This window comes from Vibrio natriegens NBRC 15636 = ATCC 14048 = DSM 759, assembly GCF_035621455.1.
GTDB classification, from domain to species: domain Bacteria; phylum Pseudomonadota; class Gammaproteobacteria; order Enterobacterales; family Vibrionaceae; genus Vibrio; species Vibrio natriegens.
In genome coordinates this window covers 2,075,928-2,537,300 of record NZ_CP141822.1, presented here as the reverse complement: position 1 = coordinate 2,537,300, position 461,373 = coordinate 2,075,928, and the positions used below count along the sequence as shown (strand labels likewise).

General features: G+C 45.1%; 411 protein-coding genes, 4 tRNA genes, 1 pseudogene and 1 riboswitch (2 of these 417 running past the window's edge). Of the genes and pseudogenes, 263 read left to right on the top strand and 153 right to left on the bottom strand.

Annotation, left to right across the window (positions count from 1 at the left end):
* A protein-coding gene (locus tag VER99_RS11440) for an ABC transporter ATP-binding protein (protein WP_020333924.1) crosses the window boundary here: on the top strand, positions 1–92 show its end. 940 nt of this gene lie to the left of the window's left edge; only the last 92 of its 1,032 coding nucleotides appear in the window; its start codon lies beyond the left edge, outside the window; the stop codon is at positions 90–92.
* 105 nt (positions 93–197) lie between these two features.
* Here the strand turns inward: VER99_RS11440 and VER99_RS11435 are convergent, their stop codons facing one another.
* From VER99_RS11435 to VER99_RS11385, 11 genes are all read right to left on the bottom strand, one after another.
* Complete coding sequence (locus VER99_RS11435; protein WP_020333923.1) at positions 198–1,610, bottom strand: phosphoglucomutase/phosphomannomutase family protein; 1,413 nt, start codon at positions 1,608–1,610, stop codon at positions 198–200.
* 121 nt (positions 1,611–1,731) lie between these two features.
* Complete coding sequence (locus VER99_RS11430) at positions 1,732–4,140, bottom strand: GH36-type glycosyl hydrolase domain-containing protein (protein WP_024372752.1); 2,409 nt, start codon at positions 4,138–4,140, stop codon at positions 1,732–1,734.
* Between the two features lie 83 nt (positions 4,141–4,223).
* Complete coding sequence (locus VER99_RS11425; protein ID WP_020333921.1) at positions 4,224–6,143, bottom strand: beta-N-acetylhexosaminidase; 1,920 nt, start codon at positions 6,141–6,143, stop codon at positions 4,224–4,226.
* 2 nt (positions 6,144–6,145) lie between these two features.
* Positions 6,146–7,042, bottom strand: coding sequence for a glucosamine kinase nucleotide-binding domain-containing protein (locus VER99_RS11420; protein WP_020333920.1), 897 nt, complete (start codon positions 7,040–7,042; stop codon positions 6,146–6,148).
* 4 nt (positions 7,043–7,046) lie between these two features.
* Positions 7,047–8,768 (bottom strand): glycoside hydrolase family 9 protein, encoded by a 1,722-nt coding sequence (locus VER99_RS11415; protein ID WP_020333919.1) that lies wholly within the window; start codon positions 8,766–8,768, stop codon positions 7,047–7,049.
* Positions 8,769–8,830: 62 nt separating this feature from the next.
* Entirely contained in the window at positions 8,831–9,826 is a 996-nt protein-coding gene (locus tag VER99_RS11410) for an ABC transporter ATP-binding protein (RefSeq protein WP_014232913.1), read from the bottom strand.
* Between the two features lie 48 nt (positions 9,827–9,874).
* Positions 9,875–10,858 (bottom strand): ABC transporter ATP-binding protein, encoded by a 984-nt coding sequence (locus VER99_RS11405; protein WP_014232912.1) that lies wholly within the window; start codon positions 10,856–10,858, stop codon positions 9,875–9,877.
* 2 nt (positions 10,859–10,860) lie between these two features.
* Positions 10,861–11,886, bottom strand: coding sequence for an ABC transporter permease (locus VER99_RS11400; RefSeq protein ID WP_014232911.1), 1,026 nt, complete (start codon positions 11,884–11,886; stop codon positions 10,861–10,863).
* A 2-nt stretch (positions 11,887–11,888) separates the two neighbouring features.
* Complete coding sequence (locus tag VER99_RS11395; protein WP_014232910.1) at positions 11,889–12,875, bottom strand: ABC transporter permease; 987 nt, start codon at positions 12,873–12,875, stop codon at positions 11,889–11,891.
* Positions 12,876–13,046: 171 nt separating this feature from the next.
* A complete protein-coding gene (locus VER99_RS11390) occupies positions 13,047–14,729 on the bottom strand; it encodes an ABC transporter substrate-binding protein (protein ID WP_014232909.1) in 1,683 nt (560 codons plus the stop codon).
* An 875-nt stretch (positions 14,730–15,604) separates the two neighbouring features.
* Positions 15,605–18,991: a hybrid sensor histidine kinase/response regulator gene (locus tag VER99_RS11385; RefSeq protein WP_020333918.1), complete on the bottom strand. Its 3,387-nt coding sequence runs from the start codon at positions 18,989–18,991 to the stop codon at positions 15,605–15,607.
* Between VER99_RS11385 and VER99_RS11380 the strand changes: the two genes are divergently transcribed.
* Positions 18,990–19,244 carry a hypothetical protein gene (locus VER99_RS11380; RefSeq protein WP_024372754.1) on the top strand — a complete coding sequence of 85 codons (255 nt, stop codon included), beginning with the start codon at positions 18,990–18,992 and terminating at the stop codon, positions 19,242–19,244. The two genes, VER99_RS11385 and VER99_RS11380, sit on opposite strands and share 2 nt — an antisense overlap.
* On the opposite strand, the gene rsmC is transcribed toward VER99_RS11380, so the two are convergent.
* From rsmC to hemL, 3 genes are all read right to left on the bottom strand, one after another.
* Positions 19,218–20,243, bottom strand: coding sequence for a 16S rRNA (guanine(1207)-N(2))-methyltransferase RsmC (gene rsmC, locus VER99_RS11375; RefSeq protein ID WP_020333917.1), 1,026 nt, complete (start codon positions 20,241–20,243; stop codon positions 19,218–19,220). The genes VER99_RS11380 and rsmC overlap by 27 nt on opposite strands.
* 76 nt (positions 20,244–20,319) lie before the next feature.
* Positions 20,320–21,405, bottom strand: a complete 1,086-nt coding sequence (locus VER99_RS11370) for an AI-2E family transporter (RefSeq protein ID WP_014232906.1) — start codon at positions 21,403–21,405, stop codon at positions 20,320–20,322.
* Between the two features lie 339 nt (positions 21,406–21,744).
* Positions 21,745–23,040, bottom strand: coding sequence for a glutamate-1-semialdehyde 2,1-aminomutase (hemL, locus tag VER99_RS11365; RefSeq protein ID WP_014232904.1), 1,296 nt, complete (start codon positions 23,038–23,040; stop codon positions 21,745–21,747).
* A 242-nt stretch (positions 23,041–23,282) separates the two neighbouring features.
* Here hemL and erpA point away from each other — a divergent pair, with 242 nt between their 5' ends.
* The 3 genes from erpA to VER99_RS11350 all read left to right on the top strand — a co-directional run bounded on the left by erpA (position 23,283) and on the right by VER99_RS11350 (position 28,041).
* On the top strand, positions 23,283–23,624 hold the full coding sequence (erpA, locus tag VER99_RS11360) for an iron-sulfur cluster insertion protein ErpA (RefSeq protein WP_014232903.1): 342 nt from the start codon (positions 23,283–23,285) through the stop codon (positions 23,622–23,624).
* A 206-nt stretch (positions 23,625–23,830) separates the two neighbouring features.
* Positions 23,831–24,913, top strand: a complete 1,083-nt coding sequence (locus tag VER99_RS11355) for an efflux RND transporter periplasmic adaptor subunit (protein ID WP_020333914.1) — start codon at positions 23,831–23,833, stop codon at positions 24,911–24,913.
* Positions 24,914–24,924: 11 nt separating this feature from the next.
* Positions 24,925–28,041 (top strand): efflux RND transporter permease subunit, encoded by a 3,117-nt coding sequence (locus tag VER99_RS11350; protein ID WP_020333913.1) that lies wholly within the window; start codon positions 24,925–24,927, stop codon positions 28,039–28,041.
* 26 nt (positions 28,042–28,067) lie between these two features.
* Here VER99_RS11350 and VER99_RS11345 read toward each other — a convergent pair whose 3' ends face one another.
* The gene (locus VER99_RS11345; RefSeq protein ID WP_014232900.1) at positions 28,068–29,357 is read right to left on the bottom strand and encodes a peptidoglycan DD-metalloendopeptidase family protein; all 1,290 of its coding nucleotides are present in this window, start codon (positions 29,355–29,357) and stop codon (positions 28,068–28,070) included.
* Between the two features lie 129 nt (positions 29,358–29,486).
* Here VER99_RS11345 and tyrS point away from each other — a divergent pair, with 129 nt between their 5' ends.
* Together tyrS and VER99_RS11335 are read left to right on the top strand one after the other, a co-directional pair.
* Positions 29,487–30,674, top strand: coding sequence for a tyrosine--tRNA ligase (gene tyrS / locus VER99_RS11340; protein WP_014232899.1), 1,188 nt, complete (start codon positions 29,487–29,489; stop codon positions 30,672–30,674).
* Positions 30,675–31,096: 422 nt separating this feature from the next.
* Entirely contained in the window at positions 31,097–31,942 is an 846-nt protein-coding gene (locus VER99_RS11335) for a magnesium transporter (protein ID WP_014232897.1), read from the top strand.
* On the opposite strand, the gene dacB is transcribed toward VER99_RS11335, so the two are convergent.
* Entirely contained in the window at positions 31,921–33,342 is a 1,422-nt protein-coding gene (gene dacB / locus VER99_RS11330; RefSeq protein WP_014232896.1) for a serine-type D-Ala-D-Ala carboxypeptidase, read from the bottom strand. The genes VER99_RS11335 and dacB overlap by 22 nt on opposite strands.
* A 194-nt stretch (positions 33,343–33,536) precedes the next feature.
* A complete protein-coding gene (locus VER99_RS11325) occupies positions 33,537–34,556 on the bottom strand; it encodes a porin (protein WP_020333911.1) in 1,020 nt (339 codons plus the stop codon).
* A gap of 535 nt (positions 34,557–35,091) precedes the next feature.
* On the opposite strand from VER99_RS11325, the gene greA reads away from it, so the two are divergent.
* The gene (gene greA, locus VER99_RS11320) at positions 35,092–35,565 is read left to right on the top strand and encodes a transcription elongation factor GreA (protein WP_014232894.1); all 474 of its coding nucleotides are present in this window, start codon (positions 35,092–35,094) and stop codon (positions 35,563–35,565) included.
* A 76-nt stretch (positions 35,566–35,641) separates the two neighbouring features.
* Here greA and yhbY read toward each other — a convergent pair whose 3' ends face one another.
* Complete coding sequence (yhbY, locus tag VER99_RS11315) at positions 35,642–35,938, bottom strand: ribosome assembly RNA-binding protein YhbY (RefSeq protein WP_005380066.1); 297 nt, start codon at positions 35,936–35,938, stop codon at positions 35,642–35,644.
* 138 nt (positions 35,939–36,076) lie between these two features.
* On the opposite strand from yhbY, the gene rlmE reads away from it, so the two are divergent.
* The 16 genes from rlmE to VER99_RS11235 all read left to right on the top strand — a co-directional run bounded on the left by rlmE (position 36,077) and on the right by VER99_RS11235 (position 53,799).
* Positions 36,077–36,706 carry a 23S rRNA (uridine(2552)-2'-O)-methyltransferase RlmE gene (rlmE, locus tag VER99_RS11310; RefSeq protein WP_014232893.1) on the top strand — a complete coding sequence of 210 codons (630 nt, stop codon included), beginning with the start codon at positions 36,077–36,079 and terminating at the stop codon, positions 36,704–36,706.
* A 108-nt stretch (positions 36,707–36,814) separates the two neighbouring features.
* Positions 36,815–38,794, top strand: a complete 1,980-nt coding sequence (gene ftsH / locus VER99_RS11305; protein WP_020333909.1) for an ATP-dependent zinc metalloprotease FtsH — start codon at positions 36,815–36,817, stop codon at positions 38,792–38,794.
* A gap of 52 nt (positions 38,795–38,846) precedes the next feature.
* The gene (gene folP, locus VER99_RS11300) at positions 38,847–39,680 is read left to right on the top strand and encodes a dihydropteroate synthase (RefSeq protein WP_020333908.1); all 834 of its coding nucleotides are present in this window, start codon (positions 38,847–38,849) and stop codon (positions 39,678–39,680) included.
* Between the two features lie 20 nt (positions 39,681–39,700).
* Positions 39,701–41,041 carry a phosphoglucosamine mutase gene (gene glmM, locus VER99_RS11295; protein ID WP_020333907.1) on the top strand — a complete coding sequence of 447 codons (1,341 nt, stop codon included), beginning with the start codon at positions 39,701–39,703 and terminating at the stop codon, positions 41,039–41,041.
* A 226-nt stretch (positions 41,042–41,267) separates the two neighbouring features.
* Positions 41,268–41,606: a preprotein translocase subunit SecG gene (gene secG / locus VER99_RS11290; RefSeq protein WP_014232888.1), complete on the top strand. Its 339-nt coding sequence runs from the start codon at positions 41,268–41,270 to the stop codon at positions 41,604–41,606.
* Positions 41,607–41,622: 16 nt separating this feature from the next.
* A tRNA-Leu gene (locus VER99_RS11285) sits at positions 41,623–41,706 on the top strand.
* 56 nt (positions 41,707–41,762) lie between these two features.
* A tRNA-Met gene (locus VER99_RS11280) sits at positions 41,763–41,839 on the top strand.
* 226 nt (positions 41,840–42,065) lie between these two features.
* The gene (rimP, locus tag VER99_RS11275) at positions 42,066–42,521 is read left to right on the top strand and encodes a ribosome maturation factor RimP (RefSeq protein ID WP_014232887.1); all 456 of its coding nucleotides are present in this window, start codon (positions 42,066–42,068) and stop codon (positions 42,519–42,521) included.
* 36 nt (positions 42,522–42,557) lie between these two features.
* The gene (gene nusA / locus VER99_RS11270; protein ID WP_020333905.1) at positions 42,558–44,045 is read left to right on the top strand and encodes a transcription termination factor NusA; all 1,488 of its coding nucleotides are present in this window, start codon (positions 42,558–42,560) and stop codon (positions 44,043–44,045) included.
* 20 nt (positions 44,046–44,065) lie between these two features.
* Positions 44,066–46,780 (top strand): translation initiation factor IF-2, encoded by a 2,715-nt coding sequence (gene infB, locus VER99_RS11265; protein ID WP_014232885.1) that lies wholly within the window; start codon positions 44,066–44,068, stop codon positions 46,778–46,780.
* Positions 46,781–46,894: 114 nt separating this feature from the next.
* Positions 46,895–47,290: a 30S ribosome-binding factor RbfA gene (gene rbfA, locus VER99_RS11260; protein ID WP_014232884.1), complete on the top strand. Its 396-nt coding sequence runs from the start codon at positions 46,895–46,897 to the stop codon at positions 47,288–47,290.
* Entirely contained in the window at positions 47,290–48,234 is a 945-nt protein-coding gene (gene truB, locus VER99_RS11255) for a tRNA pseudouridine(55) synthase TruB (RefSeq protein ID WP_014232883.1), read from the top strand. The genes rbfA and truB overlap by 1 nt, the downstream gene beginning before the upstream one ends.
* A gap of 148 nt (positions 48,235–48,382) precedes the next feature.
* Positions 48,383–48,652, top strand: coding sequence for a 30S ribosomal protein S15 (rpsO, locus tag VER99_RS11250; protein WP_014232882.1), 270 nt, complete (start codon positions 48,383–48,385; stop codon positions 48,650–48,652).
* Between the two features lie 333 nt (positions 48,653–48,985).
* Positions 48,986–51,121 carry a polyribonucleotide nucleotidyltransferase gene (gene pnp / locus VER99_RS11245; RefSeq protein WP_020333903.1) on the top strand — a complete coding sequence of 712 codons (2,136 nt, stop codon included), beginning with the start codon at positions 48,986–48,988 and terminating at the stop codon, positions 51,119–51,121.
* 198 nt (positions 51,122–51,319) lie between these two features.
* Positions 51,320–52,237, top strand: coding sequence for a lipoprotein NlpI (gene nlpI / locus VER99_RS11240; protein ID WP_020333902.1), 918 nt, complete (start codon positions 51,320–51,322; stop codon positions 52,235–52,237).
* Between the two features lie 215 nt (positions 52,238–52,452).
* Positions 52,453–53,799 carry an MATE family efflux transporter gene (locus VER99_RS11235; protein WP_020333901.1) on the top strand — a complete coding sequence of 449 codons (1,347 nt, stop codon included), beginning with the start codon at positions 52,453–52,455 and terminating at the stop codon, positions 53,797–53,799.
* A 54-nt stretch (positions 53,800–53,853) separates the two neighbouring features.
* On the opposite strand, the gene VER99_RS11230 is transcribed toward VER99_RS11235, so the two are convergent.
* From VER99_RS11230 to VER99_RS11220, 3 genes are all read right to left on the bottom strand, one after another.
* A complete protein-coding gene (locus VER99_RS11230; RefSeq protein WP_020333900.1) occupies positions 53,854–54,732 on the bottom strand; it encodes a U32 family peptidase in 879 nt (292 codons plus the stop codon).
* 20 nt (positions 54,733–54,752) lie between these two features.
* Positions 54,753–55,766: a ubiquinone anaerobic biosynthesis protein UbiU gene (gene ubiU / locus VER99_RS11225; RefSeq protein ID WP_014232877.1), complete on the bottom strand. Its 1,014-nt coding sequence runs from the start codon at positions 55,764–55,766 to the stop codon at positions 54,753–54,755.
* A gap of 118 nt (positions 55,767–55,884) precedes the next feature.
* On the bottom strand, positions 55,885–57,924 hold the full coding sequence (locus tag VER99_RS11220; RefSeq protein WP_020333899.1) for a sensor domain-containing protein: 2,040 nt from the start codon (positions 57,922–57,924) through the stop codon (positions 55,885–55,887).
* Between the two features lie 352 nt (positions 57,925–58,276).
* Between VER99_RS11220 and ubiT the strand changes: the two genes are divergently transcribed.
* From ubiT to deoD, 12 genes are all read left to right on the top strand, one after another.
* Entirely contained in the window at positions 58,277–58,804 is a 528-nt protein-coding gene (ubiT, locus tag VER99_RS11215; protein WP_014232875.1) for a ubiquinone anaerobic biosynthesis accessory factor UbiT, read from the top strand.
* Entirely contained in the window at positions 58,788–59,291 is a 504-nt protein-coding gene (locus VER99_RS11210; protein WP_020333897.1) for a GNAT family N-acetyltransferase, read from the top strand. Before ubiT ends, VER99_RS11210 begins: the two co-directional genes overlap by 17 nt.
* Positions 59,292–59,512: 221 nt before the next feature.
* Positions 59,513–59,911: a DNA polymerase III subunit psi gene (locus VER99_RS11205; protein ID WP_020333896.1), complete on the top strand. Its 399-nt coding sequence runs from the start codon at positions 59,513–59,515 to the stop codon at positions 59,909–59,911.
* Positions 59,912–59,983: 72 nt separating this feature from the next.
* Positions 59,984–60,439 (top strand): ribosomal protein S18-alanine N-acetyltransferase, encoded by a 456-nt coding sequence (gene rimI / locus VER99_RS11200; RefSeq protein WP_020333895.1) that lies wholly within the window; start codon positions 59,984–59,986, stop codon positions 60,437–60,439.
* A gap of 166 nt (positions 60,440–60,605) precedes the next feature.
* Entirely contained in the window at positions 60,606–62,195 is a 1,590-nt protein-coding gene (gene prfC / locus VER99_RS11195; RefSeq protein ID WP_020333894.1) for a peptide chain release factor 3, read from the top strand.
* A gap of 153 nt (positions 62,196–62,348) precedes the next feature.
* On the top strand, positions 62,349–62,531 hold the full coding sequence (locus tag VER99_RS11190) for a DUF5363 family protein (protein ID WP_014232870.1): 183 nt from the start codon (positions 62,349–62,351) through the stop codon (positions 62,529–62,531).
* Positions 62,518–63,291: a TatD family hydrolase gene (locus VER99_RS11185; RefSeq protein ID WP_020333893.1), complete on the top strand. Its 774-nt coding sequence runs from the start codon at positions 62,518–62,520 to the stop codon at positions 63,289–63,291. Before VER99_RS11190 ends, VER99_RS11185 begins: the two co-directional genes overlap by 14 nt.
* 204 nt (positions 63,292–63,495) lie before the next feature.
* Positions 63,496–64,779, top strand: a complete 1,284-nt coding sequence (locus VER99_RS11180) for a NupC/NupG family nucleoside CNT transporter (protein WP_014232868.1) — start codon at positions 63,496–63,498, stop codon at positions 64,777–64,779.
* Positions 64,780–65,329: 550 nt separating this feature from the next.
* Complete coding sequence (gene deoC, locus VER99_RS11175) at positions 65,330–66,106, top strand: deoxyribose-phosphate aldolase (RefSeq protein ID WP_014232867.1); 777 nt, start codon at positions 65,330–65,332, stop codon at positions 66,104–66,106.
* Positions 66,107–66,358: 252 nt separating this feature from the next.
* Complete coding sequence (gene deoA, locus VER99_RS11170) at positions 66,359–67,687, top strand: thymidine phosphorylase (protein ID WP_020334469.1); 1,329 nt, start codon at positions 66,359–66,361, stop codon at positions 67,685–67,687.
* An 83-nt stretch (positions 67,688–67,770) separates the two neighbouring features.
* The gene (locus tag VER99_RS11165; protein WP_020334468.1) at positions 67,771–68,991 is read left to right on the top strand and encodes a phosphopentomutase; all 1,221 of its coding nucleotides are present in this window, start codon (positions 67,771–67,773) and stop codon (positions 68,989–68,991) included.
* 138 nt (positions 68,992–69,129) lie between these two features.
* Positions 69,130–69,849 carry a purine-nucleoside phosphorylase gene (gene deoD / locus VER99_RS11160; protein WP_014232864.1) on the top strand — a complete coding sequence of 240 codons (720 nt, stop codon included), beginning with the start codon at positions 69,130–69,132 and terminating at the stop codon, positions 69,847–69,849.
* A gap of 83 nt (positions 69,850–69,932) precedes the next feature.
* On the opposite strand, the gene VER99_RS11155 is transcribed toward deoD, so the two are convergent.
* Positions 69,933–70,538, bottom strand: coding sequence for a YtjB family periplasmic protein (locus VER99_RS11155; RefSeq protein WP_014232863.1), 606 nt, complete (start codon positions 70,536–70,538; stop codon positions 69,933–69,935).
* A 91-nt stretch (positions 70,539–70,629) separates the two neighbouring features.
* Between VER99_RS11155 and serB the strand changes: the two genes are divergently transcribed.
* Positions 70,630–71,610, top strand: coding sequence for a phosphoserine phosphatase (serB, locus tag VER99_RS11150; protein WP_014232862.1), 981 nt, complete (start codon positions 70,630–70,632; stop codon positions 71,608–71,610).
* A gap of 64 nt (positions 71,611–71,674) precedes the next feature.
* Here serB and VER99_RS11145 read toward each other — a convergent pair whose 3' ends face one another.
* A complete protein-coding gene (locus tag VER99_RS11145; protein WP_020334466.1) occupies positions 71,675–74,023 on the bottom strand; it encodes a PilZ domain-containing protein in 2,349 nt (782 codons plus the stop codon).
* Positions 74,024–74,144: 121 nt separating this feature from the next.
* Between VER99_RS11145 and radA the strand changes: the two genes are divergently transcribed.
* Together radA and fusA are read left to right on the top strand one after the other, a co-directional pair.
* Entirely contained in the window at positions 74,145–75,524 is a 1,380-nt protein-coding gene (radA, locus tag VER99_RS11140) for a DNA repair protein RadA (RefSeq protein ID WP_014232860.1), read from the top strand.
* A 205-nt stretch (positions 75,525–75,729) separates the two neighbouring features.
* The gene (gene fusA / locus VER99_RS11135; protein WP_014232859.1) at positions 75,730–77,820 is read left to right on the top strand and encodes an elongation factor G; all 2,091 of its coding nucleotides are present in this window, start codon (positions 75,730–75,732) and stop codon (positions 77,818–77,820) included.
* A 92-nt stretch (positions 77,821–77,912) separates the two neighbouring features.
* On the opposite strand, the gene VER99_RS11130 is transcribed toward fusA, so the two are convergent.
* Positions 77,913–78,839, bottom strand: coding sequence for a LysR substrate-binding domain-containing protein (locus VER99_RS11130; RefSeq protein WP_020334465.1), 927 nt, complete (start codon positions 78,837–78,839; stop codon positions 77,913–77,915).
* Between the two features lie 97 nt (positions 78,840–78,936).
* On the opposite strand from VER99_RS11130, the gene VER99_RS11125 reads away from it, so the two are divergent.
* Complete coding sequence (locus VER99_RS11125) at positions 78,937–79,146, top strand: DUF1127 domain-containing protein (protein ID WP_020334464.1); 210 nt, start codon at positions 78,937–78,939, stop codon at positions 79,144–79,146.
* A 55-nt stretch (positions 79,147–79,201) separates the two neighbouring features.
* Here the strand turns inward: VER99_RS11125 and VER99_RS11120 are convergent, their stop codons facing one another.
* Positions 79,202–80,896, bottom strand: coding sequence for an AMP-binding protein (locus VER99_RS11120; RefSeq protein ID WP_024373071.1), 1,695 nt, complete (start codon positions 80,894–80,896; stop codon positions 79,202–79,204).
* Between the two features lie 148 nt (positions 80,897–81,044).
* A complete protein-coding gene (locus tag VER99_RS11115) occupies positions 81,045–81,773 on the bottom strand; it encodes a helix-turn-helix domain-containing protein (protein ID WP_020334462.1) in 729 nt (242 codons plus the stop codon).
* Positions 81,774–82,175: 402 nt separating this feature from the next.
* Here VER99_RS11115 and VER99_RS11110 point away from each other — a divergent pair, with 402 nt between their 5' ends.
* From VER99_RS11110 to VER99_RS11045, 14 genes are all read left to right on the top strand, one after another.
* Positions 82,176–82,349 (top strand): Flp family type IVb pilin, encoded by a 174-nt coding sequence (locus VER99_RS11110; RefSeq protein WP_020334461.1) that lies wholly within the window; start codon positions 82,176–82,178, stop codon positions 82,347–82,349.
* 80 nt (positions 82,350–82,429) lie between these two features.
* Positions 82,430–82,918, top strand: coding sequence for an A24 family peptidase (locus tag VER99_RS11105; protein ID WP_020334460.1), 489 nt, complete (start codon positions 82,430–82,432; stop codon positions 82,916–82,918).
* Between the two features lie 110 nt (positions 82,919–83,028).
* Complete coding sequence (locus VER99_RS11100; protein WP_020334459.1) at positions 83,029–84,336, top strand: ATPase AAA; 1,308 nt, start codon at positions 83,029–83,031, stop codon at positions 84,334–84,336.
* A gap of 15 nt (positions 84,337–84,351) precedes the next feature.
* Positions 84,352–85,089 carry a Flp pilus assembly protein CpaB gene (cpaB, locus tag VER99_RS11095; protein ID WP_020334458.1) on the top strand — a complete coding sequence of 246 codons (738 nt, stop codon included), beginning with the start codon at positions 84,352–84,354 and terminating at the stop codon, positions 85,087–85,089.
* 7 nt (positions 85,090–85,096) lie between these two features.
* Positions 85,097–86,569 (top strand): type II and III secretion system protein family protein, encoded by a 1,473-nt coding sequence (locus tag VER99_RS11090; protein ID WP_020334457.1) that lies wholly within the window; start codon positions 85,097–85,099, stop codon positions 86,567–86,569.
* Between the two features lie 12 nt (positions 86,570–86,581).
* Complete coding sequence (locus VER99_RS11085) at positions 86,582–86,803, top strand: hypothetical protein (RefSeq protein ID WP_020334456.1); 222 nt, start codon at positions 86,582–86,584, stop codon at positions 86,801–86,803.
* Positions 86,804–86,829: 26 nt separating this feature from the next.
* Positions 86,830–88,170 (top strand): pilus assembly protein TadG-related protein, encoded by a 1,341-nt coding sequence (locus tag VER99_RS11080; RefSeq protein WP_024373070.1) that lies wholly within the window; start codon positions 86,830–86,832, stop codon positions 88,168–88,170.
* Position 88,171: 1 nt separating this feature from the next.
* Entirely contained in the window at positions 88,172–88,642 is a 471-nt protein-coding gene (locus VER99_RS11075; protein ID WP_020334454.1) for a TadE/TadG family type IV pilus assembly protein, read from the top strand.
* Positions 88,639–89,154: a TadE/TadG family type IV pilus assembly protein gene (locus VER99_RS11070; RefSeq protein ID WP_020334453.1), complete on the top strand. Its 516-nt coding sequence runs from the start codon at positions 88,639–88,641 to the stop codon at positions 89,152–89,154. Before VER99_RS11075 ends, VER99_RS11070 begins: the two co-directional genes overlap by 4 nt.
* A 10-nt stretch (positions 89,155–89,164) precedes the next feature.
* On the top strand, positions 89,165–90,388 hold the full coding sequence (locus VER99_RS11065) for an AAA family ATPase (RefSeq protein ID WP_020334452.1): 1,224 nt from the start codon (positions 89,165–89,167) through the stop codon (positions 90,386–90,388).
* 12 nt (positions 90,389–90,400) lie between these two features.
* Positions 90,401–91,840: a CpaF family protein gene (locus VER99_RS11060; RefSeq protein WP_020334451.1), complete on the top strand. Its 1,440-nt coding sequence runs from the start codon at positions 90,401–90,403 to the stop codon at positions 91,838–91,840.
* An 8-nt stretch (positions 91,841–91,848) separates the two neighbouring features.
* The gene (locus tag VER99_RS11055) at positions 91,849–92,817 is read left to right on the top strand and encodes a type II secretion system F family protein (protein ID WP_020334450.1); all 969 of its coding nucleotides are present in this window, start codon (positions 91,849–91,851) and stop codon (positions 92,815–92,817) included.
* A gap of 2 nt (positions 92,818–92,819) precedes the next feature.
* Positions 92,820–93,767 carry a type II secretion system F family protein gene (locus VER99_RS11050; protein WP_020334448.1) on the top strand — a complete coding sequence of 316 codons (948 nt, stop codon included), beginning with the start codon at positions 92,820–92,822 and terminating at the stop codon, positions 93,765–93,767.
* 43 nt (positions 93,768–93,810) lie between these two features.
* Entirely contained in the window at positions 93,811–94,827 is a 1,017-nt protein-coding gene (locus VER99_RS11045; protein WP_020334447.1) for a tetratricopeptide repeat protein, read from the top strand.
* 136 nt (positions 94,828–94,963) lie between these two features.
* Here the strand turns inward: VER99_RS11045 and VER99_RS11040 are convergent, their stop codons facing one another.
* On the bottom strand, positions 94,964–95,905 hold the full coding sequence (locus tag VER99_RS11040; protein ID WP_020334335.1) for a glycosyltransferase family 2 protein: 942 nt from the start codon (positions 95,903–95,905) through the stop codon (positions 94,964–94,966).
* 4 nt (positions 95,906–95,909) lie between these two features.
* Complete coding sequence (locus tag VER99_RS23005) at positions 95,910–96,260, bottom strand: GtrA family protein (RefSeq protein ID WP_020334334.1); 351 nt, start codon at positions 96,258–96,260, stop codon at positions 95,910–95,912.
* 465 nt (positions 96,261–96,725) lie between these two features.
* Between VER99_RS23005 and VER99_RS11035 the strand changes: the two genes are divergently transcribed.
* Positions 96,726–97,922, top strand: a complete 1,197-nt coding sequence (locus tag VER99_RS11035) for a glycosyltransferase family 87 protein (RefSeq protein ID WP_020334333.1) — start codon at positions 96,726–96,728, stop codon at positions 97,920–97,922.
* A gap of 3 nt (positions 97,923–97,925) precedes the next feature.
* On the opposite strand, the gene VER99_RS11030 is transcribed toward VER99_RS11035, so the two are convergent.
* The 4 genes from VER99_RS11030 to chrA all read right to left on the bottom strand — a co-directional run bounded on the left by VER99_RS11030 (position 97,926) and on the right by chrA (position 103,264).
* Positions 97,926–98,654, bottom strand: a complete 729-nt coding sequence (locus VER99_RS11030; protein ID WP_020334332.1) for a class I SAM-dependent methyltransferase — start codon at positions 98,652–98,654, stop codon at positions 97,926–97,928.
* Between the two features lie 200 nt (positions 98,655–98,854).
* Positions 98,855–100,030 (bottom strand): glycosyltransferase family 2 protein, encoded by a 1,176-nt coding sequence (locus VER99_RS11025; RefSeq protein WP_020334331.1) that lies wholly within the window; start codon positions 100,028–100,030, stop codon positions 98,855–98,857.
* 10 nt (positions 100,031–100,040) lie between these two features.
* Positions 100,041–101,765: a hypothetical protein gene (locus VER99_RS11020; RefSeq protein WP_020334330.1), complete on the bottom strand. Its 1,725-nt coding sequence runs from the start codon at positions 101,763–101,765 to the stop codon at positions 100,041–100,043.
* A 356-nt stretch (positions 101,766–102,121) separates the two neighbouring features.
* A complete protein-coding gene (gene chrA / locus VER99_RS11015) occupies positions 102,122–103,264 on the bottom strand; it encodes a chromate efflux transporter (RefSeq protein ID WP_020334329.1) in 1,143 nt (380 codons plus the stop codon).
* Between the two features lie 114 nt (positions 103,265–103,378).
* On the opposite strand from chrA, the gene VER99_RS11010 reads away from it, so the two are divergent.
* Positions 103,379–104,296, top strand: coding sequence for a LysR family transcriptional regulator (locus VER99_RS11010; RefSeq protein WP_020334328.1), 918 nt, complete (start codon positions 103,379–103,381; stop codon positions 104,294–104,296).
* 6 nt (positions 104,297–104,302) lie between these two features.
* On the opposite strand, the gene ebgR is transcribed toward VER99_RS11010, so the two are convergent.
* Together ebgR and VER99_RS11000 are read right to left on the bottom strand one after the other, a co-directional pair.
* On the bottom strand, positions 104,303–105,295 hold the full coding sequence (ebgR, locus tag VER99_RS11005; protein WP_024373069.1) for a transcriptional regulator EbgR: 993 nt from the start codon (positions 105,293–105,295) through the stop codon (positions 104,303–104,305).
* A gap of 644 nt (positions 105,296–105,939) precedes the next feature.
* Entirely contained in the window at positions 105,940–106,938 is a 999-nt protein-coding gene (locus VER99_RS11000) for a substrate-binding domain-containing protein (protein WP_020334325.1), read from the bottom strand.
* A gap of 460 nt (positions 106,939–107,398) precedes the next feature.
* Between VER99_RS11000 and VER99_RS10995 the strand changes: the two genes are divergently transcribed.
* Positions 107,399–107,995: an outer membrane beta-barrel protein gene (locus VER99_RS10995; RefSeq protein ID WP_020334323.1), complete on the top strand. Its 597-nt coding sequence runs from the start codon at positions 107,399–107,401 to the stop codon at positions 107,993–107,995.
* Between the two features lie 32 nt (positions 107,996–108,027).
* Here VER99_RS10995 and VER99_RS10990 read toward each other — a convergent pair whose 3' ends face one another.
* On the bottom strand, positions 108,028–108,579 hold the full coding sequence (locus tag VER99_RS10990; RefSeq protein ID WP_020334322.1) for a gamma-glutamylcyclotransferase family protein: 552 nt from the start codon (positions 108,577–108,579) through the stop codon (positions 108,028–108,030).
* 213 nt (positions 108,580–108,792) lie between these two features.
* Between VER99_RS10990 and VER99_RS10985 the strand changes: the two genes are divergently transcribed.
* Complete coding sequence (locus tag VER99_RS10985; RefSeq protein WP_024373068.1) at positions 108,793–109,977, top strand: NnrS family protein; 1,185 nt, start codon at positions 108,793–108,795, stop codon at positions 109,975–109,977.
* 56 nt (positions 109,978–110,033) lie between these two features.
* On the opposite strand, the gene VER99_RS10980 is transcribed toward VER99_RS10985, so the two are convergent.
* The 5 genes from VER99_RS10980 to VER99_RS10960 all read right to left on the bottom strand — a co-directional run bounded on the left by VER99_RS10980 (position 110,034) and on the right by VER99_RS10960 (position 116,261).
* The gene (locus tag VER99_RS10980) at positions 110,034–110,981 is read right to left on the bottom strand and encodes a CorA family divalent cation transporter (RefSeq protein ID WP_014232829.1); all 948 of its coding nucleotides are present in this window, start codon (positions 110,979–110,981) and stop codon (positions 110,034–110,036) included.
* Between the two features lie 142 nt (positions 110,982–111,123).
* Positions 111,124–112,683, bottom strand: coding sequence for a glycerol-3-phosphate dehydrogenase (glpD, locus tag VER99_RS10975; protein ID WP_020334320.1), 1,560 nt, complete (start codon positions 112,681–112,683; stop codon positions 111,124–111,126).
* A gap of 175 nt (positions 112,684–112,858) precedes the next feature.
* The gene (locus VER99_RS10970; RefSeq protein ID WP_014232827.1) at positions 112,859–113,653 is read right to left on the bottom strand and encodes a DeoR/GlpR family transcriptional regulator; all 795 of its coding nucleotides are present in this window, start codon (positions 113,651–113,653) and stop codon (positions 112,859–112,861) included.
* Between the two features lie 179 nt (positions 113,654–113,832).
* On the bottom strand, positions 113,833–115,350 hold the full coding sequence (gene glpK, locus VER99_RS10965) for a glycerol kinase GlpK (protein WP_014232826.1): 1,518 nt from the start codon (positions 115,348–115,350) through the stop codon (positions 113,833–113,835).
* A 59-nt stretch (positions 115,351–115,409) separates the two neighbouring features.
* Positions 115,410–116,261, bottom strand: a complete 852-nt coding sequence (locus VER99_RS10960) for an MIP/aquaporin family protein (protein ID WP_020334318.1) — start codon at positions 116,259–116,261, stop codon at positions 115,410–115,412.
* A gap of 749 nt (positions 116,262–117,010) precedes the next feature.
* Here VER99_RS10960 and glpT point away from each other — a divergent pair.
* The gene (glpT, locus tag VER99_RS10955; RefSeq protein WP_020334317.1) at positions 117,011–118,375 is read left to right on the top strand and encodes a glycerol-3-phosphate transporter; all 1,365 of its coding nucleotides are present in this window, start codon (positions 117,011–117,013) and stop codon (positions 118,373–118,375) included.
* Between the two features lie 56 nt (positions 118,376–118,431).
* Positions 118,432–119,487 (top strand): glycerophosphodiester phosphodiesterase, encoded by a 1,056-nt coding sequence (gene glpQ, locus VER99_RS10950; RefSeq protein ID WP_020334316.1) that lies wholly within the window; start codon positions 118,432–118,434, stop codon positions 119,485–119,487.
* A 79-nt stretch (positions 119,488–119,566) separates the two neighbouring features.
* On the opposite strand, the gene dapD is transcribed toward glpQ, so the two are convergent.
* From dapD to VER99_RS10930, 4 genes are all read right to left on the bottom strand, one after another.
* The gene (dapD, locus tag VER99_RS10945) at positions 119,567–120,598 is read right to left on the bottom strand and encodes a 2,3,4,5-tetrahydropyridine-2,6-dicarboxylate N-succinyltransferase (protein WP_014232822.1); all 1,032 of its coding nucleotides are present in this window, start codon (positions 120,596–120,598) and stop codon (positions 119,567–119,569) included.
* Between the two features lie 462 nt (positions 120,599–121,060).
* Entirely contained in the window at positions 121,061–122,815 is a 1,755-nt protein-coding gene (locus tag VER99_RS10940) for a hypothetical protein (protein ID WP_024373065.1), read from the bottom strand.
* Positions 122,816–123,143: 328 nt separating this feature from the next.
* The gene (locus VER99_RS10935; RefSeq protein WP_014232820.1) at positions 123,144–123,440 is read right to left on the bottom strand and encodes a YebG family protein; all 297 of its coding nucleotides are present in this window, start codon (positions 123,438–123,440) and stop codon (positions 123,144–123,146) included.
* A gap of 128 nt (positions 123,441–123,568) precedes the next feature.
* The gene (locus VER99_RS10930) at positions 123,569–124,474 is read right to left on the bottom strand and encodes a LysR substrate-binding domain-containing protein (RefSeq protein ID WP_014232819.1); all 906 of its coding nucleotides are present in this window, start codon (positions 124,472–124,474) and stop codon (positions 123,569–123,571) included.
* 109 nt (positions 124,475–124,583) lie between these two features.
* Here VER99_RS10930 and VER99_RS10925 point away from each other — a divergent pair, with 109 nt between their 5' ends.
* Positions 124,584–125,558, top strand: coding sequence for a TDT family transporter (locus VER99_RS10925; protein WP_020334314.1), 975 nt, complete (start codon positions 124,584–124,586; stop codon positions 125,556–125,558).
* A 75-nt stretch (positions 125,559–125,633) separates the two neighbouring features.
* On the opposite strand, the gene VER99_RS10920 is transcribed toward VER99_RS10925, so the two are convergent.
* A complete protein-coding gene (locus VER99_RS10920) occupies positions 125,634–127,457 on the bottom strand; it encodes a DUF3413 domain-containing protein (protein ID WP_020334313.1) in 1,824 nt (607 codons plus the stop codon).
* A gap of 250 nt (positions 127,458–127,707) precedes the next feature.
* On the opposite strand from VER99_RS10920, the gene recC reads away from it, so the two are divergent.
* From recC to recD, 3 genes are all read left to right on the top strand, one after another.
* The gene (recC, locus tag VER99_RS10915; RefSeq protein WP_020334312.1) at positions 127,708–131,199 is read left to right on the top strand and encodes an exodeoxyribonuclease V subunit gamma; all 3,492 of its coding nucleotides are present in this window, start codon (positions 127,708–127,710) and stop codon (positions 131,197–131,199) included.
* A gap of 315 nt (positions 131,200–131,514) precedes the next feature.
* On the top strand, positions 131,515–135,189 hold the full coding sequence (gene recB / locus VER99_RS10910) for an exodeoxyribonuclease V subunit beta (RefSeq protein ID WP_050571930.1): 3,675 nt from the start codon (positions 131,515–131,517) through the stop codon (positions 135,187–135,189).
* Entirely contained in the window at positions 135,189–137,348 is a 2,160-nt protein-coding gene (recD, locus tag VER99_RS10905) for an exodeoxyribonuclease V subunit alpha (protein WP_020334310.1), read from the top strand. Before recB ends, recD begins: the two co-directional genes overlap by 1 nt.
* Positions 137,349–137,387: 39 nt before the next feature.
* On the opposite strand, the gene argA is transcribed toward recD, so the two are convergent.
* Complete coding sequence (gene argA / locus VER99_RS10900) at positions 137,388–138,725, bottom strand: amino-acid N-acetyltransferase (RefSeq protein ID WP_014232813.1); 1,338 nt, start codon at positions 138,723–138,725, stop codon at positions 137,388–137,390.
* Between the two features lie 264 nt (positions 138,726–138,989).
* Here argA and VER99_RS10895 point away from each other — a divergent pair, with 264 nt between their 5' ends.
* The 5 genes from VER99_RS10895 to VER99_RS10875 all read left to right on the top strand — a co-directional run bounded on the left by VER99_RS10895 (position 138,990) and on the right by VER99_RS10875 (position 143,267).
* Positions 138,990–139,346, top strand: coding sequence for a DUF2850 domain-containing protein (locus VER99_RS10895; RefSeq protein WP_020334309.1), 357 nt, complete (start codon positions 138,990–138,992; stop codon positions 139,344–139,346).
* A 237-nt stretch (positions 139,347–139,583) separates the two neighbouring features.
* Complete coding sequence (gene mltA, locus VER99_RS10890) at positions 139,584–140,687, top strand: murein transglycosylase A (RefSeq protein ID WP_020334308.1); 1,104 nt, start codon at positions 139,584–139,586, stop codon at positions 140,685–140,687.
* A 102-nt stretch (positions 140,688–140,789) separates the two neighbouring features.
* Positions 140,790–141,599, top strand: coding sequence for a tRNA cyclic N6-threonylcarbamoyladenosine(37) synthase TcdA (tcdA, locus tag VER99_RS10885; protein WP_014232810.1), 810 nt, complete (start codon positions 140,790–140,792; stop codon positions 141,597–141,599).
* A gap of 21 nt (positions 141,600–141,620) precedes the next feature.
* Positions 141,621–142,049 (top strand): cysteine desulfurase sulfur acceptor subunit CsdE, encoded by a 429-nt coding sequence (csdE, locus tag VER99_RS10880; RefSeq protein ID WP_020334306.1) that lies wholly within the window; start codon positions 141,621–141,623, stop codon positions 142,047–142,049.
* A 300-nt stretch (positions 142,050–142,349) separates the two neighbouring features.
* The gene (locus VER99_RS10875; protein ID WP_020334305.1) at positions 142,350–143,267 is read left to right on the top strand and encodes a sensor domain-containing diguanylate cyclase; all 918 of its coding nucleotides are present in this window, start codon (positions 142,350–142,352) and stop codon (positions 143,265–143,267) included.
* 34 nt (positions 143,268–143,301) lie between these two features.
* Here the strand turns inward: VER99_RS10875 and csdA are convergent, their stop codons facing one another.
* The 4 genes from csdA to VER99_RS10855 form a co-directional block, all read right to left on the bottom strand.
* Positions 143,302–144,513 carry a cysteine desulfurase CsdA gene (csdA, locus tag VER99_RS10870; protein ID WP_020334304.1) on the bottom strand — a complete coding sequence of 404 codons (1,212 nt, stop codon included), beginning with the start codon at positions 144,511–144,513 and terminating at the stop codon, positions 143,302–143,304.
* Positions 144,513–145,112 (bottom strand): DJ-1 family glyoxalase III, encoded by a 600-nt coding sequence (locus VER99_RS10865; protein ID WP_014232806.1) that lies wholly within the window; start codon positions 145,110–145,112, stop codon positions 144,513–144,515. Before VER99_RS10865 ends, csdA begins: the two co-directional genes overlap by 1 nt.
* Entirely contained in the window at positions 145,109–145,999 is an 891-nt protein-coding gene (gene panE, locus VER99_RS10860; RefSeq protein ID WP_020334303.1) for a 2-dehydropantoate 2-reductase, read from the bottom strand. Before panE ends, VER99_RS10865 begins: the two co-directional genes overlap by 4 nt.
* A 109-nt stretch (positions 146,000–146,108) precedes the next feature.
* Positions 146,109–146,927, bottom strand: coding sequence for a nucleoside-specific channel-forming Tsx family protein (locus VER99_RS10855; RefSeq protein WP_020334302.1), 819 nt, complete (start codon positions 146,925–146,927; stop codon positions 146,109–146,111).
* Positions 146,928–147,250: 323 nt separating this feature from the next.
* On the opposite strand from VER99_RS10855, the gene VER99_RS10850 reads away from it, so the two are divergent.
* Genes VER99_RS10850 through VER99_RS10835 form a run of 4 tightly spaced genes read left to right on the top strand, consistent with a single transcriptional unit; the run spans position 147,251 to position 150,486 of the window.
* Complete coding sequence (locus VER99_RS10850) at positions 147,251–147,847, top strand: LON peptidase substrate-binding domain-containing protein (protein ID WP_020334301.1); 597 nt, start codon at positions 147,251–147,253, stop codon at positions 147,845–147,847.
* A complete protein-coding gene (locus VER99_RS10845) occupies positions 147,844–149,202 on the top strand; it encodes a DUF4397 domain-containing protein (RefSeq protein WP_020334300.1) in 1,359 nt (452 codons plus the stop codon). Before VER99_RS10850 ends, VER99_RS10845 begins: the two co-directional genes overlap by 4 nt.
* A gap of 43 nt (positions 149,203–149,245) precedes the next feature.
* On the top strand, positions 149,246–149,830 hold the full coding sequence (locus VER99_RS10840) for an RNA polymerase sigma factor (RefSeq protein WP_014232801.1): 585 nt from the start codon (positions 149,246–149,248) through the stop codon (positions 149,828–149,830).
* A complete protein-coding gene (locus tag VER99_RS10835; RefSeq protein ID WP_020334298.1) occupies positions 149,827–150,486 on the top strand; it encodes a ChrR family anti-sigma-E factor in 660 nt (219 codons plus the stop codon). Before VER99_RS10840 ends, VER99_RS10835 begins: the two co-directional genes overlap by 4 nt.
* A gap of 73 nt (positions 150,487–150,559) precedes the next feature.
* On the opposite strand, the gene VER99_RS10830 is transcribed toward VER99_RS10835, so the two are convergent.
* The 4 genes from VER99_RS10830 to VER99_RS10815 form a co-directional block, all read right to left on the bottom strand.
* Entirely contained in the window at positions 150,560–151,912 is a 1,353-nt protein-coding gene (locus VER99_RS10830; RefSeq protein WP_014232799.1) for an AmpG family muropeptide MFS transporter, read from the bottom strand.
* 68 nt (positions 151,913–151,980) lie between these two features.
* Positions 151,981–152,526: a peptidylprolyl isomerase gene (locus VER99_RS10825; RefSeq protein ID WP_014232798.1), complete on the bottom strand. Its 546-nt coding sequence runs from the start codon at positions 152,524–152,526 to the stop codon at positions 151,981–151,983.
* Entirely contained in the window at positions 152,526–153,095 is a 570-nt protein-coding gene (locus tag VER99_RS10820) for a YajG family lipoprotein (protein WP_014232797.1), read from the bottom strand. The genes VER99_RS10825 and VER99_RS10820 overlap by 1 nt, the downstream gene beginning before the upstream one ends.
* Positions 153,096–153,137: 42 nt before the next feature.
* Positions 153,138–154,292, bottom strand: coding sequence for a methyltransferase (locus VER99_RS10815; RefSeq protein WP_020336457.1), 1,155 nt, complete (start codon positions 154,290–154,292; stop codon positions 153,138–153,140).
* Positions 154,293–154,559: 267 nt separating this feature from the next.
* Between VER99_RS10815 and bolA the strand changes: the two genes are divergently transcribed.
* From bolA to dinB, 11 genes are all read left to right on the top strand, one after another.
* Positions 154,560–154,868 carry a transcriptional regulator BolA gene (gene bolA, locus VER99_RS10810; RefSeq protein WP_014232795.1) on the top strand — a complete coding sequence of 103 codons (309 nt, stop codon included), beginning with the start codon at positions 154,560–154,562 and terminating at the stop codon, positions 154,866–154,868.
* 471 nt (positions 154,869–155,339) lie between these two features.
* Complete coding sequence (locus tag VER99_RS10805; protein ID WP_014232794.1) at positions 155,340–156,680, top strand: Na(+)-translocating NADH-quinone reductase subunit A; 1,341 nt, start codon at positions 155,340–155,342, stop codon at positions 156,678–156,680.
* A 5-nt stretch (positions 156,681–156,685) separates the two neighbouring features.
* Positions 156,686–157,930, top strand: coding sequence for an NADH:ubiquinone reductase (Na(+)-transporting) subunit B (locus VER99_RS10800; RefSeq protein WP_014232793.1), 1,245 nt, complete (start codon positions 156,686–156,688; stop codon positions 157,928–157,930).
* Positions 157,920–158,690, top strand: coding sequence for a Na(+)-translocating NADH-quinone reductase subunit C (locus tag VER99_RS10795; protein ID WP_020335166.1), 771 nt, complete (start codon positions 157,920–157,922; stop codon positions 158,688–158,690). Before VER99_RS10800 ends, VER99_RS10795 begins: the two co-directional genes overlap by 11 nt.
* Positions 158,690–159,322, top strand: coding sequence for an NADH:ubiquinone reductase (Na(+)-transporting) subunit D (locus VER99_RS10790; protein ID WP_014232791.1), 633 nt, complete (start codon positions 158,690–158,692; stop codon positions 159,320–159,322). Before VER99_RS10795 ends, VER99_RS10790 begins: the two co-directional genes overlap by 1 nt.
* 7 nt (positions 159,323–159,329) lie before the next feature.
* Entirely contained in the window at positions 159,330–159,926 is a 597-nt protein-coding gene (gene nqrE, locus VER99_RS10785) for an NADH:ubiquinone reductase (Na(+)-transporting) subunit E (RefSeq protein ID WP_014232790.1), read from the top strand.
* 33 nt (positions 159,927–159,959) lie between these two features.
* Positions 159,960–161,183 (top strand): NADH:ubiquinone reductase (Na(+)-transporting) subunit F, encoded by a 1,224-nt coding sequence (gene nqrF / locus VER99_RS10780; protein ID WP_014232789.1) that lies wholly within the window; start codon positions 159,960–159,962, stop codon positions 161,181–161,183.
* A 143-nt stretch (positions 161,184–161,326) separates the two neighbouring features.
* Entirely contained in the window at positions 161,327–162,331 is a 1,005-nt protein-coding gene (locus VER99_RS10775; protein WP_014232788.1) for an FAD:protein FMN transferase, read from the top strand.
* A 22-nt stretch (positions 162,332–162,353) separates the two neighbouring features.
* Positions 162,354–162,587 (top strand): (Na+)-NQR maturation NqrM, encoded by a 234-nt coding sequence (nqrM, locus tag VER99_RS10770; protein ID WP_014232787.1) that lies wholly within the window; start codon positions 162,354–162,356, stop codon positions 162,585–162,587.
* A gap of 116 nt (positions 162,588–162,703) precedes the next feature.
* Positions 162,704–162,937 (top strand): DUF2789 domain-containing protein, encoded by a 234-nt coding sequence (locus tag VER99_RS10765; protein ID WP_014232786.1) that lies wholly within the window; start codon positions 162,704–162,706, stop codon positions 162,935–162,937.
* A 132-nt stretch (positions 162,938–163,069) separates the two neighbouring features.
* On the top strand, positions 163,070–164,134 hold the full coding sequence (gene dinB, locus VER99_RS10760) for a DNA polymerase IV (RefSeq protein WP_020335165.1): 1,065 nt from the start codon (positions 163,070–163,072) through the stop codon (positions 164,132–164,134).
* A gap of 26 nt (positions 164,135–164,160) precedes the next feature.
* Here dinB and VER99_RS10755 read toward each other — a convergent pair whose 3' ends face one another.
* Positions 164,161–166,086: a RecQ family ATP-dependent DNA helicase gene (locus VER99_RS10755; protein WP_020335164.1), complete on the bottom strand. Its 1,926-nt coding sequence runs from the start codon at positions 166,084–166,086 to the stop codon at positions 164,161–164,163.
* Between the two features lie 76 nt (positions 166,087–166,162).
* Here VER99_RS10755 and VER99_RS10750 point away from each other — a divergent pair, with 76 nt between their 5' ends.
* The 3 genes from VER99_RS10750 to VER99_RS10740 all read left to right on the top strand — a co-directional run bounded on the left by VER99_RS10750 (position 166,163) and on the right by VER99_RS10740 (position 169,085).
* Positions 166,163–166,642 (top strand): GreA/GreB family elongation factor, encoded by a 480-nt coding sequence (locus tag VER99_RS10750; RefSeq protein ID WP_020335163.1) that lies wholly within the window; start codon positions 166,163–166,165, stop codon positions 166,640–166,642.
* Positions 166,643–166,703: 61 nt separating this feature from the next.
* Positions 166,704–167,447 (top strand): YggN family protein, encoded by a 744-nt coding sequence (locus VER99_RS10745; RefSeq protein WP_020335162.1) that lies wholly within the window; start codon positions 166,704–166,706, stop codon positions 167,445–167,447.
* 273 nt (positions 167,448–167,720) lie between these two features.
* Positions 167,721–169,085, top strand: coding sequence for a sodium-dependent transporter (locus VER99_RS10740; RefSeq protein WP_020335161.1), 1,365 nt, complete (start codon positions 167,721–167,723; stop codon positions 169,083–169,085).
* Positions 169,086–169,166: 81 nt separating this feature from the next.
* Here the strand turns inward: VER99_RS10740 and VER99_RS10735 are convergent, their stop codons facing one another.
* The 4 genes from VER99_RS10735 to tsaA all read right to left on the bottom strand — a co-directional run bounded on the left by VER99_RS10735 (position 169,167) and on the right by tsaA (position 172,298).
* The gene (locus VER99_RS10735; RefSeq protein WP_005456636.1) at positions 169,167–169,358 is read right to left on the bottom strand and encodes a DUF4250 domain-containing protein; all 192 of its coding nucleotides are present in this window, start codon (positions 169,356–169,358) and stop codon (positions 169,167–169,169) included.
* The gene (locus tag VER99_RS10730) at positions 169,358–169,564 is read right to left on the bottom strand and encodes a YaeP family protein (RefSeq protein ID WP_014232780.1); all 207 of its coding nucleotides are present in this window, start codon (positions 169,562–169,564) and stop codon (positions 169,358–169,360) included. The genes VER99_RS10735 and VER99_RS10730 overlap by 1 nt, the downstream gene beginning before the upstream one ends.
* A 196-nt stretch (positions 169,565–169,760) precedes the next feature.
* On the bottom strand, positions 169,761–171,476 hold the full coding sequence (locus VER99_RS10725) for a proline--tRNA ligase (protein WP_020335160.1): 1,716 nt from the start codon (positions 171,474–171,476) through the stop codon (positions 169,761–169,763).
* 111 nt (positions 171,477–171,587) lie between these two features.
* Entirely contained in the window at positions 171,588–172,298 is a 711-nt protein-coding gene (tsaA, locus tag VER99_RS10720; protein WP_020335159.1) for a tRNA (N6-threonylcarbamoyladenosine(37)-N6)-methyltransferase TrmO, read from the bottom strand.
* A gap of 136 nt (positions 172,299–172,434) precedes the next feature.
* Between tsaA and VER99_RS10715 the strand changes: the two genes are divergently transcribed.
* The 3 genes from VER99_RS10715 to VER99_RS10705 all read left to right on the top strand — a co-directional run bounded on the left by VER99_RS10715 (position 172,435) and on the right by VER99_RS10705 (position 174,641).
* Positions 172,435–172,689, top strand: a complete 255-nt coding sequence (locus VER99_RS10715; protein WP_020335158.1) for a type B 50S ribosomal protein L31 — start codon at positions 172,435–172,437, stop codon at positions 172,687–172,689.
* A gap of 10 nt (positions 172,690–172,699) precedes the next feature.
* Positions 172,700–172,825 (top strand): type B 50S ribosomal protein L36, encoded by a 126-nt coding sequence (gene ykgO, locus VER99_RS10710; RefSeq protein ID WP_005380299.1) that lies wholly within the window; start codon positions 172,700–172,702, stop codon positions 172,823–172,825.
* A 229-nt stretch (positions 172,826–173,054) separates the two neighbouring features.
* Positions 173,055–174,641: an AbgT family transporter gene (locus VER99_RS10705; protein WP_014232776.1), complete on the top strand. Its 1,587-nt coding sequence runs from the start codon at positions 173,055–173,057 to the stop codon at positions 174,639–174,641.
* 70 nt (positions 174,642–174,711) lie between these two features.
* Here VER99_RS10705 and VER99_RS10700 read toward each other — a convergent pair whose 3' ends face one another.
* Together VER99_RS10700 and VER99_RS10695 are read right to left on the bottom strand one after the other, a co-directional pair.
* Positions 174,712–175,155 (bottom strand): YaiI/YqxD family protein, encoded by a 444-nt coding sequence (locus tag VER99_RS10700; RefSeq protein WP_014232775.1) that lies wholly within the window; start codon positions 175,153–175,155, stop codon positions 174,712–174,714.
* Positions 175,152–175,445, bottom strand: coding sequence for a hypothetical protein (locus tag VER99_RS10695; RefSeq protein ID WP_020335155.1), 294 nt, complete (start codon positions 175,443–175,445; stop codon positions 175,152–175,154). Before VER99_RS10695 ends, VER99_RS10700 begins: the two co-directional genes overlap by 4 nt.
* A gap of 1,045 nt (positions 175,446–176,490) precedes the next feature.
* Here VER99_RS10695 and VER99_RS10690 point away from each other — a divergent pair.
* Positions 176,491–176,976, top strand: coding sequence for a GNAT family N-acetyltransferase (locus VER99_RS10690; protein WP_020335154.1), 486 nt, complete (start codon positions 176,491–176,493; stop codon positions 176,974–176,976).
* On the opposite strand, the gene VER99_RS10685 is transcribed toward VER99_RS10690, so the two are convergent.
* Together VER99_RS10685 and VER99_RS10680 are read right to left on the bottom strand one after the other, a co-directional pair.
* Complete coding sequence (locus tag VER99_RS10685) at positions 176,936–177,235, bottom strand: DUF3301 domain-containing protein (RefSeq protein ID WP_014232771.1); 300 nt, start codon at positions 177,233–177,235, stop codon at positions 176,936–176,938. The genes VER99_RS10690 and VER99_RS10685 overlap by 41 nt on opposite strands.
* 13 nt (positions 177,236–177,248) lie before the next feature.
* The gene (locus VER99_RS10680; protein WP_020335153.1) at positions 177,249–178,286 is read right to left on the bottom strand and encodes a DUF3549 family protein; all 1,038 of its coding nucleotides are present in this window, start codon (positions 178,284–178,286) and stop codon (positions 177,249–177,251) included.
* Between the two features lie 79 nt (positions 178,287–178,365).
* Between VER99_RS10680 and VER99_RS10675 the strand changes: the two genes are divergently transcribed.
* Positions 178,366–178,680, top strand: a complete 315-nt coding sequence (locus tag VER99_RS10675; protein ID WP_020335152.1) for a YqcC family protein — start codon at positions 178,366–178,368, stop codon at positions 178,678–178,680.
* Between the two features lie 5 nt (positions 178,681–178,685).
* Entirely contained in the window at positions 178,686–179,462 is a 777-nt protein-coding gene (gene truC, locus VER99_RS10670; RefSeq protein WP_020335151.1) for a tRNA pseudouridine(65) synthase TruC, read from the top strand.
* 83 nt (positions 179,463–179,545) lie between these two features.
* Here truC and VER99_RS10665 read toward each other — a convergent pair whose 3' ends face one another.
* The 3 genes from VER99_RS10665 to map form a co-directional block, all read right to left on the bottom strand.
* Positions 179,546–179,929, bottom strand: coding sequence for a DUF3461 family protein (locus tag VER99_RS10665; protein ID WP_014232767.1), 384 nt, complete (start codon positions 179,927–179,929; stop codon positions 179,546–179,548).
* Between the two features lie 141 nt (positions 179,930–180,070).
* A complete protein-coding gene (gene glnD / locus VER99_RS10660; RefSeq protein ID WP_020335150.1) occupies positions 180,071–182,695 on the bottom strand; it encodes a bifunctional uridylyltransferase/uridylyl-removing protein GlnD in 2,625 nt (874 codons plus the stop codon).
* A gap of 99 nt (positions 182,696–182,794) precedes the next feature.
* Positions 182,795–183,673, bottom strand: a complete 879-nt coding sequence (gene map / locus VER99_RS10655; RefSeq protein WP_014232765.1) for a type I methionyl aminopeptidase — start codon at positions 183,671–183,673, stop codon at positions 182,795–182,797.
* A 395-nt stretch (positions 183,674–184,068) separates the two neighbouring features.
* Between map and rpsB the strand changes: the two genes are divergently transcribed.
* From rpsB to VER99_RS10550, 21 genes and pseudogenes are all read left to right on the top strand, one after another.
* Entirely contained in the window at positions 184,069–184,797 is a 729-nt protein-coding gene (gene rpsB, locus VER99_RS10650; protein ID WP_014232764.1) for a 30S ribosomal protein S2, read from the top strand.
* Between the two features lie 131 nt (positions 184,798–184,928).
* The gene (gene tsf, locus VER99_RS10645; RefSeq protein WP_014232763.1) at positions 184,929–185,774 is read left to right on the top strand and encodes a translation elongation factor Ts; all 846 of its coding nucleotides are present in this window, start codon (positions 184,929–184,931) and stop codon (positions 185,772–185,774) included.
* 147 nt (positions 185,775–185,921) lie between these two features.
* A complete protein-coding gene (gene pyrH, locus VER99_RS10640) occupies positions 185,922–186,653 on the top strand; it encodes a UMP kinase (RefSeq protein WP_005494271.1) in 732 nt (243 codons plus the stop codon).
* Positions 186,654–186,748: 95 nt separating this feature from the next.
* A complete protein-coding gene (frr, locus tag VER99_RS10635) occupies positions 186,749–187,306 on the top strand; it encodes a ribosome recycling factor (protein WP_014232762.1) in 558 nt (185 codons plus the stop codon).
* A 96-nt stretch (positions 187,307–187,402) separates the two neighbouring features.
* On the top strand, positions 187,403–188,158 hold the full coding sequence (locus tag VER99_RS10630; RefSeq protein WP_014232761.1) for an isoprenyl transferase: 756 nt from the start codon (positions 187,403–187,405) through the stop codon (positions 188,156–188,158).
* A gap of 12 nt (positions 188,159–188,170) precedes the next feature.
* Complete coding sequence (locus VER99_RS10625) at positions 188,171–189,013, top strand: phosphatidate cytidylyltransferase (RefSeq protein WP_024373059.1); 843 nt, start codon at positions 188,171–188,173, stop codon at positions 189,011–189,013.
* A 50-nt stretch (positions 189,014–189,063) separates the two neighbouring features.
* The gene (gene ispC, locus VER99_RS10620; protein WP_020335145.1) at positions 189,064–190,269 is read left to right on the top strand and encodes a 1-deoxy-D-xylulose-5-phosphate reductoisomerase; all 1,206 of its coding nucleotides are present in this window, start codon (positions 189,064–189,066) and stop codon (positions 190,267–190,269) included.
* Positions 190,269–191,627: a sigma E protease regulator RseP gene (rseP, locus tag VER99_RS10615; RefSeq protein ID WP_020335144.1), complete on the top strand. Its 1,359-nt coding sequence runs from the start codon at positions 190,269–190,271 to the stop codon at positions 191,625–191,627. Before ispC ends, rseP begins: the two co-directional genes overlap by 1 nt.
* 43 nt (positions 191,628–191,670) lie before the next feature.
* Positions 191,671–194,085 carry an outer membrane protein assembly factor BamA gene (bamA, locus tag VER99_RS10610; RefSeq protein ID WP_020335143.1) on the top strand — a complete coding sequence of 805 codons (2,415 nt, stop codon included), beginning with the start codon at positions 191,671–191,673 and terminating at the stop codon, positions 194,083–194,085.
* Between the two features lie 13 nt (positions 194,086–194,098).
* A complete protein-coding gene (locus VER99_RS10605) occupies positions 194,099–194,608 on the top strand; it encodes an OmpH family outer membrane protein (protein WP_014232756.1) in 510 nt (169 codons plus the stop codon).
* Positions 194,609–194,614: 6 nt separating this feature from the next.
* Entirely contained in the window at positions 194,615–195,646 is a 1,032-nt protein-coding gene (gene lpxD, locus VER99_RS10600; RefSeq protein ID WP_020335141.1) for a UDP-3-O-(3-hydroxymyristoyl)glucosamine N-acyltransferase, read from the top strand.
* Between the two features lie 253 nt (positions 195,647–195,899).
* Positions 195,900–196,352 carry a 3-hydroxyacyl-ACP dehydratase FabZ gene (gene fabZ / locus VER99_RS10595; RefSeq protein ID WP_014232754.1) on the top strand — a complete coding sequence of 151 codons (453 nt, stop codon included), beginning with the start codon at positions 195,900–195,902 and terminating at the stop codon, positions 196,350–196,352.
* A gap of 1 nt (position 196,353) precedes the next feature.
* A complete protein-coding gene (lpxA, locus tag VER99_RS10590; protein ID WP_020335139.1) occupies positions 196,354–197,142 on the top strand; it encodes an acyl-ACP--UDP-N-acetylglucosamine O-acyltransferase in 789 nt (262 codons plus the stop codon).
* A gap of 112 nt (positions 197,143–197,254) precedes the next feature.
* Positions 197,255–198,394 (top strand): lipid-A-disaccharide synthase, encoded by a 1,140-nt coding sequence (gene lpxB / locus VER99_RS10585; protein WP_020335138.1) that lies wholly within the window; start codon positions 197,255–197,257, stop codon positions 198,392–198,394.
* Between the two features lie 8 nt (positions 198,395–198,402).
* A pseudogene (rnhB, locus tag VER99_RS10580) lies at positions 198,403–199,022 on the top strand (ribonuclease HII).
* A gap of 79 nt (positions 199,023–199,101) precedes the next feature.
* Positions 199,102–202,581 carry a DNA polymerase III subunit alpha gene (gene dnaE / locus VER99_RS10575; protein WP_014232750.1) on the top strand — a complete coding sequence of 1,160 codons (3,480 nt, stop codon included), beginning with the start codon at positions 199,102–199,104 and terminating at the stop codon, positions 202,579–202,581.
* Positions 202,582–202,628: 47 nt separating this feature from the next.
* Positions 202,629–203,588 (top strand): acetyl-CoA carboxylase carboxyl transferase subunit alpha, encoded by a 960-nt coding sequence (accA, locus tag VER99_RS10570; RefSeq protein ID WP_020335136.1) that lies wholly within the window; start codon positions 202,629–202,631, stop codon positions 203,586–203,588.
* 76 nt (positions 203,589–203,664) lie between these two features.
* Complete coding sequence (tilS, locus tag VER99_RS10565) at positions 203,665–204,981, top strand: tRNA lysidine(34) synthetase TilS (RefSeq protein ID WP_020335135.1); 1,317 nt, start codon at positions 203,665–203,667, stop codon at positions 204,979–204,981.
* Between the two features lie 59 nt (positions 204,982–205,040).
* Positions 205,041–205,352 (top strand): c-type cytochrome, encoded by a 312-nt coding sequence (locus VER99_RS10560; protein WP_020335134.1) that lies wholly within the window; start codon positions 205,041–205,043, stop codon positions 205,350–205,352.
* Between the two features lie 175 nt (positions 205,353–205,527).
* Positions 205,528–205,866: a nitrogen regulatory protein P-II gene (gene glnB / locus VER99_RS10555; RefSeq protein ID WP_014232746.1), complete on the top strand. Its 339-nt coding sequence runs from the start codon at positions 205,528–205,530 to the stop codon at positions 205,864–205,866.
* A gap of 106 nt (positions 205,867–205,972) precedes the next feature.
* Positions 205,973–206,818, top strand: coding sequence for an endonuclease/exonuclease/phosphatase family protein (locus tag VER99_RS10550; protein ID WP_020335133.1), 846 nt, complete (start codon positions 205,973–205,975; stop codon positions 206,816–206,818).
* Here the strand turns inward: VER99_RS10550 and VER99_RS10545 are convergent.
* The 3 genes from VER99_RS10545 to gloB all read right to left on the bottom strand — a co-directional run bounded on the left by VER99_RS10545 (position 206,815) and on the right by gloB (position 210,089).
* Positions 206,815–207,501, bottom strand: coding sequence for a YIP1 family protein (locus tag VER99_RS10545; RefSeq protein WP_020335132.1), 687 nt, complete (start codon positions 207,499–207,501; stop codon positions 206,815–206,817). The genes VER99_RS10550 and VER99_RS10545 overlap by 4 nt on opposite strands.
* Positions 207,498–209,078, bottom strand: a complete 1,581-nt coding sequence (locus VER99_RS10540) for a lytic transglycosylase (protein WP_020335131.1) — start codon at positions 209,076–209,078, stop codon at positions 207,498–207,500. Before VER99_RS10540 ends, VER99_RS10545 begins: the two co-directional genes overlap by 4 nt.
* A 252-nt stretch (positions 209,079–209,330) precedes the next feature.
* On the bottom strand, positions 209,331–210,089 hold the full coding sequence (gene gloB, locus VER99_RS10535; RefSeq protein WP_020335130.1) for a hydroxyacylglutathione hydrolase: 759 nt from the start codon (positions 210,087–210,089) through the stop codon (positions 209,331–209,333).
* A 37-nt stretch (positions 210,090–210,126) separates the two neighbouring features.
* Between gloB and VER99_RS10530 the strand changes: the two genes are divergently transcribed.
* Positions 210,127–210,882: a class I SAM-dependent methyltransferase gene (locus tag VER99_RS10530; protein WP_014232741.1), complete on the top strand. Its 756-nt coding sequence runs from the start codon at positions 210,127–210,129 to the stop codon at positions 210,880–210,882.
* Here VER99_RS10530 and rnhA read toward each other — a convergent pair.
* The gene (rnhA, locus tag VER99_RS10525; RefSeq protein ID WP_020335128.1) at positions 210,879–211,343 is read right to left on the bottom strand and encodes a ribonuclease HI; all 465 of its coding nucleotides are present in this window, start codon (positions 211,341–211,343) and stop codon (positions 210,879–210,881) included. The two genes, VER99_RS10530 and rnhA, sit on opposite strands and share 4 nt — an antisense overlap.
* A gap of 59 nt (positions 211,344–211,402) precedes the next feature.
* On the opposite strand from rnhA, the gene dnaQ reads away from it, so the two are divergent.
* Both dnaQ and VER99_RS10515 read left to right on the top strand, forming a co-directional pair.
* Positions 211,403–212,125 (top strand): DNA polymerase III subunit epsilon, encoded by a 723-nt coding sequence (gene dnaQ / locus VER99_RS10520; protein ID WP_014232739.1) that lies wholly within the window; start codon positions 211,403–211,405, stop codon positions 212,123–212,125.
* Positions 212,126–212,133: 8 nt separating this feature from the next.
* Positions 212,134–213,384, top strand: a complete 1,251-nt coding sequence (locus tag VER99_RS10515; RefSeq protein ID WP_020335127.1) for a TIGR03503 family protein — start codon at positions 212,134–212,136, stop codon at positions 213,382–213,384.
* A gap of 91 nt (positions 213,385–213,475) precedes the next feature.
* Here VER99_RS10515 and VER99_RS10510 read toward each other — a convergent pair whose 3' ends face one another.
* Complete coding sequence (locus VER99_RS10510; RefSeq protein WP_020335126.1) at positions 213,476–215,239, bottom strand: SulP family inorganic anion transporter; 1,764 nt, start codon at positions 215,237–215,239, stop codon at positions 213,476–213,478.
* A gap of 184 nt (positions 215,240–215,423) precedes the next feature.
* Entirely contained in the window at positions 215,424–217,868 is a 2,445-nt protein-coding gene (gene fadE / locus VER99_RS10505; protein ID WP_020335125.1) for an acyl-CoA dehydrogenase FadE, read from the bottom strand.
* A gap of 356 nt (positions 217,869–218,224) precedes the next feature.
* On the opposite strand from fadE, the gene lpcA reads away from it, so the two are divergent.
* Both lpcA and VER99_RS10495 read left to right on the top strand, forming a co-directional pair.
* Positions 218,225–218,800, top strand: coding sequence for a D-sedoheptulose 7-phosphate isomerase (gene lpcA, locus VER99_RS10500; protein ID WP_014232735.1), 576 nt, complete (start codon positions 218,225–218,227; stop codon positions 218,798–218,800).
* A 56-nt stretch (positions 218,801–218,856) separates the two neighbouring features.
* On the top strand, positions 218,857–219,702 hold the full coding sequence (locus VER99_RS10495; protein WP_020335124.1) for a class II glutamine amidotransferase: 846 nt from the start codon (positions 218,857–218,859) through the stop codon (positions 219,700–219,702).
* Between the two features lie 78 nt (positions 219,703–219,780).
* On the opposite strand, the gene purN is transcribed toward VER99_RS10495, so the two are convergent.
* On the bottom strand, positions 219,781–220,428 hold the full coding sequence (gene purN / locus VER99_RS10490) for a phosphoribosylglycinamide formyltransferase (RefSeq protein ID WP_014232733.1): 648 nt from the start codon (positions 220,426–220,428) through the stop codon (positions 219,781–219,783).
* Between the two features lie 175 nt (positions 220,429–220,603).
* A complete protein-coding gene (gene purM / locus VER99_RS10485; protein ID WP_014232732.1) occupies positions 220,604–221,644 on the bottom strand; it encodes a phosphoribosylformylglycinamidine cyclo-ligase in 1,041 nt (346 codons plus the stop codon).
* Between the two features lie 180 nt (positions 221,645–221,824).
* On the opposite strand from purM, the gene upp reads away from it, so the two are divergent.
* Positions 221,825–222,451: a uracil phosphoribosyltransferase gene (gene upp, locus VER99_RS10480; protein WP_014232731.1), complete on the top strand. Its 627-nt coding sequence runs from the start codon at positions 221,825–221,827 to the stop codon at positions 222,449–222,451.
* A 95-nt stretch (positions 222,452–222,546) separates the two neighbouring features.
* On the opposite strand, the gene VER99_RS10475 is transcribed toward upp, so the two are convergent.
* On the bottom strand, positions 222,547–223,800 hold the full coding sequence (locus VER99_RS10475; RefSeq protein ID WP_014232730.1) for a uracil-xanthine permease family protein: 1,254 nt from the start codon (positions 223,798–223,800) through the stop codon (positions 222,547–222,549).
* 454 nt (positions 223,801–224,254) lie between these two features.
* Here VER99_RS10475 and VER99_RS10470 point away from each other — a divergent pair, with 454 nt between their 5' ends.
* Positions 224,255–225,454, top strand: a complete 1,200-nt coding sequence (locus tag VER99_RS10470; protein ID WP_020335123.1) for a DUF2066 domain-containing protein — start codon at positions 224,255–224,257, stop codon at positions 225,452–225,454.
* A 69-nt stretch (positions 225,455–225,523) separates the two neighbouring features.
* Here the strand turns inward: VER99_RS10470 and VER99_RS10465 are convergent, their stop codons facing one another.
* Genes VER99_RS10465 through bepA form a run of 4 tightly spaced genes read right to left on the bottom strand, consistent with a single transcriptional unit; the run spans position 225,524 to position 228,375 of the window.
* The gene (locus VER99_RS10465) at positions 225,524–225,964 is read right to left on the bottom strand and encodes a DUF2069 domain-containing protein (protein WP_014232728.1); all 441 of its coding nucleotides are present in this window, start codon (positions 225,962–225,964) and stop codon (positions 225,524–225,526) included.
* Between the two features lie 22 nt (positions 225,965–225,986).
* Positions 225,987–226,556, bottom strand: coding sequence for an NAD(P)H:quinone oxidoreductase (wrbA, locus tag VER99_RS10460; RefSeq protein WP_014232727.1), 570 nt, complete (start codon positions 226,554–226,556; stop codon positions 225,987–225,989).
* Positions 226,557–226,907, bottom strand: coding sequence for an arsenate reductase (glutaredoxin) (gene arsC, locus VER99_RS10455; RefSeq protein ID WP_014232726.1), 351 nt, complete (start codon positions 226,905–226,907; stop codon positions 226,557–226,559).
* A gap of 16 nt (positions 226,908–226,923) precedes the next feature.
* A complete protein-coding gene (bepA, locus tag VER99_RS10450; protein ID WP_014232725.1) occupies positions 226,924–228,375 on the bottom strand; it encodes a beta-barrel assembly-enhancing protease in 1,452 nt (483 codons plus the stop codon).
* A gap of 315 nt (positions 228,376–228,690) precedes the next feature.
* On the opposite strand from bepA, the gene VER99_RS10445 reads away from it, so the two are divergent.
* On the top strand, positions 228,691–228,927 hold the full coding sequence (locus VER99_RS10445) for a sulfurtransferase TusA family protein (RefSeq protein WP_014232724.1): 237 nt from the start codon (positions 228,691–228,693) through the stop codon (positions 228,925–228,927).
* Positions 228,928–230,001, top strand: a complete 1,074-nt coding sequence (locus tag VER99_RS10440) for an AI-2E family transporter (RefSeq protein ID WP_014232723.1) — start codon at positions 228,928–228,930, stop codon at positions 229,999–230,001.
* A 114-nt stretch (positions 230,002–230,115) separates the two neighbouring features.
* Here the strand turns inward: VER99_RS10440 and bcp are convergent, their stop codons facing one another.
* Complete coding sequence (gene bcp, locus VER99_RS10435) at positions 230,116–230,586, bottom strand: thioredoxin-dependent thiol peroxidase (RefSeq protein ID WP_020333623.1); 471 nt, start codon at positions 230,584–230,586, stop codon at positions 230,116–230,118.
* A 16-nt stretch (positions 230,587–230,602) separates the two neighbouring features.
* Positions 230,603–231,145 carry a glycine cleavage system transcriptional repressor gene (locus tag VER99_RS10430; RefSeq protein WP_020333622.1) on the bottom strand — a complete coding sequence of 181 codons (543 nt, stop codon included), beginning with the start codon at positions 231,143–231,145 and terminating at the stop codon, positions 230,603–230,605.
* Between the two features lie 384 nt (positions 231,146–231,529).
* On the opposite strand from VER99_RS10430, the gene dapA reads away from it, so the two are divergent.
* A complete protein-coding gene (dapA, locus tag VER99_RS10425; protein WP_020333621.1) occupies positions 231,530–232,414 on the top strand; it encodes a 4-hydroxy-tetrahydrodipicolinate synthase in 885 nt (294 codons plus the stop codon).
* A 60-nt stretch (positions 232,415–232,474) separates the two neighbouring features.
* The gene (gene bamC / locus VER99_RS10420) at positions 232,475–233,494 is read left to right on the top strand and encodes an outer membrane protein assembly factor BamC (protein WP_020333620.1); all 1,020 of its coding nucleotides are present in this window, start codon (positions 232,475–232,477) and stop codon (positions 233,492–233,494) included.
* 73 nt (positions 233,495–233,567) lie between these two features.
* Here bamC and VER99_RS10415 read toward each other — a convergent pair whose 3' ends face one another.
* The 4 genes from VER99_RS10415 to VER99_RS10400 are packed head-to-tail and all read right to left on the bottom strand — an operon-like array spanning position 233,568 to position 236,007.
* Complete coding sequence (locus tag VER99_RS10415; RefSeq protein ID WP_014232689.1) at positions 233,568–233,771, bottom strand: DUF2897 family protein; 204 nt, start codon at positions 233,769–233,771, stop codon at positions 233,568–233,570.
* On the bottom strand, positions 233,768–234,469 hold the full coding sequence (locus tag VER99_RS10410; protein ID WP_020333619.1) for a M15 family metallopeptidase: 702 nt from the start codon (positions 234,467–234,469) through the stop codon (positions 233,768–233,770). The genes VER99_RS10415 and VER99_RS10410 overlap by 4 nt, the downstream gene beginning before the upstream one ends.
* A gap of 32 nt (positions 234,470–234,501) precedes the next feature.
* Positions 234,502–235,638 carry a succinyl-diaminopimelate desuccinylase gene (gene dapE / locus VER99_RS10405; protein WP_020333618.1) on the bottom strand — a complete coding sequence of 379 codons (1,137 nt, stop codon included), beginning with the start codon at positions 235,636–235,638 and terminating at the stop codon, positions 234,502–234,504.
* 18 nt (positions 235,639–235,656) lie between these two features.
* Positions 235,657–236,007 (bottom strand): ArsC family reductase, encoded by a 351-nt coding sequence (locus tag VER99_RS10400; RefSeq protein ID WP_020333617.1) that lies wholly within the window; start codon positions 236,005–236,007, stop codon positions 235,657–235,659.
* A 329-nt stretch (positions 236,008–236,336) separates the two neighbouring features.
* On the opposite strand from VER99_RS10400, the gene VER99_RS10395 reads away from it, so the two are divergent.
* Positions 236,337–236,624 carry a winged helix-turn-helix domain-containing protein gene (locus VER99_RS10395; protein WP_014232685.1) on the top strand — a complete coding sequence of 96 codons (288 nt, stop codon included), beginning with the start codon at positions 236,337–236,339 and terminating at the stop codon, positions 236,622–236,624.
* Between the two features lie 67 nt (positions 236,625–236,691).
* On the opposite strand, the gene VER99_RS10390 is transcribed toward VER99_RS10395, so the two are convergent.
* Positions 236,692–237,021: a DUF4156 domain-containing protein gene (locus VER99_RS10390; protein WP_020333616.1), complete on the bottom strand. Its 330-nt coding sequence runs from the start codon at positions 237,019–237,021 to the stop codon at positions 236,692–236,694.
* Between the two features lies 1 nt (position 237,022).
* Positions 237,023–237,379: a DUF2956 domain-containing protein gene (locus VER99_RS10385; protein ID WP_014232683.1), complete on the bottom strand. Its 357-nt coding sequence runs from the start codon at positions 237,377–237,379 to the stop codon at positions 237,023–237,025.
* Positions 237,380–237,599: 220 nt separating this feature from the next.
* On the opposite strand from VER99_RS10385, the gene VER99_RS10380 reads away from it, so the two are divergent.
* The 49 genes from VER99_RS10380 to VER99_RS10140 all read left to right on the top strand — a co-directional run bounded on the left by VER99_RS10380 (position 237,600) and on the right by VER99_RS10140 (position 285,752).
* The gene (locus tag VER99_RS10380) at positions 237,600–238,085 is read left to right on the top strand and encodes a DUF2919 domain-containing protein (RefSeq protein ID WP_020333615.1); all 486 of its coding nucleotides are present in this window, start codon (positions 237,600–237,602) and stop codon (positions 238,083–238,085) included.
* Between the two features lie 46 nt (positions 238,086–238,131).
* A complete protein-coding gene (locus VER99_RS10375) occupies positions 238,132–239,034 on the top strand; it encodes a Dyp-type peroxidase (RefSeq protein ID WP_014232681.1) in 903 nt (300 codons plus the stop codon).
* 166 nt (positions 239,035–239,200) lie between these two features.
* The gene (locus tag VER99_RS10370; protein WP_020333614.1) at positions 239,201–240,334 is read left to right on the top strand and encodes a flagellin; all 1,134 of its coding nucleotides are present in this window, start codon (positions 239,201–239,203) and stop codon (positions 240,332–240,334) included.
* A gap of 262 nt (positions 240,335–240,596) precedes the next feature.
* The gene (locus tag VER99_RS10365) at positions 240,597–241,730 is read left to right on the top strand and encodes a flagellin (RefSeq protein ID WP_014232679.1); all 1,134 of its coding nucleotides are present in this window, start codon (positions 240,597–240,599) and stop codon (positions 241,728–241,730) included.
* Positions 241,731–242,028: 298 nt separating this feature from the next.
* Positions 242,029–243,159 (top strand): flagellin, encoded by a 1,131-nt coding sequence (locus VER99_RS10360; RefSeq protein WP_020333613.1) that lies wholly within the window; start codon positions 242,029–242,031, stop codon positions 243,157–243,159.
* A gap of 63 nt (positions 243,160–243,222) precedes the next feature.
* Positions 243,223–243,657 carry a flagellar protein FlaG gene (gene flaG, locus VER99_RS10355; protein WP_014232677.1) on the top strand — a complete coding sequence of 145 codons (435 nt, stop codon included), beginning with the start codon at positions 243,223–243,225 and terminating at the stop codon, positions 243,655–243,657.
* 184 nt (positions 243,658–243,841) lie between these two features.
* A complete protein-coding gene (gene fliD, locus VER99_RS10350; protein ID WP_020333612.1) occupies positions 243,842–245,848 on the top strand; it encodes a flagellar filament capping protein FliD in 2,007 nt (668 codons plus the stop codon).
* A 3-nt stretch (positions 245,849–245,851) separates the two neighbouring features.
* Positions 245,852–246,157 (top strand): flagellar protein FliT, encoded by a 306-nt coding sequence (locus VER99_RS10345; RefSeq protein ID WP_020333611.1) that lies wholly within the window; start codon positions 245,852–245,854, stop codon positions 246,155–246,157.
* Positions 246,158–246,170: 13 nt separating this feature from the next.
* Positions 246,171–246,581: a flagellar export chaperone FliS gene (fliS, locus tag VER99_RS10340; RefSeq protein ID WP_020333610.1), complete on the top strand. Its 411-nt coding sequence runs from the start codon at positions 246,171–246,173 to the stop codon at positions 246,579–246,581.
* A gap of 287 nt (positions 246,582–246,868) precedes the next feature.
* The gene (locus tag VER99_RS10335; protein ID WP_020333608.1) at positions 246,869–248,335 is read left to right on the top strand and encodes a sigma-54 dependent transcriptional regulator; all 1,467 of its coding nucleotides are present in this window, start codon (positions 246,869–246,871) and stop codon (positions 248,333–248,335) included.
* A 179-nt stretch (positions 248,336–248,514) separates the two neighbouring features.
* Complete coding sequence (locus VER99_RS10330) at positions 248,515–249,546, top strand: sensor histidine kinase (protein ID WP_014232671.1); 1,032 nt, start codon at positions 248,515–248,517, stop codon at positions 249,544–249,546.
* Positions 249,547–249,573: 27 nt separating this feature from the next.
* A complete protein-coding gene (locus VER99_RS10325; protein WP_014232670.1) occupies positions 249,574–250,983 on the top strand; it encodes a sigma-54-dependent transcriptional regulator in 1,410 nt (469 codons plus the stop codon).
* A 145-nt stretch (positions 250,984–251,128) separates the two neighbouring features.
* On the top strand, positions 251,129–251,440 hold the full coding sequence (fliE, locus tag VER99_RS10320) for a flagellar hook-basal body complex protein FliE (RefSeq protein ID WP_014232669.1): 312 nt from the start codon (positions 251,129–251,131) through the stop codon (positions 251,438–251,440).
* Positions 251,441–251,454: 14 nt separating this feature from the next.
* Positions 251,455–253,197 carry a flagellar basal-body MS-ring/collar protein FliF gene (fliF, locus tag VER99_RS10315; protein ID WP_014232668.1) on the top strand — a complete coding sequence of 581 codons (1,743 nt, stop codon included), beginning with the start codon at positions 251,455–251,457 and terminating at the stop codon, positions 253,195–253,197.
* On the top strand, positions 253,190–254,245 hold the full coding sequence (gene fliG, locus VER99_RS10310; RefSeq protein WP_014232667.1) for a flagellar motor switch protein FliG: 1,056 nt from the start codon (positions 253,190–253,192) through the stop codon (positions 254,243–254,245). Before fliF ends, fliG begins: the two co-directional genes overlap by 8 nt.
* Before the next feature lie 69 nt (positions 254,246–254,314).
* Positions 254,315–255,115, top strand: coding sequence for a flagellar assembly protein FliH (gene fliH, locus VER99_RS10305; protein ID WP_020333606.1), 801 nt, complete (start codon positions 254,315–254,317; stop codon positions 255,113–255,115).
* 3 nt (positions 255,116–255,118) lie between these two features.
* Complete coding sequence (gene fliI / locus VER99_RS10300; RefSeq protein ID WP_020333605.1) at positions 255,119–256,438, top strand: flagellar protein export ATPase FliI; 1,320 nt, start codon at positions 255,119–255,121, stop codon at positions 256,436–256,438.
* Between the two features lie 5 nt (positions 256,439–256,443).
* Positions 256,444–256,887, top strand: coding sequence for a flagellar export protein FliJ (gene fliJ, locus VER99_RS10295; protein ID WP_020333603.1), 444 nt, complete (start codon positions 256,444–256,446; stop codon positions 256,885–256,887).
* A 171-nt stretch (positions 256,888–257,058) separates the two neighbouring features.
* Positions 257,059–258,984 carry a flagellar hook-length control protein FliK gene (locus tag VER99_RS10290; protein WP_020333601.1) on the top strand — a complete coding sequence of 642 codons (1,926 nt, stop codon included), beginning with the start codon at positions 257,059–257,061 and terminating at the stop codon, positions 258,982–258,984.
* A gap of 79 nt (positions 258,985–259,063) precedes the next feature.
* The gene (fliL, locus tag VER99_RS10285; RefSeq protein ID WP_020333599.1) at positions 259,064–259,567 is read left to right on the top strand and encodes a flagellar basal body-associated protein FliL; all 504 of its coding nucleotides are present in this window, start codon (positions 259,064–259,066) and stop codon (positions 259,565–259,567) included.
* A 7-nt stretch (positions 259,568–259,574) separates the two neighbouring features.
* The gene (gene fliM, locus VER99_RS10280; RefSeq protein WP_014232661.1) at positions 259,575–260,621 is read left to right on the top strand and encodes a flagellar motor switch protein FliM; all 1,047 of its coding nucleotides are present in this window, start codon (positions 259,575–259,577) and stop codon (positions 260,619–260,621) included.
* A gap of 58 nt (positions 260,622–260,679) precedes the next feature.
* Positions 260,680–261,090, top strand: a complete 411-nt coding sequence (gene fliN / locus VER99_RS10275) for a flagellar motor switch protein FliN (RefSeq protein ID WP_005448377.1) — start codon at positions 260,680–260,682, stop codon at positions 261,088–261,090.
* Positions 261,090–261,515: a flagellar biosynthetic protein FliO gene (gene fliO, locus VER99_RS10270; RefSeq protein WP_020333598.1), complete on the top strand. Its 426-nt coding sequence runs from the start codon at positions 261,090–261,092 to the stop codon at positions 261,513–261,515. Before fliN ends, fliO begins: the two co-directional genes overlap by 1 nt.
* Positions 261,502–262,371 (top strand): flagellar type III secretion system pore protein FliP, encoded by an 870-nt coding sequence (gene fliP / locus VER99_RS10265; RefSeq protein WP_020333597.1) that lies wholly within the window; start codon positions 261,502–261,504, stop codon positions 262,369–262,371. The genes fliO and fliP overlap by 14 nt, the downstream gene beginning before the upstream one ends.
* Positions 262,372–262,395: 24 nt before the next feature.
* Positions 262,396–262,665: a flagellar biosynthesis protein FliQ gene (fliQ, locus tag VER99_RS10260; RefSeq protein ID WP_014232658.1), complete on the top strand. Its 270-nt coding sequence runs from the start codon at positions 262,396–262,398 to the stop codon at positions 262,663–262,665.
* Positions 262,666–262,673: 8 nt separating this feature from the next.
* Positions 262,674–263,456 (top strand): flagellar biosynthetic protein FliR, encoded by a 783-nt coding sequence (gene fliR, locus VER99_RS10255; RefSeq protein WP_014232657.1) that lies wholly within the window; start codon positions 262,674–262,676, stop codon positions 263,454–263,456.
* Between the two features lie 9 nt (positions 263,457–263,465).
* On the top strand, positions 263,466–264,596 hold the full coding sequence (gene flhB, locus VER99_RS10250) for a flagellar biosynthesis protein FlhB (RefSeq protein ID WP_020333596.1): 1,131 nt from the start codon (positions 263,466–263,468) through the stop codon (positions 264,594–264,596).
* Positions 264,597–264,801: 205 nt separating this feature from the next.
* A complete protein-coding gene (gene flhA, locus VER99_RS10245; protein ID WP_014232655.1) occupies positions 264,802–266,901 on the top strand; it encodes a flagellar biosynthesis protein FlhA in 2,100 nt (699 codons plus the stop codon).
* A gap of 29 nt (positions 266,902–266,930) precedes the next feature.
* Positions 266,931–268,451 carry a flagellar biosynthesis protein FlhF gene (gene flhF, locus VER99_RS10240; protein WP_014232654.1) on the top strand — a complete coding sequence of 507 codons (1,521 nt, stop codon included), beginning with the start codon at positions 266,931–266,933 and terminating at the stop codon, positions 268,449–268,451.
* 14 nt (positions 268,452–268,465) lie between these two features.
* Positions 268,466–269,353 carry a MinD/ParA family protein gene (locus tag VER99_RS10235; protein WP_020333595.1) on the top strand — a complete coding sequence of 296 codons (888 nt, stop codon included), beginning with the start codon at positions 268,466–268,468 and terminating at the stop codon, positions 269,351–269,353.
* Positions 269,346–270,080 carry an RNA polymerase sigma factor FliA gene (locus tag VER99_RS10230; RefSeq protein ID WP_020333594.1) on the top strand — a complete coding sequence of 245 codons (735 nt, stop codon included), beginning with the start codon at positions 269,346–269,348 and terminating at the stop codon, positions 270,078–270,080. Before VER99_RS10235 ends, VER99_RS10230 begins: the two co-directional genes overlap by 8 nt.
* A gap of 46 nt (positions 270,081–270,126) precedes the next feature.
* A complete protein-coding gene (gene cheY / locus VER99_RS10225; RefSeq protein WP_020333593.1) occupies positions 270,127–270,495 on the top strand; it encodes a chemotaxis response regulator CheY in 369 nt (122 codons plus the stop codon).
* Positions 270,496–270,610: 115 nt separating this feature from the next.
* Positions 270,611–271,351 (top strand): protein phosphatase CheZ, encoded by a 741-nt coding sequence (locus tag VER99_RS10220; protein ID WP_014232650.1) that lies wholly within the window; start codon positions 270,611–270,613, stop codon positions 271,349–271,351.
* A 9-nt stretch (positions 271,352–271,360) separates the two neighbouring features.
* On the top strand, positions 271,361–273,547 hold the full coding sequence (locus VER99_RS10215; protein WP_020333592.1) for a chemotaxis protein CheA: 2,187 nt from the start codon (positions 271,361–271,363) through the stop codon (positions 273,545–273,547).
* Positions 273,548–273,576: 29 nt separating this feature from the next.
* Positions 273,577–274,689: a protein-glutamate methylesterase/protein-glutamine glutaminase gene (locus tag VER99_RS10210; protein WP_024373050.1), complete on the top strand. Its 1,113-nt coding sequence runs from the start codon at positions 273,577–273,579 to the stop codon at positions 274,687–274,689.
* Between the two features lie 8 nt (positions 274,690–274,697).
* Positions 274,698–275,474, top strand: coding sequence for a ParA family protein (locus tag VER99_RS10205; RefSeq protein WP_020334594.1), 777 nt, complete (start codon positions 274,698–274,700; stop codon positions 275,472–275,474).
* Complete coding sequence (locus VER99_RS10200; RefSeq protein WP_020334592.1) at positions 275,467–276,453, top strand: chemotaxis protein CheW; 987 nt, start codon at positions 275,467–275,469, stop codon at positions 276,451–276,453. Before VER99_RS10205 ends, VER99_RS10200 begins: the two co-directional genes overlap by 8 nt.
* A gap of 35 nt (positions 276,454–276,488) precedes the next feature.
* Positions 276,489–276,983 (top strand): chemotaxis protein CheW, encoded by a 495-nt coding sequence (locus tag VER99_RS10195; protein ID WP_014232645.1) that lies wholly within the window; start codon positions 276,489–276,491, stop codon positions 276,981–276,983.
* Between the two features lie 14 nt (positions 276,984–276,997).
* A complete protein-coding gene (locus VER99_RS10190) occupies positions 276,998–277,489 on the top strand; it encodes a DUF2802 domain-containing protein (protein ID WP_024373049.1) in 492 nt (163 codons plus the stop codon).
* Positions 277,490–277,731: 242 nt separating this feature from the next.
* Positions 277,732–278,349 carry a cytochrome c biogenesis heme-transporting ATPase CcmA gene (ccmA, locus tag VER99_RS10185; protein ID WP_014232643.1) on the top strand — a complete coding sequence of 206 codons (618 nt, stop codon included), beginning with the start codon at positions 277,732–277,734 and terminating at the stop codon, positions 278,347–278,349.
* Between the two features lies 1 nt (position 278,350).
* Positions 278,351–279,019 carry a heme exporter protein CcmB gene (ccmB, locus tag VER99_RS10180; RefSeq protein ID WP_020334589.1) on the top strand — a complete coding sequence of 223 codons (669 nt, stop codon included), beginning with the start codon at positions 278,351–278,353 and terminating at the stop codon, positions 279,017–279,019.
* Positions 279,020–279,139: 120 nt separating this feature from the next.
* Positions 279,140–279,883 carry a heme ABC transporter permease gene (locus tag VER99_RS10175; protein ID WP_014232641.1) on the top strand — a complete coding sequence of 248 codons (744 nt, stop codon included), beginning with the start codon at positions 279,140–279,142 and terminating at the stop codon, positions 279,881–279,883.
* Positions 279,884–279,894: 11 nt separating this feature from the next.
* Entirely contained in the window at positions 279,895–280,101 is a 207-nt protein-coding gene (ccmD, locus tag VER99_RS10170; RefSeq protein ID WP_014232640.1) for a heme exporter protein CcmD, read from the top strand.
* Positions 280,098–280,583, top strand: coding sequence for a cytochrome c maturation protein CcmE (ccmE, locus tag VER99_RS10165; protein WP_014232639.1), 486 nt, complete (start codon positions 280,098–280,100; stop codon positions 280,581–280,583). Before ccmD ends, ccmE begins: the two co-directional genes overlap by 4 nt.
* Positions 280,580–282,565 (top strand): heme lyase CcmF/NrfE family subunit, encoded by a 1,986-nt coding sequence (locus tag VER99_RS10160; RefSeq protein ID WP_020334588.1) that lies wholly within the window; start codon positions 280,580–280,582, stop codon positions 282,563–282,565. Before ccmE ends, VER99_RS10160 begins: the two co-directional genes overlap by 4 nt.
* Complete coding sequence (locus VER99_RS10155; protein ID WP_020334587.1) at positions 282,558–283,112, top strand: DsbE family thiol:disulfide interchange protein; 555 nt, start codon at positions 282,558–282,560, stop codon at positions 283,110–283,112. The genes VER99_RS10160 and VER99_RS10155 overlap by 8 nt, the downstream gene beginning before the upstream one ends.
* Positions 283,109–283,594: a cytochrome c-type biogenesis protein gene (locus tag VER99_RS10150; protein WP_020334586.1), complete on the top strand. Its 486-nt coding sequence runs from the start codon at positions 283,109–283,111 to the stop codon at positions 283,592–283,594. The genes VER99_RS10155 and VER99_RS10150 overlap by 4 nt, the downstream gene beginning before the upstream one ends.
* Positions 283,594–284,808: a c-type cytochrome biogenesis protein CcmI gene (ccmI, locus tag VER99_RS10145; RefSeq protein WP_014232635.1), complete on the top strand. Its 1,215-nt coding sequence runs from the start codon at positions 283,594–283,596 to the stop codon at positions 284,806–284,808. The genes VER99_RS10150 and ccmI overlap by 1 nt, the downstream gene beginning before the upstream one ends.
* Before the next feature lie 173 nt (positions 284,809–284,981).
* Positions 284,982–285,752, top strand: coding sequence for an MlaA family lipoprotein (locus VER99_RS10140; RefSeq protein WP_020334585.1), 771 nt, complete (start codon positions 284,982–284,984; stop codon positions 285,750–285,752).
* Between the two features lie 75 nt (positions 285,753–285,827).
* Here VER99_RS10140 and VER99_RS10135 read toward each other — a convergent pair whose 3' ends face one another.
* The 4 genes from VER99_RS10135 to VER99_RS10120 all read right to left on the bottom strand — a co-directional run bounded on the left by VER99_RS10135 (position 285,828) and on the right by VER99_RS10120 (position 290,269).
* The gene (locus tag VER99_RS10135; protein ID WP_020334584.1) at positions 285,828–287,123 is read right to left on the bottom strand and encodes an outer membrane protein transport protein; all 1,296 of its coding nucleotides are present in this window, start codon (positions 287,121–287,123) and stop codon (positions 285,828–285,830) included.
* A gap of 308 nt (positions 287,124–287,431) precedes the next feature.
* Complete coding sequence (locus VER99_RS10130; protein ID WP_014232632.1) at positions 287,432–288,694, bottom strand: outer membrane protein transport protein; 1,263 nt, start codon at positions 288,692–288,694, stop codon at positions 287,432–287,434.
* Between the two features lie 305 nt (positions 288,695–288,999).
* On the bottom strand, positions 289,000–289,728 hold the full coding sequence (locus VER99_RS10125) for a DUF3379 domain-containing protein (RefSeq protein WP_014232631.1): 729 nt from the start codon (positions 289,726–289,728) through the stop codon (positions 289,000–289,002).
* Positions 289,721–290,269 (bottom strand): sigma-70 family RNA polymerase sigma factor, encoded by a 549-nt coding sequence (locus tag VER99_RS10120; protein WP_373423024.1) that lies wholly within the window; start codon positions 290,267–290,269, stop codon positions 289,721–289,723. Before VER99_RS10120 ends, VER99_RS10125 begins: the two co-directional genes overlap by 8 nt.
* A gap of 771 nt (positions 290,270–291,040) precedes the next feature.
* Here VER99_RS10120 and fadI point away from each other — a divergent pair.
* Both fadI and fadJ read left to right on the top strand, forming a co-directional pair.
* On the top strand, positions 291,041–292,348 hold the full coding sequence (gene fadI / locus VER99_RS10115) for an acetyl-CoA C-acyltransferase FadI (protein ID WP_020334580.1): 1,308 nt from the start codon (positions 291,041–291,043) through the stop codon (positions 292,346–292,348).
* On the top strand, positions 292,348–294,459 hold the full coding sequence (gene fadJ, locus VER99_RS10110; protein ID WP_020334579.1) for a fatty acid oxidation complex subunit alpha FadJ: 2,112 nt from the start codon (positions 292,348–292,350) through the stop codon (positions 294,457–294,459). The genes fadI and fadJ overlap by 1 nt, the downstream gene beginning before the upstream one ends.
* A 73-nt stretch (positions 294,460–294,532) precedes the next feature.
* On the opposite strand, the gene VER99_RS10105 is transcribed toward fadJ, so the two are convergent.
* Entirely contained in the window at positions 294,533–294,781 is a 249-nt protein-coding gene (locus VER99_RS10105; RefSeq protein WP_014232627.1) for a hypothetical protein, read from the bottom strand.
* Between the two features lie 124 nt (positions 294,782–294,905).
* Entirely contained in the window at positions 294,906–297,683 is a 2,778-nt protein-coding gene (locus VER99_RS10100) for an insulinase family protein (protein WP_020334578.1), read from the bottom strand.
* A gap of 375 nt (positions 297,684–298,058) precedes the next feature.
* On the opposite strand from VER99_RS10100, the gene sixA reads away from it, so the two are divergent.
* Positions 298,059–298,523: a phosphohistidine phosphatase SixA gene (gene sixA, locus VER99_RS10095; protein ID WP_014232625.1), complete on the top strand. Its 465-nt coding sequence runs from the start codon at positions 298,059–298,061 to the stop codon at positions 298,521–298,523.
* Between the two features lie 80 nt (positions 298,524–298,603).
* On the opposite strand, the gene smrB is transcribed toward sixA, so the two are convergent.
* Positions 298,604–299,134: an endonuclease SmrB gene (gene smrB / locus VER99_RS10090; protein WP_014232624.1), complete on the bottom strand. Its 531-nt coding sequence runs from the start codon at positions 299,132–299,134 to the stop codon at positions 298,604–298,606.
* A 62-nt stretch (positions 299,135–299,196) separates the two neighbouring features.
* Here smrB and prmB point away from each other — a divergent pair, with 62 nt between their 5' ends.
* A complete protein-coding gene (gene prmB / locus VER99_RS10085) occupies positions 299,197–300,129 on the top strand; it encodes a 50S ribosomal protein L3 N(5)-glutamine methyltransferase (RefSeq protein ID WP_014232623.1) in 933 nt (310 codons plus the stop codon).
* A 190-nt stretch (positions 300,130–300,319) separates the two neighbouring features.
* Positions 300,320–301,405, top strand: a complete 1,086-nt coding sequence (gene aroC, locus VER99_RS10080) for a chorismate synthase (protein ID WP_014232622.1) — start codon at positions 300,320–300,322, stop codon at positions 301,403–301,405.
* A gap of 59 nt (positions 301,406–301,464) precedes the next feature.
* On the opposite strand, the gene VER99_RS10075 is transcribed toward aroC, so the two are convergent.
* Positions 301,465–302,088 carry a trimeric intracellular cation channel family protein gene (locus tag VER99_RS10075; protein ID WP_014232621.1) on the bottom strand — a complete coding sequence of 208 codons (624 nt, stop codon included), beginning with the start codon at positions 302,086–302,088 and terminating at the stop codon, positions 301,465–301,467.
* Positions 302,089–302,351: 263 nt separating this feature from the next.
* Between VER99_RS10075 and VER99_RS10070 the strand changes: the two genes are divergently transcribed.
* The 3 genes from VER99_RS10070 (at position 302,352) to VER99_RS10060 (ending at position 303,833) form a co-directional block, all read left to right on the top strand.
* Complete coding sequence (locus tag VER99_RS10070) at positions 302,352–302,882, top strand: elongation factor P hydroxylase (RefSeq protein WP_020334577.1); 531 nt, start codon at positions 302,352–302,354, stop codon at positions 302,880–302,882.
* 15 nt (positions 302,883–302,897) lie between these two features.
* Complete coding sequence (locus VER99_RS10065) at positions 302,898–303,161, top strand: YfcL family protein (protein ID WP_014232619.1); 264 nt, start codon at positions 302,898–302,900, stop codon at positions 303,159–303,161.
* Positions 303,162–303,308: 147 nt separating this feature from the next.
* Positions 303,309–303,833, top strand: a complete 525-nt coding sequence (locus VER99_RS10060) for an NADPH-dependent FMN reductase (protein WP_020334576.1) — start codon at positions 303,309–303,311, stop codon at positions 303,831–303,833.
* A 188-nt stretch (positions 303,834–304,021) separates the two neighbouring features.
* Here VER99_RS10060 and mnmC read toward each other — a convergent pair whose 3' ends face one another.
* Positions 304,022–306,040 carry a bifunctional tRNA (5-methylaminomethyl-2-thiouridine)(34)-methyltransferase MnmD/FAD-dependent 5-carboxymethylaminomethyl-2-thiouridine(34) oxidoreductase MnmC gene (mnmC, locus tag VER99_RS10055; RefSeq protein ID WP_020334575.1) on the bottom strand — a complete coding sequence of 673 codons (2,019 nt, stop codon included), beginning with the start codon at positions 306,038–306,040 and terminating at the stop codon, positions 304,022–304,024.
* A 129-nt stretch (positions 306,041–306,169) separates the two neighbouring features.
* Between mnmC and fabB the strand changes: the two genes are divergently transcribed.
* Complete coding sequence (fabB, locus tag VER99_RS10050) at positions 306,170–307,381, top strand: beta-ketoacyl-ACP synthase I (protein WP_014232616.1); 1,212 nt, start codon at positions 306,170–306,172, stop codon at positions 307,379–307,381.
* A 392-nt stretch (positions 307,382–307,773) separates the two neighbouring features.
* Here fabB and VER99_RS10045 read toward each other — a convergent pair whose 3' ends face one another.
* Both VER99_RS10045 and VER99_RS10040 read right to left on the bottom strand, forming a co-directional pair.
* Entirely contained in the window at positions 307,774–309,597 is a 1,824-nt protein-coding gene (locus VER99_RS10045; RefSeq protein ID WP_020334574.1) for an alpha-L-fucosidase, read from the bottom strand.
* A gap of 130 nt (positions 309,598–309,727) precedes the next feature.
* Entirely contained in the window at positions 309,728–309,880 is a 153-nt protein-coding gene (locus VER99_RS10040; RefSeq protein ID WP_155521823.1) for a hypothetical protein, read from the bottom strand.
* 50 nt (positions 309,881–309,930) lie between these two features.
* On the opposite strand from VER99_RS10040, the gene VER99_RS10035 reads away from it, so the two are divergent.
* Both VER99_RS10035 and VER99_RS10030 read left to right on the top strand, forming a co-directional pair.
* Positions 309,931–310,683: a DeoR/GlpR family DNA-binding transcription regulator gene (locus VER99_RS10035; RefSeq protein WP_020334572.1), complete on the top strand. Its 753-nt coding sequence runs from the start codon at positions 309,931–309,933 to the stop codon at positions 310,681–310,683.
* 373 nt (positions 310,684–311,056) lie between these two features.
* Complete coding sequence (locus VER99_RS10030) at positions 311,057–312,370, top strand: alpha-L-fucosidase (protein WP_020334571.1); 1,314 nt, start codon at positions 311,057–311,059, stop codon at positions 312,368–312,370.
* Between the two features lie 668 nt (positions 312,371–313,038).
* Here VER99_RS10030 and VER99_RS10025 read toward each other — a convergent pair.
* Positions 313,039–314,961 carry an ABC transporter substrate-binding protein gene (locus VER99_RS10025; RefSeq protein WP_020334569.1) on the bottom strand — a complete coding sequence of 641 codons (1,923 nt, stop codon included), beginning with the start codon at positions 314,959–314,961 and terminating at the stop codon, positions 313,039–313,041.
* Positions 314,962–315,502: 541 nt separating this feature from the next.
* Between VER99_RS10025 and VER99_RS10020 the strand changes: the two genes are divergently transcribed.
* The 9 genes from VER99_RS10020 (at position 315,503) to purF (ending at position 327,881) form a co-directional block, all read left to right on the top strand.
* Positions 315,503–316,636 (top strand): 4-phosphoerythronate dehydrogenase, encoded by a 1,134-nt coding sequence (locus tag VER99_RS10020; RefSeq protein WP_020334568.1) that lies wholly within the window; start codon positions 315,503–315,505, stop codon positions 316,634–316,636.
* Complete coding sequence (locus VER99_RS10015) at positions 316,633–317,646, top strand: aspartate-semialdehyde dehydrogenase (RefSeq protein ID WP_020334567.1); 1,014 nt, start codon at positions 316,633–316,635, stop codon at positions 317,644–317,646. The genes VER99_RS10020 and VER99_RS10015 overlap by 4 nt, the downstream gene beginning before the upstream one ends.
* 200 nt (positions 317,647–317,846) lie before the next feature.
* Positions 317,847–321,812: a FimV/HubP family polar landmark protein gene (locus VER99_RS10010; protein WP_020334566.1), complete on the top strand. Its 3,966-nt coding sequence runs from the start codon at positions 317,847–317,849 to the stop codon at positions 321,810–321,812.
* A gap of 126 nt (positions 321,813–321,938) precedes the next feature.
* Positions 321,939–322,733, top strand: a complete 795-nt coding sequence (gene truA, locus VER99_RS10005; RefSeq protein ID WP_014232609.1) for a tRNA pseudouridine(38-40) synthase TruA — start codon at positions 321,939–321,941, stop codon at positions 322,731–322,733.
* Positions 322,734–322,928: 195 nt separating this feature from the next.
* Entirely contained in the window at positions 322,929–323,855 is a 927-nt protein-coding gene (gene accD, locus VER99_RS10000; RefSeq protein WP_014232608.1) for an acetyl-CoA carboxylase, carboxyltransferase subunit beta, read from the top strand.
* 45 nt (positions 323,856–323,900) lie between these two features.
* Positions 323,901–325,163, top strand: coding sequence for a bifunctional tetrahydrofolate synthase/dihydrofolate synthase (gene folC, locus VER99_RS09995; protein WP_020334565.1), 1,263 nt, complete (start codon positions 323,901–323,903; stop codon positions 325,161–325,163).
* Between the two features lie 14 nt (positions 325,164–325,177).
* Positions 325,178–325,777 (top strand): SPOR domain-containing protein, encoded by a 600-nt coding sequence (locus tag VER99_RS09990; protein ID WP_020334564.1) that lies wholly within the window; start codon positions 325,178–325,180, stop codon positions 325,775–325,777.
* Between the two features lie 61 nt (positions 325,778–325,838).
* A complete protein-coding gene (locus VER99_RS09985) occupies positions 325,839–326,330 on the top strand; it encodes a CvpA family protein (RefSeq protein WP_020334563.1) in 492 nt (163 codons plus the stop codon).
* Positions 326,331–326,366: 36 nt separating this feature from the next.
* Entirely contained in the window at positions 326,367–327,881 is a 1,515-nt protein-coding gene (gene purF / locus VER99_RS09980; protein ID WP_014232604.1) for an amidophosphoribosyltransferase, read from the top strand.
* A gap of 111 nt (positions 327,882–327,992) precedes the next feature.
* On the opposite strand, the gene VER99_RS09975 is transcribed toward purF, so the two are convergent.
* Positions 327,993–328,868 (bottom strand): LysR family transcriptional regulator, encoded by an 876-nt coding sequence (locus VER99_RS09975; RefSeq protein ID WP_020334562.1) that lies wholly within the window; start codon positions 328,866–328,868, stop codon positions 327,993–327,995.
* A gap of 297 nt (positions 328,869–329,165) precedes the next feature.
* On the opposite strand from VER99_RS09975, the gene VER99_RS09970 reads away from it, so the two are divergent.
* From VER99_RS09970 to recR, 7 genes are all read left to right on the top strand, one after another.
* Positions 329,166–330,263 carry a response regulator gene (locus tag VER99_RS09970; RefSeq protein WP_014232601.1) on the top strand — a complete coding sequence of 366 codons (1,098 nt, stop codon included), beginning with the start codon at positions 329,166–329,168 and terminating at the stop codon, positions 330,261–330,263.
* Between the two features lie 230 nt (positions 330,264–330,493).
* Positions 330,494–330,622 carry a hypothetical protein gene (locus VER99_RS09965; protein WP_014232600.1) on the top strand — a complete coding sequence of 43 codons (129 nt, stop codon included), beginning with the start codon at positions 330,494–330,496 and terminating at the stop codon, positions 330,620–330,622.
* A gap of 17 nt (positions 330,623–330,639) precedes the next feature.
* On the top strand, positions 330,640–331,044 hold the full coding sequence (locus tag VER99_RS09960; protein ID WP_024373045.1) for a YbaN family protein: 405 nt from the start codon (positions 330,640–330,642) through the stop codon (positions 331,042–331,044).
* Positions 331,045–331,206: 162 nt separating this feature from the next.
* A complete protein-coding gene (gene apt / locus VER99_RS09955) occupies positions 331,207–331,752 on the top strand; it encodes an adenine phosphoribosyltransferase (protein WP_020334560.1) in 546 nt (181 codons plus the stop codon).
* Between the two features lie 8 nt (positions 331,753–331,760).
* On the top strand, positions 331,761–333,911 hold the full coding sequence (dnaX, locus tag VER99_RS09950) for a DNA polymerase III subunit gamma/tau (protein WP_020334559.1): 2,151 nt from the start codon (positions 331,761–331,763) through the stop codon (positions 333,909–333,911).
* A 244-nt stretch (positions 333,912–334,155) separates the two neighbouring features.
* Entirely contained in the window at positions 334,156–334,485 is a 330-nt protein-coding gene (locus VER99_RS09945; protein ID WP_014232596.1) for a YbaB/EbfC family nucleoid-associated protein, read from the top strand.
* Positions 334,486–334,515: 30 nt separating this feature from the next.
* Positions 334,516–335,115 carry a recombination mediator RecR gene (recR, locus tag VER99_RS09940; protein ID WP_014232595.1) on the top strand — a complete coding sequence of 200 codons (600 nt, stop codon included), beginning with the start codon at positions 334,516–334,518 and terminating at the stop codon, positions 335,113–335,115.
* Positions 335,116–335,195: 80 nt separating this feature from the next.
* Here recR and aqpZ read toward each other — a convergent pair whose 3' ends face one another.
* From aqpZ to VER99_RS09925, 3 genes are all read right to left on the bottom strand, one after another.
* Positions 335,196–335,894 carry an aquaporin Z gene (aqpZ, locus tag VER99_RS09935; RefSeq protein WP_020334558.1) on the bottom strand — a complete coding sequence of 233 codons (699 nt, stop codon included), beginning with the start codon at positions 335,892–335,894 and terminating at the stop codon, positions 335,196–335,198.
* A 179-nt stretch (positions 335,895–336,073) separates the two neighbouring features.
* Complete coding sequence (locus tag VER99_RS09930) at positions 336,074–336,322, bottom strand: YkgJ family cysteine cluster protein (RefSeq protein WP_014232593.1); 249 nt, start codon at positions 336,320–336,322, stop codon at positions 336,074–336,076.
* Positions 336,323–336,446: 124 nt separating this feature from the next.
* Positions 336,447–336,695 carry a GlsB/YeaQ/YmgE family stress response membrane protein gene (locus tag VER99_RS09925; protein ID WP_014232592.1) on the bottom strand — a complete coding sequence of 83 codons (249 nt, stop codon included), beginning with the start codon at positions 336,693–336,695 and terminating at the stop codon, positions 336,447–336,449.
* A gap of 185 nt (positions 336,696–336,880) precedes the next feature.
* On the opposite strand from VER99_RS09925, the gene VER99_RS09920 reads away from it, so the two are divergent.
* Complete coding sequence (locus tag VER99_RS09920; RefSeq protein WP_014232591.1) at positions 336,881–337,318, top strand: YcgN family cysteine cluster protein; 438 nt, start codon at positions 336,881–336,883, stop codon at positions 337,316–337,318.
* Positions 337,319–337,528: 210 nt separating this feature from the next.
* Positions 337,529–339,208: a mechanosensitive ion channel family protein gene (locus VER99_RS09915; RefSeq protein ID WP_024373044.1), complete on the top strand. Its 1,680-nt coding sequence runs from the start codon at positions 337,529–337,531 to the stop codon at positions 339,206–339,208.
* 217 nt (positions 339,209–339,425) lie between these two features.
* Here the strand turns inward: VER99_RS09915 and VER99_RS09910 are convergent, their stop codons facing one another.
* From VER99_RS09910 to gap, 6 genes are all read right to left on the bottom strand, one after another.
* Positions 339,426–341,003 (bottom strand): alkaline phosphatase, encoded by a 1,578-nt coding sequence (locus tag VER99_RS09910; protein WP_020334555.1) that lies wholly within the window; start codon positions 341,001–341,003, stop codon positions 339,426–339,428.
* A gap of 158 nt (positions 341,004–341,161) precedes the next feature.
* On the bottom strand, positions 341,162–341,521 hold the full coding sequence (locus VER99_RS09905; RefSeq protein ID WP_020334554.1) for a hypothetical protein: 360 nt from the start codon (positions 341,519–341,521) through the stop codon (positions 341,162–341,164).
* A 242-nt stretch (positions 341,522–341,763) separates the two neighbouring features.
* Positions 341,764–342,711, bottom strand: a complete 948-nt coding sequence (locus tag VER99_RS09900) for a ChaN family lipoprotein (RefSeq protein WP_020334553.1) — start codon at positions 342,709–342,711, stop codon at positions 341,764–341,766.
* A gap of 94 nt (positions 342,712–342,805) precedes the next feature.
* The gene (gene rlmA, locus VER99_RS09895) at positions 342,806–343,630 is read right to left on the bottom strand and encodes a 23S rRNA (guanine(745)-N(1))-methyltransferase (RefSeq protein WP_020334552.1); all 825 of its coding nucleotides are present in this window, start codon (positions 343,628–343,630) and stop codon (positions 342,806–342,808) included.
* Between the two features lie 206 nt (positions 343,631–343,836).
* Entirely contained in the window at positions 343,837–344,721 is an 885-nt protein-coding gene (locus tag VER99_RS09890; protein ID WP_020334551.1) for a D-hexose-6-phosphate mutarotase, read from the bottom strand.
* A gap of 136 nt (positions 344,722–344,857) precedes the next feature.
* A complete protein-coding gene (gene gap, locus VER99_RS09885) occupies positions 344,858–345,853 on the bottom strand; it encodes a type I glyceraldehyde-3-phosphate dehydrogenase (RefSeq protein ID WP_014232584.1) in 996 nt (331 codons plus the stop codon).
* A 337-nt stretch (positions 345,854–346,190) separates the two neighbouring features.
* Between gap and msrB the strand changes: the two genes are divergently transcribed.
* Positions 346,191–346,601: a peptide-methionine (R)-S-oxide reductase MsrB gene (gene msrB / locus VER99_RS09880; protein WP_020334550.1), complete on the top strand. Its 411-nt coding sequence runs from the start codon at positions 346,191–346,193 to the stop codon at positions 346,599–346,601.
* Positions 346,602–346,709: 108 nt separating this feature from the next.
* Here msrB and VER99_RS09875 read toward each other — a convergent pair whose 3' ends face one another.
* Entirely contained in the window at positions 346,710–347,531 is an 822-nt protein-coding gene (locus tag VER99_RS09875; RefSeq protein WP_020334549.1) for a DUF2989 domain-containing protein, read from the bottom strand.
* 99 nt (positions 347,532–347,630) lie between these two features.
* Between VER99_RS09875 and VER99_RS09870 the strand changes: the two genes are divergently transcribed.
* Positions 347,631–347,915: a YeaC family protein gene (locus tag VER99_RS09870; RefSeq protein WP_014232581.1), complete on the top strand. Its 285-nt coding sequence runs from the start codon at positions 347,631–347,633 to the stop codon at positions 347,913–347,915.
* A 70-nt stretch (positions 347,916–347,985) separates the two neighbouring features.
* Here VER99_RS09870 and ansA read toward each other — a convergent pair whose 3' ends face one another.
* Positions 347,986–348,999, bottom strand: coding sequence for an asparaginase (ansA, locus tag VER99_RS09865; RefSeq protein WP_020334548.1), 1,014 nt, complete (start codon positions 348,997–348,999; stop codon positions 347,986–347,988).
* A 111-nt stretch (positions 349,000–349,110) separates the two neighbouring features.
* Positions 349,111–350,961: a signal peptide peptidase SppA gene (gene sppA, locus VER99_RS09860; protein WP_020334547.1), complete on the bottom strand. Its 1,851-nt coding sequence runs from the start codon at positions 350,959–350,961 to the stop codon at positions 349,111–349,113.
* 224 nt (positions 350,962–351,185) lie between these two features.
* Between sppA and VER99_RS09855 the strand changes: the two genes are divergently transcribed.
* The 3 genes from VER99_RS09855 (at position 351,186) to VER99_RS09845 (ending at position 355,998) form a co-directional block, all read left to right on the top strand.
* A complete protein-coding gene (locus VER99_RS09855) occupies positions 351,186–353,198 on the top strand; it encodes an NADPH-dependent 2,4-dienoyl-CoA reductase (protein WP_020334546.1) in 2,013 nt (670 codons plus the stop codon).
* Positions 353,199–353,384: 186 nt separating this feature from the next.
* Entirely contained in the window at positions 353,385–353,933 is a 549-nt protein-coding gene (locus VER99_RS09850) for an NAD(P)H nitroreductase (protein ID WP_020334545.1), read from the top strand.
* Between the two features lie 100 nt (positions 353,934–354,033).
* Positions 354,034–355,998: a DNA topoisomerase III gene (locus VER99_RS09845; protein WP_020334544.1), complete on the top strand. Its 1,965-nt coding sequence runs from the start codon at positions 354,034–354,036 to the stop codon at positions 355,996–355,998.
* Positions 355,999–356,106: 108 nt separating this feature from the next.
* Here the strand turns inward: VER99_RS09845 and VER99_RS09840 are convergent, their stop codons facing one another.
* Positions 356,107–356,796, bottom strand: coding sequence for an SDR family oxidoreductase (locus tag VER99_RS09840; RefSeq protein ID WP_020334542.1), 690 nt, complete (start codon positions 356,794–356,796; stop codon positions 356,107–356,109).
* A gap of 128 nt (positions 356,797–356,924) precedes the next feature.
* Between VER99_RS09840 and VER99_RS09835 the strand changes: the two genes are divergently transcribed.
* Complete coding sequence (locus tag VER99_RS09835) at positions 356,925–357,842, top strand: histone deacetylase family protein (protein ID WP_020334541.1); 918 nt, start codon at positions 356,925–356,927, stop codon at positions 357,840–357,842.
* A gap of 60 nt (positions 357,843–357,902) precedes the next feature.
* Here the strand turns inward: VER99_RS09835 and VER99_RS09830 are convergent, their stop codons facing one another.
* The 4 genes from VER99_RS09830 to VER99_RS09815 all read right to left on the bottom strand — a co-directional run bounded on the left by VER99_RS09830 (position 357,903) and on the right by VER99_RS09815 (position 361,945).
* Entirely contained in the window at positions 357,903–358,628 is a 726-nt protein-coding gene (locus VER99_RS09830) for an amino acid ABC transporter ATP-binding protein (protein WP_024373042.1), read from the bottom strand.
* Positions 358,629–358,647: 19 nt separating this feature from the next.
* On the bottom strand, positions 358,648–359,592 hold the full coding sequence (locus tag VER99_RS09825) for an amino acid ABC transporter permease (RefSeq protein WP_024373041.1): 945 nt from the start codon (positions 359,590–359,592) through the stop codon (positions 358,648–358,650).
* 88 nt (positions 359,593–359,680) lie between these two features.
* Positions 359,681–360,487, bottom strand: coding sequence for a transporter substrate-binding domain-containing protein (locus tag VER99_RS09820; protein WP_014232571.1), 807 nt, complete (start codon positions 360,485–360,487; stop codon positions 359,681–359,683).
* Positions 360,488–360,667: 180 nt separating this feature from the next.
* Positions 360,668–361,945, bottom strand: a complete 1,278-nt coding sequence (locus VER99_RS09815) for a trans-sulfuration enzyme family protein (protein ID WP_020334539.1) — start codon at positions 361,943–361,945, stop codon at positions 360,668–360,670.
* Positions 361,946–362,133: 188 nt separating this feature from the next.
* On the opposite strand from VER99_RS09815, the gene VER99_RS09810 reads away from it, so the two are divergent.
* Positions 362,134–362,607 (top strand): Lrp/AsnC family transcriptional regulator, encoded by a 474-nt coding sequence (locus VER99_RS09810; RefSeq protein WP_014232569.1) that lies wholly within the window; start codon positions 362,134–362,136, stop codon positions 362,605–362,607.
* 62 nt (positions 362,608–362,669) lie between these two features.
* Here the strand turns inward: VER99_RS09810 and fecE are convergent, their stop codons facing one another.
* Genes fecE through VER99_RS09795 form a run of 3 tightly spaced genes read right to left on the bottom strand, consistent with a single transcriptional unit; the run spans position 362,670 to position 365,400 of the window.
* Positions 362,670–363,434 carry a Fe(3+) dicitrate ABC transporter ATP-binding protein FecE gene (gene fecE, locus VER99_RS09805; protein WP_020334538.1) on the bottom strand — a complete coding sequence of 255 codons (765 nt, stop codon included), beginning with the start codon at positions 363,432–363,434 and terminating at the stop codon, positions 362,670–362,672.
* Positions 363,434–364,402 (bottom strand): FecCD family ABC transporter permease, encoded by a 969-nt coding sequence (locus tag VER99_RS09800; protein ID WP_014232567.1) that lies wholly within the window; start codon positions 364,400–364,402, stop codon positions 363,434–363,436. Before VER99_RS09800 ends, fecE begins: the two co-directional genes overlap by 1 nt.
* Positions 364,399–365,400: a FecCD family ABC transporter permease gene (locus tag VER99_RS09795; protein WP_049873808.1), complete on the bottom strand. Its 1,002-nt coding sequence runs from the start codon at positions 365,398–365,400 to the stop codon at positions 364,399–364,401. The genes VER99_RS09800 and VER99_RS09795 overlap by 4 nt, the downstream gene beginning before the upstream one ends.
* A 331-nt stretch (positions 365,401–365,731) precedes the next feature.
* Here VER99_RS09795 and VER99_RS09790 point away from each other — a divergent pair, with 331 nt between their 5' ends.
* Together VER99_RS09790 and VER99_RS09785 are read left to right on the top strand one after the other, a co-directional pair.
* Positions 365,732–367,858, top strand: coding sequence for a TonB-dependent siderophore receptor (locus VER99_RS09790; RefSeq protein ID WP_020334536.1), 2,127 nt, complete (start codon positions 365,732–365,734; stop codon positions 367,856–367,858).
* Positions 367,858–368,742 (top strand): Fe(3+) dicitrate ABC transporter substrate-binding protein, encoded by an 885-nt coding sequence (locus tag VER99_RS09785; protein WP_024373039.1) that lies wholly within the window; start codon positions 367,858–367,860, stop codon positions 368,740–368,742. The genes VER99_RS09790 and VER99_RS09785 overlap by 1 nt, the downstream gene beginning before the upstream one ends.
* Before the next feature lie 108 nt (positions 368,743–368,850).
* Here VER99_RS09785 and VER99_RS09780 read toward each other — a convergent pair.
* From VER99_RS09780 to VER99_RS09770, 3 genes are all read right to left on the bottom strand, one after another.
* A tRNA-Ser gene (locus tag VER99_RS09780) sits at positions 368,851–368,941 on the bottom strand.
* Positions 368,942–369,096: 155 nt separating this feature from the next.
* On the bottom strand, positions 369,097–370,905 hold the full coding sequence (locus tag VER99_RS09775; protein ID WP_014232563.1) for a DUF3413 domain-containing protein: 1,809 nt from the start codon (positions 370,903–370,905) through the stop codon (positions 369,097–369,099).
* A 22-nt stretch (positions 370,906–370,927) separates the two neighbouring features.
* Positions 370,928–371,155: a YejL family protein gene (locus VER99_RS09770; RefSeq protein WP_014232562.1), complete on the bottom strand. Its 228-nt coding sequence runs from the start codon at positions 371,153–371,155 to the stop codon at positions 370,928–370,930.
* An 85-nt stretch (positions 371,156–371,240) separates the two neighbouring features.
* Here VER99_RS09770 and yejK point away from each other — a divergent pair, with 85 nt between their 5' ends.
* The 3 genes from yejK to VER99_RS09755 all read left to right on the top strand — a co-directional run bounded on the left by yejK (position 371,241) and on the right by VER99_RS09755 (position 375,016).
* Positions 371,241–372,239: a nucleoid-associated protein YejK gene (gene yejK, locus VER99_RS09765; RefSeq protein WP_014232561.1), complete on the top strand. Its 999-nt coding sequence runs from the start codon at positions 371,241–371,243 to the stop codon at positions 372,237–372,239.
* A 212-nt stretch (positions 372,240–372,451) separates the two neighbouring features.
* Positions 372,452–373,744: an Hpt domain-containing protein gene (locus tag VER99_RS09760; protein WP_020334534.1), complete on the top strand. Its 1,293-nt coding sequence runs from the start codon at positions 372,452–372,454 to the stop codon at positions 373,742–373,744.
* A gap of 108 nt (positions 373,745–373,852) precedes the next feature.
* Positions 373,853–375,016: a hypothetical protein gene (locus VER99_RS09755; protein ID WP_020334533.1), complete on the top strand. Its 1,164-nt coding sequence runs from the start codon at positions 373,853–373,855 to the stop codon at positions 375,014–375,016.
* Positions 375,017–375,095: 79 nt separating this feature from the next.
* Here VER99_RS09755 and nhaC read toward each other — a convergent pair whose 3' ends face one another.
* Positions 375,096–376,529 (bottom strand): Na+/H+ antiporter NhaC, encoded by a 1,434-nt coding sequence (gene nhaC / locus VER99_RS09750; RefSeq protein WP_014232558.1) that lies wholly within the window; start codon positions 376,527–376,529, stop codon positions 375,096–375,098.
* A gap of 431 nt (positions 376,530–376,960) precedes the next feature.
* Between nhaC and asd the strand changes: the two genes are divergently transcribed.
* Complete coding sequence (asd, locus tag VER99_RS09745) at positions 376,961–378,076, top strand: aspartate-semialdehyde dehydrogenase (protein WP_014232557.1); 1,116 nt, start codon at positions 376,961–376,963, stop codon at positions 378,074–378,076.
* A gap of 33 nt (positions 378,077–378,109) precedes the next feature.
* Here the strand turns inward: asd and VER99_RS09740 are convergent, their stop codons facing one another.
* Positions 378,110–378,982 (bottom strand): ion transporter, encoded by an 873-nt coding sequence (locus tag VER99_RS09740; protein WP_020334532.1) that lies wholly within the window; start codon positions 378,980–378,982, stop codon positions 378,110–378,112.
* Between the two features lie 35 nt (positions 378,983–379,017).
* A complete protein-coding gene (locus VER99_RS09735; protein ID WP_014232555.1) occupies positions 379,018–379,656 on the bottom strand; it encodes a YchE family NAAT transporter in 639 nt (212 codons plus the stop codon).
* A gap of 702 nt (positions 379,657–380,358) precedes the next feature.
* Here VER99_RS09735 and adhE point away from each other — a divergent pair.
* Positions 380,359–383,061: a bifunctional acetaldehyde-CoA/alcohol dehydrogenase gene (gene adhE, locus VER99_RS09730; RefSeq protein WP_014232554.1), complete on the top strand. Its 2,703-nt coding sequence runs from the start codon at positions 380,359–380,361 to the stop codon at positions 383,059–383,061.
* Positions 383,062–383,214: 153 nt separating this feature from the next.
* Here adhE and VER99_RS09725 read toward each other — a convergent pair whose 3' ends face one another.
* The 3 genes from VER99_RS09725 to sodB all read right to left on the bottom strand — a co-directional run bounded on the left by VER99_RS09725 (position 383,215) and on the right by sodB (position 385,323).
* Complete coding sequence (locus VER99_RS09725; protein ID WP_020335682.1) at positions 383,215–383,898, bottom strand: SDR family oxidoreductase; 684 nt, start codon at positions 383,896–383,898, stop codon at positions 383,215–383,217.
* Positions 383,899–384,080: 182 nt separating this feature from the next.
* On the bottom strand, positions 384,081–384,584 hold the full coding sequence (locus VER99_RS09720; RefSeq protein WP_020335681.1) for a VC2046/SO_2500 family protein: 504 nt from the start codon (positions 384,582–384,584) through the stop codon (positions 384,081–384,083).
* A gap of 154 nt (positions 384,585–384,738) precedes the next feature.
* Positions 384,739–385,323, bottom strand: coding sequence for a superoxide dismutase [Fe] (gene sodB, locus VER99_RS09715; RefSeq protein WP_014232551.1), 585 nt, complete (start codon positions 385,321–385,323; stop codon positions 384,739–384,741).
* A 283-nt stretch (positions 385,324–385,606) separates the two neighbouring features.
* Here sodB and VER99_RS09710 point away from each other — a divergent pair, with 283 nt between their 5' ends.
* A complete protein-coding gene (locus VER99_RS09710; RefSeq protein WP_014232550.1) occupies positions 385,607–385,942 on the top strand; it encodes a Grx4 family monothiol glutaredoxin in 336 nt (111 codons plus the stop codon).
* Positions 385,943–386,018: 76 nt separating this feature from the next.
* A complete protein-coding gene (locus VER99_RS09705; RefSeq protein WP_020335679.1) occupies positions 386,019–386,648 on the top strand; it encodes a DsbA family protein in 630 nt (209 codons plus the stop codon).
* 85 nt (positions 386,649–386,733) lie between these two features.
* On the opposite strand, the gene VER99_RS09700 is transcribed toward VER99_RS09705, so the two are convergent.
* A complete protein-coding gene (locus tag VER99_RS09700; protein ID WP_014232548.1) occupies positions 386,734–388,059 on the bottom strand; it encodes a Na+/H+ antiporter family protein in 1,326 nt (441 codons plus the stop codon).
* A gap of 21 nt (positions 388,060–388,080) precedes the next feature.
* Positions 388,081–388,731, bottom strand: a complete 651-nt coding sequence (rnt, locus tag VER99_RS09695; RefSeq protein WP_020335678.1) for a ribonuclease T — start codon at positions 388,729–388,731, stop codon at positions 388,081–388,083.
* Between the two features lie 318 nt (positions 388,732–389,049).
* On the opposite strand from rnt, the gene motY reads away from it, so the two are divergent.
* A complete protein-coding gene (motY, locus tag VER99_RS09690) occupies positions 389,050–389,931 on the top strand; it encodes a flagellar protein MotY (RefSeq protein WP_020335677.1) in 882 nt (293 codons plus the stop codon).
* A 79-nt stretch (positions 389,932–390,010) separates the two neighbouring features.
* Here the strand turns inward: motY and VER99_RS09685 are convergent, their stop codons facing one another.
* From VER99_RS09685 to VER99_RS09640, 10 genes are all read right to left on the bottom strand, one after another.
* Positions 390,011–390,445 carry a DUF2753 domain-containing protein gene (locus tag VER99_RS09685; RefSeq protein WP_014232545.1) on the bottom strand — a complete coding sequence of 145 codons (435 nt, stop codon included), beginning with the start codon at positions 390,443–390,445 and terminating at the stop codon, positions 390,011–390,013.
* A gap of 141 nt (positions 390,446–390,586) precedes the next feature.
* Positions 390,587–391,003 carry a lactoylglutathione lyase gene (gene gloA, locus VER99_RS09680; protein WP_014232544.1) on the bottom strand — a complete coding sequence of 139 codons (417 nt, stop codon included), beginning with the start codon at positions 391,001–391,003 and terminating at the stop codon, positions 390,587–390,589.
* Positions 391,004–391,035: 32 nt separating this feature from the next.
* Positions 391,036–391,677: an endonuclease III gene (gene nth / locus VER99_RS09675; protein WP_020335676.1), complete on the bottom strand. Its 642-nt coding sequence runs from the start codon at positions 391,675–391,677 to the stop codon at positions 391,036–391,038.
* Positions 391,678–391,752: 75 nt separating this feature from the next.
* A complete protein-coding gene (locus VER99_RS09670; RefSeq protein ID WP_020335675.1) occupies positions 391,753–392,445 on the bottom strand; it encodes an electron transport complex subunit E in 693 nt (230 codons plus the stop codon).
* Positions 392,442–393,074, bottom strand: a complete 633-nt coding sequence (gene rsxG / locus VER99_RS09665; protein ID WP_020335674.1) for an electron transport complex subunit RsxG — start codon at positions 393,072–393,074, stop codon at positions 392,442–392,444. Before rsxG ends, VER99_RS09670 begins: the two co-directional genes overlap by 4 nt.
* Before the next feature lie 7 nt (positions 393,075–393,081).
* Positions 393,082–394,128: an electron transport complex subunit RsxD gene (gene rsxD / locus VER99_RS09660; protein WP_020335673.1), complete on the bottom strand. Its 1,047-nt coding sequence runs from the start codon at positions 394,126–394,128 to the stop codon at positions 393,082–393,084.
* Positions 394,128–396,848 (bottom strand): electron transport complex subunit RsxC, encoded by a 2,721-nt coding sequence (gene rsxC, locus VER99_RS09655; RefSeq protein WP_020335672.1) that lies wholly within the window; start codon positions 396,846–396,848, stop codon positions 394,128–394,130. Before rsxC ends, rsxD begins: the two co-directional genes overlap by 1 nt.
* A gap of 8 nt (positions 396,849–396,856) precedes the next feature.
* A complete protein-coding gene (gene rsxB / locus VER99_RS09650) occupies positions 396,857–397,453 on the bottom strand; it encodes an electron transport complex subunit RsxB (RefSeq protein ID WP_014232538.1) in 597 nt (198 codons plus the stop codon).
* A 3-nt stretch (positions 397,454–397,456) separates the two neighbouring features.
* Positions 397,457–398,035: an electron transport complex subunit RsxA gene (rsxA, locus tag VER99_RS09645; RefSeq protein ID WP_014232537.1), complete on the bottom strand. Its 579-nt coding sequence runs from the start codon at positions 398,033–398,035 to the stop codon at positions 397,457–397,459.
* Positions 398,036–398,374: 339 nt separating this feature from the next.
* Positions 398,375–398,450 (bottom strand) — tRNA-Asn (locus tag VER99_RS09640).
* Positions 398,451–399,020: 570 nt separating this feature from the next.
* Between VER99_RS09640 and uvrB the strand changes: the two genes are divergently transcribed.
* The 3 genes from uvrB (at position 399,021) to luxU (ending at position 403,084) form a co-directional block, all read left to right on the top strand.
* On the top strand, positions 399,021–401,051 hold the full coding sequence (gene uvrB, locus VER99_RS09635) for an excinuclease ABC subunit UvrB (protein WP_014232536.1): 2,031 nt from the start codon (positions 399,021–399,023) through the stop codon (positions 401,049–401,051).
* A gap of 285 nt (positions 401,052–401,336) precedes the next feature.
* On the top strand, positions 401,337–402,743 hold the full coding sequence (gene luxO, locus VER99_RS09630; protein ID WP_014232535.1) for a quorum-sensing sigma-54 dependent transcriptional regulator LuxO: 1,407 nt from the start codon (positions 401,337–401,339) through the stop codon (positions 402,741–402,743).
* On the top strand, positions 402,740–403,084 hold the full coding sequence (gene luxU, locus VER99_RS09625) for a quorum-sensing phosphorelay protein LuxU (protein ID WP_020335671.1): 345 nt from the start codon (positions 402,740–402,742) through the stop codon (positions 403,082–403,084). Before luxO ends, luxU begins: the two co-directional genes overlap by 4 nt.
* Before the next feature lie 77 nt (positions 403,085–403,161).
* Here luxU and VER99_RS09620 read toward each other — a convergent pair whose 3' ends face one another.
* On the bottom strand, positions 403,162–404,058 hold the full coding sequence (locus tag VER99_RS09620) for a YvcK family protein (RefSeq protein WP_020335670.1): 897 nt from the start codon (positions 404,056–404,058) through the stop codon (positions 403,162–403,164).
* Positions 404,059–404,238: 180 nt separating this feature from the next.
* Positions 404,239–404,376: riboswitch (molybdenum cofactor riboswitch) on the top strand.
* Here VER99_RS09620 and moaA point away from each other — a divergent pair.
* The 12 genes from moaA (at position 404,365) to VER99_RS09560 (ending at position 415,954) form a co-directional block, all read left to right on the top strand.
* Positions 404,365–405,354: a GTP 3',8-cyclase MoaA gene (gene moaA / locus VER99_RS09615; RefSeq protein WP_014232532.1), complete on the top strand. Its 990-nt coding sequence runs from the start codon at positions 404,365–404,367 to the stop codon at positions 405,352–405,354. (Overlaps the previous riboswitch by 12 nt.)
* A 100-nt stretch (positions 405,355–405,454) precedes the next feature.
* Positions 405,455–405,967: a molybdenum cofactor biosynthesis protein B gene (moaB, locus tag VER99_RS09610; protein WP_014232531.1), complete on the top strand. Its 513-nt coding sequence runs from the start codon at positions 405,455–405,457 to the stop codon at positions 405,965–405,967.
* 27 nt (positions 405,968–405,994) lie between these two features.
* Complete coding sequence (moaC, locus tag VER99_RS09605; protein WP_014232530.1) at positions 405,995–406,474, top strand: cyclic pyranopterin monophosphate synthase MoaC; 480 nt, start codon at positions 405,995–405,997, stop codon at positions 406,472–406,474.
* Complete coding sequence (gene moaD / locus VER99_RS09600; RefSeq protein ID WP_020335669.1) at positions 406,471–406,728, top strand: molybdopterin synthase sulfur carrier subunit; 258 nt, start codon at positions 406,471–406,473, stop codon at positions 406,726–406,728. Before moaC ends, moaD begins: the two co-directional genes overlap by 4 nt.
* A gap of 1 nt (position 406,729) precedes the next feature.
* Positions 406,730–407,185 (top strand): molybdopterin synthase catalytic subunit MoaE, encoded by a 456-nt coding sequence (moaE, locus tag VER99_RS09595; RefSeq protein WP_020335667.1) that lies wholly within the window; start codon positions 406,730–406,732, stop codon positions 407,183–407,185.
* Positions 407,186–407,747: 562 nt separating this feature from the next.
* A complete protein-coding gene (locus tag VER99_RS09590) occupies positions 407,748–409,439 on the top strand; it encodes an ABC transporter substrate-binding protein (protein ID WP_024372818.1) in 1,692 nt (563 codons plus the stop codon).
* A 129-nt stretch (positions 409,440–409,568) separates the two neighbouring features.
* Positions 409,569–410,489 carry an oligopeptide ABC transporter permease OppB gene (gene oppB / locus VER99_RS09585; protein ID WP_024372817.1) on the top strand — a complete coding sequence of 307 codons (921 nt, stop codon included), beginning with the start codon at positions 409,569–409,571 and terminating at the stop codon, positions 410,487–410,489.
* A 15-nt stretch (positions 410,490–410,504) separates the two neighbouring features.
* Positions 410,505–411,407 (top strand): oligopeptide ABC transporter permease OppC, encoded by a 903-nt coding sequence (gene oppC / locus VER99_RS09580; protein WP_020335663.1) that lies wholly within the window; start codon positions 410,505–410,507, stop codon positions 411,405–411,407.
* Positions 411,408–411,432: 25 nt separating this feature from the next.
* Positions 411,433–412,404 carry an ABC transporter ATP-binding protein gene (oppD, locus tag VER99_RS09575; RefSeq protein ID WP_014232524.1) on the top strand — a complete coding sequence of 324 codons (972 nt, stop codon included), beginning with the start codon at positions 411,433–411,435 and terminating at the stop codon, positions 412,402–412,404.
* The gene (gene oppF, locus VER99_RS09570; RefSeq protein ID WP_014232523.1) at positions 412,401–413,393 is read left to right on the top strand and encodes a murein tripeptide/oligopeptide ABC transporter ATP binding protein OppF; all 993 of its coding nucleotides are present in this window, start codon (positions 412,401–412,403) and stop codon (positions 413,391–413,393) included. The genes oppD and oppF overlap by 4 nt, the downstream gene beginning before the upstream one ends.
* 172 nt (positions 413,394–413,565) lie before the next feature.
* Positions 413,566–414,516 (top strand): glutathione S-transferase family protein, encoded by a 951-nt coding sequence (locus VER99_RS09565; RefSeq protein ID WP_014232522.1) that lies wholly within the window; start codon positions 413,566–413,568, stop codon positions 414,514–414,516.
* A gap of 163 nt (positions 414,517–414,679) precedes the next feature.
* Positions 414,680–415,954 (top strand): MgtC/SapB family protein, encoded by a 1,275-nt coding sequence (locus VER99_RS09560; RefSeq protein ID WP_020335662.1) that lies wholly within the window; start codon positions 414,680–414,682, stop codon positions 415,952–415,954.
* A 77-nt stretch (positions 415,955–416,031) separates the two neighbouring features.
* Here VER99_RS09560 and pta read toward each other — a convergent pair whose 3' ends face one another.
* Positions 416,032–418,176 (bottom strand): phosphate acetyltransferase, encoded by a 2,145-nt coding sequence (gene pta, locus VER99_RS09555; protein ID WP_014232520.1) that lies wholly within the window; start codon positions 418,174–418,176, stop codon positions 416,032–416,034.
* A 137-nt stretch (positions 418,177–418,313) separates the two neighbouring features.
* A complete protein-coding gene (locus tag VER99_RS09550) occupies positions 418,314–419,510 on the bottom strand; it encodes an acetate kinase (protein WP_014232519.1) in 1,197 nt (398 codons plus the stop codon).
* A 345-nt stretch (positions 419,511–419,855) separates the two neighbouring features.
* Between VER99_RS09550 and yfbV the strand changes: the two genes are divergently transcribed.
* From yfbV to VER99_RS09520, 6 genes are all read left to right on the top strand, one after another.
* Entirely contained in the window at positions 419,856–420,308 is a 453-nt protein-coding gene (yfbV, locus tag VER99_RS09545) for a terminus macrodomain insulation protein YfbV (protein ID WP_014232518.1), read from the top strand.
* Positions 420,309–420,685: 377 nt separating this feature from the next.
* The gene (locus VER99_RS09540) at positions 420,686–421,651 is read left to right on the top strand and encodes an ABC transporter substrate-binding protein (protein WP_014232517.1); all 966 of its coding nucleotides are present in this window, start codon (positions 420,686–420,688) and stop codon (positions 421,649–421,651) included.
* 232 nt (positions 421,652–421,883) lie between these two features.
* Positions 421,884–422,819, top strand: coding sequence for an ABC transporter permease (locus VER99_RS09535; RefSeq protein WP_020335661.1), 936 nt, complete (start codon positions 421,884–421,886; stop codon positions 422,817–422,819).
* Positions 422,816–423,610, top strand: a complete 795-nt coding sequence (locus tag VER99_RS09530) for an ABC transporter ATP-binding protein (RefSeq protein ID WP_020335660.1) — start codon at positions 422,816–422,818, stop codon at positions 423,608–423,610. The genes VER99_RS09535 and VER99_RS09530 overlap by 4 nt, the downstream gene beginning before the upstream one ends.
* 156 nt (positions 423,611–423,766) lie before the next feature.
* Positions 423,767–425,593, top strand: a complete 1,827-nt coding sequence (gene malZ, locus VER99_RS09525; protein ID WP_020335659.1) for a maltodextrin glucosidase — start codon at positions 423,767–423,769, stop codon at positions 425,591–425,593.
* Positions 425,594–425,670: 77 nt separating this feature from the next.
* Positions 425,671–427,134 (top strand): sensor domain-containing diguanylate cyclase, encoded by a 1,464-nt coding sequence (locus tag VER99_RS09520; RefSeq protein WP_020335658.1) that lies wholly within the window; start codon positions 425,671–425,673, stop codon positions 427,132–427,134.
* A gap of 49 nt (positions 427,135–427,183) precedes the next feature.
* Here VER99_RS09520 and dusC read toward each other — a convergent pair whose 3' ends face one another.
* Positions 427,184–428,152 carry a tRNA dihydrouridine(16) synthase DusC gene (dusC, locus tag VER99_RS09515; RefSeq protein WP_020335657.1) on the bottom strand — a complete coding sequence of 323 codons (969 nt, stop codon included), beginning with the start codon at positions 428,150–428,152 and terminating at the stop codon, positions 427,184–427,186.
* 169 nt (positions 428,153–428,321) lie between these two features.
* On the opposite strand from dusC, the gene VER99_RS09510 reads away from it, so the two are divergent.
* A complete protein-coding gene (locus tag VER99_RS09510; RefSeq protein WP_020335656.1) occupies positions 428,322–428,930 on the top strand; it encodes an SEC-C metal-binding domain-containing protein in 609 nt (202 codons plus the stop codon).
* A 78-nt stretch (positions 428,931–429,008) separates the two neighbouring features.
* Here VER99_RS09510 and dsbB read toward each other — a convergent pair whose 3' ends face one another.
* Positions 429,009–429,545, bottom strand: a complete 537-nt coding sequence (gene dsbB / locus VER99_RS09505; RefSeq protein WP_024372816.1) for a disulfide bond formation protein DsbB — start codon at positions 429,543–429,545, stop codon at positions 429,009–429,011.
* An 82-nt stretch (positions 429,546–429,627) separates the two neighbouring features.
* The gene (gene nhaB, locus VER99_RS09500; protein ID WP_014232509.1) at positions 429,628–431,214 is read right to left on the bottom strand and encodes a Na(+)/H(+) antiporter NhaB; all 1,587 of its coding nucleotides are present in this window, start codon (positions 431,212–431,214) and stop codon (positions 429,628–429,630) included.
* Positions 431,215–431,855: 641 nt separating this feature from the next.
* Here nhaB and fadR point away from each other — a divergent pair.
* On the top strand, positions 431,856–432,695 hold the full coding sequence (gene fadR, locus VER99_RS09495; RefSeq protein ID WP_014232508.1) for a fatty acid metabolism transcriptional regulator FadR: 840 nt from the start codon (positions 431,856–431,858) through the stop codon (positions 432,693–432,695).
* Positions 432,696–432,775: 80 nt separating this feature from the next.
* Here the strand turns inward: fadR and VER99_RS09490 are convergent, their stop codons facing one another.
* Together VER99_RS09490 and metG are read right to left on the bottom strand one after the other, a co-directional pair.
* The gene (locus VER99_RS09490; RefSeq protein ID WP_020335652.1) at positions 432,776–433,582 is read right to left on the bottom strand and encodes a hypothetical protein; all 807 of its coding nucleotides are present in this window, start codon (positions 433,580–433,582) and stop codon (positions 432,776–432,778) included.
* A gap of 214 nt (positions 433,583–433,796) precedes the next feature.
* Positions 433,797–435,872: a methionine--tRNA ligase gene (gene metG / locus VER99_RS09485; RefSeq protein ID WP_014232506.1), complete on the bottom strand. Its 2,076-nt coding sequence runs from the start codon at positions 435,870–435,872 to the stop codon at positions 433,797–433,799.
* Positions 435,873–436,033: 161 nt separating this feature from the next.
* Between metG and apbC the strand changes: the two genes are divergently transcribed.
* The 3 genes from apbC (at position 436,034) to VER99_RS09470 (ending at position 440,207) form a co-directional block, all read left to right on the top strand.
* Positions 436,034–437,110, top strand: coding sequence for an iron-sulfur cluster carrier protein ApbC (gene apbC / locus VER99_RS09480; RefSeq protein ID WP_020335651.1), 1,077 nt, complete (start codon positions 436,034–436,036; stop codon positions 437,108–437,110).
* A 191-nt stretch (positions 437,111–437,301) separates the two neighbouring features.
* Positions 437,302–437,943: a uridine kinase gene (gene udk, locus VER99_RS09475; protein ID WP_014232504.1), complete on the top strand. Its 642-nt coding sequence runs from the start codon at positions 437,302–437,304 to the stop codon at positions 437,941–437,943.
* 188 nt (positions 437,944–438,131) lie between these two features.
* Positions 438,132–440,207: an AsmA family protein gene (locus tag VER99_RS09470; protein ID WP_020335649.1), complete on the top strand. Its 2,076-nt coding sequence runs from the start codon at positions 438,132–438,134 to the stop codon at positions 440,205–440,207.
* A gap of 66 nt (positions 440,208–440,273) precedes the next feature.
* Here VER99_RS09470 and cobO read toward each other — a convergent pair whose 3' ends face one another.
* Positions 440,274–440,879, bottom strand: coding sequence for a cob(I)yrinic acid a,c-diamide adenosyltransferase (gene cobO / locus VER99_RS09465; RefSeq protein ID WP_014232502.1), 606 nt, complete (start codon positions 440,877–440,879; stop codon positions 440,274–440,276).
* Between the two features lie 122 nt (positions 440,880–441,001).
* Between cobO and VER99_RS09460 the strand changes: the two genes are divergently transcribed.
* Complete coding sequence (locus tag VER99_RS09460; RefSeq protein ID WP_024372815.1) at positions 441,002–441,451, top strand: low molecular weight protein-tyrosine-phosphatase; 450 nt, start codon at positions 441,002–441,004, stop codon at positions 441,449–441,451.
* Positions 441,452–441,686: 235 nt separating this feature from the next.
* On the opposite strand, the gene VER99_RS09455 is transcribed toward VER99_RS09460, so the two are convergent.
* Positions 441,687–443,246 carry a SulP family inorganic anion transporter gene (locus VER99_RS09455; RefSeq protein WP_014232500.1) on the bottom strand — a complete coding sequence of 520 codons (1,560 nt, stop codon included), beginning with the start codon at positions 443,244–443,246 and terminating at the stop codon, positions 441,687–441,689.
* Positions 443,247–443,569: 323 nt separating this feature from the next.
* Positions 443,570–446,653 (bottom strand): ribonuclease E, encoded by a 3,084-nt coding sequence (rne, locus tag VER99_RS09450; RefSeq protein WP_020335647.1) that lies wholly within the window; start codon positions 446,651–446,653, stop codon positions 443,570–443,572.
* Between the two features lie 640 nt (positions 446,654–447,293).
* Between rne and rluC the strand changes: the two genes are divergently transcribed.
* Positions 447,294–448,238, top strand: a complete 945-nt coding sequence (gene rluC, locus VER99_RS09445; protein ID WP_024372814.1) for a 23S rRNA pseudouridine(955/2504/2580) synthase RluC — start codon at positions 447,294–447,296, stop codon at positions 448,236–448,238.
* A 56-nt stretch (positions 448,239–448,294) separates the two neighbouring features.
* Here rluC and VER99_RS09440 read toward each other — a convergent pair whose 3' ends face one another.
* Positions 448,295–448,876 (bottom strand): Maf family protein, encoded by a 582-nt coding sequence (locus VER99_RS09440; protein WP_020335645.1) that lies wholly within the window; start codon positions 448,874–448,876, stop codon positions 448,295–448,297.
* Between the two features lie 149 nt (positions 448,877–449,025).
* On the opposite strand from VER99_RS09440, the gene yceD reads away from it, so the two are divergent.
* The 14 genes from yceD to VER99_RS09370 all read left to right on the top strand — a co-directional run.
* Complete coding sequence (gene yceD, locus VER99_RS09435; protein WP_014232496.1) at positions 449,026–449,550, top strand: 23S rRNA accumulation protein YceD; 525 nt, start codon at positions 449,026–449,028, stop codon at positions 449,548–449,550.
* A gap of 59 nt (positions 449,551–449,609) precedes the next feature.
* On the top strand, positions 449,610–449,780 hold the full coding sequence (gene rpmF, locus VER99_RS09430; protein WP_014232495.1) for a 50S ribosomal protein L32: 171 nt from the start codon (positions 449,610–449,612) through the stop codon (positions 449,778–449,780).
* Positions 449,781–449,790: 10 nt separating this feature from the next.
* Complete coding sequence (gene plsX / locus VER99_RS09425) at positions 449,791–450,816, top strand: phosphate acyltransferase PlsX (RefSeq protein ID WP_020335644.1); 1,026 nt, start codon at positions 449,791–449,793, stop codon at positions 450,814–450,816.
* A 5-nt stretch (positions 450,817–450,821) separates the two neighbouring features.
* A complete protein-coding gene (locus VER99_RS09420; protein ID WP_020335643.1) occupies positions 450,822–451,772 on the top strand; it encodes a beta-ketoacyl-ACP synthase III in 951 nt (316 codons plus the stop codon).
* Positions 451,773–451,848: 76 nt separating this feature from the next.
* Positions 451,849–452,772 carry an ACP S-malonyltransferase gene (gene fabD / locus VER99_RS09415; protein WP_020335642.1) on the top strand — a complete coding sequence of 308 codons (924 nt, stop codon included), beginning with the start codon at positions 451,849–451,851 and terminating at the stop codon, positions 452,770–452,772.
* A gap of 41 nt (positions 452,773–452,813) precedes the next feature.
* Positions 452,814–453,548 carry a 3-oxoacyl-ACP reductase FabG gene (gene fabG, locus VER99_RS09410; RefSeq protein WP_024372813.1) on the top strand — a complete coding sequence of 245 codons (735 nt, stop codon included), beginning with the start codon at positions 452,814–452,816 and terminating at the stop codon, positions 453,546–453,548.
* A 247-nt stretch (positions 453,549–453,795) separates the two neighbouring features.
* Entirely contained in the window at positions 453,796–454,029 is a 234-nt protein-coding gene (gene acpP / locus VER99_RS09405) for an acyl carrier protein (protein ID WP_004406112.1), read from the top strand.
* Positions 454,030–454,122: 93 nt separating this feature from the next.
* Complete coding sequence (gene fabF, locus VER99_RS09400; protein ID WP_014232490.1) at positions 454,123–455,373, top strand: beta-ketoacyl-ACP synthase II; 1,251 nt, start codon at positions 454,123–454,125, stop codon at positions 455,371–455,373.
* Positions 455,374–455,498: 125 nt separating this feature from the next.
* Positions 455,499–456,314: an aminodeoxychorismate lyase gene (gene pabC, locus VER99_RS09395; protein ID WP_024372812.1), complete on the top strand. Its 816-nt coding sequence runs from the start codon at positions 455,499–455,501 to the stop codon at positions 456,312–456,314.
* Positions 456,311–457,327, top strand: coding sequence for an endolytic transglycosylase MltG (mltG, locus tag VER99_RS09390; protein ID WP_020335636.1), 1,017 nt, complete (start codon positions 456,311–456,313; stop codon positions 457,325–457,327). The genes pabC and mltG overlap by 4 nt, the downstream gene beginning before the upstream one ends.
* On the top strand, positions 457,324–457,956 hold the full coding sequence (tmk, locus tag VER99_RS09385; protein ID WP_024372811.1) for a dTMP kinase: 633 nt from the start codon (positions 457,324–457,326) through the stop codon (positions 457,954–457,956). The genes mltG and tmk overlap by 4 nt, the downstream gene beginning before the upstream one ends.
* A gap of 25 nt (positions 457,957–457,981) precedes the next feature.
* Entirely contained in the window at positions 457,982–458,944 is a 963-nt protein-coding gene (locus VER99_RS09380) for a DNA polymerase III subunit delta' (RefSeq protein WP_020335634.1), read from the top strand.
* On the top strand, positions 458,935–459,702 hold the full coding sequence (locus VER99_RS09375) for a TatD family hydrolase (RefSeq protein ID WP_020335633.1): 768 nt from the start codon (positions 458,935–458,937) through the stop codon (positions 459,700–459,702). Before VER99_RS09380 ends, VER99_RS09375 begins: the two co-directional genes overlap by 10 nt.
* Before the next feature lie 446 nt (positions 459,703–460,148).
* Positions 460,149–461,373, top strand: partial view of a PTS transporter subunit EIIC gene (locus tag VER99_RS09370; protein ID WP_020335632.1) — the 5' portion only. It continues 392 nt past the right edge of the window; the window shows 1,225 of its 1,617 coding nt (coding positions 1–1,225); the start codon lies at positions 460,149–460,151; the stop codon falls past the right edge of the window.

The window sequence follows — 461,373 nt, the reverse complement described above, 5'->3', positions numbered from 1 at the left end:
ACAGATTGCTGGCTACTTCCGTGCAGGCTTTGAATGTGGGTGACAGCGTTGCAGTAAAAATCGATACTCAGGGTGTATTGGCGTTTGCTTAACGTTTTTATTCCAGAAATAAAAAGGCCCGGCGGTGATGCCGGGCAAGTGTTCCTCTACTTGCGACTTAAGTGACTGCCAGCAACTTGAAGCCAGACAAGTTCAGGTTAAAGAGACAAGAAGTCTTTAAACTGTTGAAGAACACGTTCCGCAGTATCTTTATCTTCCATCTCGGCAAATATACGCAATAGCGGCTCAGTACCAGAGAAGCGAGCAATAATCCATCCACCGTTCTTAAAGTAGACTTTTGCGCCATCTTCGTAGCTGACTTTTTCGATTTCAAATTTAAACTCAGGTAACTGTTTATCAACATAAATCTTGTTGAATAACGCTTCTTTTTGCCCAGGTTTGAACTTGCAATCACCTTCAGCCATATAGGCATAGCCATACTTACTGTAGATTTCATCTAATAGCTCGGATAGCTTTTTACCGGTAACGGAAATCATTTCTACTAACAAGCTGGAAGCAAACACCCCATCTTTGCCTTTTATATGGCCACGAATGGTTAAACCACCTGAACTTTCCCCGCCGATCAACGAGTCATCTGCTTCCATTTGAGAGCTGATGTGCTTAAAGCCTACTGGTACCTCAAAGCACTTTTCACCGTGATCTTGTGCGATTTTATCGAGCAGGTGAGTGGTTGCGATGTTACGTACTACAGAGCCTTTCCAGTCTTTGTATTCCAGTAAGTAGTAATACAATAAGATCAGAACTTCGTTGGGATGAATGAAATTCCCTTTTTCATCGATAATGCCCAAACGGTCAGCATCACCATCAGTGCCGATACCAATGTCGTAACCTTGTTCCTCGACTAAGTGCATCAAACGGTAAAGCGTAGCTGCACTTGGTGATGGCATTAAGCCACCAAAATCTGGGTTTTTACCATCGTTGATGACATCCACGTCACAACGACCATTGATCAACACAGTCTGTAGTGCATTCTTCGCCACACCAAACATTGGATCGACAAGCACACGGAGATTGGCTTTTTTGATCGCTTCTATGTCGATAAAGTTGATGATTGAATCCACGAATTCGTTCATCGGGTTAATGACTTCAATTAAGTGATCATCGATAGCCTGTTCAAAGTCGACGCTTTTCACATCGCTTGCTGTAAGCGTGGCGATTTGATCTTCAATCTTCTGGGTGATGATTTCATCCGCGTCGCGACCGCCTTCGATAAAGACTTTAATCCCGTTGTAGTCGGCGGGGTTATGCGAAGCCGTGATGCATGCTGAGTAAGCGCAGTTCATCTCCTTCGCTTTGAACATAACAATCGGCGTTGGGACAAACTTATCGATGAAGCTGACGACAATGCCATTTGCTGCCAGTACCTCAGCAAACCAGCGGCCTGCTTTGTCAGAAAGAAAGCGGCGATCATAGCCAATCACAAAGCCGCGTTCCGCGACAGATTCTGCATTGGTGATGTTTGCGACTGCTTGAGCAACCAAGCGTACATTCTCTTTAGTGAATTCTTCACCAATGAATGCGCGCCAGCCACCTGTACCAAATTTGATCATGATTCGATCCTCAATAAGAACGGTAACGTGCCGTACCTTATTTATTTGCTAGCGAACCGATGTACCCAGTAGAGCCAAGTACACCGGAAAAATTAAAAGGGGAACGTTTCCCCAAAGAGAATTAACCTAGGGTAACGATCACTTCGTTTACTGAGCCTTCAGGTTGCACTGGTACTGATGTTCCATTCACAGTTTCACCGTTCAGAGTGATCGACTTCACGCCTTTGCTTACCGTGTCAGGGTTTACCACTTTGATGTTGTAAGTCGCTCCCAGCCATTGGCGCGTCACTTCAAAACCTGGCCAGTTGGTTGGAATACATGGATCGATAGTTAATCCATCAAAACCAGTACGAACACCGAGAATGAAGTTTGTGACCGCAAAGTAAGCCCAGCCAGAGGTACCCGTAAGCCAAGGGTGGTTAGCACGACCGTGATCCTGATGATCGCGTCCCATGATGAACTGAACGTATGAGTAAGGTTCTGCAACACGTTTTTCGATGATGTCGTTTTGGTTGTATGGGTTGAGTGCATCGTAGAACTTCATTGCACGGTCACCGCGACCGAGTTTCGCTTCTGCTACCCACGCCCAAGGGTTTGGATGTGAGAAAATAGCGCCGTTTTCTTTTACGCCTTGGTATACGCGTGTCACGAATCCGATATCGTCGTTTGGTGTTGCGAATGATGGCGAGTTCAAGTGCAAGCCGTATTCAGAGAACAGGTTCTCGTCTACCGCGTCCATTGCCTTTTCGCCACGTTCTTGAGATACCGCTCCAGATAGAACCGCTAGTGTGTTTGACTCAAGGTGTACGCGGCCTTCTTTTTGCTGCGCAGTACCGATCTTGTCACCGTTTTTCGTTAGACCACGGATGTACCAACCGCCTTCTTCGTCCCAAAGGTGGGTTTCACATGCTTCGCGAACGTTGGCCGCCATCTCTGTATATTTCTCAACGTCGGCGTCTTTGTCTAGGAATTTTGCCAGGTCGATGAATTCTTGTAGTGCCCAGAAGTGTAGGAAAGACACCATTGATGATTCACCACCACCTAGGTTGAGACAGTCGTTCCAGTCTGCGCGCAGACCTTTACAGATCCCTGTCTGGCCCACGTATTCAGCAGAGAAGTCTAACGCTGCTTTCATGTGCTCATAAACCGATGCATCGCCGCCATCTGCGTAAGGGATCACTTCATCAAAGAAGCTGTGCTCGCCTGTTTCCATCACATATTTACAGATGGTTGGCACTAACCATAGATGGTCATCAGAACAGGTGTCCTCAATGCCGTGAATCTTGTCTTCGTCAGACGGAGTCGGAACCACTGTTGGTGACTTAGATGGTTTCACATCCGCTTTCTCTGGATCGAACCAATCAGGATCAAACAGGTGTAGACCGTAACCTGCTTTAACTTGGCCTCGCAGAAGATCAACAATGCGTTTGCGTGTCATTTGTGGGTTAGCATGAGGCACCGAAATCGCATCTTGTGCCGTATCACGGTAGCCAAGGCCCGTACGACCGCCAACTTCGATGAAAGAAGCAAAACGAGACCAAACCACACACGTCTCTGCTTGGTATAGCGTCCAAGCGTTGATCATGGTGTCCAGACCTTCGTTTGGTGATTTTACTTGGAATTTGCCACAACGCTCATCCCAGTGTGCTTTGATGCCAGAAAACGCGTTGTCTACTTCTGCTAGGTCTTGGTATTTAGTGCGCAGACGCTCACCATTGCCTTTACCGATACCTAGGATGTAAGCGAAGCGAACTTCCTCACCTGGTTGGATAGTAAATTGCTTATGCAGGGAACCACAGTGGTTGTAACAGGTTTGTGCGGTGTTAAAGCACTTGCCTTGTTCTACGGCAAGTGGGTTTGCTTCGTCACGGTATAGCCCTAGGAAGCTGTCACGCTGGCCGTCGTAAGAGTCAGGATCAAATGTAGAAGCTAAGTAGTAGAAGCCTTCAAAATCGTTCGTGTTGTAGAACAGGTCGTATTCGATAACGCCTTGTTTGTATTCCGTTCCTGCAGAATACAGAGACATTTGATGGTTTTGGTTGTCTGACTGAATGTGACTGAAAGAGAACTCAACAAATGAGAAAGCACTGATGGTGCGTGGTTTGTCAGAGGTGTTCTTGATGACCACGTCCCAAATTTCGGCATCTTCACCTTTTGGTACGAATAGCGTTTTCGTTGCAGTAATGCCGCTGTATTCACACTTAAATTTAGAGTATGACAAACCGTGGCGAACTTCGTAGCTCGCTTCATCAAGGCTTTTTGCTACAGGTTGCCAAGAAATAGACCAGTAATCACCCGTTTCGTCATCTCTCAGGTAAACATAGTGTCCCGGGCGATCAAAGGTCGCATTGGGACGGAATTTGGTTACACGGTTGTATTCTGGTGAGTTGTAGAATGAGTAGCCACCTGCATTGTGTGAAATAACCGTACAGAACTTTTCAGTACCCAGATAGTTAGTCCAAGGAGCAGGTACATCTGGACGGGTAATGACATATTCACGATTTTCGTTATCGAAATAGCCGTATTTCATTTGTGTCGTTCCTTTTTACAAAGCTGCTTGAGCAGCCAAAAATTAAAATTCTTTAAAGCGCACTGTCGTCGCGTATGTTTTCGTTACTTCCACGGTTGGCGGTAATTCACTCCCTGCAGATCGAGCAGTGGAAGGTGCCCCTTCAAACGTGATAGGTAATCAGTCCAGTTGCGGTGCTGCTTATCGGTCCAGCATGCTTCTGCTAATGCCGTCAGGCGGGGAAATATCATGTAGTCCATACGTGGCTGGTTATTGATGATTTCGCACCAAAGTGCAGCCTGAATGCCCCGAATACGTTTTCTAACCGGATCGTCGTCTGCCACTTGTGCTAACGGCTCGTAGCTGTACGCTGTCTCCAGTGGAATCGGGTTTGCCCAATCCACTCCAGGTTCTTCTGGCGCGTAGTCTTGAGTCATATCCAAGTAGGTGGTTTGGGCGGGTTGCAGCACCACATCGAAACCTTGGCGAGCACAATTGAGAGCCGCTTCTTCACTTAGCCATGAGTAGATAACGGTATCTTTACTGACCTTGTTGCCATGCTGAGCTTCTTCCCATCCCAGCATTCGTTTACCAAGCCCGCGAAGTTTGTCTTCCGCATGACGCAAGAAGTGACCTTGCAGTTCTTTGTAGTCGCTATAGCCTTGTTGCTCCATCAACGCCTGACAGGCTGGGCTTTGCGACCAGACACCATGTGGTACTTCATCGGCCCCAATGTGGATATACGGTGCAGGAAATAAAGTGGCAACTTCTTCCAGCACTTTGTCGATAAATTCGTAACTGCCCGGTAGCGCTGGGTTAATCACGTTATCGTTGTAGTGCTGAATACTGCGATATTCGGTGGTGTCCTCTGCCTCTACAAGCATGTGGGGCAGTGACTTAATGGCAGCGCGGCAGTGGCCTGGTACGTCAATTTCAGGGATGACGGTAATACTGCGCTGCGCCGCATAGGCAACCACTTCTTTTATTTCTTCTTGGGTATAAAACCCGCCATAACGCTGAGACAAATGCGTATATTGCGGTTCAATGGACTCATCTAACCCGCGCCATGCACCAATATTTGTCAGTTCTGGCAAGGATTTAATCTCAATTCGCCAGCCTTCATCGTCAGTAAGGTGCCAGTGGAAGGTATTAAACTTGTAGTGTGCCAGTTGATTGATAAGACGTTTCACTTGCTCTACGGAATGGAAGTGTCGTGCACAATCGAGCATCATTCCGCGATATTTGAAACGAGGTCTGTCTTTAATTGAGCAACAGACCACTTCCATAGAAGTATCTTCCCCATTTCTTCTGATAAGTTGGAGCAGGGTCGCACTTGCATAGGTGAACCCAGACTTTGAACCAGCCTCGATTTTTATCGATTCTTCGGTCACTTTGAGCCTATACGCACCTTTATCTAAAGTTGGATTACTTTTAAAGATAACCTGACTGTTATTAGACGCAGTAAGCTCAAACTGGTGAATACGTTTTAGTTCATCGAGCAACCAATCTTTTGCTGAATTGGCTAAATCGGAGTAAGTACTGATTCCAACACGGTTGTGAAGAGAAAAATAACTCTCGTGAACTTCAATATGGTTTGGCTTAGGTAATAAAGGCTGAGCGTGAATCAAACTCGGTGGAATGTCACTACGCTCGCGGTATGGCGAAGCCAGCACGATAGGTGTTACGTCAACCTCGGCTCGCTGAGTATTACCATTGACGACAAAATCAACCAGAGCTTCATTCAATCCGTCTGAATGATAGCGAAATGGATTTGAACCAATACTGAACTCACAATAGAAATTGTGATTAGCCGCCAGTACCATACTTTCTGGTTTGAGAGTACAGAAGCTCCCAATTTGGTTAAGTACACCGTTAGATACGCTGTCAGGTAAAATGAAGCGATCAAAAGCAAACGTCAGGTGCCAATCATGAAGATCTTGGTCACTTAAGTTATGAAAAGTCAGTCCAAAGCGACAATTTTGCTTTAGCTCAGATAGGACGACGAGGTCAACGCGATATTCCATATCTACTCCTGTTCTACCGATAGCGAGTAAAGGTTATGTTCAGGCTTGCCAGCAAACATAAGGGCTCCTTCAATCGCATCAAATTGAGGTTCTACAATCCACTTTTGAACGGGCGGAGATAGCCAGTGGAGAATGCGTTCAGCAATGCTTCCCATTAAACAAATACGGGTCGCTCCACGCTTGTTAAGTGCCATGAGAAACGTTTCTATATCAGCAGCGGTTTGTTTTAACATTTCAATGGCGAGCGTATCGCCTTGTTGTGCATGCTGGAAAATAGCTGGAGAAAACTGCCCGTAATCACGAGGTAATGCTTGTTTTGACCAAGCAACGACGTTGTCTACGTCATTTTTGAAGTGTGCCATGACGTGCTGGGAGAGCGGTGTTTTCTCTCGGATACCATCTTCAGCCAATAAAACCTGCTGAATTAGGCGCAGCCCCATGACAGCACCACTACCTTGGTCTGAAATCGGAAACTCTCGGCCTCCGACAACATGTTGTTGCAATCCTTTGAGGTAGATGCCGCAAGATCCCGTTCCTGCAATCATGATCGCGCCGTCTTGGCCGTTATGTGCGCCGATGCAAGCTCCGTAGGCATCTGTGTTTAATGTCATGCTGGCGAAAGGATGAGCGAGAGACATAAAAGCATTCCAAGAAGCTTTGTGTTCAGCCCCTGCGAGTGCTAACCCAACATGCATAGACGAAAAGTCTTGCTCAGATAACCCGCCTTGCTTAGCTGCCAACGAAATTGCCTCAATGATAGAAGTCATCGCTACTTCAGCACCAAGCATGATGTTGGCGCTGCCAGTTTTCGCCTCACCAAGAAAATTACCCTGGGCATCTTTAATGCGAGCGCGGCAAGAAGTACCGCCACCATCAATACCGACAAAATAGAACGCCATGGTATTACTCCTTAACGTCTACTGATAGGTGGTGAGCTTGGCTCATGATCGCGAGTAAGTACCACGCACCATGTGGGATCCATTGCTCTCCCCAACGCCAGTTTTGTAGGATGTCGTCCTTTTGTGCTGGTGGGTTAAAGGCGATGTCATTCTCGTCTTCAAAGCCACCAGTGATGCCATTACAGATGCCGCCTTTCGCGTTAAAGAACCCATATTGTGGAAGGTAGTCTGGGTTGTTTCGCCCATGGCCATCGAGCATGCACATGTCGTATGGATTTAAGCCAACGATCCAGTTAAGCGCATCTTGTCCAAGGCGTATCAGCTGTTGTTGTGTCTCATGTGATTCGATATAAGGCTGAGCGAGGTAAGACATTGATGCTAGTGAACCCAAGCGAGCATTCTCACCTTGCCACCAATAGCCAGATTCATTGTTGTGGGCAACAAAGAAGGCATCACGTTTCGATTCTTCAACGCCTTTGACATATTGACGAGGGTAACCAAATGGATTGGTGACACGACTGGTGAGATCTAATTCAAATTCGCATGCCTGGTTGACCGTCTGTTTTATGGACGCAGCCAACTCGGAGTCGTCTTCGATAGATAGGTATTCACAAAGAGCAATCACTGGTAATCCAGCTTCCGCTGCATGGAAGTAAGGGCGGCTACCATCTTGATTGGCTGACCAAAAATGCTTGAATTTATCATCACTCATTTGGCGGTCTGCCAGGCGTGAAGCCCACAGACGGCTTTCGTCCAAGTAACGGCTTTCTTTGGTTGTTTTAAACAGTTCAACACTGGCAAGCAGGGCACAGTACTCGTCTATGATGTTCTCTTCGCCATCATTGAGATATTGCTTGTTATGCTCTTTTAGGTGCCAGTAGCCATTCTCTGCGGTATTTATATATTCCTGTTGATTGAACTCACCATGAACGGCTAAACGCGATGCAGCAGCAAGCGCCGCTATCGCGACTCCGCCACCTTGTCGGAAGCCTGCTTGATAATCATCGAACTTGTGACCAAGTTGCGTTTCGAAAGCACAGATTTCACGTTGGGCGGTATCTTTGCTCCATTTATCAAATACCGTCATATAAAAGAAACCTTTCTCGTTTTGCATGCGAACAAGGAAGTCTGCACCATACAGCGCTTCTTCAATGAGGCGTGTGCGGGTGAAAGCAGCGATACTGTCGCTAGATTGGTGCAGAGAAAGTCCTTTTAGCATGTTCCAAACCACCATAGGGGTTTGTTGAGGATTAAGGTAGTTTGCGTACGAAAGGTGACTTAGATATTTGCTTACATCACCAGACGCATCGTACCAACCGCCATGAACATCGGTTGTCTGTTCGGAATTTAATAGCGCAGCCTGACGATCGGCATGATCGAAAATTCCGCCGCAACGCTGAGATTTAAAGTAGTAGATCACATCGGACAGAGTGCGATCCAGAAGAAGTTGTTCAGCAATTTCTAGCTGAGAAGAACTTACGTTACCAAAGCGAAGGTAATAGTGGCCTGGGATCTCAAAGGACGAAAAGTCGATAAGATAAAAATACCCCTGATGCCAATTCGCTACTTTCCCTTGCTCTTGTACCGAAAAGGTAGCAACGATTTGCTCGCTTTTGGCACAGACCAGTGTGGCAGTATCAGAAGACAAGTGTGATTGTTCTGTCTGTATTACCGCTTTTTTCGGCCCCAGACGCTCATAACCAATGTGGTTAGTCAGTAGCAGCATTTAATGTCTCCGCGAAACAAAACAATTGGAAATGGGCCAGTGTTCTCTGGCCCTAGTTATGCTTAGTTCTCAAATAGGTAACAACGGACAAAGTGGTTTTCAGATAGTTGGGTAACGCCTGGTAGTTGTTGGCGACACTTATCTGTTGCGTGTACACAGCGCCCCGCAAATGGGCAACCGACAGACTCCGGAGTCCAGAGAGGGATCTCTCCTTTGTTTCCTTTCAGTTTCTCGTGAATGGATTTAGATGGATCGGGTACTGCAGAAACCAACAATTGAGTGTATGGGTGTTGAGGATCATGAATGATTTCCTCTGTGTCTCCCCATTCCACCATGTGTCCGACGTACATTACTGCCAAATCTTCCGCGATGTAGCGCGCCGTTGCGATATCGTGCGTGATGTAGAGCAGAGACATTTGTTTCTCGAACTTCATCTCTTCCATCAGGTTTAGAACACCTGCTCGAATCGAGACGTCCAGCATTGACGTAGGTTCGTCTGCTAGTACGACTTCTGCACCAACTGCAATGTTACGCGCTAGGTTTACACGCTGACGCTGACCACCAGAAAGCTGGTGAGGGAACTTTTGCGCGGTCTCTTTAGGCGGAATAAGGCCAACTTGTTCCAGTAAGTCATACACGCGTTCTTCCAGCTCTTTCTTGTTGCCCGGTGACACTTTTTTATGGATAAGCAGTGGTCGTGCAATATGGTGGAAAATGTTGTGCGTCGGGTTTAGTGAGCCAAACGGGTCTTGCCAGACCATTTGCACTCCTTCTCGGTAAGACATTAGATCTTGTCTTGATTGAATATCTTGAATATCACGTCCTTTGTATTCAATGATGCCTTCCGAAGGGGCGTACATTTTCGCAATCATTTTTGCGGTTGTAGATTTACCTGAGCCAGATTCACCTACAACAGACAAGCCGCGACTTTTATACATTTTGAATGATACGTCGTTGATCGCGCGCATCTTGGACTGCTTGATAGAATTGCTATTTAGCGGGAAGTCTTTAACGACATTTTTACCCTCAATCAGCAACTCGCCGAGTTGTTTGCTCATAATTCTCTCCAGTGTAATTTTGTTCGTAGCTAACGTGATTTCGGGACGTTAAACCTTAGCCTGAGCAATGGTTTCGCCATACAAATGGCAGTTTGAGAAACGACTTGGCTCTATCTGACGCAATTGAGTCGGTATTTTCGTGCATGCTTCGTGAACACGGTCACAGCGAGCCTGAAAACGACAACCTTGCGGAATTTCAAGCAAGTTCAAAGGGTTTCCCGGGATACCCGTTAGTTTGGTCTTTGGACCTGTTAGTGGAGGGAAAGAGCTACCCAAACCTTTTGTGTATGGGTGGTAAGGACTTTCCAAAATTTGCTTTGAAGGCGCGACTTCAATCAGTTCACCTGAGTACATAATTCCGATGCGATCGGAAAACTCAACCATCAACGATAAGTCGTGAGTGATAAACAGAATTGAGAAGCCAAACTCTTCTTTAAGCGCATAAATTTTTTGCAATATTTCACGTTGAACCACAACATCGAGAGCGGTTGTTGGTTCATCCATGATGATCATTTTTGGATTCAGAGCCAAAGCGATCGCAATCACCAAGCGCTGACGCATGCCACCAGAAAACTGGTGAGGGTAGTCACTAAGTCGGCTAGGGTGAATATCGACAATTTCCAGTAAACCTTCTGCGCGTTTCTTGGCTTGCTCGCGAGTCATGTTTGTGTGGCGCATAATGACATCGCAGAACTGCTCTTCCATGGTTAGGACAGGGTTCAGGGCGTTCATCGCGCTTTGGAACACCATTGACATCTCACTCCAACGGAATGATTGCATACGGCTATCACTGTATTGAAGGATGTCTTCACCATTGAAGATAACTTCCCCTCCAGTGATGAACGCTGGCGGCTTATGGAGACGCATTAGCGAGAAAGCAACAGTTGATTTACCACAGCCAGATTCTCCCGCCAGACCAAAAACTTCGCCTGGTGCAATGTCAAAGCTGACGTTATTACAGGCGCGGACATCGCCCGCATCTGTAATGTAATCTACGCATAGGTTACGGATAGAAATTAGTGGTGCAGTCATGATTATTTATCTCCGCTCCATAGTGCATTTTGTGGTGCCAATTCAGGCTCACGTTCTTTCTTGTCTTTTGCTGCTAGCTTCTTCCAGCGTTTCATACCTTTATGAGAACGAAGTTGAGGGTTAGCAATCTCATCAACGGCAAAGTTCAGTAGAGCCAGGCCAGTCACCAGTACTGTCAGTGCAATACAAGGTGCTAATACTTCCCACCATGCGCCGATCAGCATTGCTGAAGAGGTTTGAACGTTGTAAAGCATGATGCCCCAGCTGATGGTGTTTGCATCGCCTAGTCCCAAGAATGAGATAACGGCTTCTGTGTTGATGGCCAGCATGACTGAACCGATAAAGCTTGCACCTACGATAGGAATTAGGTTTGGCAAAATCTCAACAAAGATGATTCGGAATGAAGACTCGCCAAGAACTTCTGCTGCTTTAACGAACTCTTTTTCACGCAGAGCCATAGTTTGTGAACGGACAACACGTGCGCCCCATGCCCAGGATGTACCTGCGATAATTAAGGCGATGGTGAGTGGACCTGCTTCACCGATAAATGCGGCAAGTACGAACAGCAATGGATACTGAGGAATAACCAACATGATGTTCATGGCAGCACTTAGAATGTCATCCACTTTACCGCCGAAGTAACCTGCTGAGATACCAATGACCGTCGCTAGGAAACACACGATTATACCGGCACCGAAACCCACACCTAGTGATACGCGAGCACCGTAAGCTACTTGTGACCAGATATCGCGGCCCATACGGCTGGTGCCTAATACATGATCAGCCTTTTTCGACATGATCAGTGTTCGACGGTCATCTGCCAGATTTTGGGCAACCCAGCCATCAGGATTACTTTGTGCCTGCTTTACTACAAACCCCGGATATTCATGAGGGTTGCCTGTGCGTTTGTCTGGCGCATGTTTGGTAATGAGAGGCGCAGCCACAGCGATAAAAATGAAGATGGTAACGATGGCAAGGCCAATACGTGCAAATGAGTTACCTAAAATAAGTTTAAAGAGTTCTTTCATGATTATTTGCCTCCGGTACGTAAGCGAGGATCTAGAATCATGTACAGCATGTCAGCCATCAGGTTGAAGCAAAGCATGAACATCGTCATGATAATTAACTGACCTTGAAGTACTTGGTAGTCACGTGCGTGGATCGCATTTAATAGGACGGTGCCTAAGCCTGGATAGTTGAAGATCATTTCGATGATTAGCTGACCACCAATCGCCATACCCAAAGACATTGAAAGTGCAGTGACACTTGGAAGTAACGCGTTACGCGCTGCGTAATTGAATACCACACGGTTTTCACTAAGACCCTTACCTTTAGCCATTGTGATGTAGTCTTCAGCTAACAGGTTAATCATGTTATTACGCATGTTGACGAGGAAGCCGCCAATTTGAACGATGGTTGCACAGAACAGAGGAAGTATTGCGTGGTAACCGACGTTCTTGATGAAATCCCAGCTTGTCCAATCCGGAATGGTACCCGGAGTGTACGCGTAACCAGATGGGAACCACTTCAAGCCAATTGAAAAGGTAAATAGTGCTATCATTGCGATAACCATTTGCGGAATAGCTTGAATAATAAGAGTACCTGGCGTGACGAACGCATCGTATTTGCTACCACGTTTCCATGCCGCAAAAATACCTAGTACTGATGCGATAGAAAACGAAAGTACAACTGCAGTACCGGCTAAGAAAAGTGACCAACCAAAGGCACTACCAAGCAAAGAGTTGACTGAAAGTGGGTAGAACTGAATTGAAGTCCCTAGTTCCCAGCTCAGAATGTTTTTGATGTATGACAGGTACTGGATATAAATAGGGCCATCCACAAATCCCATCAGCTCCTTCATAGCTGCGATTCGTTCTGGCGTAACCTGTACTGAAGCGTTGGCAAACATCATGGTAACAGGGTCACCAGGCATTGCTCTCGGAATGATAAAGTTTAACGTCGCTGCAACTAAGAGCGCGACAAGATAGAACGACAAACGTCTTAAAAAATAACCCATAACTTACACCTTACTCACCCAGATATTTTTTTCTGTTTCTGGTTACAGGTCGCTCCTAGCGAAATTTAGAGCGAGAAATCCCCTGACGACGAGCGCCATAAATTGGTTCCGTGATGAGGGGATTTTTTATAGGCGGCATACAGGTGTATGCCGCTAGAAATGAACTTCTACTTATTTAACTGGTTTTAGGTCCAGTACGTGCAGTAGACGCTCTGGGATACCAGCCCAAATGTTTGGACGGCCCTTAGGATTTTCTTCGTTCCACCAACCAGTGAAGCGCTTCGTGTTGTATTGGTACATGTAAGCGCCAGACAACACAGGGATAGTTACTTGATCTTCTGCGATGATTTTTTGGATGCCGTGTGCGATTTCTAGCTGTTCTTGCTTATCAGCCGTTTTGTAGAAGCTGTTAAGTAGTTTGTCTAGTTCTTCGTTTTTGTAGAAGTGCATCGCGAAACGAGGCATACCGTCGCCAGACTGTAGCTTTGAGTTGTAACCGCTATCCCAGTACAAGTGTGGATCGGCACCGTGGAAGTAGTTTGTGTATGCTACGTCATAAGTACCTTCAAGCATTGCTTGGTTGTATACCGAGAAGTCTGGTGTACGAGCACGTGCTTTGATACCAACTTCTGCTAGCTGCTCAACTGCCAGTTGTACTGTGTTGTTAAAGTCTGTCCAGCCATTTGGAGATTGAATCAGAAGCTCAAAAGACTTACCTGATGGTGTGTCTACAAAGCCATCTTTGTTTACATCTTTAAAGCCAGCTTTAGCTAGAAGTTCTTTAGCACCTTCAACATTATACGTGTTGTAGCCTTTGTATTTGTTGTGCGTAGCTTCGTCAGACCAAGCTTCGAATGCGTAGCCTAGACCTGAAGCGAAGTCATTCACCGTACCACCACCGTAGAAAGCGATATCAATGATAGTTTGACGGTCAAGTGCCATAGAGAACGCACGACGGAAGTCGACGTTGGTCAGTGCTTCGCTTTTCGCAGCATCTGGGTTTTTGAAGTTCACCACGAACGCTTGCGTACCTGATGGCGGGTACCAGTAGTGGTGGCTAGGGCTAGCTGCTGCGTATGTGCGGTCGATGTCTGGTACGAAAGAAGAAGTCCAGTCCATTTCACTGTTTACGATTTTCCCTAGGAATTGGTCGTTGTTCGCGATTTGTGGTACGCGTAAACAGTCAACATCTAAGTTATCCGCATCCCAGTAGTTCGGGTTTTGACACTGGATGTAAAGCTGAGGAGTGAAAGTATCAATGACAGTAAATGGACCTGAACCTACAGGGTTTTCATTTGTGAATGTTGATGGATCTTTCACTTTGCTCCATACGTGCTCAGGTACTACAGGTACTTTAACAATTTCGTAAGGAACGTTTGAGTTTGCTTCTGTTAGACGGAATTTAACTTGGTAGTCATTAACTTTTTCTACGCCAGTGATCCAAGAGTTGATGCCTGATTGGTCTAGCTCAGGTTTCTCTTTTACCAGATTGAAAGAGTAAACCACGTCATCAGCAGTAAACGCCTGACCATCAGACCACTTCACGCCCTTACGAATATCGAAAGTCACGCTCATCAGGTCGTCAGCCATTTGGAAGTTTTCTGCTAAACGAAATACAGGAGTGTTACCGTGCATTTCGTTGAAAACAACAAGAGGCTCGTAAATAAAGTCAGTTGTTGTGTGCAGGTTGGTTGCACCCAAGAAAGGGTTAAAGTTACGAACAAAGGTTGTCAACTCTTTAGGGTGGATAGTCAGTTCACTGCGTTCAGCCGCAGTTGCTACCGATGCAAAACCTGTAGTAGCTGTAGCAATAATTGCTGTTGCTAGTGCTGTTTTTTTAATATTGGCAAGCATAGCTGTTCCTTACTGTTTGCTTCATTTCACTATATGGAATTGAATGTCATCAATTGATAAACACTCGCCATGACCCACCTCTAGTGTTATTGCAACTTAAGCTTTCACCTTCATCACATGTAGAGTGGCCTGTAGGTCTTCGGCAGGAGTAAGAAAACACCTTATCCTGAAAATAATCAAACCTGCATCCCGTTAAAAACGTCAAAAAAGGTGGATATCACGTTATAAACGTCACTTTGTTTGCTTTTGAACCAAATCTGGCTAAAAAACAAACCTTGATATGCGTCGCAGTTTATATCCTTAATAGTAATGCGTGTTAGTGATTACTTACTTGTTGGGCTTTATTATAAAGTGCATTTGCCTATTGAAGTACGTTAGGAGATCTCGATCACGCACGCCTTTCATGTTAATTCATAAGGTGAAATTTAATCTGCCGTTCTGTTGTGATTGACTTCGCAATCTATGTCATTAGTTTATAAATCTATGCTTTAAATGATGGAATTTTCGCCTTTTATCATTTTGTGTATTGGTGAACATTATGCTTTTTTTACTGAGTAAATAAAGAGGATTGCAATGATCTTTACAGTGAAATAAGACCATATGAATATGGTCCAAAACACAGAGTTCATGTCTGGATAATAGCGTCTGAAATAGCTAAATTGAGCCCCTGTCTACTGAGTTTTACTCTGTTGGGTGAAGGGTATGATGGTTTTGCTGGTGGGATAGGTAGCAAGCCCTTTTAGTCCTGTTTATATTCACTTAGAAATAAGCGATTGAACGCCGGAACAGAAGTAGCCCAGATATAAAAAGCCCCCAACAATTGGTGTTTAATTGTTGGGGGCTGTTCAAATGAAGTGCGGTAGTGGATAACGCCGCTAGCTGGTAAGTAACCTTTGCAGCTTGTCACGCTGCGCTTCAATGTAAGCACGCTCCGGACTTTGTTCTTTACAGTGCTCAAGGATGAACTCGATAGAGCTTAAAACCGTTCTCCAGCGCGGAGTTTTAGGTAAGGTTTCAATGCGCATGTATTTATCTAGAGTACGGGTTTGTAGCGTACTTCTATCAAGGTAAACGCGCCAAAGACCACTTTGCTCGGCAAAGGTAAACTTACTTTCTCCAGTGACAGACTCCCAGTATTCCAAAGCATGTGTCATCGCTTCGACCAGTACTTCACGCATAACTTCTTGTTTGTCTTTTTTATTGCCTAGTGCTTTGTCTGCCAGTCGAGTGAACTCGCCTCCAAGCTCTTTAAGCTTCTGTAGCTGTTCTTTGTCGCCGTCAAAGGCATAGCGAGAAAGTACCTCCACTGCCGTTTCCAGATTGTGAATGCGCGCTGTATTTGCGCCGCCACCGACATTAAATATGTACATAACGTCTAGGCCGGAACCTTCTGGAAGCTTAAGGATGTCCGCTTCAATATTTTGGCGAATGTCCCCGATATAAATATCAATTTTCCCGCAATAATGTGGCTGCTTAACGGTCAGAAATTTTGGAGCAATCAGCTCATCGGCAGACGAACGTTTAATTTGCTCTAAGCTACGTTTAAACAGCTTACATGCGGCTTCGTTGGCAAAACGAACACGTTGATCTTCGCGCAAGCAAATAATCGCCTCAGGAGCGGACTCAAGCTGCTCTAGCAGACGCCCCTGAGTTTCAAGCAAGCTCGCTTCTACTTCAGCTCGTTGACGAAGTTCCGACTCAAGTACTTTATTCTCAATATGGCGCATCTCTGCTTTACTTGCGGTCAAATGAGCTCTAATTCTGGCTGCAAGCTCTTGTTTGTTAAAAGGCTTCGACAAATAATCGTTTGCTCCGGCTTCAAAGCCTCTAACTCGGTCTTCAGTTTGACTTAAGGCGGTTAGCATAATGATTGGCAGCTCAGCATGATCAAAGGTTTGACGCAATTCATTACATACTTGATAGCCACTCATTCCTGGCATCATGATATCGAGCAGCAGCAGTTCCGGCTTTTCTTGTTCGACAAGAGCAAGTGTTTCTGGACCATCTGAAACGGTTCTTACACGATAGCCTTCTAAGCGTAAAAAGCTTTCAAGTACTCGTAGGTTGACTGGTTCATCGTCTGCTACATAAAGTAGCGGACCTTCTGGGTTTTCTGGTAGCGATAGGTCGTCTGTGTTCTCAAGGTTAATTTCTGGAACCTGGAAGTGCCCACAGGCTGCCTGCGTCTGTGTTGCTAGGATCTCTTCTTCACTGGCGAGAGGCAGAGTGAAGCTGAATGTGGTCCCTACCATAGGTTGGCTGCTGACATATAAGGAGCCTCCCATTAGCTCAATCAACTGGCGGCTAATTGATAAACCTAACCCCGCACCTTGACGATATCGACTTTCGTCCTGTCCTGCTTGAATTAAAGGCTCAAAGATGTGCTCAAGGTGCTCAGCAGGAATACCTTGTCCGGTATCGACCACTTGAACGCGAACTAAATCGTCTACGACTCCTGCAGAAATAACGATCTTACCTTCAGAGGTGTACTTAATTGCGTTTCCTATCAGATTGTAAAGCACCTGTTCAAGTCGTTGTGGGTCCGCTGAGACTGCTTTGAGATCATTAGGTACTTGATTGATGATTCGAATGGTCTTGTTTCCAAGTAAATGACCCGACAACTCCAGCACCAATCGGGTTGAACTTGCCAGGTTAACAGCCGACTTCTGGATGTCCATGCTACCGTATCGCATTTTATGGTAATCCAGTAAGTCGTCGACCAGGTTAGCCAAACGTTGGCCACTTTTAATAATTATATCAAGCTGATACTTCTGGTTTGCCGGAATTGTACCGTTGGCTCCGGATATCAAGGTTTCTGCAATACCGACCATGCCGTGCAAAGGTGTACGCAGTTCATGAGAGGTCGTTGCCAGAAACTCATCTTTTAGCTTGTCTGCCAGTTGCAGCTCGTCATTTTGTTTTTGAATTAAGCGGATGTTGCTTTCCAGCTCTTCATTTTGCTTCTTGATCGTCTGAATTTTTTCACGAATGGAACGTTGCATGCGCTCAAAACTGATGGCTAAGCGACCAATTTCGTCTTTTCTAACAGTATCAAATGTGTTTTCGTCCAGATCGCCTGCTGATACTCGCTCTGCTGCCCAGGTTAATTTAAGCAGTGGCGAGGTGATGAAATTCGATAAATAGTGCGAGGCAATCACAACCAGTATGATCGCCGTAAGCATCGCAATGACGAAGAGTTTTTCCAGCTGGTGAATGCGAGAAAAGGCGTCTTTTTCTGGTAACTGCACGACCAACGCCCAATTCACACCACGGGTTTTAACTGGCGCATAGGCGGCGATAATGGCTTCATCGAGCCCGTTTGTATAAGTACCTACGCTTGTTTGACCTGAAAGTGCCTGAGTGATGACCTCCATACTGTTTTGGATATCATCTAGCTTGGTGTTAATGGTTCGAGGTTGTTGATCTCCTCCGACTAATAGCGTCTCAATCGATGACTCGCGGTTTTTGTCTGCGACTAGTTTAGTTATGCCATTATTTGGTAATCGGAACATGGCATAGCTATGGAGATATCCTTGTTGAACGATAGGAGCGCCAAGCCACGCGACTTGCTTGCCATTTTCAAGTTCAAAGTCAGAGATAAGGATTGGAGTATAGTCTTCGTTTACTTTACGGCGCTCGCTGACATCATTGGCCAAGCGCTGAAACGCTCTACCTAGGGCAGCATCTTTATAGCGGCCAGTGAGAAGATTAGTGCCGTAATTGTCGTCTTTTTTGATTGAGTAAGTAACGTTACCGTTGATATCGACTAAAAGTATGTCATTGAAGTCAGAGCGTTTTAGAAGTTCTGAATAAGCCCAATGATAGCGCTTGTGTAACAGGCGATAACGCTCGCTCCCGACAAAGTTAGATGACTCCGGCAAGATTGACGTTTTTGTCTGATCGCCACTGCCTTCAATATAACGTTGCTGTGCATTTTGACGTGACTCTTCAATGTCGTTTCCTAAGCGACTGAACGCATTGACTAAACCATAAAAGCGTCCACCGCTGGCATAAGCTAACTCCGAACGGACAAAGCCCATGACTTCGGTTTCGCGTGCTTCAAAATAGTCAATAATTTGCTGCTGTTTGGTATCTCGTACAGACAGCAGGTGCGACGTGCTCTGTTCTTGCAGATCTTGACTGTGTGACTGCAGGAAAAAAAGCGCGGTAATGGTTAGAGGCGTAAGGCTGAGGACAAGAAACGCAGTCATCAGCGTACTTTGTAGACGCTTAAACTTCTGTTTTTTGTAGAATTTGAACATGGATAAGATTGCAACTCATAAAGGGCAGCAAAAAGTTTACTTATTGCTACCAAGGTTCTCGTTAAAAACGGATAAGACGTTAAATTCGATAGAAATAACAAAATTAACGAGTTTTTTTTCTTTGACAAGAAAGTTGATTGCAAAGCGTGCAGAGTCACGCAGTTTTTTTATGTTTGATGAGTTTTTAGCGGGAAATCGCGCAGGTTGTCGCCTGCGCGGAGGAGAGTTAAGACTTTTTAGCGTAATAAATTGAGAATTTTTTCGTCTTATTTAGCGTCTCGCAATTATTGAAAGCGCTTTCAATAATTGGTGGATACTTCAAGAAACTGTTCGCTACGATAATCATTTCCCCTTGTCTTTGAAGGTATCGTGGTGCATCACCAAGTAAGCTTTCTGCGGCATTGTAATTTGTATCCAGGCCACTATGAAAAGGCGGATTACTGATGATAAATCGGTAGTCGTTTGCCGTATCTGAATAAATATCAGAAGCAAACACTTTACCTTCTAATTCATTAGCTTGCAGTGTTGCTTGGCTGGAGGTAATTGCATAGGCGTTGATATCGCACATTTCAATTTCTATTTCAGGGTTGGCTTTCGCCATAAATGCGCCAAGCACGCCGGCACCGCAACCAAAATCGAGAACTTTACCGGACAATGGCGGTAAGGTTTCCAATAACAGCTGGCTACCTAAGTCGAATTCACCATGGCTGAATACCCCAGGTAAGCTTTTCACTAGCAGTGATTGGTTGCCTAAGCTGACAGTGTAGGACTTAAACCAGTCGATCTGATTAAATGGCGCTGGTTCGTTTACGCATTGGCCCCAGTAAAAGGAGCAGCGACGGGCGGAATCGTATTTGTTGATCGGGCCGTAGTCTTTGAACATCTGTTCGATACTTTTTACACCAGAGCGGTTTTCTCCGACGACCACGATTTCAGTATCGACACCAAGTTTCGCCATGAGCATTGCCAGTAAGTATTCGGCTTCTGCTTTAGCTTTGGGCCAGTAAAGTAACACCATGTCTGCTTGGGTATCGACGTTATACTCTGAACCAAAGTGGCTTTTGATCTTGTCAGATGTACGAATTTGACGGTAATAGCTGTAGTTAGAAGTAAAAACTTCAACAGACTCACAGTAGGAGGCCAGCTCAAGAGGGAATAGGTCTTCAACTTCACCGGCGACTAAAACGTGCTTTCCATTGAAGTATTCCAGCTGGCGTTGCGCTATTTGACTTGGAGCGATATAAGCAGACATAAATTTTGTTCGTCAGAAATAATTAGGGCCAGATTTTCTCACAATCTGGCCCAAGCTTGAAGTCATTAACGAGTAACTAGCTGTTGTCTTGATCGTTAAGGAAGTCTTTAAATTCCTCTTCATAGATATTAAATAGCACCATAGTGATGGCAAAGATCAGTGGGCCATAAATCAGGCCGATGAGTCCAAACAATTGCAGACCACCCAATAGTGAGAAGAAAATCATTAAGGTGTTCATGCCAGAACTGCCTTGCATCAGCAGTGGGCGCAATAAATTATCAATTGAGCCAACAATAACCACACTCCACGCCGTTAGGAAAATTGCCCAAGTTGTATCACCCGTTAGGAAAAGGTAACCCGCCGCTGGTATCCAGATTAAAGCGGTGCCCACAACAGGAATGAACGAGGCAAAGCCCATCATAGTACCCCAGAATAGTCCCGGAAAACCGGCGAGCCACATGCCAATCCCACCAGCCATACCTTGTGCTATTGCGGTAAGAAATGATCCCATTACTGCGGACTTTGATACCTGCTCAATTTCGGTCAGAATTTTGTCTTCCTGACTACGTGAGAGGGGAAGTATATGTCGAATGGCGGAAATTATTTTGTCGTGATCGCGCAACAAAAAGAACAGGACAAACAGCATCAGGAAGAAGTCCATTAAGAAGTTTGTCGCATCACCAAGTATTTTTGCGCTGATGGTGACTAAGTTTGAACCAAATGATGTGGCGAACTGGGCAATTTTTTCCGCAATGGCTTTTGGCTCTACTTTATCGAATGGTAGGTACTCATTTACCAACGCTAAAGCCTTGACAACTAAAGGGTGCTGGAAAATATCCTGAATTCCGCCATTCGTTACCCACTTATAAGTATTTTGTGAAAATAATGAGCCTTGCTGAACGATAGCAGCAAAAACAAACAGAAGCGGAATCACAATAATAAAGGTCAGAACCACACAAGAGAGTAACGAAGCCATGTTCCTATGCTTTGGTATCTTTTGCTCAAACCATTCGTGTATAGGGAACATGAGTAATGAAATGATGAATGCCATTACGATCGAGTTGATGTAAGGTTCGACTAATAAGTAGCAAGCAAAAGCAGCGGCGAGCAGAGCGACCATTAGAACGCGATGACTCGACGTGATTTTCACATTGTTTGGCATAAGATAAGTCCAAATTACAGATGATATTTACGGTTTCTAGCTTATAACACGGGCTGTGAACCTTTATTACGGTATGTGCTCGCGGTCTTATAATACCGTGCAATTAGAGCCTAGTAGCATACCTTGTTATAATGACGACAAATCAGTCGGTTATCAATCAGGAGATGTAAAATGGGTTGTTGTAATAGTGACAAGTCGTGTCAAAACGAGAAAAAAACCAAGCGCACTCCGTGGTTAGGTATTGTGGTTGGTGTACTTGTTGTCTTAGTTATTTTGAATTGGCGCTAAAAAAGGACCATGAAGGTCCTTTTGAGATTTGTCGTTACTGCCTTTGCTGAATTATTGTGCTTCAGCAGCCAGCGTTGCAAAACAGCGGTCTGCTGCTTCTAGTGTGGCATCGATTTCTTTTGAACCGTGAGCGAGAGATGTAAAGCTTGCTTCAAATGCTGAAGGTGCAAGGTAAACGCCGTGATCAAGCATAAGGTGGAAGAATCGTTTAAAGCGTTCAACGTCGCACTTTGTCACGTCTTCGTAGCAAGTTACGCTATCTTGATCGGTGAAGAAGAAGCCGAACATGCCACCCACTTGGTTTACCACCAACGGAATACCATGTTTTTCAGCCAGAGATTTAAAGCCATCTGCTAGCTGCTTCGTTTTTGAAGCCAGACGTTTTTCATTGCCTTCTTCTTTTAGAAGACTCAAACAAGCAAAACCTGCTGCCATCGCTACTGGGTTACCAGATAGAGTACCTGCTTGATATACAGGACCTGTTGGTGCGACATATTGCATTACTTCTTTACGACCACCGAAAGCACCAACTGGCATACCGCCACCAATCACTTTACCTAATGTTGTTAGGTCTGGTTTGATGTTGTAGTGTGCCTGAGCGCCGCCAAGGGCGACACGGAAGCCTGTCATTACTTCATCAAAAATCAGTAGAGCACCTTCTTGATCACAGATTTCACGCAGGCCTTCATGGAAGCCTTCTACTGGCGGAATACAGTTCATGTTGCCAGCTACAGGCTCAACGATGATACAAGCAATTTCACCTTTGTTTGCAGCAAATAGCTCGCGAACTGAATCCAGATCGTTGAATGTTGCAGTTAGGGTATGTTTAGCAAAATCTGCTGGAACACCCGGAGAGCTTGGTTGGCCTAGAGTCAACGCGCCAGAGCCTGCTTTTACTAGCAAGCTATCAGCGTGACCGTGGTAACAACCTTCGAATTTCATGATTTTGTCGCGGCCAGTGAAACCACGAGCAAGGCGAATCGCACTCATGGTTGCTTCGGTACCAGAGCTAACCATGCGGAGTTGTTCCATTGATGGTACAAGTTCAGAAACCAGTTCTGCCATTGAAATTTCTAGCTCAGTTGGCGCACCAAAGCTAAGGCCGCGTTGTGCAGCGTCGATCACGGCTTCACGAATTACAGCGTGGTTGTGACCAAGGATCATTGGCCCCCAAGAACCGACGTAATCAATATACGCCTTACCATCGGCATCAAAAATCAGAGCACCGTCTGCTCGTTCGATAAATAGCGGAGAACCGCCTACGCCGTTGAATGCACGAACAGGTGAGTTTACACCGCCTGGAATGGTTTTCTGGGCTTTGTCATACAGTTCTGATGATTTGGTCATGGGGTTATCCTCTTTTGATTGCTCGGACCAAGTGGTGCGCATTGTACCTAGCTATAATCAACTTAGAAACGTTTTGCTTAATTTATGTGTTGTTTCGCAATGTAATTTTAACTATCCGATATAAAGAATCGACGGTGAATACTTGAACGAGTTGGTCAGGTATTAGATAATCGTACCCAATAAGCACAAATTTGACGTCTTGCTTCAGGCTCGACGCATTACACGAGTGAGAGAGGTTTTTCGTGAGCGAAGTAAACGTACCATTATCTTTTTCCGATGCTGCAGCATCTCGCGTTAAAGCGCTGATTGCAGAAGAAGAAAACCCAGCATTGAAACTGCGCGTATACATCACTGGTGGTGGCTGTAGCGGTTTCCAATACGGTTTCACTTTCGATGAGAACGTAAATGATGGTGATACAACCATCGTAAATAGTGGCGTAACACTGGTTGTTGACCCAATGAGCTTGCAATATCTTATTGGCGGCATCGTGGATTACACTGAGGGGTTAGAGGGAGCACGCTTCTTCGTAAATAACCCGAATGCAACGACCACTTGTGGTTGTGGTGCATCATTTAGCGTTTAATATCCCGTATAAGTTATTCATAAGGCTGCATTTTTGCAGCCTTTGTTTTATGTATTGATGAATTTCCTGAAATTGCGACGTAGTTAAGAATCCAAGCCGCTATTATTTTCTTTTTAGAAAGTTAATTCGTATCATAAATTATTCGACTAAGATTGATTTGTATATTGAATTAATTCTCGCAACATTACTTATTGCAAGAGATTATTATGGCTAGCTTCCCCTTTACGCGATTTTTCGCTGAACGACCTTATATCGTGTCGTTGCTCATTATTTTAGTAATGTCAGCTTGGTTAGGACTTGGTTCACTTCAAGCCGACGATGTGTCACCACAGCGTGCATCGCAAGATATTCCTCTGGCAAAAGTCTCCTATCAAACATTTACCGCACAAAATACCTATAAAACGATCGAGTTGTACGGCCGTACCGCACCAGACAGACAGGCTAATTTAGGGGCGGAAATTGCCGGTAAGATCATTGCGCTTAAGGTTGAAAAAGGTGAGTCGGTTAAGCAAGGACAAGTGATAGCGCAAATTGATAAAGGCGATCTCGATATCCAATTGGAGCGCGCGCATGCACTACTTAAAGTCCGTGAAAAGGAATTCAACGCGGCAAAATCGTTAAAAAATAAAGGACTACAAGGGGAGGTTGCATTCAGTAATGCAGAAGCTTCTTTAGTAGAGGCTCGAGCGCAAGTCACCAACGCTAAGATTGCGTTGAGAAATACCAATGTAATCGCACCGTTTAGCGGTATTCTCGATCATCTATTTATCGAAGTGGGTGATTTTGTCGGTGTTGGCGATCCAGTTGCGACGATTATTGATCTCACTCACTTGGTGATTGAGGCGGACGTCAGTGAGCGCCATATTCAGGACTTGTCATTAAATCAGCCTGCAAAAGTTAAGTTTATTTCTGGTGACACGGTTGAAGGCACTGTGAGTTATGTTTCACGGGTGTCCTCACCAGCGACTAACACTTTCCCAATTGAAATTCGACTACCCAATCCTCAACAGTTGATTCCCGCAGGGATAAGCACCGAGGTTGATTTAAACCTCAAACAACAATTAGCGATCAAGTTAACTCCAGCGATGCTGGCACTCGATGAGGCCGGTATTTTAGGTGTCAAAGTACTAGAAAATAAAAAAGTAAAATTTATCCCCATTCAATTGGTTAAAGCCGAACAAGATGGTGTTTGGCTGACAGGGCTGGGGGATAGAGTCGACATTATCACCACAGGTCAGGGTTTTGTACGTGACGGTGATGACGTGATTGCCGTTAAGCAAGAATTGTAAGTGGGGTTGATATGTTACGTTTGATCGACGCCTCTTTATCACGCGCACGAACGATGATGGTACTGCTGGTCTTTGTTCTGATTTCTGGCGTGCTTACCTATCTGACGATTCCGAAAGAATCGAGCCCTGATATCACCATTCCAATTATCTATGTTTCTGTTAGCCACCAAGGTATCTCACCTACCGATGCAGAACGCTTGCTCGTGCGTCCGATAGAGCAGGAGTTGCGTTCTATCGAAGGGGTTAAAGATATGACCGCAACCGCATCTGAAGGGCATGCGTCGGTAGTGCTGGAGTTTAGCGTTGGCGTAGACCTTGATCGAGCTATGGCAGAAGTGCGTGATGCGGTTGACTTGGCAAAGCCTAAATTGCCCGCCGATAGTGATGAGCCTACCGTCAATGAAGTTACTTTAGCGTCTGAAGAAGCAGCTTTGTCGGTGGTGCTCTACGGAACCGTGCCGGAAAGAACCATTGTACATCTTGCGCGCCAATTAAGAGACAAGCTGGAGAGCTACAGACAGATCCTGGAAGTGGATATCGCGGGTGACCGAGAAGACATCGTTGAGATCATCGTCGATCCGTTGTTGATGGAAAGTTATGGTCTGGATCAGGCGAGTATCTATAACTTGATCGCGTTAAACAACCGTGTGGTGGCGGCGGGGTTTGTTGATACTGGTTACGGCCGATTTTCGGTCAAAGTACCGTCGGTGTTTGAGACGCTAAAAGATGTGCTTGAGTTGCCAGTTAAAGTCGATGGTAAACAAGTCATTACCTTTGGTGATGTGGCGACGGTAAGGCGTGCGTTCCGTGATCCGGAAAGCTATGCACGTTTGGATGGTAAGTCCGCGATTGTGCTCGATGTTAAAAAGCGTGCGGGCGAAAACATCATCGAGACCGTAGATCTGATCAAAGCGGTGATGGCCGAAGCTCAAAATCAAGAGCAATGGCCGGATAACCTGCTGGTGAAATACACGAGAGACCAGTCAGATGATGTCAAGATGATGCTCAACGACCTACAGAACAACATCTTGTCGGCGATCATCTTAGTCGTAATTGTGATTATTGCGATTCTTGGTGTTCGCACAGCGCTACTGGTCGGTATTTCGATTCCTGGTTCATTCCTCACAGGCTTGCTGGTGCTCTCCGTGTTTGGCCTGACCGTGAACATTATCGTCTTGTTCTCGCTGATAATGGCGGTCGGTATGCTGGTCGATGGGGCGATAGTGGTCACCGAGTTTGCCGATCGTCGCATGCAGGAAGGAGCGCCGCGTAAAGAAGCTTATCGAGATGCTGCAAAGCGCATGGCTTGGCCGATCACGGCTTCGACAGCGACGACGTTGGCAGCCTTTGCTCCGCTATTATTCTGGCCGGATGTTACTGGCGAGTTTATGAAGTATCTTCCGCTGACATTGATCGCGACGTTGGCCGCTTCGTTGGCGATGGCACTGTTATTCGTACCAGTGCTCGGTAGCCTTATCGGTAAACCTCAAAATGTATCGCCTATCCAACACGAGAAAATGCTGGCTCTGCATGAAGGCGATTATGACAAAGCTACGGGTATTACTAAGCTGTATTACCAGACGCTGAATGTTGCGTTGCGTCACCCGTTAAAGATCTTGCTGAGTGCTATCTTACTCTCGGTCGGCGTTGGTTTTACTTACGTTAAAGCGGGACTAGGTGCAGAGTTTTTCCCTGAAGTCGACCCACCATTTTTTACGGTTAAAGTGCGCTCGTACGGTGATTTATCTATCGATGAGAAAGACCAAATCATGCGCGATGTTGAATCGGTGATGTTGGGGCATGATGAGTTTGAAAGTGTTTACACCAAAACAGGTGGCGATGATGAGATTGGTTTAATCCAGATCACGCCTGTGGATTGGCAGTATCGTCGTAAGGTGAAAGCCATTATCGATGAACTGAAACAAACCACAGACCAGTATGCTGGGGTGGAAATTGAGTACAAGTTTCCAGAGGCGGGTCCACCAACTGAGCACGACTTGGTTATTGAAATGTCTGGTTCAACGCTCAGTGGCTTAGACGAAGGCGCGAAAATCGTTCGTCATTGGGCGGATGCTTACCCTGCATTTACCAATATCAGTGATAACTCAAGCAAAGACGGTATTGACTGGCAGATCGATATTCGCCGTGATGATGCCGCTCGCTTCTTAGCAGACGCGACATTAGTTGGTAACACAGTGCAGTTTGTTACCAACGGCTTAAAGTTGGGAGATTATCTGCCGGATGACTCCTCAGAGGAAGTCGATATATTAGTGCGCTACCCAGAGGATAAGCGTGATATTGGCCGCTTTGATCAGTTGCGGGTCAAAACCGCTGCTGGACTGGTTCCGATCACCAATTTCGCCAGCATTATTCCTGAACATAAACAGGATACGATCCGTCGTGTCGATGGGCATAGAGTGATCAGCGTGTTTGCAGACATTAGAGAAGGTTACAACCTGGCGCTTGAACTGCCTAAAGTTGAAGAAGCGCTCAAAGAGTTAACCTTGCCTGAGGGAGTCGAGTTTAAAATCCGAGGTCAGAACGAAGAGCAGGAAAATTCCTCTGCTTTCTTACTCAACGCATTTATCGTGGCGCTGGTTGGTATGGCTCTGATCTTAATTACTCAGTTCAACAGTTTCTACCAAGCGTTTCTTATTCTGAGTGCGGTATTGTTTTCTACGGTTGGCGTTTTTGCGGGCTTGTTGATATTCCAGAAACCTTTCGGTGTGATTATGTCGGGTATCGGCGTGATTGCATTAGCGGGCATTGTAGTGAATAACAACATCGTCTTAATTGATACGTACAATCAGCTGCGCAAACGAGGGTTGGATAAGCGTGATGCGATCCTAAGAACAGGTGTGCAGCGTCTGCGCCCGGTATTACTGACAACGATCACGACGATTCTTGGCCTGCTGCCAATGGTACTGGAGATGAACATCGATTTGATTAATCAGAAAATCGAATTCGGTGCGCCAAGCACCCAGTGGTGGTCTCAGTTAGCAACCGCTGTTTCAGGTGGGCTTGCTTTTGCTACATTGCTGACGCTGGTGTTAACTCCCTGTCTGCTTATGCTAGGCAAAGAGCATTCTTCTGATGAGATGATTGGATCAGAAAAAGAGGTGATATAAATCGCCTCTTTCCCTGTTCGAGCCGCTTACTTCATGGTTAGAAGCTCGCTGTATCGGTCGAGCTTAGCCATGTTGATTTTCGCATTCGCTAAGAAGGTTTGTCTTGCTTGCCCAGTTAACGATTTTGATTGAGGTAAATTAACCGTGCGTGGGTTTTTGTGCACGCCGTTAACCAGGAACTCATAGTGTAGGTGAGGGCCGGTCACTCGGCCTGTACCACCTAACGTACCAATGGTTTGGCCCTGCTTAACACGCTGACCGGTTTTAACGGTACGTTTGGTTAGGTGCAAATACTTGGTAATGTAGGTATTACTGTGTTTGATGAACACGTAGTTACCATTAAATTTGTTGTATGACGATTTTTGCACCACACCATCACCTGCGGCCCAAATTGGCGTACCCACTGGAGCGGCATAGTCTGTGCCTCGGTGAGGACGAACTTTACCCGTGACAGGGTGCAGACGACGAGGGTTGAAGTTTGAGCTTACACGACGGAAGTCCAATGGTGCGCGTAAAAACGCTTTCTTCATTGCTCGACCATTTTCATCGTAATACTTACCTGATTTTTCATCCAGAATCGCAGTGAAGGTATCCCCCTGGTTTTTGAACACGGCCGCGATGATTTTACCGCGTCCAATCACTTCCCCTTCGACAACCTCTTCCTGATACAGGACTCTGAACGTGTCGTTCTTACGAATATCTAATGCAAAGTCGATATCCCAGCCGAAAATTCCCGCTAACTCCATAATTTGGTTCGCGTTTAAGCCTGAAGAAATGCCTGCATTCCAGAAGTTAGATTTGATGGTTGCTTCAGCAAAGTTGTATTGATAATCGACCTCTTTTTTGTCGATTTCAGAGACGTACTTGCCATCTTGTAGCTTGATTCGGAAGGTTTCGAATGCGCTCAAGGTACGTCGTAATTGAACTAAGTTATTGTTTTCATCAAAGCCGAATTGCAGCCTGTCGCCAGGTCGAAGACGGGTTAGCTGCTGTTCCACTTCTTTATCTGAGGAAACCAGCTCATGCAGAATACGCGCTGATAGACCGACACGGCTAAAGAGAATGGCCGCACTTTCACCATTTTTAACTTTGTAGGTCTCCCAGCGTAATACCGAGGAAGTAGACGATGTCCCGTTTAATGTCGTCAATTCCATAGAAATTGGCACAGGATAATATTGCCCCACTTTTAAGCGGCTTTGCTGAGGGTTAAGTTCTTGCGGATCGGGTAAAAAGAATAGTGCGAAGATGATTAGCGCACTAAAAAAACCGATCAATACTTTGTGCAAGAGTGGAAGTCGGACAAAAATCGAATGCATGACGTACTTGTTTGCTAAATTAAACATAAAAAATGACAACTACCTAGTCTAACGTGTTTCAAAATGCATCGCTATTCAAGTAATATGTCCAGCTATTATATTTTGCCAAATCTGTGGGAGTGAACAAGAATGGCGAGCATTGAAGCTGCACTAGCCGAGATTAAGCGCGGTGTTGAAGAGCTGATTCCAGAAGAAGAGCTGATCGCAAAACTAAAAGAAGGTCGTCCTCTACGTATTAAGTTGGGCGCGGATCCAACGGCACCTGACATCCACCTGGGCCATACGGTTATTTTCAATAAGCTTCGCTTGTTCCAAGAGTTAGGCCATGAAGTGACGTTCCTGATTGGCGACTTTACTGCAATGGTTGGTGACCCGACAGGTAAAAACTCAACTCGTCCACCACTTAGCCGTGAAGACGTACTGCGTAATGCAGAAACGTACAAAGAGCAGGTGTTTAAGATTCTAGACCCAGCAAAAACTAAGATCCAATTTAACTCAGAGTGGCTTTCTGAACTTGGTGCTGAAGGCATGATTCGCCTAGCGGCTAACCAGACAGTTGCTCGAATGCTAGAACGCGATGATTTCAAAAAGCGTTACACAGGCGGCCAGCCAATCGCTATTCACGAGTTCATGTACCCATTACTGCAAGGTTGGGACTCAGTGGCAATGGAAACCGATGTTGAGCTCGGCGGTACCGACCAGAAGTTCAACTTGCTAATGGGTCGTGAGCTACAAAAATCTCACGGTCAGAAGCCTCAGGTTGTACTAATGATGCCTCTTCTTGTTGGTCTGGACGGCGAGAAGAAGATGTCTAAATCTGCGAACAACTACATTGGTATCAGCGAAGCACCAAGCGAAATGTTCGGTAAGATTATGTCGATCTCTGATGATTTGATGTGGAGTTACTACGAACTTCTGTCTTTCCGTCCGCTGGAAGAGGTTGCTCAGTTTAAGGCTGATGTTGAAGCTGGTAAGAACCCTCGTGACATCAAAGTACTGCTTGCCAAAGAAATCATTGCACGTTTCCACAGTGAAGCCGACGCTGATGCGGCGGAGCAAGAGTTTGTTAACCGTTTTGCTAAAAACCAAATCCCTGATGAAATGCCAGAATTTGAGTTCGAAGCAGGTCGTCCGGTAAGCAACCTACTGAAAGAAGCGGGTTTATGCCCATCATCTTCAGATGCGATGCGCATGGTTAAACAGGGCGCGGCTAAGATTGACGGTGAGAAAGTGGCAGACAGCAAATTCACACCAGAAGCAGGCACTTACGTATTCCAAGTTGGTAAACGTAAATTCGCTCGTATTACAATTCAGTAATTATTAACTGAGCAAAATGAAAGCGCCGAATAGGGCGCTTTTTTTGTTTAAAACAAACGCAAAATATTAACAAAGCCAGACTGTAAAAAGTGAGTAACTTTGCTACCATACGCTAGCTGCTAACAATGGCAGCGTTATCGGAGATTTACATGAACAATACCGACCATCCTCCCAGTTGTTGGGTGAGTAAGATTAAGGGAGCGAAATAACCCGCTTCGGTATTGGCGATCTCCGCCTTACCTGAGTGGTGAGGCATCTTTTCAAGTTTCTTCTTATTATTTCCTTCATAAATTCTGAATAGACTGTGCGATTGTGAGCGTGATTGCGCGTATCCTGATTTACCTGTTTCAGTAAAGGATGTGCTGAGTCATTTTTGCATGCATAGTTGATGGTCGTTACCAATGCCAATCGGGAGATTCGCCATGACGGTAATGAACAACACTTTTATTGAAACAACACCAAACTTCTCTGCAGTCGAAATTGGTGCGGCTCGCAATGCGTTTTTGCAGTACGAGCGAGATAAGCAACTGCAGTTACTCTCTATCATGCCTATTGATGAGGCGGTGGGGATTTTACAACACTGTTCCGTTGCTTATGTGAACAGCCTTATTGCTCAGTTAGAGCAAGCGGGGCATGACAAGCGTGCTCGTCATTATGCGCACCAATTGGGTTTGCATATTTCTGAAGTGGATACGCCAGATGGTTATTTGTCTGCTGGCGTATTTGAGCATGTGAAGCAACGTATTGGCTGGATAATTGCGCTTGCTTTACTCGGTATCGTATCGGGATTGATCATCGCTCAATATGAAGATACGTTGAGCCAACTGGTTTTACTTGCAGTCTATATGCCTGTTATTGCTGCTGCTGGTGGCAATACTGGCACACAGGCTGCAACCTTGGTTATTCGGGCTCTCGCAACAGGAGAGCTGAAAAAACGCCAGTGGTTAGCGGTACTTTGGAAAGAAAGCCGAGTCGCGTTATGTCTCGCTCTAGCCATCGCTATTGTGATGGTCGGCCGCATTCTGCTGTTTAGTGGCGGACAACCTAATGGCGGATTTGATTTGGTAGACATAGCATTAGCGATCGCTGTGGCTCTGTTTATCCAAGTAACAATTTCGACCACGCTTGGTGGTCTACTGCCTATCATAGCGCGAGCATGCAATTTGGACCCTGCCGTGTTGGTGAGCCCCGTGCTTGCTTCAATCGTCGATATATCAGGGATGTGGATTTACTTCACGGTAGTGAACTACTTCTTAGGCATCGCCTGACTAAAGTTCACAACATCGCTATAAAATAACTTTTCAAAGCTAGTAATAGGGGCGACAGCAGGCTTGCTTCCGTCCCTTTTTTCTGGGAAGTAATCAGAGACAAACTGAACAAAGATAGTATTCGGCTTGCCGTTTTTATCTAGCCCATATCCCGCCATATTGTAAGTCCCATATAACGAACCACTTTTGGCGATCAGTTGTCCTTTAATAGGTGCATTACGCATGCTTTGTCGATACTGAAGCGTACCCGATTCCCCTGACTTTGGCATAATTGCAATAAGGTTGAGCTGTTTCTCATTCTTCCATATGTAGCGCAGTATCTCTGCCATTTTGGTTGCGGATATTCGATTGTTTCTCGAAAGCCCAGACCCATCTTCCAGGCGTGCTTGTCGAATGTCGACCCCTGTATTCGCGAAGATGATTTGTTTTATGGCTTCAGTTCCATTGACAAAACTGCCGGGTTGAACAAAAAACTTCGCGCCAAGTGTTTTAGTCAGCGTATCGGCGATCAGGTTGTCTGAGCGTTTTAGCATCTGATCCAGTAAAACAGACAATGGCTGAGACTGATGCAGTGCGAATAGTTTACGCTGTTTCTTAGGGGCGGAACCTACCTTTATTCTGCCTTTAAGTTCAATATTGAGTTGAGCAAGCAGCGTTGCGATCTTTTTGCTGGTATACATTTCAGGGTCTTGGACCGCGAATTTCAGAGGTAACGGCTTTTCTCTTGCGACGAGGCAGCCATTTAACTCATAACGATTGTCAGGGTTGGGCAGAAGGTCTAAATCACAGTGACGACTTTTCTGAACGGCCCTTGTTACCGTTTCTACAGAGCTTTTTACATGGATTGGTTGATGTTCGGGAACAAACACCCGAGTTCCACCATCTTTTTGTGTGTAAATGGATGCTTGTACACAATTTTTATTTAGTGTGATGGCGGACGCTGGAGCGCTATAACACACACCAAGAATATCCCATGGCCATCCGACGGCGCGGTTATAACCAGTAAACACGCTGTTATCGAGCCACAAGTCACCTTCAATGCGTTTTAAGCCATTCTTTTTCGCCAGGGTTAGAAGGTCTTTTAAATCTTTGGTTTGTAACGTTGGATCGCCAACAAAGGTGATCACTGCATCTGATTTAGAGGCTTCTAGTTTAGTACGAAATCTAAAGCTATCACCCAGTTCCAACTTGGCTGCTAAAGCGGTCACTATCTTGAGCGTGCTGGCTGGTGGAAATAGCTGCTCGGTAGGGTGAATACCAGAAAGCTCTGCATTATCAGTGAGTTTTTCAGCAACCAGACTAATCCGTGCGCCTTCAGGTAGCACCTCTTGATGTGGGTATGCTTGTGTGGCTAACGGACATAGCAGTGAAAGGAAAAATAGGGACCAACGTAAACGCATAGAGACACTTTCTGACGTGAGTTATGTAGTTGAGTATATCCAAGTTCCCCCAAGATGCTAGGTGAAGGAGAAATGGTTTTCTCATCAATTATTAATGAGACAATAATAAGGAAATGAAGGACACGGTTTGTTAACTGACGATAAAAAAATGCCCGCAAGATGCGGGCATTGAGGATTCAAGTCTAAGACTGGAATTAGAAGTCGTAACGTAGACCTAGGGCTAGCTCGTCTTCTGCATCGATCTTAGTTGCTGTTGTTTTAGTACCAGTAGAACCAAACTTGTCGCCAGAGTCGATTAGGTTAAAGTTGTATGAAACGTAACCACGGAAGTTAGGCTTGAAGTAGTAAGACGCGTCAATAGCGATGTTGTCTGCAGAAGTTTCGTCGTTTGTCTCTGCGTTGTTGTACGATGTTGTGAACACAGTTTGACCAACAGTGTAAGCACCTGCTAGTTCGTAACCTGTGTAGTCAACCGTACCTGCAAAATCGTCAGTCATCTTCTCACCGTCAGTGAATACACCGGCGAAGTATAGATCGCCCATAGTGTAAGATGCTGCAAGCATGTACTCGTTAGCTTCGTCTTGATCTGCGTAACCAGCACCTAGCTCAAGGCCAGTGTTTGCTACTGCGTAGATTGCAGATAGAGAGTAACCGTCTTGGTCGTTGTCTGAGAAGTCACCGTTAGCGTTTTCTACACGGTCCGCGAAACGGTAGCTTGCTTTAACGCTTAGGTTCTCGAATTGACCTTTGTAAGACATCATGTTGTCTGCACGGTCAGCCACTGCTAGTTTGTCAGCTGCTGAGTTACCGTGGTAAGCCATGATATCTGTGAAATCTGTGATAACGCCTAGCGCACCTTCGTTTTTACCGTAAGAGAACTCACCCCAAGCGCCGCCTAGACCAGCGTATGCAAGACGAGTGTCTAGAGAGTCTTCGCCGCTGATGTCTTTGCCATTTTCGTCAAAGTCAGCAGTAGTAAACTCACCTTCCCAGAAGCCAACGCCGTATAGGTTGTCACTTACTTGCTGTTTGCCAAGGAAGTTTAGACGGATGCGAGAGTTGTCTTGAGCGTCGCCGTCTTTCATAGATAGACGTGCTTCAGCGCGGCCACCCATTTCTAGAGAAGTGCCATCTTGGTTGTAAAGTTCCGCTGCGTTTACGCCAGTTGCCATTGCTGCTGCAGATACAGAAAGAGCAATTAGAGTCTTTTTCATCTTATTTGTCCTAGTTAGCTGTCCATAATTCATTGTTGTATGGGGGAGAGGTTCTCTCTCAGAAGCTATTGGTCTCAAAGAAGTACCTAGTAAACGAAGACATCGCGCTGGTAAGTCTTTGATTGAACAACTTGCTGGACACGTTTTACCGCTAAAGTTTCATGGTGAGTTAGTAAAATGATATAAATTTGGATAGTGAACACTGTTCGATTGGTTTGATTGTTGATTTATATTTATGATATTTAAGTGGTTTTTGTTTTTATCTGATTATTGAGAGTTGATTAGATTTTATGTTTTTTGAGGTTTTTTCTTTAATGAACTGTGTTGTTTTTCAATAAATTGCAATAATAATTAAACTAAAGAGTGACGAGCATCATTATGCGCGGGTTGCATAGCGACACTCGATATCGAATTAGGGTGATTTCGCCCCTGAGTTTGTTTAAACTAGATAAAACACATCTTCAAACGCACTACCCAGTCAACAGACAGGGTAGGGTTTTTTTGTCCAAAATAGACTTGGGCATGAGGTTATATAATGGAAAAGGTTCCAATGACACTACGTGGCGAACAGATGCTACGTGAAGAATTAGATCGTCTACTTAAGCTACGTCCTCAAATCTCAGCAGCGATTGCAGAAGCTCGTGAGCTAGGCGATTTAAAAGAGAATGCTGAATACCACGCCGCTCGTGAAGAGCAGGGTATTTGTGAAGCGCAGATTCGCGATATCGAATACAAGCTGTCTGTCGCGCAGGTTATTGATGTCACTAAGATGGAAAACACAGGTAAAGTGATTTTTGGCACAACTGTGACTTTGATTGATGTCGATACTGACGAAGAAAAAACCTACCAAATTGTTGGCGATGATGAAGCTGACATCAAGGCGGGTCGTATTTCTGTTAGCTCCCCAATTGCTCGTGGCCTGATTGGTAAAATGGAAGGTGACGAGGTGGTTATCGAAACCCCGGGTGGCGCAAAAGATTTTGAAATTGACCGAGTTGAGTATCTGTAATTACAAAGCATCACTCTGTCTATAAACATAAAAAGGTCGCCATTGGCGACCTTTTCTTCAGCAACGTAAGTAGTGATTACTTACGAGGGATTTCGATTTTACGCTCTTCAGATTGGCGGTACAGTACGAGTACTTTACCGATAGTCTGAACTTTTTCTGCGCCCGTCTCACGTACGATAGCGTCGATGATTAGCTGTTTTGTCTCACGATCTTCTGAAGCAACTTTTACTTTGATCAGTTCGTGATGGTTTAGAGCGATTTCAATTTCTGCTAGCACGGCTTCTGTAAGTCCATTTGCGCCCATTAGCACAACAGGTTTTAAACTGTGAGCCAGGCCTTTTAGGTGCTGCTTTTGTTTGGTGCTTAGGTTCATTACGCGGCCAATTTTCTTTAAAATAAGGGTTGAAAAAAGCTATTTTAACGCCATCTATTGCTGAAGACTATAATTTATTGAGTAATAGGTTGCGCCTATTAAAACAATAGCTCCTATTTGTGCCTTGTTAGGATTAAAATGAGTAAACAAAAACATTCGGCGAGTTCTGGTCGTTGGTTGAAAGAACACTTTGATGATAAATACGCGAACGAAGCTCGTAAAAAAGGTTACCGTTCACGTGCTTATTTCAAAATTGATGAAATACAAACCAAAGATAAGCTGTTAAAACCAGGTATGACTGTGGTCGATTTGGGTGCAGCTCCAGGTGGTTGGTCCCAGTATGCTGCTAAAATAGTAGGAGATAGTGGACAAATTATTGCGTGTGATTTGTTACCAATGGATCCGATTGCTGGTGTAAGCTTTTTACAAGGTGACTTTCGTGATGATGCGGTATTAGACGCTTTGTTAGAAAGAATCCAGCCATCGATGGTAGATGTAGTAATGTCTGATATGGCTCCTAACATTGCTGGCAACAACTCGGTCGATCAACCTAGAGCTATGTATTTAGTTGAATTGGCCTTAGATATGTGTCGACAAGTTCTAGCGCCTAATGGTAGCTTTGTTGTTAAAGTTTTCCAGGGTGAAGGCTTCGATCAGTACGTGAAAGAAGTCCGAGACATGTTTAAAGTCGTAAAAGTCAGAAAACCAGACTCATCGCGAGCTCGCTCTCGAGAGGTCTTTGTAGTAGCCACTGGTTACAAAGGTTAACCATTTTGCTCTACTAAGAGCGTGTTAACACTATGGCTACAGTTAATGAACTGTAGTACCCTACCTTTAATTACAATTAGTTATCGAGAGGCTTACACCTTGAGTGACATGGCAAAAAATTTAATTCTGTGGCTTGTTATCGCTGTCGTATTGATGTCGGTATTCCAGAGCTTTGGCCCTGGAGAAAGTAATGGCAGAACCGTGGATTACACCACGTTTGTACAGGAAGTTGGCCAAGGCCAGATTCAAGAAGCAACTTTTAAAGACGGTGAGATTAGCTTTGTTCGTCGTGGCGGTGGTGCCAAAATGGTCACTTACATGCCAGTGTATGACCAAAAGCTTCTTGATGATCTAATTAACCAAAACGTGAAAGTGCAAGGTACGCCTCCTGAAGAGCAAAGCTTGCTCGGCACTATCTTTATTTCTTGGTTCCCAATGATCTTACTGATTGGTGTATGGATTTTCTTCATGCGTCAAATGCAAGGTGGCGGCGGTAAAGGCGCCATGTCTTTCGGTAAGAGCAAAGCTCGAATGATGAGCGAAGAACAGATCAAAACCACGTTTGCAGATGTTGCAGGCTGTGATGAAGCGAAAGAAGATGTAAAAGAACTGGTTGATTACCTGCGTGATCCAAGCCGTTTCCAGAAGCTGGGTGGTAAGATCCCAACTGGTGTTTTGATGGTCGGTCCTCCAGGTACTGGTAAAACACTACTTGCTAAAGCGATTGCTGGTGAAGCAAAAGTACCATTCTTTACGATTTCGGGTTCTGACTTCGTTGAAATGTTTGTTGGTGTCGGTGCATCTCGTGTGCGTGACATGTTCGAACAAGCGAAAAAAGCCTCACCTTGTATCATCTTTATCGATGAGATCGATGCGGTTGGTCGTCAGCGTGGTGCTGGTGTAGGTGGTGGTCACGATGAGCGTGAACAAACATTGAACCAAATGCTGGTTGAAATGGATGGTTTCGAAGGTAACGAAGGTATTATCGTTATCGCTGCGACTAACCGTCCAGACGTTCTTGACCCTGCATTGCTACGTCCTGGTCGTTTTGACCGTCAGGTCGTTGTTGGTCTACCAGACGTGCGTGGTCGTGAGCAGATTCTTAAAGTCCACATGCGTAAAGTACCTCTAGCGGGTGACGTAGAGCCTTCTCTAATTGCACGTGGTACTCCAGGCTTCTCAGGTGCGGACTTAGCAAACCTGGTAAACGAAGCAGCGCTATTTGCGGCTCGTGGTAATAAACGCAACGTATCAATGGTTGAGTTTGAACTGGCTAAAGACAAAATCATGATGGGTGCTGAGCGCCGTTCAATGGTGATGTCAGAAGAGACGAAAGCGTCCACTGCCTACCACGAAGCGGGTCACGCCATTGTCGGTCGTTTAGTTCCTGAACATGATCCTGTGTACAAGGTATCGATTATTCCTCGTGGTCGTGCACTCGGTGTGACGATGTACCTGCCAGAGCAAGACCGCGTAAGCATGTCTCGTCAGCACTTAGAATCTATGATTTCTAGCCTGTACGGTGGTCGTCTTGCTGAAGAGTTGATATACGGTGCCGAGAAAGTCTCAACAGGTGCTTCTAACGATATCGAACGTGCAACAGATATTGCGCGTAAGATGGTAACGCAATGGGGTTTCTCTGAAAAACTTGGTCCTTTGTTATATGCAGAAGATGAAGGTGAAGTGTTCCTAGGTCGCAGTGTAACTCAGACGAAACATATGTCTGATGACACTGCTAAGCTAATCGATGACGAAGTTCGCCAAATTATCGATCGCAACTACGACCGAGCGAAAAAGATTTTGCAAGACAACATGGATATCATGCATGCGATGAAAGACGCGCTAATGAAGTATGAAACCATTGACGCGCACCAAATCGACGACCTAATGGAACGTAAGGCTGAGATTCGTGAACCTGCTGGCTGGGGGGATAACCCTTCAAACAAACCTCAGGTTGATGATAAACCGCAAGCTGCGCCTGCAGCAAAAGAGGAAGAGAAAAAGGCTGATGCAGATAATGATGCAGAGCAGTCTACTTCCCAAGAAGCGGCTTCAGCTGACGCACCAGAAAAGAAAGATTCTGAATAACTATTGTTGATATTGATAAACCCCGAGTTCGCTCGGGGTTTTTGTATTTATTATGATTATTAAAGTAAAAAACAAATCTCTGGACCTTTCTCGTCCACACGTAATGGCCATTCTCAACGTCACGCCAGATTCCTTCTCTGATGGAGGCAAGTTCAACTCTCTAGATTTAGCGCTTGAGCGCGTTGAGAAAATGATAAAAGCAGGCGTCAGCATTATTGATGTTGGTGGTGAATCGACCCGACCGGGAGCTCCGGAAGTCACCTTGGAAGATGAACTGGAGCGAGTTATTCCAGTCGTTAGAGCTATCAGAGCGCACTACCCAGACGTGTGGATATCAGTAGATACCAGTAAAGCTGAAGTGATTCGTCAGTCTGTTGAAGCTGGTGCGGATCTTATCAATGACATTCGTTCTTTGACTGAGCCTGGTGCATTGGAAGTGGCTGCAAAAGCGAATGTACCGGTGTGCATCATGCATATGAAAGGCCAGCCGAAAACCATGCAACAGAACCCGCAATATGATGATCTCATGCAGGAAGTGGAGCAGTTCCTGGTGGAGCGAATGGCAGTGTGCGAAGCCGCAGGTATCGCGCGAGAAAATATCATTCTCGATCCTGGTTTTGGCTTTGGCAAAACCATAGAACACAATTATCATATGCTGGCTCATCTTGAGAAGTTTCATAAATTTGGCTTGCCTATCTTGGCAGGCTTGTCTCGTAAGTCGATGATTTTTAAATTGTTGGATAAGCCTGCGGCAGAGTGCACAAACGCTAGTGTTGTTTGTGCCACGATTGCAGCGATGAAAGGCGCACAGATCATTCGAGTACACGACTTTGAAGAAACGCTTGAAGCGATGAAAGTTGTTGAGATGACGAAGAACAATATTTAAAAAATAACAAAGGAAAGTTTATGTCTGATAAAAGACGTTACTTTGGTACAGACGGTGTGCGTGGCAAAGTTGGACAATATCCAATTACTCCCGATTTCGTACTGAAACTTGGCTGGGCGGCAGGTCGCGTATTAGCGAAGCGAGGCACAAAAAAAGTAATTATCGGTAAAGATACTCGCATATCTGGCTACATGCTGGAATCTGCACTAGAAGCGGGTTTGGCTGCGGCTGGTCTTAAAGCGACCTTTACCGGACCAATGCCAACTCCAGCGGTTGCCTATTTAACACAAACATTCCGAGCAGAAGCTGGGATTGTAATCTCGGCATCTCATAACCCTTACTACGATAACGGCATCAAGTTTTTCTCTTCTGAAGGCACTAAATTGCCAGATGATATTGAACTTGCTATTGAAGCGGAATTGGACAAAGAGATTGAATGTGTCGAATCGGCTGAGTTGGGTAAAGCAACACGTCTAAACGATGCGGCGGGTCGCTACATTGAGTTTTGTAAAAGCACTTTTCCTTCAACACTAAGCTTAGCGAGCCTTAAAATTGTGGTTGACTGTGCACACGGCGCAACTTACCACATTGCTCCAAATGTCTTTAAAGAACTGGGTGCTGAAGTGATTGCGATGGGCGTTGAGCCTAATGGTACCAATATCAACGATCAAGTTGGTGCAACTGACGTACGCGCACTTCAAAAGCGTGTAGTAGAAGAACAAGCTCACCTTGGCCTTGCCTTTGATGGTGACGGCGACCGTATCATCATGGTTGATCACTTGGGCAATAAAGTCGATGGCGACCAGATTGCCTACATCATCGCAAGAGATGCGCTACGTCGCGGTGAACTAAAAGGTGGTGTCGTTGGTACGCTGATGACTAACTTGGGCATGGAAAATGGCCTGAAGCAGTTAGGTATTCCATTTGTTCGTGCTGCGGTAGGCGATCGCTACGTGATGGAACAGTTGCTAGCGAAAGGTTGGAAGATCGGTGCTGAAAACTCAGGCCACATTATCTTGTTAGACAAAGTTACAACCGGTGATGCTATTGTTGCTGCATTACAAGTACTTGCTTCGATTGTCGGCAATGACATGTCGTTACATGATCTTTCTCAAGGCATGACGTTGTACCCGCAAGTGCTGGAAAACGTTCGTTTCTCTGGCGATGCTAACCCACTAGAAGCAAAAGCAGTATTGGACTCTGTTGCTGAAGTGGAAGCTGAACTTGGCGATAAAGGTCGAGTATTGCTGCGTAAATCAGGTACTGAGCCTCTTATCCGTGTCATGGTAGAAGGCGAAGATGCAGAACTTGTCCAGAGCTCAGCGCTTAAAATTGCTGACGCGGTAAAAGCAAGTTTTTAATCATTGCTTTAACCGATAGCATATAAAGAAAAGGGCGTTTTTTGCCCTTTTTTTGAGCGTTCGGCTCAATGGCGTTGTTTTTTTACTAATTTCCCCTTGTCAGCGTTAATGGCTTTCGCTAGTATTGCACCGCCTCCCGTTAGGAGGTCGCTAGCCTTGTTCATTTAATAAGATTCATTATTTTTGGGCGGCGCTGGCTCAACAATTTGGAACATAGGTGGAAAAAATGTTTACAGTTCTACTTGTGATTTACCTGTTGGCGGCGCTTGGTGTGATTGGCCTTGTGTTGATTCAACAAGGTAAAGGCGCAGATATGGGAGCCTCGTTCGGTGCTGGTGCTTCAAACACAGTGTTTGGTGCTAGCGGCTCAGGTAATTTCTTAACCCGAACAACTGCTATTTTAGCAACCGTATTTTTTGTCATTAGCTTGCTACTTGGTCGTATGTCTACGCACAAGACTGAGTCACAATGGGTAGACCCAACGTTAGGTCAGCCAGTTGTTGAACAAGTTAAGGACGCAGCGAGTGAAGTGCCAGCACCAGCTGGTGATGAAATTCCTCAATAAGCTGCAAGGTTTTGATGCCGAGATGGTGAAATTGGTAGACACGCTAGCATGAGGTGCTAGTGCCTTTGGTGTGAGGGTTCGAGTCCCTCTCTCGGCACCATGTATTTACAAACTTGTAAATCACTTGTTTGCGAGTATAATGCTCAGCAAGTCGGACGCGGGGTGGAGCAGCTTGGTAGCTCGTCGGGCTCATAACCCGAAGGTCGTCGGTTCAAATCCGGCCCCCGCAACCAATCTCTTTCTTTGAATAAGAAATCGAGGGTTGGCAAGTTTGCGTAGTACTAACCACACTACGAGTTAAGGATAGCATTTTTATCTATTCTTAACGTATCAGGGTCCAGCAGCATAAAACCCCGACTATCGGGGTTTTTTGTTATCTGAGTTTTTTAAAAATCTCAGATTGCTGCTTGGTTTTTTGATTGGGCTCTGAGCCCTTTTTTTGTTTCTGGAGTGGTTTAAATGACTGGTTTAGAAAGACAACTTACTGAAATGCTTGAAGCTCCTGTTGAGGCGTCGGGCTATGAGTTGGTTGGATTAGAATTCATTCGAGCAGGCGCGCACTCAACGCTACGCATCTATATTGACCATGAAAATGGCATTAACGTGGACGACTGTGCAGAAGTTAGCCACCAAGTAAGTGCGGTACTAGACGTTGAAGATCCAATTTCTGTTGCTTACAGCCTAGAAGTGTCTTCTCCAGGTTTAGAAAGACCGCTTTTCAAAGCAGCACATTACGAGCAATTTATTGGTCACGAGGTCAGCATCGTTTTGAAAATGGCTGTAGCAAACCGTCGCAAGTGGAAAGGTATTATCCACAGCGTTGATGGCGAAACAGTGACAGTTACTGTTGAAGGCCAGCAAGAAGAGTTTGCTTTAAGTAATATTTCAAAAGCTAACCTGATCCCTAAATTTTAGTTCCCTAAAAAAGTTTAAGCTTAGAGGCTAAATACAATGAGTAAAGAAATTTTAGCGGTAGCAGAAGCGGTATCGAACGAAAAAGCGGTACCTCGTGAGCGTATCTTTGAAGCTCTTGAGATTGCTCTAGCAACTTCTACAAAGAAAAAATACGAAATCGAAATCGACGTACGTGTTGCTATTGACCGTAAAACGGGTGAATTCGTGACTTACCGTCGCTGGTTGGTGGTAGATAATGTTGAAAACCCAACCAAAGAGATCTCTCTAGAAGCTGCACAATATGACGATGAGTCAGTTGAGCTAGGCGATTACGTAGAAGACGAGATCCAATCAGTAACGTTTGACCGTATTACGACTCAAACTGCTAAGCAAGTTATCGTACAAAAAGTTCGTGAAGCTGAGCGTGCACAAATCGTTGAGCAGTTCATTGATAACGAAGGTGACCTAATCACTGGTGTTGTTAAGAAAGTAAACCGCGACACTATCGTACTTGATCTAGGTAACAACGCAGAAGCGGTAATCCTACGTGATGACCAACTTCCTCGTGAAAACTTCCGTCCAGGTGACCGTGTTCGTGGTCTTCTGTACAAGGTTGCTCCAGAAGCGCGTGGTTTCCAACTGTTCATCACTCGCTCTAAGCCTGAAATGCTAGCAGAGCTATTCCGTGTTGAAGTGCCTGAAATTGCTGAAGACATCATCGAGCTTAAAGGCGCGGCGCGTGATCCAGGTTCTCGTGCGAAGATCGCAGTGAAAACTAACGACAAGCGTATTGACCCTGTTGGTGCGTGTGTTGGTATGCGTGGTGCACGTGTACAAGCGGTTTCTGGCGAGCTTGGCGGTGAGCGTATCGATATCGTGCTTTGGGATGATAACCCAGCTCAGTTCGTAATCAATGCAATGGCTCCAGCTGATGTCGCATCTATCATCGTTGATGAAGATGCGCACGCAATGGATATCGCGGTTGAAGCAGATAACCTAGCACAAGCTATCGGTCGTAATGGCCAAAACGTTCGCCTTGCATCTCAGCTCACTGGTTGGGAACTGAACGTAATGACAGTAGCTGATCTTCAGAAGAAACACGCTGAAGAATCACAAGCGTCTATCGAAAACTTCATGAAGTACCTTGATATCGAAGAGGACTTCGCACAGCTACTTGTTGAAGAAGGTTTCTCAACATTAGAAGAAGTTGCTTACGTACCAGTAAACGAGCTACTTGAAGTCGATGGCCTGAATGAAGAGCTAATCGAAGAGCTACGTGGTCGTGCGAAAGATGCACTAACAACAATCGCATTAGCGCAAGAAGAGTCTTTTGAAGGTCTGGAGCCGGCAGAAGATCTACTAGGACTTGAAGGTCTTGAGCGTGAAATGGCATTTAAATTGGCAGCAAAAGGTGTAGCAACACTTGAAGATCTTGCTGACCAAGGCATTGACGATTTAGAAGGTATTGAAGGCCTGACCGAAGAGCGTGCAGGTGAGCTAATTATGGCCGCACGTAACATCTGTTGGTTCGGCGAAGAAGCATAATTCAGCAAGGAGGAAGCGGCATGACACAATTAACAGTTAAAGCACTGAGTGATGAGATTGGTACGCCAGTCGACCGCTTGATTGAACAACTTGCTGACGCTGGCATTAAAAAGGCGAGCTCTGACAATGTTACTGATGAAGAGAAGCAGCAGCTTCTCTCTCATCTGAAAAAAGAACACGGTGATAAGTCTGGTGATTCAGAGCCTACTCGCCTTACGCTACAGCGTAAAACTCGTAGTACACTTAGTGTGAACGCGGGTGGTGGTAAGAGTAAGAATGTTCAGGTTGAGGTGCGCAAGAAACGTACATACGTGAAGCGCAGCACAATTGAAGATGAAGCGAAACGTGACGCTGAAGAAGCGGCAAAACGTGAAGCAGAAGAAGCAGCAAAACGCGCAGCTGAAGAAGCCGCAAAGCGTGAAGCTGAAGAAGCTGCAAAACGTGAAGCTGAAGAAGCTGCAAAACGTGACGCTGAAGAAAAAGCGAAACGTGAAGCTGAAGAAAAAGCGAAACGAGACGTTGATACGAATGCACAACGTGAAGCTGAAGAAAAAGCGAAACGTGATGCTGAAGAGAAAATTAAGCAAGAAGCAGCGCGAAAAGAGGCCGACGAGCTTAAACGTCGTCAGGAAGAAGAAGCTAAGCGTAAGGCTGAAGAGGAAAGTCAGCGCAAGCTTGAAGAAGCTCGCGAATTGGCTGAAAAGAATAAAGAGCGTTGGTCTGCTGCAGAAGAGAAAAAGGGTGATATGGAAGATACAGATTACCATGTAACGACTTCACGATACGCACGTGAAGCGGAAGATGAAGCAGATCGCAAAGAAGAAGCTGGTCGTCGTAAGAAGAAGAAAAAACCTTCTCAAAAGGATGATCAAGCTCGCAATGGTGGTCGTACCCAGCGTGGCGGTAAAGGCGGTCGTAAAGGCAAGCTAGCTAAGCCAACATCAATGCAGCATGGCTTTGATAAGTCAGCAACAGTTGCTAAACAAGATGTTGTGATTGGTGAAACTATCGTCCTATCAGAACTTGCTAACAAGATGTCTGTGAAAGCAACAGAAGTTATCAAAGTGATGATGAAGATGGGCGCAATGGCGACTATCAACCAAGTTATCGATCAAGAAACAGCTCAGCTTGTGGCTGAAGAAATGGGTCACAAAGTTGTTCTTCGTAAAGAGAACGAGCTAGAAGAAGCGGTTCTATCTGACCGTGACACGAATGCAGAAGCTGTTCCTCGTGCTCCAGTTGTAACTATCATGGGTCACGTAGACCACGGTAAAACATCAACACTGGACTACATCCGTCGTACACACGTTGCTTCAGGCGAAGCGGGTGGTATTACTCAGCACATCGGTGCATACCACGTTGAAACTGAAAACGGCATGATCACGTTCCTTGATACTCCTGGACACGCGGCGTTTACTGCAATGCGTGCTCGTGGTGCTCAAGCGACAGATATCGTTGTACTTGTTGTTGCAGCAGATGATGGCGTAATGCCACAGACAGTAGAAGCTATCCAGCACGCGAAAGCGGCAGGCGTACCTTTGATTGTTGCAGTGAACAAGATCGATAAAGAAGATGCTAACCCAGACAACGTTAAGAATGAGCTAGCTCAATACGACGTAATCCCTGAAGAGTGGGGCGGTGAGAACATGTTCGTTCACATCTCTGCAAAACAGGGTACAAACATCGACGGTCTACTAGAAGCAATCCTTCTACAATCTGAAGTTCTAGAACTTACAGCAGTAAAAGAAGGCATGGCATCTGGCGTAGTTGTTGAATCACGTCTAGATAAAGGTCGTGGTCCAGTAGCAACAGTACTTGTTCAGTCTGGTACGCTAAACAAAGGCGATATCGTTCTTTGTGGTCAGGAATACGGTCGTGTTCGTGCTATGCGTGACGAACTAGGTCAAGAAATCACAGAAGCTGGCCCGTCTATCCCAGTTGAGATCCTAGGTCTTTCTGGTGTGCCTGCATCAGGTGACGAAGCAACAGTAGTACGTGACGAGCGTAAAGCGCGTGAAGTTGCAAACTACCGTGCTGGTAAGTTCCGTGAAGTGAAACTTGCTCGTCAGCAGAAATCTAAACTAGAGAACATGTTCTCTAACATGACTGCTGGTGAAGTTGCTGAATTGAACGTAGTTCTGAAAGCAGACGTACAAGGTTCTGTTGAAGCTATCGCAGACTCACTACTTAAACTGTCAACTGACGAAGTTAAAGTGAACATCGTTGGTTCAGGTGTTGGTGGTATTACTGAGACTGACGTAGTACTAGCAGAAGCTTCAAATGCAATCATTCTAGGCTTTAACGTACGTGCTGATGCATCTGCTCGTCGTGCGGTTGAAGCAGCAGCTGTTGACCTACGCTACTACTCAATCATTTACCAATTGATTGACGAAGTGAAACAGGCAATGGGCGGTATGCTTGCTCCAGAATTCAAGCAAGAGATCATTGGTCTTGCTGAAGTACGTGACGTATTTAAGTCACCGAAACTGGGCGCAATCGCTGGCTGTATGGTTACTGAAGGTCTGATTAAGCGTAACAACCCTATCCGTGTTCTACGTGATAACGTTGTTATCTACGAAGGTGAACTAGAGTCACTACGTCGCTTTAAAGATGACGTTCAAGAAGTTAAGAATGGCTACGAGTGTGGTATCGGCGTTAAGAACTACAACGATGTTCGCGTTGGCGACCAAATCGAAGTATTCGAAATCGTTGAAATCAAACGTACTCTAGACTAATTGACTAAGATTACTCATATTGTCTTTGATAGATAAGTAGTAATTGGTTGTTGAATACACCATGGGGGGCTGGCTTAGACCAACCCCCCATTCTTTCTATATAAGAGAAAAGATATGTCAAAAGAATTTAGCCGCACGCAGCGCGTTTCACAGCAGCTGCAAAAAGAACTTGCCATGATCCTGCAGCGTGAAGTTCGTGATTCACGTTTGGGTATGGTTACTATTTCAGATGTTGAAGTATCTCGTGACCTCGCTTATGCAAAAGTATTCGTTACTTTCCTATGTGTAGGTGAGCAAACACCAGAATCATGTCTAGCAGCGCTCCGTGAGCATGAAGTTCATATTCGCATGATGCTAGGTAAGCGTATTCGTCTGCGCCTTACGCCAGAAATTCGCTTCCACTACGACAATACTCTTGTTGAAGGTATGCGCATGTCTAACCTTGTGTCTGAAGTGGTTAGTGCAGATAAACAAAAGCAAAAAGATTCTGGTCGTGAGGACGAAGAATAATGGCTCGTCGTCGTAAAGGTCGTCCAATCAATGGCGTTATCCTGTTAGATAAACCGACAGGTATCTCATCTAATGATGCGTTGCAAAAAGTGAAGCGCATTTACTTTGCTGAAAAAGCGGGTCATACGGGTGCATTGGATCCTCTAGCGACGGGCATGTTGCCGATCTGTTTGGGAGAGGCAACAAAGTTTTCTCAGTTCCTATTGGATTCAGACAAACGCTACCGAGTGATCGCGAAACTGGGTGAACGTACCAACACATCAGATTCTGATGGTGAAGTCGTAGAAACTCGTCCGGTCGATGTGGATCTTGAGAAGCTAGAAGCGTGCATTGACAAATTCCGTGGTGAATCGGATCAAGTACCTTCAATGTTTTCAGCGTTGAAATACCAAGGTAAGCCGTTGTACGAGTATGCGCGTAAAGGTATCGAAGTTCCGCGCGAATCTCGTAAAATCACGGTCTACGAAATCATCCTTCATCGTTTTGAAGGTGATGAAGTCGAGATGGAAGTACACTGTTCAAAAGGTACATACATTCGAACCATCGTCGATGACCTTGGTGAAATGTTAGGCTGTGGCGCTCATGTCACTATGCTTCGCCGTACTGGTGTTGCTAAGTACCCATATGAGAAGATGGTTACGCTTGAGCAACTTAACGAGTTACTGGAGCAAGCACACCGCCAAGAGGTCGCGCCACGTGAGCTTTTGGATCCGCTGCTTATGCCAATGGACACGGCGGTAGAAGATCTACCAGAAGTGAACCTGATACCAGAGCTTGCGGACATGGTTCAACATGGTCAACCGGTTCAAGTAAGTGGTGCTCCTACCGAAGGTTCTCTTCGCCTTACCATGGGAGAAGAGCGCTTATTCATCGGTGTTGGCGAGATGAACAACGACGGAAAAATCGCACCAAAACGTTTGGTGGTTTTTCGTGACGAAGAGTAATTTCGCACTACTTGAAAAATACCGGCCTTAGCGCCGGTATTTTTTATTGCGTGAATGCAGAAACTTCCCTATAATTCGCGCTTCTCGTGTCGGCTGAATCAGAGATTGGCTGGCACAAATATTAACTTACTCTTATTAGGAGAGAATTATGTCTCTGAATGCAGAAACTAAAGCAGCAATCGTAGCAGAATACGCACAATCTGAAGGCGACACTGGTTCACCAGAAGTTCAAGTAGCTCTACTTACAGCTTCTATCAACCACCTACAAGGTCACTTCAAAGCGCACAAAGGCGATCACCACAGCCGTCGTGGTCTTCTACGTATGGTTTCTCGTCGTCGTAAGCTTCTAGATTACCTAAAAGGTAAAAACCTAGCTCGCTACCAAGACCTAATCAAGCGTCTAGGCCTACGTCGCTAATCAGCGACTGCTTAGCAGTTTGTCGAAAAAGGGGCTTTATGCCCCTTTTTTGTTGCCTAAATTTAGCCAAATCATCCTTAAGCCGTTATAATACTGGCGGCTTAATCTTTTGATGCGGTTCTAGATAAGTGAATGGTCACTGTTTAGAACAGTACATCAGATTTTTCACTAAACTCTTTGCATTACAGTCAACCTCGTCGACCAAAAGGTCGCGGCTATTAAAAAGAAATTTGTTTGAGTTTCTTTTCACTAGTCGCGATTCGTAATGCCTTGAGTGTTTATTAACACACCTAAGCGGCTGATTGTCAGCGCGTTTAGAAACAAGGAATAACAATGTTCGAAAAACCAGTTGTTAAAACGTTCCAGTACGGTAACCACACGGTTACTCTAGAAACTGGCGTTATCGCACGTCAAGCTACAGCAGCAGTTATGGTTACAATGGACGATACAGCAGTATTCGTTTCAGTTGTAGGTAAGAAAGAAGCAGTTGCTGGTCAAGACTTCTTCCCTCTAACAGTAAACTACCAAGAGCGTACTTACGCTGCTGGTAAAATCCCTGGTGGTTTCTTCAAGCGTGAAGGTCGTCCATCTGAAGGCGAAACGCTAACAGCTCGTCTAATCGACCGTCCAATCCGTCCGCTATTCCCGGATGCATTCAAAAACGAAGTACAAGTTATTGCTACGGTTGTTTCTGTAAACCCTGATGTTCAACCAGATATCCCAACAATGATTGGTACGTCTGCGGCACTAGCTATCTCTGGTATTCCATTTAATGGTCCTATCGGTGCAGCACGTGTTGGTCACATCGACGGTCAACTTGTTCTTAACCCAAGCCAAACTGAACTAGATGCATCTCGTTTGGATCTTGTTGTTGCGGGTACAGAGTCTGCAGTACTGATGGTTGAGTCAGAAGCTGACAACCTAACTGAAGAAGAAATGCTAGCAGCGGTTGTTTACGGTCACGATCAACAACAAGTTGTGATCAACGCAATCAACGAATTTAAAGCTGAAGTGGCAACTCCAGCTTGGGATTGGGTTGCTCCAGAAGAGAACACAGTACTTAAGAACAAGATTGCTGAACTAGCAGAAGCTAAGCTTGTTGAAGCTTACCAAATCACTGAGAAGATGGCTCGTTACGAACGTATCCACGCGATCGCAGCAGAAGTTAATGAAGTGCTACTAGCTGAAGATCCAGAAGCGGACACGAAAGAAATCCACACTATCTTCCATGACCTAGAGAAGACAGTTGTACGTCGTAGCATCATCGCGGGTAACCCACGTATCGATGGTCGTGAGAAAGACATGGTTCGTGCGCTAGACGTACGTACTGGTATTCTTCCACGTACTCACGGTTCTGCTCTATTCACTCGTGGTGAAACTCAGGCGATCGTTACAGCAACTCTTGGTACGCAGCGTGACGCGCAAATCATTGATGAGCTGACAGGTGAGCGTAAAGATCACTTCCTACTACACTACAACTTCCCTCCATACTGTGTAGGTGAAACTGGTTTTGTAGGTTCTCCAAAGCGTCGTGAAATCGGCCACGGTAAACTAGCTAAGCGTGGTATCGCAGCAGTAATGCCATCTGTTGACGAGTTCCCATACACAGTTCGTGTTGTATCAGAAATCACTGAATCTAACGGTTCATCTTCAATGGCTTCTGTATGTGGTACTTCTCTGGCTCTTATGGATGCTGGTGTGCCAATCAAGTCTTCTGTTGCGGGTATCGCAATGGGTCTTGTTAAAGAAGGCGACGATTTCGTTGTTCTTTCTGACATCCTTGGTGACGAAGACCACCTAGGTGACATGGACTTTAAAGTAGCAGGTACTAACACTGGTGTTACTGCACTTCAAATGGACATCAAGATCGAAGGTATCACTAAAGAAATCATGCAAATTGCGCTTAACCAAGCACAAGGTGCACGTAAGCACATCCTTTCTGTAATGGATGAAGCGATTTCTGGTGCTCGTGATGATATCTCTGAGTTTGCTCCGCGTATTCATACAATGAAGATCAGCGCTGAGAAGATCAAAGACGTTATCGGTAAAGGTGGTGCAGTTATCCGTGCTCTAACTGAAGAGACAGGTACAACTATCGAAATCGAAGACGACGGCACGATCAAAATTGCAGCGACTGAAGGAGCAGCAGCGAAAGAAGCGATCCGTCGCATTGAAGAGATCACTGCTGAAGTTGAAGTTGGCCGTATCTACACTGGTAAAGTGGCACGTCTGGCGGACTTTGGTGCATTCGTAACAGTACTTCCAGGTAAAGATGGTCTAGTGCATATTTCTCAAATCGCAGAAAAACGTGTTGAGAAAGTGTCAGACTACCTAACTGAAGGTCAGGAAGTTCAAGTTAAAGTTCTTGAAATCGACCGTCAGGGACGTGTACGTCTAAGCATGAAAGAAGCAGTAGAAAAGCCAGCTGAAGAAGCAGCGGCTGAAGCACCTGCTGCTAAAGACGAGTAATCTAATACTCGACTTTCGGTCTTTTATTAGCTTAAGGGCCTGAAAGCATGCTATAAAAGGGGAGCAATTTTGCTCCCCTTTTTTTGTTTTGTTTCGAGGCGTTTACCCTCAGGTGAGGCAATTTATTCTACTATTGCATATAAAGATAAGGCATAAGAGAAACAGACTCGGAGCAGTCCAAATTAGGAGTATCAATTAGTGAAATGGTTTCAAACCGCAAGTTTATGTGTTGCTATCGCGCTGACCGGTTGTGCAAATACTTCTCAGCAATCGGCCATGCAGTGGGTTTACCCACCAATGGCGGTACCTCTGCAACCTAGCGTGCAGCAAGAGGTGCAAATTGCGCGTTTATCTCAGCTTCTTCAACGCCCTGATCTGAGTGATGAAGTTCGTGCAAAAATGCACTATGAGCGCGGCAATTACTATGACAGTGTTGGCTTACGTGACCTTGCTCGTTTGGATTTCAACCAATCTTTACAATTGAACCCCGCTCAACCTGATATCTTCAATCTATTAGGGGTTTACTTTACTCAGGTTGGAGAGTTTGATGCCGCTTATGAAGCCTTTGATTCAACCTTAGAGCTGGCTCCTGATAACACGTATGCCGAAAGAAACCGTGCCATCGCATTGTATTATGGCGGCCGGATTGAACTCGCTCTGGAAGACATGAATAAGCACTACGAAGAGATGCCAAGCGATCCATTTCGTGCGTTGTGGCTTTACATCATTGAAGCTGAACAGGATCCGGAGCAAGCAAAAGCGAATCTGAAGAAGCACTATAAACGAGATCGAAGTGAAGAGTGGGGATGGGTCTTAGTGGCCATTATGCTGCGTGACGTTTCAGATGAGCAAGCGCTGAAATTGATCATGGATGGTACACGAGAAAACTACCGTCTTGCTGAGCGACTCACGGAGACTTACTTTTATTTAGGGAAGCGTCATCAGTTGCAAGGCGATTTGGCGAGTGCAATATCACTGTATAAATTGGCGATATCCTTCAACGTTTATGATTACGTGGAGCACCGGTACTCATTTCTCGAGTTAGCTCAGATTTATGAGCGTTTGCAGCAGGACAGGATGGCTAAGCTGAAAGCTGAGCAACAACCAGATAACTAGTCTAAAGCCGCTCACTGAGCGGTTTTTTGATGCTGGTGTGATTCGACGAATGTTCTTTTCCGGTAAGTAAAGGCGAGTGTCTTCTCTGGTTAGTCTTACGTGATTAGAACTCATCTCGTTTCCTGTTCGTGTTTTGTTATACATGTTTTTGTCCAGATAGAACAAAATAATTATTAATATTAATTAGTTAGCTTTGCTAACTGCTGGTGGTTGTTATGCAAGGCTCGATATATAGACAGTTTTGGAAGTACACGATTCCAACCGTTGCTGCCATGTTGGTGAATGGTTTGTATCAAGTGATCGACGGCATTTTTATTGGCCGCTATGTTGGTGCTGATGGGCTGGCTGGAATCAACGTAGCGTGGCCTGTGATTGGGACAATCTTAGGCGTCGGTATGATGGTTGGCGTCGGCACGGGGGCTCTTGTTTCCATCAAGCGTGGTGAACAAGACCAATACGGTGCCAAACGCATTTTATCTACCGGGTTATTATTACTCGCCGCATTAATGCCAGTCGTTGCTGCGGTTCTTTTCTACTTTGCGGACGATTTTATTCGTTGGCAAGGGGCGCAAGGTCAAGTATACGAGCTCGGTCTACAGTACTTACAAATATTGATTGTGTCGTGCATATTCACGCTTGGATCGATCGCTGCGCCATTTTTATTGAGAAACGATGATAGCCCTAACTTAGCCACGATACTGATGGTGACAGGTGCTGCGATAAACATCTCGCTAGATTATGTCTTTATTGCTTGGTTGGGGTGGGAGTTGACAGGTGCTGCCATTGCAACTGCGTTGGCACAGATGGTCGTGACGGTTCTTGGTATTGGTTACTTCTTCAGTTCTAAAGCCAAGCTGCGCTTACATTTTAGCGATCTGCAAGTACAGCTTGATATTGTGCCTAAGGTCGTGATGATCGGAAGCTCGAGCTTTTTTATGTACGCTTACGGCTCGATCATGGTGGCACTGCATAATTCGTTGTTTGCTCAATATGGTAGTGCGTTATTGATCGGTGCGTATGCGATTCTCGGTTATATCGTCACGGTTTATTTCTTAGTTGCAGAGGGCATTGCTAATGGCATGCAGCCTCTGGTGAGCTATAACCATGGGGCGCGTAATCCGCAAAATATTCGTAAGCTGCTAAAGATAGCCATGGGCACCGCGGTGCTGGGAGGCTTTGCTTTTGTTTCCTTGTTGAATGTTTTCCCTTATGAGGTCGTTTCGGTCTTTAATAGCTCGGATCAGCAGTTAATTGAAAGTGCAGTGATGGGTATCCGCTTTCACATGTTTGCCTTGTTCTTAGATGGTTTCTTAATGGTCTCGGCCGCGTATTATCAGTCGATGAATAAAGGCAGTAAGGCGATGTTCATTACAGTTGGTAATATTATGGTTCAGCTACCATTTCTGTTTATCATGCCTAAAATATTCGGCGTGGTGGGGATTTGGATTGCCTTCCCATTGTCTAACATTGCGTTAAGTTTGGTGGTAATGAGTATGTTGTGGCGTGATGTGAAGAAGTTGCTTAGTGAGAGCCCAGTTGAACCTAGCATGCAATCGTCTTGACAGAAACAAGCAAAATAAAGCGAGGCATTGACCTCGCTTTATTTATATCTAGAGTCAGATATTTTTGACGTCCAGACCGGCTAGTTGGTGCCAGTAACCATTGCATTGACGGTCTTCGAGTTTCTGAGGTTTTTCGCCCTGTTCATTGGCACGGAATTGATCTAATTCCGATAGAGTGCTGATACCAAGTGGGCTAAGTCGTACCACATCCACTAATCCCTGCATGCCAGGTAAGTCATTGATTAAGTTGTAGCAGTAACCAGACTGAGTTTGGATACCATTAAGGTTGAAAACTTCCTGGCCCTCTTGGCTGCTTACCTGAATGCCTGTCGGGTACTTAATGCAGCAGGTCTCGCAATCGTCTTTTGCACGGTTTTCAGCGCGCGCCGTAAAGCAACGAGCCGAGTAGGCCAGTGGCAGATAGCCATGGCTGAACACTTCCACTTCAAATTTATTGCGGATACCAAGACTCTCACATTGCGCTAATGTATCACGTAACCAATCACGCGACAGTTCCACAGGCATACACCAGCGCGTCATACCCTGTTTGAGGAATAGGTTCAGTGTATGGGCATTGTAGGTATTAATCGCCGGGCCAACAACAAACGGCACTCGGTGCTCTGAGGCTAGCTGAACCGCAGAAACATCATTGGCCTCAATCGCGAAATCACCATTATCGATGTATTTCTTCATGATGTTGACTTCACTTGGTGCTTCCAGCAACGCCATGGTTGATAGCACGACCTGTTTACCCGCAGCGGAGAGTTCTTTTGCGATATCAAACCAATGGGCTGGTTTCATTTCTCGTCGTTTAGAGCAGACCGTTTCACCTAGATAGATGATGTCCGCGGTACTCTCTTTTGCTTCCTGATAGAACGCTTCCACATCTTGTTTTGGCCAGAAATAGAGTAATGGACCAAGTGCGTATTTCATTGAATTTTCCATTTTTACCTCTACTGCCATTGGCGGTGATAAGCGCCTAATGTGGTTTGCGTGCCTTCTGATACGTTAGCTAACGTTGCATTCCAGGCTTCTTCCACTTGGTACGCGGCGGGGTTTGCCTGATAACGGTCAATCGCAGCTCGCCAAGTGCGAGTTACTTGTTCTACGTAAGCAGGGCTTCGCTGACGGCCTTCAATTTTTACTGACGCAACATTGGCTGCAAACAGTTCCGGAAGCATAGACAGTGTATTCAGGCTGGTTGGCTCTTCCAGTGCGTGGTAGCGCTTTTTCTCACCTTCGATTTCCGCTTCAAAGCGGCCTTTACATAAGGTCGGATAACCCGCGTTTTCCCCTTCGCTGTAACGGTCAATCAGAATGTTATTGAGTCGCGATTCCAAACCTTGCTCGGTCTCTTGCCAGCGTACGTATTTTGCTGGTGAGCAAGCGCCAACGGTATTCGGTGATTCACCCGTCATGTACGACGATAAATAACAGCGGCCTTCAGACATGATGCATAAACTACCAAAGGCAAACACTTCTAGCTCTACATCGCTTGTGATATTACGCGATAACTGTTTAACCTGATGAATAGACAGGACTCGTGGCAGTACGACACGTTTAACGTTGAAATTCTGTTTATAGAACTCAATGGCTGCCACATTGGTGGCTGAGGCTTGTACTGAGAGATGAAGCTCTAACTCTGGGTATTTTCGCGCCGCATACTCCAATACCGCGATGTCAGCGACGATAAGAGCATCAACGCCCAATGATGCGGCGTTGTCTACGGCATTTGTCCAGCGTTCAAAACCATTTGGATGGGCAAATGTGTTGAGCGCTACGTGGATTTTTTTGTTGCGGTCGTGAACGTATTGCACCGCTTTCTCTAGCTTCTTGCCATGAAAGTTTAATCCAGCAAAGTGACGTGCATTGGTATCGTCTTTAAAGCCGATGTACACGGCATCTGCGCCACAATCAATAGCAGTCTTTAATGCAGGCAGGTTGCCCGCAGGACACAAGAGTTCCATATGCTCATAATCATTGAGAAAAAGGTGTTCGCATTTTATGAAGGATTATGAATAGCAAAATTGACCTAAGTTAGGTTTAGCTCAATAAACTCAATATTTACTCTTTGGGAGTAACGAGTTAATTCTTGTGACGACGATTTTGTACAAAGAGCTCTTCAATTTCGTGTTTAGGTTGCGGGCGGTAAAAGTGGAAGCCCTGAATCGAGTGACATTGCAGGTTTGAAAGCAACGTCGCTTGCTGATGGGTTTCGACCCCTTCCGCGACCACGGATAAATCTAAGGATTTACCCAGGTTGATGATGTTTTCGATAACGGTTACTTGTTTAGGCAGTGTGTCAATATCACTAATAAAAGCGCGGTCTATTTTGAGCTCATCAATAGGGAAGCGGGCTAAGTAAGAGAGAGACGAGTACCCGGTTCCAAAGTCATCAATCGACAGGGCAAATCCCAGCTTTTTGATGGCGTTTAACATTTGCAATGTATGTTCACTGTCGCTCATTACGGCGCTTTCTGTTAGCTCAAACGTAATACAGCTTGGATCCAGCTCTGTCGTGCGCAGTAACTTTTCCATAAAGTCGATAAGTTGTGGGTTGCCAAACTGCTCGGGAGATAAGTTAATCGCGACACGCCCTGGCAATACACTTTGCTGCTTCCAGCGTTTTACTGTATTGAAAACATCACGCATCACCACTCGTCCAAGATGCTCGATCAACCCAGCTCGTTCGGCGACAGGAATGAATGCACCAGGGCTAATATAGCCTTCGACAGGGTGTTTCCAGCGCACCAGTGCTTCTGCACCGTTGATACTGAAATCGCGCGCGTTTACTTTTGGTTGATACCAGACTTCCAAACCATTTTGCTGAAGTGCTTTTTGTAGCTCAATTTCCAGCCACAAACGCATGCGCGCTTCTTTATTCATTTGATCGTTGAATTTGATCAGTCGGTTTCGCCCGCGATCTTTCGCCTCGTACATCGCAGTATCGGCGTTTTGCAGTAAAATTCGGGCATCTTGGCCATCTTCTGGATAGCGGACACTGCCAATTGAACAAGCAAGACGTTTACTAAAGTGATGTAGATCGAAAGGCTGGTTGATCAGAGAAATAATGCGATCCGACAGAATTTCAGCCATTCGTGCATTTTCAGGCTCCGGTAACAGAATACCGAATTCATCACTCCCCAGGTGCCCAAGAATTGCCTGACTTGGTAATAATCGCTTCAGGCGTGCTGAGACCTCTTGGATCACTTTGTCACCAATATGATGGCCCAGTGAATCGTTGATATTTTTAAAGTTATCGATATCCAGATAGAAGAGCAGTAGTGGTGTCTGCTTTTTGATCAGTTGTTCCAGGCGTTTAGTAAAACCAAAACGGTTGTACAACTTGGTCAGGGAGTCAATATTCGCATCTTCACCCAAAGACGCCGATAAATTCTTGGGTGCATTGTCGGCATCCTGAATCAAAATGATTTGTGAGGCACTACCCAGAATGGCCGTTGAATCAGCATGAAGCTGTACTTTACGCTCAAACCCACATCGCGCGCTGGTTAGGCAAATAAAAGGTTTGTCAGAAATCAGTGTACTTAAAGGGTGGCCGAAGACTTTTTTAGTATTTTCATCAATGAACAAACGGCTAAGCTTTTCGCCAAGCAGATCATGCGGTGAGTTTATCCCGAGCAACCTTGCCGATGCTGGATTCGCCGAAATAATCACATCTTCTTCGATAAGTAATAAACCATCGGGCAAAAGTTGGGTGAGTTTGGCAAACTTGCTCTCGGACTCTTCTAGGGAGCGGACAAGAATTTGTTTCTCTGAGGTATCGACAGCATGAAAAACCACATGCCGGATTTCATTACCCTCATATACAGGCGACAAACTAAAATGCAGGCTGGTTTCTAGATCCGTTTCATCCAGAGTAATCTCGGCTTCTATATGCGTACCATCAAAAGCACGTTGATAATAAGGCGCCAGCTTTTTATAGAACTGCTCTCCCAAAACGTGGACATCGTTGAGTCCAATGATCTCTGCATTACTCAATCCGGCGATATCACAATAGCGATCACTCACCATTCGATAATTGTGTTTTTTATCAAGGATGGCGAAAAAGAAAGGGCTATTTGAGGTTAGCGTGGCAAACCAATGTTGTAATTGCTGGGAAGGCATTAGGTTGTTACCGATCTCCGATGAGCCAGATTGCTCGCCCGTTTTAAACGTGCTAGTTGAAAAAAGTCGCTACGGTGACGTTCAACGAGTTAACCGACCACCATTCGTTAAGTCATTGACTTATTTGAATTGCGTTGTTAATTGCCACCAAAATACGGTCGTTCACTATAACTTTGAAAATAGAGTTGTTAAAGCGTTTATCTCATTGTTCTCATCAATAATACACGTAAGGTCAAAAAACGAAGCATTTTTGGTCATCTGAAAACAAGCTGTTTATTGATGCATAACAGGAATCAGTTTCACACAATTGCTTAATATGATCGCCCTGATGATAAAGTAACGGATAATGAACGTGTTAAACAAGATTCGCAGTCAACTAGTCAAGAACGCAGCCAATATCTTGCGCTCTCCAGTCCAGTTATTACCTCAAACGGTTCAGAAAAAAGCCCTACTTGAAGGTCTTAAAATGATATTCAAAGAGGCGCTGGAAGATGGCGATTTTGAATTTCTGGAAGATAAGTGGTTAAAAGTTGCGATTAAAGACTTGAATTTAGCATGGTACATCAGCTATCAAGATGAAAACTTGCTTGTTGCTGAAAAACCAGTTCAGGAAGATGTGAGTTTTAGTGGTAATCTAAACGACCTAGTATTAATTGCTGGTCGTAAAGAAGACCCTGACACGTTGTTCTTCCAACGTCGCCTTTCTATTGAAGGGGACACTGAGCTTGGCTTAGAAGTGAAAAACTTAATGGACAGTGTGGACTTAGAGCAGTTACCAAAAGCCATGCAAGTCGCTCTGAATCAATTGGCGGATTTTGTCCAAAAAGGGGTTCAAGAGCCTGCACAACAACCCGGAGTAGCGAATGCTTATTCGAACTGAAGCCCCTGCGGACATTCTAACCATTGACCGCTTATTGAAACACGCTTTTCCAACTGACGCAGAAGCTAATTTAGTGATGCGTTTACGTGAAAATGGCAAGCTGACCTTGTCATTGGTGGTGTGTACGGATGAGGGGGAAGTTATTGGTCATGCTTTATTTAGCCCAGTTACCTTAAATGGTGAAGATTTGTCATGGCAAGGACTCGCGCCATTAGCGGTACACGAAGACTATCGACGTCAGGGTATCGGAGCCGAGTTGATCAAAGAAGGCTTCGACTCTTTGCGTGATTTTGGTTATCCGGTATGTGTTGTACTTGGCTCGCCAGATTACTATGCTCGTCAGGGCTTTAAAGCTTGTGATGAGATGGGGTTTGAATGCGCATGGGAAGTGCCTCAAGGTGCGTTCCGTATTGCTGAAGTTGTTGAAGGCCAATGTGCAGGACGTTCTGGTCGCATTGATTATTCGCCTGAGTTCGACGACTTATAAGCATCTGAGCAGCTGGTGGTTATGAACCGGCTGCTTTTACAATCGCTGTAGTAAATCGCAAAGTGATGGCTTTGCTATACGTATTAACGTCGAATTCTAGTTAAATCTTTTCCTTTCTTTTTATTTCCCTTATTCCTTCATCGATACATCCAATGTCTTTGGTTGTTAGGTATCGTCACTATAATTTGATAGTATTGCCTGGTTCAAACAGGTGACGAAAAATGTCGATTAACGAGAAACAGTACTTACATGAAATGGGAATCAGCACTTGGGAGTTGATTCATCCAGATAGGTTAGCGGGCTATCAATCACCAATGATTGATCTGCCAAGTGCTTGCAAGCTTCTACTGGTTTCCCCAGTCTGTCCTGTGAATGAGTCAGCGATCCTATTCGAGAAAATACTTAAGAGTATGAAGTTAACCCTCGATCAAGCCATGCATCTGGAACCTGAACGCTTCTCTTTACTAGGAGAGCATCAGTTGGAGTGGGTATGGTTTGCCGGGTGTGATGTGAATGGGGATTCAAACATCAAGCAACTCACTTCACCATTACTTCAGGACATTGATGGGAACAACGAACAAAAAAGAGCACTTTGGCAGCAAATTTGTTCTTATTCGTAATGCTGATAAAAGCTCTGGTGTGCGATACGAATCTAAGGCGTATCACTAGCTAAGCATTAAATAGGTTAAATCATGACGATTGAAATTATTCCGATGTGTGACGCGCATTTGGAACAGGTTTGGCAAATCGAACAGCAAGCGCATTCTCACCCTTGGGCTGAGTCATTAGTTCGTGACTTATCAAGCCGAGGTGCTTGTCACCATGTGATGGTAGAAGGTGACTCGGTCCTTGGTTATTTTTATGCTCAGAACATTGTCGGAGAAGTAACACTGCTGAATATTGCGGTCGATCCTTCGCAACAAGGCAAAGGCCATGGTCAAAAATTGCTGGATGCATTTCTATATCACTGTGAGCAAGTAAAAGCAGAAAGTGCTTGGCTGGAAGTGAGAGAAAATAACCACGCAGCCATCCATATTTATGAACAAGCGGGGTTTAATGAATTGGACCGCCGTTATAACTATTACCCTGCCAAAACAGGGAATGGTAAAGAAGATGCGATCATCATGAGTTATATCTTCTTCCATTAGTTACCCACAGACTTCATTCGGGATGTTGCCCCTAGAGCAATCAGTTGCCCCTAAAGCGATCTGTTGCCCCTAAAGCAATAATAAGCGAGAATACCGCGCAAAATTGAATCTAAAATGTGTGTTTGTTTTTCAGGCAAGCATGCAGACATCAAAGAAGACCAGTTTCATGTCAAATACACCTTTTCTAGGCGAAGTCTCTAAACGTAGAACATTCGCTATTATTTCTCACCCGGATGCGGGTAAAACAACCATTACCGAAAAAGTACTTTTATTCGGAAACGCGATCCAAAAAGCAGGTACCGTTAAAGGTCGTGGTAATGCTCAGCATGCTAAATCTGACTGGATGGAAATGGAAAAGGAACGTGGTATCTCGGTCACCACTTCTGTGATGCAGTTTCCTTACAACGATTGTCTGGTTAACCTACTGGATACTCCGGGGCACGAAGACTTCTCTGAAGATACTTACCGTACATTAACCGCGGTTGACTCTTGTTTGATGGTTATCGATGCAGCGAAAGGTGTCGAGGATCGTACTCGTAAACTGATGGAAGTTACGCGTCTTCGTGATACACCAATTGTCACCTTCATGAACAAACTTGACCGTGACGTTCGCGATCCAATGGAAGTTTTGGACGAAGTTGAAAACGAACTGGGCATGATGTGTGCGCCAATTACCTGGCCGATTGGCTGTGGTAAAGAGTTTAAAGGTGTGTATCACATTCACCGTGACGAGACGATTCTTTACGAATCTGGCCATGGCCATGAGATTCAGGAAGTTCGCATCATCAAAGGTTTGGATAACCCAGAACTGGATGAAAAAGTTGGTGCAGATCTAGCTGAAAGCGTACGTGAAGAGATTGAACTCGTAATGGGTGCTTGTCCAGAGTTCGAACTGGAATCATTCCTGACTGGTGAGCTAACACCAGTTTACTTCGGTACGGCATTAGGTAACTTCGGTGTTGACCACATGTTGGATGGTTTGACAGAGTGGGCGCCTGCGCCGAAAACGCGTCAAGCGGTTGAGCGTGAAGTTGAAGCGACAGAAGAGAAGTTTTCTGGTTTCGTATTTAAGATTCAGGCAAACATGGATCCAAAACACCGTGACCGTATCGCCTTTATGCGTATCGTATCGGGTACTTACACTCAAGGCATGAAGATGAACCACGTTCGTCTAGGCAAACAAGTAAGTATCTCTGATGCGGTAACCTTCATGGCTGGTGACCGTTCACGTGCAGAACACGCTTACGCTGGTGATATTATCGGTCTGCATAACCACGGTACTATCCAGATTGGTGATACCTTCACGCAAGGTGAATCACTTAAGTTCTCTGGTATCCCGAACTTTGCACCGGAATTGTTCCGTCGTATTCGTCTGAAAGATCCACTAAAACAGAAGCAGCTGCTGAAAGGTTTGGTTCAGTTGTCTGAAGAAGGTGCGGTACAGGTGTTCCGTCCACTGCAAAACAACGATCTTATCGTTGGTGCGGTTGGTGTGCTTCAGTTTGATGTGGTTGTGGCTCGTCTGAAGTCTGAATACAACGTAGAGGCAATCTACGAAGGCGTAAACGTGGCAACGGCTCGTTGGGTTGAGTGTGGCGACGCGAAGAAACTTGACGAATTCCAACGTAAGAATCAGAGCAACTTAGCACTCGATGGTGGTGACAACTTAACGTACATCGCGCCGACAATGGTTAACCTAAACTTGGCGAAAGAGCGCTTCCCGGATGTTGACTTCCGTGCGACTCGCGAGCACTAATCGACGTTAACTGAAGCTCGCTTACACCGCGACTGGATTTTAAAACGCCCTTGGCTATAGACTTAGTCAAGGGCGTTTTTATATCAGCAGAAATGATTTGGATTGGACGATATCCATTAAAGTTAATAAGTGATTAGAGATAGAGGAGTAAACATGAATTGGTTGAAAAGAGGCATTAAGCGCTACGACGATTGGTGCAAAGAGATGGGGCTCACGCCGGATCAAAAACGCAGTTGTGTGCCTTATAGAAAAGATCCAGCTCATCAGAGTGAGGAGCCAAACGCAGCACCGAAATCTGCCGAGAGCAATAGAAAGTCACAAGATGAAGCTCTTTGATACGCACTGTCATTTTGATTTTGACGTGTTTCAGGATGATTTTGAGCACAACCTAGCTCTTGCTCAAGAACAAGGGGTGAGCCGAATCCTGATACCCTCAGTCGGACCTTCAAACTGGTTACGCATTCAAACCTTAGCCGAGAAATACTCACACTTATACTATGCGCTCGGGTTCCATCCGTATTTTCTGGAAGAGAACTTTGAGCAGCACCTTGCTGAACTGGAACTTTATCTCAAACAAAAAACGCCACAGTGCATTGCAATAGGAGAGTGCGGATTAGACTTTGCGATTGACGTCGATCCTCAGTTGCAAGAAAAGGTGCTTGAAACTCAATTTGAGCTCGCCAGACGTTTCGACCTTCCGGTCATTTTACATAGCCGAAAAGCACACAATCGACTTATTCAAATGGTCAAAGCGGCGAAGCTACCTAAAGGCGGTGTCGTACATGCTTTTGCTGGTAGCTATCAGCAAGCGATGGAGTGGGTCAGATTAGGTTTTTTCATCGGTGTAGGGGGAACGATCACCTACCCACGAGCCCAAAAAACCCGCGACGCAATTCAAAAATTAGCCCTAGAAAACCTACTTATCGAAACAGACGCTCCAGATATGCCTATACTTGGATATCAGGGGCAGCCCAACCACCCGGCGAAACTCATTCATGTATTAAATGTGCTCGTAGAGTTGCGTAGAGGAGAAAAGCAATCGATTGCGTCGCAACTGTGGAAAAATAGCAATTTTGCCTTCTCAATATGTGAATAGAATTCAAAGAAACTGTTTAGATTCGAAAACGTTTTCCTTTTTATTGTGAGTTCTATCACAAAGATTAGTGAATCAATAATGAATCTTATGGGAAAGTGTGAGGGCGGCATTACTTTAATTGATGATGCATGAGTATAATTGCCCCGCTTTTATAGCTCCATTTTGTTACACGCCAATAAATAACTTATAAGGAAGTCATAAACTATGAGCCTGTTTATGAGCCTGGTTGGTATGGTTGTGCTACTTGCTATCGCACTAGCATTCTCATCTAACCGCAAAGCTATCAACTTTAGAACTGTGGGTGGTGCATTCGCTATCCAATTCGCATTAGGTGCATTTGTTCTTTATGTACCTTGGGGCCGTGATCTACTAAACGGTTTCTCTAGTGGTGTATCTAACGTTATCAACTACGGTAACGATGGTTCATCATTCCTGTTCGGTGGTCTTGTTTCTAACAAGATGTTCGAAGTATTCGGTGGCGGTGGTTTCATCTTCGCATTCCGTGTTCTTCCTACACTGATCTTCTTCTCTGCTCTGATCTCAGTTCTGTACTACATTGGCGTTATGCAATGGGTTATCAAGATTCTTGGTGGTGCACTACAGAAAGCGCTTGGTACTTCTCGTGCAGAATCAATGTCAGCAGCAGCTAACATTTTCGTAGGTCAAACTGAAGCGCCACTTGTGGTTCGTCCATTCGTTCCAAAAATGACTCAATCAGAGCTATTCGCGGTAATGTGTGGTGGTCTAGCTTCTGTTGCTGGTGGTGTACTAGCGGGTTACGCATCAATGGGTGTACCTCTAGAATACCTAGTTGCAGCATCATTCATGGCAGCACCTGGTGGTCTACTATTCGCTAAAATTCTTCACCCTGAAACCGATCAGCCTCATGAAAGTATCGAAGAGGCAATGGACGGCGGTGACGACAAACCTGTTAACGTAATCGACGCGGCAGCGGGCGGTGCAGCTTCTGGTCTACAACTAGCACTAAACGTAGGTGCAATGCTAATCGCATTCGTAGGTCTGATTGCTCTTGTTAACGGTATGCTAGGCGGCATCGGTGGTTGGTTCGGTATGCCTGAGCTGACTCTTGAGCTAATCCTGGGTTACGCGTTCTCTCCACTAGCATTCCTAATCGGTGTTCCATGGGCTGAAGCAGTAACTGCTGGTTCATTCATCGGTCAGAAAATTGTAGTGAACGAATTCGTTGCATACTTGAACTTCACGCCTTACATCGGTGAAAACGCTCAAGTAATCGCAGCAACTGGTGAAGTAATGTCTGAGAAGACTACGGCTATCATCTCATTTGCACTGTGTGGCTTCGCGAACCTTTCTTCTATCGCGATCCTACTAGGTGGTCTGGGTGGTCTAGCGCCAAGCCGTCGTCCAGATATCGCTCGCATGGGTGTTAAAGCAGTACTAGCTGGTACGTTGTCTAACCTAATGGCAGCGACAATTGCAGGCTTCTGCTTAAGCCTAGCAGCTCTGTAATTTAGAACTGGTTTTTAATATATAGACGCCATATTAAATCATGCCCTGTAGCAAGAAATTGCTGCGGGGCTTTTTTCGTTTTCAGGGCTGAAAATTTTTAGTGCGTCAAATGTAAGGGGTCTTAACTGACGGACTAGAGAATAGAAACCTGGAAATTTTGAGATACAAACCGTTTGCGCTCTATTTGGTGCTACAGTTTTGCGATGAATATCTATAATGTAGACATCACAAGGTGGATACAACCTAATCGATGGGTAAATGAATTACCCTGAAATATTAGATCTCAACGGCATTTTGTTGGGGAGATATGATATTAAAGACACCGCAATCATAGATTGTTGTGCCATAGGCCAAATTGGTACTGTGCGGTGACAAGGATAGCAATTGGCATAAGAAATTTTCGCTGTATATGCCGAGTCTTCATGGAACCAAGTCCGTTCATAAATAGACTGCTGAGTCATTTTTTACACAATCTCAACTCGTTGATTATAGTTAGAGTTGCGATGTAAGGCTGAGTAGTGAATTTTTTGAATATTGATCGGAGATAGAAATGAGCGATTTAAAAGCAGCAGCACTACGTGCACTAAAACTTATGGATCTAACTACGCTGAATGATGACGACACTGATGCAAAAGTGATCTCACTATGTCATGACGCGAAAACAGCAGTAGGCAACACGGCTGCAATCTGTATTTACCCTCGCTTTATTCCTATTGCTAAGAAGACACTTCGTGAGCAAGGCACACCAGAAGTTCGCATTGCTACCGTGACTAACTTCCCACACGGAAACGACGACATCGAGATCGCAGTTGCTGAAACTAAAGCAGCGGTTGCTTACGGTGCAGACGAAGTTGACGTAGTGTTCCCATACCGTGCACTAATGGCGGGCGATGAGAAAGTGGGCTTTGAACTGGTTAAGCAATGTAAAGAAGCTTGTGGTGACATTCTTCTTAAAGTGATCATCGAAACGGGTGAACTAAAAGAAGAAGCGCTAATCAAAAAAGCTTCACAAATCTGTATCGAAGCGGGTGCAGACTTTATTAAAACTTCAACAGGTAAAGTGCCTGTGAACGCAACACCAGAATACGCTCGAATGATGCTAGAAGTAATTCGTGATATGGGTGTAGCAGAAACAGTAGGTTTCAAACCTGCTGGTGGTGTGCGTACTGCAGAAGACGCAGCGGCTTATCTGGCAATGGCAGATGAAATCTTAGGTGATAACTGGGTTGATGCTCGTCACTACCGTTTCGGTGCATCAAGCCTGCTAACTAACCTGTTAAATACATTAGAAGTAACAGACGAAACGGCTGATCCAACAGCGTACTAACATACCCGTCATATTTGACGCTGCAGCGTTGTTGACTGTGTAAGTTCACCGGAGCGCCGGCCGCCCTAATCACATAGAAAACCTATGCTCATAGGGCTGAACTTACTTGTCGCCTAGCTGCAACGCCAACTATTTAGGGTATGACGAATAAAAACTTAACGTCTGTTTTAAATTTAGGGTGGTGGAACATCGCCCTCTGTTTTACCTCTGTCCTACTTTGACCACAGCTTTCATCGAGCTTGGGAGGCACTAATGTATTTACCGCAAGAAATCATTCGTAAAAAACGTGACGGCGAAGTTCTTTCTGCTGACGAAATCAACTTCTTTATTCAAGGCGTAGCAAATAACACAGTATCTGAAGGTCAGATAGCGGCATTTGCTATGACTATTTTCTTCAATGAAATGACCATGGATGAGCGTATTGCCCTGACTTGTGCAATGCGCGATTCAGGCATGGTTATCGACTGGAGCCACATGAACTTTGGCGGCCCTATTGTCGATAAGCACTCTACAGGTGGCGTGGGTGATGTGACCTCCCTCATGCTTGGCCCAATGGTGGCAGCGTGTGGTGGCTTCGTACCAATGATCTCTGGCCGTGGCCTTGGTCATACTGGCGGTACACTCGATAAATTAGAGTCAATCCCAGGCTACAATATCACGCCAACTAACGACGTATTTGGTCAAGTGACGAAAGACGCTGGCGTTGCGATTATCGGCCAAACGGGCGATCTCGCTCCGGCAGATAAGCGCGTGTACGCAACACGTGATATTACCGCCACTGTTGATAACATCTCTCTGATCACGGCCTCGATTCTGTCTAAGAAATTGGCTGCGGGCTTGGAATCTCTAGTGATGGACGTAAAAGTTGGTTCGGGTGCATTCATGCCAACATATGAAGCATCAGAAGAACTAGCAAAATCTATCGTGGCGGTAGCAAATGGCGCTGGCACTAAAACAACAGCAATCCTGACAGACATGAACCAAGTATTGGCGTCTTCAGCCGGTAATGCGGTTGAAGTGCGTGAAGCGGTTCGTTTCCTGACTGGTGAATACCGAAACCCACGTCTGCTTGAAGTCACAATGGCGTCGTGTGCGGAAATGTTGGTGCTTGGTAAGCTGGCAGAAAATACAGATGACGCACGTGCGAAACTGATGGAAGTGCTCGACAACGGTAAAGCGGCAGAATGCTTCGGCAAGATGATTGCTGGTTTAGGCGGCCCTGCAGACTTCGTAGCAAACTACGAAAACTACCTAGAAAAAGCAGAAATCATCAAGCCAGTGTATGCGACGGAAACAGGCATTGTCTCTGCGATGGACACACGTGCTATCGGTATGGCTGTGGTTGCGATGGGCGGTGGTCGCCGTGTTGCAACGGATGAAATCGACTACGCGGTTGGTTTTGATGAGTTCATCCGTTTGGGTGAGGTCGCTGATAGTGATAAGCCTCTGGCTGTTATCCACGCTCGTACAGAAGAGCAGTGGGAAGAAGCGGCAAAAGCACTACGCAGTGCAATCAAAGTAGGTGGTGAATACACACCAACCCCAGAGGTTTACCGTCAGATTCGTGCAGAAGATATCTAGGTCACCAGACCCTAACTGATTAAGTAATTACATAAGGCCTACTCAACCATACTTATTCGCCGAGTGGGCCTAAGGAACGAGCAATGAAAAGAGCATTTATTTTAGTACTAGACTCATTCGGTATCGGTGAAACGGCTGATGCTAAAGAATTTGGTGATGTAGGTTCAGACACTCTAGGTCATATTGCGGACCAGTGTGAAAAAGGCTTAGCAGATAACGACAAACGTCAAGGTGCACTTCGTCTTCCAAACCTATCTAAACTTGGTTTGGCGATGGCACATAAAGAATCAACAGGTCGCTTTGCTCCTGGTCTAGACGCAGATGCAGAAATCATCGGTGCTTACGGTCACGCGGCTGAGCTGTCTTCTGGTAAAGACACTCCGTCTGGTCACTGGGAAATTGCTGGTGTGCCTGTTTTATTTGATTGGGGCTACTTTAGTGACAAAACTAACAGCTTTCCTGAAGAGTTGACGAATCGCATCCTTGAGCGTGCTGGCTTAGATGGCTACTTAGGTAACTGCCATGCTTCTGGTACTCAAGTATTGGATGATTTGGGTGAAGAGCACATGAAGACAGGTTTGCCTATCTTCTATACTTCAGCAGACTCGGTATTCCAGATTGCGTGTCACGAAGAGACATTTGGCCTGGATCGTCTATTAGATCTTTGCCAAATCGCTCGTGAAGAGCTCGCTGATTACAACATTGGCCGTGTTATTGCGCGTCCATTCATTGGCCCGGGCAAAGGTCAGTTTGAACGTACTGGTAACCGCCGTGACTTGTCAGTTGAGCCGCCATCAGCCACTGTTCTACAAAAATTGGTAGAAGAGAAGCAAGGCAATGTTGTTTCTATCGGTAAGATTGCCGATATCTACGCAAACTGCGGTATCACTAAGAAAGTGAAAGCAACAGGTATCCCAGCATTGTTCGAAGCTACGTTAGAGCAGATCAAAGAAGCAGGTGATAACACCATCGTATTCACTAACTTTGTTGATTTCGATTCAGCTTATGGCCACCGTCGTGATGTGGCGGGTTACGCTTCGGCTCTTGAGTACTTTGATGGTCGCATCAACGAAGTGCTAGAGCTGATGGATGAAGACGACGTACTTATCCTAACCGCGGACCACGGTTGTGACCCGACATGGCCAGGTACAGACCATACTCGTGAGCACATCCCAGTATTGGTTTACGGTCAAAAAGTGCCTGCTGGCTCTCTTGGTCGCCGCGAAACGTTCGCAGATATCGGCCAAACGTTGGCGAGCTACTTCGGTACTTCACCAATGGAATACGGTAAGAACTTCCTGTAATCGGGATACTAAAAACTGGGAGCGTAATGCTCCTGGTTTTAGGTTTGCAGTATACAAGTACTGCTTGTCGGAAATGAGAAGACTCTGGCTGACAGCGCCTTAAGCGCGGAGCGCTAGAGAAAGGTTAAGGAGAAAAAAATGGCAACTCCACATATCAATGCTGAAATGGGTGCATTCGCAGACGTAGTACTGATGCCGGGTGATCCGCTACGTGCAAAATACATTGCAGAAACTTTCCTTGAAGACGTTGTTCAAGTGTGTGACGTTCGCAACATGTTCGGTTATACAGGAACATACAAAGGTCGCAAAATCTCTGTAATGGGCCACGGTATGGGCATCCCATCATGTTCGATCTACGCGACTGAACTTATCAAAGACTTCGGTGTGAAAAAGATCATCCGTGTTGGCAGCTGTGGCGCTGTGAATGAAGACATCAAAGTACGTGATGTTGTGATCGGTATGGGCGCGTGTACGGATTCAAAAGTAAACCGCATTCGCTTTAAAGGCCATGACTTCGCTGCTATTGCTGATTACAAAATGGTTCGTGCCGCAGAAGACGCAGCAAAAGCACGTGGCATTGATGTGAAAGTGGGTAACCTTTTCTCTGCAGAGCTTTTCTACACGCCTGATCCAGAAATGTTCGATGTAATGGACAAGTACGGTATTGTGGGTGTTGAAATGGAAGCGGCTGGTATTTACGGCGTAGCAGCAGAATACGGTGCTAAAGCACTAACTATCTGTACGGTTTCTGACCACATCAAAACTGGCGAGCAAACCACTTCAGATGAGCGTCAAACCACGTTCAACGACATGATGCTGATTGCACTGGATTCGGTATTACTTGGTGATAAAGAGTAAGCCCCAGTAATCGCAACTAAGTACCTAAAAAACAGCCCGCACAATGCGGGCTGTTTTTATATTCAATTCTGATTACCGGTGAGTTATTTGGTTAGCAGGAGGTTTTCCGCCTTCTTTCTGCGAATTGGTTGCCTGCGTAAAATCATAATGAACAGCATGCCACACACAAAACTCATCAAGACCATCATGTACATGTAGCGATCACTTTTGCGATAGTGGTGGTCAGAAATCGCGGTAACACGGCCTGTTTCGAACGTCACTCGGACAAAACCGACAACAGAACCGTCAGCAATGACAGGCTCAACCAGTTGTTGTCGACCAATTGAAGCGGTTGCCAGTGGGGTGTCTAATCCTAGAACTTCTCGTACTGATAATGCTTCTTCACTAGAGGCCAGGCGCACGCCTTGTGCATCATAGATGGTTGCATCAAATACCAGACGATCTTGTGCGAGTTGATTCGTCAACTGCAGTAATCGCTCCTGATCATTGTTCACAATCATTTCACTGGCAGACAAAGATGCCTGCGAGATCAAAACCTTGGTGAGTGTCTCAAGTTGATGTGCTTGAATTTTTTCGTTGCCCTTACTGATCACTACACTGTTTTTTATCGTGATAAATAGCATCACACACAGTAGTATTAGCGCCAGAATTCGTAGGGCATTCCTTACTGAGAACAAGGATTCACTCATGCTCTTTACTCATCCATTTAAAATAAAACAAAGACTTGCCTTTTTAGTTTGTTGAGGTAACGTTTTAGCAAAGTCACCAAGGATTATATACATGGACGCGTCAAAAAGCTTGCCTATAAGAAAACATACGACACTTTTAAATCGACTGCCTGAAACTCGCTTTGCCTCTCAGTTGGACAGAGCCAAAGCAAATTGGATTATTTTTTCTACTTACCTTTCACCGCGTCATTTTGAAGACATTGACTTTTATACTGGTTTTTACAATCCGGTCCTAGAAACATGGAAGGTGGGCCAGTACGAAGTCGCATTGATGTCAGGTGAACTTACGTCTCAACACGAAACGATTTTAAAAAGCCTTAACTTAGATTACGCATCACTCAATGAAGTTCCTGATTTATCGACTACAGGACTCATTGTGTTTGATATGGATTCGACAGCCATTCAAATTGAATGCATTGATGAGATTGCGAAGTTGGCTGGTGTTGGTGAAGAAGTCGCTGAAGTTACAGAACGTGCGATGCAAGGAGAACTGGATTTTGAACAGAGCCTTCGTCAACGAGTTGGCAAACTCAAAGGTGCTGACGAATCTATTCTTGAACAAGTACGCTCGCAACTTCCATTCATGCAAGACTTTGAAGCACTGATTGCAACAATGAAAGCGTTGGGTTGGAAAACCGCGATTGCTTCTGGTGGCTTCGACTACTTCTCTGATTACATCAAAGATAAAGTGGGGTTAGATTTCGCTCGCTCGAACAAGCTGGAAATCATCAACGGAAAACTCACGGGTAAAGTGCTTGGTGACGTCGTCAACGCGCAAGTGAAATCCGATATCTTGGTTGAATTAGCGGATGAGTACGAAATCGAGCAGCATAATACGGTTGCGGTAGGTGACGGCGCGAATGATTTGGTGATGATGTCTGCTGCTGGTTTGGGTATAGCGTACCATGCGAAACCGAAAGTCGAGGCACAGGCTCAATCTGCGATTCGTTACTCCGGTTTGGGGGGTGTGCTTTGTATCCTGTCAGGGGCGCTGGTTAAACAACAGAAAATTAGCTGGAAGTCTAAGCCATAGCCTATTGGTAAAAGACAGCTGACTTGCATCAATATTGAAACACCGCCGAACAGGGCGGTGTTTTTTATTCGGTTAGCTCTAGCCTAACGAGTACTTCTTCCGTGATGTCTTCAAACTCACTGTAACCGATAAGTGCAGTGAGCTCCTTTTCTAGTTTGCTTGCCTGATGCACACTAAACTGAGTTAACTCACTCAAGTCTCTTTGCAGTAGAGAGGTCATGGGTTCAAAAATAGGCGCGGTAGAAAGACGCAGAACATAGAAATCGCCCATCATGCGCGCTTTTTTTATAAACTGAATGCGCTCTTTCAGGCTGCTAAAATCCTGATGCAGCTTGGACTCTATACCAGTAACCTTGTTACCGATTTTTGAAGCGCTGATGTAAATGTCTTCGTGTTTTTCCTGTACGCCTTCTATACGTTTGATTAGGTCTGCGATCAGAGTGCTCGTACGACCTTTAAAGATCGGATCCAGAATAAACTTATTGTCATGACCAATCTGAGCAAAAATCTCAACATGTTTGGGCAAGGGCAGGTTTACACCAATAACTGGTGTTTTAAATGACCCCGTTGACGTTTTACTAATGAAGATTGGAGAACTAAGGCTTCTGGAAAGAATAGTACTATGCAGCCTCTCCAGTAGCTCATGGCTTGGCAGCACATCTGCCTGCTGAACCAACTTGTTCTTATTATGCTCAATGACTTTATTAAGAAATGCGATCACTCGACGAGCTTTGCTGCTTTGACCAATGACCAATTGAACTCTATGACCATCGGGGCTGACTCGCACGACTCGATAAGGCACGTCGGATAGCGGCAAGTTACTATCGTACAATTGCAGTTCACGAAAGTTAATGGCGATCTCTTGACCTGCGCGCAAGGAGGCTGGAGTTTCTAGCTGAATTCCGAGTCCTCGCTTCGAAATATCAACACTGTATCCCGAACTATTTAATTGCCCCGACATTAACGCGAGTGGCGTTTTAAATCGATATCGAGGCTCTTTACGCCGAGATTGCGCATCAAAATACATCCCTTTGGGTTGGCCGGTTATTCGTCTCGGATGTCGAAACGCATTTAAGGTGTTTGAAGGCAACCGAGGCTTTTCGGTTAACAGATAGTCTTGTCCTGAAGCTTCGTCCGAGATTTCTTGCAAGATCCCCACGTGAGTAAGTAAATTCGAGGTTTCTGCCAGCTCAGAAGAGAATGAAGCGAGTTCCTCTTTTTCTTGCTCGGAAAGTTCAAAGATAGACACGCGAAACACTCGCCAGCTTTTTCGCTTTGCTCCTAAATGCCAGAATAGTTGGCGTTGCTCTCTGGTTGCTTCCGGTCTCAGCATCGAATAGAAATAAGTTTTGTTATCGTGCTCGTGAGTAAATGAATAGAGAACGTTAGTGGTGCCTTTTACTCCCGGTGTAATCAGCGATGTCATTCTTTCTTCATGGAACAGGGACCCAAAAACTTGTTGGTTGCGTTCATCGTGCCAGTATTGCCATAGCTTTTGATTATTCGGCGTTAGCATGGCAAGTTTGAGCTCGCTGCCTTGAAAGAACAGCGGCAAGTTGCTGGTGTGTTTAAGAGCCAAATGCTCATATCCGCGCGTACGAGCCCGAATGATTTTATCCTGATTATCATGACGTGTGCGTTTCGCATCGCTATTTAGCACTTCATCAATGACTCTGTCGATCACATTGGTTTCGGTTAGGAGAATGGTTCTCAGATATCGAATGGCATCATTTTCGTAGCAGTCTTCAACAGCCAGAATCCGATAAGTCAGAGGCTTTTCTATTCCGGCTAATTGAGATTTACTGGCAAAGTCGGTAAAAGTCACCTCAATGATTTCACCAAGGTTGTATTTAAAGGCGCTGGGCACTTTGAATTTTGCGCCAGAGCTGGATAGATCAATGCTCACACCGTGGAGCAGTTGGCCTTTTGAACGATGTATTTCTACTTGTGACTGGACTTTTAAACGCTTCTCCTGACGCTTTAAGTCAAAACCTAATTGGATAGGTACGGCACTAAACGGGCTTTGAGTCTCAGATAGGGAGGAGTGATGTTCTTCGACAGCTTGTTTGCCCATTACTCGAAAATTATTCCGGGTGCTAATAAGCGTTTCCCAGACGCCTTCGGTATAGCCACCATACTTTCTGGTGCTTTTGTGATAGGCATTGAATGCAACATCATCTAACCAGTGTGGAATGCCATCAAATATGTATTTTCTGCATTCCCCGTTAACACGGCCGCGTAAATCAATGCTTTTTTTGCACGGTGCCATTAATCGGTTTAATTCTATCTTGACCAAAATTTTGGCTGAAGGTGGCGCGTCCTCGGTCAGTTGGCCAAGGACAAAATCAAAGTCTACAGAACCATAGACTGGGATGAGCCGTTCCGCGAGCGAGAGAATTTCAGATTGCAGCATTATTTCTGTTAGAGTATGTCGTTATTTGAATTGTATCGGCTAAGCGCAGTAAACCTTGAGTATATTCAGTTCTCAAGTCAGTTGGCAGTGCTTGGTCACATTTGTTAAAAATTGAGGCATCATGGCGAAAGCAAAACGAGCGTATGTTTGTAATGATTGCGGCGCAGACTTTCCGCGTTGGCAGGGGCAATGTAATGCGTGTGGTGCATGGAATACGATTACAGAAGTACGAATTGCTGCTTCGCCGACCGTCGCCCGCAATGAACGCTTAAGTGGTTACGCAGGTTCTGCGACAGAATCTCAGGTACAAACGTTATCAGAAATTAACCTGCAAGAAGTGCCACGCTTTACCAGTGGCTTTAAAGAGCTTGATCGCGTACTTGGTGGCGGTGTCGTTCCCGGCGCTGCGATATTGATTGGTGGTAACCCCGGAGCAGGTAAGTCAACGTTGCTTTTGCAAACCATGTGCTCTTTGTCGGGACAAATGCCGACTTTATACGTAACGGGTGAAGAATCGCTGCAACAGGTTGCGATGCGTGCTTCTCGTCTTGGTTTGCCAAAAGATCACCTGAAGATGTTATCTGAAACCAATGTGGATAAGATCTGTCAAATTGCTGAGAAAGAGCAACCTCGTATTATGGTGATTGACTCGATTCAGGTGATGCACGTTTCTGATGTTCAGTCTTCGCCTGGTAGTGTCGCGCAGGTCCGTGAGTCCGCGACAGCGCTTACACGATACGCGAAGCAAAACAATGTTGCGGTATTTATCGTTGGTCACGTAACCAAAGATGGTACGCTCGCTGGTCCAAAAGTTCTCGAGCATATTATTGACTGTTCTGTGTTACTAGACGGCGGCACTGATAGCCGATTCCGAACGTTGCGCAGTCACAAAAACCGTTTTGGTGCAGTGAATGAACTTGGCGTATTTGCAATGACAGGGCAGGGCCTCAAAGAAGTGAGTAACCCATCGGCGATTTTCCTTTCTCGCGGTGAAGAAGAGACTTCAGGGTCTTCAGTTATGGTCGTTTGGGAAGGGACTCGCCCTCTATTAGTCGAGATACAAGCTCTGGTGGATTATTCGCAACTCGCTAACCCACGCCGAGTGGCTGTAGGCCTCGAACAAAACCGTCTATCTTTATTACTGGCTGTGCTGCATAAACACGGCGGGTTACAAATGGCAGACCAAGACGTGTTTGTTAATGTCGTCGGTGGTGTAAAAGTCACCGAGACCAGTGCGGATCTTGCGTTAGTCATGGCGTTGTTATCGAGCTTTCGTGATCGTGCTCTACCCAAAGATGTGGTTATCTTTGGTGAGGTTGGCTTAGCGGGGGAAATTCGTCCTGTACCGAGTGGGCAAGAGCGATTGAATGAAGCGTTTAAACACGGCTTTAAGAAAGCAATTGTACCAGCTGCGAATATGCCAAAAGGTGGCATCCCGGGCATGCAAATTCATGGGGTTAAGAAATTATCAGAGGCAATCGAAGCTTTTGATGAGTTATAAAGCGCTAAACTAGGCGTTTCAAATATGTAAAATCCATTTTCAAAGAGAGCGAATAAAGCACACAAATCGTTATATTTGGCTATCCTTTGAGGATGGAAAATTTACGTTAAAAATTTTTTTCTTCCATCTGCACGCAAGGGTATCAGTATTGACAGAATATGATATACTCTGCGCGCACTTTATACCTTATTAACAGAGTAAGACAATGACTGATTTATCAAAATACAGAAACATTGGTATTTTTGCTCACGTAGACGCGGGTAAAACTACCTCTACAGAGCGTATCCTAAAGCTAACTGGTAAGATCCATAAGATTGGTGACACTCACGACGGTTCAACTACTACTGACTTCATGGAGCAGGAAGCTGAGCGTGGTATCACTATCCAGTCTGCAGCAACAACTTGTTTCTGGAACGATCACCGTCTAAACATCATCGATACTCCTGGACACGTTGACTTCACAATCGAAGTTTACCGTTCTCTAAAAGTACTTGACGGTGGTATCGGTGTATTCTGTGGTTCTGGTGGTGTTGAGCCTCAGTCAGAAACTAACTGGCGTTACGCTGACGAATCACACGTATCACGTCTGATCTTCGTTAACAAACTAGACCGTATGGGCGCAGACTTCTACAAAGTTGTAGACCAAGTACAAAACGTTCTAGGTGCAACTCCTCTAGTAATGACTCTACCTATCGGTATCGAAGAAGATTTCGTAGGTGTTGTAGACGTACTAAGCCAAAAAGCTTACGTATGGGATGAGTCTGGCCAGCCAGAGAACTACGAAGTTCAAGATATTCCTGCAGACATGGTAGACAAAGCTGCTGAATACCGTGAAATGCTAATCGAAACTGCTCTAGAGCAAGACGAAGATCTAATGATGGCTTACCTAGAAGAAGGCGAAGAGCCATCTCTAGAAGACATCCAACGTTGTATCCGTAAAGGTACACGTGACCTAGCATTCTTCCCAACTTACTGTGGTTCAGCGTACAAGAACAAAGGTATCCAACTTATTCTTGACGCGGTAGTAGATTACCTACCAGCGCCAACAGAAGTAGATCCTCAGCCTCTAACTGATTCAGAGACTGGCGAACCAACTGGTGAAGTTGCAACTGTATCTGCAGATGAGCCACTAAAAGCGCTTGCGTTCAAGATCATGGACGACCGTTTCGGTGCCCTAACATTCATCCGTATCTACTCTGGTAAGATGAAGAAAGGTGACACAATCCTTAACTCTGCAACTGGTAAAACAGAGCGTATCGGCCGTATGGTTGAGATGCACGCGGACGAGCGTAACGAGATCGATTCAGCACAAGCTGGTGACATCATCGCTGTTGTTGGTATGAAGAACGTTCAAACAGGTCACACTCTATGTGATCCTAAGCACGAATGTACTCTAGAGCCAATGATCTTCCCAGATCCAGTAATCTCTATCGCTGTTAAGCCTAAAGATAAAGGCGGCTCTGAGAAAATGGGTATCGCGATCGGTAAAATGGTTGCAGAAGATCCATCTTTCCAAGTTGAGACAGATGAAGAATCAGGCGAAACTATCCTACGTGGTATGGGTGAACTTCACCTAGATATCAAAGTTGATATCCTAAAACGTACTTACGGCGTTGAGCTAGAAGTAGGTGCTCCTCAGGTTGCTTACCGTGAAACTATCACTCAAGCAATCGAAGACAGCTACACGCACAAGAAGCAGTCTGGTGGTTCTGGTCAGTTCGCGAAAATCGACTACCGTATCAAACCAGGTGAGCCAAACTCAGGCTTCGCGTTCAAATCAACAGTTGTTGGTGGTAACGTACCTAAAGAATTCTGGCCTGCAGTTGAGAAAGGCTTCGCTGGCATGATGCAAACTGGTGTTCTAGCTGGCTTCCCAACTCTAGACGTAGAAGTTGAACTATTCGACGGTGGTTTCCACGCAGTTGACTCTTCAGCTATCGCTTACGAAATCGCTGCTAAAGGCGCATTCCGTCAGTCTATGCCTAAAGCTGGCGCGCAACTTCTTGAACCAATCATGAAAGTTGACGTGTTCACTCCAGAAGATCACGTTGGTGACGTAATCGGTGACCTTAACCGTCGTCGTGGTATGATCAAAGACCAACAAGCTGGTACTACTGGCGTACGTATCAAGGGTGATGTACCTCTATCAGAAATGTTCGGTTACATCGGTACTCTACGTACAATGACTTCTGGTCGTGGTCAGTTCTCTATGGAGTTCTCACACTACGCACCATGTCCAAACAACGTTGCAGAGCAAGTAATCTCTGACGTTAAAGAGCGTAACGCTAAGAAGTAATTCTTAAGTTAACTCTATGACTTTAAAGCCCCGCCTAGTGCGGGGCTTTTTATTAATCTCAAAAACTAATTTTGTCATTCAATTGGAACGATTCAGTCTGATAGCGCGATAGTTTTAAAGTCTCGATTAACCGATTTTTCAAAACTGTCTATCTCTGCTTTTAACCACTTTGCAAACTGCTGTGCTTTAGGCCGTTGCAGGTATCCCTTTGGGGCACATAAGTAGTAAGCGAATTTAGGTTTGATGGCGATGTCGCCAATCCGTACCAATTTGCCCGTTCGAAAATATTGATAGGCCAAGCTGTGTTTCACAAGCGCCACCCCTTGTAATGATAAGGCAGCCTCAAGTACCAGGTGGGAACCGCTGTATTTTAGCGCTGGTTTGGCAGCATGTTGTCCTAGTCTTTCTAACCACATATTCCAGTCGAGATCAGGCCAAAGATCTTCGATAAGCTCCGCTTTGCTCAAATCTTCGATGTTATAAATGCTGTGCTCTTTTTGATAAACCGGATGACAGGCAGGATAGAAAGCTTCATCCATTAACCATTGCGATTCTAAATTAGGGTAGTTTCCTGAACCGTAACGAACGCATAAATCTATTTGACTGTCTTGAAAAGAAACCAGTTCATTCGTTGGCTCCAGCAAAAGTGATAGTTCAGGATGACGTTGTCTAAAGGCCGTTATTTTAGGAACTAGCCAATGGTGTGCAAACGAGGGAAGTGTTGAGATAGAAAGTTGGTTTGGGTTGGGATCTTGGTTAATTAGACGAACACCTTGTTGTATGTGGCTAAATCCTCGTTCTGCTTGAGCAAATAGCAACTCTCCCTGAGGTGTTAGCAGTATCTTCCTGTGTTGGCGAACAAACAGGTCAGTACCCAAAAATTCTTCTAACTGCCGGATTTGTTGGCTAATTGCAGCGGGAGTAACAAACAAATTTTTGGCTGCGGATTTAAAGCTGCCTTCTTTCGCTGCGATGAAGAAATAGTATAAGCCTTGTAGAGGTGGCATCCGATCTTTCACATTAGTTTTCCTTAACTCAATGGCAGGTTCTATCGTTTGAGATTATTAAGGTAGTCGTTGATTATTAACTGGTCAATAGAATAAAAGGGTGAAAGAGATGGAAAACATCACGAAAAACTGTGAACGAGCTTTGCTAACGACACAACAAAATTGGATTCAGTTAATTTTTTCTAAACTCTATTTATGGAAAAGAAATCATAGGACTCGTCGTCATCTAAGAGAGTTACCTGAACATCTTTGGAATGATATTGGTTTGGAAAAGCATGAGGTGTTAAAAGAAAGCCACAAACCATTTTGGAGGCCCTAGTTTGAAGCAAGGTTGAGTGGCACTCCCCAACGGCTATTGAGGAGTGCTGGCTTAATTATAAGTCTTCTTCCCAGAGTACTAATTGGCCTTTCGGCCAGTTATGGCCAAGTTCGTGGTACTTTTGTTCAAGTACGTGGCGCTTTATTTTCAGAGTTGGGGTAAGAACGCCATTTTCGATATTCCATGGCTCTTTTATCATCAACACGCCTTTTATTTGCTCGTGAGATGCCAGCTCTTTATTCATTCGCTCAATGACTTTACGAGTGGAACGCTCATAACGCTCTTTGTCGAAGTGAGGGAAATCATGAGGCACGACCAACAATATTGGGCCTGGTAAGCCAAGACCAATCAGACACATCATTTCTATACGACTGTATTCGAACAATTTCTTTTCTATCGGTACGGGAGAAACGAACTTCCCTTTCGCGGTTTTAAACGTGTCTTTTTTGCGGCCTTGAATCGTAAGATAACCATCAGCATCTATCGCTCCGATGTCACCAGTGTGCAGCCAGCCTTCTGAATCGAAGGATTCTTGAGTCGCGATATCATTTTTATAGTAGCCAGAGAATAATCCTTTACCTCGAACCATGATTTCACAGTCATCAGCAATTTTAAGTTCTATACCAGGCCCCGCATTGCCGACAGTACCAATTTTATCGGCTCTAAAAGGATAATTGATCGTGCTGTAAGCAAAGGACTCCGTCATCCCCCAAGCTTCGGTAATATTAAGCCCAACGCTGTGGTACCACTCTAACAAAGCTGGTGATACGGGAGCAGAGCCACACCCTAATACTCGGGCTTGGTCTAAACCTAACCCAACGGCAAGTTTCTTCTTAATCAGCGAATTCACAAAGGGGATCTTGAGAAGAATGTTCAAAGACTTTTGCGGTAACTTATCCTGAATTCGCTGCTGGAATAATGTCCATAACCTTGGCACTGAGATGAACAACGTTGGGCGGTGCATTTTTACATCTTCAATAAAGGTGTCGAGTGACTCTGGAAATGCTGTGGGTACGCCACCCATAATCGAAGAACCAAATATATACACTCGTTCAGTAATGTGCGCGAGTGGTAGGTAGGAGAACAAACGGTCGTTCGGTTGTATGCCAATATGATTGATAAGCTGTTGCACAGACCAACTGAATGCGCCGTAGGTCAACATTGCCCCTTTTGGTAAGCCTGAAGTACCGGATGTATAAACCAGTGACATGAGCTTATCGTCGTAATGTTGTGGACGTTCTACACTTGGCACTTCATTTGCTATAAGCTCTGCATATTGATGCTGGCACATCGGTGCAGTGTTATATGGCAGTGCGATACTGATCAGATCGCCCATTTCATTAATTACTTGCTGAGTTGCCTTTGAGTCGTCCAACTTACCGCCGATAAGCACCTTACTTTCACTGTGCGTGAGGCAGTACTCGATGGTGTCTGCTCCAGCCGTTGGGAAGATGGGTACACTAACGTAATCCCCGAGCATCATAGCAAGATCACAGATAAACCACTCTGCGCAATTTTTGGAGATTAACGCTACCTTATCACCTGGATTAACACCAAGGTTGCGTAATGCGCTCACCAGCTTTAGAGCTTGGTCTGCGACTTCAGCGTAAGTGAATTCAACGAATTCCCGATTAATGATTTGCTTTAAGTAAACCTCATTTGGACGCTCTTCTGCCCATTTTAGAATCATTTCATTTGGCGGAGGGAGAGCGCAACCAGCAGAGGAGTTGGCTACATTCGGCTGTTGCATCATAAGTGACTCCATGTCTTCTCGTTTTTATATTTGTTAACATAATGTTAACTTTAGCATGTGAGTTACTGTACGGGAATGTATTTTGATGAAATATGCGGCCAAGGCAGTGCTATATCTTTTGCAAAACCTACCTAAAAAATGAGTTCTAAAACTGTTGTCGGTAGCTTGCTGGTGAGAAGCCAGTCTTTTTCTTAAAAATCCGAGAGAAATAAGAAACATCGTGGTAGCCACATTGGTAAGCGATGTACGCAATTTTCATTGAATTGTCTTCGGTGAGCATCTTCTTCGCTAATGCAATACGCTTCGCGGTAACATAATCACGAAAGCACATCCCAACCTTACGGCGAAACACTTTCGAAAAGTAGGTGGTAGAGTAGTGGCAGAGAGCTGCTGCATCTTCTTCGCGCAACTCTCGATGTATATTATTTGAGATATAATCGACGACCTCAGAAAAGTTGGCTTTACCATTCTTAGAGCATGATTTGTTTGGTAACGAAAGAGAGCTTTCAACGCTATGATTGAAAAAGTATTTTAGCTTTATCTGAGATAACCAATGTGACAGATAGTTATCGTCTAATGCGTAGTATTCAGCGGTTATATGTTGAGGTGGTAGTTTGTTAGCTTCGATACCTTTCGTGTATACAACAATGAGTTTTTTATCTAGATTTTCACACAGCGTTACAACGCTTTGTAACAAGTCAAATGGACGATCTGTTACGTAATAAAAAAAGTAACTGAATTCTTTATCGCTGATCACTGATATGTCATTGCCGTGGTCGAGTAATTCGAAGTACTGTGTAAATACCCATCGAAATTGCTCTGGCAGGGATGGTAAGCCCCCCCCAATCCAACATGCTTTAACAAGCCTTTCCATATAAAGTCCATTTAATTCATACTTATACAAGAATTTAACGTGGATCAACCCATCTGAACCTCAATCCTTGAGTGTTTAGATTAACCCTTTCGTTTATTAATTTCTGATTCAAATCATATTTTAGTTTTATCAATTAACTGATTATGGTGGGGATTTTAACGATTAAGTGTGATTTCTATCTCATATTTCATAGCCACTAATCTCATAGTTAATACAGCATACTGATAAATACATTGATAGCAAAAAAGTACCAATGAATAGCAAAAATATCCTAACGTTCTAACACTTTTCTAACCTAAATTGATTCCGAAACCCCTGCTTTAGTAGGGACGTTTCATGAGGGGTTAAAATTAATATCAATCATTAAAGATCTCTAAAACGGATCTTTAGGGGGCATTTAAAATGGACAAATTTACACAAGTACTTAAAGACTTTTGGAATGATGAAGAAGGCTTGACACTTCTTGAATATATTCTTGGTGCGGCGCTGATTGTGGCAGCAATGTTGCAGTTGGGTTTCTGGAAAACGTTGGCGAACGCATTTACCAATGTTTCGACTGACATCGACAATTTATAAAGTTAAAGGCGATTTTGATTTTGATAGTGCTTTTGGGGTGTGGTTATTCCCACCCCGTCAGTTGGAACTAAAGGTAAGTCATGGTTATTAATCTTGTTATTTGGGGACTTATCTTTGCTATAGGTGTCTCTGACGCACAGAGGCACCGAATTCCTAATCAATTTGTGGGACTTTTGTTACTTGCGGTAATAAGCGATATTTTGTTAGATCCAAACGCAATGCTGTGGCTACATGTCAAAGGTATGCTTTTAACCTTTATTGTAGGGTTTGCGCTGTATTTAGGGCGACTGATGGCAGGTGGTGACGTGAAGCTTCTAACCGTATTGGGGCTATGGTTAGGAGCAGAAACGATGTGGTCAGTGACACCTTTTATTATTGTCGCTGGTGGAGTTATAGGGATCTTTTATTTAGCGCTGTACTTGGCATCCTCGAGCTATTCTATAACTGAGCATGCAAGAGCTTATGCGGTGCAAAAAGTCACTCCGGGTTGGAAAAGCAAGCAGCCTTTAGTCATTCCTTTTGCTCCGGCAATAGTGATCGGCTTGGCATACTATTTTTACGCTTATTAAATATACGTTTTTTAAACCACTAGATTTTAGTCAAAGTGATTTTTAGGTTTGGCAAGGAGTTGCCACGCATAACCACGCAAAACGTGCCAAACATTAGGAGGGCACAGCCCATGTCTACAATACCTAAAACCAATTTAGTGCCACAAATTTCACCGCCACCAACGCCAACTTCAGAAGATGATTTAGGCATACCGAGTGCGGTTATCGAACATCTTCTTATTAAGCATATTTCTGCCTATCCAAAATCCAATTTGGTCGAGCTATCCAGCCGAATGTGTGTGGTTTCATCCATTGTCGAACATTCGCTTGCACAGCTTCGTGCCCGCAGTTGGGTCGAAGTTTATCAGCCGCTAAATGCAACCAGCTCTTATTCTAACGTTCGTTATGGTTTAACAGAATTAGGTATGGCAGAAGCTGAGTTGGCGTTTCGTCGTGAGGCGTATATTGGTCCGGTGCCTGTTTCTTTGGAACAATATTGGGATGTTGTTGAGCGGCAAAATCTGCGTAATCAACCAATTGCTCGCGCGGATGTTGAACGAGCACTTGACGATGTTTATGGCGCAGAGCGCTTGATACCTGTTTTGGGGCCAGCAATCAACTCTGGCCGAGCATTATTGCTTTATGGGCATGCTGGTACCGGTAAAAGTTATGTTGCGGCACGAGTGTTAAATGCTTTAAATACTTCGGTGTTTATTCCTCATGCGGTCTATGCTGACGGCAATATTATTAAATTGTTTTCTGAGCATCATCATAAGCGGGTGGACAATTCAGAGAGCAAAACATTTGTCAAACTAGGTGACCATTATGATAAGCGCTGGGTGTTGTGTGAAAGACCGAATATCCAGGTCGGTGGTGAATTGACCATGGATATGTTGGAGGTCAACCACACTGAGCACAATCGCGTCTGGAACGCACCACTGCAAATGATGGCCAATAACGGCATTTTTGTGATTGATGATTTAGGACGTCAGTCTATGCCAGTGGCTGCTGTGCTAAACCGTTGGATTGTTCCGATGGAGTATTTCGTTGACCATTTGGGGTTACCGAACGGACAACAAATATCAGTGCCATTTCTGTTAACACTCGCTTTTTCCTCGAACCTTCCACCAAGTTCTATTGCGGATCCGGCATTTTTGCGACGACTTGGATACAAGATTGAATTTAATCCTCTAGAGTTAGAAGAGTACCTCCAGTTGTGGATGGATTTGTCAGAAGCTTATCAACTGGTTTTAGAGCAAGGCTTTTTTGACCGATTAAAACAGCTGCATGATGATTCTGGTACTGGGTATTTCCCATGTCTACCAAAAGATATTTTAGGGATTAGCAGGGATATTTTGAAGTTTGAGGAAATAGGGGAGCAGGTGTCGCCAGAGATTTTGACACGTGCTTGGGGGCTCTATTTTACCGTTGATGAATAAAAATGAGGGGATGTCATGAGCAGGACACAAATCGTCATGCTGTTGTTGCTATCAATCGCTTTTGGTCTAGGTGCGGTGATGATTGCAAAGCAGTGGTTAGATAGTCAGACACAACCCACAGTGAAGCTTGAAGAAGTAGAGCGACACCCGGTACTCGTGGCTGCTATGGAAATAGAACCAGGTGTAATTATCGAAGAGAAGCATCTGAAAACGAGACTAATGGAAGTTGACTGGATTGATGAGACTACACTGACAGAACCATCGCAGGCGGTCGGTAAAGTCGCTTCTAACTCAATTTATGAGGGCGAGCTAGTTAGCCCGAATCGAATCGCTGTCCTTGGTGAAGGGGTGACATTAGCGGCTATGATTCCTGAAGATAAACGTGCGCTTACCATTCGTGTAAACGATGTTATTGGCGTGGCGGGTTTTCTATTGCCAGGTAATAAAGTCGATGTTCTAAATACGAAAGGCAATGGAACCACTACTGTATTGAAGAATATTAAGGTGCTGGCGGTGGACCAAACAGCAAGAACAAAAGATAACAAGCCAGTTATCGTACGAGCGGTTACCTTAGAAGTTTCACCAAAAGAAGCAGAGAAACTGTTAACTGAAAACAGTAAAGGAAGTATTCAGTTGGCATTAAGAAACCCGCTAACCGTTGATAAAGTGCCGCCGAAAAGAACTTACACACCACGTCCAAGTGTGACAGTGATTAAAGGTTCTCAAACTTCTAATGTACGCGTGAGCAATTAGGTGAATTATGAAAATAACAATTTTACTTTTAAGCCACTTAATCATGGTATTAGCCAGCGTTAATGTTTATGCCGCTGCTCAATCGGGGCGTGTCGTCGCTGTACCTCATCACCAGTCTACTCAACTGATGATTTCAGGTAGTGCTAAAAAAGTGACCTTAGGTGACCCTAGTATACTGGATATCTTGGTACTGAGATCTAACGAATTGTATTTGATTGGCAAAAAGCTTGGTACCACCAATGTATCGGTCTGGGATCGTAGCGGTCGAATTATTGAATCGTTCAATGTCGAAGTGACGCATGATCTTAATACATTGAAATCAAAGCTTCATCAGTTTTTGCCTGATGAGAATATTGAGGTGCATAGTACTCAAGACAAAATAGTATTACGTGGCTTGGTAAGCAGCCAACAAAATATGGATGTGGCGATTAAAGTTGCGGAAACTTTTGCAGCAGGTAAACCAGCTGACGAAAGCGATGATGATGAAGAAGTAAATGAAAGCTCAATAATCAATTTGCTGTCTATTGGTGGTGCGCAGCAAGTGACGCTTGAAGTGACTGTCGCTGAAGTTCAGCGCTCACTCGTTCGTACTTTTGATTCTAATTTTCACTTTTTCCAACAAAGTGGCGATATTACCTGGGGAGCGACAACGATAGGAAGCGCGATTGATGATATTGGACCTATATTGAGTGGTAACGCGGGTGTTAATGAGTTTGGTTTCCTAGGCTCTTTTTTAGATAGCAATACTTTGTTTACGTTTGCTCTTGATATCGCGAAACAAAATGGTGTGGCGAAGGTATTAGCCGAACCTAGTTTAACAGCACTGAGTGGTACGAAAGCCGAATTTGTAGCGGGGGGGGAATTCCCAATCCCAGTACCTAACGAAGATGGTATCACCATTGATTACAAAGAATATGGCGTTACATTAGATTTTATCCCCTATATTCTCAGTGATAAAAAAATAAATTTAAAACTCAATGTCAGCGTGAGTGAATTAGCGACATCTGGTGTGGTTACCTACAGCGTCGGTGATACCAATGCAGCATATTATATCCCCCCACTCACTAAGCGTAGTGCGGGCAGTACCCTAGAGTTAGCTGATGGGCAGACCATAGGCATTGCAGGGTTACTGAGTGAAAATGCACGTAATACAGAGGAAGGCTTACCGGGCGTTTCCGATTTACCTGTATTAGGGCGTCTATTTAAGAGTGAGCAATTTACCTCTGGTGAGACCGAGCTGGTTATTTTAGTGACGCCTCGACTAGCTAAACCAGTAGACAGACGCAGATTTACATTACCAACAGACGGTTTCGTTAGCCCCAATGATGTGGAGTTCTATCTACTTGGTAAGGGAGCGAGTTTAGACTTTGATAAGTATAAGCTAGACGACAATTCCAATGCTAGTGTTCAAGACCAAACCGAGTATCAATTTACGACAGGCGATGGTGGGACAGAGGGCCAGTTTGGTCACAGCTTATAAGAGGGAAGCAATATGAAGAAAGCAATAGGACTAACTGTCTGTTTTGTAGCTCTTACCTTAGTCGGTTGTGCCACTGAACCTGAGCTGGGGGTTGCTTTAAATCAACTACAGCAAGAACAGACGCTAAACTCTAATGCATGGTATGAAAATATAGATTACCTGCCAGAGGGCAGTGGAGAACGTACGCAAACGAGTTTGGAAGTGTACAACAATAATGGTGAAAAGAAAGATTAAGTGATGCTATCACTTAGGAGGCAGCTATGAGGCGCACAACACCAATAGCAATGAAGCGTTCTCAACAAGGGATCACTTTAGTGTTAATCAGTTTAATTATGCTGATATTAATCGGTATGGGCGCCTTGGCGATGGACTTGAATCATCAGGTTCTGAATAAAGCGCGCTTGCAAAATGCGGTAGATTCAGCGGCTTTAGCATCAGCGGTTGTCGCTGATGAGACAAGCGATGTTGTTCTCGCTGAAGCTGCTGCTAACGAAGCGTTGCTGAGTTTTGTCACCGCTTCGGGAAATAACGAACTGGCCGATAATGAGGTAGTTAAGGGAAATGTTTCTATCACTTTCTCGAATACAAAACAAGTAGGTTCATTTGTTAATGCAGATGATTTTGAACTAGTCACCACCGACGGAGATGACGACATTTACGTACGGGTCGTCGTCTCTGATGTCTCGTTGACTCAGTACCTGAGTTCTGTATTTGGCATAGGTAAAAATGTTTCCGCTAGTGCGGTTGCAGGACGTAGTGCTCCAATTGTGGGGACTTGTAACGTGTCTCCAATAGCAATGTGTGGTGATATGAATATGACCGACGAAGAAGGGGACGCGACTGTTTGGGGTTATGTTCCAAATTCCAATTATAATGCAAAGACAGATAGACTGGGTAGCACCGTTCATATCGTTAAACCTGCGGATAACAAGTCGGGAGAGTTAGGACCAGGTAATTTCCAATTACTCGACTTAGGGTTGAACGGGGCTGATGGTATACGTGATGCTTTTGCTGGAGACACTAATATCTGTATTGCTAAAGGTGAAGTGGTCGATACGCAAACCGGTAAAGCAACGGGTCCTGTAGCACAAGGGGTGAACACTCGGTTTGATCAATTTAATGGCCCTACTGAAGAAGATGAAGTAGTAAAGTCTGACTTGTATACCAGAGAATCTGACGTGAATGCTGATAACTACGAGTCTATTTATGACGATAGTCCGGAGAACACTGAGCTCCAAGATGATAAAGCATTTTATTATGCAGATTATCATTCCGAGTTGACGAACTGTAGTGAGGGAGGTACTGGTGACAACTGTACGCAGTATTACCATTCTAACGGTTCTGAAGGCAGGCGTGTTTTACGGGTGCCGATTATAGATTGCTCTACGGCAACAGAAGGCAAAAGCCAGGTTGAAGTCATTGGTTTAGGGTGCTTTTTCCTAACTCAGAAAGTTAAGCAACAAGGTAATGACTCAGAAGTTTTTGGGCAGTTTTTAGAAGACTGCTATGTTGAGAACGCTTTTACTGATATAGAACCGGACAATAGTAAAGGGCTATATAAGATTCAGCTCTATAAAGATCCTGAAGGTGGAGCGTCTTAATATGAACATTCGCAATCAGAGTTCTTTACTCAGAAGAGGTAAGTACAGCCAAGCTGGATTAGCTGCACTTGAGTTTATTATTTGTCTGCCAGTGCTACTCATGCTAACAGTATTGCTGATAGATGTTAGTCGAGCATTTATTCAGTACACTGAAATCAATAAAGCGCTGCAAAATGGAGTTCGCTATGCCGTGGTAGCAACCTACGGTTCGCTAGATTTCGGTAGTATTGCAAATAAAGATAGTATTAGGAACATGGTAGTGTATGGCAAACCATCCCCGACGGCTGACGATTCTAAAATTCTGAAATACTTAGAAACGACAGATGTCGTTATCGATGATACAACCGTACCCAAAGAGGTAACTATTTCCGCCAGTTATAAATACGAGCCTATTTTTAGCCGTCTACCTTTTACTGACAGCTCACTCGAATTTGAAATCGGGGCATCAAGTATGATGAGGACAGCGCCATGAGTCGATGGATCTTTAGACAAAAAGGGGTAACTCAGGTTGAGTTTATGCTAATCGCTTTAGCTGTGTTACTGGTGATTTTTTCGATTATAGAATTTGCGCTCTACTTTTATTCTATACAGATGGCTAATGAAGTAACCCGAAGAGCGGCTCGTTTAGCAACAGTCTGTTATATTGCTGATCGCGATGATATTAAAACACTCCCCTCGGTTGAAGGTTTGTACCCACCTGGTTTTACTGCAGATAATTTGACGATAAGTTATCTAGATGAAAATGGTGATGATGTCAATGTCGATGCATTTTCTTCAGCGTCATCAGATTCAGACACACTAAATGCAATTTTTGCGAATATTCGTTTCGTGAAAGCAGAGGCCGACTATACATTTAAATTTTTCGTTTTATCTTTATTGCTTGATGCTGTTGGTGTCAGCCCTGAGTTTCAGACCATTCTGCCTGCGGAGAGCTTAGGCGTATTAAGGCCTGAGCCCGGGGGCGAAGTTCATGAAGATTGTTAAGGGAGTAGTTATGTTGAAACCAGTAGAATTAAATAAAGAAATTAAAACAAACAGCATCCATTCCCTAAAAACCAATATCACTGTTTGGGTGATTTATGAAACGTCTGAATTCAAAATTAATATGGAATCAGAACTGTCCAAGTGCGTGAATATTAATATTGAGTGGCTGGATTTAGGCAAGATTACGGTGACCTCGTTAGGCGAGCGACGGACACCGGATGTAATTTATATCGAAGCGGGAAGCAGTTGGGCACAAAAGTTATCGCACATTTATTCAAGCGAAGGAAACTTGCAACGCAATCAGACTGCATTGGTGGTGTTTGGTGATGAGCATGACACCACGTCGCTTAAATTAGCCTTAAAGTTAGGGGCCTCGGACTACCTGCATCGCGAAGTGGGCTTTTATGAATTGCTGCCACTTTTAGAGGATATCGCAAACGAAAAGGCTTCGAGCAGCGAGATAGGTGAATTGTCTTTATTTATTAATACTAAGGGTGGTTCCGGAGCGACAACCGTGGCACTAAATACTGCGATTGCGTTATCTGAGTATTCAAAAGGCAAAGTGCTATTGATTGATCTCGGTATGCAGTTTAGCGATGCGGCGGATTATCTGAATAGTAAGCCTAAATACAGTATTAATGATGTCATTGATGCGATGAATGATCTCGATGACTTATCATTAGATGGCTTAGTATATAAGCACTCTTCGGGTGTAAATTATTTATGTTTTAGTGCTGACAACATCAAAGATAATTATGACCGAGCGACAAAGGTGAGTGCCTTGATCCCTTTGTTACGCCAATACTATAAACATATTATTGTCGATATGTCTCATGGGGTTGAGCATGTTTTTCAACATATTGTTGCTCCTGCCTCCTATGTTTATTTGGTTATGCAGCAAAATGTAACGTCAATTAAACATGCAGCAAATTATTTGAAATCTTTGCAACTTGACCACGGTTTAACCGGTGGACAAGTACGATTAATTATTAATCGTTACGAAAAGAAAACATCGATAACGATTAAAGACATCGAACAAGCGTTTCCAAATCAAGACCTTCTTTTAGTACCGAACAACTTTTCTATTGCGATGGAGTGCTCCAACCTGGGCAAGCCTATAGTGCAATCTAAAAAGAATAGTGCGATTAAGTCGTCTCTGATTGATATTTCACATCAGTTGGAAGAACCAGCAGATAAACAGACCCAAAGTTGGTTAGGTAAACTATTTTCTTAGCAGGGAGTCGCTATGTTTTTTAAAAGGAAAAATGTCGGCAGCAATTTTTCACAAGCTGAACTGCTGAATACGAAATTAGAGACTCATACTAAACCGGTTTCTAAGCCGAATAGTAGTAGTGCTGTTCACTCTTCAGTGATAGAAGAAAAAGTCCGCAAAATGGAAGCGGAGAGAAAGCAGTTAGAGCATGACCAGACCATAAAACACTACTATCACAGCAAGTTACTGGATACCTTAGATTTGGGGCTATTGTCGCACCTTCAAGAAGACAGAGCGAAAGAAGAATTACGCGAAGCGGTCGTACATCTAATAGCAGAAGATCAGACGCATCCATTAAGTTCGGAAGCTCGAAATCGAATGATTCGTCAGATTGAAGACGAAATCTTTGGTTTAGGACCGCTTGAACCGTTACTGGCTGATTCCACCGTTTCCGATATTCTGGTTAACGGTCCGAAAAGTATTTTTGTCGAGCGGTTTGGTAAACTGGAAAAAACACCACACACATTTTTAGACGACCGACATCTCCGTAGCATTATTGACCGAATCGTCAGCCAAGTAGGGCGACGAATTGACGAATCTTCTCCTATGGTAGATGCGCGACTTAAAGACGGTTCACGTTTTAACGCAATCATCCCGCCGTTAGCCATTGATGGTGCTTCCGTATCGATTCGTCGTTTCGCTGTCGAACGACTTAATATGGATAACTTATTGCATCTTAACTCGCTTTCGGAGGAGATGGCTAAGTTTCTGAATGCGGCAGTGGTTGGTGAACTCAATATTCTTATATCTGGTGGTACCGGGTCTGGTAAAACCACCACACTAAACATTTTATCTGGCTTTATTCCTTCTGATCAACGCATCGTAACCATAGAAGACTCAGCTGAGTTGCAGCTTCAGCAGCCTCATGTGGTTAGGCTCGAAACTCGCCCAGCTAATATTGAGGGTAAAGGTGAAATCTCTCAGCGCGAGCTAGTAAAAAACTCCCTGCGTATGAGACCAGACCGAATCGTCGTTGGTGAGGTGCGGGGCAGTGAAGCGGTGGATATGCTATCTGCAATGAATACAGGTCATGACGGCTCTTTGGCAACCATACACGCGAATACCCCAAGAGACGCTTTAAGTCGTGTGGAAAATATGTTTTCAATGGCGGGCTGGAACGTATCGACGAAAAACCTCCGCTCTCAAATTGCGTCAGCCATCAACCTGGTCGTTCAGATGGACAGGCAAGAAGACGGTAAGCGTCGTATGGTTAGTATTCAAGAGATTAACGGTATGGAAGGGGAAGTAATCACCATGTCAGAAATTTTTAAATTTCAAAGGCAAGGTGTGGATGAAGAGGGCAATGTGATAGGCGATTACATTGCGACAGGGATTGTTCCTGATTGCCATGATCAACTTATTAAACGAGGCTTGGACGTTCCATTTGAAATATTCAATGAGAAGGTTCGCTAGGAGGCTTTATGGAAGGTCAATTATCGATATTTTTGCTTTTGTTATTCCTTTCTGTATTTTTTATCAGCCAAGCGCTGATCATGCCTTCTGCTGGGAAAAAGGTAAAGCACCGACATTTAATTCAACGTATTAAAGAAAGTCATAAGCACATTGACCAAGAGAGTATTTCTTTGCTAAAAGAAAACTCCCTTAAAAACCTATCAGGGATAGAACGTTTTTTAGTGCAGTTTTCTTTGTTTGAAGTGTTTAAAAAGAAACTTGAACTGGCGGGTATAGATACGACGTTTGGTAAGTTCTTATTCTTGTCTCTTATTTCAGGTGTTATAGCCGGCCTGGTGCTTATATTTTTTGACCAGCCTTGGTATATAGGTGTTGGAGTGGCTGTTTCTATATGGCTTGTTGAGTACTTTATGATTCAAAAGCGAATCGGAGACCGGCTAATGAAGTTTGAAGAGCAGTTGCCCGAAGCGCTAGATATTATTAAACGTGTTCTTCAGGCTGGTCAACCTATCAACCAGGCCTTTGGTGAAGTTGGAAGCGAAATGCCGGCACCGATTGGGCCGGAGTTTAAAAACACCTTCAGCTTACTCAATTATGGTTATGATATGCGTTTGGCAATAATGCAAATGAGCGAGCGCGTGCCAACTGTTTCAATGATGGCATTTTCAAGTGCGGTTCTGTTACAAAAAGAGACTGGTGGTAACTTAATCGAAAATATAGAGAAGCTTTCTCGTGTACTAAGAGACAGGTTTAAACTTGCCAGGAAAATTAAGACGGTTTCTGCAGAGTCGAGAATGTCTGCTTGGGTTCTCGTTCTAGCGCCATTTGCAATGTATATTATTATTACAATAATAGAACCAGAGTATATTTCTACCTTACACAATCATCCCACTGGAATTAAAATGATTATAGGCGGGATGATATCGCTATTTATTGGCTCAATGTGGATTCGTAAGATCGTTAACTTTGAGGTGTGATTATGGATATGATCAATAACTTTCTTGTGAATTTTAATATAAGCCAAGATATGTTTTTTATGTTGTTTATTCTAATAACAACTGTGCTTTTTGTTTTAACTGTTGGATATATCATTATTGGTGTTAAATCTCCAGTAAAAAGAAAATTATCAGAGATAGCTTCAGGTGGTCAGGCTCAAACTACATCATCGCGAAACGAAAAAGTGATGAATACGCTAGAATCTTTAGCACCTCTGACTGCAAGTGGTAATGAAAAAGATCGTCAATCCAACAGAATGCTGTTAATGAATGCTGGTTTTCATCAAAAAAATGCGCTGTCGCTTTTTTATTCGATTAAATCTTTGACAACAATCGTAGGCTTATTAATTTCACTTGGACTTTACTTATCATTAACGGAGTCGACTAATCTATATATTTATATCGCTGCATGTGCTTTTATAGGTTTGGTATTACCAGACTTCATATTAAAGAGAATGGTAAAGCAACGTCAAAACCGTATTAGATCAGGTGTCGCTGATATGTTGGATCTGTTGGTAGTGTGTACTGAGTCTGGTCTTGGCTTCAATGCCTCTTTACGCCGTGTTGCCGATGAGATGGTGATATCCCATCCTGAACTGGCTGACGAAATAGATACAGTTTGTATGAAAATTCAAGCGGGTAAATCCATGCCGGATAGTCTCAGAGAGTTTGTAATACGGACCGGGTTGGACGAATTTATGGGGTTAGTCAGTATGCTTAGTCACGCATCACGAGTTGGTGGAAGCCTGGTTGATTCATTAAGAGAATATACCGAAGATTATCGAGATAAAAGGCAGCAAGCCGCAGAAGAAATTGCCGCAAAAATTCCGGTAAAAATGATGTTTCCTATGGTACTGTTTATTTGGCCTTGCTTTTTTATCGTTGCGATAGGACCCTCATTGATTCAACTCGCAGAAGCATTTAAGCAGTAAATATAATAACTAATATAGATATAATAACGTATAAGGGAAGATTATGTGGAAAGTTTATTCGCTTACTTTGTGTATACTACTGATTTCTGGGTGTGCAAGCAACGAGACAAAGAAAACAGACTTTGATAAAAGTTTGTATTCTGGAAAACCTGTTGAGGCTTTGACCAATGATGAACCACCCGCTAACGAAGAAGAAGCAATATCTCGTGGTGATGCTGCATTAACCAGTAATAATACTGACCTTGCCTTGTATGAATATATACGGTCGCTTTCTTTCGATGACGGTGTTCACAAGGACAAAACGCTTTATACTATCGGACGAATACATGAATCACGAAATGATTTTGAGTTAGCAGATAGGTCATATAGAGCTTCTCTGGCCGAAAACCCAAATAATATTGGTTCACTAGAAGAGCTTGGAAAACTCAATACCAAGCAGGGACGTAAGGATGTTGGACTAAGCTATTATTTACGCGCTCTAAATGCGGATCAGTTGCGTCTTGGCGCCCAGGGGAACATAACGGTCAACAATATATCTCGAGAGAATATTTCATCTCTTAGATATGATGAAAAATCACCTGTCAATGCTTATATAGGCCTAGGTGTACTCTATGATATAAATAATAACCATGAGATAGCTCACGCCTTTTTACATAAAGCACTAGAAATTAAACCCTATAATGAAAGGGCACTTGTAAGCCTTGGTTATTCTTATTATATGGTGGGTGCATATGGAAAAGCAACTTATTTTACTAATGCCGCTTTAAACTTAAATAATAGTAACGAAAAAGCGATTAATAATTTGGGTCTAATAGCTATAGCTCAAGGAGAGCCGCGTAAAGCGCTAGGTATTTTTGGGCAGCACATGTCTACATCTGAGGCACTAAATAGTGTTGGCTACTTCCTCATTCTAAGAGGGGAACCAGGAGAGGCGATTCCTTATCTTCAGGAGGCTATTGACCAAAGTCCATCCTATTATGCAAAAGCGAATGAAAACTTAGAACGTGCATTAGCTATGGTCAGGGCTGATAGAGATACATCTAAAGCAGTATTACAATGAGCAACTTTTCTCGTTTCAGAAGGTTTAGATGTCTCATCTCGTCCTAAAATACGTTGAAAGTTTTCATCCTAAGCCAGCAGCGTTTGCTGCTGACTTTTTAAGTGTCGGGATATGAGTTGGTATTAAGTCGTAAGAATTACTGATTATTATCCACTTTAGAGTGAAGAATATCTCTGATTATATATCTTGGTCTTCGTTTTGTTTCCATATAGACACGACCAAGATATTCTCCTATAACACCGATCCCAATTAGTTGAATTCCGCCTAAGAAAAGGATTGATACCATTATAGATGGATAACCGGCGACGTCATTGCCAAAGATAAGTTTATCTAATATTAAATTTATTGCGTACAAAAAAGAACTTAGTGAGATGGCTAGTCCTAAGTAAGTCCATAGTTTTAAGGGGACTGTGCTAAATGAGGTTATTCCTTCAATCGCTAGGTTCCATAATTTTAAAACACGAAATTTAGTATTTCCTGCGGAGCGCTTTTCTCGCCTATATGTAACGATAGTAGTATTGTAACCTATCCAAGAAAGTACCCCTTTCATAAAAAGCTGAGTCTCAGATAAAGATATAATTGAATCAACGACGGTTCTACTCATCATTCTAAAGTCGCCAACATTAGGCTCAATTTTTATATCTGATATTAAATTGTGAACTTTATAAAATAAGTTAGCAGTATTTCTTTTAATATAGCTATCTGATGACCTGTCAATTCTCTTAGCTAAAACTACATCATAGCCATTATTTATTTTATCAAACATAACTTCAATCATATAGATAGGATCTTGTAAATCTACATCTATAGGAACAACAAATTTCCCTTTAGAAGCTTCTAGTCCTGCAAATAAGGCTGATTCTTTCCCAAAATTTCTTGAGAGATTTATTAAAGTAATATTAGGATCTTTTTTTATTATTTTGCTTATTTCAATTTCTGTATTGTCAGTACTACCATCATTGATAAAAATTATTTCTATATCCTTTTTTGATAAGAACTGGTTATTTTTCACTTCATTGAAAAAAAAATCAATTGTGCTCTCTTCATTAAAAACTGGGACGATTAGAGATATGTCCATGCAATCACCTAAAAATAAAAAAATTCGAAACTATAAAGCCTAAGAAAAGACTTAAAAATGAGGATATAACCAATGTAAGCAGAGGAGATAACTCAATATTTTCTGAATTAAGACCTATTAAATAATTAATCACTCCCATGATAATCACAAAATAAATATATTTATTTGTTTTTAATTCTATTTTAAAGTTATATTTAGAGTTTAATATATATGAAAAAGATGCTGCGCATACAAAGGCCACTAGGTTACAGTATGATTGTTCAAAATTTAATGAATAAAAAATATAAAAAACAACCCAATGTATTGTGGTATTAAGCACTCCTATTAATGCATAAATACTAAAGTTTATTATCATAAAGACTCCCAAAGTTGTAGTCTCGTTAGTTGCATTATCAGTAGTATTGTTATCGTAAACATAAAATTAGTTGCTTTAAGTCATTATATATAGCGTAACTAGTTAGTAAGGCTAATGCAATAATAAAAAAGGCAGAGATTCTAAGCCTACGAGTAAAGACGTAACATTCTGTGAGCAGTATGTAAAAAGTGGAAGAAAAATAATCACAATTGACTGCTGAAGGTAAGCAAGCACACTTTGTTTCAATGCCAACAACAGATGTATTCGATAAGGATGTTTGCTTTCACTAATGAAAACGTAGTAAACGCTGCGAAAGAGTTGCTTGGTTAAATCGTCAATTAAATAAAAAGCGAATCTTAGGACTCGTTTTTTATTAAAAAAGCATTTAACATCGCGTTTTTTGAAAACTAATCTACTATACTTAGTAAATCTAACCTTGTGCTTGTGAACTTGAGTGAGGAATGGATGTTTCTTCAAGCTAAGACGTCAAAATTTATCTTGATTGTTGGTATGTTAGTCGGCTTTTTAGGCAGTTTTAAATTTGTATATTCCGATAATCAAGATTTTTTTAAAGGAGAGTTATCTAGAGGTCAAGTTTTAGGAAGAGATTTTCTTAATTGGTGGACTGTTGCTAACTTAGCCGCAGAAAGTAAATACAATGATATTTATAATCCAGAGTTATTAGTTTCTCATACTTCTAATGATATCAAAAAATCAGGAGTTGTTTTTAATTTTGCATATCCTCCACAAACCTTATTTCCAGTGTCAGTATTATCAAATTTTAGTTATATAAAAGCATTGATACTATGGAGTTTTATCGGTGTATTTATTTTTAGTATTCCAGCTTTTATTTTCCAAAAAAGTAAATTGTTTAGTCTTTTAGTCGTTTTTTCTCCTACAACCTTTCTTAATTTAACTACAGGACAAAATGGGTTATTTACCGGAGCATTATTGATTTGTGGGTTGATGTTATTAGAAAGTAAACCTATTTTATCTGGTCTTTTATTTGGACTTTTAACTATTAAACCTCATTTAGGGCTATTAATACCTATCGCTCTTATTGCAGGTGGTTATAGAAAAGCTTTTATTTGGGCTGTAATTTCAACCGTTTCGTTGATTATTGTCAGTGTTATTTTTTTTGGCGTTGGAGTATGGGACGCTTGGTTTAATAACTCCCCTTGGGACTATTCTAAAAATTTTATAGAAAGTGGAGTTGGACTTGCTATATTTATGCAGCCATCTCCATTTGTAAGTATTAGAATGTTATTTGATAATATTAATTTGGCTTGGTTTTTTCAGGCACTTAGCTCTATTTTTACTGTTGGATGTGTAATATATGCTTTTAAAAAGTGCAAGTTGTTAGAATTAAAAGTATCAGTTCTTATTGTTGCAACATATTTAGTCACCCCTTATATCCACTCTTATGATATGACTGCATTCAGTATGGTAATTATATGGCAACTCAGTAGAGGGATTCAGAGAGGCTTCATATACGGTGAACAAACTTTACTAATGGTTGCATGGCTAATGCCTATTTCTATGATGCCACTGGGATACTTAGGATTTCCAGTATTTCCTTTAGTTACTTTAACTTTATTGATTTTTTTGATGTATAAAATTAAAGATTACGAGCGTTTTAATGATGATCTGATTTTTAAATAGTCCTCATTCATTTTTTGCAATTAGAATTATTGAAACCCCGAAGGGAAAAGAAATCGTAGGCAAGAATGTTTTTTCAAAGCTAAATATTTTTTTTAATAAATTATTTACAGGTTTGGATGGTAGATTGACATCACTTTCTGTATTCTTATTAAGAATGTTATTTATAATTCTTACGGCTGCTATTATAGGGAATAAAATAGTATTAAAGTATGACGTATATATAATACTTAACCCTGACGCAGAAACGATATCTTTTAGCTGTTTTCTTGTATAACGTCTTTTATGATGATTAGCTTCATCATGGGCACTCCATAGAAACATATAGGCGGGTACTGTAATAACAAGTTTACCTTTATGAGTTAATTTTTTTCTCAAAGATTTTAATGTTTCCAAATCATCATCAATATGCTCTAGAACATCAAAAATACATATTAAATCAAATCTATCATCGAAAGGTATATCATTTGGAAGTATCCCTTTCTTTACATCACAAATATTCCTACGATTCGCAATTTCTCTTGTATTATCATCTAACTCCATCGCAAATAAATCTCCATACGCTTTTAACATCTGGAGGTTTCCGCCGGATCCACAGCCTACTTCGAGAATATTTTTAGGGTTGTTGTACCGACAATGTTGATTTAATACTTTTTGTAAAATTGATCTTCTGGCAGTAAACCACCAATGGACATCTTCATAAATGTACATATCATTATAAGATTCACGTTCCATCGATACTCCTAACTTTAAAGGAAACTTACAGTACCATTTAAAGGTATAAATAATCACAAAAATTAATTGTGATATACAAAGTAATCACGATTTTATTTAATTTCAATGTCTAAATTAATTATATCAAACTGTATTGTAAATATAAATAATATTTATGTTTTATATTAAATAATTAGATTGAAATTTTATTTAAAATACAGTTAATTATGATCTAAATTCTTAATGCTAATGATAGATCCTAAAAATGATATGCAAAAAGTCTGTATTCCACTTGCCAATAAAGTCATTGATAAAATCATTACACGGCTTACTATATCTGACTTTAAATCACCAAAGCTAACTTCAGACCATTGTATTACACACCATATAAACCCAGTTAATCCTACTCCTGATAATGATAGTCCAATAAATGATCCACTTTCTAAAGTTATCTTATTTAGCCAAGATTTATATTTAGAATCTGGTAATAAATTTCGTTCAGAAGCATATCTTCTGACAAATAGACCTATAGAAAAACATTGTATGCTTATTAGCATGCATAAGCATCCAGCAAAAAATGTTTTATTTTCAAAAGTAACATTATTAATTGTTAATGGGCCGGTAAATAAATTGATTATAGTAGTTAATCCAATTATAAATAACAGAGTGGATGGATAAAGAAATAGCCACTTTGGTGAATACATGAGTAAAAAACAAAGATGTCTCCAGCCATCCCTCCAAGTTCTTAGATGGGGGGGCCTTGTTCTTCCATCTGGGGAAAGAGTGGTAGGGACCTCAGTTATTTTTAGGTGACTCAATGCAGAACGGACTACCATTTCACTCGCAAACTCCATTCCCGTAGTTCTTAAATTAAGCTGAATTATTTTTTCTCGATTAAAACCACGTAACCCACAATGGAAATCTTTACATGGGATATTAAAAAAAAGTCGGCCGAGGTAACTTAATATAGGATTACCAATGTATTTATGAAGCCAAGGCATAGCTTTAGGTGCAATCCCTCCTTTAAATCTATTTCCCATTACTACATCAAAACCTTGTCTTAGTTTAGATAAAAATTCTTCTAACTTTAAAAAATCATAACTATCATCGGCATCACCCATAATTATATACTTACCATTGGCTTTATTTATCCCGCCTAAAAGAGCTGAGCCATATCCTTTTTCTTTTACGTTAATTACGATCGCTCCATTTTCTTTAGCTATATCTTGGGAGCCATCAGTGCTACCATTGTCTGCTATTAATATCTCTCCATTGATATTATTATTTTTAATAAAATTCTGAGCTTTAACAATACAGGTATTTAACGTTTCTGCTTCATTTAAGCATGGCATTAATATTGTCAATTCACAATTATTTAAGTCCATTTTTTCAGCCATACATCCTCTTTTAATTTATAGAGTAAATAAAAATACCATTGTAACTTTTACTTATAGGCGTTAGCCATTCTGGTTGTTTATTATTCGAAAGTAGTTTTACTAGACTTTTATCATTAGCCCCTGATAATATGTATTTTGTTTGAGAGTCATTGTTATTAAATACAAATAAATCAACACCCTCTTCTCGTAGTAATTTATACGCAGTATGGTAGTTATCAGATAGTAATGTGTTTACGTATAAAAGGTTTCCACGAATATTTCTATGATAAGGTGCAGCGATGATATAGTTATCTGTTAATGTGACTATTTCTGCTCCATTATCCATTGGAGCTAATATTTTCTTACCTTCTATATCTAGTTTTTTTATATATTCATGCGTACTCATTGTTTTAACGTCTTTCTCTGTATCATCAACCCCCAGTAATATTTCTATTTGTAAGACTATAATAGTTGATAGTGCAGGTGCGATTAAAAAAGGAGGTAAGATTCGAAGAACTGGAATATTGATAATATTAAATAAATACAAACCAACGGTTAAATTTAGTGGTATTGCCAGCATTGAAGAATATATAATAGTTCTTACTTGCCAAAATATTGCTGGTATTAAACTAATAATAAATAATAGGTAGTAAAGTTTTTTTATGTTATTTTTTAGTAGAAAAATAGAAAGAGCAGCAGGAACTATGGTAACAAAATACAACCAAATTTGAGACAATTCAGAGGCATCTTTGATTACTGTTGTTAATGGTCTAGCTTCTAGAACGTGACTAAGCCAGTAAGTTACCAGCGGTTCAGGGTAATCTGAATATGGTGACTTTAAAACGTTGGGAAAAATTAACCAAGTGAGGCCAATACAAGCGAATGAAGACAGGAGTAAAACAGTTAGTCTTGGATTTAGGAGTGTTAATGAAATACTGATTGCTGCAGCTAAAAAGAAGCATAAAAGCGGTAAGCTTAGTATATCGTATTGTGGATTAAACCAAATAGATACCGGTTGGAATATCATTATTCCTATAACACCGGATACGACTGTTAGTAACGATATGTCTCTTATAAATTTTAGCTTTTTTAGGTCACTATATAAAGCGTAAATAGTTAATAAAGCTAATGTGATAATAAAGAAAGGTAGGACTTCTAACCCTATTAGCAAAGAAACAGTAATGCTTATCGCACAACCGTATACGTATAATTTTTCTTTGTAGTTTGGTGAGAAAGTTAATAATATAAAAATACTATAAAGAAGTACTTGTAAGTTGTGATGATCTATATAACCTGGATAAAATTTAATAGCAGAAATCGAAAAAAAAGTATATATAATAGTTAATATGTGTCGATCAATGCCAAGTATTTCTCTCGATATTTGGCATAATATTAGTATGAAGAAAACTAAATAGATTAGAGGTACTATTGCAATAGAGAACTGTAATGCATTGGTATGATCAACAAAAAGCCGGGATACATAGTACAAAGCAAGTATTGGAAGATCGGGTATTCGCGACCAATGGATAATTTGTCCATCTTGTGGATTAAAATCTCTTAGAGGTTGCACATACCAAGAAGGAGATTCTATGAACGTCATGACTTGATGAAGGCGCATAAAATTATCGTTATCGCCTAAATCCCATTCCGCAACTCCAGTATATCGTACAAAAAATATCGCGACAGCTAAAGTGATAGACAAAATTAAAGGTACGTAAGGTTTAGTATCAAACCTCTGGTTGGATTGCTGGTTCAAGTTTGACTACCTCAATGATTTGTAATAAAAAAATATTAGTATAATCACCAAAATTATCAATTTAGTTTATGCATATATGTGTCTATTTTATGAAAAAGTTAATTGTTGGTCACTAACCATAGACGTTTTAGTTCAAACAACATCTGTGTTTTGGTTTCTCATCGGGTACTACCTGCAACAAGAAAATGCTGGGGCCCGAACTATTAATGTATAAGGTTGCGCGCAATTGCATCGGTCGTATAGGCGGTAATATTCTATGAACCTTTATGTAATAGTGGTTGTGTATGTGTAAAGGGAGCTGACGCTTGCCGTTTACCAGCAGTGGTCATGAAATACAAAAAGTTAGCACAATTGGGTCAGTTATTAAGGCCATTTACAACTCCCACCCCAACAAAAAACATTATCATCCACAGTATCGAAACATTCAACTTCTTAAGCAGATAGAAGCCAGCAATCACCAGGGCAATATCTATCGGGTCTGCGACTGCACTGGTAAACACAGGTTGGTAAAGTGCTGCTAAGAGTAGACCTACAACGGCCGCATTTACGCCACTAACGGCTCCGGAAATCGCGGGTTTCGCTGCTAGTCGTTGCCAGTTTTTTAGTACGCCAAGCAATAGTAAGAAACCTGGCAGGAAGATAGTTAATGTAGCAACTAGAGCACTAAGAGCCGGTGTCTCTGTTAGTTGATAGCCAAGATATGTTGCAAAGGTAAACATCGGGCCCGGTACGGCTTGTGCGGCAGCGTAACCGGTTAAAAATGCGTCCTGGCTGATTTGATCGCCAAGGATATTTTCTAACAGGGGAAGTACCACATGACCGCCACCGAATACTAAACTTCCTGCCTGAAAGAAGTCATTAAGTAGGCTTACCATTGGGGTTGTATGGGCAATGAGAGGTAGCCCGAACAGTAGTACTGCAAAGATCACAAGCGGTGTTAAGTTGGGCTTAAACGGTTGTGCTGGAATGGCAGATTCTTTCTTCAAGTAGAGTACGCCGACCATTCCAGCGATAATCAAAACCAGCATCTGAGTTGTTATGCCTGGCACGAGCAAAAGTGCGATCGTTGTTGCGACACATAACCCGGCCGTTAACTTAGTTTGGCAAAAGTTCTTGTACATTCCCCATGTCGCATCGGCTACCACCACAACGGCCAGCAACTTTAATCCGTGTACGATGTTTTGAAACAGAGCCGTATCGGTGACTTGGCTGCTTACCATGGCTAATACCAGCATGATCAGCACTGAAGGTAGCGTAAAGCCAATAAAAGCCGCGCATGCTCCTCCTAGTCCGCCACGTTTATATCCCAATGCAAATCCCACTTGACTAGAGCCTGGGCCGGGTAAGAACTGACTCAATGCGACGATTTGTGCATATTCGCTGTCATCCAGCCATTTGAGCTTTTCAACGAAAGTTTGGCGGAAGTAGCCAATGTGAGCGGCAGGGCCACCAAAGCTGAACCAACCGAGCCAAAAGAAAGTTTTAAAAATAGTGAACATGTTGAGCCTATTTATCTAAATAGAATTTTCATGTTGTTAATTTAGCGAGTGGTTTAAAATGACTCAAATTGATAATCTGAATTTAATTTATGAATGAAATAGGATAGGTAGCTAATGAAAGACGACGTTCAATGGCGCAATATTGACTTGAATCTGTTGGTGACATTTTCTTACCTATATCGCTATCGAAGTGTCAGTTTAGCGGCAGAGAATAGCTATGTGAGCCAATCTGCAATGAGCCATAGTCTATCTCGTTTACGGTTACTTTTTGATGATCCTCTTTTCGAGCGTAAAGGACACAAAATGGAGCCAACAGAACATGCTCACAATATTGCTCCAATCGTACATAATCTTCTGGACTCCATAACAAAAGACCTACTGACTAAATCTGAGTTTCAGCCACAGAGTTACTCGGGTGTGTGTCGCATTGGTTTAACTGATTACGCTGAATTCATTTTTGCGCCAGCTATCTATGATGAAATTCATAGGCAGGCATCTGACGCGAAAATCAGCTTTATTAATGTTGATCGAAGTAATTACATGCAACGAACCGAGCGCGATAAGTTAGATCTTGTGATTGGTAGCATACCTGCTCCTGAAGAGGACTATTGTAGCCAGTACCTCTATACCGAGAAACATGTATGTTTATGTGATAAGAAGGTGTTGAACGGTAAGTCAGCGTTATCTGTCGTTGAGTTTGCCAATATCAAACAAGCATTAGTCAGTCCTGATGGCAGCTTAAAGACACAAGTAGACCAAAAGCTCGCGGAGCACGGTTTGAGCCGCCAGGTCACCGTGGCATCACGTAATTTTCTTACTATTCGTCACTTACTTAAACAGCGAGATCTCATAGCGATTGTGCCGGAAAAGATGGCGCTGGCTGAAGGTTTTTCAGATGATTTAGTGACGATTCAACCAACTATTTCAGTGGCGGATTTTGAGATTTCTATGATATGGCACACCAGTCGCGAAAATGATGAGAAAGGTATCTGGTTGAGAAAGTTGGTAGCAGAAACGATTACTTCTCAGTGATAACGTTTAACCTATTTTGGTCGTATTACGTAAAATGAGCTCGCTAGGAACATAAACTTTAAGAGGTAACTTACGATCATCACGGTGTTTTTCAACCAATAAGTTAACCCCTTGAGCCCCCATCATCTCAGAGTGAATACGTACCGTTGATAGTGGAGGGAAGGTAAAACTAGCGGTTGGAATGTCGTTCATACTGATCATAGCAATGTCGTTTGGAATGTGCAGTCCGCACTCATGGATAGCGCGTAAAACCCCGATTGCAATCGTGTCTGAGGTGACAAATATTGCAGTAGGAATATCTCCTTTAGCCAACATCTCTGTGCCTAAGTCATATCCGGACTGGCTTGAACCGTCGCCGTAATAGATATCCGATTCTGAAACTAAACCTCTTAGGCTGGCGTATTCGACAAATGCAGTCTTTCGGTTATCAGTCGAATCTGTTTGGCTTTGACCACCTATAAAGCCAATTCTCCGATAGTCCTGATTGGCATAAAAGTCGACGACTTGTTTGCTTATCCGCTCGAGATCGGCACTTACACAATCATATGGATTATCTTGTTCAGAAACATCGATGCAGCAAATGAAATTTTCTAAACGCTTAGGTAACTTATTGATAATCTTTTGCTCTATGTCGCCAACAAGAAGGATACCTGTGACTTTCTGCGTATCGGTTTCCAACTCATTGTTGTAGCAGTTGGTGAGGGTAATACCGAGCTTCTCGCATTGGCTTTCAATACCATGACGAATCGACAAGTAGTAAGGATCACTACTTTCGAGTTCTTGTCGGTAATTATAAAGGGCTAAGAAATGATGACGCTGGGTGCTCTTTCCGGTCGAGCCTTTTGAACTTTTGGTGCGATATTCGAGTTTGTCTGCAATCTCTAAGATACGACGTTTGGTTTCTTGTTTTACATTTAATGTCGGATCATTATTTAAAACACGCGATACCGTCGCAAGTGATACACCAGCCTCGTTTGCAACGTCTTTTAATTTTGCCATGTACCATTCCCGTAGACACAACGCGCGATCTCGATGAGAAAGCAGTAATACCGCTATTTTAAACAGTGGGTTATGCAGAAACAAATTTTCTGCACTGTTTTCTTTTTCCATTTCATTTGATCATCTACCTTAATGACTTTTCTCCTCAATTAGAGCCCCTTGTTTTTCATCAACGGTGTTTAATAGATCAACTTAATCAATTAAACAATTAGTGGAAACGTTTACATGATTGGAGGTTGATCACGGATTTCGATCGATATTGGTTGCTAGAATTTAGCCTGTTCTTTTTCAACTATACCCGTGTTGGGCTGATGGTCATGCAGAGCGCACCGCTTAAAAAAACGGTATTCGATGAACTGGCTTTGGAAACACAGTATTCGGTATTTGGGAAGACCAATTAAACCAGAAATGGGGGCTCAACAGTGGGGTGTTGAGCTCTGGGGGTTGCTATCAGCAGCAAACTGTTTATTAGTTTGAATTTATAGATAGCGTTTTGGGTGGGCGATTACCAGCTTAACTAAGTCGTTGATCATTATTGTCCTAGACGAGGTGAACAGCGACTTATCTAGGATGGTAGTTAGCCCACTTTTTCTTACTAAGGCAGCTGCGCTCTTAATCACGTGCGGTCAATTGTTGTTGCTAAATTATACTTTTGCCACAGAATCTCTGCGAACTAACGTAGGGCTAAAAATGATCGTCTCATCTTCAACTTTTTCGTTACGAGAAAGCGCTAATGCTAAACGAGTAGCGCGTTCTGCCATTATTTCAATAGGATAGCGGATGGTAGTTAAGCCTGGATGGACAAAGCGAGCTATGAGTCCGTCATCAAACCCCACCATAGAGACTTGTTGCGGCACATCAATACCGTTTTGCTCCAATGTCGCTAAAGCGCCAGCAGCCATGTAGTCGTTATAGGCCACAACCCCTGTGATTTCGAGAGACTTTGTCAGCAGGTTGGTCATTGCTACTTCGCCCCCATCACTGTTTGGCTCACCATATTCGACATAGCTTTTTGACAGCTCAATACCATGTTCTTTTAGTGCACTTTGATAACCTTGTAAGCGCTCATCGGTATCTTCGATGTCATGAGAAGAGGCGATACAGGCGATCTTACGATGTCCGTGACGAATCAAATATTCAGTGGCTAAGAAGGCACCTTTGCGGTTATCGAGAGAAATGCAGCGTTCGGCCAGCACGGGAATATGACGGTTGATCAATACCAATCCTTTGACTTCTTTGGCATAGGCGATGAGTTCCTCGTCAGAAAGCCCTTTGGCGTGAATGACAAGAGCGTCGCATCGGCTGTTCGCTAATAAATCCAGAGCGCGGCGTTCATCGTCCGCATTATGGTAACCATTGCCAATCAGGATGTGCTTACCATTTTCACGTGCAACGTTATCAACGGACTTTACTAACGTACCAAAAAAAGGATCGGATACATCACTTACCAGTACACCAATAGTATTGGTACTCTGGCTTACCAATGCTCGAGCCGCGGCATTAGGGCGGTAGCCTAATTTACTCATAGCTTGTGTTACTGCATCAATGGAGTTTTGGCTCGCTTTTGGCGATTTATTGATTACGCGAGAGACGGTAGCAACGGATACACCAGCTTCTTTTGCAACATCTTTGATGGTTGCCATATTTGACCTTTATGGGCGAGAACATTTGACTGAAAGTATTAAACACCCATAGTGTAATCAGTTCAATTCAATAGAGAGTTTGCAGTTGGAAATGAGATCTTTACCACCTGTTTTTATTAAGTTTACTGTTAGTGTAAACGTTATACCTTTTATTAAAGTTTTAAAGCGTGTTTTATCATGGAAAACAGCTCATACTCAGACTTTGTCTAGATGAGTAGTGAGACGTCGGAATACATATTGTTATCTTAGAAATGCATGATGAATCTGAACGCGTGTTACTGACTGTTGAAGGCACGACGCTTGTTTAGGAAGTGCGTTTAAATAGGTAATATTTTTATCAATCATATTTATGTATTGCGTCGCATTTTATTTATCTATCAATATGAATGCGCTGCACTGTAATTATAATCCCTGCGCTTTTTAAAACTGTTTAAATACATGAAAGGTATAGGAAATTATAATGAAAAAAGTAATGCCACTATTGGTTCTAGGTGCAGTGGTTGCGTCAGCGTCAGTTCAAGCAAATGATAACTGGTATGTTGGTGTTGATGTTCTTAATTCTGATCTTGAAGTTGAAGGGATCTCTTCTGATGATTCGGTGACGGGTTTGGGCATCGTTTTAGGTAGCGAAGTGCAATACTCAGAAAACTTCAAACTGGCTTTGGAAGCTGAGTACGTTAGCTACGGTAGCTTCGAGAAGAAAGAATCTTCCATGGGTGACTGGGTAAAGGTTTCTATTGATGGTTACGCTTTTAACTTGAATGCTAAACCTAAGTACCAATTCTCTGAGTCTGGTTTTTACATCGGTGCGCTAGCTGGCCTTGGTGTAATTGGTGTTGACTTCGAAGTAGCTTCAAACATTTTGGATGCAAATGGCAAAACTGACGGCAGTGATGTGGGTTTTAACTACGGCGCTGAAGTAGGCTATGAATTTGATTCAGGTTTTATTGTTTCTGGCGGTTACCGTGCTTCTTCAGTAACGATTGATGTTGAAGGCGGTGGCGAACTCGATTTCGATTTCGACAGCGTTTATGTTGGCGTAGATTACAAGTTTTAATCTAAAACTAACTGAATACGAAAAAGGAGCCTTTAGGCTCCTTTTTCGATCAACGCATCAATCAGTTCATAATGATGGTCATGAACACCTGCGAGGTTTCCGTATTTCGGTTGATGACGATCATTCTCTTTCGCGTGTTGCCAACCCACGGTATGCCTAACAAAGTGTTCGGCAAAAGAGTGGGAAACCTCCAGACAACCAGCCAAAACGGTATCAACGTAGCTTTGCATTATCGGGCTGTTAGAGCAGGGCGGCAGTGGCTCGTCCTTTACATAAACCCAAATAGCGTGATCGGGATTAAATGGTTGGTCTGTTTCAATTTGATCGGGGCGAAGTTGAATACGATGATAGCCACGTTCGCGACGATCGAATTCTGCTAAAGCTTCATCATTGACTTCAAGTAGCACGCCGTTGACCTGTCCTTGTCCTTCGTTAACGACCAGCGGGGACAAGGTGTAACTTTCATCGATTTTGCCCCAATAGCGAACTAATCCGTGTGCGATGACTGGAATCGCTGCGCCTGTTTGTCCTGTCAACTTTCGAGAAGCGGAATTAATCAAGCTGCCATAGCCGAATATGTACATCTGTTTACGTCCCTTACTTAATTGCGAACCGCCTTTCTTTATACCTAACCCTTCGTAGAAGCACAAACTTTACCCCCAAAGTATAGTCTTCTCCCTAACATGTATTTTTAATGTATGTTTATGGTAGTATCCATTTTGTCGCTGAAAATCTCTGGGCTGGCAATAATGATCCGATCATTCAACCTGCATCGAAACAAGCTTGAGGGCCAAAAAATGCTGAATATCACCGATAAAAAAGTGGAAGAAAAAATCCCTGCATGGCTGCGTTTAGGGTTTCGACCGTTTTTCCTATTTGGCGCTATCTATGCCATCGTCGCTATAGCGATGTGGGTGTGGATGTTCCAGACCGGACAGCCCAGTGCACTGCGCGTTCCTGCTCTTTGGTGGCATGTGCATGAAATGTTATTTGGTTTTTCAATGGCGATCGTCGCTGGCTTTGTGTTAACTGCGGTACAAAACTGGACGGGAATAAATGGCACCAAACATTACACACTGTTGGCTATTTTTGCCTTGTGGCTTGCGCCCAGAATTTTACTCTGGACGCCAATCCCTTTGTGGTTAACGAGTACTATCGAAGCGTTATTTTTATTGTTTGTCGCTTATGAAGTAGGGATCCGAGTATACCGCTCTAAAGGGTGGCGAAATCTGTTTTTTGTCCCGCTGTTCTTATTGGCGATCTTTGCTAACTTTGCCAGCTACGCGACGGTGAAGGGCATGCCACCATTTTCCTCTTCAGCGGTTTGGCACGCTATGCTGTGGTGGTTTACCTTGTTATTGTCGGTAATGGGTGCACGGGTCATTCCGTTCTTTACTGCCCGCCGTTTTAACTTCGAAAAAGCGCAACCGTTGGTATGGCTTGATTGGCTGGCAAACCTTCCTTTGGTGATGTTGTTTATCTTAAGCTTCTTCCCTGTAACTTTTTCTCAACTTGGTCAACCTTTAATGGTGTTTGCAGGCATTGCTCAGTTGGTTCGCTTCTTACGTTGGAAGCCATGGCTAACCTTAAGTGAGCCACTGGTTTGGTCGCTGCACGCGGCGTATTTGTGTTTACCATTGAGTTTACTTTTGCGCGGAGCTTGGGGGGATGCATTTGCAAGTCATAACCTGATTCACTTATTCGCGATAGGTGCCTTAGGCGGTTTGATATTAGCGATGATTTCGCGTGTCACCATGGGGCATACGGGGCGTATGATTTACAAAGGACCCAATATGAGTATCGCCTTCGCTGCCGTTATTGCCGCAGCTGTGGTTCGTAGTTTTGCTGTGATTTTCGACCCTGCCAGAATGATGTTGTGGATAGATATCAGCGGCGGATTGTGGATATTCGCATTTGGCATGTTTGTATGGCGATTTGGTTTTATGCTGGTTACTCCGCGTGCCGACGGTCATCCAGGATAAAGCTACAGCGTAAAAAAGAGGAGAGGGCATCTCCTCTTTATTGTTTCTTCGCGAAACTACTCGTCGTCGCTTTTGTTAGTTAACCCAAAGCGTTTTAACAGCAGCCACTCCAGAGCAAATATAATAATTAATGCTACGCAGAACCAAGTGAAGGCAGTTGCAGAGTCCACGCCAGGCATGCCGCCGATATTAATACCCAGTAGCCCAGTTAAAAAACTGGTCGGTAAGAAAATAGTGGCAACCAGTGTAAACAGATAACTGTTTTTATTGGTTTTTTCATCGCGATTGTGCTTAATCTCTTCCTGGAATAATGCCACTTCGCCCAGATAAAAGTCGATGGTTTCGTTAATGCGCGTAATGTTGTTGTGCGCGAATCGATACTGATGTGGTCTGGAAACCACCAGATCAGAGCTTGATTCAAGCAAATCACGGATCGCATATTGCTGCGGACGTATAAAGCGTTTGATAGAAATAAGCGCCTTTTGAGCGGAGATATGCTTATAGGTGGACTCATCGTTCACGTCGAAATGATTAAGAGTTTCTTCAATCGTATCCAGATAAAGATCAATCTTCCCGTTTAAGCCTTCGATGATTTGATTAAGCAGGCTTGCCAAACTCTTTGGTCCCTTCTGTTCAGCCAAGGCCTGGCGGATTTCCATAATCGCACGCGAAGGGATTTTCCGTGTTGAAATCAACGCACCTTGGAAATATAAAATCCGAATACTAAGCATATCTTCTGGAGACGCATTCTCATTCATATTGATGCCACGCAGAATCAACATGAAGTTTTCATCGTCCAGAGGGTGAAAAGAGGGGCGACTTTCATCGGCGAGTAAATGATCAACGGTCGCTTTAGGCACTTGATTGTGCTCCAGCCAGCCACGAATATCTGGATGAAGTCTTTCGCAGTGGTACCAATGTTTCGCTTTGATTTCTTGTGATGTCGTTGCTTCTTGAGTTGCTATTGGCGTTGAAAAATCCCAATGCTCAATCATAAACCCCATATTCTTTTCCTTATCATGAGATTACTTGCAGTCTATTGAATGAGTATGATTGCATTTTTAGCGAAAAGTCTACGAAAAATTTCCGAAAGCGCTAAAACAACAAAGCCTGCACGAAGCAGGCTTGGTCACGGGATTGGAGTCATTAGCCCACTTGTGAGAGGTTCACGACTTTCTGTTGTAACTTTTCTTTTAAGTATTCTGCAAGAGATAGCTTTTCTTCGTCGCTCATGTAGAGCCCGATCTTGGTACGACGCCATAAAATGTCTTCGTCAGTCAGGGCCATTTCATGGTTCATCAAGTAGTCAATTTCACGCTGATATACGCCACCGGCTTGTGTAGAGAAGGCTTGGCCTAAATCGGCTTCACTTGTCGCTCCCTTCATTAGCTCCCACGTTTGTGTTCCAAACTGAGTGACGTAACGTAGAATAAGCGCTTTTGGTGCCCAGGCGTACTTGGCGTGGATCTGTTTCGCCAGTTGTTCGCGACTACAGCTGAAGTTACCGCCCGGCAGAGCTTGGTTTGCTGTCCAGTTACCGCCCATTTGTGGCAGGAATGGCGCCAGCTTTTTCATCGCCGCTTCACCCAGTTTTCGGTAAGTCGTTAGTTTACCGCCGAAAACCGAAAGTAATGGAGCTTGATCGAATTCTGCATCTAGCTCTAGCGTGTAGTCTCGCGTGATCGCCTGTGGCGAGTCTGACTCATCATCGCACAGTGGGCGCACACCGCTGTATGTCCACACCACATCTTCGCGCGATAGCTGGTGGACGAAGTGCTGGTTAACAATGTCGATCAGATAATCGACTTCGTCATCAGAGATCGCAACTTCTCGTGGGTCGCCTTTGTATTCGACATCTGTGGTACCGACGATCGAGAACTTATCTAAGTACGGGATCATAAACACGATGCGGTTATCTTTGTTTTGCAGAATATAAGCCTGAGGTTCGTTGTGGATACGAGGAACAACAATGTGCGAACCTTTAATCAAACGAATATTACGTGGAGAAGCTTGCTCTAATCCTTCATCAAAGAACTGTTTTACCCACGGTCCCGCAGCGTTAACCAGTGCTTTCGCTTTACGTTCAAAACGTTGATCTGTCATTGTGTCGTGAATTGTGACATGCCAGATGCCGCTTTCGCGATGCGCTTTTTCTACTCGGCAGTAGTTACGAACTTCTGCATGGTTTTCACGTGCTGCGAGAACGTTAAGTAGAACTAAGCGAGCATCATCTACCCAGCAGTCGGAGTATTCAAAACCGGTTTTTATCTCCGGTTTTAACAAGCCAGACTTTGCCAGATTAACGGTCTTGCTGCCTGGGAGCGTAGTGCGTTTACCTAAGTTATCGTAAAGGAACAAACCACAGCGGATCATCCACGCTGGACGTAAAAATGGACGATGAGGTAAACGGAAACGCATAGGTAACGCAACATGAGGTGCTTTGCGAAGGATTACTTCACGTTCTGCGAGCGCTTCCGAAACTAAACGAAACTCGTAGTGTTCAAGGTAGCGTAATCCACCATGAATAAGTTTGGAGCTTGCTGAAGAGGTTGCAGATGCAAAGTCGTTAGCTTCATACAAACCAACACTTAATCCACGGCCTGCAGCATCAGCAGCGATACCAGCCCCGTTAATGCCGCCACCGATAATGATCAAGTCTAAAGGAGTGGATGAGTCAGTTGTGGAAGCATTTTTTTGTATACTCATAAATTTGACCTCTTTGGTGAGCGAACGAGCATTTTAGAACATGACTTAATCCTATCTTAGGTTTCGTTTGTGGTCATCTGTTATTTTCGTTTTTGAGCGTTTTGTGTGATTTGGGCACAAAAAAACCTCTGTCTAAGTAAGGCAGAGGTCATTTAAAGGTTCAAGTTTGAGCGAATTATTTATTTTCTTCGTCTGTCGCCCCGTTTGCGTCGACAACTTCAAGAGGGATGGAGGCTTCTTTTAAAATAGACAGAATTTCTTCAGGTGGCTGCTTATTGGTAAATATCATGTTTAACTGAGCGATATTGCCCAGTTTCACCATCGCATTGCGGCCAAACTTAGTGTGGTCTACGGCCAGAAATACGCTGCGACTGTTATCGATGATAACCTGTTTTACTCGTACTTCATGGTAATCGAAGTCCAGCAGTGAACCATCGAAATCAATACCACTGATTCCGAGAATACCGAAATCGAGGCGGAATTGTTTTACGAAGTCCAGAGTGGCTTCACCGACAATACCACCATCGCGGTTACGAACTTCGCCGCCAGCCAGTATCACTTTGATTTCTGGGTTAGGGTAAAGAATGGTCGCAACATTGATGTTGTTAGTGACCACTCGAAGTTGTTTGTGGTTTTTATTGAGTGCACGTGCAACGGCTTCCGGCGTCGTTCCGATATCGATAAAGAGCGTCGCGCCATCAGGTATGTGTTTGACCACCTCTTCTGCAATCACATCTTTTTCGTTGAAGTTAAGTGCTTTACGCGTGTTGTAAGAGGTATTTTCCGAGCTGAGAGGGATGGTGGCACCACCGTGATAGCGACGAATTCTATTATCGTCGGCGAGCTCATTGAGATCGCGTCGGATGGTTTGTGGGCTGACATTGAATCGTTCAACCAACTCATCCGTGCTGACATAGCCTTGTTTTTTCACCAACTCGACAATCTGCTGGTGTCTAGGTATTTGCTTCACTTAGGACTCCATTGTGCACGGGTAGCTAGCTCCCAATGCTTAACATTCGAAATATATTGAGTAATTTGGAGATATTGTGCTCGAATTTGCGCGTTGTGAGAAGTAAAGCGATCAAGGAATCGGGGATAAGACGCAAAAAGAGCGCTCGAATGGCGCTCTTTGTTGGTGTTGGTAGGGGATTAATCGTCTTCGTCGTGAAGTTCTGACCAAGTTTGAGCACATTTCACTGCACGCTTCCAGCCTTTGTAGCGACGATTACGCTTCTCTTCATCATCATGAGGCTCAAATGTACGATCAATTACCGCTTTACCTTGCAGTTCATCGAGGCTATCCCAATATCCTACCGCTAAGCCTGCCAGATAAGCTGCACCCAGAGCGGTTACTTCAGTGACTTCAGGGCGAAGTACTTGCGTATTTAGTACGTCAGACTGGAATTGCATCAAGAAGTTGTTTGCTACTGCGCCGCCGTCAACTCTTAGGTTAGCCAACTGGATTCCAGAGTCGGCTTGCATTGCATCCAATACGTCACGGGTTTGGTAAGCGATACCTTCCAAAGTCGCACGAATAATATGGTTTGAGTTAACGCCTCGAGTTAAGCCAACAATGGTTCCTCGTGCGTACGCATCCCAGTATGGTGCGCCAAGGCCAGTAAAGGCTGGCACGACGTACACACCATTGGATGTGTCTACTTTTGTTGCGAAGTATTCAGAGTCTTCTGCGCCATTAAGAATCTTAAGCTCGTCACGCAGCCACTGAATAGACGCACCACCCATGAACACCGCGCCTTCTAGTGCGTATGCCGGTTCACCTTTCGGGCCACATGCCAGTGTTGTCAGCAGGCCGTGTGTAGACGTCACTTTTTCCTGACCAGTATTCATCAACAAGAAGCAACCTGTACCGTAGGTGTTCTTTGCCTGACCTGCTTCAACACACATCTGGCCGTATAGCGCAGCTTGTTGGTCACCAGCAATACCCGCAATAGGAATACGCGTACCACCTTTACCACCAATGTTGGTTTTGCCATAGATTTCAGATGAACGTTTTACTTCAGGCATCATTGACGCAGGAATACCCAACTCATCCAACAGCTTTTGGTCCCAACATAGGTCATTGATATTAAATAGCATCGTACGTGAAGCGTTGGTGTAATCCGTTACGTGCACACGGCCTTGTGTCATTTTCCACACCAGCCAGGTATCAACCGTACCAAATAACAGTTTTCCTGCTTCGGCATCTTCGCGGGCACCTTCGACGTTATCAAGAATCCACTTCACTTTGGTGCCAGAGAAGTAAGGGTCAAGCACTAAGCCTGTGTTGTCACGTACGTAGTCTTCTAAGCCGCGGCGTTTTAAGTCTTCGCAAATTTCTGCGGTGCGTCGACATTGCCAGACGATAGCGTTGTAAACCGGTTTACCTGTTTCTTTGTTCCAGACGATCGTTGTTTCACGTTGGTTTGTGATGCCAATAGCCGCTAATTGATCGCTGCGGATGCCTGACTTAGCTAAAGCTTCAACTAAGGTTGAACTTTGTGTTGCCCAGATTTCCATTGGATCGTGCTCAACCCAACCTGCTTGCGGATAAATCTGAGTAAATTCGCGCTGAGCGACGCTGACGATATTCGCGTCGTGATCAAGAATTACTGCGCGAGAGCTTGTCGTACCTTGGTCTAGGGCAACAATGTATTTTTGCTCAGTCATGGTAAGAATCCTTTTATTTCGTTATTTATATTTTAGTAAATGTTCGGGTTATGTCGGTTTTAAGCGCGAGCTTGTTCTGTTTCTTCTGTGTCACACTGATTCGGGATCGTACAGCCGTGGCCTTGCTTTGGAAGATAAGCTGCAATCGCTTTTGGATATAGCCAACCACCAAAGCATGCACCTGCGATTGGGGCGAGAATTGGGACAATAAAGTAAGGGATATCTTTCGCGCCAGTCAGCGCATAATCCCAGCCAGCAAAGTAGGCGAACAGTTTTGGTCCAAAGTCACGAGCTGGGTTCATCGCAAAGCCGGTTAGTGGACCAAGTGAACCACCAATAACAGCAATAAGAATACCAATCAATAGTGGGTTCATTGCGCCGCGAGACGCACCGTTGCTTTCATCACCCAGCGCAAGAATCGCAAACATTAATACCGCAGTAATAACGAATTCGACAGCAAAAGCTCCCATGAAAGAAAGAGAAGCATTTGGGTAGGTAGAGAAAATTCCCGCTGTTGCTAAGGCCTCTTGGCTACTACGAACGAAATTGTGTGCGATTTCATAATCAGTAAAGAGGTTGGCGTACAAGCTGTAGACCAAAGCTGCGGAACAAAACGCGCCAAGTAATTGAGCGATGATGTATGGCAACACTTTTGCTTTATCGAAGCCATGGAACATGGCAAGAGCAATGGTCACCGCTGGGTTAATGTGAGCACCTGAAACGCCGGCTGTACAGTAAATAGCGATGGTCACACCTAAGCCCCATACTATGCTGATTTCCCACTGTCCAAAAGATGCGCCAGTTAACACTAGGGCTGCGACGCAGCCAACGCCGAAGAATATAAGTAATCCTGTACCGATAAATTCGGCCAAACATTCTCCGAACAGAGAAGGGTGTTTGTTGGTTGTCATGGTAAGAGTCCTTTAGTTAATTTTGCTTATCTAGCACGGTAGTATTGTGCATATAAATAATCTTTCGAAAACAAACGAGCGTTGAATTTGAGCGTTTGAGCATAAAAATGTTAATCAAACTCTTAATTTTTGTTAAATAGCGCATCTTTTAATCATAAAAGAAACTTACCGATCATCATTTTTTGAAGTTTAAGGTGTGATGCTTCATTCATGTTACCGATGCGTACAGGAATAGGAAACTGGTAAGAGGAGTTTTGTGAGGCTGCTGCGTGAAAGGTGATTTGTTGCACTGGTTTAGCATAATAAGTAACCCTAAATAGTTAGATCTTATAAGGAGTTATACGGGCTCTATTAAAGGGGGGGAGTAAGCGACATTCCCGTTTTAGATCGGGATACGTGCTCGCAGAAGCCCAGTTTTGTTTAAAGTCGCGTCTAATTTATGCTGCGCCATTGGGAACGTGCTTATCACGTTAGTCACTTTGTGTTCGTCGGATTAATTTCGCGATTTGGTGAGAGAATGCTCTTTTGCAAACATCCACAACATTAACGAAATATGCGTAAAGTTGAAGGAAGTTCTAACTAATGAATTCTAATTAACTGTATTTATTACAATTTAATTCTTATGCAACATTTGTCACAGAAATAGAGTTTTAACTTCATACAATGCGATGAGTTTCGAACGAATGTTTGTTTTGTTTCGTTTTTGTTTTTGGGTTTCTTACCATCGCATTATAAATAATGAGGTTCCTATGTTTGGAATATTCAAACCTAAGGCGCACATCGATCGTCTATCCCCGGACAGTATTGATAGCACCTACTCTCGTCTACGTTGGCAACTTTTCATTGGTATTTTTGTCGGCTATGCGGGCTATTATCTGGTCCGAAAAAACTTTAGTTTGGCGATGCCGTACCTAATTGAACAGGGCTTTAGCCGTGGTGATCTCGGGGTTGCGCTTGCGGCCGTATCTATCGCATATGGACTGTCTAAGTTCCTGATGGGCAGTGTTTCTGACCGTTCTAACCCGCGTTACTTCCTCAGTGGCGGCTTGTTAATGTCTGCGCTTGTCATGTTCTGCTTTGGCTTTATGCCTTGGGCGACGGGCAGTGTAACCGCGATGTTTATTCTGCTGTTTTTAAACGGCTGGTTCCAAGGTATGGGATGGCCAGCTTGTGGACGAACCATGGTTCACTGGTGGTCACGTAAAGAGCGTGGTGAGATTGTTTCGGTTTGGAACGTTGCCCATAACGTGGGTGGCGGTTTGATCGGTCCACTATTCATCCTTGGTCTTTGGGCTTTTAACGACGACTGGCGTACCGCATTTTACGTTCCTGCTTTTTTTGCCACGTTGGTCGCGGTCTTTATCTGGATGACGGTTCGAGATACTCCTCAATCTTGTGGTCTTCCTTCGATTGAAGAGTACAAAGATGATTACCCAGATGATTACGATAAATCTCACGAACAGGAAATGACGGCGAAGGAAATTTTCTTCAAGTATGTGTTCAACAACAAGCTGTTGTGGTCGATCGCGATTGCCAACGCGTTTGTCTACTTAATTCGCTACGGCGTGCTGGACTGGGCACCGGTATACCTAAAAGAAGCGAAGGATTTCTCGGTAGACAAATCGTCGTGGGCTTACTTCCTGTATGAGTGGGCGGGTATCCCTGGCACGCTATTGTGTGGTTGGATTTCTGACAAGATATTCAAAGGTCGTCGTGCTCCTGCGGGTATTCTGTTTATGGCTCTTGTGACTGTTGCGGTTTTGGTTTACTGGTTCAATCCAGCAGGCAATCCGACGGTAGACATGCTGGCGCTGATCGCGATTGGCTTCTTGATTTATGGCCCTGTCATGTTGATTGGTTTATACGCTCTTGAATTAGCGCCGAAGAAAGCAGCAGGTACAGCGGCGGGTCTGACAGGATTGTTCGGTTACTTAGGTGGTGCCGTGGCAGCAAACGCCATTCTTGGTTACACGGTTGACCACTTTGGTTGGGATGGAGGTTTTATCATCCTAATCGGCTCATGTATCACTTCTATTGTGTGTTTGACCTATGCATTTTTAGGCGAACGAGCACATCACGATCAGAAAGCGCGCGAAAAGGAAGCAGTAGCGTAATATTTATTTAAAGAGGCAGTGGAATACTGCCTCTTCGCTTTATCAAGGAAATATCAATGAAAACAACGTCAGTATGTCTAACATTCTTAGCTCTGAGCTTATCGGCTGGAGCGATTGCCAAACCACTAGTGATTGCTCACCGAGGCGCCTCCGGTTATCTACCAGAGCATACGTTAGAAGCCAAAGCGCTTGCTTATGCCATGAAACCAGATTACATCGAACAAGATGTCGTGATGACCAAAGATGATCAGTTGGTGGTATTGCATGACCATTACCTAGACCGAGTTACCGATGTTGCTGAGCGTTTTCCCGATCGCGCACGTAAAGATGGCCGTTACTACGCGATTGACTTTACTCTGGCAGAAATAAAATCGTTGCGAGTGACAGAAGGGTTCAATATCGATGACAACGGTAATAAGGTTGCAGGGTATCCAACTCGATTCCCAATGTGGAAATCTGATTTTACTGTCCCTACGTTTGCTGAAGAAATCGAGTTAATTCATGGGCTAAACAAAACTTTGGGTTACGACATCGGTATCTACCCGGAAATCAAAGCACCTTGGTTCCACCGCCATGAAGGGAAAGACATTTCAAAAGCGGTTCTGAAAGTATTGAAACAGTATGGCTATGATTCGCAAGACGACAACGTGTATCTGCAGTGTTTTGACGCCAACGAACTTCAACGTATCAACAGCGAGTTGATGCCAGAAATGGGGATGGATCTAAAGCTTGTTCAGTTGATGGCTTACACCGACTGGAATGAAACTATGGTCTACAAGGGCGATACTGCAACACCATATGACTACGATTGGATGTTCGAGGCGGGTGGTATGAAGAAAGTCGCCAGTTATGCAGAGGGGATTGGCCCTTGGAAACCGATGCTGGTGGATGATAAATCAACCCAAAATAACATCATTATCAAACCACTGATGAAAGCAGCAAAAGATGCCGGTTTACAGGTGCATCCTTATACTTTCCGTGCCGATCCGGGTCGTATTCCTGCTTACACTGATAGCTTCGAAGGCATGATGGATGTCTTCTACAATCAGGTGAAAGTCGATGGTTTGTTTACAGATTTCCCAGACAAAGCGGTAAGTTTCTTGAATAAGTAACGGATATCGCAAAGTAACAGAAACAAAAATCCCCCAACCGTTTCCAGCTGGGGGATTTTTTTATTCTAATTCAAAAAAATTAGTTGTTTGAGTGTAGTTCGCTGTTCAGTTCAACTGCGCTCTTGTTCGCAAGACACTCAACCTGACCTGTTTGAGAGTTACGACGGAATAGCAGGTCAGAGACGCCAGCAAGGTCGCGAGCTTTAACGATTTCTACTTCGTTACCTTCTTTATCCAGCATACGAACTTTAGTACCAGCAGTTACGTACAGGCCTGACTCAAGAGTACAACGGTCGCCTAGTGGGAAGCCAAGACCTGCATTCGCGCCTAGTAGTGAGTTTTCACCGATAGAAACAACCACAGTACCGCCACCTGATAGTGTACCCATGATAGAAGCACCACCACCGATATCTGAACCGTTACCAACCACAACACCAGCAGAAATACGGCCTTCAACCATGCTCACGCCTGTTGTACCTGCGTTGAAGTTGATGAAACCTTCGTGCATAACTGTTGTACCTTCGCCCACGTGTGCGCCAAGACGTACACGAGATGTATCAGCGATACGAATACCAGTTGGTACCACGTAGTCGACCATTTTAGGGAACTTGTCGACACAGTCTACGCTTAGCGTGCGGCCAGCCAGACGAGCTTCGATTTGACGATCTGCCAGTTCAGGCAGGTCGATTGGGCCTTCGTTTGTCCAAGCGATGTTGTGTAGCAGACCGAAGATGCCATCCAGAACGGTGCCGTGTGGCTTAACCAGACGGTTAGAGATAAGTTGTAGCTTTAGGAAACCTTCAGCAACAGATTGTGGCTGCTCGTCAGAAGCTAGGATCACCAAAACAAGTGGTTGTGCAGATTCTGCTGCTTTAGTTGCGAAAGATGCGTTTGCAGCATCGCCGTTTGCTTCGAAAGCTGCTGCAAGTTCTGCGCTTTGTGCTGCAGAGATCTCGATAGCTTGGTTGCCTTGCTCGTATCCCGCTACCGCCGCTAGCGCGTTTACTAGCTCGTCGCTTGGGTTAAGAACTGGGTTAGGAAAAAACGCTTCGATGATTTTACCGTCACGGTTTTTAGTTGCCGTACCAAAGGCTAGAGAAAAGAAAGCCATAGTTGATCTCCGTCTGTTGAGTCTGGTCTCGTCGTTCGCTGACAAGAAATTAATTATGCCAATCACAGTAAATAAGGGTTCAGAGATAGCGCTTGAAAAATGTTTGAGTACAAGGCAAAAGTTTTTTGATAAGTAGTTACTCTACAATCAAAATTTTTAACGCAGTTATCACGCATTTTAACAAGCTAGAACGACCAGTTATTTACTACGATTGGTATCAGTTGATAGTCATCATAAAGACACTGTTGGGGAGTTTAAAGAGGTGAAATACAGAAAGTCCGTAGATGGATACCTTTTGTCTTTTAAGAGATATGTCTGTCTGATGAGAAATGTGACCTAAACTCAACATCTCGCTTGAACAATAAGAAGTCCAAGGCTCTGAAATGAAACAAGCCAAGTCAAAAAGACTTGGCTTTGTGAACTAACAAGTTACTCGGATATTATCCATCCAGAAGATGGGAATTACTTAACCCTGACCAGTTCAGGTTGTGCATATTCCCAACTAGTCGTGTAGTCATTCAGTGATTTAATCATGTAGATTTCTCCGCCATCAGCGACAAAGGCAAACTGAATATGCTCTTCATCTGCCCCCCATGAACCTTCACGATTAGTTGCAGCAAAAGTCTCAATTACCGTGTTGCTCGCTTTGTCAATCACACGGAGCTGGCGACTTTGCTCACCTTCAGCAATTACATACTCACTGCCTGTATCAATAAACGCAGTGATGGATGGCTTGTACGTGTCACTCAATTCAGATAACGGAAGTTGACCAGCCCACTTCAGATCTAAGTGAGTGCCATCTTTTAGCGTATAGTAGTTGCCGTTGCCGTCGATATAGTATTCACCTGCTTTATCAAACCAGAATATCCCTCCATGTGAATGGTCTCCATGATACTCATCTTCGGTGTTCTGCAAGTTCCATTGCCCTGACTCAACGAATACGCCAGTAAAACTTTGTGGCGAAAGATTGGCCTCTAAGCCTAACAATACGTCCCCGTTACTACCCAGTTTAATATCGGGGGAATACCAATAGACTCCTTCAGAGATCTCACTACTTTTCGTGGAAATATCGATCACTTCTAGGTTTGAACCCGCAGCGAATAGATCATCACGACGCACAGCAATGCTTGGAGAATTATAACTCGTCGAGATCTGTTGGCGGGTTGGCGTCGCTAAATCTGCGGAATTAAAATCAAATACTTCAGCTTGATATTCCGTCGCGACAACAACGCGACCTTGCTTGGCAAGAGTATCAACAGTTAGAGAAACAGGCTGGTTAGAAAGGCTAAAGCTGTGTGTCTTTCCCGTTGCTAAATCATATACATGCAGCTGACTAGCTGGTGATTTTGAAGTCATTACTAACAGATTTAAGCCTGGAACGTAAGCCGCTTGTAACACTTCATACCCGAACTTCAAGCGTTCGTTTACCGCTAGCGCGTTACTTAAGGCTTGTGTTGGTGCTTCAATCACAAAGTCCATTGGCACCTGAAGTGGGCTACCTGCTACAGGGTAGTCACATTGCTCGTCGTAACATACATTGAGTTCTAAATCGCCACTATAATCGCCAACAGCGAGGTTATGTGGCAACTTTAAGTCAATTAAAGCAGCGTATTCATCATAAGATTTTGGTGTCAGAGATAGCTGGTTGACCCGCACTTCACCGTCTGAACGTGATAGCTTGAGCTGATCGCCATGGTTACCGCGAAGACGGATGGTGCGCTGCTTGAGATTATTATCTACGAGAGCGTTGGTTGCCGCGTGGTAGTGGATCGTTTCATCCTCTAACAGGATCGCCTGTTCGTTAAGTTCGACACTGTAGTTAATCGTTGCGTTAATTGGTGAGCCAGGAACATGCTCATTACAATACTCATCAAAGCAGGCCAGCATAGAAATCTGATGTTGGGTTGTGCCATTGCCTGCTTTGTAGCCAGGCTCTAAGTCAATCTTTAGTATCCCGCCGGTTTCAGAAGTAAACACAATCTCAGCGTTTTTCACCAGAGGACTTTCTGAAGCAACACCCACATGGATCTGTTGTGCGGTCACTCCTTTTGAATCAAATGCGATATGTGCGGTTAATGGCAACATCGTATGACCGACAATATCGACCGTCGGTTGTGGGCTGAACACGCGAATATTACCGCTGCTATCACTACCACCGCCACCACCTCCGCAGCCGACCAAAAATAACGTAATAACCAAAGAACTAAATTTGTACATAATTTCACCTCTCTGAAAAGTGCCGATATTTTGTATCGCTAATTAATTAGCAACAACAATTACTTATCGCCATTGGAGGTTGTGGGTGCGAATTTCGAGTCATATCAATTAATGGGCAGGATGTCACGATTTTGGAGGGCAGCTACTCAACTAAAAGGGATGATTTCAGCCTAGGAAAGAAGTTTTAGGTGGGTGTTTTTACTAAACTAAATGCGTATTGAATATTTTAATTTAGAGCAAGTGAGATCTTGTTTAAATATTTTATCTGTGATCAGAAGGCATAAAAAAACGCCACAATATGCAGCGTTTTTTGAAAAGCTTGGCAATCTTATGCGGCGTCTTCGTTTTTGTCTTCTTCGACAGCTTCAAGCTTCTTCGCTTTCTTTGGTGCAGGTCTACGTTTTGCACCTAAAGCATAAAGCACTTCTTCTTTGTTTTGCGCAAGGAACATGGCAAGATCTTCCTGCTTATCTTCCTCTTCAAGAAGTTCACTCTTACCTAGCAGAGAGAATAGCTCGTCCGCCATATCCAGCATTTTGTCATATGCGTCAGCTTCCGCTTTAGAGGTAAAAGTCATTTTCTCTTCTCCATTGCGTTCTACCACGTACTTGACTATTACAGCCATGGTTAGTCCCCTAATTTGGTGAATTGATACTGGCTTTTTATACAGTTTTTAACCAGCTAAGTCTAGAGCAGTAAAGCCTGGTGAGTTAAGAATGCGAAGCGAGTAGAGCTAACTGACCAGCTATTGAACTATTTATTATTTACGGGAGACTGCCAACTCTGGCAAAACTCGATAAAGGTTTTTAGCAGGGGACTTTGATATTTTTCTTTGTGCACTAATAGCCAGAATCGACGTTTCATATCCAGCGGCATTTCAAGAACCTTTACGCGGCCTTCGCGAATTGCCGGATCGGCTGATAAACGTGACAAACAGCCAAGCCCTAAACCTGCAGATACGGAGTTGATCAGTGCTTCAGTGGTATTGAGCTGAAATGCCTCGTGCCAGTGCTCTAGACGAGGTGCGATGACACGCAAAAAGAACTCACGTGACCCAGAACCTGCCTCGCGCAATATCCATTCGCTGTTTTCCAGCTCTGCCAGATTCATCATTCCCTCGTGCGCTGCGGGATACTCTGGCGAGCAGATCACGCACATCTCATCTTCACTAAATTGTGACGACTGAAGCTCGGGGTGCAGTGTTTTGCCTTCGATCAGGGCGATATCCAGCTCGTAGTCAGTTAATTTGTCACATATTTGCGCCGAGTTTGAGATAAACAGGCTTTGAGAACGGTGGTTGGTGTGCTGGCGAAATGCGCTTAAGAGAAAAGGAGCGACTTGATTGCCGATGGTATCACTCGCTCCAATTCGTAGTTGCCCGGTTAGGGCGTGATCACCTTCAAAAATGCTCTCAATATCTTTAGCACGGTTTAATAACTCATCCGCTAAGGGCAGCAACTTTTGCCCTTCTTGATTGAGAATCAATCGGTTATTGACCCGATCAAACAGATGATGACCGATCTGCTTTTCCAGTTCAGACAGCGCCATACTTACCGCCGCTTTAGAAAGGAAGAGGCTCTCAGAGGCGGCCGTCAGCGTTTTGTGCTGAGTGATGGTGGTAAATACCTTGAGCTGTTTAAGAGAAATATGACTTGCCATAGAATTATGTTTAGTAAACCTGAACGTATGTTCTAAATAATTAGATAGTTTGGAACGAAGTGCAAGCGTATTATTAGCCACATCGAGACTGGCTCTGATAGAGGTTGTGATGATTCAGAAAACAAAAGCAAAACTAATCGACGCACCGACTCCGATGGCGGGGTTAGCACTTGGTATTGCGAGTTTGGGTTGGAGTTGGGAAAACTTCGCTGAATTACATGGCTATGGACAGTGGGTGAGTGCAGGCATTGCCAGTGTATTGCTGACCATTTTGGCGATTAAATTCATTCTACATCATCAATTGTTAAGGCAGGACCTTGCGCACCCAGTCGTGGGGAGCGTTGTACCAACATTTGCAATGGGAACGATGGTGGTTTCTAACTCATTAGGTCAGTGGTTACCGCTTGCGGGCGACGCACTCTGGCTGGTCGCGGTTGTTCTTCACATCGTGTTTTTAGTGAGTTTTGTTTACCATCGAGCAAAAGAGTTTGAATTGCACCACATGGTTCCAAGCTGGTTTGTACCACCTGTAGGCATCATCGTTGCAGATGTGTCGTTCTCGGGTAATCCGGTTTTAGCACCAGTGGCTCAAGGCGCGTTGATGTTTGGCATGGTAGCGTATGCGATCATGTTACCGATGATGATTTACCGTTTCATGTTTACCCATGAAATTCCAGATGCAGCGAAACCAACGATGGCAATCATGGCTGCGCCAGCGAGCCTGTCTTTGGCGGGTTACCTAACCGTCACTGCGACGCCATCGCCAGTGATCATCGCTATGCTATTTGGTATCGCGGTATTGATGACAGCGATCATCTACCTAGCATTCTTTAAATTACTCAGACTGCCATTTAGTCCAGGCTATGCAGCGTTCACTTTCCCAATGGTGATAGGTGCGACAGCACTGTTTAAAATGGCGAACTGGATGGAGGCACAAGGTTTAGCATCGGATTATGTTCAACAAGTGCGAGGCTTAGCGGGTCTTGAACTGATTGTTGCGACATTTGTTGTCTCTTATGTGGCATTACAATACATCAACAACTTGTTGATTCAACCTCGCTTAATACAAGCGCATCACGCCTAACTAGTAAGATATGAAAAAGCCTCTTGGTGTTACCGCCTAGAGGCTTTTTACTTTTAAGGGGGATCGAATACGGACTCAGCCTTTTTTATAAAAACGCGACATCTCGTCGAGAAAATGACGAATAATATTAACCGGAATATGGTGTTCTTTTTCGACGTTTAACTGGTTGTCCAGTTGCTGAGAATGACCGCCTGGGTTTACCACCAGAATCAAATCTTTTCCGATCAAAGCATAGTTATAGTAACTGCCCGCGATGTACCAATCACGAGGGGCAGAGTTATCCAGTAAGTTGTGGCCCACGCTGTAGGCGCTTGTTTTACCCTGAACATCAAACAGCATATTCATCATGGTTGGAACGACGTCAAAATGCGTAGTACGGTAATCAATTTTCTCAGGTTGATGATTGGGTATGGATACGTAAAGAGGAACATGCACCTGAACGTCACTGTAGTTCCCCGTATGGCCCCAGTAGTTCATCTTGTGATCGTTAAACTCCTCGCCATGGTCAGAAGAAAGCACCACGATAGTGTTGTCTAAATCGACGATCTTCAGTACTTCACCAATCAAATTATCAATGTAATACAACGAGTTTTTGTAGCGGTTGTGATAAAGCGAAGCATCAAAATCGTTGTTTAAAAGAATGTGATCGACGCGTTCCCAGTACGGTTTGAATTTAGCGAACTCAGGTTCTGGGAACAATGTGCCGTGGGCAGAATCATAGAACAGAAAGCCAAAGTATGGCTGTTCACTGTCCTGCTTTTGGAACTCGATGAACTTATCCGTGATCTGTTGATCTCGTTCTACTGCCGTTTCACCTGTCTGTTTCAGGGTTAAGTCGGGTACTTTTTTGAATACCGTGCGAGAAAGCGGTGGGCTGGTCAATGGCGCAGAGCCAAAAATACCCATGCGGTAGCCTTCTTGTTGCAGTGTATCCATAAATAGTGGGGAGCGTTGGCTCGCGTAAAAGCTTTCCCAATAGGTGGCAGGTAAACTATAAAATAGGCTAAAGATGCCAGCTTGAGTCGAGTTACCACCGCTCATATGTTGAGTAAAATTCAAAGTTTGTTTAGCGAACTCACTGACATTTGGCATGACTTCAGGAGTTGCATCACTGTAGCGCCAAGCATCCACCAAAATAAACAAAACGTTTGGGAGTGTCGTTTTACTTTGTACTTGAACAGGCTCAAGCGGATAGTTTAGAGAGCTACTTTCAACGTTGGATAATTCCACCCGGTTCTTCGACGCGATACTTTCATCAACAAGGTTGTGTTTGTAGATAAATTTACGAGCAGTAAGCGGATAGTAAAGCGGCCAGTTGTTCGAATACTGACTGACTTCATCATCGTAAAGTGCGTTTTTGTACGCATGGATCATTTGTGTGCTAAGCAACATGGCAAACCACACACTGATCAACAAGAACTTTGCTCGGCTTTCTGCGAGCTTATTACTCAGCCAAACGGTGCATGCAAGTCCTAGTACTAGAACGGTGACTTCACTGCCGAAAATGAGCCAGCTCATCCAGGAAATATCAAACACATCGCTACCACCCTCAAAAAACATGCGGATTAATAGAGCATTGATGTGGAATTTATATTGTTGAAAAACAAGGATATCGACTTTGAATATGATCAGAAGGCAGATAGAGATAGCGATAACGATGCCTTTGAACAAACGAGTCGGTAGAAAAGAGAGCAATAAACTCAACAACATAAATGGAAGAACAACCAAACCTAGCCACCCAAATTGAGTGGAAGCTAAGTAATAACCTTGCAATAAGGTTAGCGGTTCATTCTGATTGCTAGACAACACAAACGGATAGCAAGTGATAGACAGATACACTGCAAAGCAAGCAAAAAAAGCAATCAGCCAAGCGCTGTTGGACGACGGTTTGCGAATCATACTTTTCATATTTATAAATTATAGGTGGTTCGATTATAAAACAGTGTTTTTTATTTTGGAATGGATGTGAACAATGTCACGTTATGTGTGGGTTTAATCGGAGCTTATTACGTCATTGAAAAGTAGTGTTTTATGCTCAAACTGCGCGATATCTAGCCTTTTGTTATTCCAAGTAAAGAGAACACTGCGGGTTTAAATAGCGCTGTGCTAAGCTAGCTAACAGTTTCAATCGGCACTCGGTGTTCCCAATTTGTTTACTGTTTATCACTCCAACCAAGTTGACGTTCTCAAATCACTTCTAGTTGAACTGATTCGCATCAGTCCGCTGGAAAACCCGTTCGAAAAAGAACAAATACTGGTTCAAAGCCCCGGTATGTCTCAGTGGTTAAAAATGGAACTGGCCAAAGAGTTTGGTGTGGCGGCGAACATCGATTTTCCGCTCCCTGCGACCTTCATTTGGGAAATGTTCACCCAAGTATTGCCTGATGTGCCAAAACGTAGTGCATTTAACAAAGAAGCCATGACGTGGAAGTTGATGCACCTGTTGCCAGGGCTTCTAAACCAAGAGACGTTTTCACCGTTGGCGCAATATCTCAAAGACGACAGTGATAACTCCAAGCTGTATCAGCTGGCAGAAAAAATTGCCGATATATTTGATGGCTACCTGGTATACCGTCCGGAATGGATCGCCAGCTGGGAAGCGGGTCAGAGTGTGCCAGAGCTGGAAGACGAGCATCCGTGGCAGCCAATTTTGTGGCAAGCATTGTACGATCACACGGTTTCTCTGGGGCAGTCTCCTTATCACCGAGCTAACCTTTATGAACACTTTATCGATACGTTAGAGAACTTTAACGGCAACTTCGACCATCTGCCCAAGCGTTTGTTTGTTTTTGGTATCTCCTCTTTACCACCACGTTACATGGATGCGCTAAAAGCGATTGGCGAACACATCGACGTGCATTTGATGTTCACCAATCCATGTCGTTATTACTGGGGTGAGGTTCGAGATCGTAAGTACCTAGCTCGCTTGGCAGCGAAACATCGTCAGCATGTAGTTTGGCAGGATGATCACTCTGAAGTGCAAGGTGAAACCGAGCAGTTGAAAGGGTCTGTAGAAGACAATGTGCTCGACGAACTGCACACTGATGTGGTCGGAAACAGTCTATTGGCTTCGATGGGGAAACTTGGCCGCGATAACATGTATCTGCTATCTCAGCTGGAGTCCCATGAGATTGAAGCGTTTGTTGATGTCGAGCGAGACAGTCTGCTCCATCAACTGCAAGGGGATATTTTAAACCTTGAAGAACACCAGGACGACCAGCAGATTGAGCATAGTGGCCACAAGCAAGTGGTTAGTCTGGGCGACAAATCGCTAAGTCTACACGCTTGTCACAGTCCAATGCGTGAAGTTGAAGTGCTTCATGATCAACTTCTGGCGATGTTCGATGCTGATCCGAGCTTAAAGCCACGCGATATTATCGTCATGGTTGCGGACATCAACGCCTATAGTCCCGCGATTCAAGCAGTATTTGGTAATGCACCGGGTGAGCGTTTTATTCCGTATTCGATTTCAGACCGAACGGCGGATCAGGAGAGCCCGATTCTTGCGGCATTTATGCAGTTGGTAAACCTACCGAACACGCGCTGCTTGGCATCGGAATTACTTGAACTGCTGGAAACTCCGGCGATCTTGAAGCGTTTTGAGCTCAGTGAAGACGATTTCTTACAAGCCAAACAGTGGGTTGAAGCCTCGGGTATTCGTTGGGGATTGGATGCCAATACTGGGCGCGAATTTGAACTGCCGGAAACGCGTCAAAACACCTGGCAGTTTGGCATTCAGCGAATGTTACTGGGTTATGCGATGCCAGAGTCGGCAGGTTTGTTTGAAACCGAGCAAGGCAGTTTATCTCCCTATAATGAAGTGCAAGGTATGGGCGCAGAGCTTGCGGGCAAGTTAGCGCACTTTATCCAGCAAGTCAGCACTTATCGCCGCAAAATCTCTCATGTTCAGACGATTGATGGCTGGCGAGAAACTTTAGTTACACTGCTGGATGACTTCTTCTCAGTCGAGTTGGAAGGCGAAATGGCGCTCAAATCCATTCGCGATACGCTTAGCCAGTTGAAAGAACAGCTCGCCGATGCCGCATTCGAAGAGGTATTGTCACCAGCAATCATACGCCAATATTTGCAAGATAAACTGTCCGGTACGCGAGTCAGCCAGCGTTTCCTTGCCGGGCAAGTGAACTTCTGTACCCTGATGCCAATGCGTTCCATTCCATTCAGAACCGTATGTCTGCTTGGAATGAATGATGGCGTGTATCCGCGTTCCATGCCGCCGGAAGGTTTTGACTTGATGACGGGCAGAACTAAGCCGGGTGACCGTTCTCGCCGAGATGATGACCGTTACCTGTTCTTAGAAGCGATGTTGTCTGCTCAGCAAACGCTGTACATCAGTTATGTCGGTCGTTCGATTCAAGACAACACCGAGCGCGTACCGTCAGTGCTGGTTTCTGAGTTGATGGAATACTGTCACCAAAATTACTGTTTAGGCGGTGATGAAGGTTTACCGGTTGATGAGTCTGGCGATAATTTATTGAAAGCGCTGGTCAATACGCACGCGATGGTGCCATTTAGCCCAAGTGCCTTTCAGGGTATACATTCCAGCTACGCCAAAGAGTGGGTTCCGGCGGCGTTAACCCAGAGTAGCCAATCTCAAGGCTATGTTCGTCATGACTTTAATCGCGCACTGGACGATTATCTGCTGGGAGCCACGTTCCCACTAGAGCTCGATTTAGTCGAGCTGCAACGTTTCTGGCGCTTACCGGTACAGTACTTCTTTAATCGCCGCTTAAAAGTGGTATTTGAACCACCATTGCCTGTCATGGAAGATGATGAGCCATTTGTACTCGGTGGTCTGGAAAGCTATCAAATGCGTGATGAGCTGTTAGAAACCTTGCTCGAAACCACGTTGACACAGCCAGAGAAGAAAACAGATGTGCTTAAGCACTTTATGAGTCAACAACGTGCACAAGGTAAGTTACCAGTCGGTGCGTTTGGTGATATCGAGTTTGAAACTAACCGAGTTCAGGCTGAAGAGCTGGTGGACAAACTGGCGTTTTTATCTGGCGCACCGCAAGACGATTTAGAAATCGACCTGACCTTTGACTCGTTGTTCGAAGGCAATGAAGGCGATGAGAAAAAAGTTCGCCTGACAGGTTGGCTTACTCAGTGTTACCAATCCGGGTTGATTCGCTACCGTAGCGGTAGGGTTCGTTCACAGGATTATCTGGCCGCTTGGATTGATCATCTTGCCATGTCAGCCTCGGGCCATGCCAAAAAAACCCATATTATTGGCTATGACCGCAAAGAAGGTGCGGTTCATTTAATCTACCCTGAAATTGCTGACGCGCAGTATGCCAAGCAATTACTTACGGAATTGGTTCGTCTGTTCTTTGAAGGCATGACTAAGCCTTTGCCTTATTTCCCGCAAACGGCGTTAGCATGTGTTGAAGCCGGATTTAGTCGTGGACACTGGGCTGACGACGAAGAAAAATCTTTGAAGAAAATGGCAGATACATTCAACGATGGCTACATGAGTTCAGGCGAAGGAAACAATGCGTATATTGCACGTATTTGGCCAGCTTGGAATGATGATTTGGCGAAAGAAGTACGCTTATTGACGGCGTTGGTGCTACAAGGTGCGCGTTTAGCGGTTCAAGATGCGGACGATATAAAAGCGTAGCAAGGACAGTTGGATAGAGTAAAGGGAGAGTAGGGTGGCCGCCAGAAAATCATTATTTTTTGTAGGGCGTTCGCTGTACGGCCACAAGGTCAGAGGGACCATGATACTTTTGCTTAATTCATTTGAGTGTTGCCGCCTTAAAGGCTTGGCTTATCTCGTGAGGCGCATACTAACGGTGCAACAGATGGATAACCGTGAGAAAGATCCCACAAAGCCCTAAATTATCCAACTTGGTAAACATATAAATAGAATTTTTAACGATAGATCACACTTCTATCAGTTGATAATCCGGAGAGATTCAGCGTTATGGATCAAATGTCAGGTGCAGAGCTACCTAACCATGATTTAGAAGCCACTGGGCAACCGCAGCCAACACCACTAGAAGCGATGACGTTTCCTTTACATGGTGCGAGGTTAATTGAGGCATCCGCGGGTACGGGCAAAACCTTCACTATTGCGGGTTTATACCTGCGCCTTTTGCTTGGTCACGGCAGTGCAGAGACCAAACATCGCGTCCCGCTTACCGTTGATCAAATTCTGGTTGTGACCTTTACCGAAGCGGCGACAGCGGAGTTGCGCGATCGTATCAGGGCGAGAATCCATGATGCGCGTATCGCTTTTGCTCGCGGACAGAGTTCCGATCCAGTCATTCAGCCTTTGCTTAGTGAGTTCGACGATCACAAGCAAGCGGCGGAAATTCTTCTCCAGGCAGAGCGTCAAATGGATGAGGCTGCGGTCTACACCATTCACGGTTTTTGCCAGCGCATGCTGACACAAAATGCTTTTGAATCCGGCAGCCGATTTAATAACGAGTTCGTGACGGACGAAAGCCACCTTAAAGCTCAGGTGGTGGCTGACTATTGGCGACGTAACTTCTACCCGTTGCCATTCACTTTAGCGGGGGAAATTCGTCAGTTGTGGGGTTCTCCATCTGCACTGTTGTCTGACATCAGCAATTACTTAACAGGCGCACCGTTAAGCCTTTCTGTACCTGCGATGAAAGGCAGTTTGGCCGATGTTCATACTGAGAATCTGAAAAAAATCGATGAGCTGAAAGCACAATGGCGAGGTAGCCAGGATGACTTTTTAGCGCTGATTTCGGATTCAGACATCAACAAACGTAGCTACACCAAAAAGTCTCTGCCGACCTGGTTAGAGGCAGTGAATGCTTGGGCAGCAACAGAAACCACAGGTTATGATTATCCTGACAAGCTGGAGAAGTTTGCGCAAAACGTCCTGTCGGAAAAAACACCTAAAGGTAGTGCGCCGCAGCACTACGTTTTTGAAGCGATTGAGGCTTTTCTTGCCAATCCTATTAGCTTAAAAGCGCCACTGTTGGCTCATGCGATTGAACACTGTCGCGTGATGTTAGCCAGCGCGAAAAATCAGAAGCAGTGGCTCTCTTTCGATGACTTACTGACTCAACTTTCTGCCTCTATCGATACCGATGAAAGCGAGCTACTGGCTGAGCGAATTCGCACTTTGTATCCGGTCGCGATGATTGATGAATTCCAAGATACCGACCCGCTGCAATACAGTATTTTTAGTCGTATCTATCTGAACAATCCAGAATGTGGTTTGTTTATGATCGGTGACCCGAAACAGGCGATTTATGGTTTCCGTGGCGCAGACATTTTCACTTATATTAAAGCTCGTAACCAAGTAAGTGCCCACTACACGCTAGGAACCAACTGGCGTTCAAGTGCGGATATGGTGCAGGCAGTGAACCAAGTGTTTGCCTTGCCAGACAGCCCATTTATCTATGATTCGGACATTCCTTTCTTACCCGTAAACTACAGTCCAAATGCCGAAAAACGCATTTGGACTATGGGTGGTCAAAAGCAACCAGCACTGACTTATTGGTTGCAAAACGCTGAAGAAAAACCGCTGCCAAAAGGCGAATATTTAACTCGAATGGCGGAGGCAACCGCGAGCCAAATCCAAACGATTTTGACTCAGGCTCAGCTGGGGCAAGCGTGTCTGGTGAACGGTGAAAAAAAGAAAGCCGTTCAAGCTGGCGATATCGCAGTACTGGTTCGTACTGGTAGCGAAGGCCGAATGATTAAACAGGCGTTGGCAGATCAAGGCATTGCCAGCGTATATCTGTCTAACCGAGACAGCGTGTTTACCAGCTCGGTTGCTCAAGATCTGCAGCGTCTTCTGCAAGCGGTACTGACACCGGAAAATGACCGAGCGCTGCGTGCGAGTCTCGCCTCTGAACTGTTTGCGCTGGATGCCGCCAGTTTGGACGCACTCAATAACGATGAAATCGTGTGGGAAAATGCAGTTAATGAGTTCAAAGAATATCGCAAACTTTGGGTTCAACGTGGGGTATTACCCATGCTGCGCGCGGTGATCAGCAAGCGCCATATTGCCGAACGATTGTTAGAAGAAGGCGCAAGCTCACAAGGAGAAAATGGTGAGCGAGTACTTACCGATTTAATGCACATCGGTGAACTCCTTCAGCAAGCCAGTAACGAATTAGATAGTGATCATGGGCTGCTGCGCTGGTTGGCTCAGTCTATCAGTGATGCGGAAAATGGTTTGGGAGGCAGTGATGACCAAATCCAACGTTTGGAATCCGAACGTAATTTGGTGCAGATCGTCACTATTCACAAATCAAAAGGTCTGGAATATGACCTGGTCTTTCTGCCGTTTGTGTTCAGTTACCGAGAAGCCAGCGAAGCCAAATATTACGATGCGGCCACTGACCGCACTGTACTGGATATTACGGGCAATGATGCATCAATGATGCAAGCGGACAAAGAGCGTTTAGCGGAAGACCTGCGTCTGATATATGTAGCGTTAACGCGCGCCGTGTATGCTTGCTTTATTGGCGCTTCGCCTTTGCGTAATGGACGCTCAACCAAAGAGCCAACTGGTGTTCACCGCAGCGCAATCGGCTACTTGGTGCAAAATGGTCAAGAGGGCGGAATCAACGATTTGTACCAAGGTTTAAAACAGCAGCAAGATAAGCTTGATTGCGTCGCTTTAGGTGAGCCGCCACAGCAGCTCGAAGAGATGTATGTAGCGCCACAAGAAGAAGTGTGTGACCTCACAGCTAAAGAACTACAAAATCCTATCGACAGAAACTGGCGTATCACCAGTTATTCGGGTTTGGTCAAGCAGGGTTCTCATCAGACTGAACACGACGCCACGATTGAGATTACTGGCTTTGATATTGACTCTTCTGACGAGCAAGACGAAGAGGATTTGGTTGAGCCTGAGCGTTCTATTTTCACCTTCCCAAGAGGCGCGCGTCCGGGGACGTTCCTTCACAGCTTATTCGAGGAAATTGAGTTTACTCAGCCAGCCACGACAGAAGAGAATACCCAAATCATTCTCGGTTTGATGGAAAGTGAGCAGTTGGATGAAGAGTGGTTGCCCATTTTACAACAGCTGATTGATACTGTGCTTGCGACGCCATTAGACGGAAAGTCATTGCTGCTTAATCAAAAAGCACCATCGCAGCGTTTGGTGGAGATGGAGTTTCTTCTGCCAATTGAAGTGTTATCCGCTCCGGCGCTGAACCGTGTGATTCAACGACATGACCCATTGTCTGCCAAAGCGGGAGATTTAGGTTTCCAAACGGTTCAAGGCATGCTCAAAGGCTTTATCGACTTGGTGTTTGAGCATCAAGGCAAGTACTACGTGCTGGACTGGAAATCGAACCACCTTGGCGACGATGTGACTCACTACCATGGTGAAGCACTAAAATCTGCCATGGCGGACCACCGTTACGATTTGCAGTATCAGATTTATGCGTTAGCACTGCATCGCTTTTTGCGCAGTCGACTGGCTAATTATCAATATGATCAGCACTTTGGTGGCGTGTATTACTTGTTCTTACGCGGCATGGATGGGCAAAGCGATCACGGTATTTTTTCCGCCAAACCAACGTTAGAATTTTTACAAGAGATGGATCGTTTGATTGATGGTCAAACACTGGAAACACGATCGACTCAGGCTGGGCAGATGGAGCTACTGTAATGACGACCTATAACAATCTTCCATCGAACCAAGAGAGCCTGCTGGGAACACTTGAACGGTTAGCACACAAAGGTGCGATTCGTCAGCTCGACTACCAATTTGCACGCTTTCTTTACGCTCAAACTGATGGTGCGCAGAGTGAATCACAATCAGACGGTCAGGCACTGGCGTTTATCGCTGGTGTCGTCAGTAGTGAGCTTGGTAAAGGACATATTTGTTTGCCTCTCTTCGATGCGCAAGGTCAGCCGACTGATTTGGCCAGTAAGTTGGGGCTGTTCGGTGAGGCAGCGTTAACGCTCAATACTCAACTGCAAGGTAATAATTGGCCCCAATTATTGGAAAATTCTAGTTTGGTTGGCGCACAGGGAGAAGCGTTGCCGCTAATGTTCGATGGTGAGCGTTTGTATTTACATCGTTACTGGCACTATGAAGTGACACTGGCGGAAAAGCTCAATCAACTGGGCGCGGCGGTTAGCTTGCAACCGCAAGAATTTACGCGATTATCTGAGCTGCTTAACCATCTGTTTGCGCGTCAATATCATTTTCTTTTTAACGCGATTGCCAAAGCCACTGAAGCTGGCAATAACAACCAAGTTTTGCGTCAGCAATTGGTGTGTGACCACCTTGATGTTGTCGCAAGCGACGCGTTGGATTGGCCAGCGATTGATGCACTTTTAAGCCACGCCAATAAAGTTCAGGACTTACAACCTCTGGATGACCTCGTGCCACTTTCTGCTTGTGTAAACTGGCAAAAAGTCGCGGCAGCAGTCGCGCTAACCCGTCGCTTTGCGGTGATTTCTGGTGGACCGGGCACCGGTAAAACGACCACGGTAACCAAATTGCTTGCCGCGCTGATAGAGCAGGCCGCACAAGAGAAGAATCTAACCATCAAGCTGGTGGCTCCGACGGGTAAAGCTGCTGCACGATTAACCGAGTCAATTGGCAAAGCAGTGCAAGAGTTACCCGTTTCTCCTGAGTTAAAAGCCAAAATCCCGACTGAATCGAGCACCTTGCACCGTTTGTTGGGCGCGATCCCTAATAGCGCAGAGTTCCGTCATAACAAGCAGAACCCGCTGCATCTGGATATCTTAGTGATTGATGAAGCGTCGATGGTCGATTTACCCATGATGTACAAAGTGGTCGATGCATTGCCTAAGCATGCGCGACTGATCCTGCTTGGTGATAAAGATCAGCTCGCTTCGGTAGAAGCGGGGGCAGTGTTGGGTGATATTTGCTCGTTCCATGCTTTGGGTTATGGCAAAGAGCAGGCTTCGGCTATCGCAAAGCTGACCGGTTTTGACTCCTTGGCCCACAGTAGTAATAGTGCATCCAGCATTGCTGATAGTTTGTGTATGCTGCAAAAGAGTTACCGATTTGATGCTCGCTCGGGGATTGGTCAATTAGCGAAAGCGGTGAACTTAGGTTCTGCGGCCAGTGTGGACAATGTCTGGGCGCGAGACTTTTTAGATATCGAACATTTTGCTCTGAGTAGCCAAAACTACAATCAGATGATGCAGACGTTGGTACAAGAGTACGGTCGTTATCTGAAGCGTATTGGGCAGCAAGAGCAGGATCCAAATACGGGAGAACCTGAAACGTTAACCCGAAAAGCAAAAGCGGTGTTAGACACATTTAACCAGTGCAGATTGCTTTGTGCGATCCGCGAAGGTGACTTTGGTGTGGCTGGGTTAAACCAGCGCATAGAGAAAGCACTTGCAGCGCGTAAGCTGATTAAGGTGCAGGATGAGATTTGGTATCACGGCAGACCTGTGATGGTTACGCGCAATGATCACGGTTTAGGTTTGTATAACGGTGATATTGGTATTTGTATGCGGGATGACAGCGAAGAAGAGCAGCGTTTGAAAGTCTTTTTCGAACTCCCTGATGGTAGTGTTAAGTCGGTACTGCCAAGCCGAGTGCCAGAGCACGAAACTGCCTACGCCATGACGATACATAAATCGCAGGGCAGTGAGTTTGATTACACCTTAATGATTCTGCCGCCAGATTTTAGCCCGATATTAACCCGCGAGCTGATTTACACAGGCATCACCCGAGCGAAGAAACGTTTGGCGCTTTACGCGGAACTGAATGTGCTTAAACGGGGAATAAAGGTGAAAACTAACCGAGCCAGTGGATTGGTGCAGCGACTAGCCAACTAGAAACTAAAAGACCGAGTATGCACTCGGTCTTTTTAATCTTTATAAATCTAAAGCTAAGATTTTTGATTTGCGCTGGAAGTTGTATAAACCTTGCTTTGCTCCAGGTAAATAATCCACGCCCACTTCGTAAAAGCCTTGCTCTCTGAACCAGTGCAGGCTGTGGGTCGTGAGCACAAAGATCTGATTAATGTTTTCTGACTTTGAGCGGTGCTTCATGTAATTCAGTAATAACAATCCACGGTTACCATCGCGGTAATCCGGATGAATCGCTACGCAAGCCATCTCCGCTTTGCGTTCTTCGGCGTATGGGTACAACGCGGCGCAACCAATGATTAGCCCATCTTTTTCGATGATGGTGAATTTTCCAATTTCTTGTTCCAATTGCTCGCGTGAGCGTCTTACCAATATACCTTGTTCTTCCAGAGGACGGATTAAGTCTAAAATACCGCCGATGTCGTCGATGTTGGCTTGACGGACTTGCTCAGCACTGGCCATGACCACTTGCGTACCAATACCATCGAAAGAGAACAGTTCCTGAATTAAGGCTCCGTCGACTTTATAACTGATCAAATGGCTGCGTGGTACGCCCGCACGACAAGCGGCAATCGAGCCTTTCAAGAAACGTAGTGTACCGGTGTAGTAGTCTGAATCTGGTGAGCTTTTTTCCGTTAAGGTTTTAATAACATGCTCTGCCTCGATAGGAAGAAGTTCAGCGACCGCATTGCCGTTGTCATCAATGACACCTTGTTCTGAACAGAAACCGATCAGTTTGTCCGCACCTAATTTAATCGCAAGCTGGGTGGCGACCTCTTCAGAAAGTAAGTTGAAACACTCACCCGTGACGGAGCTGGCAATTGGACCAAGCAGAACAATCGAACCTTGGTCCAGAGTGCGATTAATCGCGTCAGTATCGATGCGGCGAATCCGTCCGCTGTGACAGTAGTCGACACCATCATCCACACCCAGAGGTTGAGCAATAATATAGTTCCCGGATACAACGCTTAGCTCTGTCCCAGCCATAGGTGTATTGTTCAGGCTCATGGATAGGCGTGCAGTAATCGCCAGCTGTAGTTGACCTGCGGCTTGCATAACTACTGACAAAGCTTCTTCATCAGTAATTCGGATGTCTTTATGGTATGGCGTAGTAAGGTTTTGTTTTACCAATAATTGGTTGATTTGCGGACGAGCGCCATAAACCACCACCACTTTAATGCCAAGGCTATGCATTAATGCAATGTCATTGATAATGTTTCCAAAGTTGTTGTGGGCGACCGCTTCTCCACCGAGCATGATCACCATGGTTTTGCCACGGTGTGCATTTACATAGGGGGTTGATTGGCGGAACCCTTTAACGAGTGCGGTACTACGAATTTTCACTACAGCCATTCCTTGTGTTTATTTATGCTTAAATAATGTCTTTTTATTCATCTAATGGCAAGGTGAATTTTTTGGAATAAAGGACAAATATATGAAGAGTGGTCCTTTGGGGAATAATAGGATGAAGGATAAAATGCCTCAATCTTTCCGCTATCAGTGGTCATCACATCTTCAGCCCCAGAGAGGAATGCTACGATTACTACTCAGCCCCAATCTGACTCATCCAAAAAATCCCAACTTCGAAAAGGCGTAGAGCGCTTTCTGATGCTTATCGCAGTAGTTGGTACAATTATCGCTGGTATGTTGTACAGTGACTGGATTTCTCGTTATATCAACCCGCCTGTTGAAAAATCAATTATTTATGGCAAATGGGTAGAGCAAGAGGTCGCACCATACGCTCGTGAGGTTTTTGAGTTAAGCGAAAGAGGTGTCACCGTTAATGGTTCTACAGTTGCGACCGATTTTGACTTCGATGGAGATGCTTTGTCTTATAAGTTTGGTTCGAGTGTTCGCCGGTTTAGGTTTATTGGCCAGCAACACACGGAAATGAAGTTGGATGCTAACGTGCATTATCTGCCAATTTTTCGATTGGAGAGAAGTTTCGACAGCACCCTGCGCTGAACGTGATATTCATTCCCGTTCCATTTTGGACGGTTCAAATAACGTATATTCAAACACTTTCTGGACAATTGCGTATTCGTCCCCCTGCTATCATGTTGTTAATTCGAAACTAATTGGATGGAATTACAGCATATTTAACAGTTGACCTAGTTTTGAAACACTTTGACGCGGCTTTTCAATTGCGTTGCCTGTCTTTGTTTGCCATCCTTTTGCTATCTTTTATTACGGAATAATCACGTGCTAAAACAACTTCTTCCTATTGTTACTCTAGGCCTTCTGTTTGGTTGTGCTCAGAAAAACGATCTTGCCCATCAATACATCGATGGTGAGTTTCCTCAAATTCTCAATAAAGTGGACGTGGTTGAGTCGAACAAGCCTCGCGACTTTACCGAGTTCAACAAGCAAGTTGAGCAGGTTTTGATTAAATCCCCCTCTATGGCGAAGATGTACCAACCGCTGTATCACAGACTGAGTGAGTGGGCTCAGCAAAGTGGCGACACCAGTGTGCTTAGCGCTTACGGTATTCAAGCGGCGCAACTAGGTGGGGGCGATAAAAAAGGCAACGTGTTGTTTACGGGATATTTCTCTCCGGTGATGGAGTTGCGTCATCAGCCAAATAACATCTTTAGATACCCAGTCTATGGTAAGCCGAATTGTTCATCTGACTGCCCGACGCGTGCCGAGATTTACGATGGTGCATTAGACGGACAAGGTCTGGTGCTTGGCTATGCCCCAAATCGAATTGATCCTTTCATGATGGAAGTGCAGGGCAGTGGCTATGTGCATTTCGAAGACGATGACACGTTGGAGTACTTTGCCTATGCAGGAAAGAACAACAAAGCCTACGTCAGTATCGGGCGAATTTTGATTGAGCGCGGTGAAGTGCCGCGTGAAGAAATGTCGATGAAAGCGATTAAAGATTGGGTGATGGCTAATGATGAAGCGACCGTGCGTGAGCTACTTGAACAGAACCCATCTTACGTGTTCTTTGCCCCTAAGTCAGAAGCGCCAGTGACCGGAGCCGCGGGCATTCCACTGTTACCAATGGCCGCAGTAGCGGGTGACCGTTCAATCTTGCCAATGGGAACGCCAGTTCTGGCAGAAGTACCATTACTTAATGCGGATGGAACGTGGAGCGGCGCACATCAATTACGCATTCTGCTGGTACTCGACACAGGTGGTGCAGTGAAACGTAACCACTTGGATCTGTATCATGGTATCGGTGCAAGAGCGGGAATCGAAGCGGGTCATTACAAACACTTTGGTCGTGTTTGGAAACTTGGCTTAGAGAACACGCCAACTCAAGCGCCTTGGGCTTTATCACCAGAAAAGATACAATAGTGGATTGATAAGAGAGAGGAACGTCCTCTTGTCTAGACATTTTCTCAAAGAGTGCGTATAAATCGCACTCTTTGTTTTTCTATCGAACATCTGGATTTCAATATGCGCGAACTCGATACTCCGGCATCTGACAACTACAATCAACGTTTTGGCGGCACTCGTCGTCTTTATGGTAACAGCGAAGTCGAAATTCTTCGTGCTGCGCATGTGTGTGTGATTGGTATCGGTGGCGTTGGTTCCTGGGCGGTCGAAGCGCTGGCGAGAACTGGAATTGGCGAGCTGACGCTGATTGATATGGATGATGTGTGTGTAACGAACATTAACCGTCAAATCCATGCTATGTCTGGAACGGTTGGCCAAAGCAAAATTGAAGTGATGGCCGAGCGCGTTAAGTTGATTAACCCAGAATGTAAGGTGAATCTGATTGATGATTTCATCACTCCAGACAACCAGCATGAATACTTGAGCAAAGAGTTCGATTACGTGTTGGACGCGATCGACAGTGTGAAAGCAAAAGCGTCTCTATTGGCTTACTGCCGTAGTAACAAGATTAAAGTGATCACGACGGGTGGCGCTGGTGGTCAGGTCGACCCAACACAAATTATGGTGGCGGATCTGACCAAGACGATTCAGGATCCACTGGCCAAAAAAATTAAAGACACTTTACGTCGTCATCATAACTTTCCGAAGAATCCTGCGCGTAAATTTGGCATTGACTGCGTGTTCTCTACCGAGCAGCTAAAATACCCACAAGCGGACGGTTCGGTATGTGGTGTGAAGTCTACGGCAGAAGGACCTAAGCGAATGGACTGCGCAAGCGGATTTGGCGCGGCAACCGTTGTGACAGCAACGTTTGGCTTTGTTGCGGTTTCACGCATAGTAGAAAAGCTGATTCAAAAGTATAAGAAGTAATAACAAAGAGAAGTACACATCATGACTGATTTCCCAGTTTCACCATTTGGTTCTGAGATAACAAGTGACGATATTGTCGCGACGATGCAGCAGTTTAAAGGCTGGGAAGATCGCTACCGCCAAGTTATCCAGTGGGGAAAGAAATTACCTCAAATGCCCGAAGCGCTGAAATCAGAACAAGTCACGGTGTCAGGCTGTGAAAGCTTAGTTTGGTTGGTTAGTCAGGAGCAGGGTGGTGTTTGGCATTTCTGTGCGGATTCTGATGCGCGTATTGTCCGTGGCTTGATCGCCCTGGTAATGGCCGCGTTTGACGGAAAAACCGCTGAGCAGATCCAAGCGTTCGACATTGATGCGTATTTTGAGCAGCTCGGTTTGATTGCACACTTAAGTCCATCTCGTGGGAACGGCCTGAAAGCGATTGTTGAACAGATCAAACAAACCGCTAAATAACAGTTTCGTTGGTTCTGAAAGGCGCTGGGTAGCGAACGTTACTCGGCGCTTTTTTATTTGGGCGAAGGGGATGGAAGAAGGACTTAAAACCATTCCACTACGTCGGCGGTTTTGGCTTTAGTTATTGTTCGTTATTGTTCTCATTTCTCGGCGCACAGTCCGGTTTTACACCAATATTTGTAGTTACAATTTGTCTGCATTAGATGATAGATATATTCTTAAAGAGGTTTTTATTTTCCCGTTGTAGAAGGTTTATAGGCAATTGGGTTAGTTAGTACAAATACTAGGAACCTCTCTTTTATGCGATTCTCCTTGGAACATGCGCAAGACGTGTTATCCGGAATGCCAGACCCCACTTTTATACTGAGTGAAGATGGTCTCTATATTGATGTTTTTGGTGGTATAGATAGAAACGCCTATCACGATGGCAGTAGTTTGATTGGTGAAACGCTGCATAGTGTGCTTGAAAAAGAACAAGCAGACTGGTTTATTAAGCAGATTAATCGCTGTCTGACGGAAGACAGTATTATCACCATAGAATACAAGATGTCCGCCGACAACGTTCAGGGCATTGATCCCACCACAGGGCCAAACGGATTACTCTATTATGAGGGGAAAGTATGTCCTCTTGGTATAACGTACCAAGGTCGCAGAGTCGTTCTTATCCTGACCCGCAATATTTCTAACCGTCATCAAGTTGAAACTATTCTGCGTCACCAAAGCCAAATCGACGCTTTAACAAACATCTATAATCGCCGTGTTTTCTTCGAAAAAGTGTCCGAAGAAATCACTAAGTGCGAAGCTCAAAGTTATCAAGCCGCCTTACTGTTTTTTGATCTCGATTTCTTCAAATCTATTAATGATGAGCGAGGTCACGATGCCGGTGACTACGTCTTAGAAACGTTGGCTGAGTTAGTTTCTAGTCTTTTAACAAAAGATGAAACCTTCTCGAGAGTGGGAGGGGAAGAGTTTGCGATTATCCTGCCTGATGTTTCATTGTCTTCGGCAACAGAGATCGGCGAGGAAATTCGTTCAAATATTGAAAAAAATCAGTTTGAGTTTGAAGACGTTCAAATCCCTGTGACAGTCAGTGTTGGCGTGGTGAATATCATCGGTTATGAATCGACAAAGCGATTGTATGCAAGGGCAGACAAAGCACTCTATGCGGCAAAACGTAATGGTCGAAACTGTGTGATAACGACAGAGAGCGAATCGTAGCAACCAAATCGGTTACTACGATTTCGTGGTTTGGTTAGAGCATATCGACGGCTTTTTCTACTGCGGCGATCAGCCTGTCAACGTCTTCTAAGGTGTTATAAATTCCAAACGAGACACGTACTGTTCCTTTAACCTTCAGTGCATCCATTAAGGGATGGGCACAATGGTGTCCGGCGCGTACTGCAATACCTTGCTGGTCGAGTAGTGTCGCGATGTCTTGGTGATGAACACCATCCATGACAAATGTCAGTACCGATGCATTAGGCTGGTAACCAAGAATGTGAATATCGTCCAGCTGCCTAAGCGCTTGATAGGCTTTGTTTTGTAAAGTGTGCAGGTGCGCTTCCACTTCTTGATGATCAAAACCCTGATACCAATCAATGGCTTTTGCGAGTGCGATAGCCCCAGCCACATTCGGCGTGCCTGCTTCGAATTTTCCGGGTAACGCAGAAAAGGTGGTTTTTTCAAACGATACTTTCTCAACCATTTTTCCGCCACCATGCCATGGCGGCATCGCTTCCAGTAAGGCTAACTTGCCATAAAGCACGCCAATCCCTGCTGGGGCATAGAGCTTATGTCCTGAGAATACGTAAAAATCGATATCCAGCTCAGCAAGGTTTAGCGGCTCATGTACGATACCTTGTGCGCCATCCACCACGACAACGGCACCAAACTGATGTGCCAGGGTGGTAATTTCTTCGATAGGCTGACGTGAACCGGTGACGTTAGTGATTTGTGCACACGCCACAATCTTACAGCGTTCAGACAACAGCGACTTAAATGCTTCCAAATCAAACTGACAGTTGGAAGTCATTGGCACTTTTACGACTTTTGCTCCGGTCTGCTCAGCAACAATTTGCCATGGCACGATGTTGGCGTGATGCTCCATCTCGCTGATCAATATCTCATCGCCTGCTTGTAAGTTGCTACGAGCATAGGTCTGAGCGATCAAATTGAGCGCTTCTGTCGCTCCACGTGTCCAGATGATTTCTTTCGAGCAGGCCGCGCCGATAAAACGGGTGACGGTTTCACGAGCCGCTTCGAACTGGCTGGTGGCATTGGCGGTTAAGCTGTGACTGCCACGATGCACGTTAGCATTTTGAGCACTGTAATAATGACTGATAACGTCAATCACACATTGAGGCTTTTGTGTGGTAGCAGCACTATCAAGGTAGACCAAAGGCGTGTCATTAATTGACTGATTTAAAGCGGGAAACTGCTTACGAACCGCATTGACGTCAAACATTACTCTTCACCAATTTTGTGATAGTGCAAAGTCGGAATGGTCACCATAGGTTCGGCGATAGTCCACGCATGTTTTTTGCCAGAGAGTTTGATGATCACTTCCATCGCAAATTCTAACGCTGTTCCCGGCCCCTGGCTGGTGATCAGATTATGGTTAATATCGATAGTCACGCGTTTGCTACGCCAGTTCGCTTCAGGAATGTGTGACTGGAAACTTGGGTGACAGGTCATTAGGGCGTTAGGGAAAAGATCATGATGTTGTAGCACCAACGCTGGAGCTGCACAGATAGCCGCAACCAATTTTCCTTCATAAATATGTTGTTTGAGGATTTCTATCATGACTGTGCTGTCGCGAAACACTTCCGAACCACCGACACCACCCGGCAGTGCAATGACATCAAACTCGTCATCGGCGATATCGACCAGTTTGCAATCTGCGGTTAGCGTGACGCCACGAGAAGCTTTCATCGTTAAAGCTCCATCGAATGCTGCACTGGCTACCGTCACGTCATATCCAGCTCGAACCATCATATCGATAATGGTCACGGCTTCCATTTCTTCGGTACCTGGAGCGATAGGTACTAAGATTTTTACACTCATTGTTCTGTCCAGCTTTTTTCTATCTGTTTAATGCGTTGGTAAAGACTGAGGTTCTCAGGCGTCTCGATGTGGTGTTTCTCTGCAGTTTGCAATAAATAACCAGTAATAAAGTCGATTTCGGTGCGTCGCTGGTGGTAAACATCCTGTCTCATCGAAGAGTAATTCTCCGCGGTAGCATTGACGACTTGCATGATAACCCCGAACAAATTGTCGAACTCAGTATCGAGCCCTTCTTTATTCATTACCTCAACCAATTCGCGCGTAATGTTTCTCAGCGTATCCTGAAACTCCTGCTGTGCAAGCGCGCCATTTTTGCATTGATGGATAGCGGTTAATGGATTAATTGCACAGTTGATAGCGAGTTTAGTCCACAATGCTGCATTGATATTTGGGTTCCATCCCACTTCAGGTAGGGCGTGATGCATTACTTCCTGTAAAAACTGACACTGTTCGCCCAAATTATTGAAGCCGCCTAACTGTGTGTTGCCATGGCCTGTATGCAGCACTTTTTGTTCGCAAGGTTTATAGGCTCCGTGAGTCGTGGTCGCTAAAACGATAGGGTTGTTTTTAAGCGATTCAGAAACGCGTTGTGCGGTTCCCATGCCGTTATGCATCAGCATCACGATTGTGTCGGGGTGGATATGCCCAAGCAAAGGCGAAATGGCTTCTTCGACTTGCCACGCCTTGACGGTCACCACAATCAAGTCAGCACTTTTTACAGAAAGAAGGTGATTATTTAGGAAAGTGTCACCGACTGAGTCATCAAGTTGCAACGAAAGCTGAGTTTCTGAACTTCTGCTCCAAAGAGACACATGATGTCCTGCTTGCTTTAATTTTATTGCCCAGAGTGAGCCGATAGCTCCAGGGCCTAAGATGACAATATTCACCAAACGCTCTCATTGAAAAGGTTTGCTGCAAGGATAATGAGGGGAAAAAGGAAAGCAAATAAAAAATGGCGCCAATGGGCGCCATTTCTGAAGAAACTTATTGGTTCTATTAGAACTTGTAAGTTACCGCTACGTAGTGACCTGCACCAGATGATTCTGGTTTGTGGCCCCACGGTAGAGCTTCGCCGTCTTTGAAGCCGTATACGTCTTTGTATAGTTTTAGACCGTAACCAACCGCAAAACGGTCTGAGTGCCAGTAGATACCGTTGAACATTGCACCGCCATTAGACGCTGTAGTGTTGAACTTGTTACCTTCGTCGTCATCCATACCAAATTGGTAATCGATGTAACCTTGGTAAGAGATGAATGAACCGTTCTCGAAGAAGAAGAATGGTTTGAACCAGTTAGTAGAAACTTGGAAACCGTTCCAGTCTTTCTCATTACCAGCGTAAGTACCGTATAGGTTTAGGCCTACTTTGCCAAACCATGGAACCATAACGTCAGAACCTAGACCGATTTTTTGAGAGTTAACGTCAGAGTTACCGCCCCATTCAATTAGAGATGCAACGTATAGCTCTTGAACAGGACCGAAAGAAAGATCTTTACCAGTTAGTGCGTCCAGAGACATACGTGGAGCGAACTTCATGAAGATTTTCTCGCCGCCAGCTTTGTCGCTGCCTGGATCAGAAGCTAGGTTGAATACGTCAACGTAACCGTAAAGATCGAAAATACCAGAGCGACCACCGAATTCCATCTCTAGGTAATCGTGAGAAGATTCAGCATAACCTTTCTCGTTAAATGCACCCATCAGGTTGAACTGCATCCACTTGTAATCGTTTTTGTGGATATCGCCGTCAGAGTAATCAGCTGCCATAACTGGAGCCGAAGTAGCCGCTAGAAGGCCAAGAGCTAAAAGTGATTTACGCATAAGGGGACTCTCTATGTTTGTAATATTTCAGAATAAGCAATCTATGCTGCGTTTTCCTAGTGGCGGGAATAATAGCGATAATAATCCCAAAAGAAAGTGATAAAAGGTGCAAAATAAAACCTTTTTAGTGATCAATATCACAAAGGTACCTTTATTTACGGAACTTTTTATTTATTGCATTTTATTGCAATAAATATGTGATTTAGATCGTTTGCGTGGCGATTTTCGTGACTTTTTAAGCCAGTCGATTAACCAACAAAAACCGTTAGTGATCGGAGTGAACAGAGTTTCGTACTAGACGATGAACTAAAGAGGACTTATTGATGAACGAAGTTATGTTATTTCCACTTACTTCAGTTGTACTCCCTGAAGGAAAAATGAATCTGCGTATTTTTGAGCCTCGTTACATACGTATGGTGAAAGAGTGCAGTTCGAAAAATATGGGTTTTGGCGTCTGTCTGGTAGGTAACGACGGCGATCCGAAAGAAGTTGGAAACGTTTCTTCGATAGGTTCGTTAGTACGGATTGTTGATTTTGAAACATTAAGTGATGGGCTTCTTGGAATCACAGTGGTTGGTGAAAAACGCTTTAAGGTACTGCGCGTTAGAGCAGACTCCGATGGTTTAAGGCATGCCGAGGTTGAGTGGATGGACAACTGGGCTGTTCCGAAAGGGCTGTACAGCTTTGATTACTTAAGTCAACAGCTGGCTTACGTTTATGAGGAGTTCCCTCAACTTGGGTCACTTTATGAGCACCGCTTTTATGACGACCCATCTTGGGTCACACAGCGTTGGCTTGAGCTACTGCCGTTGGAATGTCACCTGTTCGATAGGTTGGCAGGAGCAGAGGATTGTCTTCCAGCTTTGCATTTTCTACACCAAGCACTTGAAGCCCCTAAAAACAAAGAGGCACGGTTATGAAACTAACAAGTAAAGCGTTTCTGGTTTTAATGGGATCTCTGGGATTGGCTGCGTGTGGTTCAGACAGCGATACAATAGAGTTCTCCAATGTTCAGGCAGTGCATGCATCAGCAGATGCACCACTGGCGAATGTATGGATTAACGACAAAGCTACGCTAACTGGCGTCGATTATGGTGTTGGATCAGGGTACATGATGGTTCGTGAGGGCAGTAACGCAGTTCAGGTCGATGTGCAGTTGCCAGGCAGTGAGGTGGCAACAGTAGTGCCAAGAACGTTGCTCGATCTCGATTCAGACCTCAAGTACACCGTGTTTGTGGTCGGTGATGCCGACGGTAACCCAAATCCTGTCGAGCCACTAATCGTGACACGCCACGCGGAGTCGATGGCGGATGAAAGCTCTCTGGATGTACAAGTTGTGCACGCTGCTTCAGGCGTTCCAGCTGTGGATGTGTACGTGACAGATCCAGGGGCTGATTTATCGACAGTCATGCCTTTAACTAATCTTGCTTATAAAGCGGCGACAGACACGCTTAATATCCAGGCTGGTGATTATCAAGTCAGATTGGCGGTTGGGGATGATGTCGTGTTTGATTCTGGAACGCTTTCATTGGCGGGAAATGCTAACTTAACTATCGCTGCCATTAAAACCGGCGACTCCAGCAGCTCTTCTCCCGTTAAGTTGTTGGTTTTAGATGGTTCGGGATCTTCTATAATTCAGGATATGGGCAGCCAAGCTGAAGTTCGGGTTGGGCATGTCGTGGATGGTGCACCAGCTGTAGACGTGAATGTAAATGATGCTCCATTCGCTCCACTTGCTGATTTAGCCTTCAAAGAAATTCGTGGCTATTTGGATCTTGATCCTCAGTCTTATGACATCGATGTTTTCGTTGATGGTACCACCACAGACCCCATTTTCAGTATTGACGATTTATCTGTGGAAGCAGGGATGGATTACAGTTTCTACGCTGTTGGCGTCGTGAGCCCTTCGGTCGCTGTTGAACCTTTGATTGTCGAGGACATGAGAAGAGCAGTGGCCACCAGTGCGACATTGAATATCACTCATGCAGCGGCAAATCCGGTTGCTGAGAACGTGGATATTTACCTCACTACCAGCGCTGGTATAGACGGTAGTGATCCAACCGTTTCTGATTTTACGTACAAAGAGAGTCTGAAAGGACTTTACGTTGAGGAAGGAACCTACTTTGTCACTGTCACTGCAGCAGGCGAGCCTAATACTGTTGCAATAGATTCTGCTCCTGTGGATTTGATGAACGGTGTGGTCTATCAAGTCGTAGCGATAGACGATGGCAATAGTGGTGGTTTCAATCTGTTAGTTAATGACATCACAGACTAGGACGGAGTGGGAGGGGGAGACTCCTCCCTGCGATAAGGCCGATATGATGAGTGATAGCCGACAAAAACTGGGACGGCATGAATGGAACGCGTATATGGACAAAGTCAAAGCACGAGATCAAGACGCCTTTGCTTTTGTATTCCAATTTTATGCTCCCAAATTAAAACAGTTCGCTTATAAGCACGTAGGGAACGAGCAAGTCGCAATGGAAATGGTACAAGAAACCATGGCCACGGTTTGGCACAAAGCTCACTTGTACGATGGAAAGAAGAGTGCGTTATCTACTTGGATATACACCATCATCCGCAACTTGTGCTTTGACTTATTACGAAAGCAAAAGGGCAAAGAGCTACACATTCATGCGGATGACATCTGGCCTTCAGAATATTATCCACCAGATCTCGTCGATCACTACTCTCCCGAGCAAGACATGCTGAAAGAGCAGGTGGTGAAATTTTTAGATACATTGCCGAAAAATCAAAGAGACGTGTTGCAAGCGGTATATCTTGAAGAGTTGCCGCATCAGCAAGTGGCAGAACTGTTTGATATCCCACTTGGCACCGTTAAATCTCGTCTAAGACTTGCGGTAGAGAAATTAAGACATTCAATGCATACGGAGCAACTATGAACAATCATCCAGATAACAAATTGCTAGAAGCTTATGCTTTGGGCAGCATTGATGCGGTTTCTGGTCTTGTGGTCGCGACGCACTTAGAAACATGCTCCAAGTGCCGAGACTACGTCAATCGGGTAGAAGCAGAGCAAGCGAATGTCGTCAGTAACGTTCCTTGTGTTTACGTGCCTGAATTTGATGACATGTTTAATGCCATTGTTACGGCCCCTCCCATGCGAGACAGTGTCATTATTAGAGACTCAGCAAAAGTGTCCGTGGCAGGCAAAAGCTTTGAGTTACCCAAAACTCTGAGCCGTTTCTCTGATTTGGTCGGCTCTTGGAGAAGTTATGGCGGCAAAGTATATAGTGCTCAAATTGATTTGGGCGAAGATGCCAGAGTAAACCTCATGTATATCAGTGAAGATGTGCAGATTCCTCAACATACGCACAAAGGAATAGAGTCAACCTTGGTCTTACATGGCGGATTTAGCGATGAGGATGGTGAGTACGAAGAGGGCGACCTGATGATTCGTGATGCGTCTGTTAAGCACAGCCCGTATACGAAAGCCGGGGAAGATTGTTTGTGTCTTACTGTCTTAACTGAGCCAATGATATTTACTCAGGGTGTGGCAAGAATCTTCAATATGTTTGGTAAGGGGCTTTACCCTTAAACTCCAGCAGTTTTTCACAATGCTGTTTTTAAAAGAACCACCGTTTTGCGGTGGTTCTTTGGTTTCTAGTGATTTAGTGTTTATGGCGTGCTTTTTCTAGCAGGTCATCAAAGTAGTGGCGTAGTGAATACAGCATGATCAAACTTGGTATCACCATAACCGCTGTAAGAATGAAGAAGGTACTCCAGTCATTAAGGTAATCTACTAGCTCACCACTGAATGAGGCCAGAGTGGTTCGTCCAAAGTTGCCTAAAGACGCAAGCAATGCGTATTGTGTTGCTGAAAACGCTTGTCCGGTCAATAACGTTAAGAAAGAGACAAACGCCACGGTTGAGAATGCTGTAGTAAAGTTATCGACAATGATGGTAGCTAAGTACAAGTGTTCATTAGGACCGACTGAAGCAATCCAAGCAAACATTAGATTACTTGCCGACATGGCAATGCCACCGATCATCAGGCCGCGAACCAAGCCAAACCTCACATTGAACATACTGCCTACTAAGGTAAAGAATATTGTCGCGCCCCAGCCGATTAGCTTGGAGTAGTAGCCAATTTGCTCATTACTAAAGCCGATATCTTTATAGAATGCAATCGACATCCGGCCTAAGAAGGCTTCGCCAATTTTGAACAAGAATACGAAGAGTAATAAGGTTATCGCAACGCGCACCCCATTTCGGTTGAAGAAATCCAGGAAAGGCTCAACGACGGTTACTGTAAACCACGCAACGATTCTAGAACCAACCACTTCTTTGTGACGTTGTTCTGCTTCAGACTGTAACTGCTCACGTTGAGTTTTAGGTTCTCCGACTAAGAGTGTAAACACCATTAAAACAACAACGATAAATGCCATTCCGTAATAAACGCCATTCCAGCCGATGCTATCAGCATTAATAAACGCTAAATAGCCAGGCAGGGAGTAGCCAGTCCACCATCCGATGACTGCCATTGCCGACGCTTGTGGCAGTTTAGAGGCTTCAGATTTTGGGAAGGTATCAATACGAAAAGCGTCGATGGCGATATCTTGTGTTGCCGATGCCGTCGCAATACACAGGGCTAAAACTGACGCAAAAGCCAGATTTTGTGCCGGGTTTACATCTGCAATAAGAATGGTGGCGACAAGTACGATGCTTTGACAAAAGAAAATCCAGCTGCGTCGCTGCCCAAGAAGACGGTGCAACAGTGGGAGTTTTAGCCGGTCTACCAGTGGAGCCCAGAGGAAGTTAATCGCATACACGGCAAAGACGCTACCAAAATAACCAATCGCAGAAAGCGTTAAGCCTGCATCTTTAAGCCAGCCAGACATGTTAGAGCCGATCAATACCCATGGGAAGCCGCTTGAGCATCCCAGCATAAAGACCCATAACAAACGTTTATCGAGGTAACTTTTTACCGTTTCCAACCAAGTGATGGAAGGTAATGAAGACATAGATTAATCCAATAAAATGACGCCGTTGAAAGAGAAAACCCTTCGAATATTCAAAGGGTTTATGATGGCTATTTGAGTAATGTTGCTTTCGTGATGACGATTTGAGTTTCTGGTACGTCACGCATTCGGCCAGATGAAGATGTTGGCTGTTTTGCCATATTTTGGATGACGTCAAAGCCTTCAGTTACCTGACCAAAGACTGCATAACCCGGTGGTCGAGCGCCGTAGTTAAGAAAATCGTTATCCACCAAATTAATGTAAAATTGGCGAGTTGCCGAGTCCGGCGCGTTGGTACGAGCCATCGCGATAGTCGCTTGGTCGTTATTTAAGCCGTTATTACCTTCATTTTTGATAGGCTCGTACGTATCAACCATTTGCATCTCTTGGTTGAAACCGCCACCTTGCGCCATAAAACCCGGTATTACACGGTGGAAAATGGTGCCTTCGTAGCTGCCATCCTCAACATATTTAAGGAAGTTCGCCACTGTTATTGGTGCTTTCTCTTCATTTAACTCAACGGTAAATGAGCCAAGTGTTGTTTCAAACGAGACCTTAGGTCCAGCCCAAACGCTACAACTGAGTAGCGCCAGAGAAAGAATTGCTTTGCGTATCATTAGAATCGCTCCTGCATGTACTGACGAAGTTCTGGGTCGTTGGCGATTTCTTTCAGAGTTAGATCAACCACATCGTTTAATGTCTGTTCGATATCTGAGTCTGAAGCGCTGAACGTACCGGAGCGATTTGCACTACCCGTATACGTTTTGACTAATCGGCCTTGTGGGTTTTCTGCTGTGATTTCTAATACAACCTTAGCACTCATCTCTTTTTCCATGACCGAATGCTTTACGTTCACGAGCGCTTCCTGAACTTTAAGTTCAATCACATTATTACTGTTAAGGTCTGAGTGGAATCCTTGGGATGAGAACTGCTTCTCCAACGCTTGCTCAAGAGCAATACGTAAATTCTGCTTCGCGTGGAGAGGAAGAATGTTAGAACGTCCATTATCCACCAACGCAACGTATTGAGCGGCACGTACATCTTTACTGATTAAGCTGTATGTTTTGCCTTGTACAATAGGATTGGTGCTAAGTGTGCTTTCAGGCATCAGGTTCAGTTGTACCTGTTGTGGGGCTGAACATGCAGCCAGCAAGGCAACTGAAGCCGCGATTACCAATTTTTTCATTTGATTATTCCTTGTAAACATTCTTCTCAGTAAGGAGCTTTTTTATTTTGCGTTTAATTTAGCAGGATTTTTTGTTGCCTGTAAAATCACGAACTTATTGTTAGACGCGACAAGATTCACATTGTTGGCACCAAACAGACGCTTGAGTTTAGCGTCGTAGCCAAGGTGTCGATTTCCTATGACAAGTAATCGACCACCTTTGTTCAATACCTGCTTTGAATCACAGAACATTTGCCATGCGATATGGTCGGTGATGGCTTGCTGCTGATGGAAGGGTGGGTTGCACATGATAAGAGAGCAGCTATCGTGATCAAAACCATCTAAGCAGTTGTTCGCGATGCATTGTATTTCGCGCTCTTCGCCTAAGTTATCCAGTAAATTCTGCTTAGCCGACTCCAGCGCCATAAAGCTTTCATCAACACAAGTCAGGCGAGCATTTGGGTTTAACTGCCCCGCTTTCACTGAGAGTACGCCGTTGCCACATCCAAGGTCGACAATATGAGTGATGGAAGCATCTTGAGGAATATGCTGCAACATAAATCGGGCACCCAAGTCTAAACTTTCGCCTGAGTATACATTTGGCAGATTTTTGAGCTGAATATTCTCGCCATCCACACTCCACGCCGTAATCGGGTCGACTTCGACAATCGGCTGAGCATTGGCTTGGGAGAAAACCAGTCGGTGCTTCTTCCAGGCAAGGGACGTTTTCGTTTCACCTAAATGCTTTTCAAAGAGTTTGAGCGTCGAAGTGTGGATCTCTTTGACCTTATTAACGCCAATAACCGGGCATGACTCAGGGAGCGCATTTCTAAGCTGGCTGAGTATCCAAGTCAGGTGACGATTGCTTTTTGGAAGTTGCAGCAAAACCAAGTCAGCATCTGCTGGAATGTCATCCATCGTGCTAAGAAATGTCACGTCTTTACATTGATTTGCTTCAAGGTTTACTTGAGTACCTTTATGAGAAATAAAAGAGTCACTCATAAACGTCACACGATGTTTTTCAGAGAACCAGCAAGCTAAAGCGCCAAAGCTATCATTGATAACCACAATATGTTGATTGTCGTTTAGCGCCAACTCTTCAACATGATTAATCAAATACTCATCACCAGCGTCCCAAGCCTGCAGTGTTTCGTTGGAGCGCTTAGGGAAGCGGTGAAGCGTTAGGCTTCTGCCGTGAAGGTTCAGTTCGGTTTTCATAAGTAAACGTAGGTTGATTCAATAAACTAGGGAATATTGTCGCAAATGATGGCAAGTGTAGATACAAAAAGCTGTTAAATTTTGAGTTTACTTGCTTTTACGTTATTCAAAGGCTCAGACATGACTCAACTCTGAGTTTTAAACTATTGCGTTGATTGAGGTTAGGATTTAATTTTTAGACTTATACTTCAACAGCGAGAGCTGGATACTGCAAGTTACCGTGAGTTGGGTATATACTTATGAAATTCGAATCGATGAGGAACGAATATGATCCAAGAAATCATAGAGAAAAAGCTGCATAGTGAGCTGCAACCTAGCTACTTAAAAGTGATCAATGAAAGCTATATGCATAATGTACCGCCAGGTTCAGAAAGCCACTTTAAAGTCATCGTTGTCAGCGACTCGTTTGCTGGACATAGACTGATTGGCAGACACCGACAGGTTCATCAAATTCTCGCAGATGAGTTGGATAATCACATTCACGCATTAGCGATTCATACTTACACCGATGAGGAATGGAAGAGCGAGCAAAATGGCGCGCCTGATAGCCCAATGTGTGTCGGTGGTGGTCGTTAACGCCATTAAAAATAGATTTTTGAAAGATGGTGGAAACCATCTTTTTTTTCGTTTTACCAAGCGTAACACCAAAGAATAGAGCTATCCCGGTTAAAGAAATTACGTTAACAGTGTTTCAACAAATGAATGAAAATCAAAGATTGTTTCAGCCGGTGAATGTTGCTTTACCATACGGTATGTGTGGAATATTGTATTTGTGCGATTGGTCAAAGTTATGAGTATTCTTTGACCTTTTAGACCTTATTCTACCTAAATATCCGCTCTATTCTTATGATTGGTCATGGCATCAAGTTCCTAAAAAATGCTAGAATATTGCACCTGAGAAATCTCGAGTATTTCTTGTAACGAGATTTTTAATAGGATGTTGCGATTTTAGTGTTTAAAACAACACTGAAACCGGACACTAATGTCGTGTCTAAAAGTTACGCAATCAAAAGAATCTTTTTCCCGATAAAAGTAGTGCAAGTGCGTATGATTACAATAAAGAAGGGCTTGGATCTTCCTATCGCAGGAACTCCATCCCAGGTGATTAATGATGGTAAGACCATCAAAAAAGTCGCCTTGCTTGGCGAAGAGTACGTTGGCATGCGTCCAACCATGCATGTCCGCGTTGGTGATGAAGTGAAAAAAGCGCAAGTTCTTTTTGAAGACAAGAAGAACCCTGGCGTGAAATTCACTGCACCGGCAGCCGGTAAAGTGATCGAAGTTAACCGTGGCGCTAAACGTGTCCTTCAATCAGTAGTGATTGAAGTGGCAGGTGAAGAGCAGGTGACATTCGATAAGTTCGAAGCCTCTCAACTTTCTGGTCTAGATCGTGAAGTGATCAAGACTCAATTGGTTGAATCTGGCCTATGGACCGCTTTACGTACTCGTCCGTTTAGCAAGGTTCCAGCAATCGAGTCTTCAACTAAGGCGATTTTTGTAACTGCAATGGATACTAATCCACTAGCAGCTAATCCTGAGTTGATAATTAACGAGCAACAAGAAGCATTCGTTGCTGGTCTAGACATTCTTTCAGCCCTGACAGAAGGCAAGGTTTACGTATGTAAATCTGGCACTAGCTTGCCACGCTCTTCACAGTCTAACATTGAAGAACACGTCTTCGATGGCCCTCACCCAGCAGGTCTTGCTGGCACCCACATGCATTTCCTATACCCAGTAAATGCTGAAAATGTGGCGTGGAGCATCAACTACCAAGACGTTATTGCGTTCGGTAAGTTGTTCCTAACTGGTGAACTTTACACTGACCGTGTTATCTCTCTGGCTGGTCCAGTAGTGAATAACCCTCGTCTAGTTCGTACGACGCTAGGTGCTAGCCTAGACGACGTGACAGACAACGAGTTAATGCCAGGTGAAGTTCGTGTGATTTCTGGTTCGGTACTAACAGGTACTCATGCAACTGGTCCTCACGCTTACCTAGGTCGTTACAACCTACAAGTGTCTGTTCTACGTGAAGGTTATGAAAAAGAGCTGTTCGGCTGGGCAATGCCTGGTAAGAACAAGTTCTCTGTAACTCGCTCATTCCTTGGTCACCTATTCAAAGGTCAGTTGTTCAACATGACAACCACGACTAATGGTAGTGACCGTTCAATGGTTCCAATTGGCAACTACGAACGCGTAATGCCACTAGATATGGAACCTACTCTGCTACTTCGTGATCTATGTGCAGGCGATACAGATAGTGCAGCAGCACTTGGCGCTCTGGAGCTAGACGAAGAAGACGTAGCATTGTGTACCTTTGTTTGTCCTGGTAAGTACGAGTACGGTCAGCTACTTCGTGAATGCCTAGATAAGATCGAGAAGGAAGGGTAATTTTCATGTCTCTTAAAAAATTTATTGAAGACATCGAGCATCACTTTGAGCCTGGTGGTAAACATGAGAAGTGGTTTGCCCTTTATGAAGCAGCAGCAACGCTGTTTTATACTCCGGGTCTTGTAACAAAGAGAAGCTCACACGTTCGTGATAGCGTTGACCTAAAACGTATCATGATCATGGTTTGGTTCGCGGTATTCCCAGCAATGTTCTGGGGTATGTACAACGCGGGTGGCCAAGCTATCGCAGCACTGACTCACATGCACGCTGGTGACCAACTAGCGACAGTAGTAGCAGGCAACTGGCATTACTGGCTAACCGAAATGTTTGGTGGAACCATCTCCGCTGATGCAGGGGTTGGCAGTAAGATGCTACTAGGTGCGACTTACTTCCTACCAATCTACGCAACAGTGTTTATTGTTGGTGGTTTCTGGGAAGTTCTGTTCTGTATGGTGCGTAAGCACGAAGTTAACGAAGGTTTCTTTGTAACTTCTATCCTGTTCGCACTTATCGTTCCGCCAACACTTCCTCTATGGCAAGCTGCACTAGGTATTACCTTCGGTGTTGTTGTTGCGAAAGAGATCTTCGGTGGTACAGGTCGTAACTTCCTAAACCCTGCACTAGCAGGCCGTGCATTCCTATTCTTCGCTTACCCTGCGCAAATCTCGGGTGACGTAGTGTGGACTGCTGCTGACGGTTTCTCTGGTGCGACTGCTCTTAGCCAATGGGCTCAAGGTGGTAACGGTGCTCTAGTAAACACAGTTTCTGGTGCTCCTATCACTTGGATGGATGCTTTCATCGGTAACATCCCTGGCTCAATTGGTGAAGTATCGACTCTTGCTCTGATGATCGGTGCAGCGATGATCGTGTACATGCGAATCGCTTCATGGCGCATTATTGCGGGTGTAATGATCGGTATGATCGCGACAGCAACGCTGTTCAACGTTATCGGTTCTGATACTAACCCTATGTTCAACATGCCATGGCACTGGCACCTAGTTCTAGGTGGTTTTGCATTCGGTATGTTCTTTATGGCGACAGACCCTGTATCTGCTTCATTTACCAACAAAGGTAAATGGTGGTACGGCGCTCTAATCGGTGTAATGTGTGTTCTTATCCGTGTAGTTAACCCAGCGTACCCAGAAGGTATGATGCTGGCGATTCTATTCGCGAACCTGTTTGCACCTCTGTTCGACCACTTAGTTATTGAGAAGAACATCAAGCGGAGACAAGCACGCTATGGCAAGTAATAACGACAGCATTAAAAAGACGCTGGGTGTTGTTGTCGGGTTGAGCCTTGTTTGTTCAATCATCGTATCAACAGCAGCAGTAGGTCTACGCGATAAGCAAAAAGCTAACGCTGTACTAGATAAGCAATCTAAGATCGTTGAAGTTGCGGGCATTGATGCTTCAGGTAAAAAAGTACCTGAGCTATTTGCACAATACATTGAACCACGTCTGGTTGACTTTAATACTGGTGACTTTGTAGAAGGTAACGCTGCAACTTACGATCAGCGTAAAGCTGCAAAAGATCCTGCTGAGTCTATCAAGCTATCTGCTGAAGATGACAAAGCGAAGATCATTCGTCGTGCTAATACAGGTGTTGTATACCTAGTGAAAGACGGCGACGCAGTATCTAAAGTTATCATTCCGGTTCACGGTAATGGTCTTTGGTCTATGATGTACGCATTTGTTGCTGTTGAAACAGATGGCAACACAGTATCTGGTATCACTTACTACGAGCAGGGTGAAACTCCTGGACTTGGTGGTGAAGTTGAGAACCCAAGCTGGCGCGCACAATTCGTAGGCAAGAAACTGTTTGACGAAAACCACAAACCAGCTATCAAGGTTGTTAAAGGTGGTGCGCCAGCAGGTTCTGAGCACGGTGTTGACGGCCTGTCAGGTGCGACACTAACTAGTAACGGTGTTCAACACACATTTGACTTCTGGTTAGGTGACATGGGCTTTGGTCCATTCCTAGCAAAAGTTCGTGACGGAGGTCTGAACTAATGTCTAGTGCACAAAATGTTAAAAAGAGCATTCTAGCGCCAGTATTGGACAACAACCCAATCGCGCTACAGGTTCTTGGTGTATGTTCTGCTCTGGCAGTAACAACTAAACTAGAAACTGCGTTTGTTATGACGCTGGCAGTAACGTTTGTAACTGCTTTGTCTAACTTCTCGGTATCTCTAATCCGTAACCACATTCCTAACAGCGTACGTATCATCGTTCAGATGGCTATCATCGCATCGCTAGTAATCGTGGTAGACCAGGTGCTTAAAGCTTACCTTTACGATATCTCTAAACAGCTATCAGTATTCGTAGGTCTTATCATCACGAACTGTATCGTAATGGGTCGTGCTGAAGCATTCGCAATGAAATCTGCGCCAATCCCATCTCTTATCGATGGTATCGGTAACGGTCTTGGTTACGGTTTCGTTCTTATCACTGTTGGTTTCTTCCGTGAGCTATTCGGCTCGGGCAAACTATTTGGTATGGAAATCCTACCTCTAGTGAGCAACGGTGGTTGGTATCAGCCAAACGGCCTGATGCTTCTAGCGCCATCAGCATTCTTCCTAATCGGCTTCCTAATCTGGGCAATCCGTATTCTGAAACCAGAACAAGTAGAAGCGAAGGAGTAAGGACGTCATGGAACATTACATTAGTCTGTTAGTTAAATCGATTTTCATCGAAAACATGGCTTTGTCTTTCTTCTTAGGTATGTGTACGTTTCTTGCGGTATCTAAGAAAGTTAAGACCTCTTTTGGTCTAGGTGTTGCGGTTGTAGTAGTACTTACTATCGCTGTTCCAGTAAACAACCTTGTTTACAACCTAGTATTGAGAGAAAACGCTTTAGTTGAAGGTGTCGATCTTAGCTTCCTAAACTTCATCACCTTTATCGGTGTAATCGCTGCACTTGTACAGATCCTAGAAATGGTTCTAGACCGTTTCTTCCCACCTCTGTACAACGCGCTAGGCATCTTCCTACCGTTGATCACAGTAAACTGTGCGATCTTCGGTGGTGTATCTTTCATGGTACAACGTGACTACAACTTTGCTGAATCTGTTGTTTACGGTTTCGGTTCTGGTGTGGGCTGGATGCTAGCAATCGTTGCTCTTGCAGGTATCCGTGAGAAGATGAAGTACTCTGACGTACCTCCTGGTCTACGTGGTCTCGGTATCACGTTCATCACTGTAGGTCTAATGGCGTTAGGCTTTATGTCTTTCTCTGGTGTTCAACTGTAAGTCGGGTAAACCGCAACAATTAAGGAATAGTCAATGGACATTATTCTTGGTGTAGTGATGTTTACTCTGATCGTACTTGCTCTAGTACTAGTGATTCTTTTCGCTAAGTCTAAGCTTGTACCAACAGGTGACATTACAATTTCTGTGAACGACGACCCTAATCTGGCGATCGTTACACAACCAGGCGGTAAACTACTAGGCGCTCTTGCTGGCGCTGGTGTTTTCGTTTCTTCTGCCTGTGGTGGCGGTGGCTCATGTGGTCAGTGTCGCGTAAAAATTAAATCTGGTGGTGGTGATATCCTTCCTACCGAGCTTGACCACATTACTAAAGGTGAAGCACGTGAAGGTGAGCGTCTAGCATGTCAAGTTGCAATGAAAACAGACATGGACATCGAACTTCCAGAAGAAATCTTCGGCGTTAAGAAGTGGGAATGTACAGTTATCTCTAACGATAACAAAGCGACATTCATCAAAGAGCTTAAGCTACAAATTCCAGATGGCGAATCAGTACCTTTCCGTGCTGGTGGTTACATCCAGATTGAAGCGCCTGCTCACCACGTGAAATACGCTGACTTCGACGTACCAGATGAGTACCGTGAAGATTGGGACAAATTTAACCTGTTCCGCTACGAGTCTAAAGTAAACGAAGAGACAATCCGCGCTTACTCAATGGCTAACTACCCAGAAGAAGAAGGCATTATTATGCTAAACGTGCGTATCGCTACGCCGCCGCCTAATAATCCTGACGTACCACCTGGTATCATGTCTTCATACATTTGGTCTCTTAAAGCAGGTGACAAGTGTACGATTTCTGGTCCATTTGGTGAGTTCTTCGCGAAAGACACTGATGCTGAAATGGTATTCATTGGTGGTGGTGCTGGTATGGCTCCGATGCGTTCGCACATCTTTGACCAACTTAAGCGTCTGAACTCTACGCGTAAGATGTCTTTCTGGTACGGTGCACGTTCTAAGCGTGAAATGTTCTACGTAGAAGATTTCGACGGCCTACAAGCAGAAAACGACAACTTCGTATGGCACTGTGCTCTATCAGATCCAATGCCAGAAGATAACTGGGATGGCTACACTGGTTTCATCCACAACGTACTGTACGAAAACTACCTGAAGGATCACGAAGCTCCTGAAGATTGTGAATACTACATGTGTGGTCCACCGATGATGAACGCGGCTGTTATCGGCATGCTGAAAGATCTTGGTGTAGAAGATGAAAACATCCTTCTAGATGACTTCGGTGGTTAATCCATCTAAGTAATTGAAATTTTTGGCTGACTCTTACGGGTCAGCCATTGTTTTTTCTGAATATTAATTGATATAGAAAATCGGTTTATATCGACACAACTTATTCTCTATATCCATTTCAATTTTCCATAGGAGTTAAACAAGTGAAAAAGTGGCTTGTTGCTTTTGCTTCTCTTTTAGTTCTTGCAGGTTGTGAACAGCCGGCAGAGCAAGTACATCTAACTGGCCCTACAATGGGGACGACTTACAACATTAAATACATTGCTGCGGAAGGTATTCCAGCTGCGGCTGAACTACAAAAAGAAGTCGACCGTTTACTCGAAGAAGTGAACGATCAAATGTCGACTTACCGTAAAGATTCAGAGCTAAGTCGTTTCAACCAGTACACCGAATCTGATGCATTTGAAGTATCACCTCAAACCGCGACCGTTGTAAAAGAAGCGATTCGATTGAACAAACTAACGATGGGTGCACTGGATGTGACCGTAGGGCCTCTGGTTAACTTATGGGGCTTTGGCCCGGAAGCTCGCCCTGAAGTCGTGCCAAGTGATGAAGAACTAGCGGCGCGTCGCGCAATGACAGGTATCGAACACCTAGAAGTTGCAGGTAACACACTGAAGAAAGACATTCCAAACCTATACGTAGACTTGTCTACCATCGCGAAAGGGTGGGGCGTTGACGTTGTGGCAGATTACATCCAATCTCAAGGCATCATGAACTACATGGTGGAAGTCGGTGGTGAGATGCGCGTGAAAGGTATTAACCGTGAAGGTGTATCTTGGCGTATAGCGATTGAGAAGCCGTCTGTTGAAGAGCGAGCTATCCAAGAGATCATCGAGCCGGGTGAGATGGCTATTGCGACTTCTGGCGATTACCGTAACTATTTTGAGCGTGATGGTATTCGTTACTCACACATCATTAATCCAGAAACAGGGAAACCGATCAACCACAAAGTGGTCTCAGTAACGGTACTGGACAAATCGTCGATGACTGCAGACGGTCTAGCGACTGGCCTGATGGTGATGGGCGAAGTAAAAGGGATGCAAGTAGCACAAGAAAACAATATTCCGGTGCTAATGATTGTTAAGACCGAAGATGGCTTTAAAGAGCTGGCATCTGATGCCTACAAGCCATACGTAAGCCAATAATTACATAAGTGAGCATGTCTTTATGAGTACATTTCTAATTACATTTGCCGTGTTTGTCGCTGTGATTGCGGCAATGTCGATCGGCTATATCATCCAGAAAAAAGTCGTAAAAGGTAGCTGCGGCGGCCTTGGTGCTGTAGGCATTGAAAAAGTATGTAACTGTCCGGAGCCTTGTGACGCTCGTAAAAAGCGCGAAGCTCGTGAAGCTGCCCGCGCAGAGAAGCTGGCGGCTTGGGAAAAAGACCGAATCGCATAACTCTGTAAAGAGTAATTATCAGACATTAATAACCCAGCTTTATGCTGGGTTATTTTTTATCGTCTGCCTGACAGGGTATATACTCTTGGTTAGTGATCCTGTTTGAGGAGGTAGATATGGAAATGCATCAACACGGAATGACCGAATTGTTTGAGCAGCTCGGTTTAGGTAGTTCACCAAGGGAAATTAAAGACTTTGTGAATAACCATCGACATAAACGTGATTCTGCGCCGATATATGAAGCGAGCTTTTGGACACGCTCACAGTCAGCTTTCTTGAAGCAGGCTATTGAGCAAGATGCGGATTGGGCAGAGTTGGTCGATCAACTGGACGTTATGTTGCGGGACTAACAGATGCAATAACCGCTCAGTCAATGGTTTATCTAACGTGATGGGCTTGGTGGTTAGTAAACCAGTTAAACTTTCATTTTCATCGGCCATGAATTTATCTATACTGGTTTTTTAAACAGTGTAATATGGGTTATGTCAGAGCGAATCAAAAAAATCATTCATGTCGATATGGATTGTTTTTATGCCGCCGTGGAGATGAGAGATAACCCAAACTACCGAGACATCGCACTCGCTGTTGGTGGTCATGAGAAGCAGCGTGGGGTTATCAGTACCTGTAATTATGAAGCGCGTAAGTATGGCGTGCGCAGTGCGATGCCGACTGCTCGGGCGTTACAGTTGTGTCCCAATCTGGTTGTTGTGTCGGGACGCATGCATGTTTACAAGCAGGTTTCTCAGCAAATTAGAGCGATTTTTGAACGTTATACCCCTATTATTGAACCCTTATCTTTAGATGAAGCCTATTTGGACGTGACTGATGCCACAGCATGTCACGGTTCCGCGACACTTATCGCTGAAGCCATTCGAAAAGATATCTGGAATGAGCTTGGTTTGACGGCTTCTGCAGGGGTCGCACCAATCAAGTTTCTCGCCAAAGTCGCGTCAGATATGAACAAGCCCAACGGTCAGTTTGTGATTCCTCCAGACAAAGTTCAGCAAGTCGTGGACAAATTACCATTGGAGAAAATTCCGGGTGTGGGCAAAGTCAGCTTGGAAAAACTGCATCAAGCGGGTTTCTACCTTTGTGAAGACATTAAAAACAGTGATTACCGAGAGTTGCTGCGTCAGTTTGGCCGCCAAGGTGCGTCATTATGGAAACGGAGTCAGGGAATTGATGACAGAGAAGTGGTCGTTGAACGAGAGAGAAAGTCTGTCGGTGTAGAGCGTACGTTTAGCCAGAATATCTCCACTTACGACGAATGTTGGCAGGTAATAGAAAGTAAACTTTATCCCGAGCTTGAGAAACGATTAGAGCGCGCTAGCCCTGACAAGTCGATCATCAAGCAAGGTATAAAAGTGAAGTTCGCCGATTTTCAGCTCACGACTATTGAGCACATCCATCCACAGCTTGAGTTAAATGACTTCAAAACACTGCTTAAAGATATTCTCAAGCGCCAGCAGGGACGAGAAATCCGCCTTTTAGGCTTGAGTGTGATGCTCAAGCCGGAAACACAAGCTCGCCAGCTCAGCTTCTTCTAAGCGCTTTTTTTTAACAACGGTTTCCTTTAAGCACGGGCTTCATTCACGAGCTCGATGACTTTATCGAAGGATACATTGGCCATCGCGCCATATCCGGATTTTTTTGTCGCTTTAAGTTGGCTGATAAGCGGTGTGCTAATCCCACATAGGAACCGGGCAACTGCCCCATTGCTGATGGTGGTCGGAGACAATTGTACAAACTCCTTCACCCAGGATACGACCTGTTCATTTTCTGGTGGTTCATTTGACTGAGCCGGAAACACCGCGACTTGACCACGGCAAACAGAGCAATGACCGCACTCTGTTGGCGCGTTGTGATCAGCAAAGTAGTGTGCCAGTTGATAGCTTAAGCACTCTGACGATTGAAATAAGCCCAACATCGTATGAATACGCTCGATATCTTTGCGCTCTTTAGATTGGAACAGGTCGTAAAGATGTTGTTCCAGCGTCTCTGAGCTTTGTTGAGTCGGAAGAACCGCGTACACATCGGTTAACTGTTTGCTCTCCAGTTCAATCCATCCGTTTTGATGAAAGTAATCCAGTGCCGCGACCACACGGCTTCGCTCTGATTGATAGTGCATCCAGAGTGCGTCTAAATCTACCTGACACCATACTTTGGCTTTTGTTGAGCAAGTGAAAATGGCTTCTACAAACTGGCGTCGTTCCCCTTGAAACTGATTAAGAATAAATTGCTGATCTTGGAGAAACTTGAAGCGATATTCAGCAAAGTAGCTGTATTTGGCCTCGATAACTTTTTCTAACTCCAGATACACCAAGAGTGTTTTTAGCGGTAACTGGCGTATATTGCTGTCGCGAGACAGGCGCAGTGGCACGACTTCCCACTGAGGAGTATGTTCGCGCGCTTGCTCTAATACATAGCTGATGGAGGTACGTTCTGGGGTGTCACCATAGACAAAGTTCTCCAGTACCGTCAGACCAGATGTATTACCAAGTAAAATACATTCAGAGCGTTGACCATCACGTCCGGCTCGACCAATTTCCTGTGCGTAGTTCTCAATTGATTTCGGCAGGTCGAAGTGAATCACACGGCGAATATCCGATTTGTCCACGCCCATACCAAAGGCAATCGTTGCGACAATACAGTCGATTTGGCTATCCATAAACTGCTGCTGAATTTTTTCCCGGACGTCACTCTTCATTCCAGCATGATAAGCATGGGCGTTAATGCCGATGTGAATTAGCGATTTTGCCACCTGCTCAGCTGTTTGTTGTTGAGTCACATAGACAATGGTTGGCAAGGTAGGCTGGGCTGCCACGATAGTATTTAGCTGAGTCTGCTTTTCTGATTCCTGGCATGGCACCACTGAAATATCTAAGTTGGGACGATAGAAGCCCGTAACGGTAATATGTTCACTGGCGATATTGAATTTCTGCTGCATATCGTCAATAACGGCGGGTGTTGCTGTAGCGGTAAGAAGCAAGGATTGGGAAATGTTCAGCTCACGCTGATATTGCGGCAATTTCAGGTAATCAGGGCGAAAGTTATGCCCCCATTCGGAAATACAGTGTGCTTCGTCTACCACCATTAATGATATTGGGATCTGACGGATAAACTCACGAAAGCGTTCATTCTTGAGACGCTCTACTGAAATCATCAGAATTTTTATCTGGCCGTTTTTCACGCCGGCCATGACTTTCTGAGACTCTTCCCGACTTTGGCTACTATCAATGGATGCTGCCGCAATGCCTCTACTTTGTAAAAAGCTAAGTTGGTCTTTCATTAGGGCAAGTAGGGGAGAGATCACCAAAGTAAGGTTTGGCAGCTGAGTTGCGGGTAGCTGATAGCAGAGTGATTTACCGGAACCTGTCGGAAAGATTGCCGCTGCTGAGTTACCATTCATCACGGCTTCAATGACAGGTTGTTGGCCTGAGCGTAATGAGTCAAAACCAAACACAGATTGAAGTGTTTGCTGCAACGGAATACTTTGCATAATAGGTAAACCTTCCTTTGATGATAAACTAGGGCACAATACCATAATCTTTGTGCTAAAAGTGCGTCTTAAAAGTATGAACAAAGCAGAGTTAGTCCAAATAATCATTCAAAAGCTGGAAGAAAAACTTCAGGTTGCACACGCTTCTACTCAGAGAGCTATTGATGCCGCGACGGATGAAGAAACGGTACCAGAACACAAGTACGACACTTTGGCGTTAGAGGCTTCCTATCTTGCTCATGGTCAGGCAATGCGAGTTCAGGATAGTGAAGAAGAATTGCGCCAGTACCGTTCGCTAGTGGTTAAAGACTTTACAGATGCACCGATTGGTGTCGGAGCTGTCGTCTTACTGGAAGACGATGACTTGACTGAAAAGTGCTTTTTCATCGGCCCTTGCTCTGGTGGGTTAACCGTTGAGTGGCAAGGTAAACAAGTTTTTGTCTTAACGGCGAAGTCCCCGCTAGGTCGAGCACTCATGGGGAAAGAAGAGGGTGATGATGTCAATGTTAAAATTGCCGATAAAACAACTGGTTATGATGTGGTGACGGTTTTCTGACATCAGATATATAACCCAGTGTTATGTTTAACAGTAGTAAAGTTGGATAAAAGAGAAAGACATGAAGAAACTGCTTACATTTTCATTGCTGGTAGTGAGTGCTTCTGGCTACACAGCACAGTGTCGTGTGGACATCAATAATGAAGTTCGCCTGGATGGACAGAGTTTGGAAATTCATCAGACTACTGGTGATAGTGCAGTTGTCGATGAAGATAACAACCTGTTTATTAAAGGGGAGCAAGTCGAACTTGATTCTGACCAGAAAGCCGCGCTTGAAGGTTATCGAGAGAAAATGAACGCTTACATCCCTCAGGCTAAACAATTGGCGAGTGATGGTTTAGAGCTGGCGAATGCCATCATCGATGATGTCGCGGCGAGTCTGGATGCACCTGACGCTTTTGACAATGTAAAAGCATCGGTCAAAACATTTTTTGAAGACGTAGAATCGCGCTACTACAAAGACGGTGACTTTATTTTGCCTGCTGAAAGTTTTGAATCGATGACTCAAAGCTGGACGGACGATTTTGCTAAAGCTCAGGAAATTTTCAACAAAGAGTTTTTGGCAAGTGCGTTTGAAGCGTTGTCGAAAAAGATGCAAGAAGAAGACGGGCTTAATCTGACGGCGCTGTCTGAAAGTATGACGGAGTTGAGTGCAAAAGTTGAACAACGTATTAATGAGCACTCGCAAGGTATAGAGCAGAAAGCGGAAGAGTTGTGTGACTCACTCGATGATATGGCCGCTCAGGAGGATAACGTCCTGAAGAAAATCCCAGAACTGAAAGATTACCGAGTCTTTACGATTTAGCCTCTGAACATAACCAAAGAGAGCGCCATTGTGCGCTCTCTTGCTATATGGGCATTTAAACCATCACGACGTTTTATTGAGCGTTCTGCTAGGTAATCTCTGATCATCAAATGCCTCACTACGACAAACTTTGGGATGTACGTAATATTTTACAAACTGAATTTCTGCTGATCGTTCTTGTTGTCGAGTATTTAACCTGCTTGCTCTTGCTGATTAGTTGATATTTCTATAATGTACTAGCTAACTAGTTCATTGATGTATTGTGTGAGTGGTATGACACAACAAAATTCTTCTCAGCCTCGTGAGCATTTTGGCTCTCGTCTCGGATTCATTTTAGCTGCAGCAGGTGCGGCCGTGGGTCTGGGCAATATTTGGGGCTTTCCAACGCAGGCTGCCAGCAATGGTGGTGGTGCATTCTTGTTAGTTTACTTGGTGATGATTCTAATCGTCGCTTTCCCGATGCTTGTGGTTGAAATGGCGATTGGTCGTCATGGTCAGGCAAACCCAGTCGATAGCATGCGTGCGTTGACCCATAATCCTGTGGCTAAGAAATTTGGTGGTCTAGTCGGTTGGATCGGTCTGAGTGTACCAAGCGCGGTATTAGCGTTTTACTCCATTGTTGGCGGTTGGTTGATCTGCTTTTTACTTGGTGCGATCACTGACATCATGGGCTTGGCAGAAGTGACCGCTTGGTTTAAAGGATTCAGTGTAGAGCGCAACCTGTTCGGTACGATTACTTTTTATGTTCTCACCGTTTTGATCGTACAGGGTGGCGTTAAAGAAGGTATCGAAAAATGGTCAACGCGTTTGATGCCTGCACTGTTTGTGCTGTTTGGCTTGCTGTTTGTGTACATCATGACACAAAACGGTGCAATGGAAGGCCTTAAGCATTACCTGGTACCGGACTTTGAAAAAGTTTGGGACAGAAAGCTTATCTTGGCTGCAATGGGGCAGGGTTTCTTCTCACTGACCATTGGTGGCTGTTCGATGCTGATTTACGGTTCTTACTTAAGCAAAAAAGAGAACCTGCCTAAAATGGCGATGAACGTGACTCTAGTAGATACCGCCGTAGCATTTATTGCTGGTCTGGTCGTTATGCCTGCGATGTTCGTAGCGATGCAGAAAGGTGTTCAGATTTACGCGGATGATGGCTCGTTGCTTAGCTCGGATACCTTGGTATTTACGGTATTACCATTGATGTTTGATAGCCTGGGCCTCCTTGGCCAGTTGTTCTCAATCGTGTTCTTCTTATTGCTGACAATTGCTGCGCTGACATCATCTATTTCTATGCTTGAGTGTCCGGTAGCGCTGGTCAGTGAACGCTTTAATACCAAACGCAGCGGAACCAGCTGGGTTCTTGGTGGCTTGATTGCTCTATTCAGTGTCGTAATTGTTTATAACTTCGGTGCAATGTTCGGCTTGGTGGCTACTGTGGCGACTCAGTATTTACAACCAACGGCGGCGTTACTGTTCTGTCTTTTTGGTGGCTGGGTATGGAGCCGTAACTCGAAGATTAAAGAGCTTGAGCAAGGCTTCCCAGAGTTTACTCTAGGCTGGTTTGGTAAAGTATGGCCAGCTTATGTGAAGTTTGTTTGTCCGGTGCTTGTGGCTACCGTTATCTGGGCTTCATTCGGATAATCGACTGATTCAGAGATAAAAGAAAAGGGCTTGATGATTGTTCATCAAGCCCTTTTTGTATTCTTTCGGTTAGCTAACGTATTAACGGAACTGACCAGCTTCCGGAAGGAAATCAAAACCTGCAGTTGCCAGCTTTGCTTCCAGCGCTGCACGGTCAATATCAAAGAAAGCCACTAGCTTATCCAAATCGCCGCCAAAGTCATCACGTAGCTTCATGTTGACGATGCTCATCAGCATCACAGGATCCATAGACTCAAAATTCGCTAGATTCATTACTTATCCTCAAAATCAGAAATCAGTAAGTTTGCCGCGGCAAATGCTGCAGCTTCACGAGTTTCTTGCGGTAATGACTCGTTTGCAGCAACGTCATTCAACGCTTTTACTGCACAAGAAATTGCTTGTGGCACATAAGCTTGATCGCCACTGCCGATTTGAGCGTAAAGCTCACGAACTAGTTCACAACAGCCGTATACTTGCATTTCATAATCCTTAAAAGTGATAACTGGTCTCAAATATACACATAGCCGATTTGAAACTCAAAGTAGAGACTTGTCTTGCCTCAATTAGTTGTTCGCATTGAGCATGGATTAATCAAAGGTGGTTCATGGTGGGCTATAGGTATAAAAAAGGGCTGACCGAAGCCAACCCTTTCTAACAACAAGATTTGTTTAGAACTTATTGTAGTTGAGCTTTAATGTGCTCAACAATATCAGCCATTGCTACGGCTGTTTTCTCACCACTACGACGATTCTTGTACTCGAAGTTGCCTTCTTTCATTGAACGATCGCCAATGATGATCGTGTGCGGTACGCCTAGTAGCTCCATATCAGAGAACATTACGCCCGGACGCTCTTTACGGTCATCAAACAGTACTTCTACACCCATAGCGGTCAGTTCTGCGTACAGCTTCTCAGCAGCTTCTTTCACTTCTTCTGACTTGTGCATGTTCATTGGTACGATTGCTACCTGGAACGGCGCAAGCGCGTCTGGCCAGATGATACCGTACTTATCGTGGTTCTGTTCAATAGCAGCAGCAACTACGCGAGTAACACCAATGCCGTAACAGCCCATCTCCAGAATAACGTTCTTACCATCTGGACCAAGCACGCCACAGTTCATCTTCTCAGAGTAGTTCTTGCCTAGCTGGAAGATGTGGCCAACTTCGATACCACGTTTAAGCTGTAGAGTACCTTTACCACATGGGCTTGGGTCGCCTTCAACCACGTTACGTAGATCTTCAACTTGGCCAAGCTCAACGTCACGACCCCAGTTAATACCGAAGTAGTGTTTATCGTCGATGTTAGCACCGCCAGCGAAGTCACTCATTACCGCGACGCTGCGATCAACGATGAATGGCAGTTTAAGGCCAACCGGACCAAGTGAACCTGGACCTGCGCCAACAAGAGCACGAATCTCTTCTTCTGTTGCCATTTCTAATGGAGCAGCAACTTGTGGAAGGTTTTCTGCTTTTACCTCGTTAAGTTCGTGGTCACCACGTACGAGTAGGGCAATGATCGGTGCATCAACTTCATCAGACGCTTTAACGAATAGTGTCTTGATGGTTTTTTCGATCGCAAGACCGTGTTGTTCTACCAGCTGTGCGATGGTTTTCGCATTTGGTGTGTCTACCAGTGTCATTTCTTGAGTTGGCGCTGGCGCTGAGTCCGCAGGTGCCAAAGCTTCTGCTTTTTCAAGGTTCGCTGCGTAGTCTGACTCAGTAGAGAAGGCGATTAGGTCTTCACCACTTTCAGCCAGTACGTGGAACTCTTGAGAGCCGCTACCACCAATTGCCCCGCTATCTGCAAGTACAGGACGGTAATCCAGACCCATACGGTCAAAGGCTTTACAGTAAGCATCGTGCATTGCGTCGTATGACTTTTGCAGACCTTCTTTGTCGATGTCGAAGCTGTAGGCATCCATCATAGAAAATTCACGAGAACGCATTACGCCAAAGCGTGGACGTCGTTCGTCACGGAATTTAGTTTGGATTTGGTACAGGTTCAAAGGAAGCTGCTTGTATGAGCTTACTTCGTTACGTACCAAGCTGGTGATCACTTCTTCAGCGGTCGGGCTAAGAACAAACGGACGTTCATGGCGGTCAGTAAAGCGAAGCAGTTCAGGACCCATTTTCTCGCTGCGGCCTGTCTCTTCCCAAAGTTCAAACGGCTGAACAACGGGCATCAAAGTTTCGATTGCACCTGCATTGTCGATTTCTTGACGAACGATGTTTTCGACTTTACGCATTACACGTAGACCAGTAGGTAGCCAGGTGTATAGACCTGAAGCCAGCTTACGGATCATACCTGCACGTAGCATGAGCTGGTGGCTCACTACTTCTGCGTCGTTTGGAGTCTCCTTCAGAGTAGAAAGAAGATAATTACTGGTACGCATTAAATTTATCCGTTTATTTAAGTTAATTACTCATGTCAGTGCTGACGAGAGTATGGAAGTCCCACAATGGGAAATTTGTTAGCCGCCTATAATATCAGCCAATTGGCTTTGTCAAAAGCTTTCGATCGCGGTAACCGTTATTAAGTTGTCCTTAACCGTAAACTTGACGTTTAAATCGAACAAATTTACCGCATATTCTTTGCTGTCTGGCTTGTTTTTCTTGTACGCCGGACGAGGATCCTGTGCTAAGACTTGTTCGATCACTGACAGTACATTATCGGTATTGGATTGCTTTTTCACCATTGCTAACGCTTGTGATGAGAGAGCTTGCGAAGAAAAAGTAACAGGCAACTTTTCTGGTTCTTCTCCCGCATAACCGCCTTGTGCATCGGGAATTGAATCCGAGTAGGGGATATAGGGCTTAATGTCGATAATCGGTGTGCCATCAACTAAATCAACACTGCCTAGCTCCAGGTAGATTTGGTCACCCTGCTTGATCACGCCTTTTACTTCCACGGCTGACATACCGATGCCATTTGGTCGAAAAGTCGATCGAGAAGCAAACACGCCCACTCTTTCGTTACCGCCCAAACGTGGTGGTCTGACTGTCGGTTTCCAGCCAGCCTCTAAATTTTGATCGAAGAGAAACAGCAACCACACATGAGAAAACTGCTCTAATCCTCTGACCGCTTCTGGGCTATTTGCTTCGCCTAATAGTTTTACTCTTGCTTTTGCCGCGGGAACCAATCTCGGCTGGCGAGGAACCGCGAATTTTTCTTTATATGGAGTTTCAATGATGCCAATTGGCTCAATGGAATACATAGTGGACATCTTTAAGTATCTTCACGCAAAAACTATTAATGCAGAAAGTACCACAAATTTCTCTTGCATTTCTTTATGAGAATAGTTATTAATTAAAATGTTATAACATAACATTAAATCTCAAAAGGAAAACACGATGAAACCAGGTATCCACCCTGAATATCGCCCAGTGGTCTTCCACGACACCAGCGTAGATAAATATTTTGTTGTTGGCTCAACCCTTAAAACTGACCGAACCATCGAATGGGAAGACGGTAAAACGTACCCGTACATGACTTTGGATGTGTCGTCAGCATCTCATCCGTATTACACGGGCAAACAGCGTGTGGTTCAGGCTGAAGGACGTATTGCTAACTTCAATCGTCGTTTTGGGCAATTTACTAAAGAATAAGGAGAAAAACATGAAAGTGGTTAAATCATTAAAGAGTGCGAAAAGCCGTCATCCAGATTGCCAAATAGTGAAACGAAGAGGGCGTCTATACGTTATTTGCAAAACGAACCCTAGATTCAAGGCCGTACAGAAGTAGCAATATATTATCTCGGTTGATTATGGTTTTGTTTAATTGATAGTGTTGAGTTATCTGTTTTATATGGATGAAATATCTGCATTTTTAATATTAAGTGGTTAAATGTTTGTCTATTAGTTACACTTTGTAACGTTTTTGACTTTGAATTGACTCTTTACTCAAGTACCCTTCGCTCGCTTTTTGACAACTTTGTCACATTTGCATAGGAATAAAAACAAGGAGGGAACAGATGAGTTCATCTGCTTCAATTAAACAAAACACGCCTAAAAAGCCGCTGTTTACGCGCTTTTTGGATACTGTCGAATATTTGGGGAACCTTTTACCCCACCCGATTACACTATTTGCCATTTTCTGTTTAGCCATTTTGGTGATGTCGGGCATAGCTGGTTACTTCGAAGTTTCAGTTATGGACCCTCGTCCAGAGGGTGCAAGTGGTCGTTCCGCAGACGGTATGATTCACGTTGTCAGCTTACTTAACGCTGATGGTCTACAACTTATCGTTACTAACCTAGTGAAAAACTTTGTTGGTTTCGCACCGTTAGGTACAGTACTTGTAGCAATGCTTGGCGTTGCAATTGCAGAATACTCAGGCCTACTTTCAGCAGCGATGCGTGGTCTTGTAATGGGCGCTTCTCAGCGCATGGTTACAGTAACGGTCGTTTTTGCTGGTATCATTTCTAACACAGCATCAGAGCTTGGCTACGTGGTACTGATTCCACTGGCTGCAATGCTTTTCCACTCATTAGGTCGTCATCCTCTTGCTGGTCTTGCTGCTGCCTTTGCTGGTGTATCTGGTGGTTACTCTGCAAACCTACTTATCGGTACGGTAGATCCACTGCTTTCAGGTATCACTGAAACTGCAGCTCAAATGATCGATCCAAACTACACAGTAGGCCCAGAAGTAAACTGGTACTTCATGTTTGTCTCTACTTTCTTTATTGCAGGCATGGGTGCATTTGTTACTGAGAAAATCGTTGAGCCAAAACTTGGCAAATACAACGAAGAAGAAGCCTCAGAAGATCTGTCTAAAGACAAAATGGGTGGCCTGACAGACCTAGAAAAGAAAGGTCTAAAACTGGCAGGTATCGCAATTCTGGCAGTATCAGCACTATTGGCTTGGACAATCGTTCCAGAAGACGGCGTTCTACGCTCTGACGCAGGTACTATTGCTGGTTCACCATTCCTGAAAAGTATCGTTGCTTTCATCTTTGTATTCTTTGCTATCCCTGGCTTTGTATACGGTAAAGTTGTAGGCACGATGAAAACTGACCGCGATGTTATCGATGCGATGTCTAAATCTATGTCTTCTATGGGCATGTACATCGTACTGGTATTCTTTGCAGCGCAGTTTGTTGCTTTCTTTAAATGGACGAACTTTGGTCAGGTATTCGCAGTTGCGGGTGCAGACTTCCTGCAAAGCATCGGTCTGACTGGTCCAATGTTGTTCTTCGCATTCATTCTAATGTGTGGCTTCATCAACCTGATGATCGGTTCTGCATCGGCACAGTGGGCTGTAACAGCGCCAATCTTCGTACCAATGCTTATGCTAGTGGGTTACGCACCTGAAACTATTCAGGCTGCTTACCGTATCGGTGACTCGACAACCAACATCATTACACCAATGATGAGTTACTTTGGTTTGATTCTAGCGGTTGCAACTCGCTACATGAAGAATCTAGGTATTGGTACGTTAATCGCGACCATGCTACCTTACTCAATCTGCTTTATCGTAGGTTGGAGTGTGCTGTTCTACCTATGGGTATTCGTATTTGGTCTACCAGTAGGTCCAGGCGCGGCAACTTACTACACGCCGTAATAAAAAGCACCTCACACAGCTCCAAAAAAGCCTGCGAACTTCGCAGGCTTTCTTCGTTTTGGACGTTTGGTTAACGCTTGGCGAGAATTCTATCTAAGTGATTGGCAAATTCTCGGCGTTCAGTTTGTGACAGTGAAGCAGGACCACCGGTTTGGATACCACTAGAACGCATGGTGTCCATAAAATCACGAATGTTGAGGCGTGCTTTAATGGTGTCTTTGGTGTAAAGCTCTCCACGAGAACTCAATGCCAGTGCACCCTTGGTTATCACTTCATCGGCGAGTGGGATATCGGAGGTGATCACCAAATCATTGGCTTCCACTCGTCTCACAATTTCGTTGTCGGCAATATCAAAGCCTGCCGGTACTTGAAGCGAATGAATATTTGCTCTTTTCGGAACCGGAACAATGTGGTTAGCGACAAAAGTGCATTCAACACCAGTGCGTTCTGCTGCGCGAACAATGGTCTCTCGAATGACCTTTGGGCAAGCATCTGCGTCTACCCAAAGCTTCATGATTTTTTCTCGCTCAGTTTTTTTTCTAGCTCTTCAATACGTGCCGTCAATTGGGCGATTGTATTTTCAAGCATAGCCAGACGGTCTTGTTCCGATGTTTTTTGTGCGACGATTTCAATTTTTGGAACACGATTAGCACTCTTCCAGCTCTTAAGCGCAGTGATGAGTGCAGGCATAGGGACTGGCGTTTTCATTCGTGCTTTAACTAGAGCCACACTCGGTTCTTTGCCCTCTTGTTGGAGCTGTTCCATTACCGTTTCCAGTTCTTTAGTGACGTCTTGGGTTAACATTTTCAATCCTTAACAACGATATTGTTATCATCATACGTCGAGCGGCTACATTTAGCGAATGGCAATTTGGATCGCATCTTGTGAGAGATCTCTTACAAGCGGTGTGAGAGAAAACGATTTCTTTAGCAGATAAACAGAAAGACCTTGTTGTAATGCATTGATATATTTGATTTTAACTTTTATTTAACAATTAAATTCTGAAAAAATGTTAGTGGGCATGATTGTGATTGCAAAAGAAAAGAGTAAATTAAACCTTGTCAGCAGGATGCAGACACGGAACAGGAAAGCACCACGGATTGGTTGTCGTCAGGAAGACGATTTGGTCACTTGGGATGAGTGAACAAGCACGGAGCACTGGACATTGTACGGACACAATCATCAATAGGATGTTGATGACTAAGGATAGACAATGGACCCCTCATAGGATTGAGGTAGGACAGCATCAGGACGATGCAACGGACACCGCTCAAGGAACAAGTGAAGTGCGCTAACGGGGAATGTTGGCTATCAGGATTGATAAGGACACCGCTAGGACGGCGACGAAGGACAGAACTGATGGATTCAGTCACTATTATGGATGATGCATGGAGCATTATTTAGTAGCCGGACTGCTGCGAGTAAGATCATGACCCCGATACTTTTGTGTCGGGGTTTTTCTTATTTAAAGTAAATGCTTTAAATCTGGTCAGTATGACGTCATTGGTGAGAAGAGGCGATTAATTGCGCTCGAATGGCTGATACAACCAAAAATAAGGAAGTCGTTAAGAACTGACAACATTGTCAGACGATTCCTACATGGCATTTAGTGACTTTAATAAAATTATTATCATAAGATAAGAACAATATAATAATAAATTGCAATTCAACATGTTGTTAATTAAGCAATTATCGAATAGTGCCCATTCCAATCAGTTGGTTTACTTTTGGCTTTTCTACAAAGTTTTATGCCCCGCAGGTGATGAATCGTATCTTTAGAATACGCGATATGCGGGTATTTTTGGTTTGTTGTAATCAAGGAAATGATGTGGCCATAGTGACCAGAAGAATGCTTCTTCTACCCTACGATGAGTCGTTACAACTCGAGTTTGTAATGCTTAACTGCTGCGCAAAAAACCGCGCCGAAATGAACGGTCCGCATACTGTAGCGTCTGCTAAACAGCTATTTGAAAAAATACTGGATGATAGAAATATTTATAGTCTGGCTGTACTCGAAAGTTCCAGCCGTGATTATATGGGGCATATCTTTATTTCTCAGCTCGACTCTGAGCCAGAGCTAGGATTTATCTTTGATAAAGCTTACTGGGGGAAAGGGTTAGCGACAGAAGCGCTGAAGGCTTTCTTCCCGAAAGCTTGTCGAGAGTTAGGCCTGCACAAAGTGACCGCAAATGTTAATAGTGGCCATCACGCTTCATTGGCTGTTTTGGAAAAACTTGGTTTTGTTGTCACCCGTGAGAGTAAGGACTTATACGGTCCTTACTTTGAAATGACCTTTACAAGCGATGAGGCGGTAGGTGAAAGCTCTGCGGCCTGAAACCAACCATAGTCAATTCCCCTTGGTAGCAGTCATCGCCAAGGGATGAAAACTCAAATTGATATACAGTATGCCAACGCCAGAGTCCATCTGGCGTTTTTAGTTTATGCGCACCAAAAGCGATGCTCACCAATTGGAGATCCAACTGGTCACATTTCCGTGTTATTGCTGCTTTTGCCAGTTCAGATTGACGGCGCTGTTGCCAAAATAGAAAACAGAAAAAGCACAGTCCCAATATTGCCAGTAGATCTCCTATCATCCCTAATCCTTTATTAACCCTTTGTCGCTTGCTGTAAATTGACGAGCGCACGCGCCAACTCTTCGGATGGACTGGAATGCAGCAATGGCAGGAATACCATTCTCAGTTCTGGCAGCATAACTAAATCAGCAAACAGTTGATTAAACAGGGTTTGATTGCCAGTTTGAGCAAGACGCAGTAAGAATTGTTCTGCGATTTCTGCGTCGGCTAGTAGATGCCAAGTACGGCCTGCAATGCCAATCAGTACTTCTTGGTGGCTGAGACGAGGGCTTTGCAGAATCGCTTTTAATACAGGAAGAGCGATGTTTGTAGGTGCTCCCGCTAATGCTCGAATTAGTGCAGACAGCAAGAATAGATCGGGTTCGTTACTCTCTATCTCTTTGTGTGCTTTTTCAGCGATACGCTCTGCAAGACGCTCTTGAAGGTCTACGTGTTCTAGTGCCCCTAACAGTGCATACAAAGGCTCGTTTGGTAGATGGTGAATGGCTTTGCGCAGGGTTACGGCATTTTGTTCTTTGCCTAAGCGAGCAGCCATGTCGGTAATACCTTGCAGGCCGACAGTTTGCCAGTTTTCCCAGCCAAGACCACCAGAGAAATAGTGCTGTGTATGTTCGTAATACTGGCTGGTGGGCAGATCCAAACTAGAGCGAATTAAGCTATGGAATACCGCCATTTTGTCTTCAGAAGGTTTAAAGGTATATGGGTTATTGGACAGCTTTTGTTGCTGCTCTTCAGAAATATCGTCACTCAGACGCGTCCCCATGGCTTCAACCACGTATTTTATGAAGTTACCAATATCAGACTGCTTCAATAGGCCGCGTTCATCGAGCTCGAACTTAAGAAACCAAATCCAAGGTTGCTTTTGCTCATTCCAGTAAGCGATGGCCAGATGTGCTTTGCGCTGCATCGGGAAAGGGTACGGGCACTGTCCTTTTTCCACATCGGCAAAGACTTGTGGCTCAATGGCCTTGATGCGACGACCAAGGTCGAAGATTTGATAATCACAGTTGCTGTTGTGCAGCAATTGAGTGAGGGTCTGAATGTTTTCCATTAAATACGACGTCCTAACGTTCTTTTCACAAGAGATGGTATCATTCTCGGCTAATTCAAGGTTCGATATGTAAAAGTTAATGACTACAAGCACAAAATTGGCGGAATTACTTCACCAACTTGAAGGGCAACTGCACAAGCACCAACTTTGGCAACAAACGATGCCATCGCCACAAGCATTACAAAGTGTGGAGCCGTTTGCGATAGATACCCTTCATCCACATGAATGGTTACAGTGGATATTTATTGCCCGAATGCGCGTTTTGGTTGAAAGTAACCAGCCTTTGCCACGTGGTTTTTCAATTGAACCCTATTTTTCAGAGGTGTGGAAACAAGAGCCGCAATACGCTGAGCTATTGGTCACAATCCGAACTATCGACGAACTATGTAAGTAACCTCAATGTCAGAACAAGAAACATCACAAGCCGTTTCTCCAGTGGAATTGGAGATTGTTTATCAAGATGAATACTTTGTAGCGGTGAACAAGCCTGCCGGTATGCTGGTACATCGTAGTTGGTTAGACAAACACGAAACCCAGTTCGTCATGCAAACGTTGCGTGATCAAATTGGTCAGCACGTTTTTCCTCTGCACCGTTTAGATCGACCAACCTCTGGAGTACTAGTGTTCGCACTTTCCAGTGAGGTCGCATCTCAAGTGATGCCGATGTTTGCTGAGCATAAAATGGAAAAAACCTATCATGCCATCGTGCGCGGCTGGATTGAGGAAGAGGGCGTTTTAGATTACGCGCTTAAAGTCGAATTGGATAAAATTGCGGACAAGTTCGCTTCTCAGGAAAAAGAAGCGCAAGAAGCTGTCACAGCTTATAAACCTCTGGCAAAAGTTGAAGTGCCGTACTCTACCGGGAAGTTTCCAACCACGCGCTATTGTCTAGTGGAAATGAAACCCAAAACGGGACGTAAGCATCAGCTTCGTCGCCATATGGCCCACTTACGCCATCCGATAGTGGGTGACACTTCTCATGGTGATGGTAAGCACAACAAACTGTATCGAACTGAATTTGATTCTCACCGTTTGTTATTGCATGCATCAGAGCTTCGTTTTGTTCATCCGTTTACCAATGAAGAGATCGTGATGAAAGCGAATATCGATGAGACATGGCAGCAGTTATTTGCTCGATTTGAATGGGATCAAGCGCTCGTCAGCAAAATGAGCTGACGTTTGCACTCATTCGCAAAAACGAAAAAAAAGGGGGGTGGTGAATTTACCAACCCCCTTATTATTTTTATGTATTTCAAACGTTACTTGAGTTTTTCTAGATCCGCTTCGATCTCTGCGATCTTGCTTGATACGACTTTTTCTAAATGGCGAAGATCAGACAAGATTTTCTCTTTAACGTCGACTTCAGCCACTTTGGTTGGTTTAGTGATTTTATTTAGTTCGTCAATAACTAAAGTGAGGTTGCGATTGATTTCGGTGACTTCTTTGTATTGATGACTGCCACTGTCTACAAGTACATTTTTGATTTGGCGTGGGTATTTAAATTTGACACTTTTGGCGAAGAGCTCGCCTTTTTGTTTTTGGAAGTAGATTTTCAGCACATCTTTATGTGCCTCTTGACGAAGGGAATAACGTTCAATCTGTTTTGGGTCTTGAATGCCCAAACCAGTGAGGTGTGGAAACATAGGCTACCTCTATATACGGAAATGATACCAGTTTTACTTTAGCAGCCTATGTACGTGCTAGATAGCTGATAATTAGTTAAATTGCTCAACTTGTGGGCAAGATCGCTATCACTCTTGCCCACGTTATTCGAGTTCCTTTACTTAATCGGTGACCGCCTCAGAAAGTGTCTCAATGAGCTGCTCTCGCAACGCATTTTGTTGCTCTTCACTGAGTCTTCCGCCTGTACCGCTGGTGAGAATGAATAAGTCTTCCGCTCGTTCTCCGATAGTCGTAATTTTTGCGCCGTGTATATTAATATTCAAATCCGCAAAAGTACGCCCGACTTTGGCCAGTAAGCCCGGGGTATCTAACGCAACAAATTCCATTAAGGTGTGTTTCTTACCTCTGGTTGGCAAGAAATCCACTTTGGTTTTGACATTAAAGTGTTGGAGTTTATGTGGGGTGCGACGGGTCTTAATCTTTGTTGGCCTGCCGTCTTCTAACACATGAGTTAAGTGTTTGATCACCGCTGCATGGCGAGACTCATCGATTGCTTCACCGTGTTGGTCCAGAACAATGAAGGTATCGATGACATGTCCGTCTTTACTCGTCATAATCTGCGCGTCATGCACGTTGAAGTTACGTCTATCCAGCTCTGCCACGACGGTCGCAAATAACGCTGGTTGGTCTTTGCTGTAAACGAAAACTTCAGTACCACCACGAGTGGCTTTTTTACTGATCAGCACCAATGGTTTGGTTAGATCGTCCATACGCAGTAAGTGCGCGCAGTGCCACGCAATCTGAGTATGAGTGTGACGCAGGAAGTAATCGGCCTTGAAGCGTTGCCACAACACTTCTATCTCACGCGCTGAGAACCCTTCCTTGCGTAACATCGCTGATGCCATTTGTTGATTGTGGCGAATGCGTTCACGCACATCAACCGGGTTTTCCAGGCCTCGACGCAGAGCACGCTGTGTAGAGTAAAATAGCTCCGCAAGTAGGGTACGTTTCCAGGCGTTCCAGAGTTCTGGATTGGTCGCACTGATATCCGCGACTGTCAGACAAACCAAATATTCCAGTGATTCTTCATCACGAACCTTTTTGGCGAATTCAGTAATCACGTCCGGATCGTAGATGTCTCGTCGTTGAGCGGTAACGGACATCAGCAAGTGGTGTCTTACCAGCCAGCTGACGAGTTTCGCTTCTGGTTTAGAGAGCCCATGCTCTATACAGAAATCGTATGCTTCTCCTTCACCAATCACCGAGTGATCGCCACCTCTTCCTTTACCAATGTCATGGAAAATTGCCGCAATGATCAGCAGCTCTTTCTTTTGCATGCGAGGGTAGATATCGCAACAAATTGGATGCTTCTCGTGATTCGCTGGGTCGTTAAACGTATGGATGTGCTTAAGCAAGCGGATGCTGTGCTCGTCAACGGTATAAGCGTGGAAAAGGTCAAACTGCATCTGGCCAACAATTTGGCTCCACTGCGGCAGATAAGCGGCCATGACGCCAAGTCGGTGCATTAAACTAAATGCTTTGTGCAGTGCATTCGGGTGGCGGCACAACGCGATGAATTTTTCACGTGCAGCGGGGATGGTATGCAGGAACTTGTTCAAGCGGCGGCGAGCGGTTCGCAACTGACGTAAAGTAGGGGGGCTGACCCCTTCAATAGTGGAGTCATTCGCGATGTGCAAGAACATATCGAGTATGGTTTCTGGTCGAGCCTGAAACAAAGCTGGCTTGCGGGCTTCAATCAATGAGCCGCGTCGCTGAAAATCGCCATCTAATATTTCAGCATTTTCAGTGATGCCACCATTGATGATCGCTTGGTCAAACAGCTTGAGCAACATTTTGTTCAGCTCTGCAACACGACGAAGGGTACGATAAAACTCCTTCATCATCATTTCGACCCCACGATTACCCTCGCCAACGTAGCCAAGGCTCTCTGCAACTTGAGCTTGATGAGCGAAAGTCAGACGGTTGTCGTAGCGGCGTAATTCTAAGTGCAAAGCAAAACGAACACGCCATAAGAAATCCTGACACTCGACCAGCTCTCGGTACTCAGCATCGGTCAAAAAGCCATAACGACTCATCTCCAGCAAAGAGGTAGCACCAAAGTGACGGCGAGCAACCCAGCTAAGCGTATGAATATCACGCAGGCCGCCAGGTGTTGACTTGATATCAGGCTCTAGGTTGTAAGTGGTGTCGTGATAACGAGCGTGACGCTCTCTCTGTTCTTGTATTTTGGCACGATAAAAGGTTTCACTTGGCCAAAACGAGTCGGATAACACGACTTTTTTTAGCGCCTGGAAGGTGTCTTCGCTGCCGCACAGCAGCCGAGCTTCCTGAAGGTTGGTGGCGACAGTAAGGTCATGGCGACCAATTTCCGCACACTCACTAACAGTTCGAACGGAATGACCAACTTCCAGTTTAAGATCCCATAAAAGCGTAATGAACTCGCTGATTTTTGCTTCTAGTGAAGTCGGTAGTTTTTTATTCGAAAGAATCAGGATATCAATGTCAGATAATGGATGAAGCTCTCCGCGACCATAACCACCTACAGCAACCAAAGAGATATTGTAAATATCGTTGAAGCCAAAGTGTTGCCACAAACGCTTTAGAAGCAAATCCATGTACTCCGCTCGGGCGAGAACCAAGCTCGTAACAGGATGGTGATTAAGAAATTCTTGTTTTTGTTCTGAGCCAAATCTCTCTAGCTCTTGTTTTAGTTCCCCGATATTGATTTGTTCATCGGTAAACGTAAGAGGGGACTGAAGTGACATATTTGCTATCCGTGCAAGCTAAAACTATTAGCAATCTAACAAATTTGATGCAGATAAAAAATATCCCCGCAAGGGCGGGGATATGATTGAGTGAAATTATTACGCGTTTTTCATCAGGCGAGGAATGGTATCGTCGCTGCGAAGTGTCAGGACTTCACAACCTTCTTTCGTTACCACAATCGTGTGCTCGTATTGCGCTGAGTTTTTGCCATCACCTGTGTATACCGTCCAGTCATCTTGTGCATCGACACTGCAACCAAACTTACCGGCGTTAATCATCGGCTCGATAGTGAAACACATACCTTCTTTCAGGACACGACGATCTTTGTTCTTGTAGTGAACCACTTGTGGCTCTTCATGGAACTCATCACCAATGCCGTGACCACAGAAATCCTTCACAATAGAGAACTTGTTGCGAGGGTTGTTCTTATTGTTTTCTTTAATGTACTTTTCGATGGCCGTACCGATATCACCAACCGTAGCACCTGGCTTAACCTGACGCATGCCCACGTAAAGCGCTTCTTGCGTTACCATGCACAGACGTTTATTAGCTGGCGATACTTCACCAACCAGGAACATCTTCGACGTGTCACCGTGGTACCCTTGAGGGCGAACGCTCAGGTCTGCGTTTTCATCGTTAGGAACGATAACCGTAATGTCGACGTTAATAATGTCGCCATCTTTTAGTACCGCTGGTTTAAGCTGACCGTTGCTGCCAACCTCATCTTGCTCGGCTGGAATGCCGTGACAGACGATGTGGTTGATAGACGTACAAATCGATTTAGGGAATCCATGGTAATCAAGTGGTGCCGAGTACGCGCCTTTTTCTAGTGCGTATTCATGACAAATTTTGTTGAGTTCTTCTGTCGTCACGCCGACCTTAATGTGCGGTTCGATCATCTCTAGAACGTCAGCGGCAAGCTTGCCCGCAATGCGCATGCGTTCGATTTCTTCAGCAGTTTTAATCTTGATTGACATTGGCTTTCTCTACTTATTCGTAAGCACGTAAACGTGCGAATGGCCGCATTCTAACAGACATCGGGCGGTGAACCCAAGCCAGTTAAGAATATGAGTCATTCTTACTTGAAGTGTAGTAAGAGAATTAAGGCTGAGTAGGGAGGTATCGTGCCTAAAATGAAAAGTATAAGAAACAATTTTTACTAGCCATCTTGAGCTAAAATATGATATAAAGCGCGCCGGAATAGAGGTCTGTTCTCTTTGCTTAGTCAAAGCTAAAGCAACGAAGCTGGTTTCATCCGACAAACTTTTATCTTTAAATCACACACATTCCGTCACATATTCCGGGGTGCTGAGCAGAAGCTTGGTCGGAGTTATGGGGGATGTGGAGGCCTAACCCCATAGAGGATTTTAAAATGGCAACTGTATCAATGCGCGATATGCTGAAAGCTGGTGTTCACTTCGGTCACCAAACTCGTTACTGGAACCCAAAAATGAAGCCATTCATCTTTGGCGCTCGTAACCGCGTTCACATCATCAACCTAGAAAAAACTGTACCAATGTTCAACGACGCTCTAGCTGAAATCGCTAAAGTTGGCGAGAAAAAAGGTAAAGTTCTTTTCGTAGGTACTAAGCGCGCTGCATCTGAAGCTGTTAAAGAAGCTGCTATCGCAAGCAACCAGTACTACGTGAACAACCGTTGGTTGGGCGGTATGCTAACTAACTACAAAACTGTTCGTCAGTCTATCAAGCGTCTAAAAGACCTAGAGACTCAGTCTCAAGACGGTACTTTCGACAAGCTAACTAAGAAAGAAGCTCTAATGCGCACTCGTGAAATGGAGAAGCTAGAGAAATCTCTTGGTGGTATCAAAGATATGGGCGGCCTACCAGACGCTCTATTCGTAATCGACGCTGATCACGAGCACATTGCAATTAAAGAAGCTAACAACCTAGGTATTCCAGTATACGCTGTGGTAGATACTAACTCTAACCCAGACGGCGTTGACTACGTTATCCCAGGTAACGACGACGCGATCCGCGCAGTACAGCTATACCTAAACGCTGCTGCTTCAGCAGTAACTGAAGGTCGTAACAAAGACGTTGCTGTAGTTGCTGAAAAAGACGGTTTCGTAGAAGCTGAATAATAGCGGCTCTAGTCACACTTGGTCTATGTGAAACCTTTGTGTAGCATAAACTAAGTTATAGTTAGTAATGGGGGCCAACAATGTTAGGCCCCTGTTTTTTACCTTATTTCGAATCAAACGAGGAATACAGAATGGCAACTGTAACTGCTGCTCTAGTTAAAGAACTTCGCGAGCGCACAGGCGCTGGCATGATGGAATGTAAGAAAGCGCTTGTAGAAGCAAACGCAGACATCGAACTAGCAATTGAAAACATGCGTAAATCAGGCGCAGCGAAAGCAGCTAAGAAAGCTGGTAACGTTGCTGCTGAAGGCGCAATCATCATCAAAGAAGAAAACGGCGTTGCTGTTCTTCTTGAAGTTAACTGCCAAACTGACTTCGTTGCTAAAGACGGTAACTTCACTGCATTCGCAGACGAAGTTGCAGCTGCAGCTCTAGCTTCAAAAGCTACAGTTGAAGAACTACAAGCTCAATTCGAAGAAACTCGCGTAGCTCTAGTAGCTAAAATCGGTGAGAACATCAACATCCGTCGCGTACAGTACGTTGAAGGTGCTGCAATCGCTTCTTACCGTCACGGTGAGAAAATCGGTGTTGTTGTTGCTGGTGAAGGCGACGCAGAAACTCTTAAGCACGTTGCAATGCACGTTGCAGCTTCTAAGCCAGAGTACGTTAACCCAGAAGACGTACCAGCTGACGTAGTAGCTAAAGAGAAAGAAGTTCAAGTTGAAATCGCTATGAACGAAGGCAAGCCTGCTGAGATCGCAGAGAAGATGGTTGTTGGCCGCATGAAGAAATTCACTGGCGAAATCTCTCTAACTGGTCAAGCATTCATTATGGAACCTAAGAAAACTGTAGGTGAAATTCTGAAAGAAAAAGGCGCTTCAGTTGCTACATTCGTTCGCCTAGAAGTAGGTGAAGGTATCGAGAAAGCAGCAGAAATGAGCTTTGCTGAAGAAGTTGCTGCGGCTCAAAAAGGTTAATCCTTAGAGACTGCATAAAAATTAGACCGTAGCCTTGGCTGCGGTCTTTTTATGAGCAGTAGACGATTTGCCGTGATGAATAGCTATAAGCAAGCTTGTGGCTATCCATGACTGTTAATCAACAACTCTCTTGTTAAGGTAAACTCCATGACTACGAACCCTAAACCAGCGTATCAACGTATTCTATTAAAACTGAGTGGTGAAGCTCTTCAAGGTGAAGACGGTTTTGGTATTGATCCAGCGATCCTTGATCGTATGGCGCAAGAAGTTAAAGAACTTGTTGAACTAGGTGTTCAGGTTGGTGTAGTTATCGGTGGCGGTAACCTGTTCCGTGGTGCTGGTCTTGCAGAAGCTGGCATGAACCGTGTAGTGGGTGACCACATGGGTATGCTTGCTACAGTAATGAACGGCCTTGCAATGCGTGACGCTCTGCACCGTGCATACGTAAACGCGCGTGTAATGTCTGCAATTCCTCTTAAAGGCGTATGTGACGACTATAATTGGGCTGATGCGATTCGTGAACTTCGCCAAGGCCGCGTTGTTATCTTCTCTGCAGGTACAGGTAACCCATTCTTTACAACGGATTCAGCAGCGTGTCTACGTGGTATCGAAATCGAAGCAGACGTAGTTCTAAAAGCGACAAAAGTTGATGGTGTATTTACTGCTGACCCAGTAGCAAACCCAGACGCAGAGCTGTATGATAAGCTATCTTACGCAGAAGTTCTGGATAAAGAGCTTAAAGTAATGGATTTGGCTGCGTTCACACTTGCTCGTGACCACAAAATGCCTATCCGCGTATTTAACATGAACAAGCCAGGCGCACTACGTCGTGTGGTGATGGGTGAAGAAGAAGGCACGCTGATCAACTCTGACGCATAATTCTAGACGCCATCCAAGAAGTGTTGGATGGCGTATCGCTTTGCTCAACCCTTTTAAGCTTTCTTCAGGAAAGATGACATTTTTAAGGTGAAACCGTGATTAACGAAATCAAAAAAGACGCTCAAGAGCGCATGGACAAAAGCGTTGAAGCGCTAAAGAACAACCTTTCTAAAGTTCGTACTGGTCGTGCACATCCAAGCCTACTATCTGGTATCTCTGTTGAGTACTACGGTGCTGCTACTCCTCTTAACCAAATTGCGAACGTTGTAGCTGAAGACGCACGTACTCTAGCAATCACAGTTTTCGACAAAGAGCTAACTCAAAAAGTTGAAAAAGCGATCATGATGTCTGACCTTGGTCTAAACCCAATGTCTGCTGGTACTATCATTCGCGTTCCACTTCCACCGCTAACAGAAGAGCGTCGTAAAGACCTTGTTAAGATCGTTCGTGGTGAAGCTGAAGGTGGTCGTGTTGCAGTACGTAACATCCGTCGTGACGCAAACAACGATCTTAAAGCGCTTCTAAAAGACAAAGAAATCTCTGAAGACGAAGATCGTAAAGCACAAGACGAGATCCAAAAACTGACTGACGTAGCAGTTAAGAAGATCGACGAAGTTCTTGCTGCAAAAGAAAAAGAGTTGATGGAAGTTTAATACTCCCACCTACATCACTGTTGGAAAACGCTGTGCTCACAGCTCAGCGTTTTTTTATGTTAGTCTGTCCAACTGATGGAACTCAATTAACTCCTTATGCAAAATTCTCAAGCCTTCTCTGACTCCCTTCCTAAACATATTGCCATCATAATGGACGGTAATGGTCGTTGGGCTAAGTCCAAAGGAAAACCTCGTGTATTCGGCCACAAAAAAGGCGTAAGTGCGGTTCGTAAGACGGTCGCAGCGGCTTCTCGGCTTGGTATAAAATCCATGACGTTATTTGCTTTTAGCAGCGAAAATTGGCGTCGTCCCGAGGAAGAAGTTGGCCTATTGATGGAACTGTTTATCTCAGTTCTGTCCAGTGAAGTAAAAAAACTACATAAAAACAACTTACAGTTGCGAGTGATCGGTGATACCAGCCGATTTAGCGAGCGCCTGCAAAAGAAGATTATCGAAGCAGAAAAGCTAACGGCAGAAAACACTGGTATGGTGATCAACATTGCAGCCAATTATGGCGGCAAATGGGATATCACACAGGCAACCAAAGCGTTAGCACAAAAAGCACGTAATGGTGAAATACGTGTAGAGGATATAAATGAGCAATTAATCACCGAGCATTTGACCATGGCAGACTTACCTGAGGTGGATCTTCTTATCCGCACCAGTGGTGAGTGCCGCATTAGCAACTTTATGTTGTGGCAAATGGCATATGCTGAGATGTACTTTACACCAGAATACTGGCCAGAATTCGATGAAGACAGTCTGGTCGAAGCAGTAACCTGGTTTATTAACCGAGAGCGCCGTTTTGGCTGCACTGGTGAACAAGTAAAGGCATTGATGGCAGCTCAATAAGGACTAATTAGTTTGAAACAGAGAATAATAACGGCACTAATTTTAGCTCCCCTGGTTATTTTAGGCATTTTTAAGTTACCCCTGATGGGTTTTATCATCGCATTGACAGCGATAACCTTGTTAGGATTTTGGGAGTGGACCCAGTTTACAGGCAGTCGTTCTAGAATTGCAGCGCTTATTCCGGCAGCAATTGTTACCGGACTTAGTTTTTTTTACATCTCACCTGAGGCAAATAGCCTCAATCACTTATCAACGCCGCACTATGCGATGCTTGGACTTGGTTTCGTATGGTGGATTATTGCCAGCTTAATGGCGATCACCTACCCAAAAACCACTAAAACTTGGCAGAGTAGCCTTGTTCTAAGGCACATTTTTGGCTTCCTGACGTTAATTCCTTTTCTTTGGAGCGTCATCATCCTGAGAGCTTCCGATATCACGGTAGATCCATACCACGGCGCAAAGCTTGTTCTTTTCGTTTGTTTCTTGGTATGGGCTGCAGACAGCGGAGCTTACTTTGCTGGTAAAAGTATGGGTAAGCGCAAAATGGCGCCAAATGTTAGCCCGAATAAGACCATTGAGGGCTTAATTGGAGGCATCATTGCTGCTCTGCTCGTTGGTTGGTTATTCGCTGACTGGTTTGATATTCATTTCACGAGTTCAGTTCATATGGTGATCATCACGCTTATCACGGTTGTCATTTCCGTGCTTGGCGACTTGGTGGAAAGTATGTTCAAACGCGTCTCAGGCATTAAAGACAGCAGTAATATAATTCCAGGACACGGCGGCGTGCTTGATCGCATCGATAGCCTAACCGCTGCATTCCCCGTCTTTGCTCTTCTTTACTACGTATTCTAATTTATCGGGAGCGGCTTTACGCTCCTGAGTTTTTATAACGGTCTTACAACATGCAAAAGTTAACGATTCTTGGTGCAACAGGTTCTATAGGTGCAAGCACACTTAAAGTGGTCGAACAGAATCCAGAGCTATTTTCTGTCGTAGCACTTGCAGCCGGTACTAACGTTGAAAAGATGGTGGCACTTTGTCGTAAATGGCAGCCTAAATACGCTGTTATGGCGGATAAGTCTGCGGCCACTGCGCTGAAGTCTGAACTCGATTCTTTAGCTCCGGGTACAGAGGTACTTGGTGGTGTTGACGCTCTTTGTCATGTTGCTTCATTAGATGAAGTCGATAGCGTAATGGCGGCGATTGTTGGTGCTGCTGGTTTATTGCCTACGATGGCCGCGGTAAAAGCAGGTAAACGAGTGCTACTGGCGAACAAAGAAGCATTGGTCATGTCAGGGCAGCTATTCATTGATGCGGTTGAGCAGTATGGCGCAGAGTTGCTGCCTGTCGATAGCGAGCACAATGCTATTTTCCAGTGTCTTCCAGAGCAAGTTCAAACCAGTTTAGGTCGATGTCATCTAGATGAGCATGGAATTTCTCATATTTTACTGACAGGCTCTGGTGGGCCATTCCGTTATACTGACATTGCTGAGTTAGAAAAAGTCACGCCAGCACAGGCTATTGCACACCCTAATTGGTCAATGGGGCCAAAAATCTCGGTTGACTCTGCGACAATGATGAACAAAGGCTTAGAGTACATCGAAGCGAAATGGCTATTTAACGCATCACGCGAGCAGTTAAAAGTAATTATTCATCCGCAGTCAGTGATTCATTCTATGGTGCAGTATCGCGATGGTTCTGTTTTGGCTCAAATGGGCGAGCCAGATATGGCAACGCCAATTGCACTGACCATGTCTTACCCGTCTCGCGTGCATGCAGGGGTTAAACCGCTGGATTTCACTCAGGTTGGTGAGCTGACTTTCTTGCAGCCTGACTTTGCGCGATACCCATGTTTGAAACTGGCGATTGATGCGTGTTACGAAGGTCAACATGCGACGACGGCACTTAATGCAGCGAATGAAGTGGCTGTTGATGCATTTCTAAATAATCGCCTTGGTTTTACTGACATAGCTCGCATCAATGGGGCTGTGTTGAATAAAATCAGTGCAAGCTGCAAAGCTGAGAATGTGAATAGCTTGGAAAGCTTGTTAGAGCTAGATAGAATGGCTAGAACTATCGCCCTTGAATTGATACGCGAGCGTGGCTAATGACTGGTATTTTGTGGAATCTCGTTTCTTTTATCGTTGCACTTGGCATTCTTGTGGCTGTGCACGAGTTTGGTCACTTTTGGGTTGCGCGTCGTTGCGGCGTTAAAGTTGAAAAGTTTTCAATCGGTTTTGGTAAGTCAATCTGGAAAAAGATGGGCGAAGACGGAACCGAATACAGCATCTCTATGATCCCTCTTGGCGGCTATGTCAAAATGGTGGATAGCCGTGTTGATGACGTTCCTCAACATGAAAAGCACTTAGCTTTTGATCAAAAGCCGCTTTGGAAGCGCACCTCGATTGTGGCTGCAGGCCCCATCTTTAACTTCTTATTTGCTATCTTTGCTTATTGGCTGGTTTTCCTCATTGGTGTACCCGCAGTTAAGCCTGTAGTGGGTGATGTTACGCCCAATTCGATTGTTGCTGAGGCAGGAATTGAATCTGGGATGGAACTAAAAGCAATCTCTGGTATCAAAACTCCGGACTGGGAATCAGTAAATATGGGATTGATTTCTCATATTGGTGATGATTTGATGACAGTTACCGTGGAAGCAAATGATGAAATCGGCTCTGAGGTGACAAAGACGCTCGACCTTCGTGATTGGCAATTTGATCCGGAAACAGAGTCTGCGATGCACTCTTTAGGCTTTGAACCGTATACACCGGAGATTTATACGACGATCCAGCAAGTTACAGAAGGTGGTGCCGCTGAGCTAGCTGGAGTAATGCCAGGAGACGAAATCGTTTCGATTGCTGGTAAGACGGTGGCCGTTTGGGATGATGTGGTAGAAGCAGTTCGCTCTAACCCAAACACACCAATCGAGTTGACCGTTCTACGTGACGGTTATCATCAGACATTAACGTTGACCCCGGGCAGTCGTGAGCTGGCTAACAAAGACGTCATTGGCTTCGCGGGCATTGCCCCTGAAGTCGCAGAATGGCCCGAAAGTTATCGCTTCGATTTACAGTTTGGTGTATTCGAATCAATTGGTAAAGCGATTGATAAAACGGGTCAAGTTGTCGGACTGACAGTCAGTATGCTCAAGAAACTGATTGTCGGCGACGTTGGCCTGAATAATCTGAGTGGCCCTATTTCAATTGCGAAAGGGGCAGGGGCGACGGCAGACTATGGTCTGGTCTATTTTTTAGGTTTTCTCGCTCTAATTAGTGTTAACCTAGGTATTATTAACCTCGTACCTTTACCAATGTTGGATGGCGGTCATTTGTTGTTTTTTGCAATTGAAGCGGTTATTCGACGCCCAGTTCCAGAAAGAATACAGGAAATGGGATACCGAATTGGTGGTGCGATCATCTTCTCGCTCATGGCGTTAGCGCTATTTAATGATTTTACTCGTCTGTGAGAGTTCAGAGACAAAGCAGTAGCAAGGAATAATTAGAACAAGTATGGCGATTAAGCGAATTCTATTTGCAAGTTTACTGGCGACCAGTGTGTCTGCAAATGGAGCAGAGAACTTCGTAGTTCAAGATATTGAAATCGATGGATTGCAGCGTGTTGCACTAGGTGCTGCGTTGCTGAAAATGCCTGTCCGCGTCGGTGATACCATTGGCCAAGGCGATGTTGCAGAAATTATCCGCGCACTGTACGCATCTGGTAACTTTGAAGATGTGAGAGTACTGCGTGATGGTGAGGTGCTTGTTGTTCAAGTAAAAGAGCGTCCGACCATTGCTAGCATCTCATTTTCAGGCAACAAAGCAATCAAGGACGAGCAGCTACAAGAAAACCTGAACGCATCAGGTATTCGTGAAGGCGAAGCGCTTGACCGTACAACGCTAAGCAATATCGAAAAAGGCTTGGAAGATTTTTACTACAGCGTGGGTAAATATAACGCGACAGTAAAAGCGGTCGTTACTCCATTGCCACGTAACCGTTCCGATCTGAAGTTTGTCTTCACCGAAGGTGTATCGGCAAAAATTCAGCAAATCAACTTTATTGGTAATGAAGTCTTTTCTGACGAAGAACTATTGTCCCGTTTCAACTTAAATGTTGACGTGCCTTGGTGGAATTTCCTAGCTGATGAAAAATACCAAAAGCAGGTACTTGCTGGTGATATCGAAGCGCTGAAGTCTTTCTATCTTGATCGTGGTTACCTGAAATTTAACGTTGATTCAACACAGGTAGCAATCTCTCCTGACAAGAAAGGGGTATACATTACTCTTGGCTTGGAAGAGGGAGAGGTGTACACCGTTAAGGACGTAAAATTCCGCGGTGACCTTGTAGGTGAACAAGATGCGTTCGAAAGCATGGTGCCATTTGACAGCAACGAAACTTACAATGGTTCGCTTGTCACTTCGATGGAAGAAGGCGTTAAGCGCGTTTTAGGTGAGTCTGGTTATGCGTATCCGCAGGTAAATACCATTCCTGAATTTGATGATGAAAACAAAGAAGTTTCATTGGTCGTAAACGTTGACCCGGGTAACCGAATTTACGTTCGTGATATCCGCTTTACGGGTAACAACGCGACAAAAGATGAAGTGCTTCGTCGTGAGATGCGTCAGATGGAAGGCAGCTGGTTGAATTCTAAGTCGATTGAAACGGGTAAAACTCGTCTTAACCGTCTTGGCTACTTTGAAAACGTTGAAGTACAAACCGTTCGTGTTCCAGGAAGTGATGATCAGGTAGATCTTGTTTACTCAGTGAAAGAAGCGAACTCAGGTAGTGTCAACTTTGGTGTTGGCTACGGTACGGAATCTGGTGTCAGCTTCCAGGTTGGTCTGCAGCAGGACAACTTCTTAGGCAGTGGTAATCGCGTTGGTGTTAATGCCATGATGAACGATTACCAAAAGAACATCAGCTTAGATTACCGCGACCCATACTGGAACCTCGATGGGGTAAGTTTGGGCGGTAAGATCTTCTACGATGAGTTTGAAGCCTCTGAAGCGGGTATTGTTGACTACACCAACCAAAGTTACGGCGGTAGCCTGACATGGGGTTTCCCATTCGATGAGCTAAACCGCTTTGAGTTTGGTGTTGGCTACACGCACAACAAGATCGGTAACTTATCACCCTACTTACAGGTAGAGCAGTTCTTACGTGCGCAAGCTGACAATATTGATTCAGATGGTTCATTGAACACTAACGATTTTGACATCAATATCTCCTGGACACGTAATAACCTGAACCGTGGTTACTTCCCGACGGCAGGTAATCACCAACGCGCGTTTTACAAAATGACGGTACCTGGCTCTGATGTTCAGTACTTCAAAATGCAGTACGATGTTCGTCAATACATGCCTTTGACCGAAAAACACGAGTTCACGCTCTTGTTCCGTGGTCGCCTAGGTTATGGTAATGGCTACGGTGAAACGAATGGTAACGATAACTTGTTCCCATTCTACGAAAACTACTACGCAGGTGGCTTTACATCGCTACGTGGTTTCGGCTCCAACTCGGTTGGTCCTAAAGCGGTATACCGTGATTACTCGGGCTCAAACAATGGTGCTGATACGGCAACAGACGATGCTGTGGGTGGTAACGCCGTCGCATTGGCAAGCCTGGAACTTATCGTTCCAACGCCGTTCGCATCGGATGAAGTTCGTAATCAAATTCGCACCAGTATCTTCTTCGATATGGCAAGTGTCTGGGATACGGAATTTGACTACCGCGACTCAGGTGCGGAGTATGGTGATAAATACTATTACGACTACTCAGATCCAACCAACTACCGCTCATCTTATGGTGCGGCGTTGCAATGGATGTCTCCAATGGGGCCTCTAGTATTCTCACTAGCGAAACCAATTAAGAAATATGATGGCGATGATGAAGAATTCTTCACCTTCACTATCGGTCGAACCTTCTAAAGAGGAAAATATTTTGAATAAAATGATCAAAGCGGCTGGGATTGGCCTTCTTGTACTTAGCTCATCAATGTTTGCAAACGCGGCAGAAGCGGCACAAAAAATTGCATACGTGAATACCGCTCAAGTTTTTCAAGCACTTCCTCAGCGTGAAGTTGTTTTGCAAAAAATGCAGAAAGACTTTAAAGGTAAAGCCGACGAACTTAAGAAAATTCAATCTCAAGCAAAAACGAAGATTGAGAAACTACAGCGCGATGGCGAGCTTCTAGGTCAGGACGAAATTGAAAAGCTACGTATCGATATCGCGAAACTAGACAGTGAGTACAAAGTAAAAGCGCAAGCACTAGATAAAGCAAGTGCTCGTCGTGAAGCGGAAGAAAAAGCGAAGCTGTTTAAAACGATTCAAGATGCCGTGACAAAAGTTGCGAAGAACAAAGGTTACGATCTCGTTATTGATATCTCTGCACTTCAATACGGTAAGCCAGAATACAACATCTCTGAAGACGTAATTAAAGCTCTAAAATAAGAAGTTATGAAGACATTAACATTAGCCGAGTTGGCAACAATTACTGGTGGCGAATTATTTGGTGATGACACGCTTGTTGTTAGCCGTGTCGCTCCAATGGATAAAGCACAAGAAGGTGATGTGACCTTTTTGTCTAACCCCAAGTATGCAAAGCACTTATCTGAGTGCCAAGCAACGGTTGTGATGGTAAAAGCAGAGCATAAAGACAAATGTTCAGGTAATGCACTTGTTGTTGCGGATCCTTACGTTGCTTTTGCGCACGTTGTTCAGGCAATGGACACAACCCCACAACCTGCACAAGATATTGCGCCAAGTGCCGTGATCGCATCTGACGTCAAGATGGGTGATAACGTTGCAATTGGGGCAAACGCTGTCATTGAAACGGGTGCAGAACTTGGCGACAACGTGATTGTTGGCGCAGGTTGCTTTATCGGTAAAAATGCCAAGCTGGGTAGTAACACCAAGCTTTGGGCTAATGTGACTATCTATCATGAAGTTTCTCTGGGCGATGATTGTTTGGTTCAATCAGGCACAGTGATCGGCTCTGACGGTTTTGGTTATGCGAATGACAAAGGTGAGTGGATTAAAATCCCTCAACTTGGCTCTGTGCGTATCGGAAACCGTGTTGAGATCGGCGCATGTACCACAATTGACCGTGGTGCATTAGAAGATACGGTTATTGAAGACAACGTGATTCTTGATAACCAGCTTCAAATCGCGCACAACGTTCACATCGGATATGGTACCGTGATGCCTGGTGGTACTATTGTGGCGGGCAGTACTACAATTGGTAAGTACTGTCAGATCGGCGGCGCGTCGGTTCTTAATGGCCACATCACCATTGCAGATGGTGTCGCTATCACCGGTATGAGCATGGTCATGCGCAGTATCGAAGAAAAAGGCCTTTATTCATCGGGTATTCCACTACAGACGAACAAAGAATGGCGTAAAACCGCAACTCGAGTTCACCGTATTGATGAAATGAATAAACGCTTGAAAGCCGTTGAGAAACTGCTAGAGCCAAAAGAAGAATCTTAGTTCCATATTCTGAGCAAAGACTCGCGAAATGCGAGTCTTTTTCTTCTATAATGACGCGCTATTAGTATATTGAATATCAATCACAGTAAGTAAGTGGTCAGAAATAGCGTATTAACAAGCTAGAATGAACAGCTGTTTACTACGATTGATATAACATCAAGCTGGTATACACTTTGCAGGCATTTTATTTTTTTGCGGCTATTGCCGCTGCCGTGCCATCTTGGTTATAGAGAATTTATATAGGAATACGACTTTGACTACTGAAAAGAAAACGATGAACATCTCTGAGATTCAAGAGCTTTTACCTCATCGCTACCCATTCTTATTGATCGACCGTGTGACTGACTTCCAAGAAGAGAAATACCTTCACGCGCTTAAAAATGTGTCGGTTAACGAACCTCAGTTCACAGGTCACTTTCCTCAACTACCCGTATTCCCAGGTGTTTTGATTCTTGAAGCGATGGCTCAGGCTACGGGTCTATTAGCATTTAAATCATTTGGTGCACCAACAGAGAATGAACTGTACTACTTTGCTAGTGTAGATGGCGCGAAATTCCGCAAACCAGTCGTTCCAGGTGACCAGTTGGTGATTGAAGTTGAATTTCTGAAAGAGCGCCGTGGTATTGCTGCATTTCGTGGTGTAGCGAAAGTAGATGGCGAAGTAGTATGTTCAGCTGAGCTGAAGTGTGCTCGTCGAGAGTTTTAATATGATTCATGAAACCGCTAAAATCCACCCGGCAGCGGTGGTAGAAGAAGGTGCCAAAATTGGCGCTAATGTGACCGTCGGGCCATTCACCTACATTACCTCAACGGTAGAAATTGGTGATGGCACAGAAGTCATGTCTCACGTTGTAATCAAAGGTCATACCAAAATTGGTAAAGATAACCGTATTTTCCCGCACGCTGTCATTGGTGAAGAAAACCAGGACAAGAAATACGGCGGCGAAGAGACAACAGTGGTTATCGGTGACCGAAATGTGATTCGCGAAGCGGTTCAGGTTCATCGTGGTACTGTTCAAGATAAAGCAACCACAGTGATCGGCGACGATAACCTTCTGTGTGTGAATGCTCATATTGCGCACGACGTTGTTGTAGGAAATCACACTCACATCGGTAACAACTCGATTCTGGGTGGCCACGTGACGGTAGATGACTACGCTGGCGTAATGGCGCTTTCTGCGATTCACCCATTCTGTACAGTCGGCGCTTATGCTTATGTTGGTGGTTGTTCTGCGGTTGTTCAGGACGTTCCAGCGTATGTGCTTGCGCAAGGTAACCACGCTACGCCATTTGGCTTGAACTTAGTTGGGCTAAAGCGTAACGGTTTCGAGAAGCCAGAAATTCGTGCTCTTCAAAAGGCGTACAAAGAAATTTACCGTTCAGGTAAAACGCTGGAAGAAGTGAAGCCAGTTTTGGCTGAAATGGCGCAAGAGTTTCCTGCAGTGAAGCGTTTCTCTGACATTCTGGAAACCACGGAACGTGGTATCATTCGTTAATTCACGGATGTTCAAATAAATTGAAAAGATCGCGCCCCTAATTGGGCTGCGATCTTTTTGTGTTTTATGGATAGGGAATTACCTTATCCATAGTACATAGAGCGGGAACGATATGGAAAAACCATTACGTATTGGCATCATTGCCGGAGAACTTTCTGGTGACACTCTGGGCGAAGGCTTTATTAAAGCTGTGAAAGCGCAGTATCCAAACGCCGAGTTTGTCGGTATTGGTGGTCCTAAAATGATTGCCCAAGGCTGTGAATCCCTCTTCGATATGGAAGAGTTGGCTGTAATGGGTTTGGTTGAAGTTCTGGGTCGCTTGCCTCACTTACTAAAAGTGAAAGCAGAATTAGTGAAGTACTTCACTGAAAATCCACCAGACGTCTTTATCGGTATTGATGCACCGGATTTCAACTTACGACTTGAGTTGGATCTGAAACAAGCGGGCATTAAAACGGTTCATTATGTCAGCCCTTCCGTTTGGGCCTGGCGTCAAAAGCGTATCTTTAAGATTGAAGCTGCGACGAATCTGGTTTTGGCCTTTCTTCCGTTCGAAAAAGCGTTTTACGATAAGTTTAATGTGCCATGTGAATTCATTGGTCACACGCTTGCCGACGCTATTCCACTGCGCTCAGAGCAAGCACCGGCAAGAGAGCTGCTGGGTTTAGAGCAAGATAAAAAATGGTTAGCCGTACTGCCTGGTAGCCGTGGTAGCGAATTGAAAATGCTATCACAGCCGTTTATTGAAACCTGTAAATTGCTGCATCAGAAATACCCGAATTTAGGGTTTGTGGTGGCCCTGGTCAACCAAAAGCGTCGTGAGCAGTTTGAGCAAGCTTGGAAAGAGCATGCGCCTGAGCTGAATTTTACGCTGGTGGATGATACTGCGCGTAACGTGATAACCGCTTCAGATGCGGTTATGTTGGCATCAGGCACCGTTGCATTGGAGTGCATGCTTCTAAAACGTCCTATGGTGGTTGGTTATCGTGTTAATGCGTTAACAGCGTTTTTAGCTAAACGTCTGCTGAAGACCAAGTATGTGTCATTACCTAACATCCTTGCTGATGACGAACTGGTAAAAGAATATTTACAGGATGAATGCACGCCAGAGAACCTGTTCAAAGAAGTCTCTCGTCTATTGGAAAGCGATAATAGAGAAATGATCGACAAGTTTACTGAAATGCATCACTGGATCCGCAAAGATGCTGATCAACAAGCCGCAAGCGCGGTATTAGAACTGATTAAGAAATAGAGAACCACATGGTTGCGAAAGCTAAGTCTACCAAAACCAAGACGACAAAAACAAAGGTCGAATTACCACCGTTTGAAACGCCACAAGGCTATCAGCTTATCGCTGGTGTCGACGAAGTAGGGCGTGGCCCTTTAGTCGGGGATGTCGTGACCGCCGCGGTTATTTTAGATCCGAGTAACCCGATCGAAGGGTTAAATGACTCCAAAAAGCTTAGCGAGAAAAAGCGCTCGCTTGGGCGGTGGGTCGTTGTTCGCCACAAGAAATTGATGAGTTAAATATTCTTCAAGCGACCATGGTGGCAATGCAACGTGCGATTGCTGGCTTAAATGTTCAGCCAGATCTTGTGCTTATTGATGGCAACCGTTGTCCTGAGTTGCCAATGGATGCACAAGCGGTGGTCAAAGGTGACCTGCGAGTCGCTGAGATTAGCGCTGCGTCTATCATTGCTAAAGTCGTACGTGATACAGAAATGGAAGAGCTCGACAAACAATACCCTCAATTTGGCTTTGCAAAGCACAAAGGGTATCCAACTAAAGCGCACTTTGATGCAATAGAACAACATGGTGTGATTGATGAACATCGCAAGAGCTTCAAGCCGGTAAAGAGAGCACTCGGCATAGAATGCTAAATTAATTGGATGGGTGTTATAAACCCGACTCCCTTTAGGTTAGAATCCCAAACAAAATAAAGTTACACGGTACCTGTTAATGTCAGATCCCAAGTTCATTCACCTTCGAGTTCACAGTGATTTTTCGATGGTGGATGGTATCAGCAAAGTTCCACCGATAGTTAAGAAAGTCGCCGAGCTTGGCATGCCTGCAATGGCATTGACCGATTTCACTAACCTGTGTGGTTTGGTGAAGTTTTACGGCACAGCACATGGCTGCGGTGTAAAACCGATCATCGGTGCAGATTTCAAAATGCAATCTGACGAGTTCGGCGAGGAGCTGACACAGCTAACAGTACTGGCAGCCGATAATGTCGGTTACAAAAACCTGACGCTGCTTATCTCCAAAGCGTATTTGCGTGGCCATATCCAGCATCAGCCAGTAATTGATAAGTCTTGGTTAGCCGAGATGTCAGAAGGGTTAATCGTTCTTTCTGGCGGTAAAAATGGTGATATCGGCAAAGCGTTACTAAAAGGTAACCGCAACTTAGTCCAGAGCTGTGTAGAATTTTACAAACAGCACTTTCCAGATCGTTATTACCTAGAATTACTCCGTACTGGCCGTCCGGATGAAGAAACCTACTTGCACTTCGCCGTTGAACTGGCAGAGCAAGTGGATCTGCCTGTTGTTGCAACAAACGAAGTGGTCTTCCTTAGTTCTGATTTGTTTGATGCCCATGAGATTCGCGTAGCGATCCATGATGGCTACACATTAGAAGATCCTCGCAGACCAAAAAACTACAGCCCACAGCAATACCTTCGCAGTGAGGAGGAAATGTGTGAGCTGTTTGCGGATATTCCTGAAGCACTGGAAAACAGTGTTGAGATAGCCAAGCGTTGTAACGTCACCGTTCGTTTGGGTGAGTACTTCCTGCCTGCGTTCCCAACGGAGGGAATGAAAGAGACTGAATTCTTGGTCATGAAGTCTCGCGAAGGTCTGGAAGAGCGTCTGGAGTTCCTGTTTCCGGATGAAGAAGAACGTAAAAAGCGTCGTCCTGAATATGATGAACGTTTGCAAATCGAGCTGGACGTTATCAACCAGATGGGCTTCCCGGGATACTTCCTGATCGTAATGGAGTTCATCCAGTGGTCGAAAGACAATGATATTCCTGTAGGTCCAGGGCGTGGTTCGGGTGCGGGCTCTCTGGTGGCATACGCACTGAAAATCACAGACCTTGACCCACTAGAATATGATCTTCTCTTCGAACGTTTCTTGAACCCAGAACGTGTATCCATGCCCGATTTCGATGTCGACTTCTGTATGGATAAACGAGATCAGGTGATTGATCACGTAGCAGAAATGTACGGGCGCGATGCGGTATCTCAGATCATTACCTTTGGTACGATGGCTGCCAAAGCGGTAATTCGTGATGTGGGCCGTGTTCTTGGTCATCCGTTTGGTTTTGTCGACCGAATCTCGAAGCTTATCCCGCCAGACCCGGGTATGACGCTGGATAAAGCATTCAAAGCCGAGCCAGCACTTCCTGAGCTTTATGAGGCAGATGAAGAAGTTAAAGAGCTCATCGACATGTGCCACATATTGGAAGGGTGTACGCGAAACGCAGGTAAGCACGCGGGTGGTGTGGTTATTTCACCAACCACGATTACGGACTTCGCGCCAATTTATGCGGATTCAGAAGGTCATTTCCCGGTAACACAGTTTGATAAGAACGACGTTGAAACTGCGGGTTTGGTTAAGTTTGACTTCCTTGGTCTTCGTACACTGACCATTATTGACTGGGCGCTTGGGTTGATTAACCCGCGTTTAGAACGTGAAGGTAAAGCGCCGGTTCGTATAGAATCTATCCCGCTCGACGATCAGGCGTCGTTCCGTTTGTTACAAAACTCAGAAACCACCGCCGTATTCCAGTTGGAATCGCGTGGTATGAAAGAGCTTATCAAGCGACTTCAGCCCGACTGTTTTGAAGACATTATCGCACTGGTGGCACTTTTCCGTCCGGGTCCATTGCAATCAGGCATGGTAGATAACTTTATTGACCGTAAACACGGTCGGGAAGCGATCTCTTACCCTGATGAAAAGTGGCAACACGAGTCATTAAAAGAGATTCTCGATCCGACTTACGGCATTATCCTTTATCAGGAACAGGTAATGCAGATCGCGCAGGTACTGTCTGGCTACACGCTTGGTGGCGCGGACATGCTTCGTCGTGCGATGGGTAAGAAGAAGCCGGAAGAGATGGCCAAGCAGCGTGCTACCTTCGAGGAAGGCGCGGTGAAGAATGGCGTCGACGGCGAGTTGGCGATGAAAATCTTCGACTTGGTAGAAAAGTTCGCTGGCTACGGCTTTAACAAATCGCACTCTGCCGCATACGCATTGGTTTCTTACCAAACGTTGTGGCTAAAAATGCATTATCCAGCAGAATTTATGGCTGCGGTAATGACAGCCGATATGGACAACACTGAGAAAGTGGTTGGTCTGGTCGACGAATGTTTCCGTATGAAGCTTACCGTACTGCCACCGGACATTAACTCAGGGCTGTATCGCTTTAATGTTGATGAAAACGGCGCTATTGTTTACGGTATCGGTGCGATAAAAGGCGTGGGTGAAGGTCCAATTGATGCGATTTTGGAAGCGAGAAACAAAGGTGGTCACTTTAAAGACCTGTTTGATTTCTGTGCTCGAATCGATCTGAAACGTGTGAACAAACGTGTCATTGAAAAATTGATTTATGCAGGTGCCTTAGACAGACTTGGTCCACATCGTGCTGCGATGATGGCATCACTCAATGATGCTGTTAAAGCCGCAAGCCAACACCATCAGGCAGAGGCATTTGGTCAGGCGGATATGTTTGGTGTACTGACTGATGCACCTGAAGAAGTGGAGCACAAATATACCCAGGTTCCGCCTTGGCCGGAAAAAGTTTGGCTAGAAGGTGAACGCGAAACTCTTGGTTTATATTTGACTGGGCACCCGATTAACGCGTATTTGAAGGAACTAAATAAATACACCAGTTGTCGACTAAAAGACGCGACACCAACACGTCGTGATCAATCAGTGACGGTTGCTGGTTTAGTCATAGCCGCTCGTGTGATGACAACCAAGCGTGGAACACGTATTGGTATCATGACATTGGATGACCGAAGTGGTCGAATGGAGGTAATGCTATTCTCCGATGCGCTTGATCGGTATGCTGAACTTCTCGAAAAAGACAGAATTTTGGTCGTTTCAGGACAGGTCAGCTTTGATGACTTCAATGGTGGCCTTAAAATGTCGGCGCGTGAAGTTATGGATCTCGGCAGCGCGCGTGAAAAATACGCTCGTGGTCTGTCGGTATCGATTGATGCAAATCAGATCAATGATCAATTCTTTGAGCAGTTCAGTCGTATTTTAGAACCGCACAAAGCCGGAACCGTACCCGTCAATGTATACTACCAGCGTGCCGACGCCAGAGCGCGGTTAACATTGGGCACCGAGTGGCGAGTAACGCCAAGTGATACATTAATAGACGATTTAAAACAGTTACTTGGAACAAACCAGGTAGAACTTGAATTTAACTAAAAAATTCAGCGTATTATCTTAAACGCTGAGTAAACAAGGATTCATAGATGAGCCTAAACTTTCTTGAATTTGAAAAGCCAATTGCAGAACTTGAAGCAAAAATTGAAGCCCTGCGCGATGTATCTCGCCACGGTGGTGATGCTGCGGTTGACCTGGATAAAGAAATCGAACAGCTTGAGAAGAAAAGCCTGGAACTGAAGAAAAAAACATTCAGCAACCTAGGCGCTTGGGAAACAGCTCAACTGGCTCGTCACCCATTACGTCCATACACTTTGGACTACATTCAGCATGCATTTGAAGAGTTTGATGAACTAGCGGGTGACCGTGCTTTTGCGGATGACAAAGCGATTGTTGGTGGCATTGCTCGTCTGGAAGGTCGACCAGTGATGATCATCGGTCACCAAAAAGGCCGTGAGACCAAAGAAAAAGTGAAACGTAACTTTGGTATGCCAAAGCCAGAGGGTTACCGTAAAGCATTACGCTTAATGGAAATGGCAGAGCGTTTTAACATGCCAATCATCACATTCATCGATACCGCTGGCGCATACCCAGGTGTTGGTGCGGAAGAGCGTGGTCAATCTGAAGCGATCGCGAAAAACCTGAAAGTGATGTCTGGTCTGAAAGTACCAGTAATCTGTAACGTTGTCGGTGAAGGCGGTTCAGGTGGTGCACTTGCGATTGGTGTGGGTGACTACGTGAACATGCTTCAGTACTCAACTTACTCAGTTATCTCTCCTGAAGGTTGTGCTTCTATCCTTTGGCGTGATTCAGATAAAGCACCTCAGGCAGCAGAAGCAATGGGTCTGACAGCTCCGCGTCTTAAAGAGCTTGAGCTTATCGATGAGATCATCGAAGAGCCACTAGGCGGCGCGCACCGTAACCACGTTGAAATGGCTGCAAACATGAAAGCAACATTGCTTCGTCAGTTGGAAGATCTAGAACAGCTTGACGAAGAGTCGCTACGTGAGCGTCGTTACCAGCGTCTGATGAGCTACGGTTACTGCTGATATCTGGTTAGATAACGGATAAAATAGAAAGGGTTGGATGTGAGTCCAGCCCTTTTTTGTATCGATCGGATTGCTTATGGAATCGCTTTATCAGCATTTTACACAATTACTGACTGCCCATTACCAGCCTCAGACGAAAGTTGTCTTAGCGTTTAGCGGAGGTGTGGACTCGCGTTTATTGTTGGCGCTAATGAGTCGCTATCAGCGCGATCACTCAATACCATGCCAAACGGTATACGTTCACCATGGATTAAGCAGTAATGCGGACGACTGGGCTGAAAAATGTAAAGCGTGGGCGAAGCAAGCGGGTGTATCGCATTCAACAGAGTATGTACACCTAGATATTAACAGTGGCGAAAGTATTGAATTACTTGCCCGCGAAGCGCGTTACCAAGCGTTAGCAAAATATATTGAGAGCGGCGACCTTCTTCTCACTGGGCAGCACGCCGATGACCAGCTTGAAACCTTTCTCCTAGCGCTTAAACGTGGCAGTGGCCCGAAAGGATTGTCGTGCATGGCAGAAAGCGCGCCTTTTTCTGCTGGCACTTTAATTCGACCATTACTGACGACTCGACGTGAACAAATTGAGCAAATTGCACACTCGTTAAATCTGGAATGGGTTGAAGATGAAAGTAATCAGGATACGCGCTACGACCGAAACTTTCTGCGTCACCACGTGGTGCCTGAATTGTCTCAACGCTGGCCGAGTATTCACCAGGCCGTACAACGCAGTGCGTCTCTCTGTGCTCAGCAAGAAACGTTATTAGACGAACTACTTAACGACGTTTTTTATCGTGCGTTGCAAGCAGATCTCAGTCTGGATATTGCGGAGTTAGCCTCTCACAGTGAACTTGCCCGCGCTCGATTAATCCGTATGTGGTTAGCTAAGCAGAACGCTCAAATGCCAACTCAAGTACAGCTTAGCCTGATTTGGAAAGAAGTTGCGTTGGCCCAACAAGATGCCAACCCAAAGCTTAAGTTAAAACAAGGCGAAGTTCGTCGATTCCAGAATAAGCTTTACTGGGTGTGCGATAAAGCAGAGGTTTCCGGTTGGCAGGTTCACATTCAAGTTGATTGTGCGCTTGTTCTTCCTGAAGGTTTGGGCCAGCTCATGTTAAGTACGACATCAGAACAAGCGACCATTGCTTTGCCGCCGCAGCCGGAGTTGTTGAGCGTCACGTTTAATCCTGAAGGGTTAACTGCGCATCCAGTGACGCGTAATCACAGTCGTAAATTAAAAAAACTGTTTCAAGAGTACCATGTGCCGAGCTGGCTACGTCGCCAGATACCGATTCTTATGTATCAAGATCAGGTGGTTGCGGTAGCCGACTTGTTTGTTGATAAGGCATTTAGTGGTCAGGATTGTGAGCTAATTTGGCGTAAGCCTTTGTAATTCGTGACACAATATCGCACACAAATTGTACTCATAAATAAAAACGATTAGGTGAAGCAATGAAGAAAACAGTAATAGGCGCAGTAATGGCGTTAACTATGTTATCAGGGCAAGCATTCGCTGCGGGCGACGTCGCGGCTGGGCAGACAAAATCGGCAGTGTGTGCTGCCTGTCATGGCGCGGATGGTATGGCAACCATTCCCGGATATCCAAACCTGAAAGGGCAGAATGCTCAATACATCATGAGCTCCATCAAAGCTTATAAAAACAAAGAGCGCACGGGTGGGCTTGCTCCAGTGATGCAGGCGCAAGCGTCACTGCTGTCTGATGATGATATTGCCAACTTAGCGGCATACTACTCTAGCTTATAGTCGCTACCTAGCTCTCACTCAAAACAAAACCAGAGCAATGTTCTGGTTTTATAATTTTCGCTCTAATAAATTTCATCAAACTCAAGATTTTACGATACCAAAACGAGACAAAGATTGAATGTTGTAAGACGGTAAACGATAATATCCGCATACGATTAAAGCTTAAGGGATGAACATGAAGAAGATTGAAGCGATTATCAAGCCATTTAAACTGGATGATGTTCGAGAAGCGTTAGCTGAAGTTGGCATCACAGGGATGACCGTTTCTGAAGTCAAAGGTTTTGGTCGTCAGAAGGGTCACACGGAATTATACCGTGGTGCAGAATACATGGTGGACTTTCTACCTAAAGTGAAACTTGAAATCGTAGTTACTGAAGATGTCGCAGACAAATGCGTTGAGACCATCATCGAAACCGCTCAAACCGGTAAAATTGGCGATGGTAAAATTTTTGTCACTGATGTTGAGCGTGTAATCCGCATTCGTACTGGTGAAGAAGACGAAGACGCGATTTAACATTTCACTCTAAATTTATTTTTGATTAAGCTAAAAGGGAGCCTGATACGGCTCCTTTTTTATTCAGTAACCGTCAGTCAAGTTAAACACATTCAGGTACGCCTTTATGCTTAAGCGTTTCGTCCTAGCAGTAGTCTTTTTTTTCATGGCAGTTGTACTTGGCTTTCAAGTCATTTTCACGGTTCCTGACCACCCACAAATTATCACCCAAACCGGTGATGAAATTACTGAAGATATTCAATGCATCGAGTTTAATGATTCGCAAGTGTTAGATGAACAGGGTGAGCTCAATGTGTTGATTTGGAATATTTACAAGCAAAGCAAAGACAATTGGCAAAGTGCACTTAATGCGCTTTCAACGGACAAGCAATTGTTATTACTTCAAGAAGCCAGCATGACTGAGCCATTCAAACAGTGGCTGGTGGACGGAAACTGGATGAGCAATCAAGTAAGTGCGTTTAAAGCTTTGGGCAGTGGTGCTGGTGTGATTAACATTGCGCAAAGGTTGCCTCAGAAAGCCTGTGCGTATACTTCCACAGAACCTTGGCTTCGTTTACCAAAATCCGCACTCTACAGTCAGTATCGTTTGAGTAATGGCAATACGCTTGCGGTCGTAAATATACACGCGATTAATTTCACTGTTGGAACGGAAGAATACCACTCTCAAATAGCGGCTTTGGAGGAATTACTAACGCAACACTCCGGGCCTATTATATTTGCTGGTGATTTTAACAGTTGGAATGAATATCGTCTCGAAGCCATGAAGCAGGCGTTACAGAAGGCAAACTTACAAGAAGTGTCGTTTTCACCGGATCATCGAACCCAGTTTATTACTGGTCAGCGTCTCGATCATGTGTTTTATCGAGGGCTTGTGCTCAAAAACGCGAAAGCGCCGCAGAGCGACGCTTCCGATCATAATCCATTACTGGTCTCGTTTACTTTGGACGACTAACTCACGACGATATAAAGCGCCCAAATGACGTAAAACATCACCCAAGGTAGGCTAGCGATAACCAAAGCTTGCCCACGTTCAAACTCGGTCCAGGTCAAGACAACACCGTAACCTAAAACGATGTACCAAGGTAACAGCAGTGGCAGTGAACTTGCGAAGTGAGACCACTCATTGGTTAGCGGCAGTTTCAGCAAGCCGTTGAGGCTGTTGAGATCTGCTGCGTAAGTCATCACTTCGCCATGGTTGAGTATTAAGCTCGCGTAGCTTGCCACATCACCAAGTACCGCTGGGAATAATATTGCACAAGCGGCAGCGAACCACTTCCAATAACCGTATTGCTGTTTGCTGGCTTTCGTCGCAAGGAAGAACCAAAATGCGAGCAGAAGCAGGGTAGCAAATCGGTTAACCACATCATTGATGATCGCGCTCGCCATTAACGTGTTTGGTTCCAACAAGTCGATCTGTTGAGGATTGATTTGTTGCAGCTGTGGGGTGAGCTGCTCACTCAACCAAGTAAAGTCTACGTTAGAGAAATACGCTCCCCAGAACAGAAACGGGCTGACCATCAAAATAATAAAGAGTTGCCAGCCCCAACCACCACGTTGGTATAACGCCAAAAAGCATGAAGTAGGTGAACGAAATACATCCAACAACATCACAAGCGGATTGCTTGATGGTTTCATACACTTACCTTAGTGACGTCAACGTACAGCTTAAGCTTTTGACCTGGTTGTAGGTATTTTTTCTGTTGGAGAGAATTCCATTTCACAATGTCAGTACTCTTCACTTTAAACTTGCTTGCGATACCGCTGATCGTGTCGCCAGAACGAACATTGTAGAATACCGTACGAATGACTGAGTCATCGGCCGATTTCTTCCAAATGACGATCTTTTGGCCTTTTCTTAATGTGTCTTTTGGTCCCATGCCATTCCATTTAGCAAGAGATTTGTACGACACGTTATTGTCACGAGCAATTGACCACAAGCTTTCACCAGATTGAACTACGTGCGTCAGTTTAAGCTGGCCGCGCGCTGTAGATTGCGTTTTGCTCAAACGGTTGCTCGCCGATAACGCGTATTTCGAGTCATCTTTCGTCGATGTTGGGATCAGCAGGTGTTGGCCGATGCGAATATTATCACTCGACAAGCCATTTGCTCGGCGAATTACTTTCGTCGTTGTGCCATATTTACGTGCCAAAACACCGAGCGAGTCACCCGATTTTACCTTGTAGCGAGCAACTTTAACGCCTTTGCCACGGTTCTCTGCTACCTGAGCAAGGAACGCATCCTTCTTTTCGATCGGGATCAGCAGTTTTTGTGGACCATTTGGCGATGTAGACCACTGGTTGTAAGCTGGGTTGTAGCTTTGCAGCTCTTTGACACCGATGCCGGCATAATCAGCTGCAATCGCGAGATCGAGTTGCTCTTTAGGATCTACGAGTGCTAATACCGGTTTGTTAGGGATAGCAGGAATGTTAAGACCATACTTATCCTGATTTGCGACCACATCAGCAAGCGCTAAGAGTTTAGGCAAGTAGCTGCTGGTCTCTTTAGGTAAATCCAAAGAGAAAAAGTCAATCGGCTTACCAAGGCTCTTATTTTTGCGAATAGCTCTGGATACACGACCGCCACCGCTGTTGTAGGCTGCGATAGCGTGTTCCCAGTTACCATCAAATTGCTTGTTTAGTTGGACTAAGTAGTCTAATGCAGCTTCTGTCGAGGCCGCTACATCGCGACGTCCGTCATACCAGTAATTTTGTTCAAGGCCCATCATTTTTCCGGTACCCGGAACAAATTGCCAAAGGCCTGCTGCACTACCATGTGAGTAGGCAAAGGCATCGAACGAGCTTTCAACTACTGGCAACAAAGCCAGTTCCATCGGTAAACCTCGTTTTTCAATCTGTTCAGCGATCATGTACAGAAATGGTTCTGCACGTTGTGACACTGTTTTAAGATGGTTTGGGTGTTTTAGATACCAGGTACGGTAGTAATCCACCTTTTTATTGTGCGGGATGTCCATTTCAAGCTGCATAGCAATACGTTGCCATACATCTTCTTGTTCCTGAGGAGAAAGCACCTTTGGCGTCTCTTTGACAGCATCTGTCAAAGATTGCTTACTTTTTGCTTGTTCCTTAGCTGCTTTTTGTTTAGCCGCTAGCTCTGATTTGTTGGTCTCTGGTGTTGACGTTGTTGAATCTGGAGAGGTCATCTGACAACCAGAAAGCAATAACGCCAAAGCCAAACTGTACTTCAAACGCATGGATTCAGCCTATTTAGGGCCTTTTTATCTTCTCCAGCCTGTCGCGTAGCAAGCGCTACGTGGCAATCGCAAGATAATAGACATATTTCTTTAAACACTAATAAATGAGGTTAAAACCTCTGAATATGCAATGGGTCGACATAAAATTAGATTTATATTCTACCCAAAACGCAGAGAAGCGCCGAAAGCGCCTCTCTGAAAAATCAATCCATGATAATACTGGGGTCTTGTAAACTTACAAGTAAAAATTGGTTAAAATTCGTTCTTCCACACTCTTAATGCGGTAAAAACAGAGCATGGATCGTCATTTTTTATGCGATTCGTCACAGACTTAATGACTTCTGGGTGATTAGTGCGCAAAAATGGATTGATCCATTTCTCTTGACGTAACGTGGTTGGAAGGGTAGGGATGTTCAGTGCACGTAGTCGGTTTACATCATCGCGGTACTGGCGAAGCTTCTCATTGTCTGGCTCGACAGCAAGCGCGAACGCGACGTTGCTGGCAGTGTACTCATGCGCGCAATAGACTTGGGTTTCATCAGGAAGCGCAGCGATTTTGCTCAGTGAATCAAACATTTGTTCTGCTGTGCCTTCAAAAATACGACCGCACCCTGCAGAAAATAGCACATCACCGCAAAACAATTTGCCATCACCAACATAGCCTATATGACCTAGCGTGTGACCTGGTAAACCCATCACCATAAAGATTTCGCCGAACAGCTCTAGTTTGTCACCTTCTTCCATTGGTACGGTTAGCGTTGGGATAGGCTCTGCTTTAGGGCCAACAACGGTAACATCAGGAAATGCACGGACTAAATCTGGAACGCCACCAATGTGATCATTGTGGTGGTGCGTAATCATAATCGCTTCTAAAGTTAACTCGTTAGCTTGTAAGTATTCCAATACAGGCTTTGCATCACCCGGATCAACAACGGCACAACGTTTATCGCTATTTTGTATTAGCCAGATGTAATTATCATTAAATGCGGGTATGCTTTTGATCTCTAACACGATTCGTTCTCCGTCACCCATTATAGTTAGGTGGTTAATGAAACCAGCACTCAGCAACAAAACTATACCACACCCGTCGACTTGGTCCGATCTGAATAATGGACCTTGGGTGCTTGAGTCAATCCAAACTCGGTTTGATGAGTGGTGTCCGAAACTCTTCGGTTACCACATGCTCAAACTGGGCGGGTTGAGCTGTGAGCTAACCAGCAGTAATTGTAACATTCAACACCAAGTCAACGTAGATATCCAGAACCCGTTGCATAATGTCGTTGCGGATGGTTACGAATTACCCTTTTTGGAAAAAAGCTTTGATGTGGCAATTCTGGCTCATCAGCTAGACTACGCACGTGATCCTCACCGTCTATTAAGAGAAGTGGACAGAGTGATGATGGATGATGGCTACCTGATCATTACTGGTTTTAATCCATTTAGCTTTACTGGCTTGGCGAGTCTGTTCCCGTGGCGTAAAAACAATTTGCCTTGGAGTGGCCGAATGTTCTCATCGAATCGTGTTCAGGACTGGCTGGGGCTGCTTAACTATCAGGTGATTCATCGTGATCGCTATGCACTTTTCCCTATGACACGCTACCGCACAATGTGGACTTGGTTTGAAAATAGTTTAGGGGAATGGGCATCGCCAGCGGGCAGTCTGTATTATATCGTTGCCCGTAAACGAACATACCCTCTCAAGCCAATCAAGCCGCACTGGCGTTTAAAGAAAAAGCTCACACCACTTGGGGTTATGAATCGAGAGGGTGCTGGAGTGAAAAAGATGTCGAGCGATAAGCGTTAGGATGCTTGATAGCCAGTGTCTTCTTCAGTCGGGTTTTCCGCTGCTGTTCGGGCTAATTCATCACAGATTTCGTTTTCTCTGTGGCCCGCATGACCTTTTACCCAGTGCCATTCAACTTCATGGCGGGCGGTTTCTTTATCGAGCGCCTGCCATAAATCTGCGTTCTTCACTGGCTTTTTATCCGCTGTTTTCCAACCACGTTTTTTCCAGTTGTGAATCCACTGAGTAATGCCTTGGCGGACATATTGGCTGTCGGTTGTTAATGAGACTTTGCAAGGTTCTTTTAGCGTTTGCAGCGCAACAACTGCAGCGAGCATTTCCATACGGTTGTTGGTCGTTAGGGTGTAGCCTTTAGATAGTGTTTTTTCCACGTCTTTGTAGCGCAGAACGACGCCGTAACCACCCGGTCCAGGGTTACCTAAACAAGATCCGTCAGTGAAAATCTCAACGTGTTTGGTCATATTTTTTGGTACTATTAGCCGAAACATTTATTAAAGCATAGTCTGACACATATAAGCTTATGAATACCAGCAGCAATTCTGAATATAATCGCATTGTGGTTCTCGATACCGAAACCACGGGTATGAACCAAGAAGGCGGTCCTCACTACATGGGGCACCGTATTATTGAGATCGGAGCCGTGGAGATCATTAACCGCAAGTTGACCGGGCGTCACTTTCACGTTTATCTAAAGCCTGATCGTGAAATTCAGGCAGAAGCGGTTGGGGTTCACGGTATTACCGATGAATTCTTAGTTGATAAACCTGAGTACGCCAGTGTGCACCAAGAGTTTATCGACTTCATCAAAGGGGCCGAGCTGGTTGCCCACAACGCGCCCTTCGATACCGGCTTTATGGACTACGAGTTTGAAATGCTCGATCCGAATATCGGTAAAACAGATGATTTCTGTAAGGTAACCGATACCCTTGCCATGGCGAAGAAGATCTTCCCGGGCAAGCGAAATAACCTCGATATCTTATGTGAACGTTACGGCATTGATAACTCGCACCGTACACTCCACGGGGCTTTGCTCGATGCGGAGATTCTGGCTGACGTTTACCTATTGATGACTGGTGGGCAAACAAGCCTTGAGTTTAACGCCAACAAGCAAGAAGGAGGCGTAGAAAGCGTTCGCCGGGTCGAGGGAAGAAAAGCGCTAAAGGTTTTGCGAGCAAGTGCCGATGAAATAGATGCGCACCAGAAAAGGTTAGAGCTGGTGAACGACAGTATTTGGCTTCAATAGGAGAAACTATGCTCAGGGCTTTGTCGGTTGCTATCCTGGCAATCTGGAGTTGTCTTGCGAGTGCCGCGAGTGAATCTACGATGTCTTTGTTAGATAATCGCTTTCGTGTCGATCCTAGTATCGAGCAAATCACATTTCTGGTCCATCGTGAGCAAAGTTCTCAACCCGTTGTCTTAGTTCGTCCTGACGGTAAAAAATACTATGCTTGGGGCTCCTACGATAATATTCGCTGGTATCAGGAGCCTGCACTGGATATTGTCTCGATCGATCAGCCGATGCCGGGTCCATGGCAAGCGGTGGGTAAAGTCACGCCTAAGAACAACATTCGTTTAATTTCTCATTTGAAGTTAAGCACTGACGCTTTTCCGAATCATCTCTATCACGGTGAAGCACTCAAATTTACCTCACGACTGACTTCAGACGACAAGCCTCTGGTGTTAAGAGATTTTCTCGACCGAGTTAATTTACAGGTCACCTTTACCAAGTTTGTTGAAAACGAAGATGAGCTGATTAACGAGGAGCGACCAGTTCCATTAGTGATTGGTGATTTCCAGGATGACGGCCGAGATTTGGATGAGCAAGCTGGTGACGGTGTATTCACCGTTCAGCTGCCAATTGAAGTTCAACCGGGAAAATATCGTGCACGTATTGTCTCTGGGAATGGCGTCTTCTTGCGTGCTGAAGAGCAGGTAGTGCTTGTATATCCGAATCCTATTTCTCGTACCTTTATTCAATCTCGTGAACAAAACCAACCTCATCAGCTGGTGGTCAGTGGCGAGCAAGGCATGATTGCGCCTGGTTCACTCCTGGTAAGTGTGGAAAAAAGTGCGCCCGATGGTTTTAAGAGTTATGGCCAAGGTCAAGTTTCTCAAGACGGTCTGAAAGCGACATTGAATTTGGATAATGACCCTGAGCTAGGTAAATACTCTTGGCAAGGCGTTATCTTTGCGACGGATTTTGCCACTCAACGTCCTCTGATTTTCCCAATTCAGGAGCAGACATTCAGTGTCGTTGATGACGTTGATTTGGAGGCCGCGCGTAAAGCCAAAGAAGCCGAACTTGCCGAGCAGCACCGAATCGAGACAGAAAAGCGCATCCTTGCTGAACGAGAAGCAGAACGTAAGCGTAGTCTACTAATGATCGCGGTAGGTAACGTCGTGATGTTAATTATCGGTATCTTAGTTTGGCTGATATGGCGCAAGCTAAAAGCTAAAAGAGAAGCCATTCCTGAAATGCAGCTGCAAATGCCAAAGAATTAGAATAAGCGGAACCGATTGGTTCCGCTTTTGGTTTGGTCATGGTCAGCATTGACGATCTCAAGCTAATTGGACTGAATTAATCTCGCCAGTACTAAGCCACTTCGGGAATCGGCTTCGGAGTTTGTTCCAAATCGGGTTCTTTTTGTACGGCTGGAACTTGCCCTTCACCCACAGCGCTGATGTAGCATCCGCTGAGTTTGATGGCGAGATACATATCGGCACGCAATAAGATGCCTCCATCGCTGGTGCTGATGCCCGTTAGATCACACCATTGGCGTAAGCGGCGTTTTCGACCAGCAAGAATCAATCGTATGCCGCGTTTTTTCAGCATTTCATGAAGATCTGACAGGGTTGCCATCACGCTTAAATCAAGGTGAGTAAAGCTGGATACGGCGTCTACCACTACGCAACTGACGTCTTTTGTATGTTCTGCTTGTTCCAATACCCGGCGTTTAAAATAAGGGGCGTTAAAATACGTCAGTGGCGAGTTAAACCGGTAAATCACCATCCCTGGTATCGGAGTTGCTTTACCTGTGCCATCGACAGTTCGTATTGTGCCTTTCTCATCCAAACCAAGGATTTGATCGCTCGGGCGCATGACAATCCGCAAAAATTGAAATAGCCCCAACAGCACCGCTAGTGTAATCCCCGGAATCACCCCAATAACCAATACGGATACGAAGGTGATGCCTGCTAGGTTGAAGGCATCTTTGTCGCGCTGGCGTAATGTCCATATCGCTTTGAGGTCGAGTAACGATAATGAAGCGATGATCAATACTACGCCAAGTGAAGCGATAGGGATAAACTGTAAAGGCTCATAAATAAAGATCGCGATGACCGCAATAGTCAGTGCGGCAATAATAGAGACCAACTGTGATTTGCCGCCATTGGCATCGTTGACTGCCGTCCGAGAGTCGGCACCACTGATAGCAAAACCTTGTGAAAATGCCGACGCTATATTGGCAAATCCTAATGCTCTGAATTCTTTGTTTGCATCAATGTCATAGCCATTTTTTGCTGCGAAGCTACGTGCGGTGAGCATCATGCTTACAAAGCTGACAATAGCAAGGTTCAATGCAGGGACCACCAGTTCACGCACTTCACCGAGTTCAAACTTTGGTGCTTGAAATTGAGGGAACCCACCCTGAGTAATGCCCACCACCGACACACCCATGTCTTGTAAATGGAGTAGCCAAACCGAGCCTGTTGTAACCAGTATTGCGAGCATCGCTGCTGGCCAAGCGGGGCGAAAACGTTTGGTGACCAGATAAACGACGACAGTGGCAATACTTAACGAGACGGTAGGCCAGTGAACTTCGGTTAAGCGTTGAGGCGCTTCCCATAAACGTTCCAATAGGTAGCGCTGTTCGTATCTCCAGCCGACAACTTTAGCGAATTGGCTGACAATGATGGTCAGTGCAACACCGTTAAGTAATCCAAGCAGAATAGGGCGGGAGAGAAAATCCGCAAAAATCCCTAATTTAAATCGGCTCGCCACGACACACCAAATGCCCGTCATGGCTGTCATGGTCATCACTAACTGCCAGTGTTTGGTTGGGTCGCCAGCTGCAAGCGGAGTGACAACAGCAGCAATCACCGCACAGGTAGCGGCATCAGGGCCAACAATGAGTTGTCGAGAAGTCCCCATCAAGGCATAAACCAACATCGGCAACACACATGAATAGAGGCCGACAACAGCAGAAACACCGGTTAGTTGTGCATAAGCGATGGCGACAGGTAAGGCGACGGCAACGACAGAAAAAGCGGCTCGAAAGTCATTAGTGAACCATTCACGTTGATAATGCTTAAGCTGAACGAGGCCAGGGAACCACTGCGAGAATAATTTTTTGGCCACAGATGCACCCCCTAAAAAATGGTTTATTTACAGTAAAGTATACATCGTTCTGTTATTGCGTCCGTGAGCTATTTATCACTCATCAGCGCACAAGCCGCATATCGCTATCAATCTAGGAACAGTACAAACAAAAAACCGAGAGCCATTTGGCTCTCGGTTTTCTTATTACTACGATGTTATTGTCTTAGGCGACGCTGTCCATGTGAGGATAATTCGGCTTTGCCGCCAATTGCTCTGGCTCAAAGTCATCGACATTAATGGTATCTAAACGGTGCTGCTCCGCTTCTCTGAGAAGTTCCGCTTCTTCCTGACTAATAATGCCTTGCTCTAGCCCTTCTTCCGCAATCATATCCAGACGTAAGAACGGACGACGTTTGCCTTGCGCTTTACACACTTTGTCGAATACTGGCTCGGCTTGAAGAATCACAGACAATGCTAATTCAATCTTACCTGCCGGGTTATGTTCTGTTGGTGCCAGATACTGACCACGACCAATGCGCGAACGCGTTGCGCTAGGTGTTTGCAAAATACGCGCGACTTTGCTGTCGAGCTTGTCGCTTGGCGCTTTGCGTACACGACCAAACGGCATGATTAATACGCGCAGCGTGCGAGCAATGACTTTGTTCGGGAAGTTAGCCAAAAACTCATCAACGGCGGTTTCTGCTTGCTTCAAGCTGTCTTGCAGAGCCCAGTGAACCAAAGGTAAATCTTCAACTGGACGGCCATCTTGTTCAAAGCGTTTTAGCGCTGCTGAACTTAAGTAAAGTTGGCTAAGGATGTCACCAAGACGAGCAGATAAACGCTCTTTACGTTTCAATGAGCCGCCAAGCACTGCCATCGAAATATCAGACAGAAGTGCTAAGTTAGCGCTGTAACGGTTAAGTTGTTGGTAGTAACGTTTGGTCGCGTCTTTGGTTGGCGCGGATGAACCCAAACCATCACTCAAGCCAAACCAAATACTGCGTACAAGGTTACTCATGGTGAAGCTCACGTGACCTGCCAGTGCCTTATCAAATTTTTCGACGGCATCACTTGCATCAGAGTAGGCCGCGTTCATCTCTTCGAGTACGTATGGGTGACAACGAATGGCACCCTGACCAAAGATGATCATTGAGCGAGTCAGAATATTTGCACCTTCTACGGTCACCGCAATAGGTGAACCTTGGTAGCCACGAGCGAGGAAGTTTGACGGACCAATACAGATGCCTTTACCACCGACAATATCCATGGCATCAATGATGCTCTGTTGACCACGGTGGGTACAGTGGTACTTCACGATGGCAGAAATAACAGACGGTTTCTCGCCAAGGTCGATACCAGCAACTGTTAAGTTGCTCGCAGCATCCATTACGTAGGCGTTACCACCAATACGTGCCAAAGGCTCTTCGATGCCTTCCATGTGGCCGATAGGCTGTTTGAACTGACGACGAATACGCGAGTATGCGCCGGTTGCCAGTGCAGCTGTTTTAATGCCACCCGTTGAGTTTGAAGGAAGTGTGATACCACGACCAACCGATAGACACTCAACTAGCATTCGCCATCCTTGGCCTGCCATCTTCTCACCACCGATAATGAAATCGATAGGAACGAAGATATCTTTACCGCGTGTTGGGCCATTCTGGAAAGGGACGTTAAGAGGGAAGTGACGATTTCCGATTTCAACGCCTTTAACATTGGTTGGGATCAGTGCACATGTGATACCCAAGTCTTCTTTATCACCTAGCAGTCCTTGTGGATCGCGCAGTTTAAATGCAAGACCCAGAACAGTTGCCACAGGAGCAAGCGTGATGTAACGCTTATTCCAGGTCAGGCGCATGCCGAGTACTTCTTTGCCTTCCCATTGACCTTTACACACCACACCATAGTCTGGGATAGAGCCCGCATCGGAACCCGCTTCTGGGCTGGTTAAAGCAAAACATGGGATCTCTTTACCTTCTGCCAGTCGAGGTAAATAGTAATCTTTTTGCTCTTCTGTACCGTAATGTTGCAGTAGCTCGCCCGGACCCAGAGAGTTAGGTACGCCAACGGTAGAAGAAAGCACGCCAGAAACACCGGTCAGCTTTTGCAATACCAGTGATTGCGCGTAAGCAGAAAACTCCAGACCGCCGTATTTTTTCTTGATGATCATGGCAAAGAATTTGTGGTCTTTTAGGTATTGCCAGACTTCTGGTGGCAAATCCGCAAGCTCATGCGTTACCTGAAAGTCGTTGACCATGGCACAGACTTCATTAACAGGACCATCAAGGAAAGCCTGCTCTTCCGCACTCAGCTTAGGAGCCTGAATCGCATGCAGCTTTTTCCATTCAGGTTTACCCTTAAATAATTCTGCTTCCCACCAGACCGTACCTGCATCTAAGGCTTCTTTCTCGGTTTGAGACATCGCCGGAAGGACTTTTTTGAAAACAGCTAAAGCCTTACGACTGATAAGAGATTGACGAATACCTGATACAGCAAATACGGCGATGGCAAGGATGTAAATAGCCCAGCCAATAAAGCCTGCAGAACCAGCGATGGTCAGCACTAACATGGCAGCAGTTAGAAGGCTGACGGATTTTACGAGTGACATTCGGTGATAGAGCGTAATGCCTAAGACGATTGTCATCGCAACGATTGAAAGCAAGATGTCCATATATGTTTTCCTTTTCAGACGTTATAAGTGTTGTGCGTCTGTATTCTGATAAGAGGTCTAACCAGTTCTTGTAATTGTAATCAGAATATTAACAAAATGTAAAACTTGGTTTTGGGTAAAAAGTGATCTAAGTAGAGTAAAAATTCTAAAAGTGCGATTTTGGTGCTGTTTTCTTGAGCAAGTTACTAAGTTTATTACTTCTACCAATCCAAATCTGTTGGTTCGCTATCGACACTAATTCTCGTTTGTGGGTAAACTCTCTGTAACGAAATGTCTGGTGTCAGATTGGCAACAGAACCATTTGCCAAGGTAATGTGATTGCATACCAAGGGCCGAAATAATAAAGAGAACGTCTTATGTACCAAGATCTGATTAAAAGTGAGTTAAACGAAGCTGCTGAAGTGCTCAACAAATTTTTAAGCGATGACCATAACATTGCTCAAATTGAAGCCGCTGCGAAATTGATTGCTGATTCTTTTAAACAAGAAGGCAAGGTGCTGTCATGTGGTAATGGTGGTTCACACTGTGATGCAATGCATTTCGCTGAAGAGCTGACAGGTCGTTACCGTGATAACCGTCCGGGTTATGCTGGTATTGCGATTTCTGACCCAAGCCACCTTTCTTGTGTGAGTAACGATTTTGGTTACGACTTTGTCTTTTCTCGCTATGTTGAAGCAGTCGGTCGTAAAGGCGATGTGCTGTTTGGTTTATCGACATCTGGTAACTCAGGCAATATTCTTAAAGCCATTGAAGCCGCGAAAGCAAAAGGCATGAAGACCATTGCACTGACAGGTAAAGACGGTGGTAAAATGGCAGGTTTGGCAGACGTTGAAATTCGTGTGCCTCATTTTGGCTACGCTGATCGTATTCAGGAAGTACATATTAAAATTATTCACATCGTCATTCAGTTGATTGAAAAAGAGATGGAATAATTAGGACGGCAGTTCCTGTTTAAGGTTGGTATTTTAGGTAAGGAGTTCTTTAAACCATGTGTGAATTGCTCGGCATGAGCGCCAACGTTCCAACGGATATTTGTTTCAGTTTTACTGGGCTGATGCAGCGTGGAGGCCGAACTGGCCCGCACCGTGATGGGTGGGGAATCACTTTCTATGAAGGTAAAGGATTTCGGACGTTTAAAGATCCGAAGCCAAGCTGCGATTCAAAAATTGCGGAACTGGTTCAGAACTACCCAATCAAAAGCCGCGCTGTAGTCAGTCATATTCGACAGGCTAATCGTGGCGGAGTCAACCTGGAAAATACGCATCCATTTACGCGTGAGTTGTGGGGTAAGTATTGGACATTTGCTCACAATGGTCAGTTGTCAGATTATCAGGATTTACATACAGGTCGGCACCGTCCGGTAGGTCAAACTGACAGTGAACTGGCGTTTTGTTGGTTGTTAAAGCAGATGGAAGATCGATACCCAGAGCCTCCAGAGGATATGGCGTCGGTTTTTGTCTATGTTGCGAAGTGCTGTGATCAACTGAAAGATAAGGGCGTATTTAACATGCTGCTGAGTGACGGTGAGTTTGTCATGACGTATTGCACCAATCACCTGTATTGGATTACGCGACGAGCTCCTTTTGGTAAAGCGGCATTACTGGATGAAGATGTTGAAATCAACTTCCAGGAAGAAACAACACCAAATGACGTTGTGTCTGTGATCGCGACTCAGCCGCTGACCGGTAATGAAGCATGGCAGCGAATGAAGCCAGGCGAATATGGTCTGTTTCATTTAGGTGAGTTGGTTGATGGTAATGCAGCAGCGCTGAAAGACGTCGCATTCGCGCCAAAGAAAGTAGCCAGCCAGGCTCCGACGGAACCGTTAGAATAATCAACGCTTTCCAGCAATGAATAAAAAGGCAGTCATTACGACTGCCTTTTTTGATTTGGTTGAGTTTGCCGAAGAGCGTTACTCTTCTTCAGCGGCTGCATAGCCGTGAGCACCAAGCTCTTGGCCATCTAACCACGCTTTGCCGTCTTGCATCTTTAATCTGTCTTCAACCAGCCATTTGGTGACGATTGGATAGATAGTGTGCTCTTGAGTTTGAACTCGAGCTGCAAGGGTAGCTGCATCATCATCTTCAAATACAGGTACTTTTGCCTGCAGAACAACCGGACCACCGTCAAGCTCTTCCGTTACGAAGTGAACACTGGTGCCGTGCTCTTTATCTTTCGCGTCAATCGCACGTTGGTGAGTATGCAGCCCAGGGTATTTTGGCAACAGTGAAGGGTGAATATTGATCATCTTACCCATGTAGTGTTGCACAAATTCGCTGCTGAGAATGCGCATGTAACCAGCCAATACGATGACATCTGGTTGATACTGGTCGATTTGCTTCATCAATTCTGCATCAAATGCTTCACGAGACTCAAATGCTTTTGGGTCGACAAAATGGCCTTCAACATTAAATTGTTTCGCGCGCTCCAATCCGTAAGCGTCCGCTTTATTTGAGAAAACGGCAGCGACTTGCGCGTTAGGCATATTTGCTTCACACGCTTCCAATATCGCTTGTAGGTTACTGCCACTACCAGAAATTAGGACCACTATATTTTTCATGATGTTGAGACTGCCTTACTACTGTAGGTTTTTTAAATTATATCAATGCTAGCAAGAATGATTATCTCATTACGGAATTGATATCACCTACTATTGAAATGGTTTTCGAGTTCCAGATAGCAAAATGAGGACATAGCGTCCTCATTCTTTTTACTTTTTGAGCAAGAATCGCAAGTTATTTGATTTCAACTTGTTCTTCATTTGCTTCCGCTTGAGCGATTTCACCAATCACCCATGCGTTTTCGCCTTCTTCTTGCAGAAGTGCAACCGCTGCTTCTGCTTGATCTTTAGGAAGAGCAACGATTAGACCAACACCACAGTTAAATGTACGGTACATTTCGTGTGTTTCAACGTTACCTTTCTCTTGTAGCCATTGGAAAATCACAGGCCATTCCCAGCTGTTACCGTCGATCACTGCTTTAGTGCCTTCTGGTAGAACGCGTGGGATATTTTCCCAGAAACCACCACCTGTGATGTGAGAAATTGCATGAATGTCGTGCTTCTCAATCATTTTAAGTGCTGATTTGATGTAAATCTTAGTTGGTTCTAGAAGATGCTCGCCGATAGTGCGACCTTCTAGCATTTCGTTTTTGTCTGCGCCAGATACTTCAAGGATCTTGCGAACCAAAGAGTAACCGTTTGAGTGAGGGCCGCTTGAACCTACTGCGATAAGAGCATCACCTGCCGCTACTTTCGTACCGTCGATGACTTCTTCTTTTTCTACCACACCTACACAGAAACCAGCTACGTCGTAGTCTTCACCTTCGTACATGCCTGGCATTTCAGCAGTTTCGCCACCGATTAGGGCACAACCTGCTTGCACACAGCCGTCTGCAATACCAGATACAACGTCAGCCGCTGTATCGACATCTAGCTTGCCTGTCGCGTAGTAATCTAGGAAGAACAATGGCTCTGCGCCTTGCACGATAAGATCGTTTACACACATCGCAACTAAGTCGATACCGATAGTGTCGTGCTTGTTCATATCCAGTGCGAGGCGAAGTTTTGTACCTACACCGTCAGTACCAGAAACCAATACAGGTTGTTTGTATTTCGTCGGCAATTCGCATAAAGCGCCAAAACCACCGATACCACCCATCACTTCAGGGCGACGAGTACGTTTTACCGCACCTTTAATACGATCTACAAGCGCGTTGCCTGCATCAATATCAACACCAGCGTCTTTATAGCTAAGAGAAGAGTTATTACCACTCACAGGGAAGTCCTCGGTATTTAAGTTGGATATGAAAACGGCGCTATTCTACCAGTGCTTAAATACAGATAGCAAACGTTTGCGCAGGTTTTTTTCTTCAGTGATATATCCTGATTTCCTAGCAGAAATCGTGTATAATCTGAAGGTTTGTTTAAATATTGCCTATTATAGCCGGAGATGGACATGAAAGTTGTTGAAGTAAAACACCCTCTAGTAAAACATAAAATTGGTCTAATGCGAGAAGGTGACATCAGCACAAAACGTTTTCGTGAGTTAGCGACCGAAGTCGGTAGCCTACTTACTTACGAAGCGACAGCAGACTTTGAGACAGAGAAAGTTACTATCGAAGGTTGGAACGGTCCGGTAGAAGTTGACCAGATTAAAGGTAAGAAAGTAACGGTTGTGCCAATCCTACGTGCTGGTCTAGGTATGATGGATGGTGTTCTTGAGCATATGCCAAGTGCACGTATCAGTGTGGTAGGTATCTACCGTGATGAAGAAACGCTTGAGCCAGTTCCATACTTTAACAAGCTTGCTTCTAACATTGATGAGCGTATCGCACTGGTTGTTGACCCAATGTTGGCAACTGGCGGTTCTATGATCGCGACGATCGACCTTCTGAAAGAGAAAGGTTGTAACCAAATTAAAGTTCTTGTTTTGGTAGCGGCACCGGAAGGTATCGAAGCGCTAGAAAAAGCACACCCTGATGTTGAGCTATACACAGCGGCAATCGACGAGAAACTAAACGACAAAGGTTACATCGTTCCTGGTCTAGGTGATGCGGGTGATAAGATTTTCGGTACTAAATAAGCGTATAACATAACGCAGATTCAGTTCTGAACAAAAAAAACAAAGGCTTGGTTATTACCAAGCCTTTTTTGTATGTGTCGAATTGAACCTACGAATTAGTTCGCTTTGTCTTCTTCGATCTGAGCGTTATCTACAACGTGGTTTTCGCCTAGGTCGTGTGGAAGAACCAGGTTCAGAATGATTGCCACGATACCGCACAAGCTAACGCCTTGTAGGCTGAATTCACCAATGCCGAAAGCCATGCCACCAATACCAAATACTAGCGTAACAGCAACGATAACCAGGTTACGAGACTTGTGTAGATCAACGTGGTTTTTGATCAGCGTGTTCAGGCCTACAGTAGCGATAGAACCAAACAGTAGAATCATGATGCCACCCATTACAGGAACAGGGATGGTCTGAAGGATAGCGCCTAGCTTGCCAACCAAAGCCAGAACAATAGCGGTCACTGCTGCCCATGTCATGATCTTCGGATTGAATGCTTTCGTCAGCATTACCGCGCCAGTTACTTCGCTGTAAGTCGTATTTGGTGGCGCGCCAACCATTGCCGCTGCCATCGTCGCTACCCCGTCACCCGCGATAGTACGGTGTAGACCTGGCTTTTTAAGGTAATCTTTGCCTGTCACGTTAGAAATAGCCAGCATGTCACCTACGTGTTCTACAGCAGGAGCAATCGCAACCGGAATCATGAACAGAATCGCGTTGATATTGAATTCTGGCGTGGTGAAGTTTGGCAATGAAAGCCAAGCTGCTTGAGCGACAGGGGTAAAATCAACAACGCCATAGGCAAGAGACACGGAGTAGCCTGCCAAGATACCACCAACAATTGGTACTAGCTTTAAGAAGCCTTTCGCAAACACGCTCAGTGCAATAGTTGTTAATAGTGAAACGGCAGAGATCATGATCGCTGCATCACCATTGACTAGTTGAGCAGCGCCGTCACCTGTTTTACCAATCGCCATGTTAACGGCTGTTGGAGCCAAGCCCAGGCCGATTACCATAATCACTGGGCCAACAACCACAGGTGGCAGAATCTTATGAATAAAGCCTACGCCACGAACTTTAATCGCTGCGCCCAGGGCAATATAAACCATACCTGCTGCCATTAAGCCGCCCATAGTTGCACCGATACCCCATGTTTGGATACCGAACATAATAGGAGCAATAAACGCAAAAGAAGAAGCAAGGAAAATTGGGACAGAACGTTTAGTGATTAATTGGAAGAGGAGGGTACCAACACCAGCGCCGAAGAGTGCTACGTTTGGATCGAGGCCAGTTAGAAGTGGCACGAGTACCAAAGCACCAAAAGCGACAAAGAGCATCTGAGCGCCTTGTAACGCATTTTTCATAATCATTTCCTATTTAAAGATACGCAGACAAATCCGGCGAATAGTACCACTCGGCAAACGTTTGCGACAATGATCAGATCAAACTTTTCGATGATTTTAAGTGGTTAAAATATGCTTTTAGAGCGGTTTTCTTACAAAAGTGCCTGTTTTACGAGCTAAAGTTCATATTTTGTTAGATGAATTGCAAAGAAAAAGATGTAATCGCCTGCTACTCACAAGGTCAGGCTTAATGTTGGAGATGGGATTTTCTTCTATCTAGTTAGCCCGGGGAACTCAGTTTTTGTATACGCATATAGATTGATAAGAATAAGGGTGACTCATTAATTGACACTGAATACTGCGCCGCAATTGACGTAAGTTGCTCAAATTTTAGGCTATTTTCTTGTGGCTCGCCTTGCTCAAGGTTTGATAGTTGCTTATTATGCTTTCTCTTATTTAGAGGAAAATGAAAACTATGCGCTATTTAGCTCTTTTACTGATAGGTTGGTTGTCTCTGCCCGTTTACGCATTAACGCAGGTAGATATCTATCGTGCTGAAGTGATTATCGACAGTGAGCAAGATAACGGTGAGTCTTTGGCTCGTGAACAAGGTATGAAAGAGGTGATTGTTCGAGCAACTGGTTCTCAATCCTCTTTAAGTAATACTGTTATTCAAAAAGCGCTGAGCTCAAGCTCACGTTACATTTCTCAACTTGGTTACGGTCAAGTTGACGGCAAACCAAGTCTGGATATGCGCTTTAACAGTGGTCAGATTCATTCTCTTTTGACTCAAGCACAGTTGCCATCGTGGTCGCCTCATCGCGCCAATATTCTTGTCTGGGCGATTGAAGAGCAAGCTTATGAACGCACCATTGCTTGGGAGAATTCCGACTCAGCGCAGGTTTCTGCATTGCGCGTTGCAGCGGAAACACGAGGCCTGCCGATTACTGTCCCAGTGGGTGACTTTGATGATGTGACTGGCGTTGATGTCTCTGATCTATGGGGCGGATTTGTTGAACCCATCGCGAAGGCGAGTCAACGTTACCCCGTTGATGCGGTGATGGTACTTAAAGCTCAGGGCGATCAAATTCGCTGGACGTTATACGACCAATCACCATCGGCGATTCTTGTGTCGCAGCGTTCTCCTCGTAGTGGTTCGGCAACAGGGGTGAATGCGATGGCAGAAGTGGTTGATGCTATTTCCGACTATTACGCAGGCAAGAGTGCCGTAGTTGTGTCGGGCGAGTCTTCTGACGGGATCACGATGAAAGTGGTTAACATCCATTCAGCGAAAGATTTTTTCCACTTAGAAAGCGCGTTAAAGAAACTTAACTCCGTTGCTGGCACTGAGGTTAAGCGAGTTCAGGGGAATGAACTGACGCTTAAACTTCATCTATTGGCTTCTAAAGAGGCGTTTGAAAAGGAAGCGTCATCGATTTCGCAACTGGGTGACTACCAAGAGCCAGTAACGCCAGTGGAAGCCGCCGCGCCTTTACAACCTGTTCAAGAGCCAACTCAATCTGAATTGGCAACGGAAGAGGCACCATTGGCTTCAGATGTTGTGACCGCTGACGTCGCAGTTGAAGAAGTGAAAGAATCTGAGCCTGTTGTAGTCCAGCCAGTGCAAGAGCAGTATGACGTTATTTATGAATGGACTTCTAGTCAACGTTCATAGAATGCTAACGTTTTGAAAATAATAAAAAAGAGTCGCAAATCGAGACTCTTTTTTGTTTCATCGTTGGCCTTACTTGTTGAACTTCGCTTTTTCTTCTTTCTCTACTTGAGATAAGCGTTTGAGTTTGAGGCCCAACTCTTTGCCTCTTGCTCTCGCAAAGAGAATGTTGCCAAAAAAGCCTAGCGTCGTTAGCAGAAGCTCGACTGCTGCAAGCCAACGTTCTCCGCCATCGACATATAAGATGGTTAATGCATGAAGGAAATACAGCATTAACACAAAGTTTGCCCAAGCGTGAGTGTAGGGTTTGCCCGCCAATATACCCGGCAACGGAAGCAATAATGGAATACACCATGCAATCGCTAGCGTTGTACTACTCAGGTGAGGGTGAGGAGACAGCGCGAGTTGCCATATCGCTACCCAAGCCAGTAAAGCCAAGTTGCCAAACAAAGCCAAGTAACGATAGCTTTTCGTTTGTGCACTAAGTGCAGGTTGGTCAAAAGATTCAGACATCGATTTACTATCCTTGAATTTACTAGCTGCTCTTCAGCTTTAGTGCTGCTGTTGCTAGTCGTTTACCCAACTTCTGTGCCAGACGAGCCTCATCATTGGTTAGCGTTGGCTCTTTGCCGACACTGCTCGCGCCATACGGTGTACCACCTGACTGAGTTAAGTGCAGCTCTGGTTCTGCATAAGGAATTCCCAATACCATCATCCCGTGATGCAACAATGGAGTCATCATGCTTTGTAGTGTGGTTTCCTGACCACCATGCATCGAAGAGGATGAGGTAAATACACACGCTGGCTTATCGATTAAGTCTCCGCTTACCCACAAAGGTGTGGTTTGATCCCAGAAGTGCTTTAACGGCGCTGCCATGTTGCCAAACCAGACGGGACTACCAAATGCAAGACCATCGCATTTTTTCAGTTCTTCTAGAGTAACAATTGGATCGGAAGGGGTATGTGAGTGAGGTGACAATTCTTCAACTGTACGCAAAATTGCTTCGCAGTGAGGAGTCGATTCGACCCCTCTTGCTATCTGTCTTGCCAGTTGTTTTGTTGCGCCGTGACGGCTGAAGTACAAAATAAGGATCTGGCAATCCATTTATAGAATATCCAACACTTGCTCTGGTGGACGACCGATTTTCGCTTTGCCGTTTGCGACAACAACAGGGCGCTCGAATAGTTTTGGATTTTGTGCCATTGCTTCGAACAGTTGTTCATCACTGACAGACGCCTCACCCAAGCCTAATTCTTTGTACTCGGCTTCTTTTGTACGCATCATGTCACGAACAGCTGAGAACCCTAGTTGAGCGTAGAGTGCTTTTAGTTCTTCCACGGTAAGTGGGTTATCCAAATATTTTACGACTTCAGGTGTAACACCATTTTGTTCCAGCAGCTCAAGAGTTTGACGGCTCTTTGAGCAACGAGGGTTGTGATAAATCACGACTGACATGGTTTTCTCCATTTCGTTATTGTAATGCCATGAATCGATCTCTTTGGATCATGAGCTGGTCAATTCGAGCATCGTATCGTGCTTGCTCTAAACTGCCCAACTTGGCCATTTTACTTGCTTCACTGTAATATTGAATCGCTTTATTCCAATTCGCTCGCAACGCCAAAATCTCGGCGCGTGCAGCCAGCTCTTCATCGTTACGCCCTAACTCGTTGTAGGTCTTCGACAACAGTTGCCAACCATTGGTATCTTCAGGGTTGTCATGGGTGTATCGTTGGAGAATACGCACCGCTTGCTCATCTTTATTGTCTTCGAGCAGCGCATTCGCGTAGTTAATCGTCAAAACTTTATTTTGCGGATTGCGTGCGAGCGCTTTACTCAACATATCGGCCGCTTTTTCGGGTTGTTTTTTCTCGATATACAGATCACTCATCGCATCAAGATAAAAGGGATTTCCCGGATCTTGCGCCAACAGTTTCTTCAATATTGGTTCGGCTTTCGATAACTGTTTGCTGTCCAAATGAACCAGCGCACGCCCATAATCAAATGCTGGCATGATATCGGCTGTGGCTTTCTTCTGCGTACGCTCAAACCAGCCTAAAGCGGCTTGCGAATCAATGCTTGCATAACGGGCTACGATACGCGCACGGGCGAGGTGATAGTCAATCGACGGAAGTATACGCAGCGGAGGATAAGCCTGTGCTCGTTGTCGACTGTCTGTGATTCGGTCTTCTGGAAGCGGGTGAGTAAGCAGCATCGGAGGCGGCTTACTCGCATAGCGATATTCGTCGGCTAAGCGTCCGAAGAAGCGAGGCATGGCCTGAACATCAAATCCTGCTTTCGCCAGTGTAGATATGCCAAAACGGTCGGCTTCTTTCTCGTTTGCGCGCGTGTAGTTTATTTGGCTCTGCATGTTACCCGCCGTTGCCGCGGTAATAGCGGCAATCCCCGCTTCTGGTGCAGCAATTGAAAGTAGCAGAGCTCCCGCTAATGCCGCCAATGATGCTGGTGAGCGTCTTGCTTGCTCTTCCATACTACGAGCAAGGTGTCGCTGCGTAACGTGCGCGATTTCGTGCGCAACCACTGAGGCGAGTTCACTTTCACTGCGAGCGTGCAGAAACAGACCGGAGTGCAGAGCGACATAACCGCCAAAAAACGCAAAAGCGTTGATGTTGCGGTCACGAATCATGAAAAAATGGAACGGTGTTTTTACGTCATTTGCATTGGCCACTAAACGGTGGCCAAGAGAATCAATATACTCATTAATCACAGGATCGTTAACAAGCGGCTTGCTCGCTCTGAGCATGCGCATGTAGGCATCACCATAAATCAACTCTTGGTCTATCGATAGAGTGCTACCTGCGGCTGTCCCAATATCGGGTAAGTCGATACTATTAGCGTAGGTTGTTGGCGAACTAATTGCTGCAGCAATACATAAGCAAACTAGCGATCGAGTGCGTTTTAACATACGTTTTAAAGGTTCTCCCAAATACCTGAGCATGTGGTAGGAGGTCGCGAACCTCACAACGTCACCACTATACTGTACGGTCATCCTGTTATTAGTATGCCCAAATAACCTCGAGAAACTCGCGGTATCATGCACCTTGAAGTCATTTGGGTATATGCTAGCAATAAGACCGAGAATAAACGAATTGGTTTCGTAAATTGTTTATATCTGAGTGATTTCAGGATCTGGTTAAATCATGTCAGAAGTGCTAGCACCAACTTAAAAAGCCGTTACAATACAACCCTATCATAAGTGCAGAGCAATACAATGGAATCCATGCTACTTGATTTGCGCAAGCAACGCTGCCCCTTAGCGCTGTTACTTGCAAAGCGTCACACTGTTGAGGCATTTGAAGGAGAAAATCCGCAATATCAAAAGCTTGTCATTCAAGTTACGGATAACAGCTCTAAACAAGATATTGTGAAATACCTAAATGCTCAAGGGTACGTGGTTGATTGCCAACCAACATCAGATCACTACACATTGACTGTTTTCAATAAGGAATCCGCTTAGATGTTCGAAATGGTAAGTCGTTGGTATCAACGTCGATTTTCTGATCCACATGCAGTGAGCCTGGTAGCGATTTTGCTGTTTGGTTTTATCACTATTTACTTCTTCGGTCATCTCATTGCTCCACTATTGGTGGCGATTGTACTCGCTTACCTGCTGGAGTGGCCGGTAGTGCAAATGTGCCGTATGGGGGTGCCGCGTACACTCGCCGTCATCATTGTATTGCTTATCTTCATCAGTTTGATGTTGATTGCGTTGTTTGGTTTAGTGCCGACTATCTGGACTCAGGTTGGCAACTTAATTAACGATATCCCTAATATGTACAATGGATTACAAAAGTTCATTGTTACGCTTCCAGAGCGTCATCCTGAACTGGCGAACCTAGAAATTGTAGAAACTATCGTAACCAATGCGAAAAACCAGGCTTTAGGGCTTGGCGAAAGCGTCGTCAAAGGGTCTTTGGCTTCTTTAGTCAGCCTCGCGACGTTAGCGGTGTATTTAATTCTGGTGCCTTTGCTGATTTTCTTTTTGCTGAAAGACAAAGAGGAAATGCTCGGTATGGCCAGTGGTATTCTGCCTAAAAACCGCAGACTAGCGAACAAAGTTTGGCACGAGATGAATGAACAAATCTCAAACTATATTCGCGGTAAAGTGCTCGAAATCCTGATTGTCGGTGGAGTAAGTTATGTCACCTTCGCGATTCTGGATTTACGTTATTCTGCATTGTTAGCCGTCGCGGTCGGTTTGTCCGTTCTTATCCCATATATTGGCGCAGCAGCGGTCACCGTCCCTGTGGCTATCGTCGGGCTGTTCCAGTGGGGGCTTACACCGCCATTCTATTGGCTACTACTCGCGTACGGGATTATCCAGGCATTGGACGGGAACGTATTGGTTCCGGTTCTGTTTTCTGAAGCAGTAAACCTTCATCCCGTTGCTATCATTATTGCTGTGCTGGTCTTTGGCGGACTGTGGGGTTTTTGGGGCGTCTTCTTTGCTATCCCATTGGCGACGCTAGTAAAAGCCGTTTGGAATGCGCTACCGAGTACAGAAGAGAGTGAACCTGCGGAGCAGGAATAGCGATACCAAGCTTGTCTGCATTAAGAGAATCAATTCTCACTGTCTCAGAGAAAAAAGAAAGCCCAGCATGTACTGGGCTTTCTTGTATTTAGGAGTTCGGTTCAAGCCGACGTTTTACGCGTTTTCGTTGAGGTAATTTAAAACCACTTCATGGTGATCTTTGGTTTTAAACTTATTGAACACGTGCTCAATCACGCCTTCTTCGTTGATAAGAAAGCTGATGCGATGCAGCCCATCGTAGATCTTGCCCATGAACTTCTTTTCGCCCCAAACACCAAACTGGTCAGCAACCGCATGGTCTTCGTCAGACAGTAGCGTGAAGTTAAGCTCATCGCGCTCGATAAACTTGCCCAGACGTTTTACCGGGTCAATGCTGACGCCAAGCACAACAACATTGTGCGCGTCGAGTTCTGCTTTAATGTCACGCAGGCCTTTTGCTTGCGTTGTACAGCCCGGAGTCATCGCTTTCGGGTAAAAGTAGAAAAGTACTTTCTTGCCTTTAAAATCACCAAGTGTCACTGTGTTGCCGTCTTGGTCGAGCAAAGAGAAGGCTGGCGCTGGCGAGCCTGCTGTCAGCGTATTCATTATGATTTCCTTTACTTTATAGTGTGTTTTTAATGAAATTCAGAGAACCTTGTACGTTGAGCGACTTACAAAGTTCATCGAAATCTTCTTGTAATTGCATCAGATTGCAATCGGCACTCACCGATGCAGTAATGGCGATGTGGAATTGATCAACATCGGCCTGAATCTTTGACTTGCTGATGGTTTGTGCGCTCAGTGAGTCCAGTCCAATCTGCTGGTCAGCAAAAAACTGAGTGAATTTCTCAGTGAGCCCAGGACGGTCTTCTGACTCGATAAACACTTCCATGGTGTAGCTGTTGTCGAGTAACTCGTGAGCAGCGGTACGCTTCATTATCGTGATCAGGTCGTGTTCTTGCCCCAGTAAAGGCATCTGTGTTTCGACGCGAGTGATATTACTGGTGCTACCTGTCAGCAGCATGATTAGGGTAAATTCATTGCCAAAAATAGCAATTCGGCTATCGACAATATTACAGCCAGCTTGCGTAACGAGCTTTACGACTTGGTTACAGATACCTGGACGATCCGTTCCAACTGCTGTAAGTACCAGATGTTGCTTCATAAATGAGCTTCTTGTCCTTTCTTCAATAGAAAGATGTTAGCACAGATACGCCAGAGAAAGATCGAGTCAGTCCGCTTTTGTTTACAACATGGTTTTTTTATTCACTCAAGTCTGACTTGATTCAGCGCGCCGAAGAGTATATTTCTGAGCATAGTAAAAATGAGGTCTTTCTTTTGCTCGCGCCTTGTTCTTCAAAATTGAATCAGTTAACTAACGCTGTTATCCAGTTTTGTGGGAGTCCGGCCAAAGCGAGCATTTAATTTGCTAGATCTCTAACATCTGATAATTATTCACTCATTTGTACTTTGTAAGCGAGTTTACGCTCTTGTGTTTTTCAATCGCATTACAGTACCATGCAGAAAGAACTAAATAAGGGAGATAAACATGTTTTCAGGAAGTATCGTAGCGCTGATTACGCCATTCAAAGCGGATGGCGAAGTAGACTTTGATAGTCTGCAAAAGCTAGTGGAATACCATATCGAATCTGGTTCCGATGGTATTGTGGCAGTAGGCACAACCGGAGAGTCAGCGACACTGACGATTGAAGAGCATGTAAAGGTTGTTAATAAGACGGTAGAGTTTGCCAATGGTCGTATCCCGGTGATAGCTGGTACGGGTGCAAATGCTACCCACGAAGCCGTGACGTTCAGTAAACTACTGGCGGATTCTGGTATCGCTGGTTTCCTAAGTGTAACGCCTTACTACAATAAGCCGACACAAGAAGGTTTGTACCTGCACTATAAAGCTATTTCAGAAGCGAGTGATGTGCCGCTCATTCTTTACAACGTACCAGGTCGCACGGCGGTAGATATGAAGCCTGAGACAGTGGCACGTTTGTCAAAGCTTGATAATATAGTTGCTCTAAAAGATGCGACAGGCGATTTGGACAGAGTTGCAATTCACCGTGAACTTTGTGGCGAAGATTTTATCTTACTAAGTGGTGATGATGCGACGGGCTTAGATTTTGTTAAGCTTGGTGGCAATGGGGTTATCTCGGTAACCAACAACATCGCGGCAAAAGATATGGCAGACATGTTCCATTTGGCAAGCGAAGGTAAGTACGAAGAAGCAGAAGCGATTAACGATCGTTTAATGACTCTGCATAAGAATCTATTCGTTGAAGCAAGCCCGATCCCAGTCAAATGGGCAGCAGAAAAGCTGGGTTTGATCGAGGATGGTAGCTTACGTCTTCCTCTAACCACGCTTTCTGAAAATCTGCAGCCTATCGTGGAACAGGCGTTAATCGACGCCCGTATTTATAAAGATTGAGCTACTAGGATTGACGTTCATACTGGGGGCCACTGAGCCCTCAGTGTTTTAGGAGTATAAATGAAGCTTTCAAGCCAGTTAGTGTTAAGTTCATTAGCTGTATTCGTATTGACTGCCTGTACAGGTGGTGCCACCCAACGTCGTCAGGCAAAGGACGATTTCGAGTATTTAAACACCCCAACGCTGGGTGAGTGGAATACGCCACAAGGCGTTCAGCCTCAGCTCTACCCAAACTACGAGATCCCTCAGGGTGCTTATGCTGGTGGCGTGGGTAAAGACGTTGATATTCGTCCACCACAGCAAGTGTTAGAACTTATTCCTGGCGCTCGCTTGGATCGCAGTCAAAATGGTGAAGTGACGTTGTGGTTGCTCCGTAAAGACGAATTGGACAAGGTTTGGCAAACTGTACAGGGTATGGTTGAGGCCAGAAAAATTCCGGTTGAGAGTCAGACCGATTCACGTATTGAAACGGGTTGGGTAACTTGGGATTCTCCAGATGAAGACATGGAGATTGGCAGCCGATACGAGATCTTGCGTACACAGCAAGGCGGTCGTTATGGATTTAAAGTCGGTCTTATTGACTGGCGTGAAGGTGGCCAAGTAAAAGAAGTCACTCCGACAAACCGTGAGCGTTACAATGTGTTCATGACTAACCTGGTAACCGCTCGTTACGATCAGCAAGTCCGTGAAGATGCTCAGCGTAAAGCTCAGGAGCTGGTAAAACAGATTCCTGTGACGATGGGTACAGACCGAAGTGGACTTCCAGTCATCATCGCTCGTGCTCAATATGACGTATTGTGGCCGCGTCTGCCTGTGATTCTGCCTAAGATGGGTTTCACGGTTGAAGATCGCACCCAATCCCAGGGTACAGTAGAAGCGAGATACGCATCACCGGATGATGAGTTCTGGAATGATATTGGCGTTAAACCTGTTGACTTGAAGGCGGGTAAATACACCTTCCTATTTGGCGACTTGGGTAACCGTACGTCAATCAACATTACCGACTCTTCAGGTAAGCCTGTTGAAGAAGAATTCCTTAAATCACTAGCGCCAGTTCTGGCAGAAGTAGTGAAGCAGTAATTGTTCAGTGCATAAGTATTTGTACAGTGCATAGAGAAAAGGGACCGTTTGGTCCCTTTTTTAATGGCATTCATTAACGAGAACGGTCGTCTTTGTTCTCTTTATCCCCGTAGCGTTCCTGGTCGAGCTCATTCAGTTTATCCAAGTCGTTTTTACGGCTTTTATCCATTTGATTAAACTTCATTTTGGCTGTGTATTTCAGGGCGGCAATATTACCGATGATGACACTTAACACGACAATAATGATAACCCAAGGGTTAGTGAGCAGCTCTATCATGGTGCCTCCGGCGGTGGTGCAATGTTACGAATAAACGTAGACATGATCTTATCTAGATTATTTAGTATTGAATCTATTCCCGCAATCTTGTGCTGCTCGTTTTGCTTAATCAGTTCACTTCTTAGCAACTCAGACGTTAGCTGTGAGCAACATTGCTGACCGACAATTTTGTGGCTAATGTGCCATGGTTCAATAGCGACGCCACCAAGATCGTCTTTGTATGGGAAGAAAAAGCCAAACTCATTGAGGTGCGTTTTCAGCCATAGATAGAACTCATACTGGTGGCCTTCTAGATACTCCCACGGTTCCAGTTGCAGATCTGTACCTTCAGGTAACAAGTTACGAGCATAGACATCAAAATCGCATCCCCAGTGGTGACGGCTTCCACCTGGCAGAGCTGACCATCGCAAAATCGCCATTAGCTTCTCTTCGTCACTCAACGCAGACTTATTCAGTGGCTTTGAGTCTGAATCAAGAATTGGCAACCCACCAGAAAACTTTCCGTTCCAGATTGAGCGCTGACGTGAAAAATCTCGAAAGCCGCTGGCAATCTCCATTTTAAAACCAGCATCCGTTGCAGCCTCAATCATTCTGAGCAGGTCATGAGCCACTTCTGGATGAAGCAAAAAGGCTTTTTGCCCCACCATCGTTGATTGAAGGTGAGAATCGGTGGTTCCTGTAAGTTGCGATGGTGTCATGTTGTTCTCGTTAACTGGCTGTTAGCGGCCGATTACTTCGCCAATAAATGCTTAAGCGTATTTTGGTACATGTCCGTTAACTTTTCTAAGTCATCGACTTTCACGCACTCGTTCACTTTATGAATGGTTGCATTCACAGGACCAAGTTCCACGACTTGGCCACCCATTCGAGCAATAAAACGGCCATCCGAAGTTCCGCCAGTTGTCAGTAGCGCTGGTTTGGTGTGGTTTACTTCATTCACTGCTGCGACGACGGCATCCAGCAACGCGCCTGTGTCGGTTAAGAATGGGTCACCGTTGAACGTCCAGTTCAGCTCATAGTCCAGGGCATGCTTGTCTAGCGTTTCTGTCACTCTTTGAACAATAGTGTCGTTATTCAGCTCTGTGCTAAAACGCAGGTTGAATTGAACATTGAACTCGCCCGGAATGACGTTTGAAGCACCAGTACCTGCCGACACGTTCGGAATCTGGAAGCTGGTTGGCGGGAAGTAGTCGTTACCTTTATCCCATTCCGTTGTTGCTAACTCGTGAATGGCTAACAGAGAAGAGTGAACAGGGTTATTAGCCAGATGTGGGTAAGCCACGTGTCCCTGAGTACCTTTAACCGTCAGATCACCAGTGATTGAACCACGGCGACCATTTTTCACGACATCACCAACGATCTCGGTACTTGAAGGTTCACCCACGATACACATATCAATATTTTCACCACGTTCCATCAGCGCTTCTACCACGCGAACGGTACCGTTGATGAAAGGCCCTTCTTCATCTGAAGTAATCAAAAAGCCGATAGAGCCTTTATGATCAGGGTTCTCTGCAATAAAACGTTCCACAGCGACAACCATTGCCGCCAGAGAGCCTTTCATATCCGCCGCACCGCGACCGTGCAGGTAGCCATCGATTATTGTTGGCTCAAATGGATGCGTATCCCATTGCTCAAGCTTGCCCGCAGGTACTACGTCAGTGTGGCCAGCAAAGGCAAATAGCGGTGCTTCGGTACCACGGCGAGCCCAAAAGTTGGTTGTATCTTCAAACACCATGACTTCAATTTCAAAACCAAGCGCTTTTAGTCGCTCGATCATTAAGTCCTGGCAGCCCGCGTCTTCAGGCGTTACGGATTGTCTGCTGATTAGGTCTTTCGCAAGAGCCAGTACTGGACTGTCTGTCATCCTTGAGTGTTCCTTAATTTATGAGTTAAAAATCGTTGTGTATTGATCAGCTTTAAAACCAATATGGAGCTGATCATTCACTTTTAAAATTGGACGCTTAATCATCGCTGGGTTTTCCACTAGCAGCTTGATAGCATTTTCTTCATTCAGAGAATCTTTCTGTTCCTGAGTCAACTGGCGGAAAGTGGTACCACGTTTGTTGAGCACGTTTTCCCAGCCTAGAGCATCACAAAATTCTGTCACCAATGCTTCATCTACGCCTTGTTTGCGGTAGTCATGAAACTCATACGCGATATCTTCCGCTTCTAACCATTTCTTGGCTTTTTTAATTGTGTCGCAGTTTGGGATACCGAACATGGTAATCGTCATAATTGTTTCCTTTTATCTTTACTTTGTTTTTATGCACAGAGGCTGAGATTCTCTGGTGCTCAAGCAATTTTGGGCTGTGTACCGCATCCTACCAAGAAGCAATCAAACTGACAAAATGCGAAACAAAATAATTTATGACCTCGAAGCACGCCAAATTGCCGAGTTGGAAACGTTGATAACTTACAGAATGAGCGTAAATGGGAATTAACTTGTAGGAATTTGAGTAAAAAGACACCAAAAAAGGGTGGATAAGTCGAGTTATTGATCAAACGCAACATCTCTCTGTGCAAAAACGAAATAATGATTCAGCACAAGTTTAGGAGGTGTCAATGGAGTTGAGTCCTGTTTTTGCAAGGCGGTTATATTTGGCCTTGTTGGTCGAAAGCCTGGAAAGGCCAAATGTACCAAAATTAATCGAACAAACGGGTTGGCCTCGACGTACAATTCAAGATGTACTCAAGGCATTACCGGGTATCGGCATCGAGCTTATATTTGTTCAAGATGGTCGACGTCACAATGACGGCTATTACCAACTTTCGGATTGGGGACCTTTTGATAGTCAATGGGTTCTGGAGCGAGAGCGTGATATCGCTAGTAGCCTTGGATTTCGTGCATAAGCCAGCAATTGCTGGCTTTTTTTATCTGTCGAGGCAGGAGATAAATTTCCTGAATAGGCAACATGCATTACTTGCAGCGGTAGGCAACACCTAACAGGTTGAAAGACGTGACGAAATATTGAGGAGACACCATAAATACCGTATCGGCACCCATGACCATCGCGTTGTTTTTTAGGTCGTTAACCGCACCTTTTATCATGCCATCATTGCTGTAGAACAGGTAGCTATACCAATGCCCTTCATCGCCAGTTACTTCACCAAGGTACTCGCACTGAGCAGGGTCGAACTGGCCATCAATCCGCACTTCGACCTGTTGGCTTTTATCGTGAGGATTGAGAGGTGTCGATGAGCAGCCAAAGAGAGTAAAGATTGATATGGCGACAATGATTCGAAGCATATTATTTTCCCATGAAAATAGTGGCGGCGAAGCCAATCCAACTGAGAACAAGGAGCACCCATGGCAGCGCGGATGATTTAGCCGTTGAGGACTCTACCGCAGTTTGAGGCTCGTGTTGTGTTTGTTCTTCGGTCTCGCGTTGTTTTTCTCTTTGCTGTTTCTTTTTCGCTTTGTCTGCTTGGCGGCTTCGCTCTTTTTGTTGTTTTTTATACAACGCAATGCCTTTCTCGATACCCTGAGCAATGAGTTTGGTTTGTTCCTTTGTTTGCCCTGGTTTCTGAGTCGCTCTGGCAATGTTCATTGCTTCGTTCTGAGTTTCTTGGGAAGGAACGGGAGCTGCTGTATTTTTCTTTTTCATGTTTTTATTTACTCGGCGCTAGGAGCCTGCGTTTGAAATTACTTAAGCCTAGTCTACTCGCCAAGTTGGTTGAAATGAACCGTAGAGCGCAAGTTCTCTGAACAAGATTTCGCTTTTTGCGCGGGGTGTGAGGCTTTATTACCGGCGGGAGGTACTTGCGTTGCAGTTTCGCTGCGATCAGGTAAAGTGACCACAGTAAGTTATTAAAGAAGAAGATATTGTGCGCTACGCATTTGATCAATATGACGCTCATGGCTTTTTAAAAGCGCCTATTTTTGTTTGGTTAGGGTGGATGTTTCTTGCCCGATCTTGGGTGGTGTTTGCCATGGCAGGTGTGAGCCGGGAGAGTGGAAGTAAACTGCTGTCGATTGTTTATCCAGATTCGAGCACACTGTATTTGGGTTTGTTAGCCGGTGTTCCCAGCTTACTATTGATGTGGTTGATGGGTTTACGCCAGCCAGACCGAAAATGGGTGAACAAAGTGATGAGCTACGGGCGAGAGGTGACCTTGATCTTGTGTAGTATTCAGCTTGCTCAGACCATGTATCATGTCTACCTGGAACATGGTGTATTCAATTGGGCAAACGCTCTTACCATCACCTTAATTACCTGGTTTATGATCTACCTTTTGAACGGAAGGTGGGTAAAAGACTGTTTTAATGTGCCACAATTTGAGCATAATAAAGAACAGTCTTCAAAGAATTAAAAATCAACAACTTCCCGCACAGGGGCAAAGTATAGAGGAAACCTCAATGTTACAAGCTCAAACGGCAATTGTGCCAGAAGCAGGACCATTTGCACTGTACACTCAACTGAAAGTAAACCAAAACCGTGAAAACGTATTGGCGAAGCTAAAAGCCCTTCCAGAGCTGGTTGAAGAGCTAAATAACAGCCAACCAGGTGCTGACCTCACACTATCTATCGCATTCACAAAATCATTCTGGCAGCACTTAAATATCGATGCGCCTGAAGAGTTGATTGACTTCCCACAGTTAGGGGAAGGGGATGTTGTGGCGCCAGCAAGCGATGTTGATGTGCTCATTCACTGCCACTCAACTCGTCACGATTTACATTTTTATGTTCTGCGTAAATTCCTGGTCGACACGGCAGAAGATGTGACTGTCGTTGATGAAACGTATGGCTACCGTTACCTGGACGCTCGTGATATGACTGACTTTATCGATGGCACAGAGAACCCAGAAGGTGAAGCACGAGCTGAAGTTGCCTTGATTAAAGAAGGCCCATTTGCTGGTGGTAGCTACGTAATGGCTCAGCGTTTCGAACACAACCTTCCTGCATGGAATCGTTTGAACGTAAAAGCACAAGAGAAAGTGATTGGCCGTACTAAGCCAGATTCTGTTGAGTTGGATGATGTGCCGGCTGCGTCGCACGTTGGCCGTGTAGACATCAAAGAAGAAGGTAAAGGCCTGAAGATCGTTCGTCACAGTTTGCCATACGGCACCGTGACGGGGGCTCATGGCCTGTTGTTCATCTGCTACTGTCATACACTGCATAACATTAAAGTGATGCTTGAGAGCATGTACGGTGTGACGGATGGTAAAACCGACCAGCTTCTGCGCTTTACTAAAGCCGTCACTGGTGCGTACTTCTTTGCGCCATCTCAGGCTATGCTGGCGGAACTTGCGATTAAGTAATTCTAAGCCGGTAATTTTGAAGCTCTCCAACCGGAGAGCTTTTTATTTTCTGGATCTTTCCCGCATCCTATCTTTTTGCTCGTAATCCTATTTCTAAAAGCACTAAACCTTCCAAGAATCCGGCCGATAAATATCCAATACCTTCATCTTATTGGAGCACATATTTGTGGCTATCACCGTTAATACCAATATTTCAGCTCTGGTGGCACAGCGTCATTTAACTAACGCAACGGATATGTTGAACCAATCCATGGAGCGTTTGTCTTCAGGCAAGCGCATTAACAGCGCGAAGGATGATGCCGCAGGTTTGCAGATTTCTAATCGCTTACAAGCGCAAATGCGTGGTCTGGATGTCGCCGTTCGTAATGCAAACGATGGTATTTCAATCATGCAGACCGCTGAAGGCGCAATGAATGAAGTCACTAATATTATGCAGCGTATGCGAGATCTCTCCTTACAGTCGGCAAATGGTTCAAACAGCAATGCAGAACGTATGGCATTGCAAGAAGAAGTCAGCGCATTGAATGATGAACTGAATCGTATCGCGGAAACCACTTCGTTTGGTGGACGCAGATTGCTCAATGGCAGCTTCGGTAAATCAGCGTTTCAGATTGGCGCGGCTTCAGGAGAAGCGGTACAAGTTGAATTAAAGTCTATGCGTACTGATGGGCTAGATATGGGTGGATTCAGTTACATTTCGCGGGGTAGAGCAGGGTCTGATTGGAAAGTGAAGAATGACTCAAACGAGCTTACCATGTCCTTTGTTAACCGCTTGGGTGAAACAGAGCAAGTCCATATTAGCGCGCAAGCCGGTGACGACATTGAAACTTTAGCCACGTACATAAATGGTCAAACCGACAAAGTGTCAGCGTCAGTGAATGAAGATGGGCAATTACAGATCTTTATGGCTGGCAAAGAAACGTCTGGCACGATTTCATTTTCCGGCGATTTGGCGAACGAGTTGGGTTTGGAGCTAAAAGGTTATCAAGCAGTCGATAGCATTGATGTCACCAGCGTTGGTGGTGCGCAGCAAGCCGTGGCGGTTCTGGATACGGCAATGAAGTATGTGGATAGTCACCGTGCCGAGCTCGGTGCCTATCAAAACCGTTTTAATCATGCGATAAATAACTTAGATAACATTCATGAGAATGTGGCAGCTTCTAATAGTCGAATTTTAGACACCGACTATGCCAAAGAAACCACACAAATGGTCAAACAGCAGATTTTACAACAGGTCAGTACTTCTATTCTTGCTCAAGCGAAACAAGCGCCAAATCTGGTTTTGTCTTTACTGGGGTAATGTCATTCCCGTTTAAAATTTAGAAAAAAACTGCCTGTATCGACAGGTGAAAAAGAAGCTTTAGTGAAAATTTAACGTTTTTTGTCTTTTTTACCTATTTCGTCACGATCCCCCCTAAATATGAACTTTTTCTAAAAAAATCGAACATTTTTCCTAAAGAAATCAGATTGTGCGTCGTTAATAAAAGTAACTTTGAGAGAACTACTTGGTTTTCCGAGACGTCGGAAACCGCTACACCGGAAAATCAATTGGAGAAATCACCATGGCAGTGACTGTAAACACAAACGTATCAGCGATGACCGCTCAGCGTTACCTTAACAATGCAAACTCAGCTCAACAAACGTCGATGGAGCGTCTGTCTACAGGCTTTAAAATCAACAGTGCAAAAGATGATGCAGCTGGCCTTCAAATCTCGAACCGTTTGAATGTGCAAAGCCGTGGTCTGGATGTGGCTGTTCGCAACGCGAATGACGGTATCTCTGTTGCACAAACTGCTGAAGGTGCAATGAACGAGACAACCAACATACTGCAACGTATGCGTGACCTGTCACTTCAATCTGCAAACGGTTCTAACTCAAAAGCAGAACGTGTTGCAATTCAGGAAGAAGTAACGGCACTGAACGACGAGCTTAACCGTATCGCGGAAACCACTTCATTTGGTGGTAACAAACTTCTTAACGGCACATACGGCACCAAATCGTTCCAAATCGGCGCAGACAATGGCGAAGCAGTCATGCTTGAGCTGAAAGATATGCGTTCTGACAACCAAATGATGGGCGGTCTTAGCTACCAAGCTGAAAATGGCAAAGGTAAAGACTGGAATGTTTCTGCGGATAAATCAGACCTGAAAATCAGTCTGACAGACAGCTTTGGTCAAGAGCAAGAAATCTCGGTTAATGCGAAAGCAGGCGACGATATTGAAGAGCTGGCAACGTACATCAACGGTCAGACTGACTTGGTAAAAGCTTCAGTGAATGAAGATGGCCAATTGCAAGTCTTTGCGGGTAACAACAAAGTGGAAGGCGAACTGTCATTCTCTGGTGGTCTATCTGGCGAATTAGGTCTGGATAAAGGCAACAGCGTCACGGTTGATTCTATTGATGTTACCTCTGTGGGCGGCGCACAAGAATCAGTAGCAATTATTGATGCTGCTCTGAAGTACGTAGACAGCCACCGCGCGGAACTAGGTGCATTCCAAAACCGTTTCAACCATGCAATCAACAACTTGGATAACATTAACGAGAACGTGAGTGCATCGAAGAGCCGTATTAAAGATACCGACTTCGCAAAAGAAACGACAGAAATGACCAAGTCACAAATTCTATCGCAGGCGTCAAGCTCAATCCTTGCGCAAGCGAAACAAGCGCCGAACTCAGCGCTAAGTCTGCTAGGTTAAGGGTTATACCCAGATTAACCCCAGACGAGAACCTCATTGGCTCGTGGTGAGAGATGAGCGAGTAAACCCAGCTTCGGCTGGGTTTTTTTATCTGCAGAAAGCACGCTGACGAGTTAATTTGGTCACAGTTGATACCGGTCACACTTCTCTAAGTAGAGGATACTAATCGCAAAAAAATGGGAAATTCTCCTAAAGGATATGTATTGATCGCCGTTAAAGGGATTGAGAGAAATGAGATGTACCCAAGTGAGGTGAGAGACACGAAGGTACATTCACAAAAGCCTTAAGGAGAACAACTATGGCGATTAACGTTAATACTAACGTTTCTGCGATGACCGCACAGCGTTACCTGAATCAGGCCGCTGAAGGTCAACAAAAATCAATGGAGCGTTTGTCTTCGGGCTATAAAATTAATAGCGCGAAAGACGATGCTGCAGGTCTACAGATTTCAAACCGCTTGAACGCGCAAAGCCGTGGCTTGGACATGGCAGTGAAAAACGCCAACGACGGTATTTCTGTTGCACAGGTTGCTGAAGGTGCAATGAATGAATCTACCAATATCCTACAGCGTATGCGTGACCTTTCGCTTCAGTCTGCGAACGGTTCTAACTCAAAAGCAGAACGTGTCGCGATTCAGGAAGAAGTAACAGCCTTAAACGATGAGCTAAACCGTATTGCGGAAACGACATCTTTTGGTGGTAACAAGCTGCTTAATGGTACTTACGGTACACAGTCTTTCCAAATCGGTGCTGATTCAGGTGAAGCAGTAATGCTTTCTTTGGATAGCCTGCGTTCTGATACTTCTGCTATGGGCGGTAAGAGCTACGCTGCAGAAGAAGGTAAAGATGCATCTTGGGCTGTTGGTGAAAAAACTAAGCTTGAAATGAGCTACACCAATACACAAGGTGAAGAACAAAAGCTGACTATCAACGCGAAGCAAGGCGATGATCTTGAGCAGTTAGCGACTTACATCAACGGTCAGAGCGATGACGTGAAAGCGTCAGTAGGTGAAGACGGTAAGTTGCAAGTATTTGCTTCTTCTCAGAAAGTAACTGGTGAAGTTGAATTCTCAGGCAACCTAGCTGGCGAAATTGGTTTCGGTGATGCTAAAGACGTCACGGTTAAAGACATCGACGTTACATCGGTAGCTGGCTCTCAAGAAGCTGTGGCAGTTATCGACGGTGCACTTAAGTCAGTAGATAGCCAGCGTGCGTCTCTTGGTGCTTTCCAAAACCGATTCAACCACGCGATCAATAACTTAGATAACATTAATGAAAACGTTAATGCGTCTAAGAGCCGTATTCAAGATACTGACTACGCGAAGGAAACAACGGCAATGACTAAGTCGCAAATCCTTCAGCAAGCGAGTACTTCGATCCTGGCACAAGCGAAGCAGTCACCATCTGCAGCGCTAAGCTTGTTGGGCTAATTAGGCTGGATTAGTCAAGCGATAGACCCTATCGTTAGCTCATAAGTTGGAAGGGAGATTGTAATGGAAATAGCCTCCTACACATCGAACATCCAGTCTTACGGTGCAGAGGATGGCACCAAAGTTGCTAGTAAAAATGGCTATGGCATAGGCGTGCCGGACCCAGCAAGTTCAGTCGGTGATATTTCTCTGTCAAAAGTGAAAGACACCGAGCGTGATTTCTCTGTTCAAGCTGCAATCAAAATGGCGGAAAGCCGTCAGGAGCTGAACAGAGAAGAACGTGAAAAAATGGTCGCACAAATGAATGAATTTGTGACATCCATAAATAAGGGAGTGGCGTTTCGCGTGGATGAAGAATCTGGCCGAGACGTTGTGACGATTTACGAAGCCAAAACGGGCGACGTGATTCGTCAAATTCCTGATGAAGACATGCTGGTCGTTTTACGTCGCCTAGCTGAGCACACAGCTAACAGCGGTTTGTTAGTTGAAAAAGTTTAATACCAATCGTAGTAAATAACTGGTCATTCTAGCTTGTTAAAATACTCGGTAACGACGTTAAAATTTTTGATTGTAGAATAACTACTTATCGAAAAATTTTGCCTTGTTCTCAAGCATTTTTCCTACGCTATTTCTGATCACTTACTTACTGTGATTGGTATAAGCCGTTTTTAGAGGTGATTTAATGAGTTTAGGCCCGTTGGGGATGTCTGGTGGCATGGATATTAATGCCATGGTCAGCAAAATTGTCGATGCCGAGCGTGTACCAAAGCAGCAGAGCATTAACAATGAACGCACGACGATAGATGCCAGCATCAGTGCTTATGGGCGACTCAGAGAATCGTTGGATACGATGAAAAACCTCATGGTGAACTTCCGTCAGGAAAAAGCTTTTGCTGCCCGGACGGTTGATACCACGGACGATAAAATCGTATCTGCCACTGCAACTACCGATGCTATAGCTGGTAAGTATGCTATCGATGTGTTGCAGCTTGCACAAAGCCATAAAGTTGCGTCTGATGTGTTACCAGAAGACGCAAAGCTTGGTCCGGGTAAGCTGCATATTTCGCTTGGTGACGACAGCTTTAACATCAATGTCCGTTCAAGATCTAAGCTCGTAGATGTGCTACGTAGCATCAACGGTGCGAAAGACAACATCGGCGTTCGTGCTTCACTTATCAACGATGCCGAAGGCCCCCGCCTTATCCTTGCCTCAAACCAATCTGGTAAGGATCACCAAATTAACGTCACAGTGGACGCCGAACAAGGCAATCCACTTAAAAAATTCGCATATCAAACACTTGAAGAGCGAGTACGAGCTTTGGAAGAAGCACGTGCTGCCGCTGAAGAGGTGTTAGGTCCTTTGCAAGCTCCACCATCAGCCGAACCTGTTTTACTGGATGAAAGCGGCAACCCTCTACCTCCCGAAATGCAATCCTCGCAAGAGGAACTAGCAACTCAACAGGGGAGTGCAGTTGGTGAGCCTGTTTCTGCTGCCGGCGCAGATGCTGCCAAAGCGGGACAAGATGCACTCAATAAAGCGCAAGAACGCGCAAGTTGGCGTCCAGAGGATCGCATTCCTGGCTGGACGGAAACGGCCTCAGGCACCTTACTGGATTCATACCAAGAGCCCGAGCTGGAGCTGGACGAAAAGGCGATTGAAAAAGCGCCTGATGTTCCGGGTTGGAGCAATGCTGCATCTGGTACGCTGACCGACTCTTATGTCACCACCAAAGAAGCAAAGCAGCGGCTTGATCAAGAAAAAGCAGAAATTGAGCAGAGCATTGCTGATGAAAAACAGGAGCTTGATGCGAAAGTAAAACGTGGTGAATTGACGCAAGAGCAAGCGAAGCAAATCCATCGCGCTCAGCTTTCACCTGAAGAGCGCGAGCGACTCGAAAAAATAGACGCTGCCGAAGCCAAAATTGCTCAGGCCGAATCTATGTTCGAAGGTTATAGCGGCATGACCGAAGTTCAGGCCGGCCAAGACTCGGTCGTGTTACTCGATGGCGTTGCGAAACTCTCGAGTCACAACAACGTGATTGAAGATGCGATAGAAGGCGTAGACCTCACATTGAAAGGGAAGTCTGAACCTAATCAAGCACCGGCGGAAATAGGCGTTGAATATGATCGTCAGGGCGTTCGCAGCGATATAGAAAACTTTGTTGCGGCTTATAATTCGTTTTATCAAACCTCTCGGGCGCTCTCGAGCGTTGATCCTCTTACCGGACAAAAAGGCCCTTTATCAGGCGACAGCACCGTACGAAGTGCTGATGCCAGACTTAAATCGGTCTTTTCCGCACAAATTGACAAAGCGCCAGAAAACCTCAAATCCCTCACTGAGTTTGGTATCACCACGACTCGTCAGGGAACGCTCGAAATTAACTACGACATGCTCGATCGTCAGTTAAATAACAACTTCAATGAACTGGAAAGTTTCTTTGGTGGTAACACTGGTTTCGCAAAGCGCATTGAAGATGCCATTCATGGCATTACCGGGGTTACTGGCAGCATTCGTACCCGCGAGAAAAGTCTTACAGAACAGAATTACCGTTTAAATGATGATCAAACGGCCCTCGATCGCCGCATGGCGAGCTTAGAAGAGCGTACCCATGCAAAATTCTCTGCCATGCAAGATGCAACAGGCAAAATGCAAGGCCAGCTAGGCGCATTAATGAGTGCACTGGGTTAATCAATGCAAAGCGAACTTATTGAAATTAACGATTTGGATCAACGCATTAGCCAAGAGCTGCAAAAAGTCGATATTAATACTGAAGAAATTCTTCGTTTGGTCGATATCAGAGAAAGCTTATTGCAAAACTTGCTGTCAGTGGTTCAGAAAAAACCATTGGTTAAGCAAGACGTCGAGTGGCAAGACTTGCTTGCTCGTACCCAAAGTATTGTTGAACTGATGCAATCAGAGACGTCAAAAGTTGGAAAAGAGTTGCATAAATTGCGCTATGGCCAACGTTCGCTTCAGCAGTACAAAAAGTTTATTTAGAAAGAGGATTACTATGCGCGGATCTTTGCAAGCATACAAAAAGGTATCAGTCGACAGCCAGCTAAGCGCGGCTTCTCCGCACAAAGTCATTCAAATGCTAATGGCGGGAGCAATTGAGCGTCTTATTCAAGGTAAAGCAGCGATGCAAGCTGGCAACATACCAGTAAAAGGTGAGCGTTTGGGTAAGGCATTGGACATTATCATCGCGCTGAGAAGTTGTTTGTCAATGGATGATGGTGGCGAGATTGCCTCAAACTTAGATTCACTTTATGAATTCATGATTACGCAGATTTCTGCGGCAAATCACCAAAATGATCCGCAACTTATTGATGACGTTATCGATATTATTCGAGAGATAAAATCAGCGTGGGATCAAATTCCGGCAGAGTTCCACAACCTAACGGCCGAAGAGGTCGGTATTTAATAAATAAAACAAATCTTTATATTGACTTGAATATATATTGAGTGCCTAAGCAACAAGTTGTGCAGCAAGGTCACAATCACGCTTAGAGCTCTCGATTGGTTGGTTGCCTTATTTTTATATTCAAATAAAATAAGCGCCATTAGTAGCCCTAATGGCTTTTTTTGTTGCTGATTTCCCCTTTGTCTCTCGTGCATTGAGTGTGGCGTTCCCGCCTTTCTGAACACTCATTTGAGCTAATCAAGGTTTGGCCGCAACACATCCAAAAATAAAGGCAATCATTCTTAGTTATGCAAGGTTTGGCAAAACTGCTTGTAATTGATGACGATGCTTCAAGTCGTTTAAATTTAAGCAATATATTGGAATTTGTTGGAGAAAGTTGCGAAGCGGTCAGTTCTGATCAGCTAGGTGATGTTGATTGGTCTGAACTCTGGTCTGGTTGCATTATCGGCAATATTTCTTCAGCTTCAGCAGCGACAACAGTCATGGCGCATCTTAGCGATGCTTACCACATTCCATTGCTCGTAATGGAGCGCTTATCGCTACCTGTTGATGACTTGCCAAGTTACGTTGGTGAGTTGGAACTGCCTTTAAACTACCCTCAACTTAGTAACGCCTTGCGTCATTGCAAAGACTTCCTGGGTCGAAAAGGTGTGAACGTGATCGCAAGTGAGCGCAAAAATACACTTTTCCGCAGTTTAGTGGGTCAGAGTCGTGGCATTCAGGAAGTTCGTCACCTTATTGAGCAAGTCGCCAAAACCGAAGCTAACGTTTTAATCCTTGGTGAGTCGGGCACGGGTAAAGAAGTGGTTGCGCGTAATATCCACTACCATTCCACGTACTCTAGTGGACCATTTGTGCCAATTAACTGTGGTGCGATTCCTCCTGAGCTTTTAGAGAGTGAGCTGTTTGGTCATGAAAAAGGTGCTTTTACCGGGGCGTTAACCTCGCGTAAAGGTCGTTTTGAATTGGCTGATGGCGGAACCTTATTCCTCGATGAAATTGGTGATATGCCAATGCCAATGCAGGTGAAGCTACTTCGTGTGCTTCAAGAGCGTTGCTTTGAGCGAGTGGGTGGTAACAATACGATTAAAGTGAACGTTCGCATTGTAGCTGCGACGCATCGCAACCTCGAGAGCATGATCGAAGAAGATACCTTCCGAGAAGACTTGTTCTATCGCCTCAACGTATTTCCAATTGAAATGCCTGCGCTGAAAGAACGTAAGCGTGATATCCCTCTGTTGTTGCAAGAATTGATGGCTCGTCTGGAAGCCGAAGGTGGACAACCTATCTGCTTTACTTCGCGCGCGATTAACTCTTTGATGGAACACGACTGGCCGGGGAACGTGCGTGAGCTGGCAAACCTGATCGAGCGCATGGTGATTCTTTACCCGAACAGCCTGATCGATGTGAATCACTTGCCGACGAAATACCGTTACAGTGATATCCCGGAATTCCAGCCTGAAGGGAATCCGTTTGTCTCAGTCGAAGAGCAAGAGCGTGATGTCTTTCAGGACATCTTCTCCGGAGATTTCAGTTTTGATGAACTCAATGAGTTAGAGAGCAACGCAAATGCACCGCAGGAACTTCCTCCTGAAGGCGTAAACCTAAAAGAGCTATTGGCAGATCTGGAAATCAACATGATCAGCCAAGCACTTGAAGCCCAAGGTGGTGTTGTCGCACGAGCAGCCGATATGCTGGGAATGCGCCGCACGACTTTGGTTGAGAAAATGCGTAAGTACAACTTGCAACGCTAACTCTGCACGCCCAATGAGTGGTTTTCTCCAAGACAAAACCGCTCAAATTCTTATGTTAATTTGGTGTCAACTTATTGTCGATAGTATAAGTTGCTGATAAATAGATTAAAATAGCTTGGTATGCTTATTGCTTACTAAGCTGTTTTACTATTTAGTGGCGATATTTCGACAGGCAGTTAATGGAAGATAACACCAACCAATCCCATTTAGACTCAGTAGAAAACCAGGTCGAACGTTATAAACAGGTTCTGGATGTGATGCCTGCGGGAGTCATCCTGCTCGATACGTTCGGTGTTGTGCGCGAAGCGAACCCTGAAGCACACCGCATTCTTGAAATACCCTTGGTCAACGAAAAGTGGTTTAACGTCATTCAGGCAGCATTTGACCCGCGTGAAGATGACGGCCATGAGGTCTCTCTGCGCAATGGCCGCAAAGTGCGTTTGGCGATTTCTGCTTCTGAAACGGGTCAGCTCATCCTTATTACTGACTTGACCGAAACGCGCTTACTTCAATCCCGAGTGAGTGACTTGCAGCGCTTATCGTCTTTAGGACGTATGGTGGCTTCTCTTGCTCATCAAGTCAGAACGCCTTTATCCAGCGCAATGCTGTATGCGTCAAACTTGGCTGCGCCGAATCTTCCTGCGAATACGAGAGATCGATTTCAAAGTAAATTGATGGATCGACTGCACGATTTGGAAAAGCAGGTTAACGATATGCTGCTCTTTGCCAAAGGTGGCGATAATAAAGTCATTAAGCCATTTACGATTGCTCAGTTGGTTTCGGAATATCAACCAATGGTTGAAGCTGCCTTAAAAAACAACAACATTGACTACTTTCTAGAAGTAGAGGAAGAGCAAACTGACCTGCTTGGAAATGCTAATGCGATTGCATCTGCCTTGAGTAACTTAGTCATGAATGCGATTCAGATGTCAGGTAAAGAGTCGCAAATTGATATTTTCTTCCGCCCGGTCAACGGTGAGCTGCGCATTTCTGTGCAGGATAACGGACCGGGAGTACCTAAAGAGCTACAAAGCAAAATCCTAGAGCCATTTTTTACCACCCGTTCTCAAGGAACAGGGTTAGGTCTTGCGGTAGTTCAAATGGTTTGCCGTGCCCATGACGGTCGATTAGAGCTTATTTCTGAGCAGGGTGATGGAGCCTGCTTCACCATGTGCATTCCGCTAGAGCGAGTGCAAGCAGAAGTGCAATAGTCGCTTCTGCCAATTAGGAGAATCAAAATGGCGCAAAGCAAAGTGCTGATCGTAGAAGATGACGAAGGTCTTCGTGAGGCCCTGGTAGATACTCTGGCTCTGGCAGGCTATGAGTGGTTAGAAGCGGGCTGTGCAGAAGAAGCTCTGGTTAAGCTGAAATCAAACACAGTAGACATTGTCGTCTCTGATGTGCAAATGGCTGGCATGGGCGGTTTGGCCTTGCTAAAAAACATCAAACAGAACTGGCCTAATCTTCCCGTTCTGCTGATGACGGCGTACGCGAATATTGAAGATGCGGTCTCAGCGATGAAAGACGGTGCGATAGACTACATGGCGAAGCCATTCGCACCTGAAGTGTTACTTAATATGGTCAGTCGTTACGCACCTATCAAAAGTGACGATAGTGGCGATGCGGTGGTCGCGGACGAAAAAAGCCTGCGACTGTTAGCGCTGGCAGAACGAGTGGCGCGTACTGACGCCAACGTTATGATCCTGGGTCCAAGCGGCTCAGGTAAAGAAGTCATGTCGCGTTACATCCATAATGCTTCTAGCCGCAAAGATGGTCCTTTTGTCGCGATAAACTGTGCTGCCATTCCAGATAACATGCTTGAAGCTACGCTATTTGGCTACGAAAAAGGTGCTTTTACCGGTGCTGTTCAAGCGTGTCCGGGCAAATTCGAACAAGCGCAAGGCGGGACGATTTTGCTGGATGAGATCAGCGAAATGGACCTCAACCTTCAGGCCAAGCTGCTGCGTGTACTACAAGAACGCGAAGTCGAACGTTTAGGCAGTCGCAAGAGCATTAAACTGGATGTTCGAGTCTTGGCAACCAGTAACCGCGATCTAAAACAATATGTGTCGGAAGGTAACTTCCGTGAAGATTTATATTACCGCCTTAACGTTTTCCCAATTGCATGGCCAGCGCTGTGTGAGCGTAAAGGCGATATAGAGCCACTAGCCAAACATCTGGCGGAGCGCCATTGCGGCAAGATGGGTATGCCTGTACCTAAGATTTCGGCCTCTGCGGTAGATAAACTGCTCAACTATCCTTGGCCGGGTAACGTGCGTGAACTCGATAACGTCGTTCAACGTGCTCTGATTCTGAGTGAAAATGGCGACATTGATGGCGAACATATTTTGCTCGAAGGTGTCGACTGGCAAGACGCGAACAGCCTGCAACGTGTGGTGCAAAATGCACAAACTTTGGTACCAGACGTCAAGCCCGTTGCTCAGGCAGAAAGCGTGAGTCGTATTGTGTCTGGTGGTGAAGGGTTAGGCAGCGAGCTACGCGACCAAGAGTATGCCATCATCCTTGATACCCTGGTTGAGTGTAACGGTCGTCGAAAAGACATGGCGGATAAACTTGGTATTAGTCCACGTACACTGCGCTATAAATTGGCTAAGATGCGTGATGCGGGTATCGACATTCCCAATTAGTTCTGCTGAGTTTAGCGGAGCCTTTTGCGTATAGAGTCACAATGCTTGGGCAAAACCAAACAAATCATTACCGCCTTATGGCACGTTAATTGCTTCGATAATGAACAATTTTATTAATAGTCAAAGATTTGGCTCCGGGGTGGTAATGAAAATTGATGGTATTCAAGCAGATATGCGCGCCATGATGGTAGAGGCAACGAACACGGCGCCTGTGGCAACAGGTGCCAAAGTTGGTGCCGATTTTGGTGATCTCCTCACATCCGCTATCAATAACGTAAATTCACTTCAAAAAGCCTCGGGTGATCTTCAAACCCGCTTTGACCGTGGCGACGCCGATGTTTCTCTTTCAGATGTGATGATTGCCAGAAACAAATCCAGTGTGGCGTTTGATGCCACAGTCCAAATCCGCAATAAGCTCGTCGAGGCCTATAAAGACCTCATGAATATGCCAGTGTAATTTAGGTAATCAGTGTGGCAGACAAGTCTACAGATTTAACCGTCACTGATGGCGGTGCAGATGGTGCGCTTATCGCGAACTCTGAACTGGATGTGGAAAGTCAAAATCCAGATTTGGAAGAGCGCAGCGCGTCAAAACTAGATATGGCCGTAGGCGATCTTGACTTACTTCGTCAGGTCGTGCTGGTGTTGTCCATTTCCATCTGTGTTGCGTTGATCGTGATGCTATTTTTCTGGGTGAAAGAGCCAGAAATGCGTCCGCTTGGCGCATATCAGACCGAAGAACTGATCCCGGTTCTGGACTATCTTGATCAGCAAAAAATTGACTACAAACTGGATGGTAATACCGTCTCGGTTGAAGCGAGTGATTACAACTCGATCAAACTTGGTATGGTGCGAGCGGGGGTCAATCAGGCTACAGAAGCTGGCGATGACATTTTGCTGCAAGACATGGGTTTTGGGGTTTCTCAGCGCCTGGAGCAAGAGCGTCTGAAACTCAGTCGTGAGCGACAACTTGCTCAAGCGATTGAAGAAATGAAGCAGGTTCGCAAAGCTCGGGTGTTACTGGCATTGCCTAAACACAGTGTTTTTGTTCGCCACAACCAAGATGCTTCTGCCTCCGTTTTTCTGACTTTATCGACTGGGGCTAACCTCAAGCAGCAGGAAGTCAATTCTATCGTCGACATGGTCGCCAGCGCGGTTCCGGGAATGAAAACCTCCCGTATCACCGTGACCGATCAGCACGGTCGTTTATTGAGTTCAGGATCTGAAGATCCGGCGTCGGCAGCTCGTCGAAAAGAGCAAGAGTTGGAGCGAAATCAAGAACAAGCGCTACGTGAAAAAATTGATTCCGTGTTACTGCCAATTTTGGGTATCGGCAATTACACCGCGCAGGTTGATATCAAAATGGACTTCAGTGCGGTAGAACAAACCCGAAAACGCTTTGATCCAAATACGCCAGCGACACGCAGTGAATATGCACTGGAAGATTACAACAACAGCAACACGGTAGCTGGGATTCCTGGTGCTCTGAGTAACCAACCGCCAGCCGATGCGTCGATTCCACAAGATATTGCTCAAATGAAAGATGGGTCGTTATCCGGGCAAGGTTCCGTGCGTAAAGAATCGACACGTAACTTTGAGTTGGACACCACCATCAGTCATGAGCGTAAACAGACTGGTACCGTTGCGCGTCAAACGGTTTCTGTGGCAATCAAAGACCGCCGGGAAGTTAATCCAGACACCGGTGAAGTCACTTACACGCCGATGTCTGAACCCGAAATTAATGCGATTCGTCAGGTGTTAATTGGCACCGTCGGTTTTGATCAGTCGCGTGGTGATTTACTCAATGTATTGAGTGTCAAGTTTGCCGAGCCAGAAGCGGAGCTGCTTGTCGACCAACCAATTTGGGAACATCCAAACTTTAACGATTGGGTTCGCTGGTTTGCCAGCGCCTTGGTCATCATCGTGGTGGTGTTGGTTCTGGTTCGCCCTGCTATGAAGAAACTGCTTAACCCTACCAGCGACAACGAAAATGAAATGTACGGTCCGGATGGCATGCCTATTGGTGCGGACGGTGAAACCAGCCTGATTGGCAGTGACATTGAGAGTAGCGAGCTGTTTGAGTTTGGTTCAAGTATCGACTTGCCGAATTTACACAAAGATGAAGACGTACTGAAAGCGGTTCGTGCACTGGTGGCAAACGAACCAGAACTGGCAGCTCAGGTTGTGAAAAACTGGATGAATGAAAATGGCTAACGATATCGTACCTCAAGGTGAAAATGGCGCAGGCATGCCAGTGGAGTTTGATGCATCAACCATCAGCGGTGAAGATAAAGCCGCCATTTTGTTGTTGAGCCTCAATGAGCAGGATGCGGCGGGCATCATTCGCCACCTGGAACCAAAACAGGTACAGCGTGTTGGTGGTGCGATGGCTCGAGCAAAAGATCTGAGCCAGGAAAAAGTGTCTTCTGTACACCGTGCTTTTTTGGAAGATATCCAGAAATACACCAATATCGGTATGGGCAGTGAAGACTTCATGCGTAATGCGCTGGTAGCCGCTCTGGGTGAAGACAAGGCGAATAATCTGGTTGATCAGATTCTGCTTGGAACGGGTTCAAAAGGTCTGGATTCATTGAAATGGATGGATCCGCGTCAAGTCGCAAGCATCATTGTCAACGAACACCCTCAAATCCAAACTATTGTTCTGTCGTATTTAGAAGCGGATCAGTCGGCAGAAATTCTGTCACAGTTCCCGGAACGTGTGCGTCTGGATTTGATGATGCGTATTGCCAACCTAGAAGAAGTTCAGCCATCGGCGTTGGCGGAGCTGAACGAAATCATGGAGAAGCAGTTTGCTGGTCAGGCTGGCGCGCAGGCTGCCAAGATTGGTGGTCTGAAGGCAGCCGCCGAAATCATGAACTACCTCGACAACAATGTCGAAGGCATCTTGATGGATCAAATCCGAGATCAGGACGAAGACATGGCGACGCAAATTCAGGATCTGATGTTCGTGTTCGAGAATCTGGCGGAAGTCGACGATCAGGGTATTCAGAAATTGCTGCGTGACGTTCCACAAGATGTACTTCAGCGAGCACTGAAAGGTGCCGACGATTCTCTGCGTGAGAAAGTATTTAAGAACATGTCAAAACGTGCGGCTGAGATGATGCGTGACGACATTGAAGCGATGCCGCCAGTGCGTGTTGCTGATGTGGAATCAGCGCAGAAAGAAATTCTTGCGATTGCACGTCGTATGGCGGATGCGGGCGAGCTCATGCTCTCTGGTGGCGCAGACGAATTCTTGTAATCTCTATTGCCCTGCTATTTTGCTACTGCAGGGCAACTTCAACACAAATCAAATATGCATAGGTAACCCATGGTTGGCGATAGAAAACGTGGATTTATTCGTCCTGATGAAGATGATGCGATGATCGAACCGCAACGCTGGGGGCTGCCTGACTACGGCGAGCCAAAAGCCAAGCAAGCCAGACAAACGGCGTTGAATTACGATCCAGGCTGGACTCCAAACTTTGATGAGCCAGAAGAAGAGCAAGTTCTTGAACTGACCGAAGAGCAGATTGAGCTGATCAAGCAAGGTGCTTATCAGGAAGGATTGCACCAAGGTCAGGAGGCGGGCTTTAAACAAGGTTACGATAAAGGCAAAGAAGAAGGTTTGCAGGCGGGTCATGCTGAAGGTTTAGAACTCGGTAAAGCAGAAGGTGTGAGTGCCGGACAAGAGTTTATTCAGCAGCAGGTGGAAGTATTCATGAATCTGGCCAATCAGTTCGCGCAACCTCTGGAGCTGATGAATGCTCAGGTTGAAAAACAGCTGGTGGACATGGTGCTTTGCCTCGTTAAAGAAGTGGTTCACATCGAGGTTCAGACCAATCCTCAAATTATTCTCGATACGGTCAAGCAGTCGGTTGAAGCACTGCCTATCTCCGGTCATCCCATTACGTTACACCTGAATCCGGAAGACGTGTCCATCATTCGCTCTGCATACGGTGAGCAGGAATTAGATTGTCGTAACTGGACGCTGGTCGCTGAGCCTTCACTCAATCGTGGTGATGTGCAGATCGCAGCCGGTGAATCGAGCATTAATTATCGTATGGAAGAGCGGATTAAAAATGTACTGCAGAGCTTTTGTGGCGCAAACCGTCACCAAGAGGGTGAGTAACCCATGTTAGCGCTGGCGGACCGTCTAAAAAACTACAAAGTCGAAGGGTTGACCACAAGACCGGTGGCATCTGGCAAGCTTGTTCGTGTGGTCGGTTTGACCTTAGAAGCGACAGGATGCCGGGCTCCGATCGGCAGCTTATGTCTGGTCGAGACCATGTCTGGGCACATGGAAGCTGAAGTGGTGGGCTTTTCTGGCGACAACCTGTTCTTGATGCCGAGTGAACAAATCACCGGTATTTTGCCTGGCGCAAAAGTAACGCCATTGACCAGTGACGCAGGCTTACCGGTAGGAATGGAGCTACTTGGGCGTGTTATTGACGGTGTGGGTAATCCACTTGATGGACTCGGCCCTATCTATACCGATCACCGTGCTTCATTTAATGCGGAGCCCATCAATCCACTGGCACGAAAACCGATTTCAGAACCTCTCGATGTGGGGTTAAAAGCGATTAACGGATTGCTGACGGTTGGTAAAGGTCAACGCATTGGTCTGTTCGCTGGTTCTGGTGTGGGTAAATCGGTCACGCTGGGTATGATGACCAGAGGCACTACGGCGCAAGTTGTGGTTGTAGGGCTGATTGGTGAACGTGGACGAGAAGTTAAAGAGTTCATCGAAGAGATCTTGGGTGAAGAAGGGCGTCGTCGATCTGTTGTGGTCGCAGCGCCTGCCGATGCTTCTCCACTGATGCGTTTAAAAGGCTGTCAAACCGCGCTGACTATTGCAGAGTACTTCCGCGATCAAGGGTTGGACGTGCTGTTGCTTATGGACTCTTTGACCCGTTTTGCTCAGGCGCAGCGTGAAATCGCCTTATCTGTTGGCGAGCCGCCTGCAACCAAAGGTTATCCGCCATCGGTGTTTGCCAAATTGCCGGCATTGGTCGAGCGGGCGGGTAACGGCGGCGCAGATCAGGGCTCAATCACTGCATTTTTTACCGTTCTAACCGAAGGTGACGACCTGCAAGACCCGATTGCCGATGCATCTCGTGCGATTCTTGACGGTCACATTGTGCTGTCTCGTGAAATGGCGGATGCGGGACACTACCCGGCGATTGATGTCGAGAAATCCGTCAGCCGTGTGATGCCGCAAATCACAACCGAAGAGCACGTACTGATGTCGAAAGCCGTTCGTCAGGTGCTGTCGATTTGCCGCAAAAATCAGGACTTGGTTTCGATTGGTGCTTACAAACCGGGTACCGACCCTGCTATCGACAGTGCATTTACGCTTAAGCCTAAGTTAGACGAATACTTGCAGCAGCGTATGAAAGAATCCGTTCCATACGACATGTGCGTGAATATGCTGAGAAGTATTTTAGGTGGGTAATTGCTATGAATAACGCCATGGAGTTTTTGTTTGATCAAGCAAAAGAGCGGGAAGAGCAAGCCGTATTAGCTTTGAATAAAGCGCGTGCTGAGTTAGAGGATTACTACCGTCAAGTTGAACAAATTGAAAAGTATCGACTCGATTACTGCCAGCAGTTGGTGGACCGGGGACAGGCTGGATTAACGGCAAGTCAATATGGACATTTGAATCGATTTCTTACGCAGCTGGATGAAACCTTGTCTAAGCAGAAGCAAGCGGAAAGCCACTTTAGAGAGCAAGTCGAAAACGGCAAAGAGTACTGGCTGAAAATGCGTCAAGAGCGCATGTCTTATGAGTGGATGATTGAGAAGCGAGCTAAAGAGAAACAAGCCGCAGAAGCCAAGCGTGAGCAAAAGCAAATGGATGAGTTCTCGACGTTGCTCTACAGCCGCAGGGTCAAAATGTTCTGACCATTATTCTGAGAGCTTTTGCACGATCACTTTGATGTTCTTTCAGCGTCAGGAAAATTACGTTTTGTATTGGCGTGATTTTTGCAAATTCACCTTTTAATAATTCAACTTACCTCTGACATGTGATTTGGCTGAGCGAAGTCGTTCAATGCCAAAAACGAGAATGTTTATATGAATGTGAATTTGTCTAATGTTGCTGCGACCAATAAGACCTCGGTTTCTGAGGTTGGCGCAAAAACGTCTACAGAAGGCTCAGAAAGCAAAGGTTTTATTGAAACCTTAGCTGGAGTATTCGCAGATTCACTCAAAGTTGAAGTGACTGATGAAAAATTGACGCCAGATGTACCTGAAGCTATAGAAACGAGTGATAACGCTCGCGCTTCTTCCGTGGAAACCTCTGAACCAGAAAGTGAAGTTGAAGAGGCCGTTGTATCTGAAGGACAAAGCGAAAATCAGTCAACCAAAGCATTGTTAGAACAAGACAATGGGCAGGCAGAGCCTGAAGAACAGGTAATGCCGTCGGTAACGCGCGCGAGTGGAACTCAGGAGATAGCCACGAGCAATCAGGTCGCACCTAAAAAACAAGCGCCGTCTGATCTTGAACAGACCGTCGTGGAGACAGGCACGCCTGAGCCGAAAATTGCCAAAACTGATGAAGTTGTCGACCTTGATGTCACTCGTTCTATGGACGAAGGACAGCAACTGCTCGGACGAATTGAACAAGCGAATCAAGCCCTGAAATCTGTCAATCAAGAGCTAGAACGTGGCAAGGTTTTGCCTCCCAAGACGACTGATGTTTTAGAACACGTTGGCAGTAAGAACGTTAAGCACCCAGAGGATTTAGAGCTCGTTGAGCCTGTTGAAGGTGTCGAAAGTGTCAGAAACCTTGTTGCTGAAGATGAACTGAAGCCCGCTGTCATTGAAGCAAAAAATCATGCTTCTGATTTGGCTGATGGGAAAGACACGTCTCCTCTGAGCTCTCAACCTGAAACAACACTGGAACCAAATGCCGTCAATATCGAGGCTATGGCGTACACAGCGAATGTTATTAGCAACGATGAGCCAGGTGTCATGAGTGCGAATGCAGTTCAGCGCGTCTCGAATGAAGAACTTGAAGTTATCGACACCAAACTGGCTCAGGGTAAACCACTGACGAACCAAGAGTCTGACATTATTGACGGTTTGAAAACGGGTGCCGTTATCGCGGAGTTATCCGACGGTGAACTTTCTCAATTAGTGGCTTTTCCAAACGAAGTAAAACTCGCAATATCAGAGCCACAAACGGCGCAGCACAACGTAACGCGCCACCAGATGAACGCTTCGACTCCGACACCGCAAGTGGCGGCTCAAGAGTTGAAAGCCGCGGTTGGACAAGCACCAACGCAGGTGGTTGAAAAAGCCGTATTACCTGCCATGCCGGAAGGGCTAACGACGGCAGTTGTCAATCCTGCGATTGGGCAGACGCTAGCAAATACCGAAGCCAGCCACAAAGCGATGAACTCAGTATCAGCGACCGGAATCCTCAAAGCTACGACGGATAAGCAGGATAAAACCGAGCCACAGCAGGGGTTAGCTGGTCAGTTGCAAGCCGCTGTCAGTCAGCAAGGCGTAACCACGCCACAGCAAGCCCGAATCGATGCCGCGCAGCAAGCACAATTACCATTACAGTTGACCAAGGAGTTGGCTAACGATCAGGTAGCAGAAAAAGTGCAAATGATGATGTCGAAAAACTTGAAGAACCTTGATATCCGCCTTGATCCGCCTGAGCTTGGCCGGATGCAGATTCGCATGACTATGAACAGCGATTTGGCCAATGTTCACTTTACGGTATCCAATCCGCAGGCGCGTGACATCATTGAACAAACACTGCCTCGACTGCGAGAAATGCTTGCCCAGCAGGGTATGCAGTTGGCTGACTCTTCGGTTCAACAGCAAAATAGTGGCCAGCAGCAACGTGGATATTCTGCGGCGGAGCAAAATAAGCAAGGTGGCTTTGGGCGAGGTTTCTCAGGTCAGACTGATGAAGACTTTGATGGCGGCGTTGAACTTAATGTGAATGTCACCTCGCCTCGTGATGGGATTAGTTTCTACGCATAACATGATTGAATTTGGATGATGAGAACCCATATGGCCTCGTTATCCGCCAGATTAAATAAAACAAAAATAAGAGAAAAGAATGGCTGAAGAACAGTTACAAGGGGTGGGAGCACCAAAAGGCAAAGGTAAGCTACTGATTATCATCGCAGTCGTGGTCCTTTTGTTGGGAGGCGGTGCAGCTGCGTTCTTTTTCATGGGATCGGATGATTCGGAGAAGTCGAATAATGCGGAACCGCAACAAGCTCAAGTCGCCGCAGCCGAAGTTCCCATTGCGTATGTAAATCTTCCCCAGCCGTTTGTTTTCAACGTGACCGGAGACAGCCGCGACAGACTGGTACAAATCAAAGCTCAGTTGATGGTACGTGGCTCAGAGAATGAACAACTGGCGCGTTATCATTCGCCACTGATCGAAAGTTCACTGTTGTCGACGTTCGCTTCGGCAACCGTAGAGCAGTTGCGCTCGCCAACGGGACGAGTGGAGTTACGCGATCGCGCGTCTGAAGATATTAAAGCAGCACTGAATGCCGCTGTCGGAAAGTCAGTGATTGAAAAAGTACTGTTTACAGATTTTGTTATTCAATAGGTAAAACGTGACCGATCTATTAAGCCAAGACGAAATTGATGCGCTATTGCATGGCGTTGACGATGTTGATGACGTTGACGATTCCATCGATGACGATCCCGGTGGTGCTGTCAGTTTTGACTTCTCATCTCAAGACCGAATTGTCCGTGGTCGCATGCCGACGCTCGAGCTTATCAACGAGCGTTTTGCCCGACATATGCGTATTAGCCTATTCAATATGCTACGCAAAACGGCAGAAGTGTCTATTAACGGCGTTCAGATGATGAAATTCGGTGAGTACCAGAACACCTTGTATGTTCCAACCAGTTTAAACATGGTTCGCTTCCGACCGCTAAAAGGTACTGCGCTGATCACCATGGAAGCGCGCTTGGTATTTATTCTGGTAGAAAACTTTTTTGGTGGTGATGGTCGATTCCACGCCAAAATTGAAGGCCGCGAATTTACGCCGACTGAGCGACGTATTATCCAACTGCTGTTGAAAGTCGTCTTTGAAGATTACAAAGAAGCATGGTCGCCAGTCATGGGGGTGGAGTTCGAATATCTCGACTCGGAAGTCAACCCGAGCATGGCCAACATTGTCAGCCCAACAGAAGTGATTGTGGTCAGTTCTTTTCACATCGAAGTCGATGGTGGCGGCGGTGATTTCCACGTGGTCATGCCGTACTCCATGGTTGAACCGATCCGTGAACTGCTGGATGCCGGTGTGCAGTCAGATAAGATGGAAACTGACGTTCGCTGGAGCTCGGCTCTGCGCGAAGAAATCATGGACTGTCCGGTTAACTTCCGCGTGAACCTGCTGGAAAAGAACATTTCGCTGCGTGATCTGATGGAGCTGCAACCCGGAGACATCATCCCGATAGAAATGCCGGAGCATGCGACCATGTTTGTCGAAGACTTGCCGACCTATCGAGTAAAAATGGGACGTGCAGATGACAAGCTGGCGGTACAGATATCACAAGAGATTGAGCGACCTCACGTCGTGAAAACCGATTTAGCTTTCTTGAGTAAAGACATCATGTCTGAACTTGAGAAGGACAACCAAACAGAAGATTAAGACACCTTACAGGGCTCCTATTTTGAGGGGCAAGTAAGGAAAAGCACAGGATAGAAAAATGGAACCAAGTGACGATCAAAAGCTAGCGGACGAATGGGCGGCCGCTCTGGGCGAGGACCCGTCTGCACCGTCAATTGACGTAGATGAAGTATTGGCAGCACCTCTGGAGGAGCTGAAAGATACCTCAAGCCCAATATCTGATGATGAGCGTCGTAAACTCGACACCATCATGGATATTCCGGTAACGATTTCTATGGAAGTTGGCCGTTCGCAAATCAGCATCCGCAATCTATTGCAATTGAACCAAGGCTCCGTGGTTGAACTCGATCGTCTGGCGGGTGAATCACTGGATGTGTTGGTGAATGGCACTCTGATTGCGCACGGTGAAGTGGTTGTGGTCAACGACAAGTTCGGTATCCGTTTAACAGACGTGATCAGTCAGACTGAACGCATTAAGAAGCTTCGCTAATGAGCATTGGTTCAAAAAGATGGAAGCAAATAGCTGGCGCGCTGAGTTGCACACTAAGTGCGCCACTGGCGCTGGCTTCTTCTGCTTCGATGTCTGCGCCAAGCAGTTTTGATTTGCTGACGACACTCGGTTCACTTGTATTGGTGATTGGTGTGATATTGCTGCTTGCCTGGTTGTTGAAGCGCATGCAAGTGCCAGCATTCGGGCAACAAAAAGGCTTAAAAATCGTCAGCCAGTTACCTGTGGGAACCAAAGAGCGAATTGCAGTGATTCAGGTTGGTGAAGAGCAATTTTTAGTCGGCATCACTAGCCAATCTATCCAAACGCTTGCCAAGCTCGAGAAGCCTCTCAAAGAGGAAGAGTTGGCGAATACTGCTTTTGCTAATCAATTTAGTCAGCTGATAAAGAAAAATGACCAACGCTAACCCAATTCGTCTCATCATGAGCACCTTTATTTTGCTGGCGAGCGTACTGTTTTCTTCACTTTCGTTTGCTCAGGTGGAGGAGTCTTCACTGCCTGCTAATTTGGCAGAAGGGAACAGCGTAACCGTTCAGGCGATGCAGAGTGAGACAGGTGCGAGCCGCACGATGTCGGTCACTAATAGCGGTGGAATACCAGCGTTTACCATGACCACCAATCCGGATGGTAGCGAAGATTATTCCATCACGCTGCAAATCCTCGCCTTAATGACCATGCTTGGCTTCTTGCCAGCAATGGTGATTTTGATGACGTCATTTACGCGAATTGTCGTGGTCATGTCGATTCTTCGTCAGGCGATGGGCCTGCAACAAACGCCCTCCAATCAGGTGATCATTGGTATCGCACTTTTCCTTACCTTCTTTGTGATGTCACCGGTGCTGAACGAGATAAACGATACCGCCATTCAACCTTATTTGAATGAGCAGGTGACTGCCAGAGAAGCGTTTGATGCCGCACAGGTGCCAATGAAAGCCTTTATGCTCAAACAGACACGAATTAAAGACCTAGAAACCTTCGTCAATATGTCGGGCGAGCAGGTGACAAACCCAGAGGATGTCTCCATGGCCGTACTGATTCCGGCGTTTATTACCTCTGAGCTGAAAACCGCTTTCCAAATTGGCTTTATGTTGTTCTTGCCGTTTTTGATCATCGACCTTGTCGTCGCTTCAGTACTTATGGCGATGGGTATGATGATGTTGTCACCGATGATTGTATCGTTGCCGTTTAAGCTGATGCTATTCGTGCTGGTGGATGGCTGGAATTTGATACTGTCGACGCTCGCCGGCAGTTTTGCCCTGTGATTGGTGCGGACTAGAGGATAAGACATGACTCCAGAAATGTTTGTCGAGCTGTTCCGCGAAGCACTGTGGATGGTGCTGATCATGGTCTGCGCCATTATCATACCAAGCCTGCTTGTGGGTCTGATCGTGGCCGTTTTTCAGGCGGCAACTTCAATTAACGAACAGACCTTAAGCTTTTTGCCTCGTTTGATCATCACTTTGCTCGCTCTGATGCTCTTTGGACACTGGATGACACAAATGTTGATGGAGTACTTCTACGGTTTGATTGAGCGCCTGCCTCAAGTGCTGTACTAGGGACGCGCATGGAATACCCGTCTGGTATCATTTTAGAGTGGATTGCCAACTATTTTTGGCCGTATGTCCGCATCTCTTCCATGTTGATGGTGATGACTGTTACCGGGGCACGTTTTGTGTCGCCTCGAATTCGTCTCTACCTGGGGCTCGCCATTACGTTTGCGGTGATGCCTGCCATTCCTACTGTACCGCAAGATATTGAGCTGGTCTCATTTCGCGGTTTTATGACCATTGCCGAGCAGATGATTATCGGCATTGCGATGGGCATGGTGACTCAATTCATGATTCAGACCTTTGTCTTGTTAGGTCAAATTCTTGGCATGCAATCTAGTTTGGGCTTTGCTTCGATGGTTGATCCGGCTAACGGACAAAATACCCCGTTGCTCGGTCAGCTGTTTATGTTTTTAACCACCATGTTCTTTCTTGCCACAGACGGGCATTTAAAAATGTTGCAGCTTGTGGTTTTCAGCTTTAAAACACTACCAATCGGCTCTGGCACTCTAACGGCAGTGGATTTCCGTGAGTTGGCGGGTTGGTTGGGCATCATGTTCAAAACGGCATTAAGTATGTCGCTATCAGGCATTATTGCTTTACTGACCATCAACTTATCGTTCGGTGTGATGACACGCGCCGCGCCGCAGTTAAACATCTTTTCACTTGGCTTTGCATTCGCCTTGATGGTCGGTTTGTTAATTTGTTGGTACATCTTGGCTGGCTTGTACAGCCATTACGAGTTGTACTGGGCTGTAGGTGAGGAGCAGATTTGTCGCCTCATTCGCTTGGATTGTTAGGAGGCTGGTTTGGCAGAGTCAGACGGTCAGGAACGCACCGAAGAAGCCACGCCCCGACGGTTACAACAAGCCAGAGAAAAGGGGCAGGTTGCTCGGTCTAAAGAGCTTGCGTCAGCGTCGGTATTGATAGTTGGGGCCATTTCGCTGATGTGGTTTGGTGAGACATTAGCACGCGCTTTATTTTCCATAATGAGCCGCCTGTTCAATCTGACCCGTGATGAAATTTTTGATACCGCTAAGTTGTTCGATATCGCGTTAGGCGCGATGACGGAACTGTTTTTCCCACTCTTCCTGATTCTGGCCACCTTATTTGTCGCCGCGATGATAGGTGCAGCGGGTGTTGGTGGCATCAGTTTTTCTGCCCAGGCGGCCATGCCTAAGCTGTCAAAAATGAACCCGCTTAGTGGCCTTAAACGTATGGTTGGCATGCAAAGTTGGGTTGAGCTGATCAAATCGATCTTAAAAGTCGTACTGGTGACCGGATTCGCTATGTATTTGATTCAGGCGTCGCAAGCGGACTTGATTCAACTGAGCATGGACGTTTATCCGCAGAATATTCTCCATGCCCTCGATATCTTGCTGAACTTTATCTTACTGATCAGTTGCTCGTTACTGATAGTAGTTGCTATCGACATTCCCTTTCAGATTTGGCAACACTCCGATCAATTGAAAATGACCAAGCAAGAGGTCAAAGATGAATACAAAGAGACAGAAGGTAAACCTGAGGTTAAAGGGCGAATCCGTATGTTGCAGCGGGAAGCAGCACAGCGCCGAATGATGGCTGACGTACCTCAAGCGGATGTTATCATCACCAACCCTGAGCACTTCTCGGTTGCGCTGCGCTATAAGCAGAAAACGGACCGTGCCCCTGTGGTTATCGCCAAAGGCACCGACCATATGGCAATGAAAATCCGTGAGGTGGCTCGTGAGCATGACATTACCATTGTCCCTGCGCCACCATTAGCTCGTGCGCTCTACCACAGTACGGAACTGGAGCAGGAGATCCCGGATGGTCTGTTTACCGCAGTGGCGCAAGTACTCGCATTTGTCTTCCAGTTAAAACAGTACCGCAAGCGTGGTGGTCAGAGACCTAAGCTTCAGGACTATGACTTGCCTATCCCACCGGAACATCGTCACTAGACGGCGTAGTGCGTCAAATAAAAGTTCTTTGATTCAATGATTTGTGACCTGTTGAGCCTTTAGTCATTATTTTGGCGTAAATCATGGTACGCAGATTGCTAAGAATGATGTAACTATCAACAATTCCTAAACTTTTAGGCTAAAGCCGTCGCGCATAATCTCGTTACCAACGCGATGCTTTCACTCGATTGAGATACCTTGCAGTATGAAGTTAAACCTGCCATTTGCAGATAAATTGCCACGAATTCCTCAGCGTGAAATGCCAGCCATTGGCGCACCTGTTATGGTCTTGGCCACCCTTGCAATGGTGGTGTTGCCGATACCTGCATTCCTGCTGGATATGTTTTTCACCTTCAATATCGCGCTATCTATGGTGGTGTTGTTGGTGACGGTTTACACCCGGCGTCCGCTCGACTTTGCGGCATTTCCTACTGTCCTGCTTATTGCAACACTACTGCGTCTGGCACTAAACGTCGCGTCGACACGTGTCGTATTGCTGCACGGTCATGAAGGCGGAGATGCGGCAGGTAACGTTATCGAGGCGTTTGGTAACGTGGTAATTGGCGGCAACTACGCAGTTGGTTTGGTTGTTTTCCTCATCTTGATGATCATTAACTTTATGGTGGTCACCAAAGGTGCCGGTCGTATTTCAGAGGTAAGCGCTCGCTTTACTTTGGATGCTCTTCCGGGCAAGCAGATGGCGATCGATGCTGACTTGAATGCGGGTCTAATCGATCAGGAACAAGCGCGCGTGCGCCGTTTTGAAGTGACCAAAGAGGCGGATTTTTACGGCTCAATGGACGGTGCATCGAAGTTTGTGAAAGGGGATGCGATTGCTGGCATCCTGATTCTGTTTATTAATATTATCGGTGGTCTTTCCATCGGTATGGCGCAATACGGTTTAGGCTTTGGTGATGCGATTGAAATCTACACGCTGTTGACCATTGGTGACGGCTTGGTCGCACAGATCCCGTCACTATTGCTGTCGATTGCCGCTGCAATGATGGTGACGCGTCAGAACACGGATGAAGACATGGGCGAGCAGTTGGTGTTCCAAATGTTCGATAATCCCAAAGCGTTGATGATCACTGCAGCGATTCTTGGTGTGATGGGCATCGTCCCGGGCATGCCACACTTTGCGTTTTTATCGTTAGCCGTTGTGGCAGGAGCGGGCGCTTACTTTATCGATAAGCGTCAAAAGCAGAAAGCCAAAGAGCCAGCTTTACCCGCGACAGCCGATGAGGGTAATGAGCCATCTTCACAACGTGAGCTTTCGTGGGATGACGTTCAACCCGTTGATATTATTGGATTAGAAGTCGGCTATCGTCTGATTCCGCTTGTTGACCGTGATCAGGGTGGTGAACTGCTGGAGCGCGTTAAAGGTGTGCGTAAAAAGTTATCTCAGGACTTCGGCTTTCTCATCCCCGCCGTCCATATCCGAGACAATCTGGAACTGACCCCAAATAGCTACCGTATTACCTTGATGGGCGTCGCGGTAGGTGAAGCAGAAATTCGTCCGGACCAAGAACTCGCGATTAACCCCGGGCAGGTTTACGGCATGATTGATGGGGAACCAACCATTGATCCGGCATTTGGGCTTGAAGCCGTATGGATCCGTGAGGAGCAGCGCGAGCATGCTCAGGCTCTGGGTTACACAGTGGTGGATTCGTCCACGGTACTGGCAACGCACCTCAGTCAACAGCTGACCAACAATGCGTCGCAATTGATTGGTCATGAAGAAGTTCAGAACCTAATGGAAATGCTGGGTCGAAGTGCACCTAAGCTGGTGGAGAGTTTTATACCCGATCAGTTGCCGTTGGGTGTGGTGGTGAAAGTACTGCAAAACCTACTTAACGAAGCGATTCCAATTCGAGATATCCGTACCATCGTGCAAACCTTGGCGGAGTACTCCAGTAAGAGTCAAGAACCTGACATTTTAACGGCGGCCGTTCGTATCAGTCTGAAACGTTTAATTGTTCAGGAAATCAATGGTATAGAGCCTGAATTGCCAGTGATTACGCTGATTCCTGAACTGGAACAGATATTGCATCAAACAATGCAGGCATCGGGCGGTGAATCTGCAGGTATTGAACCTGGGCTTGCCGAACGACTGCAGTCTTCACTGAGCCAGGCAACGCAAGAACAAGAATTGAAAGGTGAACCTTCTGTTCTGTTAACTTCTGGCGTTCTGCGCTCCACGTTGGCTAGATTTGTGAAGAACACAATCCCTAATCTTCGGGTACTTTCCTATCAGGAAATACCGGATGAGAAACAGATCAGAATTGTGCAAGCCGTGGGTAATTGATTCTCACGCCTTTTTAATGGATTGATAGTTTGAAAATAAAGCGATTTTTTGCCAAAGACATGCGAACAGCGCTGCTCCAAGTAAAAGAGGAGTTGGGTGCGGAAGCGGTAATCATGTCGAATAAGAAAGTGGCTGGCGGGGTAGCTATCGTGGCTGCCATCGATAGTGAATCAAACTCGTCTTCACCACAGGCTTCTGCGCAACCTAATCGCGCTACCTCTCTACCTAATCGCTACAACGAACATCGTCAAATGTCCTCTTCAGCGGCTGAGCGCTTTCAGGAACGCAGCTTAGAAGAAGATAAAATCAGCCTGCGTAGCAATAAAACGGATTCTCACGAAAAATCAGGCTCAATGACGCAGCGTTTTGCGAGCATGCTTAAGCATTACAGTGGTGGTGCAGAGGACCCGGATGAGTACGTTGCTGAAAATGAAGATTCACTGTCAGCACTCTTAAAGCGCCAAAACAAGCAACGTGACGAATACAGCCAAGAAAGAGCTGCGCCTTATCAGCCCGACTCTCCGTTGGCGAAGCTGATCGCTCAAGACGATCGCTTTGAACGTCCAAAGCCAAAACTCGACCCAACACGCTACGATCGCCGCAGACCTTCAGATGCCCGTGATGACTCACCGACAGAGCTAGAAAACATGCGCGAAGAGATGACGTCAATTCGACGTCTTTTGGAGCATCAGGTTTCTGGTTTGATGTGGCAGGAAGTAGAGCGCCGCGAGCCGTTAAGAGCCATGCTCATCAAACGATTAGAACGAATGGGCGTGTCTCCTGAGCTGGCGGATCAAATGGCGTGTTATATCCCAGAAGATACTAAACCAGCACGAGCATGGAAGGCGCTACTTTCTCTCGTCGCGGACCAAATCCATATTCCAAAGCAAGATATTTTAAAGCGCGGTGGCGTGGTTGCATTGCTTGGACCAACAGGCGTCGGCAAAACCACAACCGTGGCAAAGCTGGCGGCCAGGGCTGCGATGGAATACGGTGCCGACAACGTGGCACTGGTGACTACAGATACTTATCGTATCGGTGCCCATGAGCAGCTCTCAATTTATGGAAGAATTATGGGTTGTCCCGTAAGAGTTGCTAAAGATTCTAAAGAGTTAGCCGATGTAATATATCAGCTACGAAACAGAAGATTGATTTTGGTTGATACGGCAGGGATGGGCCAACGAGATGTGAGGCTGACCGAGCAACTCGACACCCTGATGCAAGAGAGCGGAGAAGTGATTCACAGCTACCTTGTTTTGCCCGCTACCGCACAACGCCGCGTTCTGCAAGAAACACTGGAACACTTCAGACGCATCCCACTGTCAGGTTGTATAATGACTAAACTTGATGAATCCCTGAGTCTAGGGGAGTTCATCAGTGTGGTGATTCAAAATGCACTGCCAGTGGCTTACATCGCTAATGGTCAGCGCGTGCCAGAAGACATTGTGATAGCACAACCAAAATACATGCTTGCGAAAGCAAATGAACTGTTAGAGAAGTCGATAGAGAACGAACCTCACTTTTGGAACAGTGAAAGTGAAGGACTCTAGGGCGACGGATTACTATGACTGAGAATATGATACACGATCAAGCAAGCGGCCTCCGTCGCTTAACACAGCCATCATTAACCAAAGTAATTGCTGTTACTGGTGGTAAAGGTGGTGTGGGTAAATCAAACGTAACACTGGGTCTTGCGATCTCTATGGCTCGTCAAGGCAAGAAAGTAATGGTTCTTGACGCTGACCTAGGCCTGGCTAATGTTGACGTAATGCTCGGGATTCGTTCAAAGCGCAACTTAGGACATGTCTTGGCTGGGGAGTGTGAGTTAAAAGATGCGATTGTTGAAGGACCTTATGGCATTAAGATAATTCCGGCAACATCTGGCTCACAGAGCATGACTGAGCTTTCTCATTCACAGCATGCTGGGCTTATTCGTGCATTTGGTAGTCTTGAAGATGAAATGGATGTCCTACTGGTTGATACCGCTGCAGGTATCTCAGACATGGTGATCAGTTTCTCACGAGCCGCCCAAGATGTGGTTGTCGTTGTGTGCGATGAGCCGACGTCGATCACTGACGCCTACGCACTAATCAAACTGTTGAGTAAAGAGCATCAGGTTCAACGCTTTAAAATCGTCGCGAACATGGTTCGAAGCTATCGTGAAGGACGAGAACTGTTTGCAAAACTGACACTTGTCACTGAACGATTCCTGAATGTAAGTCTTGAACTCGTCGCCTGCATTCCTTTAGATGATAAAGTCCGTCAGGCTGTTAAACGCCAGAAAATTGTCGTAGATGCGTTCCCTCGCTCTCCTGCAGCGTTAGCGATCAGTTCTTTAGCGAATAAAGCATTAACGTGGCCAATACCAAAAACGCCAAGTGGACACTTGGAGTTTTTTGTCGAAAGGCTGCTAAATCGTAGTGAATTCACAGAGGACCCATTTGGTGAATAATGCAGTAACCTACGATCAACGCGGGAAAGTAAACAGTCAACAGGCGTTCATAGAGCGTTATTCTGTGTTGGTTAAGCGTATTGCTCATCACCTTTTAGGCCGCTTACCGCCGAGTGTTCAGGTAGAGGATTTAATCCAGGCCGGCATGATCGGCCTTATCGAAGCTCAGCAGAATTATGACGGCACGAAAGGTGCGAGCTTTGAAACCTATGCTGGTATCCGTATTCGCGGCGCCATGTTAGACGACATGCGCAAAGGGGATTGGGTTCCGCGTTCGGTTCATAAAAACAATCGTGAAATTAATCAAGCTATTGCAGAGCTCGAAGGCATTCTCAACCGTGACCCGACAGACTCTGAAGTGGCGGCACATCTCGAAATGACTTTGGATCAATATCATAGTGCACTAACTGATATAAACTGCTCAAAGTTAGTCGGTATTGAGGATTTAGGCGTTTCAGATGATGTCATTTCTCCGTCAGATGAAAGTGATAACAGCAACCCATTTAAAGATGTGGCTGACGAATCTTTTCGTAAAGCACTGATTGAATCAATAAAACAGCTTCCAGAGCGTGAAGCATTGGTACTTTCGCTTTATTATGACGAAGAACTTAACTTAAAAGAAATTGGCGATGTTTTGGGCGTAAGCGAATCTCGCGTAAGTCAAATTCTGAGTCAATCGATGCAACGTTTACGCACCAAGCTGAGTGCGTGGACACAAAATAATTAGAAAACACTGACTTTATGATTCAGTGGAGGCAATTTTGAATAAAAACATGAAGATCCTTATTGTTGATGATTTCTCAACAATGCGCCGTATTGTTAAAAACCTGCTTCGTGACTTGGGTTTCAATAACACTCAAGAAGCGGACGACGGTTTAACTGCATTACCAATGCTGAAAAAAGGTGACTTCGATTTTGTGGTAACTGACTGGAACATGCCAGGTATGCAAGGTATTGATTTGCTAAGACATATCCGCGCGGATGCTGAACTAAAGCACCTTCCTGTTCTTATGATTACAGCTGAAGCGAAACGTGAGCAGATCATCGAAGCGGCTCAAGCTGGCGTTAATGGTTACATTGTTAAGCCATTTACCGCTGCAACACTAAAAGAAAAACTAGAGAAAATTTTCGAGCGTTTATAACTCTTTTATTCTTTGTTAGTCGAGTCATTCATACCAAATAAAAAAACCTCAACAATGACTCGATTAGTGTTTCCCAAAGCGATAAGAAGAACTAAACGTAAAAGGTCTATTCAGAATGATCTCACTAGAGCAGGCGAAGTCGCTCGTTCAAATGTTAGAGAACGGGCAACAAGAGCAAGCCAATATGCTCGTTGCTTCGTTATATGAAGGCGTTGAGAATCCAATGCTTCAAGAAATTGGAGCCTTAACTCGCGATCTTCACGATTCACTCAAGCAGTTCAACTTCGATCAGCGCATGACCGAAATAGCTCAGGATGAAATCCCGGATGCACGGGATCGTCTTAACTATGTGATTGAGAAAACGGAGCTGGCAGCCAACAAAACGATGGATGCAGTAGATTGCTGCCTTCCTATCGCAGATAACTTGCATGAAGGTCTTCTGCAAGTTCGTCCTCAATGGAATGAACTGATGCGCGGTCGTATAGAGTTAAGTGAATTTAAAGCACTTTGCCATCGTATCGACAAGCTATTGGTTCAGGTAGAAGGCGACAGCACCGAATTGCGCGGTCAATTGACCGAAATTCTCATGGCACAAGACTTCCAAGACTTAACAGGCCAAATCATTCGACGAGTGATCACACTGGTGAATGAAGTGGAAGGCCGTTTGGTAGACATCCTCACCGTATTCTCTGGTAACAAACCAGAAGAACAGACTCAAGTTTTGACAACATCGGCAGATAAAAAGAATAAACCATCAAGTGAAGCCGAGGGTCCGATTCTTCACCCTGAACTGAGAGAAGATGCGGTTTCATCGCAGGACGAAGTCGATGACTTGTTGTCCAGTCTTGGATTTTAAAGGTAACGTATGAGCTACGATTTAGACGAAGATATTCTGCACGACTTTCTCATTGAAGCGGGCGAAATTCTAGAGCTGCTTTCCGAGCAATTAGTAGAACTGGAAAACAACCCGGAAGACAAAGACTTACTCAACGCTATTTTCCGCGGTTTCCATACTGTAAAAGGAGGCGCTGGCTTCCTTTCATTAGCTGAGCTAGTGGATACATGCCATGGTGCGGAGAACGTTTTCGACGTATTGCGTAATGGTCAACGCTCAGTAACGCCAAGCCTGATGGATACCATGCTTAAGGCGCTGGATACGGTCAACACTCAATTCCAGGCTGTACAAGCCCGTGAAGTGCCAGAAGCCGCAGAACCTACACTCCTCGCAGAGCTACACCGTTTATGTAAGCCTGAATCCGAAGATGAGGCAGTGACAATCGCGGTTGAAGAGCCTGTGACTCCATCAGAGCCAGCCGCTCCGCAGCAAGAAATGTCGTTACCGACGGCTGGTTCAAGTATTGGTTCTGTAGACGAAATTACTCAAGACGAGTTTGAAAAGCTGCTGGATGAATTGCATGGTAAAGGCAGCGCTCCGGGTGTCTCTAAATCTGAACCTACACCAACACAAGCAAACGCTTCTGTCAGTGATAGCGGTGATATAACCGACGACGAATTTGAACGTCTTCTGGATGAACTGCATGGAGTTGGCAAGAGCCCATCATCGTCGACTTCTGCGCCAGTTGAGCCACCAAAATCGCCAGAACCAGCCGCTCCGGTTAGTTCTTCATCATTTTCGGATAACGACAGTGATCTGATGACAGATGAAGAGTTCGAGAAGTTACTCGATGAACTGCACGGTACGGGTAAAGGGCCATCGGTTGAAGAGCTCGACATGGCGACTAAGCCCGCTTCTACAAACCCAGCTCCAGTAGCACCGAAAGCGACAGCAGCACCTGCACCACAGACAACTGCCAAGCCAGTCGCGGTGAAGGAAGAAACCAAAGCTTCGGCACCCGCAGTCAAGAAACCACAGGCGGAGGCAACGGTACGTGTTGATACCTCCACGCTTGATACCATTATGAATATGGTTGGTGAACTGGTATTGGTTCGTAACCGTCTATTAAGTCTTGGGCTTAACAGCAACGACGAAGAAATGTCGAAAGCAGTGGCAAACTTAGATGTTGTCACGGCCGATCTGCAAGGTGCGGTTATGAAAACGCGCATGCAGCCAATCAAAAAAGTGTTTGGTCGCTTCCCGCGTGTTGTTCGCGATCTGGCGCGTAACCTGAATAAAGACATCGTGCTGGAAATGCGCGGTGAAGAAACGGATCTGGATAAAAACCTGGTGGAAGCCTTGGCCGATCCATTGATCCACTTAGTGCGTAACTCGGTCGATCACGGCATTGAAATGCCAGAAGATCGCGTAAATGCGGGCAAATCACGCACTGGTAAAGTGATTCTTTCTGCGTCTCAGGAAGGGGATCATATTGAACTGGCGATCGTCGATGACGGTGGCGGTATGGACCCGAACAAACTTCGTGGTATCGCCGTCAAACGCGGCATGATGGACGAAGATGCCGCTGCTCGCTTGACCGACAAAGAATGCTTCAACTTAATCTTTGCTCCTGGTTTCTCAAGTAAAGAAAAGATCTCTGATATCTCAGGTCGCGGCGTTGGTATGGATGTCGTAAAAACCGCCATCAATACCCTCAATGGTTCAATCGATATTGATTCTGAGCTAGGTAAAGGCACCAAGATTACCATCAAAGTGCCGTTGACACTGGCTATCTTACCAACACTGATGGTTGGTGTTGGTGGTCATCCGTTCGCGTTACCTTTGGCGTCTGTGAATGAAATCTTCCATTTAGATTTAAGCCGCACGAACGTTGTCGATGGTCAGCTGACGATTATTGTCCGTGATAAATCAATCCCGTTGTTCTATCTGCAAAACTGGCTGGCGACTAAGTCCCCACGAGTTCAGGAGCGTACTGGTCATGGTCATGTTGTCATTGTGCAAATAGGCAGCCAACGTGTTGGTTTTGTCGTTGATACGCTGATTGGACAGGAAGAAGTGGTGATCAAACCGCTGGATAAGTTATTGCAAGGTACCCCGGGTATGGCGGGAGCAACAATCACCAGTGATGGTCACATCGCATTGATTCTTGATGTGCCTGATTTACTGACGCGATACGCATCGGGTTCTCGCATTTAACCGAAGCGGTCGTTTAGAAAAGGAATAAAATGGCGATTAAAGTACTAGTCGTTGATGATTCGAGTTTTTTCCGTCGTCGCGTTAGCGAAATCATCAACTCAGAATCGCGCCTTGAGGTGATTGACGTAGCTGTTAACGGCAGAGAAGCGGTAGAAAAAGCCAAATCTCTTAAGCCTGACGTCATTACCATGGATATTGAAATGCCCGTGATGGATGGCATCACGGCAGTTCGTGAAATCATGGCTGCGTCACCGACGCCAATCCTGATGTTTTCGTCACTGACTCATGATGGAGCGAAAGCAACGCTGGATGCGCTGGAAGCGGGTGCTCTGGATTTCTTACCGAAAAAATTTGAAGACATTGCGCGCAACCGTGATGAGGCGGTATCGCTACTTCAGCAGCGCATCATTCAGATTGCGTCCAAGCGTGCTTTCTTACGTCGTCCTGTTGCCCGCACATCTTCAGCGGCAACCACGTCACTGACTCGGCCGCTTGCTACGCGCGATTCGATCCCGGCTGCACCAAAGCCTCGCTCTTCGGTGGCGAAGTATCGAGCATCCGGTAAAAGATATCAGCTGACAGCTATCGGCACGTCGACAGGTGGCCCTGTGGCACTGCAAAAGATTTTGACGCGTTTGCCTGTGAATTATCCGCATCCGATCGTGCTTATTCAGCACATGCCGGCAACTTTTACCGCCGCTTTCGCCAGTCGCCTGAATACGCTGTGCAAAATTCAAGTGAAAGAAGCGCAGGATGGCGATGCATTGCAAGCTGGCGTGGCGTATCTCGCTCCGGGCGGTAAACAGATGATGGTCGATGGCCGCGCAGGTGTAGCGAGACTACGCATTATTGATGGCGGCGATCGAATGAACTACAAACCGTGTGTCGATGTGACCTTTGGTTCAGCTGCGAAAGTGTACGGTGATAAAGTGCTCTCGTTAGTGCTCACCGGAATGGGTGCTGATGGCCGGGAAGGCGCGCGCATGTTGAAATCGGCAGGTGCAACCATTTGGGCTCAAGACGAAGATAGCTGTGTGGTTTACGGTATGCCTCAGGCCGTCGCGAAAGCGGGGATTTCGTCTGAAGATTTACCCCTGGACCGCATTGCTGAGCGCATTCTGGTCGAAGTGGGGTTAGCGTAGGATAAAGCATGATCGTTTGGAGTGTAGCTAACCAAAAAGGTGGGGTAGGCAAAACCACCACCACAGTGACATTAGCCGGTCTTTTAAGTCAAAAAGGTCATCGCGTGCTTATGGTCGATACCGATCCGCATGGTTCACTTACGACTTATCTCGGTTATGACGCTGATAACGTGGCATCAAGCTTGTTTGATCTTTTTCAGCTTAAGACCTTCACGCATGAAACCGTAAAGCCGTTGATTATTAAAACGGAACTGGACGGTATGGACATCATTCCTGCCCACATGTCTCTTGCGACGCTGGATAGGGTGATGGGCAATCGCAGTGGTATGGGGCTTATCCTGAAGCGAGCGCTCAAGGCGGTTTCCCAAGATTATGATTACGTGCTGATTGACTGTCCGCCGATTCTTGGTGTGATGATGGTGAATGCGCTTGCCGCCAGTGACCGTATTTTGATTCCGGTGCAGACAGAGTTTTTGGCGATGAAGGGGCTTGAGCGCATGATGCGCACCCTGAGTATCATGAAAAAATCACGTCCGAATGGCTTTAAAGTCACAATAGTGCCAACCATGTACGACAAGCGCACCCGAGCTTCATTGCAGACCCTGACCCAACTGAAGCAGGACTACCCAAATCAGGTGTGGTCATCAGCCGTGCCGATTGATACTAAGTTTCGTGATGCGAGCCTGAAGCATCTGCCCGTTTCGCACTTTGCATCTGGCAGTCGCGGTGTCTTTGCGTATAAGCAGTTACTGATTTATCTGGAGAGGTTAGCGCTCGATGAGTAATCATGATGTCATATCCAGTGAACAGGCACTTGATGATTACTTCTGCGCATTGCTAGACGAAGACACTGAGCTTGAAGAGCTGGATGAAGAATTTGACTTACTTGCTCAAGAACTTGCATCTTCAGAGCCAGAGCCAGAATTGCAGTTGCAACCTATTCAAGATGAGCCTTCTTCATTTCGAGAAAACAATACTCCTGAGCTGGAAGCCCCTAACTTAGAAGACGTAGAACGTTTATTAAGTCAGCTTGAGTCGACCAATGTGGTTGACGAACTGGATATCGAAGAGATTCTGGCTCAGAACACTATGGCGATTGCTCAGCAAGCTAAGCCGAGTTTGGCAGAGGTTTCTCAGTCTGCAGAAATGACTGAAGAAATTCAGGAATGGGTTACCGAAGTGCCGGTTATCGAAGTAAACCAGCCTGAAATAATCTCGGTTCAACCAGAACTTGAACAAGTTATCGAACCTGAGCCAGAACTGGCAGTGGCTTCTGAGTCCAAAGTTTTAGCAAATTCATGGGAAACGACTCAGCGAAATGAAGATTTTCAGGTGCTTTACTTCGATGTGAACGAAGTGATGTTTGCGGTCGCTCTCGATGAGTTAGGTGGCATTCATCGTATCACTGAACTGAATCATTTGATTGGTAAACCCGAATGGTATTTGGGGCTACAGACCAGTCGAGAGCAAAAGTTTGATGTGGTTGATACCGCAAAGTGGGTGATGGCCGACAAGCTTTGCGGTGAAGAATATAAAGATAATTACCAATATGTCGTCATGCTTGGGGAGAGCATGTGGGGGTTAGCCAGTAACCAGTTGATGGGGACTGAGACACTCAATGTCGACAACGTTCGCTGGCGTGAAAAGGCGGGAAAACGCCCATGGTTAGCGGGCATGGTGAAAGAAAAAATGTGTGCTTTAATTCACGTCCAAGCACTTATTGACATGCTAAACGCTGGTTTAGATGTCAAATCAATGAATTAGAATGAAGTCGGGAACGACATTAACGAGGATTAACTATGTCTCAAGCTTTTGAAGTTGAAGTGAAGAAAGATGCCACAAATGACGAAGTGCTTCAGTGGGTGACGTTCCAGCTAGAAGAAGAAACGTACGGCATTAACGTTATGCAAGTACGTGAAGTTCTTCGTTATACAGAAATTGCACCTGTACCTGGTGCGCCAGATTACGTGCTGGGTATTATTAATCTACGTGGTAACGTAGTAACGGTTATCGATACGCGTTCACGCTTTGGCTTAATTGAAGGCGAAGTGACGGATAATACACGTATCATTGTTATCGAATCTGAGCGTCAGGTGATTGGTATTCTGGTCGACAGCGTTGCTGAAGTGGTTTACCTGCGTTCTTCTGAGATCGACACCACACCTTCTGTGGGTACTGACGAAAGTGCGAAGTTCATTCAAGGCGTTAGTAATCGCGATGGCAAGCTTCTTATTCTGGTTGATTTGAACAAGCTATTGACTGAAGACGAATGGGATGACATGGCTCATCTGTAATTGGCTGAATGATCATGGCTGAAGTGAATTTTTTATCTATCCCCGTCATTGCTGGTGGTGTCGCTTTTGTAGTGCTCGTACTGCTCGTTTTGCAACTGCGTATTCGCTCCGGTTTGCAAAGGAAAATCGAACAGCAAAGAGCCCAAACTCGACACACTGAGAAAGAAGTACAGAAACTGAGCAAGCAGCTGCTGGAAGTTCGATCTGTGGTTGTTGGCTTAGGGCAAAAGGTTACCGAGCAACAAGATATTATCCAGCACCTCAACGAGCGTATCCGCGAGCTGGAACATGCCGATACGGACGGGCGTTTGTATAGCCGAGCCTCCAAAATGGTTCAACTCGGCGCGGATATTAACGAGTTGATTGAAGAGTGCGAATTACCTAAAGCTGAAGCTGAGCTAATGTTATCGTTACAGAAAAAGCTGGCCGGAAAAGAGAAAATTCCGCCACTCAGTAGCCGTCCTTCAGAGATGCCGAGTCATCCATCGACAGGCATACGACGTTAGTTATAAAAGAAGCTTCGGCTTCTTTTTTTAATCTACCGCCCAAAACGGTAGGTTTTCTCGCTTATGAAATTAAGGCCTCATCCTCATTAATCTATATAACCATTTATGGCTATATTTATCGAATTGTGTAAGTAAGTTAACAAAAATTCATGAACTTACTTACATCTCTTGGCTCTTGTTCTGTTTCGTCTTATCTAAGCTGTGCTAATATAGCCGCTCGTTCATTATTTAGTTGAAGCCCTATGTTAGAAGTGTCTAACCTTACTGCGATCCGTGACGAAAGGGTCCTGTTTGAAAACCTGAAATTTACGATAAAACCAGGCGAACTAGTCCAGATTGAAGGGCGAAACGGAACGGGCAAAACGACGTTATTACGCATTGTTACAGGGTTAGGCGACAGAGAAGACGGTATTATCAAATGGAAGGGAGAAGAGGTTGAAAAGTCTCGTGACATCTTTCACCGGGATCTACTGTTTCTGGGACACCAAACGGGCGTAAAACGTGAACTTACCGCATTAGAAAACTTACGTTTTTACCAGTCTATTCATAACAACCAAATCTCCGATGAAGAAATCTTTACTGCGTTAACTCAAGTTGGGTTAGCAGGAAGAGAAGATATTCCCGTCGCTCAACTTTCAGCTGGTCAGCAACGCCGCGTAGCGCTGGCGAGGCTTTGGCTAAGCAAGCAAATCTTGTGGATTCTGGATGAACCACTTACGGCGATAGATAAGCAAGGTGTCAAAGTGTTAGAAGCTTTGTTTGCTAATCATGCTGATAATGGTGGAATTGTGATTTTGACCACACACCAAGATATGTTTTCTGATAGCCCGAAACTTAGAAAAATAAAACTGGGTGATTAATATGATATCGGCCATGACTACTATTATCCGTCGTGAACTCTTGATTGCGTATCGCCGTCAAGCCGACATTCTGAACCCACTTTGGTTCTTTATTATTGTTATCACATTGTTTCCTCTGAGTATTGGCCCCGAGCCTAATTTGTTAGCACGTATTTCAGCAGGCATTGTTTGGGTTGCTGCATTGTTGTCTGCATTATTATCATTGGAGCGGCTGTTTCGTGACGACTTTCAGGATGGTGCATTAGAGCAAATGATGCTTATGCCTATTCCATTGCAACTTGTGGTGATTTCGAAAGTCATAGCACATTGGCTGTTAACAGGATTGCCTCTGATTTTGATAAGTCCTCTGTTGGCGGTTTTACTTTCTCTGGATTTAGATACTTGGCTGGCGGTTGTACTTACGTTATGTATCGGGACACCGGCGTTAAGTTTTATTGGTGCCATTGGGGTGGCACTGACGGTTGGGCTACAAAAGGGTGGGGTACTTTTAAGTTTACTCGTTCTTCCGCTCTATATCCCGATTCTGATTTTTGCAACGTCTGCCATTGATGCCGCAGCGCTTGGTGTAGCGTATAACGGCCAACTGGCGGTGCTAGGCGCGATGCTGATGGGGGCGATGACCCTCACACCATTTGCAATAAGTGCAGCGTTGCGAGTTAGTGTTAACTAACATTAACCAAATAGTCCTTTACTACGATTGGTATTAAAAGGACTTAAATAATGATTAAAGCACAGCGATGGTTTCGGCCTCAGAGATTGTGCCCCTATAAAGCAAAAGTGAGATTGAAATATGTGGAAATGGCTACATCCTTATGCCAAGCCTGAAGCAGCGTACCGCCTTAGTGGTAAGTTTCTGCCTTGGTTTTCTGTATTGGCCCTCGTATTTTTAACGGCAGGTACCATTTGGGGGCTTGCATTTGCGCCTTCAGATTACCAACAGGGTGATAGTTTCCGAATCATTTATATCCATGTCCCGTCTGCAATGTGGTCGATGGGCGCTTATCTGTCTATGGCAATCGCTGCTTTCATCGGTTTGGTATGGCAAGTTCGACTCTCAGATATGGCGGCGTTAGCAATGGCCCCTATCGGAGCGGTATACACCTTTATCGCACTTGTGACCGGTGCTGTATGGGGTAAGCCGATGTGGGGGACTTGGTGGGTGTGGGATGCTCGCCTGACTTCTGAGCTCATTCTTCTCTTTTTATACCTGGGTGTTATTGCGCTTTACCATGCTTTTGACGACCAGAAGACCGCAGCAAAAGCCGCAGGTATTCTAGCGATCGTTGGTGTTGTGAACTTACCGATCATTCACTTTTCTGTGGAATGGTGGAATACGCTACACCAAGGCGCAACCATTACAAAATTTGAACAACCATCCATCTCAGCTGACATGCTCTGGCCTCTGCTGCTGAATATCTTTGGTTTTGCGTTCTTCTTTGGCGCTGTGACGATGGTGCGTTTCAGAAATGAAATCATCAGCAAAGAGAGTCACCGCCCTTGGGTACGTCAAATTGCAACAGAAAAAACTCAGTGAGGTAGTGAATTATGTATTTTGAATCTCTGAGCGACTTTTTTGCCATGGGTGGCTACGCATCATACGTATGGAGCTCATTTGGCATCACTTTTCTATCGATGCTGATTCTCTTAATCACCAGCCTTCGTCGCGGTGATGCATTATTGAATGAAGTGAAAGCAAAAATAGACCGTCAAGCTCGAATTGACGCAGCGAAGAATATGGAGAACACCTTATGAACCCGAGACGTAAAAAGAGGCTAGGTATTGTACTGGCTATCTTTGTCGGTATTAGTGCCACCATTGGTTTGATGCTTTACGCGCTCAACCAGAATATGGACCTTTTCTACACGCCTACGGAATTGGTCAATGGTAAGCCTGATGGTACTAAACCGGAAGTTGGTCAACGTCTACGTATCGGTGGCATGGTAGTAAACGGCTCAGTTCGTCGTGATCCTGACTCTTTGAAAGTCAGTTTCGACCTACACGATATCGGCCCGAAAGTGACCGTAGTTTATGAAGGTATTCTTCCGGATTTGTTCCGTGAGGGGCAGGGTATTGTTGCACAAGGTGTCTTGCGTGATGCGACCACTATTGAAGCATTTGAAGTACTAGCAAAACACGATGAAGATTATATGCCGCCAGAAATCGCTGCAGCGATGGAAAAGACGCATGAACCAATGAAGTACAGCTCTGAGCAGACACAAGGAAGCGGCCAATGATTGCAGAAATCGGTCACTTTGCCCTCATACTATCGCTTGCGATGGCAGTGCTGCTGAGCATACTGCCACTCTGGGGGGCATCAAATAACAACACCATGCTGATGAACACCGCTCGTCCTCTGTCGTGGTCGATGTTTCTCATGTTGTTGTTCTCATTCATTATTTTATGTTGGGGCTTTTATACCAACGATTTTACGCTGCAATATGTGGCAAGTAACTCGAACAGCCAGCTACCTTGGTACTATCGTTTAACTGCGGTATGGGGTGCGCACGAAGGATCACTACTTCTTTGGGTGTTAATTCAGGCAGCTTGGACAGTTGCTGTCGCGACATTCAGCCGTGGTATGCCACAAGAATCTGTCGCGCGCGTATTGGCAGTAATGGGGATGATTTCGGTCGGCTTCCTGATGTTTATTATTTTCACATCAAGCCCATTCCTGCGTACTTTGCCATTCTTCCCTATTGATGGTCGTGACTTGAACCCACTTCTACAAGACCCGGGGCTGATTGTTCACCCTCCGATGCTTTATATGGGGTATGTAGGTTTCTCGGTTGCGTTCTCATTTGCTATTGCTTCTTTGATGACGGGCCGTTTAGATACCGCCTGGGCTCGCTGGTCTCGTCCTTGGACAACGGCGGCGTGGGTATTTCTTACCCTAGGTATCGCGCTAGGTTCATGGTGGGCATATTACGAACTCGGCTGGGGTGGCTGGTGGTTCTGGGACCCTGTAGAGAACGCGTCCTTTATGCCTTGGTTGGCTGGTACCGCATTGATGCACTCTTTGGCCGTCACTGAAAAACGCGGCACCTTTAAAGCGTGGACAGTACTGCTTGCTATCTCTGCATTCTCATTGAGTCTGCTGGGGACGTTCCTGGTGCGTTCAGGTATTTTGGTTTCAGTGCACGCGTTTGCTTCTGATCCGGCCCGCGGTATGTTTATTCTTGCTTTCCTTGTATTTGTTATCGGCGGCTCATTGCTACTGTTCGCGGTAAAAGGCGCATCGGTTCGTGTCCGTGGTAACTTCGATTTAGTGTCACGAGAGAATGTATTACTTGGCAACAACGTACTGTTGATCGCAGCACTGGTTGTTGTTTTAGTCGGTACATTGTTACCGCTGGTGCATAAGCAAATTGGTCTTGGCTCTGTCTCAATTGGCGCGCCATTCTTCGACATGCTGTTTGCATGGTTGATGATGCCATTTGCCTTCTTATTGGGTATTGGTCCGCTTATTCGCTGGAAACGAGATCAATTGTCATCAATCGTTAAGCCGATGGTGATCTCTGGCGTGACTGCTCTGGTACTGGCAGCGGTTTGCGTATACCTATTCACAGATTTCTTCCAAATCATGGCTTACATCGGTTGGGTAATGGCAATTTGGATCATCGTCATGCACGGCTTCGAGCTGCATGAGCGTGCAACTCACCGACATAGCTTCGTCGAAGGCGTAGGTAAGTTGCAGCGCAGTCACTGGGCAATGATGTTAGGTCACATTGGTTTGGCGGTAACCGTTATCGGTATCGCAATGGTGCAGAACTACAGCATCGAGCGTGATGTGCGTTTGGCTCCGGGAGAACACTTCCAAATCCAGGGTTATGACTTCTATTTCTCTGGCTTGCGAGACAAAGATGGCCCTAACTACGATGGTTATATCGCGGATTTTGAAGTTACGCATAACGGTAACTACGTCAATACGCTGCATGCAGAGAAGCGTTTCTACCGTACTGCTAAGTCTATGATGACAGAAGCAGCGATTGATCGTGGCGTAACGCGAGATCTTTACATTGCGATGGGTGAGCGCTTAGAAGACAACCGCTCATGGGCTGTACGTATTTACTACAAACCGTTCGTTCGTTGGATTTGGGCTGGTGCTTTGATCATGGCAATTGGTGGTGGTCTGGCTATTTCAGACAAGCGTTACCGCTTCCGTAAGTCATCTAAGAAGAGTGCTAAGGCAAAGGAGCAGGTCGCACAATATGAATAAGAAAGTCTTGTTTATCCCGTTAGTCGCTTTCATGGTCCTAGCGGGGATCTTTGCAACCCAGTTGATGCGAAACCAAGAGGGTGATGACCCGACAAAACTTGAGTCGGTATTAGTGGGTAAACCTGTACCAGCCTTTCACCTTGAAGATTTGGCTGAGCCGGGTAAAGAATACGATCAATCTATTTTCAAAGGCGAACCTTTACTGCTCAACGTTTGGGCCACCTGGTGTCCAACCTGTTATGCAGAGCATAAGTATCTCAATGAACTGGCTGGTAAAGGTGTCAAGATCATCGGTATGAACTACAAAGATGATCGCACTAAAGCAGTAGGTTGGTTGAATGATTTGGGTAATCCTTACCTGATCAGTTTGTTTGACGGCAGCGGTATGCTTGGCCTGGACCTAGGTGTTTACGGAGCACCGGAAACTTTCATTATCGATGCTAATGGTGTTGTTCGTTATCGCCATGTTGGGGATGTCAATCCACGCAATTGGGCTGATACATTAGAACCGCTTTACAATCAGTTGGTTGAGGAGGCGAAGCTATGAGAAAGGTAATTTTAGCCGTATTTGCAGCGCTGACATTCTCGTTAGCGGCTCAAGCTGCTATTGAAGTGTACGAGTTTGACAACCTCAAACAAGAACAGCAGTTCAAAGAACTAAGCCACACTCTGCGCTGCCCTAAATGTCAGAACAACACGATCTCTGATTCTAATGCCGAGCTTGCTCAAGACTTACGCCATAAAGTGTATGAAATGACCAAAGAGGGCAAGTCTAAGGAAGAGATCGTTGATTACATGGTGGCGCGTTACGGTAACTTTGTGACTTACAATCCGCCATTCACTATTGCTACGGCTATCTTATGGCTGGGGCCACTTTCTGTTGTACTGGGTGGCTTTGCTTTGATCGTATTACGTAGTCGCAAAATAAAAGCAAAAGTCGTCGCAAATCGTGATGAACAATGGGACGAACAAAAAGAAGCTCGCCTCAAAGCATTGCTTGAAGAAGAGAACGACGGAGATAAGAAGTAATGACACTATTTTGGATATCTACTGTTGTTCTTACGCTGATCGCTTGTGCTCTGGTAGCCATGCCGTTACTAAAACAAAAAGCGAACAACGATGAAGTACTACGCGATGAACTTAATAAAGCGTTTTACAAAGATCGTTTATCAGAGCTTCAAGAAGAGACCGAAGAAGGTTTGGTTGAAAGCCAGGAAGACCTGATTTCGGATCTTAAACAATCATTGCTAGATGATATTCCGGGCGATAAAGGGCACAAAGAAACAAAAATTTCTCCTATCGCGGTATTGGTTCCTTCTGTGGTGCTGACTGTTGTCTTGAGTTACGGTTTGTATTACCAATTTGGCGCATCTCAAGAAGTGGTTAGGTGGCAAGAAGTGTCGGCAAACTTACCTGAGTTGTCGAAAAAGCTGATGTCGTCTTCATCTGAACCTCTAAGTGATCAAGAGATGGAAGATTTAACCTTAGCACTGCGTACTCGTCTGCATTATCAACCGGAAGATTCAACCGGTTGGTTGTTGCTGGGACGGATTGCTTTGGCGAATCGTGATGTGACCACAGCTATCGATTCCATGGAAAAGTCGTACAACCTTGAGCCTCAAGACCCGGATATTATGCTGGGGTATGCGCAAGCTCTGATGCTTTCTCAGGAAGAAATGGATCAGAACACCGCACGCTCTCTTTTGGGCCAGCTGGTTCAGCAGGATAGAGTGGATCTGCGAGTCTTCTCGCTGCTTGCGTTCGATGCGTTTGAACGTCAAGACTACCCAGCAGCGATCAAATACTGGGGTGTAATGCAACAGATGATCGGTCCTGAAGATAGCCGCTATGAGATGCTTTCTCGCAGTATTGATAGTGCACGTAAACAAATGGGCGAAGCGGTTTCTCCGGATAAAAGCGTGGCGGTTACCATCAGTCTTGCTCCTGAAGCTCAGGTCGATCCTAACGGAGTACTTATCGTATCTGTCCACCGTGCTGATGGCTCTCCAATGCCAGTAGCTGCGGCTCGTTACCCGTTAGCATCATTCCCGCGAACAGTGGTACTGGATGATGGCAATGCCATGATGCAAGGTTCAAAGTTGTCTTCATTGGATAAGCTTTTGGTGCGTGTACGCGTTGATTCTGATGGTAACGTGGCAACCCGTGATCATGACTGGCACGGTGAGAGTGGTGTCGTAGAGTTCGGGCAACCTGTTGAAGTTATTATCAATAAGCAATTTTAAAAGTTGCGAGTCATATCCGTATAGTGGTATGGCTCTAAACTATCGAGTAGAATGACAAAGGCCAGCTTATGCTGGCCTTGTTTTTATACTTAAGTGACTTCTAAACTGTATCTGAGTCATGCGTTTTATAGCAAGGTTGCTTAAGTATATTAATAGTCGTTATGGAACATAGAATGTATAACAAGGGTAAATCCATCTTCTTGATGCTGTTAGCAATTGGACTGGTTGGCTGTTCAAGTGCGCCTGAGGAGGCAGCAACAGAAGAAACAAATCAAACGACTTCTGATGCGTACGATCCGTTGGAAGGCTTTAACCGTGCCATGTGGGACATTAACTACGATTACCTAGATCCGTATTTAGTACGTCCGGTGTCATTAGCCTATGTGGAATACACGCCTACACCTATCCGTTATGGTATTGCTAACTTTCTGGCGAACTTAGACGAGCCAGCAAGTATGGTGAACAATCTGCTTATGGGTAATGGTGGTAAAGCCGTTGATCACTTTAATCGATTCTGGCTTAACTCCACGTTTGGTCTCCTTGGTCTGGTGGATGTCGCCACCGCCGCGGGAATTACCAAATACGATGAAAAAGTTTTCAGTGATGCCGTCGGTCACTACGGTGTAGGCAACGGGCCATACTTTATGGTTCCGGGATACGGTCCTTACACGCTGCGTGAAGTCACCGATACAGTAGACAGTATGTATGTCCCTCTGACCTACCTAAACTTCTGGGCAAGCCTTGGTAAATGGGCTTTCGAAGGTATGGAAAAACGTGCGTTGCTTGTTTCTCAGGAAGCGCAGCTGGACAATTCACCAGATCCTTATGTTTTGACTCGTGATATTTATATCCAGCGCCAAAACTTTAAAGCAGAAGTAGAGACCGTCAAAGAAGTCGATGCAGAAGAAGAAGCTTATCTGGACGAATACTTAGACGACTTTTAAACCTCTCAGGTTTAAATCGCAGATACGAAAAAGGCTTAGCAGTTGCTAAGCCTTTTTTCTTCAATGTGTATTCGATTAGAAACGGTAGTTCGCCTGAAGACCAATCAACCAAACATTACCCGTTGTTTCACCTACAAACTGACCACCAACTTGCTCCGCTGTATCGTCAGAATCATAACCGCGTGACTCTGTAATTGAGGCATCTTTCGCGATGATATAAGTGAAACCTGCATCTAAGCTGAAATCTTTTGTCCAGTCGTATGTTGCGCCAATGCTTAGCCAGGTACGATCGGTTTCTGGAATAGTGATAGTACGGTTTTTATCGCTAACGGCTGATGTGTCGTATGCAATACCTGTTCTTAACGCCAGTTGCGGCTGAAGCTGGTAGGTCGCACCTAACGCAAAACGGTAGTTATCTTCCCAGTTTTCAACTTTAACCATGTGCGTACCTGCGGTATCAAGGTGCGCTTCCAGTTTTTCGAATGAGCTCCAGTCAGTCCAGTTAAAACTCGCGTGCAGGGCAAGCTGTTCAGTAATCTGGTGGTAGCTTGCCAGCTCCGCAGTCGCTGGTAGCGTCAGGTACATGTAACCATTGTCGCGGGTTTGTGGCAGTTGGGTACCAAAGCCAAAACCAAGACCTTCAGCATGACCCTGCAACTTCAGTTCTACTTCTGATTTGTATGCGAAGCCGATGCGGTTATTGTCGTTGATCTGCCATGCCGTACCGACTTGCCAACCCCAAGCCGTATCATCACCTTCCATGTACTTCAGCGTGGTATCTTGAGGAAGACCCAATGCATTTGTGGCTGGTGTTGTTGCACCAAAGCTACCTTCACCAAGGATATAGCGAACACCCCCGCCGATACTTACAGCGTTGTTAATCTTGTAGGCTGCATTCAGGTTGACTTCCATTGTGGTCACGCTGGCTTCGTTGCCGAAGTGTGACGCCGCAAAACCAGTACCAAGATCCGTTTCCATACCGTAGTTGGTTCCCAACGCTAAGCCGACAGCGAACTCGTCGTTGTACTGATGCGATAGGTAGAAGTTAGGGATGATTGCATCGTGAGCGAAGTCATCTGAAGACGCTGGAATGTTATTGCCATAGAAATCGACGTCACCGTCTACATCAAGATTTGGATTCACATAGATAGCACCAACAGATACTTGTGTGCCTTCTAAGTAAGTGAGCATCGCCGGGTTTCGCCATTGTGCACTTGCATTATCTGCCATTGCTGCTTCACCTGCGTATGCGCGGCCTAAGCCTGTCGCAGAGAACTCCGCAAGTTGGAAACCGGCTGCATGAGTCGCGCTTGCTGTGCCCAGCAGACTTAGTGCTACTGTCATAGAAAGAAGGGTCTTGTTGGTTTTCATTTTGTGTTCGCTGAATTATTTAAAACGTAGGGTAAAATTTTAAAGATAGAGCTTTTACTTTAGAAATGAAAATCCGGAAAGGATACGTTTTTAGTATTAAATTCTGACCAATTATCTTATAGAAGATTAAAAGCCTGGCTGTAAAAGAGTTGTGAAAGATATTCAGCGAACAGCTGTGCGTCCTAATATAGGTTTTTAGATACACGTGTTCACTGAAATCGAGCGTAGAATAACTCGCAGGTAAGAAAAAAGGCTGGAAATCCAGCCTTTTATATAGAAAGTTTTTGCAATAGCGACTAATTCGTCAATTAGAAGCTACGGCTGTACTGTAAGCCGACTAGAATCGCGTCTGCGTGAGTTGTTGCACTGACGCCAGTAGACAGCATGCCAGGGATAATAGTCGTGCTCTCGTTAACTTTAATGTCATCACCCATTAGGTATGTGAAACCAAAGTCGATGTTAGCTTTGCTGTCAAGATGGTAAGTGAAACCAGTTGAGAACCACTGACGGTCTGAATCTGGTACAGAAATAGACGTTACATTGTCTTGTGCACTAGTGTCGTACATGTAACCAGCGCGAAGCGTCCAGTCATTGTTTAGGAAGTAAGTACCACCAATCGCGTAGTGCCAGCCGTCTTGCCACTGATATTGTTTAGCGTAGCTGCCAGTTAGCATACCTTGATCTAGGTTTTCAAAATCAATCTGGTCAAAGTCTTTCCAGCCAATGTATTGTACGCTGTAGTGTACCGCGAACTTGGTGTCCTTGATTTTGTGGTAGCCAGAGAACTCAGCCATGTCTGGCAGAGGTAGCGTGATCTTTTGGCCTTCGTCGTCTTTTGCTTCAAATTCTGGGCTGTAGTGGTATGCAAAACCAAAACGGTTATTTTCGTCTAGCTCAAATACTGTACCTACGTTGAAACCTACGGCCCAACCGTCAGCAGAATCAACATCAAGAAGTGTTGCACCACCTAGAGCCGGATTTACAGCAGCAAGAGCAGAGCTCGTTACGCGTTTCATTGTGCCTTTACCGTAAATCACATCAAGGCCAGCACCAAAGCTCCATTGGTCGTTCAGACGGTAAGAACCCGCCAGACCAAAGTTAGCGCTTTTCACGTCGGTCAGGCCGCCGTATTCAGCCGCTACGTAGCTGTCAGAGAATTCAGTCTTTGTACCGAAGTTAGAGTAGGCATTCACACCCCAGGCAAACTTGTCGTTTACCGGTACAATTAGGTGAATGTTTGGCGCAAGAGCAGTGTCACCTACATCGTCAACGTCTCCAACAGGGATGTTGTTGCCGTTAATGTTGTAAGTGGCATTTTTCACTTCAATAAGTGAAGTAATAGTTTCAAAACCAACAGACAGTTCCATTTTGTCAAACAGCGCCATTGCTGCTGGGTTACGCGCCATTACTGAAGCGTTATCTGCAATTACCGCATCACCAGCAAAGGCACGGCCAAGGCCAGTCGCTGATTGGGCATTAATTTGGAAACCTGCTGCCATCGTTTGACCTGAGGCAAAAGCTACCGTTACTGCTAAGAGAGTCTTTTTGAACAGACGCTTATTATAAGTCATGTGTTTTTCCTTATTAGATTCGTCTCTTTGGACGATAATTCGAGCTTTTGCTCAGTGGCGCAGATAGTAGTCACAAGAGTGTTATTAACAAATCCGACCATTGGATAAAATTTAGGAAAAATTATAAAAATGATGCTAAATGCAGGGAAATGACATCTAAACTGCAATATTTAGAGTTTATACTCTAATGGCGCTGCGGCGGGTTGTAGGCGGTAAACGTTTGCGTCCTACAAATACACAACTGCCGCATAGAGGTGACACTAGGCGGCAGCTAATGGGTTTTACACTAATTATGTTTCAACTTATTACATAGGTTGGATTAGAGGGGTCAGTTTACTGGCGATCACATTGATATCCTCGCCTTGTTGACCGACCAAGATCATACTTGCGCTACCTATAGGTTGAACGACACCACTCATGCCTTCTTTGTTGAAGTCGACAGCTTGCTCACTTGGGATTCTGGTAATGAACATAGTGACTTTACCTTTTAAACCCTGAAAAACCATATGCACGGCATTAGACTCTCCGAATCCACAGTGATTTAAGTAATAAACGTGGTAAGGAAAGTTCTGGTTGAACTTAAAATTCAGTGGAGACATTTTGGCGTTGATGAATGTGCTTGGCACATTTTCATCCAAGTGACGGACAAAAGGCTCTTCGTCTATTACATGTTTGATTGCTGTATCCGCCAATGTAGCATGTGCCGGTGAGACGAGAATATTGCTCCAGTTGACCTGACCAACTAACAAGCCAGCTGTAAATGCTACCGATGCAGCCAAAGCCATTGCCTTCTTAGCAAAAGTAGGGCGGACAACGTTTTGTTCAAGAGAGCTCGAACTTTGGCTGAACAAAATTTTGTCAGCAAGATCTTCAGGCACATCGACATTCATAGCCTGTTTGATTTTTTCATCGAGATCCAAAACGTCTTCAACAAACTTATGGTTAGCACTGTTGTCTGCCAAAGCTTGCAGTATCTCTTCATCCTTCTGTTTTGGATCCGACAAAATACGACGACGAAATTCTAAATCATCCATTTTTTTGTCCTCTCTTTGTATCTTGAGAATCCAACATCTCTTTAAGTTGATTACGAGCACGAAATAGTCGAGTCATCACAGTGTTTTTGTTCAGTTCCAGTATGTCGCCGATCTCTTCTCCACTGAAACCGCCTACGACTTGCAGAAATAAAGGTTCACGATATTCGACGTCTAATTTCATGATCTGTGCCTGAAGCCACTCTTGCTGGTGATGAGGGTCGTCGCTGACCTTTGCATCATTGCCATAGTCATCGATATCAACTAAATCAAATTGTTTGCGTTCGAACCGGCGTGCATTTTCTCGTCTTAATATGGTAATAAGCCAAGACTTTGCCGCTTTTTCGTCCAGCAAGCTATCTAGAGATTTCCATGCGCGAAGACAGGTTTCTTGCACCAAATCTTCGGCTACCGCTTTATCTTTACATAACCAGTAAGCATAGCGATATAAATCACGATGATAGCCCCGAACGAGCGATTCATATTTTCTTTGTTTGTCCATATCAGAGTTGACCGGACTGTTGGAATTTTTCTTTCCAAACATTTTTAACATGGCTGCAAGAGCCCCCATTTGTTATTTAACCAGTACTGTGTGGTCATTCGGATAGACATACAGAGTTTAGCAGTATCAACTGTTTTGTCTCACAGTAGTCAGGTCCAGGTTTCATTATTACGACTCAGATAGAAAACCAGTAGCCATGCATTTATTTGGAAGATTGAAAAAATAGATCGCTTGATAAGCGCTAAATCAATATAAAATTGATCTATTTCAAAAACTCGATCAGTGAAGCGGTTATAGTTACTCCTGTCATCTCGTTAGTCCTTGTGATTAACATGTTGAGCAAGATGACACTTCCTTTTGAAGGCTGACTTTACTTTCTCCTAATCAGGAAACTGATTAATGTTCAATTGGCGTAAGTTAATTGTTTTTATAGATATTCCGACCACACAGTTCTGTGTGGTTTTTTTTTACCTAAATTTCGCTTTCTAACCCAGTTCTTATTCAACTATCTTCATTGTTCATAGTCGGTTAATCGCGCCGTCAGCATAATGTATTTCATATCAATCAAAGCCAAAAGCTAGTATTTATCTAGGCATCCGGTTTGTGATCAATCTTTATTACACTTGGCGAAAAGTTTACTTAAATCCAGATATTAGGTGACTTATAGCCATTGTAACGTTTTAAAATCGCTATTGGCGGTGCTTTAGAGTAATTGATCTACTTGCTTCACGTTTATCTAAACGCACCTTTGATAAATTTAACAAGTTGATTACAATGCATCAGGTCAGACCTCTTGTTAATTAAGGAGAAACAATGGGCAAGCAGGAAGTAAAGACGCGTCATGGTGAACGCGTTGCTATTGTCGCGGGGCTTCGAACTCCCTTTGCTCGTCAAAGCACGGAATTTAGCCAAGTGCCAGCAGTCGATTTAGGGAAGATGGTAGTAAGTGAAATGCTTGCTCGAACCGATCTTGATCCGAAATTAATAGAACAAGTGGTATTTGGACAGGTTGTACAAATGCCAGAGGCACCAAATATTGCACGTGAAATCGTATTGGGGACGGGAATGAATGTCCATATCGATGCTTACAGTGTGACTCGCGCATGTGCCACGAGTTTTCAAGCCGCCGTTAATGTTACGGAAAGCATCATGGCAGGCACGATTGATATCGGTATCGCGGGTGGCGCTGATTCCTCATCGGTACTACCGATTGGTGTTTCCAAAAAGCTTGCAGCCAACCTGCTGGCTCTCAGCAAGACCAAAACGCTCGGCCAAAAGCTCAATGTGCTTAGAAACCTTAGCCTTAAAGATTTAATGCCAGTTCCTCCTGCAGTTGCTGAGTACTCGACGGGTTTGTCGATGGGGCAAACGGCGGAGCAGATGGCGAAAACGCACGGTATTTCTCGTGCAGAGCAAGATGCTCTGGCACACCGTTCTCATACACTGGCGTCTCAAGCGTGGAAAGAGGGCAAGATTCAAGGCGAAGTCATGACTGCGTTCCCTGAACCGTATAAAAAGTGGATATCAGAAGACAACAATGTTCGTCATGACTCTACGTTAGAGGGATACGCAAAACTTCGCCCGGCATTTGACCGTCAATATGGCAGCGTAACCGCAGCAAACAGCACGCCTCTGACTGATGGTGGTGCAGCTGTGATGCTCATGCGCGAAGGTAAAGCGAAAGAGCTTGGTATGGAAATCCTTGGCTACATTCGCGGCTACGCATTCTCTGCTATTGGCGTAGAGACCGACATGTTAATGGGCCCTTCTTACGCGACGGCGAAGGTATTGGAGAATACAGGGCTGGAATTGTCGGATCTGACTCTGATTGATATGCATGAAGCCTTTGCGGCTCAGGCGTTGGCCAACGTGAAAATGTTTGCCTCTGATAAGTTTGCTCAAGAAAACCTTGGCCGTTCAAAAGCCATTGGTGAAATCGACATGGATAAATTCAACGTACTTGGTGGTTCGATTGCTTATGGACATCCGTTTGCAGCAACGGGGGCGCGCATAATGACGCAAACACTGCGCGAGCTAAAACGTCGAGGTGGTGGTATTGCATTGAACACCGCATGTGCGGCGGGTGGTCTTGGTGCAGCAATGATTCTGGAGGTTGAGTAATGAGCGAACAAAAAGCATTTAGTCTGAAGATTGACGAGCAGAATATCGCCTGGTTGGCCATTGATGTACCTAATGAAAAGATGAACACGCTACAGGCGGCTTTTGTTGAAGATATGCAGAAAATCTTCGCGCAGCTAAAAGACTCAACTGGAGTCAAAGGAATGATCATTCATTCCCTGAAGCCAGATAACTTTGTTGCGGGTGCAGATGTACGCATGCTTGACGCATGTGCTACCGCAAGCGAAGCGGAAGCGTTGGCAAAACAAGGACAAGAACTCTTCCAACAATTGTCTGACCTGCCTTATCCGGTCGTTGCTGCTATTCATGGCCCTTGTCTCGGAGGCGGCTTAGAGCTTGCTCTGGCGTGTGACTATCGCGTTTGTACGGAATCCGACATCACTCGTTTAGGTCTGCCAGAAGTACAGCTAGGCTTGTTACCAGGCTCTGGTGGTACACAGCGACTTCCTCGACTAATTGGTCTGCTACCTTCACTTGATTTAATCCTGACGGGTAAACAGCTCCGCGCTAAAAAAGCGAAAAAGCTTGGCGTAGTAGATGCCTGTGTACCAGAGACTATTTTGCTTGATGTCGCTAAGCAATTTATCGACAAAGGCAAAAGCAAAGGTAAGAAAAAGCAGTCGACCAAAGAAAAGCTGATGTCGGGCAGCGGGTTAGGGCGCAAGTTTGTATTTGAGCAAGCCGCGAAGAAAACCAACGAAAAAACCCGAGGCAACTATCCTGCTACAGTGGCGATTTTGGAAGTGATCCAGCATGGTTTGGAGAAAGGGTTCGTTAAAGGCCAGGAGCTTGAAGCGAAGCGCTTCGGCGAACTGGTTATGAGCTCAGAATCGAAAGCGCTGCGTTCCATCTTCTTTGCTACCACAGAGATGAAGAAAGAACACGGCACGGATGCTAAGCCTGCTGCCGTGAAAAAAGTCGGTGTACTTGGTGGTGGTTTGATGGGCGCTGGCATTAGTCATGTCTCCGTTGCGAAAGCTAAAGTGCCGGTTCGCATTAAAGATGTGAGCAATGACGGGGTCTTAAATGCGTTGAACTACAACTACAAGTTGTTCGACAAGCAACGTAAGCGTCGCATTCTCTCTAAAGCGGATCTCCAAGCAAAAATGATGCAGCTTTCGGGTGGTGTAGACTTCACCAGTTTCAACCAGATCGATGTGGTTATTGAGGCGGTTTTTGAAGACCTTGATTTGAAACAGCAAATGGTCGCGGATATTGAAGCAAACGCGAAGCCAGATACCATTTTTGCGACCAACACATCGTCACTACCAATCCATAAAATTGCAGAAAAAGCTGAACGTCCAGAGAATATTGTCGGTCTTCACTATTTCAGCCCGGTAGAGAAAATGCCGCTGGTGGAGGTTATCCCGCATGAAACCACATCAGACGAAACCATTTCTACGGTTGTTGCGTTAGCCAAGAAACAGGGCAAAACGCCAATCGTGGTGAAAGACAAAGCTGGCTTCTACGTAAACCGCATTCTTGCACCTTACATGAACGAAGCTGCGCATATCTTGCTGGCAAACGAGCCGATAGAAAAGATAGATAACGCGTTACTGGATTTTGGCTTCCCGGTTGGGCCAATCACACTGCTTGATGAAGTGGGCGTGGATATTGGCGCTAAAATCATGCCGATTCTGGTCAATGAATTGGGCGAGCGTTTCAAAGGTCCGGATGTATTCGATACTTTGCTCAACGACGGCCGTAAAGGTCGTAAGAGTGGTAAAGGTTTCTACACCTACAAAGGTAAGAAGAAAGAAGTCGATAAGTCTGTCTATAAGCTATTGAAACTTGAGCCTGAGTCTAAGCTCAGCGACAACGATATTGCCCTGCGCTGTGTGCTGCCAATGTTGAATGAAGCGGTACGCTGTTTAGATGACGGTATTATTCGTTCGCCACGCGATGGTGATATTGGTGCGATTTTCGGTATTGGCTTCCCACCATTCTTGGGTGGTCCTTTCCGTTATATGGATCAGTATGGCTTGAAAGAGCTGGTCGAGAAAATGAATGAATTTGCATCGAAATACGGTGACCGATTTGCACCTTGTGACGGCTTACTCACCCGAGCGGGTGAAGAACGTACGTTTTATTAATTCTCAGCGCTGAACAACGTTGAAAACAAAAAGGCTTGCATCTCGCAAGCCTTTCTTAATTATGCAGAAGAGATTATTTCTTCTTGTCTTTTTTATCTTTGTGACCCTGACCTGGGTTGTCATCACCGTGAACGCTCGCATTACCCTTCTTGTCTTTATCCCAATTTTTAGAAGTACAGTCATCTGACTTCACAGAGATATTGTCACCGCTCAAGCGTACACAGTCTTTGCTTAGCTCAAAGTCATCACCTTTCACAGTGATTTCTGCATGAGCTGATGCGAATGGAAGTAGAACTGCAGCAATTAATAGGAATTTTTTCATAGGTGCCTCATATGCAAGTTGTTGTAATTTGAGTATAAGCCAATTGGAGCATAAGCTAATTAGAGCATAAGCTGCAATTGCGTTATTTCAAATTTCTGCCAATTTTATCTGAAACCAAAGTCCTTTATCCTAATCCGCAATCTTTCGGTCGTAGCTGAAACTCTTCTATTGAGCCAATTTCCTGACCTAAGTGAATGCGCGGTTCATCGATGTGAGCCAGACCTTGAGAATGCATAACCAAACGGTTTGCTGTTCTAGGTTTTAGCTCATTTACAACGAAACGGATCATATCTGCACGAGTCAGCTTTTTAAGCTCTGCCAGTACTTTCTCTCGCTGATTAAATTCAGTGTCTTTATTACCTATTGCTACCCAAAGGCGTTGAGCGCGACCACGCAGTGTGGTGTCTGGTGTGGCAATTTGATTCCATAAGCCGCGTTTACTGGTATGCCACTGATAATCATTGAGCTCTAACAGCACCATGTAAAAGGCATTTAAGAATTCATCAATAGAGGTGACGAGCTCTGCAGGCGCTGCATTGGGAGACTGAACATAAAGCACGATACCAGGGTGTCGGTTAAGCGGCATGTTCCCTGTGCCGACCATGTAGCCTAATTGCTGCTTGGTGCGGATTTCGTGAAAAAACGTCGCCGACATCAAATGGTTTGCCAGTGAATAAAGCGCGATATTACGTGGCTCAATATCCTCGCATTGATGATAAATCACGACAGCCGAGTCCTGCTGGTCACAGTGCACTTCACGCTGAAAACTGCCGTTTTGACCTAGCATCACCAATGGTCGGAGTGCTTCCTCATAGCGCTGCTCTTTAACTCGCAGTGCATCCTTTAATGTGGTGGCCATGTCATGCGCTTGCTGGCGTTGCCAGTCGCCATAGACAAACATTTCTACATGCAATTCGGCGAGAATCGACTCTACGAACACAGACAACTCATCGACTTCAATTTGCTCCAGTGCTTCAGCAAGCGTCGCAAAAGGAGGATTGTTAGGCTGTAATAATCCCGTTAACGAGTTGAACAGTTGCGAAATAGGGCGATCTTGCGCTGAGTTTCGCCAGTTCCTGAGTAGCTGTTGTTTGATTGTGTCAAATCGAGCCTGGCTGAACTCACGAGCGGCAAAGCGGCGCAAAATCATTTCTAATAGCTGGGGAAGCTTTTGGCTAAAGCCGGACAAAGTCAGCGTCACGCCACCTTGGTGGGCATACATGTTGTAGCCCATGCCAGCAATTTCCGCCTGATAAGTTTCTTGTGCGAGTGAGTCGAGAAACATCTCAACGCAGAGACGAGTCTTGACGATGTTTTTAGGTGAAGCGACGGCATGCGAACTGTCTATCGCTACATAGAGCACGCCCTTAGGCACGCGGAATTCATCATCTTGTAAATGCCATAGGCGGAAGCCTTCCAAGTCTTCAATTAACTCGGGGAGGGAGTTGCCGTGTTCCAGAGGCATAGGATCAAGGTTGTAGCATATATACGGGTTCTTCTCGGGCAGTACAAATTGCCAACGCGGGTCAATTTGATGGAAGAAACGTTTTTGCTCGCTGGTAAATGGCGTCACTGAGTACGGAGTAAAATACCATTCTGCGGTACGATCGTAGTCTAAGCCTTTGGCAATCAGCGTGACTCTTACATTGTCGATGTTTAAGTAATTCAACAAATCACGTTGCAGCGCTTCGTCGTAACCTGCCATTTTGTAATCGCCGTAGATGGTATCGTCCGGCTGATAGTGCTGCATATTGACGACAAGGTGGCTAACAAAATCAAGCGGCCTTGACGGTTCCTGAAAACGAAATGCAGATTCGAGCACTGCCTGTTTCTCCAGGTAGCGCCATTCGTCCATGCCTTCTTGACGAATCAGGGTTAAATATTGGAATACTGCCTGAACGATATCATCGACGTGGTCGAGGCCTGTTGGTGTAAGTGTACAACTCACGGTAAAGTCACGGTAATTGCTGCCGCTTGCACCGCCTCCAGCAGAAAGAGAAGTGATCCATCCCTTACTCTTAAGCTGAATCATTAAGCTGCCTTCCCCTTCATAGCCCAGTAAATGAGCAAAATAGGAGAGGGGTTTTGTGCCGTAATACTCGTCCATTCCCGGCATGGGAAAAGTCAAAATTAACTTGCGAAACTCCTTGATGGGCTCAATCTGGACAAAGATTCCGGTGCTGTTTTCCGTGCCAATAGGTACATCAATCGATTTACCTTTCAATTGATGATTAGGGATGGCCGCAAACATGCGCTCTACCCACGCTTGCTGCTCATCAAGGGATTGGGGGCCAAATAGGGTTAGCGTCATTAAATCAGCAGAGTATTGAGAATGATGAAACTCGACGATTTCGTCACGAATAGACTTACCGTTTCTGTCGCCGAGCGTATCAATATTCCCTACGGAAAACTTTGAAAATGGATGCTCTGGATTGATGACTTCTTTATTAACCTGATACAAACGACGAGAATCGTCATTCAGTTTTAGCTTGTATTCTGAATCGACCGCCTGACGCTCTTTGTCTAATGCTTCCTCGTTAAATAAAGGTGCGGTAAAGAATTGGCTGAAGCGATCTAGCGAGTTTTCAAAGGCATTTGGAGTGACATCGAAAAAGAAACACGTGTGCTCTGTTCCTGTCCAAGCGTTGTTTGTACCACCATGTTGGCTAATATAGCTTTGAAATTCGCCTACTTTAGGGTATTTTTCCGTACCCAAAAAAAGCATGTGTTCTAAATAGTGCGCTAAACCTTGGCGATCATCAGGATCGTCAAAGTGTCCGACGTTCACTGCTAGAGCGGCTGCAGACTGTTGAGCTGTATCGGAATGAATCATCAACACGCGCAAATCATTACTCAGCGTAATGTAGCGGTATTGATTTGAATCGTTAGGACTTAGGTGCACGATGCGTCTCCAGATTTCGCATTACAGTAATTATGAACCCTGAGTGGGGCAGCGCAAATGTTGCGCGTCGACAAATACTGCTCCCTGCGTTTTTGTTTTTCGTAAGACTACTGCATAGGCCCATCGCTTTTGCGTATGGGTAGGGCTGTTTGAAGGAATGCACTGAGTTCATGGCATAGCCAAAGCGGTGATGAACTGAGTATATTCTTTTTTAATAGATTGTTAAGAAAGTCGCTATCTTTGGCAAGCTAATTGGTATAATGAACAGACAATTATATCAGTATTTATGTTTCGACATTATTAAAATTAGCCCCGAATATCTTATAAAGATAGCAGTCAACCTTTTGGTAGCGTTAGCTATCCATAGGAAATAACATGAAAATATTCATTATGCGTCATGGCGAAGCCGAACACTTTGCGGATTCTGACGCAGCTAGGCAACTGACCCAAAGAGGCAGAGATGAGTCACAAGCTGTCGCCCGAGCGTGCAAAGAACAAGGTTGTGCTCAATTCGACAAAGTACTCGTGAGCCCGTACATCCGTGCTCAACAAACCTGGCAAGAAGTCAGCGAACACTTTTCGGCCCAAAGTATTGAAACGTTTGAAGATATCACGCCTTACGGACAATCTGAATGCGTGTACGACTATGCTAATGCCCTCATTGAAGTTGAAAAGCTTGAGTCGTTGCTGTTTGTTTCGCATTTACCGCTAGTCGGATATTTAACGGCAGAGTTTGTGAGAGACATGGCTCCACCAATGTTCCCGACATCTGGATTGGTTTGTGTCGAATACGATCCTCAAACCCAGCAGGGTGAGGTGTTGTGGCATATCACGCCATAAGCGTTGAACCAAATTTAATCAAAAGGCAGGAATATCCTGCCTTTATTGTTATGGAAAACAGATTGTTATTGAACGAATTTTTACTTCTCTGGAATCGAGAGAAGGACGAGCAGCGCACCGTCACCCCCAAACTCTAAAGGCGCTTGGTGAAAGGCCATCACATCAGGGTGTTGAGCCAGCCACAGTGGCGATTTTTGTTTGAGGATATGCTTGCCAATCCCGTGCTGAACGCAAGCACAGTGAATTTCGTTCTTTACGCAGTACGCGATCATCGCGCCTAATTCGCGCTTTGCTTCCTGCTGAGTCATACCATGCATGTCGAGGAACACGTCGGGCACATAAACACCGCGACGCAGACGTTTTACCTCATAGGTGGAAACGTCGTCACGTGCATAGCGAGTCGGCCCTTCTTCATTGAGAAGAGGGACAAACTCATCAGAAAAGTAAAATTCTGAATCACTCGCTTCACGGTTTGAGCGTTTGATTTCTTTTTGCTTAGTATTTTTTTTTGGTTGCTGGATTATGGTATCCTGTCGCAACTTTTTTACGCCCTGTACTGCTTCCTGAAACAAGGCGAAATCGTCATCGTGTTCGGTGTCTTTTTTGCTCATTAGGTAAACAAATTCATTAATAAATTTTATTAGCAGTATTGTAGCGCTTTTCGGAGGCAATTTTGGATAAGATTTTTGTAGAAGAAGCGGTATCTGAGCTACATACCCTTCAAGATATGATTCGTTGGACGGTCAGCCGCTTTAATGCTGCGAACCTGTTTTACGGTCACGGTACTGATAACGCGTGGGATGAAGCCGTGCAGCTTATCCTGCCAACGTTATACTTGCCGATCGATGTGCCTCCACACGTATTGAGCTCTCGCCTGACAACCAGCGAGCGCATGCGTATTGTTGAGCGTGTAGTAAAACGCATCAACGATCGCACACCTACCGCATACCTGACTAACAAAGCGTGGTTCTGCGGTCTTGAGTTCTTCGTGGATGAACGTGTACTTGTGCCGCGTTCCCCAATTGGTGAACTGATCCAAGCAGAATTCCAACCTTGGTTAGTGGAAGAGCCAGTTCGTATCATGGATATGTGTACGGGTAGTGGCTGTATTGCGATTGCTTGTGCGCACGCATTCCCAGAAGCAGAAGTTGATGCTATCGATATCTCGACGGATGCACTGCAAGTGGCTGAGCAAAACGTTCAGGATCACGGCATGGAACAGCAAGTATTCCCAATGCGTTCGGATTTGTTCCGTGACTTACCAAAAGAGAAATACAACCTTATCGTGTCAAATCCACCGTACGTAGACGAAGAAGACATGAACAGCCTGCCAGACGAGTTCACGCATGAGCCAGAGCTTGGCCTGGCTGCGGGTACGGATGGTCTGAAACTGGTTCGTCGTATTTTGGCTAATGCACCGGATTATCTGACAGACAACGGTATCCTGATTTGTGAAGTGGGTAACTCTATGATTCATATGATGGATCAATACCCACAGATTCCATTTACCTGGATTGAATTTGAAAATGGCGGCCACGGTGTATTCATGCTGACTCGTGATCAACTAGTGGAATGTGCAGAAGAGTTCAAACTGTACAAAGACTAATAGCCATACCCATCATTTTCTACAACACCGAGCCTAGTGCTCGGTGTTTTTTTATGCGGAATTCATCAAGATTAAGTGAATATTTACTCTTTACATCAAAACGTAATAGAGCCACTATGAATCCACGAAGAATTGATAAGCAGTTGCGCCTCGATTTGAGAAGGCGTGGCGACAATAACTTGAGGAAGTAATGGCAGGAAACAGTATCGGACAACATTTCCGAGTGACGACATTCGGGGAAAGTCACGGTATCGCACTGGGATGTATCGTAGACGGGTGCCCGCCGGGGTTAGAAATTACAGAAGCAGATCTGCAAGTCGATCTGGACCGTCGTCGTCCTGGCACATCACGTTACACTACACAGCGTCGTGAGCCGGATGAAGTTAAAATTCTTTCAGGTGTGTTCGAGGGTAAAACAACGGGTACATCAATCGGTCTGTTGATTGAGAACACCGATCAACGCTCGAAAGATTATTCTGAGATCAAAGATAAATTCCGTCCAGGGCACGCAGATTACACTTACCATCAAAAATACGGCATTCGTGATTATCGTGGTGGCGGCCGTTCGTCAGCTCGTGAAACGGCAATGCGTGTTGCGGCAGGTGCGATTGCGAAAAAATACCTGAAGGACGAATTCGGCGTAGAAATCCGCGCTTACCTATCACAAATGGGTGATGTGTCTATCGACAAAGTGGATTGGGATGAAATCGAAAACAACGCGTTCTTCTGTCCGGATGTTGATAAAGTTGAAGCGTTTGACCAGCTTATCCGTGACCTGAAAAAAGAAGGCGACTCAATTGGTGCGAAGATTCAGGTTGTCGCAACCAATGTGCCTGTCGGTCTTGGTGAGCCAGTCTTTGATCGTTTAGATGCAGATATTGCGCATGCGCTGATGAGCATTAACGCGGTGAAAGGTGTTGAAGTGGGTGATGGTTTTGATGTTGTGAACCAACGCGGAAGCCAGCACCGTGATACGCTTTCTCCACAAGGTTTTGGCAGTAACCATGCTGGCGGTATTCTTGGTGGTATTTCTACTGGCCAGGATATTGTGGCAAATATTGCGCTTAAGCCAACCTCAAGCATCACGGTTCCGGGTGACACGATCACCAAAGAAGGTGAGCCAACTCAGCTGATCACTAAAGGTCGTCATGACCCATGTGTTGGTATCCGCGCGGTACCTATTGCTGAAGCAATGCTGGCGATTGTTGTGATGGATCACTTGCTTCGTCACCGTGGTCAGAACTTTGGTGTGACGACAGAGACGCCAAAGATTTAACCATTGTTTTGAATACAAAAAAGGTTGCCTTATTGGCAACCTTTTTTTGTTTTGCATGTTTAATGAAGTGAGCTTTCGGTTTCCAAATGGAAAGATGGCAAACGCCATTTAAATCGAACCGCTGCCATACGTAACACATAGCCAACCACCAGCGTTACGATAGTGGCCGTGACGTCCGGCACATTAAATTCTAATAATGCTAAGTACAGCCCAGAAGCGATTAAGGCTACGGATGCGTAGAGCTCTTCATGCAGTACTAATGGAGTCTGACGACAAATCAGATCACGAAGTAGTCCGCCAAATACACCAGTCACTAATGCAGACACCATACAGATACCAGGGTGCAGCCCCATATCCAGTGCGATTTTAGTGCCGATGATACTAAAGACGATCAAGCCTAGCGCATCGAGACGAATAAACAGACCTTTTAATTTGATCACCCATTTCGCTAGCCCTGTTGTTAAAATCCCAGCAAGGCAAGTGATGGCGAGAAACTCCGGGTTTTTTACCCAGCCGAGCGGATAGTGCCCTAATAAGATATCACGGACGGTGCCGCCACCGATGGCAGTGGCACTCGCGACCAACATAACTCCAAACCAGTCCATTTTTCTTCGTCCGGCACTTAACGCACCAGTCATGGCTTCAGCCGTGATACCAATGACATACAACACACTTAGCAGCATAAGGGACACTCAACATCAAATACAACCAGGCTTGAAGCGATGGGAAAGTGCCTCAAACCTATCAATACGCTCTACTCATCTGAGAGCATAAAATATTGCGAGAGTGTAGTGGGAAATGTGATCTGTGACGAATGAGAAATTGTATCGAGAAGTAAGGTTTCAGATTAATCCAGCTAATAACCAAACCTGTTGTGTGGCTTTACGAGCTGGATAAAAACAGCGACAATGCGCAGCGTAAGTCCGTATAAAATACAGAATCGATGATGACCCACGACTATCAAGACCTTATCACCCTATTTAACGACACATTTCTAGAACCTTTTAACACGAAACTAGAGCTGGGTGGAGATGAACCTATCTACCTTCCTGCTGATGAAGAGCAACCTCACCACCGGATTATTTTTGCTCGTGGTTTCTATGCGTCTGCACTTCATGAAATCTCGCATTGGTGTGTAGCTGGCCCTGAGCGTCGTTTGTTGGAGGATTTTGGTTATTGGTACGAGCCGGATGGCCGAACGGCTGAGGTTCAGGCTGAGTTTGAGAAAGTAGAAGTTCGCCCTCAGGCATACGAGTGGATACTGTCTAAAAGTGCTGGCTTCCCTTTTACTGTCAGTTGTGACAATCTACACGGCGATTTTGAACCAGATAGGCTTGGTTTTATGCGTAAAGTGCATAACGAAGTGTTAGGTATTCTGGAGACGGGATTGCCGCAACGAGTGAAAATGCTGTCTGAAGCGCTACGCTCTTTTTACCAAACTAAGCCGCTGGAAGCGTCTGACTTTATCGTTAAATAACCTCAGAGATACTCCATGATTATTGAATTTGAAGAAAAACTACTGGAACTGATTGATGCTCGAATTGAAACAGCATCAGATGACGAGCTGTTTGCTGGTGGTTATCTGCGTGGTCACATCTCTTTATCTGCTGCATCGTGTGAAGACGAAGGCATCAATGATATTGAAGAGCTGAAAGCTCGCATCGCCAACAGTTTAGATGAAGCTCGTACAGAGCTAAGTCCATCCGATCGCATTATTGTTAGCGATCTATGGCAAGAGCTACAGGCTCAAGCTTAATTATTCCTACCCCATTTCTAATAGTTTCGAAGTAGGCCTACGTACTATTTCGAAAAATTTGAATCTCTCCGTAAAATTTTTGTGGTTGTTGGCAAACTGTTTAACTTTTATTCTGATGGCATAAAGAGTGAACAAAAGGATACAACCATGAAAATTGTCGCATTTGCTGCTTCTACCAGCTCAACATCAATCAACAAAGTACTTGCTACTTACGCAGCCAATCAAGTTGAAGGCGCGCAAGTGAATGTATTGGACCTAAACAACTATCAAGTTCCAATGTTTAGTGAAGATACAGAGAAAGAGATCGGCCAGGCAGAGGGTGCGATTGCCTTCTTAAGAGAGCTAGAACAAGCGGATGCAATCGTGGTTTCTTTTGCTGAACACAACGGTTCTTACGCTGCAGCGTACAAAAACTTGTTTGACTGGGCGACGCGTATTGAACGTAATGTATTCCAAAACAAGCCAGTTGTTTATCTAGCTACATCTCCAGGCCCTGGTGGCGCACAAAGCGTATTGGCAGCGGCAACAGGTTCTGCTCAGTTCTTTGGTGCAGATGTTAAGGCGTCTGTGTCAGTGCCAAACTTCTACGAGAATTTTGACGTAGAAACCGGTGCAAGTCTAAATGCAGAAATCGCTGAGCAAGTACAACAAGCAGTCGCTCAATTGGCGTAACCCAGCCAGGATTTACTTCCACAGTTATTATTTCTCGGGAATGATACTCGTGTTTAGTGAATGGTAAGAGCCCCCACCTATCTCTAAGCACAGTCATTCCTTTGAGTTTAGTGTGGTCTGGATGCCTCTAATAACGCATCGTTGTTACAAGCTCCCTGACCACGCTTTTTGTTTCTGCCAAAACTTAACTAAAGTTCAGTAATCGCCTTACCTTTGCGCAGCTTACGAACCCACATCCGACTTGGATGCAATTCAGCTAACACTTCTACAGGCAGTGGCAGAGGGTCGCCACAAATTTGTGAAGCCAGCAGTTCAGCCATCAGTGGTGCAGAGCTCAATCCGCGAGAACCCAGACCTAAAAAGCAGAATAGGTTAGGGAACTGATGAATTGCTTCAACTTCCTCTTCCTTCAGGTTTTGCAAGTTTGCGTATTGTGTTTTAACTGACTCAAAATTACTCACATTACCAATAAATGGCAGGTGGTCGCGACTCACACAGCGAATGCCTTGGCGTGATAAGTTTCCTGTTATGTCGACCTCGTTGGTCCATGTCTGATTTGGCACACACTTGACGAGCTTGTCAGCATTGTCGCGTTGCGCTTCGGCATCAAACTCGTAATCCAAATGGCTGCGATCGTAACTTGCGCCAATGCAGAGCTGCTGATTATTTGGGTTAACAGGCGTCATGTAGCCATCGTAGCAAAGCACCGATTTCAGCTTAGAAAGCGTTTCTGTTGCTGGCGCGTGGCTTACCTGACCTTTGACTTGTCCCATAGGCAGATCCGCGGTTTGGCTCAACGTTTGGAACTCATGGCCATTGGCAATCACGACGGCTGAGTGTTCAAAGGTTTGACCATTCGATGTTAGTACCCAGCTTTGACTTTCTTCATTCCAAGTGAGCGCGTCGATTTTGTGTTCAAGCTTGGCTTCGAAATTGTCATTTTTTTCAAGCTGAGCGATCAGCCCACGAGTTAATTCGGCAGGACAAAGCCAACCACCCAAAGGGTAGTGCACTGAAGGCATATCGATAGGCAAGCCAATAGCTTCAGCCGTTTCTTCTGTTGAAAGTTTCTGAATGAGCTCGGGCGTGAAGTTGCCTTCTAATATCCTTTCTAACTTAGCTGTGGACTTTTCATCCCACATCAATTGGGTGACGCCACACCACTCATGGTCAAAACTGATTTCTTCCGCCGTTTGCTCAATAAACTGACGAGCGAACAGAAAGGCAGGAGCAAACACACGCGACACACCAGTGTGAGGGCCATTAAGCAGTGGATAAACGGCGCCTTGTCGGTTACCCGATGCCCCTTCTGCTGGTCGAACATCTTTACAATACAGTGTGACGTTTTGACCACGACGGCTTAATGTTTTTGCCAGGGCTGCGCTTGCTATGCCACCACCAATAATGGCAATTGAGTCAGAATGGCTTGCCGCTGTTCGGTTAAACCAGGGTAAGTGATTTGAGTGTGTTTGACGCTGTTCCATTGTGCCGGCGATCATTTCGCGCTTGGTACCAAAGCCTTTTACTTTGGCCATGGTAAAGCCTGCTTCAATCAAGCCACGACGCACAAAACCTGCTGCAGTAAAGGTCGCGACAGTACAATCTTGCTTGGCCAGTTTTGCCATACCGTTGAACAGATTCTGATTCCACATCTCTGGGTTTTTACTAGGTGCAAAACCATCCAGGAACCAAGCGTCGATCAAGCCTGATTCACCATAAGGTACTTGTGGCATGCAGTCTTTGATATCACCAAACCACAGGTCGAGGGTGATTGCGCCATCTTCTAATACGATTCGATGGCACTCTGGTACTGCTGCTGGGTAGTGTTTTTGAAGTTTCGCGGCATAATCTGCTAACTCTGGCCAGGCTTGATGGGCTTTTATTAGATCCGCCTGACTCAGAGGATACTTTTCGAAACTGACAAAATGCAGCTCTTTTAATGTTGCCTCAGGGTTTTCACGATGAAACTCGTTAAACCACTGCCATACCGCTAGGAAGTTTAATCCAGTGCCAAATCCGGTTTCACCAATGACAAAGCGTCTTTGGTCAAACTCCTGCCATCTTTCTGGGAGATGATTTTTTTTGAGGAAAACGTAGCGTGTCTCTTCAAGACCGTTTACGTTAGAGAAGTAAACATCATCAAATTGGTCAGAAACTGGCGTACCAGATTCGTTCCAACCCAGTTCTGCGTTTTTTATTGAAGTCATATTGGTCGTAATTTTGTGATTTGGCACGGTAACAATAGGACGATTGTACGAATTTATAGGAAAGCTGACCACTTTTGTTGACTATCTTAGTTATTATCTAGCGGATTTTTGAATTATAGGAATGTCATAATGAAACGAGTCGTAATCACCGGTATGGGTATTGTTTCAAGTATCGGTAACAACGTCGAAGAAGTTCTAGCGTCTCTTAAAGCGGGCAAATCTGGCATCACTGCATCTGAGCAGTTCAAAGAACACGGTCTTCGTTCGCAAGTATGGGGTGATCTGAAAATTAACCCAGCGGAACACATCGACCGTAAACAGATGCGCTTTATGGGTGATGCGGCTGCTTATGCATACCTATCAATGCAGCAGGCAATTGAAGACGCTGGCCTATCTGACGATCAAGTTTCAAACGATCGTACTGGTATTGTTGCTGGTTCTGGTGGTGCTTCTGCGTTAAACCAAACACTAGCGACAGATACGATGCGTGAGAAAGGCGTGAAGCGTATTGGTCCATACATGGTTCCACGTACCATGTCTTCTACTGTTTCTGCGTGTCTTGCGACACCGTTTAAAATTCGCGGTGTGAACTACACAATGAGTTCAGCTTGTGCAACGTCTGCACACTGTATCGGCCACGCTATGGAGCTAATCCAGCTTGGTAAACAGGACATCGTATTTGCGGGTGGTGGTGAAGAGCTAGATTGGTCTCAAACTATGATGTTTGATGCGATGGGCGCACTTTCTACCAAGTACAACGACACTCCAGAAAAAGCATCTCGTACGTACGATGCTGACCGTGACGGTTTCGTTATCTCTGGTGGTGGCGGTATGCTGGTTATCGAAGAACTAGAGCATGCACTAGCACGTGGCGCGAAAATCTACGGTGAGATCGTAGGTTACGGTGCGACTTCTGATGGCTACGACATGGTAGCGCCATCAGGTGAAGGTGCTGTTCGTTGTATGAAGATGGCAATGCAAGGCGTTGACCACATCGATTACATCAACACACACGGTACTTCTACGCCTGTAGGTGATGTGAAAGAGCTAGGTGCGATTCAAGAGCTATTTGGTGAAAACAGCCCTGCAATCTCTGCGACAAAAGCGATGACTGGTCACGCACTAGGTGCGGCTGGTGTTCACGAAGCAATCTACTCGACGCTAATGCTAGACAACAACTTCATTGCTCCAAGCATCAACATTGAAAACTTGGATGAAGCTGCGAAAGGTCTGGATATCGTAACTGAAGCTCGTGATGCTGAGATCGATACGGTAATGTCAAACAGCTTTGGCTTTGGCGGTACTAACGCAACGCTAGTTATCAAGAAATACCAAGGTTAGTCAGTACACTGCTAATCGAAATTGTTGGGGCCTTTCGTCAGACGAAGATGTGTCCCAACAAACCAGTTTCCAGAGCTTGATCAGTTTAACTGGTCGAACAGACGCAGACTTTATCCCAAGGAGAGCGGGATAAGATCCTTTTGTTCTGGAACTTTGCCCGGCTTAATGCCGGGCTTTTTATTTTGTGTAATAAGAGTCACACCTCACCGAATTATACCAACCTAAGTAAGAAAGTGGTCATACTTGATTATAGAAACAGGCATCGAATACAAACACGCATGAACCCATCCATGGGGCTTCGATTTGCCATCCATGGCAAATAGAGTTTGTTTATCGAACCCTGTTCCCTGAACAGTTAATTTTCCAGATTGGTAATATTAGAAATCCTAGGCTCACGCCAAGCGAGGGCCCAACTGCAGATATTCAAGATTAATGTAATCCTGACCATATTTTTCAGACTGATCGATAGCCAGCGGCAACTCGCTTATCTCCAGTGTATATTCACCGGCTTGAGGAAAATGCAGCTCGCCCAAGCGACTGTGAACGTTCTTCCACGGTACCTGGGCATCGTTGGCGTCTGTTTTGTCGAGGTTTAGCTCAAACTCCCAGGACTGATCCGCACAGCTTATGCGACCAGTTTTACCGTTGTGCACCCATTGAGGGTCTTTATGATGCATGGTTTCCAAAGAAACCAGATCTAAGGCGAACCGGCCCGGGCGCTCAACTTGGAAGGTCCAGCGGTAAGTGAGTTTTTCAGGATCAAAGTGAGCGATATTGAGCGTGTCCAGGCGCACTTTGGCCAGTCGGTCCTGATGGATGATAGGGTTGATGTCCAGCTCACCGTCATACTCCAGCTCGATCACCAGAGGCATCCGATCATAATTGTGCTCGAATTGCAGGTTGAGGGTGCTGGCCGTAATGCCCGTATCGGTATGTGTTTTCTGCAAATAGGAAACATGGCCTTTGATTTGGTGATCAAGCAATCGCACCTGTTTGATTCGATTGTTGAGACTATGTAAGCAGATAACGTTTTGCTCTGGCTGACGCTGCACATGCAGATACAGTTTATTGGTGGCTGGTCTATGTGTTACCACGCCCCAATTGAAACCGGTCTGCAGCGGGGTAGCTTCTGTATCGATCACCGCTTCCTGATTCACCTGCATCCATTGGCCTATCTCGCTAAGTAATCTCACAAGGGACTGTGGAATACGCCCGTTATGATCCAGGGTTATATTGAGCAGAAAGTTCCCGCCCCGGCTAACTACGGAACACAGCTGGTTTATCAGATCCTTACTGGACTTAGTATTATTGTCATTGCGGCTATAGCCCCAGTTGTCATTACTGGTAGCAATGCCTTCCCAGTAATATGGCTTGATATAAAGTGGCTCCATGTAGTTGTCGTGACCGGTTTTGATATCCCAATCCAACTGGTACTCACACTCCGGTGCCGTAACTCGGCTGTTAACCACCGCATCAGGCTGTTTTTTCCGGATTAATGCCATCAGTTCGCCGATCCGACGTACGTGGTCAGCTTCTTCTTGTACATCAAAGCCCCCCATATCAAACCACAGCGAACATAGATCTCCGTACTGCTCAAGCAACTCATTAACCTGAGGCATGCACTTCTTATTCCAGTATTCCTGATAATTGGCTTGGTCTGGGTTGAAGTCCCAGTCATTGGGGGCTTTTGACACCGCGTTTTCGTTCTCCCAGTCGATCACATGCGAATAATATAGGCCAAAATCCAAGTCCTTATGACGACAGCTTTGACTGAGTTCCGCGACTGGATCGCGTTGAAACGGTGTGGCATCTGTGATGTTGAAAGGATGTGATGGGCTGTGATACATGGCAAACCCGTCGTGATGCTTAGCTGTGACCACCATATAATTCATCCCGGCTGATTTGGCTAACGCCGTTACCTGGTCGGCATCAAATTCGCTAGGGTTAAAGTCAGAAGCGTATTCTTTGTAGTCCCGCATAGGAATACGGGCAAAGTGGGGCAGCCATTCGCTAATGATGTCGTAGTATTGTCCCTGATAATACCCGGCCAGATCCCGGTGGCAATAAAGCCCCCAGTGGATAAACATGCCAAAGGTATTTTTTTTCCAGCGGTTCAGCCCTTGCTTACTGACGCCAGTAAAGGCATTGCGATTGTCCAACTGGCTGTTAGCCTGGCTGCTTGTTCCTGTCAGTTCACCTGCTGTGGGCTTGGTCATGATACACCTGTCTAATTTTATGAAATACCTTTTCATAATAATTGTTTTATCGGTTCCAGCAGAGTCAGGTGCAGTTAGATGCGAGCTTTCTCACGCTAACTTTGGTTTGTTGATGTAAATACGCTCTTATCTAATGCACGTTAATGCCCGCTTCAACCGTTACCTTTTTTAAATCGGTCATCAACTCATTGTCATCCTTCAACCAAAACGCCCACTTTGCCCGAACTTGCGTGATATTAATCGCACAAACAGTTTGAACGGGTGCAGTGCCTACAATTTTCAATTTAACATTTGCTTTATTGAAATGATGTTTCATTAAGTGATGTTTAGAGCATGAACAACAGACAAAATTACATTGTTGATCAAGTCCGAAAGCAAGGTGAGGTTAAGGTTGAGGAGTTAGCTGTCGATTATGGCGTCTCTGTTGAGACCATACGCCGCGATCTGAATACATTAGCAAAACACAGCCTGTTATGTCGTACTCATGGTGGTGCAGTCAGCCTGCAGACTCGTGACATAGGCCAGACATTCTCCTCACGACAGAAGTTAAACGCACAAGCTAAGCATGTAATGGCAAAGCATGCACAGCACTACCTTATCGAGAGAAGCGTCATTGGAATGGATGCCAGCTCTACCTGTCTGCACGTTGCCCGGCTGATGCCTGATATAGCTTGTACTTTGGTAACCAACTCCACTGGCATAATGCAAAGTATGACAACAAAAGAACAGGTGTCCGTCATTGTGACTGGAGGCAGTTTTTCCGTCAAATACTCTGCCTTTCACGGCCCCATTGCCGAACAGGCGTTGTCCCGTTTGAATCTGGATGTGGTTCTACTGTCCTGCAGCGGGGTCGATGAAAACGGAGCCGTCTGGGAGTCTAACGAACTGAATGCCTCTATCAAACGCCGCATGCTGGGTTGTGCGGCTCAGGTGGTACTGCTTGCCGATACGAGCAAAATAGGCAAAAAGGGGCTGATCAAGATTTGTGACGCCACAGAGATAGATATCTTTATCAGTGATAGCCGAGTAAACAGTAAGTTACGGCAGCGACTAAAGAAAAACCAGGTTTTGGTTATTGATGGATAAGCTCGCTGACATAAAACAAATAAAGAAAGCAGAAATAAGAAGAGATAGAACGAAACGGACGATATCTCCGTTACTGAAAACGTTGAATCCAAGTTGTTACGTTTTGCTTGCGCCGGTTTAGCAGTAGCTAATATATGCGGCAAGTCTTACCTATCTGAAGGTGAATTGCCGGAGGTGTAACCATGTCATCCACTGTGCCGCTATTTCCACTCTGAACAAGGACTTTCCCGTCATTCATTACGTGATCGCTGCCAGATCCGGCAACGATATTCCTCGCATACCTTATGCAGCCTTTGGCGCATTAAGCGCAGGTGTTTGTTTTGCCGCGAATAAAACGATATATCGCTATAGAAAAGTAATTAGGTAAATACTTATGGAAAATTTAGTTATAAAAGAAAGAACCGAGCGCACGCAGTGGTACTGCGAGGCGAGATTCGGGATGTTTATTCATTGGGGGCTCTATGCGATTCCAGCAAGAGGTGAGTGGGTAAGAAGTAATGAGCACATGCCAAAAGAGGACTACGATAAATATTTCGATGAGTTTGATGCCAAGGAATACAACCCTAAAGAATGGGCAAAGTTAGCAAAAAAAGCAGGCATGAAATACGCCGTATTAACGGCTAAGCATCATGATGGCTTTTGTCTATATGATTCTAAATATACTGATTTCAAATCTACCAACACACCTTGTAAAAGAGATTTGGTTCAAGAGTTCTTACAAGCTTTCAGAGATGAAGGTATCAAAGTTGGGTTGTATTTTTCACTTATAGACTGGCGACACCCGGATTATCCACATTTTGGAGATACACATCATCCAATGAGACAGTGTGAAGATTATAAAGGTACGGACCATGATTTTGATAATTACCTAGGGTATATGCACAATCAGATAGAAGAGCTTCTCACCAACTATGGTCATCTAGATATTATGTGGTTTGATTTTTCATATGATGATATGAATGGTGAGAAATGGAAAGCATCAAAGCTCATTGAGATGGTGAGAAAGCTTCAGCCACATGTGGTTATTGACAACCGATTGGAAGGCAGTGGAGAAACGGCAGGTTCAATAAGAACTCTTAATCCAACCCCGTACTCAGGAGATTTCGATTCGCCAGAACAAATGATTCCACCAGAAGGAATAAGAGATGAAGCAGGGAATCATATACCATGGGAAGCGTGCATAACTCTTAATAGGCATTGGGGGTATCATGCACATGACAATCACTATAAATCAGCTAAGTTAGTTGTGCGTACATTGGTCGAATGTGTCAGCAAAAATGGTAATTTGATTTTAAATGTAGGGCCAGATGCCAAAGGAAGAATCCCGAAGAAGTCCGTAGCGATTTTAGAGGAAGTGGGCGAATGGTTAGCTGACAATGGTGAAAGTATCTATGGGTGTGGCTATGCAGAGCTACCAAAGCCGGAATGGGGACGCTTCACAAGAAAAGGCAATAAGTTATACGCCCATGTGATGGAAGAACAAATTGGTGCGGTATGTTTACCTAATATGGCAAATAAAATTGACCGAATGAGATTGCTTAAAGATGGTTCAGAGATAGAAGAGAGCTTTTTTTGGAACCTGCATGAGTACAATGAAAATGCATTTTTCTTTTTCGATAAGAAAGTAACCGCCGGATATCCATTGCCTGAAGAAAAGGATACCGTTGTTGAAGTTCTACTTAAGTAATCATAGGGTTGCTACTTAATAGCTGGTGGGTTTTTATAACAAGGCTATGGGTAAAGCCTTGTTGCCTATTGACTTTATAGGTATAGGTAAAAGTTTGACAGTTGACCTTGCAGGTCTGAGCTAGTGAAAGTTAAACCGTTACCCAGAGCAGTTAATTGTCGTCGGCTTTTGTTGCAAAACTTGGGGCGGTGTTCGTTGTAAATCACAATGAGCACCGCCTTTATACTAATTCGCATCGCGATGTGATTGCAGTCTCTTCCAACATCCAACTACCGATCTCTCCTCATAAACGAATCATAGAGTTTTGCTAACCAAAGCGAACTTCGCTTACGCACTATTCGTTTAGACATTATTCGTTTAGACACTATATTCCCCTGAGCAAGTGGCTGAATGTTTTGCACCTAGTTTCGCTCTTCCCTTATTCTGTTTTGTCTTTTCGGTAAGATATAGACCGACTGGCGAGGTGGTTTAATCCTTGATATAACGAGCTGGCAGCTGTTCAAATTGCATTGGTGAGACGATTAAGTGAGGTGCGTGTAAGTACTTCGAAAAATGTTATAAAAAATCCCGCGACAATCTAAATTGACACGGGATTTTGAAGCGCTTAGCAGATCGGTTAAGACCTCATTTCGGTTGGTAACTGAACTGCATTAGGCATTGCTGCCAATCTACTTATCGGCTTCTTTCCACAGTTGCGCGGTGCGCATTGGGCCTGGAGAAGCGATGGAATAAGAGTCTGGTACTTGTGTATCGGCATTATGTACGCCATGCTTGATGACCACACCCTCATCCAAAGATGACACTGTACCGATGGTGTAGAAGTGTTCTTTGGAGATCTGGAGGATTTCTTTCATCAGTTTGTTTTGCTCTTCCTGAGATGCGGTTTCCCCCATTTTGCGATACAGCTCGATTTGCTTTTTCACATGCGCCGGTGGCTCAACTGCTGTTGCGTGGTTTTTGTCTGACATCCAGTAGTAGTAACCAATGCCCCAGATAGACGCTGGGTTTTGCACTGCATAAGCGGCGAAAGAGTCCAGTACACCGATACCACCATCGCCTGGAGGCGGTAGTAAATCGAAGTTGTTGTCGAGGCGCTGTGTCTGCATAAATGAACCTTCAACAATGCGAATATCTAAAAATATACCCACTTCTCGCCAGTCATTTTTAACTAACTCAAGGATGTCGGTGCGCTCGCCTACGTGAGATTGATCCATCAAGGCTTCAATACGCAGACGTTCACCAGTTTTATCCAAACGATAGCCTTGTTCGTCACGTTTGTTCAAACCGATGGCGTCCAGCATCTTATTGGCTTTATCTGGGTCATACTTGGTAAATTGCGTTGCGAACTCTTCATCGTAGAAAGCAGAGCCTTCGGCTGGTGCCGCCTGATAAGCCTTTACTACACCTGAGTAAATGGTTTCACTGATCCCATCACGATCGATGGCATGAGACAGGGCAATACGGAAATCTTTATTGCTAAATAGCTCTCGTTTAATCGGATCTCTATGAGTTTGGTTAAGAGGTAAGACTAAAGCGTTCATCCTAGTGCTAGGACGGAAGTCGTATTTGTAGCCACCTTTTTCTTGATTATCCATCAACATAGGGCGATAGGTGCTCAGGCCGATATGGCGGGTTTGGAAATCAGTCTCACCTGCAGCAGCGCGCAACACCATTTCTTCTTTATTCTCAGAATAGGAGAAATAAATACTATCCAGATAAGGCAGTTGGTTGCCCGCTGTATCTACCATCCAGTAGTAAGGATTTCGCTCCCATACGGCATACTGTGTTTTTGGACCTGGCGGAACTTTCACTTTCCAGGCGTTAACGGTTGGGCGCTCAGGGTTGGTGTAGTGCTCAAAGAAGTAGTGAGCGCGGCACTTGGTCTGGAAGTACTGCTGCCAGCTATCAAATCCCGCTGCTTTGGCGTTTGCTTCGGCGTTATTGTTGAATTCAGGCAGGAACTGTTGGCAATAATGTTTAGGGAACTGAACGATGTTGGAGCCGTCGGTGTTGGCCAGCTTACGGATGAACATACCGTCTGGTTTCGACAGAGTGAACTTAATCGTGTTGGTGTTGATCACTTCTGCTTTGGCGTCGCCTACATTACGGGCAAAAAACGGACGGTTACCAGACCAGTCGTCACGGTTCATCAGATCGATATAAAATGCGATGTCTTCAGCGGTAAATGGGTGACCGTCAGACCACTTCATACCTTTGCGCAGGGTAATGGTGTATTCGGTCAAATCTTTGTTGACCGTGTAGCCAGTGGCTAAGTTTGGTTCAATGCCGGTGTAAGTGCGGTTGAAGTTGAACAGGTTGTCGTATTTAAGCATACGCATACGATGGCCATTGTCTTTCTTCAGACCCAGCAGTCGTAACTCTCCACCGTATTGGCCGATAGATTCAATCGGTTCAACGACCAACGGGTTTTCCGGTAGGCGTTTTTCCACTGCAGGCAGCGTTCCGGAGTTAACTAATTCAGCTAATTGTGGCGCTTCATTGTATGTGGCCGCTTGACTGGAAAAGGAGATTGCAAGCGCAACACTTGCTGCAACTTGGGTAACAAAAAGGGGTAGGGCAGTATTTTTCACAGGGCACCTTTATTATTTATTTCACGTCGAAAGAACAGTCACGGGTTATCCGTGTTCGCCAAGGAACGGGTTAGCAACGATGCTTAAACAAACATTCCGAAACGATGTTTCAACTAATTTATTCGAGTCTGATTAATATGTGGTGGAGCGACAGATGTTCTGCGAGTACTCTCTCAAAAAAAGTCAGATAGGCCCATTTGCCATTGCCCATCATTATCTATTTTTGCCCGTTTATCGGGGAGTTAAGTTTATTCGGGCAATGGTAAATAAGACCACGGGTGGTCAACAGCGACAAACAAATACTCAACCTGATTCCTATAAATGTTGATGATAATGCTCAACCTAGTTAGAGGTATTTGCGAGACTGGAACGTTTCTATGCAAAAATGTTTTACCGCGTAACTATCCATTGATGAGCTGCGACAAACTTACGCTCTCCTTCGACAGGGGCTGGAAGTCATTTGGGTATATTTCTTGAGATTTCTCGGGAAAAAGGCACAATCACTGCAATTTTTAAAAATGGACCTTAAAACGCTGGCGCTATGAAAATTATTGTTGATGAAAATATGCCGTACGCTGAAGAACTATTCAGCCAAATCGGTGAAGTGATTCTAAAACCGGGCCGTTCACTAACGGCTGATGATCTGATTGATGTTGATGCACTTATGATTCGCTCTGTTACCAAGGTCAATGCGGAGCTGATCAGTAAAGCAAACAAACTTAAATTTGTTGGTACCGCGACTGCAGGTATGGATCATGTTGATCAATCACTTCTAAAAGAAAAAGGCATTTTCTTTACGGCAGCGCCGGGCTGTAACAAAGTTGGTGTTGCAGAATATGCGTTCAGCGTAATGATGGTATTGGCGCAGCAACAAGGCTTCTCTGTCTTTGATAAAACCGTCGGGATTATCGGCGCTGGGCAGGTTGGCAGCTACTTGGAAAAATGCTTAAAAGGCATGGGCATCAAAGTGCTGCTTAACGATCCGTTCAAGCAGGAAGAGGGTGACCCGCGTAGCTTTACGCCGCTTGAAGAGCTGATTGAAACATCAGACATCATCACCGTGCATACGCCAATTACCAAAGCAGGCAAGTACCCAACCCATCATATGTTTGATGAAGCGGTATTAAACGGTCTACGTGCAGATCAAATTCTTATCAATGCCGCGCGAGGTCCAATTGTTGACAACAGCGCATTAAAGCGTCGATTACAGAAAAATGATGGCTTCACTGCGGCTCTGGATGTATTTGAATTTGAGCCAGAGGTTGATATGGAGCTTCTGCCTCTGCTAGCATTCGCCACCCCTCACGTTGCAGGCTATGGTCTGGAAGGGAAAGCTCGCGGTACAACAATGATTTTCAATAGCTACTGTGAGTTCTTAAATAACGAATTACGTGCGCATGCCAGCGATTTATTGCCAACCGCGCCAGTGCCAACCATGATGTTGGACAGAGCATGGGATGAAGCAACACTGCATAACATCACGCAGTTAATCTATGATGTGCGTAAAGATGACGCTCTTTTCCGTCGCGAAATCGGTAAGCCAGGTGCTTTTGACCTGATGCGTAAAAATTACTGGGATCGCCGTGAATACAGCGCTGTCACTCTAATGGGTAATGAATCTTGCAATCTTGCCCCATTAGCAGAACTAGGTTTTCAGATTGAGGTAAGTCAATGAGCCAACAATATAATGTTGCCATTTTAGGCGCGACCGGTGCGGTCGGTGAAACAATTTTAGAAGTGCTTCAAGAACGCAAATTCCCAGTAGGTGAACTGTACCTTTTGGCGAGTGAGCGCAGTGAAGGCAAGACTTACCGCTTTAATGGTAAAACCATACGCGTACAAAACGTAGAAGAGTTTGACTGGTCACAAGCACACATCGGTTTATTCTCTGCTGGTGGCGATCTATCAGAAAAGTGGGCGCCAATTGCCGCTGATGAAGGTGTGATTGTTATCGATAACACGTCACACTTCCGTTACGAGTACGATATTCCATTGGTAGTTCCAGAAGTAAACCCGGAAGCCATTGTAGAGTTCCGTAACCGTAACATCATTGCGAACCCTAACTGCTCTACCATTCAAATGTTGGTAGCACTAAAACCAATCCATGACGCAGTAGGTATTGAGCGCATCAACGTTTCAACTTACCAATCTGTTTCTGGTGCAGGTAAAGCGGGTATTGATGAATTAGCAGGTCAAACAGCCAAGTTGCTTAATGGTCTGCCAGCGGAAACAAAACAGTTTTCACAGCAGATCGCGTTTAACTGTATTCCACAAATCGATCAGATGATGGAAAACGGCTACACCAAAGAAGAAATGAAAATGGTGTGGGAAACGCAAAAAATCTTCAATGATCCAAGTATTACCGTAAACCCGACTTGTGTTCGTGTTCCTGTGTTTTACGGTCACGCAGAAGCCGTTCACGTTGAAACTCGCTCGCCAATCGATGCGCAAGAAGTGATTAACCTCCTTGAGCAAACTGAGGGTGTTGAAGTGTTCCACGGCGAAGACTTCCCAACACAAGTTCGTGATGCGGGCGGCAAGGACCACGTTATGGTTGGTCGAATCCGTAACGATATCAGCCATCACAGCGGCATTAACTTGTGGGTAGTTGCAGACAACGTACGCAAAGGCGCGGCAACGAACGCCGTACAAATTGCAGAAGTGCTTATTCGCGATTACTACTAAGCTCTGAGAGTTATTGAAACCAAGGCCTCGCATCATGCGGGGCTTTTTTTGTTCTATCCGCGAGTAATTGTGTGAGATTAGTACGAATATGGTTAATGTCACACATTTTTTACACCTAAAGCTATAGTTTTGCTTGATATATCCGATATATTTAACTGATCACCATTTCAAATTGTATCAAGCACAAAACTGAGCCTTCTATGCGCCAAATTTATAAGCGTTTGTTAACAACCTTAGTGTTAATAAGCGCGACTCAGACATCGTCAGTGGTTCAAGCCGAAGGAATTCGTCTTGTTGGACCTTCAGGTGAAGTGCAATCGTCTCCTAGCTATGCTGAAGAGATTGAACGAGCATTACCCGCTCCTCCTGCAAATTCTCAGCCTTCTCGTTTTATTGGGCCTACGGGTGAAAATCAGACGTTATGGTCGATCGCGTCTCAAGTGCGGCCATCTCGCAGCGTGACAGTTCAACAAACGTTGCTTGCTATCTATCGAATCAACCCTCAAGCGTTCGAAAATCAAAATATCCACGAACTGATCCCGGGAAGCAGACTGCGTCTTCCTTCCTTGGAGCAAGTGCAAAGTGCGAGCACAGAGCAAGCCGTCGCAATCATGAAGGCGCATGAGGCGAAACTCAAACAGACTAAGCAGGTCACTAAACCAAAAGCGGTTAAGCGCGCAGAGCCACAGCCAACAGCACCGCAAGTCAAGCAAGAACCCGTTTCCCCTCAACCAGTTTCTACGCAACCAGAGTCGGTTACGCCTGTTAACGCTGAACCGGTTAATGCCGATGAACCTATTGCTGCCGTTCCGCCAGTCAATACGTCTGCAAAAGGTGAGCAGCAAGTCACCGAGCTCAAAGCGAAACTGCAAGGTTCACAGAGCGAGCTCAGTTCTCTGGAAGAAAAAAATCATCGTTTACGCCTGATGCTGTCAGAAGTGCAGAGTGAAGTTCAGACACTGAAAAATGAACTTAACGATGAAGAGCGTATCCGCTCAGAAGTTGAAAAACTGTTGGCAGAAGAGCGCCAGCGAGCTGATGAGCAGCAGCGCATGCAGCCAACCGCATTAGACAAGTTCTTATCTAATGGCTGGCTTGTGGGACTGGCGGCGCTTATTCCAGGCGCGTTACTTGCGTTCTTAGTCGTCATGCTACTCGGTCGTCGCAGCAAAGAAGAAGAGCCAGCTCCAGCTTCGCAGCAGCAATCTCCAGCGGTTGATCCACTAGCGGCCCCAATTGGTTTGGCTGCAGCGGATGAGCTCGAAGAAGAATTGAATCTGGATGACGATCTCTTCGCCGATGAAGAGAACGAGATTTTATCTGAGCAGGCGAGCACTCCTGAGTTAGAGGATGATGTTTTTGCTGGTCTTGAGGATGAAGAGCTTGATTTCAATCTAGAAGGTGATGATGGCGAAGATCCTTTCGCTGGTATTGGTGACGATGGTGACCTTGATGTCGGCTTTGACGAGTTTGAATCCTCAACGAACGGAATCAAAGTCAATGGTGAAGAGAAAGCGCTTGGCCTTGAAGAAATGGAGCGAGCGTTAGACGAGGCCTCGCCGGAACTCGAAGTCCTTGATGAACCAGACTTTGACCTGTCGGAAGGTGAGAGTGAAGAGTTTGAAAAAGAAGATCTCTTCGCAGAGCTATTAGCCGACGACACACCGGAAGACGAAGAAGTTAGTGCGCAAATAGACCAAGCGACGTTGGACGAATTGTTAGCTGAACTTGATGATACTGCTGGTGACTTGGATGAAGATTCATCAACTGTTTCAGAGCATTCGTTTACTGCCGGTGAAGCATCAGATGATGAAATTGACAACCTTCTGGCTCAGTATGAGCAGTCTGAAGTGCAAACGCCTGCTAGTGGAGTGGAGCCTTCGCTTGATTCCAATGAACAAGAGGGCATGACGAAAACCGAAGAGCTCAGTGCTTCAGAGTTGGATGACAGCCTTTTCGACTTATCCGATAGTAATGACAATATCGATGAGAACAGCACGGACTTATTGGATGAACTTATCGAATTTGATGGCGATGAGGCCGACGACGAATTTGATCCGCTTGACGAACTAGAATCATTGTCAGGCTTTGGCAGTGAGGAATTCGAAGAGCTGGACGCAGACAGTGTCGATTTGCTTGATGAGTTGCTTGATGATGACATTAATCATTCGTTAGAAGATGAGGTCTATAGTGAACTCGATCCGTTTGATGATCTTATTCGTGAGGATGATACGCCAGAAAGCGAGCTTAACCAGCGAGAGCAGAGTGCTCCTCAAGCAGAAAGTACGCAAGATTTCCCATTAGAAGAAGCCCAAGCGAGTCAAATAGAGCCAGTTCATTCTGCGGAGGATAGTCTAGAGCTTGAGACGGACTTAGATTTAGATATTGATGCGCTTCTTAATGAGCATCAGCCTGAGCTATTGCAACAGCCTGAGAACCAAGAACCTGAAAAGCAAGCGAGTGAAACGGCTGTTAGTGATGAATTCTTGGAAGATATTGAGGATATCTCACTCGAATACGATCCTTTGATGCGTGAGTTGGATGAGCTTTTTGAATCAAGTCACGATGACGCAAGTTCTGAAGATCAAGACAACAAAGAGGAGCCTTCTGAGCTGGGTTCGTTGTCTGATGAGCAAGAAGAATCTCTAAATACAAAAGAAAAGGAATCTGAGCCTGAATTTACACCAACGCCGAATGCCGTTGAAAATGAATTTGGCATGCCGCTCGAAGAGGACTGGTTACTGGATGAATCTGAACCAGAGTCCGAACCAAAACAGGAACTAGAGCCCACTGCTACAACGTCCGAAGAGAGTGACGAAGACGAATTTGCTTTTGATGAGTTAGAATTGCTAGAGTTCAGTGAAGAAGACGCCTTGGCATCCATGGCGGATGAGCCGGAGCTCGCAGAATCGGAAATTGAACGACCAGAAGCTGGTTCAGAAGCGGACGATGAGTTTGAATTTGATGAGTTAGAGTTGCCAGAGTTCAGCGAAGAAGACGCCTTGGCCTCCATGGCGGATGAGCCAGAGTTAGCCGAATCGGAAAGTGAACGACCTGAAGCCGTTTCAGAAGCAGACGATGAGTTTGAATTTGATGAGTTAGAACTACCAGAGTTCAGTGAAGAAGACGCCTTGGCCTCCATGGCGGATGAGCCTGAGTCAGCAGATTCGGAAAGTGAACGACGTGAAGCCGTTTCAGAAGCGGACAATGAGTTTGAATTTGATGAGTTAGAACTGCCAGAGTTCAGCGAAGAAGACGCCTTGGCCTCCATGGCGGATGAGCCAGAGTTAGCCGAATCGGAAAGTGAACGACGTGAAGCCGTTTCAGAAGCGGACGACGAGTTTGAAATTGATGAACTAGAACTGCCAGAATTCACAGAAGATGACGCGCTTGCGTCTATGTCTGATAGGACGGCACCAGATTCAGAAGCACCCGTCAGCCCTAAAATTACGCTGAAAGCAGACAACGATCATGATGCACTGTTCGAACTGTTTGCCCAGCAGCAGAATGGCCTTGATGCAGAGCCAGAACCGACTCAAACCACTCAAGAACCAAACATTGCTGGTTTAGCTGAGTCTGATATGGAAAGTCTGTTATCTGAAAAAGGCGAATCTGAAGCTTTTGAAGGCCAGTTAGATCGCGACACGATAGACAGCGCCGGCATGGACTTCGAGACCATGTTTGATATCGGTGACGATTGGGAAGGTTTTAAAACACCGAATGATAATAGCGCGTCGGAAGCTGAGGATGTACCTGAAGATCAGCGAGACATCTGGAACTCAGGAGAGGCTCTGAGCGAACCAGAAATTGCTGAAGAAAACTGGGAACAGCAAACGGCCCTGGACGATTTTGATCCTAAGAAAAGTCAATTCATGACGATTGATGAATTGATGGCACAGGTTGATAACGAGAGTGGAGAGTTTGAAGAACAAGACTTGAAGCTGGATGTTGGGTTAAATGAGTTTCCGGATGTCATTGGTGACATCACTGATGTGGACGTCGATTCCGATGCAGAAGGTGCAGGTAAGCTGGATTTGGCTAAGATATACCTGGAAATGAACGATCCGAAAGGGGCGATCAAACTGCTGGAAGAAGCCATTGTATTCGGTGAAGATGACGTTCGCCGTGAAGCGAAAAACCTCATCGACTCCATCAATGGTCGATAAATCAATAGGGGTGGCGTAAGCCGCCCTTTTTTTGTCTCTGCAAGCCAAGTCATTCTCGCTGAAACTGGCAACTAGAGGTGAGTTGGGTATATACTTCCCGCCCCATTTTAGAGTTCGAAGGTTAAGATGAGAATCGCATTAGGTATCGAGTATAACGGTACAAACTACTTTGGTTGGCAACGCCAGAGAGACGTAAAAAGCGTCCAGGAAGAGCTGGAAAAAGCATTGTCTATCGTTGCAAACCACCCTGTAGAAGTGCAATGTGCAGGTCGTACTGATGCTGGTGTACACGGCACCGGACAAGTTGTTCACTTTGATACCAACGTAGATCGAAAAATGGTGGCTTGGACGATGGGCGCAAATGCGAACATGCCAGGTGATATCGCTGTTCGCTGGGCAAAGGAAGTATCAGACGATTTCCATGCTCGATTCTCAGCAACAGCGCGCCGTTACCGCTACATCATTTTCAATCACGCTTTACGCCCGGGTATCTTAAGTTCGGGTGTCAGTCACTATCATGGTGATCTGGATGAGAAAAAAATGCATCAAGCAGGTCAGTATTTGTTGGGAGAAAATGACTTTTCATCATTTCGAGCAGCTCACTGTCAGTCTCTGAGTCCATGTCGCAACATGATGCACCTGAACGTGACTCGTCATGGTGATTATGTTGTCATTGATATTAAAGCGAACGCCTTTGTTCATCATATGGTGCGCAATATTACAGGCAGCCTGATAAAAGTTGGACGTGGCGAAGAAAATCCTGAATGGATTAAGTGGCTGTTAGAGGCAAAAGACCGCAAACTTGCCGGAGCGACAGCAAAAGCAGAAGGCCTATATTTGGTCGATGTAGATTATCCGCAAGAGTTTGATTTACCACGCGTACCGATCGGCCCGTTATTTTTACCAGATAATTTGAACTAAATTTACAAACTTGCTTCAAAATATCGGTAGCTTACACTGAATGTGTACGGAAACTATGCGCTATTTATGATAACAAAAATAGGTACAACCAGTTTTTTATCTACAGTAGCGGCAAGATATGGTTTAATCCGTCGGTGTTATTTCGAATTACTATCTTTCGCAATGAAGCGGAAGAGTTGAGAGAAAAGGTCTTCCATGAGTTGGCTTGAAAAGATTTTAGAAAAAAGCAATCTTGTAAGTTCACGTAAAGCTTCTATCCCAGAAGGTGTGTGGACTAAATGTACCTCTTGTGAGCAGGTTCTGTACCATGCTGAACTAGAGCGTAACCTAGAAGTATGTCCTAAGTGTAACCATCACATGCGTATGAAAGCGCGTCGTCGTTTGGAAACATTCCTGGACGAAGGTAACCGTGTTGAACTGGGTTCTGATCTTGAGCCTCAAGACAAGCTGAAGTTTAAAGACTCTAAGCGCTACAAAGAGCGTATTTCAGCGGCTCAAAAGAGCAGCGGTGAGAAAGACGCATTGGTTGTAATGCAGGGTGAACTACTAGGCATGCCTCTGGTAGCTTGTGCGTTTGAGTTCTCTTTCATGGGCGGCTCAATGGGTTCTGTCGTAGGCGCTCGCTTTGTTAAAGCGGTAGAAGCTGCAATCGAGAACAACTGTGCACTTGTTTGTTTCTCTGCAAGTGGTGGCGCACGTATGCAAGAGGCATTGATGTCTCTAATGCAAATGGCAAAAACCAGTGCAGCACTTGAACGTCTGTCTGAAAAAGGTCTGCCGTTCTTCTCAATCCTGACTGACCCAACCATGGGTGGCGTATCAGCAAGTTTGGCAATGTTAGGCGACATCAACATTGGTGAGCCTAAAGCGTTGATTGGTTTCGCGGGTCGTCGCGTAATTGAGCAAACGGTACGTGAAGATCTTCCAGAAGGCTTCCAGCGCAGTGAGTTCCTGCTTGACCACGGTGCTATCGATATGATCGTTGATCGTCGTGAAATGCGTCAGCGTGTGGGTGGTCTTATCGCTAAGATGACTAACCACAAGTCTCCATTGGTGGTTTCGGTTAACGAATCTCCAAATGAAGAGCCATATTCTGTACCAGAAGTGGACGAAAAAGGGTAAAGTAACAACTAACATAAAGCCAAAGAAATTAATGGTTAAAGTTAGATGACCCAAAACTCAATTCCTCAAGCCACATCCTCTCTAGAGATGTGGCTTGATTATTTAGCAAATATTCATTCCTCAGCAATCGACCTAGGCTTAGACCGTGTTCAAGCGGTAGCAAGTAAAGCCAACCTCACAAAACCAGCTCCGACGGTTATCACTGTTGCCGGTACCAATGGTAAAGGCTCAACGTGTGCGTTAATGGAAGCGATTTTATTAGACGCCGGCTATTCAGTAGGTGTTTACAGTTCACCCCACCTGATTCGTTATAACGAGCGTGTACGCATTAATGGCGTAGACGTAGAAGACGCGAAACATTGCCAAGCGTTCGACTTTGTAGAAAAGCAGCGTGGTGATATCACGTTAAGTTTGTTTGAATTTGGAACTCTTGCCGCATTACGAATCTTTCAGACAGAAAAAGTAGATGTTGTCCTGCTCGAAGTGGGTTTAGGTGGCCGTTTGGATGCCACCAACGTCGTTGATCACGATGTCTCTGTCATTACCAGCTTAGCTGTTGACCATGTTGATTGGCTTGGTGATGACATCAATGTTATCGGATATGAAAAAGCGGGCATCTACCGCTCAGGTAAGCCTGCCATCTGTGGTCAGCCTTTACCTCCTGCAACTGTGGCCGCGCACGCGGACGATATCGGTGCAGAGTTTTTCCAGGTTGGCATCCAGTTTGACTATAAACTGACCGACAAAGGTTGGAGTTGGACAAGTGGTGCGTTCGATCTTGAAGATTTACCTGTCCCGTCACTGCCGTTGCCAAACGCGGCGACAGCACTTATGGCGCTTGGTGCTTCAGAATTGCAAATCACTGACATAAACCTCGTCAATGGCTTGAATAATGCTCGACTCGCAGGTCGAATGCAGGTGTTACAGAGCGAGCCAGAAATCGTACTTGATGTTGCTCACAATCCACACTCTGCTGAATATTTAGTGGAAAAGGTGAAGCATCAGTATGCGGGTAAGCACATCCATGTTGTGATTGCTATGCTGCACGATAAGGACATAAAAGCCACCGTTGAAGCACTGGCACCTATTGCCACTCAATGGTACCCAGCATCGCTTACAGGCCCTCGTGCTGCGACTGCAGAGGAGTTGTGTCAATACTTACCTCAGGGGCAAGTTCAGTTCCAGACACCCGTAGAAGCGTTTGAAAGTGCGAAAACAAGCGCACAACAAGACGATGTTATTTTGGTGGTTGGTTCTTTCCATACCGTGGGTGAGGTGTTGGAGCATTGGCAAGCAAGTAATAAATAACCAAAGGTAATTTGATGGCAAGTAAATTTCAGAGTCGTTTAGTCGGCACTATCATTCTGGTGGCAGTGGGAGTGATTGTGCTCCCAGATGTACTAGATGGTAAAAAACTTCACTACAAAGAAGAATTTGCCAGCATTCCTATCAAACCTGAGCTTGATAGTGATGTGGAAAACTTCGAAATACTCGAGCCTGTCGAAGATGATATTGCATTGCCTGACTCTCCAGTAGAGGCCGTGGTGCAGGAGTCAGAAGAGCCTCAGGTTGCCGTTTCAAAACCGCAACCTGAACCTGAACCGGTAGCTCAGAAAGAAGAGACTAAACAACCAGAGCAAGTTGAAGTCGCTGCTCGTCCGGTTGTTGAGAAAAATCAATATGAAGATTCTGCATGGATCATTCAGTTGATGGCACTTAAGAATCATGACAATGCGGTCGCGTTAGTTGCCGATTTGCAAAAGCGTGGTTATCAGGCTCACACGAAACAAGAAAATGAATTTACGCGTGTCATTGTTGGCCCAGATGTGTCAAAAAGTAAACTGGAACGACAAGTTCAAGAATTACAAAAAATTACTGGCTCAAAAGGTCAATTGCTTAAATTTAAGCCGTTAAATCCATAAGAAAACGTTTGCGTCAGCATTTTTTCTGTTAAAATGCGCGCCAACTTAAGATGAAGAAAATATGAATTGGTTAGATTTTGTCATTTTAGGGGTGATCGGGTTTTCAGCTTTGATCAGTTTAGTTCGTGGTTTTGCTAAAGAAGCGTTGTCTTTGGTGATTTGGTTTGGAGCGTTTTTTATCTCCAGTAACTACTACACCAAATTGGCGGTATATTTCTCCAATATCGAAGACGACATGTTCCGAAACGGAGCTGCGATAGCGGCATTATTTGTCGCAACACTAATTGTTGGTGCAGTGGTGAATTATGTCATTGGCCAACTAGTACAAAAAACAGGGCTATCAGGTACTGACCGACTTCTTGGTATGGTCTTTGGTGGTTTACGCGGAGTTCTAATTGTTTCTGCGGTACTGTTTTTTATGGATGCGTTTACCGCATTCCCAAGCTCGGATTGGTGGAAAGCGTCACAGTTAGTCCCTGAGTTCAAACGTGTGATCGCTCCCTTCTTTGAGCATTTACAAGCAACGTCAAGTTTTCTTTCTGGCACTATCTAGTAGTGCCAGCTACTGTCGCAAATCGAGGATTAGGACATGTGTGGTATTGTTGGAATCGTGGGCACAACCCCTGTAAACCAGTCTATTTATGACGCGTTAACGGTGTTACAGCATCGTGGCCAAGATGCAGCGGGTATTTGTACCATAGAAAGCAATCGTTTTCGTCTGCGTAAGGCGAACGGTTTAGTCAAGGATGTGTTCGAAGCAAAACATATGCAACGCTTGCAAGGTGAAGTTGGTATCGGTCATGTACGCTACCCAACTGCTGGCAGTTCAAGTGCTTCAGAAGCTCAGCCTTTCTACGTAAACTCTCCTTTCGGTATTACACTTGCCCACAATGGTAACTTAACCAACGCTCACGAAGTTCGCCAAAAGCTGTTTGAAAAAGACCGTCGCCACATCAACACGACGTCAGATTCAGAAGTGTTGCTGAACGTGCTTGCTCACGAAATCGATTCTGTGAAAGGCAATGTAACGACAGAAGACGTCTTCCGCGCGGTGACTAACGTCCATCGTACAATTCGCGGCGCATACGCAGTAACTGCAATGATCATTGGCCACGGTATGATTGCATTCCGTGACCCGAATGGCATTCGTCCTCTTTGTTTGGGTAAACGCGAAGAAAAGGGTCGTACTGAATACATGGTGGCATCTGAGTCTGTTGCTCTTGATGCAGTAGGTTTTGACTTTGTTCGAGACGTGGCACCAGGTGAAGCGGTTTACGCAACTTTCGATGGTGAGCTATACACTAAACAATGTGCAGATAATCCAAAGCTAAACCCATGTATCTTTGAGTTTGTTTACTTTGCTCGTCCTGACTCATTCATTGATAAAATTTCTGTTTACAGCGCTCGCGTTGAAATGGGTAAAAAGCTAGGTGAACGTATCAGTGAAGACTACGCTGATCTTGATATCGACGTTGTTATCCCAATTCCAGAAACCTCGTGTGATATTGCTCTGCAAATTGCACAAGCTATCGACAAACCATACCGTCAAGGCTTTGTGAAAAACCGCTATGTAGGCCGTACGTTCATCATGCCGGGTCAACAACAGCGTAAGAAGTCTGTACGCCGTAAACTGAACGCGATTCGTTCTGAATTTAAAGACAAGAATGTACTTTTGGTTGATGACTCTATCGTTCGTGGTACGACGTCAGAGCAGATCATTGAGATGGCTCGTGACTCTGGTGCGAAACGTGTATACATGGTCTCAGCTGCTCCAGAAGTTCGTTTCCCGAACGTTTACGGTATCGACATGCCAAGTGCTACCGAGCTAATCGCTCATGGTCGTGACAACGAGACTATCTGTAAGCATATTGGCGCAGATGCGTTGATCTACCAAAAGCTTGAGGATTTAGTTCAAGCCGTTGGCCTTGGTAACCAAGACATCACCCAGTTTGATACATCGGTATTTAACGGTGAGTATGTGACGGGTGACATTGATCAGCAGTACCTAGACTTCCTAGATGGCTTGCGTAACGATGATGCAAAAACTCAACGTGAGATTCAGCAAGATTTAGCGAACCTAGAGCTTCATAACGAAGGCGCGTAATTTTCGCTTCCTTATGAACTAAAAAACCAGAGCTTAATGCTCTGGTTTTTTGTTTTAGGTCGCTATCTCTTACTTAAGCGGGGGAGTCTACCCCGCTCTCATGAGAGTGACTTAGTGAATGTTATAAGCAATCACGTAGTCGATGAAGAGGCGTACTTTTTCTGGCAAATGATCTTTATGATTATACAGCATATAGATATCGCGAGGGTTAGCACTCCAGTCTGGCAGAATACGAATTAAGTCACCACGTTCGATGTATTCTTTGACCATAACATTCGGCATCAAAGTGATGCCCAGGCCTTCAGAGCAGGTACTGCGAACCACATTCAGTGCATTAGCCTGAAAGCGTGCACGATCCGTGTTTACGACAGACTCTCCCTTACTGTTTTTCAGTGTCCACTTGATTAAAGGGTAGCCTTTAAGCAGAGAGTGATTAGAAAGCTCCTCAGCGTGCTCTGGTGCTGGGTTTACCGCAAGGTAGTCAGGGCTCGCAACCAAAATGTCTTTTACTTCGCCCACTTTACGAGCAATCAGGCTGGAGTCACGCTGTGGACCTACTCGGAAGATGACATCCCATTCTGTTGGATCGAGTTTATCCGCGTTATTTTCTGTTGTTAGCTCAATATTTATATCGGGGTACTGCTTCATAAAGCCATTGAACATCGGCATCATCATACGTTTTGTTAGATTGTACGGAGCCGATATTTTGATTCGCCCGGATGCGCCACGACAGTCGTCTGTAATTTCCTCGGCGGTAGAAGTTAGGCTTTGCAGTAGTGGTGAACATTCTTTGTAAAAGCGTTCACCAGCTTCGGTAAGAGAAAGCTTACGAGCATGACGGTTCAGTAGTCGAAGATTAACAGAGTCTTCTAGCGCTTGAATGCGTCGGGTGATGGTCGCAACCGGAATCATAGTTTTTCGCGAAGTTGCTGTATAGCTCCCATTTTCGACAACCAATCGAAATAGGTTTAAATCATCTAATTTCATATTTCCAGACACATTAAGTTACTAATTGACGCTAATTTATAATTAACTTTGCTATGAAAGATTGCTTTAAGTCAACATGTTGCACTATTTGACCACACCAGGCCGCTACGAGCAAACATTGATATAGCTATGCTATTCCAATGAATATTTGTATAAACGCCTTTTTCAGACTACGTTTTATAACGAGGTGAGACCACCTAAGCCTTTAAATGGCGGGGGATTCATCGATAAAAGTACAACAATAATAAAGACTTAATAAAAACTTGTTTTTGACTGACCTATGTGAGGTGTAAAGGTATGTTTAAGGCTCACAGTCATACGGCAATGGTCTCGGCGCAGGAAGCGGTTCATCATAAACTCATTATGTTAGTGGATGATGATGCCATTTTTCGCAATGTAACTAATGCCTATTTAGAAAGTCAGGGTTTTGAGGTAGTAGAAGCTGAAAATGGCTTAGACGCACTTCAACAACTTAGGGAATGCCAACCCGATCTTGTCTTATGTGATTTATCTATGCCGTTGTTGGATGGTATAGAGTTCGTCGAAGAAGTCAGCCTGGAATATCCATCGTTGCCGCTTATAGTGGTGTCTGGCACGGATGAAATGTCAGACGTTGCAAAGGCGTTGCGTTTTGGTATTAAAGACTTTCTTCCCAAACCGATAGGTAACTATAAACATTTAACACAAGCTATCGATAATACGCTTGAGGATTGTGACTGTCATTTTTCTGAACAACGTGACTTTTCAAGTCAATGGTTCAGGGTTGATGATGGTGGAGAAATACCAGATGAACAAGAGCTTCACTGGCATTTAGAGTACTTGCAAGAAAACCCGAATGCGGCAAGAGATTTGCTTCATGCACTATTACCGGATAAGGATGCTTCTCAAGGAGACTGGCGTTGTTCATACCGGCTACTTCAATCGACAGACGTAATGCCGTTGGTGTTCGATTATCGTTGGCTGATGAATGGACAGTTTGCTTTCTACTTGGTGGACTCTGCTTCCCAAAGTAACAGCGGAGTAGGGACCACTTTACTCATACGCGCATTATTTGATGATTACCTACGCAACTTAAAGAACTTTAGTGCCGATCTTAAAGACATGGTGGGAATCATTGAGAAGGGTATTGAATGCTCGGAATGTGCAGGGCCAATTAATGCTGTGTTTGGCGTTGCAGATTTGGCGTCATCTACGGTCTCGATTTTGCCTGCGGGTTTAGATAGCCAGTGGTCAAATGGTGATTCTAACCAGCATATCGCAGCAGGAAATAGCTTGGGTGGTGGCAGCTTGAAAAACTTCATCACCAGGGACTTGCCGCTAAATACCGCTGGGCAGTTGTCTATCGGATGTCTGGGCTCTTCAAGTTTTAGCCTAAATATCACTCGCCACGAATAATTCACTAGATACGAATCTGGTAAACGAAAAGCAGCAATAATGCTGCTTTTTTTATATCGTTTTCGAGCCATTCAATCGTATTGATAGATTAATAACCTTACTTTTTGTTTGTGTTTATCACCGCCTGTATAAGGTATAGTCAGCGCCTAAACAATAATGACCCATTTGTGTAACGTGTGCTTAACGTTGCGGCATGGGAGAAGCAAAGTCAAATAGTGAGAAGAAACATCATGGCAGACAAAGAGTTTAAAGAGCCTTATAATATTTTGTACTTTTTAGGTTTCATTGCAGTACTTATGATCCCAACATTACCTGCAACGTTAACCTGGCTGCGTGTATTCAACGGCTACGCGGGCTAACAAACTAGCTATCGTTTCTGGAGTTCACCATTCGTATTAAGCGTTACTTATTCAATATCGTTGGTGGACTCTGCATTTTGCTCGGCATAGCCGGAATTGTCCTTCCTCTACTACCAACTACTCCATTTATCTTGCTCGCCAGTGCGTGTTTTGTGCGAGGCAGCCCAGCATTCCATCATTGGTTACATAATCACAATACGTTTGGCCCTATTTTGTATAACTGGAATCAAAATAGATCCGTTGAGCCTAAAGTAAAACAACGTGGCGCGATTTTTATTGTGATCAGCTTTACGATTTCAATTGTTGTTGTCCCTGTCGTTTGGGTGAAAATTGCACTTTTAGGAATGGCAATCGTTTTACTTAGCTGGTTTATGCGGCTACCTGTGATTGAGCCGGTTGCTGACCGAGAAGAAAATCACTAATATTGTAGGGAATAGTGTGCCCGCTCTTCGAGTGGGCGTTTGTATTTTCAGCACCTGTGAGTTTACGAATATAAACACATAGCGATGAAAACCTATTGTTCGTTGCCCTCGTGATACTGAGATAGCGAGAGGGTGATGAGCCAATCTAAGTAAATCGGTATTATGACTACAGAAACAATTTCACTGATCAAATCTAGCATCAAAAGCATCCAAGATTACCCAAAACCAGGCATCCTTTTCCGTGACGTGACCAGTCTGCTAGAAGACGCGAAAGCGTATCAGGCGACTATTGGCCTATTGGTTGAACGTTACAAAGCGATGGGATTTACAAAAGTTGTGGGTACAGAAGCGCGCGGTTTCCTATTTGGTGCGCCACTAGCGCTTGAGCTAGGTGTGGGTTTTGTTCCAGTACGTAAGCCAGGAAAACTGCCACGTCCAACGATTGCTCAGTCATATGAGTTAGAGTACGGCATGGATACATTAGAAATCCATACTGACGCGATCGTAGAAGGTGACAAAGTACTTGTTGTCGACGATTTGCTAGCAACTGGCGGTACTATCGAAGCAACAACGAAACTGATTCGCCAATTAGGTGGGGAAGTTGAGCATGCTGCATTCGTTATCAATCTACCTGAAATCGGTGGTGATAAGCGTTTAGAAGTGTTAGGTCTAAATGTGTACAGCATCTGCGATTTCGAAGGACATTAATACATTCAATGAGTTATTTAGCTTTAGCGCGAAAATGGCGTCCTAATAAGTTTGACCAAGTCGTGGGACAGAAACATGTCCTGACGGCATTGGAGAATGCGTTAGCGCAAAATCGACTCCATCATGCGTACTTGTTTAGTGGTACTCGTGGTGTTGGTAAGACGAGTATCGGCCGTTTGTTCGCCAAAGGGCTGAACTGTGAAACCGGTATTACCGCAACCCCTTGTGGTCAATGTGATACTTGCCGCGAAATCGATGAGGGTCGATTTGTTGACCTGCTAGAAATCGATGCGGCCTCACGTACTAAAGTTGAAGACACTCGTGAACTGTTAGACAACGTTCAATACAAGCCTGCTCGCGGACGCTTTAAGGTGTACCTCATCGATGAAGTACACATGTTGTCGCGTCACTCTTTCAATGCACTGTTGAAAACACTGGAAGAGCCGCCGGAATACGTTAAGTTCTTACTGGCGACAACCGATCCGCAAAAGCTGCCTGTGACGATTTTGTCTCGTTGTCTGCAGTTCCATCTGAAGCCAATCAGTGTTGATGAGATTCACCAGCAGCTTGATTATATCCTTGAGCAAGAGCAGGTCTCAGCAGAGTCTAAAGCTTTGGGTATGATTTCCCATGCGGCTGATGGAAGTATGCGTGATGCACTGAGCCTGACTGATCAAGCGATAGCTTTAGGCAATGGTGTGGTACAAGTGGATACCGTTAGCCATATGCTAGGCACGATCGACACCGATCAGGCGATTCACTTACTTGAGTCGATCAGTAGCAAGCAGCCTCAGCAAGCGATAGAGAAAATTCAACAACTGGCGTCCAATGGCGTTGAGTGGGACGGCCTGTTGCAACAGTTGGCTTCCCAATTACATCGAATTGCTATGTATCAAGCTTTGCCATCTACTTTAGATCAAGCTCAGCCTGATGCAGAAAAAATAGAATTATTAAGTAAAGCGCTCAGCCCACAAGATGTGCAGCTTTATTATCAAGTTGCGATAAAAGGTCGTGAAGATCTCTCATTGTCACCAAACGGCCGTGTTGGCATGGAAATGATCGTATTGCGCATGATGGCATTTCGTCCGTCGGCGAATAACGTTGCTAACACTATTTCTACTGCGGCTCCAACGCAACAAACAGCGCCGGCAGCTCGATCGAGCCAGGGTAATGCTACGCCAAATCAACAAGCGTCGGTTCAACCCCCGCAGTCGCGTCCGTCGCAAGTGTCGTCACCGCAACCAGTTAATCAGCCAGTAAGCCAGCCTGTAGTCAACAATCAGGCTCCAATGCAGGAAGCGCCTCAATACCAGCCAGAGTATCAACCGGCTGAGTACGAAGTGCCACCTGCTCAATATGATATGGCGCCACCAATGAGTGAGAACCCTGCGCCTCAGGCTCAACCTCAGCAAGCGTCAGAGCGGGTTCAAGCAGCACCGTCTCGTGGCGGCTTAAGTGGTTTACGTCACCAACTTCGCTCTCAGCGTCAGGGTTTACAACAAAGTGCCCCGCAGCAAAGTGGTGGTCCAAAAAAGCCTAAAGCGACATCTGCTAAACCAGAGTCGGTTCTTGATCGTGTCGCGCAAAGACACGGCAGTTCCGCGCAGGTGTCGCCAAGCTCAATGCCTCAATCGGAAGAGCAAGTCGTTGAAGAAGCGTATCGCTGGCGTCCAAGCAAACCTGCTGAGACGAAAGTTAATACGAAACTGACACCTACGCAGCTCAAACAAGCGCTTGAGCATGAAAAAACACCTGAAATGGCGCAAAAGCTGGTCGATGAGTCTCTAGAGCAAAATGAGTGGGCAAAACTCATCAGTCTGATGAACATGCCTAAGCTGGTGGAGCAACTTGCGCTAAACTCACATTATAGTAAAGAAGGTTCCACCGTTTCTTTGCAGCTGAGAAGTGCTCAGGCACACTTAAATACAGATAGAGCACAAGGTGAATTGCTCAAAGCTCTAAATACGCTTTTGGGTGAAGATTGCCATTTAACAGTGGAAATTAGTGATGCTGGTGAGACACCGTTAGAATTGCGAGATCGACTCTATCAAGAAAAGTTACAACAAGCGCTGAATAGTCTGGAAAACGATCCAAACGTTCATTTTATTGAACGTCGATTTGCTGCAGAGCTTGTGAAAGATAGCGTGCGCCCTATCTAATAATCGAACGGAGTGGGGTTGAAAACGTTAAGTCATAACCCCATTAATTGATGCAACACCTCATAGCAATCACAGTAAATAAATGAGCAGAAATAGCGCAGGAAAAATACTTGAGGACAAGGCGTAATTTTTCGATAAGTAGTTATTCTACAATGAAAAGTTGCAACGATGTTATCGAGTATTTTAACAAGCTAGAATGACCAGTTATTTACTACGATTGGTATCACAAACCAGAGAGATAAACATGTTTGGTAAAGGCGGTATGGGCAACCTTATGAAGCAAGCCCAGCAAATGCAAGATCGCATGCAAAAGCTTCAAGAAGAAATCGCGAATATGGAAGTAACTGGCGAGTCTGGTGCTGGTCTAGTTAAAGTTACAATCACTGGTAGCCACAATGTACGTCGTGTTGACATCGATGAAAGTTTGATGGAAGACGACAAAGAAATGCTGGAAGATTTGATTGCGGCTGCATTCAACGATGCGGCTCGTCGCGTTGAAGAAACTCAAAAAGAGAAAATGGCTTCTGTAACTGGCGGTATGCAACTACCACCAGGTATGAAAATGCCATTCTAATCTGCTGAAATCTAATTAAGCGGATTTTCAATGCGTACCAGTCATATGCTGGAACAATTGATGGAGGCCTTACGTTGTCTACCTGGGGTTGGCCCCAAGTCGGCGCAGCGTATGGCCTTTCATTTGTTACAGCGAGATAGAAAAGGCGGCTTACAGCTCGCCGATGCTCTTAGTCAGGCAATGACGGAAATTGGCCATTGCTCAGAGTGCCGTACTTTTACTGAAGAAGACATCTGCCATATTTGTACCAATCCTAAAAGACAGGAAAACGGTCAGATCTGTGTGGTGGAAAGCCCGGCAGACATCGCAGCCGTAGAGGCGACAGGACAATACTCCGGACGATACTTTGTTTTGATGGGGCATTTATCTCCGCTTGATGGTATCGGTCCAAGTGATATTGGCTTAGATGTGCTCGATTATCGTCTTCGCCGAGGTGATATTACTGAAGTGATTCTGGCTACCAACCCAACGGTAGAAGGTGAAGCTACGGCACATTACATCGCGGAATTGTGCAGAGAGCATCAAGTCGAGGCAAGCCGAATTGCACATGGTGTTCCTGTTGGCGGTGAACTTGAACTTGTTGATGGCACCACCTTGTCACACTCACTGTTAGGTCGACACAAATTATAATAAAAGCCGCTGAATTCAGCGGCTTTTTTCTGTCTGTTTATCGAGTGATGTTGTTTTCTTATCGACGGCATATAGGAAGGTTAATTGCTTGAATCTGAAGCCAGTAGGTTTTTATAGATAATCGCACCCACAATACCCCCAATGATTGGCGCAATCCAGAACAGCCATAATTGAGAGATGGCCCAGTCACCGAGATAAATAGCCACAGCGGTACTCCGTGCAGGGTTCACCGAAGTGTTTGTCACAGGAATACTGATTAAATGAATAAGCGTGAGGCACAAGCCGATAGCAATTGGTCCAAACCCTTCCGGTGCTCGTTTGTCTGTTGCGCCCATAATGACAATCAAGAACATCATGGTCATGACGATTTCTGTCACTAAAGCGGCTAACATCGAGTATTGGCCGGGTGAGTGCTCACCGTAACCGTTCGCTGCAAATCCTGAGGCGACAATATCAAAGCCAATTTGACCCGATGCAATCACGTATAAGGCGCCACCCGCGATGATACCGCCAATGACCTGAGCGATGATGTAAGGTAAAACCTCTTTCTTCTCAAAACGACCGCCAGCCCAAAGGCCAATTGTCACGGCAGGGTTCAAGTGGCAGCCGGAAATATGGCCAATAGCAAATGCCATGGTGAGAACGGTTAAACCAAATGCCAGAGCCACGCCTAACAGTCCGATGCCGACTTCGGGAAATCCAGCGGCCAATACCGCACTACCACAACCACCTAGTACCAACCAGAACGTACCAAAAGCCTCAGCCAAATATTTATTCATGCAATTTCCTATTTCTTATTCGATAACTTGCTGAACATAGTTGAGAATTGTCAGTTAAGTGTGAGGCAAAACACGAAAAGAAAAGAATAGGAATGGTTTGTACGACAGTGTCTCAGAGATGAAACCGAAAGAACGAAGATAGTGCAACGGTGAAGTAGGTAGAAAAGATAGGGCAAGGCCTACGTTAACTGCTCTAATTCAGTAATATTCGTCAGCGCTTCTTGGTTGGTCTTTCCGCACACAACGGGACAAGGTTTGAAATCATGGCAGACTTTTGGTCGCTCAGGCTGACCAAATAGCTTACAAAGGTTGTCATCGTTAAGTTGTACGCAACGAACACCAGCGGGCTTACCGTTTGGCATGCCGGGAATCGGTGAAGAGATACTTGGGGCGATACAACACGCGCCACAGCCTAAGCGACAATCCATAATGTAAACCTCTTAAAAATTGAGGTGGCAATTATGGTCATTTTGACGTGGATTGGAAGGGGAACTGCATAAAAAAGTACAAGTAGTGTTGCAATACTTGTACTCTTCTAGATTGGTCGAATGGTCACTTAAGAAAACGGTTATAGACAAACAAGATCACAAATGCCCCTAAAGTCGCCGTAATAATACTGCCGACGTTAATACCCGTAGCGCCACCTTGCCCCAGAAAGCTTCCTAAAAAGCCACCAACAAACGCACCAGCAATCCCCAAAAACATTGTGGCAATCCAACCACCACCGTCATTGCCAGGCATTAACCACTTTGCTAATGCTCCTGCGATCAAACCTAAGATTATCCAAGATATGATGCCCATAAGTTATTCTCCCTCTTATCAATATTTAAACCAACTTACACTGGTTTAAGGATAGAGCATGCCAACAGAAAATCTCTGATCGTCGTAAACGGATAAATGCGCTTTGATGATAATTGCTGAATACTTGAACTTTTGTGGTGAGAAAGGTATAAATCGCCCCTAATTCCCTTGGCGAGACCGAAAGTATGAGCACTCCATTTTGGCAAAGTAAAACGTTGGAACAGATGACCGAAGAGGAGTGGGAGTCTCTGTGTGATGGCTGTGGTAAGTGCTGCCTTCACAAGCTCATGGATGAAGATTCTGATGAGGTGTATTACACCAATGTCGCGTGTAGCTGGTTAAACAGCAAGACATGCTCGTGTAAAGATTATCCTAATCGATTTTCTTCAGGAGAAGAGTGCCTGAAGCTTACGCGCGAAAAAATCCCGGAGTTTAACTGGTTGCCTTTAACTTGCGCTTATCGTCTTTTGGCTCAAAATAAGCCGCTACCTGAATGGCATCCACTGATTACTGGGTCTAAATCAGCGATGCACGCAGCCGGTGAGAGTGTGCGTAATCGTGTTGTTTATGAAATTGATGTTGTTGACTGGGAAGATCACATCATCGAACTACCTAACGAGTAATATCCTGAGCAATATGAGTGTTGCTCAAATTTACAATTACCGTTCTAAGAGGTTTGACACACTTTTGCTGTGTGCCTTACCTCACTTTTACATCTAATACCTTCTTTTGACCTGTTCTTGTCTTCACGTGATGTAAAATAAACACAGGTGATGTTCTCGCCTGTTCCAGCTCTGATCGATTTTGAGATTCCAGTTTTTTACGAGGTAAAAATGACGTTTTGTTTCCCGCAGAAAAATCGCCTGACACCTTGGGTTGCGTTACTTTCTCTCTTCATCGCGATGATGAATCCTTTCTTTGTAAACGCGGCAGAGAAAACAGAAGCGCCTGTTGTATCGGAGGCCGAAGCATCCATCGATAATCTGAACATCGATATTATCGACTTAACGCAGAGCTTAGCTCAGACAAATGGTGACGAGCGTGATGCCCTCCAGTTGCAGCTTTTTCAGAAAAACCAACAACTACGCGCTCAGTTGGCGACTGCGATTGAAAAAGAATCTATCCCGCACAAAAAACTGGTTCAATTAGTTAAAACGCAAGAAAAATACACTAACGATGCGACAGCCTATCTGGCATCGAAAACGAAGTCAGTGACAGAGAAACTGAACGCGGCTAAGGATGAGGAAAAGCTGTCGATCATTAATGACTATCGTGAAATTCAGCACTATCTCGACGTGATTTTTGAGGCAAGTTGGCAAAACTTAGTTTGGTTAGAACGACTGGGTGAACAGAATAAGCGTGCTGAAACTAAATTTAAAGAAACGGTAGATAAGCGTATTCGCTTGCTTTCTGCATCCGTGCAGTACTTAAGTCAGCAGAGCGAAATCATTGGCGGACAGCTGTCTTCTAGCCCTGAATCGGAAAAAGCCTCGCAGCAATTGAGCCAGATGCTCGTTAAGCACAGGTTGGAGATTGCAACTGAGAGTCTGCGTAACTTGATGTCTATTGGTGACAAGATTGGCATCGAAACTTCTGAGTACAAGCGCCAAATATTTGAAGTCACTGGCAGCATTACTCACGATTTACTTAACAGCAAAGTTGTCTGGTCAATCGTCAGTCACTGGTCAAACTCTGCAGTGGACTGGTTAGCTGGAAATGCACCACAGCACCTATTTCAACTGTTTATTTTCGTATTAATTTTGGTTATTGCTCGCGCATTAGCGAAAATAACCCGCAAAGTGATGAGTAAAGCGGTTGCGTCTAAAAACTTAAAACTCTCCCACTTGATGCAGGATTTCTTTATTTCGATGTCCGGCAAGTTCGTATGGGTGATCGGTATTATGGTTGGTCTATCCCAGATTGGCCTGAACCTTGCGCCTATCCTGACGGGTTTCGGTATTGCCGGTGTAATCATTGGTTTCGCGTTGCAAGACACCTTGTCTAACTTTGCGGCAGGTATGATGCTTCTGATTTATCGTCCGTTTGATGTTGGCGACTTCGTTTATGCTGGTGGTGTGGATGGTAAAGTAAGCCATATGAGCTTGGTCAATACCACAATTCGCACCTTCGACAACCAGATCATTATTGTACCGAATAGCAAAATCTGGGGTGATGTGATTAAAAACGTAACCCATGAGCGCATTCGTCGTGTGGATATGGTTTTTGGTATTGGCTACGCGGATGACTTGTTGAAAGCGGAATCGGTGCTAACGGATATCATCACTTCTCACCCAGCCGTTCTGCGTACGCCTGAGCCAAATATTAAAGTGCATACGCTTAATACCTCGTCGGTGGACTTTATTGTTCGTCCTTGGGTGAAAACAGACGATTACTGGGACGTTTACTGGGATGTGACCAAGGAAGTGAAGCTTCGCTTTGACCGTGAAGGCATTTCTATTCCGTTCCCTCAACAGGATGTACATTTGCATATGGTTGAGAAGAAAGACGCTTAATTGCTCGTCCTCTATTTGGAAAAGCACTCACATTGTTGAGTGCTTTTTTGTTTCTATCGGGTGGAGAGGTTCAAGTATTGAGTTGAAGGTGATTGCCGAAGTATTGCAAAACAATCAGATGCACAGTTTGGCGTGACCTCAGTTTTCACCCATAAAAAAACGCTCTCGTGGGAGAGCGTCTGAAAAGCCACAAAGTGGTAAAGTAAGTGCAAAGTGATTATTTGATTTGCTGCTTGAGGAATTCGCCCAGCTCAGAGTGATGCATGATCTTAGATACAGGGAGAATTTTCTCAGCAGGTCCCCAAGCAAATACATTTACAGGAGTATGCGTGTGGGTACCTGTGCCCCATACTGTGTTTTGGCCAGTCGCATGCTCACGCGCAATCAAGTTTGTGCGGTCATTGTAAGGGAAGAACGCATCGAAATCGTGGATAGCTGGTACTTGCTCTTGTGCCAGGTAGCTATGACCGTCTACATGATATGGGTTTGGCTTATCTTGCATAATGTGTGCAGCTTGATCTGCCGTAATAGGGAAGTCGCTATTCTCGTTGATGATCTTAGCTAAGTTTTCCGCTGTTCTATCTGCTTCAGGTAATGCTGCGAATTTATCCAACATGCCGTAGTAACTGGTTTTTTGGTTGTACAAGCCATCAAGGATAGAGAAATCACCGAAATTAAAGTTAGGCGCGTAGTCTCTGTTTTTGAACGCTTCGCCGCTGCGCTTCTCTGGTTTTGGCAGATTCGCTGATGAATAGCTGAAGCCAAAAGAGCCAGTTTCATGGTCAGCCGTCACGACGATAAGTGTGTCATCGCGTCCTTTCGCCCATTCGTAAACAGAGTTCACCGCTTCATCAAACTTAATCATTTCGTGAAGCATAGTGCCCGCATCGTTGCTGTGTCCAGCCCAGTCGATTTGTCCGCCTTCAACCATTAGGAAAAAGCCGTCTTCATCTTTGGATAGAACATCCAATGCTTTTACGGTCATCTCTTTAAGAGAAGGTTGTGTGCGTTTTGGATCGTTTTTACTTTGGCTGTACGCGATGCCATCGGCCATACCTGAGTTAGCAAAAAGACCAAGTAATTTGTCACCTTTTGCTTCAGCCAACATATCGCGGCTAAATGCTAGGCTATAGCCTTCTTCTTGAGCTTCAGTTAGCAAGTTGCGCTCGTCTTTACGTTTAGATTTAAGGGCAACGTTACCTTGAGTGAGTTTCTCAAGCTGCTTGTAAGTGTCGCCTTTGTCATTCGCTGAACTTGGAATCCAGTGACGAAGACCACCAGAAAGCAGAACATCTACTTCTGTTTCCAGCATGTCGACAGCAATGTCGTTTTCTAAAGAACGGTGAGGTTGATGAGCGGCAAAGGCTGCTGGTGTAGCGTGCGTCATGCGCGTATCAGAAACCAAGCCAGTTGCTTTACCTTTGCTTTTGGCTTTTTCCAAAATGGTTTCAACGTGGTTGCCCTGGCTATCAATACCAATTACTTCTGAAGCGGTTGGGATTCCAGTCGCTAGCATCGTCGCAGAGCAAGCAGAGTCGACTACGATAGCATCTTCAGGGTTAGTCAAAGAAGATCCAATCACACCTTCTTGTGCCAATTTGTAAAGGGCTGTGGTTTCGCCTTTATAAATTGAGTGCGGGGCGTGGTTTGCGTAGGTTTCAAGTAGACCTACTTGCTGAGGGCCCATGCCATCACCAATCATCAAAATGACGTTTTTGATCTCTGCTGAAAGGGCATTGAAAGAGAGTGTTGAGGCAGCAAGAGCGGTAACTACAGGGTATGCTAAGCGCTTCATTGTATTTTCCTTGTCTATTAAAAGCGCAGGCATTAAAACAATAAATCATGACACTTTTGTGTAAGTCATGAAAGCTTAACCAGATTGTCATTTTTATTGACTAGCAAATTGCCCATCGAGCCAATAAGTCGTGACCGACTGGGCAATGTTTTTGGCGATTATGCAAGCGCGAGAATAATGCCACCCACACTTAAAGCGGCAGAGAGATATTGTCCGGCAGAATAGGAGCTGTCTTCCTCTTCCTCGATTTTATCAGGGCGATCCATTCCCAAAGCGCCATGCGTAAATGACTCGACCTTCTCACCTACAGTTTTATTTTCCGCTTCCACTTTTTTGCTTTCGTGGTCGATTTCTTGCAGAGCGGTAAGAAGCGCTTTGCCTTCAGGAGAAAGTGTCACTTTGTTCTGTTCCACTTTTATTGGTGACACGTTGACTTCTCCTGCGGTTTTCTCTGTCGACGACAGAGTGGGCTGCAGATTTGCATAAGTATTAACTTGATTGCTTCCTACTGGATTCATCGAATACTCCTTGAAAATCGACACTCGCTCATTGAGTGTGGGTAAAAAGCAGTTATGGACTTTATCGGCAACGTTTGGCAATTCTTAAATCGTTTAAATAAAAAACAGGCCTGTTCTTGCCGCCTCTTGTGATTACGTAGAGACCAAAGCAAAAAGCAGACCGATATAATTCAATTTTCGTTCTCGATAGACTGGGTTTACCGCAATAAAATGGCGATTTGTGATCTTAATTCGTGCGTAGTTTATTTACACTCAAGGTCAGTATTACGCGTTATCAGGTGACTAAAGGCTTTCATACGATTGCTATCCTTCACGTAGCGAACCGGTGGCGCTAACACTTCAAGCTGATAATCCGAACTGTCTGAAGTGATGTCGGTGACAGGGGTTATTACAACAACGTTTAAGCGTGGGTTGCGGTTCAGAATCGATGTAGCTGTGCCTAGTCCACCCTCGATATGGAACTTCCCAGCCACATGTACCATTTGAGTTCCCGGATGCTTAGTGAGGTAATCGACAATGGACTCGGCCATGGTCTCGTCCCAGGTCATTTGTGCGGCGTATTGTTTTTCTGTTTGCTCTGGCTTGCCGTGATGCATGGAAGCCATAAACTTGTCTTTGTACTGGCTGTCATCGGTATTGATGTTTGCAGCGACAAAACCACGTTGTTTGCTATCAAGTTTATCTAGGTAGTCGACACCATTAAAGCCAATGCAGCGCACAATTTTTCTCGGCGCGTTAGCCGCGATTACTGCAATATCTGCACGCTTTGCAAACTCGACAAGGGGACGATAGTCACTCTCATAGTTTGGCCAGGCGTTACTTTGCTGGATGAAGGTTTGTTCACCAATCTGGCCATCTAAATACTCGTCTAATACGCTTTGTTTATCGCGACTGAATTGTTCCATTGAAAGCGCAATGGGGCGTTTTCCGCTCGATAATTGTTTCAGCATATCTGTCTGGAAACGGTGGATACCGGCATGAGTGTGCCATTCACCGATCATGATTACGTCGCCTTGCAGTAACTCAGGATTCAGGTCAGTCAGGGACACAGGAGTGCCTGACGGGGTGTGCAACTGGTAATCGTAAAAGCTGATCACGTCAGGAGAATTGGGAGTGGATATCGTTGCTGGTGTTGAGACACAACCAGTCAACACAATGGCAAACGCAAGACCTAAAATAGAAAAGCGCATGAGAAGCCTCCAAAAATGTCTAAGAGATATTTGTGGAGGCGACAGAGTTAAAGTGAACAAGAGCCATGTTCACCTGCGTTGAGCTAGAGCAGTATTAATGCGCGGATTTACGATAGACACGCAACATAAAATCGGCCTCACATTGGAAAAGTGTAGCGGATTTTAGCTCTTCTCGGAGTTCGTCAGTCGCTTTCCAGGCGAATGGTGTCATTTGCAGCAGGTCAAATGCGTCTCCGTCTTTCAAGTCCATCACATAGTTAAGTTGGTGTTGCTGCTCGAGTTCGTAGCCATCGATGGTTTCAGGGGTTTCATCGTGGAGACGAACGTCTTGGTAAATTCGTTCACGAAGCTGGTAAAGATGTCTGCCTGCTGGCGTAACGGTAATCACGACACCATTATCTTTGATTACACGCTTGAGCTCTTCTGCTTTACATGGCGCATAGATTCGCAGGATTGCATCCAAAGATTGATCCGCGACTGGAAGTCTATGGCTTGATGCGACACTAAAATGACAATCTGGGTAGCGTTTGGCTGCATAGCGAATGGCTATTTTAGAGATATCTAAACCAAACGTGGCGGCTTGCTCATCTTGGGCTAGCAATGATTTTTGTACCAGATCGGTGTAGTAGCCTTCACCGCAGCCGATATCTAACAGCTGGTGAGTCGTTCCTTTGGTGTACTCAGTACAAAGACGGGCGACTTCCTGACGCATCGGATCGTAATACTTTCCTTCCAGAAAGCGACGACGCGCTTGCATCATTTCCTTGTTATCGCCGGGATCTTTAGAACGTTTATGATGCGCCGGCATCAGGTTCACGTAGCCTTCTTTTGCCATGTCGAATTGATGGTTATTTTCACACTTAAACGTTTTTACGCTTAATGTAAGAGGTTGGTGACATAGAGGGCATTGATAGTTCATGACGATCTCGAGCTGAAAGTAGGGCGACAAATTCTATCAAAAAGCACGACTTTAAGTGAAACAAAACCGTGAAATAGCCGTGGTTAGCGAGTGCTTTTACAGATTTATAACGACCAGAAATAAAATTTTTAATGAGAACAGGGAAGAGAAGGGTGAAGTTGAACTGCTAGCAATAAAAAAGCCGGCGTAAACCGGCTGTGATGACGTTATTGTGCGGAAATAACGGTAACCAGTTCGTAGCTTTCACCTGGTTGCAAGGTTTTGCCTTGATCAATGCTGGAAGCATGCAGAGCTGATTCGACGCATAGCATGGTTTCGTAACCATTATCAGCCATGTCTCCCATTGACTGAGCACCTTCTGCCCAAGGGTTCCATAATACTGCTGAGTTGTGGCCATGGTTTTCTACGCTCAGAGTGCGTCCTAAGACAGGGTCTTTGACTAAGATCTGCGCTTCAGGCTGCGTGTATACGCGGTCAATGGTGTCGGTCAGTTGTAGGACTTCACCACCTTGACATACCTCGTTGCCTTTCAAGCTGTCGATGTACTCGCTACCCATGCCTGAAGTTTGAGCTTGTAAAACATCGCCAACGTTAAGGTAAGTATGCAATGCACCAGAGAATGCCCATGCCTCGTCATCGATATTCAGCACTTTCAGTGTCACTTTCAGCTCATCGCCGACTTCTACCAAAAGGCGAGTTTCAAACATATGAGGCCAAATTTGGTGTGTCTCTTCGCTTGGGAACAACGCAAGTTCGACAATCACACCATTTTCATTTTCACGGTGTTCTATCAGCTCCCATTCTGTAGAACGTGCAAAACCATGAGCCGGTGCAGCAATGCGACCAAACCATGGCCAGCACACTGGAATACCACCACGTAAAGCGGCTTTGCCATCGAATACGGCTTTTTCGCTCATCCAAATTAGATCTTCCTGACCTTGTGGTTTGTATGACACCACATGACCACCGTGCAAAGCGATACCAGCGGTTGCTTTATCGTGAATGATACGAACAACTTTGACCTGATCGATTTCTACTACGGTGACATTGTCAGAAAGGACGGTTAGGGCAGGAAGGGTGTTTAAATCCATCTGATTATTTTCCTATCGCTGGGAGAGGTTGCGAGCGCTTGAAGCCCAAATACACCCCTCAAATTCCAGATACAAAAAAGGCGACTATAAAGCCGCCTCTTTTTCAACTCAGTTAAGAGCTAATCACTGTTTCTAATTACTTAGAGATGTGTGCGATTAGGTCTAGAACTTTGTTTGAGTAACCGATTTCGTTGTCGTACCAAGATACAACTTTAACGAATTTGTCAGTTAGAGCGATACCAGCTTTAGCATCGAATACTGAAGTGCAAACTTCACCGATGAAGTCTTGAGATACTACTGCATCTTCAGTGTAACCTAGAACGCCTTTTAGTTCGCCTTCAGAAGCTTCTTTCATTGCTGCACAGATAGCTTCGTAAGATGCGCCGTTTACTAGGTTAACAGTTAGGTCAACTACAGAAACGTTAGCAGTTGGTACGCGGAAAGCCATACCAGTTAGTTTGCCGTTTACTTCTGGAAGTACAACGCCTACAGCTTTAGCAGCACCAGTTGAAGATGGGATGATGTTCTGAGAAGCACCACGACCACCGCGCCAGTCTTTAGCAGAAGGACCGTCAACAGTTTTTTGAGTTGCTGTTGTAGCGTGAACTGTAGTCATAAGACCAGATTCGATACCGAACTTGTCGTTAAGAACTTTAGCGATAGGTGCTAGACAGTTAGTAGTACAAGAAGCGTTAGAAACGATGTCTTGACCAGCGTAAGTGTCGAAGTTTACGCCGTTAACGAACATTGGAGTTGCGTCTTTAGAAGGACCAGTTAGTACAACTTTTTTCGCGCCAGCAGTGATGTGCTTACGTGCTGTCTCGTCAGTTAGGAAAAGACCAGTTGCTTCAGCAACAACGTCAACACCGATTTCGTCCCATTTTAGGTCTTCAGGGTTGCGCTCTGCAGTTACACGTACAGTTTTGCCGTTAACGATTAGGTTACCGCCTTCAACTTCAACAGTACCGTTGAAACGGCCGTGAGTTGAGTCGTACTTAAGCATGTATGCCATGTAATCTACGTCGATAAGGTCGTTGATACCTACAACTTCGATGTCGTTACGCTCTTGCGCTGCACGGAAAACGAAACGGCCGATACGGCCAAAACCGTTAATACCTACTTTGATAGTCATTATAGTTGCTCCACAACTTAATTTCTGATTAAAGATAACTGGTAGTAAAATTACAGAATCCAGTAAACATCTGCAACAGATAATCGGACTTAACTTGTTTAAAGTCAAAAAAAAGCGACGCTTTTTTTAACAATTCTTCGCAAATGTTCGTTTTTTAAACTTTTTACTGCTTTTACTCTAGCTCAGTTGGCGTAATATAACCTGCGAGATGAGTGCTCGTATCAAATTAATTACACATGGTGTCCTGGTGAGAAAGTATGTGCTACAACTGTTACGAGAATCAAGTTTTTTGCTAAAAAAGTCATTGCGAAAAACAGGAAATAAGGATCTAAAATTAGTGGAACAAAGCGGAGGAAAAGTGACGAAGTCCTATGAATATTGGCGTGAGCGTCTATCTGATGAAGAGTTTCGTGTTTGTAGAGAGCAGGGAACTGAGCCACCGTTCAGTGGTAAGTTATTGCATAATAAGGAAACTGGTATATATAGCTGTACCTGCTGTAATGCCCCTCTTTTTGTCTCTGATAACAAGTACGATTCAGGATGTGGATGGCCGAGTTTTGATGCGCCAGTTAATGACCAAGCGATACGCTATTTAGATGATCTGAGTCACGGAATGGTACGTACTGAAATTCGCTGTGCGACATGTGATAGTCATCTGGGGCACGTTTTTGAAGACGGACCACAAACAACAGGCGAGCGTTACTGTGTTAATTCAGTGTCGTTAATTTTCAACAAATCTGAAGATTAGTAACAAAATTGCAGTTAAGAGTGTTTCATCCTTTCAGAACTGTATCGGTCAACATATAAACACTGAAAACTTGAATGAATAAAAAACTCCCGACTAGCGGGAGTTTTTTTATATATTTTCGGGAATTAAATCGGGGGAATAACTTCCCTCTTCAATATTATTTGCGATCGACTTTGCCAGGTCGTCCAGTTTTTGATATTGGTTTGGATCATTGAAATCGAACATTCTCTGCAGTTGCTTTTCATCTGCTACTGACACACCAAATCTTTTGGCTACCATTGCCCAAAGGTAAGCACGTTTTTTCTCCCCTTGTCCCTGATGAATACTCGCCAATGATTTGAGTATGGCAGGGTTTAGGTTGTCTTCATTTGACAAACTTAACGCATTATTTAACAAGATAAGCGTTTTAGGGGTGTCTCTGTTGACGTAGAAGGTAGCTAAGGCGTACTGCATTTCCGCAGTGTTTAGTGTCGGTGAGCCTTCCATCTGTAAAAATCGGTGCTGAGCCTGTGTGTCTCCGGTCTGTGACCAAAGGAAATATAAGGTCTCTGGCTTTTCCGATACCTTTAACTCGCTAACGATGCGTTCAAGCTCGTCGATGCTGTGCACCAGCGCATTAAAGCGTTGTGCTTTTAGCTCGCTTTGGTCAATTGGAGCGATCTGGGAGGCTAACTCCAAGCACTTTCTGTATTCAGCGACGACGCCGTATTCTTCTATCTGTTTTTCTTCGCTTGGGTGTTTGAACTGCTCATAACGATGCCAAATTAAGTTGGTACGCGGGATGCGGCATTGTCCATCGTCGATGTTGAGCTTTTCGCAGCGTAGTTCTGGGTTATTTTTACACAGTTGTTCAGTAGATATGTTGCGTTCAAAGCAACCTGTGATGGATAGAGTGGCGAGGCTTGCCAGCAACCAGTATGTTGTTTTCATGGTTTTGCCTGTGATCCGTTACACCAATTCATTTTCGTGTTCTTGACTCCATTTCTTAACCCGCTATGTTCTGAACAGAATGTAATAAGAAGGTACATTATGGACACAGAACAATTATTAAAAGCGATGACACCAGAAGTATACGATCGCTTGGTATATGCAGTAGAGACGGGAAGATGGCCAGAGGGTACAACACTTTCTAGAGAGCAGCGAGATTCGTGTATGCAAGCTGTGATGTTGTATCAATCAAAACATAATACAGACGCTCAACATATGACCGTTGCTGCCGGTGGTGAAATCAGTTTTAAGTCTAAGCAAGAATTGAAAAAGCAATTCAGTGGTGATGAGAGCGATATCGTTCGAGTAAACCCAAACTTCGATTGATACGTTTAACGCGCAAAAAGCCCAATGTAATCATTGGGCTTTTTAGGTTTTAAGTGCTGAGAATTGAGTCTTACAGGCTCATTTCACCACGTAATACTTGCTGCATTTTTTCTTTTACTTCTTCGTAAGACAGGTTCTGGCTTAGAAGATAATGCAGTTTGGCTAGTGCAGCTTCAGGCGTCATGTCAAATCCACTGATCACTCCAGCATCAGCCAGCGCACACCCTGTAGCGTAACCACCCATGTTAACTTTACCAGCTAAGCACTGCGTTAAGTTCACCACGATAACACCACGTTCAGATGCTTCTTTCAGGTGACCAAGCAGTTCTGGGTTTTGTGGTGCATTACCTACCCCAAACGTTAGCAGAATCATCGCGTTAACTGGCTGAAGTAACGTGTTGCGAATCACTTCATGAGAAATACCAGGGTACATGGTGATCACACCAATCGGCTGAGGTGTAATGTTGTGCACTTTAAATTCGCCTTCAGGCTGAGCACCAACTGTCACGCTATTGCTAATCTGAATATTGATTCCCGCTTCCAACAAAGGAGCAAGGTTTGGCGAAGTGAAGGCATTGAAGCCGTCAGCATGTGATTTCGTGCTGCGGTTACCACGCATCAACTGATTGTTGAAGAACAGCGTTACCTCGTTGATCGGGAAGTTAGCCGCGATATGCAGTGCGTTCAGCAGGTTTGCCTGACCATCAGAGCGCAGCTCTGCCAATGGGATTTGAGAACCAGTCACAATAACTGGCTTGCCAAGGTTTTCCAGCATGAAAGACAGAGCCGACGCAGTGTAAGCCATCGTGTCTGTACCATGCAGAATAACGAAACCATCGTACTTATCGTAGTTATCACGAATATCATCAGCAATTTGTTGCCAATCGGCAGGAGTCATGTCTGATGAATCGATCAGCGGATCGTATTCATGGATGGTGTAATCCGGCATCTCTGGACGATGAAATTCTGGCATTGCTGCTAATTGCTTCTCCATAAAGCCAGCGATAGGCACATAACCGTGATCTGACTTTTGCATACCGATGGTGCCACCGGTATAAGCGATATAGATGTGTTTTCTAGTCATCGTTCTATTTACTTTCATGTAGGGAGCTGTGCGCGGATTATAACGAATTGATGGGTAATAAAAAGGGGCATATCACTAAGATATGCCCCTTTTTTGACTAGTTAAGCACGGCTATTGAACTTGGCAATTCAAACAGAAGGCGTATTGACCTCTTGGATCATTAAAGCTCTGTAGCACGCTCGCATCCTGTTTAAGCTGCTGAGCCACAGGTTGCAAGCTCTGCGGTAACATGCTTGTGACATCAATACCAAGGGAAACTTTGACGTTATTCATGAATTCGTCGAGGAATATCTCCGCTGGTGAAAGTGGTTCTTCAACCCAGTACAGGTTGTAGTCCGTGATGTTAGCCAGTTTCGCTGCTAAATCGACCGCATCGTCAAAGTCACCCATTTGGTCTACCAAGCCATACGACATCGCATCCTGACCTGTCCATACGCGCCCCTGTGCTACGTTATCTACTTCTTCAACAGGCATCCCACGGTTATCACCGACCAAAGAAATAAAGCGTTGGTAGCCGTGTTCAATTGACATTTGGATAGCTTGCGATGCGCCTTCTGACAGACCAGTTGAAAGCCCGTCACCTGAGAATGGCGACGTGCCAACGCCGTCAGTATGGATACCAAGCTTATTAAAACCTTTTTCAAAGGTAGTAATCACACTGAAAATACCGATAGAACCCGTCAGTGTGGTTGGCTGAGCAACAATTTTATCTGCACTCATTGAAATCCAGTAACCGCCTGAAGCCGCCAAGCTCGACATGGACACCACAACAGGTTTACCTGCTTGCTTTAACGCGGAGACTTCGTTACGAATCACTTCCGACGCAAAGGCGCTGCCACCTGGGCTGTTTACGCGAAGAACAACCGCTTTAACGTTCTTATCGTTACGCGCCTGACGAAGAAGGCTCGCTACCGTATCACCGCCGACAGTGCCTCTCGGTTGCTGACCATCCATTATTGCGCCACTTGCAACAACCACCGCTATATCATCCTCAGATGAACTGTAGTCAGGGTGCATCGTTGCTTGATAGTCGTAATAGCTGATCGCGTTGTAGCTGTCTTTACCGTCGCTACCAAACTCTTTGGCAAACAGGGTACGAATGTCTTGGCGAGTAGCCAGTTCATCCACCAGACCCAGTTTTAGCGACAGTTTTGCAATATCGCCATTCACAGAGCGCATTTCCGCTAACAGTTCGTCCATGGTTGGATTAAGAACTTTGGCATCAATGTTTCGATTGGTTGCCACATCATCGACAAATGCACTCCACAGCTGAGTGATCCAACGTGTCGCTGACTCTTCCGCAGCATCGGACATGTCGTCGCGCGTAAATGGTTCTATCGCCGACTTATAAGTACCGACACGGAACACGTGCGTCGACACATCTAATTTTTCTAACAGCGATTTATAGTACATCGAGTAAGCGCTGTAGCCTTTAATCAGGACTCCGCCGTCTGGCCCCAGGTACACTTTGTCGGCGTAGCTAGCGAGGTAATATTGACTTTGATTGTAGAAATCGCTGACCGCATAAATCGGCTTACCAGATGTTTTGAACTCGTTCAGCGCTTTTGCGATATAGCGTAACTTGGTTAAGTTTGTTTCTGGCATCTCACGCAGAGATAAAACTAAACCGGTAATTTTAGGGTCATCTTTGGCATAGCGGATGGTATCAACGATATCAAACAATACGTTTTCTTTTGGTATCTCTTTGCCAAGTAGTGAACCTGTAAAGGAGTCCATCGGGTTGGTGTAGCGTCTTTGTTCGACGATGGGACCAGATAAATTCATCACCAGTGCAGACTCTTTCTCTATCACTGGTCGACCTTCTCCGGTGTAGGTAAACGCAAAGTAAAAAACGGCAAGCATCAGAAGGAACAGCAGATTTGCCAAAGCAAGCCTGACAAAGGTGATGCCTTTCCATATTCCTTTAAATATCAGACCAATAAATTTGAAGAGTTTTTTCATCATGTCTCCATCACGAGATAATCAATTCGTAATTTTACAAATTATGGGTTCTTATCTCTAAGATCTCAAAAGATAACGTGTTTTTAGCTTATCACGCTCCTTCAACAATTGGCATATTTTAACGCTAGATTGATCGGTGTTACAAAAATGTAAACACCTGTTTGATTTTTTGGTTCGCAGAACGTAATGTCACTTCACAAGATAATAAAAATGGATGTTTAGTAATGTCTGCACTGTACCCAAACCTATTAAAACCACTGGATCTCGGTTTCACTCAATTACGTAACAGAGTGCTGATGGGATCAATGCATACCGGCTTAGAAGAAGACAAGGAAGGCTTGCAAAAGCTGGCTGCGTTTTATGAAGAACGCGCGAAAGGTGGCGTTGGTCTGATTGTAACAGGAGGTTTCTCTCCAAACCTTCGTGGCCGACTTCACCCTCTGAGCGCAGAGTTCAGCAAGCCTAAACATGCAGAGGCGCATAAAGTTGTCACTGAAGCCGTTCACAAACACGGCAGCAAAATTGCACTGCAAATTCTGCATGCAGGGCGTTATGCCATGCACCCTTTAGCGCAAAGTGCGTCGGGTATTAAAGCGCCGATTTCTAAGTTTGCTCCAAGTGAAATGAGCGAGCGTCAAATCAAGAGCACGATCGAAGATTTTGCTAAAAGTGCCGAGCTGGCTCAGACCGCTGGCTATGACGGTGTAGAGCTGATGGGTTCGGAAGGTTATTTGATTAACCAGTTCCTGTGTAAACGCACCAATATGCGTTACGACGATTGGGGCGGCAGCTATAAAAAACGTATGCGTTTCCCTCTGGAGATCGTTAAAGCGGTACGTGAAGCGGTGGGTGATAAGTTCATCATCATTTTCCGTCTTTCTATGCTGGATCTCGTCGAACAAGGCAGCACGTTTGAAGATGTCATTGAGCTGGCAAAAGCACTTGAAGAATCGGGTGTTACCATCATCAACACCGGTATTGGCTGGCACGAAGCGCGCGTTCCGACTATCGCGACACAAGTTCCGCGTGGCGCGTTTACTTGGGTAACCGAGAAAGTGAAGCCGCACGTTTCTGTACCGATCATCACCTGTAACCGTATTAATACCCCAGAAGAAGCAGAGCGTATTCTTTCTTCTGGCCATGCGGATATGGTCTCTATGGCTCGCCCATTCTTGGCAGACCCGTATTTTGTGGCGAAAGCCGAGCAGGAGAAGGCGCAGTTCATCAATACCTGTATTGGCTGTAACCAAGCCTGTCTGGACAACGTCTTTAAGGGTAAGCGTGCGAGCTGTTTGGTTAACCCATTAGCGTGTTATGAAACCGAAATCGTTGTTGAGCCAGCACTGAAGAAAAAGAACATCGCCGTAGTAGGTGCGGGTCCTGCAGGTCTTGCATGTGCGACAACATTGGCAGAGCGTGGCCACAAAGTTGATTTGTTCGAGAAGAATGATCGTATTGGTGGACAATTCCGCCTGGCGATGCAGATCCCGGGTAAAGAAGAATTCCGTGAAACCATTCGCTACTTTGCCAACCGCCTTGATGAGACAGGGGTCAACTTGCACCTTTCAACTGAAGCGAACTTCGATTTACTCACTGAGTACGATGAAATCGTGATGGCATCTGGCGTAGAGCCTCGCAAAGTGAAGATTGAAGGTATTGATAACCCAGAGAAAGTTGTGGATTACCAGACCTTGATTCGTGAAAAAACACCGGTTGGTGAGAAAGTTGCAATCGTTGGTGCGGGTGGTATCGGTGTTGATATTGCAACCATGATTACTGAGCCTGTCGATCATACGTTGGATGACTGGCTACACGAGTGGGGCATTGATAAAGAGATTTCTCAGCCGGGTGGTTTGTATCCTTTCCCTGATTCAGTCAGTGACAAAGAGGTGTGGGTATTACAACGTCGCCAAGGGCAAGTCGGTAAAGGTCCGGGTAAAACAACGGGCTGGATCCATAAACGTACCCTGGAAAAACGCGGAGTTCATCTTCTGGGTGGCGTTTCTTACGAAAAAATTGATGATCGTGGATTGCACATTCAGGTTGATGGTAAATCACAAGTGCTGAATGCAGATAAAGTCGTTATCTGTGCGGGTCAGGAGTCGGTTCGACCGTTTGAAGATAAATGGTTTCAGCTAGGTGATAAGCTGCACATTATCGGTGGTGCTGACCACGCTGGTGAGCTGGATGCCGTAAGAGCAATCCGTCAGGGTGTGAAGCTCGCAGTGAAGCTATAAAAATCATTCACAAATACTTATGAAAAGCTGCGCATTATGTGCGGCTTTTTTCGTTTCTGGCCGACTGGAATAGGCATTTTGTGGGTTAGGTATAATCCCCAAAAAACAGGTTGTTATTCAGTGGGCTAGATTGTGCTAAAGTGACCAGCAGATAAAATACAAGTTAGATTCAATAAGGACCAGTTCATGGAAGCTCTCGATCTCTTGCTTAACCGCCGTTCTGTCGGCAAGTTATCCGCGCCAGCACCAGAAGGTAAAGTGTTGGAAAATATCATACGTGCTGGCCTGCGCGCGCCCGACCATGCTGGTTTAACGCCTTGGCGCTTTGTGATTTCACAGGGTAAAGGTCTAAACAAACTGTCTGATATTTTGGTTAAAGCTGCATTGGCGGATAACAGCGAGGAATCGGTGGTTGAAAAGCTGAAAAATGCCCCATTCCGAGCACCAATGGTTATTACCGTTATTGCAAAAGTGACGCCGCATGAAAAAGTGCCTGCACTGGAACAGTACCTGTCAGCAGGCTGTGCCGTTCAAGCAATGCAAATGGCCGCCGTTGCGCAGGGCTTTCAGGGCTTCTGGCGCTCAGGACCATGGATGTTCCACCCTGAAGTGCATAAAGCGTTTGGCCTGGAAGGGGAAGATGAAATCGTTGGTTTCCTTTACTTGGGCACCCCAGATGGCACACCAATGAAAGTGCCAGAGCGTGACTTGTCGAAGTTTGTTGAGTTTCAATAAACGCTAACCACATTCTTACTGTCTATCTATACAGTTTTTCTTGATTTATTAGGGCTACATTCGATAATGTGGCCCTAATTATTATTACTTTCCCAAGCTTATGTCTCGTCTGTTTATTGCTGAAAAACCAAGTTTAGGCCGCGCGATCGCTGCCGCACTACCGAACCCTCAAAAGAAAGACCAAGGCTTTATTCGCTGTGGTAATGGAGATGTAGTGACCTGGTGTATCGGACACTTGCTGGAACAAGTGGAGCCAGATGCTTATGACGAACGCTACAAAAAATGGAACATGGCTGATTTGCCGATTGTGCCGGAGCAGTGGCAGCTAAGGCCAAGAAAAACTTCTAGTAAGCAATTGACTGTGATTAGTAAATTGTTAAAAGAAGCGACGGAAGTCATTCATGCAGGAGACCCAGACCGAGAAGGTCAACTCTTGGTGGATGAAGTGCTCGATTACTGCAAACTGTCTAAAACTAAGAAGCAAGCAACTCAACGTTTGCTGATTTCAGATTTGAATTTACCAGCAGTAAAACGAGCTTTGAGTTCAATGCGCAGCAATCGTGACTTTATCCCGCTTTCTGTTTCTGCGCTGGCTCGCTCCAGAGCGGATTGGCTCTATGGCATGAATATGTCTCGCGCCTACACCTTGCTAGGGCAGAAAGCCGGCTATCAAGGTGTATTATCGGTAGGGCGAGTGCAAACGCCAGTGCTTGGGTTGGTGGTACGTCGCGATGAAGAAATCGAAAACTTTATCCCTAAAGATTATTTCACCCTACATGCGTTAATCCCATATCAAGATCAAAACGGCGCATTTGATATTCGTGCGAGGTGGAAACCAAGCGAAGCGTGTAAACCTTGGCAAGATGAGGAAGGGCGAGTTCTCAACCGAAAGCTGGTGGAGAATGTTGCTGCTCGCATTAAGAACCAACCCGCCACGGTGAAAGAGTCTGAGCAAAAACAAACCAAGCAATCTGCCCCTTTACCTTATTCTTTGTCTGCATTGCAGATTGATGCGGCAAAACGTTATGGCATGAGTGCCCAGCAAGTCTTGGATACCTGTCAGGCATTGTATGAAAAGCATAAGCTGATCACTTACCCACGTTCGGATTGTCGTTACCTGCCGATGGAGCACTATGCACAAGCGGGTTCAGTCACTTCTGCAATTGCCAACAATGCCAAAGAGCTGCAAAGTGCCGTTCAGGGCGCGGATTTGTCGATTAAATCGAAAGCATGGAACGACAAAAAAGTGGATGCTCACCACGCGATCATTCCTACGCCTAAGCAAGCTAATGTGAATGCGTTATCGGGCAATGAGATGAAGGTGTATCAACTGATTGCCCGTCAATATCTGATGCAATTTTATCCTGCGGCCATTTACGCCGAAGCGAAGTTGGTATTTGATATTGCTGGTGGCACTTTTATTGCGAAAGGTCGTCAGCTTGTCTCTCCGGGCTGGAAAGCCTTAATGGGCAAAACCGATAAAGAAGACGACGGGATTGATGCGGTGCCACCTTTAGCAGAAGGCACGGTGCTCACTTGCCGGGAAGGGGAAATAAAAGATCGCAAGACCGAGCCACCAAATCACTTCACCGAAGCGACCCTATTGCAGGCGATGACGGGTATAGCCCGCTATGTTGCAGATAAAGAGTTGAAGAAGATCCTACGTGAGACGGATGGCCTTGGAACCGAAGCTACGCGTGCTGGTATTCTCGATACACTCTTCAAACGCCAGCTTTTGACTCGGCAGGGTAAATCGATTTTAAGCTCACCAGCTGGCCGAGGGTTGGTTCATGCGCTGCCGCAAGATGCGACTTATCCAGATATGACGGCGCACTGGGAGTTCCAATTGCAAGGAATGGCTGAGAAAAATCAAGCCTATCAGCCGTTTATGCAAGCGTTGGAGCAAAGGATAGATAGCCTGATGGGGGAGGTTAAGTCAGGGCCGATTCCTGAGTCTTTACGTCACTTACCTAAAGTCGAGCGTCCGGCGTTTAAGCGTAAGAAACGCAGCTATTCGAAGGGCAGTGCCTCTAAATCTGGCGCACCAAAACGTAAGTCATCTTAAAAACAAAGCGGCGCTGAAACTTGCCGCTTTAGTCTTAAACTTTGCTACTCAAACAAGCCGAGATTCTTCTCAATCGAGCCTTTGACATCATCTTGAGTCAGGACACGCCTACCAGGGTAGTTCGGTACCATCGTAATTAATAAATTGGCCTGAATTCTTCTGTGTGCTTTGTTCAATCACGTTAGCAAGCCCAGCAGCCGAGAATTCAGCGTCAATTAATGCATTCGGCCCGCCCATGTCTGTGCGAACCCATCCGGGATGAAGGGCAAGGACCGTGAACCCTTGGTCGGTTAAGTCGTTGCTCAAACTTTTTACTACGGAGTTAAGCGCTGCTTTGGAAGAGCGGTAGATGTATCCACCACCTGAGGTATTCTCGGTCATGCTGCCGACTTTAGAAGAGATGCAGGCGATTTTCTTCATTTGGCCCTGTTGCAGCAATGGGTAGAATGTTTCGACTAATTTGAGTGGTGCAATGGTGTTGATTTCAAGAACTTTACGCCACTCATCCACATCGGTATTTCCAAACCCATAACCTTTAGGACCGTAGTAACCCGCGTTGTTTATTAACAGGTTGATAGCAGGCAGGTTCTTCGCGAGTTGCTCTACCTGCTTGTAGTTGGTGACATCTAGTTCATGAAGCGTTAAAGAGAAGTGCTGGTCGCTTAAACTGACTAATTCGTCGCTGTTCGCTAAGTTCCGAGTAGTCGCATGTACTTGCCAGCCATTGTCGAGATAGAGCTTAGTTAAACTCAGGCCGATACCGCGATTTGCACCAGTAATAAAGACGGTAGAACTCATCTGATTCCCTTATCCCTATTTGTTATCGAGTTATTGTTTTAGCTCTTCAAACCTTAGCAGTGAAATGGCATTTTATTCAATGGTTGAACTTGGTACTATTTCGCCACAATTGTTAAAAAGAACCTTCCATGCTGCCACTTATTTATCATCCGATATATTCAAAACTTGCTTTGCCTGAAGGGCACCGTTATCCGATCATGAAGTATCAATATCTTTATGAAGCAGTGCAAGAAAAGCTAGAGAACGAAAACAGCCAATCGCGAGTTCAGTTTTTCGAGCCTACGGCGCTTTCTGTAGCAGATATTAAGCGAGTGCATGAGGCCGAATATGTGGATTTATTGGTTAGCGGTTCGATGCCGGCGGCTAAAATGCGCCGTATCGGGTTTCCCTGGAGTGAGGCACTGATCACCAGAACACTCACTTCTGCGGCTGGCACGGTTTTGACGGCGGAGAAAGCGCTGGAACATGGCGTGGCTTTGCATTTGAGTGGTGGATATCATCATGCTCACAGAGACTTCGGCAGTGGTTTCTGTCTATTTAACGATCTTGTGATAGCTGCAAAGCATATGTTGGATCACGATGATGTCGATAAAGTCTTAATCATTGATAGTGACGTACACCACGGTGATGGTACGGCAACCTTATGTCAGGAGGAGCCGGATATTGTCACGCTCTCTTTCCACTGTGATAAAAACTTCCCGGCAAGAAAGCCTGAGTCTGATCTGGATGTCCCTTTAGTTAGGGGTACCGACGACGAAACGTTTTTGATGACGTTTAAAGAAGTGGTGCAAATGGCTCTCAATCTGCATCGCCCTGACATGGTGATTTATGATGCTGGCGTTGATATACACACTGACGACGAGCTTGGGTATTTTGATGTGTCTACGCAAGGTATACTTGAGCGTGATCGCTTTTTGATGCAGTTAATGAAAGAGCGCGGTATTCCAGTTGCGGCGGTTGTCGGTGGTGGTTACCGAAGTAATCATGAAGATCTTGTCCCGATTCATATGAATTTGATTCAGGCTAGCTTGGAAGTTTTTGGCTAAAAAGCACCATAAAAGAAAAAACCGAGCTTTAGAAGCTCGGTTTTCATTCCACAAATACGGTTACAGCACTTTTGCCAAGAACTGCTGTAGACGAGGATGAGTTGGGTCATCAAATACCGCTTGAGGGCTGTCATCCACTAACAATTTACCGTCTTCCATAAACAACACACGGTCGGCCACTTCACGGGCAAAGCCCATTTCGTGAGTTACGATAACCATGGTCATCCCTTCTTTTGCTAATGACTTAATAACATCCAGTACTTCACCCACCATTTCAGGATCGAGTGCTGAAGTTGGCTCATCAAAAAGCATCAGATCGGGCTTCATTGCGAGTGCCCGGGCAATCGCAACACGCTGTTGCTGACCACCGGATAAATGCGTTGGGTAGTTGTTCATACGATCTTCTAAACCAACACGTTTGATCAACACTTTCGCCTCGCCTTCCACTTCATGCTTCGGGCGCTTAGCCACTTTCAATGGCGCGATCATTACGTTTTCTAACGCGGTCATGTGTGGAAAGAGGTTAAAGCTCTGGAATACCATTCCAACGTTTTGACGCAAAACGTTGATGTCAGTACTTTTCGCATACATGTCGAAACCATCAACAATGATGGTCCCAGTGCTTATCTCTTCTAACTGGTTCAATGTACGTAAGAACGTTGATTTACCTGACCCTGAAGGCCCGATAATCACCACCACTTCACCACGTTTTACTGTCGTTGAAACTGATTTTAAAGCGTGGCAGCCATTAGGGTAATACTTGTCTACATTGTTGGCGTAAACCATATCTTCGCCGTTGTATTCACTAGTCACTGGCTGATAACCTCTTCTCTAAACGTTGAATTGCCCAAGACAGAGTCCCGGTTACTAGTAGGTAAAGTGCCGCGACAGTGAACCACACCTCGAAAGGTGCAAAGCTGCCACTCACAACTTCACGACCCGCTTTAGTTAAGTCGGTAATAGAGATAACTGAAACAAGCGAAGAGTCTTTAATCAGGTTAATAAACTGACCAGCCAAAGGTGGCAGTGTACGCTTTAGTGCTTGTGGCAGAATGATGTAGCGCATTGCTTTTGGATAGGTCATACCCAGTGAGCGCGCCGCTTCCATTTGGCCTGTAGGAATTGCCTGAATACCTGCACGAACAATTTCTGCAACGTAAGCGCCTGTAAATACAGATAATGCTACTACCCCTGCGGTGAATCGATCAAAATCGAGTACGGTTCCGATAAAGAAATAAACGATAAAAATTTGCACCAGCAGCGGTGTACCGCGAATCAATTCAACATAGGTAACAGCTAAGTTTCTCGCTGTTTGGTTCTTCGCAACCCGCATGAGGCCGAATATCAGGCCAAGTAAGACGGCAAAAATGAGGGAGATAAAGGATATTTTTACCGTCACCCATAAACCGTGAGCAATCGGTCCGAATTTCCATTCGTTAAGCTGGGCAACAGTGTCACCTTGGAATACCAAGTCACCGTTTCCAACTAAAAGTGTTGTGTAATGATCGATGACTTGAGACTGACTAGAGTCATCAAACTCAATCGTTAACTGACCAGCGTTAACCACGGCAGTACCGTCACCGTTTGCTCGAAGCTGTTGCATTTCGGTGTTGACGACATACGGCCAAAGGCGATCCCAATGCCAGTTATAGTTAATACTCTTGCCAGAGAAATAGACCGCGCCAATCAGCATGGCCATTATTAGGACATAAATTCCATGTCCTATCCATTTTGAGGATTTAGACTGCATCACTCAGATTCTCTTTTTTCTTTTTAATGAACTGGGCAACTTACGCTACCCAGTTGACTTAGTTTTAGTTCGCTAGGCTTAAAGCTAATTATTGAACTTCTTTTAACCAGTCGTCAGACTTGAACCACTTGTCGTACATACGATCGTACGTGCCATCGCCTTTGATTTGACGCAAGTAGTTATTCAAGAAATTTAAGAAGTTAGGGTCATCTTGACGAATCGCCCAACCTAGAGGCTCGTAAGTGAAAGGTTCAGCTAGGTGTCCAACTTTGCCTTTGTTTTGAGCTGCGTAGATCGAGTTGTATGGAAAGTCATAAACGAAAGCATCTGCTTTACCGTTAACAACTTGTAGAACTGCATCAACCTCAGTGTCGTAAAGGTCAATTTTTGCGTTGAATAGACGTTTCTTCGCCGCTTCTACACCAGTTGTGCCTAGCTTAGTGGAAATGGTGTATTTTGGATCATTTAGATCTGTGTAGCTGTTAATCTTACCTTCAAGAGCTGGAGATAGGATAATAGACTGACCGATAACGATGTACGGGTCAGCAAAGTTAACTTTCAAGTTACGCTCAGGAGTGATTGTCATACCACCCATGATGATGTCACATTTGCTAGTTTGTAGCGCAGGGATAATGCCATCCCAAGCTGTGTTCACAGGAGTGAATTTAACCCCCATAGAACGAGCCATGTGCTTACCTAAATCGACATCAAAACCAATGAAACGGCCATCTTTGGTTTTCATTTCGAAAGGCATATAGCCAGCATCAAAACATACTTTTAGTTCACCTGAACTAATAACACCTTCTAGGTCAGACTTTGCCATGGCTTGATTAGCACCAAGCAGGGAGCAAGCAAACACAAGTCCAGCTGCTGAAGATTTAATATATTTTTTCATAATATCCCTTATAAAAATTTTGTTATTTTTTTGTTCGTCCAATGACAGATACGATGTTGTATTGAGTGTCACGCAAACGCGAACTTACATCAAAAACGACAAGATAATGCAACACAATCTAGTAACGTTTCAATAACATTCCGAATTTAAAACCAATAAATTGCCATACAAATTCAATTTTCATCTAAGAAGGTGACTCAAGTCCCGAATTAAATCGACCGGAGACTCAAGACCGATTGAAAGCCGCACGACTCCCTTACCCGCATCGCGGCAAAAGTTCGCTTTTTGTTCTGGGCTAAATCGATAAGTAGACTTGTCCAAATCATCAGTTTTCAACACCACCGCTAAGCTTCGCTGATGTCCAATCGAATATGCGTAATAAAACATCTTCGACTCATGCGCAAATCGTTGCTCAATCAGTTCGATGTCCTCTACTTGGAATGCAATAATGCCGCCAAAAAATGCCATTTGCCGTTTAGCTAGTGAAAATTGTTGGTGTGACTCAAGACCGGGATATAAAACCCTTTGTACATTTGGGTTATTTTCTAACCAATTCGCAATGGCGTGAGCCGACTCACACAGTGTTTTCATACGTGGATAAATAGTCTCCATTCCCCGCATAATTAACCACGCACTCTGTGGGCTCAAAGATGCACCAAAATAGACGCCAGCAACGCTTCTAAGCTTGCTAATTAAGGCTTTCGAGCCTAAAACACACCCACCGAGAACATCGCCATGGCCGTTAATGAATTTGGTTAAAGAGTGAACGACCAAATCTGCTCCAAGATCAAGTGGTCGGGTAATAACCGGTGTTGAAAACGTCGAATCTGCACTCAGTAAGATCCCCCGGCTTTTAAGCAATGAAGAGAGCGCTTTTATATCAGAGAGCCTTAATAGAGGGTTACATGGTGTCTCTATATGCACCAACTTGGTGTTTTCGCGTAGAGCCTTTTGCACATTAGTAGTGCATGTGGTGTCAACTGCTGAAACCTCAATTCCAAATTGAGGCAAAACTTGGATAGCGAACTCAAAAACGGCGGCGTAGCAAACATCGCTGATAACAAGATGATCTCCTGCTTTCAGTAGTGACATGAAGACCGCTGTGATAGCTGCCATTCCGCTTGCTGTTGCGAGTCCATCTTCCGCCTGTTCTAAAATGGCCAAACGTTCTTCGAGTAAACGAACCGTTGGGTTTGTCCAACCTGCGTACAGGAAAGGTGCGTCGGCGAGGTCTTGCATACCTTGTGCGGAAAAAGCCCCGTCATTGGGTAAAAAGCTGTGATTTACCGACATCACGATATTCGGTGCGATGGCTTTTGTTTGAGGGTCAGGTCGAACAGCGGCATGAACCGCCAGAGTTTCAGGAGCTAGGGTTTCAGGAGCCAAGGTTTCAGTAGCCAATGCTTGAGAGTCAATAGACTCTGGAGGCAATACAAATTTGAAATCATCGTTATGCATTATTGTTTAATCCAGTCGTTGTCATTAGCCATAAGTCTGTTTGGCTGAAATCAGTTTTTAGTTCTACTCGAACGAATGGTTTAATTGTGGATTCCAATTGGTGAGTAAAATCCGCTATTCTTGGCTCGACACGGAAGATTTCCCGCATTTAAACCCCAATAATGCGGAATAACAGTAAGAGGAAAACCATGGGTGACGTTTCCACTCTGGATAGTTTCGATAAAAAGATTCTGGAACTGATGCAAAGCAACTGTCGTTTGGCGAGCGAGGTCATTGCCGAGCAAGTAGGGCTGTCTGCTTCTGCTGTACAGAGAAGATTAAAGCGGCTGCGGGAAGAGGGCGCAATCCAAGCCGAAATAGCTGTCGTTAAATCAGAGCTTTCTACGCACCCAATGACGTTTATTGCGGGTATTGAAATCGAAAGAGATAACTACTCAGTACTCAATAAATTCAAACGCTGGGCAGAGTCTCAACCTTCTATACAGCAGGTATTTTATGTTACAGGTAATGTCGATTTGATGGTTGTGATTACAGCGGAGAATACAAAAAGCTACGACGGGTTTATTGAGCAGATAATGGAGCAGTTCCCACAGATTCGCCGCGTCATGACCAACGTGGTACTAGATACACCAAAACAAAGTCTTTACCTGCCTCTTGAGTAGCCTACCTGTAGGGCGGGGCCTATAAAACCCCGAGAGAATGGCTCTTATCAGGGTTCTATTACTTAGTGGGCAATGCACATCGGGGTATTAGCGACAGGATCCTGAATGACTCGCGCATCGAGTGAAAATACGTCTTTAAGCAGAGTTTCAGTAAAAACATCGTGCGGTGTGCCTTGGGCTACGACCTGTCCTTTTTTGAGGACAACTAAGTGATCACAGTAGCGACATGCCTGATTCAAGTCGTGTAATACAACGATCACCGTTTTTCCTTTGTTGTTCATCTCACGCATGATCTTCATCAGCTCAATCTGGTGCGAAAGGTCCAGGTAGGTCGTGGGCTCATCCAGCATCACAATATTGGTGTCTTGCGCCAGAATCATGGCTATCCAGGCTCTTTGTCTTTGTCCTCCGGATAGCGATTCAACCGTTTGTTCTGCCAAGTCATCTACGCCTGTTTCCCGCATTGCACTCGCGACCATGTTCTTGTCATGCTCGCCCAACTTACCCCAGTGTGAAAGGTAGGGTGAGCGACCGTATTCTACCAGGCGTTTTACTGTGATTCCCTCTGGCGTTTCTAACACCTGAGGCAATAAAGACATTTCTTGAGCCAGGTGTTTGTCACGGTATGATTTCAATGCCTTTCCATTCAGCAAAACCTCACCTTTGGTTGGCATATTAATTCGAGCCAGTGTTTTTAATAAGGTTGATTTACCACATCCATTTGGACCGATAAGAGCGGTGATTTTGCCTTTAGGTAGCGTGAGATTGAGCGCTTCAATAATGATTTTGTCACCATAAGAAACGTTTAAATTATTTGCAGCTATCATCACCACCCCTTGTAGCGTTGCAGTAAGAAAATAAAGTATGGTGCGCCAATTAAAGACGTTAATACGCCGGCTGGAAGTTCCAAAGGAGGGTGTATTCCCCTCGCTAACGTGTCGGATACCAATACCATTAGAGCGCCAAGCAAGGCAGCGCTTGGCACAAGCAATTTATGATTATGACCAAATAGCATTCTTGCTAAATGCGGTGCCAGTAATCCAACAAAGCTAATCGTGCCACATACCGACACGCTGACGCTGGCAAGAATAACGGCACTAATCAGTGAGAGTAATTTGATGCGCTGCGGTTTAATACCAAGTGAGGTCGCGCTATCTTCTCCCAGCCCCATTACATCCAATCGCCAGGCTAACCAGCAGGAAAACGGAACCATGATAGCGAGCGTTATCCATATAAAAGGGACTTGCTCCCAGTTTCTTCCCCACAAGCTACCCGTCAACCAAACCATGGCTGTGTTGATCTCTATCGGGTGTACCACCATCAAAAAATCAATAAAGCTGGATAGAAACGCGCTGATCGCGATACCGATTAACGCCAGTCTTGCCGCAGTTGGCTGTATTTTGTAGCTGACGAGCAGAATCATTCCGGCGGCAGCAAAGCCACCGACAAGAGCGGCTAGAGGTAAGTAGTGTGTCGGGGCTTGCGGAAACATCACTAACAAGGTCGTTGCTGCTAACCCTGCGCCGGCACTTATCCCCATTAAATCTGGCGATGCGAGCGGATTTCGGATCACGCCTTGTACCAACATGCCAGATAAACCCAGACCAGCTCCAACGCCAATAGCGAGAATGATACGTGGTAAACGATATTGATTGATAGTGAAGTCAAACTCTCCACCGCTGAGTAGGGTCGTTGAGATCTGACTTATAGAAATATCAGACGCTCCCACAATCAGGCTTAGAATTGCGATAATCAGGAGTGAAGAAGAGAGCAGAGTGAGTTTTATGTTGTTCATGAAGATTGACTTCTCATGGCTAAAAACACAAAGCAAGGCGTTCCGATAAGGGCTGTAATTATGCCAACCGGAGTTTCGGCAGGAAAAGCAATTGCTCGCGACAAAGCATCAGCCCAAACAATCAATGCAGCACCAAGTAATGCACTCGCTGGAATGAGGGTTATAAAGTCGTTACCGACAAACCTTTTTGCAATATGAGGGACGAGCATACCAACGAAGCCGATTGGCCCCGCGATTGCGACGCTGGAGGCGGTAAGTAAAACGACGGCGATATAAGTCAGTGCTCTGGTAAGTCTAATATTTATTCCCAGGCTGGTGGCAACGTCTGAACCCAGCGCAAGGAGATTCAGCTGTCTCGCGACAAAAAGAGACACAATCAATCCTAATACGCTGGTTGGCCATAATGTATTCCATTGTTGCCATTCGACAGAAGAAAGAGACCCAGCCAGCCAACTGATGATGGAATACGCTTTATCATCGGCCAGTATCACCGCCGCTCTGGTCACACCGACAAGAAGTGCATTGATGGCAATCCCTGCTAGCACAAGCTTGAGAGGGTGGGACTTTGCAGAAAAGAAGCCACCCAGTGTTAATACAACTGCGCCGCTGAGAACGCTACCAATTGAGGCTATTAATACACCCGGCATAGTTTCTAAAAAGGGAACGCCGATACTTGCCAGCGCCATTAAACAGGCTGCGCCTGCATTGATCCCTAAAATGGAAGGGGAAGCGAGAGGGTTTCTGGTCAACCCCTGCATCATTAACCCTGCGACGGCTAGGTTCGCGCCAATCAAAAGACCAGCCAGCACTCTGGGCATACGAATCGAAGCAATGATTTGTTGCTCCATACTCATAGGATCAAATTCAAACAGATACTGGTATATGTGAGAGACCGATAGCGGAAAACTAGACCAGACGGTAAGAGAATAACAAGATCCTACAAGTGTTAATAAAATCAATGGTATCCAGAGATAAAGAGTGGAGGAAAAAATTCGCATCGATTACTACGTATGAACGTTCAGGCTAAAAATGGTTACAAGCCACAAGGAATAAAAGTCCATCGAGTGTAACCTTTATGATAATCGTAATCAATTGCACTTATTCGTTTACTGACCGCTTGTTTTTATTATGCATTGTGGATTGTGGTAATAATTTCAAGCGGTAGATGGCGGCTCTCAAACACAAACAGACTCATTAAGTTAAGTTTAACTTGAATTGATAATGATAATAATTATTATATCCAGCTTCGTTTTGTATCTAATTATGTACAAATGAAACAAAATAATAATGAATTTATATGCAATAAAGTTAATTTAATTGAGCCGTTTTATGAGATTTGCTGTAAACACAATCACCCAGAGTTTATTAATTACAATGGGGCTTAGCTCCGTTGTTTTCGCCGGAGAAAATACTACCGCAGAGGTAGCAAGTGTGGATGAGAGTATGGTGGTTTTTGGCCAGCAAAACTCGTACTTGAACCCTAGAGTAACGACCGCAACCAAAACGGATATTGACCCGTTAGACACGCCACAAACGGTTAACGTCATCAACCAGCAGTTCTTGCAGGATATCCGAGCGACGACATTGGATGATGCCTATGGATACACCACGGGTTTAACCCGCTCTAATGTCGATGCCGACGGTTTTACGCTGCGTGGTATGCCAGCCGATCTTAATACCATTCAAGTTAACGGCCTACCGGGTCTTGCCTCTCGATTTGGATCGCCGACAACAGCAAACGTAGAAAGAGTAGAAGTTCTCAAAGGTCCTGCTTCTATCATGTATGGTCAAATCCAGCCCGGTGGTATGGTCAATATTATTACTAAGAAGCCGCAAGATACCGCCTCGTTTAGCTATGATGTGTCGGCGACAACATACGCGACCAGCGTGAGCGATTTCGGCGACGATAACGGGTTTACCGGGACAATTGATGCCACCGGGCCGCTAAATGCAAGCAAAACCTGGATGTATCGCCTGATTATCAGTGGCGAAAACGCAGACTCATACCGTGACGATGTTGACCAGCAGAATTACTACTTATTCCCGACACTGACTTATCGTCCATCGGAATTAACCGAACTTACCTTTGGTTTGGAACTTCAGTCAGAACATCGTGTTGCTGACGACGGGCTGGTGGCACTGAACAATGATATCGACCAGGTGGCTTCCATTGATACGCACTACCAGTCGTCTGATGATACGGACGAAGATGAAGGGCTGGTTGCGTTTGCCAGTTACAACACCATGCTGATTAATGGTTTCGACCTGACTGTCGATTGGCGTAGTGTGTGGCATGAGGACACTCGTGATCTTCATGAAACCAGAGATGTGGTTGACTCGACCAGCTTGGTTAAAGTACGCGACCGAGATCAAGTCAATAAGCGTGAATATCACTTCGTCGATGTTCGCACTACCGGCAGCCTCTGGACGGGTGACGTTGAACATCAGCTCCTTTTTGGCGGAAATATTGGTCTAGAGAAGCGAGATTTCCTGCGTGAAACTTACGCGACGACAACGGTAGATTTTACCAACCCACAAGACGTAACTGAACGAGATCAAAGCGCGTATAAAGTGGATCACCGTATTACTGATTACACAAACTATGGTTTATACCTGCAAGATACGGTGTACCTAACTGAGAAATGGACCGTGATGGGCGGACTACGCTACATGCGTCAAGATGTCGATTTCGATTATGTCAGCAAGTCGACGGATGACACTCAATCTACAGATGCCTTCGTTTCTCAGGCTGGGATCGTCTATAAAATTATCGATGGAACTTCTCTGTACACCAGTTATGGCGAAAGCTTTAATCCAAATAGTGTCGAAAAGAAAGATGTTAACGATGATGCTTTCGACCCAGAGGAAGGGCGTCAATACGAAGTCGGGGTGAAAACCGATTTGTTGAGCAACAACAGTAAGTTAACCATCGCATATTTTGATATCGAAAAATCCAATGTAGTAGAGAAAAACAGTAGTGGTGATTACGAATTGCTTGGTGAAGTGCGCAGTAAAGGTGTGGAAACCGAGCTACTGATGAAGCCGCTAGAGAACTGGCAGGTTAAGCTGGGGTATGCGTATGTAGATTCTGAAATTTCAGAGAATCCAGACGCGAGTATTCAAGGGAGCAGAACCCCTATGACGGCCTACCATGATGCTTACTTCTGGACGAAATATAACTTCCCTTACCAAATTGCTGGTGGTGTAGTGGGTACGACCCTGGGTGCCAACTATGAAGGTGCACGATACACCAGTGAGGACCCGTCTGATCGAGTTGAGCTTCCAGCTTACATGACCGTTGATGTCGGTGTTCACTATGAAGTAAAAGACTACCGTCTATCGCTGAATGTGGCTAACCTGCTTGATGAAGAGTATTACGTAGGCGGAACGGACAGCCATAGATTGTACCTGGGCGACCCGCGTAACGTTACCTTGAGTGTGTCAGGTAAATTTTAATGGCACTCATACGCTTATTAACTAGTTTGCTTGTACTGTGCGCTTGCACGGTACAAGCCGCCTCTAGGCCAGAAACTAATGTACCAACAGATTCTGCACCTAAAAGAATAGTCGTGTTGGAGTACTCTTTTGTTGATGCGTTGGCTGTCATTGGCATTTCACCTGTTGGCGTGGCTGACGACAAAGACCCGACCAGAATAATTCCACAGGTGAGGGATCTCATTGAGCCTTGGACTTCAGTCGGTATGCGTTCCCAGCCAAACTTGGAAGTCATCGCTCAGCTTAAGCCAGATTTAATTATTGCTGACAGCTATCGTCATAAAATTAGTCTGCATGATTTGTCTCAAATCGCTCCGACAATTTTGCTCAAAAGCAGAGGAGAAACCTATCAAGAAGGACTTGAGTCTGCCTTAGCGATTGGTAAAGCCGTCGGTAAAGAGCAGGAAATGAAAGCGCGTTTGGCCAAGCATCGTGAGCTCATGGCGTCTTACAAAGGCAAGTTTAAAGCTAACGGAACGGTACAGTTTGCCAACGTTAATGAAAGGGGCATGTGGATGCATGGCCCACTGTCTTATACCGGAAGTTTATTAAGTTACCTCGGCCTTCAGCCCGCGCTACCCGATCTCAAACAGAGCCATTTAATGGAAGCAAACCTAGAAGTTCTGCTGAAAGTAAATCCAGATTGGCTCTTTTACAGTAAAAGGGCGGGCTATGCGGTGTTAGATAATTGGCATAAGAGTCCGCTTTTTAAACTGTTAAAAATCAATAAAACTGGGCAAGAGATACAGGTGTCACCTGAGCTTTGGTCACTTAACAGAGGCATACTCGCCGCAGAGTCAATTGCTAAAGAGCTGGATACAATAATCGAAAAGACTTCGACTTAGCTGCGAGTGGGGCTGGGGTTGCATCCAACTAGGGATTTAGTACAAATCCCTTTAAAACTGTGGAAACGAAAAAGGCCGCTAACTTCTTAGCGGCCTTTTTACTAAATGTGGCGGAGAGATAGGGATTTGAACCCTAGATACGCTATTAACGTATGCCGGTTTTCAAGACCGGTGCTTTCAACCACTCAGCCATCTCTCCGTTGTTGACGCGAATAATATAAGGCTTTGAAAAACTTGTAAACCCTAAATCGATCTGTTTGGCTGTTTACTGCTCAATTTTGTGTTGTTTGTTGCTTTAGTAAACAAAAAGCCCTCATTAGAGGGCTATTTTGAATGAAACGCGTAAAAACAGTATTAATTGCTCTTGGTATAAAAGCGCTGTAACTCCGTTAAACCCTGCATTAGCACCGGCATTTTAGGGCTGTCATCACGCAGACGCTTGTAGTCTTTGTCGTACAGCTTGTAGTTACCAAACTTATCGATAACCGTGGTTTGCGTATTGGTGATTAACGCTAATTCTCTTGAGTCTCCGGCCAATATCCAGCGTCGACGACTTTCATCGAATAAGTTGCGGCCACTACTGTAATCATAAGGGTTCGATGAAACCCCAAGCATGTCTTGAAGCAACGTGACCGAAAGGTCCAAGTGGCTGGTGCTATGAGTAAAATCACCTGCAAGTCTGCCTGGCCAATGAATCACCATTGGTACCTGCAGTTGATATCGGCTGTAGTTGCTGTTCGCACCCCAACTATTGGTGTTGGTTTCGTTGAACTCACTGCCGTGATTTGAAGTGATGATAACCACGGTGTTTGTGAGTAAGTGCGTTTCTTTTAATTCGTTAATAATGCTGGCAACGGTATTATCCGCTGATTTAACCGCAAACTCGTACGCTTTTTTGAATCGTTCGCTGGCTGGCATTTCTTCATCTGTATTTGAAGGAATCGATTCAAAGTTATCAACTGCGGTAACTTCGATGTAGCTAAACCAAGGCTGTTGTGCATTCTCTACCAGCCATGTGTTCCAATCGGAGATGGACTGTTTGTCAGTGTGCGTTTGTTGTCCGTCTAGTTTCTCAGCCAAGTTCAAGTTTCTGAAAATGATCTCTGAATAAAGATCATCTTCAAAGCCATTGCCACTGAATAAACCAAAGCTGTAACCCTGTTCTTTCAGGACATCAAGCATGACAGGTGAAGAGCCTTGTGCCTGAATGCTTGAAGCGTAACTGGTTGGCAGACCATAGAACAAACCGAATGCACCATAGGTGTCATTGCTTGAACTATAGTGGTTGCGGAAATTCTGATTTTCCTGCGCAAACCCATAAAGGTTTGGCATCTCTTGTTCATTTAATGCATCCGCTCTCAAATTATTCACGCTGATCATCAAAACGTTAAGTTTGTTTACGCGGCGATTGAACTCTAATTTTTCAAGCGGGTAGTTAACCAGTTCTACATTACCTTGGTTTTCAGCTAAGCGTTTTAGGTACTCTTCACGATCCAATAAGCCGTGTTTTTCCATAAAGCTTTTCGCTGTCATTGGGTATGAAAGCGGGAAGTTAGCGCGTTGACTGGTAATTGGGTTATAGAAATAAGCATCCGCCCAGATGTAAACCAAATGACTGGTCATAAAACTCAAGAAGAACAGTATAGCCAGCGGGCGGCCAACGTGTTTATGAGAAAGTTTACGTTGTTTTCGCCACACCCACTCTGAAAGCGCAAGCTGGATCAGGAAGATGAATGGCATCACAACAAACAGGTGTTGCAGATCTGAGCTTAAAACGCTTTTATCATCACTAAATAAAAGCTCCCAAACCACAGGGGTCAGGTGTAAGTTGATCGACTGATAGGCTTGGGTATCGATCAATAAAATAGTCTGACCGACCGTAGCAAATATCACTGCCACCAAGCGGAATAGCTTCCGAGATGGCAGGACAAACGTCAACGGGAATAGAACCAGCAAGTAAAGAGCGAAAACAAGGAAGCCAAAATGGCCAACCCAAGAGATTGCCAGGTAAAACTGACCGAGCAAGGTCTCAGGCCAAGGCGATTGAGTAATATAGCGTGTGCCTATCAACATTGAAGCAACAATGTTGAAGAATGCAAACCAATGTCCCCAACCTACCAGTCGAGATACACGTTCGCCGTATGAGTTTCCGCTGTCTACCATGTATGTGTCTAATTATCCGTTATTAATGTGTTTTTGGTGTTTCTAATGAAGACATCAGTGCCTGAGCAAATTTTTCAGCAATCGCTTTACGTTGTGAAGCGGCAACTCGTTGATTTAAGACATTGGTTGCGATATTTCCGGCAATCATTAGTGTTAACTCAGGTGAAGCTGCATGTTTTTCAAGAACTAACGCGACTTCCGCAAGAATGTTCTCTACTTGTTCGTCAGTATATTTAGATGTAATCGGCATAAAGACTCTAATAATGATAGTAAAAGCGGCTTATGATAACCTACAATGCCCATCAACTAAAACCTTGTAGCAAGATAAAATCACTATGAGCCTTCATCTTTCAAACGTTATTCTGCATCAATTATGCAAAAACGATCAGGACGAACTGGTTGTTAAACTTCGTCCCGCATCACTAGAAAATGATTCGTCGACTGAAAACCTTGTCGCGGAACTTCATCGAGTGTTCCATTCTAAAGCTGGTAAAGGTTTTGGTTCTTTCCAGTCAGACAGCGAATTTCAGTTTTGGCTTCAAGAAATGCGCAAAGGTGAGCGAGATTTTTATGATTTCTCACAAATTAGTGCAAATCGACTGAAAGAAGAGTTAATTAAGTACCCATTCGCAGACGAAGGCATTTTGGTTTTCGCCGAGTATCAGAGCCTTGCGACGGATTATTTGTTCATTGGTATTTTGCCAATGAATCAAAGTCTGAAAGTAACGGAAGGTCTGGACATTAGTGCGACCGACTACTTAGACATTACGAAAATGGATATCGCAGCACGTATTGATTTGTCGAGCTACGACACTGACAAAGAGTCCAACCGTTATCTGTCGTACATTAAAGGTCGGGTAGGGCGTAAAGTAGCAGACTTTTTCCTCGACTTCCTTCAGGCAGATATTGGGTTAGATACAAAGCAACAAAACTTGGTATTGATGCAAGCCGTTGATGATTTTTGTGCTGATTCAAAGTTAGAAAAGCAGGAAGTAAACGAGTACAAAAAACAAGTTTACGACTACTGTAATGAGCAGATCAAATCCGGCGAAGAAGTGCAAGTCTCTGAGCTTTCGGGTGAATTACCACCTAGTCAGGATGGCACCAGCTTTATGGACTTCACTAAAGAGCAAGGTTACGAACTTGAAGAGTCATTCCCTGGTGATCGTGCAACGGTTCGTAAGTTAACTAAGTATGTTGGAGCGGGTGGTGGTTTAAACATCAGCTTTGACAGCTTACTTCTTGGTGAGCGTATTTTTTATGATCCAGAGACCGATACATTAACGATCAAAGGAACGCCACCGAACTTAAAAGATCAGTTGAGTCGCAGTTAATCGAAACGACGAGTGACAATTCAAATCAGAGAGCCTTAGGCTCTCTTTTTTATGTGCGTCAAATATCGCGAATGGTATTTGCCCACAATGAATGAAACCTTGCCATTGCGTAGCGTTTTTTCTTGAGCTTACGCCCGTGTCAACGCTAAGAACCCTGTATCTTGAAAGATAATGATATATCCTTGTTATTAATGGAAATATGCGAGGGTTAGGTGTTGCAGCAATTAAAGGCAAGTTTAAGACGTTATGTTTGGCTTCTATTCATTTTATGGTGTGTATTAGCGGTTGGCTTTTGGCAGCAATCGAAGCAAACCATTCAAATGCTTTCAACCGTTAATGAGTTGGGAAGTAAAATAGAGGAAGTTCGTAATTTTTTTAATTTCGAACTGACCAATCGCGTGCAGCACGTAGACCCAACTGCTCTGAAACTCCAGCTTGTTTATGCCGTTCGCCTTCAACTTGAGCATGAATCTTCGGGTGGTGTATTTTCCCCGGACTTAACCCAGTTATTCTATGCTACGGATCGTTTTCTTGAAAACGCGCATGCTTTTATTGGCAGTGATCATGAATTGGTTTCACTCGCAGAGCAGTTGCGAAACAGTCGTGCCAGAGGCAACAACTCAGAAAAAGTTCACTCAATGTATTATCGCTTGGGGGCGCTGGTATTAGAGTCAATTTTCAGTGATTCAACCACAAGTGCAGACACTTACCGTGAGCTCGACTCCCTATTCATTGAATCGGATTCATTAATTGTCGAAGAGCGCTCAGCGTTTCAACGCCGACTCGCGCAAACCTCAAACGTACTCGCCGCGAACGCGCAAGGACGTTATTTAGCTAAGCAACTACTCAAACCTGACTTAGCGAATCAGTTAGCAACGACGAATATGACCTTAGAGCGAGCACTCACGCAGTTAATCGTGTTGTTTGGCGGAGTAAGCGGACTATTTTTATGGGTCGTCACCTGGGCTGCCTTCGGCAAAAAAGAGCCTAATAACCTGAACGGAATAAAGGTAACGGATACCAGTGCGGATCTTCTTCAGACAGACAAGCCTGACATTAGCATCGATGAAGGATCATCGAAGAAAAATGAACAACAAGTAACAGTTACCCATTCATCTTCAGAAAAAACGCCTGCGCTGGTTGACGTTCCCTATATTGACATTAACAAGATGCTTGAATCTTTGTCTGGCGACGAAGAAGCCGTTCATATGTTGTTAGAAGTGTTTATTCAGGACCATTCCAACGACGGCGTGAAGTTATGTCAATTGTTGAACGCCGATAAAGAACAAGCTCAAAGAGTCGTACATAGTCTGAAAGGCGTTTCAGGCAGTCTGGGAGCGATGCCTTTAAGTTCCATATCGGGTGATATTGAGCTATTGATTAAAGAAAAACAAAACGTACCGGAAAGTAAGCTCAATAAGTTGAAGGATATATTGGAGCAAACCATACTTTTTGCAAAGCGTGTTCTCAAAAGTGAAAAGATACAAAAAACGCTAACAGATTGATATTACTCTGACTTAAACCGTTAGAGGTTGAGGTATTCAAGGGCGCACTGAACTGTTTCTCAGTTCGCCTTGATTCCTGTTCTACACCAATTTATTAAAGGTAATACCATGTCTGCTCATCGAATATTTTCAATGATGGTTATGTGGGTGGCTATGACAATCTCTGGATGTTCACTTTTATCAGTGAAAATTGATAGCCAAACCGTACCGCTTACCAAGCAAGAGCTCAATATGCGTATATTGACGAGAGAATATGCGTTGCAATATTTTGCTCAGGTAGAGCAAGCTGCTGATTCTTTAGAAGCTAAGTATGACCCCAACGACCAAATTAACCAATCTTACCTCCTATTATGGAAAATAAACGCGGAAGAAGGCTTACAGGCCTCGGCTTATCAGGTCACCCCTATGGCTGGCCTGATTGATACGTGGGTATTCGCGCATCAAGTCGACGAGTTTTTTGCTACAGGAGCAGGCAGCAATCTGTTTGCCACGGATGAAGCCAAAAACGTCTCTGAGCATTTGGCGAATGAAGTCGACAAGCTCGCTCAATCCATATTAAAAAAAGAAGTGTATGACAATACAAAACCGTTTGTGGCTAATTTCGTCAAGCAACATCCCTTTGCTGACCTGAGTATGATCCGAACGCCAGCCTACCGGGCATGGTTGGAATTTTCTCAAATTAGTGAGGAAGAAGCCGTAATGACGTTAGGAACAATGCCAGAAGCGCTAGGGGATGTGTCTGATCGGTTAAGTTTAGCGTCTAAACAAGCACCAAAGATCATGACATGGAAGGCACAATTACTGGCACTAAACAGCTCAGCCAGCATTGAAAAAGTCAACGCGGCGCTAAATAGCCTGCAAGTGACAGCCGATTCGATGAGAGACTTTATCGATAATAACCCAGAATATATGCGCTATTTGGCTGAGCAAATGGCACTTGAACTTCAGCCTCTGGTTGACGATATCGATATGAAAACCGAAGCTCGTCTATCTCAGTTAGGTGAAGAGCGTCAGGCGCTAGAAGAGATGGTGGCAAGAGAACGCCAGGAGATTGCGTTGATTATTACTCATGAAAGAGAAAAATTTGCACAAGACATCGATCGCGTCTCTCAACAGGTTGTCGATTTGGCAATGACAAAATTGATTGAGCTAGTCAGAAGCACCATTATCTATTTCATTCTGTTCATTATCGCGATCTTCTTTGCTCCGCTAGGTCTTGGCTATGTACTGGGAAAGCGGGCATCCGTCAAAGCAAACATAAAAGAAAGCTAGTTTGACTGCATTACCTGAATTCAGCATAAATAAAAAGAGCGCCTTGGCGCTCTTTTGTTTTTGATATCAGTAAACGGTATTAAGCCGTTTGTTGTTGTAATTCCGTTTCTTCTTGTGCGGTAGACTCTGCCACTGGCTCGCACTTATCAACGAACCATCCCATGTAAGAGCTAATGATTGTCACAATGATACAGACAAAGCTAAGCCACATGAACGGTGCGTAAGACAGGGTCGCGACACCTAGGATACTTGCCATGTAGATGCCGTTGTCACTCCAAGGAACCATACCAGAGGTTAAGGTGCCACCGAACTCTGCGTTACGAGATAAGTTTTTGCGTTTGTAACCAAGACGGTCGTAGTTTTTAGCACAGATTTTTGGCGTCAGGATGAGAGACACGTACATTGCTGAACCAAATACGTTACCCATAAATGCGGTACCAATGGTGCTGGTTGCCAATGAACCAGAGCTCTGGACACGTTTTTCAAATAGCTTCGCAATGGTTTCTAACACGCCAACTTTATCCAGCAAGCCACCAAAGCCCAAACCAAATACGATCACCGCGACGGAGCCTAGCATAGACGACATACCGCCTCGGTTTAGGATAGAGTCGATGAAATCAACACCAGACGAAATCGCAAATGGCGCCCACGCTGTATTGAATGCCGTCAGAAAATCTACATCCTGAATCATGACTGCCCAGATGATACCCAGTAACGAGCCAAAGCTGATAACAGGGAAAGAAGGCATGCGCATCGCCAGTAGGCCAAGCACGATTATCACTGGCACAAACGAGTAAGGTGTGATGTAGAACTGTTGCTCCATCGCTTTAATCACAGAGTCTACCTGGCTCATATCGACTTGGCCTGCATAGTGAAAGCCAAATGCGGTGAACATGATGCCAGTGATGATGTAGCTGATCAGCGCAATAGGTAACATACCTTTGATATGTTCCATCACTTCGACGTTAGACATGGAAGAAGCAAGGATTACAGAATCAGACAACGGCGACATTTTATCTCCGAAGTAACATCCAGAGAGAACCGCACCCGCTGTAATCGGAGCCGGAACACCAAGACCCTGACCAATTCCCATCATGGCAATACCCGCAGTACCAGCCGCACCCCAAGATGTACCCGTTGCTAATGCTGTTAAAGAACAGATGATCATCGTAGCGAGCAAAAAGATGGATGGATGAATAGCTTGTAGCCCGTAGTAAATGATGGTCGGAACAATACCACCGGAGATCCAGGTGCCAACAAGTGCACCTACGGCAAGGAGGATTAAAACCGCACCCAAGCCATTAGAAATACCATTTAATGCTGCTTTTTCAAGGTCTTTATACTGATGACCCAGCTTTATGCCCAATAGCATAATAATGAACCAGCCAATGTACAGCGCCAGTTGGATTGGAAGATCGAGTTTAGCAGTGAACGAAAATGCCAAAAGAAGGAATAAACCTAACGAGATAAATACCTGAATCAGGTTAGGAAGGCGTGTTGTAACTTGCTTCATACGTGCCTCTGTATATCGTGGAGCAATAGAAGAAGACGCTCCTTGTTGTAATAGCGGCATAACATACAGTAACCAGCATTATATTTCGAATCTTTGGTGTTTTATGTTGATCTAGGGCGAGTTAAACGTTTGCATGTGAAGTTATTTTCTAGATATGTTTAATAAAATTGGTGGTAAATGTTTTGTGGTGTGAAAATTATGTGCTTCAAATGTTACAGACAAAAGAGTGGTAAGACCAATGTGGGTAAAAAATAACTTTTCCTACTTATAAATGACGATTCCACGGAGTTCAAATGCTCAAAAATTACTTCTAAAGCAATTTTTCGGTAGAAAACGTTAAAAATTGCGCTCATTTACAAATTAGGGCTTGAGATTTTGCTGCGAAAATTGAACTATGGGAGAAGGTTTTTAATACATGGAGAGTTAAGGCGATGAGAGTTGGTTTAGTTGGTTGGCGCGGTATGGTAGGTTCAGTCCTGATGCAGCGCATGGTTGAAGAAAAAGACTTCGATCTAATCGAACCAGTATTCTACAGTACTTCTCAAATTGGTATTCCTGCTCCTAACTTAGGAAAAGACGCAGGCTTACTACAAGACGCGTTTGATATTGAAAGTTTAAAACAGCTTGATGCGGTGATTACGTGTCAAGGTGGTGGTTACACTGAAAAAGTGTACCCAGCACTTCGTCAAGCTGGTTGGAAAGGTTACTGGATTGATGCTGCTTCTACTCTGCGTATGGCAGAAGATTCAATCATCACACTGGATCCTGTAAACCTGAAGCAAATCCAGCAAGGCATCCACGGTGGCACTAACACGTTTGTTGGTGGTAACTGTACAGTAAGTTTGATGCTAATGGGCCTTGGCGGCCTGTTTGAGAAAGGCTTAGTTGAGTGGACAAGCGCGATGACGTACCAGGCGGCTTCTGGCGCAGGTGCACAAAACATGCGTGAGCTGATCTCTCAAATGGGCGTTATCAATGATTCAGTGAGCTCAGAACTTGCTAACCCAGCAAGCTCTATCCTGGATATCGATAAGAAAGTTGCAGAGACGATGCGCAGCGCTTCTTTCCCAACTGACAAATTTGGTGTGCCACTAGCTGGTTCGCTTATCCCGTGGATCGATGTGAAACGTGATAATGGTCAGAGCAAAGAAGAGTGGAAAGCGGGCGTAGAAGCAAACAAGATTCTTGGTTCTCAAAGCTCACCAGTTCCTATTGATGGTACTTGTGTACGTATCGGTGCGATGCGCTGTCACTCACAAGCATTAACTATCAAACTGAAGCAAAATGTGCCAATGGATGAAATCGAAGAGATCATTGCTACTCACAACGATTGGGTAAAAGTGATTCCAAACGAGCGAGACATCACGGCGCAAGAGCTATCACCAGCAAAAGTTACTGGCACGATGTCTGTACCAGTTGGTCGTTTACGTAAAATGGCGATGGGTGATGACTTCCTGAACGCGTTTACGGTTGGTGACCAATTGCTATGGGGCGCAGCTGAGCCTTTACGTCGTACACTAAGAATTATCCTTCAAGAGAAAGCATAACGTTTCTCTATTTTTGATGAAAAGAGCTCCTCATTAGGAGCTCTTTTTTTTGCTTTCGCCCCGAACGACACGTTTGTCCGGATCGGCAAGTTCACTACCACAGTGCTTGCAGTAGATGGCGTCTGGATCATGGCCTGCTTGCGAACAGTTTGGGCATTTGACCAATTCTTTATGTGATTGAATTTCCTGGTGCAACTCTGCGGTAAAGATACCTGTCGGCACGGCGATTATCGAATAACCCAGCAACATCGTTATTGAAGCCAGTGCTTTTCCTAGGTTGGTTTGGGGAACCAAATCACCGTACCCAACCGTGGTAATGGTCACGATGGCCCAGTAAATGCTTTTTGGGATACTGGTGAAACCATTTTCTGGCCCCTCAACGATATATATCAGTGACCCAAATATGGTTACTAGAATGGCAACTGCACTGAAAAAGATGAAGATTTTCCTGCGAGCCATGAGCAATGACCGAAGCAGAACATTAGAATCTTGAAGATAGCGTACTAACTTTAAAATTCGGAAAATACGCAACACACGCAGTGCTCTAATCACGCCCATAAATGACGCTGATGGGAAGAATAGCACTAAGTAGGTTGGCAGAATCGCCAGTAAATCAACAATCCCGTAGAAGCTTTTTGCATAAGCGGCGGGTTTAGGTGAGCAATATAGGCGAAGAAGGTACTCGATGGTAAACAGGCCGGTAAAGGTGTACTCCAGGTACTTTAACTCCTTTGCCCATTCAGCTTGCACCGCAGGAATAGAGTCGAGTACCAGAACAGCCAGTGAGCTTAATATCGCAATAATTAATACGATATCAAACGTTCGACCAGCCTTGGTATGCGTGCCAAAAATGGTAACGTAGAGTGTATTTTTCAGAGAGTGAGTCTTCATGACAAAGCGATCCATGGTTGAATCGCTCTATCATACAAGCTTATGGAATATCAGGCTAATCCGGGAAATAGGTTACGTAACCCATTAGCGATGAACTCAATGCCGAGAGCACCAAGGATCAGACCCATAATACGGGTGATTACGTTGATCCCTGTTTGGCCTAAAAAGCGAACGATCAATGGAGCAGAGCGGAACAGCAACCATGAGCAAAAACAGAACACCCCAATAGTAATACTAATGCCTACCGTATCTAGCATACTTGGGTAGCGAGCTCCGTAAACAATAGTCGAGCTGATTGCACCCGGTCCCGCCATTAGAGGCATTGCTAAAGGAACAACCCCGATCTGTTCACGACTGACGTATTCAGATTTCTCTTGTTTATTTTGTTTATCCTCACCCAACTTACCACTCATCATTGAGAATGCGATGCTTAGCAGCAGCAATCCGCCAGCAACTCGAAATGAATCCAGAGAAATGCTGAACATGTCCAGCAGGAGCTGACCTGCGAGTAGCGAGATACAAAGGATTATTGCAACGGCGATGTTTGCGGTTGTGGCTGTTTTACTCTTTTCTTCAGGTGTCATGTGGCCTGTCAGAGAGACGAACACTGGCATGATACCAACAGGGTTAACGGCAGCAACCAGACCTAAAAAAAACTGTAAGAAAATAGCGAGCTCAAAAGTTTGCATAGTGCATTCTCATAAACATTCACATAAGTGAAAAATGGAGAGAGTAGGTTATCTAAATCGTTTGAAGTTAAAGACACTCTATTCAGACGATATGACGTTGGACGCTAAATGTAAGTGAAAACACCACCCAGTAGAAATGAAAAAAACTAACGTATTTCCCATACTATTTGTGAGAAAAACTAATTTTTTAAAAATCTGTATCTAATCTGCAAATCAAATGTTGCATGGAGTGCTATTGTTTAACAGTTGTGTTTTACACAAACATTCACAATGGTGCACTTTTGATTAAAAACAAAGGGCGATTGCAGAGAGGTGAGGTAATTCTATATACTATTAGTAGCACATTAAATTAGGCGTACATGTAATTTTTATGTCTAAAAATGAAACTTTTTTACAGTCTGGTGTAGTTAATTTAATTTTTTTGTCTGTTTGCTGCTTTTTTGTTCTATGGTTTGTAAGGTATAAAGTTGTTTATTATCAGTTGGTTATAATTATACCTGTCGCTTATACTACACTTTGGTGGTATTTCGAGGAAGAGAACTGATCCAAGTCAATTATTTTCATGCTTTGAAACATTATACTCAGCCATGAAAGCAATTTACTAAGTCGTTTGTTTGTTAAGTGGCTGATAAGCAGCAAAAAGAGATAAGCAATAGCCTTACTAAAAAGTTTTTAATATTTGTTAATTTTAGGAGAATCCCTATGCCTGTAACTAATATGGCTGAACTAGATGCAATGGTTGCCCGCGTTAAGAAAGCGCAAGAAGAGTTCTCTACTTACTCTCAAGAGCAAGTAGACAAAATCTTCCGTGCCGCTTCTCTTGCCGCTAACCAAGCTCGTATCCCTCTAGCGCAGCAAGCGGTTGAAGAATCTGGTATGGGTATTGTTGAAGATAAAGTAATCAAGAACCACTTCGCTTCTGAGTTTATCTACAACAAATACAAAGACGAACAGACTTGTGGCATCCTGGAAGAGGATGACAACCTGGGTACGATGACTATCGCTGAGCCTGTAGGCATCATCTGCGGTATCGTACCAACCACTAACCCAACTTCAACTGCGATCTTCAAATCTCTAATCTCTCTGAAGACTCGTAACGGTATCATCTTCTCGCCACACCCACGTGCGAAAAACTCTACTAACGATGCAGCGAAACTTGTTCTGGATGCAGCAGTAGCAGCGGGCGCACCAAAAGACATCATCGGTTGGATTGACCAGCCTTCAGTTGAGCTTTCAAACGCTCTAATGAAGCACGATGACATCGCACTTATCCTTGCAACTGGTGGTCCAGGCATGGTGAAAGCCGCTTACTCTTCTGGTAAGCCAGCAATCGGTGTAGGTGCAGGTAACGTTCCAGTTGTTATCGATGAAACGGCTGACATCAAACGTGCAGTGGCTTCTATCCTAATGTCTAAAACATTCGATAACGGCGTAGTGTGTGCTTCTGAGCAGGCTGCAATCGTGGTTGACGAAGTATACGACGAAGTGAAAGAGCGTTTCGCAACGCACAAAGCTTACGTACTAAGCAAAGCTGAAGCAGAGAAAGTTCGTAAAGTTCTGCTTATCGACGGCGCACTAAACGCGAAAATCGTTGGCCAACCAGCAGCGGCTATCGCTGAAATGGCAGGCGTTAAAGTACCTGCGGACACGAAAGTTCTAGTAGGTGAAGGTCTAGGTAAAGTATCTTACGACGACGCATTCGCTCACGAGAAACTGTCTCCAACGCTAGGTCTATTCCGTGCTGACAACTTCGAAGACGCGGTTGCTCAAGCGGTAACTATGGTTGAAATCGGCGGTATCGGCCACACTTCTGGTCTGTACACTAACCAAGACGTTAACGCAGACCGTATCCGTTACTTCGGTGACAAGATGAAGACGGCTCGTATTCTAATCAACATCCCGACTACTCACGGTGGTATCGGTGACTTGTACAACTTCAACGTTGCTCCTTCTCTAACGCTAGGTTGTGGTTCATGGGGTGGTAACTCTATCTCTGAGAACGTAGGTCCTAAACACCTAATCAACAAGAAAACTGTTGCGAAGCGAGCTGAAAACATGTTGTGGCATAAACTACCTAAGTCAATCTACTTCCGTCGCGGTAGCCTTCCAATCGCGCTTGGCGACCTAGAAGGTAAGAAACGCGCATTCCTAGTTACTGACCGTTTCCTATTCAACAACGGTTACGCAGATGACGTAGTGAAACTACTGAAAGCACAAGGTATGGAAGTTCAAACGTTCTTCGACGTTGAAGCTGACCCAACGCTATCTGTAGTAGAGAAAGGTGCTGCTCAAATGGCGAGCTACCAACCAGACGTGATCCTAGCTCTAGGCGGTGGTTCACCAATGGATGCTGCGAAAATCATGTGGGTAATGTACGAGCACCCAGAAACGCACTTCGAAGAACTTGCAATGCGCTTTATGGACATCCGTAAACGTATCTACAAGTTCCCTAAAATGGGTCAAAAAGCTGAGCTTGTATGTATCACTACAACTTCAGGTACGGGTTCAGAAGTTACTCCATTCGCGGTTGTTACTGACGACAAGACTGGCGCTAAATACCCACTAGCGGACTACGAGCTAACTCCTAACATGGCTATCGTTGATGCGAACCTTGTTATGAACATGCCTAAGTCGCTAACCGCATTCGGTGGTTACGATGCAGTCACTCACGCTCTGGAAGCTTACGTATCTGTTCTAGCGAACGAATACTCAGATGGCCAAGCTCTTCAAGCACTTAAGATGCTAAAAGAGTACCTACCATCTAGCTACGCGAACGGTGCAAACGACCCAATCGCTCGTGAGAAAGTACACAACGCAGCAACTATCGCTGGTGTGGCGTTTGCGAACGCATTCCTAGGTGTTTGTCACTCAATGGCGCACAAATTAGGTGCTGAGTTCCACGTACCACACGGTTTGGCTAACGCACTGCTTATCTCTAACGTTGTACGTTACAACGCGAACGATAACCCAACTAAGCAAACTGCGTTCTCTCAATACGACCGTCCACAAGCACGTCGTCGTTACGCTGAAGTTGCAGACCACCTAGGCCTAAGCCAAGCAGGTGACCGCACTGCTCAGAAGATTGAACGTCTACTAGCATGGATGGATGAGCTAAAAGCTAACCTAGACATCCCAATGTCTATTCAGGCGGCTGGTGTTGCTGAAGCTGACTTCTTCGCGAAACTGGATGAGCTAGCGGTTGAAGCGTTCGATGACCAATGTACTGGTGCGAACCCTCGCTACCCACTAATTAGCGAGTTGAAAGAAGTTCTGACTGCTTCTTACTACGGTAAAGCTTTCGTTGAAGGTGAAACTTTCGAAGGAACTACTGTAATCAAGAAGAAAGCAGACCAAGAAGCAGCGAAACCTGCTCCTAAAGCTAAAAAAGAAAAAGCAGACGCGTAAGTAAGCGTTGTTTTGAACAAGGTTTTCGCTAGCACGAAACCTTAATCGGGAAAAGTTAAAAGCCCCAGTCGAATGACTGGGGCTTTTTTTATCTTCTTTGTTCAGCCTTGGTGCGCATTCCCGTATTGAGAACGAATCAAACAGATGCTTCTTTTAGACTTCGGTAGATACTACTCTGCCGCTAAAGTACTCATTCGCGACAATGTACTCAGTGTTACGTACTAGCTCGTCCTGAATCTCCGCCCAATGGATCGCGTCTAAATCTTCTTTGGTATGAGAGACCGATGGGATTACACCACCGACTCTGATATTGAAAGGAGTCAGCTCTTTTGCCCAGCTATGAGTGAACCCAGATACCAACGCCGCTAAACTTTCTACGCCAGTCAGATCTTCGTGGTTATCATGCGAAATCACATTAACAATCACGCCTTTCTTATTCCGGCTACGGAAACGTTCTGCGGAAACCTGACCATAGGTATAAAGAAAACGAGCAGCAGAAGATAGATGGTCGATATATATACTCATTGGCTCAGGCGCCATTAAGCTCGGCATTGGGGAGCTGGTCCAGCAATTGACCACCACATCTGGTGTTGCGCCAAGTTCGGATTCTATTTGGTCAAATAACAAGTTGATCGAAGTTGTGTCGTCACTGCATACGTGCATGGCGAAAACCTTATTGGTAAACGCGCTAATTTGCTCGTAACTTTCCTTAAGCGAGTCGGCATTTTGATCACATAGAATCAACGTGGCGCCGAGGTGGGCAAAGTGGCTAGAGCATGTTCTGCCAATGACTGAACCTGCTGATGTGACGAGTATAATTGATTCTTTGATATCCATATAACACCTACACAGCTCCGTATAAACCAGTGGTTTGTGCTGACAGCATGGATTAATTTCAAACGGCTCAGTGTGAAAAGCTTCAAACTAACGCTTTTGGGGGAAGACTATTGTGTGGGAATTAGTAAGTCGTCACATTTCGTATGTGTTACAAGTGTAATCAGGTAGTGAAAAGTTGAATACTAAGCCCGAGTTTGAATTTGGTATTGGCGCTGAGCGGTAACCAGTTGGTTATATAGCCCGGCATCAGCAATAAGAGTCTGATTTCTCGTACCTAAACGACGTCGTTCATGGCCTGATAGGTTATGGTAGACCTCTTCTGGAAGGTTAAACGTGTCTTGGGGCATATAAGTTAGCGCATCTGGCTTGAGGTAGTGGCTAAGCTTTGCGGAAGGTAAGCCTGCATTATGAAACTGTTTCGCTTGTTCTGCAGCGAGTTCATAACTGCTGCTGTCTGAACGCAAACTTTGTGGTTGAGAAAGGCCAAATTGCTGGCGTAGAACTTCGTCACTTGCTTTTACTTCGCTGACTTCTTCTACAGGAACCACATCGCGTACATCGTTAGAAAACATCGATAGAATCAAAGCAAAATCGGCACGACGACCTTCGTGTACGGCGCTATTAATACCATAACCGAATTGTAGTTCGTTGATAATTGCTGCTTTGTCTAAAGTATGAATTTGCATGGTGCTCCTCGTAAGATGCTTTTATAGCGGCATGAATCAGAAGAACTTTAGAAAAAAGAAAGCACTAAGAGGGTATTGAAGGGGGCTGTAATAAAAAAGCCCGCTGTATTAGCGAGCTTTTGAATAAGACTAAATTGAACTAGGGGGAAGTAAATTACTTCGCTAGGTTCTCTGCTACGAAATCCCAGTTTACAAGAGCCCAGAAGCCATTCATGTAATCAGGACGTACGTTGCGGTAATCGATGTAGTACGCGTGTTCCCATAGGTCAACAGTTAGAAGTGGAGTTACACCTTCTTCTGTTAGAGGAGTTGCTGCGTTAGAAGTGTTAACGATGTCTAGAGAACCGTCAGCCTTCTTAACTAGCCAAGTCCATGAAGAACCGAAGTTGTTGATTGCTGCATCAGTGAACTTCGCTTTGAATTCTTCGAAAGAACCGAATGCTGCGTTGATTGCATCAGCAACTGCGCCAGTTGGCTCGCCGCCCGCGTTTGGAGCTAGACAGTGCCAGTAGAACGTGTGGTTCCAGATTTGAGCAGCGTTGTTGAATACGCCACCAGTAGAAGTCTTGATGATCTCTTCTAGAGTTTTGCCTTCGAACTCAGTACCAGGAATAAGACCGTTTAACTTAACTACGTAAGTGTTGTGGTGCTTACCGTGGTGGTAATCTAGAGTCTCTGCTGAGATGTGTGGTTCTAGTGCGTCTTTCGCGTAAGGAAGAGCTGGTAGTTCAAATGCCATTACTCGATTCTCCATTGATATGAAAGGGTAACCTTTCGATTGCTTCCAGTGTTTTTATTCGTTCTGAGTCGATACGACTGACTTGCTAGGTATTTTAGCAAGTTTTTACTTTATTAAAACCCCGATATGAAAATATTTTAAGATGTTAGCTGTGACGAAGTGATGAATCTTGCGTCATCAAACAAGCTTAGTTTAAACCATATCAATTATATGGTTTTTATTCTGCCGTTATTGAGTAGAATGTGGCAGATAAACAAAGTTAAAACCTATGAATGAGGAAGCGATGGAAACTATCGACAAAATCAAACAGCAGATTTCAGAAAACTCTATCCTGCTGTACATGAAAGGATCACCGAAACTGCCAAGCTGTGGTTTCTCTTCTCAAGCGTCACAAGCACTAATGGCATGTGGTGAGAAGTTCGCTTACGTAGACATTCTACAAAACCCAGACATCCGTGCTGAGTTACCAAAATACGCGCAATGGCCAACGTTCCCACAACTGTGGATTGAAGGCGAGCTAATTGGTGGTTGTGACATCATCCTGGAAATGTTCCAGAAGGGTGAACTTCAGCCGCTAATCAAAGAAGCTGCAGCACGCGCTGAAGGTGAAGCTGAGTAATTCGTAAATACTCACATTTAGCGATAGAATACGAGGGAGCCGCACTGGCTCCTTTTTTCTTTTTTAAGGTAGTGGAATGAACATAAAGCTTTACTACGTGCATGATCCTATGTGCAGTTGGTGTTGGGGATACAAACCAACCATCGATAAACTGAAGCAGCAACTGCCGGGTGTGATTCAATTTGAGTATGTGGTGGGTGGGCTTGCACCAGATACAAATTTACCAATGCCACCAGAGATGCAACAAAAGCTCGAAGGGATTTGGCAGCAGATTGAGCGTCAGTTAGGAACTAAGTTCAACTACGACTTTTGGAAATTGTGTACGCCAGTAAGAAGTACTTACCAGTCTTGCCGAGCTGTGATTGCTGCGGGTTTTCAGGACAGCTATGAACAGATGTTGGAAGCGATTCAGCATGCTTATTATCTGCGAGCGTTACCACCTCATGAAGAAGCGACGCATTTACAGCTAGCAAAAGAGATTGGCTTGAATGTCCAGCAGTTCAAAAACGATATGGATGGCACCCTGCTAGAGGGCGTATTCCAAGACCAACTGAGTTTAGCCAGAAGCCTTGGGGTGAACTCTTATCCGAGTTTGGTTCTGCAAATCAACGATGCCTATTTCCCGATTGAAGTTGATTATTTGTCGACGGAAACAACGCTAAAGCTAATTCGTGAACGCATCATCGATAATATGCCTGCACAGTAATGTAGATTTTAGATAAGAAAAAGCCGCTCATTGAGCGGCTTTTTCGTAACTAAGTGTATCAACGGATTCTATTAAAGAACGGATACTAAAGCACCATTGCAGCAATCCAACCGAAGATGATCAGTGGGATATTGTAGTGGATAAATGTTGGTACTACGGTTTCCCAAATGTGCTCATGTTGGCCATCGGCATTCAGACCCGATGTTGGACCTAATGTTGAGTCAGAAGCTGGAGAACCTGCGTCACCGAGTGCTGCTGCGGTACCAACTAGCGCAATTGTTGCCATCGGTGAGAAGCCAAACGCTAATGAAAGTGGTACATAAATGGTCGCAATAATTGGGATCGTTGAGAACGAAGAGCCAATACCCATAGTTACCAGCAAGCCCACAACCAGCATCAGCAATGCAGCCAGTGGTTTGTTATCGCCGATACTTGTAGAAAGCGATTGAACCAAGGTTTCTACGCCACCAGTTTGCTTCATTACTGCGGCAAAACCTGCTGCAGCGATCATGATAAAGCCAATCATAGCCATCATGTGAACGCCTTTAGTGAATACGTCGTGCGTTTCTTTCCACGCAATCACACCACCAAAAGTAAAGACCATGAAACCAGCCAGTGCACCAATGATCATTGAACCCGTGTATAACTGAACACTCAACGCAGCAACAATGCCGATCGCAGCGACAAGGATGTGTTGCTTATTGATCACATGATTTGTTTCATGGACAACGGTCAACTCGGTTTCTTCATAGATACGAGGCTTACGGTAGCTGACAAAAATCGCGATCAATAAGCCAAAAATCATACCTGCACCAGGAAGCAACATCGCCGTTGGAACTTGGCTTGCCACAACGTTTTCTAGGCCGTTGTCATGTAAGTTCTTTAATAGGATGTTGTTTAAGAAGATGCCACCAAAACCTACAGGTAATACCATGTATGGCGTGATTAGGCCAAAAGTCAGAACACAGGCAATCAGACGGCGATCCAATTTAAGCTTCGCAAATACGCCCAAAAGAGGTGGAATCAAAATTGGAATAAAGGCGATATGGACAGGAATCACGTTCTGAGAAGACATGGTAACTAAGATCAATGCTACCAATACCGCGTATTTTAAACCGGTCGTTGATGCAGAACTTTCTTTACCATTGATGCGTTTAATCACATCTTTAGCTAATAGATCAGTAATACCAGACTTAGAGATTGCAACGGCAAATGTACCGAGCATCGCGTAGCTTAAAGCAATAGTTGCACCGCCACCGAGACCGCTTTCAAAAGCAGCAACGGTATCGCCTAGGCTCATGCCAGCGACAAGACCACCGACAATGGCACTGAACGTGAGGGCAACCACCACGTTTACCCGCATCAACGCTAACACGAGCATGACGCAAACAGAAATAACGACAGGATTCATACTTTTTCCAATATATTGTGTTTACTTATTATTTTCGTCAACAAGCGGCCAACCACCCAGGGCCTTCCATTTGTTAACAATGCCACAGAATAACTCTGCAGTTTTTTGTGTATCGTAAAGTGCCGAATGCGCTTCACGATTGTCGAATTCCATACCCGCCGTTTTACATGCTTTAGCAAGAACGGTTTGGCCGTAAGCAAGGCCACTTAGTGCAGCTGTGTCAAAAGTGGCAAACGGATGGAAAGGGACTCGTTTTAGTTTGCAACGTTCGTTCGCTGCGTTAACAAAACCTAGGTCGAAAGCGGCATTATGCGCAACCATGATTGCTCGTGAACAGTCTGCGGCTTTTTGCTCTTTACGGATGAGCTTATAAATTTCTTTTAGTGCTTCTTGTTCAGAAACCGCGCCACGTAGTGGGCTAAAAGGGTCACGAATGCCATTGAATTCTAACGCTTCTTTCTCCAAGTTCGCACCTTCAAACGGCTCAACATGAAAATGAATGGTAGAGGCTGGATGCAGGACACCGTCTTCATCCATGCGAAGGGTAACGGCGCATATTTCTAAAAGTGCATCAGTTTGAGCATTGAAACCCGCGGTCTCAACGTCAACTACCACAGGGAAATAACCACGAAAACGCTTTTTCAGGGTTAGAGCTTCATTTTCTATTGTCATGTTGGCTTATTTTTGTGTGACGAAGGCGGCATTATTACAGATTCTTACGATGAGAAAAACCGCAATATCAGATAAAAATACAATTCTGCTTTTTAGATACTCAATTCGTCACAGTGGTGCGAAATCCGCAGGTAACAACCACTGAAACGCTACTTTTATTTTTGTCGCCGTCCATTAATCTGACCGCAAATATTGATTGCTAGCAGGTATAAAACAGGGTTGGTTTAGTTATTGGCGGGATTATTGCATTAGAAATGATTGTTTTTGAATTGATGCAGATTGGCGGCAAAAGACTGCCATTTAAGAGAATGATCGCAGATGAATAAATGGCTGATAACCAGTGGTGTTATGTTTTCATTGTTTAGCGCTAGCAGTCACGCGGAGTTGAGCAAGCGCTATGTCGCAACGCCGCAGCAGTCTCAATGGGAGATGATTGTTAACACACCACTCGAATGTCAACTTGTACATCCCATCCCAAGTTTCGGTGACGCGGTATTTTCGTCACATGCGAGTAAAAAGATCAATTTAGACTTCGAGTTAAAGATGCGTCGCCCAATGGGGGAGACTCGTAGTGTGAGCCTGATATCGATGCCTCCACCATGGCGTCCGGGTGAGCATGCGGATCGCATTACTAACCTAAAATTCTTCAAGCAGTTTGACGGCTACGTGGGTGGTCAAACAGCGTGGGGTATTTTGTCTGAACTAGAGAAAGGCCGTTATCCAACCTTTAGTTATCAGGACTGGCAAAGTGGTGATCAAAGAATCGAAGTCGCACTGTCATCGGTGCTGTTTCAAAGTAAATATGATGCCTTCAGCGATTGTATTGCCAATTTATTGAAGTACAGTTTTGAAGATATTGCGTTTACGATTTTGCATTACCAACGTCTGGGCGATCAACTGACCAAAGCATCTAAAAAGCGATTGTCGCAAATAGCGGATTATGTCCGCCATAATCAAGACATTGATTTAGTGCTGGTCGCCACTTATACCGACTCGACCGATGGCAAAAGTGCCAGCCAGGATTTATCGGAAAGACGTGCAGAATCGCTACGAAACTATTTCAAATCCTTAGGTCTACCAGAAGATCGTATTCAGGTGCAAGGCTATGGTAAGCGTCGACCAATCGCTGACAATGGCTCGCCAATTGGTAAAGATAAAAACCGCCGCGTTGTGATTTCTTTGGGGCGAACACAAGTCTAGTGTTCGCGTCACTTCAGATTGCCGATGGTGAGAGTGATTTGATAGAACCTAGTATTAAAACGGACTTGAGCCGTTTCCTCTAGTTCAGGCGAAACTTGGCGATGATTTCACAGTTAGTGGCGGTGTCGATTTTTTCAACTTGTTTAGCAATCACAGGGTTAGGATGACGTTTCATAAAATCAATCAGTGCTTTTGTGCAGCAACCAATGGATTCCATAAAGCTTGCGCAGTCCTTATTTGGGCATTGAGGAATGAGAGTCAGGACTCTTTCAGACGCCAGTTGAAGGTATCGGAGCTCATATTCTGTGTCACCTGCCCAGCGCCAGAATTGTGCTAGGTTATGACAGGAAATAACTGAGATTAACAGGCGTTCGTCAGCTTCAATCTCCACACATTCACTGATGTCTTCACTTAACCTAAGCGCCTGTTGATAATGAAGAATACTACGTATAGGGTCATCTAATTGAAGGGCGGTATCGGCCAGAAGTGTGTGTTTTTCCCATTCGCTGATCATTATCGTTATCCCACATATCGAAGTTGGACTTAAATCTAAACGATAATTATTATCAGGTAAAGTGTTTTGTTTACAAATAAAAAGGCAGGTCTCACACCTGCCTTTCGTTCATGCTTGTAACTACCGTTCACTAGAGACGTATTAGCCTTCTAAGCCTGCCGTTGCTTGTTTGTTTTGGATCAGCTCGATCATGTAGCCATCTGGATCTTTTACGAAAGCGATGTGAGTCGTACCACCTTTAACCGGACCAGGTTCACGCGTTACATTACCGCCAACCGCTTTAATAGCGTCACAAGTCGTGTAGATGTCATCTACGCCGATTGCGATATGACCATAAGCATTGCCCAGGTCATACTCGGTTGTACCCCAGTTGTAAGTCAGCTCAATAACCGCACCTTCTGACTCATCGCCGAAGCCTAGAAAGGCAAGTGTGTACTCGTACTCTTTGTTTTCATTGGTACGAAGCAGCTTCATACCCATAACGTCAGTGTAAAACTTGATTGATTTGTCTAGATCACCCACGCGTAGCATAGTGTGTAGAATTCGACCGTTTGACATTTTTAACTCCTAGCTTTCATTTTCAAATAGCATTAACTATCTGGATATACTTTCTCTTTATATTCACACAAATCTTCAATGATGCAGCTACCGCAGCGTGGCTTTCTCGCCAAACAAGTATAGCGTCCATGAAGAATGAGCCAGTGGTGAACATCGAGTTTAAACTCTTTAGGTACCACTTTTAATAGTTTGTGCTCGACATCATCGACCGTTTTGCCCATCGCGAATTTGGTACGATTCGATACGCGATAAATATGCGTATCGACGGCAATGGTGGGCCAGCCAAAAGCGGTGTTGAGCACAACGTTTGCCGTTTTTCTTCCTACGCCCGGCAGAGCCTCAAGTGATGCACGATCTTCCGGAACTTCACCGTTGTGCTTTTCCAGCAAGATCTTACAGGTTTTGATTGTGTTTTCTGCCTTCGAATTAAACAGGCCAATGGTCTTGATGTATTCTTTTAAGCCATCAACACCTAAATCAAACATGCTCTGTGGCGTATTTGCTACAGGGAAGAGCTTGTCAGTGGCTTTGTTTACGCTCACATCCGTCGCTTGTGCTGAGAGCAATACAGCGATAAGCAGTTCAAAGGGAGAGTTCCAGTTTAGCTCGGTCTGAGGGTTTGGGTTGTTTTCCCTTAATCGTTCTAAAATTTCAATTCTTTTGACTTTGTTCATTGCGGATTTCCAGTACCGTCTTGGCGGATTAAAAAGGCCCTACGAATGGTAGAGCCTAATTTTTTATTCTGCGTACTAAGCGTTGGTGACGCGGGCACGTTCAATGGTCGGTTTTTCTTCTTTTGGTTGTCGTGCCTGAATCGAGTTATCGATAATATTTTTTAAAGCGATCAGCAAGCCAACACCAATGAAAGCGCCTGGCGGTAGCAGAGCCAGAAGGAAGCTGCTATCAAAGTGGAACACTTCAATTCTAAGTGAAGCTGCCCAATCGCCTAGTAGTAAATCTGCACCGTCGAATAACGTGCCGTTACCAATGAGCTCACGCATAGCACCTAGTACAACTAGTACACTGGTCATGCCCAGACCCATCCATAAACCGTCTAACGCTGACGGCAGTACATCGTTTTTCGACGCGTAAGCTTCTGCACGGCCGATAATAATACAGTTGGTTACGATCAGCGGGATAAAGATACCGAGCGAAAGATACAAACCGTATGCGTAAGCATTCATTAACAGCTGCACACAGGTAACCAGTGCAGCAATGATCATAACGAAGACCGGAATACGGACCTCTTTTGGCACGTAGTTGCGGATAAGAGAGACCGTCACGTTTGAGCCGACCAGCACCAATAGCGTAGCAATGCCCAGACCAAGTGCGTTTGTGATCGTAGATGACACAGCCAGCAGAGGACAAAGACCAAGCAATTGAACTAATGCTGGGTTGTTGCTCCACATGCCGTTTTTCATCAGCAGTTTGTTTTCACTCATTGGTTGCCTCCTGCGCAGTCTAGGGGCTGACTAAGAATCTCGTCACGGGTGTTATTGACATAGTTTACGGTGTTTCTCACTACTTTGACCACTGCTCTTGGCGTAATTGTCGCGCCGGTAAACTGATCAAAATCACCGCCGTCTTTACGAACTCGCCAAGAGTTCCAGTTTGCTTCTGTGACCTCTTTTCCGGTGAAACTCAGGATCCAATCTGATACACGAAGGTCGATTTTATCGCCCAACCCCGGTGTTTCTTTTTGGCTGAGGACGCGAGTTCCCAAAATTTTCCCTGCGCTATCAATACCTGTGATGACTTTTATCTCACCGTTGTAACCATCTGGGGCGATAGACTCAATCGCGATCGCGGTTGGTTCGCCATCTTTCGTCGCAATATAAGCTGGCATCGCATGTGTTCCTAGCTCCGGTGAGCTGACCATGGTGCACGCCTGCGTTAACGCGTTGTCATGCATGGTCTCAGGAATGACCTGATTAAGCACCGACAACAACTGTTTGCGTTCTTGTTGTTTGATTTGATCTTCGGTTAAGTACTGAGTCAATGCCACTAGACCAGTTGTGGCACAAGCAAAGATAGCGAGTGTCAGACCATTTTTTCTAATTGCGGTTAACATGTTTACCTCAGTGCCCGTAAGTTCTAGGTTTGGTGTAGTAGTCAATCAGTGGCACGCACATATTGGCTAGCAGAACCGCGAATGCAACGCCATCAGGGAATCCACCCCAACTGCGAATGATAAAGACGAGTGCACCAATTAGAGCGCCAAATATTAGGCGACCTTTTACCGTAGTTGAAGCAGAGACTGGATCCGTAGCGATAAAGAAAGCACCCAGCATGGTCGCGCCCGATAGCAAGTGGAATATCGGGGATGCCGTTTCTCCCGGAGTGATTAGCGAGAATACCAGACTAAACAAGGTCAGGCTCGCTAAGAAGCCCACCGGAATGTACCACTGGATGAGACGCTTTTTAATCATCACCAGTCCGCCAATGAAGTAAGCAATATTAACCCATTGCCAGCCAACACCCGCTAAACCAGAAAAAATAGGCTGTGACAGGATTTCACCTGGAGTTGCACCAGTATGCAGCCCTGTTTTAAAAGCATCGAGTGGTGTTGCCATTGTCACGCCATCTACGCCTGCACGCACTTGCTGAAGTGATAGGCCATCACCATCAAACCCAGTAAAAATCAGTGACAGGACGTCGGCAAAATTCACGTGATCCGGAATCAGAGATGTCGGCACGCTCCAGCTCGTCATTTGAACAGGGAAGGAGATAAGCAGCACAACATAAGCCACCATCGCTGGGTTAAATAGATTTTGCCCAAGGCCACCATAGAGATGTTTGGCTATAACAATCGCAAACACTAAGCCGATCACAGTTAGCCACCAAGGAGACCAAGGCGGAATGGCAACAGCCAGCAGCCAAGCGGTAACAATGGCACTGTTATCGCGAAGTGCTCGCATTGGAGATCGCTTGCGAGCGATCATCACTAATGCCTCCAGAGATATCGCAACAGCAATGGCAAAAATAAGCTGGATAAGTGTACCCCAGCCAAAAAAGTAAGTTTGAGCCGCTAAACCAGGGATCGCACACAGTGCCACCCATTTCATTAAATCAGGCGTGCTACGACGACTGTGGGTATGCGGTGAGCTGGCTATAAAAAACGACATTACTCGTTCTCCTCGGTATTATTTTTATCTGCTTCTTGCTGAGCTTTGCGTGCTTTTGCACGAGCAATAGCCGCAGCCACGGCGGCTTTCTTTGGATCTTCTGCTTTCTCTGCCGATGCATCATCTTCAGCAGGTTTTGCTTCTGATTCTTGCTGAGCTTTACGGGCTTTCGCGCGAGCTATGGCAGCAGCGACAGCGGCTTTCTTCGGATCGTCAGTTTGTTCAGCCGGCGCTTCGTCTTCAGACGGTTTTGCTTCTGATTCTTGCTGAGCTTTACGAGCTTTCGCACGAGCAATAGCCGCCGCGACAGCGGCTTTCTTCGGATCGTCGGGTTGTTCGGCCGACGCTTCATCTTCAGCAGGTTTTGCTTCTGATTCTTGCTGAGCTTTACGAGCTTTCGCACGAGCAATGGCAGCAGCGACAGCGGCTTTCTTCGGATCGTCGGTTTGTTCGGCCGGCACTGCATCTTCAGCAGGTTTTGATTCTGATTCTTGCTGAGCTTTACGAGCTTTCGCACGAGCAATGGCAGCAGCTACTGCGGCTTTCTTCGGATCTTCTGCTTTCTCTGCCGATGCATCATCTTCATCTGGTTTTGCTTCTGATTCTTGCTGAGCTTTACGAGCTTTTGCACGAGCAATGGCAGCAGCGACAGCGGCTTTCTTCGGATCGTCGGTTTGTTCGGCCGGCGCTGCATCTTCAGCAGGTTTTGATTCTGATTCTTGCCCAGCTTTACGTGCTTTGGCACGGGCAATGGCCGCAGCGACTGCTGCTTTTTTCGGATCGTCTGTTTGCTCAACCGGCGCTTCATTTTCAGCAGGTTTTGCTTCTGCTTCTTGTCCTGCCTTGCGTGCTTTAGCACGAGCTATAGCCGCAGCAACCGCTGCTTTTTTATCTTCCGGTTCAGCAGAGGTGGTGTCTTCTTGCTGTGCCTTTTTCGCTTTGGCGCGAGCAATAGCAGCAGCCACGGCTGACTTTTTATCATCAGTGTCGTTTGAACCTTCACTTTGCTCTTTTTCTGCTTTGCGTTCTCTAGCCAGACGCTTGCGCTCTTCACGCAGCTTGGCCATCTCGGTGTTATCCGGTTCTGCAGCGCCTGCTTCCGCGGCAGCGGCTTGTTTGGCTTTTGCTTTCGCTATCGCAGCAGCAACCGCTGGTTTCACGGCAGGTTCTGCTTTCTCTTCTGCATTAGCTTTTTGAGCTTTCACACGCGCAATCGCAGCGGCTATCGCATCGTCGCCACCTTTAGACTTCATATCTTTGCGGCGTTCATCAGCAGCTTTCTTGAAGCGGTTTTCTCGCTCTTCTTTTTCGCGTTCCATACGCGCTTTTTTCTCTTCAAAGCGCTGTTTGGCTCGCTCAGCCGCTTCTGCTTCTTGCGCTCGGGTGCGAATTTCGGCTTTTGCCTGGCGATAGTATTGCACCAGTGGAATTTCACTTGGGCAAACAAATGCACAAGCACCACACTCAATACAGTCTTTGAGGTTTAACTCTTCAAGCTTTTCATATTCTTCTGCTTTGGAGTGCCAAAGCAGTTGCTGAGGAAGCAGTGACGCCGGGCAGGCTTCAGCACATTGACCACAGCGGATACATTCCATTTCGTATTGGCTGGCTGAGATCTCAAAGCGAGTTGGCGCAAGAATACAGTTGGCCGTTTTGGTAATCGGAACATGGGAGTGGGGCAGTGTGAATCCCATCATTGGGCCGCCCATGATCAAACGTTGGAGCTTTTTATCGGCCTTGTAGCCAAATTCATCAAGCAACGCTTGGACAGGGGTTCCCAAAAGAGCCCATACGTTGCGTGGCGTCTTAAAGGTTTTACCTGTCAGAGTGACAACGCGTTCAATCATTGGCTCGCCATCAATGACGGCACGTTTGATTGAATACAAAGAACCTACGTTTTGAACCAGAATGCCGATATCAGCAGGGATCGCACCGCTCGGTACTTCTTTGTTGGTCAGAATTTTTATCAGTTGCTTTTCGCCACCTGAAGGGTATTTCGTTGGAATGACGCGGATAACAATGTCTTTGTTTAAAGCTGCATTCTCCAGTGCTTTGATCGCATCTGGCTTGTTATCTTCGATACCAATGATCGTCAGTTTTGGTTTTAGGATATGTTCGACAATCTCAATGCCCTGAATCAGTTCATCGGCATGTTCCTGAATAAGTTTGTCGTCGGCTGTAATATATGGCTCACATTCCGCTGCGTTGACAATCAGGATTTCCGTTCGAGCAACGCCAGATTGAATTTTCTTCGCGGTTGGGAAACCTGCGCCACCCATACCCGAAATACCCGCAAGACGGATAACGTCGATTAGCGCATCTGCAGATTCTTGTGTGTAATCGACAACAGGGGTTTTCTCACACCACGTATCTTTACCGTCAGGCGTGATAACCGCGCACAGTTCACTTAGCCCTGATGGGTGAGCGACCGTTCTAGGCTCGATCGCGGTGATTTTACCTGATGTTGGCGCATGAACAGGCACCGTAAAACCGGTTTCGGATTGTGTTAAAGGCTGGCCTTTTAGTACATTGTCACCTGCGGCAACAAGTAGGTTACCTGCTTTACCAATATGCTGTTTCAATGGCAGAACGATCTCTGCCGGAATTGCTGCGCGGAGTAATTCTGCTTTATTGGATTGTTTTTTATTTTCTGCCGGATGCACACCGCCTGGGAAATCCCAAAGCGACCCAGTACGAATTTGTTCAATCAAAGACAACATACGAAACCTTAATTAATTGAATCTTTCACGTTCGCTGCATCTTTGGCAGCATCCGTAATATCCACAACTGGAATGGTATTAAGTTTCCACTTCCAGCTGTCTGTGGTGGTTGCCACAGGAATCATTTCAATACAGTCAGTCGGACATGGTGCTACACACAAGTCACAACCAGTACATTCTTCTTTGATAACGGTATGAAGGGCCTTGGTGCCACCAACAATGGCATCGACAGGACAAGCCTGAATGCATTTGGTACAGCCAATGCACATGTCTTCATGAATGAACGCGACCGTAGGAACTTTATTATCAAGATCGTGTGCCGACTCTTCTGGCTCTACGCCCATGAGATCGGCTAGCTTTTCTATCGTTGCCTGACCGCCAGGAGGACATTTGTTGATATGGTCACCATTGGCAATCGCCTCTGCATATGGGCGACAGCCTGGATAGCCACATTGACCACACTGGGTTTGAGGCAAAATAGCATCGATCTGATCGACGATAGGATCCGCCTCAACTTTGAAGCGAATAGAAGCAAATCCGAGGATGGCTCCAAAAATCGCAGCAAGCACAGCGAGTGCGATGATCGCAATTAGAATCGTACTCATCGTTTACTTCACCAAACCAGTAAAGCCCATAAAGGCAAGCGACATCAAACCAGCAGTGATCATAGCGATAGAGGCCCCTTTAAAAGGAAGCGGTACATCTGCGGCAGCAATTCGCTCTCGCATAGAGGCAAATAGAATTAATACCATAGAAAAACCAACTGCTGCACCAAAGCCATAAATGATAGATTCGATGAAGTTATGGTTCTCATTGATATTGAGCAGCGCAACACCAAGTACCGCACAGTTAGTGGTAATGAGCGGTAAGAAGATGCCGAGTAGGCGATAGAGTGTCGGGCTGGTTTTGTGCACAACCATCTCTGTGAACTGAACCACAACAGCGATAACCAAGATGAAACTCATGGTTCTTAGATATTCGATACCTAATGGGCGAAGGATGTAGCTTTCTACTAAATATGAACACACCGACGCGAGCGTTAGCACGAAAGTGGTTGCTAAGCCCATACCTATTGCTGTTTCCAGTTTTTTGGACACGCCCATAAACGGACAGAGGCCCAAAAATTTTACCAGTACAAAGTTGTTTACCAGCACAGTGCCGACTAACAACAAAACATATTCGGTCATAGTTTTTACGTTCTTAAAATCCGATCCCAATATTATCGTGTTTTGTGACACCAATAACAACCAGTGAACGATGTGGTTTTATATACACGGTGGAAAAATAGCCGTCTATGTGATTCAGATAGATGAATTTTTATCGAAATAAGAGATTTGGTGAATGATTTGTAAGACAAAAGAGGAGAAGAGGATTGTTGCTAAAGCAGATTTTGACGCATCTTGTCGGAAAGTGACTCAGGAGGCTAGGTGGCCCAAAATTTCGGTCTGAGACATTCACTTGAAACAAATCATTCGTAGCTTGGAAACGAAAAAGCCGCGTCTTACGACACGGCTTTTTCTGAAATTTGGCTCCCCCTGCGGGACTCGAACCTGCGACATACGGATTAACAGTCCGCCGTTCTACCAACTGAACTAAGGGGGAATTGCTTTGCTTGAAAGCGGGGCAAATCTTACCGACCCCAAAATCCACTGTCAACAGGAATAAAATACATTTTTTTGAAAAAATATCACGGTTGGCTCTTTACTTTTTTGTATGGCTTACCAGTAAAGGGCTAGGGTTACTTATCCACTAAATTTGTGGATAAGTGTGTTGATGAAATCTGAGTAAAGTTAATTGATATGCAACACGGTTTATTTTTTCTGCATTTGTAAGCAGGATTATGCACTAATTAGGCAGATAATACAGAGGTTTATTGGTAATCGAGTAGAAATAGTCAAAGTGGATAAAAATTAGACTTTAGGGGATAAGCTTACTTTGTACTGCTTTTTGGGGAAAAGTTGTGGAAATATGATAAATGATATTTGAGAATAATCATTGACTAGGGCGACGTACTATATCAGAGCATGTCAGGTAAGGCTATAGCGAGTTGTACAAAGGCACAAATTTAATAGTAATGGTCGATAATACACCGACAGGCATAGATTTCATTGACTAAGGTGTATATATAGTGTGTATATATACAGTTAGTCCGTAGTAGAGTTAAGGAACGGTATGAGCAAAGTTTATGAGCTGGTCTCTAGTTATCAGCCATCAGGAGATCAACCCGATGCAATTAAGCAATTACTTGATGGGTTAGACTCGGGTTTAGCACATCAGACACTGTTAGGTGTGACAGGTTCAGGTAAGACATTCACATTAGCGAATGTGATCGCTCAAGCGCAACGTCCTGCAATTTTGCTCGCACCTAACAAAACTCTGGCCGCGCAGCTTTATGGAGAGATGAAGTCATTTTTCCCGAATAATGCGGTTGAGTATTTCGTTTCTTACTACGATTACTACCAGCCAGAAGCTTATGTGCCAACCACCGATACGTTTATCGAAAAAGACGCATCTGTTAACGCTCACATTGAACAGATGCGATTATCCGCGACCAAAGCGTTATTAGAGCGTAAAGATGCCATTATCGTCGCCTCGGTCTCTGCCATTTACGGTTTGGGTGATCCTGAGTCTTATCTGCAAATGATGTTGCATTTACGTCGTGGCGATGTGATCGACCAACGTGACATGCTTCGTCGCTTGGCTGAGCTGCAATATTCACGTAACGATGTAGCCTTTGAGCGAGGCCAGTTTCGCGTTCGTGGTGAAGTGATTGATATCTTTCCTGCTGAATCCGATCAAGATGCTGTGCGAGTTGAAATGTTTGATGACGAAGTCGACTGCATCAGCGTGTTTGATCCACTTACCGGAGTCGTTAAACAGCGCGATTTACCGCGTTATACCATCTATCCGAAAACGCATTACGTTACGCCTCGCGATCGCGTCCTGGAAGCGATTGAAAATATCAAAGTGGAACTCGAAGTACGTAAAAAGCAGTTATTGGACAACAATAAGCTGTTGGAAGAACAACGTATCAGTCAGCGCACACAGTTCGATATCGAGATGATGAACGAGCTTGGATTTTGCTCGGGAATCGAAAACTACTCTCGTTACCTCAGTGGTCGCGCTGAGGGAGAGCCGCCACCGACACTTTTTGATTATCTACCCCATGATGGTTTATTGATTATTGACGAGTCACACGTAACCGTCCCACAAATTGGCGCAATGTATAAAGGTGACCGTTCTCGTAAAGAAACGTTGGTGGAATTCGGGTTTCGTTTACCTTCAGCACTGGATAACCGCCCGCTTAAATTTGAAGAGTTTGAGTCGCTTGCGCCGCAGACTATTTTTGTGTCTGCAACACCGGGCAATTATGAACTTGAAAAGTCAGATGGCGATATTGCTGATCAAGTTGTTCGCCCTACGGGATTACTTGATCCTATACTCGAAGTTCGTCCTGTCGCGACGCAGGTCGATGATCTGCTTTCTGAAATTCGTATTCGTGCGGTGAAAGATGAACGAGTCCTCGTTACAACGTTGACCAAACGTATGGCAGAAGATTTGACCGAATATCTGCATGAACACGATGTTCGCGTACGTTATCTTCACTCCGATATTGATACCGTAGAGCGTGTCGAGATTATTCGAGATCTTCGACTAGGCGAGTTTGACGTGCTTGTCGGTATCAACTTATTACGAGAAGGTTTGGATATGCCGGAAGTGTCGCTGGTGGCGATATTGGATGCTGATAAAGAAGGCTTCTTGCGCTCGGAACGCTCACTGATCCAGACTATCGGCCGTGCTGCTCGAAACATCGAAGGTAAGGCCATTTTGTATGCCGACTCTATCACCAAGTCGATGAAGAAAGCGATGGATGAAACCAACCGTCGTCGTGAGAAGCAGCAAGCGTACAATGAAGAAATGGGGATTGTACCGCAGGCATTGACGCGCAATATCAAAGACATCATGGAGCTAGGTGATATCACTAAGTCCAAACGTCAGCGCACTGGCAAACAGGTTCCATTATCCAAAGTCGCGGAGCCATCTCAGTCTTATGAAGTGATGTCGCCACAACAGTTAGAAAAAGAAATCAGCAGACTGGAAGCAGCGATGTACCAGCATGCTCAAGATCTTGAGTTTGAGCTGGCGGCTGAAAAACGTGATGAGATTGAAAAACTGCGTGCTCAGTTTATCGCTAATAGCTGATCTTGACGCTAATAACTGATTAACCTGATATTGCAGGCAAAAAAGAAGCCAATAGGCAGTCGTTTCTATTGGCTTTATTTGCGAACATAATGTTCACTAACAACGTCAGTTGGCTAGGTGACCCGAGGGGTCAGAGTTAAATGAGCATGATTTATGCCAAATTCTTAACTCATTGATCTCTGTTTTTATTGATCTAAATTGCCCCTGATTTGTGTATTGTTATTTGCATAATGCAAAGCGTAATGCGATTATTGTTTAAAAGATTACAAAAAAGCTAGCTAGGTTATGCAACAACAAACTACTAAAGATCCAAAGGCTCGTTATCTGCTAATGGTCGAGGATACTGCGTCGGTTGCGGCGTTGTATCGCTCTTACCTGACGCCACTAGGTATTGACATCAATATTGTCGGTACCGGGCGTGATGCGATCGAAAGTCTGAAACATCGTATTCCCGACCTTATTCTGCTTGATCTTCGTCTGCCTGACATGACGGGTATGGACGTTCTGCATGCAGTGAAACAAAGTCATCCAGACGTTCCTATCATCTTTATGACTGCACACGGCTCTATCGACACTGCGGTAGAAGCAATGCGTCATGGCTCTCAAGACTTTTTGATTAAACCGTGTGAAGCCGACCGCTTGCGTGTCACGGTGAACAACGCGATACGTAAAGCGACCAAGTTAAAAAACGAAGCGGATAATCCCGGTAACCAGAATTATCAGGGTTTCATCGGTAGTAGCCAAACCATGCAACAGGTTTACCGCACCATTGACTCAGCAGCGAGCAGTAAGGCGAGTATTTTCATTACTGGTGAAAGTGGCACGGGTAAAGAGGTGTGTGCCGAAGCTATCCATGCCGCAAGTAAACGAGGTGATAAACCATTTATTGCGATTAACTGTGCAGCGATCCCGAAAGATCTGATTGAAAGTGAGTTGTTTGGTCACGTAAAAGGCGCGTTTACTGGTGCGGCGAATGATCGTCAAGGTGCGGCAGAACTAGCGGATGGCGGTACGCTTTTCCTCGATGAATTGTGTGAAATGGACTTGGACTTACAGACCAAGTTGTTGCGATTTATCCAGACTGGTACCTTCCAGAAAGTCGGCTCCTCAAAAATGAAAAGCGTGGATGTGCGCTTTGTGTGCGCCACCAACCGTGACCCTTGGAAAGAGGTTCAGGAAGGGCGCTTTCGTGAAGACCTATATTACCGCTTATACGTAATACCATTGCATCTTCCACCTTTGCGTGAGCGTGGCGAAGACGTTGTCGAAATTGCTTATTCTTTATTGGGTTATATGTCTCATGAAGAGGGGAAAGGCTTTGTACGCTTTTCGCAAGAAGTGATAGATCGATTTAATAACTATGAATGGCCCGGTAACGTACGTCAGTTACAAAACGTGCTTCGCAATATCGTGGTGTTAAATCACGGTAAAGAAATTACTTTGGATATGCTTCCGCCTCCATTGAATCAACCTTTGGAGCGTAAGACATCAAGCGCCACAGTTGAGTCTCAAGTGATGACAGCCTCGGACATTGTGCCACTGTGGATTACGGAAAAAACGGCGATTGAACGCGCAATTGAAGCGTGCGACGGTAATATTCCTCGAGCGGCAGGGTATCTAGATGTCAGCCCATCGACGATTTACCGTAAGCTACAAGCATGGAACAGCAAGGATGAGCGGCAAAAGGTATGAGCATGAATATACTTAACCAAAAGAAAATAGACGATCTGTCCATGGAGATTGGCAGCGACAATGTACCAGTGTTGCTTGATATTTTTTTAGGTGAAATAGACACTTACATTAGAAACTTGTCTCAGTTCGATGACGCCGATCAACTGGTATATTTGAAAGAAATCAGCCATGCGTTAAAAAGCAGTGCTGCCAGTTTTGGTGCTGATCGTTTGTGTGACTTAGCAATCTCTATTGATAAGAAAGCGAAAGCGGGAGAGTTGGCGGTAGAAGGAGAAGAAGCCACTACCATGATCGACGTTCTGCGCGATACACAAGAGGTTTACCGCTCCTGGAGCCTATAACCGACAAGAAGTGACAGCAAAGTTTAAAAGTAAAGCCCCTCACATTCAGTGAAGGGCTTTACTGTTTCTGGATAAGATTAACTCTGGCTAACAAGTTGATCTTCGATGGCTTTCTTGAGTTTATTACGGTCATGACGCCAGTCGCGATTGCTTGAAGCCAGTGACTCGGTGACCACATTCCATCTATCGAGCACTTCTTGTTCTGCTTTTTCAGCAAGAACGACATCGATTTTTCTGCCTTGCAATGCGCGCTCACACCATTCTAATTTTTGCTCCATGCTCATACGGCCGGCAGGACCATATTCCGGACTCAAGTTCGCGACAAAAATGACTTTGGCGTTTTTATTGTTAGCGATCGCTTTACCTAGCTCTGGCAATAACAGCGGTGGCATGATGCTGGTCAGAAAGCTTCCCGGCCCCAGAACAATGGCATTAGCCTCTGATAATGCTGCCACTGCTTCTTTTGTTGCGGGTACTTCAGGAGAGAGGTCTAAACGGCGAAGGTCAGTCTCCATGTGGTCGACATTGGTTTCTCCGGTGACCCATTTGCCATCGATAGATAGGGCAGACAGATCGGATGGGTGCTCTGACATAGGTAGAATATTCACATCGACTTTAAGCATATTGCGAATAAGATTGATCGCATCCAATGGACGGACCGAAAGGTTGTCCAGAGCGGTGAGCATTAAATTACCTAAATTGTGACCGTCAAGTTCGCCACTGCCCTTGAAGCGATACTCGAACATCATTGAACTGATAGATGGTTCAGTGATCAACTGGTTGATGCAGTTGCGCATATCACCCCAAGCGATACCACCCTGACAATGACGAATTCGGCCAGTGGAGCCACCATTATCAGTGGTAGCGACGATGCCCGTCGCGTTGCCACGAAAATCGCTCAGTGCTGCTAACATTCTACCTAAACCATGGCCACCGCCAACTGCGACTACTTTGTTATCCGTATAGATACTCATACGTTACATTCTTCTAATAAAATTCGTAAAAACGGCTACAATTTAACGTAATGAGTGCTCTAACGGTACTCACTTAGCGGTAAATTGTGTGACTTGAGATATTTTTTAGTGCTCAAGTCTGGATTCCCTTATAAATATTCAGTATTTTACACAGCAAAGCTATCAGAGTTTTACTTTCTCTGGTTGCCATAACTCCGAGCTCACAACACTAAGTTCGATTAAGGATAGGTGTTCTGAGCCAGTGGCATACTGCCACAAGGGCTTGGTTGGAAATGACCACGCCTCCCGTGTTTGGAAAGGTGTTCCGTGGCGCAACAATTCGAAGACAAATTTCATCGTAAATTCTATTACTTACGTCTGTCTGTAACTGACGTTTGTAATTTCAAATGTACCTATTGCCTGCCTGATGGTTATAAACCTTCGGGCAAAAAAAACTCGTCTTTTTTATCGCTACCTGAAATTAAGCGGGTAGTCACCGCGTTTGCAGATTGCGGTACTTCAAAAGTCCGCATTACTGGCGGTGAGCCAAGTTTACGTAAAGACTTTACTGACATCATCCATGCTGTCGCAACGACACCTGGTATTGAGAAAGTCGCGACAACGACAAATGGCTATCGCATGGCTAAACAGGTTGCAGACTGGCGCGAAGCTGGCCTCACGCACATCAATGTGAGTGTGGATAGCCTTGACCCACGCATGTTCCATCAAATCACAGGTGAGAATAAGTTCACCGAAGTGATGAATGGTATCGAGCGTGCGTTTGAAGTCGGCTATGAACAAGTGAAAGTGAACGTGGTGTTGATGAAAGATCTCAACCATCACGAGCTACCTGCCTTCCTCAACTGGATCAAAGATAGACCAATTCAATTGCGTTTTATTGAACTGATGCAGACGGGTGAAATGGATGACTTGTTTAATAAGCACCACGTTTCTGGTGTCGCGATCCGTAATCAGCTCATTGCTAATGGATGGTTACTGAAAGTCCGTTCTCACAATGATGGTCCTGCTCAGGTATTTGTTCACCCGGATTACAAGGGTGAAATTGGGCTAATTATGCCTTATGAGAAGGACTTTTGTGAGAGCTGTAACCGGCTTCGTGTTTCTGCCATGGGTAAGCTGCATCTATGTTTGTTTGGCGAGCATGGCATTGACTTACGTGACCTTCTGCAAGGTGATGAACAAGAGAATGAGTTAATTGAGCGTATTCAAGCTCAGCTGCAGACTAAGTCTGTCAGTCACTTCTTGCATGATGGCAACACTGGGATGACGCCTCATCTCGCGTCCATTGGCGGCTAACATCACACAACTTTTATAGAGGAAGCTCGCGGGCTTTCTCGATGATATTTCCTGAATCGATATAACGAATCCAAGCTAACTTTAGAGAATAGGTGAACTAATGGGTCACGCTGAAAGCAAATTTCAACCTGCAAATATTGCCGTTCTAACGGTATCTGACACTCGTACTGAAGAAAATGATACATCAGGTCGCTACCTTGTAGAACATGCCCAGGAAGCCGGTCACAATGTCGTTGATAAGCAAATCGTCATTGATGATATGTATAAGATTCGAGCGATTGTTTCTCAATGGATTGCCGACGAAAACGTACAAGCGGTCATGATCACCGGTGGTACAGGTTTTACTTCTCGTGACAGCACTCCAGAAGCACTTAAGCCGCTTTTTGATAAAGAAGTGGAAGGCTTTGGCGAGTTATTCCGTATGGTTTCTTATGAAGAGATTGGCACATCGACTATCCAGTCACGTGCAATTGCTGGTTTTGCTAACCATACCGTCATCTTTGCTATGCCAGGGTCTACTGGTGCATGCCGCACTGGTTGGACGAAAATAATCAAGCAGCAGATGGACGCAAGTCACCGCCCTTGTAACTTTATGCCACACCTATCTGTATAACCTTTTCTACTAAGTGAAGGAAAAGCAATGACCCAATTTACACACATTAATGCATCCGGCGAAGCTAACATGGTCGATGTTTCAGCGAAAACGGAAACGGTCCGTGAAGCAAGAGCAGAAGCATTTGTGCACATGGCACCAGAAACACTCGAGTTGATTGTCTCTGGCCAACATCATAAAGGCGATGTGTTTGCTACCGCACGTATAGCAGGTATTCAAGCCGCGAAAAAAACCTGGGATCTGATTCCGCTTTGTCATCCGCTTTTACTGTCTAAAGTTGAAGTTCAGTTAGAAGCGATTGAATCGGAGAGCAAGGTTCGTATCGAGTCTGTTTGTAAACTTGCAGGTAAAACAGGCGTAGAGATGGAAGCGTTAACGGCGGCTTCTGTTGCAGCGTTGACTATTTATGACATGTGTAAAGCGGTGCAAAAAGATATGGTCATTGGTCAGGTTCGTCTTCTTGAGAAGACGGGCGGAAAGTCAGGACACTTCAAGGCAGAATCATGATTAAAGTACTTTTCTTCGCTCAGACACGTGAGTTGGTGGGAATCGACAGTGTTGATTTAGAAGGGCAGTTTGAAACGGTAGAAGCGGTTCGTGCTCATTTGGTCGAAAAGGGCACGGAAAAAGACGGCAAGTGGGACTTAGCTCTCGAGCCCGGAAAGCTACTTGCAGCAGTTAACCAGTCTATTGTGCCGTTAGATACTGAAGTGAAAGCGGGAGACGAAGTGGCATTCTTCCCGCCAGTGACTGGAGGTTAAGATGGATCCTCGTGTTTCTGTACAGGCTGAAGATTTTTCTGTCGATCAAGAATACCAAGGTTTGTCCGAAGGAACGTCTTCTGGTGCCGTCGTGACATTTATTGGTAAAGTGCGCGATATGAACTTAGGCGATAACGTTGTTGGTCTGCATCTAGAACATTATCCTGGTATGACAGAAAAGAGCCTTATCGACATTTGTAATCAAGCTGAAGATCGTTGGCCATTACTTGGTGTGCGTGTTATCCACCGTATTGGTGATTTGGATATCGGTGATCAAATTGTTTTTGTTGGTGTTTCTAGCGCTCATCGAGGTGCGGCATTTGAAGCGTGCGAATTCATTATGGATTATCTAAAAACGAAAGCACCATTTTGGAAAAAAGAACGCACAACGACTGAAAATCGCTGGATCGAATCAAGAGACACTGATCACAAAGCTGCACAGCGTTGGCAAAAGTAGAGTAGAAAGTATTTCTCGCACAATGAAAGTTAAAAGCTAAGCATTACAGGTGCTTAGCTTTTTTTATATTTACCTTTTTATATATAAAGGTTGTACATTTATTGCCCACATAAAACGCAAGCTATTCGTCTCTATTACTCCATAAATTTGCACAATATCGGATCGCTCTAAACAATACATAAGCAAGCGTTTGCTAAGTTCTTTGTGTCAGAAGTGTTAAGTTTGTGCATATGCTTAGTATATGATGCTGCTAATTGGTTTAAATTTAGATTAATCGAAACTTTAATCTGTTGAGGAGAGATTGAGCTAGCCATTGGACTAGCAAAATGTTTTTAATCAGCTTTTTTTTGCTGGATTTGTGCGACAGATACAGGATTATCGGTCTTTTTGCTACATTTTTATGGCAAATAACTTCAATGATTGCTAATGTGTGCCGCAGTCTTTGTATGGTTTTAGGTTCTTGGTGCTTAGTTTTGGCGCTAAAAAGATCTAAATCACAGCCCGTTTTTGTGAACCTACAAAGAGGTCATGGATGCTAACAAAAAAATTTGGAGTTTTACGCATGTATAAGAATAAAATCACGCGCGCTTTATTCATTGGCGCTGGTCTTTCTCTAGCTCTTGCTGGTTGTGGTGGTGATAAGCCAGAAGAGAAGCAAGCAGCTCAGCCTGCTCCTGCTCCTGCACCAGCCCCTGCCTCTGAAGCGAAATCTGATTCTTCGGAGCCAAAACTTGCTGCGGTTCAAGAATTAGTGCGTGGTAACGGTACAGAAGTAGCGACAATCGACCCACACAAATCACAAGGTGTTCCTGAATCTCACGTGATTCGCGATCTACTTGAAGGCCTTGTAAACCAAGATGCAGATGGTAATACCATCCCTGGTGTTGCTGAATCTTGGGAAACTGCAGACAACAAAACATTCACTTTCCACCTACGCAAAGACGCAAAATGGTCTAACGGCGATCCTGTTACGGCCGGCGATTTCGTCTACAGCTTCCAGCGTGCAGTCGATCCTGCAACCGCTTCTCCATACGCTTGGTACATGGAATACACCAAGATGAAGAATGCGAAAGACATCGTTGCTGGTAAAAAAGATAAAAGCGAGCTAGGTGTGAAAGCGGTTGACGACCAGACGTTGGTTGTTGAGCTTGATACTGCAGTACCGTACTTCGTCATGATGATGGGCCACACAACGGTTAAGCCAGTTCACCAAGCGACTGTTGAAAAATTCGGTGATCAGTGGACCAAACCAGAGAACTTTGTAGGTAACGGCGCATATGTTGTTGATAACTGGGTTGTAAACGAACGTTTAGTATTGAAGCGTAACGAGCAATACTGGGACAACGAACACACGACTTTGGATAAAGTTACTTTCCTACCTATCGAAAACCAGGTAGCGGAAATGAACCGTTTCCTAGCAGGTGAAATCGACTTTACCAATGAACTGCCAACTGAGCACTTCAAGCGTCTGCAAAAAGAACATCCAGAAGAAGTTTCTGTAACGGGTAACCTATGTACCTACTACTACATCTTCAACACTAAGAAAGAACCGTTTGATGATGTTCGTGTTCGTAAAGCGATCTCGTACGCAATTGACCGTAACATCGTAACGGATGCGATCCTAGCTCAAGGTCAAAAGCCAGCTTACTTCCTAACGCCTGAAATCACAGCAGGCTTCAACCCTGAAACTCCAGCTTACGGCAAGATGACTCAGGCAGAACGTGATGCAGAAGCTGCACGTCTTCTAGAAGAAGCTGGTTACGGCAAAGATAACCCACTGAAATTTAATCTTCTTTACAATACTTCAGAGAACCACAAGAAAATTGCGGTTGCTCTAGGTTCAATGTGGAAGAAGACTCTGGGTCTTGACGTCACTCTAGAAAACCAAGAGTGGAAAACTTACCTATCTTCTAAAGATGCGGGTGACTTCGAAGTGGCTCGTGCAGGTTGGTGTGGTGACTACAACGAAGCTTCATCATTCCTGACGCTAATGATGAGTAACAACACCACTGGTGGTATTCACTACGATAGCAAAGAGTACGACGAGATCATGAACAAAGCATTTGCTTCTACATCAGATGAACAGCGCCAAGCACTATACTTGGAAGCTGAGAAGTTGATGGCGAAGGATATGCCAATTGCACCTATCTACCAGTACGTGAAATCACGTCTACTGTCTCCTAAAGTTGGTGGCTTCCCAGCTAACAACGCAGAAGAAAAGATCTACTCAAAAGACCTATACATTACTGAGTAAATCTTAATCAGATAGAATTATAAAAAATTAGGCACTGCATGTGAGAGATCGCATGCAGCGCCTATGTTGTGTCCAAAATTTGGACATTTGGTTTTCATTTACACTGTCACAGACTGAAAGAGTGAGTTTATGCTTAAATTCATCGCAAAAAGGATATTTGAGGCGATCCCAACAATGTTGGTTTTGATCACCGTATCTTTCTTTCTCATGCGTTTTGCTCCGGGAAATCCATTCTCGACAGAGCGTCCATTACCACCAGAAGTTATGGCTAACATCGAAGCTAAATATGGCCTAGATAAGCCTGTATTCGAGCAATACACGACTTACTTGTTTAACGTTATCCAAGGTGACTTCGGACCGTCATTTAAGTATCTGGATTACTCAGTTAATGAATTGATTTCTGTTGCGTTACCTGTATCTGCAAAAGTGGGTTTCATTGCCTTCATTTTCACCCTGATAATGGGGGTGACGGTTGGCACAATAGCCGCTTTAAAACAGAATACCTGGGTCGATTACACGATTATGTCAACGGCGATGATAGGCGTTGTCATGCCATCATTCGTATTGGCTCCGGCACTGATCTACCTATTCTCTCTTCACTGGCATTTTTTCCCTGCGGGTGGCTGGCAAGATGGCGGCTTGAAGTACCTCGTACTTCCAGTAATTGGTATGTCATTGCTTTACGTTGCAACATTCGCACGTATTACTCGTGGCTCGATGATTGAAACATTAAACAGTAACTTTATTCGTACCGCACGCGCGAAAGGTCTAAGTTACCGTTACATCATTCTTAAACACGCGCTTAAGCCAGCACTTCTCCCTGTCGTTTCTTACATGGGTCCTGCTTTCGTAGGTATCATTACCGGTTCTGTTGTTATCGAAACCATTTTTGGTCTACCAGGCATTGGTAAGCTTTTCGTTAACGCTGCATTTAACCGTGACTACTCGCTAGTAATGGGTGTAACTATTCTGATTGGTTTCCTATTTATCTTATTCAACGCGATTGTCGATATCCTACTAGCAATGATTGACCCGAAAATTCGCTACTAACAGGGAAGTTTGGTTATGTTAACGAAAAAAGAAAACCTAGAAGCGATTGAAAAATTCTCTGAGAACTTAGAGATTGAAGGTCGCAGTCTTTGGCAGGATGCTCGAATTCGCTTTATGCGTAACAAAGCAGCAATGGTGAGTTTATTTATCCTGGCTCTAATGACGTTGGCGGTGATTGTTCTGCCAATGATCGCACCTTATGCATTTGATGATACAGATTGGTACGCAATGCACGTTGCACCTAACGCTGACCACTGGTTTGGTACTGACAGCTTAGGTCGCGACTTGTACGTTCGTACGCTGATTGGTGGCCGAATCTCCCTAATGGTAGGGGTTATGGGTGCATTCGTAGCAGTTTTGATTGGTACGCTTTACGGCGCAGCATCTGGCTTCATTGGCGGTAAAGTTGACCGTATCATGATGCGTATCCTTGAGATCCTATACGCGGTACCGTTTATGTTCCTAGTTATCGTACTAGTAACCTTCTTCGGCCGTAACATTATTCTTATCTTCGTAGCGATCGGTGCAATCGCATGGCTGGATATGGCACGTATCGTACGTGGTCAAACGCTTAGCCTACGTAGTAAAGAGTTCATCGAAGCGGCACACGTTTGTGGTGTAAGTAACTGGAAGATCATTACTCGCCATATCGTACCGAACGTACTTGGTATCGTAGCAGTTTACTCAACGCTGCTTATCCCTAGCATGATTCTGACTGAATCATTCCTATCGTTCCTTGGTCTTGGTGTTCAGGAACCAATGACAAGTTGGGGCGCACTTCTACAAGAAGGTGCACAGACAATGGAAGTAGCAATCTGGCAGCTGGCATTCCCAGCCGCGTTCATGGTTGTGACTCTGTTCTGCTTCAACTACGTTGGCGACGGTCTGCGCGATGCGCTGGATCCTAAAGACAGATAATTACAGATAGATTAAGGAAGCAACGATGAGCTTATTAGATGTCAAAGATCTGCGCGTCGAGTTTACCACTCAAGATGGTATCGTAACCGCAGTAAATGATTTGAACTTTTCTCTTAACCAGGGTGAAACCTTAGGTATCGTAGGTGAGTCAGGTTCAGGTAAATCTCAAACCGTATTCGCAATCATGGGTCTACTGGCTAAAAACGGTATCATTTCTGGTAGCGCAAAGTTTGAAGGCAAAGAGATCCTGAACCTGCCTGAAAAAGAACTTAACAAAGTTCGAGCAGAGCAGATCGCGATGATCTTCCAAGACCCAATGACGTCACTAAACCCTTATATGAAGGTGAGTGATCAGCTGATGGAAGTATTGATGCTTCACAAAGGCATGGGTAAAGCGGAAGCATTTGAAGAATCGGTACGTATGCTTGAAGCGGTGAAAATTCCAGAAGCCCGCAAGCGTATTACCATGTATCCGCACGAGTTTTCAGGCGGTATGCGTCAGCGTGTAATGATCGCAATGGCGCTGTTATGTCGTCCTAAACTGTTGATTGCTGATGAACCGACAACGGCACTAGACGTAACCGTTCAGGCGCAGATCATGGATCTGCTTAACGAACTGAAAGACGAGTTTAATACCGCAATCATCATGATCACGCACGATCTGGGTGTTGTTGCGGGTTCTTGTGACAAAGTATTGGTTATGTACGCTGGCCGTACAATGGAATACGGAACAGTTGATGAAATCTTCTACAATCCGAGCCACCCATACGCAGAAGGCCTGCTGAAGGCGATTCCTCGTTTAGATACTGAAGGTGAGATCCTGCCAACTATTCCGGGCAACCCACCAAACTTACTTCGCCTACCACCTGGCTGTCCTTATCAGGAACGTTGCCACCGTGTAATGGACCGTTGTAAGCAAGAAGCGCCAATTCTGACACCGTTTGGTGATGGTCGTCAGCGCGCATGTTTTTCGCAGTGGGAGGCTTGGAAAAAATGAGTGTAGATAAATCATTACTACTCGATGTTAAAGAACTTAAAGTTCACTTTAGCATTGCAGCAAAATCAGCATGGCCTTGGTCTAAGCCTTCAAACCTAAAAGCAGTCGATGGTGTTAATGTCCGTCTGTACGAAGGTGAAACTCTGGGCGTTGTAGGTGAATCAGGCTGCGGTAAGTCGACGTTTGCGCGCGCTATCATCGGCTTGGTAGAAGCGACTGACGGCGAAGTGGTGTGGTTAGGTCAAGACCTGACTAAGATGAAAGATGTTCAGCGCCGTGAAACGCGTAAAGAAATCCAAATGATTTTCCAGGATCCTTTGGCTTCTCTGAACCCGCGTATGACGGTTGGTGACATCATTGCTGAGCCGCTAGAAACCTTTTATCCAGAGCTTTCAAAGCAAGAGATCAAAGATCGTGTTAAAGAGATGATGGCGAAAGTAGGTCTGCTACCAAACGTGATCAACCGCTATCCGCACGAGTTCTCTGGTGGCCAGTGTCAGCGTATTGGTATCGCACGTGCGCTTATCCTTAAGCCAAAAATGATCATCTGTGACGAACCTGTATCAGCACTGGATGTATCGATACAGGCTCAGGTTGTGAACTTGCTTAAAGAGCTTCAGAAAGAGCTTGGTTTATCTTTGGTATTCATTGCACACGATCTGTCTGTGGTAAAACATATCTCTGACCGTGTTCTGGTTATGTATTTGGGTAACGCCGTAGAGCTTGGAGAAGCTGACGCACTATTTGCTGATCCTAAACACCCATACACGCGTGCATTGATGTCGGCTGTACCAATTCCAGATCCGAATATCGAACGTCAAAAGAAAATCCAAATGCTGGAAGGTGATCTTCCTTCGCCAATCAACCCACCATCGGGTTGTGTCTTCCGTACTCGTTGCCCACAGGCCACGGAAGAATGTGCGAAGACAAAACCGACGATTCAAGGTAACGATGTTCATGCGGTATCTTGTTTACACGTTCAAGTGTAGGTCATTCAGCCTGTGACGGGCTTAAGCGCGGCTCTTTAATTAGGGGCGCGCTTTTTTTATGTCTAACCGAGCACTTATTCAAATTTCTTGAACGTCATGTCCGAAGCCCGGTTGTTTTCTGTTCGTCACGAATCGCTAATATAGAGGAAAATAGAACGAGAGGAGAACGAAGATGGGTAAATTGGTCGAAGGTGTTTGGCATGACGTCTGGTACGATACGAAATCAAGCGGCGGTAAATTTGTCCGCGAAGACGCAGGTTTTCGTAATTGGATCAAGAATGAGCCGGATGCAGAATTCCAGCCAGAATCTGGTCGTTACCATTTGTATGTTTCTCTTGCTTGCCCCTGGGCGCACCGAACTCTTATTTTCCGAAAACTCAAAGGGCTAGAACAGCATATTGATGTCACGGTTGTTTGTCCGGACATGCTTAGCCAAGGCTGGCAGATGGGCTTACCTGAGCCATTGTTTGGCCATACGCGTATGCATCAAATTTATACCCAAGCTAAGCCAGACTATAGTGGGCGTGTGACCGTTCCTGTCTTATGGGATAAAAAAACCAATACGATCGTATCCAATGAATCTTCTGAGATTATCCGTATGTTCAACTCAGCATTTAATGGGTTAACGGGTAACGAAGATGATTACTACCCTGAATATTTGCAAGCCTCTATTGATGAGTGGAATGATTTTATCTATCCGAATGTGAATAATGGGGTTTATCGTTGTGGTTTTGCGACAACTCAGGAAGCGTATGAAGAAGCTTTTGATTCACTGTTTTCTGCGTTAGATAAAATTGATACGCATCTGGCGACACATCGTTATTTAACAGGCAATCAGATCACCGAGGCAGACTGGCGTCTGTTTACTACATTAGTACGTTTTGATGCTGTGTATGTTGGCCACTTTAAATGTAATAAAAAGCGCATTGCGGATTACACCAATATTCAGGGCTACTTAAAAGAACTCTATCAAGTAGATGGTGTGGCAGAGACAACGGATTTCTACCACATTAAACGTCATTACTATTTCAGTCATACAGGAATCAACCCAACACAGGTTGTACCAAAAGGCCCGGACTTAGATTTAGAGTCGCCTCACGGTCGTGAACCACTTTCAAATTAGCTCTTCTTATAAAGCGTCATTTTCTATGGCGCTTTGTTATCTCCTTACTAAAGCGATATGCATTAATACGCTGTTTTATCGGTTATTTCCCCAAGCATCACAGATTATTCCAGTACATGACATAAACTAATGATATAGAACCGATCTTTTAGCGAGGTGAGGTATGGATATCAACGAGTTTGCATCTGGCGAGCATCAAATCTGGAATTTGCTGATTGCTCTTCTGTTAGGGTCGATAATTGGCATTCAGCGCGGATGGGTGAAGCGCAATAGTGTTGAAGGCAGCCGGGTCGCAGGTATTCGTACTTATTCTTTGGTCGGCTTGCTTGGTGGTCTGGTTGCAATTCTCGCTTCCCACTATTCCCCGTTACTGCTTGGCTTTGCCCTGATCGCGCTGGTGATTTTGGCTTGCATCGCGTTTTTTGTTAAGCAAAAGAACAGCGGTGATGTCAGTATCACTGGCTTAGTAAGTCTGCTGGTGACGTTCGTTTTAGGCAGTTTAGCGGTGGCTGGCGAAGCGGTACTTGCTGCATCCGCGGCCGTGATAACCGCTCTGGTTCTGGATAATAAGAGAGAGCTCCACGAGGCGTTGCAAAAGTTACAAGAGTACGAATTAGATGCAGCTCTGCGCTTACTTCTCATTTCTATTGTTTTACTTCCACTCTTACCTGATAAAACTTATGGGCCATGGAAAGCTTTAAACCCTTACGAGATATGGTGGATGGTCGTGTTGATCGCCAGTATTTCTTTTGTTGGCTACTTTGCGATTAAAATTGGCGGCGCGAAGCGGGGGATTTTATTTACGTCCGTTTTTGCTGGCCTCAGTTCTTCAACGGCATTGACTCTACAGTTTTCCCATCTGTCTCGTGAACAGCCTGCAATTAGCCCGCTGCTGGCAAGTGGCATCTTAATAAGTTGTGGAACCATGTTCCCACGGCTCTTGTTCATACTCTCTGTCATTAACCCTCCATTAGTGAAAATGCTTTGGCCAATCGTACTCGCGATGATGGTTGCACTTTACTTACCGGCTTGGTGGATATGGAGACGGTGTGAAATGGAAAAGGTGGAGCAATCAAACAAGCAAACTAATCCTCTTGCTTTGCAGTCCGCTCTCTTTTTTGGTGTTGTACTGGCGGTGATCATGTTGCTCTCACATGCACTCTCAGATTGGTTTGGCGATGCGGGGGTTTTGATGCTCTCAGCAGTGTCAGGTATCACTGATGTGGATGCAATTTCATTGGCTCTTGGTCGGCAAAGTGTCCTGCACTTGAGTGTAACCACCGCGGCGCTGGGTATCCTCATTGCCGCTTCGGTAAATACCATAGTGAAAATGGGAATGGTGGTGGCTTTAGGCGAGAGGAGGTTATGGCACCGAGTCGCGCCAGTGATGATCGGGTGTGTGATTATCGGCGGGGTGATGTTCTTAGCTATTTCGTAACCAGCTCAGTAAACTCGCAACAAAAAAGCCCTCGACGAATCGAGGGCTTTGAATATTCAATCAAGCAGAGAAAAGAATTACTTCTGTTCTTGAGTTGCTTGGATTGCTGTTAGAGCGATTGTGTACACGATGTCGTCTACTAGCGCGCCACGAGACAGGTCGTTTACAGGCTTGCGCATACCTTGCAGCATTGGACCGATAGATACTAGATCTGCTGAACGTTGTACTGCTTTGTAAGTCGTGTTACCAGTGTTTAGGTCTGGGAATACGAATACCGTCGCTTTACCTGCTACTGGAGAGTTTGGTGCTTTAGAAGCCGCAACGTTTTCCATGATAGCCGCGTCGTACTGTAGAGGACCGTCGATGATAAGATCAGGACGTTTCTCTTGAGCTAGTTTCGTAGCTTCACGTACTTTATCAACGTCTGCACCCTTACCAGATTCACCAGTAGAGTAAGAGATCATTGCAACGCGTGGGTCGATACCGAATGCAGCAGCAGAATCTGCTGATTGGATAGCGATTTCAGCAAGCTGTTCAGCCGTTGGATCTGGGTTGATTGCACAGTCACCGTAAACCAGTACTTGATCAGGCAGAAGCATGAAGAATACTGAAGAAACGATAGACGCATTAGGTGCAGTCTTGATGATTTGGAACGGAGGAACGATAGTGTTCGCCGTAGTATGAACAGCACCAGAAACCAGGCCATCAACTTCGTTGTTCTCAAGCATCATTGTGCCCAGGAATACTGAGTCTTGTAGTTTCTCACGAGCTACAACTTCAGTCATACCTTTCGCACCACGTAGCTCAACCAGGCGAGCAACGTAGTTTTCACGGATAGCATCAGCGTCGATGATTTGAACGCCAGCGCCTAGCTCAACACCTTGTTGTGCAGCTACGCGACGGATTTCTGCTGGGTTACCCAGAAGCACACATTCTGCAATGCCGCGCTCAGCACAGATAGCAGCAGCTTTCACTGTACGTGGCTCATCACCTTCAGGAAGAACGATGCGCTTGCCAGCTCTACGAGCAAGTTCAGTTAGCTGGTAACGGAATGCTGGTGGGCTTAGACGACGAGACTTCTGAGTACCTTCAGTCATTGACTCGATCCAGTTACCGTCGATGTGACCAGCAACGTGCTCGTTAATGAATTCGATACGCTCTTTGTCGTCTGCAGGTACTTCAATGCTGAAGCTCTGTAGATTTAGAGAAGTCTGCCAAGTGTTGCCTTGAGCTTTGAAGATAGGTAGGCCTGTTTCGAATGCTGGCTTACATAGACCTTCAATTTCGCGTGGGATGTCGTAACCGCCAGTTAGCAGTACAGCACCGATGTCAACACCGTTCATCGCCGCTAGAGAAGCAGCAACGATTACGTCCGGACGGTCTGCAGAAGTAACAAGTAGAGAACCTGGTTTGAAGTGCTCAATCATGTTTGGCAGAGAACGCGCACAGAACGTGATGCTCTTGATGCGACGAGTGTTGATGTCACCTTTGTTGATGATATCAGCATTCAGGTGTTTCGCCATGTCGATAGCACGAGTCGCAATCAGGTCGATGCTCCATGGCACGCAACCTAGTACACGAATTGGAGAAGTGTTGAAGATCTCCATCACTTTCATTTCGTTTTGCTTCGCGCTGTCTGCATCGTCAAAGATCTCAGACAGGTCAGGGCGAGTACGGCCAGCTTCATCAACAGGTGCGTTTAGCTTGTTGATGATAACACCAGAGATGTTTTTGTTCTTAGTACCGCCGAAGTTAGAACATGCTACTTCGATGCGCTCTTTAAGCTGAGCTGGGTTATCCGTGCCAGGCGTTGCCACGAGAACAATTTCAGCACCAAGTGTTGCTGCGATTTCCGCGTTCACTTGGTTAGCGAATGGGTGCTTACGAGTTGGTACCAGACCTTCAATTAGAGTTACATCTGCATCTTTATTGATTTGGTTGTAACGCTCAACGATGGTTTCTAGCAGCTCATCCATGTTGTCGTTACCGATCAGGCTTTCAGCAACAGACATCGCCATAGGTTCGCCGATCTTCATATCGCTGTTGTGGCCAACGATAGTTGAAGTTAGATCCGGCTGATCGCCGCCACTGCGTGGCTGACAAATAGGTTTGTAGAAAGAAACTTTAACGCCTTTGCGCTCCATAGCGCGAAGAACACCCATGCTTACGCTAGTTAAACCAACACCAGCACTTGCAGGGATAAGCATAATAGTACGAGACATTCGTAGAGTACCTTTGCTATTGGGAGAGATAAAAGCTCAATTCTTATTCCATGATCTTCAAAGAATAGGAGCTGAGCCCCTAAAGAAAGCTCTTTGGAAGAAAAACTGGCTAGCCAATTGGCTAGCCAGTTTATGCATTAAAGACCTGCTAGGCGTGCAGTGTCTTCAGCAATCACAAGCTCTTCGTTAGTAGAGATTACCATTGCTGGGATACGGCTGTTTGCAGTAGTGATAGTGCCTTCGCCGCCGAAACGTGCTTTAAGGTTTGCTTCACTGTCTACTTCGATACCGAAGATACCTAGACGGTTTAGAACCATTTCACGGATAGGGCCAGAGTTCTCGCCGATACCGCCAGTGAAAGTGATCGCATCTAGACGGCCGTCCATTGATGCAGTGTAACCCGCTACGTATTTAGCTAGACGGTGACAGAACACGTCCATTGCACGCGTTGCTTCTTCTTTCTCACCGTAGTTGTCTTCAACGAAACGACAGTCAGAAGTCACTTCAGTCAGACCTAGTAGGCCAGACTCTTTAGTTAGCATCGTGTTGATTTTCTCAACAGAGTAGCCTAGTGCGTCGTGTAGGTGGAAGATGATCGCAGGATCGATGTCACCACAACGAGTACCCATTACCAGACCTTCTAGAGGAGTCAGACCCATAGAAGTATCTACTGATTTACCGTTTTTAACTGCACATACAGACGCGCCGTTACCTAGGTGACAGTTGATGATGTTTACTTCTTCAACTGGCTTGTTTAGTAGACCTGCAACTTCACGAGTGATGAATAGGTGTGAAGTACCGTGCATACCGTAGCGACGGATGCCGTGCTCTTTGTACAGGTTGTATGGAAGAGCGTATAGGTAAGACTCTTCTGGCATTGTTTGGTGGAATGCAGTATCGAACACAGCAACGTTTTTCAGTGCTGGGAAAGATTTTTGAGCTGCTTTGATACCGATGATGTGTGCTGGGTTATGAAGTGGTGCTAGTGTTGCACAGTCTTCGATACCTTTCAGTACGTCATCAGTGATAAGAGCAGACTGAGTGAACTTCTCGCCGCCGTGTACTACACGGTGACCGATAGCTGCTAGGTTTTCAGAAAGCTCTGGCTTAGAAGCAAGAATAGTTTCTACCATGAACGCTAGTGCTTCTTCGTGAGCTGCACCGTTACCTAGTTGAGCTTCGTGCTTGCCATCAAGTTTCCACTTGATACGAGCTTCAGGAAGGTGAAGACACTCAGCAAGACCTGATAAGTGCTCGTCGCCGTTCTCGGCATCAACTACGGCAAATTTAAGAGAAGAACTACCGCAGTTTAAAACTAAAACTAGCTTAGACATGTATGACTACCTGTTATTCGTCTGATCAAAATCAGTTAAAGAATGAAAAATTAATCACAAGAATAGTCGATACCAGCAAGGGTGCGTACTAATCTTGGTCAAAAATTGTTCTAATTCCATATAAAGATATAGTGATGAGCCCACTCATCACGATGACGCGTTCCTTGCAGATAGTGACCTCAGAGTTGCTTAAATTGTAAATAACGGCAACAATGAGGTTGAGGGCCTGCAAAGGATAGCGATAATGGGCAATGATAACAAAAAAAATTTGAAATAATATTAATTTTCATCAATTTTTTGCACCTTCAGTTGAAACGTTCAACTATTTTTTAGTGAGAGAGTGGTATGAGTAATAAAGTCGGATTGATCCATAGCCTGAAAGATGGCCAAAATTACATGGAGATCTGGCCGGTTCGTAAAGAGCTGAATGCCGTATTTCCAGAACAGCGAATCATTAAAGCGACGCGATTTGGCATTAAAGTCATGCCAGCGGTTGCTGCGATAAGCGTCCTCACTCAAATGGCGTTTAACAACTATAGTGCGCTGCCTCAGTCGATCATTGTTGCCTTGTTCGCTATTAGTTTGCCGTTGCAGGGGATTTGGTGGTTAGGTGCCCGTTCAAATACCAAATTGCCTCCTTCTCTGGCTACCTGGTATAGAGAGCTTCACCACAAAATAGTTGAGAGTGGTTTCGCGTTAGAACCAGTCAAGACAAAGCCTCGTTACAAAGAACTGGCGTTAATCTTAAATCGTGCTTTTAGGCAGTTAGATAAATCCTCGTTAGAGCGTTGGTTCTAAACAAGCCAACATCGTGAAATTTAGAAAAATGGAGTGCGTACAAGCCACTCCATTTTTTGTGCTTCGTCCTGTTCAATAATCCTATCGATCCACTTCTTTTTGTCGCTTTTCGTTCACCCTGACAAAGATTTCCCTCTTTCTCGTTGATTTTGCGCGACTCGATTACTACTCCGCGATCACAATTGTTGTTTTACTGTTAAATGTTTCTTTTCTTTACTGAGACTTAGTAGTAATAATAAAAATAAGATGCACAAGAAGTGCACAGCTAAATTTATTACAAACACAACAAAAAACGCCTTCCCATTTTGGGGCTTGCGAGCGTACACCAAAAGGTGAATGTTCGCAGAACAAGGACGAAGACACATCAAGGAGTTATGATGATAACGAAACGTTTACTTGCCACCGCAATTTTATCTGCGACTGCCGTTCTTTCTTCTGCTGGTGCTATTGCTAATACAGCGACTGTTGCGGTTTCACAAATTGTGGAACATCCAGCATTAGATGCTGCCCGTCAGGGACTCTTAGACGGCTTGAAGGCGAAAGGGTATGAACAAGGTAAAAACCTAGAGTTTGACTACAAAACGGCACAAGGTAACCCTGCTATCGCGGTTCAGATTGCTCGTCAGTTTGTTGGTGAAAGCCCAGATGTTTTAGTCGGTATCGCGACGCCATCTGCGCAAGCTCTTGTCTCTGCAACGCGCTCTATCCCAGTTGTTTTTACTGCGGTAACGGACCCAGTTGGTGCAAAACTGGTTAAAACCATGGAACAGCCTGGTCAGAATGTGACTGGACTTTCTGACTTGTCGCCAGTTGCCCAGCATGTTGAGCTTATCCAAGAGATCCTGCCTCAAGTGAAAAGTATCGGTGTTGTCTTCAATCCAGGTGAAGCCAATGCGGTAACCCTGGTCGAACTTCTAAAAGTGAGCGCAGCAGCGAAAGGGATTGAAGTTGTAGAAGCAACGGCTCTGAAAAGTGCCGACGTACAATCTGCGACTCAGGCTATTTCTGCAAAATCTGACATTATTTACGCACCGACAGACAACACAGTGGCAAGTGCAATCGAAGGTATGATCGTTGCTGCGAACCAGTCTAAGACGCCAGTATTTGGTGGTGCCACATCTTATGTTGAAAAAGGCGCGATCGCTGGCCTTGGCTTTGACTACTACCAAGTGGGTGTTCAAACCGCGGATTATGTCGCGGCGATTCTTGATGGTCAGGAACCGGGCAAACTAGACGTAAAAGTCGCAACAGGTTCTGACTTGGTGATCAATCAAGATGCTGCTTCTAAGCTAGGTATTCAAATACCGAGTTCAGTCGTAGAACGTGCAACAAGCATGCAATAAGTCGCTTTTTTGGGGCGTATTCAACTCATTCGATCAAGTTAACCGCATTGGCGAAAGTAATAAGTCATGTCATTGGCTTATTACTTCTCCAAAGAATGTTTAAACCTCTGAGCGAAGCTATACCTTGTTCGAACAAACTTGAGTTTGAGTTGATAAGTTCGTCCTGACTGAAGTGAGAAGTCTTACTTTCAGATCCCGATATTGATCTGAACATGCAGAAAGGAGCCGTTTTATGTCTGCATTTGCATTTTTTGGCGCTCTTGAGATTGGCTTGATTTATGGGCTGGTCGCTTTGGGCGTATACCTCACGTTTCGTGTACTCGATTTTCCCGATCTAAGTGTTGATGGCAGTTTCCCAATGGGAGCTGCAGTTGCCGCGACAGCAATTGTGGCTGGAATTAATCCTTGGGTAGCCACAGGTATGGCGATTATAGCCGGCGCTATGACGGGCTGGGTTACCGCGTTTCTGGCTGTCCGCTGCGGTATTTTGCACCTTTTGGCCTCAATTCTTACCATGATCGCCGCCTTTTCCATCAATATTCGTATTATGGGTAAGCCCAATATGGCGCTACTCGGCGAAGATACGATCCTGACACCGTTTGAAGCGATGGGCGACTCAATGTTCGTGCGTCCACTTGTGGTTGGGGTGCTAGTTTTATTATCAGCATTTTTTGTGGTTCGTTTGCTCAACAGTGACTTTGGCCTTGGTCTAAGAGCAACTGGCGTCAACGCCCGAATGGTTTCTGCTCAAGGTGCCAGCACAGGTTTTTACACCTTCTTTGGCTTGGCGTTATCCAATGGTTTCGTTGGCTTTGCCGGCGCACTGTTTGCACAGACTAACAGCTTTGCCGACGTAACATCTGGGGTTGGTACCATTGTGGTCGGCTTAGCTGCGGTGATTTTAGGTCAGACCTTGATCCCTGGGCGCAAGATTTGGGTGGCAGTGTTAGCCGTTATCGTTGGTTCTGTTCTTTACCGTCTTGCCGTCGCGTTTGCTTTGAGCTCTGGAATGTTTGGCTTGCAGGCATCCGATCTAAACCTTGTTACTGCTGTGCTGGTTGCGGTCGCATTGATAGCACCAAAACTAAAACAGCGCATGAAAGCGAAACAACGAGTTTCAGATGCTAAACAGGCAGCATCTAAAAAAGGTTCAGGGGAGACATTATGATTGAACTCAATAATATCCAAGTGACGTTCAACCCTGGAACTATTCTGGAGAACCGAGCGTTAAAAGGGGTATCTCTAGAGGTGCCTGAACATCAGTTTCTTACCGTCATTGGTTCTAATGGTGCTGGTAAATCGACGTTGCTTGGTGCTACGACTGGTGAAACCCCGATGATTGGCGGGCAAGTGATTATCGATGGTAAAGACGTGACCCGACAAACCGTGGCTCAGCGTGCGACTCAATGTGCGCGGGTCTTTCAGGACCCATTGGCTGGTACTTGTGGCGAATTAACCATTGAAGAAAACATGGCACTGGCTTACATGCGTGGCAAAAAGCGTGGTTGGGGACTCGCACTCTCATCCCAGCGCCGAAAATTGTTCCAAGACCGAATCAGTATTCTTGGTTTGGGGTTAGAAGATAGGCTGGGGGATAGCATTGGCTTGTTGTCCGGTGGTCAACGCCAAGCGGTGAGTTTGGTAATGGCAACCTTGTCGGAAAGTAAGCTGCTGCTACTCGATGAACACACGGCGGCGCTTGACCCGCGTATGGCTGCTTTTGTTATTGATCTGACCAAACGTATCGTGAACGAGTTTAATTTAACCGTGATGATGGTTACCCACTCAATGAAAGATGCATTGGCTTGTGGTGACAGAACCGTGATGCTTCATCAGGGGGAAATTGTGCTGGATGTAGCAGGGGAACAAAGAGCAAATATGCAGGTACCAGATTTGCTGGAAATGTTCTCGAAAGTACGTGGTGAAGAACTGTCCGACGATAGTTTGTTACTCAATTAGTCAGCACAGTACGTTACCTGACTTCGGTTATGGTTAATGATACCTACCGAACGTGATCCTCCTTGAGAAACGTGACTAACGGACCGTTTCACAAGGAGGATTTTTATTCTTGCTATAGTAAAGTCATCGCATATGCCCGCTACAGGAATATTTGCTATGACCCTTCCTTTCATTTTCCACAGTCAGACGTTGGATGGTCTTTCTTTCAACGAAGAAGCTATAACGGTCACGCTTAAGACGGAGAGCCTGGATTTTGATCGTGTCTATGTTCGCTCCGAGCCTGACAACGAAGAATATCTGACTGAAATGCATCCGGCGGGAACTTCAGGAGAACTAAAACTCTGGAAAGCAACCTTTGCCCCTAATAAAGACCGAGATGTCTCTCACTACGTATTTAAGCTCGTTCTGGGCGAGCAGCAGTTTTGGCTGGATGGAAGGGGCGTACAGTCGCGTATTCCGCCAAAAGAGTTTCACTTTAAATTGAATGTGAATAACCAGCCACCTACATGGGTACAACAGCAGATCTTCTACCAAATTTTTCCAGACCGTTTTGCTCCAAGTAAGGATGAAAAATCGATTCGACAAGCCTATGGCGAATACAATCCTGAAGCGATAGTAAAGTCATGGGGGGAAGCGGTTGGGGAGCACCAGAATACCGGAGCCAAAGAGTTTTTTGGTGGTGACCTGTGCGGCGTTGAGCAGAAGCTGGATTATCTTGAAAATCTGGGCGTGACAGCTTTGTATTTCAATCCGGTCTTCCGCTCGCCGAGTAACCATAAATACGACACCACTGACTATTTCAACATAGACCCAATGTTTGGAAGCAATGAGCAGTTTGCTCAGTTGTGCAACAAGATACGTTCTAAGCAAATGAAAATTGTTTTGGATGCAGTATTTAATCACACTTCAGTTCACCATCCTTGGTTTGATGTGAAAATGGAAGGTGATGGGGCATATGGCCATCCGGCCTCGAAGTATCGCAATTACTATTTCTTTGACGATGACAGCAATCATTACATCGGCTGGAAAGGTATCAGCAGTTTACCAGTGTTGAACTTCGAGAACAAAGAGGTGCGGGATTACATTTATCAAGGCAAACACGCGGTGATCAAACACTGGCTAAAAGCCCCTTACTCAGTTGATGGCTGGCGCTTTGATGTGATTCATATGCTCGGAGAGGGAGAAGGAGCAAAAAATAACGCTCATTACGTCGAAGCGTTCCGTAAAGCGACAAAGTCGGTGAACCCGAATGCCTATGTCCTTGGAGAACATTTTTTTGAGGCAACTCAGTGGCTACAGGGTGATCAAGAAGATGGAGCAATGAATTATTACGGCTTTGCTCATCCCGTAAGAGCATTTATTGCCAAGCAAGATATCATGTACGATCCTATCCAGATCAATGCATTAGAGTTCAAAGAGTGGTTAGATGAAGCAAGAACGAAGATTCCATTTGCGAACCAGCTATCCCAACTCAATCAACTTGATAGCCATGATACGGCGCGATTCATCACTCTTGTAAGCCGTAGCGAAGACAAAATGCATATCGCTCTGACTTTGTTAATGACTTATGTCGGTACACCTTGCATTTATTACGGCAGCGAAGTTGGGCTGGAAGGCGGATTAGATCCTGATAACCGACGTTGTTTCCCTTGGCATGAAGTGGCGAACTCTGAATGGTTGGGTATTTATCGACGCTGGATAGAGATTCGTAAAAAGTTCAAATGCCTACAATCCGGCAGTATTCAATGGCTTTATTGCCATAATGACGCGTTGGTATATGCGAGACAGTTGAAAGACGAAGCGGTCATTGTTGCAATCAACACCAGTGAAAAAGCAGTGAGTATTGAGCTACCACTATGGCAGTTAGGTCTGAGTGCGAAAAGCTTGCACAACATATTGGATGATCGTGAAGTCATTAACTTTAAGAATAGCCTTAGCATTAATCTTCCTGCGGAGAGCGGTAAAATATGGCGGCTAAAGTGACACTGTCGTCCACCTTTATTAAAATGGTTGAATATGTTCGTTCACATCAACATCCATCCTCTTACTTATGGTACTGAATGTTTAATAAAAGACGTTTTAGCAACTCATTTGTTATTTTTTTCCCGCTTACTTTATTTGTTGTGGTGTTACTTGTCAGTGCCAAAAACTATTACGATGCGGTTAACCGCAACTTAGATAGCGAGTATGCGCGGATTGAGCGTGCGATCGTTCGCGGTATGAAGGTTCTCACTGCACTTGATTACAGTTTCAGTAACTTTACCAATAAAGAGAACCCATTATCTGGCGGTCATAGTTACTTAGTGAAAGACGGCTTTTGCTACATTTGGCCCATTCAAATGTCTCGGGTACAAGAAGTTGATGAAGGTAATCCGCCGTCCGAGCTTGATTACATGCTTGTGGGTATTGAGAAATTGTGTGAAAAAGGCTCTGAAATTAACAAATTAGCAGAACAAAAAGCGGGCTTCGCACCATCGCTGTCTTTTCTTCATGATATAGAGCCTCACATAGTTGGCATCCATTACATTGATAAGCGCGGATACATTATTTCGTCGCCTGACACCTACGCGAAGAACGTCACAAAAGAGCTTTTATTAACATTGAAGGCACGTCCATTCTGGCAAAAAACCGCTCAGGACAAGGTTAATATTACTTTAGCTGGGCCGGGGCCAATCCTAGATTCGATGCAAGGGAAAGTTATTACATTGGCAGTGCCTTACTATGAGAACGGTGTTCACCAAGGTGCGTTGTCTATCGACTTTAATTTGGATTTATTGCTTAACAGCTCGGCGCGTTTTGCGGGCAAGTTGCATTTAGTTTCGAACATTGAAGCGCTTCCTAACAATGCCGTTCGAATTAAACCCATTGATCTAGAGCGTTTGAGCGCCAATCATAGCCTTTATTATGAGTACGATTTGTGGAGCGAGATTAAAAACTTAGTCGTGTTACAAAAGTACAGCATTATTGTCGCGCTGTTTATTTATGTTCTGTGCACTATCGTGATTTTTTACGTCAATATGCACACTGAACGACGTTATTTTAAAGATCTTGCTGCAAAAGACCCGATGACCGGGTTATTGAACCGTCGAGGGATGGAAGCGGTTTGGCGCAATAAAATGACCAAACAGAAGGTTGCATTAGCGGTTTTTGATATCGATAACTTCAAAGCAATTAATGACAATTACGGTCACGATGTGGGTGATATTGCCATTCAACTTGTCGCTAAGTGTATACGTGAGAATATACGCCATACCGATGTGGCCTCTCGTTTTGGAGGCGAAGAGTTTGTGTTAGCGATATATGGCGAAGACAGTGAGTCGATGATGAGGATACTCGAACGAGTAAGAAAAACCATCGTAGAGCGCTCGACGCGTGTCACTAGCAGTGGATTCACCGTGTCAGGAGGCGTTGTTTTCTGTTCAGAAGGCGGAGATAAAAGCTTTGATGAGTTGTTTAAAGCGGCGGATGAAAAGTTGTATCAGGCAAAGCATAGCGGAAAAAATCAAATTTGTTATGCGTGCTGAAATGGATGTAAAAAAGGGCGAATTGTCGCCCTTTTGAATGTTTAAAGACTTAAGCCACTTTTGATGTCGCTTGCACCAATTCATCGCGATATCGTTGAATATGTTCAACGATGGGTGCGGCTTTATTAAAGGTGCGGATTTCACGGAACAAATCTTGTGCTTCTGGGTAAGATTGACGCAAATAAGCGAACCATTGTTTAACTCGGTTCGGGTAGTACAGCCCTTTGTCGCCTTTCATTTCGAACTTAGAGTAGTAAATCAGCAATTCAACTACTTCCGGCCAGGACATAGGCTGGTGGTTGTGTTTAACCATATTGCCTAAATTTGGAATGTTAAATGCGCCTCGGCAAACCATCAGGGAATCAACACCTGTGGTTTCAATGCAGCGTTGACCATCTTCGTGGTTCCAGATTTCCCCATTAGCAATTAATGGAATAGAGAATCGCTCGCGGATCTTCGTAATGTATTCCCATTTGATCTCCGATGCTTTATAGCCGCCTTGCTTTGTGCGAGCGTGGACCGTTAGTTCATTTGCACCGGCCGACTGGATCGCATCGACAATTTCAAAGCAATCTTCAGGGTTTTCCCAACCCAGGCGTATTTTCGCGCTAACCGGGATGTTTTCAGGAACCGCTTCACGGCATGCTTTTACGACTTGGTGAATCAACTCTGGATGTTGAAGAAGTGCTGCGCCACCTTTACTTTTGTTCACCATTTTTGCAGGGCAGCCAAAGTTGATATCGATACCACGAGCGCCAAGCTCAGCCGCTTTGATAGCGTTCTCGGCCATCCAGTTTGGTTCTTGACCTAACAATTGAACATGTACTGGTACACCAGATGCAGTTTGAGACCCTTGCAGAAGCTCCGGACACAAACGATGGAATACGTGATCCGGTAATAACTGATCGATAACTCGAACGAATTCAGTCACGCAGAGATCATAGTCGTTTATTTCGGTCAAAATTTGGCGCATCAAATGGTCTAAAACGCCTTCCATTGGGCCTAATACAACTCGCATAGTTTGCCTAGTACAGTTTGGTGATAAAAGGAGGGCGATTGTAGCGATGTAAGCCTAGTTTGTCATTAAAAGACTCGAAGCGTGCAAACTTATCAAACCGGTATGCCGAGGTTACTTGAGTTAAAGCTCTGGGGTATAATGCCGGCAAATTTATGGGAAACCAGATGTCATGCAATATACATTGATTGAAAAGGGTGAGGTTCAACTAGATGAATCTTCACTATTTATTGAAGGGGCTGTGTTAGCTGCAAACCTGACCACTAAGCCCTTGGCACCAGAGACTTGGTTAGAGCCGCTACTAGGCGGTGACTTTAAAGCCATTCAACCTGTGATTGAAGAGCAGATTCACAAGCAGCACAACCGCATTCTGCGTAACGAGTATTCAGTACTTGCTCTTACAGACAATAATCTCGAGCAACTGGCTGATTTCGCGGAAGGATTCATGTCGGTTTGGCCGATGATTGAAGAACAGTGGCAAGGTACCGAGCTCAATGACGGTTTACAGCGCATGCTGCAAGCTTTGCTCACGACGATGATGCTAGCGATCGATGAATCTACGACTCAACAACAGATGCGTGATGCGGGTATCGAGAACCCGCCGGCGCTGAGTGATTTGATTGATCAACTTGACTTGATGATCAGTGAGGCGGCATTGGGTGCAGACGAGCTCATGGTTGGGAACAAAGCAAAGAGTCTCAATCCATTTAAAGGTGTGGGTCGTAACGATCCTTGCCCATGTGAGAGTGGCAAAAAATTCAAGCAGTGTTGTGGTAAGTAATCAGGTTGCTCTGATTTAATACCTAAGATTAATAAAGCCGACCACGAGGTCGGCTTTATCGTTATTTGGGTTTATGTTTTAAAGAATTGGGTTCTTACGTCTTGCTGGGAAAAACTGAGCAATCACGACCAGAGCGAGAAAGACCAGATTACCTGCAAAAATAACGGCTAACCATTGTGGCATGGATAGCGTTAAGAACTGCCACACAATCTCAGAACAATCGCCATAGGCTTCAAACATCCAAGGTGCCCACTGGTTCAGCGGTGCCCAGCTTGGGAAAGTCACGAATACGTCACAGGTAGCAAATGGCGATGGATTGAACTGATAATCGACGTGCTGTAGCGCAAGCAACAAGCCTTTGTAGGCACTAAGTCCCCATGCGATAAGACCTAGCCATCGGAAGAGTGGGTTACTCGGTGAAATAAATCCGATAATTGCAGCTCCGCCTATGCCCAGCATAGCCACTCGCTCGTAAATACACATTACGCACGGTGCCAACATCATGACATGCTGAAAGTAGAGGGCACATGCTTCAAAGAAAATGATAAACAAGAGAAGAAGCATCCAAGATAAGCGCCCCTTGGAAAACTGGTTTAGTGATCTAAAAATATTCACGGTTTCAATCCTGTCTGAAAATAAAAAGCTCTGATTACTCAGAGCTTTTTATCGTGTATAAGTTTCTTAATCAACTTAAATATTAATGTCCGCCAGATACTGCTGGAGTTAAATCAACATTGTGCAGAGTTATCCAGCCCGCTTCGTAGAAAGACGCGGTTGCTGGTTCTAAGAAGAACATAATCCCCATCAGACCTACAATTGCCAACACTACGGTATAAGGCAATGCCATGATAACCATTCGACCATAAGAAAGGCGAATAAGTGGTGCAAGTGCTGAAGTCAGCAAGAATAGAAACGCTGCTTGTCCGTTTGGCGTTGCAACTGAAGGCAGGTTAGTACCTGTGTTGATAGCCACAGCCAGCAAATCGAACTGCTCACGAGTAATCAAGCCTTCAACAAGAGCGGTTTTCACTTCGTTAATGTAAACCGTACCAACAAACACGTTGTCCGAAACCATGGATAGTAAGCCGTTGGCGACATAGAACAGAGCGAGCTGTGTCCCTTTGTCTTCTACAGCAAGTACGGCATCAATAACGGGTTTAAATAGCTGTTGGTCGATGATGACGGCAACGATAGAGAAGAACACCGCAAGTAGGGAGGTAAAAGGTAGAGCTTCTTCAAACGCTTTACCCATCGAGTGCTCATCAATAACACCAGTAAACGAGGTCGCAAGAATAATCACCGACAGACCAATCAGACCAACTGCCGCTAAGTGTAGTGCGAGAGCCACAATTAGCCATACAGCGATAAAGCCCTGCACCCATAGCTTCGCCACATCTTGTTTGGTTCGAGTTTTACGCTCTTCGCGGTCGTAGTCCACGAGAATTTGGCGAACATTGTTTGGCAGTTTTGAGCCATATCCAAAGACTTTTAGTTTTTCTACGAGCGCACAAGTAATGAGGCCACAGAAGAGTACTGGCAACGTAACTGGCGACATACGAATCAGGAATTCGCCAAAAAACCAACCCGCTTGGTCGGCAATAATCAGGTTCTGAGGTTCACCAACCATAGTGGTAACACCGCCAAGTGCAGTACCCACACCTGCGTGCATTAGCAATGAACGTAAAAATGCGCGGTAGTTTTCTAAGTCATCACGAGTCAGTTCGGTGATGGTGTCATCTTGTGTATGGTCATGGTCACCAATAGGGTTTCCTGAAGCCACTTTGTGGTATATCGAGTAGAAGCCCACTGCAACACTGATAACAACGGCGATAACGGTCAGTGCATCCAAGAACGCGGACAAAAATGCCGCAGCAAAACAGAATGCGAGTGACAATAGCGTTTTTGAGCGAATGCCAAGTAATATTTTGGTAAAAATAAACAGCAGGAGGTGTTTCATGAAGTAAATGCCAGCAACCATGAATATTAGAAGTAGTAACACTTCAATATTCGCTACCAATTCATGCTTCACTTGTGCAGGGCTAGTCATCCCAATTGCTATGGCTTCTATTGCTAGTAAACCACCCGGTTGTAGTGGATAGCATTTTAATGCCATTGCTAGCGTGAAAATAAATTCAGCGACCAGCAACCAACCTGCAATAAATGGACTGACAAAAAAGAAAACAAGAGGGTTAATTATTAAGAAGGCTATAATGGCAACTTTGTACCAATCAGGCGCTTTACCTAGAAAGTTCTTGATAAAAGCGTTTCCGAGCGATATCGGCATGATAAATCTCTTTATAATAAATTTATGAATAGACACTACGAAATAGTGCATAAGTACTTGTTTGTTAGACTTATTAGCTAGTCTTTTAAAACAGTAACTTAGTAAAACAACAATCCTTTGTTTTATTGTAGTCTTGCCAAGTTACTTCCTTTGAACTTAAGCACCGCTCACTTTCGATCGCAAACTCTACACGCAGGTTTTTATTAGTCAATAACAAAGCTTAAGGCTTCTGACTTAAACAACTTTTTTAATGTAAGAGCGCGAGCGAACGTGCATTATTATATCATGAAAGTTTTAGAAAACTCCTTTTGGGATTCTAAATGATGACTAGATACGAAAAAATATAATTTAACTGAGAAATTTATTGAGTGGATACAAATTAATTTTTCATATTCTGAATATAAAAATGTGACGAAAGTTTCGTTACTTTCAGGGAAATTATGACTAGTACTTTTTAAGTAAAATGTTGGTTTTACTTGTTATAGGTACGTTAATGATGATTCACTATTGAGACTACATGTAGAGTTTTTGCTCTACTTGTAGGGTATTTCAAATGTTCTTCGTTAGTTTTCTCAAACCGTTAACTAGTGGTATGATGAGTAGTATCGACCCTCAAAAATCAATATTGGATAAAACGTAGAATGGTCATAAAGGCGAAAAGCCCTGCTGGATTTGCAGAAAAGTACATTATCGAGAGCATTTGGAACGGCCGTTTTCCTCCGGGCTCAATTTTACCTGCTGAGCGTGAGCTGTCTGAACTGATCGGTGTTACGCGCACGACGCTGCGAGAGGTTCTTCAACGATTAGCACGTGATGGATGGTTGACTATCCAGCATGGCAAACCAACAAAAGTAAACCAATTCATGGAGACGTCAGGTCTGCATATTTTGGATACGTTGATGACCCTGGATGTCGATAACGCAACGAATATTGTAGAAGATCTGCTTGCAGCACGCACCAACATCAGCCCAATCTTCATGCGTTACGCGTTCAAGATGAATAAAGAAAGCTCTGAGCGTACGATCAAGAACGTGATTGAGTCTTGTGAAGCGCTTATGAATGCCCCGTCTTGGGATGAATTTATCGCCTCTTCTCCGTATGCAGACAAGGTGCTGCAGAACGTTAAAGAAGAGAACGAAAAAGACGAGGCGAAGCGACAAGAGATCCTTATCGCTAAAACGTTCAACTTCTACGACTATATGTTGTTCCAGCGTTTAGCATTCCATTCTGGCAACCAGATTTACGGTCTTATCTTTAACGGATTGAAAAAGCTGTATGACCGTGTCGGCAGCTACTACTTCTCGAATCCGGCTTCACGCGAGTTGGCGTTGAAATTCTACCGTCAGCTTCTGGAAACGTGTGAAAATGCGGAGCGTGATCAGCTTCCAGTTGTTATTCGTCACTACGGTATCGAAAGCGCGTTGATCTGGAACGAAATGAAGAAGCAGTTACCAACTAGCTTTACCGAAGATGATAGCTAAGTTTTAATACTTACTCTTGGTTCTGAAAAGCCGCAGACTTAGTCTGCGGTTTTTTATTGTCTTCTTTTCAGTGGTGTTGATTACGCTAGTGTGAGTCTGGGAAGAGGTAAGTAAAGATCTTCAACTATCGTTGAAAGTACATGGTCGTACGTATTAAAAATCGTCAACGATAAATCCGAGGTAATATTGTATAGCTCCTCTTCGGTCAGCCCTGTGACTCTATCTTCAACATAGTCGTGGAGAGCCTGTATAGAACGCACCGCGACTGGTGACGCTATACTGAGTGGGGCGATTACGGCTAATTGATTGAGCTTACGAAGCATAATAGCAGCCGTATTCTTTAAACGCTCCTGATCGGACACATCATCAAAATCTCTGATACAAATTCGTAACTGAGTGAGTGTTTCGAGATTATCAATGATGGCCTGCCAGCTAATATGGTACTCGTCATGGAGTTCGTCTCTTTGCTCAATAGCTAGCCAAGCTATGGTGACTTCATCCATTAAGAACAGGCAGTGACGGATTAGCTTACCATGTTCCATCTGATTACGAGCCACACTGTTGTCTTGCCACTGCTCAAGCATTTTGTTTACGTTTATCTGCAAGACTCGATACATAGGCTTGTTTTCTGAGCGAGATGATTCCACAAGAAGATACAGTTTCTGAGTCAAAGCCTGATTAAGATCCTCTATTTCCTGTTCTTTATTTTTGTTGAATTGAATAGAGTAGTGTGTCGCGGCACGGTGACGACGAAGTAGGTGCACTACATCACGTAGTAGTGTTAGTAACTGATATTTACTTGCATGTTGCTGCTCTCGTTTAGATGAGAGGTGGTAAATACCAGCGAGAATTACTATAGACAGTAATGTCGAAATCAAAACAAACATGACTAACTCCTTGTTAGTTCTTAAGACCTAGCTAAGGTAGTCATGCAAAAATTATTCCCAACCAATGGTGCATATAAACAGGGCCAGATAGACCTATATTGTTATTTTTGCTCGTTTTTGGTGCGATAAATGCACAGTATTGTGAAATTGATCAAAAAATCCCCACCAGTTTGGCGGGGATTTATCAAGGTCGTTAGCTTTAACGCGTTAATGATTACATTACGCGCATGCCAGGTTGAGCGCCTTCGTGTGGCTCAAGGATCCATAGGTCGCTGCCACCAGGGCCCGCAGCTAGGATCATGCCTTCTGACATACCAAACTTCATCTTACGAGGTTTGAGATTTGCTACCATTACCGTTAGCTTGCCTTCTAGCTCTTCAGGTTTGTACGCTGACTTGATGCCAGAGAACACTTGGCGAGTTTCACCACCGATATCTAGCTGGAATTTAAGCAGTTTGTTTGCTTTTGGCACTTCTTCACAAGAGATGATTCGAGCGATACGCATATCCACTGCAGCAAAAGCGTCGAACTCAATCTCTTCTGCGATTGGATCTTTGTCTAGTTCAGTTTGGCTAGCCTTGTTCTTTTCTGCTTCGGCTTTCTCTTTCGCCGCCATTTCTGCCGCCGCATCTTCTTTTGACGCTTCGATCATCGCTTCGATGTTCTTAGGATCAATACGGTTGAACAGTGCTTTGAACTTAGTGATTTCGTGACCTGTTAGCGGCGCAGCGATGTTTTCCCAAGTCAGTTCTTGGTTTAGGAACGCTTCAGTACGTGCAGCAAGTGCTGGCATTACTGGTTTTAGGTAAGTCATTAGCACGCGGAACAGGTTGATACCCACAGAACAGATTTCTTGTAGTTCCTGATCTTTGCCTTCTTCCTTCGCTACAACCCATGGTGCTTTTTCGTCAACATATTGGTTTGCTTTGTCTGCTAGCGCAGTGATTTCACGGATTGCACGACCAAATTCACGCGTTTCGTAAAGCTCAGCGATACGATCAGCCGCAGCAACGAACTCGTTGTACAGCTCAGGCTCTGCAAAGTTGTCAGACAGTTTGCCTTCAAAACGTTTTGCAATGAAGCCAGCGTTACGTGATGCCAGGTTAACGATCTTGTTCACAACGTCAGCGTTTACGCGCTGAGTGAAGTCTTCAAGGTTAAGATCCAGGTCATCGATACGGCTGTTTAGCTTCGCAGCGTAGTAGTAACGCAGACACTCTGGGTCTAGGTGCTCTAGGTAAGTGCTCGCTTTGACGAAGGTACCTTTAGACTTAGACATTTTCGCGCCGTTTACTGTTACGTAACCGTGTACGAATACGTTGTTCGGCTTGCGGAAGCCAGAACCGTCTAGCATTGCTGGCCAGAATAGGCTGTGGAAGTAAACAATGTCTTTACCGATGAAGTGGTACAGTTCAGCTGAGCTGTCTTTATTCCAGTACTCGTCGAAGTCTAGATCATCGCGCTTGTCACATAGGTTTTTGAAAGAACCCATGTAGCCGATAGGTGCGTCTAGCCATACGTAGAAGAACTTGTTTTTCTCACCTGGGATCTCGAAACCAAAGTAAGGCGCATCACGCGAGATGTCCCATTGTTGCAGGCCAGATTCAAACCACTCTTGCATCTTGTTTGCGGTTTCAGATTGTAGAGAGCCAGAGCGAGTCCACTCTTTTAGCATGCTTTCAAACTGAGGCAGGTCGAAGAAGAAGTGCTCAGAATCTTTCATTACTGGAGTTGCACCAGAAACGGCAGATTTAGGATTGATCAGCTCGGTCGGGCTGTAGGTCTCACCACAGTTGTCGCAGTTGTCACCGTACTGGTCTTCAGACTTACATTTAGGGCACGTACCTTTTACAAAACGGTCCGGTAGGAACATTTCTTTTTCTGGATCGAATAGCTGAGAAATAGTGCGGCTAGAGATAAAGCCGTTTTTCTTCAGCTCAAGGTAGATATGCGAAGCCAGCTCGCGGTTCTCTTCTGAGTGCGTGCTGTGGTAGTTATCAAAGCTGATATCAAAGCCAGCAAAGTCTTTTTGATGCTCTTCGCTAACTGCGGCAATCATCTCTTCAGGAGTAATACCCATCTGTTGCGCTTTAAGCATGATTGGCGTGCCGTGAGCATCGTCAGCACAGATGAAGTTTACAGTGTTGCCGCGTAGGCGTTGGTAACGAACCCAAATGTCCGCTTGGATATGCTCAAGCATGTGGCCAAGGTGGATCGAACCGTTAGCGTACGGAAGGGCACAAGTTACCAGCATTTTTCTTGAAGAAAGAGGTCTTGGATCGTTTGCCATACTTAATATTCGCTTTTCTTGATAGGTATAAAGATTTTTGATGGATAATACTACCGCATGAGCTCACTAACTCCAAGGTGTCAAACTGCGGAATGCCTTAGTTTTTTTGGGGTTCTGATTACGATAGGTCGGTGGTAGCATGGGACTCAAAAGGAGGGCGTATGCATCAGTTCACTTCAAAACAAGATTTTTGTGATTGGTTTAATCAATTTCAACACCCACTGCTGGTGGAAAATTGGTCAGATATTAATGGTGTCGTAACGATAACCGCACAAGGTGGTGTTGATATTACTTTGCCATTTGCAAGTAATGAGCTTAAAACTTCGCTACACCAATGGGTTACGCAGCAGCAAAGCTCCGGGGCTGTGCCTGAGTTTGCGTTTCAAGTTGAATTGAGTGTTAAAGCGCTGGAAACCCACGTGACCAATAGCGTTAAAGGCGTAAAAAATATCATTGCGGTCAGTTCGGCCAAAGGTGGCGTAGGTAAATCAACCACAGCAGTAAACTTAGCGTTGGCGATTGCTCAATCCGGTGCAAAAGTTGGTCTGCTGGATGCTGACATTTATGGTCCTTCGGTCCCTATGATGCTTGGTCAAGAAGATGCTAAACCAGAAGTTCGTGATTCAAAATGGATGGAGCCTATTTTGGCTCATGGGATCTATACTCATTCTATTGGTTATCTCGTGGACAAGTCTGAAGCGGCGATTTGGCGTGGTCCTATGGCCTCGAAAGCATTGTCTCAATTGCTTACCGAGACCGACTGGCCTGAGTTGGACTACTTGGTTATCGACATGCCGCCAGGTACCGGGGATATACAGCTTACGTTGTCACAGCAAATTCCAGTAACAGGAACAGTGTTGGTGACGACACCACAAGACCTGGCATTGGCTGATGCACGTAAAGGTGCAGCAATGTTTAACAAAGTGAACGTTCCTGTTGTGGGTGTGGTTGAAAATATGAGCTACCACATCTGTAGCCAATGTGGAGCAACTGAGCATATCTTTGGTATGGGTGGCGCTGAGAAAATGTGTCAGGAGTTTGGTTTAGCGCTGTTAGGCCAAATCCCATTGCATATCACCATGCGAGAAGACATTGATGCTGGGGTCCCAACGGTTGCGAGAAGACCAGACAGTGAGCATGCAGGCTATTATAAACAGCTAGCAGATCGTGTATGCAGCACGATGTATTGGCAAGGCAAAGCCAAGCCAGATGCAATCAGTTTTACAATGGTGAATTAATTCTTAACTAAGTTTGTTAAGTTTTGTGGTTGAAAGTTGCGCATTTTAACGTTTGCCCGGAGGTTAATCCTTCGGGTCGTTAGAAACTTACAACTAAACTCCAATTCCAGCTAGTAACTAAGAGGTGAACTCCCTATAATCACGCGGTTTACCTTTTTATGTCACTAGAAATCATCATCGGGTGCAAATTAATGTCTGATAATAATCATTGCGTCATCGTAGGTATTGCTGGCGCTTCTGCTTCTGGAAAAAGTCTGATCGCGAGCACCATTTACAATGAGCTTCGCGAAAAAGTAGGCGATCATCAAATCGGTGTCATCACGGAAGATTGCTACTACAACGACCAAAGCCACCTAAGCATGGAAGATCGAGTAAAGACTAACTATGACCACCCGAGTGCGTTAGACCACGATCTGCTGTGTGAGCACCTTGAGAAGTTGGTTCGCGGTGAAGCAGTAGAAGTACCTGAGTACAGCTACACTGAGCACACCAGAACAAGTCACACCACTACATTGACGCCTAAAAAGGTCATTATTCTAGAAGGCATTCTTCTTCTTACTGATCCTCGCTTACGTGACCTAATGCACGCGACAGTATTTATGGATACGCCGTTAGATATCTGTCTGCTTCGTCGTGTTAAGCGCGATGTTGAAGAGCGTGGCCGAACAATGGAATCCGTTCTAAAGCAATATCAACAGACAGTGCGTCCGATGTTCATGCAGTTTATCGAACCTTCTAAGCAATATGCGGATATCATTGTTCCTCGTGGTGGTAAAAACCGCATCGCGATTGACGTACTTAAAGCTCATATTGCAAGACTTTTGAAAGCATAAGCCTCTAAACAGCTATATCGCTTTATTTTTGTAAAAAGAAGTGGCACCTTAGGTGTTACTTCTTTTTTTTGTTTTTAAATTAATCAGTTGCACTACAATAAAGGATAAATTAACGCTTTCACGGAACTGTCAGCGATAGAACAATTCAACTATTATGAATTTAAAAACACACGAGCAAGGATAAACAAATGAAGAAACTGCTCTTAATTATTGCAATACCAGTTGTGCTAGTTGTTGGGGCGATTCTCGCTTTAACTATTTTTGTAAACCCTAATCAATTTAAACCCCTTATCGTTGAACAAGCCCAAAAACAAACGGGATTGGAGTTAGTGATAGAAGGGGATCTTAGCTGGCAATTCTTCCCGTCCATTGGTCTTGAGCTAGGTCGTACGGAGCTAAGAAATCCACAAGGCTTCAGTCAGCCAAATCTGTTCAAAGTGGATACCGTGAGCGTAGATGTGTCGGTTACTCCGTTGTTCAGCAAGCAGTTGGAAATTGGCAATGTCACACTTGATGGTGCCGAGTTTTATCTTGAAACCAAGCAGGATGGCAGCAAAAACATTGATGCTCTGACAAAAGCGCAACAGTCGCAACAAACGGATAGTGCTGCATCGGAACAGAGCACAGAAACTCAACAGTCAGGTTCTGATTGGGCGATCAACCTTGCTGGTGTCACCGTATCTAATGGTTCTTTAGAGATTCAGGACAAGCAAGCTGACAGCTACACTAAGCTGTATGATATTTCTCTCAACCTTTCTGAATTTGCTTTTGACAATTGGACGACAGCAGATTTCGGTATAAAAGGTGAGATGAATGACCAGAAGTTCACCGCTCAAGGTCAGGCGGACTTTAAATTAGCTAAAGGTCTTGCAAGTTACAAGCTAAAGAACATCAAGTTTGATGCCACTTACGCTGATCCAAGCAACAACATCGAATCGGCTAACATCACTTTGGATACTTTTGCATTTGATACCGTTAATAACCTTAGCTATGCCCTGAAAGGCAGTGCTGCGGATATGAAGTTGGACATGCAAGGCGCCGCTCAGCTCAGTATCGACAACGCGATCAGCAAAGTACAATTAGACAAGTTATCACTTAAATCGACTTTTGAAGGTGAGACTTTGCCTCAATCACCAATGAAGGTGGATATGTTGTCTGATTTGTCTTTTGATCTGAACAAAAGCCACTTGAGTTTTGTGTTGGAGAAGCTCACAGCAAATGCTATCGAGCTAGACGGCAAAGCGGATGTGACTTTGAGCGATATCCCGAAAGTTCGTTTTGCGCTGCATAGTCCAAATATTGATTTGGATGAATTCCTGGGGCTAAACCAACAATCTGGTGACAAATCGGCATCAACTAGCGAAGCCAGCCAAACAGGTCCTGAAGTAGAACCTGATTTGTCAGCACTGAAGACACTGGATGTTAAAGGTGACATCACGATAGACAACTTCAAAGCGGCAAACGCAAAAATGGAGGCCGTGAAGGCAAGCTTTACGGTCAACCGTGGCGTAGCTGAGCTCATTTCATTCAGCTCGAAACTCTATCAAGGTACGATTAACGCGAAAGCACAATTGGATGTTCGTAAAACGCCAGCGACATACATTGCGACGAGTACGATTAAAGGTGTGAAAGTACAGCCGTTATTAGTGGATGTTGCAGACAATGATAAGTTGGAAGGTACCGGTAATATAGACGTCAATGTCAAAGGTAGCAGCCTGACACCGACTGGTATCAAACAGAACCTAGTGGGTACAGTGGCGATTAACTTTGCTGATGGTGCTGTTCATGGCATTAACGTGGCACAGTTAATTCGAGAAAACTACGCAAAATTCAAAGGTCAGTCGGTTGAAAGCACGAAGGAAGTGAAGAAAACGGACTTCAGTGCAATGACAGCGACGTTGAAGCTAAACAAAGGCGTGGTATCCACGGATGATATGAAGGCGCAGTCACCACTGCTTCGTGTGCGTGGTAATGGTAAGGCAAATTACCTGAACGAAACCGTCGATTTCACTATCAGTACGTCAATTGTCGGCACGTTAGAAGGGCAAGGTGGTAAGAATATCGATGAGCTGAAAGACATTACGATACCAATCAATGTGTCTGGTAAGTGGTCAGACCCTAAATTCAAACTGGTATTCGATGATGTGTTGAAACAAAAAGCACAAAAAGAGATTGACCGTGGTGTAGAGAAACTGACGGACAAGATCAAAGACGAAAAGACTAAAGAAGCGGTTGATGGTTTATTAAAAAACTTGTTTAACTAACTTCATTCAATACGTAAAGGGTTGGCATATCGCCAACCCTTTTTATTTTTATGGCTAGTCGTCAAACTACCAATCGACACCTTTCAAGGCTTTTACGCCGGACTCGAAAGCGTGTTTCACGTTTTTCACTTCAGATACGGTGTCGGCCATTTCAATCAATGTACGATGCGCGCCACGTCCTGTGATGACAACGGACTGCATTTTAGGGCGATTGTTGAGAGCTTCTACAACCTCGTCTAAATCTATGTAGCCGTAACTCACCATGTAAGTCAGTTCGTCAAACAGAACGACATCGAGCGATTCGTCTTGCAGCATGCGCTTACACTCTTGCCAGACCAATTGCGCAGCTTCAGTGTCTGCCGCTTTGTTTTGCGTTTCCCAGGTAAAGCCTGTCGCCATAACTTGAAATTCAACACCTAATTTCTCAAGCAGGTTACGTTCACCGTTATCCCAAGTGCCTTTAATAAATTGAGCTACAGCGCAATTCAAACCGTGCCCTACAGCACGAGCAACAGTGCCAAAGCCAGACGTTGATTTACCTTTGCCATTTCCTGTAATAATCAGGAGCAGGCCTTTTTCTTCTTGGGCGGCCGCGATTTTAGCGTCTACCTGTTCTTTCACTTTCTGTTGGCGAGCCTTGTGACGGGCTTCTTTATTTTCTTCGATAGACATATCAGTACCTCAATTCCTTTTATTACACCCAAGGTTCGGTGTTAACTTGGGCTAGTCGTATTATGTCGCTATGATAGATCAACAAGTGATTCAGAAAAACCACCGATAATTCAGGGAATAAAATGAAGAGAATACTCGTTGTTTGTATGGGAAATATTTGTCGTTCACCGACCGGAGAGGCGGTAATGAGAGCGAAAGCAAAAGAGCTTGGTGTTACGGTAGAGGTTGATTCCGCAGGGACAATTGGTTATCACGCAGGAAATTCACCAGACACGCGCGCGATGGCGGCAGGTAAACTGCGAGGCTACTCTTTTAAAGGTATGAAAGCGCGTCAGGTCAAAAGTGAAGACTTCGAGTACTTTGATATGGTATTGGCGGCAGACAAAGCCAATTTAGCCGATCTTTTGGATATTTGTCCTGTTGAGCACCGTCATAAACTCTCATTGTTTCTCAGCCACTCTGATTCCTGCTATGACGAAATTCCTGACCCATACTATGGTGGAGACGATGGCTTCGAGTTGGTGTTGGATTTAATTGAAGAGGCATCAGAAGTCATTCTGAAGAAGTTGTAACTTCTAATAGCAATCACAGTAAGTAAGTGATCAGAAGTAGCGTAGGGAAAATGCTTGAGAACAAGGCAGAATTTTTCGACAAGTAGCTATTCTACAATCAAAAATGATAACGCAGTTATCGAGTATTTTAACACGCTATAATGACCAGTTATTTGCTACGATTGGTATAATATCCAACCAAATAAAAAAGGGATGAGTTCGACTCATCCCTTTTGCTATTTACTTATCAATGCTATTAGCCGGCTAACAAGTCGGTTGCAACTTTGTAGCTAGGGTCTTCTTTAACATTGATTTCTACCAGACTGCCCGCTTTATCGAGAAGTTTACGGCAATCCGGGCTTAAGTGGCGAAGATGAAGTGTCTTGCCAAGCACCGCGTAGCGTTCTGCCAACGTTTCAATCGCTTCTATCGCCGAGTGGTCAGTCACTCGTGAGTCAGCAAAGTCGACAATGATATCTTTCGGGTCGTCTTGCGCATTGAACAGTTCAAGGAAGTTCGCTGCAGAACCAAAGAAGATAGGGCCATGGATTTTGTATTCTTTTGAACCTTCTTCGTTCAGACATGTGTCAGCGTAGATGTGCTTAGCATGCTGCCAGGCAAACATCAGCGCAGAAGCGATAACACCGACGCCTACAGCAACAGCCAGATCGGTAAGTACGGTCACAACAGTAACCAGTACGATAACGAAGAAGTCCTGTTTTGGTACGCGGCGCGCCAGTTTAAATGTCGCCCATTCGAATGTACCGATGACAACCATAAACATTACACCAACAAGTGCAGCGAGAGGAATCATCTCGATCAACGACGATGCGAACAGAATAAACATCAACAACGCAACTGCGGCAACGATACCAGAAAGACGACCACGGCCACCTGAGTTTACGTTGATCATCGATTGACCAATCATCGCACAACCACCCATCGCACCGAATACGGAACAAGTCATGTTAGCCATGCCTTGGCCAATACATTCGCGGTTAGATTGGCCGCGTGTGTTTGTCATTTCATCCAATACTGTCAGCGTCAATAGTGACTCGATCAGACCGATTGCAGCCAAAATAATCGCGTAAGGCAAGATGATTTGCAGAGTTTCAAGCGTGAATGGCACCATTGGAATAGAGAATGTTGGCAGAGAGCCCGCTAGGGTTGCTGCTTCATCACCAGACATTGTGCGCAAGAAGTCAACGACGGTACGGGTTTCAAGATCCAAACCAACCACTAGCGCGGTAACCGTTACGATAGCGACCAGCGAAGATGGTACTGCTGTTGTGATTTTAGGTAAGAAATGAATGATTGCCATTGTCAGTGCAACCAAACCAAGCATTAGCATCATCTGGTCTTGTGGTAACCAAGTCAAAATGCCGTTGATGTCAGGCGCTTTAAATTGGCCAAGTTGAGCCAGGAAGATAACGATAGCTAAGCCGTTTACGAAGCCGATCATCACTGGGTGAGGAACGATTCGGATAAACTTACCTAACTTGAACAGACCAGCGGCAACCTGAAGAATACCCGCGAGCATAATTGCTGCGAATAGGTATTGGACACCGTGGCTGGCAACAAGAGATACCATTACAACGGCCATTGCGCCTGTTGCACCGGAAATCATGCCTGGGCGACCACCAAAGATAGAAGTGATCAAGCCAACGATAAATGCAGCGTAAAGACCAACCATTGGGTCTACACCAGCAACGAATGCGAATGCGACTGCTTCAGGAACCAATGCTAACGCTACGGTCAAACCTGAGAGCACATCATTTTTTACAGAGTGCTTTGAAAATTGCGGAAATTCGAACATGTTTGTTTTAAGTTCTCGTTGAGATGAGTTTATCCCGACACATATTCTTATTTGCACAAGCCACTGAGAGGTGGGTTTGTCATCCGCTCACTCAGTGTAAATCGGAGTAGTAAAGGAGTGGCATTAGAATGGTGTCGAAAACTTTAGTCGGCGAATGCTACCGAAAAGTGTGATTAAGTTCAAGAATGACACGTATATTGACCCACAATTGTGATCGGTCATTGATATTAAATTGAACAATGAAAGTTGATTCAGCGGAAAGTAAAAAAGGCTGCCATTTGGCAGCCTTTTTATTTGCTTTTCAGCTAATTACTAACTCAAAACTAGTTGAAGTTTGGTTTAGTCATCGCTGCAGAAGCTCGGTTTTTCGCTACTTGACTACCAGCGCCTTTAGGCTGGTAGCGGTCAGCTTTAAATGGCGCCGCAGCAACTTCAATTTCACGCAGCTCTTGAGGACCCGGAGCTTTTGTCATTGGTGCACTTGCGTTTGGCTTAGCGACCGCTTTGGTCAAGTCCACGACAATCTCTTGAACTTCAGCAGGAGCTGGTGTTTTCACCTCTTCTACCGTTTCAATGGTTTCGGCAACAGCTTCAACTACTGGTTCTACAGGTTGCTCTGTTGTCGTTTCTGTCACTGGTTCAGTTACTTCAACAACAGGTGCCTTTTCTTCAACGATTGGTGTCGCAGGTGCTTGCTCAACAACAGTAGGTTCAGTAAACACTGGTTCAACAACAGGCGCTTCAACTTTAACCGGTTCTTGAGCTTTAGGCTCTGCAACGACTGGCAGTTCGCGGCGGATAATCACTTTACCCATTGCCATCTCAGGACAAGCGAAACCACCTTGCATTGCCGGTACTGCAGCGACTACTGCTTCTTCCTTAACTTGCTCTTCCTTCTTAGGCGCTGGTTTTGGAATGTAACGTGGCATCACTTTACCCATTGCCATCTCTGGAGAGGCAACACCACCTTTGCGTAGGCGGAATGGGTTAGGACGACGATCGCGACCACGACGACGGCGTTGACCACTTGCACGAAGGTGACGCGGTGAACGACGATTACGACGTTGTTTAGACTCGGCTTGCTTGTTTTCTTGCTGAGTTTCTACTGCTTCTACTACTGGTTTCTCTACTGGTGCTTCAACAGATTCAGTAGCTTTAACTAGTGTTTCTTCAGCTTGCTCAGCAGCCTGCTGATCTTTAACGCGAACAGATTTGTTTAGTTTACGACGTTGGCGACGTTCTTTAACTTTTTCTGCTTTAGCATTAGCGTTAGCGTTTGGTTTCGCTTTGCTGCTTTCAGGTTTTGTTTCAGAACGAGCTTCGGCTGCAAGTTGAAGGCCTTTTTCCGCTACTTTTGCATTCGCTTTTTGTTCTTGAGCATTTTCTGCTTGTTGAGCTTTAGGCTTACGCTTCTGGTTACGGTTTTGCGGTTTATTGCCGGTTGCTTGGCCAGCTGCTTGTTGCTGCTGAGTATCATTCTGCTCAGTAGCTTGCTCGTCGCGAGGCTTACGGCGGCGACGGTTATCGCGGTTATCTCGATTATCGCGGTTATCACGTTGATTACCACGACGGCGATCGTTGCGATCTCGCTTGTTACGCTTGTTGTCGCGACTAGGCTTTTTCTCTTCTTGTTGCTTAGGCTCTTCTTTTACTTCTTGAGAACCGCCGAATAAGAAGCTACCAAGCGCTTTGAATAAACGGCTAAACAGACCAGGCGAAGCTTCTTTCTTCACTTCATCGCTTTCCTTCTTCTTCGCCACTGGTGCTGGCTTAGAAGCTGGAGCAGGTGCAGATTGTGAAGGTGCAGCAAAGCCCTTAAGTACTGGTTCTTCTAGTCGTTTAGGTTTGATGTCCGTTTCTACAGGATCTTTACCTTCTGCTTCTTTCAACGCTTCCAGTTTCTTAGGAAGTAGGTAAGAAATCAGATCAAATTCTTCGCCTTCACGGACACGAATCACTTCGAAGTGCGGTGTTTCCATATCAGAGTTAGGAACAACCGTGATTTTCACTTCTTGAATGCGTTCGATGTGGTTAACCGAACGACGTTTTTCGTTCAATAGGTAAGAGGCGATTGGCACTGGGACGACAGCCAATACTTGCGCAGTATTGTCTTTTAGTGCTTCCTCTTCGATTAGACGAAGAACAGAAAGCGCTAGAGATTCGTTGTCACGAACAACACCCGTACCACTACAACGTGGACAAATGTGGTGGCTCGCTTCTGCAAGAGAAGGGCTCAAACGTTGACGAGACATCTCCAACAAACCGAAACGAGAGATACGACCAATTTGTACGCGAGCACGGTCTAAACGAACAGCTTCACGTAGACGGTTTTCTACTTCACGCTGGTGGCGAACAGGTGTCATGTCGATAAAGTCGATAACAACCAGACCACCTAGGTCACGTAGACGTAGCTGACGAGCGATCTCATCGGCTGCTTCTAAGTTAGTGTTCAGTGCTGTCTCTTCGATATCTCCGCCTTTAGTTGCGCGAGCAGAGTTGATATCGATAGAAGTCAATGCTTCTGTTGGGTCGATAACAATTGAACCACCAGATGGCAGGCGCACTTCACGTTGGAAAGCAGATTCAATCTGGCTTTCGATTTGGTAGTGGCTGAACAGTGGCACTTCGCCGTCGTATTTCTTAACTCGGTTAATAAAATCTGGGCGAACCAATTGAATGTGCGCTTTTGCACGCTCATAAATGGTGTTGCTATCGATGAGGATTTCACCAATATCACGACGTAGATAGTCACGAATTGCGCGAACAATAACGTTACTTTCCTGGTGGATCAGGAATGGAGCAGGGTTAGAGTCTGATGCATCTTTGATCGCACCCCAGTGGTTTAGTAGTACGTTCAAATCCCATTCAAGTTCTTCTGCACTCTTACCAACACCTGCGGTACGCACGATCAGACCCATGCCTTGTGGCAGTTCTAATGTGCTTAATGCAGCTTTTAGTTGAGTACGCTCGTCACCTTCGATACGGCGAGAGATACCGCCAGCACGAGGGTTATTAGGCATAAGAACAAGGTAGCTACCTGCTAGAGAAATGAAAGTAGTCAGAGCTGCGCCCTTGCTACCACGTTCCTCTTTTTCCACTTGTACAATTACTTCCTGGCCTTCTGTCAGCACTTCTTTAATGCTTGGACGGCCTTGGTAGGTGTAACCTTCTGGAAAATATTCGCGGGCAATTTCTTTGAGAGGGAGGAAACCGTGACGCTCAGCACCGTAATCGACGAATGCGGCCTCTAAGCTTGGTTCAATACGTGTGATACGTCCTTTGTAGATATTCGCTTTTTTTGATTCATGTCCTGGACTCTCGATATCAAGATCGAAAAGTCGCTGGCCATCAACCAGAGCGACACGCAACTCTTCTTTTTGAGTTGCGTTAATTAACATTCTTTTCATTGAAAATTCTCGTTGTCTTTTCTTTTATATCTTTCTTGTCGACTTGCCACTGTTTGGTCGCTTTTCCACGGTGCCTGATCCCATGACTTATATTTTGCAGCCTCCCGGCTGGAAGGGGATGCTCTAGGGCACTTCAGTTATCACAAATCTCTTTAGGTTTCTGTCGGAAACGCAGACTTGTGACCCGCTATTAGGGCGGTAGGTACTCAACGTGAATATGCGAGGAGTAGGGTGGCAAGTGTGTTGAATTCAACGTGTCTTACGCCAATTGCAGCACCTGACTTTCAACGTTCTACTCACACTGCTTGAGGAGTAATGAATGGTAGTGAATAAAATGTAACCAAACCTTCCTTAGCAGCTGTGAACTATAGCAGTGCACGTCGCTATCAGCAATCTGCTTTGGTGCAAACGATAGAAAAATTGCCACAAAATTCAAATTTTGTAATTTATAACTGGCTGTTTCCTAAACAATTGAATCGTGTAAAGTGATGAAGACACAAAACAAACCTAAATCTTGACAGGGAGTTTTAATAATTTAAACAAAAGCTTGGGCGATTTCAGACCAGTCTGCGCTGGCAAGTGTTTCTTTTGCAGAAAGAATAATGTGAAGTCACGAGTATTTGCGTTTACAATAGCGCGCATGAGCGAAATAAGAACTAAAGTCCAGTTTGTCGACATCGATGAAGACATGGCGGGTCAGCGCATTGATAACTTTTTGCGCAACCAATTAAAAGACATTCCGAAAAGCATGATTTATAGAATCGTGCGAAAGGGTGAGGTACGCGTTAATAAAAAGCGTATTAAAGCAGAGTACAAACTAAAAGCGGGCGATCTGGTTCGTATTCCTCCGGTTACTATGGAGAAGAAAGAAGACGACGTAGCGCCGAGCACGAAACTTAATCGCGTTGCTGAGCTTGAAGATATGATCATTTTTGAAGATGACCATATGCTTATTCTCAACAAACCATCCGGGACCGCGGTTCATGGCGGTAGTGGTTTGAAGTTTGGTGCGATAGAAGCGCTGCGTGCTTTACGTCCTGACGCACGTTTTCTTGAGCTTGTGCATCGTATTGACCGTGATACCTCTGGTATTTTACTTGTGGCTAAAAAGCGTTCAGCGCTTCGCCACCTACAAGCACAGTTCCGAGCAAAAACAGTGAAGAAGTTTTATTTTGCACTGGTGATGGGGCAGTGGAAAAGCAGTTGTAAAGTGGTTAACGCGCCATTGTTGAAAAATGAAGTAAACAGCATCGTTCGTGTTAATCCAAACGGTAAGCCATCTGAGACACGCTTTAAGATCTTGGAGAAGTTCGAACAGGCGACCTTGATTCAAGCGAGCCCGATCACCGGGCGTACACACCAAATTCGTGTCCATACGCAGTACGCCGGGCACCCAATCGCTTGGGATGACCGTTATGGTGACCGCCGTTTTGATGCTTACACAGGTCAGTATGGTCTGGATAGGTTGTTCCTTCATGCGGCGAATATTAAGTTCCAGCACCCTTCAAATGATGAATGGATGGAAATTAACGCGAAGATGGAACCTAAGTTAGAGAAAGTACTGGCTGATTTAAGAAAAGCTTAACGGTATTTTTCTAGCTTAAACTAAGGGAGCCATTGGCTCCCTTAGTTCTATTTGAGTTAAAGGACATCAAGCCCTTGAACATGCAACATATCAATCAAGTCAATGAGTGGCAGACCTACAAGCGTGTTCGGGTCTTTCCCTACAAGCTTCTTGAACAAGCAAATCCCCATTCCTTCACTTTTGAAACTGCCTGCGCAGTAAAATGGCTCTTCTCTGTCTACATATCGTTCGATTTGTTCACGAGTTAAATCCCGGAAGTGAACTTCGAAAGTATCGTAACCAACCTCGGTATGGTTAGTCGCAGTATTATGTACGGCAAGACCAGTATAAAAAGTAATCACGGTTCCACTTTGCGCAAGTAGCTGCTCGATGGCATTTTCACGATTGAGTGGTTTCCCAACGATCTTATCGTTAATCACACAAACTTGATCGCTACCGACGATTAGGCTTGGTTGATCTGGTGTACAAGACGTCGCTTTATTCGCGGCTAACCGCATCACAAGTTCTACAGGTTTTTCGTCGTCTAACGGAGTTTCATCGCAATCAGGTGACAGGCAAATAAACGGTACTGAGAGTTTTTCCATCAGTTGTCGGCGAAAAGGGGAAGTTGAGGCTAAAACCAGTTGGTAATTTTTCATTTTGAATTACAATTTGCAGGAGCATTTCCGATAGGATAATCGATCAAAAATGATTCTGGCTAATGCTCTGTATGTTAAGCGTAAAAAAGTACAACTTTTTTGCCTTTTTCTTTGACTAATTTTGATTTGGAAGATAAGATTCGCGCCCTATGCAAAAGGTAAAAATACCGCGAACGGTTGATCCGGCGAAGGCGGCACAGAAACGATTGGATTACGATGGCATCATCCAAGCTAGTCTTTTCAAACGCTTAGCGGAAGCAACTGAAGGCGTAAAACGCGACGCAGAAGTCTCATTGTCATTTGAGATAGATGAACAGCGACTTGTTGTTATCTCTGGTAAAGCTAACATCGAAGTCGAATTAGAGTGTCAGCGTTGTAATGAGGTATTCACACATCAGTGTGAAGTTGAATTCCTTTACACTCCTTACTACGGTGAGAAGACAGAAGAGGAAGCACCGGAAATTTATGATTTGGTAGATCTAAATGAGTACGGTGAATTAGACCTTATACAACTGGTTGAAGACGAGTTCATCTTAGCATTACCTCAAATTGCGATGCACGATGAAGCGGATTGTAGCGTTGATTCAAATAACATGGTTTTTGGTGAGCTTCCTGAAGAAATTGAGGAAAAGAAACCGAATCCATTCGACGTTTTGAAAAGTCTGAAAAAGTAATAGGTGTGGTAGCCGATTCTTCTTCAGGTTTTTAACCCAATAGTATAGGAGTAGGGTCAATGGCCGTACAGAAAAACCGTAAAACTCGTTCTAAGCGCGGTATGCGTCGTTCACACGATGCGCTAACTACAGCTGCTCTATCTGTAGACGCGACTTCTGGTGAAACTCACCTACGCCACAACGTAACTGCTGAAGGTTACTACCGTGGCAAGAAGGTTATCAACAAGTAAGGTTGAACCTTTGCAAACTATTACCGTTGCACTTGATGCAATGGGCGGGGATTTCGGTCCTCGCGTAACAGTGCCTGCCGCCGTGCAGGCACTGTCTCATTTCCCAGAGCTAAAAGTGATCCTTATTGGTGATCAATCCTTGATCACGTCTGAATTATCTCAATTAGGTGCTTCTACCCAATCTCGTTTGACTATTCTCCATACGGAGAAAGTAATTTCTAACTCAGAAAAGCCCTCTTTAGCACTACGCAATAGCCAAAATAGCTCGATGCGTAAAGCCATCGATCTTGTTTCCGAGCAAAAAGCCGATGCTTGTGTCAGTGGTGGTAACACTGGTGCTTTGATGGCGCTGTCACGTTTTATTCTCAAATTGTTACCTGGCATTGATCGTCCTGCTTTAGTGTCTGCATTACCGACAATCAGCGGAAAGCGCACTTGGATGTTGGATCTGGGAGCGAATGTATCTTGCGATGCCGATAGCCTGTTCCAGTTTGCCGTGATGGGCAGCGCGTTGGCTGAACAGCACCTGGGTCATCCCGCTCGCGTAGCGGTTCTTAATATCGGTGCAGAAGAGATAAAAGGGAATGATCTCGTTAAGCGCTGTGCAGAAATGCTTTCTCAAACCGACGCAATTAATTTTGTTGGTTATATTGAAGGTAATCAAATATTGCATGACGTTGCCGATGTCATCGTTTGTGATGGGTTTGTTGGTAACGTATGCTTAAAGGCCAGCGAGGGAACAGCACAACTTTTTATCGAAAAAATTAAAACCAGTATGATGGCGTCTACGATAAAGGGTTGGATTGCTAGAAAGTTGTTTTCTCGGCTATTTAATGAACTAAAAACACTGAACCCCGACCAGTATAACGGCGCAAGTTTGCTAGGATTGCGCGGCATTGTCATTAAAAGCCATGGAAGTGCTGATGTATCTGCAATTGTCAATGCACTTGGAGAGGCAGTACACGAGGTCAAACGACAAGTACCAGGCCGTATTAGCGATCGTTTGGAAGCGGTTTTACTCGAGAGGCATTATTAGTCTTCATGTATAGCAAAATTTTAGGTACTGGCAGCTACCTGCCATCTCAGGTGCGTACTAACGCAGATCTAGAGAAAATGGTAGATACAAGTGATGAGTGGATTGTTGCTCGCACGGGTATTAAAGAGCGTCGAATCGCAGCAGAAGATGAAACTGTCGCTGACATGGCATTCTACGCAGCTGAAAACGCTATCGATATGGCAGGTATAGATAAGAACGACATCGATCTTATCATTGTAGCTACTACCAGCAGTAGCCATACTTTCCCTTCATCTGCGTGTCAGGTGCAGGGAAAGCTTGGCATTAAAGGATGTCCGGCTTTTGACTTAGCCGCTGCTTGTTCTGGCTTTGTTTATGCTCTATCTGTAGCTGACCAGCACATCAAAACAGGTATGTGTAAAAACGTATTGGTGATTGGTGCAGACGCATTGTCAAAAACATGTGACCCGACTGACCGTTCTACCATTATTCTGTTTGGTGACGGCGCGGGTGCCGTTGTTGTTGGAGCAAGTGAAGAACCTGGCATCATCTCTACTCACATATACTCGGATGGTCAATTTGGTGAGCTTTTGAGCTTACCAGTGCCTGAGCGTGGTAAAGATGCTGACAAATGGCTTCACATGGCTGGCAACGAAGTATTCAAGGTCGCAGTAACTCAATTGTCTAAATTGGTTAAAGACACACTTGAAGCCAACAACATGCACAAGTCTGAGCTAGACTGGCTAGTACCGCACCAAGCGAACTACCGAATTATCTCAGCGACAGCTAAGAAACTATCAATGTCTTTGGATCAAGTGGTATTGACCTTAGACAAGCATGGTAATACATCGGCAGCGACCGTTCCGACAGCGTTGGATGAAGCGGTGCGCGATGGCCGCATCAAGCGTGGACAAACTTTGCTACTAGAGGCATTTGGTGGCGGTTTCACTTGGGGCTCTGCTCTGGTGAAGTTCTAAGTTTCACGAGTATTCAAAATTTAAGGTGCACTTAAGTGCATCTTATTTCTTTTTACATTGCTTAAAGGAAAACAACATGAGCAAGTTTGCTATCGTATTTCCAGGCCAAGGTTCTCAAGCAGTAGGTATGCTGGCTGAGCTTGGCGAACAATATGACGTAGTAAAACAAACATTTGCAGAAGCATCTGACGCACTAGGTTACGATCTATGGGCGCTTGTTCAAAATGGCCCTGCTGAAGACCTCAATCAAACGTTCCGTACACAGCCTGCATTGTTAGCGTCGTCTGTGGCTATTTGGCGTGTATGGCAAGAACTTGGTCTTGAGCAACCTGCAAACCTAGCAGGTCACAGCTTGGGTGAGTATTCAGCACTAGTATGTGCAGGTGTGATTGACTTTAAAGAAGCAATCAAACTGGTTGAGCTTCGTGGTCAGCTAATGCAAGAAGCTGTACCAGCAGGCACTGGCGCAATGTACGCAATCATTGGCCTAGATGATGAATCTATCGCAAAAGCGTGTGAAGAAGCAGCGCAAGGCGAAGTGGTATCTCCGGTAAACTTCAACTCTCCTGGTCAAGTTGTTATCGCTGGTAGCAAAGACGCAGTAGAGCGTGCGGGTGCATTATGTAAAGAAGCTGGTGCGAAGCGTGCGCTTCCTCTTCCTGTTTCAGTGCCTTCTCACTGTGCTCTAATGAAACCTGCGGCAGAAAAACTGGCTGTTGCTCTAGAGTCTATTGAGTTTAATGCGCCACAGCTTCCAGTGATCAACAACGTTGATGTGGCGGCTGAAACTGATCCGGCAAAAATTAAAGACGCGCTTGTTCGCCAGCTACATAGCCCAGTTCGTTGGACTGAGAGCGTACAGCTGATGAGTGAGCAAGGCGTAGAGAATCTTCTTGAGCTTGGTCCTGGCAAAGTGTTGACAGGTCTAACAAAACGTATCGTGAAGACACTAAGTGCAGCGGCTGTTAACGACGTAGCGTCGTTGGAAGCGGCTAAATAATTTAGCGTTAAGACACGATAACAAAAGGAAAACACAACATGATGAATCTAGAAGGTAAGATCGCTCTAGTGACTGGTGCAAGCCGTGGCATTGGCCGTGCGATTGCTGAACTTCTTGTTGAACGTGGTGCAACAGTTATTGGTACTGCGACATCTGAAAGTGGCGCAGCTGCTATCAGCGAATACCTAGGCGAAAACGGTAAAGGTTTGACACTTAACGTTACCGACGTTGAGTCTATCGAAACGGCACTAAAAACCATCAATGATGAGTTTGGTGTGATCGATATTCTAGTAAACAACGCAGGTATCACTCGTGATAACCTACTAATGCGTATGAAAGATGATGAGTGGAATGACATCATCGATACTAACCTGACACCAATTTTCCGTATGTCTAAAGCGGTATTGCGTGGCATGATGAAAAAGCGTGCGGGTCGTATCATCAACGTAGGCTCTGTAGTGGGTACTATGGGTAATGCAGGCCAAGCAAACTACGCAGCAGCAAAAGCAGGTGTGATCGGTTTCACTAAATCGATGGCTCGTGAAGTTGCTTCTCGTGGTGTAACAGTAAACACTGTTGCTCCAGGTTTCATCGAAACTGACATGACTAAGGCATTAAATGACGAGCAACGTGCGGCAACTTTGTCTAACGTTCCTGCAGGTCGTTTGGGTGATCCTCGCGAAATTGCATCAGCAGTAGCTTTCCTTGCTTCACCTGAAGCAGCGTACATTACTGGTGAAACTTTGCATGTAAATGGTGGCATGTACATGGTTTAATACGACAGTTTCGGCAAAATAAGCTATTTTACATTGTGAAGAATAGCTTATAGTTGCACTTTACTGTCATGAACTTGTCATGCTTATGCGCAAGATTTGTGCATGATTTAAGTCAAAAATGTATTGAAATTCGGTTAAATTCGCTAATTTTGTGGTTTGACCAGCAAGGACCCCCTTGCAACTTTCAATAGTTCGAATAAACTACGGAATCATCGCATTAGGCGAAATCTGTAAAGGAAAAGAAAAAATGAGCAACATCGAAGAACGCGTAAAGAAAATCATTGTTGAACAGCTAGGTGTAGACGAAGCAGAAGTTAAAAACGAAGCTTCTTTCGTTGACGATCTAGGTGCTGATTCTCTAGACACTGTAGAACTAGTTATGGCTCTAGAAGAGGAATTCGACACTGAGATTCCTGACGAAGAAGCTGAGAAGATCACTACTGTTCAAGCTGCAATCGACTACGTAAACAGCGCTCAGTAATTATCTCTCCCAGGCGGTCTCCTAGACCGCCTGTGTTCTTTCTAACTTCTTCTATCCTCTCATAGAAATATTCAATTCCCGGAGAATTATATCGTGTCCAAGCGTCGTGTAGTTGTCACTGGCATGGGTATGTTGTCACCGGTAGGCAACACAGTAGAATCATCTTGGAAAGCCCTGCTAGAAGGTCAAAGTGGTATTGTGAATATCGAGCACTTTGATGCTACGAACTTCTCAACTCGTTTTGCAGGTCTTGTGAAAGATTTCGATTGCACAGAGTACATGTCTAAGAAAGATGCTCGTAAAATGGATTTGTTTATCCAGTACGGCGTCGCAGCAGGTATGCAAGCAATTGATGACTCTGGCTTACAAATTACCGAAGAAAACGCGGCTCGAGTTGGTGTTGCCATCGGCTCAGGTATTGGTGGTCTGGAACTGATTGAATCAGGTCACACTGCGTTAGTAGACAAAGGCCCTCGCAAAGTTAGCCCATTTTTTGTTCCTTCGACCATCGTAAACATGGTTGCAGGTAACCTATCTATCATGCGTGGTCTTCGTGGTCCAAACATCGCGATTTCTACTGCATGTACTACTGGTCTGCATAACATCGGCCATGCTGCTCGCATGATCGCTTATGGCGATGCTGATGCTATGGTTGCTGGTGGTTCTGAAAAAGCGTCAACACCGTTAGGTATGGCAGGCTTTGGTGCTGCTAAAGCGCTATCTACTCGTAACGACGAACCTCAAAAAGCTTCTCGTCCATGGGACAAAGGCCGTGATGGCTTCGTTCTTGGTGACGGCGCTGGCATTATGGTACTTGAAGAGTACGAACATGCTAAGGCTCGTGGAGCTAAGATCTACGCAGAGCTAGTTGGCTTTGGTATGTCGGGCGATGCTTACCACATGACCTCTCCAAGTGAAGATGGTTCAGGTGGTGCATTGGCGATGGAAGCTGCAATGCGCGATGCTAAAATCGAAGGTACACAGGTGGGTTACGTAAACGCACATGGTACTTCGACTCCTGCTGGTGATGTGGCTGAAATCAAGGGTGTGAAACGTGCTCTTGGTGAAGAAGGCGCTAAGCAAGTTCTAGTCTCTTCGACGAAGTCTATGACAGGTCACCTACTGGGTGCTGCTGGCTCTGTAGAAGCAATCATCACGGTTATGTCTTTGGTTGATCAAATTGTTCCGCCAACCATTAACCTGGATGACCCTGAAGAAGGCCTGGATATCGACCTTGTGCCGCATACAGCGCGCAAAGTTGAAGGTATGGAATACGCAATCTGTAACTCGTTTGGCTTCGGCGGTACAAACGGTTCTTTGGTATTCAAAAAGTTCGCTGAGTAACATTTGTTTTCAGAGTAACACTGTCTAACTCAATTTAGATCAGTGGAACTTGTATTCTAACGGCTCGATGCTTAGCATTGAGCCGTTTTGTTTTATTTGATAGCCACAAATTTTAAGGTAGCCGAATGTTTTGGGTAAATGGAAGTCCACAAACACATGTCTCATTGAGCGATCGTTCCTTTCAATATGGTGATGGGTGCTTCTCGACAATCCTGACTAAGAAGGGACAGTTGGTATATTGGCCTGAGCATGTTGCGAGGATGGAAGCCTGTCTCAAAGCGCTACACATTCCTTTCCCCGATTGGCAAGTCGTTTTTGAATGGGCCACTAATGCGGCTTTGTCAGATGATGATGCGGGTGTGAAAATTCATATCAGTCGTGGCGCAGGTGGGCGCGGATACAGCCCGTATGGCATTGAAGGGCCAACCGTGACCATTTCTAATTTTCCTTTCCCTAGTCATTACGCTGCCTGGCAATCAAATGGTGTAAGCCTTGGCGTGTGTGAAACTCGCTTAGGTATTCAGCCGCTACTTGCTGGTCACAAGCATAATAACCGCTTAGAACAGGTGCTCGCGAAATCTGAAATTGACGGGACCGAGTTTGCCGATGCAGTAACGTTAAATGTGCAAAATCATGTCATTGAAACTACAATGGCCAACCTTTTTTGGGTTAAAGATAATAATGTTTATACGCCTGATTTAAGTTTGTCTGGTGTTGCCGGTGTCATGCGTCGTAAGGTGCTTGAATTTTGCTCGGCGAATAGCATCAATGTGAAGGTAGACGCCTTCTATCTTTCTGATGTGCTCAATGCCGACGAAGTCTGGATGTGTAATTCATTATTAGGTGTGGCTCCTGTAACGAGCATTACAACACAAAATAAGAAAAACGTATTTCCGATTGGAAAACTGACTCAACGACTGCAAGGGAAGTTAACTACGTGATTAAAAAACTATTGGCTGTTGTTGTACTGATTGCTTTGATTGGTGCAGCAGGTGTTTTTTACGTTGTTTCACAGGCGAAGCAATACGTAAATAAGCCAGTTCTACTTGAGCAACCACAGCTATTTACGGTAGAAAACGGTACAAGCTTTAACCAAATAATACGTAACTTGGTGAAAGCAGAAGTTATCGAGTCTTCTGAATATACTCGTTTTATTCCGCGTCTTTATCCGGAACTGTTACAAGTTAGGGCAGGGACGTATCAACTCGAGCCTAACATGTCGCTTTATCAAGCGTTAGAGCACCTCAACACAGGCAAAGAATATCAGTTCGCGATTACTTTTGTAGAAGGCAGCCGTTTTTCTGAATGGTTGGCCTTGCTAAAAGAAGCACCTTACGTAGAGCATGATTTGACTGCACTCTCCGAAAAGGAGATGGCGGCTAAGCTGGGTATTGAACGTGAAAAGCTAGAAGGGCTATTCCTGGCAGAAACATACCATTACACTGCTGGTACCACAGAAAGCCAGCTACTAAAGCGTGCGCATCAGAAATTAAATAGCATACTTGATGCTCAATGGGCGTCACGTCAGGAAAAACTGCCTCTTGAAGATAAATACCAAGCTTTGATTTTGGCTTCAATTATCGAAAAAGAGACCGCGATTGATTCAGAGCGTGAGCGTGTTGCATCGGTGTTTGTTAACCGTTTGAACAAGCGTATGCGTTTGCAAACGGATCCGACAGTGATTTACGGAATGGGCGATGAGTATGACGGCAATATTCGTAAAAAAGATCTGCGCACGCCAACTCCATACAATACGTATGTCATTAGTGGGTTGCCGCCAACGCCAATTGCCATGGCGGGAGAAGCGTCAATCGTTGCGGCGTTGAACCCTGAAGAGAGCGCCTACTTATACTTTGTCGCAAGCGGAAAGGGCGGACATGTGTTCAGCAAATCCCTTGCTGAGCATAATCGTGCCGTAAGAGCCTATTTAAGAGAACTAAGAAAGAATAAATGATGAAAGCGAATTTTATTGTCATAGAGGGCCTGGAAGGCGCGGGTAAAAGTACTGCGATTCAAACTGTGTTAGATACTCTTAAAACTGCAGGTATCGAAAATATTGTTAATACTCGTGAACCCGGTGGTACACCTCTAGCAGAGAAGATGCGCGCGCTAGTCAAAGAAGAACACGAGGGTGAAGAGCTTCAGGATATGACGGAATTGCTGCTGCTTTACGCAGCACGTGTTCAGCTTGTAGAGAACGTCATCAAGCCCGCTCTAGCTAACGGGCAGTGGGTCGTGGGTGACCGTCATGATATGTCTTCTCAGGCGTATCAGGGTGGGGGTCGTCAGATCGATGCATCACTTATGAAAAACCTGCGTGATACGACTCTTGGTGATTTTAAACCGGCTCTGACGCTTTATATGGATATCGACCCTCGAATTGGTCTGGAACGTGCTCGTGGTCGCGGTGAGCTTGACCGTATTGAGAAGATGGACATCAGCTTCTTTGAGCGCACACGTGAACGTTACTTGGATATTGCCAATAGTGATCCATCGGTGGTCGTGATCAATGCTGAGCAGTCGATTGAGAAAGTGTCTCATGATATTCAAGAGGCGTTGAATGAGTGGTTATCGCGTCAATAAGCGCGAACGAGGATTTAAATGACTCATGTTTAATGATTTTCCATGGCTCAACCCTATTTGGGATAATCTAAAAGCGGGTTTAGACTCAGACCGAATCCCAGGCGCTTTGTTGATACAAAGTGAGCCTGGTTTGGCCGTTGAACAACTCGTTGAGCGTTTTAGTCACGCGCTTCTGTGTCAGAACTACAGTAGCGAAGCTTGTGGCTTTTGCCATAGCTGTCAGCTTGTTCAATCGCAAAGTCATCCAGACTTGCACTGGGTTAAACCAGAGAAAGAGGGCAAAGCAATAACGGTTGATCAGATCCGTGCTTGTAATCGCCTTGCGCATGAGTCATCACAACTCAACGGTTATCGTTTATTTGTTATTGAACCTGCGGACATGATGAATGAGTCGGCGTCTAATGCGTTGTTAAAGACGCTTGAAGAGCCAGGAGAGAAGTGCTTGTTCTTGCTTGTCACGCATAATCAAGAGCGCTTACTTCCGACGATACGTAGCCGCTGTCAGCATTGGGTCGTTACCCCACCGTCGACCGAGCAAGCCATGCAGTGGCTAAGAGAAAACGGAGCATCCGATCTTCCTGGTTATGCGTTGAAGCTTAATATGGGGTCACCAATAAAAACGCTAGCGGCAAAAAGTAGTGGTGAATTGGATGAGTATTTGACATTCGAACACGACTTCATCGAAGCGATGACATCTGTTGTTGCAGACTTATCACGATGCGCATCTTACATGGCGAAGAATCCTGACAACGCCATAAACTGGGCCTGGTATTTGCTCACCGATGCACAAAAGCTTCAATTTGGTGTTTCCGAAGGCGATCTTTTACCGGGAGCTCATCAGCTTCAGCAAACAAACTACAACGGTTTATATTCATCAGCGAACAAGCTGATGGAACTCAAGGCTCAACTGCAAGCATTTCCGGGCTTAAACGTTGAGCTATTATCTATGAATTGGTTAATTGAATCACGAGAGGCATTATGTTCGTAGATTCGCATTGTCATTTGGACAAACTGAATTACGACGATCTCCACACTAGTGTGGAAGACGTTATTAACAAGGCCAAACAGGCTAATGTGACAGAGTTACTCTCTGTAGGGGTGACTCTGGACTCGTTTCCTAACATGTTGGAAATGATTACGCCTTACGAGAATGTTTACGCTTCTTGCGGCGTTCACCCTCTGGATGTAGAAAGTGCATTTTCTCTGGATACACTTCATCAGCACGCTTCACACAATAAGGTGGTGGCGATTGGTGAAACGGGTCTCGATTATCACTACAAGCCAGAAACGGCTGCGTTACAAAAAGAACGTTTTGAGCAGCATGTTGAACTTGCGGTTGAACTTAATAAGCCTCTGATTATCCACACGAGAAACGCTCGTGCAGATACATTAGATATTCTGCGCAAGGGTGGAGCAGAGAAGTGTGGTGGAGTGATTCACTGCTTTACTGAAGATCTCGCTTTTGCTGAAGCCGCATTAGATTTAGGCTTTTACATCTCTATTTCAGGGATCGTCACTTTCCGTCAAGCAACGGAACTCAAAGAAGTGGTGAAGACACTTCCTTTGGACAAGTTACTTATTGAAACTGACTCACCTTATTTAGCACCAGTTCCGCATCGAGGCAAAGAGAATCAGCCAGCCTATGTTGTCGAGGTGGCAGCTTACATCGCGCAGCTTAAAGGGGCTTCTCTTTCAGAGGTTGCACAAAAAACTACCGAAAACTTCAGAAATCTTTTTTTACGATAGATATAAAGATTTTGATAAAAAAGGGGCCTTTGCTCCTTTTTTTTATATCAAATTACCGTCTTATATATATAAACCCGATGAGTTAACTGATTTTGTTGATTTTGTGGTGTCAAATTAATCGGGCTTTATTTTGTGATAAAAAGTAACAATGATGGCTATTTTATTTACTCTTTAAAATTAATGTTGTTAATTAATAAATTTAAATAAATCAGCGCCTTACATTAGATGTAATGCATTGCTTAGCGGCTTTTGGACTGTGATCTGCATATTACTTTGAAACTAATCTCAAGCATCCGCTAGAAACCGGTACCAGTTACGAGATATATTTAGAGCCGGAAAATATATCGCGTCCGCGGTTATATATTCCATAGAGGCTAGCATTCAGGCTGCGGGGGTGTGCCGCTAGCCCTCTAACTATTCTAAAAATTCTATCAGGAGCAAAACTAATGAAAGGTTTCTTTAGTAAACTTTCGCAATCCATTATGCTGCCCATCGCTTTGCTACCAGCTGCGGGTATCATGTTGGGTATCGGGGGTAGTTTTACTAACCCAACAATGATCGAAGCATACAACATCGATGTGCTTCAAGATGGAAGTCTGTTAAACAGCTTCCTACAAGTTATGACTGCTGCTGGCGGTATTGTATTTGCAAACCTTCCAGTAATGTTTGCTCTAGCGATTGCTGTTGGCTTCGCTCGTGCAGAAAAAGGTGCTGCAGCACTAGCGGCTCTTATCTCTTACTTGGTTATGAACGTTGCTATCGCTAAAACGCTAGTCGTTGCAAACATGATCAACGCTGACGCAAACACTGTTATCCTTATGGGTAGTGAATACGCGGGTGTCTTGGCTGATACGCTAGGTATTGCTAATACGCTAAGTATGGGTGTGTTTGGTGGTTTGATTGCGGGTGCAATCACTGTCGTTCTTCATAACAAATACCACGATGCAAAACTGCCTGATTACCTAGGTTTCTTCGGCGGTGCTCGCTTTGTTCCTATTATCAGTGCTTTCGCAGCGCTGTTCTACGGTATCGTTCTGACTTTCATCTGGCCATTCTTTGGTGCTGCGTTCGGCGCTATCGGTGCGGCACTAGGTGAAATGACAGCATCTGGCCACGGCTACATTGCTTCTTTCATCTTCGGTGTTATCGAGCGTTCTCTAATTCCTGTAGGTCTGCACCACGTATTCTACTTGCCACTTTGGCAGACAGAAATCGGCGCGACAGCAGAAGTTGCTGGTGAAGTGATCAAAGGTACACAAAACGTCTTCTTCGCATCTCTAGCGTCTGGCGATTTCTCTCAGTTTACTTCTACTAACTTCATGACTGGTAAGTTCCCGTTCATGATGTTTGGTTTACCAGCTGCGGCATACGCGATGTACACACTAGCGGATGACGAAAACAAGAAAGCAGCAGGTGGTCTACTGTTCTCTGTAGCTCTAACTGCATTTCTAACGGGTATCACAGAGCCAATCGAATTTACATTCCTATTCCTATCTCCAGCGCTTTACTACGCGATCCACGTGCCATTGGCTGGTGTATCGTTCATGCTGATGGATATGCTGAATGTTAAAGTAGGTATGACGTTCAGTGGTGGTTTCATTGACTTCTCACTATTCGGTATCCTTCCTGGTGTAACTGGTGTTGAAAACCACTGGTACTACATTCCTCTAG

Bases quoted from the DNA above. Each gene is read 5' to 3' on its own strand.
- VER99_RS09535 (WP_020335661.1), top strand. From the start codon at position 421,884: ATGTCTGCATTTGCATTTTTTGGCGCTCTTGAGATTGGCTTGATTTAT.
- ftsH (WP_020333909.1), top strand. From the start codon at position 36,815: ATGGCAAAAAATTTAATTCTGTGGCTTGTTATCGCTGTCGTATTGATG.
- VER99_RS10740 (WP_020335161.1), top strand. From the start codon at position 167,721: ATGACACAACAAAATTCTTCTCAGCCTCGTGAGCATTTTGGCTCTCGT.
- rsmC (WP_020333917.1), bottom strand. From the start codon at position 20,243: ATGTCTGCTTATATCGCTCCAAGTCAAATAGCGCAACGCCAGCTGGAA.
- VER99_RS09985 (WP_020334563.1), top strand. From the start codon at position 325,839: ATGAATTGGTTAGATTTTGTCATTTTAGGGGTGATCGGGTTTTCAGCT.
- rne (WP_020335647.1), bottom strand. From the start codon at position 446,653: ATGAAAAGAATGTTAATTAACGCAACTCAAAAAGAAGAGTTGCGTGTC.
- VER99_RS09565 (WP_014232522.1), top strand. From the start codon at position 413,566: ATGGGTAAATTGGTCGAAGGTGTTTGGCATGACGTCTGGTACGATACG.
- VER99_RS09470 (WP_020335649.1), top strand. From the start codon at position 438,132: ATGAAGAAACTGCTCTTAATTATTGCAATACCAGTTGTGCTAGTTGTT.
- VER99_RS10675 (WP_020335152.1), top strand. From the start codon at position 178,366: ATGACTACAAGCACAAAATTGGCGGAATTACTTCACCAACTTGAAGGG.
- VER99_RS09510 (WP_020335656.1), top strand. From the start codon at position 428,322: ATGCAATATACATTGATTGAAAAGGGTGAGGTTCAACTAGATGAATCT.
- map (WP_014232765.1), bottom strand. From the start codon at position 183,673: ATGTCAATCAAGATTAAAACTGCTGAAGAAATCGAACGCATGCGCATT.
- VER99_RS10795 (WP_020335166.1), top strand. From the start codon at position 157,920: ATGGCAAGTAATAACGACAGCATTAAAAAGACGCTGGGTGTTGTTGTC.
- rluC (WP_024372814.1), top strand. From the start codon at position 447,294: ATGAGCGAAATAAGAACTAAAGTCCAGTTTGTCGACATCGATGAAGAC.
- VER99_RS11355 (WP_020333914.1), top strand. From the start codon at position 23,831: ATGGCTAGCTTCCCCTTTACGCGATTTTTCGCTGAACGACCTTATATC.
- recR (WP_014232595.1), top strand. From the start codon at position 334,516: ATGCGTACCAGTCATATGCTGGAACAATTGATGGAGGCCTTACGTTGT.
- bamA (WP_020335143.1), top strand. From the start codon at position 191,671: ATGGCGATTAAGCGAATTCTATTTGCAAGTTTACTGGCGACCAGTGTG.
- VER99_RS09990 (WP_020334564.1), top strand. From the start codon at position 325,178: ATGGCAAGTAAATTTCAGAGTCGTTTAGTCGGCACTATCATTCTGGTG.
- VER99_RS10140 (WP_020334585.1), top strand. From the start codon at position 284,982: ATGTATAACAAGGGTAAATCCATCTTCTTGATGCTGTTAGCAATTGGA.
- VER99_RS10705 (WP_014232776.1), top strand. From the start codon at position 173,055: ATGAGTTCATCTGCTTCAATTAAACAAAACACGCCTAAAAAGCCGCTG.
- rnt (WP_020335678.1), bottom strand. From the start codon at position 388,731: ATGACAATAGAAAATGAAGCTCTAACCCTGAAAAAGCGTTTTCGTGGT.
- accD (WP_014232608.1), top strand. From the start codon at position 322,929: ATGAGTTGGCTTGAAAAGATTTTAGAAAAAAGCAATCTTGTAAGTTCA.
- fliN (WP_005448377.1), top strand. From the start codon at position 260,680: ATGGAACCAAGTGACGATCAAAAGCTAGCGGACGAATGGGCGGCCGCT.
- rimP (WP_014232887.1), top strand. From the start codon at position 42,066: ATGACTGGTTTAGAAAGACAACTTACTGAAATGCTTGAAGCTCCTGTT.
- VER99_RS09870 (WP_014232581.1), top strand. From the start codon at position 347,631: ATGGACACAGAACAATTATTAAAAGCGATGACACCAGAAGTATACGAT.
- VER99_RS10750 (WP_020335163.1), top strand. From the start codon at position 166,163: ATGAACAAAGCAGAGTTAGTCCAAATAATCATTCAAAAGCTGGAAGAA.
- VER99_RS11180 (WP_014232868.1), top strand. From the start codon at position 63,496: ATGAGCCTGTTTATGAGCCTGGTTGGTATGGTTGTGCTACTTGCTATC.
- VER99_RS11370 (WP_014232906.1), bottom strand. From the start codon at position 21,405: ATGCCAAACAATGTGAAAATCACGTCGAGTCATCGCGTTCTAATGGTC.
- VER99_RS10150 (WP_020334586.1), top strand. From the start codon at position 283,109: ATGAGAAAGGTAATTTTAGCCGTATTTGCAGCGCTGACATTCTCGTTA.
- VER99_RS10335 (WP_020333608.1), top strand. From the start codon at position 246,869: ATGCAAGGTTTGGCAAAACTGCTTGTAATTGATGACGATGCTTCAAGT.
- pabC (WP_024372812.1), top strand. From the start codon at position 455,499: ATGTTTTGGGTAAATGGAAGTCCACAAACACATGTCTCATTGAGCGAT.
- dapD (WP_014232822.1), bottom strand. From the start codon at position 120,598: ATGGCTTTCTTTTCTCTAGCCTTTGGTACGGCAACTAAAAACCGTGAC.
- VER99_RS09455 (WP_014232500.1), bottom strand. From the start codon at position 443,246: ATGTTCGAATTTCCGCAATTTTCAAAGCACTCTGTAAAAAATGATGTG.
- ebgR (WP_024373069.1), bottom strand. From the start codon at position 105,295: ATGGCAAAATTAAAAGACGTTGCAAACGAGGCTGGTGTATCACTTGCG.
- nth (WP_020335676.1), bottom strand. From the start codon at position 391,677: ATGAACAAAGTCAAAAGAATTGAAATTTTAGAACGATTAAGGGAAAAC.
- oppF (WP_014232523.1), top strand. From the start codon at position 412,401: ATGAGTGTAGATAAATCATTACTACTCGATGTTAAAGAACTTAAAGTT.
- VER99_RS09375 (WP_020335633.1), top strand. From the start codon at position 458,935: ATGTTCGTAGATTCGCATTGTCATTTGGACAAACTGAATTACGACGAT.
- rsxG (WP_020335674.1), bottom strand. From the start codon at position 393,074: ATGTTAACCGCAATTAGAAAAAATGGTCTGACACTCGCTATCTTTGCT.
- malZ (WP_020335659.1), top strand. From the start codon at position 423,767: ATGACCCTTCCTTTCATTTTCCACAGTCAGACGTTGGATGGTCTTTCT.
- dusC (WP_020335657.1), bottom strand. From the start codon at position 428,152: ATGCGAGTTGTATTAGGCCCAATGGAAGGCGTTTTAGACCATTTGATG.
- cpaB (WP_020334458.1), top strand. From the start codon at position 84,352: ATGAGCAGGACACAAATCGTCATGCTGTTGTTGCTATCAATCGCTTTT.
- VER99_RS10865 (WP_014232806.1), bottom strand. From the start codon at position 145,112: ATGAGTGTAAAAATCTTAGTACCTATCGCTCCAGGTACCGAAGAAATG.
- csdA (WP_020334304.1), bottom strand. From the start codon at position 144,513: ATGTTTGACGTCAATGCGGTTCGTAAGCAGTTTCCCGCTTTAAATCAG.
- aqpZ (WP_020334558.1), bottom strand. From the start codon at position 335,894: ATGAATAAATATTTGGCTGAGGCTTTTGGTACGTTCTGGTTGGTACTA.
- yfbV (WP_014232518.1), top strand. From the start codon at position 419,856: ATGAGTAATAAAGTCGGATTGATCCATAGCCTGAAAGATGGCCAAAAT.
- VER99_RS11425 (WP_020333921.1), bottom strand. From the start codon at position 6,143: ATGGAATATCGCGTTGACCTCGTCGTCCTATCTGAGCTAAAGCAAAAT.
- VER99_RS11380 (WP_024372754.1), top strand. From the start codon at position 18,990: ATGGATAAGATTGCAACTCATAAAGGGCAGCAAAAAGTTTACTTATTG.
- VER99_RS11060 (WP_020334451.1), top strand. From the start codon at position 90,401: ATGTTTTTTAAAAGGAAAAATGTCGGCAGCAATTTTTCACAAGCTGAA.
- rsxA (WP_014232537.1), bottom strand. From the start codon at position 398,035: ATGACCGAATATGTTTTGTTGTTAGTCGGCACTGTGCTGGTAAACAAC.
- VER99_RS11390 (WP_014232909.1), bottom strand. From the start codon at position 14,729: ATGCTTGCCAATATTAAAAAAACAGCACTAGCAACAGCAATTATTGCT.
- hemL (WP_014232904.1), bottom strand. From the start codon at position 23,040: ATGACCAAATCATCAGAACTGTATGACAAAGCCCAGAAAACCATTCCA.
- VER99_RS11325 (WP_020333911.1), bottom strand. From the start codon at position 34,556: ATGAAAAAGACTCTAATTGCTCTTTCTGTATCTGCAGCAGCAATGGCA.
- truB (WP_014232883.1), top strand. From the start codon at position 47,290: ATGGCTCGTCGTCGTAAAGGTCGTCCAATCAATGGCGTTATCCTGTTA.
- VER99_RS09755 (WP_020334533.1), top strand. From the start codon at position 373,853: ATGTCTGCTCATCGAATATTTTCAATGATGGTTATGTGGGTGGCTATG.
- VER99_RS10735 (WP_005456636.1), bottom strand. From the start codon at position 169,358: ATGAATCTAGCGAATTTTGAGTCTATGGATCCTGTGATGCTGATGAGC.
- VER99_RS10160 (WP_020334588.1), top strand. From the start codon at position 280,580: ATGATTGCAGAAATCGGTCACTTTGCCCTCATACTATCGCTTGCGATG.
- VER99_RS10235 (WP_020333595.1), top strand. From the start codon at position 268,466: ATGACTGAGAATATGATACACGATCAAGCAAGCGGCCTCCGTCGCTTA.
- dnaQ (WP_014232739.1), top strand. From the start codon at position 211,403: ATGAATACCAGCAGCAATTCTGAATATAATCGCATTGTGGTTCTCGAT.
- ccmD (WP_014232640.1), top strand. From the start codon at position 279,895: ATGTATTTTGAATCTCTGAGCGACTTTTTTGCCATGGGTGGCTACGCA.
- VER99_RS10985 (WP_024373068.1), top strand. From the start codon at position 108,793: ATGCTGAATATCACCGATAAAAAAGTGGAAGAAAAAATCCCTGCATGG.
- VER99_RS10210 (WP_024373050.1), top strand. From the start codon at position 273,577: ATGGCGATTAAAGTACTAGTCGTTGATGATTCGAGTTTTTTCCGTCGT.
- VER99_RS10195 (WP_014232645.1), top strand. From the start codon at position 276,489: ATGTCTCAAGCTTTTGAAGTTGAAGTGAAGAAAGATGCCACAAATGAC.
- csdE (WP_020334306.1), top strand. From the start codon at position 141,621: ATGACTGATTTCCCAGTTTCACCATTTGGTTCTGAGATAACAAGTGAC.
- VER99_RS11110 (WP_020334461.1), top strand. From the start codon at position 82,176: ATGGACAAATTTACACAAGTACTTAAAGACTTTTGGAATGATGAAGAA.
- radA (WP_014232860.1), top strand. From the start codon at position 74,145: ATGGCGAAAGCAAAACGAGCGTATGTTTGTAATGATTGCGGCGCAGAC.
- uvrB (WP_014232536.1), top strand. From the start codon at position 399,021: ATGAGCAAAGTTTATGAGCTGGTCTCTAGTTATCAGCCATCAGGAGAT.
- VER99_RS11070 (WP_020334453.1), top strand. From the start codon at position 88,639: ATGAGTCGATGGATCTTTAGACAAAAAGGGGTAACTCAGGTTGAGTTT.
- VER99_RS09825 (WP_024373041.1), bottom strand. From the start codon at position 359,592: ATGCAGTCTAAATCCTCAAAATGGATAGGACATGGAATTTATGTCCTA.
- VER99_RS09840 (WP_020334542.1), bottom strand. From the start codon at position 356,796: ATGAGTTCTACCGTCTTTATTACTGGTGCAAATCGCGGTATCGGCCTG.
- moaE (WP_020335667.1), top strand. From the start codon at position 406,730: ATGGATCCTCGTGTTTCTGTACAGGCTGAAGATTTTTCTGTCGATCAA.
- greA (WP_014232894.1), top strand. From the start codon at position 35,092: ATGGAAAAGGTTCCAATGACACTACGTGGCGAACAGATGCTACGTGAA.
- rbfA (WP_014232884.1), top strand. From the start codon at position 46,895: ATGTCAAAAGAATTTAGCCGCACGCAGCGCGTTTCACAGCAGCTGCAA.
- rlmA (WP_020334552.1), bottom strand. From the start codon at position 343,630: ATGAACTATCAATGCCCTCTATGTCACCAACCTCTTACATTAAGCGTA.
- nqrF (WP_014232789.1), top strand. From the start codon at position 159,960: ATGGACATTATTCTTGGTGTAGTGATGTTTACTCTGATCGTACTTGCT.
- VER99_RS11410 (WP_014232913.1), bottom strand. From the start codon at position 9,826: ATGAGCAAACAACTCGGCGAGTTGCTGATTGAGGGTAAAAATGTCGTT.
- VER99_RS09590 (WP_024372818.1), top strand. From the start codon at position 407,748: ATGTATAAGAATAAAATCACGCGCGCTTTATTCATTGGCGCTGGTCTT.
- glmM (WP_020333907.1), top strand. From the start codon at position 39,701: ATGTCTGATAAAAGACGTTACTTTGGTACAGACGGTGTGCGTGGCAAA.
- fliE (WP_014232669.1), top strand. From the start codon at position 251,129: ATGAAAATTGATGGTATTCAAGCAGATATGCGCGCCATGATGGTAGAG.
- nqrE (WP_014232790.1), top strand. From the start codon at position 159,330: ATGGAACATTACATTAGTCTGTTAGTTAAATCGATTTTCATCGAAAAC.
- VER99_RS09945 (WP_014232596.1), top strand. From the start codon at position 334,156: ATGTTTGGTAAAGGCGGTATGGGCAACCTTATGAAGCAAGCCCAGCAA.
- VER99_RS10835 (WP_020334298.1), top strand. From the start codon at position 149,827: ATGAACAATCATCCAGATAACAAATTGCTAGAAGCTTATGCTTTGGGC.
- VER99_RS10800 (WP_014232793.1), top strand. From the start codon at position 156,686: ATGTCTCTTAAAAAATTTATTGAAGACATCGAGCATCACTTTGAGCCT.
- ccmA (WP_014232643.1), top strand. From the start codon at position 277,732: ATGTTAGAAGTGTCTAACCTTACTGCGATCCGTGACGAAAGGGTCCTG.
- recD (WP_020334310.1), top strand. From the start codon at position 135,189: ATGACGACCTATAACAATCTTCCATCGAACCAAGAGAGCCTGCTGGGA.
- fliH (WP_020333606.1), top strand. From the start codon at position 254,315: ATGGTTGGCGATAGAAAACGTGGATTTATTCGTCCTGATGAAGATGAT.
- VER99_RS10190 (WP_024373049.1), top strand. From the start codon at position 276,998: ATGGCTGAAGTGAATTTTTTATCTATCCCCGTCATTGCTGGTGGTGTC.
- oppC (WP_020335663.1), top strand. From the start codon at position 410,505: ATGTTAACGAAAAAAGAAAACCTAGAAGCGATTGAAAAATTCTCTGAG.
- rpmF (WP_014232495.1), top strand. From the start codon at position 449,610: ATGGCCGTACAGAAAAACCGTAAAACTCGTTCTAAGCGCGGTATGCGT.
- VER99_RS11050 (WP_020334448.1), top strand. From the start codon at position 92,820: ATGGATATGATCAATAACTTTCTTGTGAATTTTAATATAAGCCAAGAT.
- nusA (WP_020333905.1), top strand. From the start codon at position 42,558: ATGAGTAAAGAAATTTTAGCGGTAGCAGAAGCGGTATCGAACGAAAAA.
- VER99_RS11045 (WP_020334447.1), top strand. From the start codon at position 93,811: ATGTGGAAAGTTTATTCGCTTACTTTGTGTATACTACTGATTTCTGGG.
- flaG (WP_014232677.1), top strand. From the start codon at position 243,223: ATGGAAATAGCCTCCTACACATCGAACATCCAGTCTTACGGTGCAGAG.
- VER99_RS10545 (WP_020335132.1), bottom strand. From the start codon at position 207,501: ATGAAACCATCAAGCAATCCGCTTGTGATGTTGTTGGATGTATTTCGT.
- VER99_RS10075 (WP_014232621.1), bottom strand. From the start codon at position 302,088: ATGCTGCTAAGTGTGTTGTATGTCATTGGTATCACGGCTGAAGCCATG.
- VER99_RS10815 (WP_020336457.1), bottom strand. From the start codon at position 154,292: ATGAAAACCGAACTGAACCTTCACGGCAGAAGCCTAACGCTTCACCGC.
- VER99_RS10725 (WP_020335160.1), bottom strand. From the start codon at position 171,476: ATGCGTACCAGTAATTATCTTCTTTCTACTCTGAAGGAGACTCCAAAC.
- VER99_RS10755 (WP_020335164.1), bottom strand. From the start codon at position 166,086: ATGCAAAGTATTCCGTTGCAGCAAACACTTCAATCTGTGTTTGGTTTT.
- VER99_RS09520 (WP_020335658.1), top strand. From the start codon at position 425,671: ATGTTTAATAAAAGACGTTTTAGCAACTCATTTGTTATTTTTTTCCCG.
- arsC (WP_014232726.1), bottom strand. From the start codon at position 226,907: ATGTCAGTCGTGATTTATCACAACCCTCGTTGCTCAAAGAGCCGTCAA.
- VER99_RS10845 (WP_020334300.1), top strand. From the start codon at position 147,844: ATGAAACTAACAAGTAAAGCGTTTCTGGTTTTAATGGGATCTCTGGGA.
- VER99_RS10685 (WP_014232771.1), bottom strand. From the start codon at position 177,235: ATGATAGGAGATCTACTGGCAATATTGGGACTGTGCTTTTTCTGTTTT.
- VER99_RS10345 (WP_020333611.1), top strand. From the start codon at position 245,852: ATGCAAAGCGAACTTATTGAAATTAACGATTTGGATCAACGCATTAGC.
- VER99_RS10560 (WP_020335134.1), top strand. From the start codon at position 205,041: ATGAAGAAAACAGTAATAGGCGCAGTAATGGCGTTAACTATGTTATCA.
- VER99_RS10045 (WP_020334574.1), bottom strand. From the start codon at position 309,597: ATGACCAAGCCCACAGCAGGTGAACTGACAGGAACAAGCAGCCAGGCT.
- folC (WP_020334565.1), top strand. From the start codon at position 323,901: ATGACCCAAAACTCAATTCCTCAAGCCACATCCTCTCTAGAGATGTGG.
- VER99_RS10895 (WP_020334309.1), top strand. From the start codon at position 138,990: ATGCTTATCGCAGTAGTTGGTACAATTATCGCTGGTATGTTGTACAGT.
- VER99_RS10530 (WP_014232741.1), top strand. From the start codon at position 210,127: ATGAAACCAGCACTCAGCAACAAAACTATACCACACCCGTCGACTTGG.
- fliQ (WP_014232658.1), top strand. From the start codon at position 262,396: ATGACTCCAGAAATGTTTGTCGAGCTGTTCCGCGAAGCACTGTGGATG.
- VER99_RS10215 (WP_020333592.1), top strand. From the start codon at position 271,361: ATGAGCTACGATTTAGACGAAGATATTCTGCACGACTTTCTCATTGAA.
- VER99_RS10745 (WP_020335162.1), top strand. From the start codon at position 166,704: ATGAAGAAACTGCTTACATTTTCATTGCTGGTAGTGAGTGCTTCTGGC.
- VER99_RS10700 (WP_014232775.1), bottom strand. From the start codon at position 175,155: ATGAAGCTTTGGGTAGACGCAGATGCTTGCCCAAAGGTCATTCGAGAG.
- VER99_RS11010 (WP_020334328.1), top strand. From the start codon at position 103,379: ATGAAAGACGACGTTCAATGGCGCAATATTGACTTGAATCTGTTGGTG.
- VER99_RS11400 (WP_014232911.1), bottom strand. From the start codon at position 11,886: ATGAAAGAACTCTTTAAACTTATTTTAGGTAACTCATTTGCACGTATT.
- VER99_RS10495 (WP_020335124.1), top strand. From the start codon at position 218,857: ATGTGTGAATTGCTCGGCATGAGCGCCAACGTTCCAACGGATATTTGT.
- VER99_RS10930 (WP_014232819.1), bottom strand. From the start codon at position 124,474: ATGGCAAGTCATATTTCTCTTAAACAGCTCAAGGTATTTACCACCATC.
- VER99_RS10830 (WP_014232799.1), bottom strand. From the start codon at position 151,912: ATGTCTTCATTACCTTCCATCACTTGGTTGGAAACGGTAAAAAGTTAC.
- VER99_RS10200 (WP_020334592.1), top strand. From the start codon at position 275,467: ATGAGTAATCATGATGTCATATCCAGTGAACAGGCACTTGATGATTAC.
- fadE (WP_020335125.1), bottom strand. From the start codon at position 217,868: ATGGACATCTTGCTTTCAATCGTTGCGATGACAATCGTCTTAGGCATT.
- VER99_RS10400 (WP_020333617.1), bottom strand. From the start codon at position 236,007: ATGACGATTACCATGTTCGGTATCCCAAACTGCGACACAATTAAAAAA.
- rimI (WP_020333895.1), top strand. From the start codon at position 59,984: ATGACGATTGAAATTATTCCGATGTGTGACGCGCATTTGGAACAGGTT.
- fliD (WP_020333612.1), top strand. From the start codon at position 243,842: ATGAGTTTAGGCCCGTTGGGGATGTCTGGTGGCATGGATATTAATGCC.
- tyrS (WP_014232899.1), top strand. From the start codon at position 29,487: ATGGCGAGCATTGAAGCTGCACTAGCCGAGATTAAGCGCGGTGTTGAA.
- VER99_RS10920 (WP_020334313.1), bottom strand. From the start codon at position 127,457: ATGATTCGCAAACCGTCGTCCAACAGCGCTTGGCTGATTGCTTTTTTT.
- VER99_RS09620 (WP_020335670.1), bottom strand. From the start codon at position 404,058: ATGAGTATCTATACGGATAACAAAGTAGTCGCAGTTGGCGGTGGCCAT.
- VER99_RS10995 (WP_020334323.1), top strand. From the start codon at position 107,399: ATGAAAAAAGTAATGCCACTATTGGTTCTAGGTGCAGTGGTTGCGTCA.
- VER99_RS10155 (WP_020334587.1), top strand. From the start codon at position 282,558: ATGAATAAGAAAGTCTTGTTTATCCCGTTAGTCGCTTTCATGGTCCTA.
- VER99_RS11210 (WP_020333897.1), top strand. From the start codon at position 58,788: ATGCTTATTCGAACTGAAGCCCCTGCGGACATTCTAACCATTGACCGC.
- VER99_RS10475 (WP_014232730.1), bottom strand. From the start codon at position 223,800: ATGAAAAATGCGTTACAAGGCGCTCAGATGCTCTTTGTCGCTTTTGGT.
- wrbA (WP_014232727.1), bottom strand. From the start codon at position 226,556: ATGGATTGCCAGATCCTTATTTTGTACTTCAGCCGTCACGGCGCAACA.
- VER99_RS10990 (WP_020334322.1), bottom strand. From the start codon at position 108,579: ATGTACATATTCGGCTATGGCAGCTTGATTAATTCCGCTTCTCGAAAG.
- VER99_RS10325 (WP_014232670.1), top strand. From the start codon at position 249,574: ATGGCGCAAAGCAAAGTGCTGATCGTAGAAGATGACGAAGGTCTTCGT.
- motY (WP_020335677.1), top strand. From the start codon at position 389,050: ATGAATAAATGGCTGATAACCAGTGGTGTTATGTTTTCATTGTTTAGC.
- VER99_RS10630 (WP_014232761.1), top strand. From the start codon at position 187,403: ATGCAAAATTCTCAAGCCTTCTCTGACTCCCTTCCTAAACATATTGCC.
- fadR (WP_014232508.1), top strand. From the start codon at position 431,856: ATGGTCATAAAGGCGAAAAGCCCTGCTGGATTTGCAGAAAAGTACATT.
- ykgO (WP_005380299.1), top strand. From the start codon at position 172,700: ATGAAAGTGGTTAAATCATTAAAGAGTGCGAAAAGCCGTCATCCAGAT.
- sodB (WP_014232551.1), bottom strand. From the start codon at position 385,323: ATGGCATTTGAACTACCAGCTCTTCCTTACGCGAAAGACGCACTAGAA.
- fabB (WP_014232616.1), top strand. From the start codon at position 306,170: ATGAAACGAGTCGTAATCACCGGTATGGGTATTGTTTCAAGTATCGGT.
- tsf (WP_014232763.1), top strand. From the start codon at position 184,929: ATGGCAACTGTAACTGCTGCTCTAGTTAAAGAACTTCGCGAGCGCACA.
- rnhA (WP_020335128.1), bottom strand. From the start codon at position 211,343: ATGACCAAACACGTTGAGATTTTCACTGACGGATCTTGTTTAGGTAAC.
- VER99_RS10065 (WP_014232619.1), top strand. From the start codon at position 302,898: ATGATTATTGAATTTGAAGAAAAACTACTGGAACTGATTGATGCTCGA.
- VER99_RS10020 (WP_020334568.1), top strand. From the start codon at position 315,503: ATGAAAATTATTGTTGATGAAAATATGCCGTACGCTGAAGAACTATTC.
- rlmE (WP_014232893.1), top strand. From the start codon at position 36,077: ATGAGTAAACAAAAACATTCGGCGAGTTCTGGTCGTTGGTTGAAAGAA.
- lpxD (WP_020335141.1), top strand. From the start codon at position 194,615: ATGAAGACATTAACATTAGCCGAGTTGGCAACAATTACTGGTGGCGAA.
- aroC (WP_014232622.1), top strand. From the start codon at position 300,320: ATGGCAGGAAACAGTATCGGACAACATTTCCGAGTGACGACATTCGGG.
- VER99_RS09810 (WP_014232569.1), top strand. From the start codon at position 362,134: ATGGGTGACGTTTCCACTCTGGATAGTTTCGATAAAAAGATTCTGGAA.
- VER99_RS11190 (WP_014232870.1), top strand. From the start codon at position 62,349: ATGAATTGGTTGAAAAGAGGCATTAAGCGCTACGACGATTGGTGCAAA.
- VER99_RS10715 (WP_020335158.1), top strand. From the start codon at position 172,435: ATGAAACCAGGTATCCACCCTGAATATCGCCCAGTGGTCTTCCACGAC.
- deoC (WP_014232867.1), top strand. From the start codon at position 65,330: ATGAGCGATTTAAAAGCAGCAGCACTACGTGCACTAAAACTTATGGAT.
- VER99_RS10840 (WP_014232801.1), top strand. From the start codon at position 149,246: ATGATGAGTGATAGCCGACAAAAACTGGGACGGCATGAATGGAACGCG.
- VER99_RS09830 (WP_024373042.1), bottom strand. From the start codon at position 358,628: ATGGTTTACGCCAACAATGTAGACAAGTATTACCCTAATGGCTGCCAC.
- ubiU (WP_014232877.1), bottom strand. From the start codon at position 55,766: ATGGAACTCTTGTGTCCTGCGGGCAACCTGCCTGCATTAAAGACTGCT.
- fliG (WP_014232667.1), top strand. From the start codon at position 253,190: ATGGCTAACGATATCGTACCTCAAGGTGAAAATGGCGCAGGCATGCCA.
- dinB (WP_020335165.1), top strand. From the start codon at position 163,070: ATGTCAGAGCGAATCAAAAAAATCATTCATGTCGATATGGATTGTTTT.
- VER99_RS10130 (WP_014232632.1), bottom strand. From the start codon at position 288,694: ATGACTTATAATAAGCGTCTGTTCAAAAAGACTCTCTTAGCAGTAACG.
- rsxC (WP_020335672.1), bottom strand. From the start codon at position 396,848: ATGTTGTCTTTGATTGAACAAATTCGTACTGGGTCGCTTTGGGATTTC.
- VER99_RS10550 (WP_020335133.1), top strand. From the start codon at position 205,973: ATGCTTAAGCGTTTCGTCCTAGCAGTAGTCTTTTTTTTCATGGCAGTT.
- upp (WP_014232731.1), top strand. From the start codon at position 221,825: ATGAAAGTTGTTGAAGTAAAACACCCTCTAGTAAAACATAAAATTGGT.
- VER99_RS09900 (WP_020334553.1), bottom strand. From the start codon at position 342,711: ATGCGCTTTTCTATTTTAGGTCTTGCGTTTGCCATTGTGTTGACTGGT.
- serB (WP_014232862.1), top strand. From the start codon at position 70,630: ATGGACGCGTCAAAAAGCTTGCCTATAAGAAAACATACGACACTTTTA.
- dapE (WP_020333618.1), bottom strand. From the start codon at position 235,638: ATGACAGACAGTCCAGTACTGGCTCTTGCGAAAGACCTAATCAGCAGA.
- VER99_RS11115 (WP_020334462.1), bottom strand. From the start codon at position 81,773: ATGGAAAGGCTTGTTAAAGCATGTTGGATTGGGGGGGGCTTACCATCC.
- VER99_RS10765 (WP_014232786.1), top strand. From the start codon at position 162,704: ATGGAAATGCATCAACACGGAATGACCGAATTGTTTGAGCAGCTCGGT.
- VER99_RS09930 (WP_014232593.1), bottom strand. From the start codon at position 336,322: ATGGATTGTCGCTTAGGCTGTGGCGCGTGTTGTATCGCCCCAAGTATC.
- VER99_RS10290 (WP_020333601.1), top strand. From the start codon at position 257,059: ATGAATGTGAATTTGTCTAATGTTGCTGCGACCAATAAGACCTCGGTT.
- rseP (WP_020335144.1), top strand. From the start codon at position 190,269: ATGACTGGTATTTTGTGGAATCTCGTTTCTTTTATCGTTGCACTTGGC.
- VER99_RS10385 (WP_014232683.1), bottom strand. From the start codon at position 237,379: ATGAAAAAGAAAAATACAGCAGCTCCCGTTCCTTCCCAAGAAACTCAG.
- VER99_RS09550 (WP_014232519.1), bottom strand. From the start codon at position 419,510: ATGTCTAAGCTAGTTTTAGTTTTAAACTGCGGTAGTTCTTCTCTTAAA.
- chrA (WP_020334329.1), bottom strand. From the start codon at position 103,264: ATGTTCACTATTTTTAAAACTTTCTTTTGGCTCGGTTGGTTCAGCTTT.
- VER99_RS10060 (WP_020334576.1), top strand. From the start codon at position 303,309: ATGAAAATTGTCGCATTTGCTGCTTCTACCAGCTCAACATCAATCAAC.
- pta (WP_014232520.1), bottom strand. From the start codon at position 418,176: ATGTCTCGTACTATTATGCTTATCCCTGCAAGTGCTGGTGTTGGTTTA.
- fliL (WP_020333599.1), top strand. From the start codon at position 259,064: ATGGCTGAAGAACAGTTACAAGGGGTGGGAGCACCAAAAGGCAAAGGT.
- VER99_RS11230 (WP_020333900.1), bottom strand. From the start codon at position 54,732: ATGAAATACGCACTTGGTCCATTACTCTATTTCTGGCCAAAACAAGAT.
- VER99_RS11430 (WP_024372752.1), bottom strand. From the start codon at position 4,140: ATGAAATACGGCTATTTCGATAACGAAAATCGTGAATATGTCATTACC.
- nhaB (WP_014232509.1), bottom strand. From the start codon at position 431,214: ATGCCGATATCGCTCGGAAACGCTTTTATCAAGAACTTTCTAGGTAAA.
- yceD (WP_014232496.1), top strand. From the start codon at position 449,026: ATGCAAAAGGTAAAAATACCGCGAACGGTTGATCCGGCGAAGGCGGCA.
- VER99_RS11025 (WP_020334331.1), bottom strand. From the start codon at position 100,030: ATGGCTGAAAAAATGGACTTAAATAATTGTGAATTGACAATATTAATG.
- deoD (WP_014232864.1), top strand. From the start codon at position 69,130: ATGGCAACTCCACATATCAATGCTGAAATGGGTGCATTCGCAGACGTA.
- VER99_RS10875 (WP_020334305.1), top strand. From the start codon at position 142,350: ATGCGATTCTCCTTGGAACATGCGCAAGACGTGTTATCCGGAATGCCA.
- VER99_RS09910 (WP_020334555.1), bottom strand. From the start codon at position 341,003: ATGAAGCGCTTAGCATACCCTGTAGTTACCGCTCTTGCTGCCTCAACA.
- VER99_RS10790 (WP_014232791.1), top strand. From the start codon at position 158,690: ATGTCTAGTGCACAAAATGTTAAAAAGAGCATTCTAGCGCCAGTATTG.
- prfC (WP_020333894.1), top strand. From the start codon at position 60,606: ATGTCAAATACACCTTTTCTAGGCGAAGTCTCTAAACGTAGAACATTC.
- acpP (WP_004406112.1), top strand. From the start codon at position 453,796: ATGAGCAACATCGAAGAACGCGTAAAGAAAATCATTGTTGAACAGCTA.
- sixA (WP_014232625.1), top strand. From the start codon at position 298,059: ATGAAAATATTCATTATGCGTCATGGCGAAGCCGAACACTTTGCGGAT.
- VER99_RS11125 (WP_020334464.1), top strand. From the start codon at position 78,937: ATGGAAAACATCACGAAAAACTGTGAACGAGCTTTGCTAACGACACAA.
- VER99_RS10935 (WP_014232820.1), bottom strand. From the start codon at position 123,440: ATGGCTGTAATAGTCAAGTACGTGGTAGAACGCAATGGAGAAGAGAAA.
- rsxB (WP_014232538.1), bottom strand. From the start codon at position 397,453: ATGAGTACGATTCTAATTGCGATCATCGCACTCGCTGTGCTTGCTGCG.
- VER99_RS10515 (WP_020335127.1), top strand. From the start codon at position 212,134: ATGCTCAGGGCTTTGTCGGTTGCTATCCTGGCAATCTGGAGTTGTCTT.
- fliJ (WP_020333603.1), top strand. From the start codon at position 256,444: ATGAATAACGCCATGGAGTTTTTGTTTGATCAAGCAAAAGAGCGGGAA.
- VER99_RS09710 (WP_014232550.1), top strand. From the start codon at position 385,607: ATGGAAACTATCGACAAAATCAAACAGCAGATTTCAGAAAACTCTATC.
- tilS (WP_020335135.1), top strand. From the start codon at position 203,665: ATGGAATCGCTTTATCAGCATTTTACACAATTACTGACTGCCCATTAC.
- VER99_RS10850 (WP_020334301.1), top strand. From the start codon at position 147,251: ATGAACGAAGTTATGTTATTTCCACTTACTTCAGTTGTACTCCCTGAA.
- rsxD (WP_020335673.1), bottom strand. From the start codon at position 394,128: ATGTCGTTTTTTATAGCCAGCTCACCGCATACCCACAGTCGTCGTAGC.
- dnaX (WP_020334559.1), top strand. From the start codon at position 331,761: ATGAGTTATTTAGCTTTAGCGCGAAAATGGCGTCCTAATAAGTTTGAC.
- VER99_RS10430 (WP_020333622.1), bottom strand. From the start codon at position 231,145: ATGAAGCAACATCTGGTACTTACAGCAGTTGGAACGGATCGTCCAGGT.
- VER99_RS10465 (WP_014232728.1), bottom strand. From the start codon at position 225,964: ATGTCTGAATCTTTTGACCAACCTGCACTTAGTGCACAAACGAAAAGC.
- VER99_RS23005 (WP_020334334.1), bottom strand. From the start codon at position 96,260: ATGATAATAAACTTTAGTATTTATGCATTAATAGGAGTGCTTAATACC.
- VER99_RS10925 (WP_020334314.1), top strand. From the start codon at position 124,584: ATGATTCAGAAAACAAAAGCAAAACTAATCGACGCACCGACTCCGATG.
- accA (WP_020335136.1), top strand. From the start codon at position 202,629: ATGAGCCTAAACTTTCTTGAATTTGAAAAGCCAATTGCAGAACTTGAA.
- glpT (WP_020334317.1), top strand. From the start codon at position 117,011: ATGTTTGGAATATTCAAACCTAAGGCGCACATCGATCGTCTATCCCCG.
- tmk (WP_024372811.1), top strand. From the start codon at position 457,324: ATGATGAAAGCGAATTTTATTGTCATAGAGGGCCTGGAAGGCGCGGGT.
- VER99_RS09835 (WP_020334541.1), top strand. From the start codon at position 356,925: ATGCTGCCACTTATTTATCATCCGATATATTCAAAACTTGCTTTGCCT.
- VER99_RS10390 (WP_020333616.1), bottom strand. From the start codon at position 237,021: ATGCTTCGAATCATTGTCGCCATATCAATCTTTACTCTCTTTGGCTGC.
- VER99_RS10690 (WP_020335154.1), top strand. From the start codon at position 176,491: ATGCTTCTTCTACCCTACGATGAGTCGTTACAACTCGAGTTTGTAATG.
- VER99_RS10805 (WP_014232794.1), top strand. From the start codon at position 155,340: ATGATTACAATAAAGAAGGGCTTGGATCTTCCTATCGCAGGAACTCCA.
- bcp (WP_020333623.1), bottom strand. From the start codon at position 230,586: ATGAATACGCTGACAGCAGGCTCGCCAGCGCCAGCCTTCTCTTTGCTC.
- VER99_RS11420 (WP_020333920.1), bottom strand. From the start codon at position 7,042: ATGGCGTTCTATTTTGTCGGTATTGATGGTGGCGGTACTTCTTGCCGC.
- pnp (WP_020333903.1), top strand. From the start codon at position 48,986: ATGTTCGAAAAACCAGTTGTTAAAACGTTCCAGTACGGTAACCACACG.
- VER99_RS09975 (WP_020334562.1), bottom strand. From the start codon at position 328,868: ATGAAATTAGATGATTTAAACCTATTTCGATTGGTTGTCGAAAATGGG.
- folP (WP_020333908.1), top strand. From the start codon at position 38,847: ATGATTATTAAAGTAAAAAACAAATCTCTGGACCTTTCTCGTCCACAC.
- gloA (WP_014232544.1), bottom strand. From the start codon at position 391,003: ATGTCAAACGGTCGAATTCTACACACTATGCTACGCGTGGGTGATCTA.
- udk (WP_014232504.1), top strand. From the start codon at position 437,302: ATGTCTGATAATAATCATTGCGTCATCGTAGGTATTGCTGGCGCTTCT.
- VER99_RS10220 (WP_014232650.1), top strand. From the start codon at position 270,611: ATGATCTCACTAGAGCAGGCGAAGTCGCTCGTTCAAATGTTAGAGAAC.
- VER99_RS09735 (WP_014232555.1), bottom strand. From the start codon at position 379,656: ATGCAAACTTTTGAGCTCGCTATTTTCTTACAGTTTTTTTTAGGTCTG.
- cheY (WP_020333593.1), top strand. From the start codon at position 270,127: ATGAAGATCCTTATTGTTGATGATTTCTCAACAATGCGCCGTATTGTT.
- ansA (WP_020334548.1), bottom strand. From the start codon at position 348,999: ATGACTAGAAAACACATCTATATCGCTTATACCGGTGGCACCATCGGT.
- VER99_RS09530 (WP_020335660.1), top strand. From the start codon at position 422,816: ATGATTGAACTCAATAATATCCAAGTGACGTTCAACCCTGGAACTATT.
- VER99_RS09800 (WP_014232567.1), bottom strand. From the start codon at position 364,402: ATGAACAACATAAAACTCACTCTGCTCTCTTCTTCACTCCTGATTATC.
- VER99_RS10680 (WP_020335153.1), bottom strand. From the start codon at position 178,286: ATGGAAAACATTCAGACCCTCACTCAATTGCTGCACAACAGCAACTGT.
- fabD (WP_020335642.1), top strand. From the start codon at position 451,849: ATGAGCAAGTTTGCTATCGTATTTCCAGGCCAAGGTTCTCAAGCAGTA.
- apbC (WP_020335651.1), top strand. From the start codon at position 436,034: ATGCATCAGTTCACTTCAAAACAAGATTTTTGTGATTGGTTTAATCAA.
- VER99_RS09440 (WP_020335645.1), bottom strand. From the start codon at position 448,876: ATGAAAAATTACCAACTGGTTTTAGCCTCAACTTCCCCTTTTCGCCGA.
- VER99_RS10980 (WP_014232829.1), bottom strand. From the start codon at position 110,981: ATGGGGTTTATGATTGAGCATTGGGATTTTTCAACGCCAATAGCAACT.
- VER99_RS10030 (WP_020334571.1), top strand. From the start codon at position 311,057: ATGGAAAATTTAGTTATAAAAGAAAGAACCGAGCGCACGCAGTGGTAC.
- nhaC (WP_014232558.1), bottom strand. From the start codon at position 376,529: ATGAAGCAAGTTACAACACGCCTTCCTAACCTGATTCAGGTATTTATC.
- VER99_RS10360 (WP_020333613.1), top strand. From the start codon at position 242,029: ATGGCGATTAACGTTAATACTAACGTTTCTGCGATGACCGCACAGCGT.
- VER99_RS10540 (WP_020335131.1), bottom strand. From the start codon at position 209,078: ATGCGTTTGAAGTACAGTTTGGCTTTGGCGTTATTGCTTTCTGGTTGT.
- VER99_RS09560 (WP_020335662.1), top strand. From the start codon at position 414,680: ATGGATATCAACGAGTTTGCATCTGGCGAGCATCAAATCTGGAATTTG.
- truC (WP_020335151.1), top strand. From the start codon at position 178,686: ATGTCAGAACAAGAAACATCACAAGCCGTTTCTCCAGTGGAATTGGAG.
- VER99_RS10445 (WP_014232724.1), top strand. From the start codon at position 228,691: ATGCTACTTGATTTGCGCAAGCAACGCTGCCCCTTAGCGCTGTTACTT.
- fliP (WP_020333597.1), top strand. From the start codon at position 261,502: ATGACCAACGCTAACCCAATTCGTCTCATCATGAGCACCTTTATTTTG.
- glpD (WP_020334320.1), bottom strand. From the start codon at position 112,683: ATGAGTATACAAAAAAATGCTTCCACAACTGACTCATCCACTCCTTTA.
- VER99_RS10730 (WP_014232780.1), bottom strand. From the start codon at position 169,564: ATGCAAGTATACGGCTGTTGTGAACTAGTTCGTGAGCTTTACGCTCAA.
- VER99_RS10820 (WP_014232797.1), bottom strand. From the start codon at position 153,095: ATGAAAAAATTGGTAATCGCGGCTTCAGTTGCCTTGCTGGCTGCATGT.
- VER99_RS10015 (WP_020334567.1), top strand. From the start codon at position 316,633: ATGAGCCAACAATATAATGTTGCCATTTTAGGCGCGACCGGTGCGGTC.
- VER99_RS11205 (WP_020333896.1), top strand. From the start codon at position 59,513: ATGTCGATTAACGAGAAACAGTACTTACATGAAATGGGAATCAGCACT.
- fusA (WP_014232859.1), top strand. From the start codon at position 75,730: ATGACTGATTTATCAAAATACAGAAACATTGGTATTTTTGCTCACGTA.
- VER99_RS11385 (WP_020333918.1), bottom strand. From the start codon at position 18,991: ATGTTCAAATTCTACAAAAAACAGAAGTTTAAGCGTCTACAAAGTACG.
- lpcA (WP_014232735.1), top strand. From the start codon at position 218,225: ATGTACCAAGATCTGATTAAAAGTGAGTTAAACGAAGCTGCTGAAGTG.
- dacB (WP_014232896.1), bottom strand. From the start codon at position 33,342: ATGCGTTTACGTTGGTCCCTATTTTTCCTTTCACTGCTATGTCCGTTA.
- pyrH (WP_005494271.1), top strand. From the start codon at position 185,922: ATGACTACGAACCCTAAACCAGCGTATCAACGTATTCTATTAAAACTG.
- tcdA (WP_014232810.1), top strand. From the start codon at position 140,790: ATGCGCGAACTCGATACTCCGGCATCTGACAACTACAATCAACGTTTT.
- recB (WP_050571930.1), top strand. From the start codon at position 131,515: ATGTCAGGTGCAGAGCTACCTAACCATGATTTAGAAGCCACTGGGCAA.
- moaB (WP_014232531.1), top strand. From the start codon at position 405,455: ATGGGTCACGCTGAAAGCAAATTTCAACCTGCAAATATTGCCGTTCTA.
- VER99_RS10010 (WP_020334566.1), top strand. From the start codon at position 317,847: ATGCGCCAAATTTATAAGCGTTTGTTAACAACCTTAGTGTTAATAAGC.
- purN (WP_014232733.1), bottom strand. From the start codon at position 220,428: ATGAAAAATATAGTGGTCCTAATTTCTGGTAGTGGCAGTAACCTACAA.
- fadJ (WP_020334579.1), top strand. From the start codon at position 292,348: ATGAGCGAACAAAAAGCATTTAGTCTGAAGATTGACGAGCAGAATATC.
- rpsO (WP_014232882.1), top strand. From the start codon at position 48,383: ATGTCTCTGAATGCAGAAACTAAAGCAGCAATCGTAGCAGAATACGCA.
- sppA (WP_020334547.1), bottom strand. From the start codon at position 350,961: ATGAAAAAACTCTTCAAATTTATTGGTCTGATATTTAAAGGAATATGG.
- moaD (WP_020335669.1), top strand. From the start codon at position 406,471: ATGATTAAAGTACTTTTCTTCGCTCAGACACGTGAGTTGGTGGGAATC.
- ccmB (WP_020334589.1), top strand. From the start codon at position 278,351: ATGATATCGGCCATGACTACTATTATCCGTCGTGAACTCTTGATTGCG.
- VER99_RS11040 (WP_020334335.1), bottom strand. From the start codon at position 95,905: ATGGACATATCTCTAATCGTCCCAGTTTTTAATGAAGAGAGCACAATT.
- VER99_RS09965 (WP_014232600.1), top strand. From the start codon at position 330,494: ATGGCAGACAAAGAGTTTAAAGAGCCTTATAATATTTTGTACTTTTTA.
- VER99_RS10440 (WP_014232723.1), top strand. From the start codon at position 228,928: ATGTTCGAAATGGTAAGTCGTTGGTATCAACGTCGATTTTCTGATCCA.
- VER99_RS11120 (WP_024373071.1), bottom strand. From the start codon at position 80,896: ATGCAACAGCCGAATGTAGCCAACTCCTCTGCTGGTTGCGCTCTCCCT.
- asd (WP_014232557.1), top strand. From the start codon at position 376,961: ATGAGAGTTGGTTTAGTTGGTTGGCGCGGTATGGTAGGTTCAGTCCTG.
- VER99_RS11235 (WP_020333901.1), top strand. From the start codon at position 52,453: ATGCAAGGCTCGATATATAGACAGTTTTGGAAGTACACGATTCCAACC.
- VER99_RS11395 (WP_014232910.1), bottom strand. From the start codon at position 12,875: ATGGGTTATTTTTTAAGACGTTTGTCGTTCTATCTTGTCGCGCTCTTA.
- infB (WP_014232885.1), top strand. From the start codon at position 44,066: ATGACACAATTAACAGTTAAAGCACTGAGTGATGAGATTGGTACGCCA.
- VER99_RS11220 (WP_020333899.1), bottom strand. From the start codon at position 57,924: ATGCCTTCCCAGCAATTACAACATTGGTTTGCCACGCTAACCTCAAAT.
- luxU (WP_020335671.1), top strand. From the start codon at position 402,740: ATGAGCATGAATATACTTAACCAAAAGAAAATAGACGATCTGTCCATG.
- VER99_RS09705 (WP_020335679.1), top strand. From the start codon at position 386,019: ATGAACATAAAGCTTTACTACGTGCATGATCCTATGTGCAGTTGGTGT.
- fliS (WP_020333610.1), top strand. From the start codon at position 246,171: ATGCGCGGATCTTTGCAAGCATACAAAAAGGTATCAGTCGACAGCCAG.
- adhE (WP_014232554.1), top strand. From the start codon at position 380,359: ATGCCTGTAACTAATATGGCTGAACTAGATGCAATGGTTGCCCGCGTT.
- fadI (WP_020334580.1), top strand. From the start codon at position 291,041: ATGGGCAAGCAGGAAGTAAAGACGCGTCATGGTGAACGCGTTGCTATT.
- VER99_RS11000 (WP_020334325.1), bottom strand. From the start codon at position 106,938: ATGGCAACCATCAAAGATGTTGCAAAAGAAGCTGGTGTATCCGTTGCT.
- mnmC (WP_020334575.1), bottom strand. From the start codon at position 306,040: ATGACTTCAATAAAAAACGCAGAACTGGGTTGGAACGAATCTGGTACG.
- VER99_RS11415 (WP_020333919.1), bottom strand. From the start codon at position 8,768: ATGCTGCTACTGACTAACCACATTGGTTATGAGCGTCTGGGGCCGAAA.
- VER99_RS11350 (WP_020333913.1), top strand. From the start codon at position 24,925: ATGTTACGTTTGATCGACGCCTCTTTATCACGCGCACGAACGATGATG.
- VER99_RS10375 (WP_014232681.1), top strand. From the start codon at position 238,132: ATGTTACAAGCTCAAACGGCAATTGTGCCAGAAGCAGGACCATTTGCA.
- VER99_RS09850 (WP_020334545.1), top strand. From the start codon at position 353,385: ATGGAAGCTCTCGATCTCTTGCTTAACCGCCGTTCTGTCGGCAAGTTA.
- luxO (WP_014232535.1), top strand. From the start codon at position 401,337: ATGCAACAACAAACTACTAAAGATCCAAAGGCTCGTTATCTGCTAATG.
- deoA (WP_020334469.1), top strand. From the start codon at position 66,359: ATGTATTTACCGCAAGAAATCATTCGTAAAAAACGTGACGGCGAAGTT.
- VER99_RS10825 (WP_014232798.1), bottom strand. From the start codon at position 152,526: ATGATACGCAAAGCAATTCTTTCTCTGGCGCTACTCAGTTGTAGCGTT.
- VER99_RS11155 (WP_014232863.1), bottom strand. From the start codon at position 70,538: ATGAGTGAATCCTTGTTCTCAGTAAGGAATGCCCTACGAATTCTGGCG.
- VER99_RS11405 (WP_014232912.1), bottom strand. From the start codon at position 10,858: ATGACTGCACCACTAATTTCTATCCGTAACCTATGCGTAGATTACATT.
- VER99_RS10695 (WP_020335155.1), bottom strand. From the start codon at position 175,445: ATGTTAACCCAAGACGTCACTAAAGAACTGGAAACGGTAATGGAACAG.
- VER99_RS11185 (WP_020333893.1), top strand. From the start codon at position 62,518: ATGAAGCTCTTTGATACGCACTGTCATTTTGATTTTGACGTGTTTCAG.
- VER99_RS09725 (WP_020335682.1), bottom strand. From the start codon at position 383,898: ATGGATATCAAAGAATCAATTATACTCGTCACATCAGCAGGTTCAGTC.
- fecE (WP_020334538.1), bottom strand. From the start codon at position 363,434: ATGATAGCTGCAAATAATTTAAACGTTTCTTATGGTGACAAAATCATT.
- VER99_RS10365 (WP_014232679.1), top strand. From the start codon at position 240,597: ATGGCAGTGACTGTAAACACAAACGTATCAGCGATGACCGCTCAGCGT.
- VER99_RS11075 (WP_020334454.1), top strand. From the start codon at position 88,172: ATGAACATTCGCAATCAGAGTTCTTTACTCAGAAGAGGTAAGTACAGC.
- VER99_RS09920 (WP_014232591.1), top strand. From the start codon at position 336,881: ATGAGCACTCCATTTTGGCAAAGTAAAACGTTGGAACAGATGACCGAA.
- VER99_RS09740 (WP_020334532.1), bottom strand. From the start codon at position 378,982: ATGGATCGCTTTGTCATGAAGACTCACTCTCTGAAAAATACACTCTAC.
- ccmE (WP_014232639.1), top strand. From the start codon at position 280,098: ATGAACCCGAGACGTAAAAAGAGGCTAGGTATTGTACTGGCTATCTTT.
- VER99_RS09685 (WP_014232545.1), bottom strand. From the start codon at position 390,445: ATGATCAGCGAATGGGAAAAACACACACTTCTGGCCGATACCGCCCTT.
- flhA (WP_014232655.1), top strand. From the start codon at position 264,802: ATGAAGTTAAACCTGCCATTTGCAGATAAATTGCCACGAATTCCTCAG.
- VER99_RS11030 (WP_020334332.1), bottom strand. From the start codon at position 98,654: ATGGAACGTGAATCTTATAATGATATGTACATTTATGAAGATGTCCAT.
- VER99_RS10105 (WP_014232627.1), bottom strand. From the start codon at position 294,781: ATGAAAAAATTCCTATTAATTGCTGCAGTTCTACTTCCATTCGCATCA.
- VER99_RS09700 (WP_014232548.1), bottom strand. From the start codon at position 388,059: ATGAATCCTGTCGTTATTTCTGTTTGCGTCATGCTCGTGTTAGCGTTG.
- yhbY (WP_005380066.1), bottom strand. From the start codon at position 35,938: ATGAACCTAAGCACCAAACAAAAGCAGCACCTAAAAGGCCTGGCTCAC.
- glpK (WP_014232826.1), bottom strand. From the start codon at position 115,350: ATGACTGAGCAAAAATACATTGTTGCCCTAGACCAAGGTACGACAAGC.
- glpQ (WP_020334316.1), top strand. From the start codon at position 118,432: ATGAAAACAACGTCAGTATGTCTAACATTCTTAGCTCTGAGCTTATCG.
- glnB (WP_014232746.1), top strand. From the start codon at position 205,528: ATGAAGAAGATTGAAGCGATTATCAAGCCATTTAAACTGGATGATGTT.
- VER99_RS09540 (WP_014232517.1), top strand. From the start codon at position 420,686: ATGATAACGAAACGTTTACTTGCCACCGCAATTTTATCTGCGACTGCC.
- VER99_RS09890 (WP_020334551.1), bottom strand. From the start codon at position 344,721: ATGGATTTAAACACCCTTCCTGCCCTAACCGTCCTTTCTGACAATGTC.
- VER99_RS11435 (WP_020333923.1), bottom strand. From the start codon at position 1,610: ATGATCAAATTTGGTACAGGTGGCTGGCGCGCATTCATTGGTGAAGAA.
- VER99_RS11145 (WP_020334466.1), bottom strand. From the start codon at position 74,023: ATGCTGCAATCTGAAATTCTCTCGCTCGCGGAACGGCTCATCCCAGTC.
- VER99_RS09795 (WP_049873808.1), bottom strand. From the start codon at position 365,400: ATGCGAATTTTTTCCTCCACTCTTTATCTCTGGATACCATTGATTTTA.
- VER99_RS10855 (WP_020334302.1), bottom strand. From the start codon at position 146,927: ATGCGTAAATCACTTTTAGCTCTTGGCCTTCTAGCGGCTACTTCGGCT.
- apt (WP_020334560.1), top strand. From the start codon at position 331,207: ATGACTACAGAAACAATTTCACTGATCAAATCTAGCATCAAAAGCATC.
- VER99_RS09845 (WP_020334544.1), top strand. From the start codon at position 354,034: ATGTCTCGTCTGTTTATTGCTGAAAAACCAAGTTTAGGCCGCGCGATC.
- VER99_RS09820 (WP_014232571.1), bottom strand. From the start codon at position 360,487: ATGAAAAAATATATTAAATCTTCAGCAGCTGGACTTGTGTTTGCTTGC.
- oppD (WP_014232524.1), top strand. From the start codon at position 411,433: ATGAGCTTATTAGATGTCAAAGATCTGCGCGTCGAGTTTACCACTCAA.
- VER99_RS10940 (WP_024373065.1), bottom strand. From the start codon at position 122,815: ATGTACAAATTTAGTTCTTTGGTTATTACGTTATTTTTGGTCGGCTGC.
- ispC (WP_020335145.1), top strand. From the start codon at position 189,064: ATGCAAAAGTTAACGATTCTTGGTGCAACAGGTTCTATAGGTGCAAGC.
- rpsB (WP_014232764.1), top strand. From the start codon at position 184,069: ATGGCAACTGTATCAATGCGCGATATGCTGAAAGCTGGTGTTCACTTC.
- VER99_RS09420 (WP_020335643.1), top strand. From the start codon at position 450,822: ATGTATAGCAAAATTTTAGGTACTGGCAGCTACCTGCCATCTCAGGTG.
- fabG (WP_024372813.1), top strand. From the start codon at position 452,814: ATGAATCTAGAAGGTAAGATCGCTCTAGTGACTGGTGCAAGCCGTGGC.
- cobO (WP_014232502.1), bottom strand. From the start codon at position 440,879: ATGTCTATCGAAGAAAATAAAGAAGCCCGTCACAAGGCTCGCCAACAG.
- ccmI (WP_014232635.1), top strand. From the start codon at position 283,594: ATGACACTATTTTGGATATCTACTGTTGTTCTTACGCTGATCGCTTGT.
- VER99_RS10415 (WP_014232689.1), bottom strand. From the start codon at position 233,771: ATGATAGAGCTGCTCACTAACCCTTGGGTTATCATTATTGTCGTGTTA.
- VER99_RS11055 (WP_020334450.1), top strand. From the start codon at position 91,849: ATGGAAGGTCAATTATCGATATTTTTGCTTTTGTTATTCCTTTCTGTA.
- VER99_RS11090 (WP_020334457.1), top strand. From the start codon at position 85,097: ATGAAAATAACAATTTTACTTTTAAGCCACTTAATCATGGTATTAGCC.
- lpxB (WP_020335138.1), top strand. From the start codon at position 197,255: ATGGAAAAACCATTACGTATTGGCATCATTGCCGGAGAACTTTCTGGT.
- VER99_RS10205 (WP_020334594.1), top strand. From the start codon at position 274,698: ATGATCGTTTGGAGTGTAGCTAACCAAAAAGGTGGGGTAGGCAAAACC.
- VER99_RS09720 (WP_020335681.1), bottom strand. From the start codon at position 384,584: ATGCAAATTCATACTTTAGACAAAGCAGCAATTATCAACGAACTACAA.
- yejK (WP_014232561.1), top strand. From the start codon at position 371,241: ATGAGCCTTCATCTTTCAAACGTTATTCTGCATCAATTATGCAAAAAC.
- VER99_RS10135 (WP_020334584.1), bottom strand. From the start codon at position 287,123: ATGAAAACCAACAAGACCCTTCTTTCTATGACAGTAGCACTAAGTCTG.
- VER99_RS09775 (WP_014232563.1), bottom strand. From the start codon at position 370,905: ATGGTAGACAGCGGAAACTCATACGGCGAACGTGTATCTCGACTGGTA.
- VER99_RS10330 (WP_014232671.1), top strand. From the start codon at position 248,515: ATGGAAGATAACACCAACCAATCCCATTTAGACTCAGTAGAAAACCAG.
- VER99_RS11105 (WP_020334460.1), top strand. From the start codon at position 82,430: ATGGTTATTAATCTTGTTATTTGGGGACTTATCTTTGCTATAGGTGTC.
- VER99_RS11065 (WP_020334452.1), top strand. From the start codon at position 89,165: ATGTTGAAACCAGTAGAATTAAATAAAGAAATTAAAACAAACAGCATC.
- glnD (WP_020335150.1), bottom strand. From the start codon at position 182,695: ATGTCACTTCAGTCCCCTCTTACGTTTACCGATGAACAAATCAATATC.
- metG (WP_014232506.1), bottom strand. From the start codon at position 435,872: ATGGCAAACGATCCAAGACCTCTTTCTTCAAGAAAAATGCTGGTAACT.
- bepA (WP_014232725.1), bottom strand. From the start codon at position 228,375: ATGTTAAAACGCACTCGATCGCTAGTTTGCTTATGTATTGCTGCAGCA.
- VER99_RS10125 (WP_014232631.1), bottom strand. From the start codon at position 289,728: ATGGATGATTTAGAATTTCGTCGTCGTATTTTGTCGGATCCAAAACAG.
- dapA (WP_020333621.1), top strand. From the start codon at position 231,530: ATGTTTTCAGGAAGTATCGTAGCGCTGATTACGCCATTCAAAGCGGAT.
- VER99_RS09815 (WP_020334539.1), bottom strand. From the start codon at position 361,945: ATGCATAACGATGATTTCAAATTTGTATTGCCTCCAGAGTCTATTGAC.
- gap (WP_014232584.1), bottom strand. From the start codon at position 345,853: ATGACTATCAAAGTAGGTATTAACGGTTTTGGCCGTATCGGCCGTTTC.
- VER99_RS11085 (WP_020334456.1), top strand. From the start codon at position 86,582: ATGAAGAAAGCAATAGGACTAACTGTCTGTTTTGTAGCTCTTACCTTA.
- fliO (WP_020333598.1), top strand. From the start codon at position 261,090: ATGAGCATTGGTTCAAAAAGATGGAAGCAAATAGCTGGCGCGCTGAGT.
- VER99_RS10960 (WP_020334318.1), bottom strand. From the start codon at position 116,261: ATGACAACCAACAAACACCCTTCTCTGTTCGGAGAATGTTTGGCCGAA.
- moaC (WP_014232530.1), top strand. From the start codon at position 405,995: ATGACCCAATTTACACACATTAATGCATCCGGCGAAGCTAACATGGTC.
- VER99_RS10470 (WP_020335123.1), top strand. From the start codon at position 224,255: ATGCGCTATTTAGCTCTTTTACTGATAGGTTGGTTGTCTCTGCCCGTT.
- dnaE (WP_014232750.1), top strand. From the start codon at position 199,102: ATGTCAGATCCCAAGTTCATTCACCTTCGAGTTCACAGTGATTTTTCG.
- fliI (WP_020333605.1), top strand. From the start codon at position 255,119: ATGTTAGCGCTGGCGGACCGTCTAAAAAACTACAAAGTCGAAGGGTTG.
- VER99_RS09925 (WP_014232592.1), bottom strand. From the start codon at position 336,695: ATGGGCATCATATCTTGGATAATCTTAGGTTTGATCGCAGGAGCATTA.
- VER99_RS09915 (WP_024373044.1), top strand. From the start codon at position 337,529: ATGACGTTTTGTTTCCCGCAGAAAAATCGCCTGACACCTTGGGTTGCG.
- VER99_RS11100 (WP_020334459.1), top strand. From the start codon at position 83,029: ATGTCTACAATACCTAAAACCAATTTAGTGCCACAAATTTCACCGCCA.
- VER99_RS09770 (WP_014232562.1), bottom strand. From the start codon at position 371,155: ATGCCGATTACATCTAAATATACTGACGAACAAGTAGAGAACATTCTT.
- VER99_RS10395 (WP_014232685.1), top strand. From the start codon at position 236,337: ATGGAGTTGAGTCCTGTTTTTGCAAGGCGGTTATATTTGGCCTTGTTG.
- VER99_RS09380 (WP_020335634.1), top strand. From the start codon at position 457,982: ATGTTTAATGATTTTCCATGGCTCAACCCTATTTGGGATAATCTAAAA.
- VER99_RS11080 (WP_024373070.1), top strand. From the start codon at position 86,830: ATGAGGCGCACAACACCAATAGCAATGAAGCGTTCTCAACAAGGGATC.
- VER99_RS10410 (WP_020333619.1), bottom strand. From the start codon at position 234,469: ATGACACCATCGCAACTTACAGGAACCACCGATTCTCACCTTCAATCA.
- secG (WP_014232888.1), top strand. From the start codon at position 41,268: ATGTTTACAGTTCTACTTGTGATTTACCTGTTGGCGGCGCTTGGTGTG.
- oppB (WP_024372817.1), top strand. From the start codon at position 409,569: ATGCTTAAATTCATCGCAAAAAGGATATTTGAGGCGATCCCAACAATG.
- VER99_RS09460 (WP_024372815.1), top strand. From the start codon at position 441,002: ATGAAGAGAATACTCGTTGTTTGTATGGGAAATATTTGTCGTTCACCG.
- smrB (WP_014232624.1), bottom strand. From the start codon at position 299,134: ATGAGCAAAAAAGACACCGAACACGATGACGATTTCGCCTTGTTTCAG.
- bolA (WP_014232795.1), top strand. From the start codon at position 154,560: ATGATCCAAGAAATCATAGAGAAAAAGCTGCATAGTGAGCTGCAACCT.
- VER99_RS11335 (WP_014232897.1), top strand. From the start codon at position 31,097: ATGACGGTAATGAACAACACTTTTATTGAAACAACACCAAACTTCTCT.
- fliR (WP_014232657.1), top strand. From the start codon at position 262,674: ATGGAATACCCGTCTGGTATCATTTTAGAGTGGATTGCCAACTATTTT.
- VER99_RS09790 (WP_020334536.1), top strand. From the start codon at position 365,732: ATGAGATTTGCTGTAAACACAATCACCCAGAGTTTATTAATTACAATG.
- VER99_RS09970 (WP_014232601.1), top strand. From the start codon at position 329,166: ATGTTTAAGGCTCACAGTCATACGGCAATGGTCTCGGCGCAGGAAGCG.
- VER99_RS09905 (WP_020334554.1), bottom strand. From the start codon at position 341,521: ATGAATCCAGTAGGAAGCAATCAAGTTAATACTTATGCAAATCTGCAG.
- bamC (WP_020333620.1), top strand. From the start codon at position 232,475: ATGAAGCTTTCAAGCCAGTTAGTGTTAAGTTCATTAGCTGTATTCGTA.
- VER99_RS11035 (WP_020334333.1), top strand. From the start codon at position 96,726: ATGTTTCTTCAAGCTAAGACGTCAAAATTTATCTTGATTGTTGGTATG.
- VER99_RS09875 (WP_020334549.1), bottom strand. From the start codon at position 347,531: ATGAAAACAACATACTGGTTGCTGGCAAGCCTCGCCACTCTATCCATC.
- lpxA (WP_020335139.1), top strand. From the start codon at position 196,354: ATGATTCATGAAACCGCTAAAATCCACCCGGCAGCGGTGGTAGAAGAA.
- VER99_RS10665 (WP_014232767.1), bottom strand. From the start codon at position 179,929: ATGTTTCCACACCTCACTGGTTTGGGCATTCAAGACCCAAAACAGATT.
- VER99_RS09785 (WP_024373039.1), top strand. From the start codon at position 367,858: ATGGCACTCATACGCTTATTAACTAGTTTGCTTGTACTGTGCGCTTGC.
- VER99_RS09855 (WP_020334546.1), top strand. From the start codon at position 351,186: ATGTCTGCACTGTACCCAAACCTATTAAAACCACTGGATCTCGGTTTC.
- purF (WP_014232604.1), top strand. From the start codon at position 326,367: ATGTGTGGTATTGTTGGAATCGTGGGCACAACCCCTGTAAACCAGTCT.
- nqrM (WP_014232787.1), top strand. From the start codon at position 162,354: ATGAGTACATTTCTAATTACATTTGCCGTGTTTGTCGCTGTGATTGCG.
- VER99_RS10035 (WP_020334572.1), top strand. From the start codon at position 309,931: ATGAACAACAGACAAAATTACATTGTTGATCAAGTCCGAAAGCAAGGT.
- tsaA (WP_020335159.1), bottom strand. From the start codon at position 172,298: ATGTATTCCATTGAGCCAATTGGCATCATTGAAACTCCATATAAAGAA.
- VER99_RS11345 (WP_014232900.1), bottom strand. From the start codon at position 29,357: ATGCATTCGATTTTTGTCCGACTTCCACTCTTGCACAAAGTATTGATC.
- VER99_RS11165 (WP_020334468.1), top strand. From the start codon at position 67,771: ATGAAAAGAGCATTTATTTTAGTACTAGACTCATTCGGTATCGGTGAA.
- VER99_RS09670 (WP_020335675.1), bottom strand. From the start codon at position 392,445: ATGAGTGAAAACAAACTGCTGATGAAAAACGGCATGTGGAGCAACAAC.
- VER99_RS09490 (WP_020335652.1), bottom strand. From the start codon at position 433,582: ATGTTTGTTTTGATTTCGACATTACTGTCTATAGTAATTCTCGCTGGT.
- VER99_RS10175 (WP_014232641.1), top strand. From the start codon at position 279,140: ATGTGGAAATGGCTACATCCTTATGCCAAGCCTGAAGCAGCGTACCGC.
- truA (WP_014232609.1), top strand. From the start codon at position 321,939: ATGAGAATCGCATTAGGTATCGAGTATAACGGTACAAACTACTTTGGT.
- VER99_RS10120 (WP_373423024.1), bottom strand. From the start codon at position 290,269: ATGTTTGGAAAGAAAAATTCCAACAGTCCGGTCAACTCTGATATGGAC.
- VER99_RS10070 (WP_020334577.1), top strand. From the start codon at position 302,352: ATGACCCACGACTATCAAGACCTTATCACCCTATTTAACGACACATTT.